Origin of the sequence: Paenibacillus sp. FSL K6-0108 (assembly GCF_045040695.1) — a bacterium.
In the GTDB taxonomy this organism is placed as follows: Bacteria; Bacillota; Bacilli; order Paenibacillales; family Paenibacillaceae; genus Paenibacillus; species Paenibacillus pabuli_B.
In genome coordinates this window covers 3,460,286-3,921,658 of the sequence record NZ_CP150288.1, presented here as the reverse complement: position 1 = coordinate 3,921,658, position 461,373 = coordinate 3,460,286, and the positions used below count along the sequence as shown (strand labels likewise).

The following is a 461,373-nucleotide window of genomic DNA, read 5'->3' as shown; positions in this document are numbered from 1 at the left end:
TGGCATCGTTAGAAGGCTGAGCGGAAGGATGGGATGAAGCAATGAAGGACCAATGGAACGCCATTGTCAACCAGGTGAACGTTGAACCGACAGGGCAGGGTAGGCTGAACGGACTCAGCTTTATGGTCAAGGATGTGTTTGCCGTCCGTGGCAATACAAATGGCGCGGGTAACCCACGTTGGCTCCAGACGCATGGGCCCGAGGCGGAACACGCGGAAACGCTCAACCTGCTATTGCAGCAAGGAGCAAGGCTAACGGGGATGACGCATACGGATGAGCTGATGTTCAGCTTGAATGGTGAAAATGTTCATTATGGAACACCAGTGAATCCAAGGGCTCCCGATCGTATCCCTGGCGGTTCATCGAGCGGATCGGCGGTTGCTGTCGCCGCTGGGCTTGCTGACTTCTCCCTTGGAACGGATACGGGAGGATCGGTGCGTGTGCCATCTTCGTACTGTGGAATTTATGGAATGCGTCCATCACATGGCATTGTCTCCGCGAAAGGCGTTATTCCACTTGCTCCCAGCTTCGACACCGTCGGCTGGATGGCACGTGATCTCGAGACGCTGTGCCGGGTAGGAGAAGTGCTTTTGCCGCAGACACACTCGGGGACAGGCTTCAGTCGGGTGCTCATTGGTGAGGATGCGTGGGAGCTTGCTGACACAGAGAGCAAAGAGGCGCTTACCCCTTACCTGAAGTTGCTTTTCGGCATAACTGCGAGCCATGAAACGGTTCGCATCGCCCCGCATGGTCTACCTGAATGGATGACCATGTTCAGGACGATCCAGGGCTATGAAATATGGCAGGAGCACGGGGCGTGGATTGAACGTGAGCAGCCGACCTTCGGACCAGATACGGCCGGGCGATTCTCCTGGGCAAGCACTGTTGAACTTGCCGATCAGGAGAAGGCAGCCAAACGCCGGGTTGAGGTGTGCAAGCACATGGCTGACCTGCTCAGAACGGATACGGTGCTTGTGATTCCGACGACAACTGGAGCGGCCCCGAAGCTGGGCTTGGGCGGGCCTTTAATTGAAGAACGAAGAGTGAAAACGATGCGTTTAACCTGCATTTCCGGCTTGTCGGGTCTGCCGCAGCTTACGATTCCAGTTGCGGAGGTACTGGGCTGCCCGGTCGGTATTTCGATCATTGCCGGTCCGGGACAGGATCAACGTCTGCTGGAATGGGCCACATCCTTTCTTTCAGCAGTAAATTCAGAAGTAATAGGATAAGAGCATCATTCGATATATGGACATGAAGCTACGCGTAAAAACATTAAAGCCGCAGGAGAAAGGGTGTCAGTTATGTTTCAACGATATGAAGGAACAGCGTGGGAGGAACGATTTTTGCCCCGTCTGACAAGCAAACAGGTCAAAGAACTGCCGAAGGATAAGACGCTGGTTATTCTCCCAGTTGGAGCTGTGGAGCAGCATGGCCCCCATCTGCCCGTATATACGGACACTTTGATTGGGGAAGCGACATTATCACAAACGCTGGAGCGGGTGCGGGCGGATAAGGAGATCTGGCTGCTGCCTCCGGTCTCGTATGGCAAAAGCAATGAACATATCGGACTTCCGGGCACCATTTCCTTATCGGCGAGCACACTGCATGCCATCATGCTGGACATTGCAGAAAGTCTGAAGGCCAGTGGTTTTCGCAAGCTGTTGTTGTTTAATACCCATGGCGGCAACGTGGATTTGCTAAATACGGTATCACGAGAAATACGGATCAGAACGGGGATGATGGTTTTCTATCTCAGTCCCAGCAGTCTGAATGTGGCGGAGGATCTCCTCACTTCCGAGGAACTGGAATACGGCATTCATGGTGGCGATTATGAGACCTCTCTCGTGATGTCCATTAAACCGGAATGGGTGAAGAAGGAGTTCCTCGTCAAAGAGCTTCCTGATATGTCCTCTTACCGCTTTCTTACATTAGAAGGGAAAATCCGCTTCGCCTGGAAGATGGCTGATATTTCCGCTACCGGCATTGCTGGTGATGCTACGACGGCCACGCCTGAGAAAGGCAGCATTATTCAGGATAGAATCTCAACGATTTTGTCAGAGGCGCTGGAGGAACTGTGTGATTTTGAAATCACCGATGTCCGCGGGACTGAACCGGTTCAACAGCCAGCAGGAAGCACCTCGTGAAGCTCGTCAGTCTGAAACACGGCGATGGTGAACAGGCCGCGATTGAACATGCGGAACGATTCTTTCTTCTGGAGGAGATCAACAGGGCGGAAGGAAGCTCATGGGGCACCTCCGTTATGGAGATCTTGCAGCAAGGCCAGCTAGAGGAGCTAATCCAGTGGTATCAGAAGCACGGGGATAGAGCAGTTTCATCCATCCCTTTCATACCTTCAGAAGGAGCCATATCTGCTCCTCTCTTCCGCCACCCTCGTAAAATATGGGGAATTGGCATGAATTATCTGCAAAAAGCGATCGATCTCGCATCTACTCCTCCAGAGCGTGAGCCAGTCTGTTTCATGAAGCCGGACTCAAGCCTGATCGGGCCGGAAGAGTATATCCAGCTGACGGCTCAGGATGTGAATGTGACATCAGAAGCAGAGCTTGGCATTATCATCGGCCGAACTTGCAAAAATGTGCCGGAAGAACGTGTGCAGGAGGTCATTGCAGGTTTTGCCGCAACGCTGGATATGACTAACCAGGACATTCACGCACGGAACCCCAGATTCCTGCAGCGATCCAAGGTATTCGATACATTTTTCAGTCTTGGACCACAACTAATAACACCTGATGAAATAAGTGATCTGCAGAGCGTCGTGGTTGAAACTGTGTTGAATGATGAGGTTATTCATAGCAATACGGTGTCTCACATGATGTATCATCCATGGTTCATTGTCTCGTATTTTTCACAGATGATGACTCTCTATCCGGGAGATGTGATCATGACGGGCACACCCGGATCCGTCCGAATTCAGCAAGGAGATGTCGCTGAATGTAGAATCAGTGGCTTTATGACGCTTCAAAATCCGGTAGCAGTAGTAGAGTAAATCATCCGTAATTTTCCTTGGGGAGTGGTAATGAGATGAACAAGTACAGACAAAAGGGAACTGTCGTTTTACTCGCAGCAATGATTACCTTATCCACATTACTGGCGGCTTGCGGGAAACAGCCAACTGCTCAGAATGCCGCTGCTACGGGGGGAAGCGAGGAACTGACGGCAATTACACAGGTGACGAACTGGTTTGCACAAGCAGAGCACGGGGGTCTGTATGCGGCAAAGGAACAAGGATATTACAATGAGGCTGGTCTCGATATGACCATCCAGGCAGGTGGGCCGCAGGTGTCTCCAACACAGATCGTGGCTTCAGGCAAGGCGCAGTTCGGACTTGCTACAGCGGATCAATTGCTGGTCGCTCGTGAAGAAGGAATCCCTCTTGTAGCGATTGCGACAATTTTCCAGAAAAGCCCGCAGGGACTTATGGTTCATGCCAATCAAAACATGTCCTCCCTGGCCGATTTGAACAACCGCTCCGTATACGTGGGGACAGGCTCGGTGTTTTGGGATTTTGTGAAGAGTAAATATCAATTGGGTAACGTGAAGGAATTGGCTTATACCGGTTCTTTGGCTCCTTTTGTAGCCGATGAAACGGTTGCCATTCAGGGATATGTAACCAGTGAGCCGTACGAGATGAAGCAGCAGAATGTAGACATTAATTTCCTGCTATTGGCAGATGCCGGTTATAACCCTTATTCCAATGTGCTGTTCACAACGGAGCAGTATATTCAGGATCATCCTGATATTGTGCGCGGTTATGTCGAGGCTTCGATGAAGGGCTGGGAGTATTACAAGACCAATTATGATACCGTGAATGACGTCATTTTAAAGGAAAACCCTGATTTTACGAAAGAAAAGCTGAACTATGCCGCAGAAGCGCTTATTCCGTTTGTATATGAAGGTGATGCGGCGACACATGGTGTTGGCTACATGACAGAGGAACGCTGGACGGAGCTCGGAAAGCAGCTAAAGGAGATTGGGGCCTTGAAAGAGGAGCCTGATGTCAGCAAGGTGTTTACGGATGAATTCTTGCCGAAATCCTAAGAGATTCCTATGGAGATCAGTTTTACAAATACGGGAGGGGAACCGAATGAATGAACATTGGATAGCCGTATTGAAAGAACGCATGGATCCGGAATTGCTGCAGTGGGAGGAGGCGGCGCTTGCCAAATATTCGATGGATTATCATCACTTCTCTCCAGTGCTGGCCAATCAGCTGCAGGGTAAGGTCGCCGAGTGCATCGCCAGTCCGCGCACCGAGGAAGAACTTGACGATCTGCTCTCCATAGCAGCAGAGCTGGGAGTTCCGCTAACCATCAGGGGGAACGGCACCGGCAACTATGGCCAATGTGTTCCGGTCACAGGCGGAATCGTCCTGAATCTGGCCAAATACAACAAGGTGCTCGAAATGGGAGAAGGCACGATGCGGATCCAGGCCGGGGCTAGACTCGGCAAAATGGAATCTAGTGCCCGCAAGGCAGGTTACGAGCTGCGTACGATGCCTTCCACCTTCCAATCCGCGACGATCGGCGGTTTTTTATGCGGCGGTTTTGGCGGCATCGGTTCGATCAGCTGGGGGACGATCTGGGATGGGTTGGTACGTTCTCTAAAAATCAAGACCGTTGAGGTTCATCCCCGTACCATTGAGCTCCAGGGAGACGAAGTGCTGCCTTACCTGCATACTTACGGTACAATCGGCATTTTGTCCGAAGTGGAAATCAATCTGGCTCCCCGAGTGGAATGGATGCAGTGGGCCGTGACCTTTGACCGTTTTGAACAGGCTTTTCGCTTCGGTCAGTCGGTTGCTGAGGACACTTCCTTAGTGAAACGGCTAATTTCCATCCATGAATGGCCGGTACCATCCTATTTTCTTCCGCTTGATCTCCCCGCTGACCATGCTGTCGCATTACTGGAAGTGGATACGGCTAACGAATCCCAGCTTGAACGGATCCTATCGGAGTATGGAGGTCACTTGGCTATGAAGGTCTCTGCCGAACAGTATCACAAAGGTGTAGGTGTCTCCGATTTCACATGGAATCATACAACTTTGTGGGCGCGCAAGGCTGATCCTGGCTTGACTTACCTGCAGCTGAATTTTGATTCATCCTGTGCCCTTGAGCAAATCTCATCAATGAAAAAGGAATATCCAGAAGTGATGAATCATATCGAGTTTGCCCGGCAAAACGGAGATTTGCTGATCTCTGGCCTGCCGCTGGTCCCGTTCACAACGGAGGAAAACCTGAATCAGCTGATGGAACGTTACGAGGAAAACCGGGTTAGAGTAAATAATCCGCACACTTGGGATTTGAAGGAGGGCGGGCGTTCCTACGCGCATGATCGTTTGTGGGAAATTAAACATCACAACGACCCTAAGGGCATTTTGAATCAGGAGAAATTAAAGCGTTCGGCTGTTAGCGGTGTCTGATCAAAGGATGATGGAAGAATGGCGCAACCTGCAGCAGTTAACGTGCCATGCGGATTTTAATAGTCAATCCGTATCTACAGCAAAGGAGCGAGTTGCATGAAATTTGGAAATGTGGTCATCCGGCGAAAGGTCCCTTGCACGATGCGCGACGGTATAACGTTGTATTCAGATATATACCTGCCGGACGAGACAGGAGAATATCCTGTGCTGCTGATGCGCCAGCCCTACGGACGGTCGATTGCTTCTACCGTTACGCATGCCCACCCCGTCTGGTATGCAAGTAAGGGATATATCGTAGTAATTCAGGACGTCAGGGGGCGGGGAGAGTCGGAAGGCGAATTTAATCCGTTTGTTCAAGAAGCAGAGGACGGTTTTGATACCATCAAGTGGGCAGCCGGTCTGTCCGGCTCGACCGGGAACGTAGGCATGTACGGTTTCTCTTATCAAGGTCTAACACAATGGGCAGCAGCTTCCCTTCACCCCCCTGCGCTCCAGGCGATTGCACCGAGCATGTGTCCGGCAGACATGTATCATGGTTTATTTTACCCGCATGGTTCCTTCGCACTTGGTAATCATCTGCCGTGGGCTTTCCAGCTGGCTCGTGACACTGCACAAAGAGCGGGTGACTTCGAAACGGCAGAGCAATGCTCACGACTCATGCGCAGCCCCGATGAGATACTTTGGAAAATGCCATTGAATGAAAGACATCCGATTCTGGAGCAATACTTTCCCGCATTTTATGATTGGATCGATCATCAAGCGTACGATGAGTACTGGGAGCAGATGAACTGGATCAACGATATCGTAAAGGAACCCGTGCCGGCGCTTCATATTGGGGGATGGTATGACGGTTTCCTCATGGGTACGTTACAATCGTTCGAAGCTCTGCAAGCTACGGCCACGTCGGATTGCTTTCATCGGCTCGTTGTCGGCCCGTGGGCTCACATTCCATGGGGGCGCAGAGCCGGCGGAATCGATCATGGCGAGCAGGCGGATGGTGGTCATCATCTGGAGCAGCTGCGCTGGTTTGATTATTGGCTGAAGGGCAAGGAAGACATGGAACTGTCTGGTGAACTGCCGATCCGATATTTTGACCAATTGAGTCATGAATGGCATACGGCGGAACAGCTGCCTTCGCAATTTGAGGATGGGGCCTCTCCGTCCGAATGGTTTTATCTGTCCGGGTCACAGACCCCGGCGAATGGTGCGGCAGGAGGGGGGAGACTCGAAAAGCATAAGGGAGATGTGGAGGAGGCTGTGCCGGATGTATTCGTGTACGACTCACGTCTGCCGATGCGCCTGGACTCTTACCTGCCGTCCGACCGAGCTGCCAATCAGGAACGGCAAGAGATTCTGGTATATACGGGAGGACCGCTTGCAGAGGATATCCCGATTTTTGGGTCCCCGGAGTTATCCGTGCAGTACCAAACATTGGGGGGTCCAACGGATCTGGTAGCCATCCTCACCACCGTATCCGAGAAAGGGACGGCCCGGCTACTGAGTGTGGGTCGCACGGAAATCTGCAGTGAAGGAGCAGATGCTTCCAATGAATGGAGAACAGCGCAGATCCGGCTGCGTCCCTTGGCGGCCACCCTTCCGGCTGGCTCGTATGTCCGGCTTGAGTTGACAGGCAGCGCCTTCCCGTTATTCGCCCGGCATCCAAACGGTGTTAGGGACGAGATGAACAGCACGGGAACAGGTGGGTTGAAGATTGCTACCACGGCTGTTCGCAGTACAGAACAGGACATATCCTGTTTAAGGCTGCCGGTAAAAAGATAAAAAGCGAAGCATAAATTAAAATCAATCAAAGTGAGGTTGAATGTATATGGTGAACATTCCAGGTCTGGTTGCTGGTAACTTTGAGAATTGTCCCGTCCACAAAATTTCCGCACAGGATACGAATAAGTTCATCCTGCTGTGCGACAGGGAGCAGGTTCCTTTCACTTCATTTGTGGAGATCTTCGAGGTTGGAGGCAGAACTCCATCCAATGAACACCGGGAAGCTTATGAATATTTTTATGTGTTAAAAGGGGAGGGGCTAGCCAAAGTTGGCAACGAGTATGAGACTCCGATCCGCCAAGGCTCATTCATTATCATTCCACCGGGCAACCATCACGATATTATTAACACGGGCAGCACACGTCTGTATTGTCTGACGACCATGGTACCGGACGAAATGTTCTCAGATATGATCAAAGCGGGTCCGGCCACCGAGCTTGACGAGGAGGATCTGGCCGTGCTTCAGGCGCTGGCTACCGCACAATGAGTGCAGGGCTGCGTTTCATTAATGTACGCCTTCCGCACCGGGAAGACCTCTGTCTTTATGAACTAAAGGCGGAGGTTGGAAAATGGGTTAGTATCCGTCAGCAAGATCATTTCCTTGATGCACGGGAAAGTGGTTCTTCCCGACTGATGGTCCCACATCAGGCCGGATCGGATCTGAAACGGCTCGCAGACGCGGATTGCATCGATTTGCAGGGCGGCATGATGCTTCCTGGCCTGGTTGACTGTCATATGCATCTGGATAAAGCCTTCTCGCTTGAGCAGGTGTCGAACCGATCCGGCACACTTCATGAAGCCATTCTTAATTACAGCCAGGCTGTACAGACATTCAGCAAGGAGCAGCTAGCGGAACGCATGCTGACGGCAGCCAGTATGGCACTGAGCTACGGGACCACGACCATAAGGAGCCACCTTGACTTCCCTGTTCATTTGGGGAGAGAGGTGGCCTTTCGGACGATCGAGGCAGCCTTGGAAGTACGAGAGAAGTTGAAGGGCCGTATGGCTATCCAATATGCGCTCATGGTTCCGTTCCGAGGCAATCATGAAGCTGCGGATGAGGCAATTGAGGAAGCACTGCGGATGGGAATTGATGTACTGGGGGGAGCCCCTCATCTCGCAGATGACTCTGAAAGAGAGACTGGCAGGATTTTTCGGTTAGCGGAACGTTTCGGCGTACCCATTGATTTGCATGCAGATGAAAGTGATAATCCCGAAAAAAAAACCGTGCTGAGCATCGCAGAGCATACGATTCGCTACGGTTATCAGGGCAGAGTGACGGCAGATCATCTGTGCTCGTTGTCTGCAATGACGGAAAATGATGCACAGCATGTGATTGCGAAGATGAAGGAAGCCGGTCTGAACGCGGTAACGCTCCCTGCGGTGAACCTGTATCTTCAGGGACGGGAAGATCACGGCCTGGTAAGACGGGGCACAACACGCATTCGTGAGCTGCTTGCAGAAGGCATTCCGCTTGCTGCGGCCTCCGACAATATTCAAGACCCGTTCCATCCGTTCGGCCGCGGGGATCTGATACAGATCGCCCAAATCACATCATATGCAGCCCACATGGGCAGTGAACGGGATTTAGTACAGCTGCTGCGGATGATCACGGATATACCAGCTGAAATCACAGGTCGCTACGAGTATGGAATAGAAGAAGGGCATGACTGCAACTTTGTTGTCACGGATGCTTCGGATGTCACGCAGCTGCTATCAGGCACAAAAATGAGTCGCTGGGTGTATGCCTCCGGCAGATGGCAGTCTGCTTTGCATACAGCTCAGTCATTCGCATCTGAATGGGTAACATGATTAGCTACAAACAGGAATGACCCTCAGTTAAACATAGAAGAGAAAGAAGGTGGCAAGATGGTTCCACAAGTCACAGGCACACAGACGATGGTAGTCAGTCCTCATTCTTTGGCCAGCGCGGCAGGATCGCGTATTTTGCAGCAGGGAGGTAACGCTTTTGATGCTGCCGTGGCAGTGAGCGCCTGTCTTGCCGTCGTATACCCCCATATGACGGGACTGGGAGGCGATTCCTTCTGGTTAACCTATAGCAGCGAAGAGAGAAGAGTCAGGGCATATAACGCGAGTGGACGTTCGGGCAGCGGGATTACCGCCAGCTGCTTTGCCGGCGAGTCAGCCATCCCGCAGCGGGGACCCCGAAGCGTCATTACCGTGCCGGGGATGGTGGACGGCTGGGATGCCATAGTACAGGAATATGGCTCGAAGACGCTGGCGGAGGTGCTTGAGCCCGCGATCCGTTATGCGCTGGAAGGCTTCCCGCTATCGCCGGACCAGCATGTCAATACGGCTGAGCGTTTCAATGTGCTGGCAGCTTATCCACAGACTGCCGCCATCTATCTGCCTGGAGGCAAGGTCCCGGAGCAAGGCAGCCGCTTTGTGCAGTCTGCTTTGGGAAGCAGCCTGCTCCAGGTTGCGGATCAGGGTCGAGACGTATTTTATTCAGGCAGTGTTGGTCAGGAGATTGTTCGCTCACTTAAGGAGCAGGGCGGTCTGCTGACACTGGAGGATTTTGCGAGACACAGAGGTGAATGGGTGGAGCCGATCAAAGGGAGTTACCGAGGGCTTGATCTTTATCAGGTCCCGCCGAATTCACAGGGATTTACCGGTATAATGGCGCTTCAAATTCTAGAGCAGTTTGATTTGGAGAGTATTGAGCATGGTTCCTATGAATACTATCACCTGCTCGTGGAGGCACTGAAGCTGAGCTTCCGTGACCGCGATCGTTATTTGACAGACCCACAATTTTCCTCCGTTCCTCTGGACCGACTGCTATCCAAACCCTATGCTGCAAAGCTGGCGGCCTGCATCGATATGGAGCGAGCTCTGCCGATGAATACCCAGCCGGTAGGCCATGATACGGCATATGCGGCGGTAGTAGACAACGAGGGTAATGCCGTTTCATTTATCCAAAGTCTCTATTTTGAGTTCGGCTCGGCCGTGGTTGGAGGAGACACCGGAATATTGCTGCAGAACCGAGGCTCGTTTTTCTCGCTAGATCCGTCGCATGTGAACAGGCTGGAACCGGACAAAAGAACCTTTCATACGCTGATGCCGGCGATGGCTTGCCGCGATGGGAAGCCGTATATTTTGTACGGTACCCAGGGAGGAGAAGGTCAGCCCCAGACACAGACCGCGCTGCTGACCCGCATGGTGGATTATGGTATGACTCCCCAAAACGCTGTGCATGAACCCCGCTGGGTGTGGGGAAGAACATGGGGAGAGGCGACGCAAGAATTGAGAGTGGAGGGCCGAATCGCGGCAGAAGTGCAGCAGCGTTTACGACTCGCCGGACACGAGGTACACACAGTTGAAGATTTCGCTAGAGTCATGGGACATGCGCATGCCATTATGATCGATGACAATGGCTTCCTGCTCGGGGGCACAGACCCCCGCTGCGATGGTGCGGCTATCGGATGGTAAACCAGAACCAGGTGAAAGGTCTGGGTGCATACTGCCCAGGCCTTTATTCTTACATAAGACACAACTAAACTGCGACCGTTTCCTGTTAGCCTACTGGGGAGCGGTCGTTTATTTTCTTCTAAGTCCGAACCAACTCCACACCAAAAAACACAGGAGCAGGTTAAAAAATTTTTGAAGACCTAGAGTTTATGTTATTGGTAAAAGTTGTTAACCACTATTGCCTCCCGCATTGCTTGTGCAGTCGTACAAGGTTGTAATTATGTAAATTTCAGTTGGAAATGATGATTTCGCCCTGATGTAATGATTTGTAAAATAAGGTTATTAAATAGAACAAGGAGAGGTTTCCATGACAAAACCAGACGTCCCAAGCCATCCACAGACATCAGGTTATAGCTATAAAATTAACGATCCATTCTGGTCTCATTATATTGAACTGGTCCGCAACGTGGTTGTTCCTTATCAATGGGAAGCGCTTAATGACCGTATCGAAGGAGCTGAACCAAGTCGGGCCATTCAGAATTTCCGCATTGCTGCAGGGGAGGAAGAAGGCGTTCATTATGGCATGGTATTTCAGGATAGCGATGTGGCGAAATGGATTGAAGCAGCATCGTACCTGCTCTCCGCTAAGTCCGACCCGGAACTGGAAGTCCTCGTGGATTCCGTTATTGAGACCATAGCTCGGGCACAGCAAGCCGATGGTTATTTGAACACGTACTTTACCCTGCGGGAACCTGGCGCGCGCTGGACGAACCTCGCTGAGTGTCATGAACTCTATTGTGCAGGACATATGATTGAGGCTGGTGTGGCGTACTATCATGCTACGGGCAAGCGCATGCTGCTGGATGTGGTTATTCGCCTTGCGGATCATATAGGCACCGTGTTTGGTACAGAGCCGGGACAATTGCCAGGTTATGATGGGCATCAGGAGATTGAACTTGCACTCTTCAAATTGTATGAGACGACAAAGGAAGAGAAATATCTGGAACTGAGCCGTTATTTTCTGGATCAGCGGGGAGCGAGTCCGCATTTTTTTGTAGAAGAATGGGAGCAAAGGGGCCGTACCATACATTTTGGCGGGTTGGACATGGTTCACCGTCATACGTACTCCCAGTCCCATCTGCCCATTAGGGAGCAGTCGACAGCAGAAGGCCATGCGGTTCGACTGGTTTACATGTGTGCGGCTATGGCAGATGTAGCTGCGAAGACGGAGGATACACCGCTGAAAGAAGCCTGTGAACGGTTGTGGAGCAACATCGTAAGCAAGCGAATGTACATTACGGGAAGCATTGGTTCATCAGCCAAAGAAGAAGCATTTACAGGCGATTATGATCTGCCGGGAGATACCGCCTACGCAGAGACTTGTGCCTCGATTGGCCTGATCTTTTGGGCGAAGCGCATGCTGCAGATGGAGCAGGATAGCCGGTACGCAGACGTTATGGAGCGAGCCCTGTACAACACGGTGATTAGTGGAATGTCCCTGGATGGTCAACGATTCTTCTATGTGAATCCGCTTGAAGTCGATCCGGAGATTCAACGTGTGAATCCTAATTATGCCCACGTGCGAACACGCCGGCAAGGGTGGTTCGGTTGTGCCTGCTGTCCGCCGAACATTGCGCGATTAATTGCCTCATTGGATCAATATGTATTTACCCCGGCTGTGGAACAGGCTACGTTATATGTGCAATTGTACATCGGAGGGGAAGGGGAATTCACACTTCAGGGTAGGAGAGTAGCCCTAACCATGGACTCTAACTATACCTCCACCGGAGATGTGAAGCTGATCGTTCGGCCCGATTCCCCAGAGGGAATGCAGTTTACGATAGCTTTGAGAAAACCGGACTGGTGCAAGATTCCCGAGCTGTGGATTAATGGGGAGAAGAGCGAACAGGATGGGTTTACTTTTGAATACGGTTACATTAAGGTGACCCGTTCGTGGAAAGTCGGTGATGAGATTAAACTTCACTTCCCTACGGAGTTGCTTCGGATGAAAGGGCATGATCACATCAAAGCCACTTTCGGAAAAGTAGCCATCCAGCGGGGACCGTTTATGTACTGTCTCGAAGAAGTCGACAATGGACGCGGATTGCATCGCATTCAGCTGCCCCGGGATGCCGAGTTTCATATCGGTAGCGGTGAACGGATGCCTCTGGGGGTTCCCGCACTTACAACCATTGGGCAGCGAATCGTATCCCAAGAAGACTGGGGAATACAGCTATATCGCAGTGATGTCCACTGGGATACACAGCCTGCCGAGCTTCGGTTCATTCCTTACTTCACTTGGGCCAATCGGGATGAAGGAGAAATGAGCGTTTGGATTCGGGAGAGCGAATAAGAAGAAGACTACTAGTGCTGCTGTAAAAAGGTAGGCAAACAGGAAAGCGTCCGATAGACCCAGAATGCGCGCTGCAGGATAACGCGATCTTTGGTAAACGGACACTTTATTTCACGGCATCAGTTCTGACGGAGTCCGTTTATTTATCTGAGTTGGTAAACTTGCTGCGGAAGTTGGAAGGAGAGATGCCCTCTTTTTTCGAGAAACAGGAAGAGAAGTAGGATACATGATTAAAACCGATTTCTTCGGCGATGCGAGCAACGGACCAGGCGGTTTGAAGCAGCAGCTTTTTGGCCAGTTCGATTCTGTAATGCAGCAGATATTCCATGGGGGTCATGCCATACACTTTCAGCATGCTGCGTGCAAGATAGTTTGGATGGTAGTTGAGTTCCTTTTGCAGCATCGGATTGGAGATTGGTAGCGGGTAATTGTGGCGGATGTAGAGTTCAACTTTCTCTGCAATCCGGATGGCAGCAACGTCGGACAGTGAGGACAGCCCAAGATCCAGATGCTGCATAAATTGCTGGAAGGTCGCCTGTCGTTTCCAATTGCGCATGGACTGGGGCTCCTGATCAAGCTGAGAGAAATGCTCCAGCAGTTCCATGTCTTTGGTTGCAATGTGCATATGTTTGGGGATGAAGATGGAACAGACATCACAGTGGTTCAGATATGCGCTCACCTTATGTGTCTCGATTAGTTCTGATTGATTGGCGAGGCATTCGTCCATGTTGGCAGACTCTCTCCAGCTGCCATAGGTTTGAAAATGAATCCAGATCATTTCCGTTTCCGCCTTACAGGCTGCACTGCCGTAATGGTGTCCATCCGGTTTAAGGATCAGTGCTTCTCCTTGGTTCAGAAGCCATTCTGTCCCGTTTTCGCTAATGGCGAGTGAACCGCGTGTAACGACAATTAGATCAAAGACACCGATGTCACTGCGGCTAATGTGATATTCACCGGCTTCGTAATAAGCACGTCCGCAATCAATAAAATAGGGAATGGGCGGGGTGATGAAATGAAGGATGGGCGAGTCCAATTTGGCACCTCCGAACAGGTTGAAATATTTAAAATTCATGTTGGCATCGAGCATTTATTTTTTATGATACAGCAAGTAACATAGAAAATAAAGCGCTTACGAAATTGAGTTTCTAACCTTAAACGGATTCAGGATTACAACCTTGGGAAGGGGATTGCACATGAAAAAAATGCAGGTATGGTTAGGGGTATGTCTTCTTGTGGTAGTGATGGCTCTGAGTGGATGCAGTACTACAAAGGAAGGTTCAGGCGGGACATCTGAAGAGGCAGGAAGCGGAGGAGTGACCAAGCTGGTCTTCTGGACTTTTGTGGATGCCCATCAGAAGTTTTATGAGAGTATGGCAGAGCAGTGGAATCAGGACCATCCTGATCAACAGATTGAACTGGAAGCAACGACGATTCCATATGACGATATGCATACCAAGCTGTTGCTTGCCTTGCAATCCGGTGTGGGCGCACCGGATCTGGTTGATATCGAGCAAAGCAAGTTTCCCAATTTTATGAAAGGTGTACCGCAGCTGGTGGATCTGACGAACATGATTCAGCCCGAACTGAGTAACATTGTGCAATCCCGGGTGGAAATCTACAGCAAGGAAGGTAAATACTACGGTATCGATTATCATGTGGGTGCAACCGTCATGTATTACAACCGGGACATTCTGGATCAAGCGGGTGTTAATGCAGATGATATCAAGACATGGAGTGATTTCGAGCAGGCAGGGAAACAGGTGCTCGAGAAGACCGGTAAACCGATGATCACGTTTGAAGGGAATGGGAACTGGTCCTGGTGGCCGGCCATTAGCCAGCAGAAGTCGGATCAGGTGGATGCAGATAACAACGTAACGGTGAACGCACCCATTAATATTGCAACGATGAAGTTCTTTCAGAACATGGTCCAAGAAGGGGTTGCTGCTGTCGCGCCCGGGGCAGGGCATGACACGGAAGAATACTTCGGATATATGGATAAGGGGAGTGCAGCAGCAGTGTTTATGCCGTTCTGGTTCATGAACCGGTTTACCGATCATATCCCGGATCTCAAGGGTAAGATGATCATTCGCCCTATGCCAGCCTGGGAAGAGGGTGGTAATCGTTCCGCTGGCATGGGAGGTACAGCAACGTCCATTACCAATCAGTCCGCATCGATTGAACTCGCCGAGCAATTTCTCGCTTATGCCAAACTGTCCAAAGAGGGTAACATTCAGATCTGGAAGCAGCTTGGATTTGACCCGATTCGCACAGATGTATGGACAGATGCAGCCATGAAGGAGTCGAACAAATACACGGATTATTTCGGAGATGATATTTTCAACACCCTGCTCGAAGTGAAGGATGAGATTGCTCCTGTCCACATTCGAGAGAAGTCGCCTGAAGTATTCGATGCGGTGCGTAATAAAGCAATGCCAGAGATCTTCATTAATCTGAAGGATCCTGAACAAGTCCTGAATGACGTTCAGGCAGAACTGACTCGATAAACGTTGTTGGTGGGATCGTTTTTAATATAGAGGATATGGCTTATTCCAAGTTGGGGGTTGGTCCACAGTGCAGCTTCATAAGGAAACAACAGCTTCAATAAACGCCAACAGGCGCCGGAGCATCAGATTGAATTCCAGAACATGGGCTCCGTATGGGTTTGTGTTGCCGTTCATCTTGTCATTTCTCATTTTTTTCGCTTATCCGTTGTTTCGAGCCGGCATGATGAGCTTTCAGCAGGTTCTTCCTGGCGATGTTCAGTTTGTGGGGCTGGAGCATTACAGTAAACTCTGGAACGCCGACTTTCGGGCTGCACTGTGGAATAGCACGCGTTATACCTTTTGGACGCTGCTGCTGTTGGTTCCGGTACCCATGGTGCTTGCCGTATTGCTCAATTCCAGTCGCATGATGGCCCGGAACCTGTTTCGCTCAGCCCTGTTTATTCCTGCACTAACTTCGGTTGTTGTAGCTGGGGTTGTATTCCGGCTCATCTTCGGAGAACTCGATGGAGCACTGATGAATTCCATCCTGAGCGTCTTTGGCATTCCAAGCCAGCAGTGGTTATATAGTTCATCACTGGCCATGGTTGCACTGGTCGTACTTGCAGGCTGGCGCTGGATGGGCATTAATATGCTGTACTTTCTCTCCGCACTGCAGAGCATTCCCAAGGATCTGTATGAGGCCGCAGATATCGATGGTGCTGGAGTGATGAGGAAATTCACGAGTATTACGGTGCCTATGCTTAAGCCAATTACCATCTATGTGATTACGATTACGCTGTATGGTGGGTATGCGATGTTCACGGAGAGCTACATGCTCTGGGCAGGCAAACCCTCTCCGCAAAATATCGGACTGACAATGGTGGGTTATATCTATCAGCAGGGATTCCAATATTTTAATCTCGGATTCGGTGCGGCCATCGGCATCACATTGCTGGTAATCACACTCCTGATCAGCATGCTTCAGCTTACCGTGCTGGGCATGTTCAGGAAGGAGGATTAGTACGATGGAGACACGAAAAAATAAAATTAATGCTGCTTCACTTTTGTTACTGGTATTGTTTGCGGCGTTGGCTGTCTTGATGCTGTTTCCTCTGTATGCATTAATACTTGCCTCACTGAAGCCAGCTGCCGAATTGTTCCGGTACGGCCTCAACGTTCGTTGGGATTGGGCCTTAATGAGCCTGGACAATTATAAGACGATCTTTGCCGGATCGGGAGCGGCAGGTCACTATTTCACGTGGTACAAAAACAGTCTGGTCATCACCGCGATGTTCACAGTACTTAGTCTCTTATTTTCCTCCATGGTTGGTTACGGACTGGGCGTGTACCGGTTCAGAGGACAGCATCTAATCTTCACCCTCGTGCTGGTTGTGATGATGATACCAATGGAAATTATTATCCTGCCCCTGTATGAATTGACAATTAAACTGAAGCTGATCAATACAGTATGGGGCGTTATTCTGCCTTTTGTGGTGGCGCCTTTACCCATCTTCTTCTTCAGACAATTCGCTCAGGGTTTGCCGAAGGATTTTATGGATGCAGGCAGAATTGACGGCTGTACCGAGTCTGGTATCTTCTTCCGCATCATGGTGCCGCTGATGGCTCCGGCATTTGGGGCAATTGCCATCTTGCAGGCCATGAACAGCTGGAATAACTTTCTTTGGCCACTCATTGTGCTGCGGACAACGGAACAGTTTACTCTGCCGATTGGGCTGGCTTCCTTCGTTTCCCCATTGGGAAATCATTATGAGGAACTGATCTCAGGAGCCGTGCTTGCCATTGTACCCATCTTGATTCTGTTCCTTTTCTTTCAGCGCTACTTTATTTCAGGTCTCACGGTTGGCGGGGTGAAAGGTTAATTCAAACTCCCTCTATTTGATGAAATGGATGTCCCAAGCTTCATTCATGTTTTTATTGCCTCTGCTTCGAACAAGGAAATGGGGCATTCAATCATCATCTGAAGGGATGCTAAACGAAGTAAGCTCCACGTAAGTGGAGTAGCGGTTATAGGATTCGATTATCTTAACAAAAGACTTAGAGATTCTACTTTAGACGAAAGAATGAACGTCATTTTCGATGGATCGGTCAAAGGTATTTCGTAGAAGAAACTATAACTTACCGGTTTAAGAGAATTAAACCCCTAATGGATATGATCACATATATACAGGAGGTTATAATGACAATGATTTCGAAGAAGTGGAAGCCGCTTATGATCGCGCTGCTCCTGGCATTTTCAAGTCTGCCGCTGCAGGTTAGCGCTTTGCCTGGGGCCGCGACGGCTGCGGTAAAGACCGGTATCTCCAATGCCAGCCTGTCGGCCAAAGTCGGTGACTTAGGTCAGATTGAGGAGCTCTATATCAACAATAATCCTACCAATAAACAGGGGAAATCAATCAATTTCGTCCTGCCTAACACGACATCGCCACAGAATGGTACCCAGCACCAATGGATGGGGGAAATGATCTTCTCCTACCGTACAGGTGCCAATGGACAATTCCCTGACAACAGGGACGGCTTTGTAGAAGTTGATACCAATAAAACATTGGCTGCCGGGGGATCTACACAATATTCGACCATTAATCCGGATAACCCCTATATTAACAAGACCGCATCAGCAGACGGCAAGAAGGTAGAAGTCAACTTTATTGGACAGAGCCTAAATTCTACAGACCAGCGGGTAATGAAAGGCTTCGATGTGAAATCCGTTTTTGATATGGAGACCGATGATGGTTCAATGCTTTGGGAAATTACGGTGAAGAACAAAAGTAATCAGTATATCGAATTCGGGGATATCGGCTTGCCGATGCCTTGGAATAACAAATATCAGACCTTATCCGATACCTATGATGACCGTGTGACGGTGCATAATTTCGCAGGTGCTGACAGTGGGTATTCTTATGCCATCCGCACCAGTGGTGAGGGAAACTTCATGCTCTTCACTCCGGTGCCGGAGAGCGGCGCTCGAATCGAGTATGTGGATTATTGGATGCATGAAGCAGGAGAGCGACGTGCTACAGACACCTTTAAAAACTGGACAGGAGACAGTGGCGGCTGGTATCCGGGGCTGAACGTGCTCTATATTCACTCCAAAGAAATCCAGAAAACGGGACGCGGATACTTCACTGATGCTTCCAGCCTCGTACTAGGACCGGATGAGTCCAAGACGTATAAGTTCAAATTCTCAGCAGTCCGTGGAGGAGACAACACGCCGCAGGAAAGTGCCCAAAGCCCAAATAACAGTTCAACCTCGATGGAAGACCGTGAAGCCAATCTCCGGTCCATCCTATATAAATCAGGCATGATTGATGCCGTAGCGGTGCCGGGCTTCCAGACAGCAATCAATATGCCTGTCAAGCTAGACCTGCACTATGACGACAATATCGTTGATGTACAATCCATCGATATTCAAAATGTGGCAGAGAATGATCCGTTTGATGAAGCGCATATTCCGGATATCAAGCCTGGGAAGAGCAGAAAGGAAATGGTTGACAACTCGCGGGCCGGACGTGGACTGCCTGACGGGAACCCTGGCTACAACGAGTCGGTTGAGTTTGTCGAGACCAAGATCGTAAATGGTGAACAGCATCATATCTATTCACTTCAGTTTGATTCGATCGGCAATAACAGCGTGCGTATCGAATATAAGCTGAAGGACGGCAACAAATGGGTGGATAAATTCACTCAATTTGAATTCAATGTTCTAGCCGAGCTGGATGCAATCTCGGATGCCCATTCCGAATTCATGGTCCAGCAAACACAGGATAAGAATCTGGAAAGTCCTACTTATGGTAACTATTTCGACTGGTATCTTACAAGTGGCATCGATCTCAATACAAGCCATTGGGGGGATGACTGGAGCCATGATAACATCAACTTCATGACGATGAAGAACTATCTGGCTCCAAGTCCCGATGAAATTCGCTCTATCGAGACATACCTGATCGATTTCATGTGGGAACGATACATGAAGAATACTCAGGATAGCTACATCGTTGCGAACTGGCTGAAAGATTCTGGAGCGTACACCGACAAAGATAAGCCTTATACACGTACGTTCTCCGAAATCATGGAAGCTACCGGATTTTTCAACATGTACCGGATTCAGAAGGCTTATCCTAATCTGATCGAGTACCGGGAATCGCCTCAGTTTTATCTGGAGAAAGCTTATAACATCTACTATAAGCGTGTTTCCACCGGGGCCATCGGATTCTATGGCGAGCAGCAAATCCCGCATATGATTGAAGCACTGAAGGAAGAGGGGATGCAGAGCGAGTCAGCCAATCTGCAGAAAAAGTTCGCCCTCGACAAGGGACGGAATATGACTAGAGCCACTTATCCTTACGGCTCGGAATTTGAATATGATAATACTGGCGAAGAAGGGGCTTATGCAGCAGCGAAGGCACTGCGCACGTACTATCCAGCAGACGCACTTACAGGTGCAGCTGAGAAAAGTATGGAAATGGCCGATTGGAAAACACGTGCCATGCGCGGTATTCAGCCTACCTGGTTCCATTATTCCGTGCCCGTTTTCCGCGGCGGTGAAGGCTGGTGGAATTTCCAATATACTGCGTCTCTAGCAGGATACATTATGGATGACTGGTTAAGGTATGAGAATGATGGCAGATCGGTGGAGCAGAAGGCAATTGCACAGCAGCGAAATTATGCCGCGAAGATTTCGAACTTCAATGCCGTCAATATGGGACAGATTTCGGCTAATTCAGTTGGCAGTACCTCTTGGAGATATTCGATGTATAAAGGAGGCACAGGTACGAAGGACGTATACGATGGCGGCTCACGCGTCATGAGTAACGGCTGGAATGATTTTTCGGGCGAATCGGAAGAAGGCCTCTATGGTTCCCTTCTCAGCATCAGCTCCGATATAGTTACAGATCCGATATTCGGGCTGCTCGGTTATGGAGCGTTGGTAACTGACGAAGGAGATAGCTACAACATTACGCCGAAAGACGGTTTCGGCAAACGGATCAATCTGATCGATGAGAAAATCTATTTGGAGCTGGAAAGCGATAAAGTAGAAAGCACGCAAATTCAAAAAAATGGTAAGGGTTTTACACTTCAGCTCCTGAATCCATCAGGGAAAGAGCATACTTCACGGATTTTGTTCGATGGAGTGGGGATGGAGAATGGATACTATACCATGAAGCTGAATGGTACATCTGCCGGACAGTTCTATGTTCAGAACAATGAAGGCGTTGCCATGTTTCAGATGGGTAGCGTGCAGCGTGCTGAATTGATCATTGAAAAGTCAGCCGGCGGCGAAAATGAAGCTCCGCAAATTACTGTAGAGCTGGCGACACAACATCCACAAGCATTGATTCCATTTATGCTGAATGGGATTGTAACCGATGATGGTGCGCCGGAAGGGACTCTGTCTTATCAATGGGAAGTGGTCAGCGCCCCGGAAGGCGGCAAGCTAACCTTTACTCATCCGAAAGCAAGCATTACACAGGCCACGGGTACCAAAGCAGGCTCATATACGGTTAAGCTTAGCGCAAGTGATGGACAACTGACTGGCTCCAGCCAGATAATCTTCGAACTGGCTTCACCGCCGGATAAACAACCTCCAGCAATCGGCCAAGTGACTGCTGTTCAGGATGTTGCCAATAACAGTATCGTGGTATTGTCCGGGGAAGCCATTCCTGACCCTGTGCATAGCGAGGCAGAAGAACCCCAGTTGAAGTACTCTTGGGCCATTAAGCAAAAGCCTGAAGGTTCAGCGGACATTTCATTTGTGGATGGTGACAAAGCAGCAGCCTATGCGCGTATAAGCACGGCAGGCACCTACGTGTTTACCTTCAGTGCTACAGACGGAGACAAGAAGGCCAGTAAGGATGTAACGGTAGAGATCAAGGAAGATGCCGTTGACGTTTATCGGGCACTCAGCGTAGTGATCAAGAAGGATATAGAACCAGAACTTCCTAGACAAATTTATATTTTAACAGAGGACGGGTATCTAGAGCAGGAAATCACTTGGGATGCCATTGATCCAAGCAGCTATGCTAGTGCAGGCCAATTCGAAGCCAGAGGAAACGTCGATGGCAGTGCTTTGGAGGTTTGGGCTACCGTACATGTCGTGAATTCTGAGCTGCAAAATGCGGCGCTGACAGCCAAGGCCTCCGCTAGCTTCTCTGGTGGCGACGGATATCCCGAAGCGATGAATAACGGTATTGACCCTAAGAGCTCGGCAGATTTCTCGCCGAACCGCGGTGCCTCCAACAGTGCATGGCATAACTGGGGAAGAGAAGGGGATCCGGCATGGGTGACGTATGAATGGGATCAGCCATTCCTGGCCTCTTCGATGGATGTATATGTATTTCAAGACAACGGTGGGAACTTCCGTCCGAAGGATATGCAGCTAATGCTTCGCGGTGAAAATGGGAAATGGTACACCCCGCGGGACTTAAAGGGACTGGGCAATGAACTGAATAAATACAATACGACTACCTTTGAGCCCGCCTATATTACAGGTGTCCGTATGGACATGAAGCCTTCCGTTAATGGCAGCGGTATTCTGGAATGGAAGGTATACGGCTATACCGGAGCGGTAGATAAGACAGAACTGATCAAGCTCTATAACTATGTAAATACATTAAATCCTTCGAACCTTACAGATCCAGGTCTTGCGCCAATCGAATCGGCGAAGACAGAAGCATCTGCTGTGATCAAGAATATGAATGCCACAGACGAGGAAATTGCCCTGGCGCTCGAGAAGTTGCTGACGGATTTGCGTCTGCTAAGTCCGAATGACGGCAATATGGCTTTCCTCGCAAATGCTTCTTCCAGCTATACCTCACCTTGGGAGAGTCTGGCGGCAGTGAATGATGGGAGGAAGGATAGCAACAACATCTCGCACTGGGGAACCTGGGGCCATGAGGGCGCAGAGGAGTGGGTGCAATATGAATGGCCGCAGGGAGCATCTATCCGAAGTTCGAATCTGGTGCTGTGGTCAGATGGCGGCGGAATCAAGCCGCCTACCCAAATTGTATACTCCTACATCCCGGCGGATAGCGCAACTGATGAATGGGTAACAGCGGGAACGGTTACGGAGGGAATCAAAGTGGTTGAACATACTCCAGCGGAATCCTCCAATCCGTACACGTTTGACTCGGTGCTGAATGTAAAGGCAGTGCGAGTAACCCTGTCCAAGCAATCGCGGGCAGGAGATAACGGTGTAGGTCTGTGGGAATGGGAAGTTCACCAGGCCATATCCAGTCCTGATCGTGAGGCTCCAGTAACACCGGCCGGTGTGGCACCGTCCATTCCTGATGGAGATGACGGCAAACTGATCGGTGTGACAACAGAAATGGAGTATAAGAAAGAAGGCGAAGAAGAATATATTGCAATTGCAGGAATTGAGGTCACAGGTCTCACCGCCGGTAAATATTATGTCCGGTATATGAAGACCGGTTCGCTGAGCGCCAGCCTGGATAAGGAAGTCGTTATTCCGGAAGGGCAGACACAGGAGCAGGCTGCACCCGATGCGAATGTGTGGGTGATCTCACACGCCAATTCAGACACCGACTTAAAAGGCATAATTGAGGGCTTGGATGAAACGATGGAATACCGGAAGCTGGGCGAAGAGGACTACACGCCTGTTACAGGTTCAAGTATCAACGATCTGGAGCCTGGCAGCTATCAGATCCGGTATGCAGCCACAGACAGCCTAAAGGCAAGTCCGCCGGTAACCGTGGACATTCGCAATGAAGCCAAGGCAGACAGAGAGGCACCAACAGCGGAAGGACTCGTCATTACACCGCCTACATCGGCAGGAGGGAATGATGGCAGAATTGAAAATGTGACTGTCGATATGGAGTACCGAAAGGCGGATCAAGGTGGTTACATGCCGGTTAGTGGAACCACCATTGAAGGCCTAGAGGCCGGCAGCTACGAGCTCCGGTACGCCGGAACGGATTTGAGCAATCCAAGTCTTGCTATCCTGATCGTTGTGCCTGACGGAACCAAGCAGGAGCAAAGTCCGCCGTCCAGTGCAGAGGTCAAGGCTGTAAATGTCAGTACAGCTGGGGCCAAGGATGGTAAGATCACTGGTTTAAGTCCTGTAATGGAATATCGGCAAGTGGGAGTGGACGCTGGCAGCTGGAATGCGATCACAGGCACAGAGGTTACAGGTCTTGGCAACGGAATCTACGAAGTAAGATATAAAGAAACGGCAACTCATTATGCGAGCCAATCCCTTACTGTCGTTATCAGCAATCCAGTCATCAATCCGAAGCCTCCGGAAACACCGCCGTCAACGGATGCACCTGTGTCAGTGTCCACACCTTCACCGGTTCCTGAAAACATAAAAGTCGAAGGAAATTGGATTAAGATTGTGGCACCAAAGACGGATACCAAAACCGGTAAAGCTAAAGGAGCACCTATCCGGCAGGAAGACCTTAATAAGGCTCTGGAGCATGTAAAGGCGAATAGCAGTACTATTAAAATAATCATGGTGGACATTCCGAAAGCAGAGGGAGCCAATTCCTATGCGGCTGAGCTTCCTGCAGCTGTACTAACCGCAGAGCATGCCAACATCAAGATCGAGATTAATACGGAATTTGGAACCGTTGCAGTACCTTCTAATTTGCTGAAGTATGTATCAGGTGCCAAAAATGTGGAACTGTCACTGAGCCGGCTAGATACTGTAAAGCTTCATTCAGATGTAAAATCAGTGATAGCCAGCAGACCTGTTATTGCATTCGCTGTTCAATTAGATGGAGAAGAAATGGTAGCCTTGAATGCACCGGCTGAAATCAGACTGCCTTATGCTCCTGATGGTGAAGAATTGGCCAATTCCAAATACCTTACAGTTTCTTACGTGGCTGCGAATAGTACATTTGTTCAGCTATTGAATGGTAAGTACGACAGTGCTCTACAAGCCATGGTTTTTCCAGCGGCAAACACAGGTCAATATGCAGTTGTTTATACGAAGAAGTTCTTCAATGATGTCATCAAGGATTCGTGGTACGCACCAGCGGTTGAAACCATGGCGTCCAAAGGATTCATCGACGGTACATCTGCAACAAGCTTTAGTCCCGGCCAAAAGGTCACAAGAGGTGAGTATCTAGCCTGGTTGGTAAGAACACTGGATCTCAAAGCAGAGTTCAACACCACCTTCAGTGATATGAAGCAAACAGACCCCTATTATGAGGAAATCGGAATCGCCAAAGCACTCGGGATCGCCCTGGGCTCAAACGGCAGCTTCTATCCCGAAACGGATATTGCTAGACAAGATTTGGCTGTGCTGACCATACGGGCTTTGCGGGCAGTGGGCAAATCCGAGCAGACCCGCACAGCTGAGGATCTCAAGAGATTCACAGATGCGGCAAATGTAGCAAAGTACGCAATTGATGACATGGCTGCTATGGTTAAAATGGGTTTCATAAACGGGCGAAGCAGTGTCACCCTGAGTCCTGGCGGAACGACAACTAGAGCAGAAGCTGCTCAGGTTCTGTATAAGATTTTCTTACAGCTATAATCAAAGAAACCGACCTTGATCCTGTTTTGTGCAGGACCAAGGTCGTCTTAATAAGGCGGGCAGAATGGAAGAGTGATGTCGAGGGACAAGAACATGGTCACATTGAAGTCGCTAATTTAGCGGCTTTTTTATTTTATCGGTACAAGTTCTTGTAGTCATATCTTACGCGTCATTGTTTTACAGACAAGTTAATGCACGTGTCAGAACCCAAAATTTCTTGCCGGAATTATTATGCAGTTGGAAGCTGCAAGTATTCACCAAGAAAAGGGGAACCAACTCAAAGCACAGGAAATTATACGTAATGCCATGGTACAGGCCAGACAATCATTGGCGGATACATGACGAGCAATTTGTCGAAGGACAAGAACATAGTCCGATTGTCGATTAGATGAATATCTAATTTTAGTAATGAGTCTCTTATTCGATTAGATTATTATCTAAATAGTTAAGTGATGGAAATCATATTGCGTAAATAAAGCGAATTTACATAAAAATAGCGGGATATCATTGTATTCCTATGAAAAATTAAATGTTTTGACCACCAGATATCTCGATTCTCTGTGCATTCACCCAGCGATTGTCAGGATCGAGTAGGCTGGCAACTGCAGGACCAATGTCGTCAGGTACACCCACACGACCAAGAGGAACCATCGAAGCAAACGCATCATTATAAGATGGCGTATCACGTACAGCGCCGCCTAAAAAATCAGTTTCGATTGCACCAGGGGCAATCGTATTAACAGTTATACCGCGGTGTCCGAGCTCTTTTGCCATATAGATGCTTAGAATTTCTACTGCACCCTTAGCTGCCGAATAAGCAGAGAAGCCGGGATAAGAAACACGAGTAAGACCCGTTGAGAAGTTAACGATACGACCACCATCTGCAAGAAGCGGCAGTAACGCTTGAGTTAAGAAAAACACGCCCTTTACGTGTACATTGAACAAGCTATCGAATTGGGCCTCTGTTGTTTCGGTAAAGCTGATCATTTCCCCATGACCTGCATTATTCACCAGATGATTGAAAGTGGCGCTGCCCCAATTTGTTTGCAGAATAGAACTAACGGTTTCAGAAAAGTCAGCGAAGCCGGATGTGTTTTCTATATCAAGTTGTATAGCAATCGCTTTTCGTCCTAGAGCTTCGATCTCAGCAACGACTGATTTGGCTTCTTCTGCTTGGCTACGATAGGTCAAAATGACATCGCCGCCATGACGAGCAATGTTAATGGCAGTATTACGACCAATTCCTCGACTACCGCCAGTGACGATTGAAATAGTGGTCTGTGTAGCTTCATGTACAAAATGTTTCTTTTTCATCTGCATGCATCCCCTCAAAAATTTTTTAATTCACCTTGCTATCATAGTCTGTAAAGTTCACTTCAAGTCAAAGGTTTTTTTGAATAATAAAAGCTTTATAATAAAACCTGATTTAATCATAAATTTCTTCATTTTTCACATAAAATTAGAGGGTCTAATTAGTAAAGTTGAAGAATTCTTTTTAAAGTGTACTTTAATAGGAGGCGACGGAAGTAATTATGTTGACTATAAAAGAAGTTACTGAAATAACGGAAATAGCTGCACACACCCTCCGTTATTACGAAAAAGAGGGATTGCTCCCACATGTTAAAAGAAACGAAAATGGAAAGCGTTTATACGATGAAGAAGATCTAAGTTGGTTACACTTTGTTACAGCACTTCGAGCTACAGGAATGCCTATTGCCCAAATTCAGAAATACGTTTACTTATACAAGGAAGGGGACTCCACAATTCCAGAACGAAAATTGATGATGCTCAATCATAAAAAAGAAATAGAGCAGAGTATAAGGGATCTCTATTTTAACTTGGATAAGATAAATTATAAGCTTGCTCTATATGATGTTTTAGAATCTCAAATTGAACGAACTAGTATTAAAATTTAGGATTAACATAAGAATTAGCGGTAGATATCTTTCTTACAAAGTTCTGCGTGGTAACCAAATATGATGGTTAAATTTAGACTTCATAGTTGAGTGCGCTCTTCAGAGACGCCCCGCCAAAAGGGGCGTTTTTTCTTTATGGCTTTAGCCAGTTGAGTGCGTGAAGCGCGCGAAACAAAAACCAGCTAATGTTGGCACAAAAACATAAATACAATTGTCACTAGTTTTTGTCGCGGGACAAGAACATTGTTCCATTCAAAGTCGCTATTATAGCGGCTTTCGTATTATCAGGTTAGCCAGTAATTACTGGTTGGCCTTTTTTTGTGGTCGTTTTACGATGGGGGGAGCCGGGAGAACGCAGCGGCTTTAGGGGAGAAAACCTCGTACAAAAAACTGTTCTCCCACGACCTCCAAAAAACCATGTTTGAGCTGGTAGAGGCGGTAGACCTCGTATAACAAGCGAAGATAAGTTTTAGGTAATTAATACTGTTATGATCGGCCTTATTTTCTGATGACGATTGACATCGGACAACTTGTCCGTTACAATAAATCCATACCGGACAAGTTGTCCGAATTTATAATACGAAGGGTGAAACTGGATGTATGTCAAGAAGCTGTATTTTTTACCTGTAGGTGAATGTTTCCTAGATCAATCGGCTGTTAATCGAACCCTTGTCCCCGGGAAGTTAGTCGGAATGCCTGTGTGGTCTTTTCTGTTGGAAACGACCAGCGGTCCGATACTCATCGATACGGGAATGCCCGACTCTTTTATCAATAATCCCGATTACTACAAGGGGACTAGACGAGAAGGGCGCGTCGTCCCCAACATGTCGGACGGCGACTCGATCGTGAATGTGTTAAAGCGTGTCGGTTATCGACCTGACGATATTCAGATGGTCATTAGCTCCCATTTACACTTGGATCATTCTGGGGGAAACGGACATTTCCGCAATACACCTATCCTTATTCAAAGGGCAGAGTATGATGCGGCCATAGGCAACGAGGATTACTCTCCATTAGAGTGCAGGCTACCCGATTTACAATATCAAATCATTGAGGGTGACCATGAATTGATTCCGGGGGTTCAAATTTTCTTCACTCCGGGTCATTCCCCTGGGCATCAATCAGTCCTCGTCACAACAGAAAAGTCGGGTCCAGTCCTTCTGACGATTGATGTTGCTTATACTCGGGATAACTTCGAGAGTAACGTACCGTTCTTGACATTCGATCAAGAGATGGCTGACAAATCGATTATTCGCATGCAGGAGTTGATTCAGGATGTTCGGCCGTCCTATGTTTTCTTGGGACACGATAGAGATCAAGCGCAAAAACGCCGCACCTTTCCTGACTTCCTGTAATGGAGTAATAGGCTATGGATACTCAATCAATGGCTTTATCTGGAAATGAGTGGAAATTAATGGGGACACTTTGCTTGCTCATTATTTTCGGAAATATCAATATGACTATGTTTAACTTAGCTATACCGTCGATTTCCGCTGACTTTGCCCTGACCTCCTCGCAGGTGAGCTGGGTCATGGTCGGTTACAGCATTTTGATGGCTATCGGCGCCGGTACTTACGGCAAGTTAACGGAGTCCTTTTCCTTCCGTCAGCTGTATGTCATTGGTTTAATCCTTTTTGCTTTCGGCTCTATGATCGGTTTCTTTGCAGCTTCATACTTGCAAGTCATCATTGGGAGACTACTGCAAGCAGCAGGGGCCTCATCCATCTCTCCCCTGTCTTATGCGGCAGTAACCCTATATTTTAAGCCTGCCGTCAAGGGACGGGTACTGGGAACGTTATCCGCCACAATTGCCTTTGCTTCCGGCTTCGGGCCTGTGTTCGGCGGTTTCGTAGAGCAATACTTTGGCTGGCGTGCTTTGTTCATCGTGTCCAGTCTAAGCCTATTTGTTATCCCTTTGGTATTCAAGTATGTTCCAAGCAAGAAACACGACCGAGGTTCATTCGATTATCTCGGAGCTGTTTTGTTCTCCGCCGGACTGGCGTTGGTATTGCTAGGGGTTACGAACTATTGGTTTATGCTCATTGCAGGAGCAGCAGTTCTTCTATGGTTCGGTATTCATATTCAGAAAAAGGAACATCCATTTATCGATGCATCTTTCATGAAAAATGTTCCTTACCGACGAATTCTAGGGATTGGATTTCTTACCTTCGTATGTAACACGGGGTTAACCTTTACTCTTCCTGTCCTGATGAAGAACGCCTTTCATTTACCGACTAGCAAAATTGGTCTGCTGATGCTTCCCGGTGCTGCCTGCGCAGCCTTGCTCGGATCCCGGATCGGGGGCTGGACGGATCGTTTCGGAAGCTCCCGCGTGCTTGTCATATCGCAAAGTCTCGTCATCGGCGGATTTATACTGCTGGGTGTATCCGTACATTTGCCGCCATGGATCGATGCTTTATTGATTATTATCCTTATGATTGGATTCAACGGTGTCCTCACCTCTAGCAGCAATTTAGTTTCGACGACACTCCGTTCCGCTGAGCTGGGTGTGGGGATGGGTATTTTCACACTGGCCTATCTGCTAGGCGGAGCGTTCGGTCCTGCGCTGGTCGGACGACTGATTGATCTAAAGATGCCTTTTTCTGTTGTTTATTTTACCATTGCCCTGTTGGCAATCCTGACATACCTATTTGCAAGAAAAACAAATCCTAGCGGAAGCTATGGTAATTAGTTTGGTAGACGGACGACTTGTCCAAAAGATAGGGAGGATGACGAGATGAGTAAATTAAATTCCCAACTGTCCTTTGCTGCTATTCATGAGCTGGCCGAAGGGATCCGAACAAGGGAAATATCCCCGGTAGAGATTACAGAACATGCGCTTCATCGCATCGAACGTTTGAATCCGAAACTGAACGTTTTCGTTACCCAAACGTCCGAGCTGGCGGTTGAACAAGCGAAGCAAGCGGAACGCGATATTATGCATGGTCGGTATAAAGGGCTCCTTCACGGGATTCCCATCGTTCATAAGGATCTATATTACACGAAAGGGATCCGAACAACTGCCGGTTCAATAATATTGAACAGCTTCGTCCCCGATTACGATTCGACGGTTGCAACTAAGCTACATGAGGCTGGCACGGTTCTGCTGGGCAAAGTACAGACTCACGAGTTCGCTGCGGGATTAACAACAACTAGCCCGCACTTCGGTCCTTGCCTCAATCCGTGGAACACTGAACTTGTAACGGGAGGTTCAAGCGGCGGCTCGGCTTCTGCTTTGGCGGCTGGACTTGCTTATCTGGGCACAGGCTCGGATACCGGAGGCTCGATCCGCATACCCGCCGCCTTGTGCGGGGTCGTAGGGATGAAGCCGACGTACGGTCGGGTCAGTCGGTATGGTATCATTCCAATGGCCTGGTCACTGGACCACTCAGGTCCGTTGACCCGAAGCGTCATGGATGCGTCCCTGTGCTTGGATGTGATGTCAGGCTTCGATCCGAAGGATGAATCGACGGTCGATCTGCCTGCGCCAGGTATCAAGATGTATCCGAATGGTCTCAGGGGGGTACGTATCGGATTGCCGACAAGCTACTATTACGAGGATTTGATGCCGGAAGTGGAAGCCGCGATGAAGGCCGCTATCAATAAATTCCGAGAACTGGGAGCGGAAATCATCGAAGTCAGCCTGCCCATGATCAAACATGTTAAAAGCGCGACGATGGCCATTATGATGACGGAAATGTACTCGAACCACGAGAAGTGGCTTGAGACAGAATTAGAACAGTATGGTCCGGATGTCCGAATGTTTCTTGAAAGCAGCAGAGATATTCCGGCTTCCATTTACCTCCAGTCTCAGCGGGCCCGACAACTAATTGTCAATGATTTTTTGAATGCATTGTCCGGAATCGACATCCTGTTGACGCCGACAACACCGATCACCGCGCCACGTGCAGATGATAATGCTAGTGTATTCAGATTGAACTCATTTACGGTTCCGACCAATTTGACCGGCTTGCCTAGCCTGAGCATGCCTTGCGGGTTCTCACCTTCCGGTCTGCCGATTAATATGCAATTGATTGGCCGCCCCTTCGAAGAAGCGACAGTACTAGGTATCGGCAATACTTATGAGATGAATACCGACTGGCACAAGAGACATCCAGATTTGTAAGCCTGACTAAATTTGATGGAGGGTATCCTATGGAACAGAAGCAACTTAACTCTGAAGTTAACAGGAAAGCATCGACCGAAACCGGAACAGAAACGACGAGCGACAACAAAAAAGCGTACGAGCAGTTTATTCCTACGATCGCAAGTTTGATGGAACTGGACCTAACGGGCATTGAACCGCAATTGCCTCCAATTTACAAAAAGTACTATACCAAGAAATAAAAAAAGTTTATCGGTCACCCAATGAATGTATTTTTAATTTTCACGAAATGTATGATAATATGAATTGACGGACAACATGTCCCATACACGAAAAAACGGACATATTGTCCGTTTTTCACATTAAATAACGGTTAATTTAAGATAAAGGGAGATGTTTATAGTGAATTCAGAATCGCAATCTGCCTCTCCGAAAATTCCCAGAGAGGAGTTAAACCGAAGACGAATTTTGGCGTCAGCTAGAGAACTTTTCATCAAAAACGGTGTTGACAATGTCAATATGCATCAGATTGCGAAGACTGCTGGAGTAGGTCAAGCAAGCCTATACCGCCGCTACTCGGATAAGGGCGACATCTGTCTGGAGATCGCGTGTGAAGAGTACCAACCCTTGTTTGATGAAGTTCAAGCATTTCTTGATCAATCCCCAGAAACCGCTGCCTTGGACCGGCTTTACCATGTAATAGTAAGATATGTTTCTTTTTTAGAGGCAAAAGTTCCTTGGCTCTGTGAGGTCGGTCGGGCCTCAACCGGGCATCGTCCGTTACAATCTCCGTTATGTCAATGGATGCGCAATATAAGCAGAAATCTGCTAAATGAGGCCGTTGAACAGGGAGACGTATCCGGAGTGGACATTCCATATACCATTGAAGCCCTGCTGGCCGTGCTTCACAATATCGATTACCATCTCCAAGATGAAGGCTTTACGAGCCAACGAGTTCTTGATGGATTACAACGCATATTTATTGAAGGTATAAAAGCTCATAGACGTTAATTGAGGGGCTGGCCCAAAGCCACATAACCTTGATGAGGGATAGTCCTGCCGAGACATTCAGTCTCCGCACTAGAACTTATTTTGTTAATGTGATTGCTAGCGGGGGGATTCATTCCACAGCAGAAGATATGGTACGATTCTCGCAAATATTTATGGGACAGACAAACAATATTCTTTAAGACAAGTCGGTTCGGGCGATGGAACAGGAGGAATACAAGAAAGGCATTTGGCCAGAGCTTCCTGAGAAAAATATGGCAGCTGCTGTGTTAACTTCCGGCGGTAATAGTGGAACAAATCAACTGTTGGCAAGCGAATTGTTGCTGCAAGCACTCAAGGAAAAGGACGAAATCAAGAGCTTCAAGCCGGACAAATCATTTGCTAAGCCCGTAAAGACCAGGGTACCGCAAGCTGTAATGAAGCAAGCAGGCTATTACGCCAGCAGTGATTCACAGTTCCGAGAGCGAGGACGGAGAGCTGACCATTCCTGTCGATAAGGAGACGAACACTTCAGATGAAGCTTTATAAACGAGAATGGAACCTCCAAGGTCAAATTCGTCACCGAGAAGAATGGACGCACATATTTGTGGAAGAGAAGCTATGAGTCGTTGCCGGGATTGGGGCAGCTAGCTGCGTCAGAATTGACACATCATATATGTCTAATGACACAAATGTGCCCCCATTACGAAAAGTACTAAAGCCTGATTCTCTGGGCTTTTTTTTATTTTATGGGGTTTGATTTGTGTCATTAAAAAATGCACAAAAGTGACCCCATTGTAGGATTTTGACGCAAATGTGGAGACATTTTGGAGAAGAAAGATACAGATAAATCCCTGAAGTGCACGATTTAAAGCGCATACCGTGAACGTTGGACCAGTGCAGCAGTATGATTGACAGCCATGTGTGTATAAATTGCTGAAAACTCTTTAATCCTCGATACGCTGCTCTCTAGCGGCAAGATCATTTTTACTAATTTCCTAGTAGCATTTAATCAGGTATAAACGGTGTCGAGTGACAACAAAATATACAGATTGTCGAAAAGAGCCATGAATATAAGCCGATTATCGTTCTTTTTATATTAAGAATTCTATTCTATAACCATAATCAGATGAATCACACACGATAACCCCGAGTCAAATGGAATCCGGATGTCGAGATACGTAACAATCATTTTTCCAGAATTCCAACCCGCGGCATCCTTGCGACCAGTTCCGGAAAAGTCCTAATTGAAGATAATCAGTTCGAACGTACCGTTATGAGCGGGATCCTGATTGGCGAATGACGCGAGTAGCTGGTTTGAATCCGGGAGGGTGAATGATGTTATCATTCGTAGAAACCGATTTATCGAATGCGGGGGGCAGAGAGCATCCCGAGCTTTATATCGTGCCAGAAAACCGCAGCGTCGATGTCAATCAACCAGTTCATGAGCACATTCTTATTGAAGAAAACTACTTTCACTGGCCTCGGTTTTTTTGATTTATGGATACATGTTCTTGTCCCGAGCGAAGGACAAGAACATGTATCCATTGCCGAAAAGGGACAAGAACATGGTATTATTGCCGATTTGATAATTAACTAAAATTTGAAAACCAGTATCAGACACTCGATAAAGAGCAATTATCCGTCTATGATGGAACCATGCTGAAGTATTATTATTATGAGGACCGTCCTGTTAAAGCCCCGTTCACCGAAAAAAAGTAAAAGGATGGAGTGGGCATATCCAGGAGATATTTCCCAGAGCTATTCTCCCCAATATGCTGGAGTATTTAAACAAACAAGGATATGCCAAGAAATAAAAGGACCTTTAGAGATGTGGACACCTCAATTTCACCATGTTATAGTTAGTCTGCTAAATATACTTTATGAGTTGAGGGTAAACTATGAACGATAAGGTTGATTGTGATATTCGTCGGTCGTTAGATCGAATTTCTTCCCAAATGCGCCGGGATTATAGTGAATCTTTAAGGGAACTTAATCTTTATGTAGGCCAGGAGAATTTGCTTTATCGGCTGTGGTTAGGTGATGGTATTACACAAATGCAAATAAGCGAACATCTGAATTGTGAACCACCTACGGTAACCAACATGGTTAAGTCACTGGAGCAAAACGGATTTTTATACCGTAAACGTGATGAACTAGATGCAAGGGTTATGCGAATTTTTCTAACTGAAAGGGCAAAGAGTTAGAGGAGCCGGTTGATTTTAAATGGAGAGAGGAGCAAGATAAATTACTACATTCCATTTTACCGGATGAACACCTGCTTTTACGAAAGCTTTTGAAGCAAATAGAGAGAAACTTATTATAAGTTTCTCTCTATTTGTTTAGCAGGCTGAAGACCGTGTATACCGCACCTGATGAGGAAGTGGCCCGAGCTGTCAAGGGCAACGTCGCAACAATAACAAATGTTTAGCTGGTACCTGCAGTCTATTTTTCTTTGAAAATGTCGCGGGACAAGAACTTAGTACCTTTGCCGAAAAGGACAAGAACATTGTGTCATCTCCGAATAGTCAGATATCTAATTTTTTTCTGCTCGCTAATTAACCCGAAAATGTTCCTTGAAGATTAGAGCTAAGATTAAGTATTATCGCCGTATTCTTTACCGAAGTCCTCCATCTTTTTAAGAATGGGCAGTAACTTCATTCCTTTATTTGTTAACGAGTATTCGACTCGTGGAGGAACCTCTGGATAAACATCACGTTTAATAACACCCTCCTTCTCTAATTCCTTAAGTTGTTTTGTTAGCGAGCCCTGAGATAGATCTCCAAGGAACTTTTTAATATCCGAATAACGACGTGTTTCATCTTTTAAGAACCATAATATAAAATACTTCCACCGTCCGGAAAGAACGTTTTGGGTGAAAGCTATCGCGTACATGTCGCTTTTTTCAGCCATAAAATCTTTATCAAATCCTTCATTACAAACTTTCATTGATATCTCTCCTAATCTATAGGTACAAATAGATGTACTATGTTCATTTAAATTGCCCTCTTTGCAAACCGAAACGAATACACTTATGATGGGGTCAACAACCAAAACAAAACCATTTTAGTTTACCTAAAATGTAAAAGAATAATAATCTTATTTTGGTTTTATAGTTAGCAGGCTAAGTAATCATTATATTTTTTAATCCTATAGTTAGCAAGCTAAATAATGAATATAACATAGAAAGGAGTAACTGATGTGAATACAGCAAACGGACTAAAGCTTTCGATTTTGGACTTTGTTCATATCTATAACGGAACTGCGGCAACGGAAAGTCTCCAGAACGTGACGGAAATGGTCCAATTAGCAGAACAGTGGGGATTCAACAGGTATTGGTTTACAGAACACCATAACACAACAAACTTGATGAGTACTTCTCCAGACTTGCTGAGCCTGCATGCAGCCGCTCACACCAGAAGCATTCGAGTAGGTTCAGGGGGAATCATGTTGCCTAATCACAGTCCCTTGAAAGTGATGGAGAATTTTACTCTTCTCGAAGGATTATATCCAGGGCGTGTTGATCTTGGGATTGGCCGAGCTTCAGGTACGGATGGCAGAACCATGTGGGCATTGTTAAGATCCCAAGAATTAATGGAGGTTAATGATTTTCCAGAGCAATTAGATAACTTGCTTTCCTTCTTTGCCCGTGACTTTAAAGCCAACCACCCGTTTAATCACATCCATCCTCCGGGGGATCATTCAATGGTTCCGGATATGTTTATGCTGGGATCTAGCGAGGGTGGATTACATTTTGCTTTGGAAAAAGGATTAGGGTTTGTATTCGCAGCTCATTTGGCACCACAACTGGCTATTCCTGTGTTGAGAGCTTATCGTTCGAATTTTAAGCCCTCGTCCTATTTAACTGAACCTCAAAGTATGTTAGCGACGATCGTTATTACAGCTGAAACGGAGGAAGAGGCTAAATATACCGCGGGGCCGGCGGAATTAATGTGGGCACAGATGAGTACAGGGACGAGAAATCTTACTTTTCCTACACCGGAAGAAGCCAAAAATCACAGATACACGCCTCATGAAGAGCTGGCTAGGGAACGTAATAAGGATCGCTTTGTGATTGGAAGTGTTGGACAAGTTGCAGAGCAGCTCAGTCAGCTTTCGAAAGCAAGTTTAGTGGATGAAATCATGATTGCAGACTTTTACCCCAATCAAGAGAGCCGTAAGAAAGGGCATGAATTATTGGCCAAAGAATTAGGCTTATCACAGGAAAATAAGTGAGCCCGTGAAAAGGAGATCATTCAAAAATGAAAGAAAGAATGCTTAAATTAGGAGGAATTATTGACGGCGTGGGTTGGAATCACACGGGTTGGAGACACCCCGCTATTCCGGCAGATGCCAGTGAAAATATTGAGTATTACGTACAGAAAGCCATACAACTTGAACAGGGAAAGTTCGATCTCATCTTTTTGGCAGATGTAAGTCATATTGGACCTGGCATGATCCCGCACTATCTAAGTATGTTTGAGGGCGTATCCATTTTGTCTGCACTAAGTATGGTAACACATTCCATTGGCTTGGCTGCAACCATAGCGACTTCATATGCTGATCCCTTTACAGTTGCCAGGCAAATTGCCTCACTCGACAAGATTAGCAAGGGCAGAGCAGGGTGGAATGCGATCACCTCGAATCCGGGAGGGTTAGCCAATTACAGTCGGTCCCATTTAAGAAAAGCAGATCTATATCCCATGAAAAAAGAGTTTTTGGAAATTGTTGAAGGCCTTTGGGATTCGTATGAAGACGATGCCTTTATACGTGATAAGGAACGAGGGGTATTCTATGATCCGCGTAAGATGCATCCTCTACATTATAACGGGAATTACTTCTCCGTGGAGGGTCCTTTAAATATCAGTCGATCGAGTCAAGGTAGACCGGTGGTCTTTCAAGCGGGTACTTCCCCGGAGTTCATGGATATTGCTGCACAGCATGCGGAAGTTATCATGGCTCCTGGACATGATTTGGAATACCTCAAAGCATTCACTGCTGAACTGAAACGTAGAGTACAAAATCAGGGCCGTTCACCACATGACCTGTTGCTGATGCCTTCTCACAATCCGATCGTTGGTAGAACGGAGAAAGAGGCTCTCGAAAAGCTAAAGGAAATCGAATCATGGATGCCTAAAGGTTATCGAATGCCGAAGCCTGGGTTGATAGGGTCGGCGGAGCACGTTTCCGAACAAATCGAACATTGGTATCGAGCAGGCGTCATGGATATCTTGCTCATCAGACAAGATCATCCAGCAGGGTTTAAGGACTTCATTAAATTGGTTGTTCCCATCTTGCAAGATAAAGGCATATTCCGCAAGGAATATGAGGACGACACGCTTCGGGGGAATTTAGGTCTACCTTACCCTGAAAATAAATACACGAAGTAATCTTGCTAAATAAAATGAGAGGGGGGATGAATGACAGATCAAGTGGATTGTGATATTCGACAAACGTTAGATCGAGTTTCCTCTCAGATGCGTCGACATTATAGCGAATTACTAAGAGAACTTAACCTTTATGTTGGTCAAGATAATTTACTGTATCGCTTGTGGTTAGATGATGGAATCACACAAATGAAACTCTGTGAACATCTAAAATGTGAACCTCCTACGGTTACCAATATGGTTAAATCATTAGAGCAAAATGGGTTTATTACCAGGAAACGTGATGAACACGACGCAAGAGTAATGCGAATTTATCTCACCGACAAAGGAAAAGAATTAGAGATCCCGGTTGATGTCAAATGGAAAGTACAACAAGGAAAATTACTACACGCCATTTCAATAGAAGATTGTTTGATCCTCCGACGATTAATCAAGAAATTAGAGAGGAATTTATCTTGAGTTGTCCATCATCTATATGCATATAAAAAAGCTGAATTTTCACAATGAGGAGAGGTTACTTTTTAGAAACAATTGCTATAATTGGCGCTGGGCCCGGCCTGGGTTTCTCACTGGCTAAAACATTTGGAAAACATGGTTTTTGCATTGCTATGGTGTCCAGAAGTCAGGACAAGCTTAATCAATACGCAGAACAGTTGAATGGGATGGGAATAGAGGCAAAGGGCTTCGCCGCGGATATTACCAACAAGATGCAACTAACCGCAGCATTTCAACAAATTAGAAATACATTCGGCACAATTGACGTGGTGGAATTCAGTCCACATAACGGAAATGTACAAGTGACACCTGTCCTGGAAACGAGAGACGAAAGCGCACATCATATTTTCAGTAATGTAGTTATTGGAGCTATTAATACCGCTAGACAAGTTGTCCCAGAAATGATTGCACGTGGTCAAGGCGCGATTCTTTTTACAAGTGAACTCTCTGCCATGATTCCAAGTTCCATGTTTGGAAATTCAGGGATAGGTATGTCCGGCTTGCGGAACTATATTCTTAATTTGCATGAGGCATTGCTATCTCACTTGTTGGGCATCTTTCCATTAGTCCACTTATGAAGAAAGATTCGAGTTTTGATCCGGATCAGGTAGCCGCAGCATGGTATACCCTATACGAAAACAGAACACAGGCGGAAGAGACTTTCCCTAAGAGTATAAAGCAATTGATGAATTAACATGAGTGATTAATCTATTGAAGGTCAGGGTACGGCTGAAATAACACATTTAAAAATAAGGGGATGTTTTACATTGAGTAAGAAAATTCGTACAGGAATCATAGGGGCTTCAATTAATAATGGGTGGGCGAGAGGTACGCATATTCCAGCCATTGAGCATTTGGATGAGTTTGAGCTTACAGCAGTGGGGACAAGTAATATGGCGAGTGCGAAGAAAAGCGTAGAAGCTTTCTACGCAGATTACGGCTTTGATAACATGGAGGAGCTGGCTCAACATCCTGATGTGGACATGGTCGTTGTCAGTATTAACGTTAAGGAACATTATAACGCCGTTAAAGCCATCGCGCCTGCTGGAAAACCAATCTATTGCGAATGGCCACTGGGATCCAATACGGCTGAAGCACTTGAAATGCAGGAATGGGTAGCGTCCGCTAAATTGCCAAATGCGATTGGATTACAGGCCAGACAAGCCCCGGCCGTTCAGTATGTGAAAGATTTATTGGCAGAAGGTTATGTGGGGAAAGTGTTGTCTGCCAGTTTGAAGATCTCCATTGATAGCATGGGCGGCATGGGCGACAAGTCAAGTGCGTACCTATTTGACCGGAAGATTGGAGGGAACTTGCTGACCATTGTAGGTGGACATAATCTGGATGCATTTACCTATATGCTTGGAGATTTTACCGAACTTTCTTCCATCACAGCACAGCAATTTCCTGAAGTTGAATTGGTGGATATTCAGAAAGTCATCAAGAAGACGACAGATGATCAAATACTGATTACTGGAAAATTAACGAGTGGTGCAGCAGCGAGTGTTCATATTCAAGGTGGAGTCAAACATCAGACAGGACTAACGCTTGAAATTTTTGGGGATCAGGGGACAATCGTGCTGAGTGCGCCTGCATCCATTCAATTCGGATCACACCAATTACGCGGTGCTGGAGCTACTGACAACGTCCTTCGTGAACTAACCATTCCGGATTCCTATTACTGGGGCCCGCAATCTCTAAAAAATGACTCCGGATTTGTTCTGAATATGGCTCAGGCTTATCGTAAATTCGCGCAAGATATTCAAGAAGGCACTACCTCTGCACCTACTTTCGCGGATGCGGTGAAACTTCATCAGTTTCTGGATGCCGTCGAAAAATCAGCACAGACCGGTGATCGTCAATATTTCTATACACACAATTAAAAAAATCCGTAGCAATTAAGCACATTGTATTGCTCTCATTACATCGTTTCGTTCTTACACATCTCAACCCCTGACGGAGGAACAAAGAGATGCAATCTTTCAGGCAGCTAGTCAAACTTCATCGTTCAGTCTTCTACAGGCTGTGTCCATTATTCGAATCACAGATCAACCTCGGCTGCCTCAATCCATGGTATTATTTGAAAATCAGTATCAATCTCTAGATCAAGATAAATTAGCTACCTATGATGAGGCGATGTTGAAGTATTATGAAAATCGATCGACCAAAGCCCCCTTCAGCGTGAAAAAAGTAAAAGGATGGAGTGACCACATTCAGGATCATCTCCAGAGAAGTATTAATCCTCAAGTGCTGGATTATTTGAAAAAGCAAGGATTTGCCAAAAAATAAATGTTACGACAAAGCCAAACTCCCTGAGCTTTAGAGTTGCCCCCCATAGGCGGTAGCTCTAAGGTAAACTGACAACTGTAATATATCGTGATGAATTTAGTATGCTAAATATCATTTGAACGATAGGAAGGGATAAATCATGACAGATGCGATTGATTATAATATTCGACAGTCGTAAGGGTGGAATTCCTCCAAATGTGTCGGAATTAGTGAGTCTCTAGGTAATTTAATCTCCATGTAGGACAAGAGAAATTGTTCTATTGTCTGTGTGATGGGTAATTCAGATGCAACTGTGTGAAAACTTGAAATGTGAGCCACCAAGGGGAACGAACATGGTTAAATCACTGGACCAAAACTATCTGACCGATCTGGAAAAATCAGAACAGATGTAACTTCGTTGGTTGATTGAAATCATTAAGTTAACGGGAACCGATAGCTATTTGAACTCTTCAGGATTAGTAAGAGATGCAAAAGTAAATGAAGCGGCATTAGTGGCTGCGATTTTATAGGCCAATTTTATAAATTACAATAGAAAAGCCGTAGCTGCTGTTACGTAACTACGGCTCACTTTTTCGATTAGTACAGGTTTATCATTTGAACAACACGCTCTGCTATACTTCGTTCTGTTAGTTTAGTTTGTTCAGCAGTATGCAGAGTAACTGCTTCATTAATCATGTTGGCATAGATTTGTACGTACAAAGTACGTTCATCTTCATCAGAGTATATCTCCTGCATACAAAGATTAAAATAATGCTTTAGTGCAATGACTAACTTTGAAGAGAGTAGAGGGATAATTTTTTTATAGTTCCGGCGACATTTCTTTTTGACTTGTTGATGATACTCAAATGCTGCGAATACTAATTGCATCATATTGTCTCTTGTAAATGCACACACACCATTAGTATGTTGTTGAATAAGTTCTTCCGCTGATTTTCTTATAATCTCATCCAACAATTCATATTTATCTTGGAAATGAGCATAGAAAGTTGCCCTATTGATTTGGGCCCGCTCCGTTAAATTTTGTATTGTGATTTTATCAAAATCTTTTTCTTCCATCAGTTCAAAAAGTGCCTCGAAAATGGATTCTCTTGTTCGAGTTGTACGAATATTTCTTACTTTAAGTCCCATTGATCTATCTCCCTTTTTTAAACCAACAAATGGCTCGCATTGTTGGTTGTTCCTCAATGATGTTCCGGATACAATTGAACTACTAAAGCAACTATTGTTGTAATAGTATAATACTCAGAAGGTGGTTAGTCCATTCAGAAACTTTAAAGTACAAGGTTAATAGTAAGTACCAATTATATCTAACAATGTATGTAATAAAATTTCAAAATAAATAAAAAACCGAATATTGGAGGTAATTTAAATGAAACTTACAGGAAACACGATCTTCATTACAGGTGGCGGTTCAGGAATTGGACGTGCATTGGCAGAAGCTTTACACAACCTTGGAAACAAAGTAATCATCTCGGGTAGAAGAAAAGAGCGTCTGGAGGAAGTACTAAGTGCTAATCCCGGAATATCTGCAGTAGAACTGGACATACAGGATCTTTCCAGTATTGAGGCAACCGCTAAGCAACTTATTCGGGACTTTCCTGATTTGAATGTCTTATTTAATAACGCCGGCATCATGCTTTTTGATGAGGCTGCGGGTGTGATTAATGAAGAGGTTCTGGTTTCGACGGTCTCAACAAACTTTCTTGGACCAATTCGAATGACGTCTTCGTTAATCGAACATTTGAAGTCTAAAGAAGAAGCCGTGATCATTAATACGACTTCTTCAATCGGGTTTATTCCGTACGCAGCGACTGCGGTGTATTCGGCGACCAAAGCAGCGCTCCATTCCTATACCTTATCACAACGTTATTTGCTTAAAGATACAACAGTAAAAGTATTAGAAATCATACCACCTGGGGTTCAAACGGAACTCATGACAGATCTTAGTGAGGATCCACATGCGATGCCACTTGAAGCATTCATTAAAGAGACAATAAGATTACTCGGTACGGATGCTGAAGAGATTCTAGTGGAACAAGCGAAAATGATTCGTGATCATCAAGGTCCGAATGAAGGCGCTTTTGTAACGCAACTTAACGATATGGCGAGCCAAGCAGCAACAGACCATTAAGTTCATCCTTCTATGACTGTCGGTTTCATTGTTACCAAGCTATGTTTTATTTAAAGTCTATAGCAAATAAAAAAATATCGTTGGGAGAGAGTCAATTGATCTTGAGTATTGGCGTAAGAAGGACTTCTCTAGAAGTCGTTGATCGTTTTGATCTTGATGGTAAACATGCGATAGTAACCGGCGGACTTTTCAAAAATTGGTCTTCAGACTGCCCTTGCATTAGTCTCTACAGGTGCTACCGTCACCGTACTTGCTCGTTTACCTGAGCAAGCAAGTTCTGCGTTCGCCCATATTCTAGATGTGGAGATTGAAATCATAGATCTGACGAACTCTTATCTAAGATATTTTTGCTTTTGTTTTGTGACGATCCATGGTTGTGAAAGCCATGGACCGTCACAATGTAATAATAGTTTTTATTCGTGAAAAATGATCTTAAGCATTTAATACGCAAATCAGTACAAGTCTTGTCCTTTGTCAAGTGATGTAACTGGCTCTATAAAAGATTTCTGACTATAAACCTTAAGTGATGGACTAATAAAGTAATGATTTGCTAAAAAATTACGAAAATCCCAACTTCCTTAACTCCAAAGTTGCCCCTATTAGGCGGTAACTCTAAGGTGAATTGACACTTTAATATCATCGTGATACATTTAGTCTGCTAAATATCATTCGGATGACAGGACGGGATAATTCATGACAGATGCAGTAGATTGTGATATTCGACAGTCGTTAGATCGGATTTCCTCCCAAATGCGTCGGAATTATAGTGAATCTCTTAGGGAACTTAATCTCTATGTAGGGCAAGATAATTTGTTGTATCGTCTGTGGTTGGGTGATGGGGTAACACAAATGCAACTGTGTGAACACTTGAAATGTGAGCCGCCAACGGTAACGAACATGGTTAAATCACTGGAGCAGAACGGATTCATATATCGTAAACGTGATGGACAAGATGCCCGGATCATGCGTATTTATCTAACGGACAAAGGAAAAGAATTAGAAAAGCCTGTTGAGATTAAATGGAGGGAGCAGCAGGATAAATTGCTTCAATCCATATCGACGGAAGATCGGTTGATATTAAGACAGCTAATGCAACAAATGGAGAGGAATTTAATATGACTCTCAATTCTTTGATATATATTTAGCTTGCTAAATAGTATTCTGATCAAATTTGCCAAACTTTGATGAGAGCAGCTCATCTAGCAGCAATTGCCCGAATCAATACGAAACCGCTAAACAAGATATTCAATCAATGATATCGTATATACCACAAAAAGTTGCGATGCTGAACATTGAGTAATCCAAGTGATGAACATAAGTTCCTTCAAAAAACAGAGACACATTAAGTAGCATTATGCAGGACAGTTTTCGTATTTCGAATACATTTCGAAAGGCCGTGAGGAGACGTGTATGTCCATTGACAAGGAATTGCGTGAAGATCCATGGATTGTTCTCCTTTCTTCGGGTTTATTACTAGTTATGTTGGGCTCAGTGGAATATACCTCATCATCCAGTCGGTGGAGGGATCTAAAGTGTCTGTGCTAAGATGAGAGTAAATTATGATTCAAGCTGGGGAACAAGGCTAGAAGGGATGCACATACGATGAAGTTCCTTTGGCGTCATCATTTTTGTGGTGAATAAAGCCATCGATTACTACAGCTTCATTACCATTGAAAAACAGATGATGGAGAAGGCGAATCTGTCCGAGTTGTCCTTCCGTGAGGTGTTGGCACAGCATAGATCGTCGACAGGAGAGCCGCAGACAAAAGAAATCGTCAGACTTGCTCTTGAGAAGCTGAAAGCTTCAGGCAAGGAAGTACGTATCTATGATAGCTCCAAGCAGTTGCTGGGCTTGGCTGTGGATGGCATCATCATTCATGATGGCAAACCTCTTATTTTTGAAAAGAATATTGAGAAAGCGCGTGGAGAGCATTCAGATCTACAGTCTTCTGGACTAATATTTAGTGATCGATGTTGGTAAGCCATTCATACGATTCACCTTTAATACCTGCCTGGGAGAGGGGCAGGTATTTTCTCGTGTATAGACTCGCACATGTTTTTAACATTTTATAATACGTAGCTGAGCATGGTCGAAAGAAGAACCGAGTGCGTAAAGCTGATGCCCGCATAAACGGAGTAATAAAGTGTTCGAGGCTGCGAATGTTGAGTTATTTATTTGCAACGATCGCAAACATCGGTCTGTGTCGATTCAGAATTTGTTCACCTCTATGATACAGTTCACTATCGAATCCTTGATGAATTTGGATTTGGGCAAAGCCAATTGAACGAAGCATTTCGCTGTCCCATTCAGGTCTCCTTACATAGCTCAATGGCAAAGTAAGTGCCAGTTGGTCTCCTTCTTCGACATCCTTCTCTGGGCGGTACGGCACGTACCCTTTCGCGGCAGCCTCCTCCTTGTCTTTTTGAAAAAGCTCTGCCTCCTTCGGATCAGATAAAAATAAATTCCAATTCGCATCAAAAATAATAACCTGGCCTCCGTCATTAAGCATTCCATGCCAATTTTGATATGCAGCTACAGGATTGTACAGGAACCAGGTCACATTTCGTGAAATGATGATATCATATTTTTCTTCTGTCTTATATTCTATAATATCTGTCTCAATAACCTGGATACTGCAATTATATTTTTGGGCGTTTTGAATAGCCCTAGCCACCATCTCCGGAGAAGAATCAATAGCAGTAACCTGATGCCCCATCTGGCTGAGCAGAACCGCGAAGAAACCAGGCCCGGTACCTACATCGAGCACTTTTAAATTACTTTTCCCGGACAAAAAATGACTCAGAATTCCCTTCCATTGATCATATCGGTTGGACGCAAATTCGGCATCCACAATTTCATCATAGACAGCTGCTCCTTTGTCCCAATAATCCCGATATTGTTGTACAAGTTTATGCTTACTCACTAACATCGACTCCTTGTTATATAAAAAATTCCTTGCTAAACGTAATGATTACGATTAATAATATACAAAGATTGTTCATCTAGCAAGTATTCATGAGAATAACAGCTATGCAATCATAAACAGCTTGAAGAGGAATAGGAGGAGTAGGGATGTTTGGAAGATCTGGATTTGGAGTAATTGCTGTTGTCTTATTGTTGTTCATTATGGGGTGTTCACAACATGTGAGCTCACCCTCTGCAGCAGAGGAGGACAAGAACATTGTGGTCGCAGTCACGCAGGATACTGAAGCAGACAAGCTGGACGCCTCGACTTACAATGGTTCCAGACATACGCATGCGGCTATATATGATGCCCTTGTGGACTATAAAGGAAAAGGTGAATTTGCGCCCAGCCTGGCGGAGTCATGGGAGATATCCGATGATGGCAGGACTTACATTTTACATCTGCAAAATCAGGTCATGTTCTCGGATGGCAGTCCACTGAATTCAGCAGCCGTGAAGTTTTCTTTGGAAAGAGCGGTAAGCAGGGAAGAGAATGCTTCGCTTGAAATATCCCGTTTATTGCAAAAAGTTGAAGCACCTGATGATCAAACAGTCGTACTTTCCTTTAAGGATACAGCAACGCAAGTGTTGTACGAGCTTAGTCAGGCAAGACCATATCGAATTATGAGTCCGAACTCGGTAACCCCTAAGGGAGATGTGAATGGTACTTTTCAAAAAGCGATCGGAACGGGTGCATGGAAAATAGGAGAGTATCAACCAGGGATTCAGACTGTTCTAATCCCGAATGAACATTATTGGTTAGAACAACCATCCGACTATTCACTTGTTTTCAAAGTCATTACAGATCCTCAGGCGAGGGTAATGGCATTGCAATCTGGAGAGGTGGATCTTGCGGGCGGGGAACTTGGTAATATCCCCATGGAAAGTCTCCCTGTATTTCAGAACAACGACAACTACGTAATCGAAACCGGAAACAGTACAATGTCCTACTTTATGGTTATCAACCAACACAATACTTTTCTAGCTGATAAGAATATCCGCCAAGCTATCAATTATGGCAATGATACGAGCAAGTATGCAGGAGGTAGCCGGGACCCTGTTAGAGGATTGTTCCAAGAGAAGGTTGCATTTATATCCGACAGTAATCAGCCTTCCTATCCGTATAATCCCGAAAAAGCCAAACAGCTGATTGAAGCGTCAGGCTACCAATGGAATAAGAACAAGCACCTCTATGAAAAAGATGGACAAGTACTGCAACTTCGTCTGGTGATTCAATCAGAGGAATATCCGGAATGGAAAGAGATGGCTGAAATTTTTCAAGACAACATGAAACAGATCGGCATTCAAATCCATATTGTGAATCAGGAACGGGCTGCTTACTACGATACCCTGTGGAGCACGAAGGAATATGATCTGCTTATGTATCGGACATACACTGATGCTCAATTACCTTATCGATTCCTGTCCTCCTTATTCTATGATTCGCCATCCTCACCGGGAGTTGCGTATCAGGACAAGCCTTTATCCGATTTGCTGGATCAAATCGCGGCTACGGTTTCCACTCAGCAGCAGCAAAAGCTGTTCAATCAGGTGTTCCTCCGCATGCATGAGGAAGCCATGTCTGTTCCGATATACTACGCCAAGCAAACCTTTGTTCATTCAAGCCAAGTGGTTGATTTCAGGTTCAATGCTATTGAGGACGACCCGTTGAAGTGGCATTACCTGAAGAAAGAAGCGAAGTAATGCTCCGCTCTATGATTCATCGTCTGATCATGTTGGTAGTCACGTTTGTTTTATTTTCCTTGTTTGTTTTTACATTAATGCGTTTGGCGCCGGGTGATCCGGCGTCGATGCTGCTGCTGGAAATCGGAGCCGTACCGGAGCAATCCATCGTAGCTGATTTACAGAAACAATGGGGACTGGATCAATCGTTCATTCAGCAATATTTAGCATGGGCACATCACGTATTTCAAGGAGAGTTAGGGCATTCCTTTTCTTCCGGAGAACCCGTATTAAGTGAAATGATTGAACGTTTAGGCTCAACGTCGAAACTCATTGCAAGCTCTTTTGTATTAACCCTCTTCATATCCATACCGATTGGAATCTGGATGGGATTGAATGAAGGCTCAATGGCAGATCGAGTGGTTTATTCAATGACCATATTGGGGTTGTCGATCCCTTTATATTGGCTTGCTATTCTTCTTATGTATGCCTTAGGCGTGATATGGCCCGTCCTGCCTGTTGTAGGCAGTTCGACCACACGGCATTATATTTTGCCGGTAACTGCCATGACGCTGGTGCAAAGTGTTTACTTTATTCGGATGGTTCGATCCTATACGATCCAGTACAGCAAGTTCTCGTACATTGAGGCTGCAAAAGCTAGGGGATTGCGGCCGAGCATCTTTTATCCGTCTTATTTACTGCGCTCCATGTTCATCCCAATTCTGACATTAATCACGACGAGTCTACCCAGCTTTTTTGGGGCTTCGATTATCATCGAGACGATTTTCAGTTTTCCGGGATTCAGTAAATACATGCTTGAAGCTATTTTTCGCCGTGATTTTCCAGTCATTCAAGGGAGCGCACTCTTCGTGGCAGTATTTATTTTTGTTTTTAATTTTATGACCGACCTGTTGTACTTCCTTGCGGACCCGCGTGTTCATCTTGACAAACAGAGGTGGGAAGTTTGATCAGTATCATCCGAGCGAATAAACTGCCAACGGCTGCGTTGTTATATATCATCCTACTTATTATTACAGGACTTGCGGCCCCGTGGATTTCACCTTATGATCCGTTCCATACGAATCATCAACAGAAGCTTCTTCCTCCCAGCGTTGCTCATCCATTTGGAACGGATTATTTGGGAAGAGACCTGTTAAGCCGGGTCATACACGGGATTAGTGAATCGGTATTCCCTGTTTTTATTGTACTTAGTGTTGTGATGTTGATTGGTCTTCTGGTGGGGACATGGAGTGCTTTTTTGGGGAACAAGCTGGACATGCTTATGATGAGCCTAACCGACATTTTCACAGCATTACCGAGTATGTTACTTACCATTGTGGTCGTTGGTTTCCTTGGCTTTGGCATGGAAAATGTATATTTTGCGGTGATCCTCTCCTGGTGGGCCAAGTACGTACGAATCATAAGAGGGCTAATTCATGATGTGAAAAAGGAACCTTATATTACCGCCAGCAGGGTAAGCGGGGCATTTGGACTTAGAATAATAACCAGACATATGATTCCGAATATCATGCCTCAGATTGGAACGATGCTCATTCTGGACGTGAGTAAGGTGATCCTGACTTTATCCGGTTTATCCTTTTTGGGTATTGGTGCACAGCCTCCTTCTCCAGAATGGGGTGTCATGCTATTGGACGGAAAAAATTATTTGCAGGTCGCCCCATGGATGGGCTTCTTTCCAGGCTTTATGATATTTCTGACTGCTGCTTCGTTCCAAATTATAGGCGAGCGACTGAGGAGGGAACGCTAAATGACGACCTTGCTCGAAGTCAAAAATCTAAATATCAGAAATAAGGAAGGTCAATCGCTTGTTCATGATAGCAGCTTTTCTCTGGAGACTGGGAAAACATATGCATTGATTGGAGAAAGCGGCAGCGGTAAAACGCTAACAAGTAAGGCTATCTTGGATATGCTGCCTGCTCATCTGCAGATGTCAGGTGACATCGTGTTACAGGGTGAACATCTGAAGCAATTATCAAGGAAGCGCTGGCGCAGCATCAGAGGGGGCCAGATCGGTGCCATCTTCCAGCATCCGGAGCAGGCCTTGCATCCGTCGATTCCGATTGGTAGGCAATTCGTTGATCTGATGCGCAGTCACTTGCCTGTTTCAAGATATGAGGCTGAGAAGCAAATAAAAAAAATGTTGTCCCAAGTTCTCTTAAAGGACACGTCCCATGTGATGAGCAGTTATGCTCATGAGTTAAGCGGTGGAATGAATCAACGTGTCATGATTGCGATGGCGCTTCTGTTAAAGCCGAAAATCCTGATAGCCGACGAGCCAACGAGTGCACTTGATGTCAAAACACAGGCTGAGATCATATTCCTTCTGAAAGAGCTCATTCTGGACACGGATATGAGCATGTTGTTTATTACCCACGACTTACTTATATCCGGCTATCTTGCGGACACGATTGGTGTTATGCGGGAAGGGAAAATAATAGAGCAGGGCAGTAAGGAGAACATTTTAAGCGCACCTGAACATGAATACACCCAAGAGTTATGCAGGCATTACTCTCAAAGATTTCTTGGAAAAGGAGAGATACCTTATGATTGAAATCCGGCGACTGTATAAGGAAATTCACGGAAGACCCATTCTGGAAGATATTCATTTTAGAATAGAAGATGGAGAATCTCTGGCTATTGTGGGGGAGAGTGGTAGTGGTAAATCCACGCTTGCCCAGCTTATCATGGCATTAAAACAACCAACCTCTGGCCATATTTTCTTTGACGGGCGGCCCTTGCCCAGCAAAGGAATATTATCGTATAGGGAATGGTATCGCGATATACAGATTGTTTTTCAGAATACTGGCTCCACATTAAATCCATCACTGAGCTTGTTTCAGTGTCTGGAAGAACCTTTAATTAATTTTACCCGTTATAATAGAGCCGAGCGCAAGCATAAAGTCCTTGAATATTGGGGAAAAGTAGGCCTGAATGAGAACCTTCTTCGAAATCGCCCCGGAAAACTGAGTGGTGGGCAGTATCAAAGAGCTTGTCTCGCCAAAGCTTTGTTAACTCGTCCCAAACTGTTAATCTGTGACGAAATGGTCTCCAACCTCGACGTCTTATTACAACAGCAGATGATTGAGCTGCTCATATCCATTCAGAAGGAACAAGGCTTAACTCTTCTGTTCATTACTCATGACCTCACGCTGTTACCAGGACTATGTTCGAATATTATGGTTTTGAAAGAGGGAAAACAGGTTGAACTTTTCAGTACTTCTGCGCTCTATGACGAAGCAGAGAGGGATCCATATACCGTCACGTTATTAAACTCAAGTAAGATGTTTGAAACAGCATGGAACCAATTGACATAAAATTCAGCGGGAATAAATTAAGTAAATTACCAATTTTGGAAATTGTTTTTTTATCTGCAAAAAGGTATTGGGAATCAAACGGTACCTTTTTGAAAATGAATTTTTCTCAAAGAAAAATGATTTCTCAGTTTCGAGGCACAGTTATTCATCAAGCAGCATGGAGTATTATCCTTTTAGCAAAAAAGAAAGACTAAACCGATGGATTTCCCCATCTCAGACAAAATCGTTGTAGCGATTTTGCTACCTATTCCGGGAATCGATTGGATAATCTGATCGACTAGGGCAGAGGCAGGTAATTGTGTGTGTTACGGTTGATACGCCAGCTGCTCGAAATGTGTCGAGGGACAAGAACATGGTCCCATTGAAGTCGCTAATTTAGCGGCTTTTTTATTTTATCGGTACAAGTTATTGTCCCAAGCCAAGGACAAGAACTTGTACCGATTGCCGGAATGGACAAGAACATGTTCCTATTGCCGGAATGGACAAGAACATGTTCCTATTGCCGATTAGATGTACATCTAATCGGCGTTTTGCCCGTCAATTCATTAAACTAACGGGCAGGTTAGTTGATAATTGCATGTCTCATATATAGCAGAAGCTGCTGTGTATTGATGTGCAATATCATGTTTAGTAAGGAATGTATATATTCATTTGTATAAAGGCTCCATCAATTCGAAACAAAATTAGCTTTATAATACAAAGTCTTTCTGATGATCGATTCTATATAGAACTACGTAGTTTTTGAAGATGTTCATATAAAACATACGTTTACAGGACGCAGTAGTAACGAAATGGTATACTAAATTTATAAGCACAGAGCTTTACCCTATAGGAAAGGTGGCTAAGGTTTTATGTCACATGATAATAAAAAAGAGTATACAACAGAAGAAAAAAGAGGGCGTCCTCTCGATTTGTCACGGAATAAGGTCATTCTTGAGACAACCTTAGAATTGTTAGCAGAAAAAGGATATGACTCATTAACCATAGAAGCAGTTGCTATTCAAGCGAAGGTCGGCAAGGGGACCATATACAGAAGGTGGTCTTCTAAAATGGAACTTGTCATTGAGGCTGCCATGTTGGCCAATCCAATTGAGATATCCATAAATGAGTTGAATAGAAATCAAGACTTGCGTGGACAGTTGATTGACTTGCTCTCTCTCCTGTTCATGCAAGATAATAAAAAATATCAAAAAGCAATGAATGCAATTTGTAACGCGCTAAATGAACAATTAGATCAAGGTATGCGTGATGCTTTTTACTGGAGCTACAGAAATGTGGTCACATCCATTCTTCAGCCGTATGTCGCAGAATATCAACTTACTGACGACGATATAGAGCTAATTGCAGATATAGGACCTGCGTTAGTAATGTATAATAATATTTACGCCAGAAATCAGTCTAATAATGTTCAATATATTGAAAGAATTGTTGATAAATTGATGATGCCGATCATATTAAAACAAGTGTAAATTGCGAAGTAAACAAGCCGAGCACATAATGTATGTGCTCGGCTTGTTTACTTCTTTTGAATTAAAAAAAGAATATTATTAAGACATTTCATAATAAGCCAATCTTTTAATAAGTCTCTCAATTCTGGAGTTCTTGAAGTCCATAAAGAGAAGGCATTCCCTGTAGTGCGAATAGAATGAACAATTTTACTGATAGAGGTAGGATGAGTCCTCTCACTCAATTTTTCCAAATAAACACATCTCGTTTTAGTTTTAAATGTAAAGATACAAAACTTGTATTTAGCAATTCAGTTAAGCTTCCACTTAAGGATAATCCCATTCGGTTTAGGAGATAACTAAACGACCGTTCCCCAGTTAACACTAGGAATCGATCGCAAGGAAGCTTTTATTATTTCTATTGAACAGTGTGCTATAGACAAACCGGGTTAGATATAATGAAGATATCTTTGCTTTTTCCCCTATGCAGTTCTGGATGTTCCTTTTAGCAAATCGTCATATTAAGTTCTGACGCGCCCATTCCGCCATGCTCAACCCAGGACGTCTTAGAACTGTGAAGACGTCGTCACGAACAACTGTCTGTGCAGTCATTTGACCAGTCGCGCCTAATTTCATTGTAATGACGGCACTCTCCATGTAGGCACGTTCACCAGTATCTGAAACCTGAGAAACATGCGCTTCCAATGCTGAAGGATCAAGTGTAAAGCAATTGATTTGTTTTCCCGAAATCTCAGAAAGAATGCCAGCAACTTCTGGACCGGTCAATACTTCTGTGCTCAAATAGTAGTTGGCGCTCGCATGTTTCCCTGGACCCTCTCGCAACACTGTAGCAGCCACAGCGGCAATATCCTCTGCGAATACCCAGCCTTGTTGCGCGTCATTCCACGTGACTGAAAATGAACCCGTTTCCTGTAAGGTAGTACGTGTGAAGATACTATCTGTAATGACGTTGGGATGCAGATGTGTCCAACTAATTCCACTGGCTTCAATATACGTTTCGATAAAGTCATGCCAGATAAAATGGGGGATAAGGTCACGACGGGAGGTAAAGACTCCCAGATGAACGATGTGACTCACGCCTGCTTTGACTGCTGCATCAACCAAATGTTTACTTTGGATTAGCATATCAGCCGTATATCCAGTTAGTAAAAATACTCGGTCGACACCTGCTAGTGCTGCAGGGAAGGTTTTCGGCTCATTAAGATCAAGTACAACAGCCTCACGACCCTCTACTTCCCATTTTTCGGCGGTTTCTCTACGACTTGTCGCCAGACGAAAGGTTACGCCCTCACTGTTATTTTCGAATTCTTTAACAATTTTTGAACCGACGGTGCCAGATGCACCAATAATCAGCACTTTTGGTGTTGTCATTTCATATTCCTCCAATAGTTAATATATAGAACTTAGAAGTTCCGTAAAAGGATCATAGCAAATATATATACAGAACGCAATAGTATCGTATTTAATGATGGAATGATATACTCGATTTATAAAATACAAAGCTTTACCTTACAGAAAGGTGGCGAAGGCAGTTACAAACCAAGCAAAAGTCGGCAAGGGAACCATATATAGACGATGGTCTTCTAAAATGGAACTTGTTATTGACGCAACCAGGTTGATTAATCCTATTGAGGTATCCATAAATAAGTTGAATAGAAATCAAGACTTGCGTGGACAACTGATTGATCTGCTCAATCTGCTATTTACACAAGATAATAAAAAATATCAAAAAGCAATAAATGCAATATGTAATGGGCTAAATGAACAATTAGACCAAGGTATGCGTGACGCTTTTTACTGGAGTTACAGAAACGTGATTGCATCTATTCTTCAATCGTATGTCAAAAAATATCAACTTACTGATGACGATATAGAGCTAATTACAGATATTGAACCTGCGCTAGCAATGTTGAACAATATTTACGCCAGAAATCAGTCTAATCATGCTTGTTATGTAGAAAGAATTGTGGATAAATTGATGATGCGAAGCGTATTAAAACAAGTGTAAATTTCGGAAGTAAACAAGCCGAACACATAAGATATGTGTTCGGCTTAATTATTTCTTGAAAATGCTTAAAATAAACACATTAACAAGTAGGCAGGCGATTCTTATACATTTTAAATTTATATGTAACTGAATAAAGTTAGATTTCTATTATTGATAATTTAAAATTTTATTTTGATACTATTGCGTTCTGTAATTGTTTTTGTTATGATCCATTTACGGTACTACACCGTTTCATATAAATCGGATTTGGAGGAATAATACATGGCAATAGTAGCAAAAGAATATTTAGCCATTACATACTTTGTGTATGAATTTGCATAGCCAGAGGCGTGGTTATGATTATGAGGGCGTCTCAAACCAACGGATTAAACCAGATACCTGAAAAACTTCATCCTCACGGAAACACAATTTCTAACAAATGAAAATTTCTGGTGCTATTGGAGCAGCGTATTTTGTAAGTGTGATGTAGCATGGTTTAAAAACTCCCTAACGGCTAATGGGATCTCTAATCCAAGTGACCAAGAGTCACTCAATGCACTCACATGTGGTTCGCACGAATATGAAATTCCATATTAACTAAAATGATCTCAAGTAAAGATTGTATGGATCAGAGAAGGGAAGAAGGAGTGTGTAGATCATGCTTATACGAGATCCAAAACTCAAACTTTCAATTTTGGATACGGTACATGTTTATGAGAATACGACCGCAGAAGAAACGCTTCAAAATGTAACCGAAATGGTCCAGTTAGCAGAGGAACTAGGCTATACGAGGTATTGGTTCACTGAGCATCACAATGCCCCGACCATGATGAGTACGTCTCCTGAGATGCTAAGCATGCATGCTGCTGCTCACACAAAAAAAATCCGAGTGGGTTCCGGTGGGGTAATGTTACCCAACCATGGTCCTTTAAAAGTCATGGAAAATTTTTCACTCCTTGAAGGACTATATCCAGGTAGAATTGATCTAGGTATAGGAAGGGCATCCGGAACAGATGGAAAAACAATGATGGCCTTGCTCAGATCTAAACAACTACTAGTGGCTAATGATTTTCCTGAACAATTGGATGATCTCCTTTCATTTTTTGAACGAAGCTTTGATAAAACCCATCCATTCAGTCAGATTCATACTCCTGGGGACAAATCTATCATACCCGATTTATACATTTTAGGGGCAAGCAAAGGTGGATTACCGTTCGCTCTTGACAAGGGATTAGGTTTTGTTTTTGCCGGCCATTTAGCTCCACAATTAACCATTCCTATGTTAAGAGCGTATAAAGAAAATTTCAAACCTTCTCAATATTTGAATGAACCTAAAAGCATGTTGGCTATTATTGCAAGCACGGCTGAAACCGAAGAAGAGGCCAAGTACTTAGCAGGGCCCGTAGAGTTAATGTGGGCGCAATTAATTACTGGCAAACAAGAGATCCGAATTCATACTCCAGATGAGGCACAAAATCACATCTTCACTCTTGATGAAGAAAGAGCAAAGGAACAGAACAAAGATCGCTTTGTTATCGGGAATGTGGGAACTGTTGCGGAAAAACTCCATCAATTGGCTACAGCGAGTCTAGTTGATGAAATTATTGTTGCGGATTTTTATCCTAATCAAGAAAGCCGTAAGAAAGGGCACCGATTATTGGCTGAGGAATTAGGATTGATTCAAGTGAAACCATGAGCTGCGACCTTGGCTCAGACAAGTGCATTATGAAAACCACTATATAATGTGGTGAAACAGCTTTCGTCATATATATAAACATTAATCAACATTGGAGGAGAAAGTTTTGCAAATGAATAGTAATACTGCTTCTACTGCAGTGAGTAACAGTGAGATTAAAACTTCGCCAGTTATCATTTCATTCTTGATTGCTGGTTTTGTCGGCTTTTTCGGTGAGACAGCACTGAATATTGCGCTTCAAAATATTATTAATGGATTTGGGATCTCAGCATCTTCAGCTCAATGGCTGACTACAGTTTATTTATTGACACTTGGTGTGCTCGTACCGATTTCCGGTTTAATCATGCAGTGGTTCACGACACGCCAGCTATTTTTAACATCTTTGGTATTGTCCATCATTGGAACTTTCATTGCTGCTGTTGCACCATCGTTTTCAGTTTTATTAATCGCACGTGTTGTGCAGGCAATAGGAACAGCACTATTGCTACCATTGATGTTCAACACAATCCTGAACATCATCCCGCCACACCGTCGCGGTAAAGCGATGGGATTGATTGGACTTGTTATTATGTTCGCGCCTGCAGTAGGTCCGACAATTTCAGGATTGATCATCGATAAATTAACTTGGCATTGGATCTTTTGGTTATCCTTGCCTTTGCTCTTGGTTGCACTTATTTTCGGCGCATTCTTCATGCAAAACGTAACACAATTAACGAAGCCGAAAATTGATATCTTATCGATTATTTTATCAACTATCGGTTTTGGTGGCGTAGTATATGGTTTCAGTCATGCCGGTGAAGGCGGAGGTTGGGGCGATCCGATTGTAATCATTGCTATTATAGCTGGTGTCTTGAGTCTTATCTTGTTCTCTATTCGTCAGGTTAAGATGGATCAGCCGATGATGAATTTGAATGCATTTAAATACCCAATGTTCGTTTTAGGGTTAATACTGATTTTTGTAAGTATGATGGTTATGCTTTCTTCTATGATTCTGCTGCCAATGTACCTACAAACATCTCTAGCGCTTACTCCGCTAGTTGCGGGCCTGACTATGCTTCCAGGCGGTCTTATCAATGGTTTACTTTCCCCTGTCATGGGAGGGCTGTTCGATAAATTTGGTCCAAGATTCCTTGTAACTCCTGGTCTTATCATTATCACTTTGGTGATGCTCGGGTTCTCTACCATTTCTGTAGACACTTCAGCTGGGTTCATCATTGGATTGCATATTGCTTTGATGATTGCTGTCTCCATGGTTATGATGCCAGCACAGACAAATGGTTTGAACCAGCTTCCTTCTAGTTTGTACCCCGATGGGACAGCTATCATGAACACATTGCAGCAGGTTGCTGGTGCTATTGGTACAGCTGTTGCAATCTCTATCATGACTGCCGGACAAGAAAGCTTCTTGAAAGATGCTTCGAATCCACAAGATCCAGTTACAATGATTCAAGCATTCACAGAGGGTGTCCAAAGTTCGTTTATCTTTGGTATCATTGCAGCTATTGTTGGTGTAGTAATCAGCTTTTTCATCCGACGAGTTAAAGTGGAACATCAAGCAAATTAATATAAATTCTGCCGTTCATTCGGCAGAATTTTTTTTGTGAAAATTTAGATAGGGTATGATAGAAAAATGATCAAAAGAAATAAGGGCTCTTCAGCAAACCTTTGAGCATCACAAAAGTATAAAGGTGAAGCTGTTTTATTGCTTAGCAAGCAATTGTCGAGAGACAAGAACATGGTTCCATTCCAAGTCGCTATTATAGCGGCTTTTTTGTTTTTAGAAATAGGTAGTTTGACTTACAGTTAACTCTAAGCCCTATACTCTGGTTAAGCTTACCGGGTGAAACAGATCCAACTTTTTGGTGACCAGGTTAAAATTGGGGGATGATATGGAGGAACTAAGTTCAAATTAAACGAGGAGGGAAACATTTGATTTTCACGACTGGACAATTAGCTGAAAAGATGAACATTTCGACATATACATTACGCTATTACGAAAAAGAAGCACTATTACCTTTTGTAAAACGAAATGAAAATGGAGTGAGATTATTTAATGAATCAGACTTAGAATTTTTGCATGTAATGTATTGCCTAAAAAAAAACGGGAATGTCCATTAAAGATATTCGGACGTTTATCGATTGGACCAAAAAAGGTGGCGCTTCTATACAAAAACGATTCAATATGTTCCAGCAGAGGAAAGATGAAGTTGACAGACAAATAGCAGAATTGCAAGTCTACCGAGAATGCATCGAATTCAAACGTAACTATTATCAAAAAGCACTCGAAGCAGGAACTGAAGAGGTCCATCACAATAATGATGGGGAAGCAGCTAAAATGCCATTGGGAAGATTGGCAAAACTCAGAAAACTGGAGGAGTAATATCATGAAAATTTTAGTCATTGGTGGTAGTGGCCATATCGGAACGTATCTTGTCCCTAGGTTAGTCAAGGCAGGGTATGAGGTTATTAACATTACGCGTGGTCAGAGCAAACCCTACAATTCAGATCCTGCATGGGAAGAGGTTAAACCAAATGCTTCTTGACCGAGAGAATGAATTAAATGGAGACTTTGAGAAGAAAATAGCTACATTGAATGCAGATATTGTAATTGATCTAATTAACTTTTCCTTAGAAGAAACAAAACGCATGACAGGAGCCCTTCTAAACACAAACCTTTCCCATTATGTGTTCTGCTCTTCTATTTGGGCTCATGGGCAAGCGACAACCTTTCCCATAATTGAGGATCAGCCTATGTTTCCTTTGGACGAATATGGCCTTCAGAAAGCAAAAAGTGAGGAGTACCTGCATCACCTTTACCGGCAAGAGAGTTTCCCTGAAACTGTTATTATGCCAGGGCAAATCTCGGGATCTGGTTGGGTCATTATGAATCCAATGGCTAATCATGACTACATGGTTTTTGATAAAATTGCAAAAGGTGAAGAAATTGCTCTTCCGAATTTTGGAATGGAAACAATACATCATGTTCATGCAGACGATGTAGCGCAAGTTTTCTTTAATGCAACAACTCATCGTAAAGCAGCCGTAGGAGAGAGTTTTCATGCGGTAGGCGAAGAATCTATCACGCTGCTAGGCTATGCACAAGCGATGTACCGCTAAAGCTATAGATATGAAAAAGCATAGATCTGAAAGATTGCCTAAACGTTCAAATAACGGAAAACGATAACTCAGAGAACTAATCAACTGAACTGAATCTTCAAATGTTAGACACGATCTAGCAATTGAAGGTCCAGTTTTTTTTGTTAAAATTCTACTCAGATTTGAAGATAGAATTATTCATTCATACTTATCAGAGACGGAAAAGTTATGAAAGATATAGAAACGTTTAACAAGTTGAATACAGAAGTGACTTTAGAAATGCAACTAATGCCAAGTCGTGGCGGTGCTTCTCACCACATGGGGGAATGAACGAAAGACAAAATCAGCCGTATGGCTTCCAACTTGGAAGCCATACGGCTGATTTTTCTTCTTAAGGATTGTTTGCCTTGTAAGCGTCAATCTGTGCCTGCAGATCCTTTAAGGTAGTGTCCAGACCGGCTTTCTTGGCAGCCGACTCAAATCTCCCATAAGCGGTTTCATAATCAATCAGGCCAACGCTGGCCGGATTCATGTATTGTTCAGCGAGATTCTGAATGGCTGCATTTTCGTTCTTCACATTAGCGTCACTGTAAATAAAGTTATATCCATATGGGTATTTATGTTCAATTTTCCGATAATCTCTTAGTTCTTTGACGATTTCGTCAGGTGATTCGATGCTCCATCTTTCGTTAGGGCCACGCCATCCCCATGGGTCATTTGCTCCAGGCGGATATTTTGAAGAATCTGCAAGTTCTTTGAATCGGTCGTCCCCGACAGGCTCCCAATGCTTACCCTTAATTCCATACCAGGTTAAATCGGAGTAGTCTTTATTCCACTTTAGCAGATCCAGAAATTGAAGCGCAAGTTCAGGATTTTTGGAACGAGCGTTTATTGCTACTCCATTTTGCATGTAACCAGAAGGAACAGCCGTCATTTCGGGAATGAATATCTCAGCCTTCCATTCTGGATGTTTTTTTTCAATGGCTACAGCTGTGTTTGAAATTTGATCAAGTGACGAAACCTGAACTGCTGATTTTCCTGCTTCAAACAACTCAGAGGATTTTTCTTTTTGTGACAAGGCGTTCTTCGAGAGAATACCCTCTTTCTGCCAGCGGAACATAGTATTCGCAAAGTTTTTGTAGCCTTCCGTCTCAAAAGCTCTCTTAGCTTGCATTCCTTCTTTACTATAAACGTTTAAAGTCAGGGCACTGTTAGATGACACACTTAGGTTGTCAGGTGCTTCCAGATTCGGATCAAATAAGGTTCGGATGAAACCTTCAGTTCCATGATGATAAGCAAAAGGAGTAATTCCTTGGTCGTTCTTTGCAATTGCCGTTAAGTAGGCGTCCAGACCTGCCATGTCTTTCACCGGCGAAACGTTATATTTTTCTCTTAGATCTCCGCGTAGCAAGAATCCAATTGCTCCATTCTCTTGTACTGCCTGAGGTACAGCGTATACCTTTCCATTTACTTTTGCCTGCTCCCAAGCATCCTTAGGTGTTTTCTCCCAAGTCATTGGCGCGTTCTTGGATAAGAGATCCTCAGTCAATTCCAGAAACCCATTTTTACTGGCAAAACCTTGATAATCAGTCCAGTTCGAAGCATAAATCAGGTCGAAATCTTCTCCGGCGGAGAAAAGAAGGGAGTATTTCTGTGACCACTCTCCCCAGGTAAAGTTCGTCACTTCAATTTTGGCATTGATATCTTTCTGTGCCATTTTGCTTAATTCCTGATAAACAAGATCAGCATCAGCCGGCTTATCACCGAGAAGAATCATTTTAAGCGTGACCTGACCCGCGTCATTGTTCTCTGACTCCGATGAACTATTTTTTTCTGAATTACTGCAAGCTGACAAGACCAATGCAACGACCATAACAATTGCCAGCGTGGTAGACCACTTGTTTCGTTTGTTTTTCATGTTGACCCTCCTATAAGTAGTATATGTTAAATCGGCAGTTTGCCGAAACTAACCTTTTACAGCACCTAAAGTTAGCCCTTGCACAAAGAATCGTTGTATAAAGGGATATAGAAAAAGAATAGGACCTATTGAGATCATGGTAACAGCCATTTTTAGAGAGTTTTGCGGCATACTGCTCATATCAACAGAAGCTCCTCCGCTGGATAACGCTGAGATTCTTCGCAACTCGTCGGAATTAGTGACTAAATTGTAAAGAAGCAGTTGTAACGGTCGCAAGTTCTCGTCTGATATAAATAGCATGGATAGATACCAATCGTTCCAATATTGCAATGCAACGAAAAGCGTAACTGTTGCAAGTACCGGTTTGCATACGGGCAGAATGATGGAAGTGAATATACGAAATTCGTTCGCTCCATCTATGAAGGCGGATTCACTAAGTGCTTCAGGTACTCCTCGCATGAATGCTTTCATCACAATGATGTAAAAAACATTAAAGAGAGCTGGAATGATTAAAACAAGCAAATTATCTTTTAGATTCAAGTATTTCATAATCAGGATGTACCAAGGCACCAGACCTGCATTAAACAGCGTAGTGAAGAAGAAAAAGAAAGCCAAGCCGTTCGCTATGCGAAACGTACGTTTATGAATAACGTAAGCCGTCATAGCCATCAGGTACACGCTGGCTATGGTACCAACCACCGTGACTAGTATCGTTACGCCATAGGCTCTCAGAATAACCATCGGGTTTTCAAGAGCGACTTCGTAGGCCTTCAAAGAAAATGAAGTCGGGAAAAGCGTATAACCGTTGCGAATAATTTCCTGTTCATCCGTTAATGAGGAAGAGAGGACCATTAGAAATGGCACGAAGCACAGGATTGCAAAGACCCCAAGCAATAGATAAGAGAGAACATTAAAAACTACAATATCAGCAGTTGGTTTTCTCAAGTTGGCAGCTCCTTTCTAAAACAGAGAATAATCTTTGTTGTATTTCTTGACTGCGTAATTCGCAATCATGATTGTGACAAAGCACAGAATGGATTGGTAGAAACCAGCAGCTGCTGCCATACCTTCCTCCCTCGTGGTGAGCAAAGAACGGAAAACGAAAGTATCGATGACATCGGTTTTATCATATAGGACACCGTTATTCTGTACTAACTGATAGAACAAGCCAAAATCACCTCTGAAAATATTCCCTATGGCAAGAAGCACAAGGATGACGATGGTTGGAGTGAGGAAGGGCAGGGTCAAATGCCATATCCGGCGAAAAATGTTCGCACCATCAATCTGAGCAGCTTCGTAAATTTCCTTATCCACGCCCATAATGGCTGCCAGGTAATAGATCATGCCATACCCTACAGACTTCCATGCACTGACAAGGATAATCAAAAACGGCCAGTAATCTGGGGAATTATAGATGTCGATTGGTTCGGATCCATAAGATCTCATAAAACCATTGATGATGCCTGAGTCAAAATCAGCAAAGCCGTAAAGAAGTAATCCTACGGTCACCCAGGATACAAAATAGGGAAGGAAAAGCATCGATTGCGTAATCTTGCGGAACCATTTACCTGATAATTCTACAAGCGCAATTGCAAGTACAATCTCCAAAATGTTGTTGACGATAATAAATGCAATGTTGTACAAAAACGTATTAGTCGTCACAAGTAATGCCTTACCTGAAATGAAGAAGAATCGAAAATTGTCTAACCCTACCCACGGACTTCCAAAGATACCATCTTGGTAGTTGTATTGTTTGAACGCGATAACCAATCCGGCAATGGGTAAGTAGTTGAAAATGAAAAAGAAGACCACGGCCGGTAAAGCCATTAATACCAATAGTCGATTCTTGATCAGATGCCGTAGCAACGATTCACGTTTCACTGTTGAAACCTCCTATTCTTTTTGTAATGTTCATGAAAGCGTTATCGTTAGTTTGACAGCATTCCAACATCAATATAACCCGACAGAATTGTAATCTAGCCAAATATATTGTAGGATCAGAAATAAAAAAAGTCCTATGAAAGGAGGTCATGTCGAATGAAGATTCTGATTGCGGATGATGATCCATTTACGCTTCAGGGGATAATCGGGGCTATTCACTGGGACCAGTACGGCATTGATATAGTGTTGCAAGCGAGTAATGGAAGTAAGGCATTTGATATCGCACGCCAAGAACATCCCGAGCTTCTATTAACCGACGTACGTATGCCCAAAATGGACGGGATTGAGCTTGCGACCGCTTATCGGGAAATTAATCCGAGCTGTCAGATTATTTTCATGAGTGGATTCTCTGACAAACAATATCTGAAATCCGCAATAAAACTAAGAGCCGTCTCCTACGTTGAGAAACCCTTAGAAATAAACGAACTGCAGGATGCACTCCAGCTGGCAGTTAAACAGACTCGATCGACAGGGCAGAATGTCAAAGTTGAAACGAATATGATGTTAGCAGCTAAACCACTCATCTCGAGTGAACTCGCGATAGCGATTACGAAACCCAATTGTGATAAAGAACGGATCAGCGAGTTGATAGAATTAGCAGGATATACTTTTCCAGCCAGAATGCGTCTGCAAACTCTATTGGTAAAGGTTCGGAAGAAAAACATGCTGAATCCACAACGATTGGAATTGACCGTAGATAACATATATGGTTTAGTCTCTGGTTTACTGACAGAATCCAGTACCACAGGGATCGCCGCTGTGAAGGACGATGCTCATATCGTCATACACCTGTACGTCGTCTCAGGCAATTTGGATGAGCTCCAGGATGCTGCTGATCGATTTGCCTCAAACTTATTGGATATCCTGCCAGACAAGGAGATGGTATTCATCGCATCAGGCAAAACCGTCAACGGGCTGTCGGCTGCTGAAAAATCCTATAGTACAGCGGTAATATCCTTGCAGCATATGTTCTATAACGGTTATTCCGTTTACGGGTATCACGAGAATCAGACACCTGCATATTCCATTGATCCTCACTTAATGACAGTGTTCGGGGAACATCTATCCAAACAGGAAATCGAGCAGGCACTGCGGCTTATTTCCAGTCTCACCTTTGATATCAAGCAGCATAAAAACACTATGGTCAATTATGTTAAAGAAATGTATTTCCAGCTTTTGATGACATTGATCCGTGTGTCGGGAGAACGAAATATCCACCTCTTCAATAATACGGATAGCTCGGGATCGATATGGAACATGATGCACGAATTAGAAACCTTGAGCGAGTTGAAAGATTTGATCGTCATGAAGGTAGAACACTATTCGTCCTCCATTATGGAGCAATCTCCTTATAGTGGTATTGTTAACGGAATTCTTCAATATGTTCATGACCACTACTCTGACATTCATCTATCGATCAGTAAAATCAGTACCCATACGATGCTTACGACTTCCTATCTTTGCAACCGCTTTAAACAGGAGACTGGCCAAACAATTAATCAGTATGTTACGAATTATCGGATTGATAAAGCGAAGGAGCTATTGCGTGACCCTTCACGCAAGGTGGCTGATGTATCGCTGAGCGTGGGATATAACAACGGAGACTATTTTGCCAAATGTTTCCGTAAATTAACCGGGTGTAATCCATCTGAATACAGGGAGGGGCTCGGAGGATGAAAATGAAGGAGAAAGCACGGTTTTTCCAATTTTTCTCCGATCTCAAGCTTAGAAATAAACTGATCCTTTCCTTCTTCACGCTGATCATACTTCCGCTCGGCGGGTATTTCTATCTGTCTTCTGAGCAACAGTATAAGCAGTTTTTAAATAGGACTTCATTTTCTGTGGAGCGAAACTTTGAGCAGTCATTCTCTTTTCTTTCCTTCAAATTTCAACAAATTCGCACGGCGAGCGATATTCTTATAGCAGAGAAAATGCTTACGGATGTAATGACTTCAGAGGGTAGTACCGATGATTTCTTCATGCAGTACAGAGATTTTCTTGATTTGAAGCCGTTCTTATCTTCCTTGGAAGACCAAGGGAATATTCAAAGCATCAAATTATTCGTAAATGAGGAATTGTTCTATTCCGACGAGAACATTAACCTCTTCAGTCTAAAGAAAGCACGTCAGACCTATTGGTTCAAGCGACTGATAGAGAGTGGTAAAGGGATTTTGTGGGCGCCTAACTCTTACTTTACAGATTCCGAGACAGATAAAAATGATTTTTTGGCGGTTCTCCGACCATTTCGTAACCCCAATGATTATTCGGAATTTCTTGGCGTTATCCGATTGGATATTCCGCTCAGCCTGGTCACTGATATTTTAAACAATGCCGCACCCATTCAGAACAGCTTGACCTATATTCAAAATTCCAATGGGGAACTTGTTGCTAGTTCTAATCTCTCGCTACAACAGGAATATAAAATTGATCAGGATCAGGTCATTCATTCTTCTAAGAGGGACCCTCATTTTGTTAAATTGAAGAATTCTGAGGTGTATCTACAGAGCAAGATGATTCCCGGAACCGATTGGTATATGGTTACAGTCATTCCGCTAAAGGAAATTGCTGCTGAAAGCAAAGCCATGCTAAAAAACTCAGTTCTTTTGCTCATCGTTATTGGCTTAATCGCTTTGCTTCTATCCGTTTTGATTTCAAATTATATGACATCACGCCTAACTCAAATCATGCGTAAAATGCGAAATGTACAAGAAGGCAACGTCGTTGCACTCTCACTACCCCCGTCCAGGGATGAGTTCGGGGAGTTAATCGAGAATTATAATTATATGGTTCATAAAATCGGGGGATTGTTAGAAGAACAGTTTCGCTCTGGTCAAGAAATCAAGAGTGCAGAGTTAAAAGCGCTCCAAGCGCAAATCAATCCTCATTTTTTATACAATACACTTGATTTGATGAAATGGATGGCACGCAGCGGAATGACCGACGAGATAGGACAGGTTGTGACCTCGCTCTCGAAGTTCTACAAACTAAGCCTAAGCGGCGGCAATACGATCATTTCCATCCGTGATGAACTTCTTCATGTCAGCAGTTATATGCAAATACAGAGCGCACGATACGCAAGTAAAATCCAGCTGGATATTCAGGTGGATGAAGCAATTATGGAGTGTGGCATTTTAAAAATTACACTACAGCCTATCGTAGAGAACGCCATCATCCATGGAATATTGTGCACAGATGAAGAAGCCGGTACGATTCGAATAAGGGGCGGTCTTATCAAAGGCAATATTGAGATAATTGTATCGGATGATGGTGAAGGCATGTCCCCGGATACCGTATCCAAATTACTCACTAGCGATCTCCACAATCAAACGAAAGGCAGTGGATACGGTCTGCGAAACATTAATGAGCGAATTCATCTTTTTTACGGTACAAGTTATGGACTTACATTCCATAGTAAGCCCGGATTAGGTACCGAGGTTATCATCCGTATACCTATGCAGAAACTGCAACATCAATCGAATGAGAACGGGAACCAATCCTAAGAATTTGTATTCTACGCATGCAAGTTAAAATTCAGGCTTAATCTAAGATTCACTAAAGTATTGAGCATCAAACTTATTCTTATTTCGGTATTTTTTCGGTGTCAGACCGGTATAGCGCTTGAAAATTTTGATGAAGTGGTTCTGATCATAGAAGTTGAGTTTGGTGGCGATGGCAGTTATGGGTTCAGAGGTCAGCTCCAGAAGTTTCTTCGCTTCATCTACCTTTTCTTGTTGAATGAATTGGGTGATGGTCACACCTGTTTCTTTCTTGAACAATTGGGACAAATAGTTTTCATGCAAACTTACGAGATCCGATAGAACGGCTAGGGGTATACTTTCATATAAGTGATTGAAAATATATTCCTGGCAAGTCGCAATAGATTTGGAAAGGTGTTTGCGTTTACTTTCGTATACCCGATCTACAAAGTCTATTAATGTAGCGCCGATGGCAGAGACCACTTTATTATATTCATGCAGATCCTCAACACGCTCGATATGAAGATCACTAACGGTATAAGCAACTTCTGGATAAAGTCCCCCTTCAATTGCGGCCCGGGTAGCAAGGGCTGTAACATATACGCCAAGATTTTTGATCTTACGCAATTGATTGTAATTGGATAAGATACCGGGTCCATCATGGTTAACGGATAACGTCATATTGTAAAAAGCCGTTTTATCCCCGTTTCGGATGGATCTCAGCAATTGCTTCTCAATCTCAAATACGCCACGGAATTCCAGTAACTCTCGCCGATCCGAGATTGCGATTGCGGCTTGGTTGCTTGATTCGGCTTGATGTTCGAATTGAACATACTTTTCGGTAATGTCGGTTAGATCCAGCATGATTCCATTGAATAAATGGAAAGCCAAAATTCCGATATGATTAAGACGTTTTGTTGAGTAGAGAGCAGTTGCTGCAAATATGAAATCCACACCGGTGTCACGCCGTATCCAAATTCACTTAACAAGGCATTAATAATCTCATTATTCATCGGGATAACAGTAGACGGACCAATCAAGACAATTGCCTCCATATCACCGTTACGAAGCAGCGGAATAATAACAAAGGATTCGCCAAAATTGGTTGTATGAATAATGGGTACATGTAAAGGCTGCTGAACTTGCTGCTTTAATAACATAACCAGTTCAGAATGGTGTTCAAAAGGTGGGTTGCTCTCTATTGCTTCTATGCCAAATGAATGGATCTGACTATCATTTATTCTTGTATAAGAGACAGGTAATTGTATGGTTTCGAATAGCAACGAACATGAAGTTTCAATACACTGGTGGTCTTGGTCTGTTCTCACCTCGAATCACATCCTACACATCATAAATAGATACTCTTTTCATAAGAAACATACCATAAAGTGTACGAATTAAGTATTAAAATGAGTTACATATTCCAATCGAGGTGATTAAACTGACAACATTCTCTGAAAACTCAAAATTAGGTGAATTGCTTTCCAATGAAACAGCAGTCAATGTTCTGGAGAAATACCTTCTGGGGATCTCTACAAGTCCGATGGTCAGCATGGGGAAGGGTTTCACTCTGAAGAAACTTAGCGCTATTCCGCAAGCAAATATTTCTGATGAACTCCTAGACAATAAGGCTTGACAAACATTAGCTGGTTTTTTGTTTTAAGGTACTAAGTTCTTGTCCCAAGCTAAGGACAAGAACTTAGTACCTTTGCCGAAAAGGACAAGAACATTGTGTCTTTCCAGATTAGGTGATTATCTAAATAGTATCATGATGGAGATCATGTGGCTAGATAAAACCATTTATGAAACAAGACCTCGCTTGTATAACGATTTTTTTGTTTCAGGAACTAGGTTTTTTGGACCAAAGGCAAAGAACTAGTTCATTGTTGAAAAGGTTAAGAATACGGTACCATGCTGATAAGATTCTTTATCGGTTTCTTTAAGCTAACGGGCAGTTTAGTTGAATAATGAGATAGATCAATAAGAGTTGAATACATATTAATCGTATGTTCGTCGAGAATCCGAGTAAAATACAGTAACCTAAAAAGGCAGCATGATGCAAGACAGTTTCACATTTTTAATAAACTTGCTGCCTCAACAGGCCACTTTATTCCTTATCTTGGTGCTTTTAGTGATAGTCAGTTCCCTGGTCAGGAAGCTGTTCTCACTTGCTGCCGGCGAGGCCGCCGGCGCTACTAAGTAAGTTGGATCGGTAATCAACCTCATGTCGATGGGGCTATGTCAGGGCCGTTCAATGCCTGCGAAGATGCGCAGGACTTCGGCCGCACGGGCAGAGGGATCGAATGGTGAGTTGCCAATCCCATGTGTGACAGGTTCCGTGGTCACGGAGTCCCAAAGACGTTCGTGTTTGCCTGCGGCAAAGTCGAGGAGGGCGTCGCGGACGAGGTTATCCCGGATCGCTTGCTCTCCGCTATGTCGGGGGCGTTGCTGGCCGACGATGCCGTTCATCTCCGTGCCGTGTACCGCTGGCGCACCCTCGACAGGACCAACGGCGAGCAGGTGGGCTTTTCCGCCTGCAGCGGCGTGGGCGAGTGCGGCACGGGCTGCGGGTAGGGTATAGATGTAGTCGGTCAAGAGCGCCCCGCGTACTTCGACTGGAGTGCGACCTTTGACGTCGTAGGCGGCGACGATATCCCGAGCACGGCTTCGAGGGATCCGAGACTTCGTTACCAACTCGTCAACAAGGTTGTCGATGCTGCCCGGGTCGAACTGCTCGGTCGCGTTAATAACCCACCAGTCTGCCTCATTCGTCGCCGTGCTAAAGAGAATGTCGACATCGTGGTGACGCCCGGATTCGAGAATTCGCAGCGGTGTGTCGACGAGAACGCCACCGGTCTGAGAGTGATCGTTCACGATGCCAATCGTCGTGTTGTCGATGCCGTTTCGGTCGCCGATGTCACGTGGGCCAACCTTGAAGAGCGTCTCAGAGAGGAGCTTTCCATCCAGGGTTAGCAGTTGTTCGGGATCGTCCGTGATGCCAAGTTCGGTGAGAAACTTGTTCGCTAGTTCTTCAGCCCACCAAGCAGGAACGATCCGGGAGGCGCCGCCGGAGAACGCAGCGAGTCGCTGGTAGAGTCCGTCAGCCGCCGGCGCTGCGAGGAGCGCTATCGAGGAGAACGCGCCGGCGCTGTGCCCGGTGACGGTGACATTCTGAGGGTCGCCACCGAAGCGAGCGATGTTCTCCTGCACCCATCTAAGCGCAGTGATGATGTCCTGTAGGCCGAGGTTGGTGGCGTCCGCGAACGCGCCACCGTATTGGGAGAGCGAGAGCCAGCCGAAAGGGCCGAGCCGGTAGTTCAGGGACACCCCAATGGCGCGGCCGGTGGCTGCGAGGCCTGAGGCGTTTGAGGTAGTCTGTGTGTTTGCGCCGCGTTCGAAGCCTCCACCGTAGATGTAGACGATCACGGGGAGCGGTTCGTCGCCAGCTTCTTTTGGTGCCCAGACGTTGAGGTTCAGGCAGTCCTCGCTTAATCCGTTGTCGGCCTCCAACCAGCTATTGTCGCCGGGTTGCAACGGTGCGGGTCCCTTTTGGTCGTATGGAAGATCCGGGTTGAATGGTAGCAAGATGGAGCGGCGGAAGCGTTCTGCGCTGGCGTAGGGGATGCCCAGCCAGGAGCGGATCGCTCGGGCAGTGGTATCCGTGTTATTCGTGTGATCATTCTTTCCGTTAAGAGCGTTGTCAGGTTTCATTTGTATTTCTCCTTTCATAGGTGAAGCGGTATGATCATTTTAGGCCATTATTTATAATAAGGAAAGGTTAAATCCAGACTTGATATGACATATTTAGGACATGGAAGTAAATACCATATGCCTTAGAGTGATTATGGATGCTGTGTTGGTGTGTACACGTCCAACATGAGGGAAGATATCTTGGATGTCGCAGCTACCGACCATAGAAAATTACAGGTTGTTAACATGTGGTTCATTGACTGATGTAGGGATAATTATTCCGCTTTGTTTTTTAACTGTTTAGGATTGATTTTACGTTTCCTAAAAGGCGTATATCCCCCTGAATACATTGATCCTGCCTGAAATCCCAGGGATTTCGCAAAATGAAGCGGATTACATTCCTTATACGGATCCATTAAATTTAACATAATTTGGGCACATGCCCGGGCGTCATCGAGAGCGTTATGGTGATTTAAGCTTATACCGAAATGGTTTGAGATCATATTTAGTTTATGGGAGGATAGCTCTTGTAGCAGCTTTTTCCCAATTCTGTACGTACATAAATATTGTATCTCTGGATAGCTTTTTTCAGCGGCATCTAAGCAATACCTTAATACGCTTATATCAAAAACAGCATTATGTGCAATAATAATTTCTCCAGATACTAATGGTTCAATGGTTGTCCAAAGTTCTTTAAATATAGGTTGCTTGTCAACCATGGAAGGTGTAATACCATGGATGGCAATATTCATTCGATTAAACGGCTGTTGTGGATCAATTAGCCATTCATATTCACCAGTTACAATCCCATCTCTAACTTGAACTAAACCCAGAGAGCACGCACTCGATCGGTTTAAGTTTGCAGTTTCAAAATCAATAGCTGTAAAATTCAATAGTTCATTCTCCTTTATTTTCCTATCCACAAGAGTAGGGTAGGACCCGACTATTTAAATACTTTTCCTTTTAAGGGATACACCTTATCGGAAGAAACAAATATCATTTCTTCGGGAAAAAACTTTTTAAAATACTTTTTCACTCTAAGGTGTATGTCCAACTGATACCATTCAGACAACTCGTTCTCTTTAAACAAAAATGGCATACCTAAGCGCTCGGAGCGTTTCCCCCTTGTTCCATCTCCAATGTTAAGTGTGTCGATGTAGATCCGATCAACGATAGACTCCAGTGTTTTAGGAAAATCGGGTGTGAATGGAAGAACAGGCGAAATGGAAGCTTGGGTAGCAATTCCAACGTTATTCACTTCTTTTAATGCCTTCAAGCGTAATTTAATACCTGGAGCATGGGGAGCGAACAATCGTTTCATATCTTCCCGATCTGTTTCTATAGTCATGGAGACAAGGACCTCACATTTTTGATTTAGTTCAAGTAAGAGATCTAGATCCCTTACGACAAGAGGACTTCTTGTTTGTATCTGAAGGAAATTTGGAGGGTGTTTGATCATTTCCTCTATAATAGAGCGAGTTAGTTGCGTCTTCCGTTCCAGTGGTTGATAGGGATCTGTTGCAGTAGATAAAAAAAGATTAATGGATTTATTTCTTCGGCAGAGATTGATTATCTCATTCCGATAATTATCGGCCGCATTTGTTTTGATGCTTACCCACTCTCCCCATGGAGTATCACTATACCTTTGAATAGGCATTTCTCTAACGTAGCAATACCTACATCCAAAAGCACAACCACTATACGGATTTAATGAATGTGTGAAACCGACAGAGGAATCTCCTTTCATTTCAGTTAAGATTTTTTTTGCTGTTATACTATTAACCTGCATGTTAGCCTCCTTTATTGTGAATGCTGAACCTCAATTAAATTAAAGAGCTATCTAATAACGTGAAAATTTAATTTACGGATAATATGTGCTGCGTTGCTGAGACAACAACGTAACATTTTTTTTAGTTAAATTAAGTTAGAACCATACCACTAAAATTTGATAACACGACTAAACTTTGTCCTGAGGTATTGCACATCAGAATTGTGTGTCACTTTGACCCACTACAAGTTTGTTTCGTTCTAAAAATGTGATATGATCATTTTAGGTCATTAATTAGATATGATGAAGGCAAAAATGGGATATTTAATGATATTTTAAGGACATTTTTATTTATCGAATGCTTTTAAGGGAGGTTGCTGTGAACGTTGGATTCATTCAAACAGGAAAATAAAATAAGACCTCTTATTTATAAACCAGTGTTTTCTTATCCATATGATATGGAGATTTTTAGTGTATCTTCTCTCAAAGAGCGAACCCCAGAGGAAAGTATGAAAATCACTTATCGTTATGAGTTTTATATGCTCATTTGTGTCACCGAAGGAATTTGTACTCAATGGATCGATTTCGAGCCCATCCCTTGTAAGGAAGGAACTTTGATAGTCGTAACACCTGGACAAGTCCATAATTTTGGAAACGATGAGAACTGGGATGGATGGGTTATTCTTTTCCGTGAGGAATTTCTTCTTCCTACTTCACTTACGTTGAACGAACTCAATTTAACGTTTGATATTGGCAGAACCCCTAAGGGTTTAACGCTAAATACTACCGAGCTGCAGCGAGCAAACACGTTGATAGAGCAAATGGTTCAAGACTCCTTAATTCAAGTAGCTAAAGAAGATGTTCATATTTTGTTACGGTTTCAGCTTTATGCATTTGTAGCTTGGCTTAACCTCATTCAAAAACAAAAAAAAATTCCTTCTACTTCTCAGGTCTCACAAAAGTTTTTAAAGTTTCAAGAATTAGTGGAGAAAAATTATGCCCAATTAAATCATGTAAGTGACTATGCAGCCCTTTTAAATTGCACAGAAAAAACGTTAACACGAGTTACAGTCTCAGCTGTTGGAATAAGTGCTAAAGCTTTCATATCAGCTCGAATTAGTCTCGAAGCTAAACGTTTGTTAATGCATACAGATTACTTGATTAGCGACATTGCAGAAATGCTTAACTTCCAAGAAACGACTCACTTTAGTAAATTTTTTAAACGGGAAACTGGCTTTACGCCTGTAGAATTCCGAAAGCAGAACCTTTAATTATATATTTTTAATTATGCCTAAAGTACATGAATGGGGAACACCTCTAAAAGAACTTGGTATAACCATTACAAGAGTTTTAAGGACACACATTTGTTGTTCAAAAGGGAGTGATACTGTGATACAAGGAACATTATTTGATAATGAACATGATCGACCGTTGGCTAATCGCGTGCGTCCTCAATCATTGGAGGACTTTATAGGACAAAAACATTTACTTGGCCCTGGAAAAGTTCTGCAAGATATGATTAAAAATGATCAAGTGTCTTCTATGATATTTTGGGGTCCTCCAGGTGTTGGCAAAACAACACTAGCTAAAATTATTGCTAATCAAACCAAGTCTAAGTTTATTGATTTTAGTGCTGTAACTAGCGGTATTAAAGATATCCGGAATGTAATGAAGGAAGCTGAGGGGAACAGGCAGCTAGGGGAGAAAACCCTTTTATTCATCGATGAAATTCACCGCTTCAACAAGGCACAGCAAGATGCTTTTCTTCCGTATGTGGAAAAAGGAAGCATTATTCTCATCGGTGCGACTACTGAAAACCCATCGTTTGAAGTTAACTCAGCCTTGTTATCTCGGAGCAAAGTATTTGTCCTTCAACAATTAAGCAGTGAAGATATTGTTGAATTATTAAAAAAAGCGATTTTGGATCCTAAAGGATACGGAGATCAGAAGATCAGTTTTGAAGAGGGGGTACTTTCTGCTATCGCAGAATATTCAAATGGCGATGCCAGAGTGGCGCTAAACACCTTAGAAATGGCTGTGCTAAATGGAGAGAAACAAGATGAAGCCATTCTAATTAGCAAAGAAGGGCTGCTTCAAATTATTCATCGGAAATCACTTTTATATGATAAAGATGGTGAAGAACACTACAATATCATCTCTGCATTGCATAAATCCATGCGAAATAGTGATGTGAATGCATCTATTTATTGGTTGTCACGAATGTTGGAATCAGGTGAAGATCCTTTATTTATCGCTCGTAGGCTGGTTAGGTTTGCAAGTGAGGACGTAGGTTTGGCAGACAATAGGGCATTGGAAATCACTGTTTCGGTATTTCAAGCCTGTCAATTGATAGGAATGCCAGAGTGTGATGTTCATCTAACACAAGCCGTTATTTATCTGACTCTGGCTCCTAAATCGAATTCCGCTTACTTGGCTTATCGCTATGCGAAAAAAGATGCCTTACATTCCATGAGTGAACCTGTCCCATTGCAACTTCGGAATGCTCCAACGAAGCTTATGAAAGAGCTGAATTATGGGAAAGGGTATCAGTACGCCCATGACACAGAAGAAAAGCTAACAACCATGCAGACTATGCCCGATTCCCTGATCGGACGCGAATATTACCATCCGACAACACAAGGGTCTGAATTTAAAATTAAACAAAGGATGGAAGAAATTTCAGCATGGCACAAGCAGAACAACAATCAAAAATGATAGATAACTTTTGTAAATAGGAGAAAATCACTTGTACTGTCGAGGGACAAGAACATGTTCCCATTGAAGTCGCTATTTTAGCGGCTTTTTTTATTTTATCGGTACAAGTTCTTGTCGCAAGCCAAGGACAAGAACTTGTACCGATTGCCGTATTGGACAAGAAAATGGTCCCATTCCCGATTAGGTGTGTATCTAATCGTTATTTGCCCGTTAATTCATTAAGCTAACGGGCAGGTTAGTTTAATAATAGTAGTTAATCATTTTCTCTTTATGGATGATTGAAATGAATACTATTCGCTCAGAAAACCCAGTCAGCAAAAAACACAATAAGACTGGAGATAACAAATTGCTATTTAGTATACTTACCTCACTTGGAGTAACGTACAGCAATTTTCTGATGAATCGGATATTTCAGTATGGGCAGCCGATGATGTAAAGATGGCTATGGAACAGAAATTAGTAAAAGGATATCCAGATAATACTTTCAAGCCATGATGCTTACCAAAACGACCCATCCGCCTGCAGGCGCCAATCCGCTGGCCATCATGCTGGGCGGAACCGGCTGGTCGTTCCTGTTCATGCCGGTGTTTGACGGGTTCGATTCTGATCGTGCTGGTCGCGCTGGTGATCAACAATCTTGATAAATTGCGCAGATATCCAACCTTTTGGTATTGATGCTTGGAACATGTTGGATTTAACTTGAACCGATACAGAACGTGCAAAGAAAGAGGACTTACATCCGTGAAGTTCTCTTTTTTGTTTTCTGCATTCGCAGTGCCCTAGTGTGATTGATCCGTGTAGTTTCTAGAGTTGAGGACGGATATACATACTTGAACTTACGTCTTTGGACTATATATCAAAATAGTGATAATATACGTCAAAATATAGGGAGATTGTAAAGAAAAATATCAATATCATTACATTTGTGTTATAACAATGGAATCAACAGGATCGTTAACGGCGATCACGAACACAGATGGAGGAAAGAATTGAAATGGCTACATTATTGCTCATCTTGATTTACCTTGCATTCATCGGACTCGGACTTCCGGATGCGCTGCTTGGCAGCGCATGGTCCGTCATGAAGCAGGATATCGGCGCCACGACGGAAATGGCGGGTTACATCTCATTAACCGTTTCCTTCTGTACCGTCATCTCCAGTTTGTTTGCAAGCAGATTGTTGCACAGGCTGGGCACGGGAAAAGTCACGCTCATCAGCATTTTGTTCACAACGTTGGCGCTGCTTGGCTTTTCGGCTTCAAGCGAATTTGTGTTTTTGATCCTCTTGGCCATTCCGTTGGGACTTGGCGCTGGGTGCGTGGATGCGGCATTGAGCAATTACGTCGCATTGCATTTCAAAGCAAAGCATATGAGCTGGCTGCATTGTTTTTGGGGGATTGGGGCCATGACGGGTCCGTTTGTCATGTCCTTTTGGCTGACCCGTGGAAACAACTGGCGTGCAGGATACTTCACAGTCGGCATGCTTCTGCTGGTAATCGTCATCGCACTGCTGGCATCGTTGCCGTTATGGCGGATATACGAAAAAGGGAGTATCGAAGAGAGCGATGCGCAAAAGCTGGTCAGCAACAGGGAAGCCGTGCGCATTCGCGGCGTAAAATCGTCCATGCTGGCCATGCTTTGTTACAACGGGTCGGAGACCGCTGCCGGATTGTGGATCGCTTCCTTTTTGATCGCGGGCAAAGGGCTTGATCCCGCTAAGGCAGCTGCCTATACGTCCCTTTTCTATATCGGAATCATTATCGGCCGTGTCTTTTCGGGATTTCTTTCGACGAGCGTTTCGAGCAAAAACCTGATACGATATGGCGGGCTTATCGGTTGCTTCGGCCTGCTTGTCCTTGTTTTGCCTGTGTCGCATTGGGGTGCGGCAGGCGCTTTGTTCATTGTCGGCATGGGCGGTGCGCCGATCTATCCAAGCATCGTCCATGCTACGCCGGAGCGGTTTGGAGAAAAGGCCTCATCCAGTGTGATTGGACTGCAGATGGCGAGCGCATACACGGGTTCCACGCTTATTCCGTTAATGACGGGCATGGTGGCCGGCCGATTCGGGATGTCCTGGGTACCCGTCATTCTGCTCGTGCTCTTCGGTGTTATGTTCGTTGCTACTGAAACGGCGAACAGAGCTCGTAAGATGGGGATCCGCTGACGGTTGCTCATCCGGAAAGAGGCCGTTTTATGATCGCTCCAACGTTGATGGGGTAACAACGACGCACATGCGTACGCCTCAGCCAGTCAAGACGAACCGAGCAATGACAAACTCAAAGATAGCGATTCGTAGCCTTCCGGCGGGCGTTTTTTTCGATTTTCACCTAAAAATCGGTATAATGGAGGGATTATTACATAAGATAGAATTCAAATGGCAAAAATGGCAGATGGATGAGATTGCGGTCGAGCTGTCGAGGGACAAGAACATTGTTCCATTCAAGTCGCTCTTATAGCGGCTTTTTATTTTATCGGTACAAGTTCTTGTCCCGAGCAAAAGACAAGAACTTGTACCGATAACCGGAATGGACAAGAACATAGTCCTATTGCCGATTAAGTTCATATCTAAATACAAAGCGATTTAATTAACTCTAATAAGCAGCATACTCCAGAACAGTTTTCACATTCATTATGAAACAAATGACTCGATAAGAGTTATTACACGCGTAGATAGGTAATAAGAAAGCGAAATATTGGTACTGACAAGCTATTCAGGACAAGAATATGTTCCGATTACCGATTAGATATAAATCTAAATAAAAAATATATGTAGCCAAAACTTAAATAGCAATATATGAAGCAAGGTTATAAACTTCTTATGTTCAAAATGACTTGAGAAGAGGATAAACATGAGCAGATAAGACTACGCGATGTTTGAGAAGAATTAATTAATGGTGGCAAGAGGTACGAAGGAAGCAACAGCCAGTGAGATGACAAAGTGGTTTAACACCAACTACCACTATATTGTACTTGAATTGATCAATACTGTACCGGTTTTGACGGAGAACCGTCCTTTAGAGGCTTATCGCGAAGCCAAGGAAAAACTTGGTATTGAGGGGAAATTGTTTGTCCACTGACCTTTTTGAAATTATCAAAAGGGTATGCCGAAAACGAAACAGATGTATGGCTAGATCTTTTAATCCCCATTTATGTTCAGATCCTTCAGGAGCTTGAGAAGGAGGGCGTTACATGGGTACAAATGGATGAACCCATCGTTGTAGCGAACCTTCATGAAGCAGACTTAGAACGATTAAATAAAACTATAGCGTATTCGCAGAAGCTGTCCCTTCTCTTCATATCATGTTTCAGTCGTACTTTGAATCCATCGAAAACTATCTCAACATCATTTCACTGCCAGTAGAAGGAATTGGAATGGATATGGCTCACGGCTTACACGGTAATATGACCTCCATTCGGAAACACGGTTTCCCTAACGATAAAGTACTGGGAGCTGGAGTCATTGATGGAAGAGGTATCTGGCGTGCTGATCTAAACCAAAAGCAGCATTTACTGCAAGAGTTGGTTAGTCTTGTATCCACAGACCGTTTGATTATTCAATCCTCCTGCAGTTTGTTACATGTGCCTGTGTCGAAAGAAACCGAGTCAAAACTTGAAGAAGAACTTTTGGGTGCCTTGGCCTTTGCAGATGAAAAGTTAGATGAAATTGTGCTACTAACCAAGGCTATCCCACATGCAGATCAAGTGGTCCGTGATTCGTTTAATGTTGCAGATACAGCCCTTGAATTATTAAAGAGCGCTAAAGCTCGAAATCGTTACGATGTGCAAGGAGGAAAAATTAGAGAATAAATTTAGTCATGCATCTTAGAAAAAACGCGAGGGGAATATCACATGAGTTTATTTGAAGGAAACAAAAAAAAGTATTACCGAGGATTATCGCTTTTTCTGGCAATCACAATTGCCGTTCAAACAATTCCAACGGAAGCGCTGAAGGCAAATGCAGCAAGTTCTGTTCCAGCTACTCTATCAAAAAAAATCACCACATCTAGAGTTGAACTGGAGGATCGTCGGACCCAGGATTCGGAGACATTTCTGAATTCAAACGGAACATTGACAACACAAATATATCAAGAGCCCATTCATTATAAAAGTAACAACAATAAATGGAGTAGATTTGATAATAATTTGATTGTGGATACTAACAATAACGTCATAAAAAATAAATCAAACGATTTTGAAGTAAAGTTTCAAAAGCGCAATTTAGACAAAAATCTAGTTACCATTGGTATGGATGGTTTATCCATTGTGATGGACCCCGCATCACAATCTGACAATCTAGACTCTGGATTTGTTAAAAATTCCCATGAAGGTGCTGCTTCTTACAAGAATAATAAGTTAAGTTTCAATAACTTGTATGACAACACCAATATAAATTACACAGTTGAGGACCGCAAATTAAAGGAAGATATTGTTCTGGATAAGGCACCTTCCGCTTCCTCGCCAGTAAAGTTCACATATAAATTCAAAATAAAAGGTTTGGGTATGGAACAAGATAGTACCGGGAAAATCTATTTTGTTGATAAGAAAAGCCACTTAAAAGTCTTTTATATTGAACAACCGTTTATGTATGATTCCTATATTCCAGAAGGGTACAAGAAGATAGAACAATCTGATGATATTCCTGAGGAAGCACGTTCCTATGACGTGAATATGAAATTGGTTAAACGAGGCTCTACATATTTTGTTGACATCATTCCTGACCGAGCCTGGCTTGAAAATCCTAAGAGGGTCTATCCCGTAACGATTGATCCTACAATTATCCGGTTTCAGCCAAATGCAGCCGACGGGAATGACACCAACATCCGCAGTTATTTCCCAACACAAACCGGTGGAACCGAAACCTCATTAGGCGTTGGATTATACAAAGACTCCACGCAAAACAATGTCATTCGATCTTTATTAAAGTTTAATGTTTCATCGATTCCAGTGGGTGCAAATATCTTAAGCGCCGATGTGAATTTATGGCTTTCCAGCGTGGCTAATGACACTAATGTTGAAATTGGTGCATACGAACTAAGCAAGTCCTGGTTAGAGGAAAGCACAAATTGGAACACCACAAATGGAACAACAGCTTGGACTAATAAGGGGGGCGACTACAAAAGCACTTTATTAGATTCAAATCAAGTTAGTTATCTAACTGATCTTGGGGTTAATTATAAATGGGATGTCACAAATCAAATTGATAAATGGAGAAGTGCAAACTACGGAATTTTGTTGAAAAGTTTATCTGAATCTACAAACTCGTATAAAAAGTTTATTTCGAGCGATTCTACATTGAATGCAACGAATCGCCCAATGCTGTCTGTTACGTATTTTAACGGGAGTCGTCTTGGGCTTGAAAAGTATTGGACATACGATAGCCATGACTTGGTCGGTGGTCGAAGCTATACGAATATGACTACAGGTAACAATGTTATCCAATATAATGACCTAAGCCTAAAAGGCCGTGGTGGTATGGGAGTTGACTTTACAAGAACCTATAATTCGAAAGCATTAGAAGATTCCCCACTCGGATATGGTTGGTCTTATTCGGGCAGCGAAGCTATTATGGAGCGTTATGACCGGAGTAAATTGGTCTATAAAGATTCTGACGGTACCTATCATGAATTCACCTATAATTCAACTTCCGATAGTTACCAATCTCCGCCGGGAACTTATTTAAAAATCACACGAACCACCGAATCATACGGAGCCGTTAATGGTTATGACTTAACTTATAAAGATGGTACAAAATTGCATTTTGATGCAAATGGTGATAGTTATACAGAAGTGTATACCGGAAAGTTGTTGTATGAACAAGATCTCCATGGAAATAAAATATCATATGGATATAACAGCTCAAACCAACTTACTTCTATAACAGATCCTAGCAATCGGGTCACTACGATGAATTACAATGTATCAGGGAAAATTTCTAATATCACAGATTTCGTTGGTCGTAAAATTAACTACGGGTATGATACCGCTGGCAATCTGGCAAATGTTGATGCTTATTTAGATGCAACCAATTATCGAATAACCAAGTTTTCCTACGATTCGAGCCATCACTTAACGACAGTCACAGATCCAAGTGGACGGAAAACGTCATTTACGTACAATAATGAATTATTGCAGAAGGTACAAGAACCTTTTGGTGAGGGAGCAAATGCTGATTTAGCAAGTCGACCTGGAACCACATATTCATATGATTTACCGAATTTTGTGTCAACAGCTACGGATCGGAATGGAAATACAACGACATATAATTCGAATTCGAATTATGTGGTAACCCAAATAACCGACTCGTTATCAAGGGTCACCCGCTTTGCTTTGGATGATAATTATAACAAGCTGGTAATTACTGATCCGAAAGGTAATGATACCATTAACACGTATGACCTCAATGGTAACATTACAAGTACAATGGATCCAGAACAACATAAGGAAATCTCGACATATGATAGTTATAGTAACCGCACGAGTTATACGGATGCCATAAATCAAAAGACGACCTATGAATTCAATATATTTGGTGATTTTCTTAAAGTTACAAATCCATTATTGCAAAGCACGAGTTATACCTATGACTCGTATGGAAATAGAACGTCTTCAACGGATGCTGATGATAATAAAACAGTCTACAAATATGATTCACAAGGGATCAATCAAGTTATTAGTGAAGATGCAGCGAATCAATTCACCACGATGGAATATAACGGTGCAGACCAATTGGTAAAAGTAACGGAGCCAAATGGACATGTCTCAAATTATCAGTATAATTGGCTTGATGAACTCGAGAATCTAGATGAAAGAATTTCAGCCAGTGCTTCCACGCCCGAAATGGTTTATGATCCTACGTATGATTCGAATGGAAATATTATATCGATAAAAGACACTGTACTAGGTGCTAGCCAAACAACCAACTACGATCATACAGCGACAAATGATGTTAAAAGTCAGGTAGTACAAAGTTCACCTCAAGTTGCTTATCAATATGACAACAATCAAAATTTGATTGCCTGGAACCCACAGAATGGATGGGGGCAAGGAATGTCTTTCTCTTATGATAAAGCAAATCAACTTAAACAAGTCAAGGATTCTAACCAAAAAACTATAGAAGATCTTAGTTATGATCCGAATGGCAATGTCACTTCAGTCCAACGGACAGATGCCGATGGTGTAGTCCAATCTCTAACGTATGATAATACGAATAGACTCAAGAATGTTGATTACAAAAAAGGGACAACATTATTATGGGGATACTCTTATGATCTTGATTCGAATGGACGAATCAAAACCGTAACAAATAACCTATCATCCTCATCTAGTTACGAATTTGATGAGACTGGTCGTTTGAAAAATTATACGGATAATACAGGGACAACGAGTTATTCTTATGACAACACCAGTAATCGTTTAACGATGACAAATGCTACTGGAGTTACCAAATACACGTATAATAATTTGAACCAATTAACGAATGTAAATGGACCCAATGGTACTCTGAACTACTCGTATAACGAAAAAGGCCAACTCACTGAACAAGGTAGTATTCATATTGAATGGAATACGGATGACAAGCTGTCCAAAGAAACACAACCAGACGGTAGCTCCGTTGAGTTCCGCTATAATGCTAAGGGGCAACGGACTGAGAAAATAGTAAAAAGCAGTACTGGTTCTATCCTTAATGACTACAAATACCAGTATGAAGATAGTACAGGAAATCTTATTGTAGAAAACAATATTACAACAGGATTAAATGTATCATATTCGTATGATGTTTTGGGTAAGCGGGTAAGTCAAACACAGAATGGAAAAACGTATTATTATAATTATGATGGACACGGAAATGTAGTAGGATTAACCGATATTAATGGTAATATCGTTTCCAGCTATTCATATGACCCTTGGGGTAATTTAACTAGTAAGACAGGAACTTTATATAATCCATTCACTTATAGTGGTTATTACTTCGATGAAGAAACGGATATGTTTTACCTATTCAACCGATATTACGACCCACAAGATGGTCGTTTTATTAGCCAAGATAATGTTGAGCCAATCGATTCAAATTTGTACATTTATGCTGCCAATGATCCAATTAACAGTGTTGATCCTAATGGAGATTTTGCATGGGCACTTGGTGTGTATGCGATACCAGGTGTGGGTGAAGTCGCTTTGGGCGTAACTGCAGCAGTAGGACTTGGTATAGCGGCAGGATATGGAATTAAAAAAGGATATCAGTATTTCGCAAATAGAGACAAAATGGCTAAGAACGATAGAATGAGAGGGAGCGAGGCGAAAAAAAGAGAAAAGAAACAAATAAATGATAAATTTGGTTCAAGGTCTCAAAGGGAAAAAAGTACAAAAGAATTACACCGAGATAAAAGAGATCAAAGAAATGATAACAATAGAAGTTGGAATGATTTGGACATGTATAGATGATTAATTATCAATTGATCTTAGTATTTTTGACCTCAACAACTTATTTGTTGGGGTCAATATTATAAAAAGGAGATGCAAAAAAATGACTTTTTTTGAACAAGGGGAAGAGTACTATGCAGAAGGTAATTATGATGCAGCATTAGTTTACTTTAAAAAAGCTCTCAATGATAATATAGATACCCAAGATACACTGAATTACATGGGAAGATGTCTTACAGAGTTAAAAGAATATAATGCCGCAATTGAAGTTTACGACAGGGCAATTAGACTATTCCCTACATGGGAAAGATTATACTTTAATAAAGGTTATGTCTATTTACAATTAGGCAATATTGAAGATGCATTAATTTTTTGTAAACGTGCAGTAATGATAAACTCAAATTCTGAAGATGCTCTGTATTATCTTGCCCTTTGTTATCAAAAAAAGGAGGAATTTAAGAAAGCAATAGAATACTATCAAAAATCATTAGCACTTAATACTAATCAAGAAGAGGCCCATATTAACCTAGGATTAATTTTTCATGAATTGGGCAATAATCAAGAAGCGCTCGAAGAATTTCATTGGGCTTTACAGATAGATCCATCATCAACTAATGCAATGTATAACAAAGCATTAGTGTTAAAGCATATGGGAAAAAAAGAGGAAGCTATTATCTATTTTAAAAAGATCCTAATATCAGAACCTGAAGATTACGATGTAAGGTTACAAATCGCAAAAATTTATCTTGAAGAAAATCAATTTGAATTAACAGCATATTATTTAGATTCAATATTAAGTTTTGATCCAAATAATACTGTTGCGCTTTATTTCAAAGGTAAGTTGCTTGAGAGGCAAGGCAATTATGAGACCTCAATTAAACTATTAGAACATGCCTCATCATTAGACCCGATTGATATAGATATTTTGTTACTATTAGCTCAAATTTATAGTTTGATCCATTTAATAGAAAAAGAAAGAGCTTGTTACATCCGCATCTTAAAAATTGACCCTGAAAATATAATTGCAAAAAATAAATTGGCATAAAGTATTGAAACAATGAAAGAAACTGAATGAGTACGAATGACATCATAAAGTTACCTACCAATATCCAAATTTGCTCCGTTAATTAAAGACAAAGGGCAATGCGTATTCTGTGAATCGACGTCAAAAACCGCAAAATTTAAAGGTCACGAAGTATGCAAGGTATAGAAACAACTTTGTTTCAATGCCGATTAGGTATGTAACTTCAACACATTCTATGATTGAGATCGGGGCTGCTAGGCTAAATGTCGAGGGACAAGAACATGGTCCCATTGAAGTCGCTATTTTAGCGGCTTTTTTATTTTATCGGTACAAGTTCTTGTCCCATGCCAAGGACAAGAACTTGTACCGATTACCGGAATGGACAAGAACATAGTCCGATTACCGATTAGATGTATATCTAATCATTTAGCATATCACTTAAAGCCTCATTAAGTACCGTAACACATGAAAATGTTCAAATTGAACTGAGACGATGAGAGGTTAAGCACGAGCGGCTAGGTATTAAAAATGCGAAATATCAGACTGAAACTAGCTGTTGAGGACAAGAACTTGTACCGATTGCCGAAATAGACAAGAACATGTTCCCATTTACGATTAGATAAATATCTAAGTGTAGAAGTGAGTCTCTTTTAACGATTAACAGACTACAGGATGGATTATGATCAAGAGACCAACTTCAACGCTAGGAGGTATTTCCACTGGAATTGTAATCCCATATGAAATAGACAAACAAGTTCGTTAACAAGCACTTGAGCAAAGAAAAGGGGGAGGAGGCTGAATGTGATTTTGGATCACGGGAGGGGGAAACATATGCAGATATCGCACTTAGTGCTGATTTGATCATTGTTAGGGACAAGAACATGCTCCTATTACCGATTAGGTGTATATCTAATTGGTATCTTGCTCTTCGATTCATTAAACTACGTTTTATGGAATACTTTCATCCTTTTAAAGTCGCAGGATGAAGCATCATATAAAAGTCGAATAATGTCCAAAATGACCATAATGGGATGCTTCGGACGCATGAACACTCAAGGATTAGGTTAACGTAACTTATTTTATTTGCTTGTGATGATAAATTCTCTAAAAGTACATACCGACAGTGCTGGTTTTATCGATATTCCTGTAGCCTAATTAGGAAGCGTAACAGTGCTCGATATATCCTTAAAATATGGTTTCTAAAAGTCGAAAATCAACTTATTAAATACAACTTCGAATTCCGTGACGGGAATTCAGAGTTGTATATGAGTTTTAGTATGTTATAAAATACTTAATGTTTAAAATAGTTTAATTTCGTCTGCTCGAAAGCGGCACGGATTGGACCATCTTCACAACAGGGACGGGACTTGGAGCTCTGCCGGACAAGGAGCGCAACTGATCGTGTTCCCCGAGATATTCCTGCCCGGGTATCCGCGGGGTCTCAGCTTCGGTATGCGTGTTGGCAGCCGTAAAGTGGAAGGGAGAAAAGATTGGCAGCGCTACTGGGAAAGTTCGATTGACGTTCCAGGATCCGAAACTGAAATGTTGGGCCAATTGGCAAAAGAATTGGAAGTTTATTTGATTATCGGCGTGTTAGAGAGGGATCAGGAGTTCAGTACGGGCACTTTGTATAATGTTTTATATCAGGCCGGACGGGACTTTACTGGGCAAGCACCGTAAGCTGGTTCCTACCGGCTCCGAACGTATCCTGTGGGGGCAAGGGGATGGCAGTACGTTAAATGTCATCAATACCCCGTTCAGCAGAATAGGTGGCTTGATTTCAAATTGTAGATTGGAAAAGCACAGAACTATAACAAAAAACACTTCAACTCCACAATTAGGAGCACCTGCTTTTAAAAACCTTGATTGATAAATAGAAAAGGTCCTGAATCGTTAGGTTGGAATACCAAACGCTTCAGGACCTTTTTTGTTGGAGAGATATTAAGCTGCTAACTTGGATGCATCTTTTATATTGGACTTACGGGTAAGAGGTATAAATAATAGGATAGATAAGAACCCAAGTAACAAGAAGACAATTCCTACCCACATGACGCTTTGAATACCCATGCCATTGATAAATGCACCACTAACCATTGTACCAATGGTAACTCCAAGATTTGAAAATGCTACGAACAGACCGTTAGAGAAGTCTGGTGCTTCGGGCGCGGATGAAGTGATCATGTACTGGGAGATATTAAGGCCAAAAGTAAACAATACGCCCCAGAAAGCAATAAGAAGTATCATGGGAACAGTAAACGATCCGAGCAAGAATAGTACCAAATAACTACCAACAAACACGAGTGGATAGACAAAGGCAGTCTTTAACGCATTATTTGTAAGTAATTTACCTGCGAGTAAATTACCTATCATCCCTGTTAAACCAAATAGAATAAGCATTAAGCTAATCGTATTTGAAGACATTTCCGTTACACGCCCAAGGTACTCTGCAAAGAAGCTGAATGTTGCATACATACCAGAAAGGATAAAGATTGCACCAAAGATGGCTGCCCAAACAACACCTTTCTTCAAAATACGAACCTGTGAGCCATAAGACTGTTTTTGTTTCACGGGAAGGGAAGGGACAAAGAGAAGAATGGCCAAGAATGTTAAAGCATTTACAACAGCAAAGAATAACATCGCTATCTCAAGATTCGCATAGTCCGCAATGAAAGAGGCAATTGGAATTCCAATAATCATACCCGCGGTGAGACCCATGAATACACGACCGATTGCTTTTGGAGCCATTTCTGGACTAACTGAGGAAGCAGCTGCAGTAAAGGCAACAGACACGTAAACCGGATGTAGGAATGCAGGAACAATTCTTGCTATTAAGGCTATTGTAAAATTGGGGGCAAACATAGAAACAACGTTACTAACCACAAATAGCCCGATAGCAAGAAGCATAACACCTTTACGGTTAAATCCTGAGAATAACAATGGCAAGATAGGACCTGAAATTGCAACTGCGAGTGCGAATAGGCTAACAAGCAGGCCTGCAGTTGAAACGCTAACTCCAAAGTTTTCAGCAATGAGTGGCAATATCCCGATAATGCCCATCTCTGTATTAATGATTCCAAAAATCCCTAAAGCTAGGATGGAAATAAAAAATGCTTTTGATTTGGTAACAGACACAATATTCACTCCTATTTATATTATTTTGTATAACTACTGTGAAAATGAAAAAAGATATACTGATATTTTTCTATTAGGAATCAATCTATAATCAAAGATTCATCAGAGCATCTTCCCGATTTGTAAAATTAGCAAAATAACAATGGTAGGCTTAATCCCAGGCAAAGTAATATGCCATATTTTACGAAGCCTGCTCGCCAGCCTTTCGTCTCCGAATGGTCCATTCCGCCGCCAAGAAAAGAAGTACGATCGTTCCTATAACACTCGCCGTACCTCGTAGCTCATTCCCAGCGCGTTGATGAAGAGAAGCATAAGCGTATGTATTATCTGATTTGTAAAGCAGAACGCATAGCTGCGGATCATCCAGCGGCGGTGGTTTTCAACCCGTCCTTGTCGAATATGCAAGTATGCGCTCACTGTTATAAATATCTAAATGATATTAAGCAAATTGAAGGCTATACTCACGACCTTGCCTCCGGTCGCAAAAGGAGCCATATAGCCTAATGTGATGCATACGGCCAGTACGGCGACGACATAGACGTAGCCGAGAATACGATGCATCTTCCGGTACTTACGGAGCTTGGCACTAGCAAAGTTTATGACTCCCGCAGCGATTGCGATGCAGGCGAAGATGACGTGAACGTTCAGCATAGTTAGCCAGACAGGTAAATTCATCGGACGGATGAGCTTGGTCTTGTGGCTCAAAAAAACCGACGCATCCGGATCCAGGGCGAAACGATTCAAGAGCGTCCAGAAGACGAAGGCTACAGCAACGGTAATCAGGAGGCGGAAAGCACTTTTAGTGTTCATCAGCCTGGGCGCGTTACCTATCAATCGGCGAGAATCACGTTGACTGCGCAACCGGGCAAAATGGAAACCGGCGAATGTGAACAGTGAAATGAAAAAACAGCAATTAAGCGAGAACAAGAGACTGCGACTAATCGTCATGGCGCAACTCCATTACATGTTATTTAGAGTCATCAGCGCGATCCGGAATATAAACTTGTAATGAAAAGGGATGAACAAGGAGTAGAGTGTAAAGGCTCAGTAGAGCGCAAGCCCATGCATGGGCTGTAGATAGAATAGAATAAGCGGGGACCGTTGTCCCCGCCCTCCATATTGAAAAGTAAACTATCCGGGCAAAATGGCTTCGATTTGCTCCAGCTCTTCTGCACTAAGTTCCGGTGCATTCAAGGAGGCGACCGCATCCTCAATTTGGCTTACCTTGCTGGCTCCAATCAGGGCGGAAGTCACTCTGCCGCCGCGTAGCACCCAGGAGAGAGCCAACTGCGACATTTTCTGTCCGCGAGCAGCGGCAAGATCGTTCAGTTTCCGTACTTTACCGAGGACATCATCCGTAAGCTCTTTTTCAGAAAGGAAGACACTTGGTCCGGCGGCACGGGAATCGGCTGCGATGCCGTTTAGATAACGGTCAGTCAGGATGCCTTTTTCCAGCGGTGAGAACACGATGCTTCCAATACCTTCTTCGTCCAGTACATCCTGCAAGCCGCCTTCAATCCAGCGGGACAGCATCGAGTAATTCGGCTGATGAATCAGGCATGGAGTTCCGAGCTGGCGCAGGATTTGCGATGCTTTGCGGGTATCTTCCGCACTGTAATTCGAAATGCCGACATACAGGGTCTTGCCTTGGCGAACAAGCAGATCCAATGCAGACATCGTTTCTTCCAGCGGCGTGTTAGGGTCTGGGCGGTGGTGGTAGTAAATGTCTACATAATCCAGTCCCATCCGTTGCAAGCTTTGATCCAGACTGGATACGAGATATTTCTTGGAGCCCCATTCTCCGTAAGGGCCTGGCCACATATAATATCCGGCTTTGCTGGAGATAATCAGTTCATCACGATAAGCGGCTAAATCCTTCTTCAGGATTTGTCCGAAAGTCTCTTCTGCGGAACCGGCAGGAGGCCCGTAGTTGTTGGATAAATCAAAATGGGTGATTCCCAGATCAAAGGCTCTTCTCACCATCGCTCTGCCGTTCTCGAAGTTATCGATCCCGCCAAAGTTATGCCACAGACCTAGCGAAATAGCTGGCAGGAGCAGGCCACTGCGGCCAGTACGGTTATATGTCATCTTGTCATATCGGGTGGAGCTGGCATTATACATGAATGTTCCTCCTAAATGTGATTTGAAACGTGATCCTTTGAAGCACTTGGAAAAACCGTTTTTTCCGGAAGCGCATACTTTTGTTGGATCTAGCGCAATCTTCATCATAAAGCTGCATTCGTTTCAAGTTTGGTTTACGCTCTTATTGTAGCGAAAAGGCAGGTCCAAACGTATGTCAGCAAGGAAGTAGTTTGTTTGGTCACCCTTTCTCTAGAAGACTTGAACGACTTCATGAATGCCATCTACTTCTTCAAAAATGGCACGTTCTATGCCAGCCTTCAATGTGATCGTTGCACTAGGACAGCCGTTGCACTCTCCCAAGAATTTTAGTTTAGCCACTCCATCCTTAACTTGAACCAATTCGGCATCTCCACCATCGCGGTTTAAATAAGGACGCAGTTTTCTCAATACATCATCTACATCTTTGAACAATTCCTCAGAATCTCTCATTTCATGACTCCTTTCATAGAGGCTGTGCTATCAGCTTCACCGTTCGCATTTTCTCTAATTCATCAATCATGTCTTGATAAAACTTAACTCTTCACCTGGAATAACTTTCTAGAAATCGGAAGTACCGATCTTGCTCCTGCTTATGCAGCTTTCCGTACAGTGCATATAAACCCTGCTCTTTTGATGCTTGCAGCTAGGGTAAAGAAGAACTGCAATGATGTTACTTGGCGAGTTTTGCAAAGTATTCTAATGTTCTAACCAGTTGCGCGGTGTAAGACATTTCATTATCGTACCAGGCAACAGTTTTCACCAGTTGCTGGTCGCCAACGGTTAGAACTTTTGTTTGAGTTGCATCAAAAAGAGACCCGAATGTCATTCCTCTAACATCGGAAGATACGATCTCGTCCTCCGTGTATCCGTATGTTTCTGGATCTGATACTTCTCTCATAGCAGCGTTAACTTCCTCAACCGTTACCTTCGTGTTCAAAATGGCTACGAGTTCTGTTACGGAGCCTGTTGGCACAGGTACACGCTGAGATGCACCATCAAGTTTGCCCTTCAGTTCAGGAAGAACGAGGCCAATGGCTTTAGCAGCACCGGTGGAGTAAGGAACAATGTTCTCTGCTGCAGCCCGTGCTGCGCGGAAGTTTCCTTTTGAATCTGGCGCATCAAGGGTATTCTGGTTGCCTGTATAGGCGTGAACGGTTGTCATCAACCCGGATTGAATTCCAAATTTATCGTTCAGAGCTTTAGCCATGGGAGCCAGACTGACCGTTGTGCAAGAAGCACCGGAAATGACGGTTTCCGTTCCGTCCAGTGTTTCATGGTTTACGTTATACACGATGGTCTTCATGTCGGCTGTTGCCGGAGCGGAAATAACAACTTTATTTGCTCCGCCTTTCAGGTGAAGCTCGGCCTTTTCTTTGGTGGTGAAGAAACCTGTACATTCGAGTACGATATCTACGCCAAGCTCGCCCCATGGGATTTCTTCAGGGTTACGGTGAGCCAGCACTTTAATTTCTTGACCGTTAACAGTAAAGGCTCCAACATGAACTTCGATATCACCATGGAAAGTGCCTTGTGTAGTATCATATTTGAGCAGATGCGCCAGCATTTTTGCGTCAGTTAAATCGTTTATCGCTACAACCTCGATATTTTCCACCTCTTGAATTCGACGGAAAGCGAGTCTACCGATTCGCCCAAAACCATTAATGCCTACTTTTATGCTCATTGAATAAACCTCCTGTTTTCGTTCGAAATCCATTCCCCATTTTTTTGTCCAATTTGCCTTTGGAATGGTTTGTTTTTAAAAAAAAGATACCGATCGGTACCTTTATTATATCAAGATTTATGACATTGGCAAGGTTTCGGCCGTAAAATTTGATATAATGTTAGATTAGAATAAGATCATTCGGAGGAAGCTATGAAAAAAGGAGATCGAACAAGAGAGCACATTATTATGAAATCGGCAGCAATCTTTAATCAAAGAGGTTATGCCGGTACATCGTTAAACGATATTATTGCCGACACCGGGATTAAGAAGGGGGGCATCTATCGACATTTTACAAATAAAGATGAGATTGCGCTTGAAGCCTACAACTACGCCGCCAGTATAGTTGTCAGCAAATTTGCTGAGGCGGTCGAACGGGAGCAGTCTGCGTCAGGGCGGTTACTTGCTTTTTTTAGTGTTTATGAAGATGTTGTTGGTAATCCACCATTTGTTGGCGGATGCCCTATGCAGAATACAGCAGTAGAAAGTGACGATACTCATACGGAACTTCGAGATCGGGCAAGACTAGGGCTGCATAACCATTTGGATATGATAAAGAGTATAATTCTTAACGGAATATATAGTGGGGAGTTTAAGGAGGATATGAATGCAGATGCACTTGCTTCATTTGCCTTTTCCTTGCTCGAAGGAGGCATTTTACTCAGCAAGTTAGATGGGGATAATAAACATATGCAAATGAATACAGCATGCTTTGCATTCTATTTACAGAATTGTTGTTTGAAAAATAGTTAATCAGTTGTGCTTAGAAGCGTAGAGAGAATATGATGCTTTATGATCTCCCTCAACATTTTGGAGGTATATCGACATAAAAGTATTTGTAGCTGGTCAACCGGGGTTATTGACCGTATGCAGACTCAACCGGTTTTTGGAAAGGGCCTTGTTTTTCCCTAACTGGCAGATCAAATCTTGCTCAATGCTTCCCTAAGGGACGTTCGCATACCCATGGCGTTGGAAGGGGAAAGGTGGTATGATCGCGGAACCGAATGACAATGCACTACCGATTTTCTTGTTTCTGGTAGCGGTCAAACTGTTTATGTTTGCCATATGACCGGTCTGCGACTAGGATGTACTCCGGGTTTTTTGCGTTAAGGAATGAGTATTCATAAGGTTAAATCATTTTTTTACTTTGTGTCATGGGTAGGGACTTTGGTAGGGAACCATTGCAACTGGTGAAAGCAAAAATTGTCGGGGGACAAGAACATGTTCCCAATGGAGTCGCTATTTTAGCGGCTTTTTTATTTTATCGGTATAAGTTCTTGTCCCGAGCAAAGGACAAGAACTTATACCGATTGCCGGAATGCACTTCATTCTGGAGACGGGAAGATTGTCGCCCAGTTCATTCGGTCTAGAGCCGTGGAGATTTGTTGTGGTTCAAGAACAAGAACTGCGTGAGAAATTAAAACCGGTTGCTGGAGGTGCTCAAAGACAGCTGCCTACATCAAGCCACTTCATTCACATTAAGGAATCCAATTATTGTAGAGGGACAAGAACATATTCCCATTGAAGTCGCTAATTTAGCGGCTTTTTTATTTTATCGGTACAAGTTCTTGTCCCAAGCTAAGGACAAGAACTTGTACCGATTGCCGAAATGGACAAGAACATAGTCCGATTACCGATTAGACGTATATCTAAACATTTGTCACAGGCACTTAAAGCTTCATTAAGCACCATAATACATGAAAATGTTCACATTATACGAGTAGTGGGTCTTTTCTGAGTGACTAACCCATTAAAAGCTGCATATTGACTATCAGAAAGGAAATTGATTTTCATAAAAATTTCAGGAGGAAATTCCTGATAAATCCATCAGAAAATCTAATCAGTTATTTCATTCCATGTGTGTTGAGCATACTGCTCATGACTTCGGCAGATTCCTGCATTCCGCGTGCAATCCATTCTTCAATCCATGCAAGCACCCCACCTGCGACAAAAGACATCGTATAAGCAATCATGTTATCTGTTTCCTTTGAAGGACCGTAGAGTTCAATGTACGCTTCCCGAAATAGATGAAACAGATTCCTCTTTTCTAAGAGTATAAATAGAGAAGCCTTACTCTTCAATTTAGCAAAGAGATTTCCGAAAAGTTCTGCATTGGAATCCGAATTCCTTGAATCCCATTCTGTCTGCCAGTTCAATAGGATGGATTTCAGGTACTGAAGAAGAATATCCTCCTTGTCCGTATAATTGCGGTAAAACGAATTGCGGCTGACTTCAGCAGTCTTTGTAATCTCGTGAATCGCTATTTCCATTGTTGTCTTTTCTTCCAGCAATTGAAGAAACGCATCGGTGATCTGTTGTTTGACCAAACTGTTTCTGTCCTTATTGCCCACGGTGGAACAATACCTCCTCATTTGTACCATTTTTGATAAATGCTTGATTCAATACGAAATGGATGGTACATTTGTCTCGTCGAAAATAGTACAAAAGTTTATACAGGAAGTCAAGGAGGAAAAACAAATGATGACAAAACAGAGATGGATCATTCTGGCAATCATAATTATTGTCGGTTTTATTTTTGGAAGGTTGGCTGTCCGAGCTGTACTGAACTTTATGCTTGGAGGAACGTTATTTGGAGGTAATTTCTTATGAATATAAAAAGTGAGAAGTTAGAAAAGAGAGGGAAAAAGACGGTGAAGTTTGCAATTTTGTGTGTGCTGGCGTTCATTGTGTCTTTCGCAGGATCTGTAGTTTTTAAAATGACGTATGAGCCAGCAGCCTTGAAGAAATATTCGGTTGCCTGGAATGAAAAAATTGGAACTGCGCATAAGGACTTAGCTTATGGTAAAGGGGACGCACAGAAGTTTGATCTCTATTTACCGGCAGATAATACAAAGAAAAACTATGGTCTGGTCGTTTATCTTCATGCAGGCGGATTTACCAGCGGCGATAAGGCAGATGACGCAGGGATGTTACAGTGGCTTGCTTCAAAAGGCTATGTAGCTGCCGGTATCAATTACACATTATTTAATGAAAAGAATCCGGATGCTAATATCTACACACAGTCTATGGAGGTCAAGGACAGTATGCCGTATGTAATTGAAGAAGCTAAGAAGCTCGGATATAATATTGATGAAATGGCGATTTCCGGTGGTTCGGCAGGAGGCGCTCTGGCTCTACTTTATGGCTATCGTGATGCGGACACTTCGCCGGTTCCTGTCCGTATGGTATTTGAGGCTGTAGGACCGTCGAGCTTTTATCCGGAAGACTGGAAGAGCTATGGCTTTGACCAAAACAAGGAAGCGGCAGCAAACCTGTTTAGTAAAATGTCAGGTAAGCAGATCACACCTGATATGTTCGGGACAACAGAATATGATGGAACGATTAAGGATATCTCCGCACTTTCATGGGTAAACAAGAATACGGTACCAACCGTTATGGCATACGGAGCGCACGACAAATTCCAGCCGTATGATGGATCGGTTCGTCTGAATGATACACTCAATCAGTACAATGTACCACATGAATACACTGTTTTAGAGCATTCCGGTCATGGATTACAGAATGACAATAAAAAGTATTTGGAATATATGCAAAATGTAGAGGCATATCTGGAAAAATATATGCCTGTTAAAAATTAAGGGCATTTTAAATAAAATATTAAAAAGATCAAACAAGCTGGTTCCTTAATGTATGGAATTCTCAGATTGTTTGATCTTTTTTTCTAACTTAAGTTTTCCACGTTTTGTTGGCGAGATCCGTATATAACTTTTTTAGTATGTAGGGAAGGCTTCGTATGGTGAAAAATGGGGTTTAACGTGTACTCCGGGCCAGTGCAGAGCCAGTATGCCCGAGAATTTGTAAACTCATTCGCGAGGAACTGGCTGTGGACGGAGAGAAAGGTGCATGCGTCAACACTTTAATGATGCTATCCAAGGTGCTTGAATTTGAAGATTTCTGGAGTTACAGCTTAAAAGGCGCCCTGACCATTAACTTCTCTTTTGATTTGAATATCCGTTCGAAGTATTTTTGGCCAGTCGATCAAGGAGAGTTTGATGCAGCTCATGCATGGGTGGCGACTCCCCCGTTCACGGTTCTTGATTTATCTGTTAATCAGCAACACTATCAGGAGAGAGAAGAAGCTCGACTTCCCAATATGGTTGTGTCGGAAATCAGCTGTGACGGCTAACGTTGAGATTGGGTTCTTGATAAATTGGTACAGTCATCAATGCTTAGTTTGATATGGCAGGGAAGAGAAGTGAGCAGGAAGTGGTAGAGGAATTATATCAGTGGGCTGCAAATCATTCTTTTGGATGAATTAGATCATTTTTTACAGGAATCGATAGCAAATATTAGTGATAACGTGTTAAAAAAGCAATATAAAGAGATATGGGAAGAGATACAGGGGAAATTATCAAAAATGTAAATTAGGTATGGTAGCATCCTGTTCAAAGCTGAACAGGATGCTACCATTTGAATTATTTAGATGGCTCAGATAAAGGATGAGATGTTGATTACAGCAAAGGGCAGCAGAAACAATAACGTTCACTACCCTTGCCAACATATAAAATTATTGTTTGTAATCTGCGTTTATCGTTGTTTCTTTCCATTGTTCTATGCTTGCAAGCATGTTGTTAAATTTATAGGTTGCTGCATCATAGGCTTGTTGTCCAAGTAACAAACGAAGAGGCGGTTCCGTTGTTTCTACAACTTTAATCACTGCTTCAGCAGCTTTTGCAGGATCTCCAGCTTCTTGACCAGCACCTAGTTGAATACCTTGCAGCATTTGTCCAACAATGGATTCTTTAAGCTCAGGTATGTTTGTGTCTGTCTTGGCAGAAGAGCGGCCACCCCAATCTGTGCGGAAACTACTTGGCTCCATTAAAGTCACATGAATGTTGAAAGGAGCCAATTCTTGAGAGAGGCTCTCAGATATGCCCTCAACGGCGTATTTTGTAGCGTGATAATACCCGAGAGTTGGGAATGAAGTTAGACCGCCAATGGATGAGAAGTTTATAATGTGGCCACTTTTTTGAGAGCGCATGTAAGGAAGTACAGCATTCGTAACATGCATGAGTCCCCAGAAGTTAACCTCGAACATCTTACGGGTTTCTTCCTCTACGCTCTCCTCAACGGAGCTGAAATATCCGATTCCTGCATTGTTCACAAGCACATCAATACGGTTAAACTTCTCAATTGTACGGTCAACCACATTACGGATCTGTTCTGGACTAGTCACGTCTAGTGGGAGAGCAATCACCTGTTCCTCATGCCCGGCTGTAAGATCTGTGACCTGCTCAACATTACGTGCGGTCACTACAACTTTATAACCTGCATCAATCGCTTGCTGCGCGATGTGTCGCCCAAATCCTGTTGAACATCCTGTGATAAGCCATACTTTTGGTTCTGACAATGTAATCACTCCTTCAAGGTAATAACTTTACTTTAATTCTTAAAGTTAACTTGAAGTCAATACTAATTTCAAAAATGAATATTCGTTGACTATTTCATCTTTTTATACATCAAAACATCGTAGATCGCTATTTTGCGAATGATCTTCTCCAGATGGAATTGAGTCTGAGCCACGGCACGTTCCACTTTGGTTTTATGCATAAGCAAAAAATGTTTTCTGGCATCCAGAGAAGGATCGCCTTGTCGAATTAGCTCTGTATAAGCCTTAATATCTTCAATGGACATTCCCGTATCTTTTAGAGCGATAACCAGTTCAAGCCACTCTAGGACCTCGTCCGAATATTCTCTTCGACCTGAAGCATTCCGTTCAACGTGTGGCAAGATGCCTTCTTGTTCATAATAGCGCAGAGTGGAGGGGCGTAAACCTGTGATCTTCTCAATTTCACTAATACTGTACATGTCATGGGCTCCTTTCATAGTTAAAGTTAACTTGAAGTGAATTATATCTTTTTCATGAAGCAAAGGCGAATTCCCTGTCACTTGGCATGGTCATTAATCATTCTCTGTTGCATCGATCTCTTGAAATTCCCCATGCTTCAATCCAAACTTCTCCATCATATCTAAAACGGGCAGGAAATCGCGGCCTTTCTCGGACAGAGCATACTCTACCCGTGGTGGAACTTCCGGGAATACTTCTCTTGATATGAGCGCGTTTTCCTCTAATTCTCTCAATTGTTTGGTTAAAGAACCTTGCGGTATGTCATTCAGAAATGATCGAATTTCATGAAATCGTCGTGCTTGATCCTTCAAAAACCATATCATGAGAAACTTCCAACGTCCTGATAGTACGTGCTGAGTGTAAGCCATCCCAAAAATCATAGGGTAGTTTTCCTTAAACTCTTCATGAAATCAGTCTTTGCACATGCGAGTTCATAGATCTCGTCCTCTCACTGTCATCCTGATAGTACTAAAAAAGTGACTATGTTCATTATTTTTGCCTACTTCTATAACATTCAGGTCTCAATTAGTATAGAAGACATTGAGGGGGTCCTCAATCTAAGCTTTAACTATATATAAAAGGAGCTTGCCCAAATGAATAAGATTACCGAGTCGCTAAGGCAGCATTCGCGATGGGAGCCCAAGGCGTACATTTGGGAACAAGATTCATTGCGACAGTGGAAAATCATGCGAGTCTTGTTGCGAAGCGAGCAATTGTTGAGGTCAAAAGCCAAGAAATGATTGGACTCGAAGGGGGCCATGAGCGAACAATTCCATCACGGGGAGGAGTAAAAGCTTATCAGCCCATTAAAAGAAGGGAAGGCTCAAGAGGCTGTTCCTAGGAAGTTAAAGATGAAATTATAAACTATATTGTTTATTGCAATCCCAGTCGTCGAGCTGGTAAGAATATATTCACAAAAATGGCCTCTGGTTTTGGGTATTTTTGTATTATTCATACAATTTCTAGTTCAGATTACTGGATAAATATCTAACTTAATACACTGGCGGGAAACGATTAAATTACATCAAAGCCCAAATTCGTATCAACTATAACGTCGTAAGATATTTCTTTCACTAGTTTACATATTATTTGCTCATTATGAAGATTTTATTTTTTCATTCATCGTATACACCTATTCAAACGCCCTTCATAATAAAATTTACTTCAATCTATCGTTTTGTTAAAACACTGGATTAATTATTCGTTGTTTAAATACATTCCTGAAATGAATGGTATTGCGCGGCGAATATACTCTTCAGCATTCAATGAACTGGAATGACTCCAATTCACAGATGCTCCGTAAATACTTGCGCTTAACAAACCTGCACCAATTTGTATAGATTCTTGATCGAGTTCCGTGTATTGATTTTGCAATAGATTTTGGAATAATTTCTCTAATTCATATTTTATTTTTGATTCGTATACATGATTGAATGATTTCATGCTTCGTTTGCATTGTGAAGTCAGTTCCATTTCAAACTCAGACTGAAAGTTTGTTATCAAAAGAAAAACACGAATAATGGTCTCGCTATTTAACTGATCGAATCCTTCCAAACGTTTTCCTATTCGTTCGATAATAGCATCAGATATTACAAATTCCATTAGTTCATATTTATCTTCAAAATGAGAATAAAACGTTGCACGATTCACTGTTGCTTCATCAGTTATGTCTTGAATTGTAATATCTTTAAAATCTTTTTTTAAAGTAAGTTTAGTAAATGACTCAATAAGTAGTTTTCGAGTACGTACTATCCTTGGGTCGATTTTATTTTCAGGGATCATATCTTCTTCTCCTTTATTTCTAAACAACATAATTTTAGATATGTTGTTTAAGCAAAATTTGCACAGTATTGATGATTGATAGTGAAAAATCATTAATTTATAATTCGACTATACAACATTTGTGGTTTAAGAAAAAGATGCTGTTTAGTGAAATGGTCAGGAAGCTCAACGTCTTTATGGCGACAAATTAATATTTACTAGGAGTTGTCGATATGAATAGAGTTACAGAAATTTTGGGAATTGATCTTCCTGTTATACAAGCCCCGATGTCTTGGGTGACATCGGGAGAATTAGTTGCTGCTGTTTCGAACGCTGGAGGAATGGGAACTTTAGGACCAAATGCTGGACAAACTACAGTTGCTTCAAATGCTATAGAAACAGCTGAGCGTCTTAGAAATGAAATCAGGAAAACAAGAAAACTTACAGATAAACCATTTGGAGTTAACTATATTCTTACTCCTGTAGGAGCTGGAGAGAAACCCTACAGCACTGCAATCTTGAATGTACTGATTGAGGAGAAGGTAAAAGTTGTTTTTACAGTAGGAGGCTCTAATCCATCAGAAGTAAAAAAACTGAAAGAACTTGGATTCACAGTTGTTTATAGAGAGCTTACCCCATCGATTGAAGGAGCAAAGGCCGCAGAACAAGCAGGTGCTGATATTATTGTTGCAACAGGTTTTGATGAAGGAGGATCTTCCCGGATAAGCCAGTTGGAACAATGACTATCGTTCCCTTAATTGTCGATGCAGTAAGTGTTCCTGTTCTAGCCACTGGCGGCATTGTAGACAAGAGAGGTGTGAATGCTGCTTTTGCACTTGGTGCAGAGGGCGTCTACTTGGGAACATTATTTATTGCTTCTGAGGAATCCCCAGCTCACGAGAGAACTAAGCGAGCAATAGTCGAGTATGGGGCCGAGGATCTCGTATTATTGAAGACTGAACACGGAGGTTTTTGGAGGTCTATCCCTAATGCACTGGCACTGGAAACCGTAAAACTAGATGCTGAGGGAGGTCGACGTGAGAAACCGATAGGTGATTTAAAAACAGCTATGTTGGATGGCAATTTTGAAGATGGGATAATTACTGTATCAAATGGAATTGAGTTTATTAAAGAAATAAAAAGTTGCAAAGCAATCGTTGAAGAACTAACGAGAGATATTAGGAGTTTGATTAGGCAAGAATCCTAATTTAACAGCACCTACTGTATAGCAGTTTTTCCAACATCGGGTACTGGATCTGCGCTATTTTTAGTTGCAAGAAAACGTTACATTCTTATATAGTATCAAATGATTTTCTCGCCTACGAGCACCGAAAAACATTACATTAGTTAGAAAATAAAATGCAGCAGTGTTCTAGAATGCACCTGCTTCATTTTTATTTAGGATTGCTTCAGGGGTTATTTTCCAGTTTTATTATGACTATCTAAAGAGGCATTAATACGTTGTCGTAGAGGTAACACGGCATAATGAATCGCTAACAAGAGATAAATTCGATCAACCGATTGGATTAGTTCTTCAGGTTGGGCAAGACAAATTACTCTGCAAATTATGCAGTAACAATGGTATCACATTAATGCAATTGACTGAACTTTTGAATTGTAAACCTCCAGCTGTAACAAATATGGTCAAAACATTAGAGAAAAACGGTTTTGTTTATCGTAAGAAAGATCAGTAGTCGAATGAGCCGTATTTATTCACAGAGAAGGGGGTGGCAGTACGTGAGCCTATTTCGGTTATTTGGGGCAATAAGCAGAATAAATTATGAATAGGACTATCAGGCGAAGAACGTTTACTCTTACTTAGTTACTTACATCAAATTGAAAAGCCTACGATATCTCCACTTATCAGTTTACTTAGCAGCCTAAGTAAATAATTTTTTATATGCCTATACACAAATACAAATTAAAGGAGAACTATGGAATATGTCGATTTACAATAATGATATTAAACTTTCCATCTTGGATATTGGTACAAAATTGCAAGGAAATGATGCTAATCAAACATTGAAAGATTCCACAGAGCGAATCCAACTCGCAGATGAATTAGGTTATACACGCTATTGGTTTGCAGAACACCATAATACACCAAACCAAGTTAGTACATCTTCAGAATTAATGATTGCTCATGCGGCTGCATATACAAAGCATATTCGAGTAGGTGCAGGTGGGATTATGATGCCGAATCATAGTCCATTAAAAGTGGTGGAGAATTTTTCATTATTAGAGGCGATGCATCCGGGCAGAATTGACCTTGGAATCGGGAGGGCGACTGGAACGGATAATGTGACTGCTTATGCATTAAGGCAATCAAAGGAAGCTGTATTCTCATACGATTTTCCGAAACAATTTGATGAACTACTTTCCTTTTTCAATCGGGATTTTCCTTCTGATCACCTTTACCATGGTATCATTCCTATCCCGAATAATGGAAATTATAGACTAATGCCGGCCATTTATATGTTGGGTTCGAGTACAGGGGGAGTTCGGTTTGCCATAAGTGAAGGACTTGGATTTGCTTTTGCTTCTCATTTAGCCCCACATCTAGCGACTCAAGTACTGCGTGGATATAGAAATAACTTCAAACCTTCAAAGTATTTTACAGAACCAAAAGGTATTTTTACGACTATTTTAATTACGGCGGATACAGACGAAGAGGCTCAGTATTTAGCTGGTCCAGCTGAGTTATTTTGGGCGAGATTACAGACGGGTGACATTCATTCACCATTTCCTACACTGGAAGAAGCGAGTAACCATGTATATTCATCAGCAGAAAGTACGGTAAGAATTCAAAATAAAGATCGTTTTATTATTGGAGGGATTAAGACGGTAGGACAAAAGTTACGTCATGTAGCGAAAGAAACGATGGTCGACGAAATAATGATTATGGAGTATTACGCAGATAAAGAAGCTAGTCAAAAGGGTTATCGGCTGCTTGCGGAAGAGTTCAATTTAAAAGGAACAAATGAATAGAGGAGTAGATCGTATGGAAAGTAAACCAAAAATGCAATTAGTGATGCAAATGGGTTCAGGTTATGGTACCGATCAAGGTGCTTGGCGTATGCCTAATGCAACTATAGATGCTTATACAAATATAGATGTACAAGTTGAGTTAGCGAAAATAGCAGAGCGTGGAAAAATACAAATGATTTTTTTCGCTGATACACCGGCATTAATGAATGATATCAGTAATCAACCACCTTTGACTCCGATGGATCCCATTGTTTTATTGACAGCATTGGCTAGAGAGACTGAGCGAATTGGTTTGTTTACAACAATATCTACAACCTTTAACCATCCCTATAATGTTGCACGTCAACTTAAAGCATTGGATGTTATCAGTAATGGTCGAATAGGGGTAAACTTTGTTACGACTTCCGCCCCTGTGGCAGCAATGAATTTTGGAGACAAAGTACCTAGTCGCCAAGAAAGATACGAACAAGCTCATGAATTTATTCAAATTGTTCAAGGGTTATGGGGAAGCTGGGAAGAAGATGCTCTGCTGCTTGATGTTGAAAATGGTAAATTTGCTGATATGAAAAAAATTCAACCGGTTAACTTTTCCGGGGATTACAACCATTCAAGAGGACCATTGCCAATTCCCCCTTCAAAGCAAGGTCAACCAGTCATTTTTACAGCAGGAGGATCCGAAGAAACACTAAAAATTTTTGGACGTTATGCAAATGGTCTTTATACAAACCCGTATAATTTGGAAACTGCAATTGTATACAGAAAGATTTTTCGGGAAGGTGCCAAAAAATTTGGACGTGACGCAAACGAATTAAAAGTGTTTCCGGGTATTATTCCTTCCATTGCAACTACTAAAGAAAAAGCCTTAGAACGCCGAAGACAACTTGATCGTAATGGTGATTTAATAGGCAGGGTTCAATATTTGGGATCGATGATCGGTGTTCCTTTATCATACGAACAAATTGATCAACCGGTTCCTGAGCAAATTCTTAAACATGCTTTTGCGAATCCACATGATCCTCGTTCCCCCCGAGCATTAGAACTTGTTAAGACTGGCATGACTATTCGGGATGTATTGGCACATGGTGTAATTAACTATCATCCTGTTATTGTTGGTACAGCTGAAGATGTTGCTGATTTTATGGAAGAGTGGTTCGTTAATGGTGCGTGTGATGGTTTTGCCATTCAACCAGACGTAAGTTTTGATGGAATTCGTGATTTCGTTGATCAAGTTATTCCTATTTTACAAGAAAGAGGCTTGTTCCATGAAGATTACGAAGGTACTACATTACGAGAACATATGGGAATACCTTACCAATACGGGAAGATGTAGTAGTTTTATTTACTTACATGTGGATATCCCACAACGGGTATGAGTTACTAGATAGTAATGGTGTGTTGTGTCTGAAGAAGAGCTGAGTGTGTTTAACCCGGATCCATGCGTCGATACAAACGCTGCATTTAAATGGGGAGGAACTGAACTACTAAAGCAACGTGGAAAGATTGATATGGAGCAAGTTGTCGAGGGACAAGAACATTGTACCATTCAAAGTCGCTATTATAGTGGCTTTTTTGTTTTAAGGAACCAAGTTCTTGTCCCAAGCTGAGGACAAGAACTTGGTTCCTTTGCTGAAAAGGACAAGAACATTGTGTCATTACGGATTAGACGGCTTCTTTGATTTTGATCGGCATCTTACCTGAAATCGACCATATCATGCTGGAAAAGCTTCGAGCTATTCCAGCATGATCTTCTCGTTAACTAACTGGTAGTAATATTCATCCATTTGTTCCGCTGTAACGTCGTCATCAAGATGGTATATCCACCATGTCACCAGTAAGCTTATGACTCCTGAATGGTACTCGGCTAAAAGTTCTATAGGAACTGAAAGCTGTTTACCTCTTTTTTTTAGTTCGAGAAAATCTCTTCTGGAAATATCTCCGATATAATTTTTGAAAAAATCAGTAAATCCTTTGTCACTCTTTTGATTTTGAACAATCGGTTCTAATGAAGTTTCCAACATGAATCTGGATAAGTTTTGCAAAGGCTGCCTTAGCCGCTCCTCAATATTTATTTTTAGATAATCCTGAAGCACCCAGGTCAGAGTTGAGTGTAACAGTGCGAATTTATCATCGAAATGTTTGTAAAATGTGGTACGGTGAACCATCGCCCTGTCACATATTTCATTAATCGTTATATTGCTGAAAAATTTCCCTTGCTCAGACAACAGCTCTTGAAATGCCACAGTTAACAATTTCTGAGTTCGTACAACTCTTAAATCAATCTTTTTTTCAATAATTTTAATCTACACCTTTTTCATATCGTAGTTTATCTATACAGCGTCATTATATTGATTCTTACTATAAGATGAATTTTGATTATATATTGGTATTATAAGTAATATTTTCAATGGTCTACAACCCTATATTCATTCTAATTTTTGAAGAAAGGATGAAGTTGAAATGTCTGACATGAAAAAAGCGGTAGTCATTGGGGCTGGGATAGCGGGACTGATTACAGCCAGAATGTTATCTGATTATTATGAAGAAGTATATGTTATCGAAAGAGATGAATTCCCTACGGAGCCGACCAACCGGCAGGGGGTACCTCAATCTTTTCATCCACACCGTGTACAACCTCGCGGCGCGCTGATTTTAGAACATTATTTCCCAGGATACAATGAAGAATTGATAGATTTGGGGGCAATCTCTTCGCACGATGAGAGACTTGTTGTTAGCAATCGGTACGGTACATTGACTAATAAGGAGGATACCTCCTCATTTAAAATTGCATCATGCAGCAGAGCTTTACTGGAATGGGTGCTTCGCAAACGAATCAAGGATATTTCTCATATAAGCTTCCTAACCAGTATGGAAGTAACCGGGCTAATAGTCTCTAAAGATCAACGCTCTGTGACAGGCATTTACACCAAAGAGAGAAACGGTGAAAAGCGAGAAGAACAACTTCCAGCGGATATGGTTATTGATGCCTCAGGTCGTTCCTCCAAATTGATCAGGTGGCTTGATCAAATTGGATTGTTTGTGCCGGAACCGGAAGTGCTGAAGGTATCTCTTGGTTACAGCACCCGCTATTACAAAATAAAATCCTCTATTCCAAATGAATTGGTAATGTCTGAATCAGATCCTGAGCAAGGTATTCGTGCAAGCATATTTATGCGCACCGAGGATGATATCGCTGGACTCATTCTTTTCAATGCTGGAGGAGAGACATATCCGCCCACTCAGCCCGAAGAGTTTCAAGAACAAATCAAGCATCTTTTTGCTTCAGATGAAATTGTAAAATTAATGGAGCAGTTAGAGCCATTGCAAGGGCCAAGGGGGTACCGCATTTCCGAGTCTGTTCGCCAGCATTTTGAACTTATGGAAGATTGGCCTTCTGGATTACTCGTTCTTGGCGATGCATTTTGCAGCTTTGATCCCATTCATGGACAAGGTATCACCGTTGCCGCAATCGAAGCAGAAACGATAGGAAAATGTTTGGAATCACAGCGAATGCATCCTGATCCTCAGTTTGAGCGGGAGGTATTGCTTCGGATGCAGAAGGCCATCGAACCGGCTTGGTGGCTTAGTTCTGTGGCTGACATGCGTTGGAAAGGGGTGGAACATGCTGGACCTTTCGAACTGAAAGGAATTACTTTGGGTCAGAAATATATTAATTTATTTACCAAGCAGGCAATGAAAAAAGCTGACCAGGATAAAAATAATCAGCTCTTCTTTATGCAATTCCTGATGAACGCGTTGATCCTTCCGCCAAGTGAATACTTCAAAAAAGAAGTTCTGGACATAATTTTGGACGATAATGGGTCAGAAGAGGAGATGGAATTAAGGGCAGAGCTTGGTGTACAAGATCCTGAATTCTTTCAGCAAAGATTGGATCAGATTCTTCCAACATTTGAACTGGAGTATGATGAGCAGATTAAAAAACTGCTGGAATCACTTCAGCCCTATAACTGAAAAGTCTTGTATGTAGGAGTAATTACTCCCCCTACATCGGATCAAGAAACCCAGGTCATTCCGAGACTCTGGGTTTCTTTCTTATGTATTCCAGCAGGATTTATCTCATCTTTTTGGATGTCTATAATGAGGAACAAGAAAAATAACAAAATGAGGAGATTAAATGGATTTATACAATTACCGGGACTTAATGAGAAAGGGATAGCAGAGATGAACAACATTGGTGTTTCAGTCCTCAGCTCCAACCAAAGAATTTATAACTAGTCGCTATTATAGCGACTTTTTTTGTATTATGGATATGGTAGAGAATCTTGATTCTACATGGCAACTTCACTTGAAGAAAGATTTTTTTGTTGCTTATTCCTAATGAGAATAATTATATTAGCAGAGGGTAACATGAAAAGAAGTAACGATATGCTACTCCCACACAACGAAGAAAAGAGAGTGATTGATATGGAGCATATAAATCGTTGGGGATTAATGAATTCTTTAATTAGCATTATTAATGAAACTTCAGATAATGATACCAATGTGATGCTCGCCAAATATCTACTAGAGAATTACAATCGCGTACATGAACTTAATGTTTATGACATTGCAGAGGAATGCTTTGTTAGTCGTGCAACTGTAAGGCGCCTTGCACAAAGCTTGGGATACGACAATTTTAAAGATTTAAAGAAGCAATTCGACGATTTTTACAGAAATTATAGTTTATTTTACTTTGGAATACCTGCCACAAGCGGAGAACAATCCGTTGCCAAACAGCTTTATGAGATGGCTTTGGAATGTGATCGCCACCTTACACCTGATTTTCTGGAGCGTGTAGTTACAAAAATCCATCAAAGCAAGCAAGTTGTATTCTTGACTTCAGACATTTACTACGACCAGTGTAGTGATTTTCAAAAAGCTATGATTTTATCCGGTAAAATTGTTAGAATTATATCAAATAAGTTTGAAGATAACACTGTGCTTGAAAATTTGAAACAGGACGATATGTTGGTCGTTGTGTCCGTTGCAGGCTTTTTTGCAAGTGTATCATTCGATATGGTCAATTCCTTAGTTTCCCATAAGGTACTTATCACCACCATTCACAAGGATTTGTATGAGAGAACCTATGATGAGGTATGGTATCTAAGCAGTTCTGATCAAAATCAAAGCCGGAGTATATATACAATCTATGCTGTTAAATATTATCTCGAAAGCATCTATGCGACATATATAAAAAAGTACGGCAATAGCTTGTAGCCGCCGGAATACTGAGCCTCCTCCAATTTAATTCCCAAAAGAAACCAACGTTTTGACGTTAGGTTTCTTTTTATTGCAATCTTTTTCAAGCAGAGTCAAAGAAGTGGTAAGCGTTTTCGACAATATTGAAAATCTGGGGTGCAGATTTTGTCCCCTACGTTTTTAATCAAATAAATATAATGAAATTACAGTATACTTCATCTTCAAAAGTTGGCTCATCGAACATGAGGGAATACAAAAAAAGGGGTAGGGTGGGTGGGAGTATGGCTTCAAATAAAACGCTTGTTCAGGATATTCTTGATGCTGCCGGGGGGACATCTAATATTCGAAGCGTAACACACTGTGCAACAAGGCTACGTCTGACAGTCAATGATCCAGCAAAAACAAAAGATGAACAATCGATCAAAAAAATCAACGGGGTTCTTGGTGCGGTTATGCGTAATGATGAATATCAGATCATTATTGGCCCTGGAGTTGAAGCTGTGTATCTCGACTTTTTAAAGTTGGGAGAGTTCAAAAAGGCTGAAGTGCATGAAGATGCACAAGGTGCACCCGAAAAGAGAAAAAAAGGTCTTCGATCCTTATTGTTGAAAGCGGTTGATTTTATCTCTGGTTCGTTTGTACCCGTGTTACCCATTATCGTAGCCGGAGGTTTAATTAGTGCCATTCTTGTTGTATGTACTACCTTTTTTGGAATGAGCACCGAATCAGGAACGTATATCGTACTCAATGCGATTTACAAAGCAGCCTTCACTTTCTTACCTATCTACGTAGGTTATAACACAGCAAAAAAATTGAATGTTACGCCTATGTTGGGGGCGCTTCTAGGAGGTGTGCTTGTTACCGGCAGTATTAGTGGGGTTAAAGGACTTGATTTCATAGGAATCCCTATTGCAGCAGCAGACTATGGAAGTTCAGTTTTGCCAGTCGTGTTCGGTGTGCTCTTTATGTCTACAATTTATCATCCACTCGAAAAACGGATTCCTAAGTCGATCAAATTCTTTGTTGTACCAACCATTACTATGATTATCACAGTTCCAGTCGCTTTAATTGCGATCGGTCCATTGGCAACCTGGCTTGGCGGTTACATTGCAATAATCTTCGCGTGGGTTCATGCAAACCTTGGTTGGTTCTCTGTTGGTGTTATGGGTGGACTTGCACCTGTACTGATTTTCAGTGGTACAGGTACTGCAATGTATCCTGCAATCTTTCTTTCCTTCACGGAAAATGGATATGAAGGTTTTTTTATGACGGGTCTTTTGGCAGGAAACCTTGCGGTTGCAGGGGCTGCGATTGCGACAAGCATTTTGTTAAAAAACAAGGAATCCAAATCTGTGGCAATGTCTACAGGCATTACCGCTTCGTTTGGCATTACTGAACCTGCGATCTTCGGTGTGTTAACTACATTTAAACGTCCATTTATAGGGGCGATCATTGGTGGAGCTATCGCTGGATTATTTGCAGGGTTAATGCAGGTCGTAGAATATAGCTTCTCATCACCTGGTATTGCCAGTGTTATTGCCTTTATTAATCCTGATGGAACGCTATTCAACTTCTTTATGGCCATTATAACGATGGTAATCGCATTTGTTGGGGGCTTTGTTGCTACTCGTATACTGGGTGTGGATGAAGACACGTTAATTGAAAAGTAAGTCACTGTACGATTAAGTTCTGAGAACGCTTAAAATGGGATTTTAATAGAGAAAGGGACGGACTACAATGAATAATATTTTTCCAAAAGGATTCTTGTTTGGGGGATCAACAGCAGCAAATCAGCTTGAAGGAGCTTATGATCAAGGGAATAAGGGGCTCTCTAGCTCGGACATGGTACGTTATATTCCTTTGGAGCAGGCGAATAAAGAAACTTCCTTTACCTTTGATGTAAACCAAGAACAAATTGAAGAAGTACTCAATGATCCTGACAAATTTAACCTTCCTAAACGTAGAGGTATCGATTTCTACCATCATTATAAGGAAGATATCGCACTTTTTGCTGAAATGGGCTTCAATGTTTTCCGTATGTCGATTTCCTGGCCTCGGATCTTCCCGACAGGTGAAGAAACTGAACCAAATGAAGAGGGATTGCAGTTCTATGATGATGTTTTTGATGAGCTGGTTAAATATAACATTACTCCTTTAGTTACCATCTCGCACTATGATTATCCGTTGCATCTTGTTCAGAAATACAATGGATTTGAAAGCCGGGAAATGATTGATTTATTTGTGAAATATGCAAAAACATTATTTGCACGTTACCACAAAAAGGTGAAATACTGGCTCACATTTAATGAAATTAACATGGTGATGGACAGCCCATACACCTGCAGTGGAGCCATCCCTGAAAACTCCAAACGAAATGAAATGGATTTGCGTTTCCAGTGCACGCATAATCAGTTTGTTGCATCCGCTTTAGCTGTTCAGGCAGCACATGAAATCGATTCAAGTCTTAAGGTGGGCTGCATGGTTTGCCGCTTGGAATACTACCCTGAGACATGTGAGCCAGCCAACCAATGGCGTGCGTTGCAAGAAGGACAATTAAACAATTTCTTTGGTGATGTGCATGTTTTTGGTGAATATCCGTTTTACATGGAACGATATTTCAAAGAAAATGATGTTCATATAGAAATGCAGCCTGGTGATCTTCAAATTCTAAAAAATGGACGCGTAGATTTTGTATCTTTCAGCTATTATATGTCTTACGTCGCTCGGGCTAACTCAGGTGATCTGGGTCACTTGAACGGTAAAATTAAAAATCCTTATCTGAGCTCAACCAAAAGCGGCTGGCAAATCGATCCGCTGGGATTCCGAATTGCTTTAAATAACTTGTACGATCGTTATCAACTTCCGTTGATCATTGCGGAGAACGGCTTCTCAGATGTTGAGAGTCTTGATGAGAACAATGAGATTCAAGATGATGGAAGAATTCAGTTTTTGAAAGAACACTTGGAACAATTACAAGAAGCCATTTTAGATGGAGTGGATGTATTCGGGTACTGCTGGTGGGGACCAATCGACATTATTTCTTCAAGCTCATCTGAGATGACTAAACGATATGGCTTTATTTATGTGGATCAAGATAATGAAGGAAACGGTAGTTTGAAGCGTTATAAAAAGAAGAGCTTCTATTGGTATAAACAATTTATCGCAGAACACTCCAATTAATAGAGATTCAAGAACTTTCATACCTGCTGTTCAATTTTAAAATTACCGTCTTGGAGTCATTTGAGAGAAGTACTGATCCAGGACGGTAATCATTCCTCCAAGACTAGACTAAAATAAAGGAAATGATCGTTATGTTTAAAAACTTGTTTGGAAAAAAAGAAGAAGTGTCAAAAACGATTGAGTTGAAGGCATATGCAACAGGTCGATTGGTGAGCATCGAAGAAGTACCAGATCCGGTTTTTGCAGAAAAGATGATGGGAGAAGGCGTTGCCATTATTCCTTCTGAAGGAAAAATTTATGCACCAATTGAAGGAGAGGTCGTACGCGTATTTCCGAGAAAACATGCGGTTGTGATACAAGCTCAAAATGGTGCAGAAATTCTAATTCATATCGGTCTTGAAACTGTATCCATGAAGGGAGAAGGATTTACAACACATGTTTCCGAAGGAAAAAAAGTCAAAGCAGGGGATCTGCTTGTAACTGTCGATTTGAACTTGGTGAAGGAAAAAGCAAAAGATATCATCACACCGCTTGTTATCACAAATGCTGATGTAATAGAACAAGTAGAAAAAACGATATCTTCTGGAGATGTGATTGCTTCACAACATAACATCTTAACGGTAACGGCAAAATAGTATGACGTTTATTCTTGAAAAACAACAACATATCTTATGAGAAACTGCTAGTGATAGCAGTTTTTTATTTTTTGTTTAGATATCGAGATACAAGAAACTGAGTTGTTAGTAACTTAGAAAATGGACTGGGTGCTGAACTTCTTCTGGTATAAAAATCTCATTTCTACCAATGGGTTATACACATGAATGGGGAAGGGTGAACAACGGTTCACCCTTTTTTGTACTCTGAAGTCTGCGGCAGTAGCTAAGCACTATCCAGACGGTATGTTCATAGCCGTTTGAATGTTTTTCAGGTCGAGCTCCTGGTGGTTTTTAACATATCACTTTTATTTAACTATTTTAAGATTTTTAGAATAGAAGCAAGACATGCCTCATGGTAGATATCATGAAGCTGATCTTCATCCATCATTAGCCATTGAATAAGGTATCCATCAATAATAGCCCGAATTTCTCGAGAAGCCTCTTTCGAAGATATATGTGGATTAAAAACTCCTTCCTTTTGACCAATAGTAATAATTTCGTAACCAATTTGACTACAATTGTCATAAAATCTTTGGTTTATTTCTCTGTAGACTGAATTTCTACTCGCTTTAGCTAAAAAGTCCAGGTATACACGATAGAATTTTCGATTTTCTTCTGGGGAAATGAATACCGAACGAATATATGATTGTAGTTTTGGAATCGCACTTTCTTCGAGAGCAATACTTGAAGATTCCTTTTTGAAAATTTTGTCTGTAAGCCAAGTAAGTAATTCAATGAATATTGATTCTTTATTTTCGAAATAGTAGTGAGCAACACCCTTACTAACCTTGGCATAGTCTGAAATAATCTGTAGTGTAACTGCATCATAACCGAGATCTGACAATGCTTGAAAAGCGGCATAAAGCAATTGATTTTTCTTTTCCTCTGTTTTTTTATAACGAGCCATAAAACCTCCATGATAATTAAAAGGATTTAATATATTACACAATGAGAATACATAACTTCTTATATTATATCATATTTAAAAAAACGTAATTATAAAAAAAGTTGACCGGTCAGAATAAAAATGTTTAAATAGTTCTATATCGTCTCTATATAAAAGAAGGAGAGAAAATCTATGATAAAAAACTTGAATGCTCTGTTGGTTGAAAAAAATTTAGAGGATTTTTCTGTCTCAGTGAAAACCATCCCGTTTGAGCAATTACCTACTGGGGATGTGCTTATTAAAGTCGCTTATTCGAGCATTAACTATAAAGATGCATTAGCAACCAATTCAGAGGGCAAAATTGTAAAGCATTATCCATTTGTTCCAGGAATTGATTTATCGGGACATGTCGTTTCTTCCGTTGACTCACGTTTTCATCAAGGACAAAAGGTTATAGTGACAGGTTACGAATTAGGTGTCTCACACTACGGTGGATTAAGTGAGTACGCCTGTGTTCCTGCGGAATGGGTGGTGCCGCTTCCCGAGAATCTTACTCTGAAGGAAGCTATGATTTATGGAACCGCTGGATTTACTGCCGCTTTATCCATTAAACGTCTGGAAGACAACGGAGTCCTGCCGCAAAACGGAAAGGTGTTAGTAACAGGAGCTACTGGAGGTGTAGGTGGTGTGGCAGTGGCCATATTTAATAAAAAAGGCTATGATGTGACTGCAAGTACTGGGAAATCCCAGGCTGCAGACTATTTAAAGCTTATTGGTGCAAGAGAAGTAATTACTCGTGATGAAGTACAGACTGGAAATAAGCCACTAAACAAACAGCTCTGGCAGGCTGCGGTTGATCCCGTTGGAGGACAGCAACTTGCGTCCATTCTAAGCAAGATAATGTATGGGGGTTCGGTTGCAGTTAGCGGCTTAACTGGAGGTAGCAACCTTCCAACAACAGTATTACCGTTCATCTTACGTGGAGTCAATTTGTTAGGCATTGATTCGGTTTATTGTCCACAAGATGAAAGAATTCATTTGTGGAAAGAAATGGCCGGAGAAATGAAACCCACTAGCTTAGAGATGTTGATAGATCGTGAAATCCTACTTCATGAGGTTCCTGAGGCACTCTCAGCAGTTTTAAATTCTAAGACTTTCGGACGTATACTTGTACGTGTATCTTAAATTTATGTAGATTATCGCCTCACTAGCATATAGAGATCTTGATCTAAGAAGATCTCTATATGCTTCAGCTTAAAAAGTGAAGTGCTTGAAACACTCGAAACAAAAAATGCCAACCTGGATTTTCTGGAAAGAAGAAGCTTACGTCTTGTAACTACGAAAAATGATAGTATTCTCCTTTGCCATTTCATCTAACCAAAATGGGACTATAAGAGCTTTCTTTACCGAATTATTTAGTCTTTACCAGGTCCGTGATTAAATTTAGTACCTTTCCCAATAGCATAGAATTGACCGCCAGCAACATAGTGAACTGTACGCAATTCATCAGGAGCATCATCAAAAATCCAATGCCCGTTGTTGAATACTCGATCATCACTCCAAGCACCGACAATTTCACCCATAAAAAGATCAAGTTCTTGTTCATTTTGAGCATTTGGGATAACCTTACATACTAGCCAGCCAGCGGAACCTTCAACTAGTGGTAAATCAAATTCTTCTTGGTAAAAAATTGGGATATTATCAAGTTTGTTGTCCATTTCTTTAGCGCTGTGCTCACCAACATACAAGACCGTTTCCATTTGTTGAACCGTTGGAACATGTACTACATAGTAACCACTCTTTTCAACGAGTTCACGTGTGTAAGCTTGTTTACCGATATATGCCATCACTTTATTATTTCCCACCAGACCGACCCAAGCGGCTGCCATTACATTTTCTATCCCATCGTGTTTAGCAGAAATCATGGTTGTTGGACCTACTTGCAATAGACGGTATGCCTTCATTAAATCAACAGGTTTTATTGCCATTATTTGTTCACCTTTTCATTGTTAGTTTATTTTCTTGTTGGACACTTTATTGACAGATAAGAATTAACGATTAAAAGTCAAAAATGCTCTTCCTTCATTCCAGTAATTTCCAATTTTATCTCCTAAAGTGAAATAGCCATTGCTGAATGAATCAAAGAATGAGATTTGAGTGGCCAGTCCAACCGTTCTCATCGTAAGTAGATATCATCAAAAGTGGCATGGGATAGCCATAACCAAAAGCACGTGGACTGAAATCCTTCATGATTAAAATTACCTCCGTTCAGTTATGTTGTATAGTATAATGGAAACATGAAAAAAGAATAGTATGCACTTTTTAGTGAGATACTATCGAAAAGGAGAGCGCTAAATGATTCCAATTAAAACAAAAAATGAAAAAGAAAATAGTCATCAATCATTTGTATATACCTTATCGCTAATTAGTGGTAAATGGAAATTACATATCTTATTCTTGCTTTTGAAGGAAGACATTATGCGTTACGGTGAGTTGAAAAGAGCGCTTCATGGAGTTACTCATAAAATGCTTAGCAATCAATTAAAAGAGCTTGAGGCTGATTCGCTCATTACACGCCATGAATACTCACAAGTACCGCCTAAAGTTGAATATTTCCTTTCAGAGCGTGGCAAGTCCCTCATCCCTGCTCTGCAAGAGCTATGCAAATGGGGAGTAGATCATATGGATGATGAACAATAAGCCGTGAGTTAGTATGACCTCCGCATTAAATAGTGAGATGCCCGGGTGAATGAAAACCTTGGGTTTCTTTGATTTTCAATTAAAAACGAACAAAAGAAGAGGACTAGGTTGACTTATTGCTTACTTTAAGTAATATAATATGTCTACTAAATTTAGGGAGCAAATTTCTATGTCTCAGCTAAGTAATGGAACAAAAGCAATAAAACTTGAAATGGAATATTATAGGTGAATATATATTATATCCAACATTGTTATGGGATGAACAGAATGTATTGCTTGTTCATACCGGTATTCCGGGGCAACTGACACAAATCCGTAAGTTACTCGAAAAAGAAAATCTCACTTTAGATAAGCTGACGCATATCATCATTACGCATCAAGATGGGGATCACATTGGCAGTCTGCCTGAATTGCTCGAAGCCAAGGGAAACGAGGTGATGCTGCTCGCTCATGAGGAAGCCGTACCTTATTTGACCGGAACTATTCCGCTCATTAAAAGTAAAGCTTTCGCACCGTCCGTGCGCGTTCATACAGCGTTAAAAGATAGAGACATTCTACCCTTAGCAGGTGGTATTCAGGTGATCTTTACACCAGGACACACACCAGATCATATGTCGTTGTATCATATCCCTAGCCAAACGTTAATTGCTGGCGACGCTTTAAATTCAAAAGATGGTTGTCTCTTGTCTTTTAATGACGAACAAACGTTGGATCATACGATTGCGTTCAAGTCGATTGATAAATTGTTAGAGCTTGATATTGAAAAAGTGATTACGTATCATGGTAACGAAGTTACGAATCAGATTAAGGAAAGTTTACAGAACATTGTAAATATGAAATCTGTCTCTTGACCTGATGTCAGGAGACATCAGGATGGAAGCAAAGTAAAACTCTTTCATTGAATAACTTATTATGATGAAGTCGTCATTCTGGCGGCTTCTTTATTTTTCCACTTCTGTTGAGATGGTTTAGTAAAAATAGAGTTACCCCTGAAGTCGCAATCAGCAACCTTTTGATACGCTGTGTTATTTTTGTGTTACAAATGTGAATCTGTGACACCTTGTACTAAATACGAAATAACATGTATTTTATGAATTAATCTATGTAACATAAGATGTGAAAATAAATACATGATGAAAAACCGATGTAGCGCGATTCGTTTTATATCCCGATCCGCTAAAGGTTTAAAGAAAGGGGCTTATCAAATGAGTCAAACATTTCAATTTCCTGATGGTTTTTTATGGGGAGGCTCTGTCGCTGCGAACCAAATTGAGGGTGCATATGACGAGGATGGGAAAGGACTATCCATTCAGGATATCCTGCCAAACGGCCTTAAGACACCTCCAACGACAGAACCAACAGAGGATAATATGAAGTTAATTGCGATTGACTTCTATCACCGATACAAAGAAGATATTAAGTTACTTGCCGAAATGGGTTTCAAAGTTTTTCGTATGTCTATAGCTTGGTCCAGAATTTTCCCCAAAGGGGATGAACTTGAGCCAAACGAAAAAGGTCTCCAATTTTACGACAACGTTTTTGACGAGTGCCGGAAATACGGAATTGAACCTTTAGTTACGATCTCTCATTATGAGACTCCTTTACATCTCGTTAGGGAATACGATGGTTGGGTGAATCGGAAAATGGTTGATTTCTACGAACGATATGTGCGAACCATTTTTAACAGATATAAAGACAAAGTGAAGTATTGGCTCACATTTAATGAGATAAATTCTATTCTGGATGAACCGTTTGTAGGCGGTGGAATTAACACCCCTAAGGATCTGCTTAGTCAACAGGAGCTGTACCAAGCGGTTCATCACGAGTTTGTTGCAAGTGCACTGGCGGTTAAAATAGCGCATGAAGTTAACCCAGAGATAAAAGTGGGTTGTATGGTCATTGCTATGCCGATTTATCCATTGACTCCTGACCCTAATGATATGATCAGAGTGATGGAGGCTGATCATAAGAATACAGGCTTTACGGATGTTCATGTGCGTGGTTATTACCCAGGATACATGAAGCGTTATATGAAAGATAACGGGATTAATATTCATTTTGAACCTGGCGACGAAGAAATTTTGAAAAACACCGTTGACTTTATTTCCTTTAGCTACTATCAAAGTTGTTGTGAAACGGCTGATCCTGCGAAGCAGATTAGAGGAGAAGGAAATCTGATTGGTGGTGTTCCAAATCCACTCTTGACCGCGAGTGATTGGGGTTGGCAGATCGACCCTCAAGGCTTAAGGTACATCATGAATGCGATGTATGATCGTTATCAGAAGCCATTGTTCATCGTTGAAAATGGATTAGGAGCCGTAGATGAACTGATTACGGATGGAGATGGTAATAAAACCGTTATTGATGATTATCGCATTAAATATTTGAAGGAGCACTTGCTTCAAGTCGCTGAAGCCATCCAAGATGGTGTTGAATTAATGGGATATGCATCATGGGGTTGTATTGACTTGGTTAGTGCAACAACTGCAGAAATGAAAAAAAGGTATGGATTCATCTATGTAGATCGTCATGATGATGGTTCAGGAACATTGGAACGCTATCGTAAGAAGTCCTTCCACTGGTACAAAGATGTCATTGAGAGCAACGGAAGTAGCTTGTTTCGTGAATAGCAATAAGGCAATGAACAAGCGAAAATTTTTCTTAGAGAACGTCGAAAGAAAACGATAGTAAATTAAAAGTCGCTAATTTAGCGGCTTTTTTAGTGCCCCCAGCAGGGACGCTATCTATAGGGTTAAAGTTCTGAGTGGCGAAGGAAGCCAGCGTCATAGATGGATATAGCTCCGATTCAGGCATACACTTGGGCCATCTTCACATCGGAGGCGCATCTGTGGGATAGTTCGCTGGAGTCGATAGAGACACTTTACTGCCACACTTGTTGAAACCTATTGCCTTTTGTAGGCTGTAGTTTTTTTATTTGGTCTGACGCAATGTATGTCTGTAAGCTAGGGGCGTCATTCCGACTTTTTTCTTAAAAAGTTGATGAAAGAATTTCATATCCACATATCCGACTGATGCGGCAATTTCGGCTACACTGCTGTGGCCTTCTGATAGGAGACGGCATGCTGCATCCATACGGATGTTTTGCAAGTAATTCGTAAAGCTCATTCCGGTATGGTCTTGAAAAAGACGACTAAAATGCCGCTTGCTAAGGTTAACTCGATCGGCAATTTCGCTAAGTTTAAGCCGGCTTGCATAATTAGAGTTGATAAAGGTAATTGCTTCGTCGACAGCCATCCACTGCGTCTTTTTTTCTAGGGAAGCAACGTTCTGTACTTGATGCCTAAATAAACCGATTAGTATTTGCATGACAAGAGCAGAGAGAGCAGCCAAATATCCTGGAGGTTTTGTCGCAAATTCTCGATAAAGTTCTCGGAACAGGTAATGATATGTACCATCAAGATCTTTCATAGAGAACCAATGTAACTGCTTGTTTGTGAAATATTCACATATGTCCGGAGATTGCGGAAAACAGGAGTGGAGTTCCGTTAGATACTTTTCTTGAAACAAACAGTTGTAAACGATCAGGGGGCGATCTTTCATGAGGGTTTTGGGCCTGTACACGTGAGCACACCCTACTGGAATGAAAATAATAGTCCCTTGCTCCACAGGAACAGCCTCACCATCAATATAATGAACACCTTCACCTTCACTGATATATGTGATTTCAAAAAAATCATGGGAATGGGAGTTTAGTTCAAACGTTTCATAAACCCTGTTCACATTAATCGGAACGCTAGGCTCGAAAAGACCGTCTCCGGACATAATATAATTGCTGTGTCTGATGCTCATGATGAGGACTCCTTTATATTCCGAGTGTTTGATATTATCTTACGTATAATTTCGTTTAATGTCCATATTCACCTATAAAGATGTCTCTTATCACCTACTTTTTCATCTTCCTCTCCACGTAGAATAGAGCCTAGATAACATGAGAATGACATCAAAAGGAGATTACAATGAGGAAAAATATATTTTTAATTATTGCATTATTTGTGGCTACATTGAATTTGCGCCCGGCTATTAATTCCATATCTCCGCTGCTAGATATGATTCGGGAAGATTTGGGGATGAGCGCTGCATTAGCCAGTTTGCTAACGTCAATACCTGTACTATGTATGGGTGTGTTTTCACCTTTTGCCGTCAAAGCAAGTGGGAGATGGGGAATAGAACGAATTATTGGAAATTCCCTGATTGTGGTGGGACTCGGAATAGCCACTCGGCTAGTTACACAGTCTACGTCCGTTTTACTTTTATCTGCATTAATCGTAGGTATCGGGATCGCTTCGATTGGCCCGTTAACTTCAGGCTTTATTAAAAAGTATTTTCCCGATCATGTTCCATCCATGATTGCACTCTATAGTATTGCAATCACTGTAGGGGCTGCGGGCAGTTCAATGGTATCCATTCCCTTAGAGGCATACTTCAATTCTTGGCAGATAGCAGTAGGAGGGTGGGCAGTCATTGCCTTTGTAGCAGCGATCATGTGGTGGATCATGGTGAAGCCGCAATCTGAATCTGCTCATGTGAGTGAAATAAAAGAACGTCCGCAGATTAAACTTCCCTGGGGAAATAGAAGAGCATGGACGCTTACGCTTTCATTTGGATTAATGGCCATGTTGTTTTATTCTTTTACAGCTTGGCTCCCGTTGATGATTCAGGAAATGGGGTATAGCAAATCCTATGCAACGCTTTGTCTGACTATATTTGTTGTCATCCAAATTCCGATTAGCTTTGTACTTCCTGTATTATTGAAGAACTTTCCCTCAAGAAGAGTATGGTTGGTTGGTGAATCTCTGTTCATGATTGTTGGGTTGGTTTTATTGATGATGAATTTCATGCCGATGGTTTCTGTGGTACTCTTTGGAGTTGGGGCAGGGGGCTTATTCACTTTAAACCTGATGTTACCGATTGATTCTACAACCAATGTGAACGATGCTACTTCCTGGTCAGCGATGCAGCAATCTGCTGGATATGTCATTGGAGCAATGGGTCCAATATTGCTAGGCTGGATTCATGATTCTTCCCATAGCTTCACACCTGCTATGATTGGCATGATGGTGATCATCATACTAATGATCATGACACAAATTGCAGCAACACGGAAGAAAAAAGGAATGGAAAGAGCTTAAAGTAAGCATTCATTTGAGAGCTATAGCAGCTTAAAAGAGAGTCGAAATGACTCTCTTTTTGTTTGCTTAAATTTAGAAAGAATGGATGCTCGAACATAACTCTTATTCTAGTTTTGCAATAAGATTGTAAACCTCTTTACCTAGCCATTCTAATAAGAAAATAACAGGTGTGTGTGTAGTGAGGTCAATACTTCCGAGATACTCTTCTTTTACATAATAAGGAATACATACATCTGAAATTTTAGCCATGGTAGATTGGCGATTATTCGTAATTGCAATAATTTTATGCTTATCCTGCTTGATCCGTTGGAGATAAGGTTGAACATATGGGTTTTCACCTCGCGTAGACAAAGCAATCGTAATACTGTCTTTTTGAATTCTCGTATGAATAGGATAATGAGGATCTTTTATGTACATAGAGAATATCCCTAAATTTGAAAATAACCTAGCTCCATATTCACCCATTACTCCAGAGCTTCCGATACCAATAAAAATGACATTACTAGCTGTAGCAATTAATTTCGCTGCTGCCGAAATTTTTTCCACCAATTCAGGAGATTGAGAATGTTCAAAAAACGCATACACGGCATGATGAGGACTTTTCAACTCTTGCTTCGTTAATTTATCTTTTTGGGAAACGAGCATTTTAAGTTTTACCTTAAATTCGGAAAATCCCTCACATTGATTCTTTCTGCAAAATCGCAGAATGGTGGCTGTTGATACATGAGTTTCATTGGCCAGTTCTCTAATACGCATGTAAGCCACTTTTTCCATGTTCTGAGAAATATAGTTGTATAAAGATAGTTCTAAATCGTTATAGGATGAGATTTGCTCACTGGTGAACATAAATATGCACTCCTTAGACCATAGTCAAAATAATAAGTAGCCTGCTTAGACAGTATATATTACCTACGGTTTGGAAACAACGTGTTACACTTTTGTAACAAAAATCATTTCGTGTCAAAGCAAACTAAACACTTAAATCATATATATTTTCTTCCCTGTTCTGAGTAACATGACGTTATAACATATGTTTCGTACTTCCATTATATCTGGCCAGACGCGTCCATGGTCAGAGAATACCTTATTATACGTCGAAGGAGCCTTACAACATGGATAAACAACAATTGTCCAAAGATATTCTCAAACTGGTTGGTGGGGAAGAGAATATCGATCAAGTTACACACTGTATGACTCGACTCAGATTCAATCTGAACGATAACAATCAAGCAGACAAAACTACGTTGAAAAACACAGCTGGCGTTATGGGGGTAACGGAAAACGGTGGTCAGTTTCAGGTGATTATCGGCAATGAAGTTTCCGAAGTGTATAAAGCACTAGTGAACAATATGAGCAATAAGCCTAGCGCAGAGAGTGCTCCAAAAAGCGAAAAGAAACAAAGAAATCCGATTAGCGCATTGTTTGATTTCATCTCGGGCATGTTCACGCCAATCCTGCCAGCCATTGCTGGCGCAGGTATGATCAAAGGGATTGTGTCCATTCTGGTAGCTCTTGGTTGGATAACGAATACAAGTTCAACCTATATCATTTTATCCGCCGTTGGGGATGGTGCATTCTACTTCCTGCCTATACTTCTGGCCGTTAGTGCTGCGAAGAAAATGGGTAGCAATGTTTATGTGGGAGCTGCATTAGCGGCTGGTCTTATGCACCCAACCATTGCAGCCTTGTTTCAAGAGGGTAATACATCGTTTGCGGGGATTACAGTTATTGCTACATCCTATGCATCATCGGTTATTCCCATCGTCATTGCAATCTGGATCTCTGCTTACGTAGAGAGAGCTATAGACTATATTACGCATACTTCACTCAAAATGATTATTGTACCAACGGTAACGTTACTTATCATGGTACCACTAACCTTGATCGCGATCGGGCCACTGGGTGGTATTATTGGAAACGGTTTATCTGGTGGTATCAGATGGTTATTTGATAACGCATCCATTTTTGCAAGTATTTTAATTGGTGGCACGATGTCTGTACTGATTATTACAGGCATGCATTATGCACTGTTGCCGCTTGCAGTTGGTTCGATTGCAACACTTGGTTACGATTTTATCGTTCCGTTAATGTTCGCAGCTAATATGGCCCAGGGTGGTGCTGCATTTGGTGTGGGCTTCAAGTCTAAAAACACCCAGACCAAATCACTTTCATATTCTACAGGACTGACCGCTCTTATGGGGATTACGGAGCCTGCCATGTACGGCATTAACATGAAATTTAAAAAACCATTTATTGCAGCGCTCATTGGGGGCGCAGTCGCTGGGGCGTTTCTGGGAGCCTTTTCAGTTAAAGCCTATTTTATTAGCACTGTAGGTCTTCCGGGAGCTGCCTCATATGTCGGTCCAGACATTAGCAACCTATTCTATGCACTGATTGCTGCTTTAATTGCATTCGTTGTAGCTAGCGTCATTACTTATATTCTGGGCTTCCAGGAAGACGTACCTGCACCATCAGCAATGTCTGCAACTATACCTGTAGTAACAGAAGACAATAAATTACAGGATGAACAAATATTCAGCCCGATCAGTGGGGAAGTTAAGCCACTTAGCCTGGTTCCAGATCCTGCTTTTTCAGAAGAAATGATGGGTAAAGGATTTGCCATTCAACCTGCTGAAGGACGTGCAGTTGCTCCAGTTAACGGCATAGTATTCTCTGTTTCCAAGAGTGGGCATGCTATTGGTCTCGTGAGTGATCTTGGCGTAGAGATGTTGATTCATATTGGAATTGATACTGTAAAGCTAAAAGGCCAATTTTTCTCGCCAAAGGTACAGGTAGGGACTAAAGTATCCGTAGGCGATCTATTGATGGAATTTGACCGTGAAGAGATCGAAAAAGCGGGTTACAACATGATTACGCCGGTCATTATTACGAACATGCATCAATATACCGATGTGGAATCAGCTGGGCGTACCACAATTCATGAGAAAGAATTAATCTACACAGTCAAAGCCTAATTTGGTGTTAACAAAACAATAACGGCAGTGATTCCAAAGCACCTTTAGAGAAACACTGCCGTTTTGTCTTGTGCTGCTAGAATGAACGGCGATTAGAGATAAGTAGTGAGTTAACACGGTTCAGGAAACAGAAGAGGTTGATAAAGAGTAGATATGATTTATGAGAATTGTAGAATGACATAAAGTTACCAACCATGAAATCCCTTATAGAATAAGGTTTTTTTATTTTTTGGTAGGGAACTTTGTGTCAGCCTTTGGAAATCTTACTAACTAAGAGCATATGAATACATTACAATAGATATCAATTACGCTAACGGGAAACGATAGCTCAATAGTACCAAAGGAGGCAGCGGATCAACATTATCGGCTGCCTTTATTGAACTAACGGACAGGATAGCTGAGGATTAATTAGGAAATGACAAAAGATAGGAATATAACCATTCAGCCAATTCCAACTCGGCTGTTACCTTGTGAAGATTTATAATCCGTCGTAAGTAAATACCCGCTTGTCCTAAAGATAGGGACAGGCGGGTATTTATATTTGGTGAATAAAAACTTTGACTTACTACGATTCGATAATTGAATCAGGATATGATTCTTCAATAATTTTTTCTTTATCCGTTACTACTGCTTAAATTTCTCGTCCGTATGCCTCGAACTGTGTAAGTGCTGGGAATAGTGCAGGATCATTAGATTGAATTAATTCGCTAAGTTTCACCCATTCCACTTGCCTTGGTTCAAAGAGAATAGCCTGTGCTTTTCCGGATTTCTCAAGAGATGAAGTTATAGAACTGCCATCAGAAAAAGACAAGGTAACCTGCTTCCAGTAATTATCATGGGGGAAGTCAGCTCTCAGGTACAATACGATCTTATCAATTTCAACAAGACGTCCAAAATGAAGTGTGAATTCTGCATCTAGTCGTTGATTAATTCCCCATGATTCAAATGGCCACTCTCCATGTGAATAGGTTGCCGTATTGCCATTAATTGCATTTCGGGCAGCAAACACGGCCTCACCACGCGTCTCAACATTAGCTGAAGCATGGGGGTACAACGTTGAGTTGGTATGATGATCATGTGAATTTGCGGCAAGATTTTTGTAGGTACTAATCTCCTCAGTGGATGCAACCCGTACAGTCAGCAAATGTGGTTGACCCGTAAATGACTTGGGAGAATATGAGGTTTTCTTTTCATTAAAAGGGATGCTTAGACGGTACTCTTGCCCAGACAGATATACAAAATCCGGATTCAAAGCATCATCCAGCTGGATATACAAATAGACGCCGTCCCTGGAACTTCTGAGCACAATAGAATCTCCAGGTTGATACGGTTGATCATATACCAGATGAGTGTGGTTCGTATCGGTATGCTCGGCAAGGATAGTTCCATCTTCACACTGTACTTCAATGGTTAAATGAATCATAAATACACCTCGGTTTGTAAGATTAGGAATGACATTAACTTTAAGGATGTAAACCGCTTTCAGGGCACTATGGGACGGGTCCCAAATATCAGGCTGCGTCTAACAAAAACAACGTTCTATTACGCGAATTAAGATGAGGAACCTCAATGGATTAACGAGCCGCCGAAGCATAAATACGGTGATTTTCCCCCGTGAAGATCCGCGATTCATATGTACAAATATGTACAATCCACTCACAATCCATATTTTTTCAAAATTGTAGCACTCGTCTCATGAACTCACAAGAGAAATTCCCCAATTTAACGGAGAATGTGAAAAAAATAGTATTTGCCCACTTTTATCATCGGATTTTGGGTACACTTCTAACCAATTTATCTATATCTTCATGAAGAAAACATTCTAAGGGAAGGAGATATCGTTTATTTATGGAAGCGTTTACTTTTAATTCGACATTTTATTGAATCAGGAGGCTGTGAAATGAAGCAGTGCTGCAAAATTATAAAATGGATGGTTATTCGTGTGTTAGTAGTAAGTCTCTGTTTAGTTATAACTACCTTTCCAAGCAGGGTATCCGCTGATGATTCGGTTATCCATACCCAGCCTGCAATCTTGGAGACGGTAAGCCAAGAGGGATTCGTTCATCCTTCTGTAGGTTTCACTGGTGATGCACTGAAGCTGATGCAGGAGAAGGTTGCCATTGGCGCAGAGCCGTGGGCAAGTGCATTCGAGGACTTCAGGAACAGTCGCAGTGGATCACTGGATTATGATATTCGGAATCAAAGTAAGCTGGATAAAACGAAACCCGCATACACCAAGATCGACAATGATGCAAAAGCCAAGGAAGCCAAGGTGGATGCAGAAGCGGCATTTACCCACGCAGTCATATGGGCTGCTACAGGTGATGTTCGTTACCGTGAGAAAGCAATGACCATTGTTCGTCTTTGGTCCCAAATTGATCTGGGCAATCCAAAAGGATTTACAGATTCGCATATTAGTATCGGTGATGCCATGGTTAACATGGTTAGAGCTGCCGAATTGTTGCGGTATACGGAGGGCAGCGGGGAATGGGCGTGGACGGATACGGATACGACGAATTTTACGCAGAACTATCTGATGGCCTTCTACGATGGCAACTTCTATCATAACAATGGTCGCTGGATGAACCAGCATGGTATTATCACTCAGGCCTATATGATGGCTGCTATTTTCTCGGATAATCAGCAATGGTACCAAGAGGCTGTGGAGTGGGCAACAGCCAATAAAACGGCAACGTTCAAAGGGCAATCCGGTGATATTTTCCATCAGATTCGCTATGTCACACAAAATGAAAGAACGGGTGCACCTGTCGAGCCCCATGTACAACTTGTGGAAATGTTCCGCGATATGGGCCACGCTTCAGGAAATACGTCCACATTATCCATGATTGCCTACATGACTGAAATCCAGGGTACGAAGGTCAACCCGGACCCGGCTTCACCAACATTCGGAGAAGTGACGGAGGCTTCAGATGGTGTAGGAATGTTCGAATTCCTCGACAATCGGATATTGGCTGGAGCCAATGAGCTTGCCAAATATAATCTGGGTTACGATATCTTGTATACACCAGTTAATATTAGCAATGCTGTGGTTGGTGATCCAACAGGCAATTACGCTGATACCGTCAGTGATAACGGCAGAGGATTGGGGTACGCGTCCGAAGTCACATACGGATACTACATGCATCATTTGACTCAGCCACTGGATCCTGATGATGAAAGGATTAAATATCTGGCACAAGCTATCGAAAAGCAAGGTGGATTGAAAGCGATCCCATCTTATGTTCTGTTACAGGGGACCAATGACTTGGCGACAGGTGAGGTGGTTGGTCCACCAAAGCCACTAAGCAATCCGCCGTATATGGAAGTGACAGCAGCATATGACCGCTTGCAGGCGTTCGATTATGTGGGTAGGAGTGAAACCACCAGCACGAGTACGTTTCAGGATATGGACGGTATGCGTTCCGTACTGTATGACGTTCGCTATGAGAATCAGTACACATGGTATGACCTAGATCTAGACGACAGTTACAACGAGATTACGATTCGGGCTGCAAGTAATTCGAATGTGGGCACTAAAGTGGATGTAATCTTGTTGGATGGTGTGGGCGGACTTGATCGCACCAATGTTACGACAGCTGATCTTGCCAAAGGTGAAGTACTAACTACCTTGCAGGTACCGAACACCGGATGGTGGACCAATTATGCGACGGTCTCAAGCAAGCTAAGTAAGCCTTTGTCAGGTAAGCATCTGATCGCATTCAAGTATTATGGCAGCGCAAACGCATTGTCATATCAGATTGCGTTCGACTGGTTCGCATTCTCAGATGGCTATGCAGGCGATGAACATACAGCTCTGTCAGGTGTCCTCTCCGGAGAAGCTACTAAAGCTTCAGACGGTGTGAATCTGAGTGAAAGAGGGGCAATCACATTCGGCAAAATGAATTTTGATAGTGGTAACAATAGTATTGAATTACAGGCCAAAACAACAGATGCGACTGGCAAACTGCTGTTATACAGCGGGGAAACACTGGTAGCAACCTACAAAATGCCAAATACGAGCAATGCTATGGTCAAATTCACCTCTGAAGTTGCATCAGCAGACTTGGCTAAGATCAAGGGCATTCATGATATCACTCTAAGGTATAAAGGCAGCTCGCCAATTACACTTAAGACATACCGGAATATTGAACGGAATCGTTTGGCGAACGTAGAAACAATTGGCAGTCAAGCCAACTTCATTGCCGATCAGGCTATTCCGATTTCCGGTACATTTGAGACAGGCAAAGAAGGCACCCGCTCTTATATTCTGACAAAGAACGAAAGCCTTGTTTATTTGAGCAAGGCCGCACTTCAAGTGGATCGTACCAAGGACAGCATTGTTTCCTTTACGGTCAGAACTAATGGAGCGGCCAAATTGCAGCTGCAAAGAGATTCATCCACTCCCCCTTTTTCTACGATCCGAGTGCCGGATACTAAAGGCGAGTGGCTTCGGGTGAGTACTAACATATCAGATAAATATGTAAAATCGGATGACTACCCAACCTATTTGAAAAGTCTTTTCCTTTCCATCATGACGGATAATGAAGACACAGAAGTCATGCTGGGCAGCTACACACTTGATCCAGCCGATACCTCGCCAGTAATCAAGTTGACAAGTGAACAAGGGTTTGAACTCACAAGCGTAGCGGCCTACGAGAATGGCGAAGATATGAATTTGAAGGTATCCATTGAAGATCTAGACTCTGTGAATGTATCTTTATCGACGGATAATCAGGATTATATTGACAGTAGTGGACTGAATGGAAAGGCAGGCGGGACGTTAATTGTTAAACCAGTCGGACTTGCGCCAGGTGAATATGTCTTCCATATCTATGCGCAGGATGATACATCCAATTACGTCGATCAGGAAGTGAAGCTGTCCATATACCCTGAAGAGGAGAATAAGGCCCCTGAAGGATTGACTGCAGCTTTAACGGGGCCGACTTCCGTACTTTTGAACTGGCAGGAAGTCAAAGGAGCAACTTACTACACCATCTATCGCAAGCAAGGAGCTGGGGGCACCTATACCAAGTGGAAAGAAACCACTTCGACTGAATTGAGCGATGCTGATCTGAAACCCGGTACGTTGTATGCTTACCAGGTAGCAGCTGGAGGCAACGCAGGAGAAACGGCAAAAAGCAGTCCTATAGATGTAACAACCCTATCTGCGATTCAGGTTACGCAATCGATGGTCAAGGCTTCATCCAAACAGTGGGATGCAAGTGACTCAACAGGAATCGGGACTCCCGAGAGTAATGGATGGTGGGCATTTGATGGCAATATAGAAACGGCACCAGATGCGTTAACCAATCCAAGCTGGATTCTGATTGATTTAGGTCAAAACAATGCACCAATCCTGGGCGGTGTAAAATTTTATCCGCGCAGTACCCATCTTAATCGGATGAAGGATGCTGTGATTCAAGGCTCGAATGATGGTACAACATTTGAGACTCTGTACACTATTGGAACCATCTCTACTGCCAAGTGGTATTTTGTGGGAATGACGAACAATAAGGGATATCGATATCTTCGGTATTACACACCTAAGGGCAATGCCAATGTGGCAGAGCTTGAGTTCTACCAAAAAGCAGCAATTGCTCCAGAGCCTAACCAATCGCCAATATTTGCCGATTTGTCTCCGGTGACGGTGACGGCAGGTCAAGAGGTGAAGCAGACGCTTGTTGCTACGGATCCGGAAGGGGATTCCATCACGTATGCGGGTATAGGTCTGCCAGCAGGAGCGCAGCTGGATACAGCTACGGGTGAATTTAGCTGGACGCCAGAAGCAGCAGGGAGCTACGTACTGCAATTCAAAGCGACTGATGCCAAAGGTGCAGCAACTGTTGCTACCTGGACCATCACGGTAAAAGAAATAGCAGAACCACAGCCAGGAGCGGAAAATTCGGCTACACTACGCGGACCATTAACAGCTGCACCGGGGCAAACGGTGGACTTGAACATCGGTGTACATGGCGTCACGAATGGTTTCACAACGGCACAATTGACCGTAACTTACGATACGTACAAGTTGCAATTCCCAACAACCGAGGACGAACAAGGACTTACTATTCTTGCTGATGGAGCAGTGACTTCTTCAGAAGAATACTTGCAAATCATCGGAACAGGGGTGAAACCGGAATCCGGTGAAATTCTCCTTATTGTGGCTAACACAAACCAGAATCAGATTAACGATTCGGGCGATCTTATCAATTTGCATGGGCAAGTCAAGACAGATGCGACCACTGGCCAAGCACAAGTCAGCTTAAGTAATTTCGAAGTTTCCGCAGACGGAAATTCTAACATGCTGGATACCTCGACAGCGTCAATCACTATTCAGATTCAAGTCGATAAGACACAGCTAACTGCTGCAATCCAGTCCGCACAATCCCTGCATGACACGGCAGTGGAAGGCAGCGATACCGGACAGTATCCGGTTGGTTCCAAAGCAGTGCTCCTTACAGCCATCGAACATGCAAGTGCGGTAACGACGAATGAGGCGGCAACCCAAGCTGAAGTAGATGCCAAAGTTATAGAACTGAATCGGGCGGTTGAAGCATTTACAGAGCTTGTAATCGGCGTAAGCAAAGCTGAATTACAACAGACGATCTTGCAAGCACAGCAATTGTCCGCAACGGCTGTTGTAGGATCATCACAGGGGCAGTACCCGTTTGAGGCCAAAAATGTATTCGATGCGGCAATTCAAAGTGCGATGGTCGTTCGCGACAACACTGGGAGCACTCAGGCCGAAGTGAACACAGCAGTCACTGCTTTGAAAACGGCCATTACTACATTCAGGAGTAGTGTTCATACTGCAACCCCTCAGCCGACAGACCATACTGGGTTGGCAGTTCAGATCCAATCCGTTCAAAAACAACTGGACAAAGCTGTTGCTGGAACAAAAATTGGTCAGTATCCTCAACAAGCCATTTCGATCCTGAAAGCTGCTCTGAATACGGCAAATGAGGTGAAAAACAATACAGCGGCAACACAATCAAGTGTTGATGAAGCATTAGCAAATTTACAATCTGCTGCAAGTACATTTGCTGCACAGATGATTACTCTTGTTCCAGGCCAGACTCAAGTCAGTATCAAAGATCTCTCTATCATTGCGAAGTATTATGGAACAAAATCAACAGATGCAAGCTGGACCGATATTGAGAAAGCAGATCTGTTCGATGGGGGTGAGATCACCATTCGTGAGTTGGCTGCTGTTGCTCAGATGATTGTTGGTGACTGGCTGCAAAATAAATAGGTATGATCAAGGGAGGGCGCACCTGTCGCCTTCCTTCTGATCATTCATGTGACAGGGAGGGTCTCCATTGAGATCGAAGACCAAGTTTAAGCAAATAGAAATAAGGAAGGTGTGGACAAGTTTCTTGGTGCTACTGATGATCTGTACAACGAGTGTGAATGCAGCCACAACAGAGCAGTTAGCGCGTCCAAGCTTTGAGTTAAAACTGAATTCTATTAATAACAATCTCGTTGAAGTTTCGGTCATCGGACATGACCTTGAGGATCTGTATGCCTATGAAATGAATCTGGAATTTGATGCAAATAGGCTTAATTTTTCCAAAGCAAGCGCAGGAACTGTTGGATATACGGTCGTGCCGAAAGCGGAGGGGAATTATCTCAAGATTGCCCATACCAAAGTGGGCAGCGTGAAAGGTGATAGTGGGGATCAACTATTGACGACCCTGCAATTTAGTGTGCAACGTGCTGGTAACAGCACGATTACACTTCAGAATATCAAGCTGGTGGACTCAAAGCTAAATATGTCTAGCATGACACCTGCACTGCAGGAGACCATACATGCGGAATCAGGGATCAGCTTCAGTGACATAACGGGGCATTGGGCAGAGGCTTCCATTTTAAAGGCGGTAGATGCCGGATTTATTGACGGGTATACGGACGGCACGTTCCGTCCTAAGCATGAGGTCACTCGCGCCGAGTTTGCTGTTATGTTTAGCAGAGCACTTAAACTTGATGTGAATGAATCAGATGCAACTTTCGCCGATGCGAACCAGATCCCGGCTTGGGCTTCCTCCCACGTGCAAGCAGCAGTGAAGAAGCGACTTATTACCGGTTATGCCGACCACACCTTCCGACCAAACGCGAAGATGAGTCGTGCCGAGATGGCAGCGGTTGCTGTTCGCGCACTCGGCAAGACACAACATGATGTGACTTACGTGAATGAATTTACTGATGCGAGCGATTTTTCTTCTTGGTCGAAACCTTTCATTCATGAGGCTGTAGAATCAAGCATTATGCAGGGGATAGGGAACAATCGTTTCTCGCCAAACACGAATGTGACCCGCGCAGAGGCAGTTACCGTGATCTTAAATGTGTTAAGGAATTGAATTGGTCAGGATAAAGGAAGAATGTAAGGAAAGTTGGATTTACCCTCTTTTTTCATCGAATATTGCCTGTTTTTATATGTAAATTAACAAGTAGAATACATTTGTAAGCGATTACATTCTATCTTTTCCACATCCATCTTAAAGGAGTGATTTTATGCCACAACGGTCCACCAAAGCAAAGCTCATGAGTACTATGCTAGTCATCATCATGCTTCTGATCCCTGCGTATAGTGTAGCTTCACCGGAAACGGCAGAAGCAGCAACATTTACTCATCCTGGAATTTTGCATAATGCTACGGATCTCACCAGAATGACTGCCAATCAGAACACAGAACCTTGGAAGTCAGCATTAGCAAATTTCAAAACAGATAGCAAAGCATCCTCATCTTATGCAAAACAAGGACCTTATAGTACGGTTTGCAGGAACGATTCTACTTCTACATGTACGAGTACGAATTATGGAAATAGTGCTTTAGAGAATGATGCGAGAGCAGCTTATTATAACGCTCTCCTATGGAATGTGACGGGAACACAGGCGTATGCTAATAAAGCCATTGAGATTCTCAATGCTTGGTCGAGCACATTAACTAGCATTGCTGGAACAGATGCACAGCTTGCTGCTGGTGATAATGGCATTTTTCTTGCCAATGCAGGCGAATTGTTACGATATAGCAACTCAGGCTGGGCTGCAGCTAATATTACACAACTGGAAAATATGTTGACCAACGTTTTTTATCCTCATATTCAATCCCCGGGGGATGCAAACTGGGGTGGATCCGCAATGAAATCCATGATTTCAATCGCGATATTCACGAACAATCAGACGATGTTTGATTCTGCAATATCTAATTTCAGAACGAATGCTTGTGCTTCTGTGACGAGAAATGTTATGTCTACAGGGCAGATTTCCGAATCGGGGCGAGATCAGGTTCACGCTCTTGGTGGACTTGGCAACTTAACGGTTGTGGCAGAAATCGCCTGGAAGCAGGGTGTTGATTTGTTTGGAGATGGAGATAATCGACTCTTAGCTGGCTCGGAATATTGGTCCAATTATAATCTGGGCAATGAACCAACTTCATGGGATTCAACATACGGACGTTGTACCATGGGACCTTGGAGTGGTATTAATGGAACGGGAAGAAGTGCTACCATCGGATGGGCACAAAATGAAATCATATATGCTCACTATGTAACACGCAAAGGATTGACTGCTCCGTATACAACCAGTTATATGAATGGCATGCCAGCAACAGATACGGATGCAGCTCTGCTCACATTTGCATACAGACTGGGTACCACTACCGATTCAACGAAGCCATCAGCACCGACGGGTTTAACCGTCAAACCGTTGTCTGACAAAGTTATTAATTTGAGCTGGTCACCTTCAACGGATAATATTGCTGTAAGTGGTTACAAAATTTACAGGAATGGGACCATTGTGGGATATTCACCAACTACGGACTATACCGATGCTGGACTGACTACTTCTACAGCTTACAACTATCAAGTAAGTGCTTATGATGCGAAGTCAAACACATCTACAACAAGCAGCACGGTAAGTGCTACGACACTGTCATCTGCGAATGCACAGATCCCGTTTTCTTCGCAGGATATTGGTAGCGTCGGTGTTGCTGGAAGTTACAGTTATAGTGCCGGGACCTATACAATAAAAGGGGCTGGAAGTGATATCTGGGATAAATCAGATCAGTTTAGATTTGCTTATGTGCCGTTAAAAGGAGACCGGACGATTACAGCTCGTGTTGCCAGTCTGACGAATACCCATTCATCTGCCAAGGCAGGAGTCATGATTCGAGAATCTCTGTTTGAGGATGCCAGTAATGTGTATGCTGCTATGAAACCAGGACTCGCCGTATTCCAAAATCGGACGGCACCTGGCGCGATCACGAATTCTACGACGTCCGCAACGGTGAGTGCACCTTATTGGGTCAGAGCGACCAGATCGGGGAACACCGTAACGACCTACATTTCTGCAAATGGTGTTACATGGACTCAGACAGGTTCGTCATCCATTTCTGCTGCAAGTACAGCCTATGTAGGACTTGCGGTGACGTCTCATGCAAACACGACGCTTACAACTGCTACATTTGACAATGTAAGTGTTCAGTAGGAACAGTTGATCTAAAGCTAGCCAAATTCATTTCTCTAAATCTTATTTCAATTGAGAAACCTCCAAATTTCTGCTTTCGCTGCGGGTCTGGAGGTTTCTTCGTTGAGTAGGTTTTGAATGCTATATTTCATGGCTCTCCAACCCGCTCTTTTTTTGATTTAACTTATACTTCAAAGGTGTGACCTGGTACGTTTTTTTGAAACACGAGATAAAATGTGAAACATTTTGGAAGCCTACGTGATGACTTATGTATTCCACCGACATAGTTGTCGTTTCCAGCATATGAGCTGCTACTTTAATTCGTTTGGCAGTAAGATACTCGCTCAAATTGCTTCCAGTTTCATTCTTGAAAAGCCGGGACACATAGGATCTTGTGAAATGCAGTTGGTCTGCCAGCTTGTTGAGAATGTTAGATTCCATATAATGTTCATCCAACCACTGCATAATAAGCTCAGAATGTTCTTTCTTGCGCCGAGTAAGACTGGGTTTCGATTGATCTTTAGGGAAGATCCTTGCCATAGCACTAAGAAACTGAAGAACGAATACGGTAATTTCCTCCCGGGATTCACCTTGTTCCATGTGAGCAATTTGTCCGTAATCTTCCACACAGTAGCTAAAGAGATCCATATCTCTGCTTAAGTCAAATGCGCGCTCAATCTCATTGGAATAGCACAAACGATCAAACCATTCTCTGCGACGTGGATAGTCTTTTAAATACTGATCTATAACCACATGATCTAAATGGATCACTGCTCTTTCGTAATGACTTTCATGAGTTACTTTAGCAAAGACTTTGTGTATTTCGAATGGCTGGAATACATAGAGCATCCCCGGCTTGATTGGATAGGTCTTATTATTCATGACCACTGTACCCTTACCTTCAAATACGATCAAAAACTCGCAGCACTGGTGCCAATGATAAAAACTACTGTTTGTTTTGCTTGTTCGATGACGATCTGTCCACACCACAGGTTTTCCATGAAACGGGACTGATTCAAAACCGACTTCCATGAAAATCACTCCACACCATTTTTACTAGATTGTAGCATTGCTTTATCATTTGTCAAAAGTGCAACAGAACGGTATTTTCATTAAACGCAGCAAAACTTTTGCGGGTTTTAGCATGATACACTGATGCTGTTCCAACTAGATGATGAATGAGAATCCAAAACAGGAAAGCGGGAACCGGCATGTTAAATACAGAAGAGCAACGAGTCTGGCTACAAGATATTGAGCAACGTATTATTCAAAAATTAGACTGGGTGAGCGAAAAATCCAAAAACAAAATTCCATACACTACCGTTAATGGTGTACATGATGACCGGTCTGTCGAAAATCCTAGTGGTACACATGCAGACGGGATTAACTGGTGGACCAATGGTTTCTGGGGTGGAATGATGTGGCAGATGTACTACAATACGGGTCAAGAGAAATACAAAAATGTTGCAAACATCTCAGAAGACAAGCTCGATGCGGGCCTTCAGCAGTATTACGGTCTGCATCATGATGTGGGATTTATGTGGCTACCAACCAGTGTCGCAAACTATAAACTGACCAAGAATCCTGAATCTCGCAAACGGGCGCTTCACGCTGCCAACTTGTTGGCAGGACGCTACAACCCGATGGGAGAGTTTATTCGCGCATGGAACGACATCAGTGGAGAAGACACTCGAGGATGGGCCATTATTGACTGTATGTTTAACATCCCCTTGCTCTATTGGGCAACGGAAGAAACTGGAGATCCCCGATTTATGCAGATTGCCCTCAAGCATGCCCATACGGTCATGAACACATTTGTACGTCCTGATGGTTCCGTCAATCATATTGTAGAATTCGACCCGTTTACAGGGGGTGTTATAAAATCATATGGTGGGCAAGGGTATGGTGAAGGCTCATCTTGGACGAGAGGTCAGACGTGGGGATTGTACGGTTTTATGATGAGCTACATTCATACAGGCAAAAAGGAATATCTCGATACGGCGAAACGCATTGCTCATTACTTTATCGCCAACATTCCGGATAATGGAATTACTCCTATTGACTTTAGACAACCGAAGGAGCCAGCATATGAAGATTCAACAGCTGCAGCAATTGCAGCTTGCGGACTAATTGAAATTTCCAAGGCAGTCGAACTTCATGAGAAGGAACTATATCTGAAACCTGCCATTAAATTGCTGAAAACATTGGATGAAGACAGAGCAGACTGGACCACAGATTGCGATTGTATCCTCAAAAATGGATCAGCTGCGTATCATGCCAAAGAGCATCATCAATCTATTATTTATGGAGATTACTACTTTATAGAAGCGGTATATAAGTTAAAAGGAACTGACTTGTATTTCTGGTGAACTGTTTAATTATTCATATAATTATATTCCGGTGGGAATGAAAAAGAGGGCTTGCTTTCACAGCAAGTTCTCTTTTTTTGGTTAACATTTTTATTACAAAACAAAGTTGTTTTTCCGTACTAAGGGCGTTGGATTTTACCTCATGGGTCATTTGTATTCCATGTTAAGATGATTTCACACCAAACAAACACATAGACAAGGATCTGGAGGAGGCCTTAGACAACGTGACGACAAACACGAAAATTCAAACGTTCAATACCAAGAGCGTAAAGAGGACATCTACATTATGGGCTTTGATTAAACGAGACTGGTTCCTTTATCTGCTACTAGTTCCCTTTTTATTATGGTATGTCATGTTTGCATTCAAGCCGATGTATGGCATACAGATTGCATTCAAGGACTATAGCATATTTAGAGGAATTCAGGGTAGCGAATGGGTAGGTCTTCAACACTTTCAGGAATTTTTACAAAGTGAATATTTCTACAGAGTGTTAAAGAATACACTGATTATCAGCTTGTACGCATTGCTATTTGTATTTCCAGCACCAATTATTTTTGCTCTACTACTCAATGAGGTCAAGAGTTCCAAATTCAAAAAAGTTGTGCAAACGTTTACTTATATGCCCCACTTTATATCGGTTGTTATCGTAGCAGGAATTGTCACTAACTTCCTGGCTCCCGGAAACGGTATAGTCAATCTGATTATTGAAAAGTTTGGTGGCGATAAAATTTACTTCCTGGCTGATGCGAGTTTCTTCCGAACGATACTGAACTCCATGAACATTTGGCAGGGTACCGGGTTTGCGGCCATCATATATATTGCTGCATTATCCGGTGTTAATTCGGAACTGTATGAAGCCGCTGTTATTGATGGAGCGAGCAAATGGAAACGTACACTTCACGTTACGATTCCGGGAATCCTTCCAACGATCATGATCATGCTCATACTGCAGATCGGTAGCTTGCTCGAGGTTGGGTATGAAGCCATAATTCTTCTCTACCAACCGGTAACTTACGCAACTGCGGATGTTATTAGTACCTATGTCTATCGTGAAGGTATAGTAAACGGAAGGTATGATATGGCTGCGGCAGTAGGATTATTTAACTCAGTCGTTGGATTTATTCTCATCATCGCTGCAAATAAACTGAGCAAGAAATATACAGAATCTGGACTATGGTAGGTGATAGCTTATGATGGAGAGTCGTGGAGAAAAAGTATTCTATGTATTCAACTATATTATTCTGGGTTTGTTCGCCTGTCTGACCTTGTATCCGTTCTTATATGTCCTGTCAGCGTCTATAAGTTCCCCACAGGCAGTAGTGACAGGAGAGGTTCTTTTGCTTCCAAAAGGAATTACGTGGGAAGCTTATACTTCAGTGCTGGGTGAGAAAGGGATTTGGACCGGTTATGGCAATACGATTTTCTACACGGTTGTCGGCACATTAACAAGTATGATTTTGACGATCTGTGGTGCATATCCACTGGCGAAGAAAAGGCTGAAAGGCCGGACAACGATTAATTTGATCATTTCTTTCACACTGATTTTCAATGCTGGTATGATTCCGATGTACCTGAACTTCCAGAGTCTTGGTTTGCTGGATAATCGTTTTGGTATAATTATCGGGTTTGCGATAAGTACATTTAACTTTGTTATTCTGCGTACGTTCTTCCAGTCACTTCCCGAGGAGATTGAAGAGGCAGCGCGTATTGACGGTGCAGGCGATATCGGTGTTATGATGCGGATCGTGCTGCCACTCTCGAAGGCTCCGCTAGCTACAATCGGATTGTTTTACGCTGTATCGAGATGGAACGGCTACTTCTGGTCCATGATCATGCTGCGGGATGAGAGCAAGTTCCCGCTACAGGTTCTACTGAACAGACTTGTTGTACAGATGAAACCATCGGAAAACATGATGAACGATGTTTCCTTTACAACAGGAGAAACTGTCATTTATGCTACAATCGTGGTTGCCATTATTCCGATTATCGCTGTCTATCCATTTATACAAAAATATTTTGTTAAGGGTGTCATGATCGGTTCATTAAAGGGTTAAGTAACTATCCGAATGTTGTCATAACAAGACTTCATTTTGATATAGAAGGTTTACTATCACAGAGGGGGCATTTGTGTGAAAAGAAAAGCGTCTTTATTATTGGCATCTCTGTTAGTGAGTGCGACTGTACTCGGAGCGTGTAGTTCGAGCAATACTGCGAGTAATACCACGAACAATACACAGACTTCATCCAAGGGCACTGAAGGTAAGGAAACAGCGAATCTGAGCATCTTCTATTTTGATGATGCGGGTGTAGTCAAGATGGACTCACCTGTCCTGAAAAAGGCAGCTGAACTGACCGGGGTAACTTTGAACAACGTGGCTTCTGCTGGCGGGGAGGAGAAGCAGGCCTATAACCTGATGCTGGCTTCCGGTACATTGCCGGATATTGTGAGTTATTATACGGCGGATCTGAACTCCATTGGAGCCGAAGGTGCTTTGGAACCACTGAATGATTATATCGATAAATTGGCGCCGAACTTCAAGAAGTTTCTTGATGAACACGAAGAAGTGAGAAAAACGATTACTGCTGCCGATGGAAATATATATGCCATTCCTTTTGTCGCAGATGGTAGCGCTTCCACAGGTTGGTTTATTCGTCAGGATTGGCTGGACAAGTTGAATCTGGATATGCCAAAGACAGTAGATGAATATTATGAAGTCTTAAAAGCCTTCCGTGACCAGGACCCGAACGGCAATGGCAAAAAAGATGAAGTGCCTTTCATGCAACGTGATAACGTTGTTGGGGTATACAGCTTGCTTCCTTTATGGGATGCTTATCATTCTTTCTATATTAAAGATGGAAAAATCGTATATGGTCCTTATGAGGACCAATTCAAAACAGGAATCGAGAACATCGCTAAGTGGTATAAGGAAGGCTTGATCGACAAAGAAATCTATACTCGTTCTAAAGCACGAGAGGTCTTGTTGGGCAACAACACTGCGGGTTCCACACATGACTGGTTTGCGAGTACAGCTAACTTTAACCAATCTCTGAGCAAAGATGTTCCAGATCTCAACTTTATCCCGTTTGCTCCGCCTGCAAGTACTTCCGGCAAAGTGTATGAAGTAGGTAAACGTGCTCAGCTTAGTGGCTTCGGTTGGGGTGTTACGGCGCAAAGCAAGCATATCGAAGATGCAGTAAAATATTTTGACTTTTGGTGGAGTGAAGAAGGACGTCGATTGTTCAACTTCGGGATTGAAGGCGAGTCCTACACCATGGTTGATGGCAAACCGAAATTTACAGAGGAAGTCTTAAGCCAACCGGCGGTTAATGGCTACTTGGTAGAAGCCTTTGGCGCGCAATTGCCGAAAATGGGGGCATGGCAGGACTTCTCTTATGAAGAACAATGGACGAATGAAATTGCTTTGAAAGGCATTAAGGAATACCAGGATAAAAACATCATCTCTGATGATTATGTACTGCCAACATTGAACTTCACAAAAGAGGAGCAAAAACGTCTAGATGCGTTGAAAGGCCAGATTGATACGTATTTTGCAGAGAAAGCGCAGACCTGGGTCATGGGTGGTGAAAATGTGGAGGCCGGATTCGAGGCATACAAAACTCAACTGAAAAATCTTGGTGTAGAAGAATACATCCAAATCTACAATGATGCTTACGCTCGTTACCTAAGTATCCAATAGTGACATAACAGTGTAGCAGCAATGGAGAAGCCAAACGGCTTCTCTATTGCTATATATTCTTATGCGGTTAGTACGGTATACTATGAATTATTGATCATCGGGAGAATGAATATGAAAAAATGGCTATATTCAACTACATTCCGAGAGCGCATACAATTATCACTAATTTTGTTTACGATGGTTGCTGTAGTTGTCTGCGGAGGAACATCATATCTTATTGCCTCCCGGGTACTGGAGAACAAATCGTATTCCCTTAATCAAGGGATTATCGATAAATCAGCGCAATCTTTGGAGGAAAAACTGCGCAAAATTCGCCTTGCCGTTCTAACTTTTATGTCCAGCGATCAGTTTAATCAGTTGCTCAAGAGAACGGCAAAGGGCGGTGAACTCAGCTATTATGATCATTTCAAGTTGAATCAGTCACTACAAACGCCTATTTTTCAAATGAAGCTCATTGAGCCGGGCATCACGTCCATCTTGATTAACACTCCTGTTGGCGAGTACTTTTCTAACCCAGATAATCGAACTGGGGGAATTCCTTTCTCAGAGAGCAACGTATATCCTTTTTTAGAAAAGGGGCATCTTGCAGGATGGGTGGAATCACATCCGGATGATCTGTTTAGAACTGGTCAGAACGTGCTCAGTCTGATGTTTGTGCCTATCGTACAGAATGCACCGGCAGATACACATATTGTCGTTGATGTAAGTGAGAGTGCCTTGAAGGAGTACTTGCTAAAGAACAGTGGAGATGCCATTCCTGTTGTATTTACCGAGAATGGAAAACTTGCATTTGAAGCCGATTCCCTCTCCAGTCAACTGGCTGCCGACGCTGATTTCAGAAGCCGATTGAAGGATAATAAGGGACATTTTGAATATACGGTCAACCATATTCGCTATCTGGTCAATTATTCCACGGTGGCTTTTCCGGATAACTGGTTAATTGTACACCTTACTGAAAGAAATGTGCTTTTGAGAGATGTACGTTTGATTCAACTCGTCACGATCAGTGTCATCGTTATATTCGGTCTATTGGCATTGCTGGTATCACGAAAATTAACAAGTTTACTGCTGCGTCCATTAAATCAGTTACAATCCGTCATGAAAAAGGTCGAGCATAACGATTGGTCCGTTCGTTTTCAAGGCGAATACAAAGATGAGTTCACACACGTCGGCTTCAGGTTTAACAGCATGCTGGATCAGATTGAACTTCTTACTAGGGAGCGAATGGATGCACAACATGCCGAACGAATCGCCGAAATGAAGGCGTTGCAGGCTCAGATGAATCCGCATTTTTTGTATAATACGTTAAATACCATCCTGTGGAAATCTCACTCCAACAAACAGGAAGAAGTCCGAGAGATGATTATGTCCTTATCGGCTCTGTTCCGTGTGGGATTGAACAATGGGGAAGAGCTTACAACGGTGGGGAAGGAGCTGGAGCATGTAACCCAGTATTTGAAGATTCAAAAGCTATGTTATGCGAGCCTATTTGAATACACGATTGAATGTGATGAGGAGATTAAGCAGCTTTCCACGCTAAAATTGTTGTTGCAACCGTTGGTAGAAAACAGCATCCTGCATGGTTTCAAAGACTATCGAAATGAGGGACAGATTCATATCAGGGTTAAGGTAGTCAATAAGTTCCTGCAGATGAAAGTGATTGATAATGGTCAAGGCTTCGACGTTCAGGAGCATGAGGCAGATAATCCGCATTTTGATGTGTCGGATTGTGAAGGGTTTGCTCTCAGAAATATTGGTAAACGGCTTTCCTTGTACTATGGAAGCAGAGCAGAATTCAATGTAACCAGTACACCATATATACAAACTAGCATCGAAATTCTCATTCCGCTTGAAATCGAGGGGGCATCTTAAGATGAAGCACACATTTTCATTGGTCATTGTGGATGATATTCCTGCTGTCGTTGATGGGATTGCACATGACTTGCCTTGGGACGATTATGCCATAGAAGTGGTGGGTACCGCGTATGATGGTCTCGATGGATTAAAGCTCATTCAAGAGAAACAACCCGATATTATCGTTACAGATATCCGGATGCCGAAACTGAGTGGCATTGAAATGATTGAGCAGGCGAAACAATCCGGTGCGAAACTTATTTTTATTAGTGGATATTCGGACTTTAGCTACGCGCAACAGGTACTCAATCTTGGCGGGTTTGATTATATCTTAAAGCCTTTTACACCGGATGAGCTGTTGGAAACGATATGCAGAGCCACGGCACAGCTGGAAAAAGAAAAAGAAAGTCGTCATCATCTCATGGATGTGGAACGGAAATTGCGCGAAAGTATGCCCTTGCTAAGGCAGGAGTACTTGAATCTACTGGTGCGTTATTCTTCCCATCCGGAAACGGTGAAGGAGAAGTGGGATTTTCTGAACGTCAACATGAATGACCATTATTTCACGGTATTTACCGTGGAGATGGATAATTATTACACGAATAAGGCCGGTGTAAGTGATGTTGAATTACAGCGATTCTCATTACAGAATATTTTGGAGGAGACGATTCGTACATTTACCGGGGCCGTTGTGTTCAGGGACGATATTAACCGGTTCGTATGTATTGTGAACGATCGTGCGGATGCTGACAATGAGGAAATGCTGAAAATCGCTGAAGCCTGCCGAGAGAATGTGGAGAGATACACGCGTTATTCTATATCCATTGGCGTCGGCACCAAGGTGGAGCATATTCATGAATTACCCATCACGTATCAGCAGGCCATGTATGCCTTGTCCTATAACTTCTACACTGGAGGTAACAGTGTATTCGCTTATCCAATCTATGCGGAGAATCACGCGACCTATGTGAAATTTTCGTCGGAAAAAGAACGTGAGTTGGTCTACTTGCTTCGTTCCGGGGCTACGAGCAAAATTAATGAGGTACTGGATGGCATTTTTAGTGAATGGAAAGACAGTCAAGCCATGCCTACACCCGATAAAGTCAAAATGTTCTGGATTGAGTTAATGGTCAACGTTCGTAATGCCATCAACGAAGATCTGGAGTTTGTAGAACCACATTTCTTCGATCGCAAGATTCATAAGCTGACATATGATACAGATTCACTGACAGAGTTACAGTCCATCGTGGCCGAAATCTGTCATATGTATTGTGAGAACATAGGCAAGAAGCAGAAAGAAACTGCACATGTGGTCATTAATGAATCTATCGCCTATATTCGAGAACATCTGCACCTGAATGCATCCGTAGCGGATTATGCCAAACAGGTACATCTAAGTACCAGCTATTACTCCAACCTGTTCAAAAAAGTAACCAACCAATCGGTATTGCAATTTGTAGTGCAAGAACGAATTGAGAAGGCAAAAATTTTGATTTTACAGGGAATGACGCTTCAGGAAGTTGCCATGGAGGTTGGTTATGATGAACGCTCCTACTTCAGCGACGTCTTTAAGAAAAAAGTAGGCATGACGCCTTCCGAGTTTAAGAAGCAATATCAAAATTAATCAGTGGAATCATACATTATCATCAAAAGGCAGAACGCTAGGGAGAAGTTCAAACTCTTGGCGTTCTGCCTTTTTTTGAAATTCAGTTGTTTTTGGGTACCATTGCAAGTGGATTTTGGCTTCTCTTGCCACCGGAAAATATATAGGATACACATAGATAAGGTTTTGCGAGGAAGTGAAAGATGCAAAATGCTGAGATACCCTAGTTTAGCTCAAGCATTTATAAAATTTTATTGAAAACGCTTTACTTTTTTCTAAAAAGTGAAATTGCTAGTTGATCCCATAGAACATATAGAGAGGAATGTTGATATGCTGGACATTACAAAACATTGGGAGGATCCAACCACTATACACGTAAATCGGGAGGCAGCAAGAGCCTACTACATTCCATATCATGATGCTGTGAGTGCCAAGACACGAAAGAGGGGCAAGTCACCCTATTTCCAGACGTTGAACGGCCAATGGAAATTTGAGTACCATGCGAGTGTAGCTCAGATCCATGAAGCTTTCTATCAAAAGAGCTATGATGCTAGCGGGTGGGACAATCTAATAGTCCCCTCCTGTTGGCAAGTAAACGGATACGATCAGCTTCAGTATATTAACTATAACTATCCGATTTCGTGTGATCCGCCATTCGTACCCGACGACAATCCTGCAGGGTTATATGTAAGGGATTTCGAGGTGCCATCGGAATGGGATGCCAAAGAACGATATGTCGTATTTGAAGGCGTGAATTCCTGTTTCTATCTCTGGGTCAACGGTCAATATGTAGGATACAGTCAAGGCAGCCGAATACCAGCAGAATTTAATCTGTCAACCTATCTTCAGCCTGGATCCAATCGCATGGCTTTGATGGTACTCAAGTGGTGCGATGGAACTTACATTGAAGATCAGGATATGTGGCGGTATTCAGGAATATATCGGGATGTATATCTGTTGGCACGAGATAAAGCCCATATGCGTGATGTATTTCATAAACAGCAATTTACGGCAGGGGGTAATCTGGTCACACTGGTGTCGGAGATTAAAACAACAGGCCGTTTGAACGTAAAGGCTGAACTCAAAGATGCTTCAGGAAAGCAAATTGCAACAGCTGAGGGTGTGATTGAAGACAAGGGCACATTGAAACTGGACGTTGAAAAACCTGGCATGTGGAGTGCAGAGAATCCAGTATTGTACGATCTATATTTAACAGCAGGGGATGAAGTACTGCTCTCTTCTATAGGTTTTCGAACGGTAGATGTGCATGAAGGGGTATTTCGCATCAATGGCAAGGCAATCAAGCTGAAGGGTGTAAATCGGCATGATTCCCACCCATTGCTGGGACAAACCATTCCAATGGAAGCCATGATTGAAGATATCAAGTTAATGAAGCAATACAATATCAACACGATTCGGACAGCTCACTATCCCAATGACCCGCGTTTTTTGGAGTTGTGCAACGAATTTGGTATGTATGTCATTGATGAGGCAGATCTGGAGTGCCACGGCATTGGGCAGGCAGGGAACTTCAAAAATGGCTGTTACCAACAATTTTCTGCCGATCCAGTCTGGAAGGAAGCGTTCCTGGAACGTGCGATTCGCATGGTAGAGCGAGACAAGAATCACGCCTCCGTCATCATGTGGTCCTTGGGCAATGAGTCAGGCTACCACGACAATCATATTGCCATGGCTGAATGGATTCAAAGCCGGGATGAATCCAGACTAGTGCATTACGAGGGAACCGCTTCGCAATTTGGAGGACATCCAAATACCCAATTGCTGGACGTTGAGAGCAAGATGTACTTTACCTACGATGAAGTACGCAATTATGTAGAAGACAAGAACAACCATAAGCCGTTGTTTTTATGTGAATACAGCCATGCCATGGGAAACAGTTGCGGGGATTTGGGGGATTATTGGGATCTCATCTATGCACACCCGCAGCTCATGGGAGGATGTATATGGGAATGGTCAGATCACGGAATTGCTTCCAAGACAGCGGACGGTCAGTCCTACTATGCCTATGGCGGGGATTTCGGAGATTCGCCCCATGATAGCAACTTCTGTATTGATGGCCTGGTCTCGCCAGATCGAAAGCCACACTCGGGTTTGATCGAGCTGAAGCAGATTCATGCTCCAATTCGTGTAGAAGCTATAGATCTGACGCAGGGGTTATTCAGCATTATGAATCGTCATGACTTTGTAGACTTGTCCCATATCGGGCTACACTGGAAAATCACATCGGGTGGAGTCACTGTGCAGCAGGGACAAATCTGGCAGCTTGAAGCAGAAGCCGGGTGTGATCAGCACATTTCGCTTCCGTATGTGTTATCCGCCTTGAAAAGTCAGGCGGCAGAGCTAACTCTATCCTTTTGGAACAATCGGGAGACCGCATGGGCGAGCATGGGATATGAAGTAGCTTTTGCCCAATTTCTAATGAATGAAACTCAATCGCTTATCCGAGTCCAGGAGCAGATTACGGCCACCGCAATCGCTTATCGCCACATTCACGCGGAAGAGGTTCAAGGAACTCTGGTGATGACAGGTCACGGATATCGGTATGAATTTAATCTGGATCAAGGAGCATTTGCAAGTATTACACGGGAAGGGCTGGAAATGCTTGCAGAACCGCTTCGTTTCCACATTTGGCGCGCACCGATTGATAACGATACCTATATTCTGGGCAAATGGCGTGAAGAAGGGTATGACCGTGCCAAAACGAAAATATATGGAACGACCTGGGAGCAAAAGGAAAACGGTGTGTCCCTAAACGTAAAGTACGCTATAGGCGCTTCAGATCGGTATCCCATTCTGCATGGTGAAGCGATCTGGAATGTGCAACACAACGGTGTAATCCAATTGCAGACCCGTGTGAATATACGTGAGAATTTGCCTTATCTGCCGAGGTTCGGACTGGAATGGATCATGCCTGCCGGGAATGAGGAAGTTGAATATTACGGGTATGGACCACATGAAAGCTATCTGGATAAACATCGGAGCGCACGCAAAGGCAGATATCTTACACGCGTACATGATCTCTTCGAGGATGACTATGTCATGCCACAGGAGAACGGGTCTCGCTTTGGAACGGAATGGGCGATGGTTACCAATTTGCTCGGTATGGGTATGAAATTTGCTTCTTCCCAGCCCTTCTCTTTCAATGCATCACATTATACACCTGAAGATCTGGCTGCTGCTTCACATACGTATGATCTTAAACCGAGACAGGAAACGGTCGTTCAGCTGGATTATAAAATGAGTGGCGTGGGTTCATCGTCCGTTGGGCCACAATTGCTGGATGTTTATCGGTTGGATGACAAAGAATTCACCTTCGAACTGTGGCTGAAACCGATCTTCAAAGAAGATGAATAGGCATGATAGTCACAGCATATGGAGAGGAGCTGGAAAATGAGCATGGTCAAGGAAAACGCTAACAGTAATCAATCTACGATATGGTTCGACGAGCCAGCGAAAGAATGGAACGAATGTCTGCCCATTGGTAACGGTACGTTGGGGGGAATGATCTATGGCGGCATCACGAAGGAAGTTATTCAATTGAATGAGGACAGCTTATGGTATGGCGGGGCTACGGATCGGAACAATCCGGATGCTGCTGCACATCTGGGGAATATTCGTGACTTACTTATGGAGGGGCATCTTCAGGAAGCTGAACGTCTTGCATTGCTTGCCCTTTCGGGAGTTCCTGAATCCCAGCGTCACTATCTGCCTTTGGGTGACCTGACGTTAACCTTTCGAAATCCATTGCCAGGGAAGATTAATGCACCTCAGTCTTACCGCCGTGAGTTGAATCTGGAGGAAGGACATGTTGCGGTAACCTATATGCAAAACGGAATATCACATCGGCGGGAAATATTCACTAGTTATCCTGACAATGCAATGATGATTCATCTGACAGCTGATCAACCAGGAAGCATCCATGTGGATGTGCAGCTGTCCGGGGGTGTACGCAAACGTCATATGGATGGAATGATTCGCCTAAGAGACAACTCTATGGCGATGCATGGAAGTACAGGCGGGGGCGGAGTCGACTACGCGGCAGCCATACAGGTACAGACGGTTGGAGGTTCGGTACAGATTCTGGGGGAAACTTTGCTGGTGGGAAACGCGGATGAAGTCTTCATATCACTTACCGCGGCAACATCATTTCGCTACGATCAACCGCTAGAGGAATGTGATACGCGTCTGCAACAGCTTGCCAGGTATTCCATAGATACATTGAAAGAACGGCATCGGAAGGATTATCAGGCATTGTACCATCGGATGTCACTCCAGTTAGGTCCAGTAAATAAGGAATTGGAGCATCTGCCTACCAACGCGCGACTAGAACGTGTAAAGGCTGGTGAATCAGATCATGGGTTGGTGGGTCTGTATTTTCAATTCGGTCGCTATCTTCTCGTAGCGAGCAGTCGGCCCGGATCATTGCCCGCCAACTTGCAGGGTATATGGAATGAACATCTTACGCCGCCATGGGATAGTAAGTATACGATAAATATCAATACCCAGATGAACTATTGGCCAGCCGAATTATGCAACCTGTCTGAATGCCATGAACCTCTGTTCGATCTGATTGAACGGATGCGAGAGCCTGGGCGACACACGGCCAAAGTCATGTATGGATGTGAAGGGTTTGTCGCCCATCATAATACGGATATTTGGGCAGACACCGCTCCACAGGATACGTATATGCCAGCTACACACTGGCCGATGGGGGCGGCCTGGCTATGTCTTCATATGTGGGAGCATTATCTGTACAGTGGCGAGTTGCCATTTCTGGGACGGGCTTATGAAACGATGAAGGAGTCTGCTGTCTTTTTCCTCGACTATCTGAGTGAACTTCCGGATGGGAGACTGGTGACGAGTCCGTCTGTTTCTCCAGAAAACACCTACATGCTACCGAGTGGGGAAAAGGGGACGTTATGTTATGGTCCGGCCATGGACAACCAGATTCTACACGAGTTATTTACAGGTTGTATCGAGGCGTCGATTCAATTGAACAAGGATCAGGAGTTCCGAAATCAGCTGGTTTCGGTTCGAGATCGCCTTCCCGGAATCGAGATCGGGAAGCATGGACAGATCATGGAATGGCTGGAGGATTACGAGGAAGCAGAACCGGGACACCGCCATATGTCCCATCTGTTTGCCCTGTATCCTGGTAATCGTATTACACCTACGAATACGCCGGAGCTTAGTCGTGCTGCACGTGTAACACTCGAACGTCGTCTGGAGAACGGGGGAGGTCACACCGGGTGGAGCCGGGCATGGTTGATTAATTTCTGGGCCCGGTTGCTTGATGGAGAACAAGTCTATCAAAATCTGATATCTCTGTTAAAACACTCTACGTTACCGAATCTGCTGGATAATCATCCGCCATTCCAGATTGATGGCAATTTTGGTGCGACAGCAGGTATTGCTGAAGCGTTATTGCAAAGTCACACCGGAACGTTGTCGATTCTCCCGGCTCTGCCTCCGGCGTGGTCTGAAGGGAAAGTAAAGGGGCTGAAAGCGCGTGGTGGCTATATCGTGGATATCGAATGGTTTGCAGACGGACGACTAGTTGCCTGCATTACCGCTACACAGACCGGGATGGCCAGTATTCTGGCACAGCAGATCAACGAGATCCGACAGCAGGGAGCTGGTACTAACCTTTCCGACGATATAAACACAAACGGCGAGCCGATAACGTTGGAACTGGAAGCAGGATACACTTATGAGCTGTTCGGTAGATACCGTAACTGATTACACTGGCCGATACGCATGATTACAATACGAGAACGAATCGATAACGGAGGGGTATAAATGAATATTAATTTTCAGGGAGAATCCAAACCATTAAATCATATATGGTCAGCTTGTGTCGGGGCAGGCAGAGCCAATGAAGGACTGCGTGCAGACTGGCAGAACCACTTGTTCAAAGCAGTGAAATATGGGGGATTCCGATACTTACGATTCCATGGTTTGCTTCACGATGATATGCATGTATACAAGATCGTTGATGGACAGGAAGTGTTCAATTTCCAGTATGTTGATGCACTATTTGATGCGATGCTGGACTTGGGGATACGTCCTTTTGTTGAATTTGGCTTTATGCCAAACGATCTGGCGTCCACGGAACGTACCCAATTTTGGTGGAAAGGTAATGTTTCACCTCCGAATGATTATGCCAAATGGGCGAAATTAATCTCAAAATTGGTTGAACACTGGACCCAGCGATATGGTCTGGAGGAAGTTAAGAACTGGTACTTCGAGGTCTGGAACGAGCCGAACCTGAGTGCATTCTGGGATGGAACGAAGGAGCAATATTTCAGGTTGTATCAAGTGTCTGTCGCAGCAATCAAGGCTATCGATGACCGTCTTCGCGTCGGTGGACCGGCTACGAGCAATTTTGTTCCGGATGCAAGGTTTGATGGTGAGTTAGAAGACATCTCCACCCATTTAACACTGGTAACGGAAGACTTAGACTCGCTGGAATGGAAAGGGGTATGGATTGAGGAATTCCTCGCTTTTTGTGAGCGAAAGAAACTGCCCATTGATTTTATATCAACTCATCCATACCCGACAGACTTTGCCCTGGATGGGCACGGTGAGTTTCAAGGAAGATCCAGACATGCCAGTTCTACTAAAGACGATATTGAATGGCTGAAACGTGTGATTGCAAGCAGCGCTTATCCAGATGTCGAAATCCATCTCACCGAATGGAGCAGCAGTCCTTCTTCGCGAGATTGTAGTCATGACTATTTGCCCGCAGCCGCGTATGTGGTCAAGACGAATCTCGAAGTGTCTGACCTGATCGACTCCTTGTCTTACTGGGTATTCACAGATGTCTTTGAAGAAGTTGGCGCAGGGCCGGCGGCTTTTCATGGCGGATTCGGAATGCTGAACTTGCAAGGTATACCGAAACCAACTTTCCATGCCTATTCGTTTCTGAATCAACTTGGAGAGCATGAACTTGCACGAAATGAAGGTACGGTGATTACTCGCACAGATAAAGGAGAACTTCGCGGGTTGTTTTACAATTATCCAGAAGACTATAAAGGGACGGTACCCATGTCCGTATATCCTGATCAGACCGTAGCGCAAACAGCACAGTCCTTCGGCAGCAGCAAAACGTTCAATCTGGTCGTGGAGCAAGTTACTCCGGGGGGGCAATATGTATTGAGAACCGTCGATCGCGACCATGGCGTTGCGGTGCAGTTGTGGAATGAGATGGGTAGTCCAAATTCCCCGAGCAGAGAGCAGACCGAACAGCTGATTGCCTATGCAAATCAATTGAACGAAAGGAAATTTACGGCTGATAGCAATGGTAGACTAACACTCGATTTTAACATCGGGCCTTGGGCTATTGCCTTATTGTCCGAAGAGGTGTAACGGCAAATATGTTTAAGGGAAGGAATTAGTAATCATGGTGAAAACGCAGGAAACCGGCTCTGTGCTGACATTGGCCAAAGATTGGGTAGAACGCGCGGTGGTGGGAACTGAACCGGGACAATATGCTGAAAGCGATTGGAAAACCATTGTCACACTGGTGGAGGCAGAAGAACAAACACAGCGTGACAAATCGACGATCCGGCATCTACTCGATGGAATGGACCAATTCCTGAGCAGGGTACATTGTTCGAACCGAGTCATCAATGAAGAGAATAACCTGCTTGAATTTTCAACGTATCGACGAGAGCTTATCCGTCTTGTATTCAAAGCCCGGGCGATACTTTTAATAGACGCAGAGCAATACACAGAAGGGGCAAAGGTAGCCCTGATGGATCAAATTACACGAGCAGAGGCGGCATTGAATGGGACGTATACGGCACCATTTGTCCGTAATCGCGCTTTTATTGAGCCACGACCGGATGAGGATATACAGGCAGTGACCGAACATTGTACGATGGCACCCAGCTACAACATGGGCACGTATGGGCTCAGACCTGCTATAGAATGGTACACCTATCAGCATATTATGGCAGACTGTTATGAAACGGAGAAGGTATATGCTTCTTCCATTGGATGTGTAAACGAGAGAACAGCAGATATGTCACGGGGTGACCTCCCAGCCGTAGAATTGGAGCCAGGCAGCATCGCCTATTTGTCATTCGATTTGCCTTCTCTAGATCAACGCAGGCTTCGTCATGCCCGTCTGCGACTTGTTAATCATCATACCGATGGGAAAAGCGTAGATCTGTATGCCTTAGAACATTCAAATCATCACTTCCAGACACTGGAGCAGTTGACATACCGCCAAATTGAACAACAACCGAAGATGCAGCCCTGTGCGGATCAGTATCTACGTTCGTTCCAACTAGGCTTCGCTGAAGGTTTCAGTTATGCCGATTTATCCGAGTATGTCATTCGTTCCATGGAGAAGGGAGGAAAGCTGCAGCTGGCACTGACCCTGGGAGAGGGAGAGCTACCTTGCGGATTTTACACCTGTAACCAATCGGAACAACAAAAAAGACCTCTGATTGAACTGTTCTGGGATGAGGTTCAGGAGGATGTTTGGCAGCAAAAAGTAAGAGAAATATGCCAGCGAGCGAAGCAAGTCCTGGCGAATGAAAAGCCCGGTAGCGAACTGGGACAGGTTGACCCCGAAGCTTATCAGCAAGTACAGCAGGAATTGTCCAATGCGGAATGCTTAGCCCGATCACAGCTAAAGACAGAAGAGGTGTCTGTGTCTGGCAGTGCACTGGTTCGTCTTCTCAACGCTATGCGTCATCTTAGGCACAGCCGGGTTTTACGAAGCGATTTGCACGGAAAGTGGAATTTATTTTTCACCACTCAGGGACTGACCGAACTTCGTGAAAAAACGGAACGCAATGACGAACTCAAACGTGAATTTCAGAAGGTCAGAGAATGGTCTGAACGGAGAAGTCTGGCTGATCTGCAAACGTACGCTTCCGTGATGCAGGACGAACCGGACTGGACTTTGCTGAATAAACAATTTGGCTTGTGGACTCGCTCGCGACTGCTTACCTTCACCCCGCCAGAAAATGCAGCATCGGCATCCCTTGCCTTCGTTCTTCCTTCAGAAGACAACGAGGAGCATTACAAACTGGGTCATGTCTGGATTGATCGTGTAAGCATTCTGCCTGCACATGATGCCAATTTGGAAATTGAAAATAGTGGATTCAATGAAGGGAAGCAGCTTCCGAAACACTGGACGCCCGTGGCAATCAAGGGAAAACCAGTATTGCACTGGGAAGACCGCGAGGAATATGTGCAGGACGGCAGTCATTCCATTTATCTGGAAAACCCGACGTCAGAAGACGAGGGGGCCTGGATTTATGACAAGGATATCCCGTTGCAAGGGGGAGTGAACCATACGCTCATGTATTTTGCAAAGGTCGAAGGAAAGTTTAAAAAGGGTGTTCAGGCTGTGCTCACATTCAAGGATGCAGTCGGCAGAGAAGTGGGTTCTTTCCACGGCATTCATAACAAGAAATCACTACCGGGCAATCCAGAGCTTAAGCTTACGGTATCTTTTCAGGCGGATGCGCTGATGTATGCCATGACTGGCGAGCGGAGTTATGCTGAGAAAGTGAAACTCCAGATGTTATGGTTGCTTAATGATTACTGTCAGGGAGTGGAGTCCTGGCTTGTTCACAATGTACGTCCTGACGGGCTGGATGCATATGGCGCAGTACAGATCGGACGTGTCACTACGCTGATTGCCACCTCGTACTCACTGATCCGGGATGCGAATGTATTCTCACAAGAGGAATACGAACGGATGATGGCTCAACTGGATTATCTGATCCGTGATCTGATGGATCTGCGTGATCGAACAGAACTTGGAGCTTATCGCGCCCAGCAGGGAACCAGTAACTGGCATACAGACATGGCGGCAGGAGCGGCGATGCTCGCACTGGCATTTCCGGAGATGCCACATGCAAGACAATGGCTGGATAATGCTAGGTTAATCCTAAAGGGCCAGCTGGACTATCACATTAACGAGGATGGCTCCTGGCCAGAGTCAATCCGTTATCTGTTCGCTGTCATCCAGCGTTATGGTACATTCGCCAAGACACTTCGCCACATGACCGGAGAGAACTGGTTTCAAGGTACTCGGTTCAGCAGTACCTTCAAATATGCGTTGTCGGTACAAACGCCGCCCTATATGTTTTTTGACAACAAAATCAGCACACCCAACTTTGGAGATCACACGCTTGATAACGGAGGCGGTTTCGCGGTTCTTGGGCTGTATGTGGATGAGATCATCTCCTCTGATCCAGAACTTGGTGCACAGGTATATGAGACTTGGATAAGAGCTGGAAAGCCATTATGCGGATTCGGCGTGGAATCGAATATGCTGGAAAACTTCTTCATGCCATCTAGCATCGATACTTTGGCCTCAGATTCAAAAACACTACATTTGGTATCGCGAAGTTTCGAAGATATTGGCTTATATCTTTTCCGCCAGAACTTTAATCGTCCGGATGAAGGATATCTGTCGGTGATCTCAAGCCGGACACCCGTAGGGCATGGACACCATGACCAAGCTTCCTTTATCTGGTATGTAAATAGAATTCCGCTTGTGGTCGATCCAGGGGTAGAAAGTTATTTTGACAGCACATTTGCATGGTATAAAGGCTCCTCCTCTCATAGCGTAATCCAGTTCTGCCATAAAGGGCAATACGTCGATATGCCTCGAGTGAGCGAAGTCCAGCATCTACGTACTTCTGATCTGTTAGATGAGATAACGATACGTATTCAGAGTCCGACAGGTCCAGGCAGCCATACTCGTCATATTGCATATATGAAAAATGGACTGGATGCCTTGATTTTATGGGATGTGATCCGGAATGCGGAAGAAGGGACGAGAATGAATCTGCCTTTAGCAGCTAAGTCAACGTCCATTAAAGGTCAGCGTGCCTTATCCAGCGGGCATTACGGTATTGATTTAGAAACAATCAGTCTGCTTCCTCAGTGTGCTGATATCATCCAAGAGTGGGGAAGAAGTTATCCCATTGCACCATTGGTGGAAGGAAAGTCACAGCTGAACTATCTGAGAATAAAAGCTGGACGCAATGAACCACTACTGACTGTTTTATTTGCTCATCCAACAGGTTGCGAAGGCCTGATAACTGAACCGATTCAGTGCTCGGAAAAGCATGCGTTAGCTTACCAGATCAGGAAATTGGATCGTGTAGAGGCCATATTAGTTGTCAACACGAGTGACGAATTTGTAACAACTGAGCTGAGGTATAAACACACGTTGATGGATACAAGAAATAAGGAGATCATTCCGGAAATAAAGAGCCAGATTAGGTTATCGCTCGATGGTGGACAACTGCGCGTATTGATTCCACATTCTAACACGTAAATTACAATCGCTAAAAACTGAAGTCATGTTAGGCGTAATAAAGCAATCACACAAGAAAGCTATTTTGCAGGACTGAATGTGTCAATTCTGCAAAATAGCCCTATGTTATATATTTAAGGTGCATGATGGAAGGATGGATCACGCATGTGCTACAAATATCATATCGGGATTGTTTTCTCCTGATGATCCAGAGCACCTGTCTATCCGAGCAAAGTTTATGGCATTGTAAACATAATGGTTATCTTACTTTTTGTCTTCGCTTTTATAAATGGAGCTCACAACGTCATACGCAAGCTTGGGCCTGCGATATTCATCCACAAGTCCTTTACTATTCCGTGTGCAGGAGCGAGTCAGCAACCACCCTTCGCCTTCAGTCACTCTGCAATCACTAAATTGCCATATAAACATGCCACAAATATCTGTTGATGCTTGATATGCATTTAAGCAATTGCGCAGGATGTCAGCTTGCCGTTCTTCTGAGCCTTTTTCCCGGTTATTACTTCGAAAGCCATAAAATCCATCTGCACCAAATTCACTCATGATAATGGGTTTGTCTGCGCCACCCAGTTTATTGGCCCACTGAATGGCTTCCAAAGCTAATTCCTCAGGCTTTTCGTCCGTATACCAACCGGGATAAAGATTAAATGATACAATTTCTGCAAGATCAAAACACAGTTCCTGATCTCTGTGATGAGATGCAAAAGAACGCGGGCGACTAGGATCTAATTCGCGAATGATGGTCAGTTGTTTGGCATAATGGACTTTGCCTTCCTCCGTATTGCTGGCACATTCATTTAATATAGCCCAAATGATGATGGAGGGATGATTAAAGTGTTGTTCGACCATTTCTCGAGTTACTTGCTCACTCTGCCACGCGAAATTGGGATTACGCATTTGTTCAAGACTCAATCCTCTAGCGTGGTTCTCTTCCCAAATCACAATCCCACGCTCGTCACATAAATCAAGGAACCTTTCGTCATACGGATAATGACTCGTCCGGACTGCATTGCATCCCATTTCTTCAATTAGATCCAAATCTCTTACCATGAGCGATAAAGGAAATGAACATCCCACCATGGGATGATCTTCGTGCCGATTAACACCTTTTAGCTTGAGTTTATGCCCATTTAAAAGTAACTGTCCGTTTGAAATATTAATTTCTCTAAATCCAACCCTGTCCACTAGGTCATCTACTAGTTGTTCATTTGTTATTAGTTTGGTTTGCAACTGGTAGAGACTTGGATTGTCAAGAGACCACTCCAACACATTCGGATACGATACTGTTTGGATAAGTTCTGCTTGTCCCCCAGGCCCAACCTCACAGCTTCCTAGAATAGATTTTATTCCCGCAAGTTCTCCAATAACCTGAACTTGTTGGGGAGATTGACTGATATTGCGAATCATCACTTTCCATCGTCCATTCCATTGATTTGCTTGGAGTAGGGGAGTAAACATAATATTTTCAATGTACAAATCACTTATTTCTTCCAAAACAACAGGGCGAATAAGGCCACCATAAGTGTAATAGTCATTAGGGAAATGTAGCGCAGATGCCTCACTAAAGGAGTTGTCAACATACACTAAAATTTCATGTTCTCCAGCAATAGCATTGGGGATTATAACTTCGAATGAAGTATAAGCGTTGTAGTGGGTTTTAACAAATTCCCCATCAAAATAGACATGGGCCGTATGACTCACCCCTTTGAATTCCAACCGGATATGGGTCTGACTGGATACCGAAATTACTCTTCTATATACAGCTTTCCCTCTATAGGTGCCAAAATGAGGGTGACTCTCCCAGCATCCTGGAACAGGTAGCTTAAAAGGAAATTCTTTTGGTCGTTCGCCTATGGTATCTACGGGAGAAAACTCCCACAGACCTTCAAGTTCAGTGCTGATCCGAGTATGATGCGTATCAAAAAGTCTAATCATTTTTCAAAATCCTCCCATGTCGAATACAATGTGCGGTAATACATTTAAGTTAACGAATTGGGAAGAGGTTATCCATGGTCAATTCGATCTTAAGGATGTATAAATCGCTCCAAATTTGATTTTATTTATCTCAACAAACATTGTAGGATAGTCTGTGTAGGAGGTTGAACGAAATGTATAATCCCTTAGATTTGGTAGTTCGAATCGTATGGAGCTCACGGAAGCAGACACCGATGGATTGGTCGGATATTCGCAACAATACGTCTGTACATACCTTTTATTGGATTCATGAAGGTAAGGGAACATTCCATACTGAAGATCAAACTTATGAGGTGATTCAGGGAATGTTATTTTATATGGAACCTGGCGCACAGATGCATATGGAAAATTCTAAAGAGTCACCATTGACCATTAGTATGATTTTGTTTGACTGTTGTGCGGTTTCATATCAAACACCAGAGTGGCAGTTACCTCAATCTATTCACAGGATGGACATTCCATTTTACAGCAGATATCATTCAGAGCGAGCCTTACGACTAGATCATGCTTTTAATGAAATCACGGAATCGTGGTTATTAGGAAATCACTATCGTGAGATGGAAAGTTGTGCTTTGCTATTGAAACTACTTGCTATATTGCACCGCCCGGATCATTTTTCTGAACCGGGAAACACAACTTCCATTATTTTTAAGATAAAAGAAGAACTAGAGACACGGTTTGAGGAACAATTATTCATCCGAGAAATAGCAAGCAAATATGCCATATCCGAATCTTATCTTCGTAAAATGTTTATGAGTCATATTGGACAATCTCCCAAGGAATACTTAACTGAGGTGAGGCTACGTCAGTCTGAACGTTATCTGACTTATACGAACTACACATTTAAAAGAATCGCAAGACAGTGCGGATATCATGATGAATATCATTTCAGCAAGGCTTTTCGCAATTGGAAAGGTGTATCACCATCCATGTTCCGAAAGAATGAGAAACGCTAGAAACGTAAAATTTTATAGAAGTGAAAAACTTATTTACAGGCAGAATCTCCAGTAACTATATCGCCATGGATACAAAAAGAAGTGCATCGGATAACCTTTCCCAATGGGGTCAGGGCAACCAATGCACATCTCAGGCGCAAAATACACATATAGAGGAGGCCTACATTTCTGGTGCTTATCTGCCAGCCGTGTAACCGCCATCAACAGGCAAGGCAACGCCTGTAATCTGACCTGCAAGATTTGAACACAAGAAAACAGCTGCGTTGGCTTGATCCTCGGCAGTTTGCAACTTACCGGTTGGAATTGTTGATTTAAACGATGCTGCTTGTTCTGGTGCATTGTCTAACCAGCTAAGAATTGGAGTCGCCGTCATTCCCGGACAAATAGCGTTGACACGAATACCTTTTTCAGCATATTCCATAGCTACACTTTTTGTAATTCCGTTTATTGCAAATTTAGTAGCAGAATAGATTGCTTGATTCTGACCGCCGATCAGACCAAAACCAGAAGATGTGTTAACAATTGCTCCGCCGCCCGTTTTCAACATAGCTTGAATTTCATGTTTGATGGCATAATAAGTTCCATACAAATTTATTTTGACCACACGGTCAAAGTCTTCCGTAGAAGAATCCGCCATGGGGGCCGGGGGCAGTGTGATTCCAGCATTATTGTGAGCAAAATCCAGTTGTCCAAATTCCGATACTGTTGTCTGTACAAGTCTGATAATATCTCCTTCAACAGCTACATTTGTTCTAACAAAGCTTGCAACGCCTCCAAAGTCATTAATTAGTTGTACAGTTTCAAGACCTGCCTCTTTGTTGATATCAGCTACCATTACCTTTGCACCTGCTTGAGCAAATGCAATTGCACTAGCTCGGCCAATACCTGAGCCTGCTCCCGTTACGAACCCTGCCTTTTTTTCCATTAAGTTATACATTGTTATCCTCCTGCAACATGTTAATTTTTGTGTTGAATTCTTTATGTCTGGGAAAATCCTTTTCTTAGGTTGAATAACGCTGTGTTGTGTGCTTATAATTTTTAAGCAAATGAAATTCTTTATTGTACACAGATTAATCTTTGTCCATTATTAACTTGATTTTCCCAACAATTAAATTCATAATTCTGTCACATGTCAATTATAAAAGCATAAAAATTAAATTAATATAAGCAGAGTTTGTCCAATTTGTAGGATAACCTACAGATGGCACTTCATTTGTTGGATTAGAGAAAGGTGTTACGAAATGAAAACGGAACAAGATCTAAGAGTACTTAAAACACTCGAACACATAAAAAGTGGATTTTCGTTATGTGTCAGTCAAAAAACATTTAAATCAATCACAATTAAAGACATTTCAACTGCTGCGAAAGTCAATCGCTCGACATTTTATACATACTACACCGACAAGTACCATCTTCGTGATGAACTAGTTAAAGCGACTCTTCAAGACCTTGATCGTGCTATTGACCTGACGTTTATTACGTTTGACGATCAAAGTTCCTCCCAGACTCGTAGTGTTATAGTCCAGCATCTTGAGCATTTATGGAGTCAGAAAGAATGGTATCTTCTTTTGTGGAATAAAAATCTGGAACTTTATGTTTTTGAGGATATGCAGTCCTTACTGGAGAATAAAATTCGGAACATATTTACCCAAGAAGATAAGGACGAATTCTCAGAAAGAAAGGAACTTTTTGCGCGTTTGTACGCCTCCACAACGATGAGCATTTTAAAATGCTGGTATGAAGTAGCTCCGACCACTTCTGCAGCCAAAGTAGCTGACATTATTTATAATCATTGGGAATTAGGAATGCATCGGACATTTTTCTAAAGGGATGAAGACTGATTGCTTTTAATGAATTGGGAATTTGAGGTATGGGAAGGGGGGGCGATATATAGGAATGGCACCTATGTAATTTCAACTAATTGAAGGAACACAGCAGCGAAAAGCTAAAACGCATTTAAGTAAGTAAAATTGATGACCACAATTGAAACCGTTATCAATTGAGGAGAGGTGAGTGAATGAATTTTGCCGTGGTAAGAAAATGGTTGAATAATAGACCGCTATTCTTTCGTTTAGTGATTCCCTATATTGCTGTTGTTATCTTACTGGCTTCCTGCCTCGGTTTTACCTATAGTAAATCGTTAAAGATCGTTAAAAAAGATATTTTGTATGCCAACGATATGGCTCTTGAACAAACTAGGCGAACGCTAGAGATTCGTATTTCCGAGATGGAGCAGACAATGTGGGATATCGTTTCGCTTCCCTCCGTTCGTCGAGCGTTGATTATTCGCGAACCTTTCGAGCAGGCCAACCCATACCGTTTTAAAAGTGTCAGCAGTTCGCTGAAGCAATTATCTTTGAGTAATGACTTCATTCTGGATTATTTTGTGCTTTTCAAGCGTAGTAGTATGGCTGTAAACAGTGATAAAATTTATACCTTTCCACAATTGTACGAATTATACTTCCAATACGATGAGGGTTCGCGGGATCATTGGCAGGACCGATTCTTTCAACTGAACGGAAACTTCCAGCCTGCTATGCAATTGACCTTGGCTGGGAAAACTGTCTCTGGCATACCCTTCATTCGCCCAATGGGCAACGGGAGGGAAGTCCATGGGGCTCTGCTAGTTCTTATGGATAATCGGAAAATTCATGAGCTACTGGGCAGCATGCAGTTATCGGAAGGCAGCCTGTCTTATATTGCAGATCAGAAGGGGCAGATCATCAGTTACGTGTCCGGTACCGGTGTGGAAGGCCTTGTTCCGTCCGTGGTCAAAGATGTAAATCTTAAGGATATGATCACAGCATCCACCACGTCTCATCAACTCGGCTGGACCTTTGTAACTGCTCATCCCCAAGCGATTGTCGCCGAGCGTTCTCTTGAAATTACACAGTCCATTCTCTACGTGTTACTGATCTTTGTATTCCTAGGACTTGTTATCTCCATCGGACTGGCACATCGCCACAGCCTTTCCCTACACAGGCTGACCCGCCACTTTACCGAACAGAGCGAACCCAAACTGTTTTTCGGGAATGCATATAGTTGGATTGAGCAAAAGGTAGGCGGCTTGTCAGAACGTCAGCATATTATGGAGAAGTTGCACAAGGAGCAGCTTCCTATCCTTCAAACCACTTTTTATGAACAGCTGCTTAAAGGGTACTTCAGTTCTGAGGACCATCTTCAATCACTTATGAAACATGCGGGGCTCGAATTCGACAGTACCGGTTATCTTGTAATCACCATTCATTTCACAGGATATGGAGATGGCGTTGATGCGGATATATTGAGGGAAGTCGAGGGCAAAAAAATAATTGTCAAAGAGGCACTGCGCTTCAGCGATGCCGCAAAGAGCATCCACGTGCACGATTGGGATACATATCATCTGTCCATCATTTACTGTTGTGGGGACGAAGAAATTCAAGATCTTCGTTTAGTGGAACAAATTCTACTTCATATTTTAGGAAATCATTCTCTCTACCTGGAAGAAGAGCTGGATGTGGTTGTCACCGCGAGCAGTATGGTAACAAATCTATGGGAGCTTCCACATGCGTATCAGGAGGCTATGACAGCATTTCGCCAGTATGTTTGGGACCCACGCCATCGTTTTGTTTGGTACGACGGCCAGCCTGAAAACCAGTCATTTGCATACTATCCTCCCGAACTCGAAGCGATGCTTGTCCAATGCACATTGACGGGGGACATAGAACGAATGCAGGACTTGCTGCACGGTCTGTATCAAGAAAATATGGTAAACCGCAAACTGAGCTTGTCCATGCTGCAATTGTTCCTCAATGAACTTCTTGGCACGTTGGCTAAAGTGTTGATCGAATTGAAAAATATGCAAACCAGTCCGGAAGAATATGTTCAGATTCGTTGTGTCAGAGATGCTGTTGACTATTATGGACAAATTCATGACCGTTTCCTGTCGCTCGGTTCGCTCATTCACCTAAATAAACGGAGCCATAACATAGAATTGCGCGATCGATTGACTGCCTTTATTCAGAAGAACGCCTTCGATTCCGATCTTAGTGCCTCCAAGGTAGCCAGGGAATTCAACATATCATCGGCATATTTTTCACAATTTTTTAAGGAACAGGTAGGAAGCAATTTTTCCACATATCTGGAGCAACTGCGCATAGCCCGCGCCAAGGAGCTTTTGAATGGAACGGATAGCAACGTCCAAGAAATAGCCGTTTCCATCGGTTATAATTCTTCGAATTCCTTCATTCGAGCCTTTAAGCGGAGTGAAGGAAGAACACCTTCAGAGTACCGACAAGCGTAATGGAGGCAAATCTACAGCACAGATAGAGTGCAAATATAGACTAGCAACGAAGCTGCGGAAGATTTCACATTATGATTCAAAAACTTGGCGCACATGCAGTGTGCCAAGTTTTTTTATATATAATTCGTTGTTAGAAGAACTAGATTATGTAAATCTTAAAGATTGCACATGAATCTGAAAAATGAAACTTTACGAAATTAAGCGTTTTCATTATGTTTGTTGTGTATTCGCTGCATAACCAAATATGGCATAAGGGGGGAGAAAATGAATGCAGAAGCCGCAAGTACAGGTTACAACCAGACCACCAAAAGAGATGACTGAATCCGGGCATCGTGGGAGACCCTGGATCAAAAGTTGGCAATTGTACAGCTTATTGATTTTTCCTTTAGCGTACCTGATTATTTTCAAGTATGTCCCTATGTATGGAACGCTAATTGCATTCAAAAATTATGTTCCAACCAAAGGAATATGGGGAAGTGATTGGGTTGGCCTGCTGCATTTCGAACGTTTTTTGAACTCGTATCAATTTGTAAGAATACTGAAAAATACGCTCTCCTTGGCGCTGTATGAATTGGCGGTGGGATTCCCGTTGCCGATTCTGCTGGCGCTGGGACTTAACTATGTCCGAAACACGTTTTTCAAAAAGAGTGTACAGATGATAACCTATGCTCCGCACTTTATATCAGTTGTGGTACTCGTCGGAATTACAATGCAATTTTTGCAGCCTGGAACTGGAGCGTTAAACGTTATTTTAGGTTTTTTTGGGGTTGATTCTGTTCACTTTATGGCCAAACCAGAATATTTCAAAACGATCTACGTATTGTCCGGCTTATGGCAAAATATTGGTTTTTCCTGCATTATTTATCTGGCTGCCTTGTCAGCCATCGATCCCACGCTTCATGAGGCCGCATTGATGGACGGAGCCTCAAAAGTAAGACGAATGTGGCATGTGGATCTGCCAGGCATCATCCCAGTCATTACCGTGCTCTTTATTTTGCAAATGGGTAATTTCATGGATTTGGGATTTGAGAAGGTGCTTTTGATGCAAAATCCACTAAATATGCGTACATCAGAAATTATTGATACGTACGTGTACAATATCGGCCTTAAAGGAGCTGTTCCGCAGTATTCGGCAGCCGCGGCAATCGGTTTATTTAAAAATGTGGTTGCGCTTATTCTGCTGGTCATTGCGAATAGGATGGCACGACGTACAGGCAACAGTCTGTGGTAAGCATAGGGGAGGGAGAACGATGTCAAACATATCCATTCGCAAAAGTAAAGGAGATCTCATCTTTGACATAATCAATCACAGTGTGTTGATCATCCTGCTTCTGGCTGTGCTCTATCCTCTGGTGTATATCGTCAGCGCATCATTTAGTGCAAGCGAATCGGTTGTATCCGGAAAGGTCTGGCTATGGCCTGTCAAACCAACATTGGACGGATACAAGGCTGTTTTTGCCAACGGTATGATCTGGACAGGATTTATGAATTCATTGGTTTATGCGGTTGCAGGTACTTTTATCAATGTGATGTTTACGATATTGGCGGCGTATCCGTTATCCCGTCATGACTTAAAAGGCAGAGGCATATTTACTTTTCTGTTTGTGTTCACAATGATGTTTTCCGGGGGACTGATCCCCACGTATCTCGTTGTCCGGGACTTGGGGTTGCTTGATACCCGGTTGGCGCTGATTTTGCCTGCGGCCCTGTCAGTCTGGAACATGCTCATTACGAGAACGTATTTTCAGACAACCATATCCAGAGAACTTCTGGAAGCAGGACAGATGGACGGATGCAATGACTACAAGTTTTTATGGAAAATTGTTCTGCCCTTATCCGGTCCGATTGTAGCGGTCATCTCGTTGTTTTATGCGGTTGGCCACTGGAATCAGTATTTCAGTGCGATGATCTATTTGCGCGATCCACAACTGTTTCCGTTGCAATTAGTGCTGCGAGACATCCTGATCCAGAATCAGATTGATTTTTCCACCATGAGTAGCACAGAGGAGCTCGTCAAGCGAGAAGGGATTCGAGAATTGCTGAAATATTCGCTTATCGTGGTATCTACGTTGCCACTTATGGTTGTGTATCCTTTTGTGCAGAGGTATTTTGTCAAAGGTATGATGATCGGTTCATTAAAAGGCTGAAGCATAACGTTTTGCGCTTTTGCCCTGATATACATTCCATCAGGAATCGGAAGAGAGGGGTCAGAGGATGAGAAGAAATGTACGGTTGTTCTGGATGTTAATGTTGGTTTTCGTCTTCCTTACAAGCGCTTGCTCACCTGCCGGGAACAATACTGAGTCCTCGCAGAACGAGGGAATTGTAACTGTTGAGGAAAATATGACCGAACCAGGAAGTTTTCCTATCGTCAAAGAAAAAGTGACGCTCAAGGTACTTATCCGCGGAGCATCGGGGGTTGATTTTGATACAAATACATTTACGAAATGGTACGAAGAAAAAACCAATGTACACATTCAATTTGAGGTTGCTCCCGAGAATGGCTTCGAAGAGACGCTTAATCTAGCCCTTGCCAGTGGCAACTATCCGGATATGATTATCGGCATGGAGATCAAGCCAGCTACCGAGATGTTATATGGAAAATCCGGTACATTTTTGCCTCTAAACGATATGATTGAAAAATATGGCGTCAACATGAAGAAGATCTTTGATGAAAAACCGTTAGTGCAGCAAGTCATTACTGCTCCTGACGGGAATATATACAGCGTTCCAGACATCGGGGAATGTTTTCATTGTGATTATGCCAAACGGATGTGGATCAACAAAACATGGCTGGATAATCTGGGCCTTAAAATGCCAACGACAACTGAAGAATATTATAACGTGTTGAAAGCTTTTAAGACACAAGACCCCAATGGAAACGGGAAAGCCGACGAAATTCCACTTGCGGGCGCTGTTGGAGGATGGAATACCGAAATTGAAGGTTTCCTGATGAACTCTTTTATTTATAACCCAATGGGAAGTACCCAGACAGGTATGATGCTGGATCAAGGCAAGGTTGTCGCTGCTTTCATACAAGACCCATGGAAAGAAGGATTGGCTTACATGAAGCGCCTATATTCGGAGGGATTGATTGCTCCAGAAACGTTTACGCAGGATAATGCGCAGTACAGACAGATGGGTGAGGGAGGAGATGCTCCTAGAGTTGGAAGCTGTCCTGGCGGTTTATATGGTTGCACAGCATACGGGCAGGAGCGATATAAAGAGTACGTTGCTCTTCCACCCCTAGCTGGCCCTGACGGGACGCGCATCGCATGGACGAATCCGTATGAAGGAATCACTTCGGGACGCATCGTGATTACAAACAACTCCAAATATCCTGAAGTTGCGTTCCGATGGGCAGATGGCCTATTAGATGGAGGTGAGGTCAGTCTTCGCTCAGACACAGGAACGATGGGCGAGTATTGGGACTGGGCTGAAGAGGGAACGGGAATCAATGGCAAGCCAGCAGTCTGGGAGAAATTAAAGGAAAAAACGGCAGACAGCAATGTTGGCTGGCAGACCCGTGCACCTCGTTACTATCCAGCAGATCTACGACTCGGAGAAAAACGAAACGACGAATTTCCACTGGAGGTTATCCTCTTTGAGGCTGCTAAGCAATACGAACCTTACAAAGCTGACAGCAGTCTAGTCATTCCTCCACTGTTCTATGACGAAGAGCAGGCTGCCGAACTGGTGAATCTGGAGAAGACCATTATTGATTATAAAAAAGAAATGCTAGCCAGATTCATCACAGGGGATGCTGACCTGGAAAGCGAATGGGGCACTTATGTAGATACAATGAACCAAATGGGGTTGGAGCGTTACGCACAAATTATTCAGGAAGCATATGATGCCAGTCAGAAATAAGAGGAAGATAATTTTGCTTTAGATGGTAAAGAGCGAGCTATGGACATGTACAATTCCATGGCTCGCTCTTATATAGATAAATTTATGTATTGTTCGACAAAAAAAGTGTTTTATAGACAAAGGAGTACAGTATATGAGGTTGAATATAAAATATAGTGCTCAAAATACAAATTAATTACTGCTACGATTATATTATCTTTTTTGATTGGCTGATTACAGAGAACTTTACCACAGTTCAAAAAAGAACAGAAATTGAATTATCCACTCTAGATACATTAACGATACGTGAAACAGAAAGCTTTTTGTCTTTTTTGGAGTATCAACTTGGGAATAATAAGCTAACAATAAACCGTAAGCTTTCTTCTCTTAAGTCCTTATTTGATTACTTACAGAATAAAGCCGAAACAATTGATTTAAAGCCTTATATACAACGAAATGTTATGGCTAAAATGGACTTGAATGCAGTAAAAGAAAGTCAGGAAACGATCGCGAATCGTATGGAAGGGAAAATACTGAGAGAAAATGATTTTGAAGCTTTTAGAGTGTTTGTAGCATACGATTATGGCGAATTAAACAAAACAAATAAACGTATCATGAATTTCCATCAGTTTAATCGTGAACGAGATACGGCAATAATTTCATTAATCTTAGGATCAGGACTTAGATTATCGGAAGTTTCCGGAATCAATCTTGAGGATTTAGACCTGACGAAATCATCTGTAAGAGTAGTCCGAAAAGGGGGAAAAGAGCAATATGTTTATTTTAGCAGCCAAGCATCCCTAGATATCGAGAATTACCTGCAGATAAGGGAAACAAGATATACCCCAGAAAAAAACGAAAGATTTTTGTTTATTTCAGCACCTGTAGGACGCAAAGGTAAAAATAGACGTTTAACACAACGTTCTATAGAAAAACTTGTTGAGAAATATGCAACAGCCTTTGGAAAGCCGGCTTTGACGGTTCATTCTTTGAGGCATTCATTTGCCACACGTTATCATATTGAGAATAATGATGTCCCAAAATTAAAGAATCAATTAGGACATTCTTCAATACAAACTACAATGATTTATACGCACTTAACAGATGATCAAATGAGAAGCGCTGTAAACAACATGGATAAATAATCCGGAGGGAGTGACATAAAGTTACCCACCAGGCTGGAGAATGACATGAAGTTGCCTACCAGACTGGAGAATGACATCAGAAAGTTGCCTACTAGACTAGAAAAATTACTAAAGGAACAACTAAAGGAACAGATCAAGTTCGAAATTCACTCCATTGAGGGCATGATTGCGTGAAAGTAGGGTACTTTGTGTCATTTTGGTAGGGAACTTTATGTCAATATTGTTCGCAGCTAATATAGACATATGTACAAAATACGAGTTTTGTGAAACAGTTGTTATAATTCAAATCCAATCAGTTAATTAATTCCATCTCGCTTTTACATCTCATGGATAAATGTGGCTTTTTCTTTTTATAACCCCCGAGATATTTTTAATTTCGTATGGATAAATATGTGATCCCGCATATTATAATTGTCGTATCACACAACTCAGTTATCTTAAATATAATATGCACTCATTCCAGCTTTATAATGAGCGCATATTATATTTGATTCTCTGAATTTCTTTTGATTTTTATCCTACGTCATTTTTAATTCACGTGCACCCAAAATTCAATAATACTGTTCCAGGTATTGGATTCGTTTCCTTGCCCAACATAACGAATGAATTTGGCTTGAACCGGTTCAAATTCAAACGTTTCATAAGCAGCCTGTTTTTTACTGGCCACGTTACTTAATACCTTTTGGTAATTAATACCATCAACTGATATCTCCAAATCAAAATAATTGGATCGCGTATGGCCATTATAGAATTGAATGCTTACCTGCCCTACTTCGGTCTGTTGCTCGAGCTCCAACTGCAGGTATTGTCCCTTTCCATCTGCGGACCATCTGGAGTCTGGATCACGGTCGATCGTATGGATCGGCAGATTGCCGTCATCTGAACTTCCTTCCGGTTCGGCTATAGGCTCTTTGACTTCAAATTTCTCCCGTGCCTCGACCGTTACGCCATTAAAGACGCAGCTCACGATGATGTCGACCTTTCCCGCTTTTACCGCATGGAATGTAGTTCCTTCTGTATATCCGATCGTATCATCATTTGACGCATACGTGACAGGAACATCCAATTCTGCAATGTTCATGATCTCACCATTATCTAATGTAACAAAAGAGGATAATTCGCCGCTCGCTCCTGCACTGATCGCATTGCCTGCAACTCTCCATCCTGGAAGCGTTTTATTAGGACTGATGGAGATATTCTCAGGAAGTACTGGTGTATCAGCTACCTTAAACTTCACTCGCACGTTCTGTTTGTGGCCCCGATACGATACAGTGATCTCTCCAGTTCCATTAGTCCCTTGCGGCTGTTTAATTTTAACCTTTGCATCCTTGTCATAAGCTTTTGCAGAGATGATCGGCGTTTCGGTTGTGCCATAAGGTAAAGTATGAACGTAATCCGTTCTTAAGAACTGCATACCCGCTATAGCTTCGCCGTTCACCAACAGAGATTGAAGCCCCAGATGAATATCTTTGATTCGTTTCTTACTCTGATCCTGATATAAACTTTGCGGGGATAAACGATTGCCCTCCCCAATGCCTTCCTCCATATCAAATGGCTGCGTATTCGCATCCGGAATGGAACCAACAATGTTAACGTTCACGCCGGTGTCCCTTCCTTTTGTTCCAATGACATATCCATTCCCGAATTGTTCTGATTCTACAATAACGCCGGATTTACTAGGGTGTGCCGCCTGTCCGGTCGTATTCCAGAACACACTTTCCGTGGTAACGACCCCATGACGGTTCGTTTCGGATGATCCATAGTCCCGCGTAATGGCAGAGATCCCGTCCCCGTTGACGACCAGGTTGTCGATCAGGTTCGCCATGCTCAAATACATATGAAAATCAGTCAGTAATGAAGGCTTCTCAGAATACGAACTTTGCAGCACATTCCCGTTTGCAGAGAAGTTGGCATATGTGAAACTATGTCTAGCTCCTATTGCCTTACTATTCTTAATAAGATTATCATTGCCTATAAATTGATATAAATAACCGTTCCCGTTCGCTCCACGATACTGCGGGTACTGCATGGTTACATGATCCACTGTGACGTTCTTCGTACGATCCAGAATAATACCTTTGGATAACAGATGATAATCTGTATTGCCAGCTGGTTTATAGGTGTTAATATTTCGAATCCAGCTGTTCGCCACTGCAATCACATTGACCGCTTTGGCATTATCGGCTTCATAACCAGCAGTCCCAACGACTTTGAAGTCGTCTTCACTAAGGCCCGACTTCGCATTTTGAATGTTTGCGATTGAGAAATCTTCCAAACCTACTTCAACAATCGGATCTGCGGTCTGACTAATCGTAATATTATCGCGCAGTTTCATAGGATAACGCGTCGGAATGTCTAGCGTGATCGTGTTATTCTGCGGATCTACCCCCACGATTTGACGATAGAATAAAGGTTCTACTTTACCGAGACGTGACGACCACTTGTTTTGCATGCCCAACTCACGCAAGAAACCTGGCGTCGTTTCGAATGAAATGACCACGTAATCATTCACTGCAAACCCACTTGTGTCCTCAACGGGTAGCAGGACGGTTGGATCAGTAACGGATTTGCGAAGTTTCGTGGAAATCCCGGTTTTCTTCCAATCTCCGTTACCAATCCGGATAATATCCTTGTTTTTCATATTTTGCTGTGCATTGTAGATATGAGTCTTGTTCATCCCGTCACCTTTCAGGACCACACGACTTGCAGGAATGTTTAGTGAATAATCCTTGCCGTCCTGAGGTTTAACCTGATATGTACCCTTGGGAAGATACACGACACCCCCACCTAACGCAACAGCAGCATCAATTGCCTTTTGGATAGCCTGTGTTGCATCACGGCCCCCTGAAGGATCGGCAAAATAAGGTGATTTGGTAACGTCGATACGTTTGTTTTTAGCCGTTTTAGGTAGTTCTGTTTCCCCACGCCGGTAACCGGCATACGAAAAGTCATGGAGAAACCTTCCCTGTTCATCTTTATATCCTGGATACCAATCGTTTGGATAGAGCCTACTTCTACCATCCGTACCCAGAGACAGATTCTCACCGGCACGATCAATAGATGGCTGTGATTCGCCCTCTGACGCTCGAACTTCCGGGGTTCCAGGTACAGACAATCCAACAGCCAACGTAAATGCCAACAATAAAAAAGGCCACTTTCTACGCATGCTTTCGTTCTCCTCCTTTTGGATTTCAGAGTATGTGAGCGGTTTCAAGAAACCCTATAGTCACCTCCGATCCTGCTCAAGCAAGAGTCATGTGCATGCCAACTCAGCATGTCATAACCGATTGTAGAGCACGAGGGAACGAAATTACATCAACAAAAACGACACTCTAATGTCCATTTTATACAATATAAGGATTTATTTAGAGGGAACGGCACGATTATACCGTTCTAAAGCCTGCTGCTGAATCTCAATCGCACGATCAATCTGTAATGACTTGATTTGCTCGACGTACGTATCAAAAGCATCCACCGGCTCCATGCCAAAAATGATTTTGAGCGACATCTCATCCACAACCTTGTTCACTTCCTGCATAATAACTGACATCTCGGTACTTTCTTTCTCGGTCTTGGGAAGTGTCGGTACCTGGTGGAGCACAGCATCCGTGTTGGACCATAGCTTCACCGCCTCTTTCTGTTCCGGCAAAATATAATATTGTTCCATATAGCGCATATCCTGCACAAATGGACCAAAATAACTTGCTCTGGTGTACATCGCAAGCGCTTGTGCCGGTGACCACTTATCAGGGTTTTTCAAAATAGTCTCGGTATACGTCGGATACCCGTCTTTCATCTCAAAACTGACACCTTCGATCCCAAAGTTAAACAGCAAATGCCCCTCAGGCCCATATCCGTAATCGAGCATCCGTGCTGCTTCTTCCACATGACGGCTCTTGCTGGATATGGCGACTCCACTGGAACCGATAGCGGGAGCAAGTTGACCGAATTTCGGGCGATCTCCTTTGTTCATGACAGGATATGGCGCTGGCACAAGCTTTGCATGGGGATCCGTCTCCTGCAAGATGGGTAGCCATGTACCAATCCCCGCCCCTGCATTCCAGATACTCGCGCCGCTGCGTCCTGTTGTCATGTTTGTATCCTGAGTCTCCGAATCGACGGCAGCCAGGTTCTTGTCAATGAGTCCTTCTGCGTACCATTCACGAAATAAGGAGAGAAACGCTTTATATTCAGGTTCTTGTGCCCCAAACTTAATGTGGCCATCTTCCACGTAGAACCCCTTTTTAATGCCAAATGCGCCAATAAAACCGCCGCCTTCGATACCAAACAACGGATTCGGAACACCCAGAAAAGTAAGCGGGGCGTCAGATCCCTTTTTGTCCTTAAATGCCTGAAGCATCGTATGCCATTCGTCAATCGTGGTTGGCACATCAAGTCCAAGCTCATCCAGCCAGTCCTTTCGGATAATCGGCCCTTGATAGGTTCGCAGCTTATCATCTCCCTGAATAAAAGGAAACGCGTAATAACTTCCGTTCGCTGTGCGAATCTGCATATCAATGTCCGGATGCTCGGTCAGATACTGCTTCAGATGAGGTGCGTATTGATCCATAACATCGTTTAATCGCAGAATATATCCGTCTTTAATCGCTTTCTCCGGCCCACCAGGGTAACTGCTCCACTCGTATTCAATCATATCCGGCAGCTCTCCGGACGTAAGCAGGACATTAATCGCTTCTTTGGCCTGATTGGCGGGAGGCCGGATGAATTGAAGGTTGACTCCGGTTCTCCGCTGCCATTCCTGAAAAAAAGGAACCTCATTGAAGCTGGACTTGATACTTGCTGCATTGCCATTCAATTCTGCCCAGTAAGTTAATTTCCCATCGTCATTGGGTGAAGCAATTGAGACGGTCTGGTACTCTGATGAGCCGGAACGTTCATCCAGCTTGGCATCAGACTCTGTCCCGTTCTGATCGCAAGCAGTCAACATGCCAAGCAGCAGGATGAATCCTGTCAACTTTGTTATGAATGCCAACTTCCTCTTTACGTTCAAGTTCCGGTCTCCTTTCAAATCAATTAACTGATTTCTTTATATTTACCGGGCGTAATGCCTTCATATTTCTTGAATACCCGGATGAAGGTTGCCGCATCGTTATACCCGACCAATCGGGATATTTCGGTAATGGATTCCTGTTTATGCTCCATCATTTCTTTAGCCTGTCGGATACGGCACTTATGAATGCAGTCCAGCAGACCCTCACCAGTCTGATTCTTGAAGAGTTTGGACAAATAACTGCCCTTCAGCTCAAAATGCTCACCAATGGCGTTGACGTTCAAATTCACGTCTGTATAGTTACTCTCAATATACTGTGTGACTTGAGTACTGAGATGACGCAGCGAATCCTCACGTTCTTGTGATACATTCGTTGCGCGCTTGTCAGCGGCATAGGAACATACCTCCTCAAGCAAGTTCTGCAAAGCCTCCTGCATCTCCTGGATGGTATCCCCGGCAATAATGTTCTCAATCCGATGCGGGTATTGGGTTAGCGTATGGTTATCCCTGTCCCCCAGATCATTGATGGCCTTGATCATCGTACCTACCAGGTTAAAAATCAGGCAACGTGCAAGTGTGAGCGACATAATCGGTTTATCAAAATTTCGCTCTGTAATCTCGTTCATATAAGCGCTGGCCTGGTCGGTATCTCCCGCTTTGATGAAATTAAGAAGCTGCTGTTCCACCTGAAGCGGATAGTAGTAGCCAAACGGGTCATCCGCCATCGCATCACTGCGGACATCGCCATAGGTAATGATGCCTTTCTTGCCAAGCACCATTTTGTATTCCATCGCGTCTACTGCTTCCTGGTATGCTTCGGCAATGCCAATCCACGACGTATGGCGGCCGCTGATGGAGATCGTCAGTTCCATATCATAAAGCTCCAGGAAGCGCTGCGCTTCTGCCGCGATGTGATGAAGATCCTGGTTCCAATCCGAAGAATCCGCTTTCATATTTACAAGGCAAACCATCATATCATCAACTTCCGCTACATATCCGACGTGCTGACGCTCTGAAGCCAGTTCTTCAACCACATTGGAAATGATAAGATGGATCAATTTGTTTCGTTCGTTGATATCAATTCCCGGCAGCTTTCCATAGAGATTTTCTTCATTTTCGATTACGAATAGGATCACAGCAAATTCATTTGAATACAGCGGCATATGGAAGGAACGGAATGCATCTTCATAAGGCACAAGCGTATCCTGTTTGCCTTTCAGAAGCCGATTAATCATATTGGAGCGCAGCACCTGCTGATGTTTCTGCAACTGCTGGGCAATCTCATTCTTTTCTGAACGTGTGTTCATGATGACTTTCTGAATAAACCGAAGTTCATTCCGATCAGCAGGCTCATTCTGACTATTTTTATCTTTTAGTGATTCCACGAGCTGTTGGATTGGGGAGTAATTCCGGCGCATGAAGAACCAGGTCAATACACCCGCACTTATGAGACTCACTACGATGCTGATATACGTAAAATTACGGACATAAACTGCCTTTTCCCAATACAGACTGCTGGGAATAATCAATGCGTACTTCAGATCGGATACCGCGGAGTCCATGTAAAACATCTCTGACTTGCCTACCTTCGCGTTATCCAACTGAACCTGATTGCCATTCATGAATGGCTTCAATTCCTCTGACCCGGGATGATTGCTCATCAGAATCTCGTTATTCTGGTTCAGAATTAGCAGCGTGGCATCACTAAAACCCGAAATGCTCTCAATTGCTTCCTGGAATCTTCGCGTATCCGCCATGACCACCACCGTACCGGTCTCCTGACCATTCAAATCATCAGGCAGACGTGTAATGTACGCAATGGAAGACTGCGCCGGAGCTGCGTTCTGATGCGGCAGAATGACGAATTGATTCGTCTCTGCACCCAGAATTTGGTCCCGCCACGCTTCGAAAGACATTGCACCTGTGTTATGTAGGGTATGAAATGCCGTTCGCATATCCCGAATATTACCTGAACGGAGAATGGATTGGTCTTTTTTCCACACGACGTAGAATTCATCGATGGATGCGTAGGATGTTTTATAAAGACGGAGTTCCTTTACCAGTTGGTAAGCCGTGTACGGCGCCTCTTTGGCCGGCTGATTGGAATACATCAGTGTTTGCAGATTCGGGCTCCACGTCATCTCCATATTCAACCGTTTCATCAGATCAACTTGTGTATCGATCGTATATCGCATCTGCTTCAATAAAGAATCGTTGGCCCGATGTATTTCACTCTTCAATGTCTCATTTGCTTGCATGTAAATAACCAAACTGATCAGAATCGGCACAATCAAAACAGCACTGTAAGAGACAAGCCAGGTCACAATTATGCTTTCTCGTTTTTGCCACAAATATCGAATGTTTAGCAACAACTCATCACCCAACTCTTCGTAGATTATCTATGTTTGGATCAGGAATTTATTATAACGGTCAGAGCGCGATTGGGATATAGATAAAAAGTTCAATTCGATTGACAAAAAGGATAGCAATCACCGATTTCCCCCGTCAAATCAAGCACAAATAGCCCGAATAGACTACTTTCGTCTATCGGGCATTCGGTATCAAGTGGAGAATGTTTTTTGAATATTCTTATACATTTTTTAGAAAATGCGATGCTTCCAACCGTTTAATTTTGCACTCGCCTCGACGTAGAAATAGTCACCGTATATAAGAGAGACATTCACGTTCTGACCTGCCGGTTTATGACCTGTTCCCTCGAGAAGCATACCTTCGTGCTCAGGAAGATCCCAGGTTCCATAATGATCCCGCAGGGAACTCAGGATACGTTTGGCAACGGTAGTATAGAGTCTGCCTTCCGGATCAGGAAGTACATCTGCAAGCTCAAGCAATCCGGAAGAAGCAATGGCACCAGCGGAGCTGTCTCGTGGGATATGCTCCCCTTCTTCGGGCTCAGCACGGAAATCCCAATGCGGAACGCTATCCTCAGGCAGGCTGGAAATGAAGAAGTTCGCCACACGCTGTGCAGCATCCAGATATGCCGGGTCCTCTGTATACCGATACGTATTCGTTAATCCATATAAAGCCCACGCCGCTCCCCGACTCCATGCCGAATCCGGCGCAGCTCCCTGACCCCCTATCGCTTCTGTACGTTCACCTGTCTCGGGATCAAAGCGAATGATGTGATGCACAGAACCATCTTCCCGCACAAATTGCTTCATGACCATATCCGCATGAGCTTTGGCGATATGGCTGAAACGAGGATCTCCACTTTCCTCAGACGCCCAGAAGAGCAATGACAGGTTCATCATGGTGTCGATGATCGACCAGCCCAGCATGTCTCCATTCCAAGCCCGGATGAAGCCGCCTTTGGTATTGAAGCGGCCAGCCAGAAAGTTGGCGGCAAATAAGGCACGCCTTGCGGCATCGGTATCTCCGGTGAGCTTGTATTTGATGACAGCCGTAGGCAGGAAATGAAAGCCCACGTCGTGATCAAAGTAGTTGTTTTCTAGAAAACGTTCCGATAGTCGCTCATCCCAATTCCATGCAGCCTCTTTATATTTCTCATCACCTGTCATATCGTACACAATCCATAATATGCCCGGCCAGAATCCCGAGGTCCACCAATCGATTCTCATGTCGTCATAGATGCCATTTGCTCCTGCGACATGCGGAGACTTATCACCTATGGCTGCAAGCATCTGATCGGCTTTACTTTTAATCTGATCCCATGCGTCCTTGTTCACTTCATTTAATACGTTCATGTAACCTCATACCTCCTTACTGTTCTTCAATACTTGATTTAACCTTTCAATGAACCAACCATGACACCTTTTACGAAAAAGCGCTGCAAAAACGGATAGATGCACAGGATGGGTATCGTCGCTACCATAATCGTTGCATACTTGATGGTTTCCCCAATCTGGAAGCGATCCCCAGCCGATGCACCGGCCGACATGCTCTCCGTGGAATTGGCGATCAGAATCTCACGCAGCACCAATTGCAGTGGGAACAGTTCTCGGCTTTTGATAAATACAGATGCATAGAACCACCCGTTCCACTTATCGACCGCGTAATACAGAATCATCACGGCAATGACTGGCATAGACAATGGGATAATAATACGGAACAAAATGGTGAAGTGATTCGCTCCATCAATCTTGGCCGACTCTTCCAGGCTGTCCGGTATGCCCATAAATGACGTTCGCATGATGATCAGGTTAAACGTGCTGATGGCAAAAGGCAGAATGGTCGACCACAATGTATCTAACAGGCCAACGCCTTTTACGACCAGATACAGGGGAATCAACCCGCCGCCAAAGAACATCGTGAACACGATAAAGAACATGAACACCTTGTTCCACATCACGTTTTTACGGGATAGCACATATGCACCAAGCGCAGTCATGAACAGGTTGACGATAACGCCGAACACAAGAATAAACAATGTATTACGGAAACCTGTGGCTATACCTGGATTGGCAAGTACACTCTTGTAAGCTTCCAGACTGAAGCCGACCGGCTTCCACAGGAGACCTTTGTTTGCTAACAGCTGCGCCGAGTCACTTAAGGATGCGAATAACACGTAGAGCAGCGGATACAATGTGACGATGACAAGCAGGATTAGAAACGTATAATTGAAGATCGTAAAGATTCGGTCAAACCAACCGCTTTCCTTAATCAAAGTTACCACCTCACCATAAGCTGTTTTGACTCACTCTGCGGCTGATATAGTTCGCCGAAATCAGAAGAACGAGATTGATCACCGAGTTAAATAGACCAACTGCCGAGCTGTAACTCCATCCGAACTCCAACAATCCCTTTCGATATACGAAGGAAGAGATAACGTCAGCTGTTTCATAGGTCACCGGATTATAAAGGAGAATGATTTTCTCGAACCCGACATTCAGCATATTACCCATCCGGAGAATGAACATGATCGTAATAATAGGCAGCAATCCGGGCAGTGTAATGTGAAACATTTGCTTGAGACGGCTCGCTCCGTCGATCTTCGCCGCTTCATACTGCTCCAGGTCGATGCTCATCAACGCAGCAATATAGATAATGGATTCCCAACCGATTCGCTGCCATATTTCAGACAGGACATAGATTGGACGGAACAGCTCAGGCTTTTGCAGCATCGCCTGACCGTCATATCCAAGCATCATGATCAGGCGGTTGATTAAACCATCCGCGTTCGTGAAGTCTGTAATAATACCGCATATGACGACGAGAGAGATGAAATAAGGCATATACGTAATCGTCTGAACGACCCGCTTGAATGTGCGCTTGCGTACTTCATTGATGAGCAGCGCCAGAATAATTGGTGCGGGGAATTCAAAGACCAGTGTGTACAAACTGATAAGAAGGGTGTTCTTCAGCACACGCAAGAAATAATAACTGTTAAAAAACTCTTCAAAGTGCTTCAGCCCAACCCAATCACTCCCCAAAATACCCTTCATCGGAGAATAATCTTTAAAGGCAATAATTGCGCCGTACATCGGACCGTAATGAAATATTAAATAATATCCAATAACGGGGATCATCATGATGTATAAATACTTGTTCATCATGAAGTCCCGCACGAACCGGCTTCTAAAGGATTGACGATTGCTCATGATGTACCTTTTCACCTCTTTTCAATCGGGAGGGCTAGTGCCCTCCCCTTTTACAATTACCGGTTGTTGTAGCGTTCGAGTGCTGCTGTCTGGATTTCAATCGCTCGATCCAGATGTAACGATTTCATTTTCGCGACATAACTCTCGAATTGATCCACCGGTTCGTTGCCCAGAATAATCTTGATGGTCATCTCATCGACGAGCGTGTTGATATCATTCATGATGGTCGCGTATTCGGAGCTTTCTTCAGGTGTAGGTGTGATTGAAGGCAGATTATATTTGGCGGCCTGTGTATTCTTCCATACATCAATGGCATCACGCTGAGTCTGTAATGCAAAGAACTGCTCGGCATAACGTTTGTCTTGAACGAATGGACCGTTATAGCTGCTGCGGGCATATAGTGAAATCGCTTGTGCAGGAGCGAGTTTATCTGGATTCTTCAGCAGCAAGTCCGTGAATTTCGGATAATCGCCTTCCATGTTATAGCTGACACCTTCTTCACCAAAGTTGAAGAACATGTGCCCTTCCTCACTGTAGCCATAATCGAGCATACGAACGGCGAGTTCCGGGTCCTTGGCTGCCGTCGTGATTGCAACCGTACCTTCCGAGGCATAACCCTGGTTAAGCTGGCCAAATTTAGGAATATCCCCTTTGTTAAGCACCGGATATGGTGCGGCGACCAGAACGGCATCCGGATCATTTGCTTCTACGAGCGGCTGCCATTTGCCGATACCTCCGCCTGCGTTACCGACACTAGCGCCCGTAGCACCCGAAGCGAGGTTACCGTCGACGGATTTGGTATCCGCTGTCGAGATGTTTTTATCAATCAAACCTTCTTTGTACCATTCCTGGAATAACGTCAGGTATTCTTTGAAACCCTCTTCCGCAGGACCAAATTTGACCTGTCCGTCTTCCTGATAGAATCCGCGGTTTACACCGAAGGCGCCCAGGAAAGCACCATTACCGGAATCGTTAAAGAATCGAGGCTTACTTACAACAGAGAACGGAGCGGATGCGCCTTTTTTCTCTTTAAAAGCTCTCAGAGTTGTTGTCCACTCATCAATCGTTTCCGGAACAGGCAGTCCTAGCTCATCCAGCCAATCCTTGCGAATGATGGGTCCCTGGAAGACACGAAGATACTCATCTCCCCGAATGAACGGGAATACATAGTAGCTGCCACTGTCCGTTTTGACCATCTTGTCGATGTCCGGATTGTCCTGCAGGTATTTCTTCAGATTCGGAGCATACTGGTCAATCAGATCGTTCAGCTTGAGGATATAACCATCATTGATGGCTTTCTCCGGTCCACCAGGGAAATCTCCGATAAAATTGTACTCCAGCATGTCTGGCAAATCCCCGGATGCCAGCATTACGTTAAAGGATTCTCTGACCTGACCTGTCGGTGGTGCCGTGAATTTGAGTGGCACGCCGGTTTTTTCCTGCCATTTTTGAAAGAATGGAATTTCGCTGTGCGAATTTTTGACCCCGATCAAGTTTCCGTTAATTTCACCCCAGTACGTAAGCGTCTTATCCGTTTGAATTGGATAGGTTGTTGCTTCCGTTGATCCGCTTGGTGTCCCTTTATCAGCATCGCCCGTTTTACTGTCTCCGGACGAACACCCCAGGATCGTTGTACCTAACAACAGAATCATCAAACTCGTAGATAACACTTTTCTTCTCATGGACCTTATCCTCCACCTTTTGGGAATGTCTGTGCTCTACCTCAGATTAAGGGAGAGCGCATGGCAGCGATATTCGCAAAAGATGAAATGAGATGTTGATTTCGTCAGAACCAAATGATCATTTAGCCAAAACGATAGACGAATTCTCTATATCATTATCTGCAATGTCTTGATTTTGCAGTGTTGGCGCGGGTTTTTGACTGTACTTATGACAGCACAAAAAACAGACCATGAACAAGGTTCATCGTCTGTCACGTGGGTGAATAGGAGTGAATTGGAATATCACGAATATATTACACCAGAGCTCGCTTTCTCATTTTTAGTCCCAGACCACTTCGGTACCTGCGATAAAATCATGTATTGCACGTTTGTCTTCTCGTACAGCAACCATGATGACACTCGCAATGAAACCAATGCCAAATGTGATTCCATATACCAGTCCTGCAACAACAACTCTCATCAGCATGGTTCCAATTCCCGGGGGCTCATGTGTATCGTATTTTCGAATTCGAATTCCGCAAATACGTTTTCCTATCGTTCGGCCACTCCATAATACAGGTAATAAAATGGAATATAATCCACTCAGTAGTTTAGCTAAAGGCTCGTCATTATCAAAATTTCCTGTCAGTACACCTACAATAATGGCTAAAGGGATTGAAACGATAATTCCATCTAACAAGTTTGCTCCAAATCTGATCCAAAAACCTGCTTCTCTCAAATGAATGTCTCCTTTCCTATGGTTTTAGTTGAATGTATGTATACACATATCCATGTAGTATAACGGAAAAATATTCCATTATGTTCTTAATCATCCTGTTCAAGGAAACAAGAAAGGCCCCTCAACTGTTGTTGAGAAGCCTATGGAAGTAACTTAATCCCTTCGAGTGATCCTAACACCTTCTCTTTCTCAAACTTTATTGGAAATTCCGATGTTCTCTGCTCGCCTCTTATACCGTTGTATAACCCTATTTTCTACTAAGGCGTATATCACGCCCGCAAGCACAAATATCCAGATTGAAGTCGCTCGGTTCAGATGATACGACTCGATCATGTAGTCACTGAACATCTGCTCAAATACCCATGAACCTAATAACCCGCAGCCAACACTATACACAAGCACCCTGGCAATAACAAAAGGAACATATTTACGCAGAAGCCATGAAAGTGGACTTACAACTACAGTATAAAATGCGAATACATATGGACTAAAAGTGATAAATATCAGTAGAAAATAGATGTGACCCGCATTCCGCAAACCATAATACTCGCTTGTTCCAATTTTGAACCCTTCCAGAAATTCAAGTGCGACCACACCACTCAGCATCACGATAACAAACTCAATCCCCAAAACCATAAAACGTTGAACCGCACTCAGCAACACTCAAAATCCCCTCCCGTATCTAAACACCATTCGCAGGCATTAGGTTACGGGGGTGATATGGATTGGTTAAGGCTGCATGTGAAAAGCTTTCCAGAATGAACCCTCTGTATTAATGATATCTTTGATCTGGGCAAAAGGAATCGTAAATGTCGGGAATCCCGCGACATAAGGAGCAATTTCATAAGGGCTAAAGTATAGATGCAGTGCATCCGCTGTAACAAAAAAAGGCTGATCCGGGCTGATTCCCTCATAGGTGTCCGGAAAAACATAAGAGTACTGCGGATCATTTTTGATCTGATCACCTACAATTTTGCTAAGCACCTTCACATAATCACTGTTCGCTTTAAATAAATCCTTGAGTTCATACATCTGGCCGTTGCTCAGATTAATAATCGCATAGATCATCGTCGGCATGCCATGTGCTGCACCAGCCGGGTAGTTATAACCCGTGAGTTTAAGTTGAAGCAACTGCTGCTGGTAGAACGTAATATCAAAATCCCCTGTATAGGTATAATCCAGCTTCTGATTCGCAGGGATTGGCTTCACTTGGGAAAGTGCCTTTAACTTGGCGTTTACTGCAAGCTGAACGGCTTGATCGGTTAACCCTTCCACCTGCGGATAATACACGAGATAATCAGGGTTTGGCTTATATTTCTCTTCCCGTACACGATATGGCGGGTGAAGCGGAACGATTGTATTTTGCCGCCAAATGATCTGCCCGGCTCGGTTTACATAGGATACGCGCTGGTCCACATACGCCTTGATCAGATCGGGAGCTACCCATTCGAGTATGCCCGAGCCTTCAACACGTGGGTATCCCGATGCAGGTCGCCCATGAAGATCCAGAAAGAACGTTTGTGATCCATTCGTGACTGAAGCCAGGCCTCCATTATAATTTGATACGTCCGTATATACAAAATCCGATAGTTTTCTACCAGTGACATCTGCAATTGCATAGACCGAACCTAGAAAAGACTGTTTGGGATCAATTGCTTGCCCCAAGGCCAGCCGATGTTCACCCAGGTCTCGAATGTCATTGTAGGCGGGTTGGATGGTAAATGTGCCCTGTGTATTAATAACGCCATAGATGGAGTTGTAATCCTCCGCTGTATTCACAATAGCGTACCCACCACTGAACGGAAATGCCGAAGTGAAGCTCGGCTGAATCCGGATATGACCACTTTCGTCGATATAACCGTATTTCCCTGATGCTTCTTTCTGAAAAGGAAGTAATCCGTTACCCAGAGGACCTACATAGGCATATGGATACGTTGCCAGTCGCTGACCATTTCGGTTAATTAACGCATATTCATTTTCCTTGATCTGCACAACGGCCTTCCCATCCTGAAAATCGTTTGCTGAAGCGAACTGCGCCCGAATGACCTCATTTCCAGAGGTGTCCAAATAACCGTAACGACTGACTTCCCCGCCTGACTGACTGCTGTCTGAAAGGTAAAAAAACGCTCGACCGTCCTTCACATCGGCAATAAACGGATATGCCCGTTTGGTCAATACTGCGCCTTGTTCATCAATCATCTTGAATCCTTGGGAATCAATGACAATGGCCCGACCTTCTGAAAAAGGATTAATGGAATCGTATACAGGTTGAACGACAAATTGACCGTTAAGATTGATGATGCCAGTCTTCCCGTCTTTCACTACGACAGCCCGGCCATTTCGTTGAAAGTCTTGGGCATCGTCAAGGATCGGTTCAAGTCGAATACGACCTTGGGCATCCATATAACCCCACCGGGTTCCAGTTGTCGTTCTGACCGATATCGGAAATAACCACGTCGTTTCACGGGGCCCTTCTGTGCCCATGGCTTGCCTAATCTTCTTTTCCAGCTCAAGCAGCGCTTCACGCGAAGGGTATGGTTCATTGAAGCTTAACGCTTGTTGGACCGAAACGAGCGCGGCAGGAAATAATCCGGCCTTGTACTGGGCATCTGCAAGATAGTACCAATAGAAAGTATAGTCTGGATAGTGTTCAGTCAATTTTTCATAATACTGTACGACCTTAGGAAAGTAATATGGATACACATCTGTTGCGGGCACCCAATTACCATTCTGCCAGCGGATGATCTCGACCCGATAAGCTTCACCTGTATCATGAATCCAGAGTGCAATTTCTACTTTGCCATCTCTGCCGTGAGGACCTGGCATATCGATGATTTCCGCATGGCTGTAATACCAATCTTCTGGCGCGAGATCAGTCAGTCCTGATTCTGTCCAATCGTATACAGCAAGCTTTGACCAGATCGCACCGACCTGCCAGCCGACAATGAGATTGTTCCGCGCCGTGGATGTCACCGATGCCGCTGTCAACAAGGTAACGCCATAACCCAAGCCTTTCGTCAAAGACATCTTGATCCAGTGACCCTGGTAAAATTTCAGAACAAGCAGCATTAATTCACCGCCCTGCTCATATACAGCAGCAATCTCCGGCATTCCGTCTCCGGTTAAATCTGAAGCATAAATAGCCGGATGTTTGACCGGTTTATCAATGGTGACGACAGTCGCGCCAGCCGGAATATGTTGATTGACAATTTGCGTTAACAGAGGTTCGCTCATGGACATGCCTGTTTCCTCCTTAAGACAGCATTCGCCTAATGTATGGGTATGCATCATAAGCGGGGATATGACATCTGAGCGAATATAACGAATATAACCGTTGCCTTTGGAAAGTGAAGCGAATAGCAAAATCTTATAAAAAAAGAGCAGTCGTGAAGACCGCCCATTTTTTTATACCATCCTTAAGGATCCTGCAATAACACTTTCTGTCCGTTCAACATCAGATAATTTACTTCATTTACGGGTACTGTCTGAGGTGATATCCACTTCATCAAATTGTCGTCAATGTTCAGGAACCCCGATTTGGGAAGAATGCTTGTGCCATCGTTGAGATAGAGTTCCATATGAAGATTCTCAGGCTTTAGTTGATTGACGCCTTTGCCCATGAGCGTAATACCCAGGGAGGAGACTACAATCTCTGTACGTATTTCCTCATCCAGCGTAAGAATTGCTTTTCCAGTTTTACTTAATGAATCCTGTTTCAGATCAAAAGTTGTTTCCCATTTCCCCGTAACGAACTGATCGTAACTGGTAAAGTCACCTTTAAGCCGAAGATTATTGAGTTGACTGATATCTGAAATATCAAAAATATACTCCTCATAATCCCCACCGTATCTAGTACCACCTTTGATATAAGAGCCATAGGAGACACTATTCATAGGAATATCCTGCTTGTTCCCTCGGTCATCAGTGAAGAAAAAATAACCATGATTGTATCTACCCATCTCGTCATCGGGATTAATCTGAATATGCAATTTTCCATCAACGAAACCTATATTGGATATGTACATCCAATCGATCCCAGGCAGCTTGATATGGGTTTGATCCTGACGAAGGACATGAATGAATTCCTGTTCACTTAATTCCAGAGCGGAAGGACCTCCCCACCCGCTAATACTGTCTCCGAGTGGATCAAGCGTATCAACTTCATTCTGCTGCTTCTTACTCAGGAGTTCTGAAAGATTGAGTCCAGAATCATAATCCTCTTCTTTATGTGCACCTGATAAAAAAGAACTGATCTGAACGCTCATCCGATTGCTGAGCCTTTTTCCCTGAACCAGAAATCGGACAATCGCAGTCTTCTCAGCAGCATCATAATGTACTAACTGCGCGTTATGTGCACGACCACCTGATACATGAAAATCATATACATCAAGTGAAGCGTTAACCCGGTCTTCAGTTAAATCCTTGAGGGACACATATATTTCAGTTGTGCTGCCGTCTCGAACTGCACCGAGAGTCTGCATGTGTATGCCCTGATCTTCACTGGTCTTATTTACCGGATGAAGAATGTTGATTCGATCTCCACTCAAAAATTGCAGAATAGTTGAAAGATCAATTACTCCCATGGCCGCTGCTGCACCTGTGACAATAGTTAAAGACAGGATGGCGGCAATCGGGATATAGATTAACTTACGGGATCTTCTTTTATTTAGTTGTGTGCTCTTCTTCTGTGAATTACATTGCGAATCTGCCTCAAGGCGCGCTTTCTCATGGAATAATTTCTTGATATTAGTTAGATTCTGTTCCGTAAAATGATCTCCTGGATTCAATATGAGTATCACCTCCTCTATTTCTTCTGCAACCACCACTTACGCAACCACTGTTTCGAACGATAAATTTTGTTATTGACCTGTCTGATGTGCAAAGACAAGGCTTCTGAAATTTCCAATGGCTTCTGACCTTCATAAAATCGACGTTTCATAATCTCCCGGTCAGGTTCAGGAAACGATTCAATAGCTTCTTCCAATTCTTGATACCTTTCTATACTGAGCAATTGAGAGAGAGTGTCCTCAGTTTGAACAAAATGAATGCTCTCCTCATATGCAATCTCACTTCTACGATTCCATTTCCGGTAACGATCAATGGCTTTATGCTTCGCAATGATTGCCAGATAATTTTTCAAACTGCTGCGCTCGGGCTGGAAAGAAAGTGGATTTTGCCAAAATGAAAAAAACGTGTCTGCTACGCATTCTTCGATTTCTTCTGTTGAGGCATTATGTAATATGGAATAAATAATTTTCCACAACAATCCGGCATACTGATTCATCACCCATTCCATAGCTTCATGGTCACGCCTTGCAACTGCTTTCCTGATCTGATCTTCCTTCATGCTTACCCTCCCTTCCATATAGAGTGATATACGAGTTAGTAAGCTACGGATATCTCCATTAAAACGCAACTCTATATTAGATTCGATCCAAAAACTCAATTTACTCAATAAATATAAAAGAATTGCAGAGGCTCGCGCTTCTGCAATTCTTTTTTGTGTATATCGGTTCAGGATGATTCCTGAATGCTCAGCTGCACATACTGTGTGATGCGGCAGTAATGAAACAGCATAAGCTCCTCATCGCCATTTCCCAAAGCAATTTTTCGACCCTCTTCAATCATATGTTCCAACATCTCACGAAGGAAAGTCATTTGAAATCTTGAGGTCTCCCCAATTAGCTGTTCCAACACTTCAATATCTCTCAGTGTGAATTGAGATAATCCGCGAAGCAGCAGCTCTTCTGACCAGCTGCTGATCTTCTGCATCAACTGATTATAGTCTTCCAAATCTTCTCGTCCTTCCATAGCCCGTATCCAGTTTGAGACTGATCACCGTCTGACCCTTCAGGAAGCTGATCGGGTATATCCGTTGCTGCTCTATACGTACAAAGGCATAGAAATGTTCGAGTGTTCCTGCCCCATAATTCGATTCAAGCCGTTTGATCATGGTCTGCCATTCCGATGAATAAGGTAGAGCCAGGTCTAATGTCTCGCCATGGTCGCTCTCCATCGTAAGAATAAGGTCCTGCGATTGCTTATCGAAGCGATGCTCTACAACCCGGGCAACCTTAATCATCGCCAGTCGCTCTTGCGGAACGGAAAACAACTCAAATGGACGCAAATCCTCAGCGAGTACGGTGGCTACATCTTGCATGTACTTGCCCAGATTCACCTCTTCTACTGATGTTCGGGGCAGCAATGTCAGTTTTGCACCTTCCCCGGAGGAGAGCCTATGCTCTTCATTTACTTTCACCGAGCGAAACTGCATCTCTTCCCCGGCAAATTGACGAAAAGTCAGATTAGGCAGCCATGGAGTGAAGGAACCGTAATGCTCTGCATACGAGAATTGATTATCTTCATAGTATACCGCCCGCACATCGCTGTACGTATAGATCTCCGCGTCATCAAAACAATAGAAGTAATAAGTGATTCCACGGTACCCGGAGCGTGTCTCCCATGCATCAGCCCCCAATCCATACAGATGCAACTCGGGTACCGCATAGTATTTACTTCGAAAACTGCCAATGAGCTGACTTAGTTTGAATGCAGATACCTTCTCTTGTTCAAGCACCTGTAATGCAAGATACAACTTGCTTATCCGATCAAGTATGGATTGCATGGAGAACCGTACATGTCGGTTAAAAAACAGTTGCAATTCTCCCTGAATCCCGCGTAAACCTCGCTCAACGTCGGGAAGATGTCCACTATGGGCCGCAATCGCCAGTGTCTCCAATTGAGCCATATATGATTGTGGTAGACGGGCAAGCCCCGTCTTGAGCAGACCTGCCAGCATGGAACGACATTCCCGCACCGTTTGAAGTGAAAACTTGGCATCATGGACTCTTCCACTTATAGCTTCCGTATCATCCAAACCTTGCTGCATCCGATACCGCAATAACGCTTCAAGCTTGGCCATATTACCGGCAGTTTGTTTTACTTTGCACAGGGCCTTAGCCAGACTAGCTTCTTCTGTAAACGAAACCTCAATTTCTTGTTTCACCAGACGCACCGTTAGAAGAGAATCTTCCAATATTTCAATCTGCTCCGGATATCTTAATCGGAACAATACCTCTTCAATTAAGGAAGAACTATACGATTTAATCAAGGGAGCAAGATCCGATTCAACCATCCAACGGAAACGGGATTCCGTCACCGGGGAGGGTGCAATTAGATCGTGGACTTCCTCATGATCATCCACACCGGTGGCAGGCATCAACTCTGCTGAAGACGCTTCTTCTCCCTGATTCAATGGATCTTCTGTCTGATGTTCCTGCTGATAATACAAAATCGAAATCAATACATGTTTGCAAATATTGTCCGCCGGACAGGAGCATTCCCAATGATCGAGCGTATTTTCAAGCTTACAATGTGTACCATCACTCAACTGACAACTCACAGAGGCTTCATTCCAAGTGAATTGCACAGTCACGCCTTGATCCAACTCTTTCAGAGACCGTTTGTACAATCCCTTGTTGGCGTATCGAATCAAATAATCCTCCGTACACAGCTTCGAAAACATCCGAAACTTCTGTTCAAATCCACTCACGTGATCAACGTCCTGACGCTCTTAAAATATCATAGATGGTCTCACTGAACACACGACCTGCAATTTCACCCAAAGCAATGGACTTATGGTCGCCATAATAATAATGTTTCTGACTTCCAGGTTTAAAGAAGTGCAGCGATTCCAGCGTAATATCTTCCAACCCTTCATAATACGTAATACTCGTCCCGCTGAACCGCAGTTCTGCGACAAGATCTCCATACTCTTTGTAAAATTCATGATACCAGCCGCCATCCTGCGCGGGGCCTTTGATCCAGCCGTACTTTTCCAGCGCTTTGGGGAATGCCGTTGGAGAGAAGTCAGACTCTGGCAAGCGATCGTATTCAACCTTGTCTTTATCTTCATCCTCAGGCACATGAATTTGTCGGTTCAACTGCTCGAACGGCTGCTTGATCTCGTAATCCTCCAGCTGTGTTTTCCATCCTTCGAGTGTAGAATGGTCCAGTTCGAGTGGATGAATCAGTCCCACCAGCGAACCTGAAGGCAGCTTGTATTCATCCTCATCGACGGTATTAAACGTGCCGTCCTCCATATAACGGAAGGTTGTGAGCAGTTCACCCTCTTCATACGTTCCCCAGATCAGACCCACAGCAAATTTCCGCATGATTACATTTTGTACAAACAGTGCTGACCATTCATCAGCAGACCACAGGCGCTGCTTGGACAACGATTCTTCCAGACGTTGCGACTGGATGTTAACCATCGTTTTAAGATCCTTTTTCAGTTGAGTGAAACGTGCCTTGGACTTCGCTGCAAGATCAGCATCATCTTTCTGTGCAGGGGCAGGCAGACTCTTCACTGATTTCCCCGTTTCTTCGTTGACAACCAAGACCTGCAAATCCCCACTCACTTTAATCCGGAATGAACGCTCCCCGTAGCTCAGCTGCATCGTTCCATTCTGATCAAAACCAAGCGTAGTGACCAGTCGATCCTCAAGCTGTTCCGAGGTTAGTCCCATATTCTCAGCTGCGAGCTGCAATGCTTCTTCAGCCGCACCTTTAACCTGACGGTTCTTCACACTGCGTTTAACCTTGTCAATTGCCATCAGTGCGGATGGTTCTTTTAGATAGGCCAGTACTTTTACAGCATCTGCTGCTATGGCGCCGCGACTGTTTTCCGTCCATTCCTTAATTTGGGGAGCCAGAATATTCACAATCTGATTATCACCAAAGAGTGCGGAGAGGTACATGACCCACTTCTCCTTCGCGGAAGCCCCCTCCTGAATCCACAACTGGAGTAACTCGCCAGCAAATCGTGCCAACGATTCCTCACTTACATACTCACGTAGTTCATTCAGTCTCTCGTTTGGTGCAGATGTATGATCTATTGATTGCACCAAAATATATTGCTTGATTCGGTCATCTAAGGGTTGATCGTCCTCTGAACGCATCAGAGAAGGAAGTTCGTTCAAGGATAACCAGCTTAATCTGGACAGCTTTTTGGCATCTGCCTGTTCTGCAAGTGCCGAATGAGCATATTCCGGGCTTTGATCCGCAGTGTCCAGCAGAATTTGAATCAGGTTTTTCCACTCTGCAGACTTTTCACTCTTTAAAAGCTCAAGGTATATATCCTTACTATTATCCAAACTGCGGATGGCATTGAGAGCCATTTCTTTCACACCCACTTTTTTCTCTGAACGGTATATTGTAGTATATAAGTCCTGCTCAGGAATGCGATTGAACTCAGATAACGCCACGCCATTTGCTTTTTTGGATGAATCTTGCAAGCCGGCACGAATTGCTTCGGCTACTTGTTTTGTCGAAAGTTCATGGCGTTGTTCAAAGGTAATTTCCAAAATTAAGATGCGCGTGTCTGTGGGCAGCTTCTTGTACTGCCCCAGAGCAAAGTCCAGATTTTGCTGAATGATCCGGCGATATTCATCCTGGGGCATCGATTTGTACTTGTAATCGGTCATACCGTTGAGAGCGATCAGGCTGGACAGCAATTTCTCTTGCTTCACCTCTGGATCCTGGCCGTAACGTTCCAACAGCTTCTCTCCGCTAAACGCGTAAGATTGATACATATCAGAGACAATATCCAGTGTCCACTCGGGATACGTGGTGAGAATCACGAACCGACGCATCGCCTCCGAATCCAAAGGCAGGAAACTAATGCTGATCAAGTTATGAACGCGCTTTTTGTCACGATTCAGGTTATTAAACAATCCGCGACTATTCGGATCTTCCCAGTATTCTTCAAGTGAACTTTCCCCGTTCAAATATCGTGCAATCGCAAGCCCCTGTCTTCCTCCATCTAATGGATGCCGAAGAGCACTGAACACAGCTTGTTCAACCGTTTCGTCCACCTCTGGCACAGCCATGCCATGGTCCTCCAGCATTTTTTGAATGCACAATTTGAGGAAAGGGGGTTTTAATATGTGATATGCTCGAATGGCCTGCTGTGGTTCGTACACAATAGTCGATTGTAGAAATTTCCATGGTATAGTGTACGATTCGAGTTCACTGCGTAACATTTCAATTAGCTGATATGGCTCATCCAGAGGAACCAGTCCTGACAGCAGCTCATTGGCATTTTTCGTTCTTTGGTCCATGCTCAACAAGTAGCGTCGAACTTCAAGTGGATAAATCTCATGCAATTGGTTGATGGCTTCGAGTAAAATACGACCAGTCTCACTGTTTTCATCTAGGAAGCGTTGTTTTCCCCCACTGATGTTAACTAAATACAACAAGGCATTGCTCAAAAGCATCATCGTCTTGTCGAACTCACTGTAAGAGAGTTGTTCCTTTTTGGAACGTGAAGTATCCGAATAGTTCTCAGCTATAACCTGATTATGCTTATCCCGGAGGAATTCATCATTCAATTCATACGCAGATCTGTTATGTTTCGTTTGAAAATTGCAAACCACCAGTGGCTCAATCAATGTATGTAATTCGTTCCGCAGCTTACTTGTATCATGGTTCATCACATGTTGAAACAATGCTGGCAAAGATTGAGTGAATTGTTGCACCTGGGCAAGATGAGAAGGGCTATCATTGAGATCAGAATAGAGTCGAAGGAGTATCATTCCATTGATTACATCGTGGAAATTCCCCTTCAGTCTGCTTTTTAATTCATCCAGAATTTCCTTCTCTCCAGCAAAGCGATTGATTTTCTCCAACCTGTAAAGCAACCCGCCCATACGATCATTGGTTTTGCTCTTTCCGCTTAGTCCATAGGCTTCCGAGTCGTTTCCAAGGCAGAGCGTAAAACCATCGGTTCTCCACGAATTCCTTCTGGAATAATTGGATTCCATATGAATTACAATGGCTCCCGCTCGAAAAAAGATGTCTCCGTCATCTTTTTTGGCCAATTTCATAAGTACCTCTATCGTCTGGTAAGCATAATGGCTGGAATTTCCTATGAGGTCAGGAAACTTCTCCGTTGTTCCCAAAACATATTCAATAATTTCCGAACTCCGGTCTGTTTTTAATGAGTATTCTTTGGAACACACCTCTGCAAACTTCTCCACCAAAGCCTCTACTGTGCGATCTGCGGTTAACATGACACATTCCTCCTTGAATATTAATTTATAATGATCTTGAATATAACCAATCAATTAAATCATCATGATACATCGTTCGATTCAGTTCGCTGCTCAAGTAATAATCTCGCCAATCCAATCAGCGAGCTCATTGGGCGTAATCGCAGCTACATGTGCACCCATATTGGATAAGGTTTGGGCAGCATGTTTGTTGTACACGGTATCTCCGTTAAAATCGAGGGCAGTCAGCACAAGCAACTTGCAGCCCGTATCCAAAATGTCCTTGCAAGCCTTGTACATGTGCTGGATCGGGTAACCCTCCTCCAAATCGCTAACGAGAATATATATTGTTTTACCGGGATTTTCGATTAACGTCTCACCATAACGGAGCGCCTTGGTTATATGGGTTCCCCCGCCAAGCTGTACGTTCATGAGCACATCTACCGGATCTTCCAGCCTGTCACTCAAATCGACAACCTGTGTGTCAAAAATGAACAATTTCGTTCGCAGTGCATTCAGGCGATAGAAAATGCTGGCCATGACTGAACTGTATATCACTGAATCCAGCATGCTTCCGCTCTCATCCACACCAATGATGATGTCCCACTTGTTATGAGACTGGATATTTCCGTCAAAATATAGACGATCAATGACAAATCTGCGATGGTTTTTGTCATAGTTCTTCAGGTTCTTGGTAATCGTCTGCTTGAAATTCAGATTGCGCAAGGAACGCACCGAACTGGATGCATATCGGCTGCGTTTGCCCGTAATACTCGCTTTAGTCTGAGATTCCAGTTTACGTCGCAGCTCGTCAACCACGACTCGTACGATTTCTTTAGCGCTCTTTAATACGTCGCCTTTCATTCGTCCTTTGAATTGCATAATATTTTTGAGCAGGTTCATATTCGGTTCGAGTGACTCCAGCAGCTTTTTGTCCGTTAACATTTCCGTCAGGCCATACCGGTCAAGCGCCTGCTTTTCCAGAATTTCCACCGTTGGTTTCGGGAACAAATCCCTGACTTTATTGAGCCATCTGGGAACGGTCAAGTCCGAAGGGCCTCGTCCTCCTCCTTTTCTGTAACCCTGCTCTTCACCGTATTCGCGATTATACAGATATCCGAGAATCTCATCGACTTCGGTATATTTAAAATCATCAGGGGAGAAGTCTTCAGCATTGGACAGTCCTTCTTCGGCGGATTCACCCAGAATAAGGCGCCAACGGTTTAAGGTTTCTGCCCGATTCAGCTCAGCATTTTCTTTCACCATTTCCTTGGTTGTATCCAGCTCATTCAGATCAGCTTCCATGCGTCAAACTCCTTCCGAAGGGCTTCATCCCATGTTTTCGTCTGGATCAGCAATCGCTCGTCAACGGAAGGCCATGACATCTCTTCGTTCTCTACCTGATGCAAGCTCGCAACCCGATCCGCAATCAGGCCTGTCTCCATGGGGGTAAAGTAAGTAAACGCCAAACGAAGCTCAGGAATCATGCGAATAAACTCTTCATAATCAAGCTGCTCGATCATATAGTTCAATTCTGATAAAAGCTGATCTTCATACAAAAAAGCGTCCCGTGCTACAGAGAACACGCCCTGTAGATAAAGTGCAGTCTGCCGGGATTGTTCCTGCGATCCCCGAATATATGCACGTGCCCGATCCACGATCTCTTCTCTATGTCTGTCGCCAAGTCCTGAAGAGATGGCAATACACACCCCCTCCAGCTGTGCCGGAAGCTGGCTGTCTGACAGAAGTTCATCCAGGTGTGCCCGGAAGGTATCATCCCGAAAATGATCTTCGGACGATTCTGCCAGCATGGCAAGCAGCTTCAGTCCCTGGACAATCGCTTCATGTTCATCCGGATTCGTTCTTGAGAGCTGCATCAGTTTGTCAACGGCATTGTTATAAGCTTCAGACACGAGATGAAGGAGCTGCGGTTCCTCAGACAACCCAAGAAGTCTGCGATGCTGCTGAATTCGATTCAAAATATGCAGACTTCCACACAACGACAGGAAATTCCCATCCTTCCGGAGCGCCGACTTCACTTGTTCATACAGCTTCATGGCGGTATCCTGCAGACCCATAAGCAGAGCCTGAAGCATGGATTTGGCAAGGTCACCGCTGTGATGATCCGGTATTCCCTGCATCTCTTCTTCCATCTTGCGCGTAGCGGCTTCCCGAATTGTGCCTCCATAGAGTGAATTCTCAATCAATCGAGCCTCAATTCTGGAGGAATAGGTATATACCCACGTCTCCCGAACAAGGTTCATGTCACGCTGTGCAATCCAATCCGGGCCCGATTGTCGCTTCGCGAACTCCGGAACGAGATAGACCATACATTGAAACAATTGACTTTGCCGACGATGATCAGGTTTGGCGTATAGATCAAGTACCTTCTTATGTTGGCCTGTAGTACGAATTTGAAGTTTGGACTCTGTACAACGTTCTTTGAAATCCTCAACGATCGGAATACTGAATGGGTTGGGAGCCACTTTTCCGATGACATCCCCGGTTAGCAATCTGTGCAGTTCTTGTATTGGTTTGTCTGAAGCTAATGTAAGTTCACCCTTAACAAAGGAAGAAAGTGTTGCATCCATCAGCTCATAGACTCCGCCTTCCCTTTTTCCTCTCAGTCCTGCGAGCCCTTGAACCATGCTGTATGCCTCAATAGCGTCGCTGGTTGATACATGTTCATGTCCTTCCCTCAGCTTGCGGGTTAGTCGGGATAACAAGTCCAAAGCGGTCAAATTATACACGGAATTCTTTCGCAGAAGCAGCTGGGTCCAGATCTGTTCATAATAATTCACGTAAGGCATGCCGCTTGCATACCCATTCAGCCGATCCGCTTCGGCAAACGTGTAGACCATGGGATACATCTGCTGATGCACCGAATGGTGAGCCTTCGCATGCTCTTGCATCGTCATCTCTTCTGAGTTCGTCTCATCATTCTCGGGACTGAGGAGTCCATACGTATGAAATCCGCCAGTGATAACAAGCACACGTTCATGCTCCTGCCCAGCCTGTTTGATACGACTTCTCATATGAGCTTCTCTTGCCAAATCCCCTGTACTGTGCAAGCGCTCCGCTGAATAACACATCCGGGATAAGGTACAGTACGTGAATACATCCTGTACAAATGCCTGTGTTGACTTCTCCAGACCACCAATCTCAAATACGTTCTCCCACAACTCATCGAAACTTCGACAGTTTGTTTTCTGACATAAACGGTTAATAAACTCAGACCCTGCGAGCAAAGTTTCATCTTGAATGGAAATTTCCCGCTGTTCTGCCTTGTTGGGCTTGGAGAAATGATGATAATCCAGATCGATAAAAGTTGCAGGGATGCTCAGCCGAGCTGCTTCTTTCAGCGCTACATATTCAGGAGAGTAACGAAGCATCGGATAATAACAGGCCGCTCTCTCCTCCTCACTCTCATAGGTGTAGTAAAGACTAACAGGAGGTAGGGTCGCCTCATCAGCCAGAACTTGAAGTAAGGGATTGCCGCTCTCAGGGCCTTCGATTAGAATGATGTCCGGCTTGTATTCTTCAATCAATCGCAGCAAATGATAGGAACAGGCTGGACTATGATGGCGTATGGGAAAATAAACCGTTCCGTTGTTCAGGTTATACACCCCGGACTCAAATAGCGTCTGTAACTGGGCAACATCCAGATCTGCTTTTCCTGTTAACCGATCCATTTCTTTTCCTCGTAGTAATCCTTCCAAATCCCCTCTTCTCTGGACCGCTCCTTCACGACCTTGGAGAAGTAGGTTCTGAGGATGGACAGATCCTTGTCGCTTTCTTTCGCTATCGTCCCCAACATGTTTTGCACCAGCCGATCCAATGCGATTCCCTTGTCTTCGTAATAATAAGAAGTCATTGCACTCTGTACATATACAGATACGGCTTCAGCCGTACTCATGGACGCTTGGGGCGTATCCAGCTTGTAACCTTCCCGCGTCATTCCCGTGCGAAGCTCCATAAATGTCGTGGCCAGCAATTCAACCACATCCGAATTAATATCGGTGTCTATTCCGCTATGTAATAACAGGCTGCGAGCCTGAGATTCAATAATTTTGGCTTCCATTTTCACACTGCTGATCGGTTTGATCGTCTCAAAATTGAAACGGCGCTTCAGCGCACCACTCATTTCATTGACTCCCTTATCACGAATGTTCGCCGTAGCAATAACGTTAAACCCCGGTTTGGCAAACAGCACACCACCGTCCAGTTCAGGAATACTCATTACCTTGTCACTGAGAATACTGATCAGGCTATCCTGTGCTTCAGCAGGGCAACGTGTAATCTCCTCAAAACGGGTAAGAATCCCCTTCTTCATTCCGTTATACAACGGTGAGGGTACAAGCGCCGCTTCGGACGGGCCTTTATCCAGCAGCATGGCATAATTCCAGGAATATTTAATCATGTCTTCGGTTGTACCTGCCGTACCCTGAATCGTGTTCAGGCTGGTTCCGGAAATGGCTGCGGTCAGCAATTCACTGAGCATGGTCTTGGCTGTTCCGGGTTCTCCTACCAGCATTAAGCCCCGATTGCCTGCCAAAGTCACCACTGCACGTTCAATCAGTACATCGTTGCCATAATATTTTCGTGTAATGGGAACCTCTTCTCCGTCCAAGATTGCAGGTTTATCCCTCCCAATAATAAAATCTCTGACATAGACTGGCGACAGCAGCCAATTTGGAGGGCGTTTTCCCGTATCTTCCTCTCGCAGAGCTCTTAATTCTGTCTCATATAATGTCTCGGCGGGTGGCTTGAGCATCTCCATCGTCAAGATTTCTCCTCTCATGCAAACAGATCGTATGTTCTTATTGGTGCTATTTTATCACAGCGGCCTTTCAACGAACGCAGAAATCGTTAAAAATGGTTGAAACGTCCTTCTTATCAGCATTCTTCATGAGCCCATGGACATAGTTCGTAGCACAAATGTGTATTGCTTCATCGTCTGCACCAGTGCCAATGCATAAGAAGTAAATCCTAAATAAATAAGATGTTAGAAAAACATCTCCGTTATAGGCCTTATGTCTCTATTAATCATTTAAACGATTCGTGTTGTGGTTCAACCAGATCAAGTCCATTAGCATAGAAAAACACAGGCCGGAAGCCTGTGTCCCCATTTTAAGATCGGCTACATTCTTCTACCACATGAAGCGGAGTATAGCTCGTACCACTCATACCGTGTAAGTTCCGTGTTGGCAGCGTCCCGACAGGCCAGAATACGCTCTGGACGAATTGAACCGATCACGGGTTGAATTCCTGCGGGATGTTTCATTAACCAGGCCAATACAATTACTTCCGGTGTAACACCTCGCTCCTTTGCCATCCGCTGAACCAATTTGGCCGTGTCCTCAATTTCCGGGCGCTGTCCATCGATGACCCTGCCCGTAAACCGGCCCTGTGCCAGCGGGCCCCATGCCTGCAATTGAATTTGCTCCGCCTGACAATATTCCATCGTCCCATAAGGGAAGACATTTTCTTTGGCTTGCGGTCGATTAACGGTTACTCCTGCCTCCACAAATCCGATTTTGTCCAAACTCATTTCAAGCTGGTTTACAATTAAGGGCACGCTGCTATGCAACTGGAGAAGACGTATCTGTTCTGAGCCCATGTTGGATACACCGAAATGACGTACTTTTCCTGCTTGATGAAGTCTCGCCAGGGCGTCGCCAATTTCTTGTGGATGTGCAAGAGGATCAGGGCGATGGAGCAATAAGATGTCCAGATACTCTACCCCCAAACGTTTAAGAATACCATCAACACTCGCTAGAATATGTTTACCTGAAGAATCGTATCTTTGGGGCCCTTCGTCATCACCAACGAGACGTATGCCACACTTGGACTGCAGAATGATCTGATTCCTCAAGCTTTTCTGCTCTGATAGGACGCGGCCTAACACATACTCTGCTTTGCCCCGTGTGTAGATATCCGCCAGATCATAATGGTTAATGCCTATTTCAAGGGCTGCTTCCACAGCCTTGCGACCTTCCATTACAAGATCTTCAGTAATCGGGAGAACATCCCAATCACCTCCAAAGCGCATACAGCCAAGTACAAGTGGACTTGCAGGAATTTGGTGATGGTGCAGGGGAAGTTTTGATTTGGACATGACAGCCGCTCCTCGGTTTTTAATTTATAATTTCTTTTCTATAGTACTCTTCTTTACCCTTCCTGTATTTACCTTCCATATTATCCGACCTGTCTTTGAAAACAAGGTTTCAATCGTTCTCATCTTAAATATATAGATGGTGCAGGCTTTTTGTATGAAGTTACCGAAATTAACATATGATCACTTAGATAAGATGCGTAACATTATGAGATTTTCATGAGAGGAGATTAACCCTTTGAGTACAAATGAAACCTCACAACCTGAGTTCTTCACCCGAGAATTTACACAGAATCCCTACCCCGTATATGAAAAGCTGAGACAGAATGATCCCATTTACAGAGTTCTGTTCCCTCATGGTGATTTCGGTTGGATTATTACCCGATATGAGGATGCAGTCGAAGTATTGAAAGACAACCGCTTCAGTAAAGATGTCATTAAACGTTACGGTCCAGATCAACAAAATATATTCGTGCATAATATGCTTTTTTCTGATCCACCTGATCATCGCCGGTTACGTGGACTCGTACAGAAGGCTTTTACTCCGAGGCTGATTGAGGGAATGAGAAGCCATATTCAGGAAATTGCCGACGATCTTTTGGATAATCTCAAGTCCTCGGACAAGATGAATCTGATTGATGAGTATGCCTTTCCATTACCGATCATTGTGATCAGTGAGATTCTGGGTGTGCCTCTTGAAGACCAGGATAAATTCCGTGTATGGTCCAATTCGATTATCGATGCGACAAGTGCGGAGCATTCCGAAGTATTTGAGAAGCATGCCAAGGAATTCATTGATTACCTAAATGCCTGGTTTGCCAAAGTACGTGAGCAACCAGGTAACGATCTGATCAGTCAGCTCGTTGTGGCAGAGGAATCAGGAGAACAACTATCCGAAAATGAATTGCTTGGTGTTGTCGCTCTGCTGATCATCGCCGGACACGAAACAACGGTTAACCTCATCGGCAATGGTGTACTTGCCCTTTTGGAGCACCCGGATCAACGAAACCTTCTGATTAAGCAGCCTGAGTTAATTCATAATGCTGTTGAAGAAATGCTGCGTTATAATGGTCCGGTTGAATTCAGCACGTCCCGCTGGGCATCTGAGGACATTGAATTTCATGGACATCATATCGCTGAAGGTGAACTTGTTATTGTAGCGCTGGATTCAGCCAATCGGGATGAAGAGAAATTTAAGGATGCGGATGTGTTTGACATCACTCGTGAGAAGAGTGCACATTTGGCTTTTGGCAAAGGCATTCATCTCTGTCTGGGAGCCCCTCTCGCGCGACTGGAAGGTGAGATTGCTATTAATACGCTGCTGCGCCGCTTTCCCGATATGCATCTGCAGGCGGATGTTAAAGAACTTGAATGGAGACCCGGGATGATTGTTCGAGGTGTCAAGGAAATCCCTGTACAGCTTAAATAGATATGCATTTGAAGCAAGGAAAGCGAGGCATCTTACTGGATGGAAATCAACACCATTGTTTTAGTCATTTTTTTATTTCTTATTCTCATCTTATTGGTTCGCGTCATCAGCTTGCAGACACAGTTGAATGAATTGAAAAGGGATGTTGAACGTCTGGAAAATGGCTCAGGACGTACCGCACAATCCCCTCTTAGTTATAACGCTTCTTCAGTGAATATGTCTCCACCTCCACCGTCACAGGCTGAGCTGACTGAACTGGATAAAGAATTGCAGGCACTTGCACACCAAGGCAAGAAAATAATTGCAATCAAAAAGGCTCGTGAAGCGAGAAACCTGTCGTTGAAAGATGCCAAAGAATATGTCGAGTATCTTGAACGCCTATAATTAATGAATTTAGATAGACTTCCCAACTTCCTGCCAAGGTTTTTGTTTTCAGTTGATTCATGTTCGACTGGAAACAACGATCTTCGTGGGGAGTTTACTTTTTTCAAAAGGTATGATAAAGTTATTTCAATATTTATGGAAATAAGAAATAAAGACGAAAGGACCGATTTTGATGCAATCCAATCCGATTGATACTGAACAGGCCGTCAAAATTCATAAAGCTCTGGGTGAACAAACGCGATATAAGATCATTCAGATCCTTTCGGGTGAAAGCAACCTGTGTCCCGCTGATTTGGAAAATCGGCTTGTAACGGTAGCGCTCTCCACTTTATCACATCACCTGAAGCAGCTATCCGATTGTGGTTTGTTAACATCACAAAAGAAAGGTACTTATATTTACTACAGTCTGAATACGGATACTGTACAGAGAGTTGCTCCTTATCTGTTGGATAAATAAAAATTTTGTTTTATATTTCTATAATACTAGAAACATAAAAATATTTTCACTGTATGGAGAGATTAATTTGGACCGTACGGGTGAATTGTTTTTTTTTATTTCTCGATCCGGCTCTCTCGTCTTTATTTCCATATTTCCAGAAATATAATAATTTAAATCTGAAAGAGGTATATACTTATGTCTAACACATGGAAAATCTATGTCCTGGCCTTGGTCAGCTTTCTTGTAGGGACCTCCGAATATGTTATTGCGGGCATTCTGGATCGAATTTCGGACACCATGAATATATCATTGATTGCTGCAGGACAGCTGATTACCATTTTTTCACTCGTTTATGCACTGGGTACGCCCATCATCATTGCCTTAACTTCTCGAATGGATCGACGTAAGTTACTGCTCTACTTTCTGGGGATTTTTGTCGTTGGTAACATCTTGGCTTACCTGCTGCCTGGATATGGGCTCTTTATCGCTGCACGAGTCCTCATGGCGTTAGGAGCCGGAGTTGTCGTAGTTACAGCCTTGACAGTCGCTGCCAAAATAGCACCCGCAGGCAAACAGGCCAGCTCCATTGCAACAGTCATTACCGGATTTACCGCATCCCTGATCGTAGGCGTTCCACTGGGAAGAATGATTGCTGCAGCTTGGGATTGGAAACTGATTTTTGCAGGTATTGCGATTTTGGGTTTGATCGCCATGGTTGTTATCGCATCTACGATCCCACCATCTGAAGGGGAAACACCGGTTCCTTTGAAAAAACAATTGGCCCTGCTTAAACAACCTCGTGTTGGATTTGCGCTGCTTGTCAGCTTTTTCTGGCTAGGAGGCTATTCCATTGCGTATACCTACATTTCACCTTATCTGGTATCTGTCGCAGGCATGGGCGAAACGTTGTTAAGTTCAGCCTTGCTGGCTTTTGGTATCGCAAGTCTGATTGGTTCCAAATCAGGAGGATACAGCGCCGATCGTATGGGAGTAAAGCGAACACTCATCCTTGGAATGGCCCTGCATATCGTAAGTCTGCTGATGCTGAATATCACGGCTCATTCAAGTGTGGCTATCTTCATTGTGTTGATTCTATGGTCCTTCGCCGCCTGGTCTTCCGGCCCAACACAGCAATATAATCTAGTTACAATGGCTCCGGAATCGTCCGGAATTATGTTGAGTCTGAACAGTTCTGTTATGCAACTGGCCATGGCTGCCGGAGCCGGCATCGGGGGAATCGCCGTCAGCGCAGTTTCTTTGTCATCCATCACCTGGATTGGAGCAGTAGTGGTGTTGATTGCAATGATCATCATCATTCTTACCTATCGTCCGGCAAATGCCACAACAGTACAGAGTGAATCTTCCAATGTGGCATGATGGAGCTTAAGCTTAAACTTAAACTCTCAAGAATAAAAATGATAACACGCAAAAAGAGAGGCATTGTAACATTACAGTTGCCTCTCTTTCTTATTCAGTCTAATGGATGCCTTATTGTGCAGTTACAGCACCATCAATGGGATAAACAGCACCATTAATATAAGGAGCTTCGTCTCCCAGCAGGAAGGATACCAGATTCGCAATCTCTTCAGGCTTACCGAGACGACCGGATGGAATGCTGTCAAGGGTCGCTTTGAATACTTCAGGATTATCCTTCCCGAACTGAACTACCATTGGAGTTTCAATCGTACCTGGTGCAATGGCATTCACACGAATGTTATCTTTACCATACTCAATGGCCGCTGTACGTGTCAGTCCAACTACGCCATGCTTCGTTGCTGCATACGGCGCGACTGCTTGAACACCCACGATACCTGCTGTAGATGCTGTATTGACAATCGAACCACCACCTGTTTTGAGCATTTCGGTAATCACATATTTTAATCCGTAAAATACACTTCTCAGGTTAATATCAATGATTTGGTCAAACTGTTCAATAGTATGTTCAATTAATTTGACACCAGGACCAGCGATTCCGGCATTATTGAAGAACATGTCGATTCGACCAAATTCCTCAATCGTTTTGTTCACATAATTTTCTACCTCGTTCGCCTTGCTTACATCCGTTTGTACAAAAATCGCTTTACCACCCAGCTTCTCAATCTGTTTTACAGTTTCCAGCCCCGTCTCTGCCACGAGATCAACGACCACAATAGATGCGCCCTTCTCAGCCAGCTTCAGTGCGGTCGCTTGTCCCAATCCACTTCCTGCTCCAGTGATAATTGCTACTTTTCCTTTGTGACTCATTCTGATCTCCTCCATGTGTGTTTGTCATCTGTCATCGGATCGGTTAATTTGATATGAAGCAGTATTACATCGGAATGCGACATATGTAGTTTGAAAAAGGACTTAAAACCTTCCTGACTTTACCTATTTTAATGGAGTTACGACTCAAAGACAAATCATCCATATGACTACATGCTATAATTTTCATCACATAGTAGACATCTCAAGAAGGAGAACTTCTTAGTAAAAGTCTCTAGTGCTCCCCTTCTTATTGGTGAGATGTACAGTTTAATTTCATACATTATCTAACCATATCGACTGTTCAACATGGTACGATAACTATGCAAATGTGCGCACGCGTAAGATCTATCTTAGCAAATTGGTTTTGGCCAGCTCAATAAGCTCATCGCCACGTCCATTCAGTACCGCCTTCATCATCCATAAGGTGAAGCCTTCGGCCTGTTTTATATTAATCTTCGGAGGAAGGGACAGTTCTTGCCGATTCACCACAACATCAATCAGAACAGGACCCTCATGCTGTAATGCACGCTCTACAGCCTCTTCCAGATCAGCCGGATCTTCAACCCGTATTCCCTCCAGGCCCATCGCTTGGGCTACCATGGCAAAGTTGGGATTTACAAGCTCGGTACCCGATTCAAGTAACCCCGCAGCTTTCATCTCCAGTTCAACAAAACTGAGTGCACCGTTGTTAAACACGACAACTTTAATCGGAAGGTTATGCTGTTTAAGCGTCAGAAGATCACCCATCAGCATGGCAATGCCGCCATCACCGGATAAGGAGATCACTTGTCTTCCCGGATCTGACACTTGTGCACCAATCGCCTGTGGAAGAGCATTCGCCATGGTGCCATGATTAAATGAACCCAGCAAACGGCGATTGCGGCTCATTTCAATGTAGCGAGCAGCCCATACCGTAGGTGTACCTACATCGCAGGTAAAGATCGCATTTTCCGCTGCAGCATCACTGATGACCTTGGTTAGATATTGTGGATGAATTGGCGTTTTTCCAGGTTTTCCTACGGCAAGCTCATCCAATTCTTTACGAACTTTCTCGTAACGTTCTACACTTTTATGCAAATGTTTGTCGCTATGCTCTACCGTCAGATAAGGTAACAATGCTTCAAGCGTAGCTTTCACGTCTCCGCACACTCCGTAATCGAGCTTTGTACGGCGGCCAAGGTGTGAAGACTGAATATCCACTTGGAGTACAATCGCATCTTCCGGGAAAAATTGACGATACGGAAAATCTGTCCCCAGCATCAGAAGCACATCACAGTCCATCATGGCATGATAGCCGGAGGAATACCCGATTAATCCCGTGAGACCCACTGAATATGGGTTATCGTATTCCAGATGTTCCTTGCCTCGCAGTGCAATAACCATTGGGGATTTCAAGCGATCACAGAGCTGCATCAAAGGTTCCCGTGCGCCAGCGCAGCCTGCTCCGCACAGCAACGTAATTTTTTTGTCCTGATTCAGAAATTCTGCCAGTTTCCGAAGTTCTGGTTCCGAGGGATGTACAACCGGATGTGTGGCATGATACACATGCTCCGGAACAGGCAGATCAGCAGCTTCCAGAGCCGCGACATCCCCAGGCAATATGATGACGGAAACGCCTGAACGGGAGACTGCGGTTTGTAGCGCCATCGTAAAGGAACGCGGCATCTGTTTGGCTGTTGTAATAACCTCGCAATAATGACTGCATTCCTGAAACAAATACTCTGGATGAGTTGCCTGAAAGTACTCACTCCCGATCTCATCACTCGGAATATGAGCGGCGATGGCAAGTACCGGTACACGGTTCCGATGACAGTCGTACAGACCATTAATCAGGTGCATGTTTCCTGGTCCGCTGCTACCCGCACATACGGCAATACTTCCGCTCACTAGAGCATCAGCTCCGGCGGCAAAAGCAGCCACTTCCTCATGGCGAACATGAATCCATTCAATTTTACCTGAACGACGGATGGAATCGAGTACCGCATTCAAGGAGTCTCCAACGATACCATAGATGCGTTTGATGCCTGCGTTCAATAGTGCTTCGACCAGAACGTCTGCAATTGTTTTTTTCATGAAAGGTCGGTCTCCTTTATTCGCTTATTCTGAGTTATCTTTCCACCACGTGAATATACCTATTCTTTTACCCCAATCTTTTGAAATTAGAAACAAAATCATATGTATTTATGGATATATCTAAAAAACAAAAATCCGCTTGTCATGGACTGACAAAACGGATTCATCTAATACTCTATATTCTGCACATCAATAAACGAATTTAGATAGCAGGCATCACATTGCCGCCACTGACCGGGATATATGCACCTGTAATAAATGAGGACAGGTCGGATGCCAAAAAAGCTACTGCATTGGCAATTTCCTGATCTTCTCCCCTGCGTTTCAGCGGTACCGTTTGAATATAACCTTCATCATGTCCCGGGTCACTGTTGCGGTCGCGCTCACTAATCGTCCATCCAGGTGCCACCTGGTTGACGGTAATCTGATATTCGCCTACCTCTTTTGCCAGCACACGGTACAAACCATCCATGCCACGTTTCCCAGCCGTATATGCAGACTGGGTAGCAAAATTTTGCATCGCACATTCCGTATTGATACCAATAAATCGACCAGCTCTGGCTTCCTTCATATAAGGGATGAATGCTTTGGCAAGGTACACACTCTGCATCACACATGATTCGAACTGGCTTATATAATCCTCTGGTGATTGTTCCAGCACCGTTGTCCAGGCATATTGGATGACCGCATTGGCAACCACAATATCTACATGGCCGAGGTTGGACTCTATTGTATCCCGCATTCGAAATGCTGTTTCCTGCTTCGTGATATCACCCTGAACAATGACTGCTTTACGACCAATGGCTTCAATCTCGCCTTGCAGCTCTTTAGCCTTCGTTTCATTATTTATGTAATGCAGCGCAAGGTCAGCACCACAGTCTGCCAACGTACGAGCGATGACTCTTCCCAATTGACCTGTTGCACCAGTCACGAGCGCAGTTTTACCTGTAAGATCCAATTTCATAGGCACAGATCCTCCCTTTAAGTCACATGTGTTTTGAATCCAAATTTAGCGATGAAGAAAGAAGGATTACGCGAAGTTTTGATTTATCGATTAGAGAAAACGATTTCGAAACCTTATGCTGTTATTATATTTTGTACAAATAATTTCATCAGTTACTTCCCGTGTTGAATGAGATCAATCTCCTGAAAGCGACTAACTTCCTTTTCCCAACGTTCTGCTACATATTGACGGTGAACCGGATGATCATTGTATGCATCGTACGCTGCCTGATTGGCGAAAACCATGGAGAAGCTGTAGTCAAATTCATTTTTCTCACTCACCTGTCTCAGAACCTGAAATTGCTCTACACCAGGAATAACTGCCAATGTATTCGAACTTTCCTTCAGAAAAGCCTCTGCCTCAGGTGTATCTTTACCCGCGTAAAGTGTAAACGTTACCATGTGTGTAATGCTGCTCATCTCTATTTCCTCCTCCAATATGTCTGACTCTGTTACCTAGTGTACATCCGAATGTGTTGTAAGCGCAATAATTGGTTGAATTAATTATAGAAGAATACAAAAAAACCTCAGGATTGATCCTGAGGTTTTTTTATAATGGTTGGACAAACTATTTGATGTTGTATTTACGGTTAAATTTATCAACACGACCACCGATGTCCACGTTTCTTTGTTTACCTGTGAAGAATGGGTGGGATGCAGAGCTAGTGTCCACACGGATTACTGGGTAAGTGTTACCATCTTCCCATTCCATTGTTTCGTTCGAGAATTTAGTCGAAGAACTCAAGAATTTGTAATCTGCACTTGCATCGAAGAAAATTACAGTTTGTGTCTTTGGATGGATGTCAGCTTTTGGCATAATCTATTTACACTCCTTTAATATGGGTACTTCCTTGAATAGAACTAAATTTTATTATACTCTTTTTTTGGACAAAGTACCAGCCGGAATTGAACAAACGATAAATATTTTACAATTCACTGAGATTTACACAGGTTTCAGAGTTCAAGCCCTGCCTTTCTCCAATACGTTAAGCATGTATTCCAACGCCTCAAGTTCATCTCTTCCCCGTGTCTGCAATCTCACCACGCTGCCATGTCGAATGGGGAGAAGTGCCATGCCGAGCAGGCTTTTGACATCTACACGATGTTCATGATTTGCATCCGTAAATGATAATGAAATATCCGATGCAAAACGCGATGCTTGAGAAGATACAGACATCAGATCATCCCGGTGGAAATCAGAGTGAATCATAAATTCATGTGTTCTCACAACCTTCAGTTCCTTTCGCTAGATGCTATTCAACAAAATTTGGTGTGTATGATTTTATATATTAAAATCTTCAAGCATTATACCACGTTATGGAAGCTTGTTTAATCCTTTTATGGCGAAAAATGCAAAAAAGAAACCCTAAATATCAGGGTTCCTTCAAAAGGGTTTCATATCCCGTTCGGGTATACCATTACTTTCAGACTGCCGCTCTTGTTGTGTAATGCCCGTTCCATGGCCTGTTGGGTCTCCTCAAGTGAATAACGGTCAGTAATCAGGGACATCACATCATGCTGGCCTGAGCTCAGAAATTCAATTCCCGCCGGATACGTGTTGGCATAACGGAAGATTCCGTATATATTCACCTCATTGTCCGCAATGAAAGGAACATTCAGGGGAATCTCGTCCTGTGCAGGTAGTCCAACAATGGCAAGCTTGCCTCCACGGCGGAGCGAATATAAAGCAGATTGAAGCGCCTTCGGATTACCCGCAGTCTCCCATGCCGTATCTACACCTACGCCGTTCGTTATCTCACGGATCACTGCTTGCGCATCTTCATTTCGTACATTAATGGTATGGGTGGCCCCCATACGACGAGCAGCTTCCAACCGCACTTCCTCCAGATCTGTGACGATGATGCGTTCTACACCAAACGATTTGGCAGCGGCAACAGCCATCAATCCCACAGGTCCCATGCCCATAATGGCAAGTGTCGTTCCCGGAGCCAGTTTACTGCGTCTCGCAGCATGAATCCCAACCGAGAAAGGTTCGTTCATTGCTGCCTCTTCAAAAGACAGATGATCCGGGATGGGGAAAACCATATCCTCACGGATGGTCATGTACTGTACAAATGCGCCATCTACCGGTGGCGTCGCCAGAAATTGTACATCGGGACACAGATTATAGCGGCCTTCTTTACATGCCGTGCATCGACCGCAGGTTACCCCAGGCTCAATGGCTACCCGATCTCCTTCTTTTAACCGCGATACTTTCGAGCCAACAGCCGCTACAATACCTGCACATTCATGTCCAAGTATAATCGGTTTCTCCACCACAAAACGGCCAATTCTGCCGTGTTCAAAATAATGCACATCCGATCCGCAGACGCCAACCGCCATGACCTGAATAAGTACCTCATCTTCAGCTGGCTGTGGTACAGCCTGTTCCTCAATGACGATGTGCCCAGGCTCAGTCATGACAGCAGCCTTCATGGTCTCGGGTAATTGATGATGTCCCATATGTTCCCTCCTTCTCATGGATGTCAACGTTGTTCTTTCCTCATATGGTAATAAAGGTGAACGCTTTGCTTCCTCAGAGCTGTTCTTGCTCTTCGTGATCGTGAAAATGTTTAGTCTAACTTATATACTCTCGTATCTAAACTAATATATCGTTCTTCCTTGTTTATCGGCAATACCGCTTTTGCGATAAAAGTACGTATTGATCATGTCTCGCCATTCTTTGGCGTGCTCCGTCTGCTCTGCCTGTAGCGCAGCCACCTTGTTGAACACAGTTGGATCAATTTTTCCTTCCAACTGCCCCCAGGTTTGAGCTAGCGCCGCTGCCTGCTCTGCACCTTCAAAATGTGTATCATAAATATGCTGAATGACTGTTTTGCCGGAATGCAGAACATGCGTATACGGGACATGATGGAAAAATAACAGCAGCTCGTCCGGACAGGAATCTACGGATTCATATCTTTCGGCATTTTCCGGGTGATACTGCGACGTATATCCTGTTCCACTGCTCACTGTCCGGTCCACACCAATGCCATCACAATCGGCAAAATGGTACGTGCCCCACTTGGAATATTCATATCCATCCACATTAGGTCCATAATGATGCTCCGGATTAACCATCCAGCCTACACCTAGGGGTGCTGTATAACTTTCATAGATATCCAACGAATTCAAAAGCATGCCAGAGATTAGACGAACGACCTCTTCGTCATGTCCGAAGGTAAGTCTAACCCACTCCTCTGCGATTTCTTCGGATGACAGCTCCGGATTCCAGGCAAGTCTTCCATATCCATACAGATTCGCCTGAGCGAGCGGATGTCCTGTCCAGCAAGCATCTGCACCGATATTGGAGACTGCGGCAAAGCCGCTGTAGGGCCTGTTGTACAGAGAACCGTCAGCAATGCGTTTGATTTCAGAACCTGGCCCCTTGGCAAACGTATCAAAATCCAATACTTCCTTCCACTGTGGGATCAGATAACACAGATGTCGCTGCTGGCCCGTATACTCCTGCGTAATCTGGAATTCCAGCACCTGATTGGTGTTCTCCATTGCCCCGAACAGCGGAGATACGGCCTCGCGAACCTGAAAGTCCATCGGCCCATTCTTGATCTGCAAAATAACGTTATCCGCAAATCGGCCATCGAGTGGCTTGAAGTGGTCGTATGCCGCCCGTGCACGATCCGTGGAGCGGTCACGCCAGTCTTGCTTACAGTTATAGACGAAACAGCGCCAAATGACCAGTCCACCAAACGGACGAAGTGCTTCGGCAAGCATATTCGCCCCATCAGCATGATCCCGGTTATACGTGAAGGGGCCCGGCCGATTTTCCGAATCCGCTTTGATTAGATAACCGCCAAAATCAGGAATTGCCGCATATACCTTGGCTGTCTGGATGTTCCACCATTCCCGGACCTGTTCATCCAGCGGATCTGCCGTAAGCAATCCACCAATCTCTATCGGACTTGCGTAGTTTGCGCTCAGAAATAATCGGATGCCGTACGCTCTGAATTCGGCAGCAACCTTCGCAACATCGCCGAGGTAACGTTCCGTCAGGAACAGGCTCTCACACTGATGCACGTTAACGTTATTGATCGAAATAGCGTTAATGCCTGTGGAAGCAAGCAAACGGGCATAATCACGGATGCGCCCGAGATCACGAGTGAATTCTCCATTATCATAGAAAATCGATCTTCCAGCATAACCACGCTCGATGCTTCCGTCCACGTTGTCCCACTGATTGATCATGCGTAATGCATTAGCAGGCTGCTCGGAAATGTAACTTAATCTTCCCGCAGCAGGATGTACATCGTTTGAGTTTTCTTGCTCCAGAACAAGCTCCCTCAACAGATGAAAAGCTCCATATAAGACACCCTGAGGGGTTTCGGAACCAATAAACAGTCTGCCTTGTTCCTTATCTTCGCGGATTATATAGCCTTCTCCTTGCACGGAAGAGCGTTCCGTGTCGTTGAAGGCCTGCGCTACAGCTTCCGACCCCGTCCAGGTACCGATCCATATCCCTTGCGCCTCCTGGTGGGCTGAATCTGCTATATTCGCTTGACTGGCCGATTCCTGACTAACTTTTGGCTTGATGCCAAACAGCTTATCCAATCCCTGAGTCAGTTCGGCTGCTGCTGTTGATATGATTTCCTGATCTTCCGTCACCGAGACGGTACGGCTCCAGGCAGGGGCTGTCTTTTTATCGGCCCCTTTTACTGCGGATTGACTTTGAAGATATCCAAGCCACGCATCATATTGCGGGCCGGAGATATTGGATTGAATGGTTGTATTGCTCATTGTACAGCCTCCTTGCTGGCATAGATCTGCTCCAGACGATTACCTTTGCCCTCGAGCAGCCATAGAATTGATGTTACACCGCGCGGATAATACTTGCTTCCAACCGCTACACCGGCCAGGATCTGGTCACTCCAGCACCAGTAGGATTCCTCGGGATGCAGCAGCCAGTTTACATGAGCAGCGTCAGAAGCCTTGCCTGTTTCCTCCCAATCCACGCCCAACAGTTCTCGTGCGATGAACTGGGATAGATATATTTTGCTGAGCCATGAGTTATTGCTCGTAGAGGACAGCTTCCAGCCTCCATCTTCAAACAGACAAGTACCAGGAACAAGAACGGTTTTCAAGTGGGTACGCAGTGCTTGCAGGTAGGGACCAAAACGGCCATTAACATCCAACGCGCCTTCACAGCCGGTGAAGTATGGGAACACCAAGCCTTCAATCGCTGGAATGATACGAGAATCATTATTTTCGGCGATAACTGCCGGAATGTAGCCACTGTCGGTCAACTGGGCTGCTATACTGGCTGCACAACGATCCGCCTGACGCCCTGCATGATGAGACAGTTCAGCCAATTTCTCTCCAGCGAACAGCTTCTCCAGTGCAACATAGACAGCCCAGCATTTGCCTGCCAGATAGATATTATTGCGGGATTGACCAAGTGATACATCCAGACTGTCATAGGTGGTAATTTCGGCTCCGCCCTTGGTACGACTGCTATCCAGCCCCATCAGGCCGTTGCGTTGTTGTTCATCTGGATGATCCCGGTTCAACATGCTTTCGAAGCAATCACGAATGACGGGCAGCATCTCTTTAACGAATTCCCGATCCTGTGTCTGTTCAATATATACAGTCGCACAGCAAAGCCAGTTCACGAGTTCCTCATGACTCATTTGGGAAAAGCAGTCATCAATGCCCACGAGTTCATATGCGGAGTGTCCCGGACGCGAAAATACATTGGCTACGCCGATATCATGTGTGAACGTAATGCCGCCCGGATATTCCTTCTCTTCGCCCGGGAAGCGCACTTGATCTGTATAACTGTAGCGTTTCACAAACCATTCCAGCTCGTTACGCACCGTCCAAGGATTCAAGGCAAGTTCAAAGTACAACTGATCTGCGGTCAGATCGAGTGTGTTCATCATCCGGTATTCGCCTTCATTTACGATCCAGAACGGCTCGCCGTCCGCATCGAGCAGTTGTGTACTTGCATAGTAGCTGTGAATGGAATGGGCAAGCATAAAGGACTGATCTTCACTCAAAGCAGCTGCACCAAGACGTTGCTCAACTTCCTTACAGGAAGCAGTCAACTCGCTGAAACGATCAAGTGCATATTTCCCGGCATCCAGGATATCTGCAAAATAACGGGTATACCAATAGCTCGTATCCATCCCCGAAGTAACAATCCCGCCGCGATAAAAACAAACGGCAAATTGGTACGTACGCTTCTCTCCGGCGGGAACGTCCATCAACAACGCAGCTGTTTCCCCCAATCCGAAGGCCAGGTTCTCACGATGCTTCTCCTGCAATATCTTCTCCAGTGTAAATCCACGTGCAGGCCATAGTCCCTCATCCGCAGATAAAATAGCGGTTAAGCGACCTTGTCCAACTCCGGTTAATGCCCCACCCTCAGGTCCTCCGATGATGCGCATCGCTGAGTAAGGATCATTGCCTTGGTATCCAAAATATGCTTTACGCGTCTGCCGTCCTTGCGTGTTATCAATCGTCATCTCCACCAGCACCGCAGGCACAAGCGCATCCATTAATGCTTCACGATCGCCACTCATCGGTTCAGGTACAGGACGCACAGGTGAGTATATACGGAAAGTCAGATCACCTGCCATCCACGTATCTGTTCCTGAAGTGAACTCACGTGTAATTTCTTCATCACGAAATGCTGAAATCAAGGGACGCGACGTTTGCGTTCCAACTCCGGCTGGCGTGCTAGCCCCATTTTCCGCTGAGCTCAAGGATGCTTGGTCGGAATCCGAATTTTCCACTTTCTCTACATCGTACCGAACGCTTGCATCTTCAACGGCTTCAAAAAATGGCAAGGCTTCGTAATTCTCACTGTCACGAGATTGTAAACCAATATATACATTCTGATCTGCTGGCTTGCCCAGCTCCAGACCTAATCCGCCTTTGGCTCCCTTGTAACCTAGTGTAAAACTGGCAAAAGCCCCGATCGGTGAGTGATGGGCGTTATAAAAGATGGATTTGGGCGTGCTCATGAACGATGACCCCTCTCAAATGGTTTGCATGCGTTTTCATTAGCCCCATCCTACCATGGGCATTCAGCGATAGACCATGGTCAAATCAATCGGATATTTACCCAAATCAAGCTGATAGGTTATAATGCATTAAAGCGGTTACATTTGCACCATTTTATCGTAATCCATCATTCCATCAGGAGCAACCATAGATTATTGAGGGGGTCTATCATGTCTTCCACCTATTTGCCTCCCGCTCTGGGAGAGAGTGTGCATGAGGTGTTTTACCCGGATGTACAAACAACGGTGAATTTGTTCGCTATTCATTTGCGAAGTGTCGGTGCCGATTGGGACTATCCAGCCCATGAACATCCACAATATGAGCTGAACTATGTAACGGAAGGCGAACAATGCATGACCATAAACGGTAAGTTGTATGTACAAAAGGCTGGTGAATTGCTCCTGATTCCTCCAGGAAGCATTCATTCCAGCCTGAGCCCTAATGACAAGGGATTTACTTATTTTTGCATGCATTTTGACATTGATGATCAGTTATTTCTCTCCTTGCTTGCCCGAATCAAGCAGGTATTGTTCGATGCCGATAGTCCGGTTACACGCCAGATCGAGCCTGTACTTCGAAAACTAATGTCTTCTGCAGACGATCGGGCGGCAAGTACGATGGTACAGCGTATGCAGCTGCAGTCGGCAGTGTTTGAATTGTTTGGTCATTTGTGGGAGGCCGTCTCTCAGGAAGCGGCTCAACTGTTCACAGACGGATATGAGAAAATTGAACTGGCCCACCAAATTCGCAATCGGCTGCAAGGTCTGGTGAGTCAGCAGTTCAAGCAAGGACGTGAGTCCGACAGCCATTATGGCATTGATGATATTGCAGCAGAACTGGGCATCAGTTCCTCCCATTGTAACCGTGTATTTCGGCAGGTGTATGGCCAGTCCCCGCGTGTATATTTATCCGATATGGTTCTGCATGAAGCCAAAGTGCTGCTGGGTAACCCGAAGCTGTCGGTGCAGAACATCGCTGCGATGTTAGGTTACAAGGATATTGCCCATTTCAGTCGTCAATTCAAGCGCTGGTCCGGTATTTCCCCATCACGTTACAGACAGGAACAGCCTGCTCCCGAATGAGTTTCATTCATTGACATCATTCCAGTATGGCATTTAGTTTGTTTGCGTATAAACGTCGGTTTTTCATTTTAAAAGGCGTTTAATCATCTTCAGCTTGTTATCATACGGCGGATATAAAATCGACAAATTCAATCGGGTGCTCTTTTTGAGCACACTTTTCATATGAGAGAAAGTCTCCAGGCTGTAACGCCCGTGATAAGAGCCAAGACCTGAATGTCCTACCCCTCCAAACGGCAGACGCGGGTTGGCCACATGGGTGATCGTATCGTTAATGCAGCCGCCCCCAAAAGAAACCTCTCGCATCACTTTATCTTGTAATTGTGTATCTGATGTAAAGAGATAGAGTGCCAGTGGTTTTGGCCGCTTCACAATGTCTGCAATCGCCTCATCAATATGAGAATAACTGATAATTGGCAGAATTGGACCAAAAATTTCGTCCTCCATCGTTGCGGCTTCCCAGGATTCAGCATCAATAAATGTCGGTTCAATAAAGCGATCTTCCTCATCGGATTGACCACCGTAGATAATATGAGCCTGATCACGTTCAATAAGGGTCGTGAGACGTTTGAAATGGGCCTTGTTGACGATTCGCCCATAGTCTCGATTGTGCTGGATATCTGTCCCAAAGAACGATTCCACTGCTGCTTTCATTTCGGTGATTAACGAATCTTTCACCTGTTCATGCACAAGCAGATAATCCGGGGCGATGCAGGTCTGACCCGTATTGAGCAATTTCCCCCATACAATGCGCTGTGCAGCCACCTTTAGATCTGCGTGCTTATCCACGATGACCGGACTTTTACCGCCAAGCTCGAGGGTAACCGGAACAAGATTTTTGGCAGCGGCCTCCATGACGATTTTGCCCACTGGCACACTTCCTGTAAAAAAAATATAATCGAATGGCGCGTTAATGAGCGCCGTGGTTGTGTCTTTGGCTCCTTCGACCACGTGAACGTATGCTGATTCGAATACCGAGTTAATCATCTCGCGAATAACAGCTGAGACGGCTGGTGTGTTCTCTGACGCTTTGAGGACTGCCGTATTGCCTGCTGCCAATGCTCCAACCAGAGGTTCAATTAACAGCTGGAATGGATAGTTAAAAGGTCCAATAATCAATACCGCGCCATAGGGTTCAGGAACGATATAACTTTTGGAACCGATCAGAGCGAATTGGGTTTTCACTTTGACCGGTTTGACCCATTTCTTCACTTGTCGAATCGTATGGGAGATACTATCCAGCATAAATCCGATCTCTGTCGTATATGATTCGAACTCACTCTTTCCCAAATCCTGATAGAGCGCCTCGGTAAGACGGGACTCATACTTCTGAATCGCCTGTTTCAACTGGCTTAAATGTGCAATGCGTGACTCAACCGAACGAGTAACCCCTGAGCGAAAAAATTGCCGTTGCAGTTGTAAAATTTCTTCGACCTCATTTTCCCTTAATTCTTGTATGGTACTCATACAGCCCATCTCCTCTACACCTTAATGATGATACGTTTAAACATACGAACATATAGTCCACATGCCTAGGCATGTTAACCACTCTTGCTTATAAACACTCTTCTTCCAGTGCTCCAACCAGTTCCTTCAATAGTTCCACTGAAGACTTTAATGAAGCAGAATAAAATCGTTGTGTGCCCTTCTGTTCCACGGAGATGAGCCCTTTCTCAAGTAATAGCTTGAGATGATGAGATATGGCAGGCCTAGAAAGGTTGAACTGTTCTGTAATTTCATTCACAGTCATGCTGCCCTTCTCACTAAGAGCGAGTAAAATCGCTTGGCGATGATTGTCGCTAAGTACCTGAAATAAGGGAATGCAGGTTTGAAAAATAGATATCGCTTTTTGTCCCATGGTTTCACCCCTATATGTTCTACAGATATCATACTTCATTGCGTCTATTGGTTTAATCATTTAAACCTAATAACTGAAGTTTACTCCACCACTCCTCTAAGAGCAAGACAAGTCTGATAACTTAGTGCAATAAGTTATATAAAAGCGCTTCCACACTACCATACAAGTATGGTAGTATATGCTTGAAGGAGTTGAAATAATGGAATATCCCCCGAGGTCTTCATCCAAAGCCGATTTATTATCGTCCTTAATAAGCCAGTCTTCTCTGAAAAAGCAGACATTCTCTTCACGTGATGCGGTCTATACAACGTTGAAGCAGTTAATTCTTAGTTTAAAGCTGCCTCCCGGTACCGCCATCTCGGAGAAGGAGATTTCGCTTGAGTTCAATGTGAGTCGGACCCCTGTTCGAGAAAGTTTTGTCCGATTAGCACAGGAAGGTCTGCTCGAAGTATATCCGCAACGGGGTACCTATGTATCCTTGATTCAGGTTGATCTCGTGGAGGAAGCCCGGTTCATGCGTGAACAGCTTGAGCGTGCCGTTATCCGGCTTGCCTGTGTTCAATTTCCGGATGAACATATGATGATATTGGAGCAAAATCTTGCACAGCAGCAGGAATGCATACTTGAACCGGATGATGAGCGAATGTTCGGATTGGATGAGGAATTCCATAGTACTCTCTTTGCAGGCTGCAACAAAAGTAACACCTGGTCCGTGATCCAGCATATGAACGTGCATCTGAACCGAAGCCGAATGCTCCGCCTGTCCTCTGATCATCAATGGGATCATTTGCTAGAGCAGCATCAATCCATGGTTCAGGCGATACAACAGCACGACGCCCAAACGGCGGAGCACATCATGCAGGAACATCTGCATTTGACCGTCACGGATCTGGCTATCCTGCGGGATACATACCCTTCCTATTTTCAATGACAATGGCAATACCTGTTCTTTAACTAATCTTGATGAGGTGAACGTGATGAGAATGGTTTTTCGCTGGTTTGGAGAAGGCAACGATACCGTAACCCTTGACCACATCAGGCAGATTCCCGGTGTCGAAGGTATTGTATGGGCACTGCACGATGTTCCGGCAGGTGAGGAATGGCCCATGGACAAAATTCTGGCAGTCAAAGCCGCTGCAGATAAGGCCGGGTTACATCTGGATGTCGTTGAGAGTGTTAATATTCATGAAGACATCAAACTCGGTCTGCCTACACGTGACCAGTATATTGAAAACTACAAAAAAACGATGGAAAAACTCGCCCAGGTAGGCGTTAAAGTCATCTGTTACAATTTCATGCCGATCTTCGATTGGCTGCGTACTGACATGCATAAGGAGATGGAAGATGGCTCTACCGCCCTCTTCTACGAGCACAACAAACTCGCCGATATTGAGCCTCTTGAACTGGTACGCCGGATCACCGAGAATTCAGCTTTAACCATGCCTGGATGGGAACCGGAACGATTGCAGTATTTAACAGGTCTATTCGAAGCATATAAGGATGTTACAGAAGAAGATATGTGGGAGCACGCCCGTTATTTCCTGCAGGAGATCATTCCTACTGCTGAACGATTAGGTATTCGTATGGCCATTCATCCGGATGATCCGCCTTGGCCGATCTTTGGTCTGCCTAAGATTATTACGAGTCAAGACAATGTGCGCAGATATCTGAACTTGTATGATAGCCCTTACAATAGTGTAACGTTGTGCAGCGGTTCTCTTGGAGCCAATCCGAACAATGATATTATCGGCATGATCCACGAGTTCAAGGACCGTATTCCTTTTGCCCATATCCGTAATGTTAAAATCTACGATAATGGTGACTTTATCGAGACTTCCCACCGCAGTCAGGATGGAAATGTCGATATTGCCGGTGTTGTGGAAGCCTATCACGATATTGGATTTGAAGGTTATGCACGACCGGACCATGGACGTCATCTCTGGGGAGAGCAATGCAGACCAGGATATGGACTCTATGATCGGGCTCTGGGAATTATGTATCTGTGGGGCGTCTGGGACTCTCTTCAAAGGAGGTCAAAAGCATGAGTGATTTTACCAAAGAAAGATCAACTCGTCTGGAAGGCAGAATAGCTGTAATTACTGGCGGGGCAGGTGTTCTATGTCGTTCCATGGCCGAAGAGCTCGCTCGTCATGGTGCAAGTGTAGCCATTCTTAACCGTACCGTATCCAAAGGGGAAGAAGTCGCTGCGGCAATCGAGGCTGAGGGTGGAAAAGCGATCGCTGTAGCTTGTGATGTGACCCAGACCGATAGTGTAATAGCGGCAGCAGCTGTTGTTCAGGAGAAGCTTGGACCTTGCGACATCCTTATTAACGGAGCGGGCGGCAACCATGCCAGCGCTAATACCACGAATGAAATTTTCAGACAGGAAGATTTGCAGCAGCCGGATATCACTACTTTTTTTGATGTAAGTGTCGAGGGATTCCGTCAGGTAATGGATCTGAATTTTGTCGGTTCGCTCATCCCTACCCAGATTTTCGCAAGACAAATGATTGAACGTGACGTACCAGCTACCGTCATTAATATTTCGTCGATGAGTGCCCCTTCGCCCATGACCAAAGTTCCTGCGTACAGTGCAGCGAAAGCCGCGATTAACAACTTCACGCAATGGCTGGCGGTACATTTGGCAGAATCGGGAATCCGGGTAAACGCTATTGCACCAGGTTTTTTCCTAACGGAACAAAATCGCAACCTGCTGCTTAAGCCGGATGGCTCGCCAACCGAACGTTCAAGCAAAATCATTGCACATACGCCAATGCGTCGCTTTGGCAAACCGGAAGATCTCTTGGGCACACTGATGTGGTTGGCAGATGAACGGCAGTCTGGTTTTGTTACTGGTACGGTTATTCCTGTGGATGGCGGGTTTATGGCCTACTCCGGTGTATGACCTCTGTTCTATTTCATGAATCATTTAAATCAAATCTATGTACCTCATCATCATCCGAAGCCTGGGTTACTATCCAGGTTTCGTTTTTTTGCGTTCAAGAATAAGAATATCCAGCATAGGAAAAGCTTGTATTAGTCCGCTAAACCGGAGTGTACATGTAAGATTGGACTCCAGCGTCAAGATTTCACATATCGTATGGCGAAGTGAAGGAAGGTGATACATTCATGATGGAAGAAACATGGGTTGTTGCTGTACGGTCTATTATTGCCTTTTTGACCCTGATCATCTATACAAGGGTGCTGGGCAAACAGCAAATGGGCAACTTGACGTATTTTGATTACATTAACGGCATTACGATCGGTTCCCTTGCAGGTACATTTGCGACCGATCTATCTTCCAAAGCGTGGATTCATTTTGTAGCCTTGACCATTTTCACAATCATCACGATCGTCTTTCAGTATATTACGCTGAAAAATCGTACGATCTCCAAACTGATGGACTCTGATCCTACACTGGTCATCCAGAACGGTAAAATTCTTGAACAGAACCTGCATAAAATGCGTGTGAAATTCGACGAATTGACCATGATGCTGCGACAAAAGGATGTATTCGACATCACTACGCTGGATTATGCCATTCTTGAACCGGATGGCAGTCTCTCTGTAGTGTTGAAACCGGAAAACCAACCGGTAACGGCAAAAGATATGCATATGCATCCTGCCAAGCGCAAGCTGATGACCGAGATTATCATTGATGGCTTGCTGATTAAGCAAAATTTGGAGGAACGAAACAAGGATACCAACTGGCTCAGTGAGCAGCTTAAGAAGCAAAAAGTAACAATACAGGATATTGCTTTTGCCGCCATATTGCCTAACGATAAATTGTATATTGATCTGTTCGAGGACAAGATCACCGATAAAATCGATATGGGCGATTATGAGGGGCCTTTCTAACTCTTTACATGAAGGAGGCGGTTGAATGAAAACGCGTTTCTGGTTGCTGTATGTGCTTCCGATCTGCCTCTTGCTTGTGTTCACAGCGATTATGGTTAGCGGGACCTTTCTCAAGAAGCCCTTTGGCGCTGATGATCGCTTGCTTGAGTCTATACACAAACTGGAAAAGCAGGTCGAAGGCAAACAATGGACGGAAGCCAAATCTCAAGTTAATTATGCAATGAATGCCTGGGAAAAAATCGTCAATCGCATCCAGTTCAGTGTGGAGCGTGAGACGATCTACGATATTCTCGGTACCCTGGCAAGGATCAAAGGCGGCGTTGCCGCAGAAGATGATAAGGCGATTATGGAAGAAATTTATTACTTTTATGTGTTATGGGATAATCTTGGCGACTGACCCTGAGACAAACAAAAGGCACTCTCCTTTAATATAGATTAAAGGAAGTGCCTTCTCTGTTTTGTTAAACGTTACGCCCACGTAATCCACGGGATTTTGGCGTGCGGGCCGTGCTTTCCTTTCGAAAAAAGAGCGTAAGTGCTCCCTTCGCGCACCACAATGCAAACAGTGCAAATAACGTCCCCCAGAATAGTGCCGGGAGGAAGGTCTGCTGTGCCAGATTCGCTGCATCTCCTGCCTGTGAAGGCTGTGTCCAGGACATGAGCCCCACATACATGGCACTAACTACGGACTCTTCCAATGTGAGGAAAGCCAGTAATAAATAATAGAATTTCGCGATTTTGGCACCAAAGATCATAATCACAACATTCAGCGCACTAAAGCCTGTAAGCCAGAGCATGCCGAACTCTCCCCTTACATAGAAGAGAAGCGAAACAAGAGCTACACCTGTCATCATGCCGAGCCCCCACATGTGCCGTCCTTTCCTGTATAGATAGAATAGCAGCCAGGCAAAGAGAGATGCCGTGACATAACCCGCCAAGGAGACCAATATCGAGCTGCCTGGTGTTAGCATGGATGAATAGGTAACGCCGCTGTGATCAGCGTACAATTCAATGCGCAATACTTTGCCTGATAACAACAATGTTACCAGTGCATGGCCAAATTCGTGAATCATCGTATCCAGGTTACGAAACAATGAAGAAAATGGGATAAAACGGGTCAGTATCGCTGAGCCCATCAGAAACAGTATGGTTTTGAGCCATTTATTCAATCCGGTTCTACCTCCCTTGCCATCAAGTAAAACTGCTGTCTGTATACTACGTCGCTACATTGTAATCGTTTCGATCCATAAAATGTGCAGCACAATATTGCATCCACCAACAAAAACTCCGATTATGACCGATGAAAAAAGAAGACAGATCATAACGACCCGTTCCTGACTCCAATGTGACAAGCAATCTGTTGCGCATCCGCGTCAGCGCATAAGTCACAAATTGATCGGCTACCTCATCTTGCACTAGTGTAACATAGGCATACAGGGAATGATCTACCGGTTCGTCGAGCGGGCTTACACCTGCACAAGAAAACTCGGTGCTTACGCCTGCTATATGAAGCAAAGTCAAGGCATCGACAAGCTCAGCATCCACTTCAACACCGTTCCAGATCTCCGTTCTCTTCGCTGCGACCGTCTGCTTCTCGCGTTCCGTCCAGTGCATTAACTCCAGCTTGCGTCTTCTCCATAGATGGGCAGGCTGCTGGCTTAACAGCACTTCCTGTTCTTCATTTAAATCCATAAGCGCGTCCTCCGTTCCCTGCGTTATCTCCGATCACCTTGAACAACGAAAAGAGCACATCCCTGTGCTCTCTGCGTGGCAAAAGATAAAGGAATGGCACAGCCACTCCTCAGCATGTTGTATTATTGTACCTTTTTCGATGACAGGCATCAAATGGGTTTTCTTTTTACGTAAATTCAACTTGTTAAAGAAGCACAAACGCTATTCATTCAGCGCCAGTTTCAGTGCCTCCAAATTCTCCCGCATAACACCGATGTAATCCTTTCCTGCTGCGATCTCCTCTTCTGTTAACCCTTCAATGGGGTTCAACACAGCCGTTTTGGCGCCTACTTCACTGGCGATAGTCTCTGACACTTTGGATGAAACCAATGTTTCGAAGAAAATCGTCTTCACCTGATGCTCCTTGGCAAAATCAATAACGGACGCCATTTGCGCTGCGGAAGGCTCTTGTTCAGGAGACAGACCGGCAATCGGTACTTGCTGCAGACCGTATTCCTGTGCAAGATAGCCGAATGCAGCATGCTGTGTGATGAAGTCTTTACGTTTGCTGTCTGCTACTGCTGCTTTGAAATCCTGATCCAGTGCCTCCAGTTTGGCAATGTAGGCATCGGCATTTTGCTTGAATTGCTCCGCATGTTCAGGCGCAGCCTGTGCGAGTCCTGTCTCGATATTCCGAACTTCCTTCACAGCAAGTGCAGGTGACAGCCAAACGTGGGGATCAAGGCCACCGTGATCATGATCATGTGTATGTCCCTCTTCTGCCTCAGCGTCATGATCGTGATCATGCTCCTCCGTTGTGGCTTCATCCGCATGGTCATGCGTGTCCGTTGTATCGGCATGTTCGTGATCATGCTCATCTTCTTCCGATCCTTCCAGCAGATCGATGCCATGACTCGCTTCCACTTGAATGAGTTTGGCATTGCTCAGACTATCTGTAACTTGATCGATCCAGGATTCCATTCCCGCCCCATTATAGACAAGCACATCCGCTTTTTCGATGCTCGCAATATCCTGTGGTGTTGGCTCCCAATCATGTGGCTCCATACCTGCAGGAACGAGTGTATGAACATTAGCCAGATCGCCCGCTACATTTTTGGTGAATTCGTACATCGGATAAAAGCTGACTTCAACGTTAAGTTTCGCTTCTTCAGTCTCTGCTGGTACCGGCGTGTTGGCCGAGCTGGTACCGGAATCGGTAGCGGACTGATTTTGTCCACAACCGGCTACGATAAGTGTAAGACTGAATAATAAGGCAAGAGCTGATTTTTTATTGAATTTCATGTGAAGTATTCTCCCTTGAATGTATAAATAGAGTTGGACTGACCCCATAACGTGAGACAAATCAAAACACCTTCAAGAGAATGAAACCTTGTCGTAAGATAAGGAGACCATCTTGGAGGTGTTTTTGTAATGGCAACAAGAGTGAGTTATCCCGTGGAATTAAAGATGAAAGCCATAGAAATGAGATTGGCAGAGATACCCGTGAAAGAAGTTATGGATCAGCTTGGAATACGAAATAAGACACAGATAGAAACGTGGATGAGATGGTATCGAAAAGGAGAATTAAATCGCTTAGAGCAACCGGTTGGTAAGCAATATAGCTATGGAAGAGGTCCAGAACACACGACAGAACTGGAAAAAGTGAAGGCAGAAAACCGATTCTTAAAGCAACAACTCGATCTACTAAAAAAGTACAAGGAACTGGAAAAGAGGTGGAAGCAGAAGTCGTCATCGCTTGGGTCGAGTCCATTCGTAAAGAAGTGACCATATCTGAAGCTTGTGCATGGCTTGGAATTGCTCGAGCGACCTACTATCGCTGGAAGACAACCTGTGAGAGCAAGCATCCAGATCCGATGGTCGAGAAAGTAGCTCAGCTTTGTACTCAGCACAAGTTCCGGTATGGATATCGAAAAATTACTGCCTTGCTTCGGATTGAAGGTCCCATAAATCATAAACGAGTACAGCGTATTATGCAGTGCGAGGATTTACAATGCCGAGTGAGAATGAAAAAACGAAAGAACACGGGGCAACCTGCAAAACCTGCAGAACATCTACTCAAGCGCAAATTTTATGCAGAAGCTCCTTTTCAAAAACTGGTGACCGACATTACTTATTTGCCTTTCGGTAATAAAATGTTATACCTTTCAAGCATTTTGGATCTGTACAACGGAGAGATTGTCGCTTACAGTATAGCGGACAAGCAGGACACATCCTTGGTTTTGGATACGCTAGACCAACTTCCAGAGCGGACAAATATGCTGCTCCACAGCGACCAGGGTAGCGTGTATACTTCTCAAGTTTACCAAACCGTAATAAAGGGAAAAGGCATTACCATGAGCATGTCCCGTAAAGGAACGCCCGCTGATAATGCCCCCATTGAGTCGTTTCATTCCACACTAAAGTCTGAAACGTTTTACCTCGAAGATCTCAGGTGCACAACGACAGCCATCGTTGAACAGACCGTTCGAGACTACATCACCTACTATAACTTAATTCGGATTCAAGCGAAACTAAATAACCAGTCTCCGATAAATTTCCGAAGACTGGCTGCTTAAACTTGCAAGGTGTTTTGATCTCTGTCTCATAAAAGGGGTGCAGTCCCAGTTGCACGTTGCTGTTTTCTTTCTTTACGATGTCGTTTACGGTTATATCGTCCAATCAGCTTTTGTGCTGATATTCCAATCAATAGAAAGACCAACAGGATGAGAGCAATCGTTCCTCCAGGTGGTGTGTTTAGATGGTAAGAGGTTGTCAGTCCGCTAAAAATGCCAATTAATCCAGTGACGACAGCAATAAGGATTGCTGCTGCAAAGCTGCGTGACAATCTCAGTGCCAGGGCAGCGGGCAGTACGATTAATGCAGACACAAGCAATACGCCGACAATCGGCATGGCTGAAGCAACGGTCATGCCTGTCAGAACAGCAAAGGCAAAGGATAATCCTCTAACCTGAATGCCTCCAATGGAAGCTGTCTCTTCATCAAACGTCAAATTGTACAGTGGCCTTCTGAGCACGATGAAAAAAATGAGCCCGATGACGCAGACTGCCGCCATAATCCATAATTGAATATCACTTACCGCAACGATGGAACCGAACAGGTAAGAGCTGAATGTCTTGGATAGATTGGTTTTCAGACTCATGAGCACCACAGCAAGGGCCAGCCCCGACGTCATAATGATCGCTACAGGTACCTCGCTATAGGTCAGGTAATTTCGCCTGAGTTGTTCCACCAGCAATGCACCGATAATTGCAATTGCAAACCCACAGATCACTGGGTCAAGGTTCATCACAGAACCTAGAGCAACCCCTGCCAATGAAACATGGGATAATGTATCCGCCATCAGCACCTGCCGTCGCAGCATCAAATAGACTCCTAAAATTGGAGCGATGATTCCGATCAGTCCGCCTGCCCAGAAAGCACGCTGCATGAATTCGTACTCAAACACTGCCATTCCTCACTTTCTTGCCGTTCCAGGGTAATCGTCCGATCCAATCGATTGCCCATCTCTTCCAGTCCGTGGGTGACCATAATAATGGTTAGTCCATGGACGTCTGCATAATGGCGCATCAGATCATAGAACCCTTCACGGCTGCGCCGGTCCATGCCTGTAGTCGGCTCATCCAGTACAAGCACCTGCGGCTGGCCTGCCAAGGCTCTGGCAATGCAGATTCGCTGCTTTTGTCCACCAGACAGTTCGCCAACCCGGGCATTGCGATATTCCCACATGCCGACTTCCCGCAAGCTGCGCTCCACAATGGCTTCCTGCTCGGATGTGAATCTGCGGAACAAGCCAAGTTTGCGGTAACATCCGGATCGCACCAGTTCGATCACCGTACTGGGAAACCCACTGTTGAACGAGGCGACCTGTTGGGGGACATATCCAATGTTCAGCTTGCTGCCACGTACGGACTCTGCATTCATATGTACCGTGCCGCTCCAGGGCTGTAACAGCCCCAACAGCAATTTCAGCATGGTGGTTTTCGCAGAACCGTTGGGTCCTGTAATGCCCACAAACTCCCCTACATGGATATCCAGCGATAGTTGGTCAATGACAGGCTCTCTGCCGTATCCAAATACCACATCACGCATGGAAGATAGAATCATGGTTTTTCCTCTTTTCGTAAATATTACGATGTAAAAACAACAAAAAAATTTATCTTGTTTCCCGGTGAATGGTCATCTTCTTCAATCGTGGGGAATACTTCTTCAATTCGATCCGTTCCGGATGGTTACGCTTGTTCTTGGTTGTTGTATAGTTGCGATCTCCGCACTCGGTGCAGGCTAAGGTTACAATGACTCTCATGGATAGAGCCTCCTTTGATTTATCTAATCGTAATTATTACTATTTGATGAGTTTAGCCCATGCTTTTACGTTTGTCAACTCCATGCAGGAAATGGATCTTTCAGTTCTCGCCAGTTCATTAGCATTTCTTCGTCGGTAAGGAGCGTCTCATCTAACGTCCGTTCGATCTCCACTCGGTCCATGTCTATTCCGATGAATACCAGTTTCGTTACCCGATCGCCCCACTGCTCATCCCAATCGGGAATCGGCGGAATTGTATCACCAAAATGCATTTGTCGCTCTTCGTCACTCATCGCGCCTACCCACAGCCCGGCTGGTCCCAACTGCTTGGATGTTCCCGCATGACTGAATGACACCGCCATATGGTTACGTGTAGCCAGCCACATTAAGCCTTTGGAACGTACAATGCTGTCAGGCCATTTCGCAATCCAGCGAAGCAAACGTTCCGGATGAAACGGACGTTTCCGATGGTACACAAAGGAGTGAATACCATACTCCTCTGTCTCGGGTGTGTGTTCTTCCTTCATTAATTCGCGGATCCAGCCCGCAGACTGGCTTGCTTTTTCAAAATCAAACCGTCCGGTATTCAATATCTCCCGCGGGTCAATCTGCCCATGTGTGGTGCGAATAAGTCGGGCTTCCGGCTGCATCGCGTGCAGTGCTTTCTCAAGTTTGAGCAGCTCGTCTTCCGATACCAGATCACACTTGTTCAATATCAGCACATCACAGAACTCAACCTGATCCGTCAGCAGATGAACGATCCCCCTTACATCGTCCTCTCCTGCTTCCTGGCCCCGATCCTTCAACGTTTCTTTGGAGTAGAAGTCGCGCCAGAACTGGGCAGCATCCACTACTGTCACCATCGTATCGAGCCGCGTAAATTTCGTTAAATCAATTCCCAGCTCTTCATCAATATACGTAAATGTCTGGGCAACGGGGACTGGCTCTCCAATACCTGTCGATTCAATCAATATATAGTCAAAAGAACCATCCAGCGCAAGACGCTCCACCTCTTTCAGCAAATCCTCACGCAGCGTGCAGCAGATGCAGCCATTGGACATCTCCACCAGCTTCTCATCAATACGTGACAATCCACCACCATCCCGGATCAAGCCAGCGTCAATATTAACTTCGCTCAGGTCATTTACAATGACAGCCACTCGCATGCCCTCCCGATTATGGAGCACATGGTTAAGCAACGTCGTTTTGCCTGCACCCAGGTATCCACTTAATACAGTCACTGGAACTCGGGGTTGTATCTGTTGTTCTGTCATTTCAATTACTCCCTTCCATTTACCCTTTTTAAACTAAAAAAATCGGAATGCTTATGTAGCTTCCACTTGACCGTTGGACTGAAAATAATCATTCCTTAATAGTAATTATTACGATTAACAAAACAAACTATACCTGAACCTCGTTTCTTTTGTCAACCTAACAAGTTTTGGTCCAGATATGTAAATCGTAAAAATGTTGATTAATTATTGGGATCGAGTATGATGCGGACGGTACAAGCATATATTTTACCAAAGTCCCGGTTCTGGAGGTTTATCCCATGAAAATGGCAGCCCATCTTAAGCTCCTGTCATTCCTGATTCCCTGCGCATTTCTTGTTCCCGTGTTGATCACGATGGCTCCCAATCTGAAAGAGGCGTGGAACAGTGAAGCTTTACAAAATATGAAAACGGTATTCATCAGCATTTTCCTCGAAGCCGCTCCATTTCTGCTCATAGGGGTGCTGTTATCTTCGCTAATGCAGTGGTTTGTTTCTGAGGAAATGATTCGGAAACTAACGCCCAAGAACCCCGTAGGAGGGGTACTGGTAGCCGGTCTGCTGGGAATCATTTTCCCGATCTGCGAATGTGGCATGATTCCGGTCGTGCGACGGCTGATGCATAAAGGCATGCCGCCCTATATCGCGGTGACCTTTATTCTTAGCGGCCCTGTTGTAAATCCAATTGTCTTTACCGCGACTCTGCTCGCTTTTCCTTCCCATCCCGAAATTACGATCGCCCGTATGGGACTGGCGTTTGCTGTAGCAGCTTCCATCGGTGGTCTGGTGTATATGTTTGTCCGCCAGAACCCTTTGCGTAAACCGAAGGCTACAGTGACGGAGGTCAAGACACATCCCGGATTTAAAATGGCACAGCCTCATTCCCATTCTGTCGATCATGATCACGTGCATGATAAAAACTGGCGCAGCTTTTTCATCCATGCGGGTGACGAATTTGTCGATATGAGCAAATATTTGGTGATTGGTGCTCTAATAACAGCCTGCATTCAAACCTTTATCAGCCGCAGTGATCTCATTTCTCTGGGTAACGGGCCTGTCGCTTCCTATGCCTTCATGATGGGCTTTGCGTATGTATTGTCTCTCTGTTCAACATCCGATGCGTTCGTAGCCTCAGCCTTCTCTCACACGTTTGCGTTAGGGCAGCTATTATCCTTTCTTGTTCTCGGTCCAATGCTTGATTTCAAAAGCACACTGATGCTGCTCTCCACTTTCCGCACCCGGTTCGTTATCGGTTTGAGTCTGGCCATTATTATATTGGTTTTCGCCGGATCGTGGTTTATTAACCTTTTGGCATGAGCATTTAAGAGTATGTTTAACCCCGCTTATCCGGGAAAGCATTCACGAAGTCACGATTTGGATCAAGAGAGGTGATTGGTTACATGAACCATCCTGGTTATACGATGCCTAAAGCTCCTGCTTCAAAATCTCCACCCATCCAATGGCATAACCTGATTCGTGCGCTGTGGATCGGTGGGCTGGCTGTGTACATCATTCATTTGAATACAACAGATTCTCTTCATTATTACCTGGCGCCGACGATGCAGCGATTGCTTCTTTGCTGCCCTGTTCCCTTTTTGTTTATAGCCGCCATTATGGCCTGGCACGGACTGTTTGGCAATAGCATGCTCCATTGCGACTGTGAGCATCCACCTCCTTCCGGATGGGTACGCAGCTCGCTGATGTATGGATTGATTGCCATTCCTTTAGTACTGGGTTTTCTTATGCCCGACCAGGCACTAGGCAGTTCCATGGCCAGTCAGAAAGGCATGTCTCTATCCTATGGACCTCAGGAGATTCGTCGAAAAGAACCATTACCTGATACAGCAGAACTGGACATTAAAGATCTATCCAAAAAAACTGCAACTGTCGGATCATCTGTACCTGCCACGAAAGTACAATTTGTCCCCCCGGATGAGTACAGTCGTGAATTTGCCGAACTCGCAGAGAAGTTATATGCGGAATCGGTCATTAAGGTATATCCTGAAATTTTCTCCGAGACATTGGGGTCTATCGATATGTTCCAACGACAATTTGCAGGCAAGGCCATCAGCCTTACCGGGTTTGTGTATCGAGACAAAAGCATGGATCACAAATCTCATTTTGCATTAGGGCGATTTCTTGTGATGTGCTGCCCGGCAGACGCGGCGCCCTTTGGCGTGATGATTCATGTCCCAAATGCAGACAGCTATCCTACAGACAGTTGGGTACAAATTGATGGCACTATTGGATCAGCTCAAGTGAATGGCAAGGACACCATTGAGATTCGGGCGACAAAGGTAACTCCGGTCAATCAGCCATCCACACCTTACATCTATACCAGCGCAGATTCGGTAAAGGCGTATAATAAGTTGCAAAATAAATAAGAAAAGCCCCGAAGCTATGGAATGCATAACTTCGGGGCTTAAATTTAATTCAGGCATAAGGTTAACCTTGTTTACCTGTTATATTATTCAGTTACAATATCATGCACCAATACAGGAGCATCCGCATGATCTGCAATGGTAATGTTCTCTTTGATCTTCGCGATAACATCTGCCACGTCTTCACGATTGGCATGGATCGTTACGAGTGATTCGCCAGCTTTAACCTGGTCACCCACTTTTTTGTTGAGCATCAAGCCCACAGCGAGGTCGATCTCGGATTCTTTTGTTGCACGGCCTGCGCCGAGCAGCATTGCAGCAGTGCCGATTTCGTCAGCGACAATACCAGCTACATATCCGTCTTTATCCGCTGGTACTTCAACCAGATATTTCGCTTGTGGCAAGCGATCCGGGTGATCTACAACTGAAGCGTCTCCGCCTTGATTTGCCAGGAAGTCCTTGAATTTCTCCAGCGCTTTACCGTTCTGGATCACTTCTTTCAATTTCTCTTCCGCTTGCTCCAGAGAGTCTGCTTTGCCAGCAAGGAATACCATTTGACGTCCAAGCGCCAGACACAGTTCTTCCAGATCCTTCGGACCTTTACCTTGCAGTGTAAGAATGGCTTCTTTTACTTCAAGAGCGTTACCGATAGCGAGACCCAGTGGTTGGGACATATCGGAAATGACAGCCATCGTTTTACGTCCTACATTGTTACCGATGCTTACCATGGCATGTGCCAGTTCTTTTGCATCTTCTGTTGTCTTCATAAATGCACCAGCACCTGTTTTGACATCCAATACGATCGCATCGGCACCTGCTGCAATTTTCTTACTCATAATGGAGCTGGCGATCAATGGGATGGAGTTAACGGTAGCTGTAACGTCACGCAATGCGTAGAGCTTTTTGTCTGCCGGCGTGAGGTTGCCACTTTGACCGATAACGGCAACTTTATGTTCGTTAACGAGTCGGATGAACTCTTCTTTCTCCAACTCCACGTGGAAACCTGCAACAGATTCCAGTTTGTCTGTTGTACCACCTGTGTGACCTAATCCACGTCCGGACATTTTGGCAACAGGAACATCCAGAGCAGCAACGAGCGGTGCAAGTACCAACGTTGTTGTATCACCCACACCACCTGTGGAGTGCTTGTCTACCTTGATGCCTTCGATTGCGGACAGATCAATTGTCTCGCCCGAGTTCACCATCGACATCGTCAAATCTGCGCGTTCCTTATCGGTCATATCCTTGAAGAATACGGCCATGGCCCAAGCACTGACTTGATAATCCGGGATTTCGCCTTGTGTATATCCTTGAACAACAAAATCAATCTCAGCTGTTGTCAGTTCTTTTCCGTCGCGTTTCTTAGCAATAATGTCTACCATTCTCATGATGATCTCTCCTTCGTTGTGGGTGATTATATAGAACACTTTGTGCAGTATCCGTTCCGGCACCGGATCGTTCTTTCGATCGCTGTTGTCTCCAAATTTCTTTTGAATAACCATTGATAAGGTTGAAACTCGGAGACAAAGGCGAACGCTTCGCTTCTTCAGAATCGATTCCGGGTCCTTCACTACGTGCTTCAAACAAAAGTTTCGATCAAAATCAATTGATTATTGAATATAAAAGCAACAATTACAGCGTAATTGCTGTTTCCAGTGCTACCACCATCATGTCGTTGAACGTTTTTTGGCGTTCTTCTGCGGAAGTTTCTTCCCCTGTCAGCAAGTGATCACTTACCGTCAGGATCGTCAGTGCGTTTACGCCAAATTTGGCTGCAAGTGTGTACAGTGCTGTTGTTTCCATCTCCACGCCCAGTACACCGTGCTGCATCAATTTTTCAGTCACGGAACGGTCGTCACGATAGAAGGAATCGGAGCTGAATACGTTACCGACGTGAATTTTCATGCCTTTGGCAGTTGCACGGTCATAGGCTTCTTTCAGCAGGGAGAACGTCGCGATCGGGGAGAAATCATATCCACCGAATACGAGCTTGTTCATGCTGGAATCCGTACATGCTGCTTGCGCCAGAATTACGTCACGTACGCGCACATGTTCCTGCATACCGCCGCAAGTTCCTACACGAATCAGGTTTTTCACACCGTATTCGCTGATCAGTTCGTTAGCATAGATGCTGAATGACGGAATCCCCATGCCTGAGCCTTGCACCGAAATACGATGTCCTTGATATGTACCCGTAAATCCGAGCATTCCACGAACTTCGTTGTAACAAACCACATCTTCAAGGTACGTATCTGCAATAAATTTTGCACGTAATGGGTCTCCTGGTAAAAGGATTGTTTCTGCGATATCCCCGGGTTTAGCTCCAATATGTGTACTCATGATTAAATCTCCTCCAGTTATCCATGTGATTGAATGATGGCAGGGATCGGAGCAGACGAAGCTGCCCCAATGGTTATCCTGTCCAACTTTATTTTTAAGAAAATATCAGCTTTCCCCAAGTTCAGTTAATGGTCCGAATTCGGACTATTTCAAATCCTTAAGGAAACTTGTGCCGTATTCCGGCAGTTTCACCCCGAAGTTCTCAGCTACCGTAGCTCCAAGGTCTGCAAACGTGCTGCGCAGCTCGAGTTTTTTACCTCCATTAAAGCGTGGCGAGTAGACAAGCAGTGGCACATACTCCCGTGTATGGTCCGTACCGCGATAGGTTGGATCATTACCATGGTCAGCTGTGATGAGCAGCAGATCATCGTCCGTCATTTTGCTGAAAATCTCAGGCAGACGAGCATCATACTCTTCAAGCGCTTGAGCGTAGCCTTGTGGATCACGACGGTGACCGAACAGAGCATCGAAGTCAACCAGGTTGAGGAAGCTGAGTCCAGTGAACTCCTCATCCATTGTTTCGGACAGTTTGTCCATGCCATCCATGTTGGAGACGGTACGTACAGACTTGGTTACACCCTCGCCATCATAAATATCCGAAATTTTTCCCAATGCAATAACATCAAATCCGCCATCTTTGAGTTCATTCATCACGGTACGGCCAAATGGTTTGAGCGCGTAGTCATGACGATTAGCTGTACGCTTGAAGTTACCCGCTTCGCCTACAAACGGACGGGCAATAATACGGCCCAGCATGTAAGGATCGTCGAGCGTAATCTCGCGGCAGAACTCACAGATTTCATACAGTTCTTTTAATGGAACAACATCCTCATGGGCTGCAATCTGCAGAACCGAATCTGCGGAAGTATATATAATCAAGGCGCCTGTTTTGACATGCTCTTCGCCCAGCTCATCAATAATTTCTGTGCCGCTGGCAGGTTTATTACCAATGACCTTGCGGCCTGTCTTCTCTTCAATGCGCTGAATCAGCTCATCTGGGAAGCCATTCTCAAATACGCGGAAAGGGGTATCAATATAAAGACCCATAATCTCCCAGTGCCCTGTCATTGTATCTTTACCTCGGGATGCTTCCTGCATTTTGGTATAATACGCTTTGGGTGCATCCGCGACAGGGATACCTTCAATTTTTTTAATGTTGGATAGTCCAAGGCTGGCCATATGAGGCATATTCAGCCCTCCGCGTTCACGTGCAATGTGACCAAAGGTGTCGACGTCGAAATCATTGAATTCCGCTGCATCCGGCGCTTCACCTATTCCCACTGAATCCATAACGATCAGATGTACTCTTTTGAATGTTGACATAACTTAAGCACTCCTTCCAATAATCCGGCTTTACAAGAACAGTCCGGCGATGATCGCAGACAGCACGCTGACAAGCGATGCACCGTAAAGCAGTTTCAGACCGAAGCGGGCCACCACATTACCTTGTTTCTCATGAAGTCCCTTCACCGCACCGGCAATAATACCGATCGAAGAGAAGTTTGCGAACGATACGAGGAAGACGGAGACGATCCCTGTTGTTCTGGCAGACAATGCAGTCTGTTTGGTCAGATCAAGCATGGCAACGAACTCGTTGGATACCATTTTGGTAGCCATAATACTTCCCGCTTGAATCGCTTCTTTCCAAGGAACACCCATAATGAAGGCAAATGGTGCAAATACATAACCAAGCAGTTCCTGGAACGAAATGCCGAGCACTGCACTGAAGATCCCGTTAACCAGTGCGATCAAAGCAACAAAACCGATTAACATTGCAGCTACGACGATAGCTACTTTGAAACCATCCATAATGTACTCGCCCAGCATTTCGAAGAAGGATTGTTTTTCCTCTTCCTGTACTTCCAATATATCTTCTTCCGGGGAAACCTCATAAGGATTCACGATGGAAGCAATGATAAAACCCCCAAACAGGTTCAGCACAAGTGCCGTAACCACATATTTCGGATCAATCATGGACATATAGGCACCGACAATCGACATCGATACCGTGGACATCGCCGAGGCACACAAGGTGTACAGCCGATGTTTAGGCAGCAACCCAATTTGTTTTTTTACAGAAATGAACACTTCAGATTGCCCCAATACAGCCGAAGCAACCGCGTTATATGATTCCAGTTTGCCCATTCCGTTGACTTTGCTTAATACCAGACCAATATATTTTATAACAAAAGGTAAGATTCGGATATACTGCAATATCCCAATGAGCGCTGAGATGACGACGATTGGCATCAATACACTGAGGAAGAACGGCGCGCCCCCACTGTCTGCACCAACGGTAGTCAAGCCACCGAATACAAACGCGATGCCTTCATTCGCATAACCAAGCAAACTTTCAAATATGGTCGCGAAACCGCCAATCAAAAAGGTTCCCACTTCTGTGTTTAACAATGCGTATCCCAATATTACTTGTAAAACGATCATGATGATTAGTGGACGATATCGGATCTTCTTCTTACCGTTGCTGACCAGATAAGCTAGTCCAAATACAACAAGTATACCAAGAAGGGCAATTAGGAATTTCATTCTATCTCTCCTTTGAAGGTAGTTAAGCCGGTTGTTTATTCAGCTCAAAGGTTTCCCATAAATGTGATGAATTAACCTTTCAGAAAACGGTTGAAGCGCTTACAATAAATTCGGTTTTTTATGATACTCTTTTAATTAAAATATGGAAAATCACAATCAGATTTAAAACTTGTTCTTCACATCCGTTCAAAGAGAGATATGAAGAACAAGTGAATACCTTTTGTAAATTCAATCTTCATCTACTGAAATTTGTGGAGCTAACTTGCTCTCGAATTAATAATTAGATGTAGATTGTTCACCTTGCATGATTTTCACACCGGAACTTGCGCCAATACGAGTTGCTCCTGCATCGATCATTTTTTGCATATCTTCCAGACTACGCACGCCGCCGGAAGCCTTAACACCTACATTTGGACCAACGGTACGACGCATCAAAGCGATATCTTCTGGCGTTGCTCCACCTGTAGAGAAACCTGTGGACGTTTTGACAAAATCAGCTCCAGCTTTTACTGCTGCCTGACATGCACGTACTTTCTCTTCATCCGTCAACAGACAAGTTTCAATAATGACTTTCACCAAAGCTTTACCCGCTGCTGCTTCAACAACTGCACGGATATCCTGCTCCACAACGTCATCTTTTCCGTCTTTCAACGCACTAATGTTGATGACCATATCCACCTCAGTAGCACCTTTGGCGATGGCGTCTTTGGTTTCGAACGCTTTGGTCTCGGAAGTGGAAGCTCCCAGAGGGAAACCGATCACGGTACAAATATCTACGCCAGTACCTTGAAGCTGTTCAGCAGCATAAGCAACCCAACCCGGGTTAACACATACAGAAGCAAACAGATATTGTTTCGCTTCTTCGGTCAATTTGGCCATTTCACTTTGTGTTGCATCTGCACGAAGCAAGGTATGATCTATCATTTTGGCTAATTGTGATGTAGTCAATTGAATCTCCCCTTATCTGAACTAGTTATTTTCTATATCCCTACCCTAACATGAACATATGTAAAAATCAATATGAACTTTTGTTCATTATTGAAATCTTAACACATTCCATGAAAACTTCATCAAACAGAAGGATTGCCTGACCGGGCTGAAATCGTACAATATAGCTTCTGCCTAAGAAAGCAAAACATCCGCCCATGTTGCGTGGCAGATGTTGTCATCCCTTGAATTATAATCGAAGCAAAGCCTGAGCTGTGTATTGGTCAGTTACCAAAATGTTGGCGTAGTGACCTTTGAGTGCAGCATGAATGGCTTCTATTTTACGCTTTCCTCCGGCCACGAGAATCGATTTTTCCTTATTTCGCAGCTCGGCCAGATCAATTCCGACGGTTCTATTGTTAATTTCTTCACTGATCAAACGGCCCTCGGCATCAAAAAAACGTGAACAAATGTCACCTGCACCTGAATGCATCAGTAATTGCTGTTCTTCTTCATTAAAGTACCCTAGCCTGAACAAAAGTGCATCTTCCTTCACTGTACCTACGGTAAACATGGCAATATTCGCCTGTCGGCCCAGCTCCACAATTCTGCCTATGTGCCGGTCTGCTTCTACCATTTTTTTGACTTCAATATTGTCGAAGATCACGGGCAACGGCAAATATCGTGGAACCGTATGGAACGCTTCCGCAAATAAATGAACAATCTCTGCCGCATACGTATTCACATGGGAATGGCTTACGCCTCCCTTAAGTTGAACCACTTCCACACCTTTGACCTGCTTGGGACGCAGCTGACGGGCTACGGCGTTCATCGTTGTCCCCCAGGTTACACCAATAATGTCCGCATCTTGCACCGTGTCCTGTAAGTAATCTGCTGCTCTTTTGCTAATATGTTTCAAAATTTCCTCATCACTCTTCAACGGGGCAAAACATACAAGCGCAGTATCCAGATCGTACTTGGCTTTGAGCTCCCCCGCGATAATGTCGATATCCTCCAGCGGGTCCATAATTTCAATACGAACGTATCCACGATCTTTCGCATATTGGAGTAACCGCGATACCGTTGGACGGGATACCCCCAACCTGACCGCAATATCTTGCTGGCTGTAATCCGATTGATAATACAATTTCGCTGCTTCAATGCTTAATCGTTGCTTCTCCAGATCCATTCCCATAAGCGTTCATCTCACTCATTCCTATTATCGTTCGATTTCACCTTCACCCATGTATTATACATGATTGAGTACCAGGTCACTATCCACGTATAAAACGTTACTAAAGATGCATACTACATCGGTCGCTTACTCGTGGGGCCCTTTTTGGTAAATAACATCTTAGAGAGGAAGATCCGTATGTCTACATTATTGTATATTACTTCCCATCCTCATGATTATGAAACGTCCTTCAGCATGGCTGCTGGTAAAGCGTTTGTGGATGCATATCGTGAAAGCCATCCTTCGGATGAGGTTATTCATCTCGATTTGTATCGCTCAGAAATTCCTCATATTGATGCAGATGTGTTCAGTGGGTGGGGTAAACTTCAATCCGGCAGTGAATTGACCTCTGGTGAGCAGTCCAAGGTTCAACGTTTGAATGAATTATCCGATCAATTTGCCTCTGCTGACAAATATGTTTTTGTAACACCGATGTGGAACTTCTCTTTTCCTCCAATTATGAAGGCTTATATCGACTCCATCTGTGTAGCTGGTAAAACGTTCCGGTATACGGAACAGGGCCCGGTCGGATTACTGTCCGACAAAAAGGCATTGCATATTCAGGCTCGCGGCGGCATTTATTCAGAAGGACCTGCGGCCCAAATGGAATCCGGCCATCGTTATTTGAGTATTATTATGTCTTTTCTGGGCGTTCCCAAGCTTGAGGGCATCTTTGTGGAAGGACATAACCAATACAAGGATCGCGCTGATGAGATCAAACAGAAAGCCATCGAAGAGGCTCGTACGCTCGCCAAACAGTTTTAACCCTGTTATCCTATATCCGCGAATATAGCAACACACAACAACAAACACAAAACCCGCATGCCTACCACTGGACAAATTCCAGAGGCGGTACGCGGGTTTTTATTTTTTTATGATCATTGATAGAGCTTTTATTGAAGTCCTGCGCTGGAACGGCTCATGGTTTCAAGTTTGCGAGTAATGGCATAGCGATCCACTTTGAGTCCCCAAATGGCTTCAATAATCTGTTCTTTCTCTTCAGGACTATCGGCATGCTTCAGTTGCATTAACAGATCATGCATTTGTTCATTAATTCCTTCAAATTGATTCCAAAGATCTTGTCTGACTTCGGTTGAATCCAGATGGTGATTTGCATCCACTTCTTCTTTCAGCGCCTGCAAAATGGCCTCTTTCCACTCCTCATCACCAAGTTGTTTCGCTATGTTCAGGAGATCCAGATAATCGTCAACAAGAAGAGAGTTCAATTCAGCATGTTTTTTCATCGTTTATTGCATCCCCTTTGCATCTATTTACCCAGTATTATACTCGGTATTTCAGGAGATGCAATACTTGTCGAAAAAAGTTAGTTATTGTATTAGGGACTTTTGGATGATTATGGGCCAAAATGAGTGCTTAATTAACAAACTTTTGTGATCTATGTTTCGTTTCGTTAAAAAGTAAGCTTGGTATGTTCCTGTGCCTTTTCTACAAGCAACCGACACAAAATAAATCCGATTAGCACATATACACCAATCATGCTCACAATGCCAATCCACCCCAGCTGGCTGTATAGTAGCCCCCCTCCGGTTCCACTGAAGCTTGATCCCACGTAGTAGAAAAACAAATACAAGGCATTGGCCTGGGATTTGTGCTGATCCGCCACGAGACCAACCCAGCTGCTTGCGATGGAATGTCCGCCAAAGAAACCAAAGGCAAACAAGGCAAGTCCAACTATTTTGATCCACAACTCAGGATGAACAGTACAAACTGCACCGGCCAGTATAATACCGAGCGCAATTCCAAGGACATTTGATCTTCCATACCGATCTGCAAGCCTTCCCATCCAGGTGCTGCTCAACGTACCCATAAGGTACACGACAAAAAGGCTGCCGACAACGGACTGGCTTAGATGATAAGGTTCTCCTGTCAATTCAAATCCGATGTAGTTGAACAACGTCACGAAGCCCCCCATCAAAAGAAAGCCCAGCCCGTATAGGCATAGTAGTCGTGGATTCCGACACTGTGACCACAAAAGCGGAATGATCTTTTTGAATCCAGGAGTTGCTTTGACAAAATGGCGGGATGGCGGGATGACAAGCCAGAAGATAACAGCCGCACATAGACCTAAAATTCCGATAAAACCAACTGCAGCACGCCAACTGAACCAGTCTGTGATCACGCCGCTGATAAAGCGACCCGCCATACCTCCAATCGAATTCCCGCTGATGTAGAGGCCCATGGCATACCCTAGACTGGTAGGCTCAATCTCTTCCGACAGATATGTCATGGCTGTCGCGGGCAGCCCGGCAAGTGCAACTCCCTGGAGAATGCGAAGCAAAAGCAGCTCGGTAAATCCTGGGCTAAACGCGCTAATCATAGCAATAATAGATGAGATAACTAGAGCTGCTGTCATAATAGAGCGTCTTCCCAATGAATCGGATAAGGAACCGATGAACAACATGGTCAGTGCCATGGCAATCGTTGTAACTGAGAGGGTAAGACTGGAATGTGCAGGCGAGATCGCAAATGCCTCGCTAATTTCGGGCATCAGGGGCTGGAGGCTGTATAGTAACGCAAAAGTCACAAAACCTCCGGCAAACAGCGCAAGGCTAATGTTACGAAACTTCTTAGTTCCCTGCTGAATCATGATATTCCAACTTTCTCGGGCAGGAAAGCTCCATGATCGGCTGCTGACTGATCGCTTGGCTGAAGCCTTCCATTAATCGTTATTTGATGAACAGTTTACGCTCCATATGAGTCAAAAACTCATATCCATCCGGAGTTACAACAACCGTATCCTCGATTTGGAAGCCACCAGCTCCGAGCTCATAATATGGTACCTCCACACATAGCACCATACCGGGCTCCAGTATGCGCTGGTCGCCAGGAGAGAGGGTCATGTCGTCGTACAGTTCCAAGCCAATGGCATGACCAACATGCTGACGTCGGTAATGGGGAATTCCCTCACGCTGCACGCGAGACACAGCCGCATGGAATACGTCCGAAGCCTTGACGCCAGGGCGTACGGCTTCAAGCGCCGTTTCCCATCCGCTTTTTACTGCATTAAAATGCTTTTTCATCCAGGGAGTTGGCTCTCCTGCCACAACAGTACGTCCTGTATCTCCCCAGTATCCTTCCAGCTGCAAGCACAGATCAAAGCGGATCTGATCCCCTGACTCAATGGTATGAAAATAATTTTCGATGAGCGGCAGCGCACTGCGCGGACCCGCCCCTACCGCAGTCATTGCAGGAGTCCCGCCTGCTCTCATCACAGCTAACCGATAATGGTCGGCGAGCTGTTTCTCATGAACACCGGCTGCGATCAGATCAATCAGCTCTTGCTCAATTCGTTCATTTACTTGGGCTGCCTGTCGGAGTTGCTCAATCTCGAAAGGCGTCTTGACCAGACGGATTTGGCGAAATATCTTATAAGCGGGAACAACCGCTCCATGAGGCGCCTCCTCCTTGATCCGTGCTAAAAGTTCTGGAGCGATTCGCATCTCATCGATTCCAATCGGTTGATTCTCAATGTCGAGTTGTTTCAGTGCAGCTTTAAGCGCTTCGATCGGTCCCGGATGAATGACTGTCGTTTGCAGCAGAGAGTAGAACAGATCAATATCATCCGTAGAAGGTTTGCCTTCGATTGAACCTTCCACGAAGAAGTCACTGTAGGCAAATATATCTACTTCCGTGATACCGAATTGAGCCACAACGCCCAAACGATTTGTCGGAATGACGATACATGGCCGAGCGGATCGGTCGGCAGGCAGAATGGCGTATATCTGCATGGTCCAGTTGCTCGCGCGTAGCTGGGAGCCAATGACATAATGAATATTTTCCGGAGTTGTTGCGATCAGGGCACTAAGTCCCTGAGTTTTCATTACATCTTCCGCTCGGTCCCGGTTTATACCGGAACTGCGGGATATATGATGTGAATTGTTCAAGATTCCGACCTCCTTTTGTTTTTCCTGCCTCCAAACAAACTCTCAAGTCCGGGTACTGAGCGCAGTACAAGCTTGATGATCATGAACAAGGCCAGTGCAAAAGCGATAAGTACGACGGAAACAACAGCGATTGTCGGGTCCTGCCATTTCTCCATGTACAGGAACAGTTGTATCGGTAGGGTGTAGCTGTCCTGACGAAGCAGCAGTAATGCAGCCTCTACCTGGTCAAAAGTGAAGACAAATGCGATTGACCCTGAAAGGAGCAGAGATAGTCTAAGCTGTGGCAAGGTGATTGTAAAAAAGATACGCAGTGGACCCGCTCCAAGGTCTGCTGCCGCCTCTCGGTGTGCGGGCTGCAGGTTGGCCAATGCACTGCCTACAAGCGTTAGCACGAATGGAAGCACGATGACCGCTTCACCCAAAATGAGAGCAAACAATCCGCCTGCAATATGCATTTTGGAGAACAAAATTAGATACGCAATACCCAGCGTAATTTTTGGCATAACCATTGGGGATACAAAAAAGGCTCTCAAGATGCCGGCACCCGGGAAAGGGTAATGTACGATAGCCAGCGCCGCAAGTGTTCCGGTAATCAGTGCCAGCAGTACCGCTCCAGTGGAGGCGATCAGACTGTTTTTGAAGGCAACGAGAAATTGAGTCTGCTCTCCCAGATTTGCATACCACTTCAGGGTAAGACCTTCGGGAGGAAATTTACTGGCCGATCCGGAACCTACAGATGTCAAAAGGATCATTAGCAATGGCAATAGTAGATAAACCGCCACGGCCCCTGCAAATATATAGAGCAGCAGCTTGGTGAGCCTGTTGGACTTAACCATAAGCCTGACCTCCCTTCCGGGAACGACGGAACATCAGCATTTCCGCTCCTTTATTGACTATAAGTGAAACGATGATCGAAGAAATGAGCAGGAACATACTTGCTACCGCAGCCATCGGCCAGTTGGTGTCCAGTGTTCGCTGGTAAATAAATACCGGCAGTGTCATGACCCTGCCTCCGCCAATCAATTGAGGCGTTGTAAAGGCCGTGAGGCATAGCGTGAATACAATCTGTACCCCGCTAGCAATACCTCTCGCTGATAAAGGCAGTGTAATCGTCAGGAATGTCCGCCAGCTTCCTGCTCCCAGATCCTGAGCAGCCGCTTTTAGCGAAGCGTCACTTTGCGACAATACATTCAGGATCGGAAAGACCATGAACGGCAGAAAAATATGAACAAGTGCGATGACCACACCAGTCTCGTTATATATCATGCTGAAGCCTTCATCCGTAATTCCAAGCCGTATGAACAACCAGTTCATAAAGCCCTGTTTGGATAGCAGCAGCTGCCAGCCATAGGATCGAACAACCGCGCTGACCAGCAGCGGAAGAAACGTAAGCAGCAGCAACCATTGCTTCATACCCGGTTTCTTCAGTCCGGCAATACAATAAGCTAGCGGGTATGCAAGCAGCAGGCTCCACAGCGTAACCTTAAAGGCAACGCGAAACGTGGTGCCTATCAGTTTCCAATAGTACGGATCGGACAGAAAAGCGCGATAGGCGTCCCACTCCCAGCCCCGGATGAGCTTGCCATTTTCATAGATATCAAAGCTGTACCTGCCAAAGATGAGCAAACCACCCAGATACACGATGCCCATCAGGACCAGAGCAGGCAGCAGAAGCAGCAACTGGGTAATCCACCGGCGATTTTTGGATGAATACAGATTCACGATCCGATCCCCAATCCGATTCATATTCCTTCCTCCTGTACCGGATCTTGCAGCATTGGTTCGGATAACAAGAGCGCGTCCTCCGGATCAAAGCCAATCCGAATTGGCTCCCCCGGGCTAAAACGAGAGGCTCCCCGCTGATGCAGTACACTGGACTGAACCTGAAATCCCTCAGCAATCTGGATTGTGTAACGAATGTTCGCCCCACCGTACACTGCTTCTACAACACGTCCATCCAGCTTGTTCAGGCAAAGGTTCGCCTCTTCTCCAAGTCGAATATATTCGTTGCGAATCGACAAGGAGTGTCCGGCTCCTACTTTGACAACTGAGGTTTCCTCACTTGTCTTCACCAGCAGCGAATGACCGAAGCATTCAACCCGGGTTCCATTCGAAACCTGTTCAAGCACCGTTGTTGCCAGAAGATTGGTATCGCCAATGAACTTGGCCACGAAGCTGTCTGCCGGTCTTTCATAGATTTCATCCGGCGCAGCATATTGCAGCAGTTTACCAGCGCGCATGACGCCAATTCGGTCTGACATGTTCATGGCTTCATTCTGATCATGCGTTACAAAGATGAATGTTCCACCGAACTCTCGTTGTATGCGTTTCAGTTCGCGCTGCATATCCAGACGCAGCTGCATGTCCAGTGCGGAAAGTGGCTCATCGAGCAGCAAAACTTCGGGTCTGTTGATTAAAGCGCGAGCAATTGCTACGCGTTGAGCCTGCCCCCCGGACAACTGCGAAACAGCTCGTCTGCCATAATCTCCGAGCTGTACCAGTTCTAACATTTCGTGTACCTGCCTCCTGATATCGGCTTTCGGTAACTTCTTCACCTTTAGCCCATAGGCGATGTTGTTGAATACGTCCATATGAGGAAAAAGCGCAAGCTGCTGAAAAATCATGTTGCTGTTACGACCATAGGCCGGGATGCCGGTTACATCCCGCCCCCCCAACATAATACTGCCCTGATCCGGCTGCTCAAGTCCGCCAAGCATCCGCAGCAATGTTGTTTTGCCGCAGCCACTCGGGCCTAACAGGGAAACGAATTCTCCCTTCTTGACCTGGAGTGACACATGGTTAACCGCCGCTCGCTCTCCGTAGATCTTCGTAACTTCTCTTGTTTCAATGGAAATGGGTTCTTGTCCACTGCTCATCTCTGTTTCCCTCCCGTCCATAACGGGTTCGAAATAGAACCCGTTATCGTGGTTTGTCTGAAAACCATCATTTATTGAAGTTTGGTTTTGACGAGTCGGTCCCATAGTTCCTTCCAGGAAGAGCTGTTCTGAGCAAGAACATCCCAGTCAGGATTAATACCTTTGCTCTGTGTTTCCACGGAGAAGGAAGGATCGTCCTTGTATTTGTCCGGAACAGCAGCAGTCGTGCTGGTTACCGGTGTACCTGTTGCTTCTGCATATTGTGACAGTGCCTCTGCGCTCAACAGCTCGTTGATAATTTCGTTGGCTACACGTGTCTGCTCAGGTGTTGATCCCTTCACAACCTGAAGTGTGTACGGGAAGGAAATGGCTCCTTCGGTCGGATATGCTACAGCGAGTGGGGAACCGCCATCGATCCATGTTTGTGCAACCTGTGCACTGAAAGGAGCAATCAGAGCATCTCCCGATTCCAGAAGAGCCTTCAACTGGTCATTGGATGTAACCAATGTACCGATCTGGTCACTGTGATCTGCCCAGAACTGGAATGCTGGCTCCGGATCCTCATACGATGCGCCAAGTTCCTGTCCTTTGACTGCAAGGAGTGGAGAAATATAGGAATAGAACATATAGTCCCAGAGTGCCGTTTTTCCTTTGAATTCCTCGTTATCCCACAGATCATTCCAGCTTGTTGGCGGTGTTTTTACAAGGTCTTTGTTATAGACGAGAGCGAAGCTCGAAACTCCCCATACAACTCCCTTATTGTCAGGCTTGTGGAACTGCTCCGGGATATCTTTGATATTGGTCACGATGCTTGTATCCAGTGGCTCCCACATATCATCGTTCAAGCCTTTTGCTGTCGCATCGGCGTTGAAGTAGCCAAAGTTGACAACTGGATTGTTCGGATCAGCCTGCTTGCCAGCGACCATTTTCGGATACATGACTGCATTGGATGATTCTTCAAAAGTAACTTCGACATTTGGATGCTCTTTAACGTAATTTGCAACCACTTCTTTTGGAACAACATCCTGATTGGAGCCAGCCCAGATAAACATGGTCAGTTTAACCTTGTCTCCGCTTCCTCCAGAAGAATCGGACCCTCCTGCAGTATTGGTGTTGCTGCTTGCTCCACCGCATGCAGAAAGCACCAGTGTACCGGCCAGTGTCAGTGAGGCGAGGCTAAGAAGGCGTTTCTTGTTTGATTTAAACATGTGAATTTCCCCCATCGATTAAGTTGGTTTTATGGATGTGACAAAATTAAATCATTTTCCTTCATGTAACTGATCACTGCAATCCTATTTTCTGACGCAACCCTTCCATAATGCCTGATATCTCATGTGGGGATACGGAGACGGACGTTGTTTGCTTTTCCTCCACTACTCCCATGGTCTGACGCTTCAGGTAGTCTCTGAGTGCAAGCGGAACATTCAGCAGTGCCTGATTCAGCGATACTTGCATCTCGTCAGTCCATATGGTCTCGAACTGCTTCCTTGTCCAGCCATAATCGAATTCTTCCTGCTGCCGTTCCCGCTTGGTCCGCAACTGTCTGGTCTCACTCTCGTTCAGGTTCCGGCCTTCTATGACGACACCATACAGTTCAAGAGCTTTTTCTGTGGATACCAGCCCTCTTCTAACATCCTCCAGAACCAGCAGTGGATCCCGATCAAATGGATCGCCATATCCACCTCCGCCCTGTGACAGGAATGTCACCGTCTCTCCGGGTTGAAGCAGCAACTCATCAATTCTTCCCAGATGATGTTCACTTGCACGTCCAGCATTGAGAATCGCTTCCCCATGGCTACCGACACCTCCGCCAAGCCTTCCCCACGGATGAAACTCCATACGCTCCATATTTCTAGCGGTCATTACGGTATCTGGTGTAAGAATTTTGACACACAGATCGATTCCGCTTCCACCACGGAAGGTTCCAGCACCAGCGGAATCAGCACGAAGGCCATAATGCTCTATGAGCACAGGCATCTCGGATTCTACTGTTTCCGCAGGAATATTTCGAAGATGACCCACTGCAAAATCCATGCCATCAATCCCGTCTTTCATCGGTCTTGCTCCTGAACCGCCGCATATTGGCTGGATCACGCCAACCTTTTTCTTGCCATCAGACGCATCTGTCATCGCCATCATAACGATGCATGCTTGTCCGGCTCCTGCGGCGGGAACCTTGCTTGCCTGAGCTTTTCCAAGAGCGCCTGTGATGACATCCATCAGCCGAATAAAGGTAGCTGCTCGTGCCCCAACCGCTGCCATCGGCTCCGGGTTGAGAACTGAAGCTGGCGGTGCGTAATTTTTCACCATGCGAATCATGCCCGAATTCCATGGGATCGTCGGATCGAGCGTACGGAAATAACGAATGAGCGCGGGAACCAGCATATAATGCCCCTGCTGATTGTGGGTAGGAATATTGAACGAAGCTCTGACCTGAGGGTCGGTACCGCTAAAGTCCAGGTGAATGTCACTGCCCGCTACCGTCATTTTGCAGCGCAAACGGATGGGATAACCGCCAGGACCTTTCTCCAGATAGTCCCAGAACTCATACGAACCGTCCGGGATCTCCTGTACGATGACGCGGGCCTTCAACTCAGCGTATTCCAACAAATGCTCAATGCCCTGCTGAATTCGCTCTACACCGTAGCGGTCGATAAGCTCTTCAAGTCGCTGCTCTCCCCGATTCAAGGCTGCCATAAGTGCCTTGAGGTCACCGAGGTTTTGCTCCGGAATGCGGCTGTTGTCCAGAAACATGCGCAGTATCTGCTCATTAAGAACGCCTGCTTCATACAGCTTGACTGGCGCAATTCGAATGCCTTCCATATGAATATCGTAGGCGCTTGGGGATACGCTCCCAGGTACCTTACCACCTACATCGGATGAATGAACGAAGCACATGCCGTATGCGATGATTTCCCCTTTGTGAAAATAGGGCTTGATCAGATGAACATCCGGTAGATGTGTCACCATGCCTTTGGTGGAATAAGGATCATTGCAGATGACCAGATCTCCTTCCTTCCAGTCTGTAATGCTGTTTATGGTCGCCGCTGCGGGTATGCCAAGGGACAGATTGTAACCCGTTTCCAATGGTGAACCAAACGTTTCCCCGGATGGTGACAAGAGATAAGTTCCAAAATCGCCCGTTTCTTTAACAAAAGCGGTGAATCCAGTGCGCAGCACGACATTGGCCATCTCCTCCACCGCAGCCTGAATTCGGTTGTTGAAAATTTCAAGAAAAACCTTGTCGCCAATCATTGCTCCACCTCCCCAATCACATTCCCGTAACCATCCCGGTATACCGTAAAGCCAGGCGGGATGAAAATGGTTGTATCATATTCCTCCACAATAATGGGCCCGTGAATGGGCATATCCAGTGGGATCTGTCCCCTCTTTAGAACTTTTGCTGTTTGCTGTTGGTGGTCAAAAGTGATGATCCGTTCTTCTGCTTCACTCTCATCGAATGGCAATTCTGCCGGAGACGCCGTGCTTTGGGTGGGCAGAATGCCAACAATGGTTGCTCTCAGACTAACGAACATCACATCAGCTTCCGGCTGGCTGATGCCAAACACATTTTGGTAGAACTCATGGAATTTGTTCCTTGCTTTCTCGGGATCGACGATTTCTTCGGATGTGAGGTTAATCTCCAAATCAAAGGCCTGACCTTCATAACGCATGTCGGCGCTGTATAAGCAGTAGATCTGTTTCAGTTTCACTCCGCCGCGGGCTTCCTCTTCAACCCAGCTACGCCCTTGATCTTCAAGTCTGGTGTATAGATTCGCTAACTCGCCAGGCTCAAGTGTTTGACTGCTTTTGTGCAAGGTATGAACGAAATCATTGCGAAGGTTGGCAACTGTGCACCCCATGGCACAAAGTGTTCCTGGAGATGGCGGGATCAGCACTCGACGGATGCCCACTTCACGCGCCATGAGAAAAGCATGCATTGGCCCAGCTCCACCATAGGCGAGCAGCGTAAAGTCACGGGGATCAACACCCTTGCGTGCCATGAGCGGAGAGAACTGGGCATACATATTGGCGGTGGCCACATCAAGAATGGCCTGTGCAGTTTGCGTGGGACTTAGTCCAAGCCGTTCGCCAAGATTGCCCAGAGCACGTTCTGCAAGCTCCGGGTGGAGACGCATCTGTCCGCCAAGGAATCGATCAGCCTGCAAAATGCCCAGTTGCAAATAAGCATCCGTCGTTGTTGGCTCTTCTCCCCCACGATGATAGGAGGCTGGACCCGGATTGGCTCCTGCGCTTCGTGGTCCCACCTTGAGTACGCCTACGGAATCGAGCCAGGAAATTGAGCCCCCACCCGCTCCAATCGCGGTTACATCCACAGCGGGAATGATGACTGGAAAATCTCCAACCTTATTCTCGGTAGAATAGGCAGGCTCATTATCGATGAGGGCGACATCAACGCTTGTCCCGCCCATGTCGAACGTGATGACTTGACGAATGCCGGCCTGCTCGGCAATATGGGTTGCTGCGATTACACCAGAAGCAGGTCCGGACAGAAGAGTACGTACAGGCTCTTTGGCCGCTCTGGCTGCCGTCATGATTCCACCATTGGACATCGTGGATAGCAAATTGGCTTTCAAACTGTAAGCGCCAATTCCTTCTTGCAGGCGCAGAAAGTATGATCCCATGCGCTCCCCAACATATGCATTCATGGCTGTAGCAAGTGTGCGTTCGAATTCACGCTGTTGTGGCCAAATGGCACTGCTTCTGCAGAGAAACAGGTGCGGATGACGTTCCTTGATTAACTCTTCTGCGAGCTGCTCATGAGCAGGATTGACATAAGCGTGCAAGAAACTGATCGCCAAGGCTGTAATTCCCTCTTCCACCAGCTCGTCGACCACTTGAAGCAGTTGTTCCCGATTCAGTGGTTGAAGTATGTTTCCGTTCGCAAGCGTTCGTTCATGCACTTCCTTGACGAGATGTCTCGGAACAAGCGCATCGGTCTTGTCACCATACAGATTGGTTGTATCCTCCAGTCGGAGCCTCCGAATTTCAAGGATATCCCTGAAACCTTTGGTGACCAACAGACCTGTAACTGCGCCGTTACGCTCAATTAAAGTGTTAACACCAAGCGTTGTTCCATGCACAAACAAATCGATCTCATGAAGATCCACTCCGCTTTGCTTGAGCTGATCAAGTGCATTAAAAATCGCCTGTTCCGGAGCTGCTGCAATCGATGGTGTCTTCAGTGCCGCAATCACCCTGCCATGATTGTCCATAACCAGGGCATCCGTGAATGTGCCTCCGATATCTATACCTAATCGATAAATTGTTTTCACAAGCTCAACTCCTTTATCACCGGGTCTCATCCGAAGTTATATTAAGGTTCTGCATGGCAAAATATCGTTTGACATCCTCAATCATCTGGTTGATATGATTCACCATTGCCGCTTCAGCCTGTTCAGGTGAGCCCGCTGCTACAGCCTCCAGAATCTGCTGATGGTCCACGACCAGTTCGCTTCCTACTCTTTGCCTAATATAAGCTGTTTCCAGGAAATCACGGCTTGTCTCCCAGACCAGTTCAACCGCATGCAGAAGAATCTGGTTTTGAGCCGCATAAGCCAGCAGCCTGTGAAATTCCCGGTCCTCCTCGTAAGGAATCATATTCTGGGAAAGCAATTGATTCTGGGTAGCTATGGAGGCTTCAAGCAGAAATATGTATTCTTTTGAGGCTCGCTGTGCCGCCAGGGAAGCAATCTCCCTTTCCAGAGCCCTTCTGGCTACAAGGACATCAAGCAGAGCCTTTTCACCGGAATGGTTGAGCATCTGAATGAGCTGAGAATTCACACTTTTTTGCTGTAACTCCTTCTCCAGAATCTTGATTCGCTCCAGCCCCTGTTCGGTCAGAAGCCTTCCCTTACGTCCCTTCAGTAACGTGAAACCTTCAACGTCCATCTCCATAAGTCTTCTTCCGATTGTAGCCTGACTTAGACCGTACGTTTTGCCCAGTGTATGAACCAACGTGCTGGCCCCGATGGGAGCGCTCGCGTCCCGAAGCTGCTTCAGCAGTTCGTATTCCAACTCCAATTCGTTTAGCTCAGGACCCACTAAATCCACTCCTCATATATAATAATTGTAGTTCTTTTGTTGTTACTCACTGATGATTAACGACAGTATACCTTCAATCGATAATAATTTCAATAATTCTTACCCAATTACTATGTATTATTTTTTTCATCATATAGGACCCGTGTGATCCAAAATAAAAAAAGAGCAAATCACATCCTTTCCAGATTTTTTTCTGGAGGACGTAATCTGCTTTTGTTGAGATAACCTTTATATGCTTCGTTTGATTATAAATATTCAATTATGACTTGAGTTGTTGCAGCAGCTGTATGCGGTAGGCTTCACTTTCAAGAGATTGGATTTCCTTGTATTCTTCCGCAGTAAGCACTTTAGGATCCCCTGCTGCCTTTGCGATCATGTACACCTTGGCGCTTTCCTCCACCACCTGGGTGCGGTAGTAGGCTTCGCGCAGGTTTTTACCTGTCGTAACCAATCCGTGGTTGACGAGAATGAGCGCTGTGTGCTCTTCAACCTTAGCAGCTACTGCATCAGCAAGAAGTTTGGTCGTGGGCAGAACATAAGGCACAAAGCCGATATCGCCCACTAGTGCAGACTGATCAGGGAACAAATGAGGCAATTCATTGAAAACGAGACTCAGGGCGATGGTGTATGCCGGATGTGTATGCACAATAGCCTGGATCTCCGGATTTACACGATAACTGTACAAATGCATTAATACTTCGGAGGAAGGACGTGTCGATCCGGCACGTGTCTCTCCTGTCGCAATATCAATCGCGATCCATTCGTCAGGCTCCAGATCCTCAAGTGCATAACCACTCGGCGAAAGCAGCATCGTTCCTTCGGAACGTGCGCTCAGATTCCCTCCTGGTCCTACCACTAGCCCTTGAGCAACCGCTCTGCGGGCATATTTGGTCAATTCTTCTCTTACCTGTTGTTCAGACATGATCTTCTCCACTCCTTTGACTTTTTCTATTTCAAGAGTTTGCAGAATCAACTTTTATCGCTCTAGTGCCAAAATACTCATCTAATGGGATCTGTTCGCCAAGGTTTGATTCAGGTTTTGGTAGATTTGGTAGCCTTCCAGCCATCTTGCGGTGTCTTCTGGCTCATAACTTTCGGGAGCAAAGGAAGAAGCCATAACTTCTCGTATCTCGGACAAGCTGCTTACTTCGCCATGGGCCAGAAATTGCAGCATGCAATTTCCGGCTGAAGTTGCCTCAGCAGGTCCTGCTATCACTGGAATACCTGCTGCATTAGCCGTAAATTGGCACAATAAACGATTATGCACACCGCCACCGACCATATGAATCACCCGTGGCCGGGTGCCAGTAATCAGTTCCAGTTCATCGAGAGTCTGTCTGAACTCCAGCGCCAAACTTTCGAGAATACAGCGCACAATGGCTCCGGTCGTTTCGGGTATTGCTTGCCCGCTGGCACTGCACTGCTGCTGGATTCGCAATGGCATGTCACCGGGTGCCAAATACACTCCATCACCTGGCAAGACATAACATTGATGAGCGGTTGCCGAGGCAGCAAGCTGGACGAGTTCCTCATGGGTAAAACGTTGATTCTCCCGTTCCCACTGCCGTTTGCACTCCTGCAGCAACCACAGGCCTGATCGATTCTTCAAGGTTCGCACCTTGCCATTTACCGTACCCTCATTGGTGAACCCTAGTTGACGACTACGATTATCCAATACCGGACTGTCGCGTTCCACGCCCATCAGAGACCAAGTGCCGCAGCTAATAAAGGCAAATTCCGAATCTGTCGCAGGAATGGCTGCCAAGGCAGAGGCAGTATCATGTGAACCTACAGATATCACTTGCATCGGCCCAGTCTTCAACTCTGCACACAAGTCATCCGTTAACTGCCCCAGCACCGTGCCTGGCTGTACGAGAGGTGGAAATAACGTCTCCGGGATACCCAGACGGCCAATCAGTTGTTCATTCCAACGGACCTCGCCGGCATGCAATAGTCCGCTTGTACTGGCAATTGTGTACTCGCTGGCCTGCTGACCAGATAGATAATAGTTAAATAAATCTGGCATCAATAACATGCGCACATCTGGCCGCAGACCTTCCGAGTGCTCGCGCACACTTCCAAGCAGTTGAAATACGGTATTAATCTGTTGTGGCAGCACACCGGACATGGAATACAACTCTTCTTCATTCACCATGCGCAGAACTTCTTCCATCCACTTCGCATTACGCGATTCCCGGTAATGGCGGGGGTTGAAGCATAATCTTCCTTCCCCGTCCACTAATCCATAGTCGACTCCCCACGTATCCACAGCGATGGAACGGACCGGTTGGGAGATGCCTTGCATGCCCTTTACAATCCCTTGTTTCAGTTCGTGGAAAAGGCGCAGGAAATCCCAGTACAATCCATCCCCCAGGTGTACAGGATCGTTACTGAATCGATGCACTTCCTGTAACGAGAGCTTGCTCCCGTCAAAAGTCCCACGGACCACCCGGCCGCTTCCGGCACCGTAATCTGCCGCAAGCACATGTGTTGCTTCATTGCCCATTCTTCCAAGCCTCCTTAGCCCTAGGCGTTAAGCAGTAATCAAGTTCTGAACACAGCTCTCAAGAGAACGCCATGCTACCTTTATTTCATAAGGAACATGGCGTATGACAGGAATGGAATGTTGCTTTTAACGATACAAAGGTCCAAATACACTGCACGCCCGGTAATCGGCACTTTCCGGTTCACTTGTGCCAAACAGTCCCCAGGCACGCGGACGGAAAATCTCAGATTCCGGTACGTTATGCATACTCACCGGGATACGAAGCATGGAGGCAAGTGTCAGCAAATCCGCTCCGATATGTCCATAAGAGATGGAGCCATGGTTCGCACCCCATTGATTCATCACTTCATAGACCGAAGTAAAAGCCCCTGAGCCCGTCAGAACAGGTGCAAACCAGGTGGATGGCCATGTCGGATCTGTACGCTGATCCAGCGTATCATGCACATCCTCAGGAAGGTCGACCGTGTAACCTTGAGCCACTTGCAGTACTGGCCCTAGTCCTTTAACTAAATTAAGACGCGTCATCGTAACAGGCATGCCGCCCTTGGTCAAGAAATCCGCCGAATAGCCGCCGCCCCGGAAATATTCGACGGATGCCGGCCGCCATGAGGTCGCTTTCAGGCAGTCCTGAACCTCTTCATCTGTAATTTCCCAGAAAGGCTTAAGCACAGGCTCACCCGCTCTTGATTGTTGCCCTGTACCATCCAATGCCGCAGAACCGGAGTTGATCAGATGCAGAATACCGTCCTTTGCATTTCCTTCCAATTGGTGTCCTGTCACGCGTTTTACCGAATCTGGGCTCCAATAGGTGCGTACATCTGCAAAAATCTGCGCGGTATGTGTAAGCAAGGAACCAAATAACATCGACACACCATTCAGGCTGTCGTTCTCTGTTGCCACCAGATAAGGCGCGCGTTTGCCATTCCAGTCAAATGATGAGTTCAGGATAGACTCCAGAAAATCTCCGTTGGGTGAATGATCTGTCCACTGTCGTTGTCCCTGAAACCCGGAGACAATCGCGTGGTGGCCCATGGATTCTTCTGTGAAACCCAGCTCGGCCAGCTTCGGATTGCCTGCCATCAGATCACGCACGATCTGGGTCATCTTCACAACCGTTTCCCATTCATATTCTTTGCGTTTACGGTCTGTCTGCAGATGGGCAGGATTGTTGTCCGGTCCTTCACTACAGTTCTCCTTCACCCAAGCCAGTGCCAGCTTATACTCCTCAGGATCGTAGATTTCTTCCTCTATACGACGAGTCAGCTCACTCATATCCACATATTCATTTCGCATGCCCAGATACTCCTGGAAAAAGGAATCGTTCACGATGGAGCCAGCAATACCCATGGATACTGAGCCGATGGATAGATAAGCACGTCCCTTCAAGGTTGCAGCGGCAAGGCCCGCACGGCTGAAACGAAGCAACTTCTCACGAACGTCATCAGGAATCGTTGTATCTCCTCCATCCTGAACGTCTTCACCATAGATGCCAAAAGCCGGAATCCCCTTCTGTGCATGGGCAGAGAGTACTGCTGCCAAATATACTGCACCCGGACGTTCAGTTCCGTTAAAGCCCCAGATCGCCGTGGGAATGGATGGAGACATATCCATCGTTTCTGTTCCATAACACCAGCAAGGTGTGACGGTAATGGTCACGCCCACGTTTGAGCGACTGAATAGTTCCGCTGCTGCCGCTGCCTCGTTCACACCACCAATACAGGACTCGGCAACGATGCATTCTACCGGCATACCATCGGGATAACGAAGTTCTGCTGAGAGCAGCTCGGCAACAGAAGTTGCCATGCGCATCGTTTGTTCTTCTAACGATTCGCGAACACCCTTGCGTCTGCCGTCAATTGTTGGACGAATACCAATCTTGGGAAATGCCTGTTTATAACGGTAATCCTGATGTGTCATACTAAAACGTCCTCCTTCAATGGTTTCAAGAATAGGTACGAATGACTTCTGACTTGTCCGTGTGCAGTTTTGATGGGGCAAATTATGGAGTCTCTTCCTTCTGTTCACCGATACCCGAGGTAACAAACTACCATTGCATGTCACGCTTATTTTTTATTATGAATGCGTTTACAAATACCTAATCAAATAAACCGCTCTATATTATTGACTCCGTTATGCTGTCCTGCGCTGAAGTATGAAGGAAGCGATGTGAGCTAAAATGTAGAGCGGTTATACTGAAATAAATCAACTTTTTGTATAATTAGGGTTATCGGTAACCCTAACATAGCATGAGCCTATCTTGCTGTCAATTGGCATTATCCTATAGAATGGAAAGACTACGTTTCGGAAAGGTCAGATTCTATTGATTACCATTTATGATATTGCCAAAAAAGCCAACGTCTCCGCCATGACCGTCTCCAAAGTTATCAATCAAACAGGGCGGATTAGCCCGGCTACACGCGAGCGTGTACAACAGGTCATCGAAGAACTTGGTTACATACCCAACTCGAATGCACGGAGTCTTGTGCTGCAACGGACTCATATGCTGTCACTGTTGATTACGGATATTACCAACCCCTTCTATACAACGCTGGCCCGGGGGGCTGAGGATGCTGCCAATCTGCGTGGTTACCGTCTCTTGTTCAGCAATAGCGACGAGGATTACGACAAGGAGAAAAATTATGTGGAAACCATTCTGTCTACCCGCGTCGATGGTGTACTGTTTGCACCTGCAGGGGACCGCTCGCTGAATCACTTGAAGCAGCTGCAGGAACGTAACATTCCGTTTGTCATTTTGGACCGCACTGTCCCCGGAATCACCTCGGATGTGATCGCTGGAGACAGCCGAGATGGGGCGCTTCAATTAGTTCGATATCTTACGAATCTCGGACATCGCTGCATTGCTTTGGTTAATGGTTCTTCCGAGGTTTCGACTGCGCGGCTGCGAGAAGAAGGGTACATGGAGGGACTCCGGGAAGCCGAGCTACCCTTTGATGAAGGCTTAATCCTTCGAACAGGCTACCGGGATTTCAGCGATGAAGTGGGTATCGACAGTTTGCTTGCACATGAGCACAAACCTACAGCCATATTTGCAGCAAATAATATGCTTGCCATTGGCGTCATTCGACTTTTACGTAAACGGGGACTTCGTGTTCCAGAAGATATTTCGGTCGTCTGTTTCGATGATCTGGACCTGGCTTCGGCCTTTGATCCTTTCCTTACTGTTGCTGCACAGCCTGCCTATGACTTCGGTTCTATCGGCATGCAAATGCTAATCGATCGAATTGAAGGCAAAGCGCCTGAGCAACCACAGACCGTCATTATGCCATCTGAAATGCGTATTCGCGCTTCGGCCTCTGTACCTTGCGAATAAACAGGAATTTAATTGAAGATCAATCGTATCTTGAGAAAAAATGCTTTGTTAAAACAAATAACAATAACAAATAGGACGCATCGGAGAATCTCTCTCTGACTGCGTCCTGTTTCTTTGTATGAAATGTAACCTCTTATTTACGCGGATTCTATCCCTCGGATTGAAGTGCCAGAGCCACTTCCCGAACCAGTCCCGGGAACCAATCCATTAACGCTTCAAACGTATAGCCCGCCTGCTCTGCTTTGGAAGTATCCATTGTCCAGGATTCCGAGATTCCAAAGGGTGACATATCTTCTTTGATCGTTTCGGTCAGTACCTGAGATTGCATGCCGGTTACCGTTTCGATCAATTTCATCATTGACGAGAGCGCAATAGCACCTTTAGAAGCTGCATTCACAGGTCCAGTAATGGAAGAATGACCAAGCCAAGCAAGAAATCTCGCGGCTTCCGTGGAGTTGATGAAACCAATCTCGGCGTCAGGATTTGGCATGCCGATGGGTTTTCCTTTTTGCACATGTTCAATATGAAAATGAAGTCTTCGTGTGTAATCATCAATTCCGAGTACAATCGGAATGCGCATCGCGGCCACCGGGAAATCCGCTTCCTGGAAAAACACAGCTTCCGCAAGCCGTTTACCCTCTCCGTACGTGAAATCCTCGTGACTTCCGTATTGCACAGGATAGGTATAAGGATCGAAGTCGGCTTCCGTAAATCCAGGCTTGGGATCTCCGTAAACCGAGAGCGTTGATGTCAAAATATATCTTTGAGTCCGCCCCGCAAAAGCTTCGCAAGCTGACTTTGCCGCATCCGGCGAATAACAGATGTTGTCATAGACAATATCCCACAAGTCTGTTTGCGCAACTTGGGTAAGAGATTTCGGGTCTTCACGATCCATTTTAATCCGGTTGACCTCTGGTCCAAAGTCTACATCCGTTTTACCGCGAGTTGCGACTGTGATTTGAGACTTTCCTTCCCACAGTAAATGATCAACCAGACGTTTGCCGAAGAACCGTGTCCCACCAAGTATAAGTACTTTTTTCATCCGATAAAACCTCCTAACCTATTCTGGTCATGCGTATCTTATTGAAACCTTCATTAATGCAGTGCTGTCTGTGTTGTTGCAATATTTTTAGGTATGTTTACCGTGATTTCACCATTCGGAGCATCGTATGTGCTCCACGCTGGAATTCGTATGAACTTTTCTCTTCAGAAATAATACATCCACGTTCTTCCAGTATAGCCTTTAGTTCATCCATGTGCTCATAACGTTTGCCAGACAAATCTGCTGTAGGAAAAATCCGCAACTCGCGTTTGGTCACCCGCAACAGTTCAAGGATTGTCTGAAGATGAAAATCGGCATCGAGACGATCAGCATATGTAAACAGGAAATGCGCGGACAATGTCAGATCGAATTGTTCATCAGCAAAAGGTAAATCCGGCAATACAGAGGCCACATAACGGTCTGGAAAACGTCTCATATCCGCTACACAATCGGTGATTGCACGTCTACGTTCTTCTTTCAAGCCATGGATCGAACCGTAATCATCCCATCTATATTTGTCTTGTACTTGTTCCATTTGGTTCATTGTATGTTCAATATCCTGAAGTCCCTTCACTTCCAGTTGGTCGATCTCATGTTCATAGGCAATATCCGCTGCCATGGAATCTGCACCGTATTCTCGCGCACGGCTGCTGAATGAACAAGCCCCACCGGGACAATCGAGAATGGACTTTCCTTTCATTTCTTCCTCGGTCAGGTTGAACATCTTCATATATTCCTCAAAGGTTCGCCCGATAAAAATAATCTGTGCCAGCTCCAGGCCGGCTGCTCTGCTCTTCTGCTCATCTTTGCTCATCTCGTCTCAGCTCACTTTCAAAATTAATCGTTAGGAAAAACAAGACCAATCTGCTGCCGGATCTGATCCATCACCTGCATGGTAACATAGGAACGTTCATATGTGTTCATGTCGGATTCCTTTTTGCCCTGCTGAATCAGACTGACAAACTCCTCTACCTCATAATACATTGACGGGTAAATTTGCTCGGCAGTTAGTTTTTCCACCGTACCATCATTGTAGCGTATCTCTGCATGTTCGGGTGAACCAATTTTGTCAATGATGATGCTGCCACGTTCGCCCATAATTTCGCTTGGAACATGAGAGTTGGAGATTTTGGAGTACGTCACTACCGCCTCCATCTGTTCATAATTCAGAATGACGCTGCCTTGTCCATCTACCCCGGATTCCAGCATCATTGCCTGGGACTGAACTTGTTTAGGCTCTCCAAACAGCGTAATCAATGGATAGAGACAGTACACACCAAGATCCATTAACGCACCATTAGCAAGATCAGGTTTAAACGCGTTCAGGACGATTCCTTCCTTATACTTGTCGTACCGTGAAGAGTACTGGCAGTAACTCGCCACATATTTACGTACCGGGCCAATTTTATGTAGGTGAGACTGTACCATTTTGAACGAGGGAACAAGAGTTGATTTCATGGCCTCCATGAGCAGTACTCCATGTTCTTGCGCTGTATCGATCATACGACGGACCTCTGCCCCATTGGCAGCCAGTGGCTTCTCGCACAGTACATGTTTGCCATTTCTCAGAAACAGTTCTGCCTGCTCGGCATGGAAGGTATTCGGGGTAGCAATGTACACGGCATCGAGCCCATCACTTATCGCCATTTCTTCCAGATTGGTGAATCGAAGTGCAGCCTGATATTGATCTGCAAATGCATTCGCTTTATCTTCAGTTCTTGAATACACGGCGGTCAATTCGAATCCTTTGACTTGTGCAGCGGCCTCAAGAAGCCTCTCTGTAATCCAGTTGGTACCTACCACGCCAAAACGAACCATTCAATCTACCTCTTTCGTAAATAAATTTCACGCTTAAACAGCTTGTCATCCTGTACATTGTAGCCTATATTTCATTCAGATTGAAGAGATGTACATTTCCAACATATTGATATCTTGCTTTTTTGCTTGAAACTTCATCGTTCTGAATGAATCAGGGGTATAATGAGTCTTGAGGTGATTCTTATGGATAGTCCCAACCCCTATCAAACAGATTCTGTTCCTATAAATGAAACACAGTGGAATGCCATTATCCACAACGACAGTAACTTTGACGGTAAATTCTATTACGGAGTCAAGACGACAGGCATCTTTTGCAGACCTTCCTGTAAGTCGAAAGCACCCAACTATGAGAATGTTTTTATATTTAACAACCCTGAGGAAGCTTTGGCGCGACATTTCCGTCCATGCAAACGGTGCAAACCAACGGGCGAGCGAGTCCCTGATCAGGAGTGGATTTCCGTTGTAACAGACTATATCGAACATCATTTCGCCGAACCTCTGACACTAGATATTCTTGCGAATGTTAGTCATGGTAGTCCGTACCATCTGCATCGGGTGTTCAAACGGATTACGGGCCAAACGCCGGTGGAGTATATTCAGGAAAAACGCGTTGCCGTAGCTCGAACATTGCTCAAAAGCACCGGGTTCACCATAACAGATATTGGGCGTCAGGTCGGCATAGCTAATCCGGCGTATTTTATTACTGTATTTCGAAAACATACCGGATGCACACCTGCCAATTACCGTGAACAAGGGCGTGATGAATCATGAAGACCAGCCTGGTATACAAAGTACCCAAAACGTTGTTGAACAAAGGAACCGGGTTCCTTACTGGTTATACACACACGCTGAATCCTTACACAGGCTGCGCTTTTGGCTGTTCCTACTGTTATGTAAGGCAAATGCCCGTCTCTTTATTTCGTAAAGAGGATTGGGGGAGCTGGGTTGATGTAAAACAGGAAGCCGCCAAGGTGCTTACCAAAGAGCTGAAACGTGCACAATCGAAAGGTAAAGTTACTATTTTTATGTCATCCAGTACCGATCCGTATCAGCCTGTTGAGTATAAGGAGCAAATCACACGTTCATTGCTGGAAGTTATGGCCCAACATCCACCTGATTTTATATTGGTTCAAACCCGAAGCCCATTGGTGACTCGAGATATCGATCTGCTGCAAAAGTTGGGTGACCGTGTCCGTGTCAGCATGACCGTGGAAACGGATCTGGACGATATCCGCAAGCAGTTCAGTCCAGCAGCTCCGCCAATTGCGGGCAGATTACGTGCACTGGAACAATTGAAAGATGCCGGTATCCCTACACAGGCTGCGATTGCGCCAGTATTGCCCAGCAGTGAAAGCTTTGCAACCATATTAAGACCGCTCGTCGAGCGGGTATGCATTGACGATTATTTCATGGGGGATGGCAGTGAAGGCAAGCGCACCCGTAGACTTGGCATGGAATCGCTCTATCAGCAAGTGGGCAAGGAAGACTGGTACAGCCCGGAGGCACACAAAGTTGTCGTGCAGCGAATGAAGGCGCATTTTGAGGAAGATGAAATCTGGATTAGCCAGGCCGGATTCGAACCCTGATGGGTGATCTGTGCATGGATATAAAATGTAAAATGAAAATAGCCCTGCTTCCCTCGTTCGGGAGTCAGGGCTATAGTTCATATCCTGTCTGGATCTAATCATCAATTACTGATCGAGTGTGTACAATGGAAGATCTGCCGGCAGTGCAGCTGGTCGCTGACATGTGCTTTCCATTTTGTAAAAAGTCTGATCATCCGATGAATCATGGAACGCCCACATAGCTTCAAGGACATGGTACGCCAGTTCTCCACTGGCCCGATGAGCGCGACCACTGTTCACTGCATAAGCCATATCCGCGACACCGATGCCTCGTGTGTTCTCCTGATACCCTGGCAAAAGCGGTACCTCAGTCCACTCCTGATCACCAAGCAAACGGTAACGAACCGGTCCGCCGAACGTGTTTGGGTCAGGAACCTGCAGGGTTCCGTGGGTACCGTATACTTCGATCGGTGGCAAGACACTTCCGCCAAATACGTCAAAACTCGTAATCAACGTGCCGATGGCTCCCTGTTCAAATTGCAACAATCCGGCTACATGCGTCGGAATTTCAACAGGGATGCTCTGACCACGCTTTTTCTCACTCGTGATCGTCCGCTGCTCCATCGCTTTGCCTGTCATACCGGCAATGGACTTGATTGGCCCCAGCAATTGTACAAGCGCAGTCAGGTAATAAGGCCCCATATCAAACATCGGCCCGCCACCAGCTGCATAATAGAACTCTGGATCGGGATGCCAGTGCTCATGCCCACGGCTCATCATAAATGCTGTGGCTGCCACAGGTTTGCCAATGACACCATCCTCTACGATTTTGAGTGCTGTCTGAATGCCTGAACCAAAGAATGTCTCTGGCGCACAGCCTACAAGCAGACCTTTGCGCTTGGCTGTTTCCAGGACTGCTTGACCCTCTTCACGTGTGACGGCGAGTGGTTTCTCCACATAGACATGTTTGCCTGCTTCAAGTGCTCGCAAACATACATCCGCATGAACGGCAGGAATCGTCAGGTTAATAATCAGATCAATCTCCGGGTCTGCCAAAATTTCCTCCACTGTATACACGTTAGGAACATTATAGGCAGCCGCCTGTTCCTCTGCTCTGGTCCGGTCGAGATCTGCAACTGCAACAAGATCAAGCACCTCAAATCGGTGACAGTTCTCCATATAAATACCGCTGATTTTACCGCAGCCAATAATGCCTACTTTCATTGTTTTCATGCTTGGACTCCCTTCATGTTCCCACTTGATAGCGCTACCAGAACAACCTTAATATCGCAGTTATGTGGGTAAATAAGATTTATATATCAACGGATTCGACTTAGATTTGGAATAACAATTAAATTAGTGACTTTGGTTATCGGCCATTCCTGTGTATACTTCCGTCACTGCGTCCGTGCGACTCTGCGCGAGCGCTTTACCTGCGGCTGTCCATTTGAAACCACTGCGCATCATCTCGGTAACCTGCTTCATCTCCACAATATCTGCATGATGTCCGAGCGAGTTGTAGAACACCCGGCCTGCACCCCAACGTTTGGTCCAAACGACAGGCATATCCACTGGGCCATTTGCTGCATGAGGACCGTTAACAATAGGGAACCGTGTTGTTGCCAGCACTTCCACAGCTGGGTCCACGTGCAGGTAATACTGTTCACTTTTCACCTGAAAATCTTCAATATGATCCAGCAGCGGACTCGAACCACGCTTCATATTAACCGTGTACTCCACGCCGTCGTTACCTGGATGCGCAACCCACTGACCACCCGTCATGAACTGCCAGTCGACGTTGTTGCGGAACGCATCACACATCCCGCCATGAAGACCCGCAAGACCTACGCCGCTCTGAACAGCCGCAGATACGTTATTGACCAGTTCCTGTTCAATCTGTCCCATTGTCCACAGTGGAATGATCAGATCCAGGCCCAGCAGTTTCTCTGCATCCGCATATGCATCCAGCGTATCCGAGACTTCAACCTCAAATTGTTCTTCCTTCAAAATGCGTTCAAAAATAGCTGCTACTTGCTCCGGTTCATGTCCATCCCAACCGCCCCATACGATTAGTGCTTTGCTCATCACCCATCACTCGCTTTCCGAAGTTAAGTTATTGTCATTCTATCGGACCTTGCGCAAACCCAGTAGCTCTCCAAGGTCAAATTACTTACTTTTTACTATCTTATTTCTGTTAAAAAAGTGTCCATATGACTCCCGCTTCAAAATTTCAGTGGTCGTTCACTCACATCTCTTCTAACGACACCCAACGTCGTTCTGTAACAGAACGTTCAACGGCTTCCAATACTGCTTGACAGGCAACACCATCGTGGAAACTTGGTTCAGGCTGCCGTCCTTCGGAGATTGCAGTCACCAACTCCAGCAATTCATGCGTGAACGTATGCTCAAATCCAATTGTATGTCCCGCAGGCCACCAGGCCTCAGCATATTTGTGTGCCGGGTCAGTCGCCAGAACACGGCGGAAGCCCTGTACATCTTCATCGTCCTTCGTAAAATACACTTCCAGTTCATTCATCCGTTCAAAATCAAATCGGACGCTGCCCAGACTGCCGTTGATCTCGAACGAATTGGTACTGCGATGACCTGCGGCAAAGCGTGTAGCTTCGAAGCTGCCCAGCGCACCATCTGCAAACCGTGCGAGGAACAAAGTGGCATCATCGACCGTCACTTCGCCCTTCGGAGCATCTGCGTTTGAGCTGCCTTTGGCGCTAAGTCCGGTCATTTCCGAGGCAAGCGGCCGCTCCTTGATGAACGTTTCGCTCATTCCGATCACTTCCTTGAATTCGCCAACCAGGAAGCGTGCCAGATCAATCAAGTGTGCGCCGAGATCGCCATGCGAGCCGGAACCTGCCACTTCCTTTTGTAGACGCCATACCAGCGGGAAGGTAGGGTCCATAATCCAGTCCTGAAGGAAAAACGCGCGGAAATGATAGATTTTGCCCAAACGTCCGCTTTGCACCAATTCTTTGGCCAGCTGCACAGCCGGAGAGAAACGATAGTTGAATCCGACCATGTGTGCCACTCCTGCTTCTTCCGCAGCCTGCAGCATTTCACGCGAATCAGCAAGCGACAGAGCCAGCGGCTTTTCACAAAATAGATGTTTACCCTGGCGAGCGGCTTCGAGTGCGATTTCCTTATGGGCATCACTAGGAGCGTTAATATCAATCAGATCGATATCATCACGTCGTACCAGTTCACGCCAATCCGTTACACTTTCAGACCATCCGAACTGACTTGCAGCCTCCTGCACTCCCTGCTCGTTACGACCACAGATTACTGACATCTCAGGCTGTAACGGGGCAGACGGGAAAAACATGGGCAAACTGCGATAAGCGTTGCTGTGGGCTTTCCCCATAAATTTGTATCCAACCATTCCGACACGAAGACGATTTGACATGGTCATTTCCTCCTTTGGGATATAGCTATACAGTTTGAACTAAAGCGTATTTACACTTGCCATTCCGATGACAGAACAACCTTCCAATCGTTGTTATCATAGTTATGAATTACGGATTGAAGATGCACGGATAATAAGCTCTGTAGGCAACAACTGCCTTGCAGTGTCGGAGGTGACTCCGGAACTCGCAGTTGAAGCTGTTGCCCTCAATGATTCATGTATAAGCTTCGATGCAGCGAGTTCTCCCATTTCAAAAAAGGGAACCCTGACGCTGCTCAGCGGTGGAACTGCCATCTCGGCCGCATCGGAGTCATCGTAACCCACGAAGGCGGGGAAGTCCTGAACCTTGATTCCGCGCTCTCGCAAACCATGCATTACACCGATTGCCATCCGGTCATTGGCTGCAAATACAGCATCAATCTCGTTAAGACGGGCTGCAATGGTGGCAGCCGCTTCCACCCCGCTACGTCTGCTGTAATTCCCCTCCAGCAGCAGACTGGAATCCACATTCATTTCGGCTTCCTTCAGTCCAAACTGAACACCCTGAAGCCGCTCCTGACTGTTGGAATAACTATCCGGGCCATTGAGAAATGCGATATTTCGGTACCCCTGATCGGTAAGGTGGCGTATGGCCAGCCTGCTTCCCTCCACATGATCGGCATCCACTTCCATGAATGACTCGCCTGCATAGTGCTGGTTCATAATGCAAAAGGGATGTCCTTCCTGCTGGAGCTGCTGCAAGGCTTTTAGTTCCCCATGATCATCTCGCGCGCCGAGAATGATGCAAGCATCCACTTTCTGACGGCGGAACAGATCCGTATAATTCATCACTTCACCCGGTGTCCTGAACATGACCAGAAGGTCCATGCCGCTGTCCCTGGCTTTGCTTCCAATGCCGCTCAGCATTTCCGAGAAGAAATACGCCGAGAACAAGTGCGCCTTCGGAACGTAAGGTAACACCACGCCGAGGTTGCCGCTCTTACTTCTCGCAAAGCTGCGGGCCAGAGCACTTGGCACGTAACCCAATTGCTCGGAAGCTTCAATGACCTTGCGACGGGTTTCCTCTTTAATAGGACCAACACCATTTAGAACTCGGGATACTGTAGCTTCAGAAACACCGGCAAGATCAGCCACTTCTTTACGGGATGCCATGGAATTCACCTCCTTCACGTTCCCTAAATACATGTAAATCAGATGGAATTGTTTAAAAAATGATATTTATGTACGCGCGTACATCTTCTCATGTGTTGTAACCGTTGTCAATGCTTTTAACACAAAAAAAGAAGAGGATTTGTGTAAACAAATCCCCCTACCTTTACTTACTATATTCACTTGTAACTTGTCCCATATTCCCCACTGTTTTTCAGATGAATTCGCATGATTTTTTCATATCGACCAGCCAAGCCCACACTAGTACAGACCCGATTTAAGTCGTCACACCGTTGCCAACTGACGATTGACTGAACTCGGCCTGTTCCAAGATGGTGACATTAGCCGGAATGCGATCCGAAGGCTCAGGTGTTGATTGAAGCTGCCTTACTTTGTGCAGCACTTCCTTATTGGGAAGGAAATGCTGAGAACGGATAAAACGAATCGTTTTGGTTTTGGCACGCATGACAATGGAATCGGTCTCTGCCCGGTCATCTGCGAGGTAGCGTACACCGCCAAGAATCTCACCCGGAGTAACACCTGTTGCAGCAAAAATAACATCTTCCGTACCGATCATATCCTGCATCGTTAGCACTTTGTAGGGATTATCGATCCCCATTTGTAGACAGCGCTGGAATTCGTCTGCGTTCGCAGGCATTAGGCGACCCTGAATTTCGCCACCCAGGCAAGACAATGCGGCTGCAGCAAGCACACCTTCAGGTGCTCCTCCTGATCCAACATACAGGTCAATTCCAGCCTCCGGGAACGCAGGTGCCATTGCACCAGCAACATCACCATCACTAAGGAACTTGATCCGCACTCCAACTTTGCGCAGCGTTTTGATTGTGCTCTCATGCCGAACACGGTCCAGAATCATGACAGTAAGGTCTGAGATATTTTTATTTAATGCAACGGCAGCTTTCTCCAATGTCACCTCAACCGGATCTTCAATACTGACCTTGCCCACCAGAGCCGGCCCTACAGCCAGTTTCTCCATGTACATATCCGGTGCGTGGAGCAGGTTGCCTTTTCCCGCCACTGCAATAACCGATAAAGCGTTGTTCAGGCCCTTGGCTACAATCTCTGTACCTTCCAAAGGATCTACAGCCACGTCAACCTCGGGTCCCTCGGCGTTGCCGACTTCCTCGCCGATATACAACATGGGTGCTTCATCCATTTCTCCTTCACCGATTACCACCGTGCCGCGAATGGACACGGAATCGAACATGGCGCGCATAGCCAAAGTAGCCGCCTCATCTGCACTGTTCTTGTCGCCCCGCCCCATCCAGGGTGCAGAAGCTAACGCAGCCAATTCTGTTACTCGGACAATTTCCAACGCCAGTTCGCGTTCCATTTTTCCCACTTCCTTTCCAGTTTTCAAAAGCATACATTGAAAGCGGTACTAAATCCATCGCAAATCCATATGAAATTGATCTAAAACGGACGTGATAGCCCGATTCTGGAAAATTGGCCTATACTGTTCCTTGTCGATAAATGAACACATTTACACAGCTTTGAACATGCCATTTTACTGGTCGATCCCGCTAAATAAATGTGTTTTGAAGCACTTGACTCCACCTATTCTGTTTGAAACTCCATCTTTAACATGTTGAGAGTGTAACAAGAACAAATTAGAATACTAAATATCATATAACAACGTTGTTAAGACACATAAATCGCCTCTATAAAGAAAATACTTATCCTTTATCACATTTATCGAAAACGATTTTTAATGAGGTCATTACAACTATTCTGAAATGCCAAAGCAATAATATTGAAGAGGTTATATGAGGGCATTTTCTTCAAAGATTCGAACTAAAAATCCGCCTTAATCCTGCTCTATAAACCCCTTGGATATAGTTGGAATTATAGATATAGCTTATGGGGGCCATCGAAAATAATAAGTTTACATAATAATTGTTACGTTACAAATAAATCAAATCTTTCATATTTTCTTTTACAAGGTCGATTTTTTTTCTGTCTTTAACCCTACTTCAATCTGATTTGGCTTTTTGTCTAAGCTATAAGCTTAGCGAGTGAGTTTCTACCTCAGCCCCCAACATGGCAACTGCAATTTTCAGAAAATCCTCTCTTTGAATCTGCAAATGACCATATCTAAAATGATATCCCCATCGTGTCTGTCCCCGAGTAAGGATCAATTGATCCAGTAAATCAGCGATCTTCACCTGCTGACAGGGATAATACTTAACATTCCTCCGATACGGTACAAAGGAATCCGTCATATGGTACGTGTACACCTGATTGTCTACTACGCGCCCTATGGCGGTGAATGCTTGAAGTACTTTGCCTCCTTGCATGCTTGTTCGCGGCGAATAATAGATCAGCCAATCGCCAGCATTCATTCTGCGCAGAGATGATACCTTGCCGTGACAGAGCTGGGCGAAGCCCCCTTCCACCCCTTTCTCTACATGGGAAGCGGACACAACGCCGATCCAGTAGCGGTGTCCTTTTTTGTCGGATTCATCTAACTCGGGAGGCAGGAGTTCACTTGTATGAATCTGCTCAATTTCTTTGCTATTCACGATCAAATCATGTTTTTCCCGTTCATTCATCTCTGCTCACGTTCTTCCCATGCCGTATTCAGGCGCTCAAGCTGCAAAAAATGATGGCGATAATGCATCTCGACCAATACAAACCACTCCTCTGCATTCAAACCGCCAAATCTTGGATGGGGCAACGTAGATTTGCGCGTAGTTCCTTTCAGTAGAACCTCCATTCTCCGCATTTCTTCCCTTACCACGCTGAGTCCTTGAATTATTGATTCTCTTCCATCCGACTGGAGGGGAGTATACTCAGGAGAAGCAGGAACGTGAATACGTATCGGTGGAAAACTTGCTTGTGCAAAAACAGCTTCACCTGCTTCAGTTTTTCCATGATCTGTCTTTGTGCCCGTCTCCTCGTCTGCACTAATGCAAGTTAAGGCATTAGCTAAATGCATTTTCAACGCAGATTGAATTAAATGCTGGTACATCTGGCCCACCGACCACTCAACCTCACTGGGTTTGTAGCTTAACTGATCATCACTCATCTGTTCCAGTTCCTGCATATAACGTTCAAGCGTTATTTCAAATTGTCTTCGAATCTCATTGTTATTCCTTGATCTTATCGTTTCCATGCAAATACACAGCTCCTTCAATCGGTTATAAACCGATCATACACAAACGCTACTGACAGCGTTATGTCAGTAGCGTTTAAGAAGATTGCTTGCTTCTTCGCGAATGCGGACCCTCAACGATTCTGGCTCCAAAACCAAAGCCGACGCTCCCCAGCCAAGTATCCAACGCAGAACGTCTTCTGGATGTCTTACACGAAAATCTGCGTATAATCCATCTGATTGCAATTCTGATTTCTCCATGTAGTAATTGTTAGCCTCAATCACTCTGTCTGCAATGCGACTATGAAACCACACACGTACATGGACGTCTCGGTTGTCAGGCGGTGAATAGCTATGAATATTAAAACCGGGAGGAAGCTCGAACGGATCAGTGCTAATTTCCAGATTACTCATGCGGGATATACGAAAATGACGAATCTCCTGTCGCAAATCGCATCGGGCAATCAGCATCCATGAACCTTGCATCCATAGCATCCCGTAAGGGGAAGACAGTCGAACGGTCTTTTGCACGGTTTCATTAACCGTTCCAGGCTTATGGTAATGAAAGCGGATTTTGAGCTTTTGCTGCATTGCTGTTCGGATGAGACTCATATGTTCAATCTCCCGCTCGCGTGCATCACTGTCCGCTGAACGAAGCAGACGGATTCCCTGTCTTATCTGGCCAACCTCTTCTTGGAGAGGCCCGGGCAGAATTGCTTCAATTTTGGAACGGGACGTAAGGGATGTACTCCGGTAATAGTTATCGAAGCGCTGTTCGACAAAATCAAGTCCGATGAGAAGTGTAACCGCTTCTTCAGCTGTCAAGCTGATCGGAGGCAAAAAGTATCCTTCCATAAGTGAATATCCTACTCCGGGTTCTCCCACCACAGGAACCCCTGCTTCACACAACGCCTGAATGTCCCTGTATATGGTTCGAACGCTTGTTTCAAATAAGAAGGCTAAATCTTCCGCACGTTGAACCTTCCCCCGCTGGAGCTCAAGAACAATGGCCAGCATACGATCCGATTTGTTCACGAATCACCCCTCCTTGTATGTAATGTCAATCACACCATCTTCATTGGACATCTATTATAAGTAACATATGGACAAATGAAAAGCATATTAGACATAGTTAGCAAGCAATATAGATACAGCTTATGAGGTCATTCAAAAAATAAGCTTACACAATGATTGTTACGTTACTTTAAGTTCATTTTTTTGATATTTCCTTTTAAAAGGTCGATTTTTTCCCCAGCTTTATTCACCACATACATACGATCTGGTTTTTTGTCCAAACTTTTACCGCTAATTATCAATTGATGACCGCCTTCTATGTTGTATTTCCGAATATATAATCCCGATCCTTCATCTTCATAAGGGTACGCAGCAAAATCATTCCATGTCAGGAGGTCTCCTTTCTCAGCCAGAGTATTCAGTTCTTTTAAGGGAATGGATGCACTCGTCCCCCCCTGATCATTATTTGCCTGACATCCTGAACAGAGTGCAACCAAAAGCAGCAATACGAAATTGAGTTTTCTAGGAATAAATTTTGTCATTACTCTTCCTCCTTATAAATAAAATGGGAATTATTTGTGATAATCATCTTGCTTTTGTCGCCATTTTACCATAACATAATCACCTTATATTACATTTACTAGAATTTAATCCAAGGAAGTGTTCTCTAATCATAAGGATGTTAGTGAAGTTAAACCACAATTCACACGGCTTTTCGAGTCAAATCGATTTGTAATCCACAAACAGCTGATCGTAATTATGGAAATGGGCTGAATTATTCGACTTGGGGCGGATGGTACATTATCAAATATTAACGTTTAGAAAATAAAGACCGAGCGAAACGGAGATAATGCCCTCCAGCGCTCGGTCTTCTTTAATCCAGTTATTCATTTACTGGTCATTCACTTTCTTCACTACAGTTGTTAAAATAGATGAATTTAAACAGGTTTCTCCTGCGGTTCGAACCGCCCGAAGAATACCTCCATATCCCGTGCAGCGGCACAGATTTCCGCATAATCCCGTTTCAATCTGTTCCTGACTAGGCTGTGGATAGCGATCCAGCAATGCCTTGGTGGAAATCACCATTCCCGGAGTACAATATCCGCATTGGAAGCCGCCCTCTTCCAAAAAAGCCTGCTGAATCGGATGCAACTCGTCTTCCTTTTCACCATGTAGCCCTTCTATTGTTGTTATCTCACTGCCAACACATTGATAAGCCATAACGAGACAGGAATTGACCGGCTCTCCATCCATCAGTACCATACAAGCACCGCAGCGACCGACCTCGCAGGAAACTTTCGTTCCGGTCAGATTCAAATGGGTCCGCAGTACATCCACAAGACGGGTTGTCTGGGCTATCTGTAAATGTTTCTCTTCGCCATTCACAACGGCTGTCCAGCAACTGCTCAAAGGTACTGTCATGATGAACTCACTCCTTTCTGGAGCGGTACATCCAGTGGTTTGATCAGTTGATCTCGCGGAACAGGCAATCGATTAACCCACACTCCAGTCGCCTGATGAATCGCAGCGGTTATGGCCGGAGCAAGTGCAACTGAACCGATCTCGCCTATTCCCCGCGGTCCAAACGAATCACCCTCTGGCAGATCTTCAATCGCCTCTATCTCCAGGTTCGTGTGTATATCTCGAATCGTCGGAATCAGGTAAGTGTCCAGATTGGATGTTATATAGTGGCTGTCCTGCATCACGGCGTCCTCGGTCAATGTAAAACCTAGAGCCATCACGCTTCCGCCTTCGATCTGCCCGATGAATCCCATTGGATTGATGACAGGGCCAGGAGCAACCACATGCCTCGTATCCAGCAATTTGGCTTCCCCGGTTAGCGTGTTTACCTCCACTTCTGCTGCCACTGCCGCATACGTATATAGATAATGCCCGCCAACAACATTGTCCGGCGTAGTCGGATATTCGAATTGGGTATCAAAAATCCAGTCTTCCGTTTCTCCATGCTTCGCTAGATCTACGTAAGAAACAACAAATCTGGGATTTATCGTCGTATCATTCGCTGTAACTTCCGGAGCAATCTGTCCCTGACACCATACTCCCCCTATTCCAGTGATCAGTTCGTCTGCTGGAATTCCTGACAAAGCGGAGGCTGCTGACAAAATTTTGGAACGGAATGGTGTCTGTAGTCGCTGAAGAGCCATCCAGGCCATTGTCGTTGAACGCGAAGCAGTACTTGAACCACTGTGCGGTACTCGATCCGTATCTCCAATAATGATGCTTAGATCAGATGTTGAGCACTGGAACAAATCGCAGAGCATCATTTCAAGTGTGGCAATAAGTCCCTGACCGAATTCTTCGTAACTAAATGCCACTTCAATCTTGCCTGCGGCATTTAAGGATAGTCGCCCACCCGCCGGATCGGGAATGCCATATCCCAGCCCTGCCCCGTGCATGGCGATGGCTGCACCGACACCGCGTTTAATCCAGGGAGGCAGAGCAAGATCTTCCGGGGGATTCTGAAGTTTTCGTTTTTGCCATAACTCCGAACGGTCCATCGCCTCCCATACTTGGGACAGTCCATCTGTGACCAGAATCCGTTGATTTAACGGCCCAGGATCGGTCTTTTCCCTCATGTTGCGTCTCCGAAACTCCCAGGGGTCCATATTCATCATCTCGGCGAGTCGATCCATCTGACCCTCCATTGCAAAGATCGCCTGATTGCCGCCAAATCCGCGAAACTCTCCCGACACCCCATTATTCGTATACACCGAGATGCCTTCCACATCCACATGAGGGATGGAATAAGGCCCCAGGCAGTGTTCAGTGCAAAAATTCAGGACAGGTGCTCCCAAGGTGGCATATGCGCCTGTGTCTGCGGTAATGCGGACTCGGTGTGCCTGAATCATCCCCTCACGGCTGATGCCGGTCTGCATTTCAATTTTCATCGGATGACGTTTCAGTCCTGCACGCACGGATTCTTTCCGAGAATTGTGCATTTTCACAGGACGTCCGCATTTTAAGGCAAGGAGTGCGCCATAAGGCTGTACGTTCAGTTCATCTTTCCCGCCAAAAGAACCGCCAATCGGAGATGAGACAACCCGAATATCCTCTTCGGGACACCCAATAATTCGGGAGAGCTGCATCCTGTCCTTGTAACCATGCTGTGTAGCCGCGTAGACATGAAGTCTCCCACTTTCATCAGGAACAAATAACCCACCTTCTGTCTCCATATAGGCATGCATCTGGCGAGGGGTATAATACGTCTCACTCACAATATATTCGCATGCAGCAAAGCCCTCATCTACGTTCCCACGCTTGATTTCGGTACGGTGCAGCACATTGCCGGGGCCATGTTCATGGAGCTCTGGTGCACCAGATGCCAGTGCAGCCTCGGTGCTGTCCAGCGGAGTCCATTCTTCATACTCTACCTTGATTGATTCCATAGCAAGTGCTGCACGTTCCGGGGAATCTGCAGCAACCGCGGCAATAGCATCACCGACATAACGTACGACATCCTCGCAAAAAACAGGCTGGTCTGGAGTTGCAATGCCGAAGCGGTTCAATCCAGGCACATCTTTGAAGGTAAGTACGGCAAATATGCCCTCCATGGCCTCAGCTCCGGTAATATCTATAGACAATATGCGGGCATAGGGGTAGGAGCTTCGAAGGACCCTTCCATGGATCATATCGGGCAGCGTCATGTCTGTCAGATATTGAAGCTGTCCTGTTACTTTGTCTACCCCGTCTGGCCGCAGGTGCCAGCGTTTTCCACTATTATCCCGATTCAACAGCATGCTATCTCTCCCCTTTTCTCCCCCCAGAAAGCAGTTAGGCTTACGCTTCACTTCTCCAAATCGGTTCTCTTCTATAAGCGAAGTGCTTCCCAGAGTCCGGCACCGAGCATATTACCTGCCGTTTGTTTGCGGTACTGTTCTGTAGCGAATGCATCACCATAAGTCTCGAACTCCGTTTCAACCGCTGCAGCGAGAGCTGAAGCCTGCATAACAGAAGCCTCGCTACCAAGGAGCAACTTTTCCGCGTCGGGAAGACGCATTGCCATCCCTGTACCTCCACCTGCAGCGATCGCGATCTTATTCCAGCGGCCATCTGCACCTACTTCCCCGTGAAATGCAATCGTCACCAGCGATGCTGTAAAGGCCTCCCGCCGACCCAGCTTACGATAAAATGAAATCTCACGCCCAACTAAGGACTGTTCACTACGGGAATCTGGGATAGCCCTTCTCATCATCGGAAAATGAATGGCGATTAGTACATCATTCGGATTGCGACTGCCGTCACGACCACCGTTCAGCCAGGATGAAAGACTGCGGAACTCCGTACCGCTGTCCGTTATCCATTGCAGCTGTGCATCGTTGACAAGGAGAGCCGGTATGGAGTCACCCACTCCTGATACGATGTTGCCGCCAATGGTCGCCACATTCCGAATAGATGGAGCAGCTATGGCGTCCACTGCGGAATGAAATAAGGGCAGTTGTTGCAGCTGAACGTCTGTGGCACATTGATTCAATCGCGTCAGCGCTCCGATGACCAAATCTTCTCCATCCACATATACGCCGCTCGCACCTGGAATACGAGCAAGACTGATCATATGCTCAGGTACTGGAACAAGACCACCTTCCCACTGGGTGCGTAATAAAGTCGCCCCTGCAGCAAAACAATATTTCCCGAACAGTTTACTCTTCAATGCTTGAAGTTCTTCCAAATTAACGGGCTGCCAAACCGTTGGCTGAGCTCCAGATCCATATGCCGGCATGACCATCGTTCCATCTCCCTTCTCTACCTGGAATCTGCGGGACGTTGGATATGACCGAATGATCCAAATAATTGTTCAAATCATATGGGACTTCAAGAGTTACGTCAATTATCTTCACATCATTTTGGATAAATGTATAAATACGTGGATCGAGTTGTGCCTGATGCATTAATTACTCTCAAAATCTAACACAAGCTAATTCATTCCCCACAGAAAAAATCAATAAAGAGGCCAACCAGAAGGTCTGGTTGACCTGATTACATCAAAAACGATATACGAGCGGTACGCTCCTTCTGTTGTGATCAGCATTTAACTTAACTTAATCCATTCACATAATCCAAAATACGCTCCAGCTCTGGTTCGGTATCTGCGTCCCAGAAGCAATAATCAGACAACGATACATGCGTACCTGCATATTTGCTGTTAAGCATAATCCTTCGCGCTCCCTCATCTCCACTGAGGGACAAAAGAGGCCCTAACATATGCTCGCGAAAAGCTACGGGAGGTTTGCCCCCTTCTCCGTCCGTAGCCGCTGCATAATCACATCGCTTGTTGGCGGCTAACGCCTCAGCAACCCTGTTTATATCCCGCGCCTGCAATAACGGTTGATCTGCCAGGATCATCATCACACCTTCTGTTCGGTACGCCATGGCAGACAAAATGCCACATTGCAGAGACATGGCCATGCCATACGCATAATCGGTACAGATTGCAATCCGAAGCCTCGTCCTCGTATCAGGAGTAATGGGCGTTATGCTATACGAAGCAACATTGAGGTGTACAGAGGGAATCCACGCCAATGAATCCTCCGGTTTGACCACACAGATGACCTGCTCCAAATCCGAATTTAAGGCAGCTTCCAGGGTCCAGGCAGCCAAACACTTTCCATCAGGCATGACAATAGACAGTTTATCCCGACCCAGTCGGCTGCTCTTCCCTGCTGCTAGCACTATGCCCGTCAGTCGCATGCGCAATCCCCCTCTGTACGTAACCACGTTCTGCGGCAGAAGCCGCACGCTTACAAGCAATAAGTTCTGCTGCGATACTGATTGCGATCTCTTCCGGTCCGTCGGCACCAATGGTCAAGCCGACGGGTGAATGCAAATGTTTTAGTGGGGGGAGATTGTTCAGCAAGCGTGCTGTACGTGTTCTGGATCCCATAATGCCAAGGTATGCATAGTTTCGATCTTCAAGCAATTCAAGAAACTCCCGTTCTCTCGGAAATTGATGACTCATCAATACGATATAATCCACGCTTTGGATATCCAGTACAGGCATGATCTCACGAGGGAAACCGCGGACAAGCTCAGCACCCGGAAACCGTTCAGTTGTGCACAAAGTTTCTCGCCAATCAGCTACAACCACACGAAATCCGGCTGATTTGCCCAGACGGGCGACAGGAATCACATCATTTCCGGCCCCAACAATAATCAGACGGGGTTTGGGCGCATATTTTGCAGAGATCAGTAGAGGGATATCCCACCGCCCTGCCTCAGTCAATCCATCCCTCTGGAAATCACTCTTTTCAAAATCAGATGCGACCGAACCAGATTCAGACGGATGAATAACGACCAACGAAAGGCGCGGTGTGTTCACTGTAACCAGTGTATCTATTGGATTTTGAGGCGATTCTATGGCCTTATTTGGACTGCCTTCTATGTCCAAGCTCCAGGTGAAGTCGAAATGGTGAGCTCCATGCTCTTCATCGGATGCGGGTCCTGCCTTCTTCCCGGCACCTCCCTCTTTGGCTCTCAGCGAAGTGCGCAAGGATGTCCGGCTTTCTGCATCCCCAGCGAGCTTTATCATATAATGAATCCTTGTGTAGCGATTGTAAAACGAACGGGTGAATTCCACGGCTGATCCGGATTGAAAACACGTATGCATATGGGCCATAGCTGCCCTGAGTTCACTACAAACCGGTTCCAGCAGCACTATAATTAACCCGCCGCAGCCAATTGTTTCCCCCCAGGACAGATCATCTTCGGGACGCATATCATACTCTACGAATTCCAGTTGCCCTGTATCCAGCACATGTTCCACCCGGGCCTGCAGATCACTCTCCAGACAACCGGGACTGATACTGCCATACATTTCACCTTCTCCAGTCAAAAGCATAGAGACCCCCTGCTTACGGTAAGCATGACCTTCTACCTTAACCGCTGTTGCGAGTACACAGCGCGGTTCCCGCGCTGCAATTGCACACAGATCATGCATTTCCATCATTGTCTCCATCCTTTCAGGATTAGGATCCGAAGAGGTGAACCAGAGCTTCCAAGTGATAGTTGAATACCCAACTTCAGTTCAGATAGTAGTCTTGGTAAGCTTCTTCCGGTTGGATTCGATTAGATGCGTGTCATCAATCTGGCAATACTTTTATCCGATTCACGAAGCACGATGCCACGATCAATCGTTTGAATCTTCCGATTTTTGAGCACGATGCTTCCATCAATAATAACGGTGTCCACACAACTGCGCGTTGCGGAATAGACTACACGGGAGTACACATCGGTCTCATAGGAAGGATAGGTATGGAAATCATTCAGATCCAGCAGCAGCATATCTGCCTTTTTACCCACTTCCAGACTGCCGATTTCCTTGGACATGCCTAACACTTCTGCTCCACCCATTGTTGCCATGCGCAGCACCGTCCGGGCATCCATCACCGTTGGGCCATGTGGCACCTTCTGAATAAGCGCAGTGAGGCGCATCTCCTGAAACATATCCAGATTGTTGTTACAAGGTGCACCATCGGCACCAATCCCTACCGCAATCTGGCGATTCAGCAGATCAGGAATATCCGCAATACCCGAGGACAGTTTCATATTCGATCCGGGACAATGGGTGACTTTTACACCGCGTTTGCGAATAATCTCCTTCTCTTCCTCACTCAGCCATACACAGTGGGCAAGCACCAATCTTGGGGTAGCCAGACCGATATGATCCAGATAGACAATGTTGCGCATGCCGCGTTCGTGTTCAACCAGTTCGATCTCGCCACGATTTTCGGAGGCATGGGTGTGCACTTTCACATGGTACTTATTCGACAGGTCACGAACCTCAACCAATAATTCCTCGGTGCACGAGACGACGAAACGTGGACAAAACGCATACTGAATGCGTCCGCCGCCGAATCCGTTCCATTTCTCCAGCAAATCGACACTTTGCTGCAGCGAGGCAGCCGTATTTTCACGCAGCGGTTCAGGAACTTCATCCCCGTGATCCATCATCACTTTACCGGAGATTACTCGAATGCCGCTCTGCGCCATCGCCTGAAAAGCCGAGTCGGTATGATGCACCGTCTCCATATCCAATATGGTCGTTGTACCGCTGGAGATCAATTCGCCCAAGCCGAGCATCGCCGAGTAGTAGACTGATTCCTCATCATGCGCTGCCTCAAGCGGCCAGATGCGTTGTCGAAGCCAATCCATCAGTTCCAGATCGTCCGCACGCCCGCGGAACAAGGTCTGACACAGATGAATATGCGTCTGGATAAAACCTGGCAGCAGCACTTTGCCTCGAGCATCAATGACCTGATCTGCCTGAACATCAATATGCTCTGCAATTTCTTTGATCTTGTTATCCTCAATTAGCAGATCTCCCGTAAATACATCCTCTTCTGCATTCATTGTGACGAGCTGTGCACCTTTTAGCAGGATCGTTCCCATGATAATCTCCCCTATCTATATCAAACGTATCTATAATAAGTACAACTAAAGGATATATACGATTTTCCAAGGAACCTAGGACGTCTTATTTGGCTCAAGGCCCTCTTTTTTCAAGCGTAAAAAATACCAAATACCAGATACGATATTTCCTGAAATCTCATGAGAAAATGCGAGGAACGTCGATGAATTCCGATACAACGTGTCTCATGTTCGTTAACGCTTCAGGCTCCACGCTCTCCGTTATCGTCGAAGGAAAGGAAATTACCACCCAATAGCCATGCCGTCTCCTCTGGGATCTGCTGCCCCGCTAATCATGCCATTTTCATGGATAACAATCCCTTGTGACTGCCCCATAATCCCATCCCACGGTGCTCTGGCTTCGACATTATGCCCCCATCGGGCAAGCGTGTTACATACGTCGTCATGATAGCGGTTCTCTACTCGCATCGTGTCACCTTCTTCACCCCACGTGCGTCCATACACCCAACGCGGGAGACCGATTGCCTCCTGAATGTTCAGACCATAGTCCAGCACACCCGTTAGAACCGATAACTGTGTCTGGGGCTGGCCCTCGCCACCTTGTGTGCCAACGAGCAAATAAGGTTTTCCGTTACGAGTGACAAGTCCTGGCATTAGGGTGTGGAATGAGCGTTTGTTCGGTTCCAATACGTTGGCGTCCTTCGAATCAAGCGAGAAAAAGGAACCGCGATTCTGCATGATCACACCCGTATTTCCCGGTACATAAGCAGCGCCAAAGTCAAAGTATAGACTCTGAATAAATGAGACGGCGTTGCCTTCATTGTCTACAATTGCCGCATAAGCCGTATCCTGACCCATCGTTTTGGACAGAAAAGGCTGTGCCACAGCTGGAGCAGACTGAATCTCGCTCCACAATTCGTCTCCGTAAACCTTGGATAACAGATTTTCCAACGGAATATCCCTGAACTCCGGGTCCGTGAGATAACGATCGCGGTCACGAAAAGCCTTTTTCACCACTTCAGCCATCAGGTGATAGAACTCTGGGGACGTTCGCGCCACAGAAGAAAGATCAATATGCTCCAGCATATTTAGCATCATCAGCATGGAGAATCCCTGTGAATTGGGCGGCATCTGGTGAACTTGATAACCACGGTAGTCGGTGCTGACCGGTTTCACCCACTCTCCCTTGTGAGCCGCGAAATCCGCTGGGGTAAGCATGCCGCCATCCTCACAAATTGCCGAAGTTAGCTGCTCTGCCAGTTTACCGGTATAAAAAACATCGCGTCCACCTGCCTGAATTAGGCGAATGGATGAGGCCAGTTCAGGCTGCAAGAGCAGATCGCCTTTCTGCAAAAGTGTACTCAACGGGGCAAATACCGCTCGCAGCGGTGTATGCCCCATAATGAAATCCTCATCACGTTCCATCCACTGGCGCAGATTTCGGGATACAGGGCATCCTTTTTCTGCATATTGCGCAGCTGGTTCAAGTATCTCTTCCCATTGTAACTTCCCATAGCGGGACCAGACTTCCCACCAGGCATCGACCATTCCAGGAACAGTAATCGCACTAAGGACGCCTCGCTGAGGAATGGCGCTCATCCCCATTGCTTTGAACGTGTCAGCATGAATACCTGCTGCTGAACGACCGCTTCCGTTGTAGGCCGTTATTTCGCCACTTGCTCCGTCGTGAATCAGAAAGAAGGCATCTCCGCCAAGCCCTGTCATGTGGGGATAGACTACGCCCAATACAGCACTAACCGCAACAGCGGCATCATAAGCGTTGCCACCCTGCGAGAGTATTGAACTGCCAACCGCACTCGCCAAATAATGAGGGGAGGTGACCATCACCTCCCTGGATATCGGCATCTGGTTCAACATAAGGCGCCCTCCTTCCCGGCATACACATCCAGCGCCGCCTGCACTGCTTCACCTGCTGGCAATGCATGGCGATGTCGTAGCAGGACAGCTTCCAAAGCACCCAGCACATGCAGTACATTTTTGCGCTGACAGCTGAAGCCCATCGTGCCTATTCGCCAAATCTTGCCTTTTAATGGTCCGAACGAACTCGCAATCTCAATACTAAAATCATTCAGAAGCATACTGCGTACCGACTCACCGTCAATGCCGTCCGGAATTTCGATACAAGTGACTACAGGAAGTTTGCTGGATATGTTTCCATACAGTTTGAGCCCCATGCCCTGAATTCCCGCGACTAATGCACGTTCATTCATCCGATGTCTCTGGAAACGGGCATCCAGACCTTCCTGAAGCAAAATCCGCAGTCCTTCGTGAAGACCGTAGAGCATCGAAGTAGCTTCCGTATGATGGTTCAACCGTGCCGAACTCCAGTAGTCCTGCAGTTGGCTGAGGTCAAAATAATTGCTAGCAATCGTGCGCCCTTCAGCCCGAGCACTTGTTGCATCCCGGAGACCCCGTTCGACGGTTTTACGACTCATCAGTTTCTTCTCCACACGGCTGTTATATGTTAATGGCGCCATCCCGGATGGAACAGACAAACACTTCTGCGTTCCACCCATCACTGCATCCAGATGCCAGACATCTGTCTCGACAGGTGTACCGCCAATAGTGGCTACCGCATCAATCAGTAGTAAAATATCGAGTTCACGACAGGCTTTGCCAATCTCCGCGAGAGGCTGCATTTGCCCCGTTGAAGTCTCGCCATGAACCATCGCGACCAGACTCGGCTTGTGTGTGTGGATCGCCTTGATTACCTCTTCGGGATCAAATACCGTTCCCCACTCTGTTTCAAAAAAGACAACCTCGGCTCCACAACGTTCCGATATTTCAACTAACAGATGCCCGAACCGTCCATAGATCGGGACCAGCACCTTGTCCCCCGGCTCAATCAGGCTGACCAGCATGGCTTCAATTCCTGAGCGGGATGTGCCATCTACCGGATAACACCATTTGTTATCTGTCATGTACAGTTCACGCAGCATCGCCATCGTCTCATTCATCAGGGAAGTGAACTCCGGATCAAACTGCCCCAGAATCGGGAAGGACAATGCCCGCAGCACTCTGGGATCGACTTCAACTGGCCCCGGTGTCATGATCGTCCGCAAGGAAGGGGATAACTCTTTATAGTTGGACATCGACATCTTCACTCAACTCCCGTAACCGTATTTATAAAGTAACTGAACCAAAACCCGGAAACCTTTCATCAGGTCCTCTTCAGCTGTATATTCAAGAGGATTATGACTAATACCATCCCGGCTAGGGACAAAAATCATTGCTGTGGGGCAAACTGGCTGAAAGATCTGCGAATCATGTCCTGCGCCGCTTGGCATGTGTATATAGGATAGCTGTTCCATTTCACAGATACCGCGAATGTCTGCGGTAATCTGTTCATTCATCGGAATAGGTGTGACAGACAAGTGTTCTTCCCAGTTCAGTTCAAGTTGTTGCTCGGCTGCAATCCGGCTAAAAGCCTGAAGCATCTCTTGCCAGCAGCGATCGATGCTCTCTTGCCGGATGTGCCGAATATCGAGGGAGAATACCGCTCGAGAAGCAACAACGTTGCCAACACCCGGCTCCGCTGTTACTCGTCCCACGGTGGCTACAAGCGGTTCACCTGCCTCCAGCGCAATGCTTCTAACGGCTGTAATCATCTCGGCTGCACCTGCAAGTGCATCCTTGCGCCAGGCCATCGGTGTAGTTCCCGCGTGATTGGCTTCGCCAATTACTGTAATGCTAAAACGTTTCTGACCTACAATGTCCGATACAATACCAATCGAATGGCCCAATCGTTCAAGGACCTGACCTTGCTCAATATGAAGCTCGATAAATGCACCATACGTGTGTGAAGCCGTTCTATGCCCACTATCGGGTCCAAAACCGGCATTACATATTGCCTGTGCAAAGGTAATGCCAGCTTGATCCTTCAAATGCTGCACTTCTTCCAACCCACTAACCCCTGTTATGCTCCGTGATCCCCAGTAAGCGAAGGGGAATCGGCTGCCTTCTTCTTCGCACAGGGACACCACCTGGAGTGTTCGTTTAGGTGTCCCAAAATGGTTCTTCAGATATTCTAATGCCAGCACTCCTGCAACTACCCCGTAGGCGCCGTCATACTTCCCGCCATGCACCACCGTATCGATATGGGACCCTGTAACAATCGGTGCCTCTTCGATTCCTTTTCCCATTCCTGCACCCGTACGATTACCATTAAGTGTTCCATACAGGTTTCCCGATTGATCAAATGCAGGAGTCAACCCTTTCTCCTGCATTTTTGTCGCAAGTGCATGCTGTGCCTTACACCATGCTTGGTCATACAACAGACGTGTAACACCTCCCTGGAGATCAGCACCATAGGTGGACAACCAGTCAAGCATGCTTTGCAGCTGCACCTGCTCCAATTGGGGCAAAGGCTGAATGGGAAATTCCGTTTCAGCTGATGCGTGTACTTCAAAGTCGTTCATGATATCCCCTCCGCTCCTTCAATCCCAACTGGAACAGATGAGTTCGCACGGATAAACCGTCCTAAAGGTTCACCCGATAATCCTGTGAGTAAACTGTATACTTGTGTACCCCGGCAGAACACAGCTTCAATACTGGAAGAAAATGTGCGTCCCACATACGGACTCTGCTTATGTGTGTAGTGCAGGTCATCCGCATTTAAAGTTGTAGTTACCTCCCAATTAATTAGCACCAGATCCGCGTCTTTGCCGATAGCGATTTCACCTTTACTCTCTAATCCAAGCCTTTGGGCAGGTTGCAGAGCCAGAACTCTTCCGAGCAACGGCAGGGCTATATTTCGCTGAAGATGTCCATCCTCCAACATCAGCAGCAGCGTGCTTTGCGCTCCCGAGATACCACCCCAGATTTCGAAGAAATGTTCAGATTGTTTCATCGATGGCGGACAGGGAGAATGGTCGGATGCGATCACATCAATTAGTCCTGCTGCCAGCGCATCCCATAACTGATCTTGCTCAACTTGACTCCGTAATGGCGGCGCACACTTAGCTACAGCTCCCAACCGGACGACATCCTCATCTGTCAGAGTAAGATAATGCGGACATGTTTCCGCAGTTACATCCTGACCGCGCAGTTTCGCCTCTGCAATCAGATCAAGTGCTTTCCGTGTACTGATATGAACAAAATGCAGTGCACATCCGGTTTGCTCCCCATACTGCAGCGCTCGGGACACCGCTCGAACTTCGGCTTCTGCTGGACGGGATTGTACGTAATCCATCGGTCCGGTTCGTCCAGCTGCAATACTTCTGGTCGCCAGTTCAGCAACCATTGCTTCGTCTTCGGCATGAAGCGCCAACACACGGTTTAGCTTTGCAATCTCATACATGCCCTTCAAAAGGGTATCGTCATCCGCTCTTGCGAATATGTCTTCCCCTTCTCCACCGGGTTCGGACATAAATGCTTTAAACCCTGCCGCACCCCTTTCAGTCAAAGGCGCAAGCTCGGCCCGATTGCCGGGAACAAGCCCTCCCCAGAACGCAAAATCAACATAAGATTGACCATCGGCTGCTTTCATTTTTGAATCCCAGGCATCCGGTCTTATCGTTGGGGGAACGCCATTAAGCGGCATATCCACATATGTTGTAATTCCGCCAGCAGCCAGTGATGCTGATCCGGATTTGAATCCTTCCCAGCTTGCGTGTCCAGGTTCATTGAAGTGAACATGAATGTCTACCGCGCCTGGCATTACGGTAAGTCCATTTGCTTCTATAATTTCAGTGGCTTCATCACCTTCAAGCTGTGGAGACAAAGCGGTTATTTTTTCACCTGTAATGCCAATATCCAGTTCTTCGATGCTATCTCTCAATACAACCCGGGCTCCCCGGATGATCGTATCTAATCTTGTCATATGGATGCCCTCCCTAATCCAAGTCGGTTTCGTGCATCTCAGCTTCCCCGGTATGTACTGTAAGCACCTGGAGCGATCAATAAAGGAATGTGGTAGTGACTCATGGCATCAGTTACGACAAATCGAATCGGAACCATTGTCCATAACGCCTGCCCAAATTCTTCAGTGGATTGCTGCATGTAATACTCTTCAACGTTGAATTGAAGTTCATAGACGGCCTTCACAAGCTTCTCGCCTTCAAGCAAAGGTGCATCTAGACGCCCATCGGCATTGGTCACCGACTCAGCAATTTTCATTGCACTTTCCTTCTCGCCGTCCCTGTTCAGCACATAAAGCTCAACCCGCACACCAGCAGCCGGGATGCCCTTGGATGTATCCAAAACATGCGTAGTAATCCTTCCTCCAACCGGCGGCACACTGTGGCCCATCTGTACAAGCCACTGCTCCAAACGAATGGATGCAATCTTGAATACTTCCTTCAGGGCGGTCTGGAATTCTTCCTCTCTTCCTCTCCGATTGCGCTTCCGCATGGACTCCAGGATAGACTCAGCTGTGTGACCTTTCACCGCCAATATAAAAGGAAAACCGAATCGGCCTGTATATTCTTTATTTAATTGACTAAGTTCGTTATATTGCTCCTCCGAGAGTGAATTAAGGCCTGCATCAGCCTGTTCCTGAACGGAATTGCTGCTCATGCTGATTCGTGCTCCGAGATCCGGGTGATTGCAAAGCAGCTGCAACTTCGCCTTTTCCTCAGATGTCTGAACTATATTGTTCATCACTTTCATCATTTGTCCAAATGAGTCAAATGGTCGTGAAGACCAGGAACGCTCTGCCACCCAAGGTGATTCTTCAAATAGTCCGCCAAATGTATGCACGAATTGTGTGATAGACCAGTTGTTAACGAGTCTTATTAAGTCGCCCATGTTAGAACCTCCGGTCTTCTATAGATTATTGTTCTTCATTTTAAGTGTCTCTCTGTACTGCGACAACAATATTCACGCAAATTTGTAATATAACATAACATCAGTTATGTGATTTGTTAGCAGTGCACGGCATTGAAATAATTAAATGAAGCGAAAACCAAAAAAAACCGCATTTCCTCATGGGAAATACGGTTTCATCTGACCATGCCTATTTCATTGTTTTGCTGCTGTTTTGTCCCGTACGAACTTACGGAAGGTGAACACCAGCTTTAATTTCAGCAAATCATTGGTCTTTTTGAAGTCCATTTGCAGCAAGCTTCCGACTTTCTCCATTCGATAAGTTACGGTGTTCCGATGCACAAACAACTGCTTCGCAGCTTCGTTAATAAGTCCATCATTCTCGATAAAAGATTCCAACGTATTCATCAATATCTGATTCGGATCGCCATCCCTGGCCAGTAAAGGTTCAAGTACTTTGTTACAGTAATTCTCCATGATGTTATCCGGAACATGTTGGAATACATAGGCAAATTCCAGCATTTCGAATTGGAGGGCCCTATCCTTCATTCCAAATCGTCGAGCCAGTTGGCGGGTATCCATACATTCCTGATAGGCTTCGCGCAGCGATTTCGGCTCATGTTTCATTTTGCTGATCCAGAACCTCGGTGCAGATTCTCCCTTGGCCTCCTGAGCTGCAAGAACATCGCCGAACCGATTCAGCAGGAATGCCGACAATTCCTCACCGTAATCCCGTCCTGTGGGACAGGTATAGATAGACAATATACTATCTTCAATCTGGAAATGATGTGAGGCTGTGAATTGCATAAGCGGATTATACTGCAGCTCACGGTGGATCTGTTTCAGCAGCTTCCCTTCTGCAAAAACAGACGGTTCCAATGTGATTAGCACACATTGATAGGTCCCCTGGAACAGATGGATTCCTTTATTATCACTGAACCTGATGAGTTCATCTATCGTCATTTTATTATCCATATATTCGGTTAACAGGGTACGCATCTCATCCTGAACAGTAGGGTTGATGTGTTCCCGATAGGTCATATCCATATAGAATGCTAGGACATCCGCAGCCTGCTGAAATAATTCTTCCTCTGCTTTAAGTGACAGTGCTGAAACTGTAAAGACGAGCAAAAATCCGTATTCTTCATCATTCTGCTTGATGGGTACCCTGTGGCAGCTTCCCTGATTCCATTTTACGCGATGCATGACGGATTTCCAGGGCCAACCCTGTATTGCCAATTCTCCGGCAACGCCTTCGCTGCCATATAATAGGTGTCCACGTGCGCCAACAACCGCAAGCGGGTAATTCAATACCGTGGCAAGTTCGGCAAATACATTCCGATGCTGCTGTTGTTGTTGCAGGGCAAACTGCATCAGTTTTTTCTGTTTCTGCACCACTTCGTGCAATAACCTATTACTACGTTCATGTTCAGCCTTAAACAACGCATTCATCTGGTCGGAAAATGTGAACTGAAACGGCAGTTCAAGCAATGGCAGCCGCAACCGATTCGCTTCTTCAATAATCCCTTGTGGAATGGACTGCCAGAATCGGCCCAATTTAATTCCGAGCCCGGCACAGCCGCGTTCGTTCAGACGGCGCATCAGCCGCAGTGCATCTGTCTCATTGTCTTTCATAATAAACGCGGTTGTGAACAGCAATTCTCCCGACTTGATCCAATCGGCTATATCTGGAGCGTCCATGACGTTAACGGATTTCATCATCCGCGATGTCCCTTCCCCACCTGCAACCAGTCTGGCCTCAGACAACGGGTATACCTGTAAAGCTTCTTTAACCGTAAGTTGCATGGACATTACCTCCCATATATATAACATATTTGAGTTTTTCTCGTTGAAGTGAAAGCGATTAGAGGATCTACATTCATTTCCGGTTCATTTTTTTGAAAACAACCTTTACTCTTGTTAAGTATTATAACATCATATTCATTTGAATAGCTTACATGATAAAAAAAATAAAACCCATGACACAATTGCAGCACTGTTGCGCAACCGGTATAGGTTTTATTTTGGATTCAAGATTATTTGATTATTTATTCACGAAATATAAGATCAGATTCCCAATGTTTCATGACTCAACCACAATTTCATACGGGACAGTACCTCTTTCATATTCAGTGGTTTACTAATATAATCCGAGGCTCCTGCCGCAATACATTTCTCACGATCTTCCTTCATGGCTTTCGCAGTCAGAGCAATAATGGGGAGCTGTTTGAGATTCAATCTTTCACGGATCTGGCGAGTGGTTTCATAACCATCCAGCTCTGGCATCATGATGTCCATCATGATAATATCCGGCTTCGCTTCCCCACGTTCCAGCATCTCCAGACATTCATATCCGTTCTGTGCTGTGATTACATTCATGCCGTACTGCTCCAAGGCGTTAGCCAAGGCGTATACGTTGCGAATATCATCATCCACAACAAAGACTTGGCGTCCGTTCAATAACGATTCTTCAAGTGGAGTGAGTAACATCTCGACGGTTGTTGAAGTTTCCTCTGAATTATTGTTTGTTTCAGGAGCAGTCACAGCAGCCTCGTGCAAGAACAATCTGGAGTTCTGTATAACCTCAGGCTCTTTGCTTCTAAGCGGGAGGAATAGGGTGAAGACACTCCCTTGTCCTTCGCGACTGGTTGCAGAGATTGAGCCTCCCAACAGATTGGCAAGAGATTGAGAGATCGCCAGTCCCAGTCCGGTTCCGCCATATTTTCGAGCCGTGGCTCCATCTGCCTGTTTGAACGCATCAAAGATCTGTAACAGTTTGTTATCGGCAATGCCAATCCCAGTGTCGCTAACCGAAAAAGCGATCACTTCCGTCTCTGTCCCTTTTTCTTGAGGATTGGACAGACTCACTCTGGAGATGGTTAAGGCTACTTCACCTTTATCGGTAAACTTGAATGCATTGGATAACAAATTCCGCAAAATCTGGTGTAATCGCATCTCATCAGAAACAATCGTTTCGGGCAGAGGGCTTTGAAGTTGGATCCGGAAGTCAATACCTTTTTGTTCAGCCGTTTTCAGGAAATATTGATTCATAGCTTCTGGGAGAGTTCCGAGATAGACATCATCCAAATCTACGTCCATTTCCCCTGCTTCCACTTTGGAAAGATCAAGAATGTCATTAATCAGATTCAACAGGTCCTTGCCTGATGCATGGATCACCGAAGCATATTTCTGTTCCTCGCTGCTTAAGTGCCGATGCTTGTTCTCGGCCAAAATCTCAGAAAGAATCAACATACTGTTCAGAGGAGTACGCAATTCATGAGACATATTCGCAAGAAACTCAGACTTGTAACCAGAACTTGTCCGTAACTGATCCGCAACTTCCGCAAGTTCACTGGCCGAGGTCTCCGCCGCATTTTTCTGCAATTCCAGACGCTCATTCAACATGTACAGCTCTTCGGTCTGCATGTGCAACTCTTCCGTCTGCGAGGCCATCTCTTCGGTCTGTGCCTGCAATTTTTCGGATTGTGTCTGCAATTCTTCATTCAGTATCTGGGACTCATCATACAAATGCTGTAATTCCATGCGTGTTACGGTGGAATGAAGCGAGACCCCAAAAATTTCAATCAGTTCTGTGAGCAGCCTTGTCCCCTTTGGTTCGATGGGCTTCATGGAAGCCAGTTCGATTACAGCGATTGTTTTACCTTCAAACACCACCGGGGCTACCGTGAGTGATGCAGCCGACGCGTCACCAAGACCCGATGAGATGCGAATATAATTTTGAGGCAAGTCATTCATTTGCAAAACTTGCTTCTCAATCGCACTTTGACCCACTAAACCCTCACCCGGCGCAATGGATACTTTACCGAGGGCACGCGCTTTCTCTCCATCCGCTGCATACGCGGCTACACGAATGAGACGATTCTCTTTCATCGCATATAAGACACCATATGGAGCTTCCAGCAAAATCGCGACTTGGTTTAGGAACAACCGTGACAGTCCCTCCAAACTTGTAGGGTTCTGCAGGAGCGTAGCTATACTGGCAACCCGATCCTTAAGTCGGTTCTGTTCCTGTACCGTGTCCAGCAATAAGTTCGTCTCTTTGCCTAAATCACCGACCTCATCATGTGTACGGACAATAATACGCTGTGTGAGATTGCCGCCTTGAGATATGTCACTGATGGTATGTTTGACTTCACGAAGAGTCTTGACGATATTGCCCGAAATAACAAGCGCCGCAGCAACAGATAGTCCCGCAACGACAGCCCATAAGGTATACATTATGGTCAATAATGTGGAGCTTCGCGCTGCGAGTTCAGTAACCCGGTTCTCCGTGAGCGCCAACTCTGTGGAGCGGAAGGTCTCGAACTGGGATCTTAACAGATCGATTTCGCTTTTCCCCGGGTCGGAACGGAAAAATTCAATGACTTTCTCCTGATTCCCCTGTCTTTTTAGGGTTACTGAAGCTGCCCCAGCAACATCAATCCAACGGTTAATATGTGTTTTAATGTTCTCCAGCGTTCTCTGCTGGGATGGGTTATCACTGACCAACTCATACAGTTCGGCATAATTGGAGTTCCATTGAGTCAGTGCTTGGGTGTATGGCTCCAAATAACTTTCTTCACCGGTTAACATGAATCCCCGTTGTCCTGTTTCCATATTCAGAACATTTTTCTCAATTGCATTGGTCAGGTTATGTACTTCCAGGTCGTGATGGCTGATAAAATCGATTTCCTTCTGCGACGCATCTATCTGGGCAGACAGCACCAGCAAAACGGCACCAAATAACAGCACAACCACTAGATAGCCCAATACGATTTTGGAGCGTATCGTGAATCTTCTCTTTTTCGACAACGCAGAAACCTCCAATGAAATAAACAATTCCGATCGATTAAAAAACAGTCGCATATGTAGTTTATATGTATACGTATAGACTGACAAGCATTAGTTCACGAGCCTCATGAGCTAATAAAAAACGACCTGCGAATGCAGGTCGTTTTTTATTGCAAAGAAGTTTGCATGGTAATGACAGATTATGCTTTTGGAGCAATCATTTTTGCCGGATCAACGTACTGATCGAATTGCTCTTCCGTAAGCAGTCCTGTCTGCAACGTTGCTTCTTTCAGCGACAATCCTTCCTTGTGTGCAAGCTTGGCAATTTTGGCTGCATTTTCATAACCGATATGCGGATTAAGCGCAGTCACCAGCATAAGCGAGTTATTCAGATTGTGTTCAATCTGACCGAGGTTAGGCTCAATGCCCACCGCACATTTATCGTTAAACGCAACGATGGAGTCAGCTAGGAGCTGAACAGACTGAAGGAAGTTATAGATAATAACCGGTTTGAACACATTCAACTCAAAGTTACCCTGACTTGCCGCGAAGCCGATTGCCGCATCATTGCCCATTACTTGCGTAACCACCATGGTCATGGCCTCACTCTGGGTTGGATTCACTTTACCCGGCATAATGGAACTGCCCGGTTCGTTCTCCGGAATACGAATCTCTCCCAGACCACTGCGTGGGCCACTAGCCAGCCAGCGAACATCATTGGCAATTTTCATCAAGTCAGCTGCAAGCGCTTTAACTGCACCGTGAGCATAGACCACTTCATCATGACTTGTCAGCGCGTGAAATTTGTTAGGTGCGGATACAAAATCCTTGCCCGTATGTTTGCCAATTTCCTTGGCTGTAAAATCACCAAAGTCAGGATGTGCATTAATTCCGGTTCCCACCGCTGTACCACCAATGGCAAGTTCTTTCATATATTGAACACTATCTCGAATCATGCGTTCACTCTTCTCAAGCATCGCTTCCCAGCCGCTGATCTCCTGACCGAGTGTAATCGGCGTTGCATCCTGAAGATGGGTACGTCCAATTTTGATGATATCCTTGAACTTTTCCGATTTGTCCGCAAAAGTGGCTTTCAGAACCGCGATTGCCGGCAAGAGCTGATCTTCAACAGCAAGCACACCTGCAACATGCAGAGCTGTTGGGAATGTGTCGTTGGAGCTTTGGGACATGTTCACATCATCATTTGGGTGCAGACGTTCTTCCTTGCCCTTTTGTTCAAGCAATTGGTTGCCCAGGTTGGCAATGACTTCGTTTACATTCATGTTGGACTGTGTTCCGCTGCCCGTTTGCCATACCACGAGCGGGAAATGATCATCAATCCGGCCTGCAATAATTTCATCAGCGGCATAAGCAATAGCATCCGATTTGGCAGCAGACAACTTACCTAATTTATGGTTACTGGCAGCAGCGCTTTTTTTCAAAATGGCAAGTGCACGCACAACTTCCATCGGCATATGCTCGCGACCAATTGGAAAATTTTCCTTGCTGCGCTGCGTTTGAGCTCCCCACAGCCTGTCGGCTGGTACTTTCATTTCACCTAACGTATCTCTCTCAATGCGGTATTCCACTTGATTTTCCTCCTCCAAAAAGATGATTTGGGTCTCTAAAAATACGTATACATTCTTTTCTTCACGGCATCTTGCATCTGTTGAATCCAAAGTTATCCTAGGAATTAATGCAAAATGCTCTTATGGGCAAAGGCTTGTGTATCTTGTCATATTATACATGATTGCCAGACAGCTTTTCACCTTTTCGACAAAATTGTAAGCGTATCGCAAAATGTCTGAATATTTATTTTTGCGATTTGATCGGATAAAGACGACTGGTTTGCTCGAATAATTCACCCGGCTCAAGACCAATCAGACCGATTTCTTCAGCAGGAATGCCTTGTACGTTCGGTGCGTTAACCAAGTTCATCTGTGGCTCAGGACAGAAGAAGCCTCCAGCCATGTTGTTATTCCAAATCATCCAGTGCTTATACGACGTCCCTACATCATATACAAGCTTGTCTCCAGTACGATGATCTGTAAGCTCCATATAATTGCGCCCATTCTGCGGTTCAGCTGTGTAATGATTATCCATGGCTGCAAAAAACGGACTAACGCCTTCGGCTTTTAATTGCTCTTCCTCTGGTGTAAGCGGTTGAAATTGTCCCGTAGGCAAAGAACGTTCGTTCAACTCACGACGCTGACCAATCGTTATCTTGGCCGTGTAATCGGATGCTTTGCTTTCCGGTGCAAAAGGTACACTGATGGCTGTATGGAATGCGAACAAATTCGGCATGCGTTCCTTCCCGTTATTGCGGGCATTCAATTGCTGCTGCAGTCCAAGACTACTCAGTGAATAACGAAGCGTCACTGTGAATGTGAAGGGCAGGTATTTGTAGAATACGTGTCCTTCCTTCACTTCCTGACTGAGCACGACATAACTCTCCAGCTCGTCAGATCCGTAGCCATCAACCTTCCATTCGGCTTCATGCAGGAATCCATGCAAATGATTGCCTGTAGCCGGTTCGTTCACAGGTAATTGGTAGACTTCACCGTTCCAGGGAAAGCGACCGTCCTCATAACGATTTGGCGGGGAAAGAATCGGAATACCATATACTGCAGGTGCAGCCGTAAACTCATCCATATGTTCCTGATCCGGCTCACGCAAATAACGGAAGCCCTGCTCTGTATCACGGAAAGCGACAAGGTTGGCACCTACGCTCGGAATGACAGCCGCTTCAAATTGATTAAAACGAAGCCAGACCGCTGGGATCCCTCCAAATTGTTCTTCAAAAGCTGCATTTTGCTGTGTCATCGTTATATGTACCTCCTGCATACTAAGGTTATATTATACGGCTCGACTATATCATGACCGCGCACAAAATACCAATCTATGATAGAGAACAAATTCATGATGTAACGACAAAAAAAGACAGCTACGAAGCTCCGTGGCTGTCTCCATCCATTTTTGCTGCTGAAATTGAACCATGCGGGATTTCTATGAGCCCATGCAGGGCATCGGCTCTATTTATCCACATATTTTCCATGATCCGGAACGGCGGACTGTTCGAAATCAACATCCAGTCGCTCCAGCGAATCTCTCAGCATTTTTCCCGTTAAGGAATGTCCGTGCCCGGTAACAGCAACTGCGGGCTCCAGTCTTCGAATATGTTGAACCGATCGATGGGCCTCCTGCCAATCCGTCGTGAAATATGCAGGTGGACCGTTCAACTGTTTGTCCTGAAGCAGCACACTCCAGAGGGATTCCTGTTTCACGGTGACGATTGCGTCTCCTGCAATCAGGATACGATCTTCTTCACGAAATAGCGACACATGGCCCGGTGTGTGACCAGGTGTATGCAGCCATTTCCATCCGCAAACACCTGGAATAGAATGATCGTCAGGCAGACTGAATATCCGATCATCCAGATTAATGGCCTCATTGGGATAAGCGAATGACAACCTTGCCATTAACCCGCCACCTACGGAAGGGTCGGCAGGGGGATAATCTTTTAAACCTGTTAAAAAGGGCAGCTCCAGCGGATGTGCATACACCGGAACACCCCAGAATTGTTCCAGCTCAATGACAGTCCCCACGTGATCAAAATGACCATGAGTCAAAATAATCGCAGATGGCGGACCAGGAAACCGTTCAGCTGCAATATGAAGGATCTGATCAGTGAAACTCGCCATACCCGTGTCCACAAGCACCCAGTTCCTGCTTCCAGGCTCCCCGATGAACACAACATTAACAAACAGTGTACGCAGACTGAGGATATCGTGCGCGACTTCTTCGAGTCCCGTCATTCCTGCTGTAATCAGATTGTCAGATGCCATTCACGGTTACCTCCCATTCAGGCGAATTGTCTCTCTGGTTCCATTCATCTGTCATAGACTTCCCTTTTCTGGAGTAACTATTCTTATTGCGAATAAAATAGACGGTGGACACCCTGTTTCAGGCATACACCGTCTAGTATAGTCAGCTACATTCCATAATAGAACAAGAACTTATCGAAGTCATTACGCAGGATAAGCATCCAGTGCAGCATCAAGCAGCTGATTGTACATATCGTCATCGTTTTCCAAAAGCTCGTCCATACGCAACAGCTCTTCTTCATCACCGGATTGCTCGGTAAAGTGCAGGCTATAATCCCAATCCTTGCCGTTCTTGCTCATGAATGTAATTTCATAAACGGACTTTGCGCCTTCTGCACGAAAAACCGTATTTCCTACATAATTCTTTTCATCTTCACGACGCATCTCCGCACGAATAATCTCAATAGTCACCATATTCTCTCCTTTAATCTCTCATCTGTTGCAGGTCTCCACAATTAATGGTAAACCTAGTTTGGTAATTATTATTGGTTAATTGTACAATATATATCGTAGCAACGTATACCTTGTTCAAAAAGGGAACCAAACTGACTCCTTACATACCTGTAATGAGGACTATAATAACAAACAGCTACGACATTATACCAAACAGGAGGAAAAAATAGCATGAACCATTTTGAAACGAATTTACAACAATATGCCGAACTGGCTGTCAAAGTCGGTGTTAATGTCCACCCTGGGCAGACTCTCGTCGTGAACGCACCAATCTCGGCAGCGCATTTTGTACGCCTGATTGTCAAAGCCGCTTACGGCACAGGTGCCAAACTGGTCAAAGTGAACTGGAGCGATGAGGTTATTACACGTCTTCACTATGATCTAGCACCAGAAGAATCCTTCTCCATTGAACCCAAATGGTTTGCAGGGGAAATGACTGAACTCGTAGAAGAAGGTGCCGCAATCCTGCATGTCATTGCAGAAAATCCGGACCTGCTTGCAGGTGTTCCTCAGGAGCGGATCGTGACAAGTCAGAAAGTTCGCGGTAAAGCGATGGAAAAATATCGTTCATATCAAATGGCTGACAAATTCAGCTGGTCCATTGTGGCAGTTCCTTCACCAGAATGGGCAGCCAAAGTATTCCCTGATCTTCCGGCAGAGCAGCAAATTGATAAATTGTGGGATGTCATCTTCAAAACCGTTCGCATTGGTGAGCAGGATGCTGTCGCTGAATGGAAAACGCATTTGCTGAATCTCGACTCCCGCGCTGATCTGCTTAACGAAAAAAAATACAAAAAGCTTCACTATACTGCCCCTGGCACAGACCTGACTATAGAGCTTCCTGAAGGCCATCTGTGGGTATCTGGTGGCAGCATCAATGAGCAAGGACATGTCTTTGTTGCCAATATGCCTACAGAGGAAGTATTCACAGCTCCCCTCAAAACCGGAGTGAACGGCACTGTTCGCAGCACCAAACCACTAAGTTATGGCGGCAACCTGATCGACGGTTTCTCCCTGACTTTCGAGAATGGCCGAATTGTCGATTATACTGCTGAACAAGGACTTGATTCATTGAAAAGCCTGATTGAGATGGATGAAGGCGCGCATTATCTAGGCGAGGTAGCTCTCGTTCCACATCAATCACCAATTTCCGATACAAATATTTTGTTCTACAATACCCTTTTTGATGAAAATGCATCCAACCATCTAGCTATCGGTAATGCCTATGCCTTCTGTCTGGAAGGTGGCAAAACGATGTCCAAGGAAGAATTGATCAAGCATGGCATGAACTCCAGTCTCACGCATGTGGATTTCATGATTGGATCGGGAGAAATGAATATTCATGGTGTCACTTCCGAAGGTAGCGAAGAGCCAATCTTCCTGCAAGGCAACTGGGCTTTCTAATTTAAATGATTAAAAGAGAGAGAGGATCTATCCTCTCTCTTTCCCTGCGTATGTGGGCAATTCATGTGATATGGAGGAACTTGATATGTTGAGTTTTGAACAAAAACTGGATCGATACGCTGAACTGGCCGTAAAAGTAGGAGCCAACGTTCAGCCCGGGCAAATCTTCGTTATCAGCGCGATGATTGATACAGCTGAATTCGTGCGATTGCTGGTGCGCAAAGGCTACGAAGCCGGAGCAAAAAAAGTCATCGTCAAATACTCGGACGAAACGGTCAATCGACTGCGGTTCGAAATGGCGCCAGAGGATTCTTTCCAGGACCCACCGAAATGGCATGCTGCCGAACTTGAGGAGCTGGCATCGAATGATGCTGCGTTCTTGACGGTATTGTCATCCAGCCCGGACCTGCTGAAAGGTATCGATCCAGAACGCATTTCCACCCACCAGCGTACATACGGTCAGGCGATGTCCAAATACCGGCAGTATCAACAGGCCGACAAAATGAGCTGGACAGGAGTAGCCTGCCCTTCGCCGGATTGGGCAGCTAAAGTATTTCCCGACCTTCCCCCTGCCGAGCAGATGAATCAGCTCTGGGAAGCCATTTTTGCTGCTGTGAGAGCCGATCTGGATGATCCTGTTGCGGCTTGGGAACAGCATATTGAGCGTTTGGAGCAAAAAGCAGTTGCCCTGAACAGCAAAAAATATAAAGCTCTGCATTTTGTCTCATCGGGAACCGACCTTACCGTTGAGCTTCCTGAAGGTCACATTTGGGCGCAGGCTGGCAGTGTCAACGAACAAGGCACTCGTTTTGTCGCCAACATTCCGACAGAGGAAGTGTTCACAGCGCCAGCCAAATATGGGGTGAACGGCAAAGTGTCCAGCACCAAACCGCTCAGTTACGGCGGAAGTATCATTGATCGTTTCTCCCTTACATTTGAGAAGGGACGCATCATTGATTTCCATGCTGAAGAAGGTCAGGATACACTAGAAAGACTCATCAATATGGATGAAGGCTCGCATTATCTCGGTGAGGTTGCTTTGGTGCCCTTCCATTCTCCCATCTCGGAAAGCGGTATTCTCTATTACACAACGCTATATGATGAGAATGCTTCATGTCACCTCGCGATCGGCAGTTCTTATGCCTTCAATATTGATGGTGGCAAAACCATGTCAACCGAAGAGCTTGCAGCTCGCGGCATGAACTCCAGCATTACTCACGTGGACTTCATGATGGGATCGCCTGAAACAAACATTTATGGCGTGACTGCGAATGGCGAGCGTGAAGCCATCTTCCTGAACGGCGACTGGGCTTTCTAAGCCATTTGTGTCTGTTATTCTACGATTATTAAATATCACATAGAGGCTGCCCTTCTGACCATGACCGAGTGGTTAGTGAGGTGGCTTCTTTCTATATTTGGCTATACTTTTTCTGCTTCAGTCGGACTAACCCCCCATTGTATCGCTTCCATATAATGTTGTAAAATGAAATGATACCAATGTTTGTGGATTGTTCACCAGAAAGGAGAACATCATGGCCAATCGGCTCCAATTACTCTTAGCCTCAGATTTCCATAATTTGGGCCCCCAGCTTCAAGAAGAAGTGTACTACGAATACTATAATATGGTTCATGGTCTCATCGTTTACATCATCAAGGAACGTGCTGCAGCAGAAGATATTATCCAGGAAGCTTTTATCAAAATCATCAAGAACAAACCTATCTTCGACAACGAAGTCAAACTGAAAGCATGGCTGAAGGTTGTCACACGGAATACCGCCATTAATTATCTGAGAAAAAATAAAAATAACCGTAACCAATTGGATACGGATAGTGTTTTTATAGATATGGAGACAATTAATCAGACGGCAGCCTCCGTGGAGAGCACGGTGGAGACGCAAATGATGCAGGAGTCCATCGAGTTCTATCTGGAACAGCTTAAGCCGGAATACCGTGTACTCGTGGAGCTGCGCTGGAAAGAAGGTCTTTCCTACCGGGAAATGGCTGATCTGCTTGATACATCCGAAGAAATTGTGAAGCAACGTTTGTTCAGAGCCCGCGGAAGTATCAAGAAGAAATTACATAAGGAATGGGGTGGAAGTATTGAGCAAAGGCAAGTCCGATAAGCATATTGATTCATTCGATTCAGAGCTGGAAGACGATTTTTTCGATGCCGCATTTGATATGGCTTTTGACGAAGCCTTCCATCAGGCTGTATCTGCCACCCCTGCCTCCAACACCGAACCCATGCGTCAATCCTGGCTCCGAGTTCAAAAGGAAATTGACCAGCTTGGCGTACGCAAGAAAAGAATGCGCACCATACGTTTATCAGTCATTGTGGCTGCATCCGTGACCATCGGCGCCGTCATCTTCAGTCTTCCTTCCGGGACACAAGCTGTTTCTCCCTTTGTTCAATCAATTAAGGACTGGGGTAACGGCATGAAATCCATTGTGATCGAGGATCGCACCACCAAACTAGGCGCTGATCCGTCGACAGCCAAGACACCTCCACCTCCTGAACGAGGAATCAATGAGGCTCCCACTTTTTCCAGTGGAGATGAACCACTCGACGAAGAAGGAGAGATTAAACTCCCCTTCTATGAGGAGTCACACTTGCTTGAACCTATTGTTGTAACAAAGGATATTGCGCGCTCGGGATTTAAGGGTGACTTTTTGCTGTCAAAAGCCATACCGAAGCGGTTTACAAAGATTAAATATGAACTTATGCTGGATACCCTCAACCCTGTCAATCCGGAAGATTATTATGAATCTCAACGAATGAGGGTTCGTTATAGTGGCGAAGGCAAAAATGGTGAAGAAGAAGTCATTCAGTTTGATTATGCCTATGTTTCACCTGGTCAGGTCATTGAGGGGCCCATGCTTCGCGAAACAAGTATCGTCAAATTGGCTGATGGCAGCGATGCATTTATGTACCTCGGCCCCCCCTATAATACCTTTCAATGGATGATGGGTTCTGTAAGCATGAGCTTATTTGGAACCGTCTCGGAAGAAGAGATGATTGCCATTGCCAATGACCTGCAGGAGCAGAAATTTCCGGGCAGTACCCGTTAATCAATCAAAATAATACGTTGCTAGAAATATGAGTGGTTGTCTCAGGTTTGACTCCATCATCTGCCTTATGAAGACTGACGACACGATAATAATAACCGGTTATAACCGTCCAGCTCGATTGGGCATTGAGAGATTGCGTTTGCGTTTTCTTCTTGGTACCGGATTGATAGAGTATCCAGGCCGAACCCGTCCAGCGTTCTAGTCGATAATCAACTTGCAGTGATTTCATTTCCGAGAAGGTCGTTGTCGTTGTATTTACAATCGCAGTCAGCCCACCTCCAGGTGTAACCGTCCCCACTGCCTCATAAATATATTTTGGGGAAGACAATGTATTAACACTTGGTTCCAAAGGAGGTGGTGGCGGAGTAAGCGCGTGCGGTTTGATACTCGGACTGGCGGCAGCTACCCCGGCGGTTGGTATGGCAAGTATCATGGGTGCCGATAGTGCTGCAACAATCATGACTTTCAGCATGGACGTTATTCTCATTTTTCGCATATGTATCCACCTTTCGCTTCCAAATTTTGTTTTTGTGTAAATATTAAACGGATGTAGTGGTTTGAAGGTTTCAAAAAAAATAAAAGACGCTCCGACTTACCTGTCGGGAGCGTCTTTTTGTTCTTTATGCATCTTCCGGTGAATATATACCGAATGGATGAAACCTAAATAATTCCATTCCGTATCCATAAAGTAACGTTGATATGAAATTACTCTCACATGCCTCAGACCAAATGACAGGCTACAAAATGTTCCGCCCCCACGTTCCGATACGCCGGGATTTGCTGCTTGCATATATCTTCTGCCCATGGACAACGTGTATGGAACTTGCAGCCGGTTGGCGGATTCACCGGACTGGGGATATCCCCTTTAAGCACAATTCGTTCCCGTTTCAATTTGGGAATCGGCACAGGTACAGCTGATAGCAGCGCTTTCGTATACGGATGCAGTGGATTGCCGAACAACTCATCTCTGGAGGCCGTCTCGACCATGGAACCCAAATACATTACACCAATGCGATCACACAGATGCTCTACTACACTAAGATCATGTGAAATAAACAAGTATGCAAGGCCTCGCTCTTGTTGAAGCCGTCTGAACAGGTTGATAATCTGGGCCTGAATGGATACGTCCAGTGCAGATACCGGTTCATCTGCGATAATCAGTTTTGGATTCAAGATCAAAGCTCGGGCAATTCCAATCCGCTGTCGCTGTCCACCAGAGAACTCATGGGGAAAGCGATCAATATGATAGGATGACAATCCGCAGGCTCCGAGTACCTCCTCGACGAGATCACGCACCTCGCTTGCAGGCGCCAGCCCATGATCCAGTACAGCCTCTCCGATTGCATCACCAATGCGTATGCGCGGATTCAATGAGCTGTAAGGGTCCTGGAAAATAAGTTGAATCTGCGGACGGATCTTCCGTACTTCCTGCATGGACAAATGATGCAAGTCTATACCTTGAAAACGGATCTGTCCCTCCGTTTTCTCCGTTAAGCGAACGATGGTTCTTCCAACGGTGCTCTTGCCACTTCCGGATTCACCCACTAATCCAAACGTCTCGCCTTCATGGATTGTGATGCTTATATCATCGACTGCCTTAACATGGGCTACTGTACGATTCAACAGACCTTTGCGCACGGGAAAATAGGTTTTGAGATGTTCGATTTCCAATAATGGTTCAGACATGGCTCAATGCCTCCTCATACAGCCAGCATGCAGCCTTCTGTTCGGGTCCAAGCTGCTTCAGCGTCGGCATTTGTGTGGTGCATATCGACATACAGTGCTCGCAACGATCAGCAAAATGGCATGAATCTTTTAAGGATAGTGGATCAGGTACATGTCCGGGTATAGAATACAATTCGTCCTGCCTCTGATTGATTATTGGTTTGGAGCGAAGCAAGCCCTGTGTATATGGATGTTTGGGAGATTCAAATAATTGCACGACTTCCCCCTCTTCCACCACTTTGCCTGCATACATCACAACAACATAATCCGCCATTTCAGCTACAACGCCAAGGTCATGCGTAATCATCAGAATGGAGGTTCCTGACTGGGACTTGATGTGTTGCAACATATCCAGTATCTGCGCCTGAATAGTCACATCCAGTGCGGTCGTTGGTTCATCTGCGATTAACAGTTTCGGGTTACATGAGATGGCAATAGCGATCATAATGCGCTGCAGCATCCCTCCACTCAGCTCATGCGGATAGCTGTTTGCAATCTGTTCGGGGCGTGAAATGCCAACTTCGGCAATCAGCTCAACTGCTCTGGCGCGAGCCTGCTTTTTGCTCATTTTCAAGTGCACAATCAGTGGCTCCATCAATTGCTCACCGATTTTCAGCACGGGATTCAGCGATGACATCGGTTCCTGGAAGATCATGGAGATGTCGTTTCCCCGGATGGCACGCAGTGAAGATTTACTTTCACGGAGCAGATCCCGTCCACCAAAACGAATCGCACCGCCTACCACCTTGCCAGCTGGTTCTTCGATCAGTCCCATGATCGACATCGCGGTTACACTTTTGCCGCAGCCCGATTCACCAACGATGCACACTGTTTCCCCTTCCCGTACATTCAGACTTACGCCGTCCACAGCTTTAACTTGGCCCTCTTCGGAGTAAAAATGAGTTTCAAGTTGCTCAATTTCAATCATATTTTGCATGAGTCGTGCTCACCTTCTCTTCTGTTTGGGATCTAATACGTCTCGAAGACCATCACCAAAAATATTAATCGCAATAACGGTCACGAAAATGGACAACCCTGGCGGAATCCATAACCACGGATGCTGTTGAAAATCAATCATGTTGTTGGCCGCATCGATCATATTGCCCCATGTAGGTGTTGGCGGCATGACACCCAGTCCAAAAAAGCTGAGTACCGACTCGCTGAGAATGGACCCTCCGATATTCAGAGTAGCCATGACGATGAGAAGCGGGACAATATTGGGCAGAAGATGGTGAAACAGTTTGCGACGGTCACGCAAGCCCAGAACTACAGCAGCCTGCATGAATTCACGCTCACGCAAACTTAACATCTGTCCCCGCACCATTCGGGCCATACCGGGCCAGTTAACAAAGCTGAGCATCAGCATGACGATATACATTCTGGAATCTGGCGGAACTTTCCAATCCGATAACAAAGCACCGAAAATGAACAGCAGCGGCAGTCCCGGAATCGTAAGCAGCAAATCGGCAATCCGCATAATGACTTGATCAACGATGCCGCGATAATATCCGGCGATGGCTCCAAGCAAGGAGCCGATAAAAACGGATAGAACCATGGAGGCCAGACCAACGGTGAGCGAGATACGCCCAGCCATCAGCACGCGGGTAAGCACATCCCTGCCGAGCGCATCCGTACCAAGCCAATGATGGATGCCTGGACCTTGTTTCATTGCTGCCATATTGATCTTGTTATCGGTATAAGGTGAGAACAGCGGGCCAATAAAACAAGCCACAAACATCAACAAAACCACTACGAATCCGCCAACGGCAAGTTTGTTTTTGAGCAGTCTTCGGAGCGACAATTTCCATAAAGAGGATTTGGCAGGAACCGTTAAAGGTAAGGCAGATTCTGCGGCATTTCTCGTTACAGACGGTGAAGAGATTGTCATTTTCATAACCCCCTTATTGCAAACGGACACGCGGATCTGCGACGTGATAGAGCACATCAGACAGAAGCGTTCCAATGACGGTCAGGATGGCGATAAACATCGTAAAGCCCATCAGGAGCGGATAATCCCGCAGCGAAAAGGACTGCATATATAACTGACCGATACCGGGCCAGCTGAATATTTTCTCAATAATCAGTGATCCGCCGAATAAGGACGGCAGCTCGAATCCAATCAGTGTAATTGCAGGCAGCAGAGCATTGCGCAAGGCATGGGTGTATAACACCTTGCTTTCTTTTAAACCTTTGGCTCGTGCTGTTCGAATATAATCCTGCTTAATCACATCAATCATGTTGCTGCGGAAGTAACGGGTAAGTGAGCCTACCCCAAGCAGAGTCATCACAATTACAGGCAAGGTCATGTGCTGAATCACCTCTTTGATATAGGCCAGACCGGTAGCATTGCTTCCTGTGGTCATCATTCCGCCTGGAGGCAACCACTTTAAGTCAACCGCCAGCAGTTTAATCAAAAACAATCCGATAAAGAAAGATGGCACGGACATGGCTGCAAATATGCCTATCATCACAAAAGTATCGAACCACGAGTACTGCTTATAGGCAGCAATCACACCGATAATAACCGCGATGAACCAGGTCAGGAACGTCGTCACCGCAGCTAACAGGAATGAATTCCAAATATATTCGTTAAACAGCGCGAGCACTGGCTTTTGTTGTGCCAATGAATATCCGAAGTCCCCATGTACAGCATTTTTCATCCAAATGAGATAGCGTTCGATAACTGGCTTGTCCAGTCCATACAATTCACGCAGCTCGGCCTTACGCTCGGGACTCAGCTTGATGTTGCTGGAGATGTAGTCGCCAGGGGTAAGTGCATACAGGCTGAATATCAGGACGGATGCGGCCAGCAAAATAAGAACCATGTATGTCATCCGTTTCACAATGTAAGTGCTCATGTCAGGCTCCTTATCAATGCGTCCCCTGCATCTGCGACAATCGCAAACACAAGGGACGTTTTGTTTATTTCGGTATTGATGTTTCCTGATTCATACCACCGCTTATTTCAGAGACCATTCCGGCAAGCTGGTTGCAATCCCGCGGTATGGACTGACAGAGAGCCCATCGATCCGACCGTTATAGGCATAGACTGTTTTTTTGTAACTGGTGAAGATAACAGGCAGCTCATCGTTGAGCAGCTGGTACAGCTCTTTGTATACGGCCTTGCGTTCCTCAATGTCTGTCGTAGCCAGACCTTTGTTGTAAAGCTCTTTCACTTTGGGATTGTCGTATCCTTTCAGCTCACCGTCCACAAATTGCTGCACCCCGTCTGAAGGATCCGTTAGCATCGGTGTCGAGAAGGAAGCTACATCGTAATCGCCGCCCTCCACTTTAGAGACTAATGAGTTGAAATCGGCAAACACTTCAGGTTGGAACTGCACACCAATCGCTTCGAAGTTTTCTTTGGCTACAGCAATGAAGATGTCCGTGGCCGGACTTTTCGTTCCAAGGAAATGAAGGGACAGCTTTTTCCCATTCTTTTCACGGATACCATCCGCTCCAGGCACCCAGCCTGCATCGTCCAGCAATTGATTGGCCTTGTCCGGATCATAGGCATATGGATTAATACCATCCTCCGTATAAGACCAGGAAATAGGTGAAGTCGGGATGTTGGCAATAGCCCCTGCCCCTTGGTTGGCGTCCACATAGATGGACTGACGATCCAGGCCATAGGTGATGGCTTGACGTACTTCTTTTTCTTGTAGCTGTTCATGTTCCAGATTGAGCTGTAAATATCCGTATGTACTTGGTGTATAAGGCAGAAGATTGAGGTATGGGATATTTTTCAGCTTATCAATATTCTCCTGGGTAGCCGTAAACGAAGTGAAGTCGATCTCTCCGGTCTCAATAAACTGCCAGGTATCTCCTTCCGATGTTTTATAGATGAAATGCTCGGTTTTTGGTTTGCCCTTGTAGTAGAACTCGTTGGCAACGAATCGAACTTCCTGACCCGGAATGAACTTTTCAAGTTTGTAAGGGCCATTGCCTACAGGTGTTGCATGAAGATTTTTAATGTATTCGAGCTTTCCGAATTGATAGTCTTTGCCGTAATAAGCTTTGGACAACACTTCAGAGCCCAATGTTAGCAAAGCAGTCGCGTTTGGCTGTTCCAGGGTGACCGAGATCGTTAACGGATCAATGACCTTAATACCCTCAATATGATCTGCCTTTCCTTCGGTATACGCTTTGCCACCTTTCACCTTGGTCGAGAAAATATCATATCCCCCGTCATAAGACTTGTCATGCAGAATGGTCCAAGTAAAAGCAACATCATCTGCGGTGAGCGTGGAGCCGTCACTGAACTTGGAATCTTTTCTTAGATGAAACGTGTATGTACGCTGATCGTCGGACACATCCCAGCTTTCAGCGAGTTCAGGAACAGGTAAACCTTTCTCATCTACGGTTACAAGTGAAGCAAATAGCAATGAAGCCACGTTGCCATCATATCCACTTTGATGGAAGTATGGTGTGAAAGCCCCGCTGGGATCCGTAAGTCCCACAATCACCGTATCCGTTCGTTTTTTTGCCGTCTCAGGTAATTGATTCAGGTCCGTTGCCTGATATGGTGCATCCAGTGCTGCTGAGACCGGAGTCGCTTGAGTGCCCGAATTTGTTGTTCCGCTTCCAGCAGTAGTGGTCTCTGCTCCCCCACCCCCAGAGCATGCAGATAACATAATTGCGCTGCTGATCATTAACGATGCCACGGATAAACCTTTCACTTTCATAAAATCCTCCCCCATTCATAAATAATCCATATTTTTCTCGCTCAGCCGTTCCTAATTCCCGAAATATTTCAAAATATATATAATTCCTATGAAATTAGTAAGGTATAAGTTCGATAAGCCCTATTATAAGAACCGCATTTGGTTCTGTAAATAGAGAACCACAAAAAAATATTTATATTAAACCCATTAATATCCACTTTAAAGCGATAAAATAGCCGTACGTTTTGCGCGGATTTCCTGAATAAATTTCAGTTCATCCACAACAAACATACGGCTGTATAGAAGGAATACTTTTTTTCTAAAAACCACATTTTGATAAACGTTATTGCTCCAAATAATTCATGACATTCGGTACAATTTGTTCCAATGCATGGAGACGAAGAGAATATTCAACCAGGCTCTCTCCTTCAAAATGTGCATAGACCAACCCTGCTCCACGAAGCTTGGACAGATGATCATGCGTAATCCCTTTGGAGAGCTTCAAGTGACGAACAATTTCTATGAACGAACGCGGTCCCTGATGCAGAAAACGCATGATTTTCAGTCGGTTCTTCTCTCCCAGGCTGCGAATCACACGCAAATGATGGGTCGGAATATATTCGTGGTCTCCGATATACAATCTGGAGGAATAATGGCACAGCAGAGTATCCCCAAAATGCAGGATGACATTTAGCGGCTGAAAATGAAATTGGGGCACAAGCAGCAGTCTCTCCAATCCTTTTACATCCCGGAACATCAACCCGTTGGTCGCATCATCCAGTACTACTTCCTGGGGAGCTTGACTTAACTGTTCCTTGCGGTTCAAAACCTCCTGGCGCAGATGTTGTAAGATTGCAGGGTCAAGCATTCGAAAATATTGCTCATTCCACCCTGTTAAGACATAGATCATCTTGGTCTGGAAGGCAGCGATATCATTAGAATATGGAAAACTGTACTGGCTAAAAATATCATGGAGCTCAGGCACTGTTCGTTGGCTGAACCATTCAATAAAATCCTCCGGCTCCTTCGCCTCCACTCGCAAACAGACAAGCAGATACATCCATTTCCAATCATCATCCACGTTCATATGTTGCAAAACCGCAGCAAGCTCAGGTGTTAGCTGCCCTTCTGTTTCTTGCGCCCAGGCTATGGATAAATCAATCTTTTTATGCGATTTCCGGCAGATATATGTATGCAAGCTGGCCATGAATTCAAATACAGGTGTAAACCCAACCTCAATGCGATAGCTCAATCTTAATCTCTCCTATCTTGCAAAGTCGTTCCATTATACCCTGTTTGCAGCCGTGCATGCTACGATTATAGGGTAAACAAAAAGCCGCACAGTGGAAAAATCCACCGTACGGCCTCTCTATAGACTGGAATCTCCTATCTCCAAAAATAATGCTTTGGATTAGGCGCCTTCGCCTTCAACCATCAGATCCAGCTTAATCACATTCACACGCGAAATCCGCTTATGTTCGGTCTCTTGAATTACAAAGACATATCCATCATACTCTACCGACTGCCCTACTTCGGGTGGGATGGTATCTACTCTGGAGTATAACCAGCCGCCAATCGTATCATAATCCGCCCGGTCCATATCCAGCCCAAAGCGCTCACTAACCTCTTCAATCAGCATGAGGCCGTCAATGGAGTATTCCATCTCATCCACTTTCTCAATCGCCGGACGCTCCTGGTCAAATTCATCCTGAATCTCGCCCACGATCTCTTCCATGATGTCTTCAAGCGTTACAAGGCCGGAGGTTCCTCCGTACTCATCTATCAGGATGGCAATCTGTGTCTTGCTACGCTGCATCCGCTTGAGCAGGTCGCTGATCGGAGTGGAATCGGGTACTGCAAGAATCGGTCGAATCACCGAGATGGTATCTGTAAGCTGAGATCGCATCAGGTCTTTAATGTGAATAAAACCGATAATATGGTCTTTGTCACCGTTATAAACCGGATAACGGGTACGCATGCTCTCACTGGCAATTTCCAGATTTTCCAGCATGGACTGATTGGCATTCAGGCAGATCATTTCCGTCCGCGGAATCATAATCTCACGGGCGGTTGTTGCCGTAAAATCAAATATATTATCAACAAGCGCCAATTCAGTATTATCAATTAAACCGCTCTTATTGCTTTCTTTCATCAGAATACGTATTTCGTCTTCACTATGCGCCGAGTCATGCTCCGAGGCCGGTGCCATGCGAAACACTCTCAGCAGACTGTTCGCCATGCCATTCAATGCCCATATAAAGGGATACATTAATTTATAAAAGAACGTAAGCAGCGCCGCAGACCATAACGTGATCGTCTCTGATTTGCGGATGGCCATCGTCTTGGGAGCAAGTTCCCCGAGTACAATATGCAAAATCGTAATAATAACAAAAGCAATCGCAATGGAAATCCCGTGTACATATACCGGACCCATTCCAAATGCAGTAAACATGGGCTCTAACAGGTGAGCAATCGCTGGCTCTCCCAGCCAACCGAGTCCAAGTGAAGCAAGCGTTATGCCCAATTGGCACGCAGACAGATAAGCATCCAGGTTGCGTACAATATTGGAAGCATAAATCGCATTTTTATTACCAGTTTCCACTAAAGCTTCAATCCGGCTGCCACGAACTTTGACCATCGCGAATTCTGCCGAGACAAAGAAACCATTCATCAATACAAGCAAAGCAATTAAAAATAAATTTAATATACTCGGTAAGGGGTCACTCAAATTATCTTCCTATTCGCCGTCATTCTTCGGCAAATAGGTCCACCTCCTTCGAAAATGTAGGATATTTGCCATTCTGCCGCTCATATGCAGTTTCAACTTCCCAATGCGTTCACCTCCACCTTCTTCTGTCGAATAACAAGGATATGCTTCTTTTATTATATAATTCTACACTACACAGTCAATCCGTGTCCTATGACAACGAAATGATGCATACGGGCTATTTCGTTAACAAATGTACCGAATGCACCGTTTTTTTTACGTTTTACTAACAAATATATGCATCTTCGGGCTTACGGTTTAACTTTTCTCTTACGCTCCGTTAATCATTCATCTATATACTTCCAAATAGAACAACAAATTGATCTCGGAGGTATGTTCATGAAAAGCCATCATGCTATGAAATGGAATGCTTTACTACTCAGCGCAGCTGTTGCGATTACAGCCGTGCCTTGGCAGGTCAATGCTGAACCCGTATCTGCCCAGCAACAGACGGCCCCCGCCGCATTTACCATTTTACCTATTGACCGCGCTCAGATTCTGGCAGGCCAAAAGCTGGATTTCCGGGTTGAGCTGAACGGTGCCAAGCTGCAATCGAAAGACATTAAAATCCAGGTTAATGGCTTGTCACCGGACAAATACTTCGGCAAATCCGGAACCTGGACAAGCAGTAATGATCTGAGCACAGAATACACCATCAGGGATGTTGCCTTCAAAGAGAGCGATTCCATTGTGGTAACTGCGGAAACGACTGCAACAGGCAAGCGTACATATTCACGAGTCGTATACCAAGTGTTCGATCCTTCCAAAGGCACAGCCACGCTAACAAACGGTGAGCAGGCCAAAAATGTCGTGCTGATGATCGGCGATGGCATGAGTGCGAACATTCGCACTGCTGCTCGCGTTGTATCCAAAGGTATTAACGAAGGTAAATTCAATGGCTGGCTGGAGATGGAACAAATGGATGCCATGGGCATGGTCACCACGTCAGGCATGGATTCCGTCGTCACTGATTCGGCCAATAGTGCTTCCGCTTATGCAACCGGTCACAAAACGGCCGTTAATGCCGAGGGAGTCTACCCCGACAATACACCAGACCCTTTTGACGATCCGAAGGTGGAAAACATCGTTGAGCTGGTCAAACGCACACGTGGCATGGCTACCGGCCTTGTAACGACTGCGGATGTGACGGATGCAACACCTGCAGCGATGGCCGTACATACACGTAAGCGCGGGGAGCAAGAAGCGATCGCCAGCATGTATCTGAATGAAGCGAATCGACCGGATGTTATTCTGGGCGGTGGTCTGGAGTGGTTCCTTCCAGCAGCTGACGGCGGAAAACGCAAAGATGGACGCAATATTGTGGAGGAGTTCAAAAAAGAAGGATATACCTACGTTACAGATGCAACGAACCTGGACAAGTCTGCCTCTACCAAATCTTTGCTTGGTTTATTCCGCAAAGGCAACATGAACGTGTATTATGATCGGGAATATACTCAGCCTAACAACGCAGAGATTGTGGGCAAAGACACCGATCAGCCGACATTGATGGAAATGACCGACACAGCTCTTCAGGTACTGGAACAGAATAAAAACGGATTTTTCCTGATGGTCGAAGGCGCATCGATTGATAAACAGGCTCACACGATGGATTTTGAACGCTCCGTATGGGATGCCATTGAATTTGATCAAACGGTGGGTCAAGTTAAGGCCTACGCGAAGGAACACCCGGATACGCTCGTCATCGTCACATCCGACCACGGTCATTCCCTTACCCTCAACGGAACGTATAACACGGAAGCCGCCAAAGGTAAATCGGGCGACGAACTCCGTGAGTTGATCGGCACATATGCTGATTCCAAGTTCCCGACGTACGTGGATGCAAACGGAGATGGCTTCCCGGACAATCCGGATTCCGAATGGAAGATTGCTGTTGGCTGGGGCAATATGCCAGATAACAATGAGGACTATCTCGCTAATCCGGTACCAATCAGCCCTACCATTCAGGACCCTAATGTGAAGGACAAAACATGGTATATCGCTAACCCGGACAAAGATCCGGACGGAGTACACTATACGGGTAACCTGCCTCATGATGAAGGCCAGGAAGTCCACACATTCGACGATGTGCCAATCAACGCTTCGGGACCTGGGTCCCGTCTGTTCTCCGGCTATCTCGATAATACGGATGTGTTCCGCAAAATGGTAACTGCATTGAAGTTGGATGCGTCCAAATAAAATAACAGTTGAACTAGCAAAAGAGTATCCTAGCTCATGCTCAGGCATGGCGGGATACTCTTTTCTCACGATTTTATGGATGATGCGGATTAGCTGGCACGTTAGCTTACGAATTACCGCTCCACTGCTTCTAGTGCTTCAATCCCTTTTTCTTCTTCTGCGGCTCTCATCTATAGGATTACTACGGTTCCATTAACGGTGTCCCAGCGCCACGGCGTGTCTTCCTCTTCTCCTATCTGAAGACCTCCAATCCAGGATGTGTCATGCCTTAATAGTGCCCAATCCGCTTCTCCGTTCAGTACCTGAATACCGAGTTCGGTCAAAGACAAGACACCGTAACGGAATTCGTCATGATGCTGCTGGAAGTCAGGAAAAGCTTGTACACCACTTAGTTGAAGTAAAGCATGAGGTTCCTCCGTCATTCTCTTCAGATGAGCCCAGTACTCCAGATCACCCATTCCCAGAATATGCAGTTGGTCTCCAACATACTTGAACAATGGATAAGGGCTGTCCACGCCCTCTGTTACGGCCTCCAATGTGGATTGCTCAATGATGCCCAGTCCGTTCGATACAGAAGGCAGACGGGACAGGTGGGCCATGAATGCAGCATGTGCAAAAGGGAGCACCGATACATTTTTCAACAAGTAGTCCTTGTGATCCTGAATGTCAGAGGATGCATACGCTGCCCAAAACTCGCTGCCAGCCTGGATTTCCTCTGCCCCCATCACGTGCCATGTGCCTGATAAACGTCCAATCTGTGATGGTGTAAGCTGCCCAAGTCCCCGAAAATGTTCTATTTCCGGATAGGCATCAATGCACAGCAGATTCAGCTTTGTATTACGTAGGTCCTGTTCCTTGAAATAGTGCAGTAAGTACGATAGCATCGCCTGATCATAGAGATCATACTCAAACCACAGAACGATCTCTTTGTATTGATGGAATGATTGTAATGTTTGCTCAAGTTCCTTAATTTTCAAATATTCACTCCGGGGTATACCCAAGTGCCGCTCCAAATATTGTGCACGTTCACTTCGCGCCTTCTCATTCCCCATATTTCTCACTATAGGTCCAAATGTATAGAGCTCTCGCCAGACCAGAATTTCACCTTGAATCCCGCTTTGTCTTAGTCGATCTGCCGCATGGTCGCCATTCATAATGTGAAGCATTCCTTTTCCTCCTTCGTATAGATCACTAAATACTGAAATCATATCCGCCACAGGCAGTGAACGCCTGAGCCTGGATCTGGCATCATACAACCGTTTCTTCAGAGCAGGAACATTGACACCGAGGAATGCCGACATCTCCTTGAGCGAATAACCCTGAAAATAAAACAGTTCAACAGCAAGCTGCATGGAAGTTGGCAAAATGGAAATCGAATCTCGCAGAAGACGATGCACCTCTCCTTTCAAAGCCTGTTCTTCAGGATTATGAGCCTGATCCTGTTCCTGGATTACATCCTGAATCTCCAGAACCGGAATAGTACTATGCTGTTTACCTCTCATTAGACGGTAGCATTGTCTCTCCACGATGACTTTGAACCACCCGGGGAATGCATTTGGATTGTCCAATTTGGACAAATTCGCAAAAGCCTCTGTGAATGCCTCTTGTACAACATCTTCAGCCAGAAACGTATCCCCTAATTTTTGATAAGCGACAGCCAGTGCCATTCCGCGAAATTGCGTCACCAGCTGCTCATAAGCCTCGGCTTCCCCCTGAATTGCTCCATCGATCCATGCTTTCAATATGTTTTTCTCCTTCCTGTGCGCTTGCTGCATGATGTATTTATCTTTAAGTGCCCTGATTTGAGGAAAAGGTTACTTTCAATTTATGTTTTATTTCAATTTCCACTCTATATTATAGGAAAAGCCGTCCCGTTTGCGGAATAACTTCCACATTCGAGACGGCCTGTGTAGGGTCATGTTATATTATGTTCTTTTATTCGCTACAGATTATCTTCTACTTGGTTGTTGCGGATAGTTACCGATCACACCTGGATATTGATACAACAACGGCTCATCAAATGTAGCGTAGTCGAAATTGACCATCAAAAGCATAATCCGTTTTCCAGTGTTCGGGTCACTGATAATGATATGGTCACGTCCAGCTGCTTCCAGTATACCTTGGAAAATGCGGGCATTCCATTCTTTGTTTCCTTCATAAGTCATGTAGAACGTTCCACATTTGCCCAGGTTGAGCCGCAGGATATTTTCGATATAGGACTGTTCATACTGCGGTGCAGTTGTAGTTACTACTCCACCCGTAGGAGTCATTGGAGCACCACTAGATACGAGCGGAGGTACGCTGCCTGTGGAGCTAGGTGAAACCATGCCTGGTGTTGGCGACACCATGGGCATACCGTTACCGATTTTATAAGACGTTCCTTGCACTTGCGAATTGGCCTGTTGGCCCATAACTTGTGTCGGTTGATAAGGCTGGTTAATCATATTGATTCCTCCTAAAATTAAAATACACTCGGACAGTCTTCGCCTGTTGGACTGAAGAAACAATGCGCTTTGAAACGACCTGTATTCTGCTGGTTATACCAGGTTGGCGGACATTCCCCCGCAGGGCGGAAAAACCAAAGTGAATTGCTGGCTGGCCATATGCGTTCACCATTAATGACACGCTGTGCCAGGCGTATTTCCGATTGTCTTGCCCGTTGGTAGAAGTATCCCTTTTGTGTGGACTCGAAACCGCCCGGATTCTGAAACACCATTCGATTAATATCCCGGATATCACCGAAATCCAGACAATCAGCCAGCACCCGGTTTACACCCACATTGCCTACAAGCAGCATGCCTTGTTCGCCGTCACCTTCAGCCTCTGCTCTCATCAGTCTAGCGAGCAGTCTGACGTCTCCCGAGTTGGCTTTAATAACAGCCATATCCTGTTTCCTCCTTTGTTGAACCTCTGCATCACCGTATATCGTATTGTGCAGATGCCTATTCGGTGACACGATTTTATCTTTTTTTCATAAAAAAAGCCCGGAACCTCACCTTATGTGAAGTCCCGAGACATAACATTTCCTATATTACATGCCTATTCAGGGCTTGGCTTGAATCCAGTAATCGTAAGCATGAACGATATTGCCTTTGTAGGCTTTATACTCGCTCAACAGATCTGGAAGCAGTGCGAGCTGACGTTCCATTTCTGCTGCGCCCTGATCATAAAATGAAATATGTTTACCTTCAAAATTCTGTTTCATCTCCACCGAGATCAACAGCGGTTTACCCAGACGGTCCGCCATTTTCATTTCCTGGCTGACGACGTCAGCAATCCCATTGGAGCCTTCAGCAATGTTACGGAATGCCATCAGAGATACGTGATCCAGTGTCGTGATCATGTATTCACTGACAGACATGTCTCTTCCCGGCAACGGTAATGTATCGAGCCAAACGGCCAGATCGGCACTCGTTTCCAGATCACTGTCCTTTTTCGTCTCATCATGGAAATAAGCAATATTGGCCGCCCATTCGGTCAGCAGTGTATCCCGATCACTTTCCCATTCAGGTAGGGTGTATGGCTCAATATCAAGATGGATTCCCTCAAAACGCTCATCCGGTTCAGACTCGGCATTATATTTTTTTACATAATCAATCAAACGCTGTATCCGTGGTCGGTTTTCCTTTTTACCCCAGATTGGATGACCGCCCATCGCATGAACCTCAATACCTTGAGCCTGGGCACGTTTCACAAAGCTGCGATAACTGGAATACGGTTGATCCAGATCAAGCCGGACGTATAACCAATTAATGTTTTGCGCTTTGGCGAACTCCAGAATTTGATCACCACCATCATTCGTAACTTGAGACGCTTGCCAGATATAGGTTCCCCTGATTTCCGGTTGACTGGATGGATTCTCAGGTAATGGTACTTCCTCTGGCTCCAGCTGCCCCCAATACACGATGTCATGCACAGCCGAACCTGCGTAGGAAGTGTGATCCGTGAATGCAGATGCCACCTCGCTTATGACACTCTCCAATTGTGCTGTACCTTTTCCGGCAAAAGTCGTGAACTCTTCACCAGGCATGGGTTTGGTGTTTACCCCAACGGTAATCGAAGCATTTCTGGCGTCAGCCCATATCATTTCCTGTTCTACCAAACGTATAATTCCATTATTTCCTTGGGCGCTATCACGGTAAGCAAGCAGTGTAATATGGTCAAATTGTCCAATAAACCAGTGTGACAACGACTCGTTATCCGCATCTGCAGTCATTCTGCCCCCCGTCACGGTGTAAGAATCCAGCCAAAAAGGCAAGTCGACATTCACTTCAACCGCCCCAGCCTGCTTCACCTGTTCCAGTAATAGCTTCATATTGGCAACCCAGGATTGAACCAGCGGCTCGGCATCTTCTTTCCACTGTGGCAGCACATAGGGTTTGATATCCAGGTGAATGGCATCAAATCGCTCTTCCGGTTTTGCAGCCACGTTATAATTACTCACCCAGTCCGCCAGCTTGAGCATCGGTCCTTCACGACCACTCACTGCCCAAGAAGGATCTCCGCCAAGAGCTTCAACTGCAATTCCAGCCTTGCTGGCTTTGGATATAAACGTATGATAGACCTCCTGTGACAGATTCATATCTACATTCACATATAGTCTGTTAATCTTATGTTTAGCTGCATTCTCGAGCAGCTCATTTCCTCCATCACTGACAGACTTGGCCTGCCATACCCAGGCTGCTCGTATATCTGCGTCAGCATCAGCAGTAGATTCAAAGCCTGTCATTATAATCCCTCCAATCAGCAGTAATAGCCAAAACACTTTCCGGGATGAGTTCCCGAACATATTCTCCCTCCATTCCTGTACTGTGGTAAAATCACATTTATTATAGCAACTGAGTTATCAAAAACAAATAAGCCCAAGTGCTTAACTTGGGCTTATTTCTGCTATGTTTTCAAAAGTTTACAATCGACCGGAGAAATCCCGGTACTAGTCCTCATATATCATTTTTCGGGTCATGCCCCCGTCAATAATCAGGTTGGTCCCTGTGACAAAGGTATTGCTCGGATCGGACAAATATAAACAAGCGCGGGAGATATCTGAAGGAACACCCACACGCCCCGCTGGATGTTGTTCATGGTCCTCTGGCTTCAATTTTTCAACATTTCCTGTCTCAATCCATCCCGGACTGATACAATTGACCCGAATTTGGTCCTTACCCAAAGAGACAGCCATCGCATGTGTCAACGCCACGATCGCTCCCTTGGACGCTGCATAGGCCTCTGTTTCCGGCTCTGACATAAACGCACGAGTTGAGGCCATGTTAACGATTGCCCCACCATTTTTGTTGTGCTTCATATGTTTGGCCGCTTCCCGGCTTGCGAGAAAGCAGCTTCGCAAATTGGTATTGAGTATATCGTCCCACTCTTCCAGCGTTAGCTCATAGGGAGACTTCCACCTGGAGACACCTGCATTGTTTACGAGAACATCAATCTGGTTGAATTCGCCCATTGCCGTTTGAATGAGGTTCGTTATGTCCTTCTCTTGTCGCACATCACAGTGGACAAAGATGGCTTCTCCACCTTCATTGCGAATCGAAGCTGCCGCCGCAGCCCCTTCTGCTTCCTGATAATCTGCAAGCACGACTTTAGCTCCTGCAACTGCATAGGCCTCAGCAACGCTTCGCCCGATCCCTTGAGCTGCTCCTGTGACAACCACAACTTGATCTGTAAATGACATCATCTCGTCCTCCTCTATTTGGATGTTACTTTTATGACATAAGTCTACATATAATACACCGAATTTTGACCATAAATTAAAAAAAGTCTCTTCTTATATAAAAACACGTTAACCTCATTAAGAAACGCTTCTCTGTAAAAGAAATTAAAAAAAGCTTACGCCACTTCGGCGCAAGCCAGTCGGTTTATACGCGTACACGCTCTGAATACAAACGATTGTAGCGTTCGAAGCCTACATAACGCGTTCCCTTGAAAGAGAGTCGACCTTCATCTCCCTCGGCGCACAAGCCGTACTCATCACCATTCACTTTGAATTCAAGACGATCCCCGCTCTCCACTTCAAAAGTGATGTAATAAATCGTACGTGCTGTACTTCCTGGTTCGGAGTGCGACTGACTCATCTGCATTCTCCGGCTGGTAATACGTGAAGGTACGGTAAGCAGAGGCTCGGAGTTATTGCGCCCCCATCTCCATACTTCTTTTCCTACCGACAGAAGAACAATACCTATTATCAGGACAAATACTACCGGAAAGACGGTTCCAAAAAAATCAAACATCCAGGATGATTCAATGCCCATGTCTCTCCCCTCCGTTCTAAAACCTAGGACAGCCGGAGTCTTGACCCGTCTTCTGTAATATATATGCATATAAACAGGGAACTTGTTATTTGGAATTCAATTATTCAATCAAAACTCAATCCATAATCAGGGTCAAGAGGTAAACAATAATTTGTTACCATTAAGCGGAGTACTCTTTCAAATCAGAAACATATCCTATCTCAGAATAATAGATTGGAGGAATGATTATGGTTAAAACGCTTGATGCACGTACTTCTCTTGGGTCTAATGGAGTTACTCCGCTGAATGTCCCTCTTCCTGCAAACACGCCTACATTGGTTGGTATTGTTGGACTTAACATTGTAAATCCTGGGACGGTGATTCGTACTCAGTTCAATGGGACCTATCGAATCTCAGTTGCCAATCTATCTTCAGTACCCTCCTCCGTTCAGTTTCAGATTTACAGGAGCTCAACCAATACCGGTACGCCAATCTATGTCGTTTCCCAGCCTGTATTCCCATCTGCCGGAAGCATAATGGCCAGTTTTGAAGGTTCCGATTTTAATGTGCCTGCCCCGCCGTCCGGTCAACTCATCTATTCTTGTTATGTGACTTATATTCCCGCTGGCGTAGACCAAGCCACCCGCGTAGGTCCTGAATGCTTTAATGCAGTTGTTTACAGTGATGATTAATTCTGTTTAATTGAAGGAGGAAGGAGGACGTCATATGGTTCAAACGTTAGATGCACGAACCTCTCAGGGCTCTAATGGGCAAAACCCTGTAACTCCGAGCTTTACAAACGGAGTCCCTATTTTGTTTGCCCAAGTAGGGTTGCAGGTCAATAACCCAGGAACCTCGATCCGAACATTTTTTTCAGGTGTTATAGAAGTTACTGCCAATCAACTGCCTGTGAATGGCAATCTTGTCATTGAAGTCTATCGGGGGCTAGGAACTTCTCAGCAGCTTGTTTATCGCGCGGGGACCCTTGTCCTGGCAAATCCATTTTTTAGTCCTTGCGTATTCAGTTTTACCGGATCAGATTTCAATGTGCCTGCTCCTAGTAGCGGACAACTTGTGTATTCGGTATACGCCACGTTCACCTATAATCCCATATTCGCTGTGTCTAACGTCCGCTTAGGGCCAGAAAGTTTTAATGCAACTGTTTATTCGGAAGATTAATTTCAAAAAGAGAGAGATATTCACTATCTCTCCTACATAATGTACCGTGAAAAGCATTTTGTATTAGGAAATCAGAATTTTCCAATAAGAAAAACCCCCTATTGGGGGCAAAATATTGATGCAGCAGTATTTTTTTGATCAGTTATGATAACTAAGCGTACATCAAATCCATGAATCCCCGTGTTATTTCTCCACCATCTGTCTGATCGGTTTCATCTGCTTGTGTATACTTCGCCATGCAGGCTTTAACTTCTTCCTCTGTGGTACAACGATTGGCATCATCACATGTATAGCATAATTGGAGCATGTATCTAGTTAACTCGTCGGCCTGCGTGAATTGAGCTTGTTCATTCGTTCTCATGTTCATCACTCCCATCTCTTCTTGAATTCAATATAACATCATCAGGAAGGATATATTGTGATTTAATTCACAAAGTAATCGAAATAAAGAGAAACCCGCAGGTTCCTCTTTCAAATGATTGATCTGTTTCAAAGCTATTATAGCACTTTCCAATTCACACCGCCGTCTACGGTTTGTAATAACAGCGACCTTTTTGCATCCGTATTTTCGACCAGAATCCAGCCTAGTTTCGAAGAAACCATTTGGAGTTTGACGATCTCCGGGTACTCTTCAAGAATATTTTCCAATACTTGACTCAAGGGGAGTGCCTTCCAGGTCTTACCGGCATCTTTGGTGTAATACGTTTTGCCTTTTTGCACGCTCCATCCTTCCAGGGAGTTCAGAAATGTAGGCGTCAGACCGCGATTAATTCCGGTTTGTTTATTCAGGCTAAACGTTGATAATTGCCAGCTCTCTCCGCCGTTGGTTGTGAAAAAACCATTGAATGTGGTGCTTTCCCCTTGAGAGCACGATATCGACATCCAAGCTGTTTGAGATTGCCGTCCAAAAAACTGTGGCGAGCTGATGCTAAAGTTACCACAGCCGTTAAATTTGTTTCGATCAAAGAACGAGGGGCCCGCCTTCCAATGTTGGCCACCGTCAGCTGTAACATATAATTTCGGCGTACCAAACTCCAGAACAGTCAAGTATCCATGATCCGCGTCCGAGAAAGTCATACCAGTGGTATAACCCCGTGTTGGAATTTCTGCAGATGCTAGTTTGCCATCCTCGTCACTCGAGGTCATCTGGTTCCAGGTAATACCGCCATCTTCAGTAAGATACAATTTCTTATCTTGCTTGCCAATGGAAGTATCGGCTGTTGTCAATATCCAACCTTTTTCAGGAGAAACAAACGTAATGGCTGTCACCTTATCCGTCTTCGACAAGGAGGATAAGCTCCAACTCGCTCCTCCATTGTTCGTACGCAGCACCATCGTATCTGTTCCACCCAATCCTTCACGAATAATCCATCCATGTGTACTATCTACAAAATATATGCTTTGTCCATATTGCGGATTAGCTGGAAACTGAACATTTTCCGAAGGTGAGATGTTGGTCCATGTCTTTCCCTGATCTTGGGTGTAATACAGACGCAGTGCATTTCGCGTCACCCCCCATGCTAATCCGCCGTTACCATTCAGCAACTGGAAATCGGTTAACCGGGTCTGGATTTGATATTTGGCTGTATCCGCAGCTTGTGTACTGTTTGCCGGGGGAACAACAGTTAATGTCTGTCCCATATTCCCGTTATCTTCTTGTTCCTGTGGCGGTTCTGCCACCGGAGCCTCTCCTGAATTGGTGCAAGCCGCCAGCAGAGCAGCGATGCCAATAGACAGCAGTGCTGTCTGCGCGATTTTGATCCAATGCGAACGCAAGTGGGTTCCACCTCTCATTCCATAAGCAGGCGCGCATGCCTGTCCATTCTCATGTTGTTTTTACGATTCATCTGAATCCACTGCTCCTATTCTACCACAAACGATGTGGAAAAGGGGCATCTCCACTCTCTCCGAAAGTGGACCACGAATTTTTGCTGCATCTGTTTCCTCCATGAATCATAACCCAGGTTTCGGCGGAATTTTCCGCAAATAGACATGGAATGTGAAAAAGTTTACAGACATGGCTCGCTTTTCAGACACTTATCCCTTAATATGGATGGAAGTATACCCCAAAAAGGAGAGGATATGAAAATGGTAAACAGTGCAGCGCTTAAACCAAGTCGTGTCGTTATTGTAGGCATGGGTGCGGTGGGAACAACAACGGGATACACGCTGATGTTACGACAGCGTTCATCCGAGTTGGTATTTGTGGATGTGAATCATGATAAGGCTACCGGCGAAATGCTGGATATGAACCATGGTCTCCCATTTACCGGAGGCGTAAAAGTATGGGCAGGCGATTACTCGGACTGCAAAGACGCAGATATCATCATTATTACTGCGGGTGCGTCCCAAAAACCAGGTGAGACTCGAATTGATCTGCTGAAGAAAAATGCAAGCATTTTCAAAGAAATCATTGAACGTATTACTGAGGTTAATTCTCATGGTATTTTGTTGATTGCAACGAACCCTGTAGATATTTTGTCATATACCTCTTGGAAACAAAGCGGTTGGCCCGCTTCTCGCGTAATCGGTTCTGGTACGTTACTGGACAGTGCACGCTTTCGTTACCTGATTGGTAAAAACAAAGGAATTGATCCACGCAGCATTCACGCTCATATTATCGGGGAGCATGGTGATTCCGAAGTCCCAGTATGGAGTCTTGCCAACGTTGCAGGAACGAATCTGGAGTTGGATGAAGAAACGCAGCAGGATATCTTTGACCGGACCAAAAATGCGGCTTATGAGATTATTAATGCCAAAGGAGCCACTTCCTATGCAATTGCGCTTGCTTTGGACCGTATCGTGGCTGCCATTCTGGGCAATGAAGGCTCCGTACTGAACGTATCCACTTTGCTGGAAGATTATAATGGTGTATCCGATGTGTATCTGGGTGTTCCATGTGTTGTTGACCGCAACGGCGTGCGTGAGATTCTGCCACTTCCTTTGAATGAGACGGAAAAAGTCGCTTTCCAGGCCTCTGCCAACAAATTGAAGGAACAGATTGCCGGACTGGAGTAAATCCAGATGTTTAATTAATTACGATGCGTTATCGTGACCTTATTGCGCTAAGGTTTTATATCTAAAGGACCACTTGTATCTTCCTGATGAAGACGCGAGTGATCCTTTGGTCTTAGTAATAGCTTTCACTGTTGTATATCGTTAAGTTTCAATTCAATCTCTGGCTAGTTTATCAACCTTTTTCAAATGAACAAGAAAAGCAAACATTGCTTTCATAATTTAAGTTAACATAATAATTGTTCTGTAAATAATGAGATTATTTTCTCATTTCTGATTTCTTCTGATACCTTGCATTAAATGTATTATGTCTTCTCTACATCAAAATGCAAAAAAACCTGTCGTTTTGGACAGGTTTTTCTATTACTTGCTTCTAAATAAATTGAACTAAAGAAGCTTTACACTTGCCACTCCGATGACAGAACAATCTTCCGATCGCTGTTATCCCCATATTTTTTGAATCCTTTATATAAAGAGAAAATCCGGGGATAAAGGCGAACGCGTTGCTTCTTCAGGTTATTTCTGTCCTCTCCGTTATCGTGTAAATGTTTAGTTCAATTTATAAATATAAACCAAGTTTATCCTTTACATCTCAGCCACAAACGCGGGAAGTTTGACATCCAGTAAGGCCATTGCTTCCTCCTTCTCGCGGCTGGTTACGTGGGTGTATACCGTGGTGGTCTGAATGGATGAATGACCCAGCAATTCCTGAACCGTTCGCAGATCTGCTCCACGTCTAAGCATCATGGTCGCGAATGAGTGACGCAGTTTATGACTGGAATAGTTCACACGCTGATTGGAGGCTGATTCCTGCTGAAAGCGTTCAAAGGTTTCGGTTGATATCAGCTGAATGCTGCGAATCGACAAACGTTTTCCTTTTTGCGAAACAAACAACGCCTCTTCCTTCGCCCGCCATGGAGCCAGTCGCTCCTGAAGAGCCTCGGATAACAGTTTGGCAACCGTCTCGGGCACAGGCAGAGTACGCCATTTCCGGCCTTTACCGAATACGTCCAGCGTGCGCCGTTCCATATTATAGTCTTTACAGTTCAAGGCATGCACCTCTCCAACCCGCAATCCCATGTATCCCATGAGCAGAAAAATAGCCAGATTACGTGTACGATACTTGCCCTGGACTGCTTGTAAAAACCGCTCCAGGCCGCTTTCATCAAGGAAGACGGGGGCGCGATTTTGCTCAGTTTTGGACTTCTTGATCCCGAAAGCAGGATTATTGGTCACCAACTCAAGCTCAATCAATGACTTGTAAAAACAGTTCACCGCTGCGTGTTTCCGATTTCGCGTTGAGTCACTGACCCCCCTTTCCCGAGCTCGGGACAAGAAGGATAACACATGAAGTTTTTTGACCTGATCCAGTGACTTTCCGTTAATCGAGACAAGAAATTCAGCAACGTCACCTGTGTATGATTTTACTGTATAGCCCGTGTACCCCGCATCTTTCATCCATATGTGAAAAGCCTCAAGCTCCCCGGCGTATTGCTCCTGTATCTCTTCGGTCATCATCTGTGTTCGTCACCACACTTCTATTTATTAGTCTACAATTACAATGTTGATTAGTGGGATGATCTCCTCGGGCTGTCCCTCACTGCGGGTAAGTACAAATGAAGGCAGTGGATTCTCATGCAGTCCATTCACGGACTCACATATTTGAACATACAAGTCCATATGCAGCGTTTCACCTTTACCCTCAACATCAATTACAGGCCATGCTTTCTCTGTACAGGATGGCCAGTAAGCCAATTCGTTTACCGGCACGATGCTTAATTGTTTAATTTCGCGATGCAGACGGTATATTCCCGTGGTCTGAGGTTCATCACCCAGTTTGTCTACCGAAAGTTTGGTTCTGGAGTGTTCATCCGGAGCAGAATAAATCGAATAACACCAGGGTGTTACTCCCCATGCAATGGCCATGAGACCTTCTTCCAGTAAGGTATCTGAAAGGTCGCCCTCAGCGAAGTGTTCAATCAGATTATGATTTCCGGAACCAATCAGCTCCTCCACACGCTTCGCCATACGAGGCAGATCTGCGAGAATAAAGCCACCACTTCCGTAGGAGTCAAATACATGATTTTCCCGAGTCCACATAGCTTTCGGCGCTGTATTCATCTGCCCGGCTTCGGCTGGAAACAGACATATCGCTACAGTTACCACCTGAGCATATTTCACCATGGCTTGCTGCTCGGGCTCCAGTGGTCCCTCTGCGATGCGGGGTGTTTTGACATGCAGTGAAATTCGCAGCTCATACTCCCCTTCTGCAAAGTCCGCCCAATTCAATATAATTGGATGAACTATTCCTTCAATGGGAGCGAGTGAACATGTACTATCTGGTCTCAAGGCAACCGTATATTGTACAAATCCCAGCTCCTCTCCATATATGATAATGGCATCTTGTCGATCCATTGGTTCGTCCAACTGTTGTGCAATTACCGATACCTTTCGTCCATCTTTCAAAAGGCGCTGCGGATCAATCTCCAACTGAAACTCGTTCTTGTCCTCTGGATGTGAAATGATTAATTTCGTTTCAGCAAGTACGGCTGAGTCGACCAATGCAAACCCGAAATTTGAATTTTGGTGATGCTGATTGGTATGTAATGGTGTGTTCATGATACATCCCCTCTCCTATGTCTGATGGCATGTCACACCCCCAAATATATGTCATATTTGCCCTGACCGCAACCCTGGTTCCCACTGATAAAGATAGATGCATCACGTTTTAGATACCCATATATCGCCTTATCCATCTCTGTTTTTTAGCATCGCACGATCTGCTCTCACAAAAAAAAGCCCATACCACATCGCTTTAACGACGCAGTATGAGACAATGTAATTTACTTACTTTACATATAAACCCAGTTAATTTAATACCTAAACACGATGTCTCTACAAATAGGTTTAAGTTATGACATCTACTTTTTCTTTGTTGTTTGGAACGTGTCCGATATACGCCGTGCCGGGTTCAAATGACTGTGATGGCGACCGTAGGCGAAGTAGATGATCAAACCAATAATTAACCAGCCAAAGAACGTAATCCAGGTCAGAGCCGCGAGACGTGTCATGAGATACATACAGCCGACAGCGCTAAGAATAGGAATCCATGGAACGAAAGGTACACGGAATCCCCTTTTCAGTTCCGGATTGTTCTTACGCAATATGATAATACCCAGACTCACAACTGCAAAAGCAAACAGTGTTCCGATGTTAGTCAACTCCGCCAGATGGCCAAGTGAGATAAAACCCGAGAATAACGCAACGATGATCCCAGCTACCCAAGTTCCCGCAGCAGGCGTTTGGCTTTTGCCACTGACTTTGGAGAATACCGGAGACAATAGACCATCCCGTGACATGGAATAAAGCAAACGCGTCTGACCATACATCATGACAAGTAACACAGTGGTAATCCCTGTAATTGCCCCAAGCGAAACAATCCAGGACAGTCCTTTCAATTGTACAAATTCAAACGCAAAGGCTACCGGATCACTCACATTCAACATGTGATAAGGTACAATCCCTGTCAAGATCAACGATACAACAATGTAAAGAACGGTACAGATCGCTAGAGATGAAATAATACCGATTGGCAAATCCCGTTGAGGACGTTTCACTTCTTCCGCAGCCGTTGAGACCGCATCGAAACCGATGTAAGCAAAAAATACCGTTGCCGCCCCTGCGGTTACCCCTGAGATCCCAAACGGAAGAAATGGCTGCCAATTATCCGGCTGCACATAGAACACACCCACACCGATAAAAATCAGTACTACGATAATTTTAATCGCTACCATAATTCCGTTGGCACGAGCAGCCTCTTTCACTCCACGGGTGAGCAGGAATGTAATGATTAACGTAATCATTGCTGCGGTGATGTCAAAATAGGTTCCTTTTTCCGGACTAAATGCACTAGTGAGCGCATGGGGTAACTGCAATCCGAATCCGGACAATAACGTTTGAAAATACCCTGACCAACCGCTGGCCACAGCCGCACTCGCAAATCCATATTCCAGAATAAGATCCCAACCCAGAATCCAGGCAATGACTTCTCCAAAAGCAGTATAGCTATATGTATACGCACTTCCTGAAGCAGGCACACTGGATGCAAACTCCGAGTAACACAATGCAGCGAAGGCGCAGATCATACCTGCCAGCAGAAAAGACAGTACCAAACCGGGACCTGCATATGTTGCAGCAGCAACGCCTGTTAATACAAAGATACCCGTACCGATGATTGCACCTACCCCGAGGGTCATCAGATCAAGCGGCCCCAGAGCTCGTTTCAATATGTTGCTTTCGTTATCTCCGGTGGCAATCGGCTTTTTCCTAAATAGGGAAGATCGATTCTGGTTTTGATTCATACACAGTTTCCTCTCGTATCAAAAATGATGAATGTGTCTCTTTGATTCAGACATTCTAGTCCGTTACATCTGTTCTATGAAAAAGACCTTTGTTCTATCTTACAGACCAACTATAAAAATCTATCGATTTCTACACTTTGTCGCGTTGCTTTGTTAAATTTATTTTGGCAAGATAGTATATTTTGTGCGTTCGCGAGGAAAATTATCATGATCTGTTGGACAGGGACGAATATGAAAATCGATTTAAAAGAAAACTGCGTATAATTTATATTATGCGCAGTTTTCTAGAGGCTTTTTTCTTTAACAAAACATCACAAACTCGTTGTTACATGCAACTATGAAAAAACTGTGCTTTTTTTTCTCTTTTTGCGGTTTATTCCTTGTTCTCCTGTCATCTTACACGATAATCAAGTACGCCAAAGAGCCACATACCCGTATGCGGCCCCTATCATCAAACTTATGAAAATACAATTCGCTCTGCATCCGACATCTGATATTGGGATAACAGATATTCTTTGCTGGCCAAAGCCTTCCGACGTACCTCACTCAGATCGATATGCAGCAGTTTACCTTCGCGCTTCACCGGCCGACCTGCTACAAACACAGTGTCCACATTGGATGGATTGGCAAACTGAACAACCGCTCCCACCGGATCATGCACCGGAAACAAGTTAAGGTCAGTGGTTCGAATCATAATCAGATCTGCTTCTTTACCTGGAGTAAGCGTGCCAATCTTCTGCTCCAGTCCCAGAGCCTTCGCTCCGGCAGAAGTTGCAAATCTCAGCACTTGACTGGATTGCAGATTAAGCTCCCCAGGCATTTCACCCTGCAGCAAGAGTTGTTCATTTCCCCTGGAACGCTCGGCCTGAAGTGCAAATTTCATCTGGGAGAACATATCGCCACCCGTTGAAGTTACAACGTCAACTCCAAGGGTTGGCGTTCCGCCATTTTCAAGAAAGTAACCCGTTGCCGGGTACCCATGACCCATCATCATCTCCACTTCGGGTGTGACGGAGAGTGAAGCGCCGCTATCGGCCAACATTTTATATTCATCCGTATCCATCGTATTTCCATGCACAACGTTCAGACGTGGGCTGAGCAAACCAGCCTCATACATTTTGCTTATCGAACGATCTACAGATCCCCAGCTTCCAAAGCCAACATGCATTGAACATAGCGCATCCAGCTCGTGCGCAAGCTGAATTTCCTTCACTGTGGTATCCCAATGGCTGAACTCCGGACCACGAATAGCAAGGCCGAACGTAAGCAGCTGATCCTGTGAGGAAAAATACTGTTCCTTGACTCTTCTCACATCATTCGAATACGTTAGCTGGCTTTCTCTGTTCCAGTAGGGCGTCTCACCCGGTACACCATAAGCGAAAACCGATCGAATACCCGCATCCTGAAGTCCGTGAATGAGTTCATCCGTGTGCTCAGCTGAATACGGCATACTCCAGTCAAGCACCGTGGTCACTCCTGCATTAAGCGCTTCCAAAGAACCCAGCAAATTGGCGATATAGCTGTCTTGTGGCCGGAGTTTACTTCCCATCGCTCCATAATAGAGATTTTGCAGATAGACCGGCAATGACCAGTTGGTTCCCGCTGTTTTGACGAGCGACTCCCATACATGCCGGTGCGTATCTACGAATCCAGGGAGTATGATCATCTCCGACGCATCAATCACTTCCGCTTCAATACAACTCAGATCGGGCTGGATGGCAGCAATAATAGAATCCTCAATGAGAACGTCCGCCTTCTTAAACTGTCCCACCGACGAATCCATAGACAATACACAACCATTTTTCAGTAGATAACTTGTCCCCACAAGACACATCTCCAATCATTGTTTTTTGTTGGATATACGCTTGAATCCCGGATGTTAATCTCTGACTGAATATCTGCTGAAATATATTAAGTATATAACCATTATATAGAAACGTGTGGGAACATTCAATTTTGGTTTGCATCATTTCATTTGGATATTTTCCTGTCTATCGCAAGTTCAGCAAATTACATATTCTGTGCTTACACCTTACTCTTCCTGCTGATCCCTCTTCCGTTTTGCCCGAAACCTTCTTACCTTCATCAGATTACCGCACATCTTGTCATCACAATATCTCTGGGTACGACTGCGCGTGTCATCATAAAAAAACCATCGGCAATCCGAATTATCACAGATCCGAATCCTTCCTGCATCCCCTTCCACCACCGTGACAGCAAAATCAGCTGCAACCTCAGCCATAACCTGCTTCCATTGAGTTCCTGTAGAAATAAGTGAAAGTTTCAGTCCCTCATCTCCAGCGTGCAGTCTTCTGATGACCTGACCTTCCTCCATTATGGCGTTGAGCCAATCTTGGTCTCTGTCGGATAATGGGTTTCCAGCCGCTAAACGTGTTGCAAGAGCCTGTAATTCATTTCTGAAATCTCTCAAGGCTTTTTCTTCTTCAGAAGAAGCGGGTACAGGAGCGTGCATCTGCCATTGTTTAATAAATCCTTGCTGCCATGCACCTTTGCCAAGCCTGTCCTCCGAACGATCTCCACCACGCCAGTCATGATAATCACTGTTCACAAAATCAGTCCATAGTCTATCCATATGTGCCTCCGCTAAGTTGTAACTATCTAAAATGAAAAAAGATAGTTACAACCATTCATGTTTGGGTTATATTTATTGTAACCATATTTAAGCACTTTAGCTAGTTACCATGAATTTATTTTAGGGAGGAAAAATCAATGACTACAACACCAAAAGAGTTATTGCTCATTCAGAAAGATGATACCTGGGATCAATGTAACTGGATTGTGCCTTTATCCAAGGCACTCGAAGGACTGACTGCTGAACAGGCAGCCTGGGTTCCATCATCCGGTGGATTAAGCATCTGGCAGTTGGTCAACCATATGTATTATTACAATCAGCGCTTGTTGAGTCGTATTCAGGGCAAAACACACTCCGGTACACCTGCCGAAAATAATGAATCCACCTTCGGAGATCCGGGCGACCCTTCTGATACCACTGGCTGGAGTATACTTATGCAAAATACAACACAATTAGCCGGACAGCTTCGAGATCAGCTTGCTTCATTAGAAGAATCTGATCTTGAAGCCTCTTACATGAATACGGATGAAAAATGGGCACATGCACTTGCCCGCTGGGTACTCCACGATGCGTATCATGCAGGCCAGATTGTATTGCTACGCAGACAACAAGGAAGCTGGAATATCATATTCTAAAAAAAAACTTGAACTGCTAGCGCTTACAGGAATAAGATGGACTTATTAATGTTACAGCTTGTTCAAACATACTATAATTGAATAGGATCTTCGGGGTAGGGTGCAATTCCCAACCGGCGGTGATGTTCTTCGGAACTAGCCCGCGACTCGCTGTTTGACCCGATGTAGGGATTCAGCGACTGACTTGGTGTGACTCCAAGGCCGACGGTACAGTCCGGATGAGAGAAGATCAACACATTAACATGCCGTTACGGAAAGGCTTCTTTCCGTATGACGACATGTCAATGATTGAGCCCCCGTTTATTTGGTGTACACCAAAACGGGGGCTTTTGTCGATTTTGCCAACTGAAGATTCCGTGTTCTGACGAAGGAGTCCTGAATATGGAAAAGACCCAACATGCATCAATAGTTTACCGCAAGGAACGAAGTAATACCGGATTCTGGCTAGTCGTGCTCGGCGCCGCCCTTTGGGGTGTAGATCCACTGTTCCGTATTATTTTGCTCAAAACGATGACCTCCACTCAGATTGTACTGGTGGAACATATTATTGTCAGTCTTGTAGCGATTCCCGTGTTATGGAAGTTCCGGGCCGATCTGAAAAACCTGCGTGCACGCCACTGGATTGCCGTGATCTTTATCTCTTGGGGAGGATCTGCCCTTGCCACGGTTTTGTTCACCCTGGCACTTACGCATAACGATCCCAACACCGTCTTGTTATTGCAAAAGATGCAGCCGCTATTTGCGATTGTACTGGCTAAGCTGCTGCTGAAAGAAACATTGCCTCGCCGCTTCAGTGGACTGTTTATCATTGCACTTGCAGGAACATACCTGCTTACGTTCGGATTTACCCTTCCCCTTGGCAACTGGGACAATTGGGTCCATGCAGGCAGCCTGTTATCGCTGGGTGCAGCTGCCTTGTGGGGCGGTTCAACGGTTATGGGGCGGCTGATGCTGGGGCAAACCCGTTATGAAACGGTCACCTCTCTGCGCTTTGTCGTAGCCTTGCCGCTGCTGATCTTTATGACGTGGAACGAAGGCGCTGCTTGGACATTCCCTTCCGCTACAGGTGAACAGGCGGCTGTAGCACTTAATATTCTGGGTCAGGCTTTACTGCCAGGGTTACTGAGTCTTCTGTTATATTACAAAGGGCTCTCTTCAACCAAGGCCTCAGTTGCAACACTCGCAGAACTGAGCTTCCCGATGGCCGGTGTACTGGTAAACTGGATTGCATTCCGTACATTAATTACCTGGGAGCAGCTGGTGGGCTTCATCCTTATCTGGATTGCCCTGTTCGCCATCTCCAAACAACAGGAACGATTAGCGAGTCCGGCAGACGCTGCACCAAAGCTTCGTACGGATTGAATTTTATATATGACACAAAACAAATCAATTAAGGCACTGTACATCCATCGTGATGTACAGTGCTTTTGTCTTTTCACTATTCCGGTGGTACGATGACTATGGAATAGTAGATCAAGTTAATTTAGAGAGGAACGATTATCATGTCTTCATCTTCATCATTTTCATATACATCTTACGATGCCATAGGTTTGGCTGAATTGGTTCGCGCTCGAGAAATATCCCCTGTCGAGTTACTGGAAGCAGCGTATGCTCGCCTGGAAGAAGTGAATCCACAGCTCAATGCAGTCATTCGTACATATGAAACACGTGCACGTCAGGAAGCGGCTATGGTTCGCCCTGGAGAGCAGCCCTTTGCTGGCGTGCCCTTGCTCTTAAAAGATATCTCCCAGTCTCTGGAGGGGGAAATTCTCACCTCGGGTTCACGTCTTCTCCGCGACCATCAAGCACAGCGGAATTCCAATTTCGTTTCCCGTCTGCTCGATGCAGGCTTCATTATCATCGGACATACCAATACGCCGGAATTCGGTCTGAAAAATATTACGGAGCCCCGTCTTCACGGCCCAAGTCGTAATCCATGGAATACCAGTCACTCGCCAGGTGGTTCAAGCGGAGGTGCCGCAGCCGCTGTAGCCTCGGGTATTGTCCCCCTTGCGGGAGCCAGTGACGGTGGCGGTTCAATCCGAATCCCTGCTTCCTTCAGTGGAATATTTGGACTTAAGCCTACACGTGGTCGGACACCCGTTGGACCGGGGGTTGGTCGTCAGTGGCAGGGTGCATCGATTGATTTTGCCCTATCTCGCTCCGTTCGCGACAGCGCTGCGTTACTGGACACATTACAAATCATTCAACCCGAAGCTGCGTTCCATGCTCCCCTCTTTCCGGGAAGCTACCTGGCTGATATGAACTATCCTCATCAACGCAAACTGAGAGTTGCATATACAACAGTTTCGCCTGTAGGTACACCTGTAAGTGATGAAGCCAAGGAAGCAGTATACAAGACGGTGCGTTGGCTGGAAAAACAAGGTCACGAAGTCGAAGAAAAGCTCAGTCCGGTGAATGGTGTCAAATTGATGGAAAACTATTACATGATGAACAGCGGCGAAATGGCGGCGATGATCTCTTCCATGGAACGTTCTATGGGCAGAGCATTAACATCTGATGATATGGAGATCGAGTCCTGGGTTCTGGCTGAAGCCGGCAAAAAAGTGTCCGCTGCCGAATTCGTACATAGTTTGGCCGAATGGGATGTTGCCGCAGCCCAAATGTCCACATTGTTTGAACGATATGATTTTTATGTCACACCTGTCAATGCTTTTCCAGCACCCAAAATCGGCGAATTAACGCCTCACGATGAACAGATTCAGCATCTGATGCATATTAGCGAATTGGACAAGATCCAGCAGCAGCAGTTGATTTATGAGATGTTTGAACCAAGTCTTACATACACTCCGTTCACTCAGCTCGCGAATCTGACGGGTCAACCAGCCATGAGTGTTCCTGTGCATCTGACTCCTGAAGGTCTGCCCATGGGTGTACAGATTATGGCAACGAAAGGTCATGAGGACTGGTTGCTTCATCTGGCTGGTCAGCTGGAAACATCCGAACTTTGGGTCGGCATGAAGGGTAATCCACTGTTTCCATTATAAAAACAGAATACAACCTACATCATTTTCAATGTGAGCCGTATGTTTGCCAAAGTGCATGAAAGCCATGTCAGCTCCGCATACTGAAAGCAAAAACAGCGGAGGAGTGTGACGAATGAATATGAATACAACGGAACGCCATAAGCAGTCTGTTCGTATCCCGGCCAAAACGGGTTATGCCGTTAAGGTAAATAAAGGTTCATTAATTCGGGTGACCGATTTGGAGGGGCAGCAGGTCGTTGATTTTGTTGCATATGATGCTCAAAATGCCAATAATCGACTAGATCCAGGTGTAACGATGGACGTTTTGCGCTCCTACCGGATCAAACCAGGACAATCCGTGTATTCCAATCAATATCAACCGTTGCTTAAAATCGTTCGTGACACGGTTGGTGTCCATGATTTCTTCAACTCCGCCTGTCGTCCGGAAATGTATGAAGTTTTATATGATAAAAAGGATCATGCCAGCTGTTATCATAACCTAAATCAGGCTCTGGAACCGTTCGGAATCTTACCTCCAGATCAGCATTATCCGTTTAATCTGTTTATGAAATCCGTTGTAGATGATCTGGGCAAGATTGATGTCGTAGCTCCAGACTCGCGCGCTGGCGATTATGTGGAAATGGAGGCATTAATCGATTTGGTTATCGGTCTATCAGCTTGCCCTTGTGAAGAAAGCTCTTGTAATGGATACCATTGCACAGCCATCCAGCTGGATGTAGAGTCCATAATAGATTAAGCGACATACCGCCTGTTCTAATTTGCTCCAGACGGGAATACGATGACTTGTACCCCCTATATGTATGACTTACAGGTACGATTCGTCGAGCCCGTTAAGGAGTGAACGCGTATATGTCTGTACTGTTCAGTTATATTATTCTGGGAATCTCACTATCCGCTCCAATCGGTCCAATTAATGCCGCTCAGTTGGATCGGGGAGCCCGCCACGGGTTCATACATGCCTGGATTTTGGGACTTGGAGCCATGTTTGCCGATTTGGTATACATGCTTCTGATTTATTTTGGTGTCGCTCATTTTCTGGACACGCCTTTCATGCGCTCTTTCCTTTGGTCTTTTGGCAGCTTCATTCTGGTGTATACCGGTGTGGAAACTCTGTCCAAGTTAAAAAACGGCATCCAGACCTCTTCAACAGCAGAAGCAAGGGTTAGAAAATCCTTTGTCTACGGCTTTCTCATGGCTCTGTCCAATCCGCTGAATATTTTATTCTGGCTCGGTATTTACGGCTCTATTCTTGCTACAACCGTGAAGCATACCGATTCCGCTCATTTGCTGCTATACAGTTCTGGTATTTTCATAGGAATCTTTGTGTGGGACGTCATCATGGCTGGCATGGCCAGTCGATTTCATAAACACAGCAACGAAACCGTTCTGCGCTGGATCTCCATCATCTCAGGAATCTGCCTGATCGGTTTTGGCTTATATTTTGGGTTCGAAGCTGTACGTTCCATATTTTTCTGACATCAAACTACACCGGACAGTCACCCAACGCCTTCCGCATTAATACGTTAACGGTATCATGTGGAATGGAGTTGGGAAATTCATGGCAGAGCTGTACAGTGCCGATGAAATAAATGCATCATTCAAAGGTCTGCCCGAATGGCAGCAGGACGCGTATTCAGAGTTTGCCAATATGATTGCAGATGAGGGGAATACGTATCCTTGTGTACCTGGACGGATAGGGTTTCTCTCCGGTCATTTGAGATACGGATTCACAAGTGATCCGCGTACACAAGCTTCTTCTGAAGACATGGCAGAAATACTTAGACAATATGGGCCCGTTTCCCGGGATACCGGACAATATGCTTCTTTGGTTGTTATTTGCGAGACACCGGATGACTTGAGAAACAACACAACCGTGGAGCAGTATCAGTCCTTGTTCTGGGAGATGCTCAACAGGGTAAGCTCACTCGATACCGCTTCCTGGCCTGAACATATTTCGATTGATCCGCATGACGCCACATGGGAGTTTTGCTTTGGCGGAGAGCCTTACTTTTGTTTCTGCGCCACCCCCGCGCACGAGCATAGAGCCAGCCGGCATTTTCCTTATCTTATGTTTGCTTTTCAACCACGGTGGGTGTTTGAAGCTATTAATGACAGCACACCTCTTGGCCGCAAAATGAAAACCCTGATTCGCAAACGCTTGGCAGCCTATGATGCCGTGCCGGCTCACCCTTCGCTCATGTGGTATGGTCAGCAGGATAATCTGGAATGGAAACAATATTTCCTGCCCGATGACGAGCAAATCCCTTCCAAATGTCCCTTCATGCGAATGAAGCAAGCCAATAGCAAATTGACGAAATAACTGGACGAGAGACTTCAGCTAAGAAACTCAAGAACTCAGCATACTATCCCAACACCTATGGAGTAGCGACCCACAAGTTCAGGATTTTGACGGTTCGGTGGATGGTGAAGGCTGCGGTTTTCGTACTTTGTTTACAATGTACGTAATCATGGCAATCAATATAACAAGACCTATACTGGCCAGCAGACCTCTTCTGCTGGCTTTTTCCATGGCCGTCCCAGATACTGCTGCAATTATAAGAACCATGGCAGTCCATACTTTGATACGATTCCATTTGGTAGGCTTCATTTTCTTGATATACGTGATGCAAATCAGAAGCCAGGTATACATTAATACCAAGCTGCCTGCGGTAGTTACATATTCAAATAGACTCTTGGGCATCCATAAAGCCAGAAGAGTTGAAACGATTAATCCGGCCGCAGTGCATCCTAATGCACACAGGGGCATGTTCTTTTTTCCCCATGTCTTCGTAAACATCTTGGGCGCATCTCCGTCTTCACCCAGTTTAACCAACATGGACGTAATCGCATAGATTGACGCAACCATCGTGGAGAATCCGGCTATAATCAAAATTCCGTTGAGAATATGAACCACGACCGTCAATCCAATCGATGACATCGCTTTGACGAGAGGACTTTCATCCGGTGTTAATTTAGCAGTGGGGACCAGTAACAGGATCAAGGCAATCGCTACAACATACAATGTACTGACAGTTAATAACATCACTCTACCTGATTTCACTGCATCCTTAGGTTCTTTTAGTTTAGCAGCCATTAAACCCATGACCTCAATCCCAGCAAATGCAAAAAAGGCATAAATAAACGCATTCCACACGCCTTTTATTTTGTGAGGGAACCATTCATTGGTTATGTTCTGTGGGGTAATCTCCACATCTAACCAGCCCAGGCAAGCCGCTGCTGCAATCGCAATAAAAGCAACCGTCGCAGCTAACTTGATCACAGCAAGCACATTTTCCGTTTGGGTTAATCCTTTGGCTCCCAATGCGGCGATGAATAATCCAATGCATGCATACACCGCTACAAACGCCCATAATGGAAGCTTGGGAAACCAAAATTGAGAAAACAATCCGAGAGCCGTTAATGAACTTCCCATAATCAGCATTTCGGAAGACCAATACATCCAGCCACTTCCAAAGCCGGCCCAGGGACCGAACGCTTCACCGGCATAGGTTCGAAAAGCCCCTTCCTTCGGATCATCTGCCGTCATCTGAGCCAAAGCTCCAAATACAAAATAAGTCCCTGCCGCAGCCAGCACCAAAAGTACAAGCACCGATAAACCGGCCCAATGAATCGCCAAACTTGTTCCAAGGAAAAATCCCGTTCCCAACGTACATCCCGCTCCAAATAATGAAAGACTAATCCAGCTCAGCTTCTCTTCTGCTTTTTGATGCATATGACTTTTCATATGTATCCCCCTTCATGCGTACCCCATTACGGTTTACATATGATGGAGGTTTTATGTCATTAGAGTAAAAAGAAAAAAATTGATAGGCATTTAGTTTACATAATAATAATTCTGTAATCATTAACATTTTTTAATTCAGGCACCTTGCCTAAGTGAAGTTTTTCAATGGAAGGAGATACCATATGGAACAAACTTGAAATGACACTTTAAACTTAAAACTTAAATACCTGTAAACAAAAAAACTATCGATCTGTAAAAAACAGGTCGATAGCTTGTTATTAGTTTCTAAGAATATAAACTTCTCATTTTATAAAGTAATCTACTCATCGTCCTTTTTCGTTAATGCTTTCTTTAATGTCTCGTTCATAATGTACATCATGCCTATTTCTATTTGTAGCCCAACAACTGTTGAAGCTCTTCCGGTGCGATCTTGGCTTCTGGTTGGAACTCCTCACTTTTAACATATTGTACAAGACTGTATAGTAATTGCCGCCCTTCTGTCTGGCTGATCAATTTATTATAATTTAGCGCCCCTACCAGCAGCTTGCCTTTTCCAACTTGGCATTCAAACAGCAGCCCAAGCTTATGATTCCGTTCAAAATTATCAATGGTTTGAACGAAAGGTCGAACATTCTCTGCCACCTCATCCAGAATAATAGACCGTGAATTCATGACGATATGCCACCATGGATAAGTGGAATACGTCTCACTTGGAAAGTGCTTCAACGCCGGGTGTGAGTTATCAATCAGAAGGCCAAGTGTGCCAACGGGCACTGGCTTGCTCATGCTCTCCGAGATCGACCGGAACATCGGATAACACCAGAAATCAGTACAATACGTACCTTCGACTGAACTGTCGTTACCTTCAAGTGTTGGAAGAAGCAGCACACTCTCACCTTTTCCCAGTAAGTTCATTACTTCATTGGACAATTCCTTATAAATGTGGTTATGTTCCATAACTGTCACATCATGATCAGGGTATACCCAAAGGTCATATTCTTTCCGAATATCGGTATCTGGAATATGCAGGGATAGAGTGACAGACGTCATCTTTTTCACTTCAGGAAGCTTGAACTTGATTTCGCCTATTTCAAACCAGGTCTCGCCAGAGATAAAGGAAATCTCATCTTGCCCTTGTACAAGCAGTTGATCCGAATCACGCATCTCCCACTCCACGGTATGACGCTTCAACGAATCTGTCCGGTAGTACCTTAATTGAATGTCGGCATGGAATTCTTCTCCCGAATTGTAATTGTATTTCTCAAATCGGGCGAGAAGTACCGCATCGGAGCAGAACGTTCTCCATTCCTCGGCAGTAACCAACCCTTTCGAATCCATGAAGGCATCCAAAATGCCCACCAGTGCTGTCCCTTGGCCACTAAAGTCCTGAAGATCAAGCAATTGAAATCCCGCCAGATGCTTGGAGCGAAATGCCGCCTCAAGCTCCTCCTTATAGCAGGCTACGGCAAGCTTGCCAGAGCTTTGGAAAAATGCTTCAGCCAGCTGTCCCATTCCCTTGGACTGCAATCGTTCCCGGAAAACCTCGAAATTTTTAGCCTTCAACGAACCGGTATACTTCTCGATCTCTTCGTAATTGGGGTACATGGCATATTGTCCAATTTCATGGGAAATAACGGGTAAATGCGGAATGAGCTGTTGTTCAGCAGAAGCGGCTTTTACGGTCTTCGCTTCCGTACCATATTGAATCTGAATTTCCGATTCTCCTGCTTGAATCCCCTCTTTTTCTGAAACCATCACATCCGGCAAGATCATGTCGTCGTAGTCCTTCAGGGTTCCAGGCACGTCGGTTTGCACATGACCCAACGGGGCATCACACATAGCATAGGATCCGCGGAAAAGTCTGTCTTTGGAAAAGCGCACACCACAGAAAAAGTCTTCTTCCTCAAGAATGTGCGGAGTGAATTGAAAATTGTTTGACCCCTGGGTGTAGAGACGGCGTGGATCAAATGCTTTATACGCTTTGATAATGGCATTCAATCTTTCTTTACTGCCCCAAAGTTCATTACCGAGTGACATCATCACAAAAGAAGGATGATTTCCATACGCCTTGAGCATGGCAAAGCCTTCACGAATGAGATAGTCCTGTTCAGCCTGATTATGCTGTGGGTCAAGTTCATCCGTAATCGTACCCCAGAATGGCAATTCAGGCTCCATATAGATGCCGAGCATGTCTGCAGCAGTAAACGCTGCTTCAGGCGGGCAACAGGTATGGAAGCGATAATGATTTATACCATATGATTTGGAGATGCTCAGGATTCGCAGCCACTCTTCCACATCGGTTGGTGCGTAACCTGTTTGTGGAAATATTAGACCATCATGCTTTCCGCGAAGAAAAGTCTTTTGGCCATTGATGGTAAAAGCATCACCGTGAGCTTCAAAATCTCGCAGTCCTGTTACGATTTCGGTAGTATCAAGCACATCTCCATGTTCCCCTAACAGAGTAAGGGTCAGCAAATAGAGATGCGGATCCGAATCACTCCAGAGCAATACGTCGTCTCCCATCTTGTAGAGCACATTAACTTCGTTCTGGTTGCATGGATAGGTTTGCTCATTCACCACATGATTTCTGTCTGTTGGAATATATCCATGAGTCTGTTCCAAGAGGGGTTTGTAGGTTTGCGCAGTAACAGCCAATACTGTACCTGGTATCAATTTGGACAACGTACTTGTGATTCTGAATGTTCGTTCTTTAGCATCAGTATAGATCTGTACTTCACCCATGTGCATATCGTGGTAGAAATGAAGCTCCAGTCTTCCGGTAATCCCGTTCCAGTTGGTCTGCGTATCGACGGAGGTAAGATGTCCGCCTTTCGTCGGGTAGTCCGTATTATCGACCCGGATGGTAAGGGTATGTTTTCCCTCCGATAGCCCTTCCGGCAAGCTGTATACATGAGGGGTGTTAAGACTGTCCTGTGCTCCATATTCTTCGCCATCCACCCATAACTTGGTTATGCGCGTTCGTTCCAGATACAAACTGCATCTCACGCCAGCAAGCACAGCTGGTATATCAATTTCCCGTGTCAGCCATACCCACCCTTCAAATGAATATTCATCGGTTAAAGACCCGATATGAACCACGTCACTCTTTTGTCCTTTGCGTGCATGAGAAGTCGTATTCGGCAGTACTATGGTGTCGTCAAATGGACCCTGAACGCCTTGTTTATGTTCATCAAGTTGAAGCTCCCAGCTTCCCTGCAAATTCATTTTGGTTAACATGATCTTAACTCCTCCATTGCTTGCTTCATGTAATCTATTCTTCTGGTTCGTATGACTATTATATAACCGTAGTCCCAGTCCACCCATATAATAATAGTCATGCTGAGTATAACAATAAGGAAATAATCCAAAGGTCGTTGGTAACAAGTCCGTCTCTAAAAATAGTTTGGAATAAAAAAGTCGCCAAAAAGGCGACTTTTGTTTCTTTATTGGATTGACTCAGTGAGATGATGACTAATTCCGCTTTTGTTACTTAAAGCGCTTGGTTCGCTCGCATATGCTGCAAATTCACTCCGATGTATGAGCGTTCCATTCCTCGTACAACTCCCCTGGCAAAGCCTGCACAAAAGGCGACCAATCCCCCGTCGTATACAGATGAAGGCGATGCATAGCCCGCGTACACGCCGTATAAAGAAGCTTGCGTTCATTGTCTCGGCCATAAGCTCCGGACGAGGCATCATATATCAAAACTGCATCGAACTCAACACCCTTGGCGAGATACACAGGAATGACCATCACACCTTTTTCGAAGTTGAACGTCTCCTTCGTAACGAGTTGTAAAGCTTCGCCTCCTTGATTCTGTAATGATTCACAGGCTTTTTGACATTCGGCGGCTGTCTTCGTTATGATCGCGATGGAATCAAAGCCCTCGGCTCTTAACGCAGCGATATCTGCGACCATTTGTGCATCCAGCTTTTCTCTATCATTGCTTTTCTTCAACTGAGGCTTTAGACCTTTTCTTTCAAATGGTACAATTTCATCTCCTTCTGGAAGCATCGCTCTTGTAAATTCAACGATCTCCTTCGTAGAGCGATAACTGCGTACTAGGGAGAAAAGGCTTGTTTCGGCTTCACCGTAAAGACGGACCAGTGGTGAATCAGCTGCGGTCAAATGGGTAGACTGCGTGAAGATCGCTTGCCCAAAATCGCCGAGCACGGTCATACGGGCACGAGGAAACAGTTTTTTGAGATATTCATATTGAAATGTTGAATAATCCTGACCCTCATCAACGAAGACATACTTGATTTCTGTGTTCGTCCGAACACCTTCAATCAGTTCTTTTACATACAAATAGGGAGTTGCATCCTCGTGGAACAACTCGTTCCGCAGCAGGCTTTCTCTGGTTTGACTGCATATCTCAGACCATAGTGGCGGAATATCCGCAGCTTTCGTTTTCTCTCGATAAGCGGCTTCATCAACAAATAATTCACCATATATACCTTTGATATCAACAAACGAGAATTTCTTAATACCTTTTCGCAGTGGGATAAAACGTTCCTTCACGATCTTACGGCTGAGCAATTCCTCCTCCTTTTGGGCAAAGTCAAAGTCACCTTCATCTTCCCGACGCTTGTTGCTTATTTTCTCACGAATTTGGGCGTATTGTTCCGCGATATCAAATACTTCCTTGTCTTTATGAAGCACCTCGAAGATATCCGCATACTGATCGTTGTCGAGATAATTCAATTCTTCCTGTACCCACGGTTCTTCACGTTCCAGGCGTTCAAGGGAAGCCAGTTCTTTCAGCAGCCATTCCTGCAAGAGTACAACGCGATTTAACAAGGGCAAGGAACGATCATAACCGTAAAATTTGGCTCTCATCTGCTCCTCAGTAATCAAATCACGGTTCCGAAACCGAATGGTGTTGAACTGCATGCCTTCCTGTCCCAACCAATTTCCATAATTCTGCAAGGCTTGCAGAAAAGCATCGGAAGCTTTATATTCGATCCCCTGAAGCCGAGCCTCGTAGCCTGGAGCTTCATGCGCGGTCAGTACATATTCAATCTGATCAAAGATATCCTCCGGACGCAGCGAAGATCCAAGCCAATAGTCGAGAAATTGTTGAAAAGTGGTCTGCTGCATATTATCTTCACCAAGCTCCGGAAGAACAGTGGAAATATAACTGCCAAACATTGGATTGGGTGAGAAAAGTACGATTTGATCAGCGCTGATCGCCTGGCGATGTTTGTACAATAAGTACGCCACCCGCTGCAAGGCTGCGGAAGTTTTACCACTACCGGCTGCTCCCTGTACGATAAGCATTCGACTTGCATCATTACGAATGATGGCGTTTTGTTCCTTCTGAATAGTTGCCACGATACTTTTCATTTGTGAATCTGCACCTTTGCCGAGCACTTGCTGCAACAATTGGTCTCCGATCGTTTCGTTTGCATCAAACATGTTGCGGATTTGTCCGTTATGAATCTGAAATTGCCGTTTGAGCTCCATTGTGCCATCAATTTGTCCGATTGGCGTCACATAGGATGCTGCTCCGGGAGAAGAGTCGTAGTACATGCTCGCGATCGGTGTACGCCAATCATAGATTAGGAAGTTCAATCCGTCTTCGTCAACAAAAGAGGATACCCCGATATAGATCTGTTCGCTGAATTCAAGACCTTTCTCATGGAAGTCGATGCGTCCAAAATAAGGGGATGGGCGCAAACGGTTCATGTTATTCCATTGCTGCGTCAACCGCATGTGACCGCGTTCCCGCTCGGCCAATACTGCAGACTGCTGGTTTATGGTGTAGAAGGTCTCTTCGAAATCTTCATGGGTGCTTGTGTTGATCGTAACCTCTTCCCAAAAGCGCTTGCGAATTTCCGTAGCCTGGTCACGCATTCCCGCAACCTCTGGCTCCAATTCTGCAATTCTGACCTGCAGTTTGTTTCTTACAGACTCCAGCCGCTCCTGTTCCATACGCCAATCCTTCGTTTGCATCTCTCCAAACCACTCCTCTTCCAATTTTTGGGGCGAAAAAGAGCATTGACAAATCAAAATTCCAGATGTAAAATTAAAGTAGGGATAAAAATAAATACATACTTTGATTTTGTTTGTCAATAGCGCTAACGATTATATCATAGCGTTATTTTTCGTTCAATTCTTTTTTTCAAAAGATGGCCTTTGAATTTATCAGGGGTCATCTTTTTTACGTAGTGTATTGGGTTTCCCTCTCCCTCTTTCCCTAACCGGACAAATGATAGCACATAATGACAGGTTCTTGAATCAGTCTTCATCTATTATAGGAATCAAGGAGTGGTTAACCGTATGAACTGGATTGAATCATTACAGGTAGCTATTGCATATATGGAAGAACATTTACTCGAAAATATGACTATGGAGCAAATTGCAGCTCAAGCTCATATTTCCCCCTTTCATTTCCAACGTACGTTTGCCTTATTAACTGATGTTACGGTAGCCGAATATATCAGACGAAGACGGTTAACCTTGGCAGCCAATGAACTGATACAGAGTGATCATAAAATCATTGATCTGGCGCTCAAGTATGGTTATGACACTCCTGAATCTTTCTCCAAAGCTTTTCGTAGGCAGCACGGAATTGCCCCCAGTGAAGTGCGAAAGAACAGTACTTCTGTCAAATCGTATAATCGTTTGGTTATTCAATTAAGTCTAAAAGGAGCAGAGCCGATGAATCACAGAATTGTTGAACAAGCTGCGTTTACCTTAGTTGGAATAAAGCAGGCTTTCTCTTATATCGATGGGGAAAACTTACGAGGCATAGCCAAGATGTGGCAGGATGCGTATACAAGTGGTACAGAAGATCGTTTATTTGAATTGAATAATGGTGTAATTCAAGGATTGCTAGGCGTCTGTGTGGATCAGAACGAAATCCAGGAGAAGCAGATGGAATACTGGATTGCTACGGCTTATGATGGTGAATTGCCTGAAGGATTATCATCATTCACAATTCCGGCTTCCAAATGGAGTATTTTTGAAGTCGAAGGTCCGATGCCGGAAAGTATGCAGCGCTTATGGAAGCGGATTATTTCCGAATGGTTCCCTTCCAATCCTTACGAGCATGCAGGTATACCTGAGCTTGAAGTATATCCAGGACCTCACCAGCCACCTCAAATCTGGATACCGATCAAATAAAGAGAATTATAGTATACCGTTCTTGTCCTCAATTCGGACAAGAACGGTATTCATCTCCATTGAACTCTTACTTCATTTTAACGATAACCTTCCCTTTTGGCACTTCCCCCTTCAAGATATTGAAACGCTTGCCCGACGTCCTTGAAATCATATATCTTATCATTAACCGGTTTAATGAGACCTTCCTCCAAGTAATCCTTTATTCGCTCTAATTGCCTCCCGCTTGGTTTCATAAAGAGAAAATGATATCTTGCTTGGTTTTTCTCCTCAAGAGTTGTAATCTTATGGCTCACAATCGACAGCAGTGTTGTCTTTAACCAGCCCAAGTTGGCTTCTCGCCCGAATCTCGCGTTCGGCAAGCCGGAAATAGATACTATTTTTCCATAGGGCTTAAGTATTTGAAAGGATTTTTCCAATACCTCGCCTCCTATTGTGTCATACACCGCATCATATCCCGACAGCATTTCTTCAAAATTTTCTTTACGATAATTAATTCAGCGAGATGTCTCTTCATGGACAGCAATGTATTCAGCCAAAGTCCCAATTCGGTCTTTGCGGGGTCTGCCATATACCTCATCTCCAGGTTTATAAGCGTTCACCTGTTTACCAACCTTGCCCTCTTTTATTTTATAATCAATCGGATTCAAGCTTGCTGCATGGATTTCTACCAATACATCATGATCTCCGATTGGAGGAGTAGGCATTTTTTTCTGTATCAAGGGAACATTCTTCCCGTATTTCTCAATTACCATGGCTTGCATTTAAACCACTCCAATGCGTTTAAGAGTTTAAACGTATTAACATAGTACATCTAACTCATTAAACAAATCATGCATTATATCGAGGTAACCATCCCGTCAGAACTGCCCCACCGTCAGGGTGGTTGCTTACCATAAGCTCGCCTCCATGCTGCTTCATAATTCGTTGCGAGATCGTTAGTCCTAATCCACTGCCCCCGGTTGCACGACTTCGTGACGCTTCCCCACGATACAGGGGCTCAAAAACGCGCTCTAGTTCTTCAGAAGAGAAGCCAGGTCCGGTGTCGCGTATCATCATTTTAATTTTGTTGTCATCTTTACAACATTGGACCGTTATTTTTCCACCTGAAGGTGTGTATCTAACAGCATTTTCCAACACATTGTTCATCGCACGCTCCAGTACATGTGAATCTCCGTTAATGAAACAACCTTCTGTTAATTGCTTTAAGATAGAAATATGTTTTTGATCAGCTAGCGGACTCAAACTGTCAATCGACTTTCGAAGGATCTGCGTTAAATCTATCGTTTGCGTGTTAAGTTCACTTTCCAAGTACTCCATTTTTGTATAAGTGAAAAGGTCTTCAACCAATCGATCCAATTGAGCGGATTTCTCTTTGCATACGGCGATATAGCGGGTGACCTTCTCCGGTGACTGAGCTATACCTTGTTCCAATCCATCCAAATATCCTCGCAATGCAAACAACGGTGTGCGTAAATCATGTGCAACGGCAGCAATGACAAATCTGCGTTCTTCCTCGAGCTCCGCTTGTTTCCGGTGGGATTGCTCGAGTCCTTTTACCATAACCTCAAATCCGTCCCGGACTTCGGCAATTTCCGTGATTCTGGAGTTGGGTAACTGAACTTCCCAATGCCCTGCTGCAATTTGTCTGGCCGCCTTGCTCATCTTCTCAAGCGGTTTAAGGAGGAATCGTCTCATTTCAACTCCAACCACAAAGAAAGCAAGCAGCAGCCCGATAAATGCTGCAAGCATTGGAACTCCGTTGGATTGGGGAAGATAAAGAACTACCCTTCCCAGTAATTGTCCATCTTTTATGACAGAAAACTGTTCAGTCGACGATAATCTACTATGGTGCTTTTGGGCGGAACGATATATTTCCGAATTGGACGCAGATTCAATCACCACATCCATCTTTGCTTTGCTCAACTTGGTATGAAGGTCGTTTTGCCAACCGGTATCCGTCCATTTATCCGTGCCAGCTTCAATCGTGTGAATCATCTCGCTCAGATGTCTTTGCAGCGTTTTATTTTGCTGTTGGCTAGTAGAGATGCTAAACGACTGAGTGTCCATAAAGTGAGCCGTGACAAAAAAGATCCAAGGCATCGTAAGCAAGAAGAATAGGCAAAGCATAGTAAATGTACGAATGCGAAGTTTTCTCATGTTACACTCCCTCAAAGCGGTATCCTACTCCCCACACGTTGATGAGGAATTGTGGATGGTTTGGATCGGATTCAATTTTTTCACGAAGCCGGCTCAGATGAACCCGAATGGTATGCCTGTCGCCTACACCCTCCCAAAACTTTGCAAGTAACTGTTCGTACGAGAAAACATGTCTTGGGTGTTCAGCAAATAATCGCAGTAACTCATATTCTTTAGGCGTAAGCTCGACTTTTCCCCCTTCGACCAGGACTTCTCTTGCGGACAGATTTAACTGAATTCGGCCGTAATCCAACACCTTCCCCTCCATGGTTTGCCTTGAACTGGTGCGCCTCAAAACAGCTTTCACTCTAGCAACAATTTCTCCAGGCGAAGCCGTTTTGACGATATAATCATCGCCGCCGAGCGTCAGGCCACGGATCTTGTCCACATCATCACTGCGTGCACTCAAGAAAAGGATTGGAACATTGCTTTCCCCTCGAATTCGACGGCATAACTCAAATCCGTTTTGTCCCGGCATCATGATGTCCAGAACAATGCAATCTATAGAATGTTGTTGAATTATGGTCCACGCTTGCTCCGTATCACAAGCAGTCTTTACGTGAAAATGGTCGTTCTCTAGAAAGTCTCTTAATAGTTCGACGATACTCCGGTCATCATCTACAACAAGTATTGTCTGATTTGTACTCATGTTTATCTCACCTCTGCCATTCAGTTTATCATGTTTTCTTCGATTACCAAGACGAGGTTAGATTTTGTGATGATTTGTTTATCATTTTGTGACCTTTCTACGACTTCCTTTGAGATATTCATTTGTTATGATTCTAGGTGCCGGCACACCGTTAAAGATGAGGGGGATTTTTTGATGTTAACTGTTCAAATCGTGTTGTATGATGGCTTTGATCTATTGGATGCTATTGCACCTTACGAAGTATTTTGTGCCGCTTCCATGCATACCAACAACGCAATAAGGGTAGAACTGGTCACGGCAGAAGGGCCAAGATCTGTGACTAGCGGGATGAACGGATTGACCATTGAGGCGAACGACACACTGGACCTGGAACGTCAGGGTATCATACTTGTGCCAGGCGCAGCCGGTGATGTTGAAGGGGATGGTCCAGACTCGATTCCAGTTATACTGGGCAAAGCCATGAATACGGAATTAACCACAAAGATCAAAGCAGCTCTCGAACACAAAGACATCGTAGTCGCTACGGTCTGCGGTGGTTCACTATTATTAGCCATGGGAGGGCTTCTCGAAGGCAGACCTGCAGTAACACACCGTTTGGGCATGGACTTACTTGGTGCAACTGGGGCAATTCCTATCCCCGCACGTGTAGTAGATGATGGCAACCTCGTTACCGGCGGTGGTGTAACCTCCGGCCTCGATGTTGCGCTATATCTGGTCGAACGTGAACTGGGACCGCGTATCGCACACGAGATAGAACAGTTATTCGAATATGAGCGAAGAGGAACCGTTTGGAGAGAGAAAGGAGTGAGACCCAGCATTCACAAGTCGTTAACAGACAATGAACCAAGTGTTGTAATGAATCAAACGGCAGTAGTCTCTGACATATTGCATAATGAGAAAATACAGACATCCGTCTTCGACGGAAATTGGCATACTACAATCGTTACACCTGTCGGTAAACTGGAAGTCACGCTTTACATAACGACAAGTTCCGATGTGATCCAGGGGACAGCAACACAAGGTGGTGAAACCATTCAATTTTTGAATCCTGCAATCTGCAACAACAAGTTGACCTGGTCCCTGCCGATTACCAAACCCATGCGTTTGAATCTAAAATTCGAAGTTACCGTAGAAGGAGATCAGATGAACGGTATTGCAAAGGCTGGCCTGCTTCCTGCTTCCAAATTAACAGGAAGACGAGTAAATAGTCCAGTTCACCAGGTACAAAAAAAGGAGTCTCGGGAGTTGTAAATGGATATGAAGAAACGAGGAACACTATACGGCTGGCTGGCCTGCGTCAGCATATTATTTATTGTGTATGCTTTGGTGAAGAACTATTGGTTAGATCCACAAGCCTCCGAATTTTTAAGTCATAAGACGGGTTTAAAACGTGAACTTCAGCTTCCAATCTGGTTAAATGTCATGTACGTTCATGTAGCATTTGCATGTTTGGCCATGGCGTCTGGATTAGTTAATTTCTCTAATCGGATTTTTGAAAAGAGCCGCAGGTTCCACCGCATAAATGGTTATGTATACATTGTGTCCGTAGTGCTTGTTGTACTGACATCCGGTTATATGGCCCCTTACGCCACTGGCGGGAAAATAAGCAGCATGGGCTTCAATGCACTTAATATCATCTGGCTATTCATTACGATTACAGCTCTCATTCAGATTAAACGGAAAAGAATGATTCAACACCGGAATTGGATGATTCGAAGTTATGCCTTCTGTTTCACGAACATGTTAATTCACCTCATCACTTCCCTTTTCTATCAGGGATTCGGATTCATTTATGCTACAAGCTACACTATAGGTATATATGGATCTATTGCGTTACTGCTAACTATTCCAGAAATTATCATCAGAGTGAAAGCAAAAAAATTCGTATAAGCTTGAAAAACAAACTCTGGATGCTTTGAATTAAGAACAGCCGCCGAATAACTTTCGGAGGCTGTTAACTCATCCTTCGTATGTTGCTATGACTTAAATCCAACATTAAGCCCATATACCGGATGAGGAACATACGGCTCTTCCAGGCATGTAATTTCTTCTGGTGTTAACGTAATCGTAAGAGCTTCAACTGCATTTTCGAGATGAGATATCTTTGTAGCGCCAATAATTGGAGCTGTAACCGGATCCTTGTGCAGCAGCCAAGCCAGAGCGATTTGGACACGGGGAACACCGCGTTTTTCTGCGATATCTGCGACCCGCTCTACTACCAATCGATCGGTGCTGGCTGTCGCATCATATTTTGCCTTTTGAACCTGATCCGTTTCGGAACGTTGTGTTGTTTCCTGCCAATCTCTGGTCAATCGTCCAGAAGCAAGCGGACTATATGGGATTACACCGATTTTCTCTTCCTGACAAAGAGGCATCATTTCTCTTTCCTCTTCACGGTAGATCAGGTTATAGTGGTTCTGCATCGATACAAAGCGTGTCCATCCATTTCTCTCAGCGACATATAGAGCCTTTTGGAATTGCCATGCTGACATCGCAGAAGCGCCAATATATCTTGCCTTCCCTGACTTCACCACATCATGTAATGCTTCCATGGTCTCTTCAATAGGGGTATGGTTGTCCCAGCGGTGAATTTGATACAGATCCACATAATCAGTTCCCAGTCTTTTGAGGCTCTTGTCGATCTCACTCATGATTGCCTTTCGAGAGAGTCCGGCGCCATTCGGACCATCATGCATGCGAGAAAACACTTTTGTCGCAAGGACAATTTCATCTCGATTTGCGTAGTCCTTGAGCGCCCGCCCCAGAATCTCCTCACTTGTTCCCCCTGCATAAACATTTGCTGTATCAAAGAAATTAATCCCTAACTGCACAGCTTTTTGAATGACAGGACGACTATTCTCTTCATCCAATACCCATTGATGAAACCCACGCCCTGGTTCTCCAAACCCCATGCAGCCAAGACACAATCGAGATACATCCATGCCCGTATTTCCCAATTTCACATATTCCATTATTTAATCCTCTCCTCAGTTCTTTTGGATGTCCACAACGTCGTACCCATGAGTCAAGAGTAACAAGAAAACAGATGCGTTTCTTTGCTATAAAGTTCATTTGATTTGTTTATTTAGCCCATTTGTCTTTAAAGATAAACAAAAAAAGCGTTTCACGACATTTTATCGCGAAGCGCTTTGACAGAAGCGGTACATAACTATAATTATCTTTTCAAGAGACTGAAGAGGTTCAGATGAGCTTACTTGATCTTTTCCTCACTCTGTTTACTTTGCAGTCTAAACTCCGATGGAGGAAGGCCAACCTGGAGTTTGAATACTTTGGAAAAATGAGCAACGTTCTCGAAGCCTGTTGAGAAACAGACATCCGTGACAGATAGAGACGTCTCTGCCAACAGTTTTTTGGCTTTATCCAGCCTTTGATTACGAATCCACTTCAGGGGCGAAGTGTGATATACGGTCTGAAAATCCCTTTTGAAGCTGGACAGACTCCTGCCGGATAAATAGGCAAGATCACTGATGGAGATGGGGTTCGTGATGTTCTCCTCCATCAATTTTTCGAGGTTACTGTTTCTCTCAGTATTTGGTTGCAGGAGTTGATACAGGAAATGATCATTGGTGTGCGCCAGATGAAACAAAAGTTCCATGAACTTGAGCCGGATCAATCCGTCTTTTACTTCGTCTGGATTCTCGAAATAAGGTTTCAATGACGCTATATATGAGCGGGTGAGTTCATTGACCTGCATAATGGACACCGGAGTAATTCCATTCACAGTATAGCCCGGTTTGAAACCCGAAAACTGAACAAACTCCTCAAGCATCTTTTCATTGAGGAAAAACATCATATAGTCCAGCATGAATTCAGAGCCCGGTTCACCAGACTTTATGTAATCAATGCGAATCGATTTGTGTAGAAACACCATTTCATTGCTGCGCACGGTGTACTCCTGATTCTTGAATTGAACCGTATACACGCCTGATTTAACGAATAGCAACATGTGGTCTTTCAGAAAATAGGAACCTGTTGTTCCCTGTGTATGCAGACAGAACTTGATGACTGACAAACCATTCTGCTTTAAGCTGCCTTGCTTGTCTGGTGCACGTTCCAACTCTTGTGGTGCTTTGATTATTTTTCCGCTTCTCATGGACATGAGCAGTCCGCCTTTTTATCATCTAATAATAAATGCGTTACAGAGTCACGCTCGACACACTGAATGTTGATCCTATATATCGATTCTACAGCCTCTCCTTTTAACATTTGAATTAGAACATGCCCCGCAAGAGAACCGGCATCTGTTTTGGGTTGTCGAAAAGTGGTAAGAGGTGGATTTAAGTATTCGGATATATGAATGTTGTCAAATCCGATAACAGATAGATCTTCAGGTATGGAGACCTGGTGTTCTTTAAATGCCTCCAATCCTCCAATAGCCATTTCGTCATTCGCAAAAAAGACTGCCGTTGGAAGCTCTCCTTCCATTAGCAACTTTGCTGCATTGTAACCACCTGTTTTCAGAAATTGTCCGCCCAGTCTCCAATCTTCATTCTCTTCCACTCCGGCTTCATGCATAGCTCTCAGATAACCCTGATATCGCATCTGATTACAATCCGAACTTAAAGGTCCGCTGATATAGGCTATTTCACGATGGCCTTTATCCAGAAGGAAACGAGTCGCCAAATAACCACCCTGCTCATCATCCATCAGAACATTTACTATATGCTTATTATGGAGTTCCCGATCCATCACAACAATGGGGAATCCTGTTTCAGCAGCCTGTAACAACAATTCATCTTCAATATTTTCAGCGATTACAATTACACCGTCCAGCCTTCTTTCTCTGATGTAGCGTGCGGCTGTCGATCGTTCACCACCTAAAGAACTGCATACAATCAGGTCGTATCCCTGACTTATGGCGCTTGATTCAATTCCACTCACCAATTCGGAAAAATAGGGGACGGACATATCATGAACAATAACACCGATCGTTTGTGTGTGTTTTCGCTTTAATTCAGATGCGGCTCCATGCTTGATATAATTAAGCTCACTTGCAGCTGCAAGTACTTTCTGCCTGGTGTGCTCACTTACATGTTTTTTGCCGTTGAGCACATAGGATACGGTTGAACTCGCGACGCCCGCCAACTTTGCTACATCTTTAATCGTTATCATGCAATACTCCCCAAGAAGACTGTTATCGGTTCAATGACAATATAACTTATATATCATTCACAGCATTTTAACATGTCATCCTGGGAAATGCACCAAAAGTTACAATACAATCATTCTGAAATTTCAGAATATATTATCGATCAGGTCCAAATACAAGATTGGCAGATTGTTTGGCTTGTTCAATAACCTCCATCACCTTCTCGCTATGCTCAAGCATAGCTGTGACTTTCTCCAAATCTTGTTCACGAATCATACGCTCGAATTCAACAAACTCGTCATACATGCGATGAGGATGATCCCTAACATCTACCCGAATCGGCGTTTCCTTATGAAGCGCAAGATCAAAGGATTCACATTTGTTGGCCGAGCTCGTCATATGGATATACCCTCTATTGCCCTGGATGTTCGTTGCATTGGGAGCTGTGCTGTCTTTGGAACCAATGCAAACACACTTGAACTCACCGTAGTCCAAAAGCAACATACCTGAAGTGTCAATCCCCCGTTCCATATTAGCCCAATACTCCACCTTCTTCGGGCTCCCGAAAAGCCCTACAACTAGATGAATATTATACAAATTAATATCCATCAAGGCTCCACCAGACATTTCTGGATTAAATGCTGGCAGCACTTCTCCAGCCTGAAAAGCTGCATAGCGGGATGAATATTGGGAATAGTTACACTCTACGATTTTGATGTCACCCAGTTTGGGCAGATACTCCCTCATGGACAAATAGTTCTTCAAATATTGGTTTGTGATGGCTTCGACCAATACTAACTGTTTTTGTTGTGCAATCTCTTTAAGTTCAAGAAATTGTTGCAGGTTGGAAGTAAACGGTTTCTCACAGATAACATGTTTGCCGCCCAATAACGCTTCTTTGGCATATGCATAATGAAGATGATTTGGAAGTCCGATATAGATCGTATCCACTTCATCATATGCAATCATATCGCTGTACTCCGAATATATTTGTGAAATACCATACTGTTCTTGCAGAGACAACAATTTATCCTGATGACCAGGTCTGGAACAGATGGCCTCCAACGTAATTACAGGGATTTCATGAATAAAGCTTAATAAATCCCTTACAATCATTCCGGCTCCGACAATTCCCAATTTCATGTCAGTTACACTCCTCCATACCTTTTTCCAATATTCCCATAACGGCTATCGTTTCTTTATCTTGAATCACTTTTTCTCTGCCATGCATAATTGCTTCATAGATATCGTCGTACACTCTTGCATAATCACCTTGTTCAGAGACCACTTTTTCTTCATGATAAACACCTTCGTCATCCAGATACGTCAGTATGCCATAATGCTGAGATAAATCCTTACCAAAATCGGGATGTCCTTTGGGAAGGTAAAATAACTTCAGGTGTTCTTCTTGGCGATCCTCTGTTTGTTTTACGAATACTCCCTTTTTGCCATAAACCACAAAACTCGGGCGGGGCTTTAAACGGAAAAAGCTCGATTTTACCGATACTTTGAGAGACGCGTAATAAAAGTCCAGATCGAAATAATCATTCATTCTGCCAGGTCCCAGCAATTGACGAACATCGTAATGTATCTTGTCCGGTTGCCCAAAATAGGATAATACCTGGTCAATGGTGTGAACACCGTGCCCGTATAAATAACTTTTGTATTTGGAAAAATGGGGGGTAGCATTCGGGATCTCCGGTCGATAATAATCGTAATGCATCTCCACTTCCAGCAGATCGCCCAGCTTTCCTGATTCAATTACTTTCTTGGTCGTCAGAAAATCTGAATCATAACGTCGGTTCTGATAACATTGAATCAATAGATTTTTTTCTTTTGCGTACTGGAAAATGGATTCGGCTTGTTCTTTGGTCAGCATGAAAGGTTTCTCAACAAGGACATGTTTTCCGTGATCAAGCGCCATCTTTGCATACTCATAATGGGATTCGGTATGTGTACAGACCACGACCAACTGAATGTCATCGTCATTCATTAAAGCTGCAAGATTATCTGTATACAGAACGTTAGGAGCTTTCTCCCACTCTGTTTTCTCTGGACTACGGGCATATATCATTTTTACTTTCAAATGATCCCGATTCAATGAAAAAGGAAGATGATAACGATTTGTACTTTTGCCATTGCCAATATAACCGATAGTCAACATATGAATTCCCCCTTAGGCTCTTTTCATTTATTATAGGAGAAGAAAATCCGCTGGAGGAGCTTTGAAGAGATTACGGTACATTTGACCAATGTTTTGTAATTCAGATGCCCTCTTTTTAAACAAAATGTTCACTAAACGCTCTACATCAACGTTATTTTTACGAATCCGGGGTGAACCTGTTGAAAATATTGACCCAATTAACAGACATGAACAACTTTACACCAAATGAAAAAAGCATCGCTTCTTATATTCTGACTCATAAGGAGCTAATGCTTCATTTGAATATTCAAGAGCTTGCCAAAGCTACATACACGTCACATTCTGCCATCAATCGCTTAACTCATAAGCTTGGACTTTCAGGGTTTAAGGAGTTCAGTATTAAGCTTGCCCGAGAGTTTCAGCAGGATGCTCAGAACATCTCCAATATTGATCCCAATTATCCGTTCGCTCTTGGTGAATCTTCACTCCAGGTGGCAAAAGATATTGCTGAATTAATGAAAGAAACGATTGAGAAAAACTTTGCTTTTATGGATGAAGCCTCTCTTTCCGAAGCAGCCCATTTGCTGGATCATGCGAAACGAATCTTCATCTATGCGTTGGGGGATTCTCAAATTCGCGCGAAGAGCTTTCAGAATAAATTGATTAAAATCAATAAATACGTTGTGATCACAACAGAGCTGTCCGAATGGGCCTACCACACCATAAACCTTACGTCCCAGGACTGCGCCATTTTTTTGACCTACCATGAAAAATCACCCATTTTCCTAAAAGCAGCTCAACACTTCTCGCGAGAAAACATTCCATTCATTACGATTACTGCGAACCATCAAAGTGAGTTGGCCCACATGAGTACGATCTGTATCCAAGTGCCGAATGATGAAACAAAACACGCAAAGATTGGTACATTTTCATCACAAATTGCCTTTGATTATGTATTAAACGTGATTTACTCCTGTATTTTTCAAATCGATTATGCTAAAAACATGCAAATGACTTCAAATTCGTTGAAGAGCTTCCATTTGGATATGTAATAGGAAACCATGACCAAAAACCCTTCAAGAACTGATCTTGAAGGGTTTTGATTTGGCATTTTAGAGTACTTTCTCCAGGAAGCTGATCGTCCGTTCATTCTTCGGATTTCCGAATATTTCATCCGGAGTGCCCTGCTCTACAACATAACCACCATCCATAAAGACAACCCGATCCGCAACTTCACGGGCAAATCCCATTTCATGGGTTACAATAATCATCGTCATTCCTTCGCTCGCAAGATCCTTCATTACACCGAGAACTTCGCCAACCATCTCGGGGTCAAGCGCCGAAGTCGGTTCATCGAACAACATAACGTCCGGATTCATGGCAAGTGCACGAGCAATTGCTACACGCTGCTTTTGCCCGCCCGAAAGTTGGTTGGGATAACTCTCTGCTTTATCCGACAAACCAACCCGATCAAGCAAACGCATCGCCGTATCGCGTGCTTCCTGTTCTTTTAATATTCCGAGTTCTCTCGGAGCAAACATGATGTTTTTCAGTACACTGAAATGGGGAAACAGATTGAAGTGCTGAAACACCATGCCGATATTTTCTCGTGCTTTGTTAATGTTCGTTTTGGGATCATTCAGATCCCGATCATCTACGATAACCCGTCCAGCTGTGAGCTCATCTAACTGGTTAATGCAACGAAGAAACGTACTTTTACCTGAACCGGAAGGTCCGATGACACAGACCACTTCACCTTCGTTAACCGATATATCGATGCCTTTCAGCACTTGATTTGTGCCAAAACTTTTCTGTAATCCTTCAACTTTAATTTTACCCACGACGAACCTTCACCTCCAGATAATCAGCAATCTTAGTCAATGTGATAATAACAATCAGGTACATGATCGCAACGGTTAACCAGATGTCAAAAGAGGCGAATGTTCTTGCGATAACAATCTTACCGGATTGCGTCAACTCTACCAGGCCAATGACGGACAAGATCGATGTATCTTTCAATGTAATAACCATCTGATTAATAAATGAAGGAATCATTACCCGTATAGCCTGAGGAATTACAATTTTCATCATGGCTTTGCGATAAGGAAGTCCCAATGAACGGGCGGCCTCCATCTGTCCACGATCAATCGATTGAATACCCCCACGAATAATTTCCGTTACGTAAGCCCCTGCATTCAAACTCAGCGTCAGAATGGCGGCCAGGAACAGCGGCATGGTGAATCCCAAGGCTTGCGGAATCCCGAAATAGATGAAGAATGCCAGGACAATCAACGGCACGCCGCGGAAAATATCCACAAATACTGTAGCCACAACACGAAGGAACTTATTTTGACCTACTTTCATAAAGCCAAAGATCAAGCCGATGATAAAGGCGAAAAACAGCGAAATAATCGTATACAAGAGTGTTTTCCCCATACCTTTGAACAGTGCGGGCAGTGATTTTTGGACTAATTCCCAACGGCCCTGATTTGCGACAGTGGCATTCTCACCAACATATTCCACGGTAATGCGCTTATACTCGCCGTTAGCCTTAATATTCGTTAAACCCTCGTTAAACATCTTAAGTAGTTCCTGATTCTTACCTTTACTTACCGCAAATCCGTAAGAAGCCCCGTCTTCTCTAGCGGTAACGGTTTTTAAACCGTTATTTTGTTTTATTCCAAATCTTAGAACAGGTTCATCTTCAAAACATGCAACCGAGTTTCCAGTTTTCACATCATCATACATTTGCGAAGAATCATCGAATGGAACAATGGTAAAACCATATTTTGAGGCAATGGATTCAGCAAAGCTGTACCCCTCTGTGCCCGTTTTCACAGCGACCTTTTTTCCGCGGAGATCTTCGTAGCTTTTCACGGTATCGTTATTTACGCTAACACCCATTACTACGCCTGATTGATAATAAGGCTCTGAGAAATCAAACTTTTGTTTTCGTTCATCGGTGATACTCATCCCGGCAATGACGCCATCCACCTGATTGGATTCAAGCGCTTGCACAGCAGCATTAAATCCCAGAGCTTTGATTTGATAATTGAAGTTCTGGTCTTTGGCGATCGCATCCAGCAAATCCATATCGATGCCTACAAAATCACCATTTTCATCTTGATATTCAAACGGTGCAAAAGTGATGTCCGTGCCAATCACATAAGTCTTGCCTGAATTGGAATTTGCCTTGGCATCCCCCGACCATCCGGACACCCCCGCCACTAGGAGCAGAATTAGTGATAGTACAAAAAATGAGACCTTGGTTGTTTTCATATGTCCTCCTCATCTCGATGTTCTCCGAATTCTGATCATTTTTTTGTCATTAATGTTACTCTCGTACATTTTCAGGTGTCTTCACACATTATATTGTTATTATTTGCAGGATATTAACAATCAATGCTTTCCTTCACACTCTTCAATTTCCTCCGCAACGTTTTATTTTAAAATATCCACGTTATACTTACCCTTCTGGACAGCTTTTAAAAACCTAAAATTAAACTTAAATAAAAAAAGTCGCCATATAGGCGACTCCATTACAGACGATATTAGATTTTTAATGACAATTGCCAAGGTATTTAATCTTTCTTTATAGGAATGAATACTTAGAGTTATTCCTCAGCAAAAAATTTCGAAAGAGGATTTTCCACTTTTTGTTCCAGTGTTACCTTGCCAGCTTTGTCCAACGTATAGTACTGATAATAAGCGCCGCTGAATCCAATGGATTCCTGCATCTTCATCATAAATGATTCAAGACTCCCACTGCTCAGATGATCTTCATTCCAGAAATTGTGCAGCATCAAACGATTTTGATTATAAGGATGTTTGATCACATAAGCTCCAGCAGCAGACGGTTGGTTCATTGTCTTTTTCCATTGAAACCCGATATGGGTAGCACGGTCCATAATGCTGGATTTCAAAGCTTGCACAAAACCATTGGATTTGGCATTACCAAGTACAATCAGGTTGCTGGAAGCCAATTCCTTTTTCATTTTTTGCTTCAATTCCTGACGGTCCCGGATTACATCATACTTCACTCCGCTTAAATCCAGAAGAGTTGTCAGTTGGCTTACCATGGCTTCCTGTTGTTTGCTCGCAGTCTTGCTCACGTGATCACTGAGCAAAATGGCTAATGGCTCACCTTGAAGGGCTTTATCCATCACACGGCTCATCGTTTCAAAAGGTAAATTCGGAACCTGAGTTAATGCTGATTCATACAGCAATTGAAACTGATCATGCAGATATGCCGTTTTCTCCTCATTCGACAGTTGATATTCAGGCTTCAGCGCAAAATTGGGCTCATATAAAGCCGTCTTCATATCATCACGCGCCTCTTTTCCCAGTACATCTTCTATCGTTTGGAGAAGTCCGTTAATCGTAGTGTTCTGGTACACATAACGTTTAAAATACTCTTTCATAAAGTCATCAAATTTCTCTTCCCCGACGGAACGGTACAATTGGTATATCGCTTGACGGCCTTTATCGTAATAAACCGGGCTGGCCCAATCTCCCACTTCGTCATTCGTTGAAGCAATGGCCTTATCCACCGTGGAATCATCAAATTGGATAGACTTAAAGCCATTCATCGTATCCCCATGCTTCTCAGAGAAGTACACTTTGGAGAAATCGGCAAAACCTTCGTCCAGGAAAGACTCTGTCTCCGAATTATTCCCGATTAACGCATGAAACCACTGATGAGCGATTTCATGCACAAATACTGTGTCCTGTTCTGGAGCAGAATTTATCTCGATTTGCCCCATTTGGATGAGTCTTGAATACTCGATAGCTACACCTTCCACATATGATTCAACAATCCGGAATTCAGGATAAGGGTATTTACCGTATTTTTCACTGAAAAAATCAATGGCTTTGAATGCTTGATCAACATACCCATCAACGACCTTTTTCTTACCTAGCTGGTTATCAAAATAATAATATTCTACGGTGAGGCCATTCCGGGTTACGCTGTCCACTTTGAAGTTCGGGCTGGCAAAGAAAGCAAACTCCCTCGTATTCTCGGCTACGGTGGATACCACTTTGCGTCCAGTCTCTGTATCATCCCGTGTGGTGATCGTACCAGGCATCACTACCTGATATTCATCGGGAACATTGAACTGAACTTCATAATCCGCGGATGTATAATAATCCGTTTCAAATGTTTTACTATAAGGTTTGCTATCCCATTCATGCTTGTCCTCGTCATAGACTGACATTACAGGGAACCAATGAGCCCCATTGATAATGTCTTTGTAGTACGATAAGCGCTGTGAGCCATAGGGAATCTTCAGATTAAAATGGACTTGGACCGACACCGATTCACCAGGCTGAAGGGGCTGCTCCAATTTCACCGACATAGCTTGGTCTTTATTACTGAATTCAAGGGCTTGTCCGTCGGCCGTCACCTTCTCAATATCAATTCCTCCAAGAAAGTCTTCGGGTTTCTTATCAGGGTTATTTTTGCTAATCTCTTCATTGGAACGTTTAAACATGGTCGTCTGTGTCGATTCCGAAAGGTTGGCATCAGCATAAGTATGAAAAACAAGTTGCTTCAATGTATCTTTGCTTGTATTTCGGTAAGTAATGGATTCACTCCCCTCTATCGTCATCTTCTTCTCATCCAGTCGGGCTTGAATTCGATATTGGATAGGCACCTGCGCCTGAATATCTTTTGTTGCCTGTGATATAGCAGATACAGGAGCTGCATTAGCAGCAGTACTACCCGTACTTATGATTGGGCATACCGCCAGAATCATAGCTAGTGCGTTGATGGCTGTTATTTTGATTCGATTTGATGTGAATGAACGTGAATAATTGATATAAATCTCTCCCTCGAATGATTTTGAAGCTCAGAGGCAAGTATAGAAGATCAACCTTACACTGGTTTAATGGGTATCTTAAATTTCGTTTAAAATAAGTGGCTGTTTGGATTAAATGAGTATGAGCTTAATGCAAAAAAGTCGCCATTTAGGCGACATTGACTCTTGTGGTTTTCAATTATAAGCTGTGATTACATAGGAATATAGATTTGAATTGAACTTTTTTATAGAATTTAACACTCATAGGGAGGGCTATCTGTTTTGAATGGAGATGGAATCGTAGAGCTTAATGTCCCCCAACTCCCCTATTATTTAGGAGCAGGACGTTCTGAATATGAAATCGGAGATCACCATCCGAACCGAAAAAAGCTTGGTATCTACGATTTACTGATTGTGGTCAAGGGAGAATTATATATTGGAGAGAATGATCAGCAATGGACTTTGGAAAAAGGAGATTCACTGCTCCTGTTGCCAGATGGAGAACATTATTCGGTCAGGCCGTGTACGCAGAAAACAGTATTCTACTGGCTGCATTTCGAGCATGTTGAAAGGTTCGAAAGCTTGCTAACCTCTTCAGTCGATGAACCGGAGTTCCGGAATTCCTCCAGACCGTTTGGCAACCCTTATACGATAAGACTTCCTAAATATTCGAAATTAATCAATCCACAAATGGCTTTCATTCTTCTGGAGCAATTGTTGACACTGCAAATGGACAACTCCTTTTGGCAGGAGCAACGTTTGCTTGGTGAATTGCTTTCCATGCTGGAAGAAGGCAGCTTGCGGGTTATGGACTCCGTACAGACTCGATTGGCAGAACAAGCAGCAATGTACATTCAACAAAATTATAAAACAAAGGTTACTAATGCTACATTGGCTGCAGCTCTTCATTTTCATCCCAACTATGTGATTCGCTGCATGAAATTGAAGTATGGTAAGACTCCAATTGAATATTTAAATGAACTTCGCCTAGAACGTGCAAAGCGGCTGCTGATAACTACAGACTGGTTGATTGACCGTATAGCTGAAGAAGTGGGCTTTCGTTATGCTCCATACTTCTCATCCTGTTTCAAACGATATAATGGATTTTCTCCGCTTCAATTTCGAAAGCAATATATGACAACGTAATGATGGGAACTCTCCTGAACCAATACAAAGACCCCGCTCACCGTTGTATGTGAGAGCGAGGTCTTCTGTTATACATATCCATCATGCCTATCTCCGCCAAAAGGTTGAACAGTCTGCCTTCTCTGTAATATTGAATTCAATCATTCTCTCCAGTAAAGAGAAATCAACCGGCCCGTCCCACCGGATGCGCACCAATTCCTTGGTGTGATCATAACCGGCCTTCGTAATTTCATCGGAAAAATGATTAATCCCGGCTTTTTCAGGCGCCACAGCCAAATGATGTTTGGATACACTAAATCCAATAATAAAAGTGCCATGATCGGTAAACATGGGCTGATTCCAAGCTATTTTTGGTTCTAATTGTGGGTATTTCTTTGTGATCCACTCCAGAATTTCTTCCGTCCGATCCCGATGCCCCAAGTTATCAATACGTGCTAGATATTCTGCAAAAGCATCCATGTTATTTCTCCTAACTAAAATTTATTTCACGTACTTCATCTCATAATATCATGAAAATAAGATTTTAAAAAAAACCTTTGGTTCAGATTCACCAAAGGGTTGAATGACTACTTCACCGATAGCAAGCTGTCTGAGATAAACTTCAGCTGGCCTTCCAGTGATACAGGGTCATTATAAGTGTCTGAGGTTGGATCAAGTTGAAATACATTGCTGTTTTTAACCGCAGATAGATTTTTCCACAACGCATTGTCATAGACAATCTGCGCATCGCTTGTGTCACCCGACCATGGACTGGTAAAGATAATATCTCCTGCATATTCCGGCAACACTTCCATCGAGATTGAGGCCCAGCCTGTGCCGCTGTCAATGGCTTCAGCCTGGGCTCTTTTTGGTGCCTTCAGGCCAAATTCTCCATAAAGTATCTCACCACCACGCCCGTAATTATGACCAAATACGTATAGTCCTTTGGAATATGGATTCAAAATGGAGACTGTACGATCTCCCACAGCGGCAAGTACTTTTGGCTTCAGCTCATTGATCTTCGCTTCCCATTGCGTGATCCAGTCTTTTGCTTCGGCTTCTCTATTGGTCAGTTTACCCATCTCCAGCATGAGATCCTTGTAATTGCGCTTGCCATATTGTAACTGTACCACTGGCGCTATCTGTGACAATTTGTCGAGTCCCTCCGTACCCGTGTATGCGATGATCAGATCAGGCTTTAGGCTGACAAGTTGTTCAGCAGTTGGCTGCTCGCCGAGATCTGTCGTTCCCTCACTTGCGAGCTGGTCTTTGATATACTTGTTGTTGATTGCACCTGACAACGCTCCGACTACGGGAGCATCGAGTGCTACAAAGTACCCTGTTGAAAATGCGGTCAGATCAACAATTCGCTTCGGATTTACAGGTACTTCCACTTTACCTGCATCGGATTGATATGTAAAAGTCTCTCCTTCGGTACCTGTCGTTGTACCGCCATCAGACGCTGAAGTGGAATTGGTTGATGATTCCGTGTCCGCAGACACGGTTGTATTTGTGGTCTCCGTGGTATTGCTTGATGTTGCTTTCTGCCCGCATGCACTCAGTACGAGTAATAGAATTAGAGCGGAGAACAGCCATATTGAATTTTTCTGTTTCAACAAAATAAACCCACCTTTTTAAAATGATATTGATAATCGTTATCAACGATATCATGCTGCCTCCCATTTGACAAGATAATTTTATATCCGACAACAGACAATACAAGAAAACATCAAATGGCAGATGTTTCAACTTTCCGGTTCTGGATTCGGTTCGGGCCAGGTATACGGGGCATCTGACCATAACACTTCTTAGAACACAAAAAGAACAGCAGTCTATACAGACTGCTGTTCTTTGGTCCCCATGTTCTTAACTTCCCTAGGATTTTGCATATTGTAAAATTGCTACCGCTGCACGGATTCGCAGGTCTGCTTCTTCGCTCTGCAACGCCTTTTTCAGAACATTGAGCGCTTCTTGAACGGTGTCTTCATCAACTCTAGCTGAAGAATGATTATCTCCTGTAGTGGTCGCAGAGGTGATCGAAACCCAGGGTTCCAGTTTCGCCTGAGCAATTGGATGTTCAAATTTTGCAATGATTGAGTCATGACTTACAAGTGCAAGTACATTGTCATGTAACTCTGCTAATGGAATGCGTCCCAGCCAGGTAACTCCTCGTCGGTGGCATATGGATTCCCCTTCGGTTCCGTTGGAATCATCGTAAAAATAATCTCCCATATCCCCTACATACGTCCAATCCTTATCGCTCACTAAAACATAGTCTCCATCCTGCATGATGTACACAAATGTATAGAGAGTGTCCATGATATCACTAAGTTCCGTTTCTCCTAACCTGTAGCGTTGAACCAGTTGCCTTTTCCATTCTTCTGCAGACTCGTGTTCCAAATCTCCTGTCGCAGGCCAACCAATGCCAATAAAGTTGTTCTCCAGAAACGATGAGGTCCAGTCGATCCCTTGCAGTGTAGATTGTATATGAAACAGATTCATTTGGTTCCTCCCTATATTGGTTTCATGATTTAAAATTAAGTATATACTCCCGACAGTTGTCCCTGCATTAAAATCAATCAAAGATTGAGCTTTGGTGTTAGGAAGCACCCAATCAACCCTTGACTATATACTACGCGTTGTAGTAAGTTAGACGTACTACGTAGTGTAGTAATAACCTTCGATATGGACGCATAACGAAGTTAAGGAGTGTTCACCGTGAACCATCTTCAAAAATTATCGGATACTGAAATGGAACTGATGGAAGTGATTTGGGAGTGTGATCCACCTGTCACCTCCACCGAACTGCTGAACATGTTCTCCCAAAGGGGAAAAGCCTGGAAGGCACAAACGATCTCTACATTCCTATCTCGGCTGGTAGACAAAGGGGCACTTACAGCTACAAGAGATGGACGTACCAATAAGTATGTCCCTCGTATTTCGCCTGAAGATTACAAGCTATTGGAGGCACAACAAGTCCTGGATGGATTATATCAAGGCTCAGTAAAAAATTTGATTTCAGCATTGTATGATGGCGACAAACTCTCGGATAAAGACATTGCAGAGCTGAGACAATGGTTTTCGGAAAAGTAGGTGTAATCTATGAATACCATTTTTGTATTACTGTCTACGCTGACTGTTGCCGGAAGTGTCGTTGTCGCTTTCATTCTGTTATTGCGCCTCATTCCCTTTCAAGTCTTCCCTGCAAAATGGCGTTTTGGAATTGGAAAAATGGCTTTAGGATTGTATCTATTGCCCATCTTCCTGGCCTTTAATTGGATATTTTCATTTTTACCGTCCATTACTACAGTAAACGAATTACCCTTAACTGTTAAACATGTGTTACCTGGGACATTCAATCCAGCTCCTGCCATCCAGGCACAGACCATTTCGGCGAACGTTGCTCTCGCTATTATATGCTTATGGGTACTCGGGATCATAGCTTTTGCAGCATGGCAAATCTATTGTTATCACAGGTTTCTCAAGAAATTAAAACTAACACGAACCACTGTTCCAAACAACAGTGATGTTGCTATGCTGCTTCCTGTAATCAAGGAGAATTTGGGTCTCCAGAACGAGGTTAAGCTAGCTTACAGCGCTATCATTCGTAGTCCATTTTTAATTGGACTGAGAAAACCCACTATCTACCTGCCTATGAGGAATTCTGCAAATGTGGATATCGGTATGGTGTTCCATCATGAGCTGATCCACCTGAAAAGGAAAGATTTGTGGATCAAGGCGCTTATATTAGTAGCTCGTGCATTACATTGGTTCAATCCATTGGTTCATCTACTTTCCAAAGACATTCATACATGGAGTGAACTGTCCTGTGATGAAGAAGTCGTAAAAGGAATGTCCTATGCAGATCGTAAACGCTATGGGGAAACCATCCTGAACGTAGTGGCAGGATCACGGAATTTACCCGTACAATTCTGCTCCTCTTTATCCGGGGACGGTAAACAACTAAAAAGGAGATTAACTTTCATGCTTAACGTAAAGAATGTGAAAAAGAAAACCTTTGTTATTGCGGTATCTACGCTATTCCTAGTTGCTGCAGTTAGTACAGTAACAACAGCTTGGGCTTCAAGCAATACTCCGAGGGTGGTTGCGAGCGAGGAAGCTTCTGCGGTAGCGCGTCCATCGCAACCAGCCGCTGTCAGCGAAGAAGTTCCTGTGGTATCTCGTCCATCCGCACAAGCGGCAGTTCGTGAAGAAGCTCCTGCGGTAACGCCTCCTTCCGCACAAGCGGCGGTTCGTGAAGAAGCTCCTGCGGTAACGCGTCCATCAGCTCAAGCGGTAGTTCGCGAAGAAGCAGCTGTAGTGGCACGTCCATCGGCTCAAGAGGTAGTTCGTGAGGAAGCTCCTGCGGTAACGCGTCCTTCGGCGCAGGCTGCTTCCCGTCATTAAAATGGTATAGGCTAGAGTCGAAAAAGAAATTTTGCTTAACACAAATTATCTAACTTTTAAAAAACGATAAAGACCAACAACAAAAATGTTGTTGGTCTTCCCTGTCTTTTCTTCTTCGTTCATCTTGCCTCATCACCGAAAACTATGGTGTGTGGCCCCGACACGACCCCAATCGTAGAAACGGCTATCATACTACTGTTCTTTATACACACGTACATAATCCACCTGCATGGTAGCCGGGATATCAGACGCATTCGGCGTACGGCCGCCATCGAAGTTTCCGCCGATTGCCAAGTTCATAATGAGGTAGAACGGCTCATCGAACGGAGCATTCGGATTATTCGGTGCACCCGCGGAGTACCACTGCTGGTTAGTGACTTTATAGAAAAACTTGCCGTCGACATACCATTTAATGTTGTCTTCTTCCCAAACTACCGAGTACACATGATAATCATTGGCAAATGTTTGCCCTTCTGGGAAGTGATAATCTCCACCCGAAGACTGGTTCACGGGCCATTGTCCACCAAAGTGTATAGTACCGCTTACAGACCCTGGAAGACGTCCTCTCGCTTCCATGACATCGATTTCACCCGATGCAGCCCATGTGCCATATACTGAATCTTTTGGAAGCATCCACAGAGCCGGCCAAACGCCATCACCGGTAGGCAGCTTGGCACGAAAATCTACTCTGCCGTACTTCAAGGAAAGTTTATCCTTGGTGTTAATCTTACCTGAGGAATACTGTGCATATCGATTCGGATCCTGCGGGAACGATTTGCTGTCGTTCAAGGCTTTGATATTCAGCTTTCCATCCTGTACAAATACATTTTGGGTACTGTTTGTATAATGCTGCAGTTCTGCGTTGCCCCAACCCCAGGTAGCAGGATCGTTATTCAGATAATAGCCTGTTTCATAGTTCCATTTACTTGTATCAAGCGTAGTTCCGTTAAATTCATCCTGCCAGATAAGATTCATGCCCGCGATAGCCGGGTCGGTTGGTGTTCCGATCGCGATGTCCTCCTGATCGGATACATCTGGGCGCGGAGCATTTGGATTACCGATGAAGGTATAGTTCACAAAGTTGTTACCAATATTTCCACCCGCCTGTCCGTTCAACGGATAGCCGATACGAATTTGCATATTTTCCTGAATTGGCTGGAACCAAAGGCCATAGATATAATCGGCCCAGTATCCCCACTGATTGGCATCAGACATATTGTTGTAACCATTAGCGGAGTATGCAAACTTGCTCTGACTGGAGTTGCTCAAATCAACCCATTGCCCATTGATGTTAATCTGGTATACAAAATTGCCCAGTTCCTTGGCGATTGGTGCCCCCCCATCAATTTTGGGAAGCGGGACCCCAATGGAACCATTCGCATCTGCTGTAAAGGTTGTACCTTCATATGGTGTAATAACATATGAATTTCTTGTTTGTTCATTAAAGGTAATCGTATAAACAAGATTAGCCAAAGAAGTCTTGGATTCCAATTTGACGTTGATCGATTCCGTTACGTTAAACCAGTAACCTCCTCCACCGTCGGTGAATTGGCCGAAGTTATGATCATAAATCCAGCCACTGGCTGCATTATTGTCAATATCAATCCATGTGCTGCTGTTTACAGGTTTGACATATACCTTCAGATCATCAGCTACGGCGTCATAAATTATCGCAGGATCGTTGTTGAACGTTGGATATGTAAAGCCTGCACCGCCTGTGAAACTTGCTGTAATTTGCGGCCCTTGTGTCGGATTCATCGCTGTGATGGTTGTTTTGTTTATGTTTTGGAATACAAGCTGATATTCAAGCTTAACCCCATTTGCTTTGGAGTACAGTTGAATTTCGGTTGTTTTTGAGAGGGTGAACCAGTAGCCATTGAATCCGCCATCGCTCCAGTGCCCCCAGTTTTGGTTATAGATATATCCTCCGGCTTGATCGATATCAACCCAGTTGTTACCCACTTTCACATTGACACCCACGTCACTGTAAACATCGTTCCACGTAGCGGAGCCTCCATTGAACTTAGGCATGACAAATCCGTAGCTGGCTTTGCCAACGCCAGATTTTGAAATAACAGGTCCATCTGCTGGTGAGAAGTACTCCATTGAAGTAACTGTCGTTCCAGCTGCTTGAACTTTTGTAGTTGGCAGCACACCAACACTGGCCAGCATCACAACAACTAAGAACAAACCAAGTACCTTTTTCATCAACCGTTTCTCCGTAAAGTGAGATGGTTTCATAATTGCCCTCCTTTGATAGGATAATGGTTTCTCCCAATCTATGCGTTTATAGGTAATCGCTTACATTGGGGAACATCTTTATTCTATCGAATAGGATAAACTGCTGAAAAGGTACAATTATTTTTGTTCTATCCCAATTTTTTGGATTTTGATTCAATTTATATATTTTACTGCGGTATTACACTTCACGTTCTACCTTTTGGCGCATCATTTGTCGATACTCTGTGGGTTGAATTTCCATCGCAAGGAGGAACGCTCGTGTAAAACTTTTGTAGCTTTCATAGCCTACCATAGCAGCCACTTCAACAATCTTATGGTCGGTTTCGGCTAGGAGACGCCGCGCTTTATCCATACGTACATCTCTCAGATATTCAGCAAACCCTTTGCCAATGTTCTTCTTGAACAGATTTGAGAAATAGGCGTAATTAAGCGACACATGATTGGATACCATCGCGAGGTCCAGCGGCTTATGATAGCTTTCGTGTATAAAACGGATAGCTTCATTTAAATCCTGCGAATTGCGATAGCTGTACTTATAATCATAATAGAACTGATTCAGCCGAAGCAGCTGCTGTTGCAGTGCTTGAATATAATCACGCATCCCCGGATAATCAAAGAGATTACGCAAAGATTTAAGATCCAACGCTTCTTCACCCATGTAGGGGCGAATAACTCGTTCATATTCCTCCATCATCTGCACTGTGGCGCCGCAGAGCTGTTGGGTATAGTGAATATGATAGCGCTGCAGCACATTTTTATGAAATATGGCGGAAATTCTCTGAGCAATTGCACCACTATCAACAGTCCCAACAGACTGGAACAGCTCATGAAGTTCTTCATAGGGAATTTGCCACTGCTGCTCCATATGCTCAATATGTGCAGGTTGGATCATATATTGATCTGGATACAGGTAACTGTGGCGGTATAGCTCAAGTACTTGTGCATAACTGTCAGGCAACATCTTTAATCCTTGCTGCGGGTCAGTCATAACGGTTATGGCATCGATCATTCTTTCCTTGAGTGCCGCTGGCAAAGCCTCCGGATCTATGGCTGCACTCACAGAGAGGATCAGATACGGGCTGTGTTGCAGGCAAACGCAGCCTTGTCTACCGAATACACCATAAGCAATAGCTTCCATGCTATGGACGCTGCTGGAACCCGGCTGGTTGATCCAGCATTTCTCTCGCAGCAAACATAAACGATAATTGTTCCATAACACAGGATTTTGTTCCTGGATTTGGAGGATCCAGGCCTCATCGTTTAACGCTCCCTGCATAAACATTCGTAATTCTTTACGATCTGTCTCTCGAGCGAGACGGGAGACATGCTGTATGTTGTTCGTAAGAGCCTGCCGTGTCTGGATTTCTTGCCATACATGCTCTAGTGAAGTTTGCAGATCCTCTCGCTTCAGAGGTTTTAACAAGTATCCCTTTGCCCCAAGTTCGATCGCTTTTTGAGCATATGTAAAATCACTATAACCGCTAATAATGAGGTATTCCACCTCGATGCGCTCCTCTTTGGTCTGTGCCATCAGTGCCAGTCCGTCCATGTCCGGCATCATAATATCAGTAATAACGATGTGAATGTTATGCTGGCGCAAAAGGATTAGCGCCTCCATCCCACTTGCGGCACAGTAAATGTTGTTCAGCTCCAGAGGAAATTGAGGCAGCATCGCCCGCAGACCGTCACGGATGTGCTTTTGATCGTCCACAACCAGAATATTGATCACTCCTACCACCCTCCAAGATTTACATTTTCCCAAGGCAAACGTATCGTTACACAGGTATAAGCGCCCTGAACACTATCAATCCAAAGACCGCAATTCTCGCCATAATGAAGCTGCAGCCGCTTATTCACATTTTCCAAACCAAGTCCGTTCTTGCTGGTAACAATCGGCGAATCCGAGTCTCCTCGCAGTGCCGCTTGCAGTCGAACTAACATCTCCGGGTCTAAACCCTCTCCATCATCTTGTATGTTAATGAGCAAGCGGTCATTCTCCACTGAAACGGTGATCTGAATATACACACTTCCGCCTGATGGTGCAGCGTGATGCACTGCATTTTCAACGATAGGCTGCATGCACATTTTAGGAATCGCATATCGGAGCACCTCCTGCGGGAGATCTGCCGTCAACATGATGCTGCCACCTTCCATTAAATTAATAAATTGAACGTAACTTTGAATGTTGGCTAGTTCCTCGCGAAGAGCAACCGTATCACTGCGCCACTGCATGCTGTAGCGAAGTTGTGAACCTAATGATACCAATGAATTCGCAATAGCAGATTGTCGTTGAACCTCTGCGAGCATACGTATAGATTCTAGTGCGTTATACAAAAAATGAGAGTTGATCTGCGAATGCAGTGAATGCAGCTGTGCGTTTTTGGCGATCAATTGTTTATCCACGACCTGTGTCATCAGACGTTTGACCTCATGTAACATTTTATTATAGCTCACAGCCACTTCATCAATCTCATCCCCTCTTTCGTTCTCATCAAGGCCGGTATCAATCGCTGCATCCAGATCTCCTTTTCGTACCTGACGCATTGAAGCCAGTACGCTGTCCAGCCGTCGGAAAATCCGCCGGGTTGTATGTGATACAAGCAGCATGATGAGCAGCAGAACACATAATGTAATCGTTACCACAAATGCATACCAGCTGCGCGGCCCCTTCATCAACGCCTGATGGGAGGCGATATCGACCACATAAGTATTTAGCGGAGCGATGTATCGGTACAGTGCATAGTAGCTCTGATCACCTACCTTAATCTTAACGGGATTTTCCTGTGGCAGTACATCCAGCTGGCGATGAACAGCACTAAGGATTTCATCGAGTCCTTTCCCGGCTTTTCGCGCAAACTCATGCTGTGGATTATAGACATATTGGAGAGGATCGCTTTCGTTCATCAAAACAGAAAAGAAATCTCCCTTGCTCTCCTGGAGCAGGTCGCTGAAAAACATGCTGTGCGGGACGCGAATTTCCATAATACTCGGTCGTTTTTTCTCCTGGCCCTGAAGGCGAACCAACCGGTAGTATGATAGCGTATGTTCACCATCCTTAAAAGCAAATAAACGGTAAGCCGCACCACCTTCATCCCGAAGCTTTGCCCAGTAATCCTGCGGCCAAAATTTATTATAATGGTAGATTTCAGGCCAGATTTCATACAGGTTCGGGTTATCTACGTAAAAGCTGAGTTCACTGATCATCGCATTACTTTGAATGATGTTTTGCATTTGCTCAAATTGGTTTTGCTTAAATTTCACCAGTCGCAGTCCATCCACAAGCATATTGGAATGAATAAAATCCACAAATGACTTTTGAGTGAGCGCAGTGTTGGAAGCGTTCTCAACGATGTCCATTCTGCTGCGCAATTGGTCGTTCAACCATGCAACGTGGCTGTTGCCTGCTGCCATAGCGTCCTTGTATAGCTGGGTTTCCTGCATGCGAATATATAAAAAGGATACTAATATAACGGGTATGGCAATCATCAGGCTAAACGCCAGAAACAGCTTTTGGGATATACGGGCATTGCGGTAAAGTTTCCTCAATCTAGTCAGTAGGTAATTCATTCTGAAGTCCTCACCACCTTTGTTATACCATATATTACAAGTTAGCCGAAAGAGAGAGGATGTTAGGAAATGATTATTCAGCCATCTTGGCTTTTCTCGCTTCCAGCTCGGTCTGTCGGTATTCCATTACTTGATTAAAACCGTAATTCACACGGCGGGCCAAGAAATTTTCGAAAATTTTATCAAACGCAGCTTCATCTTTGGCAGTAATCAGTTCAGGCAGAACTTCTTCCCAATTCTGAGAAATACGCGACCAGGATAAGGCTATATCGGAATCCCCAACAGGATCTATTCCCTTATAGATGCCACTGTCCATATCCGCCTGTTTGTTCGCGAACTCCTCCATTTGCTTAACGGATGGCGCCTTTTCCGGTCTCCATTGGTTAACGAAGGCAGGGTTGCGCAGCATCCAGTAGGTATCCATGATACCGTATTCCTTTTCCAGCCGCTCCCTATCGGTGTCAAGCAATTGGACCATTTCGGCCGTCAACTGCGGTTTGCCATCCCTCACAGCCCATGTTTCGCCTTCTTTGCCCAAAAATACATCTCTTTGGCCTTCTTCGCTGGCCAGATAGGTCAAGAAGCGGATAGCTCGTTCAGGATTCTTGGTGGATTTGCTAATCATCGTAACCATCCAACCGTCCATATTACCGGGGAACAGTCTGGCGCAATCACCGTGGCTGTTTTGCGGTCCATCCACAGCGATGTAGTACGAATTCGGATATGCACCCGCAGCCAAGATCGGATTGATCGCCGCCATGCCAGTCCACTCGCGAATCATCATAAAATAACGGGCATTGCTGGTTTTTTCCTCTACCTGAGCATTCGAGTCCACCAGGAAATCCACATTAATCAAGCCACGCTCATAGGCTGTACGGAAGGTTTTCAGCCAAGTGATATAGTCTGAGTCGGTCATGCGGTCATTAAATTTACCGTTCTTTTCATGAGGGATAGCCAGCAGATTTTGCAGGTACTCGGTCATCCCGTAAGCGACATTCCCCTGAGCAAAGAAGGGACTGATGAGCTGACCTTTGTATACTGAATACTGATCTTTTAAGAGTTGTAATGCGTTCAAAAAGCCATCAGGAGTACTCAAATCCGGTCTGCCCATAGCCTCATACAGGTCTTTTCGGACCAAAAAGGTTTGGTTTGCAGCCGTCAAACCGGTGGCCTTCATCAGGCCGGGGCTGTATGAATCATTTGGAATGCCATATGTATTACCGTTTTCCTGACGATACCACCTCAATGTACCGTCCCCCGCGACCTTGAAAAAGTAAGGATCATATTGATCCGCCAATTCATTTAAAGCATATACCTGGCCGCCTTCCAATAACTTATTCATTGCACTTTCCCACGAGCCAATTGTTATCAAATCCGGCAGCTTACCGGATGTCATCATAAGCGCAATTTGTTCGCTGGCTTCACCGGATGGCACTTCGAATTTGATGTTGACACCTGTTTTCTCAGTTACAATCTTGGAGGTCATGCTCTCACCCCATGTGTGACCATACCAGTTCGCGCCCACAAACCAGGTCAAATCCACAGGCGTGTTATCAAGCTTCCATGCGGGTTCATCTGGGTTCGGCTTGTATTCAACGGACTGCTGTTTAGGATGAGCAGGTTGTGTGAGTGGCGGATCTACATTTTGTTCTGATCGGGAACACGCAGTCAAAACTAGCATTAAGATTATGGTCCAATAGATGACCATGCTGTTCTTGATGGAACCGGGTTTCATTCCATGCCCTCCTTTCTTTCCTACAGTTGTGAATTAACCTTAGCATTAATCATGCTATAACCGATTTTACTATCCTTGGCTCGAAATGGAAATGCCGCACCCTACCTAAATATGGGTTTACGTAAGGTCTAATTCAGGTACAGCTATTTAAAGAGGATTATTACCTTAAAATAAAACAAAGGCAGCTGATCACTCAGCTACCCTTGTCGATTTTGTCTTAGGGAAGAATCTTCCCATTAGATTATAAGTCTCATTCGTAAGCCCCGATATTCACAGCAGTTCCCTGTACTCTCGGTTTTCCCTCAATGTCCAGTGTTCCGATAATTGCATTGTCCGTGTTCCCGGCATCAATCGCTGGAGATGAAGATTGGAGATGGAAATCGTATCCTGAAGCATTCACAAATTTGGGATCGATGAACAAGGAATGCGCGTCATTACCAGTGCCCGTTTTATAAGCGGAGAATCCTGTATAATCTTTATTCTTCCATGTCCAGCTCGCTCCATTGCTTCCGGCAGGGGCAAAGTAAAGATTGTAATCCACAACATTTCCGGAATTCTTGGTGTATTCATTGTAAATCAACACATCTGTGGAACTGGCAACAAAAATGTTGTTCTTGATTACGTTATTTTGTGTGTCGAATTGAACGTAAAGCTGGCCGCTGCCATCGCCAAGCGTATCATTTTTGTATACCGTATTGTTTACGATTTTACAATTTACTGTGGAGCCACGTTTGGTATCATACCCACCCATGGCGATACCAGTAAGTCGGTTGTTGTAGACTGCGTTGCTGCGAACAGTAATATTGCTGGTAGATTTACCGGCATGCTCGGAAGCAATCTCGATACCGATATCATTGTTGTAGCTGTAGTTCTGTTCAATAATACTATCCTTGCCGCCATCGACATAAATGCCATCCGCTGCATTACTGTTATTCGGAAGTGACTTCCCATACGAAGGATTATTATTGGAAGTGATATTGTATACTCTGTTGCCCTTCACGAGTCCGTTCCGTACCTGATCGTAAGCCGTATTCGGCGCTTTCCCCTCAAAACCAATGAGATCAATGCCAATGTTGTCGTTATCGTGAATGACATTATTCGTCACCGAGAAAGTGTCCACGTTACCGTTGAGAACCAGCGATTCGCTGGAGCCGAGCACAAGATTGTACAGTTCATTACCATTAATCGTAATATCGTGAATGGATTCGGGTGCCTTCGTGCCATATACAGCGATCCCATGTGCGTCACGGCCAAGCAGATCACTGCCGGTAGGCGTGGCGGTGTTTTTGATATCATGGACTTTGTTGCCAGACAAATTGATGAAGCTGCCTGATCCGTGAACATAAATGCCTACAGGCATGACGTCCTTAGTAGCTGTAGTATAATTGCGAATTTCAAATCCCTGAATGGTAACGTAATTTACATCGGTCAGGTCAATCAGCCCTTCAATCCCGCTAACCGAAAGTCCTGTGCCGTCAATAATCGGAGTCTCTGTGCCATCGTGAGTGAATACAATCGCTCCCTGTGAAGCGGAGCCTGAGCGAGTGATCTTCAGCTTCTGGTTGTATACCCCGCCACGAACATGCACTGTACTGCCTGCAGGAACAGCATCCGCTGCGTGCTGCAGCGTCTTCCATGGCGCGGTGCTCGTCCCCGCATTAGAGTCATTTCCGTTTGTCGCCACATAGTAGTCTGTGCCTGCTGCGGCAGCTGATGAGGACCATTCAATTCCTGAAACCAAGCCTATCCCTACCGCCATACTTAATCCCACCAGCAATGTTTTACCGAATTTCAACATACTCTCAACTCCCTTTGATCAATTTGGTTGCCTAGTGTAAAGCCAGGCTTTATTGTACATGCTCAGCCTGTAAAAGATGGACAGTCTCCATCGTCGGCAAGCTTCCTGTGCCACCAATGCCTAGTGTGGATAAAGCCCCACATGCATTGGCAAATCGCAGCAGTTCTTCGCTTCGCATTCCTAGCAAGTATCCATATATGATTCCTGCGTTGAAACAGTCCCCTGCCCCTGTCGTATCGACGGGCGTCAAAGTGTAAGATTCGGCCGATATTCTACTTTCGTTCAGCTCGCGCAGTGTAGCGCCTTTTGACCCTTGTTTGACGGCTACAATTCCCGCCACGGCAGGAAGCATAGAGTCAAGCACATCGGCTATCCTATCGGCAGGGAAAATGTGCAGTAATTCATCCTCGCTGGGAATAAACAAATCCGTCACCGTCAGTAATTCACTTATGCCCTCACGGTCCCATTGATTGGATACATCCCAACCAGTATCAAAAGACGTGCTGATCCCGTTTGCCCGCAACTTTGCAAAAAGACCAAGCCAGTGGGGTCTCATCCCATCTTGTAAATAATAGGAACCAAAATGAAGATGTGCTGCCTGCTGCAACAACGACTCCGGAATATAATTAGGTGTCAATAACGGGATGCTGCCAGCATATGTTAACAACCCGCGGTCATCGGGTGTGGAGAGCGACAGAGTTACACCTGTCTTGATGCCAGATAATCGGCTTACATGCTCTGTATTTACGCCCATACGCTGCAGCTCAGCTATACAGAATTTGCCGAAATCGTCATCTCCCACTACGCTAACGAATCTCACATCCGCTCCCAGACTTGCCAGCGCACAGGCCGTTATTGCTGAAGAGGAACCAAGAACAATCTCGAAGCCATCGACCATTTTCTCCCGATTCCATTCCGGCATAACATCCGTTCCCGATACAATGACGTCTACATTTAGCTCGCCAGCAATGACAACAACGGGACTTGTTTGCTGTCTCTGCATCATTTCAATACCGGAACAAATCCCTGTTCCGCCTCATACAGTTCATCGAACATACTTCTGATCTCCTCCAGGGAGCATACGGCAGCAGTTAGTGGGTCGAGCATCAGTGCATGGCGAGCCATCTCCCTGTCACTCCTCCGCACAGCTTCTACAGCCAGGTCAAAAAAAGCCATGTTCGAGCGGCACAATGCGGCCAAATGCTCAGGCAGTCTTCCAAAACGACAAGGCTGTACGCCTTTCCCGTCCACGAGACAGGCCACTTCCACGACACCATCAGCCTGAAGATTTTCAATCAACCCCCGGTTGGGAACATTACCATAAATGACCTTCGGCTCATTCTTCAATACTGCTTCGATGATGATGGCAGCATATTCATTACTGGATTTCAGCTCAAGCGGTACCGTTCCCTCAAGCTGTGAAACGATCTGCTCATCATTCTCTCTCCGCCAGATCGGCCAGTTGTCAGCGTAGAACCCCGTAGCTCCGTTATAACCTGTGCTGCAGTGCTGGTCGATAAGTGATTGGCGTTTACGGTAATACGGGATATATTCCGAGAAATGGCCGCTAGATTCCGAGACGAATGCACCCAAGTATTTCATCGCATCAAATCGGACCGGGTCCTGCCGCAGCAGCTCAGGACTTTGTATCTTCTCCAACAGAACAGGATATAGATCCCTTCCTGCACGGGACAGCTCCACGAACCAGGACATATGGTTAATCCCTCCGGCTTTCCATGACATTTCTTCATATGGAACGCCGGCATACTCCGCCAGTTGAGCAGACGTATTCTGGATGGAATGGCATAGTCCCACGACCGGAATATCCGTAATGCGGGAAGTCAGGAGTGTAACCGCCGACATCGGATTGGTATAGTTTAGAATGATGCAGTCTGGACAGAGCGCTTCGATATCCCGCACGATCTCTATCCAGCTGGGAAGGGTACGGAGTGTCTTGAACAGTCCTCCGGGTCCCAGCGTATCACCAATGCACTGCTTTACCCCGTATTTCAGCGGAATTTCATATTCATAACGAACCGTCTCCAGCCCGCCAACTTCAATTTGGTTAATTACGAACTGTGATCCGCCAATGACCTCTCTGCGATCCGTAGAGGAAAGCACCTCCCACTTCTTGCCTGTCCGTTCTACAATTTGAAGCACCAGCCTGCGTGCCAACTCAAGCCGCCGCTCGTCAATATCAACCAGGGCAATGGTGCCACCCTCCAAGCCTTCAATCAGCAGGATATCCATAGCGATCTCTCGGGTAAATGCACTGCCTGCTCCGATAATTGAGATTTTAGTCATAATTCTTCTCCTCACCCGTTATTTCATGCCCGTCATAGCTAGGCCTTTAATAAATTGCTTCTGGAAGATCAGGAACATAATAATAACCGGTATTGTAATCAGTACCGCAGCCGACATGACGACGTTGTAATTAACCTGGTGCGTTCCGTTAAAATAGACCAATGCCAACGGAACGGTCATCTTGCTCTCATCATTTAATACAATCAGTGGCCACAGGTAGTTATTCCAGGAGTTCATAAACGTGAAAATTCCCAAGGCTGACAGCATCGGCAGAATAAGCGGCATAACGATGCGAAGCATCAGCCTGAATTCGCCAGAACCGTCCATCCTCGCTGCCTCAAGCAGCTCCTGTGGAATCTCTTCTATGAATTGTTTAGCCAGAAATACACCGTAGGAGCTGACCAGATTGGGCAAAATAATCGCCAGCAAATGGTTAACCAGTCCAAGTTCCGCCGTGATCAAATACGTGGGAATCATAATAACCTGAAAGGGAATCATCATGGTTGCCAAAATCAGAATGAACAGCAGTTTTTTGCCTTTAAACTGATGTTTGGCAAATACATATCCGGCTAGAGCACTGGTAAATAAGGTAACTACCGTTATGATGACGGATGTCACCAGGCTGTTCAGCAGCCACGTAACAAACGGCGCCTCGCTAAAAACCGTTCGGTATCCGTCCAGGCTCGGCTTGCTTGGAAATAACCCGCCGGAACCCGAGACGATGTCCATGTTGCTTTTCAGCGATGACAGCACCATCCAGACATAAGGCAAAAGCATAACACAAGCTATAACTGCTAGAACTGCGATAGTAAACCCTTCCCACAGGCTGAATTTACGTGGCATCGGCTTCTTCTCCCCTCTCCTCTCAATGTTCCCATTGCGTGCGTCCCCATCGAAGTTGCAGCAGCGTCACAAGCAGAATGATCATTAGAAACACGGTTGCCATAGCAGATGCGTACCCCATATTGGAGCTGGAAAATGCCTGTTCATAGATTTGCAGTGACAGCACTCGTGTTTCGTTGAAGGGTCCGCCCTTGGTCATAATCTGAAATTGTGGGAAGGCCTGAAAATAGGAAACCACTGTCGTGATGGATACAAACAGCAACGTTCTGCGCAGCAGTGGCAGTGTGATGTGAAGAAAGACATGCCATCGGCCCGCCCCCTCCAGCGTTGCTGCTTCATAGTACATATCCGGGATGGAATCCAGTCCCGCAATGAAAAGAACGATATTATAGCCAATATCAGCCCACAAGGTCATCATAATGACGGAATAGAGCGCGTAATGCGGATCACTTAGCCACTGGATTGGCGCCATATTCAGCTTGGCGAGAATCATGTTGAACAAGCCATCATTGTAATTGAACATGGTATTCCATACGATGGCCGTTCCCGCAAGCGGAGCGATTGTAGGAAGAAAGAATACGGTTCGAAAGCCATTTTTGAGCCACGGGATGCGGACTCGCTGAATCGCTGAAGCGATTAAAAGCGTAATGACAATGTTAATTAATACAGCGATAAATACAAATTTGAAGGTTACCCACAATGACTTCAGAAATATGGAATCCTGGAACATGCGGATATAGTTCTCCGCTCCCACGAAAATCGCATTTGAGCTGAGCGGGTCATACTTGAATGCGGACAAGCCCAGACTCCATGCGATGGGAAGGAAAGCAAACACCCCGAACAGAAGCAAAATCGGTACGAGTGAAATGATGATGAACCTTCGTTTTGCCCTGTAAGCTGTTGACTTTACCGCTGGGTTAACCTTTTCCGCCTTGTTGGTAGATATAGCAGTACTCATCCCCAGCACCCCTATCACTTATGTTGATCCTGATTATCATTGATCGTCCGTTCGATGTTCGCCAATCCGTCCTCGACACCCTGCTGTCCACTAGCCATCAGTTGAAAATTGTCATTGATCTGCTTGAAAAAGAAATCCCGGTCTGCTATAGGGCCAATCCATTGACCTAACGCCAATATGTCCAGCGAGGGCTTTAGGTGGGGATTGTTCTTCAGGAATTCCGGATTTTCAGCAATTTCCTTTTTGGCTGGAACGGTAAAGGTGTTCGTATTCCATGTCGTAAGGTTGTCCTTCTCTGAGATGAATTGGATGAAATCAAGTGCGGCCTCCTGCTGTTTGCTTTGCTTCGATACCGCAAGACCCCAACCGGATTCGGCAGCAAAAACGGGTGGATTCTCCGTAAAAGAAGGTACCGACACGTATTCAAAATCATCTACCTTATAGTTGTTCTGTCCCGCAGCAATTGTCCAGGGGCCGCGATAGGTCATGGCTGATTTCCCCTGAAAAAAATAGTCAGAGGTATCCAGTTCACTGCCGAACGTGGTTAAATCCGTAACCTTGTCATCAGTCACAAGTGAAACCAAAGTGGACATCGCTTTCTGAGCCTCCGGCGTGTGAAAATCAACATGTCCGTCCTCACCCATAAAGCTCACTCCCTGCTGCAAAATGAGCGATAGGAAAGTGAATGTAATATTATCTGCCGATACAAAATCGAAGCCTTTCACTTTGATGATATCGCTTTCATGTAGGGTTAGCTTTTTGGCGTAATCCACAAGTTCTGTCCAGTTTGAGGGTGGATGATCCAGCCCTTGTTCTTTGAGCATTTGCGGGTGAATCAGCATGCCACCGTTCTCAATGTTGTATTCAAGTGGCAGCCCGTATAGCTTGTTATCCCGCAAATATCCCCCCAAGGGGGCATCATAGTACTCTTTTTTCACATTTTCACTATCAGGGATTTCGACAAGCAGATCGTTCCTGGAATATTCGGGTACCCAGGTGCCGAAAAATTCGGCAATATCGGGTGGTTTTTTCGCGGAGAATGAGGCTTTCAGCTTCTGGCTGTATACATCATATGGAAAGGTCTGATACTCGATCGTTATATCGGGGTGCAAGGTCTGGTATTTGGATATTAATTTCTTGTATGCGCCCACAATGGCGTCTTCCTGATGACTCCAAAAGACCAGCTTCACCTTGCCTTGCGGGTCTGCGGATGTATCGCCGCCGGATGAGGAGGAGCTGGAACAGCCCGCTTCAGCGAATACAACACAAACCATCGCAATGATTAGCATAAACTTGGAAAAATGCATTCGCATATCCTCCCTTGTCCTGCAAATTAGCCAGCATATGGAGGGAAGGGCGTTTGAGTTTTACGCGTATTTATATAGAAGCAATGGAGTCTGTCGTTGTATGTATTGCAATCTGATGCTCCCGGCACGCCTGCTCAAACCATCCCTCCGGCTGTTTATTCGTAATTACCCCTGTCACCTGTGTTAAGGGAGCAATCGTAAACAAAGCACTTTTCTCAATCTTGCTTTGATCGAATACAGCATAAACTTCGCTGGAACGTTCCATTGTTAATTGGGCAATACGAGCTTCAAGCTCGGAATGCATCGTAAAGCCGAAATTTTGCGTTACTCCGTCCACCCCGAGAAACATTTTCGTAATGTTAATTTTGTCGATCACACTTTCTGCCAGCGGACCGCATAACTCGTAGCTTTTCGACCGCATAACGCCGCCAATCACGACGACCTGAATATCTTCGGCATCAGCCAATTCATAAGCAATATTCACCGCGTTGGTGACAATCGTAATATTACGGTGCTTTTTGAGTGCTTTCGCAATAAAGAACGTCGTTGTTCCTCCCGTCAGGCAGATAATGTCCCCCTCTTTAACAAGGGCTGCGGCCGTGGCGGCGATGCGTTCCTTATCCATCCGTCGGAAATCGCGTTTTGCTGCAAAAGGCAGCTCCGATACCGTCGACGTCAGGCTCCCTTCATAAATGGCTCCCCCATTTGTTCGAATAATCTCGCCCGCTTTTTCAAGTGCGTCCAAATCTCTTCTTGCAGTTGCTTCCGAGCAGCCAACCGTTTGGACAATCTCTTGCAGCGATATTTTTCCGTGCGATTTAATCAGTTCCAATGTTTGTGCTCTGCGCAATTCACCCTTTGAATATTGCATAATTCTCTCCTTTAATATGTCTGGGCTTTCAAGAAATCCGTTAACTTCAGCCCGTGCTAGCTCTATTGTGTAGGATGAAAGGATGGATTGCAATATGTCGACGTGAACTGCATCCCATAAGAAAAGCATCTCTCTAACGGTTATTCATGAGGGATATGAAGCTGATTTTCCAAACCTTCAATCATCATAAAGGTATAATTTGCACCTGATGTTCGTACTCCTCAAAGAGAACATAGTCGATGTCACCTGCTTTGGAAGACATTGCATTCGCAGCAGCAGCTGCGACAGCCGTACGCAGTCTGGATTCGGCCGAATCGCCGCGCTCTCCTGCATATGCCATGCCGGCAACAAAGGCGTCCCCGCAACCTACCGTGTTCACAGGCTGAATGAATGGTGGCTTCGCCATATATGCTTTTCCGTTTAATATAGCCAGAGCACCGTTACTGCCGAGTGTTATGCACACCTCGTCAATGCCTTGATCCGCCAACCTGCGCGCTGCACGAGCCCATTCGTTTACGTCTCTTGGCACATGCCCCAACCATTCGGCCAGCTCCTGCTCATTCGGCTTCACGAAATGAGGCATTGCACTCAACCCAACGCTGAAACTTGTTCCACCTGTATCCAGAAAAGCTCGCGCGCCTGCTGAACGGACAATGCGAATCAGTTCTGCGTACAATGTGTTCGGTGCGCCTGGGGGTAAACTTCCAGACATGACGACCACACTGGACTGGATGGCAAGCTCCTGTACTTTATTCTTCATCGCTTCAACTTCGGCTTCTAACATGGTTGGTCCCAGCCCAAGCAGCTCAGTAGAGCTCCTGCTGGAATCGTCCAGAATGTTAAGGCAGACTCGAGATTCTCCCGCTGAGTGAATAAAAGAAGTGCGTATCCCACGCTCAGTCAGACTGTTCTCAATAAATCCACCGTTATTACCGGCAATGATGCCTGTTGCCGTGACTTGACCGCCAAGCTGCCGAATCACTTTGGCTACATTATTGCCTTTGCCGCCCGGCTCATTAACCTCTCGGTTCACCCGATGCACTTGGCCAACGCCAAACTTGTCAACGTATAACGTCCGGTCAATGGCCGCATGAAGTGTGACTGTGGCAATCATCGGACTACGCCGGCTTTGCCAGTGCTTCCGCATAAACGTATTTTATCCATGGCAAGCCGTTTAACGGCTTCCTTTGCCGGAGCCATGTATTTACGTGGATCATTCTCTTCTGGATGAATCACAAATACATCTTTGATGGCTTCGGAAAACGCAATACGCAGCTCTGTGGCTATGTTTACCTTGGACATGCCAAGCGCGACCGCCCGATGAATTTGTTCGGCTGGAATGCCTGAACCACCGTGCAGCACCAAAGGAACCGATACACGATTCGCAATGGTTTCAATTCGTTCAAAATCAATGTTCGGCTGTCCTTTGTAAATACCGTGCGCGGTTCCGATTGCGGGAGCGAGGGTAGTTACGCCTGTACGTTCAACAAACTGAACGCAATCTTCGGGATCAGCCAGAGACGCATGCTGCTCTTCCACGACAATATCATCCTCAACGCCGCCGACCTTGCCAAGCTCCGCTTCCACGTTCACGCCAGATGCCTGGGCAACTTCCATCACTTTGCGGGTTAGGTTCACGTTTTCTTCAAAAGGGTACATGGATGCATCAATCATAACGGAGGTATAGCCTGCTCGAATGCATCGGATAATTGTCGAAAAATCAGTGCAGTGATCCAAATGAAGTGCGATGGGGATATCCGTCAAGTCGGCTGCGGTTTTAGCCGCATGGGCAATATAATCCGGACCCAAATGATTGACTGTGCCCACCGTGGTTTGAATAATCAGCGGTGATTCGGTTTCCACAGCCGCTTCAACGACAGCCTGAAGCATCTCCAAGGTATGTACGTTAAATGCAGCGATGGCGTATTGGTCCCTTCGAGCTGTTTGCAGCATTTCAGTGGACGAGATCAGTGGCATATCCATTCCCCCTTAAAAGGTTTCGTCGCTCCTTGCTTAAAGGATTTAAATTAAATCAACAACCCTCTATCAGGTATATGGCGACGATTTAATCGATCCTGCACCTCCCTTCACGGGTCAGATGAGATTGGGAAACATTTGATAATTTCTAGCCTGTGATCATAATAATCTTTTTATTTGATTAAATCAATCATTATTTTGGAAAACTATTGCAATTTAGACGGATATGCAGGCATAATTATGATTATAACAATCATTAAACTATACATTTGATTGAAAAGATCACAAACTGAAGTTATCAATCTAAATCATTTCCGGGAGGTATTTTTATGAGTTTGACGTATCGTGAAGTAAAAGAACAATATAAGGCCTTGCAGCAGACTTACAATTATTTACTGGCCAAACGCACAGAGTTTACTGCCTTTGTCCAAGCTCAAGCGATTACCTCCGTTACCTTTGTGGGCGCCGGATCCAGCTATTGCTTGAGCGAAGCGGCCGCTTTTTCCTTCCGTTTGCGTACTGGCCTGCCTGCAATATCACTTGCCGCAGGTGATCTCATGCTCCATGCTGACCGCTATCGTCCCATGCTTGAGGGTAGTCTGATCATAGCGCCGTCTCGTTCTGGCAGCACAAGTGAAGTGGTTGAAGCGCTGCGTTTACTCCAGTCTGATCAACGTATTCCTTTATTAACGATTTCTTGTGTAACGGACTCGCCGTTATCTAAAAGCGCCGATTTCCCTCTGGAACTGCCCTGGGCTTTTGACCATAGCGTCTGCCAGACCCGCACAGTAACTAATCTGTACGCAGCCAATCTCCTTCTCGCTGCATTTCTTGCTGGAGATGAGGACCTGATTATCGACATGCAGGAGGCGATACATCAAGGCGAAGCCTACATGGAACGTGTAGAGGACAGCATCCGCCGTGTCTCCGACTTCAACTGGACGAACGCGGTCCTGCTTGCAGACGGTGAACTACAAGGACTGGCAGCCGAGGGTGCCATCGCTCTGACTGAGATTGCCAAGACGCAAGCCCACGCATACCACCTTCTTGACGTTCGGCACGGGCCGATGGTCACCGTGGGTTCGGACACGTTAGTAATCGCTGCCTTGTCGGACAGAGGTATTGAGCATCAGCGCAATTTGATGAGAGATATTAAGGAGCGCGGAGCCACCATTATTACGTTTGCGGATCGGGCGCAGAGTATTCCACAGGAGTTCTTTGACCTTGAGATCACGACTGATCGTCCACTTGATACAGCGGTGCAGGGTATTCCTTTTATTTTCATCCCGCAAATCGCAGCTTTGGCTAATGCTGAACGAAATGGCATTAACCCGGATCAACCCGACGGACTGGTGGCCTGGGTCAAGTTATAAAAGAAAGCTTAGTTCTTTTGATCCGCTTGGAAAGCTGGGAAAGGGGAGTTGTAGAGGGAGATGCAAAGGGCTATCTCAAAAGGAATTCTTCCTCGCTCCAAGCGCTAACGAACCTACCGCACCTTAAAAGGCGGATCATCAACGCTTGCAAGATTTAACGAACCTCAGTAACGCTAATTCGTTATAAAACGTTGTCAAAACCTGAAAAATTGATCAAATCGACGAAATAACGTCTCTTTAATTCGTTAGACCTCAAATCTGGGCAAATGGGAGCAAATAGCGTGTCTCAGGTTCATTAAAACAAAATAACACGAACAAGGGATGTCCCTGTCATATTCATGACTTATGGGACATCCCTTTTACTTGAAGGTCAAAATCTATTTTGGTCGAGCCATTAAACTTAATCAACAAATCATGAGTGCTGCATTTATGAAAGAAAATCATATTCAGATTCAATCCTAGGCACTTTTTGCTGAAGGAAGAAATGATCTGTTCCAGAATGAAGTGTTAGTATCCATTGCAAAAAAGGTTAATAAGTCCGTTGCACAGGTCGTGTTACGCTGTTGATAAAAGAAGTCGCCATTTCTGGCGACTTTTTGTGTTTATGCCATATCCAACGGTTTACTACAACCCAATAAACATATTTCTGCTGAACGGTCCCCAATTTCCACCAGTAAATCCGGATCTCCCCTCCAAATTAACAAAGCATGGAAGCAAAATATAAAGCACTCCCATAGTCGCGTTAACGTTGAAGGTTATAACAAATCTCGTTCTAGAATTATTAATAGGAGTTATCATCCCCCGATCAGCACGAATCGAATTATCTTTCGTGATGGCTTCTCCCATTCCTACACTGGCTATATCAGATGGACTAGCCATATTACTTCTTATCCAATAGTTCGATATGTTTGTTGCGGATGCTAAATCTGCTGGCTGATCATAGGTCACTACAATCTGATTGGATGCAACTTGCCTAACCTCCACAACTACAGGATGAGGAGTCATAGCTTCCCTTTCTCTCCCGCCCACGTTCTCGATCCAATAAGGATGTGTTGTATTCAAAGGATGATTAATTGACATAAGATTAAATACCTCCATGACTGACTTCAATAGTCATTTGTCCTGAGATAATGTATGTAGGTGAATGACCAATGGTGTCTTACAAAGTACCTCAGATCCCCAGCCATAGCATCAAATCCTCAGCACCCAAATGTTATTTAAGGTTTTTTTCACGTGCAGTCACAAAAAATACACTTCACACAATGATAAAGTGTTTAGTGTATTTTGGGGTTATCCTATCACTCTAATATAACAATTGGGTTGACGAGTATATTAAACTATATTATTTATTTAAAATCGGTATTTCCCTCAGCAGATTCTTCAAGTTAATTGCATCCCACGGCATATGCTCGGTTATGCCCAATCCAACGACATCTGTTTCCTCTGATAGTTCCTTGAGCAGCTGAAGGAGCTGAGGAATTTGCAAGCTTCCCGCAGGAGAAAAGGTGTAGGGCCCTTCAGGATTCGCAAATAATAACGAACGAAATGCCTTAGGATCCAGCACATCCAGATCAAGGTGAATAGCCAGATGCTTAATGCCGCTTTTTTTAATCCACTCTTTTATGGATGCTGTACTTTTCGTTAATTCTTCGGCTCCGGCTGTTTTGATACCTAGTCTTTGAATCATTTCTGTATCAGATTCTGCCGTAGTGATACCGAATCGTTCAAACGCTTCTGAAATGTCTTTGCTTTCCTGTTCAGTAGGTGTTGCCAGCCCCGCAATAAAAACATTTTCAGGCTTAAGAGGGATTTTCACATGTTTTGCAAACTCTTCATCCCCTTCTCCCAAAAGATTGCCCAGAGGTAGCGTATGTCCGTTATCATAACCCACGTAACCTACCAAATCACTGTGTGCATCAATCCAAATCAAGCCTAGTTCTCCATGATACCTTTCGTTTAAATAAGCAAACGGGGCTTGTTCGACCAGGCAGTCTCCACCAAACATGATAATACGGTCAGGCTTGTGCGCATGAATAATATGCTGGGCTGCTTCCAGTTGTTCAATGAGCTGTTTTCTCCCATTTACTCCGTTCTCGTTTTCCAGTGGCGTTCCATCATATGCTTGTACAGGAACTTGAATCAATGGTTGATCATTGTCAGGAGCCAGCCAGGCAAGCAGTTCCGCACCAAAAGAGTAGTTTGGGTTATTCCCCCCTTGCCATTGTGGCATTAACAGACGTATCGTTTTTTGATTCATGTTTATCTCTCCTTTACTTCAAAGTAAGGTTAGTATAAACTGAACGCAAATCAAAAAGTAGTACGCACTATTATGACAGGTACTACCCGAAAGGATAGCATAAATATGAGCATGGCTGAATACCAAGGTAAGGTTAAACATATTCAAGATACACCTTTTGGCTACACTCTGTCTGTCATTGGCGGTAAATGGAAGATGGTCATCATTTATCTTTTGGCAGAGAACCAACCGGTACGCTTTAATGAACTGAAAAGACAAATTGGAGCAATTACATTTAAAACATTGAGTTCACAACTAAAAGAATTGGAAGCAGATGGTATGGTCGAACGGAAAGAATATCCTCAAGTCCCTCCCAAAGTGGAGTACAGTCTGACAGATAAAGCGGAAACGTTATTGCCCGTTCTGGAAGGCTTATGTGAGTGGGGAGTACAAAATCAAAGGGAAAGAGGTGTGCTCGAGAATGATTAACTTTAGAAATAAAACGTATCGCTGTACCTCGGAAATTGTTATGAGCCTACTCAGCGGAAAATGGAAAATCTCTATACTTAATCACTTAACCAAAGGTCCCGTTCGGTTTAATGAGCTACAGCGACTTCTTCCTGACGCAACCCAACGCATGATTACAATGCAGCTCAGAATGCTTGAAAGCGACGGTCTCATTATTCGCAAGGTCTATCCGGTTGCACCAGCAAAAGTAGAATATTATTTGTCCGATCTGGGTGAGGAACTGGCCCCCATGCTACAGATGTTGTGCAAATTTGGCACGACCTATATCGAGAAATTTCCCGACGAAGTATCCTGCGACAATGATGACTCTCGTCGTGACATCGTTAATGTAAATTAAAGTAGTCGTAATTAGACGGCAGCAGCTCTGTACGATTGCGCTGCCGCCGTCATATCATCTGTCACGAATGGTTTAAGGCATTACAACACCAGAAATTGCGTTCCATACCCCTTTCCGGAAACCAAAGCTGTTTCCAGCTCCTCTTGATCTCCTTTAGCCAATAACACCACATTTTCGGGATACAGCTTGCCTAACAAAGACCACTGTACAAGTTCATTTCCGCCTGTTGGTATGACATGGACTCCATTATCCGTATTTGTCACCAATCCGGAATGCGATAGAATGTCTGCTACCTGATGAATGCTGGTCGATGTTCGCTTCACAGCAGAATCCTTGGAATGGTTGTTCTTTTCAGGCCGATATGAAAATCGATGTCCCCTGAAGAGCTGACCGAGGTCCACACTAGATTCTACACTAGATTCTACACTAGATGATGCATGACCTTCTCTCTCCACACTGAAACGCACGGTTGTTCGATCTGACCCTGTATTCGGAAGCAGTCTTGCGATGGATGGAAGCTCACTATGGTCTTCTGAAATGTGAAGGTAATCCTTGCTGCCAGGTATGCCCGTTCCTGCTTCATTTCGTGGTGCAGCATAATAATCGTCATATTCATATTCGAATGAGATGGCGACTATATCTTGTGTCTCTTCGGTCTCAATGGTTTGTACCGGATGCCATTTCAAAAGATAACGCGCAGCCGTTCCAGCCGACTCACCCAAGCCAGCTGGCAACACAGTTCCCAAAGAATATTGAAAGCCGTAACCTGCAGAGGTCAAACCCGAGCTAAGCACACTCTGTGCATATTTAACAATCGCCTTGTGCGTTAATTCCTTCCCGAGCAATTGAGTTAAAAAGATCTTACGGGCAGGCTCCAGAAAACGTAATCCTTTGTATTGCGTGTGTTCTTTGACTTCAAACGGTACTTGTTCCCAATTGGCAAAGGGAAGTAATGCATCCCGCAGCAATACAAATTGGTGCAAGTATTCATTATATAACTGCATAACTTTTGGTCCCCCATCGGGACCCCAAACCTGAGCAATAGCTTCCGGTATCAGGGTATGACCGTAGCAATGACTTCTAAATTCCAGCTGTCCAAGAGTTTCAGGTCCATATTTCGCCAGTGCCCTCTTTTCAGAATTAATCTCGCGTGCCCAGAGAACCAATTGTTCACCAATGCGTGCAGCCTGTGCCGTAATTTCAACACCTGCTTTATCCTTCAAAGCCAAAGATCCAAGCGGTAATGATGAAAGATCACCGGAGATTGCCAAATTGGCTTGAAGGCTGTCCAATAACACTGAAGGATTACCGTCTATCGGTTCACCCAGCTGAACCAGTATCGCCTCAAGCAGTTTATCCAGCTCGATGACGACCTCTTTTGCTCTATATATGCCGTCAGGCAATTTCCAATCCAAAGCCGCATTCTCGCCTGTTCTAATCGAGTCCTGTGAATATGCGCCAATGAGAGACTCAACATCTATTTCATTTCCCCATACGATCCGTTTATCTTTCAAGTGAAGCTGATATGCTGGCATTTTTCCCACCCCTTCAGTAAGATTTTTATATTGAACGGCAATTCAATTTGCCCTTCGAATGTTAGACTATCAGGTGCCATGATCGTTGAATAGTACGCACTTTTTTGTATGATCCGATCATTTTTGTGTCGTAGGATACTTTTTGATCCTGCAAAATAAAGGTTCAAATTGTACGGCAATGCATCACGTTTCCGATCCTGTGCATTTTGAATGAAATACAAGCATTTCAAAAAAGAGATGTCCTGGCTAATCTACATTAGCGTGGGCATCTCTTTATATTCAACGATTGAATTTGCAACGTATAAGCCTGGGCCTGCTACAATAGTTAGGGTACTTTGATTGTTTCGACTATTCTCCGCGAACAATACGAAAACCCTGGTCGGGACCAAAGCCATTTGCATCGAATTTCCCTCGAAAAGCGATCTCGTTATTGTTAACACCGCCGATCCAGCCTCCGCCTTTTACGACCCGAAAGGAAGCAATTTGACTCTCAGCATCGCTGTACCAGTCCCAGCACCATTCTCTTACATTGCCAGACATATCGTAGATACCAAGCTCGTTGGGCTGTTGGGTACCAATCGATTTGGTTTTGTTTTTGTTGCTCTCTATGGCAGGCCAGTTCCAGTCTCCAGTTAAGATTTTGTCCCCGGCGTTCTTCCAATACCATGCGACTTCATCGGCGTTGTTGCTGCCGCTGTATGTGTAATTCTTGCTCTCCTGACCTCCGCTTGCGGCATATTCCCATTCCGCTTCTGTAGGCAGTCGGTAACCGTTAGTTCCCTCATTAATCGTTACTGTCCATTTTATATTATCGTTATCATTCTTATTTTTCAGGTCTTGGGTATCCTTATTGATGTTGTAATGCGGCTTTAAGCCCTCTTTTATGCTTCTTTGATTGCAATATTCTACCGCGTCATACCAACTCACCATTTCTACGGGTAATTGATCTCCTTTGAATCCAGAGGGGTTATTTCCCATGATATCTTCCCACTCTTTTTGCGTTACCTCATATTTTCCGATATAAAAGTTCGACAGGGTCACATTTCTACCAGCGAAATTGGACTTGTTGTTCTTAAACGATCCACCTTGCACGAATACAAGGTTATCCTTCGGTTCGGGTTTATCCTGCGAACAAGCACTGATCACTAGCATTGTTGCTATTAAAAAGAACATCAACAGCTTTCTCATTGAACGATCTCCTTTAAACTAATGGGAAAATAAGTGGCTATGATGACTGCCATTCTCATCCGGCAACATCGAAGGCCATTTGTCTGACTGAAAACGGCCTTCAACATATCCGGACTGATGGTAGAACTGAGGAAAAAGGCATTGAGCCTGTCCCTAATGTATAAGAATCTGATTTACTTACGTTAAACGGGTCACCGTGGGGTTGCTTACCATGGATTACTTACCACACCGTTACGTTGGAACTTCCGCTGCTTTGATATCCTTCTGTCGCTAACACCTGGTAAGACCAACTGCTACCCAGATTCATTCCTTTGCTTGCCCATGCGTTCACATGGTTACTGAACGTAATAGCGGAGTTAACCCCGGTCGCTCTCTTCGACTGTCTTACGCTCCAGTACTGGGCAAAGGTTTGTGTACCGTCAATGGAAGGTGCATTGTATCGCATCGTTGTATAGATGTCATAGGTTCCTCCATCACTGTTGACAGTACCTTTAAACGTTCCGGTTGGTCGGTATGTGCCCCAACTATCTACAACGTAATATTCAATAAGTGCATTTCTTGTCCACCCGTAGAGTGTCAAATAGCCATTGCCGGATGGAGACCAAACCCCAGCATTATAGTTAATTGTCCGGTTTGGAGATCCAACATTCCAGCCTTTACCAACAACAAAGTTCCCCGTATTTTGCCATGTCACACTGTAATTTCCGCCCGATCCATTCACAGCATTAACCGTACCGCCGCCATCGGTCCAATTCTGCCAATAATCTGTCGCTGCACTTGAGGTTGCTGCAAACACGCCAAAACTCATGGAAGCTGCCAACACGACCGTCAACATTTTTTTGCCAAATTTAAACATATTATACCTCCCAATATGATTGTATTTGTCCTAACTACTACTTTCGTCTCATTCTCGGTTGAAGTTCTCTTAACAATTGACACCTTTTTCCTTTAACCTCCTTTCTGACTAAATTATAGAATGATAGCGGTTACATAAAAACCTGATAAACTATAGATTAATCTCTAATAAGTTTAGATTTATGTCTGCTTTCCTTCTAGAAATCGACTTGTACCTACAAGAAATCAAATATGTAAAAAGCCGCCCAGAAGGGCGGCTGAGAAAATAAATGCTATGCTTGGAAATTATATAATCCTCTCAACTTCTACTGCGTCATCTGTACCCTCAACCCACATATAATAGCGTGTTTTATCTTTATATATGCGTACTTTCGGATACAACGAATAGGATTGCAGGCTAAAAAAATTCGGCTCAACTTGCTTCCATACTTCACCATTTAAGAGTTGATAACTATTCCTTATACTGTATCCATTAAAATATTCGATCTCAGTATCAACATAATCAGTCACATTGTTTTGGAGATAATCTAAATAAGTGCTAAGAGGCTCCAATCTATTTATTTCTTCATTTAGCTGTGAGAATGGAACCTTTATATCTATGAATCCCTCTGACAATTCTGCAACTTGAGAGGGATAAAATCGAATAATTATACCATTATCGTAGTAATAAAATGGTGTGGAAGAGTTTATTGGAATATCATATATACTCTTTTCATAAATTGTAATTCCCTTATTATACTTGAGCTGAAGGTTATGAGATAAAATAGACATAAGATTGGCCTTTTTTTGATCAGAATCTACTACATCGTATAATGTAATTCGGTCACCTGTTGCAAGATCAAAATTATAAATAATGGATACATAGGTTCCTATATTATCATCGCTGTAATTGAGTCCATCTGTGTAAGCTACAGATAATATTTTATTATTATTGTACGTTGTTTTCACGCTCGTTTTGTACCAAGCTACACTATTATTCTGTTGGAGTGCCTTATTGCCATTAGCTACTTCTACTGTATGTTCCTTTAAAGTATCATTTATTTTTTTTATAACTATTGCATTTCCACCACTAATTTGAACATACGGTTGACCTTTATAGGTATGTACAGCGGTTTTAACTGTTGTTGAAGCTTCCGTTGAATTTGATAAGAATAATACGTAACTCGTTAAGAATAATAGTGTTGCCAAGATTAATTTCTTCAATATGACCTTGCACCTCCAACATTTCTATACCATCTGTGTATTTACTCAATAATAAAAGTTTACCATTTTGAATTCAGTTTTTTGCTCAAATTATTGTAGCTGTATAAGCTAAATGATCTCCCCTCCTTTTTTTATTTTACCATTAATTTTATTTTTGAAGGAACTGTCTATATCTCAAAATGTCATCTTAACACTTTTTTTAAGAAGTTATATCCTCCCCTTCCCTTTTTTCTATCCCATATCTTTTTAGGAACTTGATTCGTTTACAAAGAGATACTTTACTTATCAATTTCTTTCTACGGAGGACGAATATTATGGAAATTTCAAAGGGAGTCGAAATGCTCCATCTGGACTATCACGGGAATGTGATCCACCCTATTCTTGTAAAGGATCATGAAATGACTATTCTAATAGACACTGGTTTTCCAGGTCAATTTGAGGATTTACGTGTGGCAATAGAGCAGGCTGGCGTTTCGATAGACCAACTAAATGCGGTGATTTTGACCCATCAGGATGTGGATCATATAGGGAATCTTCCGGAGATTTTGCAGACACGTGGCAACGCTATTAAAGTATATGCACACGAACTGGATATGCCGTACATCCAAGGGGAACTGCCTCTGATCAAAGATGGTCAGCTGGAAAATCCGCCGAAGGGCACAGTAAACCATACTTTAATAGACGGTCAAGAACTGCCGTTTTGCGGCGGGATTCGCGTTATTCACACACCTGGGCACACACCCGGTCATATCAGTCTTTATTTGAAGGAAAGTAAAACGCTCATTGCCGGGGACTCCATGTACAGTGTAGACGGTATGCTTGGGGGAATTCACACCCCGACTACACCGGATATAACTGCAGCAAAGCTTTCGTTGAAAAAGTATTCATATCTCGACATTACATCTGTCGTTTGTTATCACGGGGGATTAAATAATGTAAATGTGAAAGATCAGATAGCAGCACTCATCCAAGATTAAAAATTTCAATATACTTTGGAGAGTATTAATCAGCTATTTAAAACCCCATCTGCTCATTTGGCTGTAAGTATAAATCATAAAGACGTTTCTTCAGGTGCTCGCCACCCGTGGAACGTCTTTTTTCGTTGAAGAGAATAAGTGACTCTTTGGGCATTTTTGTTGCAAACCTTTAATTGTTCGTATACAATAAAACAAATTAGTTGTTCTATAAATATAGAACAAGGAAGACGAGAGGAAATTGGAGCTATGAACTACAAAGTGGAAGTTGATTTCGCGCCTATTTATGAATGTGTAAGCAGCCTGACGGTTTTCATGAGCAAACAGAATCATAATGCTCTGGATGCTGGAAAACTATGGGTCAGAGAAGTACAAGATCGGTTCGCACCTGCCAAACTGCAACAAATGCGGGAGACGATGAAACTTGTAGGCGATTTTAGCCTTGCACCTTATATTTGGAGTTGTCCTGGAGAGCGCTCAGTGAGTGGTTTTTTGGATTGGCTTGAAGACCTAACCACAGGCCAGCTATATGACATCGCTGCTAACGTGAAGTTGTCCGTTCCCTCTAATCTCCCGGAACTGCGCAGTCGGACATCCGAAGCACTGCGTGAATGGGATGCCCACTATTTCAGTCAAATCGATTCGGCGATTATCGAAGGCCTTGCCTTAGAAGCTGAAACCAGACGGTCCAGTCTGAACGGAACCAATGATCTTGAGGTCTATGAGGAAGCAACGGAAGGTATGCGTCTATACCCTACCCCTCTGCTCAAACAAGTGATTCTAATCCCTCAATATCATGCTCGTCCCTTTGTCACCTCAGCCATCTTTGATGAAGTGATTTTTACCAGTTACTCTGCCGATATTCTCCCGCCAGCAACGGGTCGACCTGAACATCGGTTGTTGCGTCTAACACGAGCATTGTCCGACGAAACCAGATTATACATCCTCCGCCTGTTGGCAGGAAAGCAGTTAACATTCACTGAGATCGTAAGTGAGGTTAAACTCTCTAAGAGCACAGTACACTACCACCTGATTTCATTGAGGGCAGCGGGGCTTGTCATCGTGCATTATAACCAGAAAACGACCTCTTACAGCTTGCGCTTAGAAGCACTCAACAAGCTTTCGGAACAGATTTCAGCTTATATTGAAGAATGATGATAATGCCCTTTAACCTATACACACGGAGGAAAACTCATGCTTAAGCGCAGTTATTATGGTTTACTAGCTACTGTCACTCTGAGTTCATTTGGTGACGTATTTGGTCTTCTTGCTATGGAATGGCTTGTCTATGAAATAACTGCATCTAAGATGGCCATGGGTGCGATGGCACTAAGCTTTAGCATTCCAGAAGTGGCCATTCGGCTGCTCGGCTCGCCGTTATCCGATCGGTTACACCGAGGGCGGTTCATGGCAGTGCTTGCTTCTATCAGATTGCTTGCTCTCTTATTACCACTGAGTCTGGGACTCGCAGGCAACTTGCAATTATGGCACCTTTTTCTGGCCGCAGGACTAAGCGGGGCTTGTTCTGCCCTATTCATGCCCACCGCAATGGCAATTGTTCCCGGAGTAGCAGATGAACGCAAACTGGTGCGTGCATTTGCGGTAATCGACGGCTGCCGTAATGCAGCTGCTTTGTTGGGCCCGGCCTTAGCCGGAGCTCTTACTGCCGTAGCTGGGGCACTGCCTACGCTGGGCATCAACGCCGTTTGTTACACCGCCGCCATTGCCACGTTACTCTTTCTGCCCACAATGCACAAGCCAGTAGCAACTAAGTCCCCCTTTTCAATTAAGGCTTATCTCAGAGATATCCATGAAGGTTTCTCTTTTTATCGTCGTTTCCCGGCCATGCTTTCGATTATGGGAATGGTTTCAATCAGCAACATGTCTTCTATAGCGATCTGGACGATGATGATTCCTTTTGTTCGTGAAGTTTTAGATCGGGATGCCGCTGCTATGGGTACACTCACCACTGCTTCAGCATGTGGAACATTATTAGGACTATTGGTCATCTCGTGGATGGGTGAAATTAAAAGACGACGGACAGTTATGCTGTGCAGCCTAGCCGCCATCGGGCTTTTTAACGCCTTACTGGGTCTATTCCCGAGTTATCCGTTTGCGCTTGTTGCTTTATGTGCCGCTGGTGCAGCAGGACCTTTCTTTGGTTCTCTCAGTTCAGCTTTGCATGGTACGCTTGTCCCCGGACCTCTTCAAGGCCGAGTCAACTCCATACGGTTCCTCATTGGTGGCGGACTGCAGCCTGTAGGTGCTTTTGCAGGTGCAGCGGTTGCAGAACTCTACGGTCTGCCTTTCTTATTCTTGTCTTTGGGTCTGCTCCCCTTGCTTTGTTCGGCCGCCGCAGCTTTCCTTCCAAACCTGAAGAATTTAGATGGTGATTTATCTGCTTTACAGAATAGAGTACAAAATAATTCTCATAACAAGGTAATTAACACATTATAGGAATATCATTTTTTAAAAATAAGTGAATCTCTGGATTAGTCGTGTGTATCCACTTTAGCTGACTTGTAGTCTACAACGGATACACACCAGCATAAAAAAGAACGACAAGCCCTGCCAAGGCATGTCGTTCCTCACTCATTTGAATTTTCTTCCTTGCACCTTGCCCCACTACAACAGTTCGAACTGAAGCTGAGGTTCAGCTATCTCAGCATTCGCTACCGACTGTTCGGCACCATATCCCAATTCCAGAACCGTAGCAATACGCTCGTTGCCCAGTACGCCAAACGTTTCAGCACGGCTCTGGTCATACATCCAGTCATGTAATGTGCTGCGCACACCCAGTCCCTGTTCATGGGCAAGCAAACGAAAATTTTGGATCAAACAGCAGACGGCTGCAAAGTCCTCTTCCCGCTTATGATGATCCGCCTCTTCCTTCACCAACACCAGAAGATACGCTGGAGCGTAATCCTGCAATCCCTGCATGAGTTTTCCGGTACGATTATCGGCAAAAATAAATCGCCACGGCTCACGGAGTCCATCATTTGGCGCCCACACAGCGTGATTAAGCAATTCAAGGATTAGCTCCTGTGATACCGGTCGATCCAAAAAATCTTTCGGACTCTCCATACCTCCTTGCAGATCGGACAATTTCATTTTTATATCCTCTCCCTTCTAAGTAGTCTGACCCTGAAATACAGTCCACTTCTGCTCAGCGGGTGTTCTTTTCCGACTTCTTGGCGCTTTGTCGTAATATCCCATATGAAGAATGCCTACAAATCTTTCATCCTCACGCAGTCCAATTCCTTTGAAAAAGCCTTCATTCTGAATCATGGACTCTGTATCCCACAGCATTCCTAACCCTTGTTCCCATCCCAGCAGTTGGAAGCTCTGCATCACCCCGCAGGCAGCCGCATAATTACGGTCATTGGTCAGACGATCCGGTCCCACAGTCGACATAACAATGACGTGAGCAGGAATATCCGTAAACCTCTTTTTAAACACATCCAGCAGTTTTCCCGGAATCAACTTGCCGAGCTTGCTCTGCGACATCTGTTCCAGCATACAGTCTACCAACCGTTTGCGTGCTTCGGGAGTTCCGGCATAAACAACACGCCATGAGCCAGCTTCAACAGATGGTTGAAGCCGTGTGGCCTTTCGCAGCAATTCAACAACCAACTCCTGTTCCACCGGTGTAGCATTACATTTACGAATACTTCTGCGTTCCCTTATCAATTCCGCCAAACTCAAGTTTTTCACTCTCCTTCAGTTTATCTGGATTCCATATCCATGCTGCTCTCTTGAAGAAATTGATGAATTATCTTTAGCTCCGATTCCGAATATTTGTCCAAAGAACGATAGAACCGTTCAGCCTCAAGTACATGTAAACGTTCATGCAGTTCAAAAATCTTTTTACCTTGGGGTGACAAACGGAAATAGCTCTCCTTTTTGTTGTCATTCATTTTCGTGCGTTTGACGAATCCTTCCTCCAGCAGTTTGTTGCCGATCTTGGTAATACTTGCTTTGGACAAATTCATCGCCTCGGCAATGCCCGTATTGTTAATGGGTTCATGCCTGCCAATGCAATCTATCATATGAACCGCGGTCAAATGCTGAGGGATTTTATCGATGCTTTCCCGCTGAGCGATACTTAGAAAATGTTCGATTTCCGTATCCTTGTGATTCTCATATACATGTAAAAAGCGGATAAATTGGTCATATAGTAACTGTTTTGTTCGATCTTTTGAATCCATTCTTCAATCGCTCCTTATTTACTTATAAACAATAAAAAAACCTTAAGAAATAGACTTATTTCGTGAATATAAAATAATATTATTAACTGGTTAACAATATATCACAACTGATAACGGTTATCAACTATAATCTAACCATTGAACATTAGCATCTAGAAAAAGTCCATTAACTCTTGAACATTTCTTCTTTTTCGAGTACTATCAATCTAAACAATTTAAACGATCATATGTAACTGGCGAACACGGTGAACCGTGAGGGAGCATATGGTTTAGTCATAAGCCGTACGCCTGGGCAGAGGTAAGGAATATTTATTTCCTTGCCTCTTTTTTATGTTGAAAGGGCGATGTGAACATGAGTACTGACAAACTGATTTTGAATGGACAAACGGTAGCGGATTTTATGAAGGAAGACATGGTCTCTAAGGTTGCCATTCTGAAGGAAAAAGGCATTCAGCCTTGTCTCGCTACAATCCTCGTCGGAGATGATCCTTCTTCAGCGACCTATGTGCGTATGAAAGGAAATGCTTGCGCTCGCTTAGGCGTGCATTCCATTAAGGTCGTTCTTTCTGCGGAAACCACCACGGATGAATTGATTCAAGAAATTAACAAGCTAAATAATGACCCTTCCGTACACGGTATTTTGCTTCAACACCCTGTCCCGAATCATATCGATGAAAGAGCAGCTTTTGATGCCATTAGCATCGAGAAGGACGTTGACGGTGTAACGACCCTCGGTTTTGCACTTAATGCTTTCGGAGACGCCGAATTCCCTTCCTGTACACCACAGGCTATTATGCGTATTCTGGATTTCTACAATATTCAGATTGAGGGCAAACATGCGGTGGTCATCGGAAGAAGTCCAATTCTGGGCAAACCTGTCTCAGCCATGCTGCTTAACCGGAATGCAACGGTGACGACCTGCCACTCCAAAACCGTGAATCTGGAGGAAATCGTGAAGCTTGGGGATATCATTGTTGCAGCCGTAGGTAAACCACTCTTTGTTAAAGGAGACTGGATTAAACCAGGTGCTGTCATTATTGATGCAGGTTATAACAAAGGCAATGTCGGAGATGTGGATTATGAAGCTTGCTTTGTTCCTTCTTCAGCGATTACACCTGTACCGGGCGGTGTTGGTCCTGTAACGATTGCGACACTCATCGAACATACGATTAAATCTGCCAATAAGTTATCTGAGAATATATAAATGAATTAGCTTACATCAAGGTCTCTCCAATTGACGAGGGGCCTTGTTTGTTTTTGTATATGTTTAATTGACTTATCTCACAATTACGCACACCCGCAAAATAAGAAAATATCTATAGCTTTTTTTCTCTTTTTACATACGGACCATATCTATATTATTATGAACAAGGCTTAGGAAGGAGATAAAAATAACTTGAAACCTTTAGTACAGCTGCTGCATTTTGGTTATCATCAGGCGATGAGCTGCATTTTTCCTGTGGCGATCTTTGGAACGTTGGCCCTTTCTAACGTAATTCAGATACCCTTTCTTTATCGCTATGATGCCATTCTGCTTGTTTTATTAGCAGTGCAATACCTCATGTACCGCAGCGGATTGGAAACACGTGATGAAATCAAAGTCATATGTATATTTCACGTGATTGGTTTGGTGCTGGAGATATATAAAGTATGGATGGTATCCTGGTCATACCCTGAGCCTGGGTACACCAAGATTTTGGGTGTCCCCCTTTATAGCGGATTTATGTATGCAAGTGTAGCAAGCTTTATGTGTCAAATATGGCGCAGACTGCGTATGGACATGACCGGTTGGCCTGGGTTTGCATCTTCGGTTCTGTTAGGCGGAGCCATCTATATTAACTTTTTCACACATCATTTTATTCCCGATTTTCGTTGGTGGTTGACAGGGCTTGTATTTATTGTATTTAGAAAAACATGGATCATTTATCGGGTACGATTAACGACCTATCGTATGCCGTTAACAATCGCTTTTATCATCGTCGGTTTTTTTATCTGGACCGCTGAAAATATAGCTACATTTTTTAACGGCTGGAAATACCCTGATCAGCATGATTCCTGGCAACTGGTCAGTTTTAGTAAAATCAGTTCCTGGTTCCTTTTGGTGATTATTAGTGTCATCATTGTTGCCCAGCTGAAATATGTCAAAGCCAATCGAAAATAATGAGTAGGAGGATACAATGGAAGACGTAGTTTTGTGGTTGAAATATGTGTTATTAGGTATCGTACAAGGGGCTACAGAGCCTATTCCGGTTTCTTCAAGCGGTCATTTGATTATCGTTCAACGATTGCTTGGCATGGAGCAGAACGGATTATCCTTTGAAATTTTGACGAACACCGCCTCACTGATTGCCATTATGTTTATCTTTCGGGAAGATATTATAAAACTTATTGTAGGAGGCTGGAGATTCCTAATCTCTCGCAATGCGGAGTACAGAGCAGATTTCATGTTTTGTCTATACATAATCATTGGTACCCTACCCGCTGCGATCGGGGCTGTGCTATTCAAGGATAAAATTGAAGAAATATTCACTTCAGTCTATACGGTTGCGATCAGTTTACTGATCACGGGGGTTGCGCTGTGGCTCATTCGAAACCTTCGCGGGCGCAAAAGAGATGGCGATTTGTCGGCAAAAGACGCAGTACTGGTGGGTCTGGCTCAAGCGGTGGCTCTTATCCCGGGAATAAGCCGCTCTGGTGCAACAGTCATTGCATCTATTGCTGTCGGGATGAAACAAGAAACGGCGTTGAAATTTTCCTTTATGCTCTACATTCCAATTAGCATCGGCGGCGTAATATTAGGGGCTTCTGACATCGTAACCGATCCGCACCGAGCGCAGTTGGCTATACCTTACATTTTAGCGTTCATTACGACCCTTATCGTAACCTACTTTTCAATGAGATGGTTCATGGGAATTATGGCAAGAGGAAACTTGATTTACTTTTCATACTATTGCTTTGTAGTCGGAATTCTTTTACTTATTTTTTTGTAAACCCGAATTTCCTTGTAACGTATAAGGGAACAACCCCTAAACAGTGGGTTGTTCCCTTTTTATTGTTTTCCAAACTTGGCGATCCCCGCCCTACTCACAGGTTCCGTACAATCACTCTTTAACGCTCTCCAAGAACCATGGAACCACTGTCATTCGGATCATCCATTTGTTTATGGGTGACGAGCTCTCCTTTATCGTTGAATCCCTTTATTTCATACGGAATTGTTGCAGACGAAGGCAGTGATACAAACCAGATTATGCTTTCCGGCCCCACCTCAACCAGCTTGGCTTCGGTAACTACTGGTTTCTCATCCCCCTCGACCTCGACAGTTACATGCTGAATTGCCGGGTCTAATATATGTCCAAACAGCATAGGGAACGGTGTCGATATATTATTCAATTCAGGTATGCTCATGTAATCAAGCGCTGATTTGAATTGAGATGATTCACCAATGGAATATCCGCCACCCCATGCCCACTTCCAGCCAAATACGATTTTCCGGGCATACTCCATCTGAAGATTGCTGTTATTTTCCTGGCTAGATTTTTGTTTAAACAAAATTATGCCCCCGTCTACCGGTTCTTGATGAATGATGTGAAATGAATTATCCTTACCTCTAAACTTCTGGATCGCTTCTTCAGCCGTTTTCCCTATAGGAATATGGATGGTTTCACTCATTCCCATTGCTTTGGACATACGCCGATCGGCTAGTCCGCCAGGTCTGTCATTAACATAAACCAATGCGATGCATGATATGAGCAAAAATAAAATGACGATCGCAGTAATTCGAATGATTCGTTTGCTTCGCATTTTTGGCATCTCCCCCCTGTCATCAAATCAAAACTTTCTGTTTGTGGTCGTGTCGTTTCAGAGGTTTCCTCATTTTCTGTCGTGGGAGTTGAAACCGACTCATTGGTTTGTAGAACGAAATCCATTCAATTGTATCACTCTTTGCAGGAACTCATCAGATTATCTCCCTCACTCCAATTAACACTCAAACAACATCACATGTTTTAAACAGAAAAAGTCGCCATAAATGGCGACCTTTTACGCAAATTAGATTTTACAAACGAATAGTTAATCGAACTTATAGGTCCAAAACGCTTCTCTTCCAAACCGATTTCGGATTTGTTCATCATCCAATTCCCGCTTGCCGACAAGTTCAGGCGCTTGGAATTGCGAACGGTGAGCTCGAATCGATGCCATTTTCTCGGCAAGGAATCCGCTCACATCCTCAATCACATCCGCTTTCCCGATGCTCTCCTCGTGATTGTTCGAGAATGCACAGCAGTAGACGATAGGTCTCTCTTCAGCCGGCAATCGGCCAATCGTTCGCGTAACCGCAGCTCCGGTTGCATCATGATCGGGATGCACACTATAGCCCGGATAGAAAGTAATGACCAGTGAAGGGTTAAGCTCCTTGATCAGGGCCAAAATGTGGCCATCTAGCAGCTCAGGGTCTTCAAACTCGATCATTTTATCATGAAAACCGAGCATCCGTAAGTCTTGAATACCAATCGCATTGGAGGACTCTATGAGTTCATCCTTACGGATTATTGGCAAGGTGACCCGGTTGGCAAATGGAGGGATGCCCATATTACGTCCCATCTCCCCTAGAGTCAGGCAAGCATAAGTGACTTGAGCACCGCCTTTTATGTACTTCGCCAATGTTCCCGAAGAACTGAACGCTTCATCGTCTGGATGGGGAAATACAACTAAAATGCGTTGATGTTCAATCTGTTTGTTATTCATGCTTATTTGATCCTCCGCTTTCATCAGAACAATTCCCGACTAAGTTGTAAAGCTACAACCAGCTTTCCTTGACTATCGTGACCAGCCAGAATAATTCGTTCTTTTTCCAACTCGTCAATGTGTGTTAGTCCCTCAGCGTACACCCAGCCGTGAGTAGTCTTTAAGCCTACGCGATATGGGCCCGTGCCGGAGATCGATCCTTGCGTATATCGTATGACCGCATTGGAAATGAATGCCGACCCCGGATGCCTGGTGCTATCGAAGTGACTGGCGTAAGCACCTGACGTGAGTTCGAGGTGTAAATATAGGTCCTGATCGAGAAGTTGGTCGATCCGGTGTTGGATGTCTTGAGGCTCTATTGGCTGCATGGCGGCCTCCTTTTTAGTAAAAAGTAACGTACTCCACCATTTTAACATATGTCCCGTGAGAATAAACATGGAATGAGTGAGCGAAAGTTTGTAATACTCTCTATTTAATGTTTTCTAAAAAATCCTCTTCCTTCTGCACAGGCTCGGAGCACTCTCTTCTTAACAGGGAAATTTCATGTTGATAAGGTGCACTTTTATATTTTATTTTGCCAATCGACGGCGTCTCAAGCAGTTTTGGAAGTGACACGAGTTGGGGATGATGTACGATATAATCCAAAGCCTGAAGTCCGATATGTCCGTGTCCGATGTTCTCATGGCGATCTTTTCTCGATCCCCGCACATTTTTGGAATCATTGATGTGCAGCACTTTCAATCGATCAAGGCCTAGTACCTTGTCAAATTGCTCCAGAACCCCATCAAAATGATGAACAATATCGTATCCGGCATCATGAACATGACAAGTATCCAGACATATGGAGAGTCGTTCATTCCGCTGCACGCCATTGACAATCTGTGCCAGTTCTTCAAAGCTTGCTCCGCACTCCGTTCCTTTTCCCGCCATCGTCTCCAACGAAATCTGAACGTCAGGGTAACGGTTGTCCTGAAGTACCTCGTTTAAACCCTGGATAATTTGCCGAATGCCAATGTCTACCCCAGCGTTAACATGGGCACCCGGGTGAAGAACAAGTTGATTTGATCCAAGTGAAGCCGTTCTCTCAATCTCATCCCGCAGGAATTGTACACTAAAATCAAATACTTCTCGTTTGTAACTGTTGGCCAGATTAATGAGGAATGGAGCATGCACCACAATATTGGAAATGCCCTGCTGCTTCATATGAATATGGCCTGCTTCTATATTATATTGCGAAATAGGTTTTCGTTTCGAATTCTGAGGTGCGCCGGTGTACATCAGAAATGTGGTTGCACCATAAGAAGCGGCTTCCTTACTCGCCTGCAGAAGCATTTCTTTACCTCCAAAGGATACATGAGATCCAATGAGCAGATCACTACTTTTCATTACCAGCCACCCTCTCCTGACGTATACATCATTTAATTATCAATGAAATGGGTCGGATTAGCTAATGGGAAATGGCGGTGGTGAAGGAGATCAGAGGAAGGCAAAAAAGCCGCCAATTGGCGACCTTTTTATAAGATTCAGTTCTCTTAACAACTGTTTCATTCTCAACGCTTAGCTTCCGGTTCAAGGAGAAACAGATACATTATCGAAATGCGTGTGCTTATTAGCTGTTCTGACACCGATTTTGCCATGCGTGAACGGATTCAGGCTGTTGTCTGTATAATCGATCTTCGGGTTGACCATGTCATCCACAAAAACTTTGATGTTTGTGCCCTTAACGACAACTTTCATATGATACCAGGTATTGGTTGAATACGATTGTGCATTGCTCTTGAGCAGGGCCCAATTATAATTCATCTTGCCCAGACTGACTCCGCTTGTAGTCAGATAGGCGTAATATCCTTGTAAAGCATCATAATTGTTCTGGCCTCGCTCCGTGCCGTGGGATGCATTGGATACTCTGACGAGCAAGCCTCCGTCACCCCCTGTATCGATCATCTTGATATCGGACTCCACCGTATAATCTGCCCATTGCGAATCCCCGATTGTGGATTTGGCAGGTCCGGAGCTGGCTGCACTGTATTCACCGTTCTCTACCGCCCAAGTTCCTTCAAACCTGGTCCATCCGTTATCGTCTCCGTCGTTAAAATTATCGCTTAAGCTTGTCACATCAGCATTTTTCTGAAACGTCATTCTTGAGAAATCGGCCTCGCCTGTTACGAATTCAACCTTTAACTCCCGCTGCCCTGCGTTTAAATAGACCTTTTTCTTTGATACGGTTTTCCAATTATCCCATCCACCCGTATTAGGTATATTGACGATACCCGTTAAGTCGGTCGTACCATCCCACAGCCGGATTTGAGCCCCGTCCAACGAGGTAGCCATACGAAAATCAATATCATAGTATCCACTTGACTCCACGTTTACTTTGTATTTATACCATTCTCCGGTCTGATTCCAGCCTAAGTTGAACAGTCCTTCGTTATTCAGGCGAATATCCCCGGCATCGGTCCGATAAGCCCCGCCCAGATTCCCAGCCGTTGTATCGTGATAAGCGACACCTTCGCCTCCTTTCATATAATGAACTGCCTCGATTGTGCCTGGAATCGGCTTGGAGGCATTCCATGCACTGCTTCCGTTCACATCATTGCTAAAAGCAGTATAGCCGAAATCCGCATGTGTATCCTCTGTCAGAACACCGATTTTACCTGCTCCTACATTGGCGGTACGCGTTGCTTTGAACATCCCATCTACATAGTATTTAAACGTTGAGCCTGATTTTTCTATCCGTATGTTATGCCATTTCGAATAATTGAAGTCGGCAGGCAGATCGAATGTTTGCCAAGCCTGATCCACACCGTTAATTCGGAAAAATGTCTCAAGTCTTTTGTTTTTCGAACTGATCAGCGCAACACCGTAATTGTTCTCATTCGTATAGGAGAATGTAGCGCCGTATCTCGGATTGGTGGACGTTCCCCGATTCATTTCCTTCATGTTAAATTCAGCCGTATAATCCGATGCGCTGCTTGAAGCCGTCACTTGTTTATACCAAGTTGAGCTGCCCATAGAATTTTGCCACATGAGTTCCTGATTGTAGATGCCCCAATTCCCGCCATTCACATTGGACCAATTGCTCCCGATCGCAGAACGATCGAAGTAGTCGTAGAAAACCGGCATTTCTGGATTGGGTTGATCCGTTGAAGTCGGACCTTGCACGATCATCTTGTCGTTATTCCATACAATTCGGTCCATGTTCAGATGCCGCAGCGGTCCGATTATTCCGTTGCCTTCCAAATTATGATACATCATATAGTGAGTATCCAGGTTAGGTCCTTTGACTACCGAGTTGTGTCCCAATCCCACGGTTGGGCCCTCTGTACGAATTAATACCGGGTTTGTGCTATCAGTTACATATCCTGACCTCGGACCTGTGGTGCTAACTGCCACATCCACCCGATATCCTTTGCTAAATACGTGGTTACCTGTATACGTCATATAGTATTTTCCATTTCGTTTGAAGACGGTTGAACCCTCAGTCCAGCCTCCCATCCCGACTCCTGTTGAAGCACTCGCTCCGATCTCAGTGGGGCTGCTCATCGGTGCTGCATCGATGCGGCCTTGCGCTGCGTGATAGAAGCTGAACGAGCCATCATCGTCAATGAACACATTACCGTCAATCGACTTTCCAAGATTTCCAGTGACTACATTGAAGGGTCCGGTAGGACTCGTGCTGCTCAGCACGTAATGACCTTTTCCGGCAGGTGATGTATACATGTAGAACATGCCATTCCAGTATACGACTTCAGGAGCATAAGCTCCGTGCGTAATGGGATCTGTTGCAGCTAATCCACGGTACGACCAATTCACCAGATCTTTGGAGCTCCAGACTTTGACACCGTCGTCCGTATCTCTTGTGCTTACGTACAGGTAATAGTATCCATTAAATTTCAATACATAGGGATCCCCGAGTCCATATTGTCCCCATTCATCCGGTAACGTTTGCGGATTTTGATAGGCTGTGGCAGGGAGCGGCACCGACGAAACCATTAATAAAATGACCAATAGCGTGAACATAAATCGACTCTTTCTTCTCACACGATTTCCTCCTAGTCTTTTTTGTTACCGCTTACAATAACATCAAGATTCTCTGCTTTCGCTGCTGTCTTACATCTGAAGAACTTGTTTTCTTCTGCACAACGGTTAACACTCATAACCGTTTTTACAGACATAATCCAGTCTCTTCAGCAGGTGTTGAAATCTAGCATAAAGTAAGCCGTTACAAATAGAAATAACATTTCGTTGTCATTTATTTGGCATTTTGTTGGAAAAAAGTGCTTATCATTTATTAGAACTCACTCGTTCATATAAACCAGAAAAACCTCAGGAAAACTCTCCTGAGGTTTAGACGTCTATCCCGTTTCTTACGTATTAATCAAACAACGGGGTAACGGTGAGACTTAAAAAATTGATCTCGCCATGTCCACCTGAAATTTTGATTGTGTTAACATTACCTTGCTCCAAAGGAACGGTGATATTGGTGACCCCGCCAAATTCCTGCAAACCGCCAGTAGATAGCGCATTCAGCAAGGAATAGTCCTTGTCATTAACCGTCAGATGCAATTTGGCCAGTCGCTCGCCTGTCGCATAATGAAGCTCAACCGATGCTCTGCCGCCTTCGCCTCCATCTACATTTTTAAACAAAGCGTACGCTTCTGAGGATTGAAGATTCCCGACCACGGTTTGCCCGGATTGCAATTTCCTGATTTCTGCTCCACCAAAAACTTGGCTGGCTGCGCCCGCATAAATCTTTCGTTGCTGGGCAGGAACCGGAGCTGGACCGACGGAGGACACACCCTCCCTCGTCTGAACCACAGGTCTGATGGAACCATCCTCATTAAATTCCAGATAGTCAATACATACGCTGCGAAGTGTGCCCTCCCCAGATATGGCTTGATTGTGATAAAAAAGATACCATTGTCCTTTGAATTCCACTACAGAACCATGGGTCGTCGAACAGCCGGTCGGCTCCAGAAAAATGCCACGATACGTCCACGGACCAAGCGGGGTTTCGCTTGTTGCGTATCTCATACGGTTGTTGTCTTCCAGATTATCCGCATAGGTAAGGTAATACAGATTGTTTCTTTTGAATACCCAGGCTGCTTCGTGAAAGTCTTCAAGCCCTTGCATTTCTGTCATGCCATCTTCCAGGGATACCATATCTTCATTGAGCTTGCCTCCCAAACAGACACTGCCGCCACCATAATAGATATAGGCGCTATTGTCATCGTCTACAAGTACACATGGGTCAATCAATGCAAACCCGCCAAGACCCTCGATATATCCCTGATCCGTAAAGCCATGTGCCGGGTAACTGCTGGTGGCAACCCCGATTTTCCAGGAATCATTCCAGTTCGTATCGCTCGGATGCGGATAATAGAAGTAATAGGTTCCATTCTTGTACGCACAGTCAGGCGCCCACATGAAGCCGCCCTCCGGTCTGCCCCAGGAAACATCGTCTGAACGGAGTATTTCCCCTTCGTCCAACCAGTGAACCATATCCTCCGAGGAGAAAACATGATATCTGTCCATGAGATCGCAGCCTCTGGCTGGGTCCATATCATGAGACGCGTAAATGTAAACTTTGCCGTCATCCCATACATGGGCCGAAGGATCTGCTGTATAAATAGATGTGATTGCTGGATTCATGGATGTAGTCTTTTGGCGTTTGGTTTGAAAGCCACTATGGTTAGTAGTCATATAAGTCCTCCTGAACGTAAACTTCCTTGCTAAAATCATGCTCTAAATGTCTATTGATGACTCGTTGGATGGTTTGCCGTCACTGGAATCTGGTTTTTGAACATGCGGTTGATATCCCCTGCAAGTCGGAGATAAAAGTCCGAAGATACAGCTACACCGTCGGCATCTAGCGACAGAAAATATTGATTGGATGGAATCATGGAGCTGTTCTCTGCCGCCTTAGCAACGGCAGTACCTTCATCGTATTCGTCAAACATCGCGATATATCCGGTATTGATACCAATACTCTTCAGATTGTAGGCCTGCCTCCACATGAAGTCACCATGCAAACGCGGGATTTGGTTTTTTGCACCACCGGTCATGTTGGACCATGCGAAACCCGGCCAGATAACGGGCTGATAATCAATTCCATTCTGCTGGGTGAAGGCCAGGTCAGGCTGAAGTAAATTTGTTTTGAAATTGTCGGCTTCCTGAATATTACCGAAACGGCCAACGGACCAAGGCGAGATCATATCCAACGATTTGTAGACGTTCATGAAGTCGGATCGGGAGTCATTGTTACCCGTTCTCCAATACGTAGGCACGCCGCCGATGACATAGATCCCCTGGTTCTTAAACCAACCGATTAAATCGGCCGCTTCTGAAGCAGTACCCGGACGATCCGTAAACCCAATACCCCAGATGCAGACCACCATCTTGCCGTTCTGCTTTGCATAGGCCGAAGATGATGGAAGGTGCATGTTGTTCACAACATTGGTCGTCCAGTCATGCTTGACCGCCTGCACCCAATTGCTCGCATTCATTCCCGTAATGTCGTACATGACATAGAACTTGCGATTATAGGCTTCCGCTGCATTCTTAACTTTGACGGCTACGCTGTCCCGGTTGCTTTTCCAATTGTTAGGTGTATCGCTCTCATCAGCGCCGAACCGTTGCAATGCCGCCCCGTCAATATTGTAGGTCTGCATCCATTCAAAATGCTTGTTGACCGTTTCCTGATCGTATGAGGAGAACAGCTTGGCAGGAGAACCATTGCCGAGGTTCGCCAAACTTGTCTGATACAGCTTGGAATATTCCCGAAGGTCCGGGTACAGTTCGAAATTCACATTGTTATTTGCTGATGGAGCACTGCTATTTTTGGACCAATGCACCCAGCCTCCGTTCGGCGAGCCATCTCCTGCTGCGTTGAACCAACCTTGATATCCGGCATACAGTTTGCCTACGACATCGCCTCCGCTGCCTGCAGCGGATGAACTGAATTTGAACCAGAGTAGATTGAACAAATTTCCGGTTCCGCCAGTGAATTTAAGATAGACCGTGTGTACACCAGTGGCACCACTGATCGGCCCCGACTTCGTTTGCCAGGATTGCCACCCACCCGTACCTGGAACAGCAACAGTTCCCGCGAGTGTCCCGTTTAGGCTATCCAGACGGACCTCAATCGTACCGCCACTGTTATTACTGGCCACTCTCACGTCGATTGAATTGGCACCGCTGCCAAAATCCACATTGTTGAATACAATGTAATCGCCGTTATCGATAAATGCGACATTTTGCCCTCCCTCGCTGGAACTTTCCAGTTGTACTCCGGATTGACTGTTATAACTGGAAGCCTGTGTTTGATTAAACGCGGAAGCTGCTGATACGATGGAAGGAGAAATAGACAAACACAACGTAAGAATCAATAATGCCGCACTTGCAAAAGCCAAAACCTTCTTGTTTTTTTGCATGAAATTTAGCATAGTATCCCCCTATTCATATTAGTTGCGCGTAAGCTGCTCATGTTCTTCATCCGCCCATGAATGCTTCGGACCACCCCAGGATAGAACGTCTTTCACCATTCCATTACTGACAATGGCTTCTCGATTAGAGAAAGGTTTCCGTAGATCTTTGACATCGGGATAGAAAGTGCCGAGCAATTCTGTCGTTTGGCGATCACTTAACGTATCATTAGCAGTAACATTAACGTGAACAGCCCCATCATAATCAGCGTGCAGAGCAGCCAAACAAGCATCCACGGCATCCCTGATATCAATGTAGCTCCACAATATGTGCTTGAACGTTTCCGCCTTCGCAATAGCCAGATGTCTGTACTCTCCCGGTCCCACAATCATTGAAAAACGGAGGGAAATCACCTGCATCCCGCTTCTTCGATGAAACATCTCTGCAGTGACCTCATTAACGATCTTGGACAGGCCGTAACATTCCTGCGGCTGTTGCGGATGCTGTTCATCCACCGGGAAATAATCGGGAGCGAAGGGTTTGTTGGCCCAGGCAAATCCGTAGGATGATTCACTGGAGCCAATGACCACCTTTTTTATACCGAGCAAAGCGGCTGCTTCCAGCACATGGTATCCGGAAAGTGTATTATTAGCGAAAATGTAGCTGTGTGGGTAGTGAAGCGGCGCAGGAATCGCTGCCAGATGGATAATCGCATCCACTCCGGCAAGCGCTCCCACGACTTGACCATAATCGTTCAGATCGACAATAATCTGTCTGCAACGCACCCGGTCAGATAGGTGTTTATCCAGCGATACGACATCATGACCTTGTAATTGCAGCTTCTCAATGACCTGTGAACCCAGCTTTCCGCCTCCGCCTGTAACTGCAATCGTCTTCATTTCTATATCTCTCCTGTCTGTTCTTGTCACTTCGTTAGGGTCGCACCAATGTCCCATCCGCTTTGCGGTCTAGAGGATACGGCCGATGATATTTGTTGGGATCCCATGAGTCACTTCGTAATGATTTGGCCTTCACTTCATCCAGTTCAATGCCCAGTCCCGGTTTATTGGAAGGATATAGATATCCGCCCTCTCTGACGATATGTCCCGGGAAAGCCTGCAACTCATGAGGTTTAAAATGATTGATTTCCTGGATACCAAAGTTCCACAGGGCCATATCCAGATGGACAGCAGCTGCCTGGTTAACAGGATCATTCTCTCCACCCTCCTGCCAGGCTGTTCGTACTCCGTAGGCTTCGCCAAGCGCAGCGATCTTGCGACAAGCGCTGATTCCGCCTGCTTTCGATACCCGAACTCTGATAAAATCGATCAACTTCTCTTGAATCAGACCAGTCCACTCCTGAGGATTAACAAATAATTCTCCCACGGCCTGCGGCGTAGCACTCTGTTGACGCAGCTGTCGATACCATCCGATCTGTTCCGGAGCAAGTGCATCTTCCAGAAAAAAAAGATGATAAGGCTCCAGCCGCTTCGACAGCTGAACGGCATGAATGGGAGACAAATGCTCATGCACATCATGAGTAAACTGAATCCCATTACCAAATTCCAGACGCAACTTCTCGAACATGTCAGGGATGGCATGCAGATACGCATGTTCATCGAATACAGGACCGCTGCTCCAGGGCTCGCGCGGCAAATTTGCGTGTTCGCCGCTGACAAATCCCCCGCCACCGTAACCTCCCATTTGCACTCGAATGACCGTGTATCCTTCTTCCATAAAACGAGATACGTCTTCTTTCAACTCGCTGATATCAGCACCTCCGGCATGGCCATAACAGGGAACTGCCGAACGGCAGGCCCCTCCTAACAATTGATATACCGGCAGATTCGCTTCCTTGCCCTTGATATCCCACAGGGCCATGTCAATTCCACCAATGGCCGTATGAAGTATTGCCCCATTTCTCCAATATCCGCTCATATGCATGAGATGCCACAAATCTTCAATCTGGGATGCATCCCTTCCTACGAGTAATGGTGCCAACAGTTGCTCGATGACCTGTACCACCGCTTCGGGATTATAAAGATCGGAAGCAGAACCCAATCCGTAAAGACCATCCTGATCCGTCGAAATCTTCACAATGGTCCAGCTTCCGTCATGCCTTGTACGTATGCATTCTATCCGTGTAATTTTAGCCATGCGTTTCACTCTCCTCATTTGCTCCATTTCGATCCTACTGGAAGATTTAAGGCAAACGGTTGTATAAACGATACAGCAGCACTGCGGTCTCAGCACGAGTCAGTGTATCTTCCGGATGGAAGCTGCCATTACTCCCCTCCATAATGGCTGATCTGGTTAATGAATCAATGGCATCGCGGGCATATGCCTTAATCAAATGAGTATCTTTATAGTCACCCAAACCGGGTTCATCTTCTGGAAGAGACTGCATCCCGATCACTTGCATAGCTCGGTAGATCATAACCGCTGCTTCTTCCCGGGTAATTGGAGATGCTGGTGAGAATCGATCGGGGCCTGCCCCTTGAATGATGCCCAGCGTTCTTGCGATATTTACGGACTGTTCGTAATAAACATGCTCAGGTATATCTGCGAAGCGTTCCACCTTGGTTCCCTGATCAGGTTGTAATTCTAAGGCGTTGGTAAGCAGAGTTACGAAATCCGCTCGGCGGATCATGGTTTGAGGTTGATATTCTGCCTCTGACATTCCACGAATAACCCCTTTGGATACTAGAACTTCGATGGCATGGCGGGCCCATGATAGCTGCTGTATATCCTGAAATGTTCGATTATCCTGAGTAATTGCATAAACTCCGTTTTGCCGTGTTTTGAAAATCATTTGTTCCGATTTTTTGTTGAACTTCCCATTTGGAATGGAGATCATTTGCCCGTCATCTGCGATACGTCGTACTGTGAGTTTTTCCGGGTCCAGCAGTTCAGTTACATTAGGCTGATAAGGCAAACTTACTGTGATTGGCGTAATGGAATTCTGCCATGCAACGGATTTGCCGTCCGATATCACAAATAATGAAATTGCAGGCCGCTCTCCTAAGTCTGATTTCATCTTCGCACTCCAAAGGCTTCGGTCTGTCTTACTTAATACCAAGGTAATACGCTCACCAATCGTTCCTTGGGTATTAGCCAGCAAATGGCTCGGAACCAGCAGCACTCCCCATGCTGTTCGCATCTCCAGCCAATGGGTAGATGGTGTTTCCTGCAAAAAGCTGGATGGAAGTGTCAGAGCATACCCTTCAGCACCATCCACGGATTCGATGTCTACAATCAGCTTCTTTTTCCCGTCCTGATCAGGGGTGATGCGGTTGAATGCATCCTTCATCATCTTGTTGGTGAGCTCGGCTGTTGCCAATGCAGCAGCTTTATCCAGCTTAGGCTGGAGCTTCATTACATCACCAGGAGCGACGGGGGTTGCTTCGTTCTTCCCTCCAGTCGGAGAGCCTGCTCCATTCCCTTGCTCTGAACCTGAGCCCGAACCCGAGCCTGACTGTGGATTGGGTCCCCCGGGATTCGGATTGGAACCTGATGTAAGAGCAGCGAGTCTTACAAGTAATGAGGACTTCAACGTACCGCCCGGCAGCAGAGTGACGAAGTTGGCCGCTGTATCTATAGAGGTAACATCTTTCTTTTGCTCCGCAGTACGAACACTCGCCTCAGCCGATTGCTCCAACAATGTCACGTAATCACCCGTAAGCAGATACAAGTTTCCGAATAATCTTGCATCTTTACTTGTACCGATACCACCATTAAACTCCATAAAGCCTGATCGTCCTTCGCCATCGTTTTCGTTGACAAGCAATGCAAAACCGATAGGTTTGTCAGGTTGGAATGAATATCCTTCCTGATGAAGCGCTTCAAAAGGCAGCGTAATTTGATAATGAGTAATATGGGTCGTCTCGTCCCGGGTAATGTTTGCTGAAGCGGATTCCAATAATCCTGTAGCAACCCCTTCCGGAGCTCGCCATCTCCATTTCGTGACGACACCTTCCTGATTCAGTGCAAAACCAAGCTCATTCACCTGTTTGCTGGCCGCACCATCCTCTTTGCCAAGGTCAATACCGAGCTGTAGACTGTCCCCCCGCCATATATCGCCATTGGTATTGGATTGATGGTGAATATCGTCCTTGACATCCACCTTGAGAACCAAATTTTCCGCATCCCAACTTGCTTTAGCTTGAATGCTGAGGTCATTCGGGCCTGCCCAGCTTCCACCGACGCTGTTGTAATGCTCCGGACTGGACACCTCAATGGATGGCAGCGTTCCTACAGCATCCTTCTTGGCAGCAAAGGATTGTGACAGTTTGACTGAAGTCTCATAACGGAATCCGTTTTCAAGCGTTACTCTGAATTTGAGCAAGTCACTTGATATATAGGGAAGCGCCACATCCATGCTTTTCCCAATGCCCAACCCCTCAAATCGCACGGGCTTAAACATCGCATGATACACACTAGGTTCAATCAGTTCAATCTGCCCTTTCAGCAAAGCTGCACCTGCAACATTCGTCAAAGTCAGCGTGCTTCCGGGATCACCTGTTCTGGATGGATCATATCCAAGCTGGTTCAGTTTGAGTGCCAAAGGAAACAGATTGGTACCCGTCACTTTTCCAGGAGGTGCCTCATTCTCAATCTGAAAACCACCATTAAACAGGTTGTTGGATATCACCATCTTCTCTACGTTTGGACCTGCAACCACATGATTCGTACGTGGCTGTTGAAAATAGGAATTGTAGAGGGTAATATCCCCACCGATTGCATTAATGCCGATTTCACCAACGTTGGTGAAGTTTCCCTGCTGTATGCGGATATCTCCTCCGTGAATATCAAAAGATCTTGTTGTGTCTCCCCACATGGACGTATTGAAGAACACCGCTTTGGAACCAAAGTCTGGCCCAACCTCCACGTATACCTTGTCTGTTGTACTCATGGAAACAAGCTCTGTATTGATAAACGAAAGACCTGCTGTTCCCGCATGTTGTAATACGGATCCCTTTTTACTGCCATCCGTGCCATGACCAATAACGACTGCTTCGGGCCCTCTTCCATTCTGTTCTTCAAAATGAATACCGTACTTTGATCCGTATACAAATGTATTGAAAATAACCTGATTGGTAACATCCCCAATACGGAAGGCGTCCAGATTCTCTTTTTGATAATTCCAAATTTGATTAAATTCTTCATCATTCGATGGATGATTCGGATAATTGTTCCGACCATAATAATGCGGATTGAACTGCACATTCCGCATGTATCCTCCGTCTGACCCGCCACCAAGATATATGCCTTCTTTGAGCGGTGATCCCGCTACATAATCGATATAATGACCACTTGTATCATGGGTGCCAAAGTCTACAGCCTGATAGGGATTAACCAAGGTTGTGTCGATCAGGTATACGTTTTTCCCTTGACCTTGCACAGTCCAGGCATAAGGCTTCACCGGATTGGCATCAGACCATGTTTGTTGATCGTAATAGACGGATAATCCGCGTAATCCAGCTGCTTGCTTCAGCTGAATGAAGGCATCGGCATCCGGGTCGTTTTCTCCATAGTTCGTAAAAATAACGGTTCCATTCCCGATCGTATGATGAGGTACATCATAATTGCCCCGCAGTTCTACGGCAGTCGGGACCACCAACGCCTGCTCAACGCGATATATGCCAGCCGGCATATAGACCGTACCTCCACCTGCAGCCTCCGCATCATTTAATGCTTGTTGTATCGCCTGGGATGAATCAGAACCTCCTGTGTTATCAGCCAAATAGGGCTGGCTCACTACGTTAAACAATTCGCGAGTACCCGGCTTGGGCTGCACAGCAATATCCACTGAAGGAACATCTGGGATCGTTTCCAACACCAAATCTTCTTCCTGATGGATGTTCAGTTCCGCCGAGGTACTTTCATCGTTCACTGCAAGGTTGCCTTCGTGTCCGGAATGTATGGCATTGATTGTAGCCACATCTCCCTGAAGAAGCAGGTGCCGATCCTGTTTGGCGAAGGTAGAACTACCCAGTATAAGCGAACCACTTCTGGCAACTATGGCATAATCTCCGCTTCCTTCACCCCAATTCTCGAAAGAACTACTCTCAAAGGACAGCGTTCCACGCCCTTCATTCACAACCGCATGTTTGGGCTCACCGCCCACCGTAACACTGTTAAACTGGGCAATGGAGTGAAAACCTTCCGTTGCATAAATGGCAACAGGATTCGGACCAGCACTCGCTTCGAATTGACTGTCCGTCACCAGCAATCCATAATCGTTGACACCTTCAATCTTCAGCGCTACGTTGCAATCGTCGATCTGGATCTTGTACAGCTGCGCATTGGCTGTTTCGAGGCTTCCTGTTCTTGTCGTAATTCGTATGCCTGTCTTATAACCCGAAATATGAATATTCGACATGTACTCCCAATCCGAGCGCCCCATTACGATACCTTCTGACTGTTGTATCATATATTCACGCAGTTGAGACCGTACAGGTGCTCCTGGCAAACCTGAACTTGCCCATACATCCGGGGACAGGTGAAGCTCTTCCAGTCGCCCAATGTCTGTTGTGAAATCCAGAAAAATACCCGTTTTCAGTGTAGTGCCGTATACACCCTTCACATAATGAAGTTCGTTCCATTCCGGACCAATCTTAATCCCCTGGTACGCATTGACGAGTGTTACATTTTCCACCGTAGCACTGTCACCCGGAAGCTGCTCCAACGTCCATGGATAGGCCACCGGATTATTCATATTCTGTTCGGGATACCAGATAGACAAATGTGTTACCCCACTGGAAGGCTCCATCTTTATGAAGCTGTTCCCGTTAGCTTGACCTTTGCCACCATATACAGCAAGGATTGTACCTTTGACTAACCCGCCATGCTCTTCGGGATTCCCCCAATCTCCGCGAAGCGTAACGCCTGTTGGAATAACCAGCTCTCCGGTTAATTTGTAGGTTCCGGATGGCACGAACACAACTCCGCCGCCTTGATTTCCCGCTATTGCCAGCGCTTCCTTGAACGCTTGAGTATCGTCTGAAATTCCATCCCCTATTGCTCCATAATCCGTTACGCTCCGATCTGCAATGACGATATCTGCCGTAGGAAATTCCGTATCATAGACCTTGGTCTGAGCACCCGTCTGCTGCTGAGGCTGCTTATGGACGGTTACTTTGGTGAGATGAAGTTCCGGATTGTTGGCTGGTGCCCCTGCGCCGCTAACCCCGATTCGGAAATCCGCTTCATGCGTGCGGTTACCGAAATTGGCATCACTCAGCTTGAAAGTATGGGTCTTCCACGTTCCCGTGTTTTCATACCGGAACAACGGGGCATCCTTGAAACTGGATTGCTTCGAATCGTATTGGAGAACCATGGCTCCACTATCGTTATCGTAATATTCAACAGTGACGAACACGTCCTGATCGGTATTTTCAAACAAATATTCATCCGCAACATTGAAGTAAAAATACAGGATGTTATCGGCCGGATTTGTTGGATTCACCGTCTGATTGGTTTTCCAATACGCCTTGCCGTCAAACGTCCCCACTTGAAGCCCTGCTGAAGGTCCATCGCCGGGACGAGCCGTTATGCCCTGCTGCACAGGAGTTTCCCCCAACGTAATACTTACTGAGTCAGGTGACACATCATTTAGATGGACGTCTCCCTGTTCAGTAATATCTCCCCCCTCTGCTGCCGCATGTGTGGTTGCTGGTGTGATGTATAGCCCTGAACATAACATGACAATCGTCAACAGCACTGAAATGGTACATCTGGCACCTAACCTTAATCGTTTGTTCACAATCGTACCTCCCATTCACTTGATCATGTAATCAAGCTGCACGAAAACAGGGTTGTCGTATGTGGAACATGATGCATCCGTTTTCAATCCGCAGCAGTGGAGAGAACTCCAAGACTGAATTGTTTATTTTAAACGTGTTGTGGGTTGAATGCCGATCGTCTGAATTTTTGCCGGTCCCACATTCAAAGTATAACTTCCCTCATCCGCTACCTTCATGGCTTCACCTTGATCTTCAACAATTGTACTTTCGTACACTTCCTTAGCCTCAAACGAAGGCGTTACTTTCAGTGAAGTCGTCTCCGATGATACATTGAACACCCTGAACAGCATGTCATCATTTGCCTCGCCCCGTTTAAGCGCACTGAAAGCGAGATGATCGCCCTCCCATTGCAAAAACTCGTGGGTAGCGGGTAACGTGCCACCATGTACCCCTGTCTGTTGAACGGTCCAGGGAACCGGGAACTGATAAGCCTGCACATAAGCATCGGATTCAATAACATCCAAATCATGTGAGATGAGCTCCATTTCCAGAATGTGCTGTCCGAGACATTGGGCCTCCGGCGTTGCAAATACGCCCCAATCCCCAAGCTCGCGTACCCCACGCAGCAATGTCACAGCAATGGTATTCTGACTAGCTAATACTTCGTACTCATTAAGACCCTTATTCGCAATCGTCAGCCCTTCGCGACCATTACTGATACTGACAAATGCATTTTGATGCTGCGCATTGCTGGGATTTCTCCATTCCGCTTCCGGCTGTATCGGGCGCTTTGCCAGTTCGTAAATAGAGTCAACGGTAACATGACTTGCTTCGAGTCCCGTTTGGAACAACATGCGAATTCGATGATCCTGAACCGTGTTATCGATATAGCTTTTAATGCCAACCGAACGTCCCGTTTTTTCAAGGCTTAGCTCTGTACGAATGCTCACCTCCCTAGTTTCATCAAGCCGCCGGGATTTCCGGTAACGAAATGGAACCATGGAGCGGATCTCTTCATCCAGTAGTTCATCTGCGCCTACCGGAAGCTTCCAGTTATGCACGATCTCATAAACGGCTTTCAGTGGTGTATGATGTACCAGCTTAATCTGGGCAGGCAGTCCCTGCGTAGTTAGCGGAGCTTCTTGATCCGGTTGTCTGTACATATACTCATTTCCGATATCCCCCGTATCCTCATAAATGCCAAGCCCTGTATAATTACGACCGTTCACTTTATCCAACATGGTAAACGATCCATCCCCCGCAATCTCGATCCGCACATAATCGTTCTCCATCACTTGCTCTTCTGTAACAAGTTCAGTGGCAGTCAGTTCGCTAAGCGCATTCTCTCCAGAAACACGCTTAGGCACAAGAGCAAAAGTATGATATCCAAAACCAGGGATGTTCTGGACATGAAGCTCTACATCCACTTGATATGCCCAGTAAGGTTGACGGAATCGATCATCTGGCAAATCATATCCAAATGTCGGTCCAACGGGTGTGATTACGGCTTCCATTTTCTTGCCTTCCGAGTTCAATACAACCCAATCGTTCGAGTCAAAGGCTTCATATTCGCGCTTAAACTCCTGATACTTTTCATGCGGAGGCTGGTGGTCAAAGTAACGTCTCTCAACGTCCATCCTAGTTACAATCACATTGGATCGTCGATGTCCCGAAGTATTAAACACTACAAAAGGCAACGCACAATCTGCGTCAAAGCCAGATGTATCCACGGATTCGGCTATTGTACGAGCACTCTGAACCGCTATGGCTTCCGCCACTTCTTGCGATTTGGCAAATCGGGTCATCATTTCCCTATGGACCTCGTCAACACTGCACCCGCAGATGCTGTCATGAGGATGATTCTTCAGTAACGTCTTCCAGGCATATAACAGCTCATGCCGTGGATAAATGCCTGTAGATAGAGAGGCCATGACTGCCAGCGGCTCAGCCACTTTCTCCAGTAACGTCTGACTTATTACATTTTGCTGTTTGATATATACCCTTGCTGAAGCCGTATTTACAAGTGTGATCCAGCCGTCGGTCCATTGGCTTCGAAGTTCACCGCGAATGACGTCCAATGATTGTGGTTTCGCTTTTTGTATAGCCTGAATGTACTCGGGAAAGCTTGAATGACGAAACGTCACGTCTGGCATGATCTCGGTGGCCGTCTTTAACGCTTGTGTCAGATCCTTCTGAAGCGGCTGATGATCGCATCCGTTCATGAACAGGAGTTCCGAACTTGAAGCAAACTCTTCTGCTGCAGCCAGCTTTTCGGCCCAGTAAGCTTTCGCCTTCTCTGGTTCCACCGGAATTTCCATTCCGTTGTTGTACCAATTGGCGAACAGGATCGCCAGTACACGAGTACCATCGGGAGATTCCCAATACATCTCCGAGTATTTGGAGGTATGTTCATTGCCTGACTGAATTTCGTTATTGAACCCAACTGGCTTCACTCCACGTCCATATACAGCTACCTCAATGCCTGCCTGGCTAATGAGCTGTGGTGCCTGCCCCATATTGCCGAAGGAATCCGGGAAATATCCGATTTTCGCATAACCTCCCATTTGTTCAGAGGCTTGAATCCCAATTAACAGATTGCGTGCATTGGCTTCACTGCTGACGAGGAATTCATCTTGAAGGATGTACCATGGACCAACGATCAGCTTGCCCTCTTCAATTAACTTGCGGACCTGATTCGACCGGTGCGGCATAATTTCCAGGTAATCCTCAAGCACAATAAATTGCCCATCCAGATGAAAGCTCGTAAATTCCGGGTCTTTTTCAAACGTCTCAATTAAATCCTCCATAAGCTGAACGAGCAGCATTCTGTGCTTCTCGAAGGATAGATACCACTCCCTGTCCCAGTGAGAATGTGCGACAATATGCGCGGTTTTTGTAGTCATTCATTTCATTCCAATCTTGTATGATTTAGTTGCTGTGGATTGTTAACGCGCCATCATAAAATTACATTTTTACTGAACCTACCGTCATGCCCTTGACATACATCTTCTGCATGAACGGGAAGGCAAGCAGGATTGGAATGACCGTAATCAAAGCCCCTGCCATAAGTTCATTCCATTTCTTGAATGAAGATGAGTCCAGATACATGAGTCCCATCGGTAACGTAAACATTTCCCGGCTATCCACGATGATCATCGGCCACAAGATATTGTTCCAGCTTCCGATAAAGTTCAGAATGGCAATAGTTCCGATCGCAGGCAAAGCCAATGGCAGATAGATTCTGTAGTAGATTTTGAAATTGTTGCATCCGTCCAGAACGGCGCTCTCATATAACTCATGTGAGATTGTACGGAAGTAACTGGTAAATAGGAAAATGGCGAAGGGTGCAGCACCATTAATCATGGGCAGAATCATGCCAATATACGTGTTTTGCAGCCCCAGATTGGTCATGTTGATATATAGCGGAATCAATGTGGTTACCCCTGGAACAAGCAGCAATGCAATAAACGTGTAATAGATGAATTTTTTGCCCCGATAGACGAACTTGGCAAACGAATAAGCCATCATGGTATAGATGAGAATGACGCCGATAATCACGACCGCACTTACGATCACGCTGTTGATGAAAAACTGATAGAAATTTAATTTGTTCCATACGTCAGCAAATGTGGACCACATCGGTGCAGCTTGTGGAAACGGACTTTGTGGATTGGCTAATGCATCCTGTGATGTCTTCAGCGAAGTGCCGATCATCCAGACAAAAGGATACAAGCAGGTCAATCCGTACAGGATTAGAATGATATGTTTAATATATTTGACCATGTGCTCCTCCTTTTAGATGTCTGCCTTGAATGAGCGAATACTGAATATGGCTATGGCACCTGTAATCAGAAATGATACCCACCCGATGGCGCTGGCCAGACCATAATCATTGTTTAAAAAAGCTGTACGGTACACAAGTGTACCAATAACCTCCGAACTGCCAGCCGGTCCGCCGCCCGTCATGATGAACACATTCTCAAAGGCCTGAAAGGCTCCGTTCACCATCTGAATGACGGCAATAAGCGTGATTGGCTTCAGTAACGGCCAGGTAATTTTCAATATCATGGTTGTTTTCTTGGCACCATCCACACTTGCTGCTTCATACAGTGTCGGATCAATGGAAGTCAGACCAGCGTAGTACAGAATCAGCGTTCCTGGCAGACCGCCCCAGATTGATGTCAAAATAATACCGAGTAAAGAAGTAGACGAACTCCCCAGCATTCCACCTGGTACAGCAAGGAAATCCAAGCCCATCCATAAGAATAATGAGTTGAATGCTCCACTAGGTTCAAACAAACCTTTCCATACATAAAAGATAGCTACGCCGGATGCGATCATCGGCAAAAAATAAATCGTCCGGTACCACGTTGCTGCCTTCGTATTTTGCAGTACAAATGCCAGCACAAGTGCGATTGGAACGACGACCACAACCTGTGAAACGGCAATAATCAGATTGTGCAGAACGGCATTATAGAAATTCCGGGTTACAATCGGATCATCACCGAGCAGGAACTGACGGAAATTCGCCAGACCTTCAAACCTTGCTGTGGAAAAATCGATCCCCGACCAGTTATAAAAGCTGAGCATGATCGAGAATCCGACCGAATACACGCCGATGGCAAGAAACAAAAGCACGCCGGGCAGTAAAAATAGATACGGCATCCACTTATTTCGACTTTTTATCATGATCAATCACCTTTTGCTCTCAATTTGGCAATCGACAGCCCCTTATGAGGCATGCCGATTGCTTTGATTGTCCTAGTTCCCGCTCGCTTTCAAACTTTCCATGGTGTCGTCGAACTTCTTGGCGACTTGTTCAGCAGTCATCTTTTTCTCGATCATGGATTGCATGGACTGTGCATACACTTCCCACTCTTTGTGCTTGCCACGATACGTATTAATCGCTGGTGAAGCTTGACTGTAAGGACCAGGCTCGGCAGCAAATGCTTCTGAAATTGATTTCAGGTTCGGATCCAGATCCTTGGCACGGTCACCCAAGTTCAGCGCAGGTACTGTATAAGCCGCATTAGCAAAAGCAACGGCGGCATCCGGATCACCGGTCAGGAATTTAATGAAATCGAGCGCTTCAGCCTTGTTCTGCGAATCCTTATTCACCGACAACATCGTTAACGTGAATGGATCAGTCGTCCAGCTGTTGATTTTCGATCCTTCAAGCGGTGGTACCGGGAAGGTGAAAATATCGTCAGGACTCATTCCCATAGCCAGCAGCGTAGACATTGTGAAGGAACCACCGAGATCGAAAGCGGCTTTGCCAGCAGCAAAGGCCTGGTCTGCTCCATCAATATCCGTTGACAAAATTCCCGGCATCAGCAGATCTTTGTTTGCCAATGTCTCCATCGCTTTTACTACCGGCAGATTTGAAGGGTCGCTTAGTTTGGACTTTCTTTCGAGCAAATCAATATAACCTTGAGGTTCGTTCAGCATGATGGACAGTGCCGAACCGGCCCAGTTTTCCCACAGATCAGGCAGCTTTGCACCAAAAACTAGCCCAGGAGTACCTGTTTTCTCTTTGACAGTCTCCATCATGGTGACGAACTCTTCCCACGTTTTGGGCGCTTCGGCTGTCAGCCCTGCTTCTTCGATCAGCTTCTTGTTACCATAGAACGTAAAGAATCCTCCGATATCAAGCGGCAGTCCGTAGAACTGGCCAGTCTTCAGTGACTTTTGAATGGTGGTGGCATTCTTGTCTTCTTTCCAAGAGTCAACCTGACTCTGTGTAACGATGATCGGGTCCATTGCAGCACTGTAGTAGCTGTTCAACAGATCATCGTCGATTTCACCTGATAGTTCGAGCACTGAGTTCTCGATAGAATCGCCTGCCGTCGCCCACCAGTTCACGATATCCGGCAAATTTTTGGAATTGGCTGCTGCCTGGAATTTTTGGCGATACGTATCATCTGGTGTAAAGGTCTCAAGTTTGACTTTGATCCCTGTTTTCTCTTCATACAATTTCGCGGCTGCTTCAATTCCTGGCGTGTATGCAACCTTCCACGTCCACATCGTCAGCTCTTTACTTGCTTTGGGTTCCGTTCCCCCGGACTGCGCGTCACCGCAAGCGCTTACAATGAGTGAGAAAACAGTTAACAAAGTAACGATCATGCCTGCTCTTTTTTTCATCCCGCAACCACCCTTATTTTTAATTTTGGTTCGTTTCTGGCTTAATGAATATCCCACGACAACAAATTGGCGTTAAAAACTGCTGCACCCCCTTTTTGAATGAAGGAAGACTTGCGAAAAAATTTGTGGTATTACAAAGATTGTGAAGGCTCGTTGGAAACGCTTTATCCAACAAACTTTAAAAACAATATAAACAACATACTTTTACTTGTAAATGTTTATTTTTAGATACAACTTAACAAAGTGTATTCCTAATAAATTGTTTATTCGTAAGGTTTTTTCATCATATTTGTTCGTAATTTTAATCTTCTTGTCTTACTCACTTGTTATTGATTTTTAGCACTTGTATATGTTGTATTAATATAATATATTTAGAACGAACTAATAGTGAATGGAGATAAAATGCGATGGTTAGAACCTTCAAGCCAATGTACAAGAAAATCGAAACATATATCATTGACCAGATTCGAAGCGGAAATTGGAAACCAGGCAGCCGAATTCCTTCCGAAAATGAACTTGCTGAACAATTCAGTGTGAGCCGCATCACGGTGAAAAATGCCCTTACAGCTCTGGTGGATAAAGGAGTGGTCTACCGACTTCAGGGCAAAGGCACCTTTGTCAACGATCACAGCCCGGAGGAAATTCATAACATCACTTCAGCGGTAAAAGAGTCTCTCACAGCACCGACGATCGGGTTCCTTCTCCCCCGTCTCGACAATCGATTCACCGCCAATCTGCTGAGCGGAATTGAGGACATCCTTTCAGAGAATGGCTATCAATTGTTATTTGCCAAGACGAATGATTCACAAGAGACAGAGATTCTCAAAATCCAGGAAATGAAACAGGCAGGCGTCAGAGGACTAATTATCTATCCCGTTGAGGGTGAACACTATAACAATGAGATTCTTGCGCTTACGCTAAATCGCTTTCCCCTTGTCCTGTTGGACCGCACTCTGAAAGGGGTAGAGACGAACTCCATCAGCTCGGACAACCATGAAGCAGCTATACAGGCAGTTAAGCATCTTCATGAGCTTGGACACAGTCGAATCGGCTTTATTTCCACTCTTGCTGAGGGGACTTCAAGTATTGAGGACAGATTGCATGGGTATGAAAAAGCCTTGGAGGAAAATCATATTCTGATTGATCGAAGTATACAGATGACACGTCTGGCCATGAGTGACAGCGATGAAGAGGTTATCATGATGATTCAGAAGTTTTTACAGGCAAATCCGCAGATGACGGCCCTTCTGTCTTCCAATTTCAGCCCTCATGTTATTCAAGCGGCGATGCAGATGGGGATCTCTGTACCGGAAGATTTATCTGTCGTGTTCTTCGATGATGTCGAATTTCCGGAGTTCTGTATCATTCCGCCCACGGCTGTTGTCCAACAGGAGCTTGAACTCGGACGAGAAGCGGGCAGAGTCATTCTGAAACAAGTGGAGAATCCAAGCAGTGAGTATCTTCAGGTTAAGTTACCCACGATGCTTATTCCCAGACAGTCAACAGCAAAAGCGAAATCATAGCTACCGTTACTTGGCTTTCAAAAAGGATGCTTTTCTGAAAACGTTTATAGCGACATTAAATATCGCCATTTCAATCCCTCAAAATGTTTTTCATGTAAATACGAAGAAGGACCCTTCCATTTTAGAAGGGTCCTTCGAGCTATGTGAACTATGACTATTGTAAATTTGCGGAAGTAACATCCTTCCAATGTTTATTCGTTCCTATTTCAGCATGCTTTCCAACAAAGGCCATTCCTGCCTCTGAATCATTCATCAATTGATATCTCATCCAAGCTGTCAGATAACCTCTATGCTGACCGCCATCCTGCTCTATTGCTGTATGTGCAGCTCCTTTAGCCATGGCCATTAAGGCCGGAATATCCGGATTGGAATTCTCCAATGCCAATTTGTTGGAGTCTGACGGGGAGATGATGAAATCCCGGGTTCCCCCTATAACAAAAAATGGTACCTTCAGTGCTGATGTATCATACACGTCCTCTGGATCACAATATTTCAGATCAGGCAGAGCAATCGATACAACTGTTTTGATGAGATCCCCGTTCTCAAAGTTCGTATGAGCGTTAATCACACCCGTTGATCCCTGCGAATGTCCTGCCGCACCGACCCGATCTTTTTCAATCCTGTGATAGAACGGGCTGACCGTCGCTTCATTTTCATTGAGCATATATTCTATCGCAGCCATAATTTCTTTTCCTGTACCCGTGGTTTGGCTGTATGTATCGATGACAATAAATCCCCAACTGGTCAGGTGTCTTAACAACTGATCATAATTGTCAGGTAATGCCCCCGTTCCATTGCCCCAAGCGATGAGCGGGTGCATAACATCCGTTGATTGCGGAGAATAAACCCTGTAAAGCTTCTCACCCTGTTCGTCTTTGATCTCCAGCGTATCTACCTCGTACGTGCCGGGCAGAGCATATTTTTCTTCAACACTTCCGGCTTCGAAAGTAGCCGATACCGAATTTACGAGGAAGAAGGATAGTACGCAAAATGCAGCGATCAAAATACCGACAACACCTGTTATCCATAGAAACCACTTGCTCCGAATTACTCTTTTCACTTGTGGCATACAATCTCCTCTCACATTAAAGCAGTATTCGTACGTAAAACATACCACAGGTATAGTGCTTTTTGTTTAGAGATATTTTTGTTACATCTACCTTTCCGCATTTCATAGTAAAACACCACGAAAATCTGCACATGTCTTCATAAAAAGCCTTCGATATGATGTTTCTTAGTTAATGGTCAACACTCCAAATGTATGGCTTGCAAAATTAGGAAAACGTGCTAATATAAATTAAACACTGTTTAAAACATTGTTTAAATGACTTTATTGGAGGTTTTACATATGGAACCAGACAAGAAAAGTGAAACAAAAGAAAAGATTATGCAAGCCACACTGGAGTTCACCAAACAAAGTGGATTTGAAGGCATCACCATCCGAAAAATTGCCGAAGCCTCTGGCACAAATGTATCCCTGGTTAATTATTACTTTGGCTCCAAAGAAAATCTGATCAGTGAATCTATTAAAATGATTCTGAGCAGCTTTCAGCATACCTTTGCTATACTCGATGAATTATCCATCCCCGCCCGAGATCGATTAAAGCAATTCTTAATGGATTATTTACAAGTCATCCGTGAATATCCCGAATTGTTATCCAGAATTATTCTTATGGGTTCAGCAGACTTCTCATCTCAACAGGAGTACGGCTCATTTTTAAATTTAATGGGGTTCCCCAAAGTTCAAAATACGTTAAAAGAGATCACCGGAGAACAAGAACCGGAACGATTGATCACAATGATGACGCAAATTTTTGGGGCCCTTTTTCTCCCAGCACTTATGAGTCCTATTCTGGAAAAGGGAGCTTTTGTGAAGATTGCTTCTATGGATGCACAAATCGACTTGCTCTTTGAAAGATACTTTCATTAAAAAATAATGATGGAGATGGTTCAGTTGAACATGTTAAGAAAATACTGGCAGGACTTGGGCTTGATCATTGCACTCCTTGTATGTATTTATCTCATCATGGATTGGGGAACGCTTCCGCGCATTAACAGCATTTTATGGTTAAGTTTTGTAGCCATTCTTCTGCATCAATTTGAAGAATACCGATGGCCGGGTTACTTTGCAGGTTTGTTTAATAAAGTTCTGTTCCAAAGTAAAGAACCTGAGAGATATCCGTTAAATCAGCAGTCAGCCATGATTATTAATCTGATTATCGCCTATGTGTTTTATTTACCGCCCGTATTCTTCCCTTCCGTTGTATGGCTGGGTCTGGCACCTGTATTAATGGGATTTTTCCAGATTATCTGGCATGGCATCTTTGCCAATATAAAAGCAAAAAGTATATATAATCCCGGATTAGGCTCAGCGATATTGCTGCATTTGCCCATTGGGATCTGGTACATTAAATATGCCTATGAACAGAATATGTTAACAGCAGTAAATTGGATTTTGAGCACCATCTATTTTGTCGTAGCGGTCTATGTATTAATTGTTAAAGGCAACATGTGGCTGAGAAACAAAAACTCTGTTCATCCTTTTTCACAGAAACAATTAGGATCTTATACTAAAAAATAAACCTATGACCAAATATAAATAAACGCATTGAGTCCATGAACTCGATGCGTTTTACATTTCTCTTTTGAAATGATTAAGTTTCTAAATCTTGAACTTTTCCGTGACTTCCTGCTCCTCTATCGCATTGAAAAGAAATGGAGCATTCCTTAAATATTCTCTGATACACGCTTGTGCATACGGCTGCTCATCTATTAATCCTGATGTTTCTCTAGGGTCGGAAGAGTGGTGGCTGTAATTCTCAATTATGCACATGATAAAGAAACTTTCCAGAACCTCAACATAATTTGATGGAAGTGTCCTTACACTTTCATAACCTCTGATGAACTCCCAACGTTGTGCTGGGTAAAGCCCTACTATTGTGTGTGCTATATCGTAAAGATAATACCCGTAGCCACATCGGCCAAAATCAATTGGATTAGGTTGTTCATCGTTGAAAACGATGTTACCAATATGTAAATCTCCGTGGATGATTCCGTAATGCTGTGGATTCTGATCCAAGTCTGCAAGTTGGGATAATATTTTATGGGATGCTTTCTGATACATCTTCCATGCCTGATCGGATAAAAATCTTGTGTAATAGCGGATCAGCTTGGACATATCCACTTTAAAACTCTCTTCGCCCCATGCAGGCCGATCAAAATCAACAGAAGGTACAAAACGGGTAGTTGCTTCATGGAGTTTTGCCGCCATAGAGCCCATTCGGTACGCACAACATTCATTAATCTCATTTCCACCCTTATGCTCTCCGACTACCCAATTCATCATTGTAACATCAAAATACTGTCCCTCTTCTTCTGTGTCCATGGACAAAACATACGAGCCGTCGCGACTCGCCACACCTTGAGGTACGTGGAGATCATCAGATGTGCCCAATGATTGAAGCATCGTAAGTTCTGAATTAATAGCCTCTTTACTTAGTCGATTGGAATGAATACGAAGCAAATAGCTCTTCGATGGAGCTGTATCGATTTTGTACGTGATGGTATCTGACACCTGAATAAAATGTATACAATTCCATGCTAATTCATACTGATCTAATGCCCTTAGACAAACACTTCTTGCCTGAACGAGCAAACATTGAAGTTCTTCATGCGTCCCATTTTGAAAAAAAGTCATCATTGTCCTCCTCATTCATCATCCGCAAGCGAATCGAGATGTACAACGAATTATACAGAACAGACCATTTGGGGAGTATATAACAAACAATTTTAAAACATTTTTTACACAGGATGCTGTTCACGAAGGGCATTTCCAACACAAAAAAAGCCGCCATTTCAGGCGACTTTCCTCGTGAACAGAAAACAGATCTTAAGAGATTGGTAAATCCGTTTGAGTCAACTGGGCGGAAACTTCCCATAGACGACGGGCTTGCTCTGGGTCGATGGCATAGTCCTTGACTCCAAAGAAGGCTCCGTCCGCAGGAGCTGGCTCACTGATGTCACAATCCTCGCAATACACGCCACCTTTTCCCTCGAGTTGCGGAGATGTTGCTGCCCATACTTGCGTTGCTGCCCCTTGCTCTGGCGTTTTAAAGTTTGGATTGGCAACTTGACCAGACTCATCAATCCAGCCCAATGCGATCATTTCCTCTTTCGGCATATGTCGTTGCAGCGGCGTCAGAATTCCACCCGGATGTACAGAGAATGCACGCACTCCCTGATCTGCACCACGTCTATCCAGTTCAACGCTAAATAAAATGGTTGCTGTTTTGGACTGTCCATATGCAGGAAACTTTTCATAGCCGTTCTCAAACTGCATATCGTCCCAGCGAATTGGCGAGAAATGGTGCCCTGTTGACGCAACGGATACAACCCGTGCTCCTCCATGGCTGACAAGTGAAGGCCATAATAAGTTAGTTAGTGTGAAATGTCCAAGATGGTTCGTAGCAAATTGTGCTTCCCAGCCCGGACCTACGCGAGTCTCTGGACAAGCCATAATCCCCGCATTCAGGATCAACATGTCGATACTCCGGTGGCTTGCCAGAAAACGATCGGCAAAAGCACGGACACTAGTGAGATCTGCGAGGTCCAGTTCATCAATCTCTACACCAGCTAACCCTGCAAGAGCTTCTTTGGCGATGGCTGGCCGACGTGCGGTCACAACAACCTTGGCTCCAGCACGAACGAATGCACGTGTAGTCTCCAGTCCCAATCCGGAATATCCACCTGTAACGATAGCAAGTTTCCCGGATAAATCCGTGTTATTCAACACTTCCTCAGCTGTCGTGCGATGGTTGAATCCGGAACCGATTTTATGTTGTGAGGTTTTTGGCTTATTATCCTGGTTCATCAAAATAATCTCCTTCCAGATGTGTCTTCTTCAAGTTTACAGCTTAGAGTGCCCTCTAAGTCAAATATAACGAATTCACTTACATCAATGCTCCAAACCTTTGCTAATACAAAAAAGCCCGGTTCATCACCGAGCCTATAAACAAAAGTATAAGGTCGTATTTCTATTATATTTCTATATACTTCACCCATTGCTCATACAGTTCAGTCTCACTGCATTGAAAGATCCCTTCGAAATCTAGAGGATTGCGAATCAGTTTGTTTAATGCCTCTATCCCGTATCGCTCAACCACAAATTCCACCATCATATAAGAGAACTGAAAACCTTTCATCGTTTCAAAATCCCACGTATCGTTATTTAATTCATCAAAAGATGGAATCGACTGGTTACGAATATTATCTTCCGTTGATCCTTTAATGAAATCTTGGGACATCTGTTTAGCTTCATATCCACCAATGCCCTGTCTGATCCATTTGGGGGCTGCAGGATTAATGTCGCTGATTAGCCACATGGCGAACAAGTGGACTGTGCCTTTCAGAATGGATTGATACGTATGCTCCGGTCCCGGATTCAATGGAGAGACAATCTTCAGAGTACGCCCTTCATATGTGCCCATAAACCAATTGGGAGCATCTGTTTCGCCGACAGCTTGATGGAACGTTGGCAGATCCGGATAAATTTCAATAACTACCTTTTGTGATGGATGATGTTTATATTTGGTCGACACTCGTTCAACACTATTATTGAGTTCATCGAACAAATCTTGATGCACTTTCGTCGTACGATCATTCGTATCATGGTTTTCACCTTTATTTACAATGGAAATCAGGTCTTGAATAGACATGATGGCAATATCCCCCCACTCTTTCAGTTCTTTTCTTAATTTCTCCAACGCCCGGTACAGTCTGTTCTTTACTGCGCTTTCCCGTCGTCCAACGATCTTGGATATTTCAGGCAAGGTGCAGTCAACGAAAAAGCGTAATGCAATAATTTCCTGATCAACCTCATCCAGCTTTTGTAACGCAGAGCCAATATCAATTCGAATATCAACATGTTTCGTAAATTCAAGAGAGATCGATTGCGATTCATAATCTGTAAAATCATAAGGAGATTCTTTTTGTCGCGATAACCTGCGATATTCGTTCTTCACCGTGTTCTGAGCAATCTTAAAGATCCAGGTGAATAAATTAGAGCTCCCTTTAAAGCTGTGAATATTTTCGACTGCTTTCAAAAATACCTGTTGGGTTAAATCATCTGCAACCAAAGGGTTCAATTTCAGTGAGAAGTATTTGCTGATTCTCTGACGATATTGCGCATACGTGTTCTCAAAGATGGCGATGCTGTCCTGTTCATCCGGATAAACAGGTTTCGTGTCATGAGCTCCTGACATGGTGGGGAACCTCCTCTTGATTTACATATAATTAGACACCGGAGGATGCGAAAAAGCCACGCATGAGAAAAAAATAATTTTTGACTACTAACCTCTTTGATATGAATTCTGCTATCTTTTGAAGTTAAAAAAAACAAAGGCAGCCGATCGCAGACCCGCTACCTTTGTTCTTTCTTTTATGGAAACACAACTTAGTCTTTGCTTATCTCAGCGATGCTGGCAGCTTTACACCGAGGAGTTTACCCTCCGCCTGTATTATGATCATACCTTCTGTCTTCAGCGTCGCTTCGTGTAAATCTGCCCCGGTGGTTACCCGAAAGACCGGTGTAGTAGTCAACATATTAATCCCTAACATTGTTCCGTTACGCTGCGTCCGGTACATTCCTTTACCGTACACGCTAATCTGAGCAACAGGTGCGTTGCCATACCACTTGATTTCCTGTCCATTCACCAGCTTGATGCCCGCTAGTTCACCCGTTGTTTCATTTTTGTATATCAGCGTTTCCTGCACGATACCAAGTGACAGCCCGTTTTCTTTATAAAAAGGGCGCGGATAAGTCCGAAGCGGACCCGCATTAGCTGTATAATTGTCGAAGTTGTATTCCGCTACCCGATCTCCTTGTTCAATGTATAACTTTCCATTACTTGCAAATACACTCCCGTACCCATAGTCATATGGTGGATCACCTTTCATTTTCCAGTTGTATTCAAGACTCCCCTTTTGTACGCCAGTTTTGAGGTTATAGGCATTTACACTCATTTTACGTTCCGGTTTTGATTGATATTCTGTCAGTTTGGAAGAATGATAATCAACCGAATACACGAGACCGTCTTTAATTTGAAGTGCTTCTCCTTGACCGAAATGGTCCCATAACTTTTTGCCTGTCTTCTTGTCATATGCATTTAGTTGGATGGACGTAAGTGCCCCCTGTACATAAAAGGTTCGAAGCACAACGCCATTAGATTCCTCCAGGTAATCGGTACCGTTTCCTTCGCCAAACGGCTCGTCAGCCCTCCACTTTAGCTTGCCCTTCTTCATATCAAATGCAAATGTTGTACTGCCTTGGATAATATAAAGCGTATCACCAGTCGGAACTAACATTTCTGTACGATTCTGTGTATCGATCCAGGTGGATGAGCCTGATTGCCATATCACTTTTCCAGTCTTCGCGTTCAAAGCATAAGGCTTATGATCCCCAGTAAGACCGTAAATGACGTTATTATGATAAACAACATAGGGTGTTAATCCTTTTCCGTAAGACCATAGCCGTTTGCCTGTCTTTGCATCCAATGAAATCAGTTTGCTATCGGCGAAAGTGAATACCTTACCTTCTTCTGCTACTGCCTGATGACCAATATAAGGTTCGTTAATATTCAAATAATTGTCCACTTGTGCAGTCCAGGAAGGCTTAAGTTCGGGTACCGATATCCCTAGATAGGAGTACCAGTTGCGTACCGAAACATCAGTTGCGTCTGCATGAGCCTGAGACAGAATTAAGGCGTTCCCCTCCAGAGAAAGAAGCCCCACAGCTGTAATGCTTGCGACGATACATCGGAATAGTTGACCTTTCAAATTCGTAAACTGTTGATTCTTTTTCGTTTTGAGCATAATACCCTCCATTGTAATGGTTTCTACATTAGTTACCTTAATAGATGTGTATTTCTAGAGAGCTATCGTACCTATAATCTTTATGAATATAACGCATTGAATTGCTTAATAGTTACACTCTTGTTAAACGATTCAATTTGATTTCAAAACAAAAAAGCCGCCAAATTGGCGACTCCTTACTCCTTGTTCAGCGGGATGAAGGTTTTAATTGAGTCTGCATGAAGACCAGTTCCTCAGCCAATTTTTCCAGCCTACTCAGAGCTTCCGTATCTTTAATGTTGTTCTCAGCATCAAAATGATCACTATTCAGATATACATAGCTTGGGGCAACATAGGAGCGGAAAAAGCCGGCAATCGGTTTTAATTGATTTTCCACTACCAAATAATGCTGATAGGTGCCTCCGGTTGCTATAAAACCCATCACTTTATTGTAAATGCTCTGCACGGGCAGAAGGTCGAATACATTCTTCAGTACGCCTGTCAGAGAGGATTGATATATTGGTGTGCCAATCACGTAAAAGTCAGCCTCAATCAATTTTTGGACCACCATCTGGGTGTCTTCATTGTAATCCTCCAACTTGCGACCATCGCAAAATTCGATCCCTTTATAATCTCTTAAATCTATGAGTTCCACTTCAATTTCGGGATGATTATTTTTTACGAATTGGAGCACAGCGTCCACACCCGCTGGTGTCTTTGATCCAATCAGTGACCCGGACAAACCGATTAATTTCACAACATTAACCTCCTAGTTTTTCTTCATCATCAAACGATCCTATGGCATCCGATGCCATTTTTTTTGAAACTACTCTCCCAAAATAATGACTTCTGTCTCCAATTCAATATTAAATTGATCACGCACTCTTTTTTTAATTAATTTGATTAATTCCAAATAATCCTCAGCAGTGGCGTCATCTGCATTAATGATAAAACCCGCATGCTTCTTGGAAATTTCCGCTCCCCCAATACGAGTGCCTTGTAAATTACATTCTTGAATAAGTTTCCCCACATAATGTCCCTCCGGACGTTTAAAGACACTTCCACAAGAGGGATACTCAAGGGGTTGCTTGGATTCCCGTTTAAACGTTAAATCCTGCATGACACTGGAGATAATATCCTTGTTTCCTGGTTTGAGCTTAAATTCGACTTCAAGTATGATGTATTGATCCGTTCGAAAAATACTGTTCCGATAACCGAGCTGCATGTCTTCTCGAACCATGTTCAGCAGCTCTCCATCTTTGGTAAGCACTAACGCTCGCTCGACGACTTCATCCATCTGACCGCCATAAGCTCCCGCATTCATATATAAGGCGCCACCTGTACTTCCGGGTATTCCACATGCAAACTCCAGCCCCGTTAAGCTGTTATGCAAAGCGGTCCGTGACACATCAATGATATTGGAACCGCTCTGCGCGACAATCTTGTCACCATGGACCTTAATCTGATCGAATTGACTCAGAGAGAGCGTTACTCCACGCACGCCCTGATCTTTAATGATGACATTTGATCCTTTTCCAATGACGGTCAGAGGTATTTGATATGCTTTTGCAATGTTAACCGCGTTAATAATTTCTTCTTTCATTGTTGGATGAATAAGTATGTCTGCTTTACCACCAAGTTTTATATACGTATGGTCCTTTAATGGCTCATTTAATTTCAATTTTTCCAAAGGTATGTGATTTTCAAAAATATTCATGACATTCTCTCCCTAAGTTGAAAAGACATGATTGCATGATGCGCAAACCGATCGTTCCTTCATTGTATGTTTAATATGTGATTTGGTTTGAAAATATTCTGTCAGCATGACAATTAATCACATTTTTTGACCTCACCACGGTAATTCGCCATTCGGAAACTGGCCCCGCATCCACATGAAACTTTTGCATTAGGGTTATTCATGGTGAATCCCCCTAGCATTCCACTTTCTTCGTAATCAATCTCAAGTCCTTCAATATATGGAACCGTATTGGTGTGAACCAATATACGAAATACATCTTTATCTACTAAGATATCCCCTTCTGCTTGCTGTTCATCGACGATAAGGGTATAGGACAGGCCACTGCATCCCCCCTCATCCACCCCGACCCGTAGGAAAGAATTCTGGGTATCCGCACCTGTCAGGATTTCAACGATTTTTTCTGCTGCTGCTTCACTAACCTGAATCATTGTTATACCTCCTTGAAACGTATTTTTGGGATAGCAGTTTGCTTTTCATACACAGCCCATTAAAATCTTAATGATTTCTTCAGGACTCGTATATGCATTAAAATAACGACAACCTGTTGATTGCAGATGGATAGGAATATCCATAAGTTCCAGCGACCCGCTATACAATATCACCCGATATTTCCCGGAAAATTGTTCTATAAACAGCTCAATATTGTCCACATTCATATCTACGATGATCACTGAATTATCCGGAAGTTGATCCATGTTACCGATCACATCACGAGTAGCGTCCAGTACATGTAACGACGGATCGGTTTGAATCAACAAACTTAAACTTTTAACAATGTGATGTGTATCTGACAAGACTACCACATGGGTCATTCAGCAAACCTCCAGATAAAATGATCACAATCGCAGTACATTTCTCTTCAATCATTCATGTTTTGAGTAAACCATTCCATTAAACAGGGTATGAAAGCGGCTAGAGCGGCCCCTTTGGGTGTAAGTTCATACATGATCAGTAAAGGATGTGTTAGAGCAGTTCTTTTAACCAAATCTTCTTTCTGAAGATCTTTTAATCGTTTGGAGAGGATCGCTTCTGAGATGGCAGGTACATTTTCGTAAATTTCGCTGAATTTTTTTGGTCCTTGCGAAAGAGCACATAGGATATGGATCGTCCATTTGGTCCCGATAATACGATAAGCTGTGAGAAGTTTCTCGGTATCCGGAGTCAGCATCGCATGAACACACCTTCCTTGGCTTACCCCCAGGTTAAGACCGTTCAAGTCTCCAGCAAAAATACTTTGAGAATGGGACGACATGATAGGTGACCTCCAAGAGAATTTTTATGTATACACCGTATCCGGATACTTAGTAAACATTTCACTTTACAAAGTATAAGCTACAGTTCGCCTTTGACTTTGTCAATATTTTTGTTTAAAATGTGTGGAATGATGAAGATTCTGCTGCTTAAAAAGGAGGTTCACCATGAGCCGGGATCAAACGAAAAAGGATGCCTCAACCAGTACCCGAAAAGCAATCATTAACCTGCTTAAGCATCAAGGTGGAATGGATGTAGTGGCGCTCTCCTCCCAATTTGCGTTATCTGGAATGGCTATCAGGCAGCACTTAAATGCATTGAATGAAGAAGGATTGGTTACTTTCGAAGAAGAGGCTCGTCCCATGGGTCGACCAACCAAGCTATGGAGATTAACCCCCGCTGCTGATCGTTTTTTCCCTAGTGGATATTCGGAATTATCCGTCAGTCTAATCAATTCCATGAAAGAAGCTTTCGGAAATGAAGGGCTGGACAAGCTGCTCAGTGTGCGGAATAAGAACATGCAAGAGCAGTATCTACAGTATATTGGTGACGCTTCAGGTGTGAAGGAAAGGCTGGAGAAACTGGCTGAAATCCGAACGAATGAAGGTTATATGGCCGAGGTCAAGGATCAAGGCGATGGCAGCCTCTTATTTATAGAAAAGCATTGTCCGATCTGTGAAGCTGCGGCGGTATGTACCGGGTTATGTAAGAATGAATTACGTTTATTCAAAACGGTTCTTGGAGATCAAGTTCATATTGAGCGGGAAGAGTATATTTTGGCAGGAGGAAGAAACTGCATATATACCGTTAGAGAACATCATTCGTAACCAAACAAACTTACATGTATAACTATAAAAAAAGCCGCCAACAGGCGACTTTCTGAATGGTTATGTTTTGTTCCCGTTAAAATCCATTAAGCTTATGGATATATAAAAACGAAAAAAGAACCTTGGGCTTGACTCAAGGTTCTTTACGTTCAGTTGTATAGTGAAAAGCGAGATTAGAAGATGGTTGGCACCATTCCCCCATCCATTCGGATTGGAGAACCTTTGAATGCTGATGCATACGGACTGCATACAAATGCGGCCAATCTGCCTATTTCAACAGGCTTGATAAATCGCTGTAGCTCGGATTGAGGCAGGTTTTTCTGCATAAAATCCTTCTCTTTTTCTAAAAAAGTCATCGATTCATCAGGGTAGATGCTCTCAATGATTTGTTGCACATTTTCAGAGAGGGTTGGTCCTGGCATAATTGTATTGACGGTAACTTCTGTTCCTATCGTTAATTTCGATAAACTTTTGGACAACGATAATAACATGGATTTGGTCATGCAATACTGAGGCATTTGTCCTGAAGGCATGACGGCTTCTTCACTCGCAATAAAAATAATGCGGCCATACTCATTTTTCAACATTTTAGGCATATAAAATTTGGACAAAGCATTTGCAGCGAGCACATTCGTACGGAAGTATTTCTCCCATACCTCATCGCTGATATCTTCATATTGCATGATTTCATAAATCCCCATGTTGTTCACGAGAATATCAATTTGGGGGTATTTTTCAAATAAGCCTTCTCTTTGACCTATATCCACCAGATCAGCTGTAGCTTTTTGAGGTGAGGTGGCGGGGAAATCGGACTTCATTTTATTAACCGTGCTTTCAACCTCTGCATCATTCCGTCCATTAATGAGCACATTAACCCCTTCTTTGGCAAGTTCAATGGCAATGGCTTTCCCGATTCCCTTCGTCGATCCTGTAACCAAAGCTGTTTTACCGTGTAAACCCATATCCATATCACACTACTCCTTTTATTTTCTTGTAGCGGCAAGCTGAATGTTATCATGTAAAAACAGTCTTGTGCGCCGGATAGGATTTATATTACCTTGTCTACTTGGCCCAGTAACTAGCGTGTTGCGCCAAAATCCTTGCATAACACGCCAAATGATAGAAAGCCCGCAATTAATGAAAAGTTGATGATTCTGGCTGTCCTTCGGATAGCGAGTCCGTGTCTAAATATGCCATGCGCCAATTCGTTGGCGTATCCCCTTCCCATGAGCGAAAGGCGCGGTAAAACGAGTTTTGGTCTTCATATCCAAGTAAGAATGCCACTTCCTTAATATCCAGCGCAGGGTCTGCCAAGTAGGCTCGTGCCTGCTCATGTCTGGCTTGCGTCAATAGATGCTTGAAGCTTGTATTCTCCTCTGTAAGCCGGCGCTGCAAGGTCCGATCGCTCATACCTAATTCCTTGGCTACGATCTGAATGTCGGGGCGCCCTCCTGTGAGACTGCGCTTCATAATCCATTTGACCATCTCTGTAACGGAGCGACTGCCCTGCTTTTTCACCAGTGAGCGATCCAGTACAGGAGTAAGGATCTCCAGTAATTCTTCGTTATATGAAAGAAACGAACGGTCCAAATCTTTACGATGTAAGGTGAGCCGGTTACATGTTGCACCAATCCGAATTGGGCAGCCAAAATAAGTCTCAAGGGTGCGAACATCGCCCATGGTGTGCGAAAATTCGACAAGCCGCGCAGTCAAAGGTTGACCCGTTCCCCGGCGACCAAGTTCGAGAAGAAATGCCAGAGTGACACCAACCAGCAATGGCGGACCTTGTTGCTCATTAGTCAACCATTCCAGTTCGATGGAACAGTCATCGCCCTCCTCTGTAATATGCAAGCTTTCAGGTGGACAAAGCTGTTTGTTGCGAGCCATTCGATGTAGGGCATCACGGTAGTCACGTGCGTGGTAAGTCGCTAAGACACTTGGCGGGTATTTCCCTGTTTCAAAGACGGTTGCAAGCTTGATGATTGCTTCGGCAGTGTCACCGACGAGATCGGAATATGCCTGCCAGATCGCAAAATATTGAGCGGTCGTGACAGTTGGTTCATTTATAATCGTGAGCGGCAGTTGTGCCTTGCGAGCTACATCATGGGCGGCAATCCCTAATTGATGCAAGCCTGTCCAAAACCCTGCCGGGAATTTAATACGCTCAGAGGTATTGGCTCTCATAAATACCCTCCTTCTTCGAATCTTGATTTCTTAATGATTCATCCACTGTACAGGGACACTAATTTTTTTGCAATATCTCCGGTTCCTCTGAATAAACAAGAAACCAATGCGGGAACGTTCCGCATTGGTTTCGAGGAAATTAGGTTTAGCGTTATTTCGTTTGTTCAAGAAGACCAACAATAAGTGTAACTGCTTCAGCACGGGTAGCTGTCTGCATCGGAGCAAATCGATTACCACCTACACCGCCCACCAGACCTGCTTCCACGGCAGAAGCTACATAGGATACTGCCCATGCTGGGACATCCTTTGCATCTTTGAAATCCAATTTCAAATTGGAATCCGTTTTAATTCCGCCAGCGCGTGCGATCATAGTTACCATCTCCGCACGGCTCAGCGTCTTGCCAGGGCCGAAAGAGCCATTTTCGTAACCATTGACAATGCCAGCGGATGCAGCTGCTGTAATGTAAGGCTTCGCCCATGAAGGAATCTGTTTATCATCCGTATAGCGAATGCTCTCACTAGCGGTATTCAGCTTCAAGGCACGGCCCAGCATCGTAATGAACTCCGCACGTGTGACTTTCTGATTCGGACGGAAGGTCTGATCGCCATAGCCATTCACGAATCCAGCTGCCAAGGCTTTGTCAATTGCAGATTTTGCCCAGTGTCCAGCTGTATCTTTCAGCGCTGGCGCAGTGCCTCCGTTTCCGTTATTGCCTGATCCAGTATCCGGTTTGTTGCCGGAATCAGTTCCGCTGCTAGTTTCGCCGCTGGAACCGTTACCGGTTGTTGTATTGCCACCGGTTCCTGAGGAGCCATTACTGCTGCCGAACCCGGATCCATTACCTGAGCCTGAACCCGATCCAGGATTCGATGTTCCCGGATTGGAAGTTCCTGGTCCCGGATTCGAAGGTTCTGTCTTCTTCACGATACCGAACTGATCAACAATGAACGGGTCTGCTCCGTTCAGATTTTGGTCAATTTCATATGTTACAGCTGTCAGTTTGCTGCCGTCAATCGTAATGCCCACAAAATTCTGGACCTGACTGCGCATTGGACGACGGCTGTCATTCGGATCAGGACCATATTTGGCAGCATGATTCTCATCTGCAAGCTCAAAAAGACCGTAATAAGCATCACCGAGACTTGTGCTCGGATTTTTGTAATACACTTTTGGACCAGCTGTTGCCGGAATTAGATAGATCGAGCCATTCGGATTTACAGAGTATTCGATTTTCTCTCCATTCATCACCTCGGTGATGATTTCCGGCTCCCGTGCTGCACCCTTTTGATCAATCGGTTTTGTGCGGGCGTAGATATGGTCATGCCCCTGGAGAACAAAATCAATGCCAAGCTCCGCCATGATCGGTGCAATTTTGGTGCGTACTCCATTGGGTCCCATAATGTCGGAATCCGTCGCATGGTTTGACGTCGTGTATGGCCCCTTGTGAATGTTCACAATAATCCATTGGGCTCCGTTTTTCTTGGCAGCCTGGACATCTTTTTTCATCCACTCGACCTGTTCTAATGAGAAGTTATCATACTCGTCCGAATCCTCATTGGAGTTCAACACAACAAAATGCGCATTGCTGTAATCATAAGAATAGTAAGCTCCCGTTTCCGTTGCGGAATTCTCTGGTGTCTGGATGTTGAAATGATCGATAAACGCATAATTCTTGTCCTCGTGGTTCCCTGCGGACGGAACGATGGTTGTGTTTAAGAGGCTTTCCTGCGAATGCCCAAGCAGCCAGTTCCACTGTTCCTCTTTCACACCAGTATCCACGATATCCCCGTTATGAACGACAAATTGTGCATCCGGTACGGTAGCCAATGCCTTGGACAATGTTTCAGAGGACAGAATAGCTTCATCCTCTTCCTTCGCTTGTGTATCCGCCAGATCAATGAAAGTGAATTTGCCTTTTTCCGGTGCTGTACGGAAGGTTCCCGTCTCGCTCCATACATGCTTGGAAGCATCCCCTACACGGAAATAATAAGTCGTATTGGCTTTCAGATCTGTCACTTCTGCTTTGTGCATCAGTTCTGTAGGAGCATTCGCAGGTTTTGCAGAGCGTCCTTGAACCGATATGGCTTGCAAGAAATCAGGTGTTGCAGATATTTTCTCCACAACCTGAAGGTCGCTATTCGTTACTTGATCGGACGTGTACCACGTAAAGCCTTTGCTATTCGTTGGATCTCCATGGAACGTTACCGTTACCTTGTTTACATGTTCTGGAGCAGGAGCTGTATCCAATTCCTTGATGATCCCGAAAGTATCCACGATAAATGGTTCAGCATTATTTTTATTTTTGTCAATTTCATACGTTAAGGCGGACAGCTTGTCTCCATTAATGGTCAAGGAGACAAAGTTCTGTACATGACCTCTAGCCAAACTTGTAGTGTCACCATATTGCCGTGCGTGGTTTTCTTCCGCAAGCTCGAACAAGCTGAAGTACGCGTCACCAAGTTCAGTTTTCTGGTTTTTGAAGTATACTTTGGCCCCTGCGGTAGCAGGAATCATATAAATGGTTCCATCCGGTTTGACCGCGTATTCGATACTCTGTCCATTGAAGGTCTCCGTTATTTTGGACACATCTTCAGCGGTACCATCGCTCTTGATTGGTTTCGTCCGTGCGTAGATATGGTCATGTCCCTGAAGGACCAGATCAATCCCCAGTTCGTTCATAAGCGGAGCGATTTTGTTCCTTACACCGTTTGTTCCAATAATGTCGCTATCCGTGGCGTGGTTGGATGTCGTATACGGACCTTTGTGAATATTAACGATAATCCACTTGGCTCCTGCGGCTTTTGCTTCCGCTACATCCTGCTTCATCCATGCAACTTGCTCATTCGAGAAGTTGGCGTACTCCGTTGAATTCTCGTTGGAGTTCAATACGATAAAATGGGCTTTGCTGTAGTTATAAGAGTAATACGCGCCGGTTACTGTATCAGCACCGTCTGGCTGTTTCACATTAAAATGCTCGTAGAATGCATATTTTTTATTCTCATGATTACCTGCGGATGGTGCAATGGTCGTATTCATCAGACTGGCTTTGGAATGACCAAGCAGCCAGTTCCATTCTTGCTCTGAAGTACCATTCTCCACAACGTCCCCGTTATGAACGACAAACTCAGCATTCGGAACAGTAGCCAGTGCCTTGGAAAGTGTAGAAGCGGACAGGATCGCCTCATCCTCTTCCTTGGCTTGTGTATCTGTCAGGTCGATAAAGGTAAACGCTCCGTCAATCGGAGCCGTTTTGAACGTTCCAACCTCACTCCATATGCCCAGGTCCTGATCACCAACGCGGAAATAATAAGAGGTATCTGGCAAAAGACCCGTCGCTTCCGCCTTGTGCACCATTTCTCCTGGAGAGTTGGAAGCTACAGTTGCACGCCCATTGAAACTTTGAGCCTGACTGAAATCTGCAACGCCTACTTGATTCGACACCACTTGAACCGTGCTCTGTGCAGATGCAAGAGGCGTGTACCAAGTGAAACCTTTGCTACTTGTTGCATCACCGTAGAAGGTAACTGTTACTTTGCTGATATCCAGTGATGGCGCATCAGCCAATGCTATTAGCTCCATGTCAAAATACAGGTCAGAGCTGCTGTCGCTCTGCTGATGTACTTCGACCGCAATTTCATTTGCACCGTCATGCAAATTAGCTTTCATCGGCTCAGTCAGATCGATATTCTCATACATCACCGGCAAGTCCTGACTTGAGGTTGCCTTGGTAGAGTACTGAATCTCACCATCCGGCATGCCAAAGCGACTGACTTCCTGACCATTCACATAGATCACTGCACCGTCATCAATACCGAAAGTGCCAAGAATTTGTCCATAACCGTCAATTTCAGCCTTGTTGACAGTTAAGTTTGTCCGAAAGTAGGTTGTGCGGGGTTTATTTTTTTTGTCCGAACCGTAGCTGACTTCCGTTTGGAGAGGTCCAAAATAGGAAGTGCTTATGCCATTACCGTTGTCTTTGTAACCAAATGGAGCGGGAGCCGAGTTCCAGGACGAATCATCGTATGAAGCACGCCATTCGGATTGCAGGTCCTGACCCTGATCGAAATAACGCCAATTGGCGTTACGCTCCATTAGAATAACTGGCTCGGTTGATGATGCGGCATGGGCTGAGTTGACGCCCCCAAGCCCCGCAAGCCATCCGAATACCAGAGCAATCTATAACAGGATGGATAACATCTTTTTGTAGTGGTGACTAATCATAATTCTCTCCTTTGTATGTAGGATTGGTTGGCTTATGTACATCCAAACAGGCCAAGCATAACAAGGGAAGATCAGCATCCGGTTAGAGGGGAGTAAAAATTATGTAAACTCTTATATTTAGGTGACTTGTAATACAGTCAAAATTTCTAGTTAACATAATATTTAATATGGTTATTTAAACCATTGGTTTAAAATATGAAGACTATTTTTAAATGTTTGATGAATTGCCTTTTAAGAAGTAGACTAATGAGGATAGACTATACAAAAGTTAACATGTTTTTGGAAAGGGGATTCGTAATGTCATCCAGTGTCATTGACATGCTTCAGCTTGAATACCAACGTTTTTCAGCCAAAGAAAAGGAAATCGCTGATTATGTAATGCGCAATAAATCATCTATTAATAACATTAATATTAGAGATTTGGCTGCTTTCACCAATGCATCCATGTCAACCATTACTCGATTTTGCAAAAAAGTGGGCTGTTCTACCTTTGTGGATTTTAAAATTCGGCTTAACCGTGAGGTTGATCAACCCCGTAATGAAACGGATTTCTTCATAAGAACACAGCAGATCCACAATGATATCATCAACGCAACCGCAGAAATGCTGGATACCGACAGAATCGAGCAAGTGGTCCAGTACATAAAAAAAGCTCGCAGAATATATGTCTATGGTTTGGGAAGTTCAGGTTTATCTGCTCTGGAGTTCAAATACAGACTCATGCGAATGGGTATCGTCATTGATGCGGTGACCGATTCACATATGATGATCATGAGTGCTTCTCTTTTGAGCGAAGAAGATCTGGTCATAGGTTTATCCAATTCAGGACGAACATTGGAAGTTAGTGATGCATTAAATACAGCCAAAAAAAGAGGAAGCACAGTCGTTGGAATTACTAATTTTGATCACACACCCCTGTCTGAAATCTCGGATCTGTGCATTTTCACACCGGATATTGGGCGAACCGGAGATGTAAACTTCATCAACAGCCAGTTGGCCATTATTTACATCCTGGATGTGATTTCACTTCTATTACTTGAGGATGAACATTTACTCCATGCGCGGCAACAAACGTTAAAAGCTCTTTATTCTGCTGAATAACAAAACAGCCAACTTGATTCGTTGGCTGTTTCATGTTTTCTCCTTTTATTTAGCAGAAGGTGAAGACTCCTTCAATTTTGCAATTTCAGAGACAAAACGTTCCGTAATTTGTTGTGGGCGGGTAATAGCTCCACCGACAACAACACAATAGACTCCGGCCTCCAGACACGTTGCTGCCATCTCAGGGGTCATAATATTCCCTTCAGCCACGACAGGGGTTTGTACACTAGCGAGAATTTCTTTCAAGGCTGCAAATTGATTATCGTACAGCTTCAGCCCTGCTGTCTCCTCTGTATATCCAACCAATGTAGAAGAGATCAGATCAAAACCAAGTCGTTCTGCATTAATAGCTTCCTCTTTGGTTGAAATATCCCCCATTAATAGAAGTTGAGGATGTTTGGTGCGAATTTCCTGTACGAATTCATCCAGTGATTTACCGTCCGGCCGTGCACGCAAAGTCGCATCAACCGCAACAATCTCTGCATTCACCTCGGCAAGCTCATCCACTTCCAAAATCGTTGGTGTAATAAATACGGGATTGGTTCCGTAATTTCTTTTTACAATGCCGATGACCGGAAGATCAACCTGTTCCTTGATTTCTTTCACATCTGCCGCCGTATTCGCACGAATACCGATGGCTCCTCCCTCTTTTGCTGCGATTGCCATGCGTCCCATGATAAACGAACTATGAAGCGGCTCATGTTCCAAAGCCTGACATGATACGACGAGACCGCTTTGTAAACCCAATTTATCTAAATTCATTGCAATTACTCCGTTTCCATAATTTCTTCGATTTCATTTTTGATCACCGTTACCTGAGGGCCGTAGATGACCTGTACTCCATTTCCGACCAGGACAACCCCTTTGGCTCCCGTAGCTGTAAGTGCATCCTTTTGAACCTTTTCGATATCCTTCACGGAAACACGAAGCCGCGTTGCGCAACAATCCAACTCATTGATATTATCTGCACCGCCCAATCCATTCAGGATAGCAATGGAGCGTTGTTCACCTTTCGTTGATGAGGGTGTATTGGCGGGCTGACTTTGCGTTTGGGTGTCTGGCTCCGACGTCACCTCTTCCTCACGTCCTGAAGTTTTTAAATTGAGCTTCACGATCAAGATTCGGAAGGTGAAGTAATAAAGGAAGAACCAGACCACACCGATGATGGGCACGATAATCCAGTTCGTTTTGGCATTACCCTGAAGTACCCCGAATAAGATAAAGTCGATTAATCCACCTGAAAAAGTCTGACCGATTGTAATCTCGAAAATATGGGATAACATAAATGCCAAACCATCAAATACGGCGTGAATGACATACAGGATTGGAGCAACAAACAGGAATGAGAATTCCAGAGGCTCTGTTATTCCTGTCAGGAACGAGGTGAGCGCTGCTGATAGCATCAGTCCACCGACCACCTTTTTACGTTCAGGCTTGGCCGTATGATAAATAGCGAGGGCTGCACCGAGCAGACCAAACATCATCGTGATGAAACGACCTGACATAAATCGGGATGTACCCGAGAAGAACTTCTCGGTTGCAGGATCTCCCAGTTGAGCAAAGAAAATATTCTGTGTCCCTTCGTAAACCTTTCCCGCAACCTCCATTGTTCCTCCGAGACCCGTCTGCCAGAAAGGCAGATAAAAGATGTGGTGCAACCCCAGTGGACCCAGCATCCTTAAAACGAATCCGTAGAATAGTGTTCCGATATACCCTGTTCTATCGACCAAACTGCCAAGCTGTGCAATGCCGAGCTGGATGGTTGGCCAGATCAGGAACAAAGCAATGCCGACAAAGATGGCTGCAAAAGATGAAACGATAGGAATGAAACGTGAACCTCCAAAGAATCCAAGGAATTGAGGAAGCTCTATTTTATTGTACCGATTATGAAGCCATGCGGTAACCAGTCCGACTACGATCCCTCCAAGTACACCGGTTTGCAGTGTTTGGATTCCGAGTACCATACCTTGACCGGCACTAGCCAAATGATCTGCGGCAAGTTTTCCCGAATTGACCAGCATCGCATTAATGGATGCATTCATGACCAGATAGGCAAGACCTGCTGCCAAACCTGCTGTACCTTTGTCCGCCCTGGCGAGTCCGACGGCTACACCAATGGCAAAGATCAATGCCAGATTATCAAACACAATACTCCCTGCACTGCTCATCACCGTAAAAACTTGCTGCAACCACGTGATTTGCAAAAATGGATACGAGTTAATTGTATTGGCGTTGGATAAGGCCCCTCCAATCCCCAGTAATAGACCCGCCGCTGGCAAAACAGCAATAGGAAGCATAAACGATTTACCAAACTTCTGAGCCTTCTCAAAATACTGCTTCACAGTGATATCCACCTCTCTAAAACTATTTTCATTTACATAATAATTATGAAAATGGTTTTCGTCGATATAAATTTAAATCGCTTTCATAATGTGTTAGGTATAATTATTTGATATATAATTCGATTTAAATATAATTATTTCCAGCACAGCAGACCCTCAATCTTGTGGGTTCAATGCAAAAAAAGCCGCCATGATGGCGACTTTTTGCGTTCATATTGTTCCCGACAATCCCTGGTCGAATCCGAAATCATGCACTATTTTAGTATTTTGGTCACCAATTTTACCGAACCGTTCACGCCTGATGGTAGTGATAACTTTCCGTATACATTCTCTAGTGTATTGGCCACCTGAATGTCGATTACGTTGTTTCCTCGCACCATATAAGACGTGACGTTCCAATGGTAGGGTGGCCACAACCGGATGCCAACTTGCTTTCCATTCACATACAGACATGCGGTCTCTCTAATATCTTCAGCTTCCAGCCAAATTTCACTTGCCGGATTCAAGCTAACATTATACAAGTCCACTTGCTGCGAGTACACTCCTGCTCCCGAATAAAAAGGATAACCATCAACATTCCAAATCCCGGTCAGTTGTTTCCGTTCCACGGTTAATGTATTCTGATTTTCTATCGCAAATGAACCAATCAGATAAGCAGGAAAAGAAATGGCTGGCATAGGTTCCAGCAATGAAACCGTAAGAACTTCAAGCTCATTCTCGCCTTTCACCAGATGTTTGGTGATGTCCACGCCAGCGTAATGAATATCTTGCCACGGTGAAGGCCCTAGTGCTTCCATCCGTGATCCATTAACAAAGATTTCAACATTACGTCTGCGTTGCAGGAAACCAATATGGGATGGAATGTTTTGTTCCACGTCGTCGAGGATCAGCTCAATCTTGAAGATCTGCTCATTCCCAAATTCGTTTGATTGATCTGCATCTTTCTGTAATTTCATAAGCTCGATCCATTCCTCTGTCACAACAAATGTTGTACGGTACGTATTGACTTGACCTGGCATTGTTGCATTCATTCTCGACTGACGGTCATTCAAGGTTACCTGCCATTGAACCAACACGAGTACATTCGGTTCGATGGTCTGGAAATTCCAATAATCACCTAAAATCAACAGATCATTGGCATCTTGAACTTTACAATTCATTTGCTCTTGCTCTTGCGGCATGGGGATATTCTTATCATCAGTGTGAAGCGGATCAGGTACATGATCCAGCCTGACCAATAAAACCCGAAGCTCTCCCGGTACAAATGTCAGAACAGCATCATGACGCAACGGGTTTATACTCCCGTTTTCCAAGTTCCATTCTTCCATCTGTTGTCCCATCTTTTCTTTCATGTGTTCTTTCTTAACGTTCTGATGGAGTTGAATGGTCACGGGTTGCTCTGACCAGTTCATCAGCCATATATGCACATGATCGTTAACTTTGCGTTCAACACTAATTAGATCCTCCGCATGGCCTTCTACCTGCTTCCAGCTGATGTCCGGTTGGGAGATCATTAACTCTCTTAAAAGAACACAAAACTTCATGAGCGTATCATTATAATGTTGGTCCTCGTCCGTTTCTTCTTCCTCTCCCTCATCTTCATGAGCTGTATTGTTCATGGAATAGAACAGGCTGTACCCTTTGCCGATCGCTTGTAATTTCCCATGCTGAGGATTGGAACCAAATAGTACATTCATATGCTTCAGTACTTCCGGATCATTACGCTGTGTCTCGCTATGACAAGGAATTGCCCCAACTGCAATAAGCGTTCCACCACGGTTTACAAAGGCAACAAGCTGTTTGGCGATATCTCTGGACATGACCGTAATTTCCGGCAAAATCAAAATCGAATATACGTTTAGTTCACCGTCAAATTGATATCCTCCAGCATGAGTATTCTTAGCCTCTCTGAGCTGACACTCATCCACATAATCGTAATCAATGGAGCTGCGCAGCATGCGGTCTGATAATAACGAAAACAATTGATCCGCAGTGGGATGCTGGTTCGATTCACCGGATAAGAACATCTGCTCATATACCGTGTGGATAGGTGACAACAGAAGTACCTCAGGAGCACGCTTTGTGAAAGCGCCCAATACACTCAACCGACCAAGATAATCGGAAAAAGCCCGATAGTGTGGCCAGTGCGGAGCATGCATGAATTCGGTCGGCGGGAAGTCCGTTTTCCGATACCCTGCAAGTGAATAAAAGAATGCATGCGGGATAAACAGATTAACACCCAGAAATGCCATGAAATTGGCATCAAGCCGCCTTTGTCGCATGGAATAGGCAAGACCACTTGCACCAAAGGACTCGCAGATGACTCTCTTTTTCCCGTTCAACTGAGCGACAGACGCTGCGGTCTTTACGGAAACGATACGATGCGGATTCTCCTTTGTGCCGATCCCATGTGTCAGGTAGTCTACACCTGCATAATCGAACTGCTGCAATACGCGGGTTTGATTCCCCTGCGACCGGGCCTGCCCCCAGACGGGCTCCTCCAGCGTATGGCCGATGTACAGCAAGCCGTTTGATGCACACCACGTGCGAATGGCTGCATGATACCCTTCGACATACCAACGGGTAATCGTATCATAATAATCCTGCCTCGCAGATCTGCTGCCATCGGCCATACCATATAACAGCGCACCTAATCTTGGAATCAGATCATATCCGTTCTCCTGCTGATAGCGCTCAGCCATCCCGTGTGTCCATGCAAACACCATTCCGGGCAGAGATGCATTCACATCTTGAACCGACGTTCGGATGGCTTCAACTCCAAAAAAACCGTCATGGATCATGAGCCCAGGTTCATCCGTGAATACACCTTGAATAGTCGCACCAAAGTGCGGTTGAAATTGCTGAAACGGCTCATATGCCGATTGAATGAAAGCCTGCACGGCTTCAGGGTTCAACGTGTCCAGATAATACCCTTTTGCAAACGTGATCCCTTCCGCAATTTCACAGGACCAACAGGCAAGTATAATATAATCCTCGTCGGTTTCAGGCTTCCATTTCTGTCCACATAACTCTGTAATAATTTCAGGTTGATCATATATCAGCCATTCCCCATCCTTCTGGATGGCAGGATAGGCGAGAATTGCGATGAGTTCATTATTAGCATAGGAGGCAAAATCGAGAGATAACTTTTCCTGCTGTGCTTCCTGTAAATATTTTCGTTCCTCAATCCTTAAGTAACTCATCCGATATTCGGGATGCTGCCTCGTCAGCTTGCCACCCAGTGTTCCGCTCGGCCAATTGTCCTCATCATACAGCCAGACCACCATATCGCGCTTCTGGCACTCCTTAGTACAAAGATCCAGCGTATCCATGAATTCCTCTGACAGGTAAGCGGCCTGCATTCCATGACGAGCATGCAAAACTACGCCTCCAACACCCGCTTCATGCATGGATTGAATTTGCTTTGCGAGCTCAAGCCTGGTAAAACTGTGGTTCAGAAACCAGAAGGGCTGTGGGCGATACGTTGCCTCAGGATTCTGGAATTGCTGCTGCAATTCATCAATGTTCGTGATTTTCATTTCCACATTCATCACCTGATCTCATCATGATTTGGATGCAGATGTCTTTCTCAGCAAAGGAATGAAAAATCCGCCAACGACCGACCGATTTTGAAAATTCAACTGCTTTCCGGTAATGGTGTCATACCAGTCTGTCACAGGTACACGGCTCGATGTTTCATTCATAAAGTCCCACAGAGGTGAAATCATCTGTTCGAATTGAGGCTGCGATTCGCTCATGGAGGCACACCATACGAGCCAATCGGACTTGGTGTACGTCTCACGACTATCCAGCGGTATGCCATATCGATTCTGTTTTTGCTGATAATACGCCAATTCTTTGGCAGCCACTTCTTTTGGAAAAAGGTTGAAGTCGAGCAGACGATCCCACACCAGATTGTATTTCATGCTCCATGACTCATCCGAGCTTTCAAACGTCAGCTTGTAGTGATCACCTGCTGTGGCCATGGAAGACCACTCCTCTGCCATTTTTTCAGCCGCTTCACGATAAACGGCACCATCCGGCAAACCAAGCTCATCACACATATACGCATAGGCGGCAATCCCTAATATCGCTTTAATGGATAAATTGGCATTGTGCGCAAGATGTCCGGCAAAGTCGTCCGTGCACAATTGATTCTCAGGGTCCAGTCCATGCTGCAGCAAATATGAAGCCCATGTTGTGAGAAGTCCCCAGTGCTCACGGGCAAATTTCGCATCCTTCTCATATTTGCATACCGCTGCTGCCATCAGGAGCATATTGCCACATTCCTCGATAGGCATCTGGTATTCGAGTTTGTTCTCTCCGTAAACCTGGCCATTGGCTTGGGGGTAAGTCCCTACGTCATGTGGAGCAAAATCAAACGTCCAATCCGTACTCTCGGCATACCTATAAATTGGACGCATCATGCCTTTGACCAATTCGGTGTTATACCTCAGAAACAATGGAATCGACGGGTAGCTCACATCCACCGTAGCAATACAGCCGTTACTAAAGTTTTCCTTGGAGAAAAATAATACTTCTCCGGCTTCATCAGCAACCAATTTATGTGCAGCAATCGCTTGCCGATAGGTCAATGCCAGAATGTCTCTATATTGGTTCCCGCCTGCAGCCTGACTCTCCGTTAAAATTTCCCGATTAAAGCGGTCGCATCGTTGTACTACCTCTTCGTATTGATCCGCTGCTTTTACCAGCATCTCCTGAAATGTCACACCATCTTTCTTCCAATACGCATTCAGCGGTTTGTGAAAATATTCAATCGCATGAATATCATCATAGGCGAGCATCAGGTAGCGAGATGCTGACTCTTCATGGATAAGACCCAGATCCATTTCAGTTGCCATGACAGGCATATCGCCAGATATGGCCTTCGGCTTGGTAGAATCATCTCCTGTCTTCAAAAGACCTGACCCGGCATACTCTTCACGCCTGGATACCGAATGAATAACCGATTGAGATTGATGGGATCGCTGGACTACCAGATACATGTAACCCCAGTCTATTCTTGTATCATCGCCGGCACGTTTTAATATAGGCTGTTCCACCGTTCCCATAGACATGGCGTGTAACTGTTCATTGATGACATGGGACGCCCAGGTGACTTGCTGCTCAGGGGTATGTACACACCATTCACCTGTCACATCGAAATAGATTTTCACTTGATGGGCCTGACCGTCTATCGCTTGAACATGGAACGTAACATACGTCACAGGTCTGGATAACAGCTCCAGATCATCGAGCAATAGCGGCGTGGTAAAATGAACCTCAAGTTTGATGCCTTCTCCTTCAAAGGTGTAACGGGTCGTTACAGGCTCAACGGTAAGATTCGTCTGAATGAGCACATCCGGCTCCTCAATAGTTGAAGTTTCCTGAACGCCTACTTTCCCCATAAACCTTCTGATTTTGCCGTCAATAACAATCATGCCGACCATGCCCTGTGATTTATTCGTCCAGTGCCTGGTATGATCATCATATAGATGGTCAGCAGCAGACCATACGCTAAAATAAGGGTCTACCGTGATCAAAGGTACGGATGGTGGTCGGAAACTCGTCGTCATTTGTTACATCTCCTTCAATTCAATTTTCTCAACGCAAACGGTGAATCTTTTTTTAAAGGGAAAGGCTTTGCTCGCCCTGTTAACCAAGGCGCTGCAAAGCCTATTTGATTCCCATTGTCAATCGATAACTTGCCCTTTCGGCATTAGTTCGGCATTTGAACAGTTACGATATCTTTTCCTTTCAGGTTCTCATTGGTGAACTGCATCGCTTGATCGTATCCGGTCTTCCGAAGCTGTTCCCTGAGGTCGTTGATAATGCTAAGAGCCGCTTCATCCGATTTTGCAAAAATGGCTTCCTTCCAGGCATCTCCCATCCGGTCCATGGAAGGCTTCAACATCTCCCATTCCGGTGACTTCGTAATCACATCGCCCGGGTTATAGGCTGTAATTACGTGAATGCCGTTTGGACGCAGGATTTTCCGGGCATTTTCCATGGCATCGAGGCGATCCTGGTCTGCCCAGATATCTCCGCCTGCTGCCGAGTTGATGCGATCGAGCCCTGTGACCGATTCCAGTCCGATGGAAATGCCCTCGTTCTTGCGGACTTTACCGGATTGATCTGCTGTAAACTTATCGAACCATTCTTTGTTCGGTACAGGTTTGCCGTCTTTCATGTCCCAATGTACACCTTGAACTCCGTACCGGGCCAGCATAAAGCCTTCGTCAGAAGCCATGTAATCGAGAAATTTGAGCGCCGCATCTACACACGCACCCTTGCAGCTGCTGGTGATAGCCGTTACGTTATTTCCTTGAATGCCAAGATCAACAGGCCGATTTGGATCAACATCTGCCCGCTCCAATGGTCCAACCGGGATGTAATCGCTTCCAGGATGTGCAGTAACATATTCTTTGGAGGCATCAAGAATGGCCGGATAATGTGCGGCAAGGATCGCAATGCGTCCTTGATTGATTTTTTCCTTGGCGATGGGATCCGTCTGGGTAAAGGCTTCAGGGTCCATCAGTCCTTCCTCAACCAGTTTACGATAGAACAAGGTGTATTCTTCGTATCCTTTGGTGAAAAAGTTATGTTCTACCGTTCCGTCACCTTTGTCTACATAGCCTGCGCCTGAATAGAACATCGTGTTGCCGATGCCTACGGACCATCCGTTACTGAAGCCGCCCAGTGGAAACACGGGCTGGCCGCTCTCCTTCAGGTTGGCATCCTTGATTTTTTGGAGGAAGTTATAGAAGTCTTCCTTTGTCACAACAGACTGAGGATCCACGCCGACTTTCTCGGCGATATCTTTACGAACATAGAAGCCGTACAGCCAATCCATGCCGTCTTCGTTCGTCGCGGGCTGATTTTGTAAGAGTAAATATTTCTTGCCGTCATACGCATCTATTGCTTTTTCGTATAATGCTGGTGGCACATTCTCTTTTGCAATAGATTTCGCAAGGTTCGGATAATCCCCCAATTTATCGGATATATCGACCAGCTGTCCTTCTTTGGCAGCCTTGATGATCCCGTCCAGCTCACCGCCCCATGCAGGTCCGGTGTAAATGTCCGGCAAATCCTGTGTCGCGAAGATCTGGTTTACTTTCTCCGTCTCGCTGCCTTTTGTATATTCCCACTCCAAGGTGACGCCCGTTTTCTCTTTGATTACTTCCTCCACAGGGGTTATTCCATTATCCGATCCGCCTGAGCCATTCCAATTGTGCAAGATTTTAAGTTTATTTCCGTCCCCCCCTTCTGCACCTTCCCCGTTCCCTGATGAATTCGTGCAACCGCTCAGCAAACCTCCAGCCATGATGGACACGAGCAAGATCGATACGCCTTTCGACCAAATTCTGTTCAAACCAATCGCCTCCTTGAATAAATGATCTCGGTAAAGCACTAGCGAAATTCAGGTCAGGATGATCTACCCTTTAACGGAACCAATCATAACCCCCTTCACGAAATATCGTTGCAGAAACGGATATATACATAAGATTGGGAAAACCGTAATGACAAGCAGAGCCATACGAAGTGATTCAGGTGTTGCTCCTGCTCCACCGACACCACCAACCGTCTGTCCACCCTGCTGTGCTGCACGCTGCATCGAATTGGATAATGCCTCTGCTTCCGTCAGCATTTCTTGCAGGAGGGTCTGCACCGGGATCAAATCTTTGTTGGATACGTAATAAGCGCCTGAGAACCAGTCATTCCAGTGGGCTACCCCAATAAAGAGCGAGATGGTTGCAAGTACCGGCCCGGAAAGCGGAAGTATAATTCGCAGGAAGATTTGAAAATCACCATACCCGTCAATACGGGCGGATTCCTCCAGCTCTTCCGGTATGCCTTGCAGAAACGTTCGAATAATGATGATGTGCATAAAGTTGAACAACAAGGGCAGAACGTACACCCAGAAACTATTGATCAGATGCAGTTTTTGAAGCGTAATGAAAAACGGGATGAATCCCGCACTGAAAATCGTGGGCAAAAAGATGTAAAAAGTGAAAAAGGAGCGACCTGGCAATGTTTTTTTGGAAAGTGCATAGGCCATGAGTGTACACAATACAACGTGGAGAAAAGTACCCAGCACGGTGCGCATAATCGTAATTTGATATGCCTTCCAGATCCGTGCGTTATCGAATACCTGGGCATAGTTATCCAACGTGAATTGGCGGGGAAGAAAATAAATTGCACCTTGCATCGAATCCTTACCGTCGTTCAGTGAATAAGCCAATATATATATAAACGGGTAAATCATCGAGAATCCAACCAAAGCAAGAAAGATATAGTTAAACACCGAAAATAAGGACCATTTTCGTTCCATAAAGTCACCTCCTTAAAACAGGGATACATCACTGACTTTGCGGGCAATGCGATTGACGGTTACAACCAGAATGAGTGCGATAACACTTTGGAATAGTCCGACAGCTGCAGCGTAACTGAGACGCCCTTCTCGAATCCCGGAGTTAATGGCATGCACGTCCAGTACACTGCCCAGATTTGCGGTTGCGGGTCCATTCAGGAGCAGCAGTTGTTCATAACCCGCGCTCATCAGACTACCCACAGCGAGTATGAATAATATGATCGCTACATTGCGAATACCTGGAAGTGATACGTGCCACATCTGTCTGAAGCGTCCTGCACCATCCATTTTGGCAGCTTCGTAAAGCTGCTGATCAATACCCGCAATGGCGGCCATAAAGATAATCGAATTCCAACCGATATTCTTCCAGATATCTGAACCGACAATCATCTGATAGAACCATGTTGGATTGTTCAGGAACTGGATCGACTCCGCTCCAAATGACCCCAATAAGTCATTGACTGGTCCCCCATACGGCGTTAGGAGCCGTTGCATCAGCGTAACCACGACGATCCAGGACACGAAATAAGGCAAGTAAGAAAGGGTCTGAACCGTCTTTTTGAATTTGATCATTCGGACTTCATTTAAGAGGAGTGCAAGAATAATAGGCATCGGAAAGCCAATTAGCAGTTTCATGAGACTGATGATGATCGTGTTACGGATGATGTCACCGGATTGGTAGTAATTGAAGAACTGTTGAAAGTACTTGAGGCCTGCCCAGGGACTTCCGGTGAATCCACCAACGAAATTGTAATCCCTAAAAGCAACCTGAATTCCATATAGCGGTACGTAGGAGAACAGGAAAAACCAGACGATTCCGGGCAGCATAAACAAATAAAAGAGTTTATGCTGCCAGATTCGCTTCATCAATCGATTGTTACTCACTCGTGTCTTGATCACATTCCAACCTCTCCTTTCTCATGATGGATGGTCAACCATCCCAGCTATAGCTGTCCTAGCTTCAATCGTAACGTGATGATTTCAAATGGCGTGAAGGATAGAGCCATCTGGGATGCTCCTGCAATTGAAACGGGTGAAATGATATTCTCCATAAGATCAGTCGTCCAGGCTTCTGCTACTTGGAATCCAAGATGTAGCGCCGTGGTGGCATGGGTTCCCGAAGTTTCATATAGACGGACGATGATGTCGTCTCCATCCTCGGCCTTTTTGACGGATTCCACCATGATGTGCGGGTGATCCGGCTGAAGAAATGTTTTGGAATACGGGAGCTTACCGTTCGGCTTACCAGATACAGACGATAAGGAAACTGTACGAAGCGGGATGTTCAGCTCATTACCTCTTCGATAGATCTCAGCCTGAACATGGTTCCCTCGATGCGGATATAACGAGTAGGTGAATGTATGCTTTGCACGATCCGCTTCCGGATCAGGATACGAGCTGCTGCGCAGCAAATTCAGATCAAGCACATTATCGATGGCTCGATGACCATATTTGCAATCGTTGAGCAGGGCGACTCCATAATCCGGCTCCGATAAGTCAATCCACTGATGAGCACATATCTCATCCTTGGCGAAGTCCCACATGGTATTCCGATGGGTCGGTCTGGTTAAACTGCCAAATTGGATCTCACAGTGAACCTGATCTGTACGAATATTCACCGGGAATGAAGTACGAAGCATTTTCCCGTTCTCTCTCCAATCCACGGTCGTCTCGAAATCAATCCGCCTGCTGCCTTCTGTCAGAACGACCGTCTGAATCAGAGTCGATTCTCCATAGTTATATTCGAAGACCAGCCCGACTTTTGGACCCTCACAAAGCTCGCGAATGTCACGAAGCGTTAATGGCATTCCTGTATGTGCGGAATAGTCATGACTGAAATCCCAAGCATCCCCTTCGTCGTGATACACACGAAGTGCATTTCCCAAATGACCTTGCGGAATGACTTCCCGAGCTTCTACCTTGTCCCGAATGGAGATGATGGCTCCGTTCCGATCAAACTTCACGATGAATGTGTCGTTCTCCACGCAGCGTTCTTCAGCGGAAACCTGAAATTCCGAATCCAGCATTCCCAGTACCACCTCAGTGGAGGATGCGATTTCATTCATGGCACTCTCGTCCACCTGATCAGATATCATTGTGTATCCCATGGAAGGAACCTGAACCTTGCGCCATCTTCCATTCGTGTGAAGCCACTCCTGCCGCTCCCAAGGTAATGAATTGAATATCACCATGGAGGAAGCGGATGAGACATCGACATTTGAAGAAATCTGGCCTGCCAAATCGCTGTAGGTTTCGTTGATCATATTTTCTGTCTGCTCCAAAAGTTCTGCATATCGCACTAGTGACTCATCGTACACTCGCTTGATTGAAGATCCCGGAAGGATATCATGGAACTGATACAGGAGGACTTCCTTCCATATTTTTTCAAGCGTTTCGGACGGATAACACTTACCTAGCTGTGCTGCCCCAAGAACTGAGGCGAACTCCAATTCGCGCAGCGCTTTCTCCATCTTCCGGTTATACCACTTGCTTCGCGCCTGACTGGTCAGGGTTCCTTGATGCTTCTCCAGGTAAAGCTCACCGCGCCATGTCTGGAATCGTTCACGTTCTTCATTCAGCCGTTCGAAAAATTTCCACGAAGGTTCCTGTACGACAGGGGACAAGCCAAGCAGGTTTTTCTCCCGGGCCAGCCGCTCCAAATGTTCCTCACCAGCCCCCCCACCCCCGTCTCCTATACCAAAGAGCATTAGCGCATGGCTGGACACATTTTTATCCAGATAGTCCTGTTCAGCTTTGATGATTGATCGCGGAGCTGCCGGACTGTTGTAAGTATCTTCAGGCGGCATATGTGTCAATACTGCTGAACCATCAATTCCCTCCCACAAAAAGGAATGATGGGGGTGTCGGTTGTACTCACTCCAGGAGAGCTTCTGGGTCATCATGTAATCCACACCGGATTTTTTTAATATCTGGGGCAAACTTGCCGAGTAGCCGAACACATCAGGCATCCAGAGCGATTTCATTTCCATCCCAAATTCCTGCTGAAAATAACGCTTGCCATACAAAATCTGGCGTACAAGCGATTCACCACCAGGGACATTGGTATCCGATTCTACCCACATGGCTCCCTGCGGTTCCCATCGGCCTTCATGTATCCGTTCCTTGATCTGGTCATACAGCTTGGGATAATGCTGCTTCATCCAATCGTACAGCTGCGGTTGGCTCGCTCCGAATACATAATCCGGATAACGCTCCATCATGCGAAGCACAGTTGAGAACGTTCTAGCTCCTTTTCGGATCGTTTCACGGATAGGCCACAACCAGGCTAAATCAATATGGGCATGACCAACAGCGCTTAGGGTTAAAACCGGATCGCCTCCCTGCATGCTCAGCTGTTCATTCAGTCGTTTCTTCGCCTGCTGGACATGCTCTTTCGAGAATTCTGTCAAGAGTAACGAAATCTCATAGAGTGTCTGATAGATTCTCTCCTTGCGAGCGGAACCTTCCTGGAGCTGCTCTGCCGTTTCCAAAAGGACTTCGGTGTCATAATAGAGATCCCGAATATCATCCCTGCAGAAAGCGATGAGTGCTTCTTTCAATGTTCCTCCGCGATACTTGCCGAACAGATCATTATTGCTTGCATCTGCCCATACTTCAACTTCCTGCCCATTCACAGAGATCTCCTGGAGCTGAACGACTCGTTTTCCAGGAAGACCTAATGAAAAATCAAATTCAGAGTTAATCGTCGTCAGCCCTTGGATAGGTGATCCTTCTTGGTCAACCAGGCACAGTTCACCGTTGACATCGAGCAAAAGGACCGTGCTTTGGTTACTTCTGACTACCGGAAATCTACCTGCAAAACGGAACCAGGCACAGTCCCATAACTCCCCCCAGTGTTCTCCTTGCGTGAGTGTCACTTTCCTGCCGGACATCCGTTCCGCGTAAGGTACAGGCTCTGGTGTGACCCAAGCCGTCACTTCCAATTCGGCTATCGGCTCATATATCGCTTCCCGAAGTTTGTTTAACATTTGTTTTAAACGTTCTGGCCTTATCGGTTCATATGGCATGCGAGTATGCTCCTCTCTGTTACATCAATCAGGTTGTCGATTCAGGAAGTCCAGCGGACTTGAACCTCTGCGTTGTTCTCGTTGCCATGTTCATACTGAAGAAATACTGTCTTTGAATCCGGGTCCCATTCCCACATCAATGGGACGGTCTGTTCATGAACGACATACTGGGCAGATAATGGTCTGGCCTTGCAGTACAGCCTCGCCGTTGCCTTCATATTGGCAGGACCCTTTGCTACGAATCGAAAACCTTCGGTAGACTGTGACAGACCTTCTATTCGGGAGGAAGCGGCAATGACGGATACTTCTGCATCCGTTGGACGACCCGCTTCAACATCATAGAGCAAGGTTTGCTCTCCCGGATTCAGGGTCACCTGGCTCAGCACAGAGAGCTTGGAATCAAACAAATCCACAATCGGACCTGGAATGACTACTGCATCTTCGCTGACCGATTCATCGAGAACCGATGCGATTAGATAGGGACCTCGTCTAATTTTGAAATATGGCTTCGATTTCCACTGTAGTTCTGGTCCGTGAACAGCTTCCATCGTTTCTTTGACAGATTGGCGCAGCCGATCAGCTCCTGCCTTGGATAAAGTGAAGTCACCCGGATGTTCATCCAACCAACAAACTGCCCCTTTTCCTACCTTATTGAGCCCTCCCCTCCTATCTTTCAGACCCAGCTGTTCAAACAAATGTGTTCGAGGGGAGTTATACGTCAGATCTGACTGCCCTTGCTTGTGGTCATGATTCCACCACGCACGAATATCGTGATACGGGTCGCTGTCGTCGCCAACATAGATTAACGCTCCGCCGTCCTGTACCCACTGTGCAAGTGCATAATGAATGTCCGGATATTCCGGTTTGATGAATTCATAGCTTAGAATGAGCACACGATAACTTGCCAAGTAACCCGGATACCGCCTTACATTATCCAATTGAAGCGGACGGACAGGAATACCATGTTTCACTAACGGGAGTGTCAGACCGTAAAAAGGAGAGAAATCAAGCAGTTCTGTATCGCCATCCTCCTGGAATCCTTCAGGGTCTGTTCCATCATATTTACCAGCATGAGGTGCATTGGGATCTAGCTTCATTCGTTGAAACATTGCTGAGTCTGCAATGAAAACGCCAACTTGTAATGGCTCCTCTGTTGTTTCCATCACATCTTGATTCATGTTACCAAGCGTGTGCATGACTTGAAGTAAAGTTGTGGCGTAGTCTGACGGAATTTGCTCCTTGCCAGAGCCATCCTCGGATGGGTAAGTACCTTGAAAGATTCGTCGAGGCCAAGGTGAGACTTCATAATGGGCGACTCCGGGATGCAGCAGTGAGGCAACCACCGTTTTTAGATAGTTCTGTCGGTAATCGGCCCAGGTATAATTCGGGTTATCTTCAATCGGATCATGGAGGAACCACATCCGTCTGTCGGTCCCACGAACCAGTTCTTGCATGACGCCATATTCAAGGTAAGCGGTTTCAAATGTGCGTTCTTTACGCAACCCTTCATACACATTGGGGGTTCGGGATGTTCCGGTCCAGATCTGTGCAATGTACCCATCGATGGAAGGCAGCTCTAGAAGCTGAGATTGTGGACTGACGATTCGCCACTGTGTGTAATTAATCAGACTATGGGTCGGAACATAAAAGCGAAGGACACGACCATAACGTTTTAACGCATAGTCCTTCATCTCGGCACATAACCGGTCCAGGACGCGTGTATATAAATACGCTTTTAATTTGGAGGCTCGAAATTGTGCATCAGGCGAAGCGTGTGGTGGAATCCAGGGTTCTTTGTAATACAATTGCCACTCCCGTTTAAAAGCTTCGGAATATCCTCCGTTTACCCAAAACTCAGGTTCCTCGAGATGGATGGCTTCCACTCCGGCGTCAACAGCAATACGGATTCGCTCCGCTATGTAATGTCCAAAGGAAATGGTAGGCACCATGTATGGAATGACTGGCTCGCTCCCATGAAGAATCATGTTGCCGTCCCGGTCCATCTGAGCTTCATCCCAATGAGTTGCACCATCGACCTCGCCATCCAGATAGTTGTTATAGGTTCCCCAGGCAACACCCGTCATCAGATGAACAACATATCCTTTTTCTTTCCACTTCCCAATGCGTTCCTGCATCGAGTCGTCAATCCCATATACCATTACAAAATCAGTCTGCAGATCATAATCGGGATGGTAAGCAGCAGATTCTTGAAATCCGGTACGCTCTTCCTTTCGATCTCTTGCCATATTCATAACCCTCCCCCTGCTCATATTTGATTTGGGTTGCAATGTATGACCATCCATCATTTTCTAGACTATAATATATAATATGAATATATTCAATATGTTTTTATACAAACATAAAAAAACCTTCTCCGCTTCTGAACGGAAAAGGTTTTCTTTTCTTGTGCAAATTAAGCTCGAGGAATCGTTCCGGTAGTTTGACGTATGACCAGTTCGGGTTCAATTAGCATTTTGCTGTAACTTATCACTTCCCCATGACCACGCAATACTTCAAGTAATTTAACAGCCGCCTGATATCCCATATTGCGCTCAAACTGCTTCACATGGGTAAATATGCTGAATTCCTCTACGATGGATGTGGGGTCATCAAAGCTTACAATGGATACATCTTCAGGCACCCGAAGCCCTGCTTGCTTGGCCATTTGATAGATTTGCACACCCAGTCTACCGTTAAGCGAAACATATGCCGTGACCATCCGGTTCTGGATATATCGGTACAAGGGGTGGGCTTCCGCATCCTTGAGTTCACTTAGCGGTTGAAAATCAGTAATCATATGAGCAGGATTGATTAAAGCCCCTTTGCTTTTTAAAGCCTCAATATAACCTTCAATCCGCTCCTGAACCGTGACCGTCTGAAGGGGCGAATCGGAACAAATGGCGATGTCCCGGTGTCCAAGTTCCCATAGATGCTCCACAGCCAGCCTCGTGCCCCGTCTACCATCTGCTGCAATATAATGTGTCTCGACCCCCGGCAAATAGCGATCCATCAGAACAAAAGGGAATCCTGAAAGCTTCATGCCGAGGATCTCCTCGTTGTAGTTCTCTTCATCGACAGGAAAGATTAGCAGACCTTCTGCCCCGAGCGCCTTCATTTCCTTGATGACGTCTTTCTCTTTATCTACCTTGCCATGCGTAAACATGATCATGCTGCGATATCCCTTCTCGCGCAAGGCTTGCTCAATCCCCTCAACGAGCCTGATGGCAAAATAATCATGGATGGATGGCACAATGATACCAATCATTCCCGTGGACAGCGTTCCCTCTTTGCCCTTCGTCGTGGTTGCTTGTGTTAATGTCGCAGAAGCACTGTCCGCTTCTTCTGCTACAAAACTGCCTTTCCCCGGCACACGCGCAATTAACTTTTCATTGGCTAATCCGGTCAGCGCATTGGCAACCGTGATTTTACTGACCTGAAACTGATCCATCAGTTCCTTCTCTGTCGGTATGCGATCACCGGGTTTCATTTTTTCTGAAGTTATGACATGTCTGATATAATCCTGGATTTGTTGATACAGCGGAATTCGATCATTTGTACTCATATTGATCACATCACCAATTCATTCATAATATTTGAGATATATAATATATCCTTTCACATGCAAGTGCAATAAACAAGCTAAGCTTACCTGCAGTTGTGAAGAACATTTTCTTGATGTCATCGCATTTAATATGCCTGATTTCCAGGAATGATAGGAACTTTTGTCGAATCCCTTGTAAAATCATATATGAATATATTTAATATGTATTGAATAGAGATGTGTTGATCGGCTCTCGGCCAAAAAAGGAGGATGGGTATTACAAAGGCACACGCTCTAATTTCTGACTATAACAAGGAGTGAATTCGCCATGGCTCGTAGATTTACGATGCTCTGTTTAGCCTTCATATGCGCTTTTTCATTAACCGCGGGTGCAGCTTCAGCTTCGGAAACTGATGTACAGGGACAGACAGCTAAAACTGATGGGTCCAAACACCATGAACTGCCAAGTTTCAAAAAGCCGAAACATTTGGATGCAGCCGACATCTATGATGCACCAGGTGACATCAAATTGTTGCTGGGAACATTACAGGGAATCGTTAACAGAGAGCAACCCCGAATCTATCTGATTGAGTCCCAGGAAGAAGGAAAACTGACCTGGCTTAAGGACATCAAAGTACCTTACACGCTTCATCAGGATTACTGGGAAGTGTTCTCTGCTTATCGCAGCGAGGTCAAAGGCATGATCGTATATGATCCCAAAGTACCGGATACAATCAACGTAGCAACCACGCTCGCCGGTTTGAAAAATGCTGTGGTTGCCAGTCCCGAGCTGGCAGTCAAATTGGCTAAAGCCCCTTACAAATTAAAGATAATGGATGATCTGCGGGGTAAATTCAACAGTCGGATGGATGCCTATACCTGGCAATATGAAAATCTGTGGAAGAAAACGACCCAGCAGATGTTAGTCGGACTTGATCCGGATACTGCGATTCGTATCCCATCCGGCATGCCTGAGTCATTTGTTACGATCGCGGAGGAAAAACAACAGATTCGAGATGCAAGCAATCGTGATACGTATTCACTGGATCTCTCTTCACTTCTGGGAAAACCTTCGGTATATCTGCGATTTGATGATGCCTTCACTCAGGATGGCTGGGGCCCAGCTGTGCATCAGATTACCGTCAAGGCTGATGGAAAAGAGATTGCGAAATTCGTCGCAGGAACACCGGAAGAAGAACAATTTCTGTATGACAGACAGAATTCCAAGGTTGCTGAAGGACAAGGCGGTCACCGTTTCGCCGATAATGGCAATTATTTTGTTTATGAATTCACTCCTCCTGCAGGGACTCAGAACCTGACGGCAGAAGTGGACATGTGGAATCAGTACAAAGTGTATGCGGGTAATATCCGCCCTCTCTCTGCTGAGCAGCGCGAGCCATATGCCTATTTAAGGGATTATGCAGTCGCAAATAAAGCGATGGTGTTCTGGTTGGATTCCAATGTGCCTGAGCAAAAAGCGCTCTTCGAGAAGATCATGTCTGACGTAAAACCGGGAACGCCCTACCTTGGTTGGTTCAGCAATGATGTTGAAGGTGAGTTCAGCTCGGTTGAGATCGCATCTCAATATGGTGTCTATGTTCTCGCTGCCGACTGGTTCAGCAATCTGACCGTTTTTTCGGGAACAAAGCCTCAGCTTAGTCCGGTGAAGAAATCTCCGCGACCTGCGCTGGAGAACAAAATCTATGTAACATATACCTTCACAGAAGGTGATAATTTTCAGTATAACCAGCATCGCATGCGTGTGATGTGGGATGATCCGGCCAGAGGAAAGGTTCCGATTAACTGGACTTCGAGCCCGCTTCTCTACGAGGGAGCACCTGCAATCTTGAATTATTATGTAAACACCGCGACTCCGAATGATCTGCTGATTGCAGGACCGTCCGGCGCAGGTTACTTCTATCCGGGGGCATGGCCCGACTCAAGCTTCCGACAATTTTTGCAGCAGACCGAAAAGTATATGAAAAAGACAGGCATGACAATCCCTTATGTTTTGAACCGTGCAGACAGCGAGAATGTACCTCTCACCCCATTTAAAGCAAACGCTTACGAGAAGGATTATAAGGCACCCGGCTTATTCATCAGCTATGAAGATAAGTATGGTGTTGAAATTGTTGGCGACAGTCTGCCGGTTTCCACGATCCGTGGGATAAGTACGGTGCAGGACGGATTACAGGTGCTGAATGACGCAAAAGCGAATTGGGACGGCAAGTCGCCGTTGTTCGTTTCACTTGGATTGCTTGCATGGAGCACAACCCCATCCGATGCACTGGCCATCACGGAAGAACTCGGATCGGAATTCAAGGTCGTTCGTGCAGATGACTATTTCTCCTTAATTCGAGAAAGTTACCACTTACCGGCTAGCAAGTAACGATACTTACAGCGAACGTGCAGACACCTAAAAGCATCGTAACCCTTAGATATCGGGTACGATGCTTTTTTCGGGAGAAACCTCACCGCTGATTTACCGTTTAACAGTGACACCGGAACATAACAGCACCGCATGATCTTTCTTTTGGAAAGAATCATGCAGGCGCTGACCTCTAATCATTACTATCCTATTAACCTATCTCCACTCAAATGCCTACTTCTTCACTGGTTTATCCGGTTTACCTGGTTTATCCGCTCTGCCTGCTTCCAGCTTAGCCGCTCCTTCCAGCAGAAATACGCCGCTGAGCTGTGCTGTCAGGTCAAGCGGGTTTTGAGCGGGTTTGCCCCAAGCCTGACCGAATAAACCGTTATCCCGGCTGCCCTTCAGCAGGGCATCTGCGTTGCGATAAATCGCCTTTTTCAGGCTCTTGTTATGCCCGGTTTCATACAATTCAACCATGTAACGGATCAGTATACCTTTAAACAATGCACCGTCCCCGTCACCGTCCTCTTTAAATATGCCCGTCTTCTCATTCGTTAAGGCCTTCAAAGAACCGGCCGCCGTTTTCTCAGCATCTTTCAAATACGTCTTCTTCCCTGTTATCCGGTAGAGTTCAACACCCCCTCCGATAAACGTGCCTTGATTGTATGTGAAGATCCATGCTTCATTCACATCCAGTGTGCCATCCTCCTTCAGCACCAAACCATCTGCTACCAGGCCCGTTTGCGGATGTACCAGATATTGTTTCTCCCAATCATATATTTTTTGGGCCCATTCCAGATCCCGCGGATCGCCAAAACGTTCATACAGCCTTGCAGCCAAGATGGCGGCAGGCCCACTGGAGCACGCATTTCGGTTATATCGCTGGTCCTTTTTCCAAGCCATACCGCCAAGATCATCTTCCCACCAGGCGGTCTTGATGTCATCCCACAACTCCAGAACATATCCCTTCATCTCTTCACTGCCTGTTGCATCATACAGACGAAGCCCGGCGAGTGCAAGCCATTCCATATCATCGTAGAATTCATTGTGAAGTGAACCGTTGCGTGCAATAATACTGCGAACGAGTTCTTCTGCACGCTCCGTGTACGCCTTGTCTCCTGTACGTTCGTAACCGTCCACCAATGCATCAACCGCATGAGCCTTCCACCAGTAATTCAAGGCCTGTTCACCTTCTGGTGTTGATGGATAAGCATTATTCATCATTTTGGATGCATCGTTCCAGTAGTATTCATACAGCTTCTCTTGCGACCACTGCGCCTGATCGGCATAGTGATTCTTGCCACCGCTTGTTGCCCCCATGGTGGTGACCAAAATAATGCTGAGTACCAGCGTGAGGCTTACCATTTTCCTTTTGTTCATCATATCCCTTCCCTTCCCTTCTCCAGTCGACGTACAACCAACAGTTCACTCGTAAATCAGTATCAATCCCGTGGTCCAACTATGTTCGTTCGTAACTGTCCCTGACGTGTTCTTTCACCTCCTTCCACATGTCTCAGGCAGTTCAGCCAATGTTGCCGCTTGCCTGAACTATTCCTTTACGGCCCCCAGAACGATGCCGTGAATTAGATAACGTTGCAGAAAAGGATAAATCAGCAGAATGGGAATCATGGACACCAGAATTTTGGTAGAATTCAGTGTTGTGTTGGAAATTTTATTAAACTGCTGCAGCTGTTCGACCGAAAGATTCTGCATCTGATCACGTGTGAGGCTTAGCCGCTGCAGATAGGTCTGAAGAGGTATTTTGGAGCTGTCATTGATCAGAATGATGCCGTCAAAGAAATTGTTCCAGTGCCCGACAATGACGAACAGCATAATGGTTGCCAGACTCGGCATGGAGATGGGAATGAAGATTTGGAGCAAAATTTTAAGCGGACTGGCACCGTCAATAAATGCGGCCTCCTCCAGCTCCTTCGGAATTCCCTTGAAAAAGTTCATTAGGAGAATCACATTAAAGACAGGAACTGCCCCTGGGAGAACCAGCGCCCAGATGCTGTTGATTAACCCCAGATTGCTAATCACCATATACCAGGGTACGATTCCGCCGCTGAATAGCATTGTAAACACAATAATCCACATATATGTGTTTCTCGATCTGAACTGTGCGACGCTTCGTGACAACGGATAGGCCATGAGAATGGTCAAAAACATGTTGATGGTTCCACCAAGCACGACCCGCTCGACGGAGATCAGAAAAGCCCTCCAAAACTTCGTATCATTCAGAATTTGCCCATACGATGAGAAATTCAGCTCCACTGGAAAAAAGTAAACCCGTCCTGCATTAACAGCCGTGCTGCTGCTGACCGACACCATAATGGTATTGACGATCGGAGCCAGGGACATGAACGTAATCAGGATCAATACAAACATAATCAACAGGCGGGATAGCCTGGATCCGAGCGATTTGGATTGAATCATGCTAACCCTCCTAGAAAATTCTATACCCCGCATACTTCGAAGCCAGTCTGTAGGAAATCACGATCAGTACAAAACTAATCACTGATTTCATTAGTCCAATCGCTGTTGCAAATGAATATTGCATGTTGATCAGACCCATACGGTACACAAAAGTATCGATAATATCGCCTGTTTCATATACCAGCGGATTATACAAATTAAACACTTGATCAAAACCCGCATTCAGTACATTGCCAAGACTCAGCGTGCCTAACAGGATAATCGTCGGGAACATTCCCGGCAGCGTGATGTTCAGTGTCTGTTTCCAGCGACTTGCACCGTCCATTGCGGCAGATTCATACAATGCAGGGTTGATCGCCGTTAATGCAGCCAAATAGACAATCGTCCCGTAGCCAAATTCCTTCCAGGTATCCGTTACAATGAGCAGCGGCCTGAACCAGTCATTGCTCGCCAGAAAAATAATCCGCTCCATGCCGAGAAATTCAAGAAAGTTGTTTATCATACCATCAAAGGAAAAGATCATGGTCAGCATTGTGCCCAGAACCACCCACGACATAAAATGCGGCAAATAGACGACGGTTTGAATCGTGCTTTTAAATGCCTTAAGACGCACTTCATTAAGCAGCAGAGCGAATAC

365 protein-coding genes, 10 pseudogenes and 2 riboswitches (2 of these 377 only partly in view) are annotated in these 461,373 nt (G+C 44.8%); of the genes and pseudogenes, 155 read left to right on the top strand and 220 right to left on the bottom strand.

Going from position 1 to position 461,373, the window contains the following annotated elements:
* The 11 genes from MHB49_RS17690 to MHB49_RS17640 form a co-directional block, all read left to right on the top strand.
* Window positions 1-20: the final stretch of a cysteine hydrolase family protein gene (locus tag MHB49_RS17690; RefSeq protein WP_405152362.1), read on the top strand. Its footprint begins 793 nt before the window's first position; the window shows 20 of its 813 coding nt (coding positions 794-813); its start codon lies off the left edge, out of view; it ends in the stop codon at window positions 18-20.
* Between the two features lie 21 nt (window positions 21-41).
* Entirely contained in the window at window positions 42-1,229 is a 1,188-nt protein-coding gene (locus MHB49_RS17685; protein ID WP_405152361.1) for an amidase, read from the top strand.
* Between the two features lie 72 nt (window positions 1,230-1,301).
* Entirely contained in the window at window positions 1,302-2,144 is an 843-nt protein-coding gene (locus MHB49_RS17680) for a creatininase family protein (RefSeq protein ID WP_405152360.1), read from the top strand.
* Window positions 2,141-3,007 carry a fumarylacetoacetate hydrolase family protein gene (locus MHB49_RS17675; RefSeq protein ID WP_405152359.1) on the top strand — a complete coding sequence of 289 codons (867 nt, stop codon included), beginning with the start codon at window positions 2,141-2,143 and terminating at the stop codon, window positions 3,005-3,007. Before MHB49_RS17680 ends, MHB49_RS17675 begins: the two co-directional genes overlap by 4 nt.
* Window positions 3,008-3,042: 35 nt before the next feature.
* Complete coding sequence (locus MHB49_RS17670; protein ID WP_405152358.1) at window positions 3,043-4,059, top strand: ABC transporter substrate-binding protein; 1,017 nt, start codon at window positions 3,043-3,045, stop codon at window positions 4,057-4,059.
* A gap of 46 nt (window positions 4,060-4,105) precedes the next feature.
* On the top strand, window positions 4,106-5,440 hold the full coding sequence (locus MHB49_RS17665; RefSeq protein ID WP_405152357.1) for an FAD-binding oxidoreductase: 1,335 nt from the start codon (window positions 4,106-4,108) through the stop codon (window positions 5,438-5,440).
* A 96-nt stretch (window positions 5,441-5,536) separates the two neighbouring features.
* Window positions 5,537-7,219 (top strand): CocE/NonD family hydrolase, encoded by a 1,683-nt coding sequence (locus tag MHB49_RS17660; protein ID WP_405152356.1) that lies wholly within the window; start codon window positions 5,537-5,539, stop codon window positions 7,217-7,219.
* Between the two features lie 46 nt (window positions 7,220-7,265).
* Window positions 7,266-7,706: a cupin domain-containing protein gene (locus MHB49_RS17655; RefSeq protein WP_090898515.1), complete on the top strand. Its 441-nt coding sequence runs from the start codon at window positions 7,266-7,268 to the stop codon at window positions 7,704-7,706.
* Complete coding sequence (locus MHB49_RS17650; RefSeq protein ID WP_405152355.1) at window positions 7,703-9,031, top strand: amidohydrolase family protein; 1,329 nt, start codon at window positions 7,703-7,705, stop codon at window positions 9,029-9,031. Before MHB49_RS17655 ends, MHB49_RS17650 begins: the two co-directional genes overlap by 4 nt.
* Window positions 9,032-9,088: 57 nt before the next feature.
* On the top strand, window positions 9,089-10,669 hold the full coding sequence (gene ggt / locus MHB49_RS17645) for a gamma-glutamyltransferase (protein WP_405152354.1): 1,581 nt from the start codon (window positions 9,089-9,091) through the stop codon (window positions 10,667-10,669).
* A 346-nt stretch (window positions 10,670-11,015) separates the two neighbouring features.
* Window positions 11,016-13,001, top strand: coding sequence for a glycoside hydrolase family 127 protein (locus MHB49_RS17640; protein WP_405152353.1), 1,986 nt, complete (start codon window positions 11,016-11,018; stop codon window positions 12,999-13,001).
* Between the two features lie 139 nt (window positions 13,002-13,140).
* On the opposite strand, the gene MHB49_RS17635 is transcribed toward MHB49_RS17640, so the two are convergent.
* Entirely contained in the window at window positions 13,141-14,073 is a 933-nt protein-coding gene (locus tag MHB49_RS17635; RefSeq protein ID WP_405152352.1) for a helix-turn-helix domain-containing protein, read from the bottom strand.
* Window positions 14,074-14,194: 121 nt separating this feature from the next.
* On the opposite strand from MHB49_RS17635, the gene MHB49_RS17630 reads away from it, so the two are divergent.
* From MHB49_RS17630 to MHB49_RS17615, 4 genes are all read left to right on the top strand, one after another.
* The gene (locus MHB49_RS17630; RefSeq protein WP_405152351.1) at window positions 14,195-15,505 is read left to right on the top strand and encodes an ABC transporter substrate-binding protein; all 1,311 of its coding nucleotides are present in this window, start codon (window positions 14,195-14,197) and stop codon (window positions 15,503-15,505) included.
* Between the two features lie 97 nt (window positions 15,506-15,602).
* Window positions 15,603-16,505 carry a carbohydrate ABC transporter permease gene (locus MHB49_RS17625; RefSeq protein ID WP_405157163.1) on the top strand — a complete coding sequence of 301 codons (903 nt, stop codon included), beginning with the start codon at window positions 15,603-15,605 and terminating at the stop codon, window positions 16,503-16,505.
* A gap of 4 nt (window positions 16,506-16,509) precedes the next feature.
* The gene (locus MHB49_RS17620; RefSeq protein ID WP_405152350.1) at window positions 16,510-17,364 is read left to right on the top strand and encodes a carbohydrate ABC transporter permease; all 855 of its coding nucleotides are present in this window, start codon (window positions 16,510-16,512) and stop codon (window positions 17,362-17,364) included.
* Between the two features lie 317 nt (window positions 17,365-17,681).
* Window positions 17,682-24,998 carry a DUF5695 domain-containing protein gene (locus MHB49_RS17615; RefSeq protein WP_405152349.1) on the top strand — a complete coding sequence of 2,439 codons (7,317 nt, stop codon included), beginning with the start codon at window positions 17,682-17,684 and terminating at the stop codon, window positions 24,996-24,998.
* A gap of 525 nt (window positions 24,999-25,523) precedes the next feature.
* Here MHB49_RS17615 and MHB49_RS17610 read toward each other — a convergent pair.
* Window positions 25,524-26,312 (bottom strand): SDR family oxidoreductase, encoded by a 789-nt coding sequence (locus tag MHB49_RS17610; protein WP_405152348.1) that lies wholly within the window; start codon window positions 26,310-26,312, stop codon window positions 25,524-25,526.
* A gap of 218 nt (window positions 26,313-26,530) precedes the next feature.
* Here MHB49_RS17610 and MHB49_RS17605 point away from each other — a divergent pair, with 218 nt between their 5' ends.
* From MHB49_RS17605 to MHB49_RS17570, 8 genes and pseudogenes are all read left to right on the top strand, one after another.
* Window positions 26,531-26,914, top strand: a complete 384-nt coding sequence (locus MHB49_RS17605) for a MerR family transcriptional regulator (RefSeq protein ID WP_405152347.1) — start codon at window positions 26,531-26,533, stop codon at window positions 26,912-26,914.
* A gap of 596 nt (window positions 26,915-27,510) precedes the next feature.
* Window positions 27,511-28,269, top strand: a complete 759-nt coding sequence (gene aiiA / locus MHB49_RS17600; protein ID WP_405152346.1) for an N-acyl homoserine lactonase AiiA — start codon at window positions 27,511-27,513, stop codon at window positions 28,267-28,269.
* A 14-nt stretch (window positions 28,270-28,283) separates the two neighbouring features.
* A complete protein-coding gene (locus tag MHB49_RS17595; protein WP_405152345.1) occupies window positions 28,284-29,606 on the top strand; it encodes an MFS transporter in 1,323 nt (440 codons plus the stop codon).
* 45 nt (window positions 29,607-29,651) lie between these two features.
* Window positions 29,652-31,040, top strand: coding sequence for an amidase (locus tag MHB49_RS17590; protein WP_405152344.1), 1,389 nt, complete (start codon window positions 29,652-29,654; stop codon window positions 31,038-31,040).
* A 29-nt stretch (window positions 31,041-31,069) separates the two neighbouring features.
* Entirely contained in the window at window positions 31,070-31,261 is a 192-nt protein-coding gene (locus MHB49_RS17585) for a hypothetical protein (RefSeq protein WP_405152343.1), read from the top strand.
* Window positions 31,262-31,412: 151 nt separating this feature from the next.
* Window positions 31,413-32,030 (top strand): TetR/AcrR family transcriptional regulator, encoded by a 618-nt coding sequence (locus MHB49_RS17580; RefSeq protein ID WP_405152342.1) that lies wholly within the window; start codon window positions 31,413-31,415, stop codon window positions 32,028-32,030.
* A gap of 83 nt (window positions 32,031-32,113) precedes the next feature.
* Window positions 32,114-32,683: pseudogene (locus tag MHB49_RS17575) on the top strand (serine hydrolase); the annotation flags it as partial.
* 1,224 nt (window positions 32,684-33,907) lie between these two features.
* Window positions 33,908-34,213, top strand: a complete 306-nt coding sequence (locus tag MHB49_RS17570) for a MarR family winged helix-turn-helix transcriptional regulator (RefSeq protein WP_405152341.1) — start codon at window positions 33,908-33,910, stop codon at window positions 34,211-34,213.
* A 388-nt stretch (window positions 34,214-34,601) separates the two neighbouring features.
* On the opposite strand, the gene MHB49_RS17565 is transcribed toward MHB49_RS17570, so the two are convergent.
* Window positions 34,602-34,955 carry a winged helix-turn-helix transcriptional regulator gene (locus MHB49_RS17565; protein WP_405152340.1) on the bottom strand — a complete coding sequence of 118 codons (354 nt, stop codon included), beginning with the start codon at window positions 34,953-34,955 and terminating at the stop codon, window positions 34,602-34,604.
* Between the two features lie 252 nt (window positions 34,956-35,207).
* Here MHB49_RS17565 and MHB49_RS17560 point away from each other — a divergent pair, with 252 nt between their 5' ends.
* The 6 genes from MHB49_RS17560 (at window position 35,208) to MHB49_RS17535 (ending at window position 40,177) form a co-directional block, all read left to right on the top strand.
* On the top strand, window positions 35,208-36,242 hold the full coding sequence (locus tag MHB49_RS17560; protein ID WP_405152339.1) for an LLM class flavin-dependent oxidoreductase: 1,035 nt from the start codon (window positions 35,208-35,210) through the stop codon (window positions 36,240-36,242).
* A gap of 26 nt (window positions 36,243-36,268) precedes the next feature.
* A complete protein-coding gene (locus MHB49_RS17555; protein ID WP_405152338.1) occupies window positions 36,269-37,396 on the top strand; it encodes an NtaA/DmoA family FMN-dependent monooxygenase in 1,128 nt (375 codons plus the stop codon).
* A 30-nt stretch (window positions 37,397-37,426) separates the two neighbouring features.
* On the top strand, window positions 37,427-37,852 hold the full coding sequence (locus MHB49_RS17550; protein ID WP_405152337.1) for a MarR family winged helix-turn-helix transcriptional regulator: 426 nt from the start codon (window positions 37,427-37,429) through the stop codon (window positions 37,850-37,852).
* 44 nt (window positions 37,853-37,896) lie between these two features.
* Window positions 37,897-38,466, top strand: coding sequence for an SDR family NAD(P)-dependent oxidoreductase (locus MHB49_RS17545; RefSeq protein ID WP_405152336.1), 570 nt, complete (start codon window positions 37,897-37,899; stop codon window positions 38,464-38,466).
* A 189-nt stretch (window positions 38,467-38,655) separates the two neighbouring features.
* Window positions 38,656-39,771: a Gfo/Idh/MocA family protein gene (locus tag MHB49_RS17540; protein ID WP_405152335.1), complete on the top strand. Its 1,116-nt coding sequence runs from the start codon at window positions 38,656-38,658 to the stop codon at window positions 39,769-39,771.
* A 187-nt stretch (window positions 39,772-39,958) separates the two neighbouring features.
* Entirely contained in the window at window positions 39,959-40,177 is a 219-nt protein-coding gene (locus tag MHB49_RS17535) for a hypothetical protein (protein WP_405152334.1), read from the top strand.
* 576 nt (window positions 40,178-40,753) lie between these two features.
* On the opposite strand, the gene MHB49_RS17530 is transcribed toward MHB49_RS17535, so the two are convergent.
* Window positions 40,754-41,305: a TetR/AcrR family transcriptional regulator gene (locus MHB49_RS17530; RefSeq protein WP_405152333.1), complete on the bottom strand. Its 552-nt coding sequence runs from the start codon at window positions 41,303-41,305 to the stop codon at window positions 40,754-40,756.
* Window positions 41,306-41,546: 241 nt separating this feature from the next.
* On the opposite strand from MHB49_RS17530, the gene MHB49_RS17525 reads away from it, so the two are divergent.
* From MHB49_RS17525 to MHB49_RS17515, 3 genes are all read left to right on the top strand, one after another.
* Window positions 41,547-42,308 carry an SDR family oxidoreductase gene (locus MHB49_RS17525; RefSeq protein WP_405152332.1) on the top strand — a complete coding sequence of 254 codons (762 nt, stop codon included), beginning with the start codon at window positions 41,547-41,549 and terminating at the stop codon, window positions 42,306-42,308.
* 693 nt (window positions 42,309-43,001) lie between these two features.
* Window positions 43,002-43,427, top strand: coding sequence for a MarR family winged helix-turn-helix transcriptional regulator (locus MHB49_RS17520; RefSeq protein WP_192263006.1), 426 nt, complete (start codon window positions 43,002-43,004; stop codon window positions 43,425-43,427).
* Window positions 43,428-43,941: 514 nt separating this feature from the next.
* Window positions 43,942-44,289, top strand: coding sequence for a hypothetical protein (locus MHB49_RS17515; RefSeq protein ID WP_405152331.1), 348 nt, complete (start codon window positions 43,942-43,944; stop codon window positions 44,287-44,289).
* Window positions 44,290-44,476: 187 nt separating this feature from the next.
* Here MHB49_RS17515 and MHB49_RS17510 read toward each other — a convergent pair whose 3' ends face one another.
* Window positions 44,477-45,232 (bottom strand): class I SAM-dependent methyltransferase, encoded by a 756-nt coding sequence (locus tag MHB49_RS17510; RefSeq protein ID WP_405152330.1) that lies wholly within the window; start codon window positions 45,230-45,232, stop codon window positions 44,477-44,479.
* A 149-nt stretch (window positions 45,233-45,381) separates the two neighbouring features.
* On the opposite strand from MHB49_RS17510, the gene MHB49_RS17505 reads away from it, so the two are divergent.
* The 7 genes from MHB49_RS17505 (at window position 45,382) to MHB49_RS17475 (ending at window position 51,760) form a co-directional block, all read left to right on the top strand.
* Window positions 45,382-46,977, top strand: a complete 1,596-nt coding sequence (locus MHB49_RS17505) for an ABC transporter substrate-binding protein (protein WP_405152329.1) — start codon at window positions 45,382-45,384, stop codon at window positions 46,975-46,977.
* Window positions 46,977-47,924 carry an ABC transporter permease gene (locus tag MHB49_RS17500; RefSeq protein WP_405152328.1) on the top strand — a complete coding sequence of 316 codons (948 nt, stop codon included), beginning with the start codon at window positions 46,977-46,979 and terminating at the stop codon, window positions 47,922-47,924. The genes MHB49_RS17505 and MHB49_RS17500 overlap by 1 nt, the downstream gene beginning before the upstream one ends.
* Window positions 47,921-48,724: an ABC transporter permease gene (locus MHB49_RS17495; protein WP_090911120.1), complete on the top strand. Its 804-nt coding sequence runs from the start codon at window positions 47,921-47,923 to the stop codon at window positions 48,722-48,724. The genes MHB49_RS17500 and MHB49_RS17495 overlap by 4 nt, the downstream gene beginning before the upstream one ends.
* Complete coding sequence (locus MHB49_RS17490) at window positions 48,725-49,528, top strand: ABC transporter ATP-binding protein (RefSeq protein WP_405152327.1); 804 nt, start codon at window positions 48,725-48,727, stop codon at window positions 49,526-49,528. It begins immediately after the preceding gene.
* Entirely contained in the window at window positions 49,521-50,291 is a 771-nt protein-coding gene (locus tag MHB49_RS17485) for an ABC transporter ATP-binding protein (RefSeq protein WP_405152326.1), read from the top strand. Before MHB49_RS17490 ends, MHB49_RS17485 begins: the two co-directional genes overlap by 8 nt.
* Window positions 50,273-50,485, top strand: coding sequence for a hypothetical protein (locus MHB49_RS17480; protein WP_405152325.1), 213 nt, complete (start codon window positions 50,273-50,275; stop codon window positions 50,483-50,485). The genes MHB49_RS17485 and MHB49_RS17480 overlap by 19 nt, the downstream gene beginning before the upstream one ends.
* A gap of 657 nt (window positions 50,486-51,142) precedes the next feature.
* Window positions 51,143-51,760 carry a TetR/AcrR family transcriptional regulator gene (locus tag MHB49_RS17475; protein WP_405152324.1) on the top strand — a complete coding sequence of 206 codons (618 nt, stop codon included), beginning with the start codon at window positions 51,143-51,145 and terminating at the stop codon, window positions 51,758-51,760.
* Window positions 51,761-52,252: 492 nt separating this feature from the next.
* Here the strand turns inward: MHB49_RS17475 and MHB49_RS17470 are convergent, their stop codons facing one another.
* Window positions 52,253-53,128 (bottom strand): SDR family oxidoreductase, encoded by an 876-nt coding sequence (locus tag MHB49_RS17470; RefSeq protein WP_405152323.1) that lies wholly within the window; start codon window positions 53,126-53,128, stop codon window positions 52,253-52,255.
* Window positions 53,129-53,345: 217 nt separating this feature from the next.
* Here MHB49_RS17470 and MHB49_RS17465 point away from each other — a divergent pair, with 217 nt between their 5' ends.
* The 7 genes from MHB49_RS17465 (at window position 53,346) to MHB49_RS17435 (ending at window position 58,557) form a co-directional block, all read left to right on the top strand.
* Window positions 53,346-53,765, top strand: coding sequence for a hypothetical protein (locus MHB49_RS17465; protein WP_405152322.1), 420 nt, complete (start codon window positions 53,346-53,348; stop codon window positions 53,763-53,765).
* 637 nt (window positions 53,766-54,402) lie between these two features.
* Entirely contained in the window at window positions 54,403-55,440 is a 1,038-nt protein-coding gene (locus MHB49_RS17460; protein ID WP_405152321.1) for an LLM class flavin-dependent oxidoreductase, read from the top strand.
* Window positions 55,441-55,552: 112 nt separating this feature from the next.
* A complete protein-coding gene (locus MHB49_RS17455) occupies window positions 55,553-57,004 on the top strand; it encodes a DHA2 family efflux MFS transporter permease subunit (protein ID WP_405152320.1) in 1,452 nt (483 codons plus the stop codon).
* A 398-nt stretch (window positions 57,005-57,402) separates the two neighbouring features.
* A complete protein-coding gene (locus MHB49_RS17450) occupies window positions 57,403-57,558 on the top strand; it encodes a MerR family transcriptional regulator (RefSeq protein WP_405157162.1) in 156 nt (51 codons plus the stop codon).
* Window positions 57,548-57,820, top strand: coding sequence for a hypothetical protein (locus MHB49_RS17445; RefSeq protein WP_405152319.1), 273 nt, complete (start codon window positions 57,548-57,550; stop codon window positions 57,818-57,820). The genes MHB49_RS17450 and MHB49_RS17445 overlap by 11 nt, the downstream gene beginning before the upstream one ends.
* 4 nt (window positions 57,821-57,824) lie before the next feature.
* Window positions 57,825-57,983, top strand: coding sequence for an NAD-dependent epimerase/dehydratase family protein (locus MHB49_RS17440; protein WP_405152318.1), 159 nt, complete (start codon window positions 57,825-57,827; stop codon window positions 57,981-57,983).
* Window positions 57,973-58,557: an NAD-dependent epimerase/dehydratase family protein gene (locus MHB49_RS17435; protein WP_405152317.1), complete on the top strand. Its 585-nt coding sequence runs from the start codon at window positions 57,973-57,975 to the stop codon at window positions 58,555-58,557. Before MHB49_RS17440 ends, MHB49_RS17435 begins: the two co-directional genes overlap by 11 nt.
* Before the next feature lie 370 nt (window positions 58,558-58,927).
* Here MHB49_RS17435 and MHB49_RS17430 read toward each other — a convergent pair whose 3' ends face one another.
* Genes MHB49_RS17430 through MHB49_RS17420 form a run of 3 tightly spaced genes read right to left on the bottom strand, consistent with a single transcriptional unit; the run spans window position 58,928 to window position 62,335 of the window.
* Window positions 58,928-60,454, bottom strand: coding sequence for an ABC transporter substrate-binding protein (locus MHB49_RS17430; RefSeq protein WP_405152316.1), 1,527 nt, complete (start codon window positions 60,452-60,454; stop codon window positions 58,928-58,930).
* A gap of 48 nt (window positions 60,455-60,502) precedes the next feature.
* Window positions 60,503-61,399 carry a carbohydrate ABC transporter permease gene (locus MHB49_RS17425; protein ID WP_405152315.1) on the bottom strand — a complete coding sequence of 299 codons (897 nt, stop codon included), beginning with the start codon at window positions 61,397-61,399 and terminating at the stop codon, window positions 60,503-60,505.
* Between the two features lie 15 nt (window positions 61,400-61,414).
* Window positions 61,415-62,335 carry an ABC transporter permease gene (locus tag MHB49_RS17420; RefSeq protein ID WP_405152314.1) on the bottom strand — a complete coding sequence of 307 codons (921 nt, stop codon included), beginning with the start codon at window positions 62,333-62,335 and terminating at the stop codon, window positions 61,415-61,417.
* 156 nt (window positions 62,336-62,491) lie between these two features.
* Between MHB49_RS17420 and MHB49_RS17415 the strand changes: the two genes are divergently transcribed.
* Both MHB49_RS17415 and MHB49_RS17410 read left to right on the top strand, forming a co-directional pair.
* Window positions 62,492-64,072, top strand: coding sequence for a response regulator (locus MHB49_RS17415; protein WP_405152313.1), 1,581 nt, complete (start codon window positions 62,492-62,494; stop codon window positions 64,070-64,072).
* Window positions 64,069-65,895 (top strand): sensor histidine kinase, encoded by a 1,827-nt coding sequence (locus tag MHB49_RS17410; protein ID WP_405152312.1) that lies wholly within the window; start codon window positions 64,069-64,071, stop codon window positions 65,893-65,895. The genes MHB49_RS17415 and MHB49_RS17410 overlap by 4 nt, the downstream gene beginning before the upstream one ends.
* Before the next feature lie 42 nt (window positions 65,896-65,937).
* On the opposite strand, the gene MHB49_RS17405 is transcribed toward MHB49_RS17410, so the two are convergent.
* Window positions 65,938-66,735, bottom strand: coding sequence for a helix-turn-helix domain-containing protein (locus MHB49_RS17405; RefSeq protein ID WP_405152311.1), 798 nt, complete (start codon window positions 66,733-66,735; stop codon window positions 65,938-65,940).
* Window positions 66,723-67,199, bottom strand: a complete 477-nt coding sequence (locus MHB49_RS17400; protein ID WP_405152310.1) for a hypothetical protein — start codon at window positions 67,197-67,199, stop codon at window positions 66,723-66,725. The genes MHB49_RS17405 and MHB49_RS17400 overlap by 13 nt, the downstream gene beginning before the upstream one ends.
* A gap of 104 nt (window positions 67,200-67,303) precedes the next feature.
* Between MHB49_RS17400 and MHB49_RS17395 the strand changes: the two genes are divergently transcribed.
* Window positions 67,304-67,507: a hypothetical protein gene (locus MHB49_RS17395; protein WP_405152309.1), complete on the top strand. Its 204-nt coding sequence runs from the start codon at window positions 67,304-67,306 to the stop codon at window positions 67,505-67,507.
* Window positions 67,508-68,112: 605 nt separating this feature from the next.
* Here MHB49_RS17395 and MHB49_RS17390 read toward each other — a convergent pair.
* The 3 genes from MHB49_RS17390 to MHB49_RS17380 all read right to left on the bottom strand — a co-directional run bounded on the left by MHB49_RS17390 (window position 68,113) and on the right by MHB49_RS17380 (window position 71,350).
* The gene (locus MHB49_RS17390; RefSeq protein ID WP_405152308.1) at window positions 68,113-69,582 is read right to left on the bottom strand and encodes a carboxylesterase family protein; all 1,470 of its coding nucleotides are present in this window, start codon (window positions 69,580-69,582) and stop codon (window positions 68,113-68,115) included.
* Between the two features lie 254 nt (window positions 69,583-69,836).
* Window positions 69,837-70,454, bottom strand: coding sequence for a 3'-5' exonuclease (locus MHB49_RS17385; protein ID WP_405152307.1), 618 nt, complete (start codon window positions 70,452-70,454; stop codon window positions 69,837-69,839).
* 50 nt (window positions 70,455-70,504) lie between these two features.
* Window positions 70,505-71,350 (bottom strand): radical SAM protein, encoded by an 846-nt coding sequence (locus MHB49_RS17380; protein ID WP_405152306.1) that lies wholly within the window; start codon window positions 71,348-71,350, stop codon window positions 70,505-70,507.
* 365 nt (window positions 71,351-71,715) lie between these two features.
* On the opposite strand from MHB49_RS17380, the gene MHB49_RS17375 reads away from it, so the two are divergent.
* The 10 genes and pseudogenes from MHB49_RS17375 to MHB49_RS17330 form a co-directional block, all read left to right on the top strand.
* Window positions 71,716-72,600: an AraC family transcriptional regulator gene (locus tag MHB49_RS17375; RefSeq protein ID WP_405152305.1), complete on the top strand. Its 885-nt coding sequence runs from the start codon at window positions 71,716-71,718 to the stop codon at window positions 72,598-72,600.
* A 118-nt stretch (window positions 72,601-72,718) separates the two neighbouring features.
* Entirely contained in the window at window positions 72,719-74,044 is a 1,326-nt protein-coding gene (locus MHB49_RS17370) for a replication-associated recombination protein A (RefSeq protein ID WP_405157161.1), read from the top strand.
* A 408-nt stretch (window positions 74,045-74,452) separates the two neighbouring features.
* On the top strand, window positions 74,453-74,539 hold the full coding sequence (locus MHB49_RS17365; RefSeq protein ID WP_405157160.1) for an S-layer homology domain-containing protein: 87 nt from the start codon (window positions 74,453-74,455) through the stop codon (window positions 74,537-74,539).
* Window positions 74,536-74,719, top strand: a pseudogene (locus tag MHB49_RS17360) (HPP family protein); the annotation flags it as partial. The gene MHB49_RS17365 and the pseudogene MHB49_RS17360, both read left to right, overlap by 4 nt.
* A gap of 319 nt (window positions 74,720-75,038) precedes the next feature.
* Entirely contained in the window at window positions 75,039-76,208 is a 1,170-nt protein-coding gene (locus tag MHB49_RS17355) for an MFS transporter (protein WP_405152304.1), read from the top strand.
* A 727-nt stretch (window positions 76,209-76,935) separates the two neighbouring features.
* Window positions 76,936-77,405: pseudogene (locus MHB49_RS17350) on the top strand (hypothetical protein).
* The gene (locus tag MHB49_RS17345; RefSeq protein WP_405152303.1) at window positions 77,345-77,851 is read left to right on the top strand and encodes a hypothetical protein; all 507 of its coding nucleotides are present in this window, start codon (window positions 77,345-77,347) and stop codon (window positions 77,849-77,851) included. Before MHB49_RS17350 ends, MHB49_RS17345 begins: the two are co-directional and overlap by 61 nt.
* 42 nt (window positions 77,852-77,893) lie before the next feature.
* On the top strand, window positions 77,894-82,486 hold the full coding sequence (locus MHB49_RS17340; RefSeq protein WP_405152302.1) for a DNRLRE domain-containing protein: 4,593 nt from the start codon (window positions 77,894-77,896) through the stop codon (window positions 82,484-82,486).
* A gap of 82 nt (window positions 82,487-82,568) precedes the next feature.
* The gene (locus MHB49_RS17335) at window positions 82,569-83,510 is read left to right on the top strand and encodes a tetratricopeptide repeat protein (protein ID WP_063563818.1); all 942 of its coding nucleotides are present in this window, start codon (window positions 82,569-82,571) and stop codon (window positions 83,508-83,510) included.
* 1,317 nt (window positions 83,511-84,827) lie between these two features.
* Window positions 84,828-85,269, top strand: a pseudogene (locus MHB49_RS17330) (nitrilase-related carbon-nitrogen hydrolase); the annotation flags it as partial.
* Window positions 85,270-85,430: 161 nt separating this feature from the next.
* On the opposite strand, the gene MHB49_RS17325 reads toward MHB49_RS17330, so the two are convergent.
* The 6 genes and pseudogenes from MHB49_RS17325 to gap all read right to left on the bottom strand — a co-directional run bounded on the left by MHB49_RS17325 (window position 85,431) and on the right by gap (window position 90,423).
* Window positions 85,431-86,621, bottom strand: a complete 1,191-nt coding sequence (locus MHB49_RS17325; protein WP_405152301.1) for an MFS transporter — start codon at window positions 86,619-86,621, stop codon at window positions 85,431-85,433.
* A gap of 105 nt (window positions 86,622-86,726) precedes the next feature.
* Window positions 86,727-86,819: pseudogene (locus MHB49_RS17320) on the bottom strand (sugar ABC transporter permease); the annotation flags it as partial.
* A gap of 57 nt (window positions 86,820-86,876) precedes the next feature.
* Window positions 86,877-87,431: pseudogene (locus MHB49_RS17315) on the bottom strand (DUF2306 domain-containing protein).
* Window positions 87,432-87,752: 321 nt separating this feature from the next.
* Window positions 87,753-88,742 (bottom strand): aldo/keto reductase, encoded by a 990-nt coding sequence (locus MHB49_RS17310; RefSeq protein ID WP_405152300.1) that lies wholly within the window; start codon window positions 88,740-88,742, stop codon window positions 87,753-87,755.
* Between the two features lie 210 nt (window positions 88,743-88,952).
* Window positions 88,953-89,192: a NifU family protein gene (locus MHB49_RS17305; protein ID WP_163753924.1), complete on the bottom strand. Its 240-nt coding sequence runs from the start codon at window positions 89,190-89,192 to the stop codon at window positions 88,953-88,955.
* Window positions 89,193-89,412: 220 nt separating this feature from the next.
* Complete coding sequence (gap, locus tag MHB49_RS17300; RefSeq protein WP_405152299.1) at window positions 89,413-90,423, bottom strand: type I glyceraldehyde-3-phosphate dehydrogenase; 1,011 nt, start codon at window positions 90,421-90,423, stop codon at window positions 89,413-89,415.
* A gap of 192 nt (window positions 90,424-90,615) precedes the next feature.
* On the opposite strand from gap, the gene MHB49_RS17295 reads away from it, so the two are divergent.
* Together MHB49_RS17295 and MHB49_RS17290 are read left to right on the top strand one after the other, a co-directional pair.
* Window positions 90,616-91,215 carry a TetR/AcrR family transcriptional regulator gene (locus MHB49_RS17295; RefSeq protein WP_405152298.1) on the top strand — a complete coding sequence of 200 codons (600 nt, stop codon included), beginning with the start codon at window positions 90,616-90,618 and terminating at the stop codon, window positions 91,213-91,215.
* Between the two features lie 568 nt (window positions 91,216-91,783).
* Window positions 91,784-91,942 (top strand): annotated as a pseudogene (locus MHB49_RS17290) (nitroreductase family protein); the annotation flags it as partial.
* A 364-nt stretch (window positions 91,943-92,306) separates the two neighbouring features.
* On the opposite strand, the gene MHB49_RS17285 reads toward MHB49_RS17290, so the two are convergent.
* Complete coding sequence (locus tag MHB49_RS17285; RefSeq protein ID WP_405152297.1) at window positions 92,307-92,813, bottom strand: TetR/AcrR family transcriptional regulator; 507 nt, start codon at window positions 92,811-92,813, stop codon at window positions 92,307-92,309.
* Between the two features lie 127 nt (window positions 92,814-92,940).
* Between MHB49_RS17285 and MHB49_RS17280 the strand changes: the two genes are divergently transcribed.
* The 3 genes from MHB49_RS17280 (at window position 92,941) to MHB49_RS17270 (ending at window position 94,609) form a co-directional block, all read left to right on the top strand.
* Window positions 92,941-93,072: a hypothetical protein gene (locus tag MHB49_RS17280; protein ID WP_405152296.1), complete on the top strand. Its 132-nt coding sequence runs from the start codon at window positions 92,941-92,943 to the stop codon at window positions 93,070-93,072.
* The gene (locus tag MHB49_RS17275) at window positions 93,069-94,061 is read left to right on the top strand and encodes an alpha/beta hydrolase (protein WP_405152295.1); all 993 of its coding nucleotides are present in this window, start codon (window positions 93,069-93,071) and stop codon (window positions 94,059-94,061) included. The genes MHB49_RS17280 and MHB49_RS17275 overlap by 4 nt, the downstream gene beginning before the upstream one ends.
* Window positions 94,062-94,306: 245 nt before the next feature.
* Window positions 94,307-94,609 (top strand): hypothetical protein, encoded by a 303-nt coding sequence (locus MHB49_RS17270; RefSeq protein ID WP_405152294.1) that lies wholly within the window; start codon window positions 94,307-94,309, stop codon window positions 94,607-94,609.
* A 381-nt stretch (window positions 94,610-94,990) separates the two neighbouring features.
* Here MHB49_RS17270 and MHB49_RS17265 read toward each other — a convergent pair whose 3' ends face one another.
* The 3 genes from MHB49_RS17265 to MHB49_RS17255 all read right to left on the bottom strand — a co-directional run bounded on the left by MHB49_RS17265 (window position 94,991) and on the right by MHB49_RS17255 (window position 96,699).
* Window positions 94,991-95,842 carry an oxidoreductase gene (locus MHB49_RS17265; RefSeq protein ID WP_405152293.1) on the bottom strand — a complete coding sequence of 284 codons (852 nt, stop codon included), beginning with the start codon at window positions 95,840-95,842 and terminating at the stop codon, window positions 94,991-94,993.
* An 80-nt stretch (window positions 95,843-95,922) separates the two neighbouring features.
* A complete protein-coding gene (locus tag MHB49_RS17260) occupies window positions 95,923-96,291 on the bottom strand; it encodes a MerR family transcriptional regulator (RefSeq protein WP_405152292.1) in 369 nt (122 codons plus the stop codon).
* A gap of 93 nt (window positions 96,292-96,384) precedes the next feature.
* Window positions 96,385-96,699 carry a winged helix-turn-helix transcriptional regulator gene (locus tag MHB49_RS17255; RefSeq protein WP_405152291.1) on the bottom strand — a complete coding sequence of 105 codons (315 nt, stop codon included), beginning with the start codon at window positions 96,697-96,699 and terminating at the stop codon, window positions 96,385-96,387.
* Window positions 96,700-96,956: 257 nt separating this feature from the next.
* Between MHB49_RS17255 and MHB49_RS17250 the strand changes: the two are divergent.
* Window positions 96,957-97,172, top strand: a pseudogene (locus MHB49_RS17250) (nitronate monooxygenase); the annotation flags it as partial.
* A 356-nt stretch (window positions 97,173-97,528) separates the two neighbouring features.
* Here the strand turns inward: MHB49_RS17250 and MHB49_RS17245 are convergent.
* Window positions 97,529-98,113, bottom strand: a complete 585-nt coding sequence (locus MHB49_RS17245) for a TetR/AcrR family transcriptional regulator (RefSeq protein ID WP_405152290.1) — start codon at window positions 98,111-98,113, stop codon at window positions 97,529-97,531.
* A gap of 212 nt (window positions 98,114-98,325) precedes the next feature.
* Here MHB49_RS17245 and MHB49_RS17240 point away from each other — a divergent pair, with 212 nt between their 5' ends.
* The 5 genes from MHB49_RS17240 to MHB49_RS17220 all read left to right on the top strand — a co-directional run bounded on the left by MHB49_RS17240 (window position 98,326) and on the right by MHB49_RS17220 (window position 102,410).
* Entirely contained in the window at window positions 98,326-98,835 is a 510-nt protein-coding gene (locus tag MHB49_RS17240; RefSeq protein ID WP_405152289.1) for an NAD(P)H-dependent flavin oxidoreductase, read from the top strand.
* On the top strand, window positions 98,832-99,299 hold the full coding sequence (locus MHB49_RS17235) for an NAD(P)H-dependent flavin oxidoreductase (protein ID WP_405152288.1): 468 nt from the start codon (window positions 98,832-98,834) through the stop codon (window positions 99,297-99,299). Before MHB49_RS17240 ends, MHB49_RS17235 begins: the two co-directional genes overlap by 4 nt.
* A 313-nt stretch (window positions 99,300-99,612) precedes the next feature.
* Window positions 99,613-99,786, top strand: a complete 174-nt coding sequence (locus tag MHB49_RS17230; RefSeq protein WP_405157159.1) for a MarR family transcriptional regulator — start codon at window positions 99,613-99,615, stop codon at window positions 99,784-99,786.
* A gap of 247 nt (window positions 99,787-100,033) precedes the next feature.
* Window positions 100,034-101,080 carry an LLM class flavin-dependent oxidoreductase gene (locus MHB49_RS17225; RefSeq protein WP_405152287.1) on the top strand — a complete coding sequence of 349 codons (1,047 nt, stop codon included), beginning with the start codon at window positions 100,034-100,036 and terminating at the stop codon, window positions 101,078-101,080.
* Between the two features lie 13 nt (window positions 101,081-101,093).
* Window positions 101,094-102,410 (top strand): NtaA/DmoA family FMN-dependent monooxygenase, encoded by a 1,317-nt coding sequence (locus MHB49_RS17220; RefSeq protein WP_405152286.1) that lies wholly within the window; start codon window positions 101,094-101,096, stop codon window positions 102,408-102,410.
* A gap of 400 nt (window positions 102,411-102,810) precedes the next feature.
* Here MHB49_RS17220 and MHB49_RS17215 read toward each other — a convergent pair whose 3' ends face one another.
* Entirely contained in the window at window positions 102,811-103,320 is a 510-nt protein-coding gene (locus MHB49_RS17215; RefSeq protein ID WP_405157158.1) for a TetR family transcriptional regulator, read from the bottom strand.
* A 217-nt stretch (window positions 103,321-103,537) separates the two neighbouring features.
* Here MHB49_RS17215 and MHB49_RS17210 point away from each other — a divergent pair, with 217 nt between their 5' ends.
* The 5 genes from MHB49_RS17210 (at window position 103,538) to MHB49_RS17190 (ending at window position 110,091) form a co-directional block, all read left to right on the top strand.
* On the top strand, window positions 103,538-105,049 hold the full coding sequence (locus MHB49_RS17210) for an FAD-dependent oxidoreductase (protein WP_405152285.1): 1,512 nt from the start codon (window positions 103,538-103,540) through the stop codon (window positions 105,047-105,049).
* Between the two features lie 321 nt (window positions 105,050-105,370).
* Complete coding sequence (locus MHB49_RS17205; protein WP_405152284.1) at window positions 105,371-106,294, top strand: MurR/RpiR family transcriptional regulator; 924 nt, start codon at window positions 105,371-105,373, stop codon at window positions 106,292-106,294.
* A 263-nt stretch (window positions 106,295-106,557) separates the two neighbouring features.
* Window positions 106,558-107,946 (top strand): PTS transporter subunit EIIC, encoded by a 1,389-nt coding sequence (locus MHB49_RS17200; protein WP_405152283.1) that lies wholly within the window; start codon window positions 106,558-106,560, stop codon window positions 107,944-107,946.
* Between the two features lie 67 nt (window positions 107,947-108,013).
* Window positions 108,014-109,456 carry a glycoside hydrolase family 1 protein gene (locus tag MHB49_RS17195; RefSeq protein WP_405152282.1) on the top strand — a complete coding sequence of 481 codons (1,443 nt, stop codon included), beginning with the start codon at window positions 108,014-108,016 and terminating at the stop codon, window positions 109,454-109,456.
* A gap of 131 nt (window positions 109,457-109,587) precedes the next feature.
* Entirely contained in the window at window positions 109,588-110,091 is a 504-nt protein-coding gene (locus tag MHB49_RS17190; protein ID WP_405152281.1) for a PTS glucose transporter subunit IIA, read from the top strand.
* Window positions 110,092-110,425: 334 nt separating this feature from the next.
* Here the strand turns inward: MHB49_RS17190 and MHB49_RS17185 are convergent, their stop codons facing one another.
* The gene (locus MHB49_RS17185) at window positions 110,426-111,019 is read right to left on the bottom strand and encodes a TetR/AcrR family transcriptional regulator (RefSeq protein WP_405152280.1); all 594 of its coding nucleotides are present in this window, start codon (window positions 111,017-111,019) and stop codon (window positions 110,426-110,428) included.
* Window positions 111,020-111,190: 171 nt separating this feature from the next.
* Here MHB49_RS17185 and MHB49_RS17180 point away from each other — a divergent pair, with 171 nt between their 5' ends.
* Window positions 111,191-112,183 (top strand): acryloyl-CoA reductase, encoded by a 993-nt coding sequence (locus tag MHB49_RS17180; RefSeq protein ID WP_405152279.1) that lies wholly within the window; start codon window positions 111,191-111,193, stop codon window positions 112,181-112,183.
* A 230-nt stretch (window positions 112,184-112,413) separates the two neighbouring features.
* On the opposite strand, the gene MHB49_RS17175 is transcribed toward MHB49_RS17180, so the two are convergent.
* Window positions 112,414-112,986 carry a flavin reductase family protein gene (locus MHB49_RS17175; protein WP_405152278.1) on the bottom strand — a complete coding sequence of 191 codons (573 nt, stop codon included), beginning with the start codon at window positions 112,984-112,986 and terminating at the stop codon, window positions 112,414-112,416.
* 367 nt (window positions 112,987-113,353) lie between these two features.
* On the opposite strand from MHB49_RS17175, the gene MHB49_RS17170 reads away from it, so the two are divergent.
* From MHB49_RS17170 to MHB49_RS17160, 3 genes are all read left to right on the top strand, one after another.
* A complete protein-coding gene (locus MHB49_RS17170) occupies window positions 113,354-113,698 on the top strand; it encodes a winged helix-turn-helix transcriptional regulator (RefSeq protein WP_405152277.1) in 345 nt (114 codons plus the stop codon).
* A 206-nt stretch (window positions 113,699-113,904) separates the two neighbouring features.
* Window positions 113,905-114,549: an MBL fold metallo-hydrolase gene (locus MHB49_RS17165; RefSeq protein WP_405152276.1), complete on the top strand. Its 645-nt coding sequence runs from the start codon at window positions 113,905-113,907 to the stop codon at window positions 114,547-114,549.
* A 354-nt stretch (window positions 114,550-114,903) separates the two neighbouring features.
* A complete protein-coding gene (locus tag MHB49_RS17160; RefSeq protein WP_405152275.1) occupies window positions 114,904-116,328 on the top strand; it encodes a glycoside hydrolase family 1 protein in 1,425 nt (474 codons plus the stop codon).
* Window positions 116,329-116,629: 301 nt separating this feature from the next.
* Here the strand turns inward: MHB49_RS17160 and MHB49_RS17155 are convergent, their stop codons facing one another.
* Window positions 116,630-117,508 (bottom strand): helix-turn-helix domain-containing protein, encoded by an 879-nt coding sequence (locus MHB49_RS17155; RefSeq protein WP_405152274.1) that lies wholly within the window; start codon window positions 117,506-117,508, stop codon window positions 116,630-116,632.
* A gap of 167 nt (window positions 117,509-117,675) precedes the next feature.
* Here MHB49_RS17155 and MHB49_RS17150 point away from each other — a divergent pair, with 167 nt between their 5' ends.
* Complete coding sequence (locus tag MHB49_RS17150; RefSeq protein ID WP_405152273.1) at window positions 117,676-118,848, top strand: CynX/NimT family MFS transporter; 1,173 nt, start codon at window positions 117,676-117,678, stop codon at window positions 118,846-118,848.
* A 102-nt stretch (window positions 118,849-118,950) separates the two neighbouring features.
* Here the strand turns inward: MHB49_RS17150 and MHB49_RS17145 are convergent, their stop codons facing one another.
* Window positions 118,951-119,694, bottom strand: a complete 744-nt coding sequence (locus MHB49_RS17145; protein WP_405152272.1) for a MurR/RpiR family transcriptional regulator — start codon at window positions 119,692-119,694, stop codon at window positions 118,951-118,953.
* 266 nt (window positions 119,695-119,960) lie between these two features.
* Between MHB49_RS17145 and MHB49_RS17140 the strand changes: the two genes are divergently transcribed.
* The gene (locus MHB49_RS17140; protein WP_405152271.1) at window positions 119,961-121,823 is read left to right on the top strand and encodes a beta-glucoside-specific PTS transporter subunit IIABC; all 1,863 of its coding nucleotides are present in this window, start codon (window positions 119,961-119,963) and stop codon (window positions 121,821-121,823) included.
* Window positions 121,824-122,454: 631 nt separating this feature from the next.
* Here the strand turns inward: MHB49_RS17140 and MHB49_RS17135 are convergent.
* Window positions 122,455-123,246: a carbohydrate-binding protein gene (locus MHB49_RS17135; protein ID WP_405152270.1), complete on the bottom strand. Its 792-nt coding sequence runs from the start codon at window positions 123,244-123,246 to the stop codon at window positions 122,455-122,457.
* A 477-nt stretch (window positions 123,247-123,723) separates the two neighbouring features.
* Here MHB49_RS17135 and MHB49_RS17130 point away from each other — a divergent pair, with 477 nt between their 5' ends.
* From MHB49_RS17130 to MHB49_RS17120, 3 genes are all read left to right on the top strand, one after another.
* A complete protein-coding gene (locus MHB49_RS17130) occupies window positions 123,724-129,075 on the top strand; it encodes a carbohydrate-binding protein (protein WP_405157009.1) in 5,352 nt (1,783 codons plus the stop codon).
* Between the two features lie 127 nt (window positions 129,076-129,202).
* The gene (locus MHB49_RS17125; protein ID WP_405157157.1) at window positions 129,203-130,180 is read left to right on the top strand and encodes an S-layer homology domain-containing protein; all 978 of its coding nucleotides are present in this window, start codon (window positions 129,203-129,205) and stop codon (window positions 130,178-130,180) included.
* A gap of 154 nt (window positions 130,181-130,334) precedes the next feature.
* Window positions 130,335-132,308, top strand: coding sequence for an alginate lyase family protein (locus MHB49_RS17120; RefSeq protein WP_405157008.1), 1,974 nt, complete (start codon window positions 130,335-130,337; stop codon window positions 132,306-132,308).
* A gap of 120 nt (window positions 132,309-132,428) precedes the next feature.
* Here the strand turns inward: MHB49_RS17120 and MHB49_RS17115 are convergent, their stop codons facing one another.
* A complete protein-coding gene (locus tag MHB49_RS17115) occupies window positions 132,429-133,319 on the bottom strand; it encodes a helix-turn-helix domain-containing protein (protein WP_405157007.1) in 891 nt (296 codons plus the stop codon).
* Between the two features lie 179 nt (window positions 133,320-133,498).
* On the opposite strand from MHB49_RS17115, the gene MHB49_RS17110 reads away from it, so the two are divergent.
* From MHB49_RS17110 to MHB49_RS17065, 10 genes are all read left to right on the top strand, one after another.
* Window positions 133,499-134,656, top strand: coding sequence for a glycoside hydrolase family 88 protein (locus MHB49_RS17110; RefSeq protein ID WP_405157006.1), 1,158 nt, complete (start codon window positions 133,499-133,501; stop codon window positions 134,654-134,656).
* Between the two features lie 224 nt (window positions 134,657-134,880).
* A complete protein-coding gene (locus MHB49_RS17105; protein WP_405157005.1) occupies window positions 134,881-135,837 on the top strand; it encodes an ABC transporter permease in 957 nt (318 codons plus the stop codon).
* A gap of 10 nt (window positions 135,838-135,847) precedes the next feature.
* Window positions 135,848-136,711: a carbohydrate ABC transporter permease gene (locus tag MHB49_RS17100; protein ID WP_177185709.1), complete on the top strand. Its 864-nt coding sequence runs from the start codon at window positions 135,848-135,850 to the stop codon at window positions 136,709-136,711.
* Window positions 136,712-136,786: 75 nt separating this feature from the next.
* The gene (locus tag MHB49_RS17095) at window positions 136,787-138,355 is read left to right on the top strand and encodes an extracellular solute-binding protein (RefSeq protein ID WP_179264762.1); all 1,569 of its coding nucleotides are present in this window, start codon (window positions 136,787-136,789) and stop codon (window positions 138,353-138,355) included.
* A 111-nt stretch (window positions 138,356-138,466) separates the two neighbouring features.
* Window positions 138,467-140,227 carry a sensor histidine kinase gene (locus MHB49_RS17090; protein ID WP_179264763.1) on the top strand — a complete coding sequence of 587 codons (1,761 nt, stop codon included), beginning with the start codon at window positions 138,467-138,469 and terminating at the stop codon, window positions 140,225-140,227.
* A 1-nt stretch (window position 140,228) separates the two neighbouring features.
* Window positions 140,229-141,833 carry a response regulator gene (locus MHB49_RS17085; protein ID WP_090898466.1) on the top strand — a complete coding sequence of 535 codons (1,605 nt, stop codon included), beginning with the start codon at window positions 140,229-140,231 and terminating at the stop codon, window positions 141,831-141,833.
* A gap of 309 nt (window positions 141,834-142,142) precedes the next feature.
* Window positions 142,143-145,187 carry a glycoside hydrolase family 2 TIM barrel-domain containing protein gene (locus MHB49_RS17080; RefSeq protein ID WP_405157004.1) on the top strand — a complete coding sequence of 1,015 codons (3,045 nt, stop codon included), beginning with the start codon at window positions 142,143-142,145 and terminating at the stop codon, window positions 145,185-145,187.
* 36 nt (window positions 145,188-145,223) lie between these two features.
* On the top strand, window positions 145,224-147,572 hold the full coding sequence (locus MHB49_RS17075; protein ID WP_405157003.1) for a glycosyl hydrolase family 95 catalytic domain-containing protein: 2,349 nt from the start codon (window positions 145,224-145,226) through the stop codon (window positions 147,570-147,572).
* 60 nt (window positions 147,573-147,632) lie between these two features.
* A complete protein-coding gene (locus tag MHB49_RS17070; protein WP_090898458.1) occupies window positions 147,633-149,201 on the top strand; it encodes a GH39 family glycosyl hydrolase in 1,569 nt (522 codons plus the stop codon).
* A 34-nt stretch (window positions 149,202-149,235) separates the two neighbouring features.
* A complete protein-coding gene (locus MHB49_RS17065; RefSeq protein ID WP_405157002.1) occupies window positions 149,236-153,147 on the top strand; it encodes a heparinase II/III family protein in 3,912 nt (1,303 codons plus the stop codon).
* A 243-nt stretch (window positions 153,148-153,390) separates the two neighbouring features.
* Here MHB49_RS17065 and MHB49_RS17060 read toward each other — a convergent pair whose 3' ends face one another.
* The gene (locus MHB49_RS17060; protein ID WP_405157001.1) at window positions 153,391-155,079 is read right to left on the bottom strand and encodes a glycoside hydrolase family 2 protein; all 1,689 of its coding nucleotides are present in this window, start codon (window positions 155,077-155,079) and stop codon (window positions 153,391-153,393) included.
* A gap of 173 nt (window positions 155,080-155,252) precedes the next feature.
* On the opposite strand from MHB49_RS17060, the gene MHB49_RS17055 reads away from it, so the two are divergent.
* Window positions 155,253-156,074, top strand: coding sequence for an AraC family transcriptional regulator (locus MHB49_RS17055; RefSeq protein ID WP_090898449.1), 822 nt, complete (start codon window positions 155,253-155,255; stop codon window positions 156,072-156,074).
* A 175-nt stretch (window positions 156,075-156,249) separates the two neighbouring features.
* On the opposite strand, the gene MHB49_RS17050 is transcribed toward MHB49_RS17055, so the two are convergent.
* Entirely contained in the window at window positions 156,250-157,011 is a 762-nt protein-coding gene (locus tag MHB49_RS17050; protein ID WP_090898446.1) for an SDR family NAD(P)-dependent oxidoreductase, read from the bottom strand.
* Between the two features lie 304 nt (window positions 157,012-157,315).
* Here MHB49_RS17050 and MHB49_RS17045 point away from each other — a divergent pair, with 304 nt between their 5' ends.
* The 6 genes from MHB49_RS17045 (at window position 157,316) to xerS (ending at window position 165,350) form a co-directional block, all read left to right on the top strand.
* On the top strand, window positions 157,316-157,900 hold the full coding sequence (locus MHB49_RS17045; protein WP_405157000.1) for a TetR/AcrR family transcriptional regulator: 585 nt from the start codon (window positions 157,316-157,318) through the stop codon (window positions 157,898-157,900).
* 191 nt (window positions 157,901-158,091) lie between these two features.
* On the top strand, window positions 158,092-160,356 hold the full coding sequence (locus tag MHB49_RS17040) for an AraC family transcriptional regulator (protein ID WP_090898440.1): 2,265 nt from the start codon (window positions 158,092-158,094) through the stop codon (window positions 160,354-160,356).
* 268 nt (window positions 160,357-160,624) lie between these two features.
* A complete protein-coding gene (locus MHB49_RS17035; RefSeq protein WP_090898437.1) occupies window positions 160,625-161,587 on the top strand; it encodes a sugar ABC transporter permease in 963 nt (320 codons plus the stop codon).
* Window positions 161,588-161,606: 19 nt separating this feature from the next.
* Complete coding sequence (locus MHB49_RS17030; protein WP_179264771.1) at window positions 161,607-162,503, top strand: carbohydrate ABC transporter permease; 897 nt, start codon at window positions 161,607-161,609, stop codon at window positions 162,501-162,503.
* Between the two features lie 67 nt (window positions 162,504-162,570).
* Entirely contained in the window at window positions 162,571-164,226 is a 1,656-nt protein-coding gene (locus MHB49_RS17025; protein WP_179264772.1) for an ABC transporter substrate-binding protein, read from the top strand.
* Window positions 164,227-164,381: 155 nt separating this feature from the next.
* Window positions 164,382-165,350, top strand: coding sequence for a tyrosine recombinase XerS (gene xerS, locus MHB49_RS17020; RefSeq protein WP_405156999.1), 969 nt, complete (start codon window positions 164,382-164,384; stop codon window positions 165,348-165,350).
* A 529-nt stretch (window positions 165,351-165,879) separates the two neighbouring features.
* Here xerS and MHB49_RS17015 read toward each other — a convergent pair.
* The 19 genes from MHB49_RS17015 to MHB49_RS16925 all read right to left on the bottom strand — a co-directional run bounded on the left by MHB49_RS17015 (window position 165,880) and on the right by MHB49_RS16925 (window position 195,506).
* Window positions 165,880-168,516 carry a discoidin domain-containing protein gene (locus MHB49_RS17015; RefSeq protein WP_405156998.1) on the bottom strand — a complete coding sequence of 879 codons (2,637 nt, stop codon included), beginning with the start codon at window positions 168,514-168,516 and terminating at the stop codon, window positions 165,880-165,882.
* 195 nt (window positions 168,517-168,711) lie between these two features.
* Entirely contained in the window at window positions 168,712-170,298 is a 1,587-nt protein-coding gene (locus MHB49_RS17010; RefSeq protein ID WP_405157156.1) for an extracellular solute-binding protein, read from the bottom strand.
* An 86-nt stretch (window positions 170,299-170,384) separates the two neighbouring features.
* Window positions 170,385-172,685 (bottom strand): helix-turn-helix domain-containing protein, encoded by a 2,301-nt coding sequence (locus MHB49_RS17005; RefSeq protein WP_405156997.1) that lies wholly within the window; start codon window positions 172,683-172,685, stop codon window positions 170,385-170,387.
* Between the two features lie 276 nt (window positions 172,686-172,961).
* Window positions 172,962-174,020 carry a glycoside hydrolase family 88 protein gene (locus MHB49_RS17000; protein ID WP_405157155.1) on the bottom strand — a complete coding sequence of 353 codons (1,059 nt, stop codon included), beginning with the start codon at window positions 174,018-174,020 and terminating at the stop codon, window positions 172,962-172,964.
* A 101-nt stretch (window positions 174,021-174,121) separates the two neighbouring features.
* Window positions 174,122-175,003, bottom strand: coding sequence for a carbohydrate ABC transporter permease (locus MHB49_RS16995; RefSeq protein ID WP_063563855.1), 882 nt, complete (start codon window positions 175,001-175,003; stop codon window positions 174,122-174,124).
* 10 nt (window positions 175,004-175,013) lie between these two features.
* Window positions 175,014-175,937 (bottom strand): sugar ABC transporter permease, encoded by a 924-nt coding sequence (locus MHB49_RS16990; protein ID WP_072732961.1) that lies wholly within the window; start codon window positions 175,935-175,937, stop codon window positions 175,014-175,016.
* A 56-nt stretch (window positions 175,938-175,993) separates the two neighbouring features.
* On the bottom strand, window positions 175,994-177,619 hold the full coding sequence (locus MHB49_RS16985) for an extracellular solute-binding protein (protein ID WP_339843390.1): 1,626 nt from the start codon (window positions 177,617-177,619) through the stop codon (window positions 175,994-175,996).
* 319 nt (window positions 177,620-177,938) lie between these two features.
* The gene (locus MHB49_RS16980) at window positions 177,939-178,337 is read right to left on the bottom strand and encodes an RDD family protein (protein WP_405156996.1); all 399 of its coding nucleotides are present in this window, start codon (window positions 178,335-178,337) and stop codon (window positions 177,939-177,941) included.
* Window positions 178,338-178,526: 189 nt separating this feature from the next.
* On the bottom strand, window positions 178,527-179,000 hold the full coding sequence (locus tag MHB49_RS16975; protein WP_405156995.1) for a hypothetical protein: 474 nt from the start codon (window positions 178,998-179,000) through the stop codon (window positions 178,527-178,529).
* Window positions 179,001-179,066: 66 nt separating this feature from the next.
* A complete protein-coding gene (locus MHB49_RS16970; RefSeq protein ID WP_405156994.1) occupies window positions 179,067-181,577 on the bottom strand; it encodes a WG repeat-containing protein in 2,511 nt (836 codons plus the stop codon).
* A gap of 176 nt (window positions 181,578-181,753) precedes the next feature.
* A complete protein-coding gene (locus tag MHB49_RS16965) occupies window positions 181,754-183,124 on the bottom strand; it encodes a DUF4179 domain-containing protein (protein ID WP_405156993.1) in 1,371 nt (456 codons plus the stop codon).
* 17 nt (window positions 183,125-183,141) lie between these two features.
* A complete protein-coding gene (locus tag MHB49_RS16960; protein WP_405156992.1) occupies window positions 183,142-183,684 on the bottom strand; it encodes a sigma-70 family RNA polymerase sigma factor in 543 nt (180 codons plus the stop codon).
* Window positions 183,685-183,851: 167 nt separating this feature from the next.
* Complete coding sequence (locus MHB49_RS16955; protein WP_247897374.1) at window positions 183,852-184,130, bottom strand: hypothetical protein; 279 nt, start codon at window positions 184,128-184,130, stop codon at window positions 183,852-183,854.
* On the bottom strand, window positions 184,117-185,889 hold the full coding sequence (locus MHB49_RS16950; protein WP_405156991.1) for a hypothetical protein: 1,773 nt from the start codon (window positions 185,887-185,889) through the stop codon (window positions 184,117-184,119). Before MHB49_RS16950 ends, MHB49_RS16955 begins: the two co-directional genes overlap by 14 nt.
* 4 nt (window positions 185,890-185,893) lie before the next feature.
* Window positions 185,894-189,409, bottom strand: coding sequence for a DUF4132 domain-containing protein (locus MHB49_RS16945; RefSeq protein WP_405156990.1), 3,516 nt, complete (start codon window positions 189,407-189,409; stop codon window positions 185,894-185,896).
* A 93-nt stretch (window positions 189,410-189,502) separates the two neighbouring features.
* Window positions 189,503-190,654: a VWA domain-containing protein gene (locus MHB49_RS16940; protein ID WP_405157154.1), complete on the bottom strand. Its 1,152-nt coding sequence runs from the start codon at window positions 190,652-190,654 to the stop codon at window positions 189,503-189,505.
* A gap of 23 nt (window positions 190,655-190,677) precedes the next feature.
* Window positions 190,678-193,080 carry a DUF5682 family protein gene (locus MHB49_RS16935; protein ID WP_405156989.1) on the bottom strand — a complete coding sequence of 801 codons (2,403 nt, stop codon included), beginning with the start codon at window positions 193,078-193,080 and terminating at the stop codon, window positions 190,678-190,680.
* Complete coding sequence (locus MHB49_RS16930; protein WP_405156988.1) at window positions 193,068-194,168, bottom strand: AAA family ATPase; 1,101 nt, start codon at window positions 194,166-194,168, stop codon at window positions 193,068-193,070. The genes MHB49_RS16935 and MHB49_RS16930 overlap by 13 nt, the downstream gene beginning before the upstream one ends.
* Window positions 194,169-194,528: 360 nt before the next feature.
* Window positions 194,529-195,506 (bottom strand): aldo/keto reductase family oxidoreductase, encoded by a 978-nt coding sequence (locus MHB49_RS16925; RefSeq protein ID WP_405156987.1) that lies wholly within the window; start codon window positions 195,504-195,506, stop codon window positions 194,529-194,531.
* A 235-nt stretch (window positions 195,507-195,741) separates the two neighbouring features.
* Between MHB49_RS16925 and MHB49_RS16920 the strand changes: the two genes are divergently transcribed.
* The 4 genes from MHB49_RS16920 (at window position 195,742) to MHB49_RS16905 (ending at window position 199,132) form a co-directional block, all read left to right on the top strand.
* Complete coding sequence (locus MHB49_RS16920) at window positions 195,742-196,932, top strand: cytochrome P450 (RefSeq protein ID WP_405156986.1); 1,191 nt, start codon at window positions 195,742-195,744, stop codon at window positions 196,930-196,932.
* A gap of 39 nt (window positions 196,933-196,971) precedes the next feature.
* Window positions 196,972-197,316: a hypothetical protein gene (locus tag MHB49_RS16915; RefSeq protein ID WP_405156985.1), complete on the top strand. Its 345-nt coding sequence runs from the start codon at window positions 196,972-196,974 to the stop codon at window positions 197,314-197,316.
* A 172-nt stretch (window positions 197,317-197,488) separates the two neighbouring features.
* Window positions 197,489-197,773, top strand: a complete 285-nt coding sequence (locus tag MHB49_RS16910; protein ID WP_247903172.1) for a helix-turn-helix transcriptional regulator — start codon at window positions 197,489-197,491, stop codon at window positions 197,771-197,773.
* A gap of 177 nt (window positions 197,774-197,950) precedes the next feature.
* The gene (locus tag MHB49_RS16905; protein ID WP_405156984.1) at window positions 197,951-199,132 is read left to right on the top strand and encodes an MFS transporter; all 1,182 of its coding nucleotides are present in this window, start codon (window positions 197,951-197,953) and stop codon (window positions 199,130-199,132) included.
* Between the two features lie 111 nt (window positions 199,133-199,243).
* On the opposite strand, the gene MHB49_RS16900 is transcribed toward MHB49_RS16905, so the two are convergent.
* The 9 genes from MHB49_RS16900 to MHB49_RS16860 all read right to left on the bottom strand — a co-directional run bounded on the left by MHB49_RS16900 (window position 199,244) and on the right by MHB49_RS16860 (window position 210,057).
* Entirely contained in the window at window positions 199,244-199,999 is a 756-nt protein-coding gene (locus tag MHB49_RS16900) for an SDR family NAD(P)-dependent oxidoreductase (RefSeq protein ID WP_247897364.1), read from the bottom strand.
* Window positions 200,000-200,344: 345 nt separating this feature from the next.
* Entirely contained in the window at window positions 200,345-202,072 is a 1,728-nt protein-coding gene (gene poxB / locus MHB49_RS16895; RefSeq protein WP_405156983.1) for a ubiquinone-dependent pyruvate dehydrogenase, read from the bottom strand.
* A gap of 202 nt (window positions 202,073-202,274) precedes the next feature.
* Complete coding sequence (locus tag MHB49_RS16890; RefSeq protein WP_405156982.1) at window positions 202,275-203,036, bottom strand: SDR family NAD(P)-dependent oxidoreductase; 762 nt, start codon at window positions 203,034-203,036, stop codon at window positions 202,275-202,277.
* A 152-nt stretch (window positions 203,037-203,188) separates the two neighbouring features.
* The gene (locus MHB49_RS16885; protein WP_405156981.1) at window positions 203,189-203,494 is read right to left on the bottom strand and encodes a Dabb family protein; all 306 of its coding nucleotides are present in this window, start codon (window positions 203,492-203,494) and stop codon (window positions 203,189-203,191) included.
* Between the two features lie 148 nt (window positions 203,495-203,642).
* On the bottom strand, window positions 203,643-203,891 hold the full coding sequence (locus MHB49_RS16880; protein ID WP_062319704.1) for a type B 50S ribosomal protein L31: 249 nt from the start codon (window positions 203,889-203,891) through the stop codon (window positions 203,643-203,645).
* A 144-nt stretch (window positions 203,892-204,035) separates the two neighbouring features.
* The gene (locus MHB49_RS16875) at window positions 204,036-204,302 is read right to left on the bottom strand and encodes an HPr family phosphocarrier protein (RefSeq protein WP_405156980.1); all 267 of its coding nucleotides are present in this window, start codon (window positions 204,300-204,302) and stop codon (window positions 204,036-204,038) included.
* A 167-nt stretch (window positions 204,303-204,469) separates the two neighbouring features.
* Window positions 204,470-205,537 carry an NAD(P)-dependent alcohol dehydrogenase gene (locus MHB49_RS16870; protein WP_405156979.1) on the bottom strand — a complete coding sequence of 356 codons (1,068 nt, stop codon included), beginning with the start codon at window positions 205,535-205,537 and terminating at the stop codon, window positions 204,470-204,472.
* A 141-nt stretch (window positions 205,538-205,678) separates the two neighbouring features.
* Window positions 205,679-207,829, bottom strand: coding sequence for an alpha-glucuronidase family glycosyl hydrolase (locus tag MHB49_RS16865; protein WP_405156978.1), 2,151 nt, complete (start codon window positions 207,827-207,829; stop codon window positions 205,679-205,681).
* Window positions 207,826-210,057: a glycoside hydrolase family 52 protein gene (locus MHB49_RS16860; RefSeq protein ID WP_405156977.1), complete on the bottom strand. Its 2,232-nt coding sequence runs from the start codon at window positions 210,055-210,057 to the stop codon at window positions 207,826-207,828. Before MHB49_RS16860 ends, MHB49_RS16865 begins: the two co-directional genes overlap by 4 nt.
* A gap of 210 nt (window positions 210,058-210,267) precedes the next feature.
* On the opposite strand from MHB49_RS16860, the gene MHB49_RS16855 reads away from it, so the two are divergent.
* Window positions 210,268-211,179 carry an AraC family transcriptional regulator gene (locus MHB49_RS16855; protein WP_247902970.1) on the top strand — a complete coding sequence of 304 codons (912 nt, stop codon included), beginning with the start codon at window positions 210,268-210,270 and terminating at the stop codon, window positions 211,177-211,179.
* Window positions 211,180-211,242: 63 nt separating this feature from the next.
* Here MHB49_RS16855 and MHB49_RS16850 read toward each other — a convergent pair whose 3' ends face one another.
* Window positions 211,243-212,643, bottom strand: coding sequence for an aldehyde dehydrogenase (locus tag MHB49_RS16850; RefSeq protein ID WP_405156976.1), 1,401 nt, complete (start codon window positions 212,641-212,643; stop codon window positions 211,243-211,245).
* An 88-nt stretch (window positions 212,644-212,731) separates the two neighbouring features.
* Entirely contained in the window at window positions 212,732-213,034 is a 303-nt protein-coding gene (locus MHB49_RS16845; RefSeq protein WP_247902968.1) for a helix-turn-helix transcriptional regulator, read from the bottom strand.
* Window positions 213,035-213,233: 199 nt separating this feature from the next.
* Between MHB49_RS16845 and MHB49_RS16840 the strand changes: the two genes are divergently transcribed.
* From MHB49_RS16840 to MHB49_RS16820, 5 genes are all read left to right on the top strand, one after another.
* Window positions 213,234-213,965 carry a GntR family transcriptional regulator gene (locus MHB49_RS16840; protein WP_405156975.1) on the top strand — a complete coding sequence of 244 codons (732 nt, stop codon included), beginning with the start codon at window positions 213,234-213,236 and terminating at the stop codon, window positions 213,963-213,965.
* A 46-nt stretch (window positions 213,966-214,011) separates the two neighbouring features.
* Window positions 214,012-215,079: a mannonate dehydratase gene (gene uxuA / locus MHB49_RS16835; RefSeq protein WP_405156974.1), complete on the top strand. Its 1,068-nt coding sequence runs from the start codon at window positions 214,012-214,014 to the stop codon at window positions 215,077-215,079.
* Window positions 215,076-215,939 (top strand): SDR family oxidoreductase, encoded by an 864-nt coding sequence (locus MHB49_RS16830; protein ID WP_405156973.1) that lies wholly within the window; start codon window positions 215,076-215,078, stop codon window positions 215,937-215,939. Before uxuA ends, MHB49_RS16830 begins: the two co-directional genes overlap by 4 nt.
* 224 nt (window positions 215,940-216,163) lie before the next feature.
* A complete protein-coding gene (locus tag MHB49_RS16825) occupies window positions 216,164-216,892 on the top strand; it encodes a DUF421 domain-containing protein (protein WP_405156972.1) in 729 nt (242 codons plus the stop codon).
* Window positions 216,893-216,917: 25 nt separating this feature from the next.
* Window positions 216,918-217,289 (top strand): DUF4363 family protein, encoded by a 372-nt coding sequence (locus MHB49_RS16820; RefSeq protein ID WP_053780601.1) that lies wholly within the window; start codon window positions 216,918-216,920, stop codon window positions 217,287-217,289.
* Window positions 217,290-217,353: 64 nt separating this feature from the next.
* Here the strand turns inward: MHB49_RS16820 and MHB49_RS16815 are convergent, their stop codons facing one another.
* The 3 genes from MHB49_RS16815 to MHB49_RS16805 all read right to left on the bottom strand — a co-directional run bounded on the left by MHB49_RS16815 (window position 217,354) and on the right by MHB49_RS16805 (window position 219,865).
* Window positions 217,354-218,061, bottom strand: coding sequence for a M50 family metallopeptidase (locus MHB49_RS16815; protein ID WP_405156971.1), 708 nt, complete (start codon window positions 218,059-218,061; stop codon window positions 217,354-217,356).
* 46 nt (window positions 218,062-218,107) lie between these two features.
* Complete coding sequence (locus MHB49_RS16810) at window positions 218,108-218,584, bottom strand: hypothetical protein (protein WP_405156970.1); 477 nt, start codon at window positions 218,582-218,584, stop codon at window positions 218,108-218,110.
* Window positions 218,585-218,785: 201 nt separating this feature from the next.
* On the bottom strand, window positions 218,786-219,865 hold the full coding sequence (locus MHB49_RS16805; protein WP_405156969.1) for a metal ABC transporter substrate-binding protein: 1,080 nt from the start codon (window positions 219,863-219,865) through the stop codon (window positions 218,786-218,788).
* A 129-nt stretch (window positions 219,866-219,994) separates the two neighbouring features.
* Between MHB49_RS16805 and MHB49_RS16800 the strand changes: the two genes are divergently transcribed.
* A protein-coding gene (locus MHB49_RS16800) for an IS3 family transposase (RefSeq protein ID WP_111620854.1) occupies window positions 219,995-221,139 on the top strand; the annotation gives its coding sequence in 2 pieces (ribosomal slippage) (window positions 219,995-220,268 and window positions 220,268-221,139; 1,146 coding nt in all).
* A gap of 26 nt (window positions 221,140-221,165) precedes the next feature.
* On the opposite strand, the gene MHB49_RS16795 is transcribed toward MHB49_RS16800, so the two are convergent.
* From MHB49_RS16795 to MHB49_RS16780, 4 genes are all read right to left on the bottom strand, one after another.
* A complete protein-coding gene (locus MHB49_RS16795) occupies window positions 221,166-222,035 on the bottom strand; it encodes a metal ABC transporter permease (protein ID WP_405156968.1) in 870 nt (289 codons plus the stop codon).
* Window positions 221,981-222,688, bottom strand: coding sequence for a metal ABC transporter ATP-binding protein (locus MHB49_RS16790; protein WP_405156967.1), 708 nt, complete (start codon window positions 222,686-222,688; stop codon window positions 221,981-221,983). The genes MHB49_RS16795 and MHB49_RS16790 overlap by 55 nt, the downstream gene beginning before the upstream one ends.
* A gap of 49 nt (window positions 222,689-222,737) precedes the next feature.
* On the bottom strand, window positions 222,738-222,887 hold the full coding sequence (gene rpmG, locus MHB49_RS16785; protein ID WP_024631975.1) for a 50S ribosomal protein L33: 150 nt from the start codon (window positions 222,885-222,887) through the stop codon (window positions 222,738-222,740).
* Window positions 222,888-222,961: 74 nt separating this feature from the next.
* Window positions 222,962-224,161, bottom strand: a complete 1,200-nt coding sequence (locus MHB49_RS16780) for a GTP-binding protein (protein WP_405156966.1) — start codon at window positions 224,159-224,161, stop codon at window positions 222,962-222,964.
* 278 nt (window positions 224,162-224,439) lie between these two features.
* On the opposite strand from MHB49_RS16780, the gene MHB49_RS16775 reads away from it, so the two are divergent.
* Window positions 224,440-225,474 (top strand): permease, encoded by a 1,035-nt coding sequence (locus tag MHB49_RS16775; protein WP_405156965.1) that lies wholly within the window; start codon window positions 224,440-224,442, stop codon window positions 225,472-225,474.
* Window positions 225,475-225,557: 83 nt separating this feature from the next.
* Complete coding sequence (locus MHB49_RS16770) at window positions 225,558-226,541, top strand: TIGR03943 family putative permease subunit (protein WP_405156964.1); 984 nt, start codon at window positions 225,558-225,560, stop codon at window positions 226,539-226,541.
* 83 nt (window positions 226,542-226,624) lie between these two features.
* Here the strand turns inward: MHB49_RS16770 and MHB49_RS16765 are convergent, their stop codons facing one another.
* From MHB49_RS16765 to MHB49_RS16740, 6 genes are all read right to left on the bottom strand, one after another.
* Window positions 226,625-227,926 carry a pyrimidine-nucleoside phosphorylase gene (locus MHB49_RS16765; protein ID WP_405156963.1) on the bottom strand — a complete coding sequence of 434 codons (1,302 nt, stop codon included), beginning with the start codon at window positions 227,924-227,926 and terminating at the stop codon, window positions 226,625-226,627.
* A 244-nt stretch (window positions 227,927-228,170) separates the two neighbouring features.
* Window positions 228,171-228,878 carry a purine-nucleoside phosphorylase gene (deoD, locus tag MHB49_RS16760; RefSeq protein ID WP_247902953.1) on the bottom strand — a complete coding sequence of 236 codons (708 nt, stop codon included), beginning with the start codon at window positions 228,876-228,878 and terminating at the stop codon, window positions 228,171-228,173.
* A 144-nt stretch (window positions 228,879-229,022) separates the two neighbouring features.
* A complete protein-coding gene (gene deoB, locus MHB49_RS16755) occupies window positions 229,023-230,201 on the bottom strand; it encodes a phosphopentomutase (RefSeq protein WP_405156962.1) in 1,179 nt (392 codons plus the stop codon).
* A gap of 30 nt (window positions 230,202-230,231) precedes the next feature.
* Entirely contained in the window at window positions 230,232-231,422 is a 1,191-nt protein-coding gene (locus tag MHB49_RS16750; RefSeq protein ID WP_247902951.1) for a NupC/NupG family nucleoside CNT transporter, read from the bottom strand.
* A gap of 273 nt (window positions 231,423-231,695) precedes the next feature.
* Window positions 231,696-232,346, bottom strand: coding sequence for a deoxyribose-phosphate aldolase (gene deoC / locus MHB49_RS16745; RefSeq protein ID WP_247903171.1), 651 nt, complete (start codon window positions 232,344-232,346; stop codon window positions 231,696-231,698).
* A 253-nt stretch (window positions 232,347-232,599) separates the two neighbouring features.
* Window positions 232,600-233,538 (bottom strand): sugar-binding transcriptional regulator, encoded by a 939-nt coding sequence (locus tag MHB49_RS16740; RefSeq protein WP_247902950.1) that lies wholly within the window; start codon window positions 233,536-233,538, stop codon window positions 232,600-232,602.
* Window positions 233,539-233,721: 183 nt separating this feature from the next.
* Here MHB49_RS16740 and MHB49_RS16735 point away from each other — a divergent pair, with 183 nt between their 5' ends.
* Entirely contained in the window at window positions 233,722-234,348 is a 627-nt protein-coding gene (locus tag MHB49_RS16735) for an FMN-dependent NADH-azoreductase (protein ID WP_405156961.1), read from the top strand.
* A gap of 128 nt (window positions 234,349-234,476) precedes the next feature.
* Here the strand turns inward: MHB49_RS16735 and MHB49_RS16730 are convergent, their stop codons facing one another.
* The 13 genes from MHB49_RS16730 to MHB49_RS16670 all read right to left on the bottom strand — a co-directional run bounded on the left by MHB49_RS16730 (window position 234,477) and on the right by MHB49_RS16670 (window position 250,853).
* Entirely contained in the window at window positions 234,477-234,827 is a 351-nt protein-coding gene (locus MHB49_RS16730) for a hypothetical protein (protein ID WP_405156960.1), read from the bottom strand.
* A gap of 167 nt (window positions 234,828-234,994) precedes the next feature.
* A complete protein-coding gene (locus tag MHB49_RS16725) occupies window positions 234,995-236,191 on the bottom strand; it encodes an MFS transporter (RefSeq protein ID WP_405156959.1) in 1,197 nt (398 codons plus the stop codon).
* Between the two features lie 79 nt (window positions 236,192-236,270).
* On the bottom strand, window positions 236,271-237,488 hold the full coding sequence (locus tag MHB49_RS16720) for a M24 family metallopeptidase (RefSeq protein ID WP_405156958.1): 1,218 nt from the start codon (window positions 237,486-237,488) through the stop codon (window positions 236,271-236,273).
* Window positions 237,485-238,324: an ABC transporter permease gene (locus MHB49_RS16715; protein WP_247902945.1), complete on the bottom strand. Its 840-nt coding sequence runs from the start codon at window positions 238,322-238,324 to the stop codon at window positions 237,485-237,487. The genes MHB49_RS16720 and MHB49_RS16715 overlap by 4 nt, the downstream gene beginning before the upstream one ends.
* Window positions 238,317-239,234 (bottom strand): ABC transporter permease, encoded by a 918-nt coding sequence (locus MHB49_RS16710; protein WP_405156957.1) that lies wholly within the window; start codon window positions 239,232-239,234, stop codon window positions 238,317-238,319. Before MHB49_RS16710 ends, MHB49_RS16715 begins: the two co-directional genes overlap by 8 nt.
* A complete protein-coding gene (locus MHB49_RS16705; protein WP_405156956.1) occupies window positions 239,231-240,364 on the bottom strand; it encodes an ABC transporter ATP-binding protein in 1,134 nt (377 codons plus the stop codon). The genes MHB49_RS16710 and MHB49_RS16705 overlap by 4 nt, the downstream gene beginning before the upstream one ends.
* Window positions 240,365-240,435: 71 nt before the next feature.
* Complete coding sequence (locus tag MHB49_RS16700) at window positions 240,436-241,572, bottom strand: PotD/PotF family extracellular solute-binding protein (protein WP_405156955.1); 1,137 nt, start codon at window positions 241,570-241,572, stop codon at window positions 240,436-240,438.
* A gap of 73 nt (window positions 241,573-241,645) precedes the next feature.
* Entirely contained in the window at window positions 241,646-243,619 is a 1,974-nt protein-coding gene (locus MHB49_RS16695; protein ID WP_405156954.1) for a hydantoinase B/oxoprolinase family protein, read from the bottom strand.
* Window positions 243,616-245,661: a hydantoinase/oxoprolinase family protein gene (locus tag MHB49_RS16690; RefSeq protein ID WP_405156953.1), complete on the bottom strand. Its 2,046-nt coding sequence runs from the start codon at window positions 245,659-245,661 to the stop codon at window positions 243,616-243,618. Before MHB49_RS16690 ends, MHB49_RS16695 begins: the two co-directional genes overlap by 4 nt.
* Before the next feature lie 16 nt (window positions 245,662-245,677).
* Complete coding sequence (locus MHB49_RS16685) at window positions 245,678-246,430, bottom strand: FCD domain-containing protein (protein ID WP_405156952.1); 753 nt, start codon at window positions 246,428-246,430, stop codon at window positions 245,678-245,680.
* Window positions 246,431-246,689: 259 nt separating this feature from the next.
* Entirely contained in the window at window positions 246,690-247,352 is a 663-nt protein-coding gene (locus MHB49_RS16680; RefSeq protein ID WP_405156951.1) for a class II aldolase/adducin family protein, read from the bottom strand.
* Between the two features lie 81 nt (window positions 247,353-247,433).
* Window positions 247,434-248,936 carry a rhamnulokinase family protein gene (locus MHB49_RS16675; RefSeq protein WP_405156950.1) on the bottom strand — a complete coding sequence of 501 codons (1,503 nt, stop codon included), beginning with the start codon at window positions 248,934-248,936 and terminating at the stop codon, window positions 247,434-247,436.
* A 126-nt stretch (window positions 248,937-249,062) separates the two neighbouring features.
* A complete protein-coding gene (locus MHB49_RS16670; protein WP_405156949.1) occupies window positions 249,063-250,853 on the bottom strand; it encodes an L-fucose isomerase in 1,791 nt (596 codons plus the stop codon).
* A gap of 403 nt (window positions 250,854-251,256) precedes the next feature.
* On the opposite strand from MHB49_RS16670, the gene MHB49_RS16665 reads away from it, so the two are divergent.
* Complete coding sequence (locus MHB49_RS16665; protein WP_405156948.1) at window positions 251,257-252,267, top strand: LacI family DNA-binding transcriptional regulator; 1,011 nt, start codon at window positions 251,257-251,259, stop codon at window positions 252,265-252,267.
* 148 nt (window positions 252,268-252,415) lie between these two features.
* Here the strand turns inward: MHB49_RS16665 and MHB49_RS16660 are convergent, their stop codons facing one another.
* From MHB49_RS16660 to MHB49_RS16650, 3 genes are all read right to left on the bottom strand, one after another.
* Window positions 252,416-253,309 (bottom strand): NAD-dependent epimerase/dehydratase family protein, encoded by an 894-nt coding sequence (locus tag MHB49_RS16660; RefSeq protein ID WP_405156947.1) that lies wholly within the window; start codon window positions 253,307-253,309, stop codon window positions 252,416-252,418.
* A 97-nt stretch (window positions 253,310-253,406) separates the two neighbouring features.
* Window positions 253,407-254,123, bottom strand: coding sequence for an SAM-dependent methyltransferase (locus MHB49_RS16655; protein ID WP_405156946.1), 717 nt, complete (start codon window positions 254,121-254,123; stop codon window positions 253,407-253,409).
* Between the two features lie 23 nt (window positions 254,124-254,146).
* A complete protein-coding gene (locus MHB49_RS16650) occupies window positions 254,147-255,127 on the bottom strand; it encodes a Gfo/Idh/MocA family protein (RefSeq protein WP_405156945.1) in 981 nt (326 codons plus the stop codon).
* A 183-nt stretch (window positions 255,128-255,310) separates the two neighbouring features.
* Here MHB49_RS16650 and MHB49_RS16645 point away from each other — a divergent pair, with 183 nt between their 5' ends.
* Window positions 255,311-255,898, top strand: a complete 588-nt coding sequence (locus tag MHB49_RS16645; RefSeq protein WP_247902931.1) for a bifunctional transcriptional activator/DNA repair enzyme AdaA — start codon at window positions 255,311-255,313, stop codon at window positions 255,896-255,898.
* Window positions 255,895-256,713 carry a radical SAM protein gene (locus MHB49_RS16640; RefSeq protein WP_405156944.1) on the top strand — a complete coding sequence of 273 codons (819 nt, stop codon included), beginning with the start codon at window positions 255,895-255,897 and terminating at the stop codon, window positions 256,711-256,713. Before MHB49_RS16645 ends, MHB49_RS16640 begins: the two co-directional genes overlap by 4 nt.
* A gap of 105 nt (window positions 256,714-256,818) precedes the next feature.
* Here the strand turns inward: MHB49_RS16640 and MHB49_RS16635 are convergent, their stop codons facing one another.
* From MHB49_RS16635 to MHB49_RS16505, 27 genes are all read right to left on the bottom strand, one after another.
* The gene (locus tag MHB49_RS16635) at window positions 256,819-257,925 is read right to left on the bottom strand and encodes a Gfo/Idh/MocA family protein (RefSeq protein WP_405156943.1); all 1,107 of its coding nucleotides are present in this window, start codon (window positions 257,923-257,925) and stop codon (window positions 256,819-256,821) included.
* Window positions 257,926-258,048: 123 nt separating this feature from the next.
* On the bottom strand, window positions 258,049-258,777 hold the full coding sequence (locus MHB49_RS16630; RefSeq protein ID WP_405156942.1) for a ThuA domain-containing protein: 729 nt from the start codon (window positions 258,775-258,777) through the stop codon (window positions 258,049-258,051).
* 160 nt (window positions 258,778-258,937) lie between these two features.
* A complete protein-coding gene (locus MHB49_RS16625; RefSeq protein ID WP_405156941.1) occupies window positions 258,938-260,110 on the bottom strand; it encodes a Gfo/Idh/MocA family protein in 1,173 nt (390 codons plus the stop codon).
* 102 nt (window positions 260,111-260,212) lie between these two features.
* A complete protein-coding gene (locus MHB49_RS16620) occupies window positions 260,213-261,262 on the bottom strand; it encodes a LacI family DNA-binding transcriptional regulator (RefSeq protein WP_405156940.1) in 1,050 nt (349 codons plus the stop codon).
* A 274-nt stretch (window positions 261,263-261,536) separates the two neighbouring features.
* Window positions 261,537-262,613, bottom strand: a complete 1,077-nt coding sequence (gene glpX / locus MHB49_RS16615; RefSeq protein ID WP_247902925.1) for a class II fructose-bisphosphatase — start codon at window positions 262,611-262,613, stop codon at window positions 261,537-261,539.
* Window positions 262,614-263,280: 667 nt separating this feature from the next.
* Window positions 263,281-263,832, bottom strand: a complete 552-nt coding sequence (locus tag MHB49_RS16610) for an EVE domain-containing protein (protein WP_405156939.1) — start codon at window positions 263,830-263,832, stop codon at window positions 263,281-263,283.
* The gene (locus MHB49_RS16605) at window positions 263,829-264,395 is read right to left on the bottom strand and encodes a DinB family protein (protein ID WP_405156938.1); all 567 of its coding nucleotides are present in this window, start codon (window positions 264,393-264,395) and stop codon (window positions 263,829-263,831) included. The genes MHB49_RS16610 and MHB49_RS16605 overlap by 4 nt, the downstream gene beginning before the upstream one ends.
* Before the next feature lie 66 nt (window positions 264,396-264,461).
* Entirely contained in the window at window positions 264,462-265,409 is a 948-nt protein-coding gene (locus MHB49_RS16600; protein WP_405156937.1) for a helix-turn-helix transcriptional regulator, read from the bottom strand.
* A 164-nt stretch (window positions 265,410-265,573) separates the two neighbouring features.
* On the bottom strand, window positions 265,574-265,930 hold the full coding sequence (locus MHB49_RS16595) for a hypothetical protein (RefSeq protein WP_405156936.1): 357 nt from the start codon (window positions 265,928-265,930) through the stop codon (window positions 265,574-265,576).
* Window positions 265,931-266,279: 349 nt separating this feature from the next.
* On the bottom strand, window positions 266,280-266,810 hold the full coding sequence (locus MHB49_RS16590) for a (2Fe-2S)-binding protein (protein ID WP_405156935.1): 531 nt from the start codon (window positions 266,808-266,810) through the stop codon (window positions 266,280-266,282).
* Entirely contained in the window at window positions 266,807-269,146 is a 2,340-nt protein-coding gene (gene pucD / locus MHB49_RS16585) for a xanthine dehydrogenase subunit D (RefSeq protein WP_405156934.1), read from the bottom strand. Before pucD ends, MHB49_RS16590 begins: the two co-directional genes overlap by 4 nt.
* A 71-nt stretch (window positions 269,147-269,217) precedes the next feature.
* Entirely contained in the window at window positions 269,218-270,132 is a 915-nt protein-coding gene (locus MHB49_RS16580; RefSeq protein WP_405156933.1) for an FAD binding domain-containing protein, read from the bottom strand.
* A complete protein-coding gene (locus MHB49_RS16575; protein WP_405156932.1) occupies window positions 270,077-270,295 on the bottom strand; it encodes a hypothetical protein in 219 nt (72 codons plus the stop codon). Before MHB49_RS16575 ends, MHB49_RS16580 begins: the two co-directional genes overlap by 56 nt.
* A 145-nt stretch (window positions 270,296-270,440) precedes the next feature.
* Window positions 270,441-271,094 (bottom strand): NTP transferase domain-containing protein, encoded by a 654-nt coding sequence (locus tag MHB49_RS16570; RefSeq protein WP_405156931.1) that lies wholly within the window; start codon window positions 271,092-271,094, stop codon window positions 270,441-270,443.
* Window positions 271,036-272,349 carry an XdhC family protein gene (locus MHB49_RS16565; protein WP_405156930.1) on the bottom strand — a complete coding sequence of 438 codons (1,314 nt, stop codon included), beginning with the start codon at window positions 272,347-272,349 and terminating at the stop codon, window positions 271,036-271,038. Before MHB49_RS16565 ends, MHB49_RS16570 begins: the two co-directional genes overlap by 59 nt.
* Before the next feature lie 119 nt (window positions 272,350-272,468).
* The gene (locus MHB49_RS16560; protein WP_405156929.1) at window positions 272,469-273,791 is read right to left on the bottom strand and encodes a 5'-deoxyadenosine deaminase; all 1,323 of its coding nucleotides are present in this window, start codon (window positions 273,789-273,791) and stop codon (window positions 272,469-272,471) included.
* A 261-nt stretch (window positions 273,792-274,052) separates the two neighbouring features.
* The gene (gene ggt / locus MHB49_RS16555) at window positions 274,053-275,648 is read right to left on the bottom strand and encodes a gamma-glutamyltransferase (RefSeq protein ID WP_405156928.1); all 1,596 of its coding nucleotides are present in this window, start codon (window positions 275,646-275,648) and stop codon (window positions 274,053-274,055) included.
* Window positions 275,642-276,883, bottom strand: a complete 1,242-nt coding sequence (locus MHB49_RS16550) for a pyridoxal-phosphate-dependent aminotransferase family protein (protein WP_405156927.1) — start codon at window positions 276,881-276,883, stop codon at window positions 275,642-275,644. The genes ggt (MHB49_RS16555) and MHB49_RS16550 overlap by 7 nt, the downstream gene beginning before the upstream one ends.
* Before the next feature lie 12 nt (window positions 276,884-276,895).
* Window positions 276,896-278,209, bottom strand: coding sequence for a Zn-dependent hydrolase (locus MHB49_RS16545; RefSeq protein ID WP_405156926.1), 1,314 nt, complete (start codon window positions 278,207-278,209; stop codon window positions 276,896-276,898).
* Entirely contained in the window at window positions 278,206-279,612 is a 1,407-nt protein-coding gene (allB, locus tag MHB49_RS16540) for an allantoinase AllB (protein WP_405156925.1), read from the bottom strand. The genes MHB49_RS16545 and allB overlap by 4 nt, the downstream gene beginning before the upstream one ends.
* 38 nt (window positions 279,613-279,650) lie before the next feature.
* Window positions 279,651-280,538 (bottom strand): 2-oxo-4-hydroxy-4-carboxy-5-ureidoimidazoline decarboxylase, encoded by an 888-nt coding sequence (gene uraD, locus MHB49_RS16535; protein WP_405156924.1) that lies wholly within the window; start codon window positions 280,536-280,538, stop codon window positions 279,651-279,653.
* 213 nt (window positions 280,539-280,751) lie between these two features.
* Window positions 280,752-282,362: a PucR family transcriptional regulator gene (locus tag MHB49_RS16530; protein ID WP_247902911.1), complete on the bottom strand. Its 1,611-nt coding sequence runs from the start codon at window positions 282,360-282,362 to the stop codon at window positions 280,752-280,754.
* A 261-nt stretch (window positions 282,363-282,623) separates the two neighbouring features.
* On the bottom strand, window positions 282,624-285,368 hold the full coding sequence (locus MHB49_RS16525) for a CHASE3 domain-containing protein (protein WP_405156923.1): 2,745 nt from the start codon (window positions 285,366-285,368) through the stop codon (window positions 282,624-282,626).
* A 179-nt stretch (window positions 285,369-285,547) separates the two neighbouring features.
* Entirely contained in the window at window positions 285,548-286,936 is a 1,389-nt protein-coding gene (gene fumC / locus MHB49_RS16520; protein WP_405156922.1) for a class II fumarate hydratase, read from the bottom strand.
* A gap of 223 nt (window positions 286,937-287,159) precedes the next feature.
* Window positions 287,160-288,170: an aldose 1-epimerase gene (locus tag MHB49_RS16515; RefSeq protein ID WP_405156921.1), complete on the bottom strand. Its 1,011-nt coding sequence runs from the start codon at window positions 288,168-288,170 to the stop codon at window positions 287,160-287,162.
* A gap of 209 nt (window positions 288,171-288,379) precedes the next feature.
* Window positions 288,380-289,192, bottom strand: coding sequence for an MBL fold metallo-hydrolase (locus MHB49_RS16510; protein WP_405156920.1), 813 nt, complete (start codon window positions 289,190-289,192; stop codon window positions 288,380-288,382).
* A 183-nt stretch (window positions 289,193-289,375) separates the two neighbouring features.
* Window positions 289,376-289,645 carry a hypothetical protein gene (locus MHB49_RS16505; RefSeq protein ID WP_348773272.1) on the bottom strand — a complete coding sequence of 90 codons (270 nt, stop codon included), beginning with the start codon at window positions 289,643-289,645 and terminating at the stop codon, window positions 289,376-289,378.
* Between the two features lie 210 nt (window positions 289,646-289,855).
* Between MHB49_RS16505 and MHB49_RS16500 the strand changes: the two genes are divergently transcribed.
* From MHB49_RS16500 to MHB49_RS16485, 4 genes are all read left to right on the top strand, one after another.
* Window positions 289,856-291,088, top strand: a complete 1,233-nt coding sequence (locus MHB49_RS16500; RefSeq protein WP_405156919.1) for an aminopeptidase — start codon at window positions 289,856-289,858, stop codon at window positions 291,086-291,088.
* An 85-nt stretch (window positions 291,089-291,173) separates the two neighbouring features.
* Window positions 291,174-292,406 (top strand): aminopeptidase, encoded by a 1,233-nt coding sequence (locus tag MHB49_RS16495; RefSeq protein ID WP_405156918.1) that lies wholly within the window; start codon window positions 291,174-291,176, stop codon window positions 292,404-292,406.
* Between the two features lie 214 nt (window positions 292,407-292,620).
* A complete protein-coding gene (locus MHB49_RS16490; RefSeq protein ID WP_024632024.1) occupies window positions 292,621-293,211 on the top strand; it encodes an RNA polymerase sigma factor in 591 nt (196 codons plus the stop codon).
* Complete coding sequence (locus MHB49_RS16485) at window positions 293,189-294,157, top strand: hypothetical protein (RefSeq protein ID WP_405156917.1); 969 nt, start codon at window positions 293,189-293,191, stop codon at window positions 294,155-294,157. Before MHB49_RS16490 ends, MHB49_RS16485 begins: the two co-directional genes overlap by 23 nt.
* A gap of 4 nt (window positions 294,158-294,161) precedes the next feature.
* On the opposite strand, the gene MHB49_RS16480 is transcribed toward MHB49_RS16485, so the two are convergent.
* From MHB49_RS16480 to MHB49_RS16445, 8 genes are all read right to left on the bottom strand, one after another.
* A complete protein-coding gene (locus MHB49_RS16480) occupies window positions 294,162-294,653 on the bottom strand; it encodes a hypothetical protein (RefSeq protein ID WP_405156916.1) in 492 nt (163 codons plus the stop codon).
* Between the two features lie 224 nt (window positions 294,654-294,877).
* Window positions 294,878-295,843, bottom strand: a complete 966-nt coding sequence (locus MHB49_RS16475) for an ABC transporter ATP-binding protein (protein WP_405156915.1) — start codon at window positions 295,841-295,843, stop codon at window positions 294,878-294,880.
* Window positions 295,836-296,819, bottom strand: a complete 984-nt coding sequence (locus MHB49_RS16470; RefSeq protein WP_247902900.1) for an ABC transporter ATP-binding protein — start codon at window positions 296,817-296,819, stop codon at window positions 295,836-295,838. Before MHB49_RS16470 ends, MHB49_RS16475 begins: the two co-directional genes overlap by 8 nt.
* A gap of 9 nt (window positions 296,820-296,828) precedes the next feature.
* Entirely contained in the window at window positions 296,829-297,770 is a 942-nt protein-coding gene (gene opp4C, locus MHB49_RS16465) for an oligopeptide ABC transporter permease (RefSeq protein WP_405156914.1), read from the bottom strand.
* 13 nt (window positions 297,771-297,783) lie between these two features.
* Window positions 297,784-298,740 (bottom strand): ABC transporter permease, encoded by a 957-nt coding sequence (locus MHB49_RS16460; protein WP_405156913.1) that lies wholly within the window; start codon window positions 298,738-298,740, stop codon window positions 297,784-297,786.
* A 102-nt stretch (window positions 298,741-298,842) separates the two neighbouring features.
* Window positions 298,843-300,567 carry an ABC transporter substrate-binding protein gene (locus tag MHB49_RS16455; protein ID WP_405156912.1) on the bottom strand — a complete coding sequence of 575 codons (1,725 nt, stop codon included), beginning with the start codon at window positions 300,565-300,567 and terminating at the stop codon, window positions 298,843-298,845.
* A 322-nt stretch (window positions 300,568-300,889) separates the two neighbouring features.
* Window positions 300,890-301,798, bottom strand: coding sequence for an ArsR/SmtB family transcription factor (locus tag MHB49_RS16450; protein WP_405156911.1), 909 nt, complete (start codon window positions 301,796-301,798; stop codon window positions 300,890-300,892).
* A gap of 159 nt (window positions 301,799-301,957) precedes the next feature.
* Window positions 301,958-303,274, bottom strand: a complete 1,317-nt coding sequence (locus MHB49_RS16445) for a hemolysin family protein (protein ID WP_348773271.1) — start codon at window positions 303,272-303,274, stop codon at window positions 301,958-301,960.
* A gap of 378 nt (window positions 303,275-303,652) precedes the next feature.
* On the opposite strand from MHB49_RS16445, the gene MHB49_RS16440 reads away from it, so the two are divergent.
* Window positions 303,653-305,509 carry an alkaline phosphatase gene (locus tag MHB49_RS16440; protein WP_405156910.1) on the top strand — a complete coding sequence of 619 codons (1,857 nt, stop codon included), beginning with the start codon at window positions 303,653-303,655 and terminating at the stop codon, window positions 305,507-305,509.
* Between the two features lie 170 nt (window positions 305,510-305,679).
* On the opposite strand, the gene MHB49_RS16435 is transcribed toward MHB49_RS16440, so the two are convergent.
* The 6 genes from MHB49_RS16435 to MHB49_RS16410 all read right to left on the bottom strand — a co-directional run bounded on the left by MHB49_RS16435 (window position 305,680) and on the right by MHB49_RS16410 (window position 311,769).
* Window positions 305,680-307,251, bottom strand: a complete 1,572-nt coding sequence (locus tag MHB49_RS16435) for a sigma-70 family RNA polymerase sigma factor (RefSeq protein WP_405156909.1) — start codon at window positions 307,249-307,251, stop codon at window positions 305,680-305,682.
* 207 nt (window positions 307,252-307,458) lie between these two features.
* Window positions 307,459-307,953 carry a spore coat protein GerQ gene (gene gerQ / locus MHB49_RS16430; RefSeq protein ID WP_405156908.1) on the bottom strand — a complete coding sequence of 165 codons (495 nt, stop codon included), beginning with the start codon at window positions 307,951-307,953 and terminating at the stop codon, window positions 307,459-307,461.
* Between the two features lie 17 nt (window positions 307,954-307,970).
* Complete coding sequence (locus MHB49_RS16425) at window positions 307,971-308,393, bottom strand: cell wall hydrolase (protein WP_247902894.1); 423 nt, start codon at window positions 308,391-308,393, stop codon at window positions 307,971-307,973.
* A gap of 159 nt (window positions 308,394-308,552) precedes the next feature.
* Window positions 308,553-310,238, bottom strand: a complete 1,686-nt coding sequence (locus MHB49_RS16420; protein WP_405156907.1) for a hypothetical protein — start codon at window positions 310,236-310,238, stop codon at window positions 308,553-308,555.
* A gap of 204 nt (window positions 310,239-310,442) precedes the next feature.
* Entirely contained in the window at window positions 310,443-311,192 is a 750-nt protein-coding gene (locus MHB49_RS16415; protein WP_405157153.1) for an SDR family NAD(P)-dependent oxidoreductase, read from the bottom strand.
* Window positions 311,193-311,376: 184 nt separating this feature from the next.
* Complete coding sequence (locus tag MHB49_RS16410; RefSeq protein ID WP_247902892.1) at window positions 311,377-311,769, bottom strand: DUF2500 domain-containing protein; 393 nt, start codon at window positions 311,767-311,769, stop codon at window positions 311,377-311,379.
* Between the two features lie 227 nt (window positions 311,770-311,996).
* On the opposite strand from MHB49_RS16410, the gene MHB49_RS16405 reads away from it, so the two are divergent.
* The gene (locus tag MHB49_RS16405) at window positions 311,997-312,440 is read left to right on the top strand and encodes a hypothetical protein (protein ID WP_247902891.1); all 444 of its coding nucleotides are present in this window, start codon (window positions 311,997-311,999) and stop codon (window positions 312,438-312,440) included.
* A gap of 34 nt (window positions 312,441-312,474) precedes the next feature.
* A complete protein-coding gene (locus tag MHB49_RS16400) occupies window positions 312,475-312,927 on the top strand; it encodes a hypothetical protein (protein ID WP_247902890.1) in 453 nt (150 codons plus the stop codon).
* Window positions 312,928-313,078: 151 nt separating this feature from the next.
* Here MHB49_RS16400 and MHB49_RS16395 read toward each other — a convergent pair whose 3' ends face one another.
* Together MHB49_RS16395 and MHB49_RS16390 are read right to left on the bottom strand one after the other, a co-directional pair.
* On the bottom strand, window positions 313,079-313,288 hold the full coding sequence (locus MHB49_RS16395; RefSeq protein ID WP_405156906.1) for a hypothetical protein: 210 nt from the start codon (window positions 313,286-313,288) through the stop codon (window positions 313,079-313,081).
* Window positions 313,289-313,425: 137 nt separating this feature from the next.
* Window positions 313,426-314,721, bottom strand: a complete 1,296-nt coding sequence (locus MHB49_RS16390) for a WD40/YVTN/BNR-like repeat-containing protein (RefSeq protein WP_405156905.1) — start codon at window positions 314,719-314,721, stop codon at window positions 313,426-313,428.
* A gap of 294 nt (window positions 314,722-315,015) precedes the next feature.
* Here MHB49_RS16390 and MHB49_RS16385 point away from each other — a divergent pair, with 294 nt between their 5' ends.
* Window positions 315,016-315,945, top strand: coding sequence for an L-lactate dehydrogenase (locus MHB49_RS16385; RefSeq protein ID WP_090898036.1), 930 nt, complete (start codon window positions 315,016-315,018; stop codon window positions 315,943-315,945).
* A gap of 582 nt (window positions 315,946-316,527) precedes the next feature.
* Here the strand turns inward: MHB49_RS16385 and MHB49_RS16380 are convergent.
* From MHB49_RS16380 to MHB49_RS16360, 5 genes are all read right to left on the bottom strand, one after another.
* Entirely contained in the window at window positions 316,528-317,460 is a 933-nt protein-coding gene (locus MHB49_RS16380; RefSeq protein ID WP_405156904.1) for a tyrosine-type recombinase/integrase, read from the bottom strand.
* A gap of 27 nt (window positions 317,461-317,487) precedes the next feature.
* The gene (locus tag MHB49_RS16375) at window positions 317,488-318,561 is read right to left on the bottom strand and encodes a hypothetical protein (RefSeq protein WP_405156903.1); all 1,074 of its coding nucleotides are present in this window, start codon (window positions 318,559-318,561) and stop codon (window positions 317,488-317,490) included.
* Window positions 318,562-318,863: 302 nt separating this feature from the next.
* Window positions 318,864-320,303: an amino acid permease gene (locus MHB49_RS16370; protein WP_405156902.1), complete on the bottom strand. Its 1,440-nt coding sequence runs from the start codon at window positions 320,301-320,303 to the stop codon at window positions 318,864-318,866.
* A 457-nt stretch (window positions 320,304-320,760) separates the two neighbouring features.
* The gene (locus MHB49_RS16365; protein WP_405157152.1) at window positions 320,761-322,137 is read right to left on the bottom strand and encodes an amidohydrolase family protein; all 1,377 of its coding nucleotides are present in this window, start codon (window positions 322,135-322,137) and stop codon (window positions 320,761-320,763) included.
* A gap of 198 nt (window positions 322,138-322,335) precedes the next feature.
* On the bottom strand, window positions 322,336-322,896 hold the full coding sequence (locus MHB49_RS16360) for a CGNR zinc finger domain-containing protein (RefSeq protein WP_405156901.1): 561 nt from the start codon (window positions 322,894-322,896) through the stop codon (window positions 322,336-322,338).
* Between the two features lie 137 nt (window positions 322,897-323,033).
* Here MHB49_RS16360 and MHB49_RS16355 point away from each other — a divergent pair, with 137 nt between their 5' ends.
* The 6 genes from MHB49_RS16355 (at window position 323,034) to MHB49_RS16330 (ending at window position 328,859) form a co-directional block, all read left to right on the top strand.
* A complete protein-coding gene (locus MHB49_RS16355; RefSeq protein ID WP_405156900.1) occupies window positions 323,034-323,531 on the top strand; it encodes a DinB family protein in 498 nt (165 codons plus the stop codon).
* A gap of 82 nt (window positions 323,532-323,613) precedes the next feature.
* Window positions 323,614-323,765: riboswitch (FMN riboswitch) on the top strand.
* 147 nt (window positions 323,766-323,912) lie between these two features.
* Window positions 323,913-324,893: a DMT family transporter gene (locus MHB49_RS16350; protein WP_405156899.1), complete on the top strand. Its 981-nt coding sequence runs from the start codon at window positions 323,913-323,915 to the stop codon at window positions 324,891-324,893.
* A gap of 140 nt (window positions 324,894-325,033) precedes the next feature.
* Window positions 325,034-326,539, top strand: coding sequence for an amidase (locus MHB49_RS16345; protein WP_405156898.1), 1,506 nt, complete (start codon window positions 325,034-325,036; stop codon window positions 326,537-326,539).
* A 112-nt stretch (window positions 326,540-326,651) separates the two neighbouring features.
* Window positions 326,652-327,275 (top strand): DUF1989 domain-containing protein, encoded by a 624-nt coding sequence (locus MHB49_RS16340; protein ID WP_405156897.1) that lies wholly within the window; start codon window positions 326,652-326,654, stop codon window positions 327,273-327,275.
* Window positions 327,276-327,388: 113 nt separating this feature from the next.
* A complete protein-coding gene (locus MHB49_RS16335) occupies window positions 327,389-328,015 on the top strand; it encodes a LysE family transporter (RefSeq protein WP_405156896.1) in 627 nt (208 codons plus the stop codon).
* A gap of 82 nt (window positions 328,016-328,097) precedes the next feature.
* Window positions 328,098-328,859, top strand: coding sequence for a YqcI/YcgG family protein (locus MHB49_RS16330; protein ID WP_405156895.1), 762 nt, complete (start codon window positions 328,098-328,100; stop codon window positions 328,857-328,859).
* Window positions 328,860-328,937: 78 nt separating this feature from the next.
* Here the strand turns inward: MHB49_RS16330 and MHB49_RS16325 are convergent, their stop codons facing one another.
* The 3 genes from MHB49_RS16325 to helD form a co-directional block, all read right to left on the bottom strand.
* On the bottom strand, window positions 328,938-330,284 hold the full coding sequence (locus MHB49_RS16325; protein ID WP_405156894.1) for an amino acid permease: 1,347 nt from the start codon (window positions 330,282-330,284) through the stop codon (window positions 328,938-328,940).
* A gap of 387 nt (window positions 330,285-330,671) precedes the next feature.
* Window positions 330,672-333,521 carry a glycoside hydrolase family 2 TIM barrel-domain containing protein gene (locus tag MHB49_RS16320; protein ID WP_405156893.1) on the bottom strand — a complete coding sequence of 950 codons (2,850 nt, stop codon included), beginning with the start codon at window positions 333,519-333,521 and terminating at the stop codon, window positions 330,672-330,674.
* A gap of 288 nt (window positions 333,522-333,809) precedes the next feature.
* Window positions 333,810-336,239 carry an RNA polymerase recycling motor HelD gene (gene helD, locus MHB49_RS16315; RefSeq protein WP_405156892.1) on the bottom strand — a complete coding sequence of 810 codons (2,430 nt, stop codon included), beginning with the start codon at window positions 336,237-336,239 and terminating at the stop codon, window positions 333,810-333,812.
* A gap of 327 nt (window positions 336,240-336,566) precedes the next feature.
* Here helD and MHB49_RS16310 point away from each other — a divergent pair, with 327 nt between their 5' ends.
* Window positions 336,567-337,412, top strand: coding sequence for an effector binding domain-containing protein (locus MHB49_RS16310; RefSeq protein ID WP_405156891.1), 846 nt, complete (start codon window positions 336,567-336,569; stop codon window positions 337,410-337,412).
* A 67-nt stretch (window positions 337,413-337,479) separates the two neighbouring features.
* Here the strand turns inward: MHB49_RS16310 and MHB49_RS16305 are convergent.
* The 3 genes and pseudogenes from MHB49_RS16305 to MHB49_RS16295 form a co-directional block, all read right to left on the bottom strand.
* Window positions 337,480-338,173 (bottom strand): annotated as a pseudogene (locus tag MHB49_RS16305) (NADP-dependent oxidoreductase).
* Between the two features lie 67 nt (window positions 338,174-338,240).
* Window positions 338,241-339,569: a sensor histidine kinase gene (locus MHB49_RS16300; RefSeq protein WP_405156890.1), complete on the bottom strand. Its 1,329-nt coding sequence runs from the start codon at window positions 339,567-339,569 to the stop codon at window positions 338,241-338,243.
* Window position 339,570: 1 nt separating this feature from the next.
* Complete coding sequence (locus MHB49_RS16295) at window positions 339,571-340,257, bottom strand: response regulator transcription factor (RefSeq protein ID WP_405156889.1); 687 nt, start codon at window positions 340,255-340,257, stop codon at window positions 339,571-339,573.
* Between the two features lie 174 nt (window positions 340,258-340,431).
* Between MHB49_RS16295 and MHB49_RS16290 the strand changes: the two genes are divergently transcribed.
* On the top strand, window positions 340,432-341,508 hold the full coding sequence (locus MHB49_RS16290; protein WP_405156888.1) for a DJ-1/PfpI family protein: 1,077 nt from the start codon (window positions 340,432-340,434) through the stop codon (window positions 341,506-341,508).
* A 6-nt stretch (window positions 341,509-341,514) separates the two neighbouring features.
* On the top strand, window positions 341,515-342,147 hold the full coding sequence (locus MHB49_RS16285) for a DUF2306 domain-containing protein (protein ID WP_405156887.1): 633 nt from the start codon (window positions 341,515-341,517) through the stop codon (window positions 342,145-342,147).
* A gap of 86 nt (window positions 342,148-342,233) precedes the next feature.
* Here the strand turns inward: MHB49_RS16285 and MHB49_RS16280 are convergent, their stop codons facing one another.
* The 5 genes from MHB49_RS16280 to MHB49_RS16260 form a co-directional block, all read right to left on the bottom strand.
* A complete protein-coding gene (locus MHB49_RS16280) occupies window positions 342,234-343,229 on the bottom strand; it encodes an aldo/keto reductase (RefSeq protein WP_405156886.1) in 996 nt (331 codons plus the stop codon).
* 239 nt (window positions 343,230-343,468) lie between these two features.
* On the bottom strand, window positions 343,469-344,377 hold the full coding sequence (locus MHB49_RS16275) for a helix-turn-helix domain-containing protein (RefSeq protein ID WP_405156885.1): 909 nt from the start codon (window positions 344,375-344,377) through the stop codon (window positions 343,469-343,471).
* On the bottom strand, window positions 344,368-345,390 hold the full coding sequence (locus tag MHB49_RS16270; protein WP_405156884.1) for a LacI family DNA-binding transcriptional regulator: 1,023 nt from the start codon (window positions 345,388-345,390) through the stop codon (window positions 344,368-344,370). The genes MHB49_RS16275 and MHB49_RS16270 overlap by 10 nt, the downstream gene beginning before the upstream one ends.
* Before the next feature lie 133 nt (window positions 345,391-345,523).
* Window positions 345,524-346,510, bottom strand: coding sequence for a Gfo/Idh/MocA family protein (locus tag MHB49_RS16265; protein ID WP_405156883.1), 987 nt, complete (start codon window positions 346,508-346,510; stop codon window positions 345,524-345,526).
* Between the two features lies 1 nt (window position 346,511).
* On the bottom strand, window positions 346,512-347,531 hold the full coding sequence (locus tag MHB49_RS16260) for a Gfo/Idh/MocA family oxidoreductase (RefSeq protein ID WP_405156882.1): 1,020 nt from the start codon (window positions 347,529-347,531) through the stop codon (window positions 346,512-346,514).
* A 179-nt stretch (window positions 347,532-347,710) separates the two neighbouring features.
* Between MHB49_RS16260 and MHB49_RS16255 the strand changes: the two genes are divergently transcribed.
* Window positions 347,711-348,562, top strand: a complete 852-nt coding sequence (locus MHB49_RS16255; protein ID WP_405156881.1) for a MurR/RpiR family transcriptional regulator — start codon at window positions 347,711-347,713, stop codon at window positions 348,560-348,562.
* Window positions 348,563-348,622: 60 nt separating this feature from the next.
* On the opposite strand, the gene MHB49_RS16250 is transcribed toward MHB49_RS16255, so the two are convergent.
* From MHB49_RS16250 to MHB49_RS16240, 3 genes are all read right to left on the bottom strand, one after another.
* Window positions 348,623-349,351 carry an amino acid ABC transporter ATP-binding protein gene (locus MHB49_RS16250; RefSeq protein ID WP_405156880.1) on the bottom strand — a complete coding sequence of 243 codons (729 nt, stop codon included), beginning with the start codon at window positions 349,349-349,351 and terminating at the stop codon, window positions 348,623-348,625.
* On the bottom strand, window positions 349,344-350,789 hold the full coding sequence (locus tag MHB49_RS16245) for an amino acid ABC transporter substrate-binding protein/permease (RefSeq protein WP_405156879.1): 1,446 nt from the start codon (window positions 350,787-350,789) through the stop codon (window positions 349,344-349,346). Before MHB49_RS16245 ends, MHB49_RS16250 begins: the two co-directional genes overlap by 8 nt.
* 335 nt (window positions 350,790-351,124) lie before the next feature.
* Complete coding sequence (locus MHB49_RS16240) at window positions 351,125-353,266, bottom strand: M1 family metallopeptidase (RefSeq protein ID WP_405156878.1); 2,142 nt, start codon at window positions 353,264-353,266, stop codon at window positions 351,125-351,127.
* Window positions 353,267-353,590: 324 nt separating this feature from the next.
* Here MHB49_RS16240 and MHB49_RS16235 point away from each other — a divergent pair, with 324 nt between their 5' ends.
* Window positions 353,591-354,454: a helix-turn-helix domain-containing protein gene (locus MHB49_RS16235; protein ID WP_405156877.1), complete on the top strand. Its 864-nt coding sequence runs from the start codon at window positions 353,591-353,593 to the stop codon at window positions 354,452-354,454.
* Window positions 354,455-354,541: 87 nt separating this feature from the next.
* Here MHB49_RS16235 and MHB49_RS16230 read toward each other — a convergent pair whose 3' ends face one another.
* The 3 genes from MHB49_RS16230 to MHB49_RS16220 all read right to left on the bottom strand — a co-directional run bounded on the left by MHB49_RS16230 (window position 354,542) and on the right by MHB49_RS16220 (window position 356,935).
* Window positions 354,542-354,913: an iron chaperone gene (locus MHB49_RS16230; RefSeq protein WP_405156876.1), complete on the bottom strand. Its 372-nt coding sequence runs from the start codon at window positions 354,911-354,913 to the stop codon at window positions 354,542-354,544.
* A gap of 107 nt (window positions 354,914-355,020) precedes the next feature.
* Window positions 355,021-356,052 (bottom strand): ABC transporter substrate-binding protein, encoded by a 1,032-nt coding sequence (locus tag MHB49_RS16225; protein ID WP_405156875.1) that lies wholly within the window; start codon window positions 356,050-356,052, stop codon window positions 355,021-355,023.
* Window positions 356,053-356,308: 256 nt separating this feature from the next.
* Window positions 356,309-356,935, bottom strand: coding sequence for a hypothetical protein (locus MHB49_RS16220; RefSeq protein ID WP_405156874.1), 627 nt, complete (start codon window positions 356,933-356,935; stop codon window positions 356,309-356,311).
* A gap of 216 nt (window positions 356,936-357,151) precedes the next feature.
* Between MHB49_RS16220 and MHB49_RS16215 the strand changes: the two genes are divergently transcribed.
* Both MHB49_RS16215 and MHB49_RS16210 read left to right on the top strand, forming a co-directional pair.
* Window positions 357,152-357,526 carry a BlaI/MecI/CopY family transcriptional regulator gene (locus MHB49_RS16215; RefSeq protein ID WP_405156873.1) on the top strand — a complete coding sequence of 125 codons (375 nt, stop codon included), beginning with the start codon at window positions 357,152-357,154 and terminating at the stop codon, window positions 357,524-357,526.
* A 9-nt stretch (window positions 357,527-357,535) separates the two neighbouring features.
* Complete coding sequence (locus MHB49_RS16210; protein ID WP_405156872.1) at window positions 357,536-358,840, top strand: M56 family metallopeptidase; 1,305 nt, start codon at window positions 357,536-357,538, stop codon at window positions 358,838-358,840.
* 192 nt (window positions 358,841-359,032) lie between these two features.
* Here MHB49_RS16210 and MHB49_RS16205 read toward each other — a convergent pair whose 3' ends face one another.
* The 13 genes from MHB49_RS16205 to fba all read right to left on the bottom strand — a co-directional run bounded on the left by MHB49_RS16205 (window position 359,033) and on the right by fba (window position 376,441).
* Window positions 359,033-361,081, bottom strand: coding sequence for a glycoside hydrolase family 16 protein (locus MHB49_RS16205; RefSeq protein WP_405156871.1), 2,049 nt, complete (start codon window positions 361,079-361,081; stop codon window positions 359,033-359,035).
* Window positions 361,082-361,259: 178 nt separating this feature from the next.
* Window positions 361,260-362,810, bottom strand: a complete 1,551-nt coding sequence (locus MHB49_RS16200) for a response regulator (protein WP_405156870.1) — start codon at window positions 362,808-362,810, stop codon at window positions 361,260-361,262.
* A 2-nt stretch (window positions 362,811-362,812) separates the two neighbouring features.
* Window positions 362,813-364,627, bottom strand: a complete 1,815-nt coding sequence (locus tag MHB49_RS16195) for a sensor histidine kinase (RefSeq protein ID WP_405156869.1) — start codon at window positions 364,625-364,627, stop codon at window positions 362,813-362,815.
* A gap of 94 nt (window positions 364,628-364,721) precedes the next feature.
* Window positions 364,722-366,383: an extracellular solute-binding protein gene (locus MHB49_RS16190; protein ID WP_405156868.1), complete on the bottom strand. Its 1,662-nt coding sequence runs from the start codon at window positions 366,381-366,383 to the stop codon at window positions 364,722-364,724.
* A gap of 250 nt (window positions 366,384-366,633) precedes the next feature.
* A complete protein-coding gene (locus MHB49_RS16185) occupies window positions 366,634-368,181 on the bottom strand; it encodes a choice-of-anchor Q domain-containing protein (protein WP_405156867.1) in 1,548 nt (515 codons plus the stop codon).
* Window positions 368,182-368,230: 49 nt separating this feature from the next.
* A complete protein-coding gene (locus MHB49_RS16180) occupies window positions 368,231-369,187 on the bottom strand; it encodes a carbohydrate kinase family protein (protein ID WP_405156866.1) in 957 nt (318 codons plus the stop codon).
* The gene (gene melA / locus MHB49_RS16175) at window positions 369,184-370,485 is read right to left on the bottom strand and encodes an alpha-galactosidase (protein WP_405156865.1); all 1,302 of its coding nucleotides are present in this window, start codon (window positions 370,483-370,485) and stop codon (window positions 369,184-369,186) included. The genes MHB49_RS16180 and melA overlap by 4 nt, the downstream gene beginning before the upstream one ends.
* Window positions 370,486-370,503: 18 nt before the next feature.
* Window positions 370,504-371,328 (bottom strand): carbohydrate ABC transporter permease, encoded by an 825-nt coding sequence (locus MHB49_RS16170; RefSeq protein WP_405156864.1) that lies wholly within the window; start codon window positions 371,326-371,328, stop codon window positions 370,504-370,506.
* Window positions 371,329-371,350: 22 nt separating this feature from the next.
* Window positions 371,351-372,286 (bottom strand): carbohydrate ABC transporter permease, encoded by a 936-nt coding sequence (locus MHB49_RS16165; RefSeq protein ID WP_247902841.1) that lies wholly within the window; start codon window positions 372,284-372,286, stop codon window positions 371,351-371,353.
* A 14-nt stretch (window positions 372,287-372,300) separates the two neighbouring features.
* Window positions 372,301-373,593, bottom strand: coding sequence for an ABC transporter substrate-binding protein (locus MHB49_RS16160; protein WP_405156863.1), 1,293 nt, complete (start codon window positions 373,591-373,593; stop codon window positions 372,301-372,303).
* A 70-nt stretch (window positions 373,594-373,663) separates the two neighbouring features.
* Window positions 373,664-374,464 (bottom strand): DeoR/GlpR family DNA-binding transcription regulator, encoded by an 801-nt coding sequence (locus tag MHB49_RS16155; protein WP_405156862.1) that lies wholly within the window; start codon window positions 374,462-374,464, stop codon window positions 373,664-373,666.
* Window positions 374,465-374,648: 184 nt separating this feature from the next.
* Window positions 374,649-375,578 (bottom strand): 1-phosphofructokinase family hexose kinase, encoded by a 930-nt coding sequence (locus MHB49_RS16150; RefSeq protein WP_405156861.1) that lies wholly within the window; start codon window positions 375,576-375,578, stop codon window positions 374,649-374,651.
* Window positions 375,575-376,441 carry a class II fructose-1,6-bisphosphate aldolase gene (fba, locus tag MHB49_RS16145; RefSeq protein WP_405156860.1) on the bottom strand — a complete coding sequence of 289 codons (867 nt, stop codon included), beginning with the start codon at window positions 376,439-376,441 and terminating at the stop codon, window positions 375,575-375,577. Before fba ends, MHB49_RS16150 begins: the two co-directional genes overlap by 4 nt.
* Before the next feature lie 329 nt (window positions 376,442-376,770).
* Here fba and MHB49_RS16140 point away from each other — a divergent pair, with 329 nt between their 5' ends.
* A complete protein-coding gene (locus MHB49_RS16140; RefSeq protein WP_405156859.1) occupies window positions 376,771-377,814 on the top strand; it encodes an SIS domain-containing protein in 1,044 nt (347 codons plus the stop codon).
* A gap of 402 nt (window positions 377,815-378,216) precedes the next feature.
* Window positions 378,217-378,375: pseudogene (locus tag MHB49_RS16135) on the top strand (aldo/keto reductase); the annotation flags it as partial.
* 63 nt (window positions 378,376-378,438) lie between these two features.
* Here MHB49_RS16135 and MHB49_RS16130 read toward each other — a convergent pair.
* Together MHB49_RS16130 and MHB49_RS16125 are read right to left on the bottom strand one after the other, a co-directional pair.
* Window positions 378,439-378,894: a hypothetical protein gene (locus MHB49_RS16130; RefSeq protein ID WP_405156858.1), complete on the bottom strand. Its 456-nt coding sequence runs from the start codon at window positions 378,892-378,894 to the stop codon at window positions 378,439-378,441.
* Window positions 378,895-379,156: 262 nt separating this feature from the next.
* Window positions 379,157-380,071 (bottom strand): arginase family protein, encoded by a 915-nt coding sequence (locus MHB49_RS16125; protein WP_405156857.1) that lies wholly within the window; start codon window positions 380,069-380,071, stop codon window positions 379,157-379,159.
* Between the two features lie 105 nt (window positions 380,072-380,176).
* On the opposite strand from MHB49_RS16125, the gene MHB49_RS16120 reads away from it, so the two are divergent.
* Complete coding sequence (locus MHB49_RS16120) at window positions 380,177-380,539, top strand: winged helix-turn-helix transcriptional regulator (RefSeq protein WP_405156856.1); 363 nt, start codon at window positions 380,177-380,179, stop codon at window positions 380,537-380,539.
* Complete coding sequence (locus MHB49_RS16115; RefSeq protein WP_247902833.1) at window positions 380,532-380,915, top strand: helix-turn-helix domain-containing protein; 384 nt, start codon at window positions 380,532-380,534, stop codon at window positions 380,913-380,915. The genes MHB49_RS16120 and MHB49_RS16115 overlap by 8 nt, the downstream gene beginning before the upstream one ends.
* An 80-nt stretch (window positions 380,916-380,995) precedes the next feature.
* On the opposite strand, the gene MHB49_RS16110 is transcribed toward MHB49_RS16115, so the two are convergent.
* From MHB49_RS16110 to MHB49_RS16095, 4 genes are all read right to left on the bottom strand, one after another.
* A complete protein-coding gene (locus MHB49_RS16110) occupies window positions 380,996-382,450 on the bottom strand; it encodes a hypothetical protein (protein ID WP_405156855.1) in 1,455 nt (484 codons plus the stop codon).
* A gap of 348 nt (window positions 382,451-382,798) precedes the next feature.
* Window positions 382,799-383,638 carry a formylglycine-generating enzyme family protein gene (locus tag MHB49_RS16105; RefSeq protein ID WP_405156854.1) on the bottom strand — a complete coding sequence of 280 codons (840 nt, stop codon included), beginning with the start codon at window positions 383,636-383,638 and terminating at the stop codon, window positions 382,799-382,801.
* A 220-nt stretch (window positions 383,639-383,858) separates the two neighbouring features.
* A complete protein-coding gene (locus MHB49_RS16100) occupies window positions 383,859-384,494 on the bottom strand; it encodes a glycoside hydrolase family 11 protein (protein WP_405156853.1) in 636 nt (211 codons plus the stop codon).
* Window positions 384,495-384,778: 284 nt separating this feature from the next.
* The gene (locus MHB49_RS16095; RefSeq protein ID WP_405156852.1) at window positions 384,779-385,696 is read right to left on the bottom strand and encodes a hypothetical protein; all 918 of its coding nucleotides are present in this window, start codon (window positions 385,694-385,696) and stop codon (window positions 384,779-384,781) included.
* Window positions 385,697-386,010: 314 nt separating this feature from the next.
* Between MHB49_RS16095 and MHB49_RS16090 the strand changes: the two genes are divergently transcribed.
* The 3 genes from MHB49_RS16090 to MHB49_RS16080 all read left to right on the top strand — a co-directional run bounded on the left by MHB49_RS16090 (window position 386,011) and on the right by MHB49_RS16080 (window position 389,127).
* Window positions 386,011-386,673 (top strand): MBL fold metallo-hydrolase, encoded by a 663-nt coding sequence (locus tag MHB49_RS16090; protein WP_405156851.1) that lies wholly within the window; start codon window positions 386,011-386,013, stop codon window positions 386,671-386,673.
* Between the two features lie 246 nt (window positions 386,674-386,919).
* A complete protein-coding gene (locus MHB49_RS16085) occupies window positions 386,920-387,825 on the top strand; it encodes a helix-turn-helix transcriptional regulator (RefSeq protein ID WP_111621392.1) in 906 nt (301 codons plus the stop codon).
* A gap of 39 nt (window positions 387,826-387,864) precedes the next feature.
* Window positions 387,865-389,127, top strand: coding sequence for an MFS transporter (locus MHB49_RS16080; RefSeq protein WP_405156850.1), 1,263 nt, complete (start codon window positions 387,865-387,867; stop codon window positions 389,125-389,127).
* 168 nt (window positions 389,128-389,295) lie between these two features.
* On the opposite strand, the gene MHB49_RS16075 is transcribed toward MHB49_RS16080, so the two are convergent.
* The 3 genes from MHB49_RS16075 to MHB49_RS16065 are packed head-to-tail and all read right to left on the bottom strand — an operon-like array spanning window position 389,296 to window position 390,878.
* The gene (locus MHB49_RS16075; protein WP_405156849.1) at window positions 389,296-389,781 is read right to left on the bottom strand and encodes a nitroreductase family protein; all 486 of its coding nucleotides are present in this window, start codon (window positions 389,779-389,781) and stop codon (window positions 389,296-389,298) included.
* Between the two features lie 18 nt (window positions 389,782-389,799).
* A complete protein-coding gene (locus MHB49_RS16070) occupies window positions 389,800-390,384 on the bottom strand; it encodes a nitroreductase (RefSeq protein WP_405156848.1) in 585 nt (194 codons plus the stop codon).
* A gap of 11 nt (window positions 390,385-390,395) precedes the next feature.
* Window positions 390,396-390,878 carry a MarR family transcriptional regulator gene (locus MHB49_RS16065; protein ID WP_405156847.1) on the bottom strand — a complete coding sequence of 161 codons (483 nt, stop codon included), beginning with the start codon at window positions 390,876-390,878 and terminating at the stop codon, window positions 390,396-390,398.
* A 219-nt stretch (window positions 390,879-391,097) separates the two neighbouring features.
* A riboswitch (ZMP/ZTP riboswitch) is annotated at window positions 391,098-391,179 on the top strand.
* A gap of 51 nt (window positions 391,180-391,230) precedes the next feature.
* Between MHB49_RS16065 and MHB49_RS16060 the strand changes: the two genes are divergently transcribed.
* The 3 genes from MHB49_RS16060 to MHB49_RS16050 all read left to right on the top strand — a co-directional run bounded on the left by MHB49_RS16060 (window position 391,231) and on the right by MHB49_RS16050 (window position 393,868).
* Complete coding sequence (locus MHB49_RS16060) at window positions 391,231-392,082, top strand: bifunctional 5,10-methylenetetrahydrofolate dehydrogenase/5,10-methenyltetrahydrofolate cyclohydrolase (protein ID WP_405156846.1); 852 nt, start codon at window positions 391,231-391,233, stop codon at window positions 392,080-392,082.
* Window positions 392,083-392,274: 192 nt separating this feature from the next.
* A complete protein-coding gene (locus tag MHB49_RS16055) occupies window positions 392,275-393,039 on the top strand; it encodes a DUF817 domain-containing protein (protein WP_405156845.1) in 765 nt (254 codons plus the stop codon).
* 16 nt (window positions 393,040-393,055) lie between these two features.
* Window positions 393,056-393,868, top strand: a complete 813-nt coding sequence (locus MHB49_RS16050) for an undecaprenyl-diphosphate phosphatase (RefSeq protein WP_405156844.1) — start codon at window positions 393,056-393,058, stop codon at window positions 393,866-393,868.
* A 118-nt stretch (window positions 393,869-393,986) separates the two neighbouring features.
* On the opposite strand, the gene MHB49_RS16045 is transcribed toward MHB49_RS16050, so the two are convergent.
* From MHB49_RS16045 to MHB49_RS15980, 14 genes are all read right to left on the bottom strand, one after another.
* Window positions 393,987-394,679 carry a hypothetical protein gene (locus MHB49_RS16045; protein WP_405156843.1) on the bottom strand — a complete coding sequence of 231 codons (693 nt, stop codon included), beginning with the start codon at window positions 394,677-394,679 and terminating at the stop codon, window positions 393,987-393,989.
* 267 nt (window positions 394,680-394,946) lie between these two features.
* A complete protein-coding gene (gene bshB2 / locus MHB49_RS16040) occupies window positions 394,947-395,621 on the bottom strand; it encodes a bacillithiol biosynthesis deacetylase BshB2 (protein ID WP_175382813.1) in 675 nt (224 codons plus the stop codon).
* Between the two features lie 23 nt (window positions 395,622-395,644).
* Window positions 395,645-395,989 carry a YojF family protein gene (locus MHB49_RS16035; protein ID WP_405156842.1) on the bottom strand — a complete coding sequence of 115 codons (345 nt, stop codon included), beginning with the start codon at window positions 395,987-395,989 and terminating at the stop codon, window positions 395,645-395,647.
* Window positions 395,990-396,089: 100 nt separating this feature from the next.
* Window positions 396,090-397,007, bottom strand: a complete 918-nt coding sequence (locus MHB49_RS16030) for a deoxyribonuclease IV (protein ID WP_405156841.1) — start codon at window positions 397,005-397,007, stop codon at window positions 396,090-396,092.
* 183 nt (window positions 397,008-397,190) lie between these two features.
* Entirely contained in the window at window positions 397,191-399,662 is a 2,472-nt protein-coding gene (locus MHB49_RS16025; protein WP_405156840.1) for a family 43 glycosylhydrolase, read from the bottom strand.
* Window positions 399,663-399,995: 333 nt separating this feature from the next.
* Complete coding sequence (locus MHB49_RS16020; protein ID WP_405156839.1) at window positions 399,996-401,324, bottom strand: family 43 glycosylhydrolase; 1,329 nt, start codon at window positions 401,322-401,324, stop codon at window positions 399,996-399,998.
* Window positions 401,325-401,374: 50 nt separating this feature from the next.
* Window positions 401,375-403,054 (bottom strand): carbohydrate-binding protein, encoded by a 1,680-nt coding sequence (locus MHB49_RS16015; RefSeq protein ID WP_405156838.1) that lies wholly within the window; start codon window positions 403,052-403,054, stop codon window positions 401,375-401,377.
* 30 nt (window positions 403,055-403,084) lie between these two features.
* A complete protein-coding gene (locus MHB49_RS16010; RefSeq protein WP_405156837.1) occupies window positions 403,085-403,945 on the bottom strand; it encodes an NAD-dependent epimerase/dehydratase family protein in 861 nt (286 codons plus the stop codon).
* A 34-nt stretch (window positions 403,946-403,979) separates the two neighbouring features.
* On the bottom strand, window positions 403,980-405,203 hold the full coding sequence (locus tag MHB49_RS16005; protein ID WP_405156836.1) for an enolase C-terminal domain-like protein: 1,224 nt from the start codon (window positions 405,201-405,203) through the stop codon (window positions 403,980-403,982).
* 46 nt (window positions 405,204-405,249) lie between these two features.
* Entirely contained in the window at window positions 405,250-410,811 is a 5,562-nt protein-coding gene (locus MHB49_RS16000) for a glycosyl hydrolase family 28-related protein (RefSeq protein WP_405156835.1), read from the bottom strand.
* 123 nt (window positions 410,812-410,934) lie between these two features.
* Window positions 410,935-413,694 (bottom strand): alpha-mannosidase, encoded by a 2,760-nt coding sequence (locus tag MHB49_RS15995; RefSeq protein ID WP_405156834.1) that lies wholly within the window; start codon window positions 413,692-413,694, stop codon window positions 410,935-410,937.
* Window positions 413,695-413,755: 61 nt separating this feature from the next.
* Window positions 413,756-414,574 (bottom strand): carbohydrate ABC transporter permease, encoded by an 819-nt coding sequence (locus tag MHB49_RS15990; protein WP_405156833.1) that lies wholly within the window; start codon window positions 414,572-414,574, stop codon window positions 413,756-413,758.
* Between the two features lie 12 nt (window positions 414,575-414,586).
* Window positions 414,587-415,480 (bottom strand): carbohydrate ABC transporter permease, encoded by an 894-nt coding sequence (locus MHB49_RS15985; protein WP_024631712.1) that lies wholly within the window; start codon window positions 415,478-415,480, stop codon window positions 414,587-414,589.
* Between the two features lie 72 nt (window positions 415,481-415,552).
* Window positions 415,553-416,932: an ABC transporter substrate-binding protein gene (locus MHB49_RS15980; protein ID WP_405156832.1), complete on the bottom strand. Its 1,380-nt coding sequence runs from the start codon at window positions 416,930-416,932 to the stop codon at window positions 415,553-415,555.
* Between the two features lie 407 nt (window positions 416,933-417,339).
* Here MHB49_RS15980 and MHB49_RS15975 point away from each other — a divergent pair, with 407 nt between their 5' ends.
* The gene (locus MHB49_RS15975) at window positions 417,340-418,455 is read left to right on the top strand and encodes a GntR family transcriptional regulator (protein WP_405156831.1); all 1,116 of its coding nucleotides are present in this window, start codon (window positions 417,340-417,342) and stop codon (window positions 418,453-418,455) included.
* A gap of 154 nt (window positions 418,456-418,609) precedes the next feature.
* Here the strand turns inward: MHB49_RS15975 and MHB49_RS15970 are convergent, their stop codons facing one another.
* The gene (locus MHB49_RS15970) at window positions 418,610-419,524 is read right to left on the bottom strand and encodes an alpha/beta hydrolase (protein WP_405156830.1); all 915 of its coding nucleotides are present in this window, start codon (window positions 419,522-419,524) and stop codon (window positions 418,610-418,612) included.
* A gap of 279 nt (window positions 419,525-419,803) precedes the next feature.
* Between MHB49_RS15970 and MHB49_RS15965 the strand changes: the two genes are divergently transcribed.
* Both MHB49_RS15965 and MHB49_RS15960 read left to right on the top strand, forming a co-directional pair.
* Window positions 419,804-420,385: a TetR/AcrR family transcriptional regulator gene (locus MHB49_RS15965; protein ID WP_405156829.1), complete on the top strand. Its 582-nt coding sequence runs from the start codon at window positions 419,804-419,806 to the stop codon at window positions 420,383-420,385.
* Window positions 420,386-420,409: 24 nt separating this feature from the next.
* Window positions 420,410-421,036 carry an HXXEE domain-containing protein gene (locus MHB49_RS15960; RefSeq protein ID WP_405156828.1) on the top strand — a complete coding sequence of 209 codons (627 nt, stop codon included), beginning with the start codon at window positions 420,410-420,412 and terminating at the stop codon, window positions 421,034-421,036.
* A gap of 81 nt (window positions 421,037-421,117) precedes the next feature.
* Here the strand turns inward: MHB49_RS15960 and MHB49_RS15955 are convergent, their stop codons facing one another.
* The 9 genes from MHB49_RS15955 to MHB49_RS15915 form a co-directional block, all read right to left on the bottom strand.
* A complete protein-coding gene (locus tag MHB49_RS15955; protein ID WP_405156827.1) occupies window positions 421,118-422,155 on the bottom strand; it encodes a phosphotransferase enzyme family protein in 1,038 nt (345 codons plus the stop codon).
* Window positions 422,156-422,344: 189 nt separating this feature from the next.
* Entirely contained in the window at window positions 422,345-423,325 is a 981-nt protein-coding gene (locus MHB49_RS15950; protein WP_405156826.1) for an SDR family NAD(P)-dependent oxidoreductase, read from the bottom strand.
* 166 nt (window positions 423,326-423,491) lie between these two features.
* A complete protein-coding gene (locus MHB49_RS15945) occupies window positions 423,492-424,715 on the bottom strand; it encodes an RNA polymerase sigma factor (protein WP_405156825.1) in 1,224 nt (407 codons plus the stop codon).
* 202 nt (window positions 424,716-424,917) lie between these two features.
* Window positions 424,918-426,324 carry a PQQ-binding-like beta-propeller repeat protein gene (locus tag MHB49_RS15940; protein WP_405156824.1) on the bottom strand — a complete coding sequence of 469 codons (1,407 nt, stop codon included), beginning with the start codon at window positions 426,322-426,324 and terminating at the stop codon, window positions 424,918-424,920.
* A gap of 187 nt (window positions 426,325-426,511) precedes the next feature.
* A complete protein-coding gene (locus MHB49_RS15935; RefSeq protein WP_405156823.1) occupies window positions 426,512-427,060 on the bottom strand; it encodes an NADPH-dependent FMN reductase in 549 nt (182 codons plus the stop codon).
* Between the two features lie 69 nt (window positions 427,061-427,129).
* A complete protein-coding gene (murB, locus tag MHB49_RS15930) occupies window positions 427,130-428,020 on the bottom strand; it encodes a UDP-N-acetylmuramate dehydrogenase (RefSeq protein ID WP_405156822.1) in 891 nt (296 codons plus the stop codon).
* Between the two features lie 113 nt (window positions 428,021-428,133).
* A complete protein-coding gene (locus MHB49_RS15925; RefSeq protein ID WP_405156821.1) occupies window positions 428,134-428,490 on the bottom strand; it encodes a HesB/IscA family protein in 357 nt (118 codons plus the stop codon).
* Window positions 428,491-428,535: 45 nt separating this feature from the next.
* A complete protein-coding gene (locus MHB49_RS15920) occupies window positions 428,536-428,874 on the bottom strand; it encodes a hypothetical protein (protein WP_405156820.1) in 339 nt (112 codons plus the stop codon).
* Between the two features lie 47 nt (window positions 428,875-428,921).
* Window positions 428,922-429,230 carry a winged helix-turn-helix transcriptional regulator gene (locus MHB49_RS15915; protein ID WP_405156819.1) on the bottom strand — a complete coding sequence of 103 codons (309 nt, stop codon included), beginning with the start codon at window positions 429,228-429,230 and terminating at the stop codon, window positions 428,922-428,924.
* A 250-nt stretch (window positions 429,231-429,480) separates the two neighbouring features.
* Here MHB49_RS15915 and MHB49_RS15910 point away from each other — a divergent pair, with 250 nt between their 5' ends.
* Window positions 429,481-430,140 carry a helix-turn-helix transcriptional regulator gene (locus tag MHB49_RS15910; RefSeq protein WP_405156818.1) on the top strand — a complete coding sequence of 220 codons (660 nt, stop codon included), beginning with the start codon at window positions 429,481-429,483 and terminating at the stop codon, window positions 430,138-430,140.
* Between the two features lie 173 nt (window positions 430,141-430,313).
* Here MHB49_RS15910 and MHB49_RS15905 read toward each other — a convergent pair whose 3' ends face one another.
* The 3 genes from MHB49_RS15905 to MHB49_RS15895 all read right to left on the bottom strand — a co-directional run bounded on the left by MHB49_RS15905 (window position 430,314) and on the right by MHB49_RS15895 (window position 436,417).
* Entirely contained in the window at window positions 430,314-431,108 is a 795-nt protein-coding gene (locus MHB49_RS15905) for an SDR family NAD(P)-dependent oxidoreductase (RefSeq protein ID WP_405156817.1), read from the bottom strand.
* Between the two features lie 166 nt (window positions 431,109-431,274).
* The gene (locus MHB49_RS15900; protein WP_405156816.1) at window positions 431,275-432,324 is read right to left on the bottom strand and encodes a helix-turn-helix domain-containing protein; all 1,050 of its coding nucleotides are present in this window, start codon (window positions 432,322-432,324) and stop codon (window positions 431,275-431,277) included.
* 151 nt (window positions 432,325-432,475) lie between these two features.
* Window positions 432,476-436,417 (bottom strand): S-layer homology domain-containing protein, encoded by a 3,942-nt coding sequence (locus MHB49_RS15895; protein ID WP_405156815.1) that lies wholly within the window; start codon window positions 436,415-436,417, stop codon window positions 432,476-432,478.
* Window positions 436,418-436,741: 324 nt separating this feature from the next.
* Here MHB49_RS15895 and MHB49_RS15890 point away from each other — a divergent pair, with 324 nt between their 5' ends.
* Window positions 436,742-437,647 carry a MurR/RpiR family transcriptional regulator gene (locus MHB49_RS15890; RefSeq protein ID WP_405156814.1) on the top strand — a complete coding sequence of 302 codons (906 nt, stop codon included), beginning with the start codon at window positions 436,742-436,744 and terminating at the stop codon, window positions 437,645-437,647.
* 45 nt (window positions 437,648-437,692) lie between these two features.
* Here the strand turns inward: MHB49_RS15890 and MHB49_RS15885 are convergent, their stop codons facing one another.
* The 10 genes from MHB49_RS15885 to MHB49_RS15840 all read right to left on the bottom strand — a co-directional run bounded on the left by MHB49_RS15885 (window position 437,693) and on the right by MHB49_RS15840 (window position 455,950).
* Window positions 437,693-438,409, bottom strand: a complete 717-nt coding sequence (locus MHB49_RS15885) for an N-acetylmannosamine-6-phosphate 2-epimerase (RefSeq protein ID WP_405156813.1) — start codon at window positions 438,407-438,409, stop codon at window positions 437,693-437,695.
* Between the two features lie 5 nt (window positions 438,410-438,414).
* The gene (locus MHB49_RS15880; RefSeq protein ID WP_405157151.1) at window positions 438,415-439,944 is read right to left on the bottom strand and encodes a maltose/glucose-specific PTS transporter subunit IIC; all 1,530 of its coding nucleotides are present in this window, start codon (window positions 439,942-439,944) and stop codon (window positions 438,415-438,417) included.
* 299 nt (window positions 439,945-440,243) lie between these two features.
* Window positions 440,244-443,528 carry a glycosyl hydrolase gene (locus MHB49_RS15875; protein ID WP_405156812.1) on the bottom strand — a complete coding sequence of 1,095 codons (3,285 nt, stop codon included), beginning with the start codon at window positions 443,526-443,528 and terminating at the stop codon, window positions 440,244-440,246.
* 24 nt (window positions 443,529-443,552) lie between these two features.
* Window positions 443,553-445,565, bottom strand: a complete 2,013-nt coding sequence (locus MHB49_RS15870; RefSeq protein WP_405156811.1) for a glutaminase domain-containing protein — start codon at window positions 445,563-445,565, stop codon at window positions 443,553-443,555.
* 143 nt (window positions 445,566-445,708) lie between these two features.
* The gene (locus MHB49_RS15865; protein ID WP_405156810.1) at window positions 445,709-447,361 is read right to left on the bottom strand and encodes an extracellular solute-binding protein; all 1,653 of its coding nucleotides are present in this window, start codon (window positions 447,359-447,361) and stop codon (window positions 445,709-445,711) included.
* A 63-nt stretch (window positions 447,362-447,424) separates the two neighbouring features.
* Window positions 447,425-448,321 (bottom strand): carbohydrate ABC transporter permease, encoded by an 897-nt coding sequence (locus tag MHB49_RS15860; protein WP_247902784.1) that lies wholly within the window; start codon window positions 448,319-448,321, stop codon window positions 447,425-447,427.
* Between the two features lie 12 nt (window positions 448,322-448,333).
* Window positions 448,334-449,260, bottom strand: coding sequence for a sugar ABC transporter permease (locus tag MHB49_RS15855; protein ID WP_113054820.1), 927 nt, complete (start codon window positions 449,258-449,260; stop codon window positions 448,334-448,336).
* Window positions 449,261-449,304: 44 nt separating this feature from the next.
* Window positions 449,305-452,388: an alpha-mannosidase gene (locus MHB49_RS15850; RefSeq protein WP_405156809.1), complete on the bottom strand. Its 3,084-nt coding sequence runs from the start codon at window positions 452,386-452,388 to the stop codon at window positions 449,305-449,307.
* A gap of 41 nt (window positions 452,389-452,429) precedes the next feature.
* Entirely contained in the window at window positions 452,430-454,634 is a 2,205-nt protein-coding gene (locus tag MHB49_RS15845; protein WP_405156808.1) for a hypothetical protein, read from the bottom strand.
* Window positions 454,635-454,801: 167 nt separating this feature from the next.
* Window positions 454,802-455,950 (bottom strand): GntR family transcriptional regulator, encoded by a 1,149-nt coding sequence (locus MHB49_RS15840; RefSeq protein ID WP_405156807.1) that lies wholly within the window; start codon window positions 455,948-455,950, stop codon window positions 454,802-454,804.
* 307 nt (window positions 455,951-456,257) lie between these two features.
* On the opposite strand from MHB49_RS15840, the gene MHB49_RS15835 reads away from it, so the two are divergent.
* Window positions 456,258-458,318, top strand: coding sequence for a GxGYxYP domain-containing protein (locus MHB49_RS15835; protein WP_405156806.1), 2,061 nt, complete (start codon window positions 456,258-456,260; stop codon window positions 458,316-458,318).
* 213 nt (window positions 458,319-458,531) lie between these two features.
* Here the strand turns inward: MHB49_RS15835 and MHB49_RS15830 are convergent, their stop codons facing one another.
* From MHB49_RS15830 to MHB49_RS15820, 3 genes are all read right to left on the bottom strand, one after another.
* The gene (locus MHB49_RS15830) at window positions 458,532-459,683 is read right to left on the bottom strand and encodes a glycoside hydrolase family 76 protein (protein WP_405156805.1); all 1,152 of its coding nucleotides are present in this window, start codon (window positions 459,681-459,683) and stop codon (window positions 458,532-458,534) included.
* Between the two features lie 165 nt (window positions 459,684-459,848).
* Window positions 459,849-460,736, bottom strand: a complete 888-nt coding sequence (locus tag MHB49_RS15825; protein ID WP_405156804.1) for a carbohydrate ABC transporter permease — start codon at window positions 460,734-460,736, stop codon at window positions 459,849-459,851.
* Between the two features lie 10 nt (window positions 460,737-460,746).
* Window positions 460,747-461,373 carry the 3' portion of an ABC transporter permease gene (locus MHB49_RS15820; protein WP_405157150.1) on the bottom strand. The gene runs 243 nt beyond the window's last position, so only the last 627 of its 870 coding nucleotides appear in the window; its start codon lies off the right edge, out of view — the gene reads right to left on this strand; its stop codon occupies window positions 460,747-460,749.

Excerpts from the sequence above, each read along its gene's own strand:
- MHB49_RS15895 (WP_405156815.1), bottom strand. The coding sequence starts at position 436,417 with ATGGAGCGTAACGCCAATTGGCGTTATTTCGATCAGGGTCAGGACCTG.
- MHB49_RS17275 (WP_405152295.1), top strand. The coding sequence starts at position 93,069 with ATGAATATAAAAAGTGAGAAGTTAGAAAAGAGAGGGAAAAAGACGGTG.
- MHB49_RS16825 (WP_405156972.1), top strand. The coding sequence starts at position 216,164 with ATGATGGAAGAAACATGGGTTGTTGCTGTACGGTCTATTATTGCCTTT.
- MHB49_RS16185 (WP_405156867.1), bottom strand. The coding sequence starts at position 368,181 with ATGTTGAAATTCGGTAAAACATTGCTGGTGGGATTAAGTATGGCGGTA.
- MHB49_RS17585 (WP_405152343.1), top strand. The coding sequence starts at position 31,070 with ATGGAACAGAAGCAACTTAACTCTGAAGTTAACAGGAAAGCATCGACC.
- MHB49_RS17145 (WP_405152272.1), bottom strand. The coding sequence starts at position 119,694 with ATGTTCACCAGTGAGCAAATCTCATCCTATAACGATTTAGAACTATCT.
- MHB49_RS17000 (WP_405157155.1), bottom strand. The coding sequence starts at position 174,020 with ATGCTTGCAGCCATAGGTGATAAGTCTCCGCATGTCGCAGGAGCAAAT.
- MHB49_RS17220 (WP_405152286.1), top strand. The coding sequence starts at position 101,094 with ATGGAAAGTAAACCAAAAATGCAATTAGTGATGCAAATGGGTTCAGGT.
- MHB49_RS16260 (WP_405156882.1), bottom strand. The coding sequence starts at position 347,531 with ATGTTGACTATCGGTTATATTGGCAATGGCAAAAGTACAAATCGTTAT.
- MHB49_RS17670 (WP_405152358.1), top strand. The coding sequence starts at position 3,043 with ATGAACAAGTACAGACAAAAGGGAACTGTCGTTTTACTCGCAGCAATG.
- MHB49_RS17245 (WP_405152290.1), bottom strand. The coding sequence starts at position 98,113 with ATGATCCCTGAAAATAAAATCGACCCAAGGATAGTACGTACTCGAAAA.
- MHB49_RS16900 (WP_247897364.1), bottom strand. The coding sequence starts at position 199,999 with ATGAGTCACAAAGGAAAAGTAGCAATTATCACTGGAGCAGGAAGTGGA.
- MHB49_RS17470 (WP_405152323.1), bottom strand. The coding sequence starts at position 53,128 with ATGACAACACCAAAAGTGCTGATTATTGGTGCATCTGGCACCGTCGGT.
- MHB49_RS17610 (WP_405152348.1), bottom strand. The coding sequence starts at position 26,312 with ATGAAAAAGAAACATTTTGTACATGAAGCTACACAGACCACTATTTCA.
- MHB49_RS16515 (WP_405156921.1), bottom strand. The coding sequence starts at position 288,170 with ATGACACAGCAAAATGCAGCTTTTGAAGAACAATTTGGAGGGATCCCA.
- deoB (WP_405156962.1), bottom strand. The coding sequence starts at position 230,201 with ATGTCAACATTCAAAAGAGTACATCTGATCGTTATGGATTCAGTGGGA.
- MHB49_RS17280 (WP_405152296.1), top strand. The coding sequence starts at position 92,941 with ATGATGACAAAACAGAGATGGATCATTCTGGCAATCATAATTATTGTC.
- MHB49_RS16350 (WP_405156899.1), top strand. The coding sequence starts at position 323,913 with ATGGAAAAGACCCAACATGCATCAATAGTTTACCGCAAGGAACGAAGT.
- gap (WP_405152299.1), bottom strand. The coding sequence starts at position 90,423 with ATGAGCATAAAAGTAGGCATTAATGGTTTTGGGCGAATCGGTAGACTC.
- MHB49_RS15925 (WP_405156821.1), bottom strand. The coding sequence starts at position 428,490 with ATGATTCAGGTTAGTGAAGCAGCAGCAGAAAAAATCGTTGAAATCCTG.
- deoC (WP_247903171.1), bottom strand. The coding sequence starts at position 232,346 with ATGATAGATCATACCTTGCTTCGTGCAGATGCAACACAAAGTGAAATG.
- MHB49_RS16750 (WP_247902951.1), bottom strand. The coding sequence starts at position 231,422 with ATGAAATTCCTAATTGCCCTTCTTGGTATACTTGTTGTATTTGGACTA.
- MHB49_RS15880 (WP_405157151.1), bottom strand. The coding sequence starts at position 439,944 with ATGCTTCCTATTGCTGTTTTGCCAGCGGCGGGTCTATTACTGGGGATT.
- MHB49_RS17535 (WP_405152334.1), top strand. The coding sequence starts at position 39,959 with ATGGTATTATTTGAAAATCAGTATCAATCTCTAGATCAAGATAAATTA.
- MHB49_RS17110 (WP_405157006.1), top strand. The coding sequence starts at position 133,499 with ATGTTAAATACAGAAGAGCAACGAGTCTGGCTACAAGATATTGAGCAA.
- MHB49_RS16295 (WP_405156889.1), bottom strand. The coding sequence starts at position 340,257 with ATGAGTACAAATCAGACAATACTTGTTGTAGATGATGACCGGAGTATC.
- MHB49_RS16655 (WP_405156946.1), bottom strand. The coding sequence starts at position 254,123 with ATGAGCAAAGATGAGCAGAAGAGCAGAGCAGCCGGCCTGGAGCTGGCA.
- pucD (WP_405156934.1), bottom strand. The coding sequence starts at position 269,146 with ATGCTGTTGAATCGGGATAATAGTGGAAAACGCTGGCACCTGCGGCCA.
- MHB49_RS16400 (WP_247902890.1), top strand. The coding sequence starts at position 312,475 with ATGGTTCAAACGTTAGATGCACGAACCTCTCAGGGCTCTAATGGGCAA.
- MHB49_RS16990 (WP_072732961.1), bottom strand. The coding sequence starts at position 175,937 with ATGAGCAATCGTCAATCCTTTAGAAGCCGGTTCGTGCGGGACTTCATG.
- MHB49_RS17240 (WP_405152289.1), top strand. The coding sequence starts at position 98,326 with ATGAATAGAGTTACAGAAATTTTGGGAATTGATCTTCCTGTTATACAA.
- MHB49_RS15910 (WP_405156818.1), top strand. The coding sequence starts at position 429,481 with ATGAGCCGGGATCAAACGAAAAAGGATGCCTCAACCAGTACCCGAAAA.
- MHB49_RS16300 (WP_405156890.1), bottom strand. The coding sequence starts at position 339,569 with ATGAGAAAACTTCGCATTCGTACATTTACTATGCTTTGCCTATTCTTC.
- MHB49_RS15875 (WP_405156812.1), bottom strand. The coding sequence starts at position 443,528 with ATGAAAATCACGAACATTGATGAATTGCAGCAGCAATTCCAGAATCCT.
- MHB49_RS16405 (WP_247902891.1), top strand. The coding sequence starts at position 311,997 with ATGGTTAAAACGCTTGATGCACGTACTTCTCTTGGGTCTAATGGAGTT.
- MHB49_RS17390 (WP_405152308.1), bottom strand. The coding sequence starts at position 69,582 with ATGAAACCTGACAACGCTCTTAACGGAAAGAATGATCACACGAATAAC.
- MHB49_RS16090 (WP_405156851.1), top strand. The coding sequence starts at position 386,011 with ATGGAAATTTCAAAGGGAGTCGAAATGCTCCATCTGGACTATCACGGG.
- MHB49_RS17620 (WP_405152350.1), top strand. The coding sequence starts at position 16,510 with ATGGAGACACGAAAAAATAAAATTAATGCTGCTTCACTTTTGTTACTG.
- MHB49_RS16460 (WP_405156913.1), bottom strand. The coding sequence starts at position 298,740 with ATGAGCACTTACATTGTGAAACGGATGACATACATGGTTCTTATTTTG.
- MHB49_RS16420 (WP_405156907.1), bottom strand. The coding sequence starts at position 310,238 with ATGACAGGCTTTGAATCTACTGCTGATGCTGACGCAGATATACGAGCA.
- aiiA (WP_405152346.1), top strand. The coding sequence starts at position 27,511 with ATGTATGTCAAGAAGCTGTATTTTTTACCTGTAGGTGAATGTTTCCTA.
- MHB49_RS17055 (WP_090898449.1), top strand. The coding sequence starts at position 155,253 with ATGTATAATCCCTTAGATTTGGTAGTTCGAATCGTATGGAGCTCACGG.
- MHB49_RS16630 (WP_405156942.1), bottom strand. The coding sequence starts at position 258,777 with ATGAGCAAAGCACTAATCGTATGGGGCGGTTGGGATGGACATGAACCG.
- MHB49_RS16845 (WP_247902968.1), bottom strand. The coding sequence starts at position 213,034 with ATGGGACAAAAAGCGATATCTATTTTTCAAACCTGCATTCCCTTATTT.
- MHB49_RS16795 (WP_405156968.1), bottom strand. The coding sequence starts at position 222,035 with ATGGCAGTGTTTGAGTACGAATTCATGCAGCGTGCTTTCTGGGCAGGC.
- MHB49_RS15840 (WP_405156807.1), bottom strand. The coding sequence starts at position 455,950 with ATGAGTACAAATGATCGAATTCCGCTGTATCAACAAATCCAGGATTAT.
- MHB49_RS16035 (WP_405156842.1), bottom strand. The coding sequence starts at position 395,989 with ATGCAGCCAATAGAGCCTCAAGACATCCAACACCGGATCGACCAACTT.
- MHB49_RS17335 (WP_063563818.1), top strand. The coding sequence starts at position 82,569 with ATGACTTTTTTTGAACAAGGGGAAGAGTACTATGCAGAAGGTAATTAT.
- MHB49_RS16855 (WP_247902970.1), top strand. The coding sequence starts at position 210,268 with ATGTCTTCCACCTATTTGCCTCCCGCTCTGGGAGAGAGTGTGCATGAG.
- MHB49_RS17310 (WP_405152300.1), bottom strand. The coding sequence starts at position 88,742 with ATGTATAATGCCAGCTCCACCCGATATGACAAGATGACATATAACCGT.
- MHB49_RS17090 (WP_179264763.1), top strand. The coding sequence starts at position 138,467 with ATGAAAAAATGGCTATATTCAACTACATTCCGAGAGCGCATACAATTA.
- MHB49_RS16625 (WP_405156941.1), bottom strand. The coding sequence starts at position 260,110 with ATGTCAAATCGTCTTCGTGTCGGAATGGTTGGATACAAATTTATGGGG.
- MHB49_RS16660 (WP_405156947.1), bottom strand. The coding sequence starts at position 253,309 with ATGAAAAAAGTACTTATACTTGGTGGGACACGGTTCTTCGGCAAACGT.
- MHB49_RS16830 (WP_405156973.1), top strand. The coding sequence starts at position 215,076 with ATGAGTGATTTTACCAAAGAAAGATCAACTCGTCTGGAAGGCAGAATA.
- MHB49_RS16340 (WP_405156897.1), top strand. The coding sequence starts at position 326,652 with ATGAATATGAATACAACGGAACGCCATAAGCAGTCTGTTCGTATCCCG.
- MHB49_RS16620 (WP_405156940.1), bottom strand. The coding sequence starts at position 261,262 with ATGGCATCCCGTAAAGAAGTGGCTGATCTTGCCGGTGTTTCTGAAGCT.
- MHB49_RS17615 (WP_405152349.1), top strand. The coding sequence starts at position 17,682 with ATGACAATGATTTCGAAGAAGTGGAAGCCGCTTATGATCGCGCTGCTC.
- uraD (WP_405156924.1), bottom strand. The coding sequence starts at position 280,538 with ATGGGCGACTTAATAAGACTCGTTAACAACTGGTCTATCACACAATTC.
- MHB49_RS17590 (WP_405152344.1), top strand. The coding sequence starts at position 29,652 with ATGAGTAAATTAAATTCCCAACTGTCCTTTGCTGCTATTCATGAGCTG.
- MHB49_RS16510 (WP_405156920.1), bottom strand. The coding sequence starts at position 289,192 with ATGGCATCTGACAATCTGATTACAGCAGGAATGACGGGACTCGAAGAA.
- MHB49_RS17260 (WP_405152292.1), bottom strand. The coding sequence starts at position 96,291 with ATGTACAGTATTAGTGAAATTGAGAAGATCACAGGTTTACGCCCCTCC.
- MHB49_RS16455 (WP_405156912.1), bottom strand. The coding sequence starts at position 300,567 with ATGAAAGTGAAAGGTTTATCCGTGGCATCGTTAATGATCAGCAGCGCA.
- MHB49_RS17410 (WP_405152312.1), top strand. The coding sequence starts at position 64,069 with ATGAAAATGAAGGAGAAAGCACGGTTTTTCCAATTTTTCTCCGATCTC.
- MHB49_RS17200 (WP_405152283.1), top strand. The coding sequence starts at position 106,558 with ATGGCTTCAAATAAAACGCTTGTTCAGGATATTCTTGATGCTGCCGGG.
- MHB49_RS16290 (WP_405156888.1), top strand. The coding sequence starts at position 340,432 with ATGTTAACTGTTCAAATCGTGTTGTATGATGGCTTTGATCTATTGGAT.
- MHB49_RS16110 (WP_405156855.1), bottom strand. The coding sequence starts at position 382,450 with ATGCCAGCATATCAGCTTCACTTGAAAGATAAACGGATCGTATGGGGA.
- MHB49_RS16650 (WP_405156945.1), bottom strand. The coding sequence starts at position 255,127 with ATGGTTCGTTTTGGCGTGGTAGGTACCAACTGGATTACAGAGAGGCTT.
- MHB49_RS16925 (WP_405156987.1), bottom strand. The coding sequence starts at position 195,506 with ATGTCCAAATCAAAACTTCCCCTGCACCATCACCAAATTCCTGCAAGT.
- MHB49_RS16075 (WP_405156849.1), bottom strand. The coding sequence starts at position 389,781 with ATGAAATTGTCCGATCTGCAAGGAGGTATGGAGAGTCCGAAAGATTTT.
- MHB49_RS17485 (WP_405152326.1), top strand. The coding sequence starts at position 49,521 with ATGATTGAAATCCGGCGACTGTATAAGGAAATTCACGGAAGACCCATT.
- MHB49_RS16710 (WP_405156957.1), bottom strand. The coding sequence starts at position 239,234 with ATGAATCGGATTGGGGATCGGATCGTGAATCTGTATTCATCCAAAAAT.
- MHB49_RS17380 (WP_405152306.1), bottom strand. The coding sequence starts at position 71,350 with ATGCAGGTTAATAGTATAACAGCAAAAAAAATCTTAACTGAAATGAAA.
- MHB49_RS16160 (WP_405156863.1), bottom strand. The coding sequence starts at position 373,593 with ATGCATTTTTCCAAGTTTATGCTAATCATTGCGATGGTTTGTGTTGTA.
- MHB49_RS15825 (WP_405156804.1), bottom strand. The coding sequence starts at position 460,736 with ATGATTCAATCCAAATCGCTCGGATCCAGGCTATCCCGCCTGTTGATT.
- MHB49_RS16590 (WP_405156935.1), bottom strand. The coding sequence starts at position 266,810 with ATGACAGTACCTTTGAGCAGTTGCTGGACAGCCGTTGTGAATGGCGAA.
- MHB49_RS16940 (WP_405157154.1), bottom strand. The coding sequence starts at position 190,654 with ATGGTGAAAGAAAATGCTGAGCTGAATCGGGCAGAAACCTTAAACCGT.
- MHB49_RS16840 (WP_405156975.1), top strand. The coding sequence starts at position 213,234 with ATGGAATATCCCCCGAGGTCTTCATCCAAAGCCGATTTATTATCGTCC.
- MHB49_RS16880 (WP_062319704.1), bottom strand. The coding sequence starts at position 203,891 with ATGCCAAAAGCTGACATCCATCCAAAGACACAAACTGTAATTTTCTTC.
- MHB49_RS17180 (WP_405152279.1), top strand. The coding sequence starts at position 111,191 with ATGATAAAAAACTTGAATGCTCTGTTGGTTGAAAAAAATTTAGAGGAT.
- MHB49_RS17045 (WP_405157000.1), top strand. The coding sequence starts at position 157,316 with ATGAAAACGGAACAAGATCTAAGAGTACTTAAAACACTCGAACACATA.
- MHB49_RS16810 (WP_405156970.1), bottom strand. The coding sequence starts at position 218,584 with ATGGATTTAAATGAAGAACAGGAAGTGCTGTTAAGCCAGCAGCCTGCC.
- MHB49_RS16790 (WP_405156967.1), bottom strand. The coding sequence starts at position 222,688 with ATGATTCTATCTTCCATGCGTGATGTGGTATTTGGATACGGCAGAGAG.
- MHB49_RS17665 (WP_405152357.1), top strand. The coding sequence starts at position 4,106 with ATGAATGAACATTGGATAGCCGTATTGAAAGAACGCATGGATCCGGAA.
- MHB49_RS16440 (WP_405156910.1), top strand. The coding sequence starts at position 303,653 with ATGAAAAGCCATCATGCTATGAAATGGAATGCTTTACTACTCAGCGCA.
- MHB49_RS15835 (WP_405156806.1), top strand. The coding sequence starts at position 456,258 with ATGGCTCGTAGATTTACGATGCTCTGTTTAGCCTTCATATGCGCTTTT.
- MHB49_RS17080 (WP_405157004.1), top strand. The coding sequence starts at position 142,143 with ATGCTGGACATTACAAAACATTGGGAGGATCCAACCACTATACACGTA.
- MHB49_RS17435 (WP_405152317.1), top strand. The coding sequence starts at position 57,973 with ATGCTTCTTGACCGAGAGAATGAATTAAATGGAGACTTTGAGAAGAAA.
- MHB49_RS16820 (WP_053780601.1), top strand. The coding sequence starts at position 216,918 with ATGAAAACGCGTTTCTGGTTGCTGTATGTGCTTCCGATCTGCCTCTTG.
- MHB49_RS16890 (WP_405156982.1), bottom strand. The coding sequence starts at position 203,036 with ATGAAATTGGATCTTACAGGTAAAACTGCGCTCGTGACTGGTGCAACA.
- MHB49_RS17680 (WP_405152360.1), top strand. The coding sequence starts at position 1,302 with ATGTTTCAACGATATGAAGGAACAGCGTGGGAGGAACGATTTTTGCCC.
- MHB49_RS16410 (WP_247902892.1), bottom strand. The coding sequence starts at position 311,769 with ATGGGCATTGAATCATCCTGGATGTTTGATTTTTTTGGAACCGTCTTT.
- MHB49_RS16570 (WP_405156931.1), bottom strand. The coding sequence starts at position 271,094 with ATGCGACTGACGGGCATAGTGCTAGCAGCAGGGAAGAGCAGCCGACTG.
- MHB49_RS16470 (WP_247902900.1), bottom strand. The coding sequence starts at position 296,819 with ATGCAAAATATGATTGAAATTGAGCAACTTGAAACTCATTTTTACTCC.
- MHB49_RS16985 (WP_339843390.1), bottom strand. The coding sequence starts at position 177,619 with ATGAGAAGAAAAGTGTTATCTACGAGTTTGATGATTCTGTTGTTAGGT.
- MHB49_RS16265 (WP_405156883.1), bottom strand. The coding sequence starts at position 346,510 with ATGAAATTGGGAATTGTCGGAGCCGGAATGATTGTAAGGGATTTATTA.
- melA (WP_405156865.1), bottom strand. The coding sequence starts at position 370,485 with ATGACTAAAATCTCAATTATCGGAGCAGGCAGTGCATTTACCCGAGAG.
- MHB49_RS16935 (WP_405156989.1), bottom strand. The coding sequence starts at position 193,080 with ATGGATCGGTTAACAGGAAAAGCAGATCTGGATGTTGCCCAGTTACAG.
- MHB49_RS17490 (WP_405152327.1), top strand. The coding sequence starts at position 48,725 with ATGACGACCTTGCTCGAAGTCAAAAATCTAAATATCAGAAATAAGGAA.
- MHB49_RS17185 (WP_405152280.1), bottom strand. The coding sequence starts at position 111,019 with ATGGCTCGTTATAAAAAAACAGAGGAAAAGAAAAATCAATTGCTTTAT.
- MHB49_RS17070 (WP_090898458.1), top strand. The coding sequence starts at position 147,633 with ATGAATATTAATTTTCAGGGAGAATCCAAACCATTAAATCATATATGG.
- MHB49_RS16150 (WP_405156861.1), bottom strand. The coding sequence starts at position 375,578 with ATGATTGCCACAGTCACACTTCATGCGGCCATTGACCGGACGTTATAC.
- MHB49_RS16870 (WP_405156979.1), bottom strand. The coding sequence starts at position 205,537 with ATGGGACATCATCAATTACCCGAGACCATGAAGGCTGCTGTCATGACT.
- MHB49_RS16970 (WP_405156994.1), bottom strand. The coding sequence starts at position 181,577 with ATGTCCATGAGCGAACCTCTGTTAACGCAAATTGTCAATCAACATATT.
- MHB49_RS17460 (WP_405152321.1), top strand. The coding sequence starts at position 54,403 with ATGCTTATACGAGATCCAAAACTCAAACTTTCAATTTTGGATACGGTA.
- MHB49_RS17295 (WP_405152298.1), top strand. The coding sequence starts at position 90,616 with ATGAAAAAAGGAGATCGAACAAGAGAGCACATTATTATGAAATCGGCA.
- MHB49_RS16915 (WP_405156985.1), top strand. The coding sequence starts at position 196,972 with ATGGAAATCAACACCATTGTTTTAGTCATTTTTTTATTTCTTATTCTC.
- MHB49_RS17130 (WP_405157009.1), top strand. The coding sequence starts at position 123,724 with ATGAAGCAGTGCTGCAAAATTATAAAATGGATGGTTATTCGTGTGTTA.
- poxB (WP_405156983.1), bottom strand. The coding sequence starts at position 202,072 with ATGAAAAAAACAATTGCAGACGTTCTGGTCGAAGCACTATTGAACGCA.
- MHB49_RS16310 (WP_405156891.1), top strand. The coding sequence starts at position 336,567 with ATGAACTGGATTGAATCATTACAGGTAGCTATTGCATATATGGAAGAA.
- MHB49_RS17635 (WP_405152352.1), bottom strand. The coding sequence starts at position 14,073 with ATGAATTTTAAATATTTCAACCTGTTCGGAGGTGCCAAATTGGACTCG.
- MHB49_RS16960 (WP_405156992.1), bottom strand. The coding sequence starts at position 183,684 with ATGAAGGAAGATCAGATCAGGAAAGCAGTTGCAAGGCGTGACCATGAA.
- MHB49_RS16805 (WP_405156969.1), bottom strand. The coding sequence starts at position 219,865 with ATGAAATTCAATAAAAAATCAGCTCTTGCCTTATTATTCAGTCTTACA.
- MHB49_RS16365 (WP_405157152.1), bottom strand. The coding sequence starts at position 322,137 with ATGTGTCTTGTGGGGACAAGTTATCTACTGAAAAATGGTTGTGTATTG.
- murB (WP_405156822.1), bottom strand. The coding sequence starts at position 428,020 with ATGAATATTTTTGAAAATCACATACCTTTGGAAAAATTGAAATTAAAT.
- MHB49_RS16730 (WP_405156960.1), bottom strand. The coding sequence starts at position 234,827 with ATGAAAAAACATGCTGAATTGAACTCTCTTCTTGTTGACGATTATCTG.
- MHB49_RS16705 (WP_405156956.1), bottom strand. The coding sequence starts at position 240,364 with ATGAGCAGTGGACAAGAACCCATTTCCATTGAAACAAGAGAAGTTACG.
- MHB49_RS15985 (WP_024631712.1), bottom strand. The coding sequence starts at position 415,480 with ATGATAAAAAGTCGAAATAAGTGGATGCCGTATCTATTTTTACTGCCC.
- MHB49_RS16425 (WP_247902894.1), bottom strand. The coding sequence starts at position 308,393 with ATGGCTGTTATTAAAGCCAACTCGGGAGACGTCAGACTGCTCGCTAGA.
- allB (WP_405156925.1), bottom strand. The coding sequence starts at position 279,612 with ATGACAAGATTAGATACGATCATCCGGGGAGCCCGGGTTGTATTGAGA.
- MHB49_RS17150 (WP_405152273.1), top strand. The coding sequence starts at position 117,676 with ATGAGGAAAAATATATTTTTAATTATTGCATTATTTGTGGCTACATTG.
- MHB49_RS16475 (WP_405156915.1), bottom strand. The coding sequence starts at position 295,843 with ATGTCTGAACCATTATTGGAAATCGAACATCTCAAAACCTATTTTCCC.
- MHB49_RS16115 (WP_247902833.1), top strand. The coding sequence starts at position 380,532 with ATGATTAACTTTAGAAATAAAACGTATCGCTGTACCTCGGAAATTGTT.
- MHB49_RS17440 (WP_405152318.1), top strand. The coding sequence starts at position 57,825 with ATGAAAATTTTAGTCATTGGTGGTAGTGGCCATATCGGAACGTATCTT.
- MHB49_RS17550 (WP_405152337.1), top strand. The coding sequence starts at position 37,427 with ATGACAGATCAAGTGGATTGTGATATTCGACAAACGTTAGATCGAGTT.
- MHB49_RS16910 (WP_247903172.1), top strand. The coding sequence starts at position 197,489 with ATGCAATCCAATCCGATTGATACTGAACAGGCCGTCAAAATTCATAAA.
- MHB49_RS17565 (WP_405152340.1), bottom strand. The coding sequence starts at position 34,955 with ATGAAAGTTTGTAATGAAGGATTTGATAAAGATTTTATGGCTGAAAAA.
- MHB49_RS17570 (WP_405152341.1), top strand. The coding sequence starts at position 33,908 with ATGAACGATAAGGTTGATTGTGATATTCGTCGGTCGTTAGATCGAATT.
- MHB49_RS15940 (WP_405156824.1), bottom strand. The coding sequence starts at position 426,324 with ATGCTCAAAACGAAAAAGAATCAACAGTTTACGAATTTGAAAGGTCAA.
- MHB49_RS17500 (WP_405152328.1), top strand. The coding sequence starts at position 46,977 with ATGCTCCGCTCTATGATTCATCGTCTGATCATGTTGGTAGTCACGTTT.
- MHB49_RS16045 (WP_405156843.1), bottom strand. The coding sequence starts at position 394,679 with ATGCGAAGCAAACGAATCATTCGAATTACTGCGATCGTCATTTTATTT.
- MHB49_RS17015 (WP_405156998.1), bottom strand. The coding sequence starts at position 168,516 with ATGCGTAGAAAGTGGCCTTTTTTATTGTTGGCATTTACGTTGGCTGTT.
- MHB49_RS17480 (WP_405152325.1), top strand. The coding sequence starts at position 50,273 with ATGGAACCAATTGACATAAAATTCAGCGGGAATAAATTAAGTAAATTA.
- MHB49_RS16380 (WP_405156904.1), bottom strand. The coding sequence starts at position 317,460 with ATGATGACCGAAGAGATACAGGAGCAATACGCCGGGGAGCTTGAGGCT.
- MHB49_RS16945 (WP_405156990.1), bottom strand. The coding sequence starts at position 189,409 with ATGTTAACCGCAGATCGCACAGTAGAGGCTTTGGTGGAGAAGTTTGCA.
- MHB49_RS16285 (WP_405156887.1), top strand. The coding sequence starts at position 341,515 with ATGAAGAAACGAGGAACACTATACGGCTGGCTGGCCTGCGTCAGCATA.
- MHB49_RS16480 (WP_405156916.1), bottom strand. The coding sequence starts at position 294,653 with ATGCGAAAAATGAGAATAACGTCCATGCTGAAAGTCATGATTGTTGCA.
- MHB49_RS16580 (WP_405156933.1), bottom strand. The coding sequence starts at position 270,132 with ATGGTCATGCCGGCATATGGATCTGGAGCTCAGCCAACGGTTTGGCAG.
- MHB49_RS17115 (WP_405157007.1), bottom strand. The coding sequence starts at position 133,319 with ATGGAAGTCGGTTTTGAATCAGTCCCGTTTCATGGAAAACCTGTGGTG.
- MHB49_RS15860 (WP_247902784.1), bottom strand. The coding sequence starts at position 448,321 with ATGGAACGAAAATGGTCCTTATTTTCGGTGTTTAACTATATCTTTCTT.
- MHB49_RS16005 (WP_405156836.1), bottom strand. The coding sequence starts at position 405,203 with ATGGCTAAAATTACACGGATAGAATGCATACGTACAAGGCATGACGGA.
- MHB49_RS16740 (WP_247902950.1), bottom strand. The coding sequence starts at position 233,538 with ATGGATCTGGAGAAGCAACGATTAAGCATTGAAGCAGCGAAATTGTAT.
- MHB49_RS16050 (WP_405156844.1), top strand. The coding sequence starts at position 393,056 with ATGGAAGACGTAGTTTTGTGGTTGAAATATGTGTTATTAGGTATCGTA.
- fba (WP_405156860.1), bottom strand. The coding sequence starts at position 376,441 with ATGCCACTGATCTCGTCCACTGAAATGCTGCAAACAGCTCGAAGGGAC.
- MHB49_RS16680 (WP_405156951.1), bottom strand. The coding sequence starts at position 247,352 with ATGTCTGAACAACAGGTAAGAGAAGAATTGACCAAATATGCCCGCAGA.
- MHB49_RS17140 (WP_405152271.1), top strand. The coding sequence starts at position 119,961 with ATGGATAAACAACAATTGTCCAAAGATATTCTCAAACTGGTTGGTGGG.
- MHB49_RS16120 (WP_405156856.1), top strand. The coding sequence starts at position 380,177 with ATGAGCATGGCTGAATACCAAGGTAAGGTTAAACATATTCAAGATACA.
- MHB49_RS16280 (WP_405156886.1), bottom strand. The coding sequence starts at position 343,229 with ATGGAATATGTGAAATTGGGAAATACGGGCATGGATGTATCTCGATTG.
- MHB49_RS16130 (WP_405156858.1), bottom strand. The coding sequence starts at position 378,894 with ATGTCAATTAATCATCCTTTGAATACAACACATCCTTATTGGATCGAG.
- MHB49_RS16770 (WP_405156964.1), top strand. The coding sequence starts at position 225,558 with ATGAACCATCCTGGTTATACGATGCCTAAAGCTCCTGCTTCAAAATCT.
- MHB49_RS16765 (WP_405156963.1), bottom strand. The coding sequence starts at position 227,926 with ATGAGAATGGTAGACATTATTGCTAAGAAACGCGACGGAAAAGAACTG.
- MHB49_RS16565 (WP_405156930.1), bottom strand. The coding sequence starts at position 272,349 with ATGATGGAAATGCATGATCTGTGTGCAATTGCAGCGCGGGAACCGCGC.
- MHB49_RS17075 (WP_405157003.1), top strand. The coding sequence starts at position 145,224 with ATGAGCATGGTCAAGGAAAACGCTAACAGTAATCAATCTACGATATGG.
- MHB49_RS17450 (WP_405157162.1), top strand. The coding sequence starts at position 57,403 with ATGAACATTTCGACATATACATTACGCTATTACGAAAAAGAAGCACTA.
- gerQ (WP_405156908.1), bottom strand. The coding sequence starts at position 307,953 with ATGATTAACCAGCCTTATCAACCGACACAAGTTATGGGCCAACAGGCC.
- MHB49_RS16080 (WP_405156850.1), top strand. The coding sequence starts at position 387,865 with ATGCTTAAGCGCAGTTATTATGGTTTACTAGCTACTGTCACTCTGAGT.
- MHB49_RS17345 (WP_405152303.1), top strand. The coding sequence starts at position 77,345 with ATGTTTCAGTCGTACTTTGAATCCATCGAAAACTATCTCAACATCATT.
- MHB49_RS17355 (WP_405152304.1), top strand. The coding sequence starts at position 75,039 with ATGGCTACATTATTGCTCATCTTGATTTACCTTGCATTCATCGGACTC.
- MHB49_RS17025 (WP_179264772.1), top strand. The coding sequence starts at position 162,571 with ATGAGAAGAAATGTACGGTTGTTCTGGATGTTAATGTTGGTTTTCGTC.
- MHB49_RS16320 (WP_405156893.1), bottom strand. The coding sequence starts at position 333,521 with ATGTTAACCAAAATGAATTTGCAGGGAAGCTGGGAGCTTCAACTTGAT.
- MHB49_RS17340 (WP_405152302.1), top strand. The coding sequence starts at position 77,894 with ATGAGTTTATTTGAAGGAAACAAAAAAAAGTATTACCGAGGATTATCG.
- MHB49_RS16375 (WP_405156903.1), bottom strand. The coding sequence starts at position 318,561 with ATGAACACACCATTACATACCAATCAGCATCACCAAAATTCAAATTTC.
- MHB49_RS16715 (WP_247902945.1), bottom strand. The coding sequence starts at position 238,324 with ATGGTTAAGTCCAACAGGCTCACCAAGCTGCTGCTCTATATATTTGCA.
- MHB49_RS16205 (WP_405156871.1), bottom strand. The coding sequence starts at position 361,081 with ATGAAACCATCTCACTTTACGGAGAAACGGTTGATGAAAAAGGTACTT.
- MHB49_RS16390 (WP_405156905.1), bottom strand. The coding sequence starts at position 314,721 with ATGAGAGGTGGAACCCACTTGCGTTCGCATTGGATCAAAATCGCGCAG.
- MHB49_RS16670 (WP_405156949.1), bottom strand. The coding sequence starts at position 250,853 with ATGACACATCAGGATTACCGTTATAAACAGGCATTTCCCAAGATTGGT.
- MHB49_RS16645 (WP_247902931.1), top strand. The coding sequence starts at position 255,311 with ATGGATAGTCCCAACCCCTATCAAACAGATTCTGTTCCTATAAATGAA.
- uxuA (WP_405156974.1), top strand. The coding sequence starts at position 214,012 with ATGAGAATGGTTTTTCGCTGGTTTGGAGAAGGCAACGATACCGTAACC.
- MHB49_RS16335 (WP_405156896.1), top strand. The coding sequence starts at position 327,389 with ATGTCTGTACTGTTCAGTTATATTATTCTGGGAATCTCACTATCCGCT.
- MHB49_RS15830 (WP_405156805.1), bottom strand. The coding sequence starts at position 459,683 with ATGATGAACAAAAGGAAAATGGTAAGCCTCACGCTGGTACTCAGCATT.
- MHB49_RS16325 (WP_405156894.1), bottom strand. The coding sequence starts at position 330,284 with ATGAAAAGTCATATGCATCAAAAAGCAGAAGAGAAGCTGAGCTGGATT.
- MHB49_RS16865 (WP_405156978.1), bottom strand. The coding sequence starts at position 207,829 with ATGAGCAATACAACCATTCAATCCAATATCTCCGGCCCGCAATATGAT.
- MHB49_RS15915 (WP_405156819.1), bottom strand. The coding sequence starts at position 429,230 with ATGCTGACTCCGGATACCGAGAAACTTCTCACAGCTTATCGTATTATC.
- MHB49_RS16015 (WP_405156838.1), bottom strand. The coding sequence starts at position 403,054 with ATGCAAAAAAACAAGAAGGTTTTGGCTTTTGCAAGTGCGGCATTATTG.
- MHB49_RS16610 (WP_405156939.1), bottom strand. The coding sequence starts at position 263,832 with ATGAATGAACGGGAAAAACATGATTTGATCGTGAATAGCAAAGAAATT.
- MHB49_RS17010 (WP_405157156.1), bottom strand. The coding sequence starts at position 170,298 with ATGTTGACTGCTTGCGATCAGAACGGGACAGAGTCTGATGCCAAGCTG.
- MHB49_RS16495 (WP_405156918.1), top strand. The coding sequence starts at position 291,174 with ATGTTGAGTTTTGAACAAAAACTGGATCGATACGCTGAACTGGCCGTA.
- glpX (WP_247902925.1), bottom strand. The coding sequence starts at position 262,613 with ATGGAACGCGAACTGGCGTTGGAAATTGTCCGAGTAACAGAATTGGCT.
- MHB49_RS16780 (WP_405156966.1), bottom strand. The coding sequence starts at position 224,161 with ATGACAGAACAACAGATACAACCCCGAGTTCCAGTGACTGTATTAAGT.
- MHB49_RS17650 (WP_405152355.1), top strand. The coding sequence starts at position 7,703 with ATGAGTGCAGGGCTGCGTTTCATTAATGTACGCCTTCCGCACCGGGAA.
- MHB49_RS17685 (WP_405152361.1), top strand. The coding sequence starts at position 42 with ATGAAGGACCAATGGAACGCCATTGTCAACCAGGTGAACGTTGAACCG.
- MHB49_RS16245 (WP_405156879.1), bottom strand. The coding sequence starts at position 350,789 with ATGAAAACAACCAAGGTCTCATTTTTTGTACTATCACTAATTCTGCTC.
- MHB49_RS17100 (WP_177185709.1), top strand. The coding sequence starts at position 135,848 with ATGATGGAGAGTCGTGGAGAAAAAGTATTCTATGTATTCAACTATATT.
- deoD (WP_247902953.1), bottom strand. The coding sequence starts at position 228,878 with ATGAGTACACATATTGGAGCTAAACCCGGGGATATCGCAGAAACAATC.
- MHB49_RS17050 (WP_090898446.1), bottom strand. The coding sequence starts at position 157,011 with ATGTATAACTTAATGGAAAAAAAGGCAGGGTTCGTAACGGGAGCAGGC.
- MHB49_RS16385 (WP_090898036.1), top strand. The coding sequence starts at position 315,016 with ATGGTAAACAGTGCAGCGCTTAAACCAAGTCGTGTCGTTATTGTAGGC.
- MHB49_RS17030 (WP_179264771.1), top strand. The coding sequence starts at position 161,607 with ATGTCAAACATATCCATTCGCAAAAGTAAAGGAGATCTCATCTTTGAC.
- MHB49_RS16010 (WP_405156837.1), bottom strand. The coding sequence starts at position 403,945 with ATGAAGACGATTGCAGTTACAGGCGGAGGCGGAAAGCTGGGTTCACAG.
- MHB49_RS17555 (WP_405152338.1), top strand. The coding sequence starts at position 36,269 with ATGAAAGAAAGAATGCTTAAATTAGGAGGAATTATTGACGGCGTGGGT.
- MHB49_RS15870 (WP_405156811.1), bottom strand. The coding sequence starts at position 445,565 with ATGACGACGAGTTTCCGACCACCATCCGTACCTTTGATCACGGTAGAC.
- MHB49_RS17530 (WP_405152333.1), bottom strand. The coding sequence starts at position 41,305 with ATGGGACTTAAAGTAAGAAATATTCGTACAACTCGAACAAGAGAATCC.
- MHB49_RS17060 (WP_405157001.1), bottom strand. The coding sequence starts at position 155,079 with ATGATTAGACTTTTTGATACGCATCATACTCGGATCAGCACTGAACTT.
- MHB49_RS17085 (WP_090898466.1), top strand. The coding sequence starts at position 140,229 with ATGAAGCACACATTTTCATTGGTCATTGTGGATGATATTCCTGCTGTC.
- MHB49_RS17210 (WP_405152285.1), top strand. The coding sequence starts at position 103,538 with ATGTCTGACATGAAAAAAGCGGTAGTCATTGGGGCTGGGATAGCGGGA.
- MHB49_RS17225 (WP_405152287.1), top strand. The coding sequence starts at position 100,034 with ATGTCGATTTACAATAATGATATTAAACTTTCCATCTTGGATATTGGT.
- MHB49_RS16085 (WP_111621392.1), top strand. The coding sequence starts at position 386,920 with ATGAACTACAAAGTGGAAGTTGATTTCGCGCCTATTTATGAATGTGTA.
- rpmG (WP_024631975.1), bottom strand. The coding sequence starts at position 222,887 with ATGAGAGTCATTGTAACCTTAGCCTGCACCGAGTGCGGAGATCGCAAC.
- MHB49_RS17465 (WP_405152322.1), top strand. The coding sequence starts at position 53,346 with ATGGAACTTGTTATTGACGCAACCAGGTTGATTAATCCTATTGAGGTA.
- MHB49_RS16930 (WP_405156988.1), bottom strand. The coding sequence starts at position 194,168 with ATGGAGATGCTCAAGCCACCCGCCGAGACATTATATGAGACAGAATTA.
- MHB49_RS16395 (WP_405156906.1), bottom strand. The coding sequence starts at position 313,288 with ATGAGAACGAATGAACAAGCTCAATTCACGCAGGCCGACGAGTTAACT.
- MHB49_RS17445 (WP_405152319.1), top strand. The coding sequence starts at position 57,548 with ATGTCCATTAAAGATATTCGGACGTTTATCGATTGGACCAAAAAAGGT.
- MHB49_RS16065 (WP_405156847.1), bottom strand. The coding sequence starts at position 390,878 with ATGGATTCAAAAGATCGAACAAAACAGTTACTATATGACCAATTTATC.
- MHB49_RS17580 (WP_405152342.1), top strand. The coding sequence starts at position 31,413 with ATGTTTATAGTGAATTCAGAATCGCAATCTGCCTCTCCGAAAATTCCC.
- MHB49_RS16505 (WP_348773272.1), bottom strand. The coding sequence starts at position 289,645 with ATGGTGACTATTGAGATTATTCGTGCGGAGATGCGTCGTGAAGATGAA.
- MHB49_RS17170 (WP_405152277.1), top strand. The coding sequence starts at position 113,354 with ATGATTCCAATTAAAACAAAAAATGAAAAAGAAAATAGTCATCAATCA.
- MHB49_RS15975 (WP_405156831.1), top strand. The coding sequence starts at position 417,340 with ATGGTTAGAACCTTCAAGCCAATGTACAAGAAAATCGAAACATATATC.
- MHB49_RS16885 (WP_405156981.1), bottom strand. The coding sequence starts at position 203,494 with ATGAGCAGCATTACACACATGGTAACGTTTACACTTTACGCGGGTAAA.
- MHB49_RS16490 (WP_024632024.1), top strand. The coding sequence starts at position 292,621 with ATGGCCAATCGGCTCCAATTACTCTTAGCCTCAGATTTCCATAATTTG.
- MHB49_RS17305 (WP_163753924.1), bottom strand. The coding sequence starts at position 89,192 with ATGAGAGATTCTGAGGAATTGTTCAAAGATGTAGATGATGTATTGAGA.
- MHB49_RS17660 (WP_405152356.1), top strand. The coding sequence starts at position 5,537 with ATGAAATTTGGAAATGTGGTCATCCGGCGAAAGGTCCCTTGCACGATG.
- MHB49_RS15945 (WP_405156825.1), bottom strand. The coding sequence starts at position 424,715 with ATGTCAGGAGCTCATGACACGAAACCTGTTTATCCGGATGAACAGGAC.
- MHB49_RS16270 (WP_405156884.1), bottom strand. The coding sequence starts at position 345,390 with ATGATAACGATTAAAGATGTAGCAAAGTTGGCGGGCGTCGCGAGTTCA.
- MHB49_RS16210 (WP_405156872.1), top strand. The coding sequence starts at position 357,536 with ATGAATACCATTTTTGTATTACTGTCTACGCTGACTGTTGCCGGAAGT.
- MHB49_RS16725 (WP_405156959.1), bottom strand. The coding sequence starts at position 236,191 with ATGATTCAGCAGGGAACTAAGAAGTTTCGTAACATTAGCCTTGCGCTG.
- MHB49_RS17040 (WP_090898440.1), top strand. The coding sequence starts at position 158,092 with ATGAATTTTGCCGTGGTAAGAAAATGGTTGAATAATAGACCGCTATTC.
- MHB49_RS17175 (WP_405152278.1), bottom strand. The coding sequence starts at position 112,986 with ATGGCAATAAAACCTGTTGATTTAATGAAGGCATACCGTCTATTGCAA.
- MHB49_RS16700 (WP_405156955.1), bottom strand. The coding sequence starts at position 241,572 with ATGTTTAAATCAAACAAGAAACGCCTTCTTAGCCTCGCCTCACTGACA.
- MHB49_RS17430 (WP_405152316.1), bottom strand. The coding sequence starts at position 60,454 with ATGAAAAACAAACGAAACAAGTGGTCTACCACGCTGGCAATTGTTATG.
- MHB49_RS16140 (WP_405156859.1), top strand. The coding sequence starts at position 376,771 with ATGAGTTTGACGTATCGTGAAGTAAAAGAACAATATAAGGCCTTGCAG.
- MHB49_RS16240 (WP_405156878.1), bottom strand. The coding sequence starts at position 353,266 with ATGATTCTGGCGGTATGCCCAATCATAAGTACGGGTAGTACTGCTGCT.
- MHB49_RS16370 (WP_405156902.1), bottom strand. The coding sequence starts at position 320,303 with ATGAATCAAAACCAGAATCGATCTTCCCTATTTAGGAAAAAGCCGATT.
- MHB49_RS16170 (WP_405156864.1), bottom strand. The coding sequence starts at position 371,328 with ATGCCACGTAAATTCAGCCTGTGGGAAGGGTTTACTATCGCAGTTCTA.
- MHB49_RS15885 (WP_405156813.1), bottom strand. The coding sequence starts at position 438,409 with ATGAATTTAGATAAATTGGGTTTACAAAGCGGTCTCGTCGTATCATGT.
- MHB49_RS15845 (WP_405156808.1), bottom strand. The coding sequence starts at position 454,634 with ATGGCAAGAGATCGAAAGGAAGAGCGTACCGGATTTCAAGAATCTGCT.
- MHB49_RS16675 (WP_405156950.1), bottom strand. The coding sequence starts at position 248,936 with ATGGGCAATGAAGCAACACATGTGCTTGCGGCAGATTACGGTGCCGGA.
- MHB49_RS16180 (WP_405156866.1), bottom strand. The coding sequence starts at position 369,187 with ATGATGCAGAGACAGCAAACAAGTCCCGTTGTTGTCATTGCTGGCGAG.
- MHB49_RS17475 (WP_405152324.1), top strand. The coding sequence starts at position 51,143 with ATGTCACATGATAATAAAAAAGAGTATACAACAGAAGAAAAAAGAGGG.
- MHB49_RS17630 (WP_405152351.1), top strand. The coding sequence starts at position 14,195 with ATGAAAAAAATGCAGGTATGGTTAGGGGTATGTCTTCTTGTGGTAGTG.
- helD (WP_405156892.1), bottom strand. The coding sequence starts at position 336,239 with ATGCAAACGAAGGATTGGCGTATGGAACAGGAGCGGCTGGAGTCTGTA.
- MHB49_RS17640 (WP_405152353.1), top strand. The coding sequence starts at position 11,016 with ATGACAAAACCAGACGTCCCAAGCCATCCACAGACATCAGGTTATAGC.
- MHB49_RS15980 (WP_405156832.1), bottom strand. The coding sequence starts at position 416,932 with ATGAAAAAAAGAGCAGGCATGATCGTTACTTTGTTAACTGTTTTCTCA.
- MHB49_RS17605 (WP_405152347.1), top strand. The coding sequence starts at position 26,531 with ATGTTGACTATAAAAGAAGTTACTGAAATAACGGAAATAGCTGCACAC.
- MHB49_RS16125 (WP_405156857.1), bottom strand. The coding sequence starts at position 380,071 with ATGAATCAAAAAACGATACGTCTGTTAATGCCACAATGGCAAGGGGGG.
- MHB49_RS16860 (WP_405156977.1), bottom strand. The coding sequence starts at position 210,057 with ATGAGCACGCCCAAATCCATCTTTTATAACGCCCATCACTCACCGATC.
- MHB49_RS17195 (WP_405152282.1), top strand. The coding sequence starts at position 108,014 with ATGAATAATATTTTTCCAAAAGGATTCTTGTTTGGGGGATCAACAGCA.
- MHB49_RS17065 (WP_405157002.1), top strand. The coding sequence starts at position 149,236 with ATGGTGAAAACGCAGGAAACCGGCTCTGTGCTGACATTGGCCAAAGAT.
- MHB49_RS17190 (WP_405152281.1), top strand. The coding sequence starts at position 109,588 with ATGTTTAAAAACTTGTTTGGAAAAAAAGAAGAAGTGTCAAAAACGATT.
- MHB49_RS16905 (WP_405156984.1), top strand. The coding sequence starts at position 197,951 with ATGTCTAACACATGGAAAATCTATGTCCTGGCCTTGGTCAGCTTTCTT.
- MHB49_RS16550 (WP_405156927.1), bottom strand. The coding sequence starts at position 276,883 with ATGTCCAACTATAAAGAGTTATCCCCTTCCTTGCGGACGATCATGACA.
- MHB49_RS16275 (WP_405156885.1), bottom strand. The coding sequence starts at position 344,377 with ATGTCCATGAGAAGCGGAAAAATAATCAAAGCACCACAAGAGTTGGAA.
- MHB49_RS16640 (WP_405156944.1), top strand. The coding sequence starts at position 255,895 with ATGAAGACCAGCCTGGTATACAAAGTACCCAAAACGTTGTTGAACAAA.
- MHB49_RS16030 (WP_405156841.1), bottom strand. The coding sequence starts at position 397,007 with ATGAAAAGTAGTGATCTGCTCATTGGATCTCATGTATCCTTTGGAGGT.
- MHB49_RS17135 (WP_405152270.1), bottom strand. The coding sequence starts at position 123,246 with ATGATTCATTTAACCATTGAAGTACAGTGTGAAGATGGAACTATCCTT.
- MHB49_RS15965 (WP_405156829.1), top strand. The coding sequence starts at position 419,804 with ATGGAACCAGACAAGAAAAGTGAAACAAAAGAAAAGATTATGCAAGCC.
- MHB49_RS17525 (WP_405152332.1), top strand. The coding sequence starts at position 41,547 with ATGAAACTTACAGGAAACACGATCTTCATTACAGGTGGCGGTTCAGGA.
- MHB49_RS17205 (WP_405152284.1), top strand. The coding sequence starts at position 105,371 with ATGGCAACTTCACTTGAAGAAAGATTTTTTTGTTGCTTATTCCTAATG.
- MHB49_RS16635 (WP_405156943.1), bottom strand. The coding sequence starts at position 257,925 with ATGAAAACAATGAAAGTAGGCATTATTGGCTGCGGTAAAATCAGCGGT.
- MHB49_RS16105 (WP_405156854.1), bottom strand. The coding sequence starts at position 383,638 with ATGAGAAAGCTGTTGATGTTCTTTTTAATAGCAACAATGCTAGTGATC.
- MHB49_RS16775 (WP_405156965.1), top strand. The coding sequence starts at position 224,440 with ATGAAAATGGCAGCCCATCTTAAGCTCCTGTCATTCCTGATTCCCTGC.
- MHB49_RS16575 (WP_405156932.1), bottom strand. The coding sequence starts at position 270,295 with ATGCATCAGGCACAACTCGATCCACGTATTTATACATTTATCCAAAAT.
- MHB49_RS16165 (WP_247902841.1), bottom strand. The coding sequence starts at position 372,286 with ATGAGTACTGCTATATCTACCAACAAGGCGGAAAAGGTTAACCCAGCG.
- MHB49_RS17120 (WP_405157008.1), top strand. The coding sequence starts at position 130,335 with ATGCCACAACGGTCCACCAAAGCAAAGCTCATGAGTACTATGCTAGTC.
- MHB49_RS16605 (WP_405156938.1), bottom strand. The coding sequence starts at position 264,395 with ATGGAAACGATAAGATCAAGGAATAACAATGAGATTCGAAGACAATTT.
- MHB49_RS15850 (WP_405156809.1), bottom strand. The coding sequence starts at position 452,388 with ATGCCATATGAACCGATAAGGCCAGAACGTTTAAAACAAATGTTAAAC.
- MHB49_RS16695 (WP_405156954.1), bottom strand. The coding sequence starts at position 243,619 with ATGATTGGCGACAAGGTTTTTCTTGAAATTTTCAACAACCGAATTCAG.
- MHB49_RS17035 (WP_090898437.1), top strand. The coding sequence starts at position 160,625 with ATGCAGAAGCCGCAAGTACAGGTTACAACCAGACCACCAAAAGAGATG.
- MHB49_RS16595 (WP_405156936.1), bottom strand. The coding sequence starts at position 265,930 with ATGACAAAATTTATTCCTAGAAAACTCAATTTCGTATTGCTGCTTTTG.
- MHB49_RS17235 (WP_405152288.1), top strand. The coding sequence starts at position 98,832 with ATGACTATCGTTCCCTTAATTGTCGATGCAGTAAGTGTTCCTGTTCTA.
- MHB49_RS17160 (WP_405152275.1), top strand. The coding sequence starts at position 114,904 with ATGAGTCAAACATTTCAATTTCCTGATGGTTTTTTATGGGGAGGCTCT.
- MHB49_RS16530 (WP_247902911.1), bottom strand. The coding sequence starts at position 282,362 with ATGCAACTTACGGTTAAAGAAGCTTTACAGGTATACCCGTTGTCTGAG.
- MHB49_RS15920 (WP_405156820.1), bottom strand. The coding sequence starts at position 428,874 with ATGACCCATGTGGTAGTCTTGTCAGATACACATCACATTGTTAAAAGT.
- MHB49_RS17455 (WP_405152320.1), top strand. The coding sequence starts at position 55,553 with ATGAATAGTAATACTGCTTCTACTGCAGTGAGTAACAGTGAGATTAAA.
- MHB49_RS17505 (WP_405152329.1), top strand. The coding sequence starts at position 45,382 with ATGTTTGGAAGATCTGGATTTGGAGTAATTGCTGTTGTCTTATTGTTG.
- MHB49_RS16355 (WP_405156900.1), top strand. The coding sequence starts at position 323,034 with ATGACTACAACACCAAAAGAGTTATTGCTCATTCAGAAAGATGATACC.
- MHB49_RS17255 (WP_405152291.1), bottom strand. The coding sequence starts at position 96,699 with ATGGCTTACACTCAGCACGTACTATCAGGACGTTGGAAGTTTCTCATG.
- ggt (WP_405156928.1), bottom strand. The coding sequence starts at position 275,648 with ATGTTGAACCAGATGCCGATATCCAGGGAGGTGATGGTCACCTCCCCT.
- MHB49_RS15995 (WP_405156834.1), bottom strand. The coding sequence starts at position 413,694 with ATGACTACAAAAACCGCGCATATTGTCGCACATTCTCACTGGGACAGG.
- MHB49_RS16560 (WP_405156929.1), bottom strand. The coding sequence starts at position 273,791 with ATGGGAACGATCCTGCTAAAAGGTGCACAGCTCGTCACAATGAATGCA.
- MHB49_RS17520 (WP_192263006.1), top strand. The coding sequence starts at position 43,002 with ATGACAGATGCAGTAGATTGTGATATTCGACAGTCGTTAGATCGGATT.
- MHB49_RS17405 (WP_405152311.1), bottom strand. The coding sequence starts at position 66,735 with ATGCTGGATCTAACCGACATTACCGAAAAGTATGTTCAATTCGAACAT.
- MHB49_RS17415 (WP_405152313.1), top strand. The coding sequence starts at position 62,492 with ATGAAGATTCTGATTGCGGATGATGATCCATTTACGCTTCAGGGGATA.
- MHB49_RS16100 (WP_405156853.1), bottom strand. The coding sequence starts at position 384,494 with ATGTTTAAATTTGGCAAAAAAATGTTGACGGTCGTGTTGGCAGCTTCC.
- MHB49_RS16415 (WP_405157153.1), bottom strand. The coding sequence starts at position 311,192 with ATGTCATTTACAGATCAAGTTGTGGTTGTCACAGGAGCAGCTCAAGGG.
- MHB49_RS15890 (WP_405156814.1), top strand. The coding sequence starts at position 436,742 with ATGAAGACTATTTTTAAATGTTTGATGAATTGCCTTTTAAGAAGTAGA.
- MHB49_RS15900 (WP_405156816.1), bottom strand. The coding sequence starts at position 432,324 with ATGAGAGCCAATACCTCTGAGCGTATTAAATTCCCGGCAGGGTTTTGG.
- MHB49_RS17545 (WP_405152336.1), top strand. The coding sequence starts at position 37,897 with ATGAGGAGAGGTTACTTTTTAGAAACAATTGCTATAATTGGCGCTGGG.
- MHB49_RS16360 (WP_405156901.1), bottom strand. The coding sequence starts at position 322,896 with ATGGATAGACTATGGACTGATTTTGTGAACAGTGATTATCATGACTGG.
- MHB49_RS16230 (WP_405156876.1), bottom strand. The coding sequence starts at position 354,913 with ATGGATGCTTTTGCAGAATATCTAGCACGTATTGATAACTTGGGGCAT.
- MHB49_RS15950 (WP_405156826.1), bottom strand. The coding sequence starts at position 423,325 with ATGAACCAGGATAATAAGCCAAAAACCTCACAACATAAAATCGGTTCC.
- MHB49_RS17155 (WP_405152274.1), bottom strand. The coding sequence starts at position 117,508 with ATGAGCATCAGACACAGCAATTATATTATGTCCGGAGACGGTCTTTTC.
- MHB49_RS16020 (WP_405156839.1), bottom strand. The coding sequence starts at position 401,324 with ATGACTACTAACCATAGTGGCTTTCAAACCAAACGCCAAAAGACTACA.
- MHB49_RS17655 (WP_090898515.1), top strand. The coding sequence starts at position 7,266 with ATGGTGAACATTCCAGGTCTGGTTGCTGGTAACTTTGAGAATTGTCCC.
- MHB49_RS15955 (WP_405156827.1), bottom strand. The coding sequence starts at position 422,155 with ATGATGACTTTTTTTCAAAATGGGACGCATGAAGAACTTCAATGTTTG.
- bshB2 (WP_175382813.1), bottom strand. The coding sequence starts at position 395,621 with ATGAATAACAAACAGATTGAACATCAACGCATTTTAGTTGTATTTCCC.
- MHB49_RS16345 (WP_405156898.1), top strand. The coding sequence starts at position 325,034 with ATGTCTTCATCTTCATCATTTTCATATACATCTTACGATGCCATAGGT.
- MHB49_RS15905 (WP_405156817.1), bottom strand. The coding sequence starts at position 431,108 with ATGGATATGGGTTTACACGGTAAAACAGCTTTGGTTACAGGATCGACG.
- MHB49_RS15990 (WP_405156833.1), bottom strand. The coding sequence starts at position 414,574 with ATGGTCAAATATATTAAACATATCATTCTAATCCTGTACGGATTGACC.
- MHB49_RS15970 (WP_405156830.1), bottom strand. The coding sequence starts at position 419,524 with ATGCCACAAGTGAAAAGAGTAATTCGGAGCAAGTGGTTTCTATGGATA.
- MHB49_RS16330 (WP_405156895.1), top strand. The coding sequence starts at position 328,098 with ATGGCAGAGCTGTACAGTGCCGATGAAATAAATGCATCATTCAAAGGT.
- MHB49_RS16850 (WP_405156976.1), bottom strand. The coding sequence starts at position 212,643 with ATGAGTACCATACAAGAATTAAGGGAAAATGAGGTCGAAGAAATTTTA.
- MHB49_RS16060 (WP_405156846.1), top strand. The coding sequence starts at position 391,231 with ATGAGTACTGACAAACTGATTTTGAATGGACAAACGGTAGCGGATTTT.
- MHB49_RS16155 (WP_405156862.1), bottom strand. The coding sequence starts at position 374,464 with ATGCAATATTCAAAGGGTGAATTGCGCAGAGCACAAACATTGGAACTG.
- ggt (WP_405152354.1), top strand. The coding sequence starts at position 9,089 with ATGGTTCCACAAGTCACAGGCACACAGACGATGGTAGTCAGTCCTCAT.
- MHB49_RS16545 (WP_405156926.1), bottom strand. The coding sequence starts at position 278,209 with ATGAACGACTTTGAAGTACACGCATCAGCTGAAACGGAATTTCCCATT.
- MHB49_RS17595 (WP_405152345.1), top strand. The coding sequence starts at position 28,284 with ATGGATACTCAATCAATGGCTTTATCTGGAAATGAGTGGAAATTAATG.
- MHB49_RS16500 (WP_405156919.1), top strand. The coding sequence starts at position 289,856 with ATGAACCATTTTGAAACGAATTTACAACAATATGCCGAACTGGCTGTC.
- MHB49_RS16220 (WP_405156874.1), bottom strand. The coding sequence starts at position 356,935 with ATGAATCTGTTTCATATACAATCTACACTGCAAGGGATCGACTGGACC.
- opp4C (WP_405156914.1), bottom strand. The coding sequence starts at position 297,770 with ATGACAATCTCTTCACCGTCTGTAACGAGAAATGCCGCAGAATCTGCC.
- MHB49_RS16735 (WP_405156961.1), top strand. The coding sequence starts at position 233,722 with ATGTCTACATTATTGTATATTACTTCCCATCCTCATGATTATGAAACG.
- MHB49_RS16190 (WP_405156868.1), bottom strand. The coding sequence starts at position 366,383 with ATGAAACCCGGTTCCATCAAGAACAGCATGGTCATCTATTGGACCATA.